286 protein-coding genes, 3 tRNA genes, 1 rRNA gene, 1 other RNA gene and 7 pseudogenes (1 of these 298 cut by a window edge) are annotated in these 338,051 nt (G+C 58.4%); 140 read left to right on the forward strand and 158 right to left on the reverse strand.

Translation table 11 applies throughout. The annotated features are described in order from the left end of the window. Both GYN01_RS14640 and GYN01_RS14645 read right to left on the reverse strand, forming a co-directional pair. Positions 1-93, reverse strand: partial view of a glycosyltransferase gene (locus GYN01_RS14640; RefSeq protein ID WP_048364483.1) — the 5' end (the start) only. The gene continues 1,038 nt to the left of window position 1, outside the view; the window shows 93 of its 1,131 coding nt (coding positions 1-93); its start codon is at positions 91-93; the stop codon falls past the left edge of the window. Beyond that, complete coding sequence (locus tag GYN01_RS14645) at positions 77-1,834, reverse strand: carbamoyltransferase family protein (RefSeq protein ID WP_048364753.1); 1,758 nt, start codon at positions 1,832-1,834, stop codon at positions 77-79. Before GYN01_RS14645 ends, GYN01_RS14640 begins: the two co-directional genes overlap by 17 nt. A gap of 286 nt (positions 1,835-2,120) precedes the next feature. Between GYN01_RS14645 and GYN01_RS14650 the strand changes: the two genes are divergently transcribed. Beyond that, positions 2,121-6,383 carry a membrane-targeted effector domain-containing toxin gene (locus tag GYN01_RS14650; protein WP_203307355.1) on the forward strand — a complete coding sequence of 1,421 codons (4,263 nt, stop codon included), beginning with the start codon at positions 2,121-2,123 and terminating at the stop codon, positions 6,381-6,383. 42 nt (positions 6,384-6,425) lie between these two features. Here the strand turns inward: GYN01_RS14650 and GYN01_RS14655 are convergent, their stop codons facing one another. Continuing rightward, entirely contained in the window at positions 6,426-6,794 is a 369-nt protein-coding gene (locus tag GYN01_RS14655; protein WP_338053168.1) for a YceK/YidQ family lipoprotein, read from the reverse strand. A 214-nt stretch (positions 6,795-7,008) separates the two neighbouring features. Here GYN01_RS14655 and GYN01_RS14660 point away from each other — a divergent pair, with 214 nt between their 5' ends. Further along, entirely contained in the window at positions 7,009-9,111 is a 2,103-nt protein-coding gene (locus GYN01_RS14660; RefSeq protein ID WP_203307356.1) for a TonB-dependent receptor family protein, read from the forward strand. Here GYN01_RS14660 and GYN01_RS14665 read toward each other — a convergent pair. Both GYN01_RS14665 and GYN01_RS14670 read right to left on the reverse strand, forming a co-directional pair. Next, complete coding sequence (locus GYN01_RS14665) at positions 9,108-9,818, reverse strand: 3'-5' exonuclease (RefSeq protein ID WP_048400540.1); 711 nt, start codon at positions 9,816-9,818, stop codon at positions 9,108-9,110. The genes GYN01_RS14660 and GYN01_RS14665 overlap by 4 nt on opposite strands. Further along, complete coding sequence (locus tag GYN01_RS14670; RefSeq protein ID WP_048400542.1) at positions 9,815-11,749, reverse strand: putative nucleotidyltransferase substrate binding domain-containing protein; 1,935 nt, start codon at positions 11,747-11,749, stop codon at positions 9,815-9,817. The genes GYN01_RS14665 and GYN01_RS14670 overlap by 4 nt, the downstream gene beginning before the upstream one ends. Before the next feature lie 285 nt (positions 11,750-12,034). On the opposite strand from GYN01_RS14670, the gene GYN01_RS14675 reads away from it, so the two are divergent. Continuing rightward, the gene (locus GYN01_RS14675) at positions 12,035-12,484 is read left to right on the forward strand and encodes a response regulator (RefSeq protein WP_048364488.1); all 450 of its coding nucleotides are present in this window, start codon (positions 12,035-12,037) and stop codon (positions 12,482-12,484) included. Positions 12,485-12,578: 94 nt separating this feature from the next. On the opposite strand, the gene GYN01_RS14680 is transcribed toward GYN01_RS14675, so the two are convergent. Beyond that, positions 12,579-14,756, reverse strand: coding sequence for a malate synthase G (locus GYN01_RS14680; protein WP_048400543.1), 2,178 nt, complete (start codon positions 14,754-14,756; stop codon positions 12,579-12,581). A 427-nt stretch (positions 14,757-15,183) separates the two neighbouring features. Between GYN01_RS14680 and GYN01_RS14685 the strand changes: the two genes are divergently transcribed. Continuing rightward, positions 15,184-15,702, forward strand: a complete 519-nt coding sequence (locus tag GYN01_RS14685) for a glycine cleavage system transcriptional repressor (RefSeq protein WP_048364490.1) — start codon at positions 15,184-15,186, stop codon at positions 15,700-15,702. Here GYN01_RS14685 and rarD read toward each other — a convergent pair. The 12 genes from rarD to glnE all read right to left on the reverse strand — a co-directional run bounded on the left by rarD (position 15,699) and on the right by glnE (position 30,799). Continuing rightward, positions 15,699-16,583 (reverse strand): EamA family transporter RarD, encoded by an 885-nt coding sequence (rarD, locus tag GYN01_RS14690; RefSeq protein ID WP_048364491.1) that lies wholly within the window; start codon positions 16,581-16,583, stop codon positions 15,699-15,701. The two genes, GYN01_RS14685 and rarD, sit on opposite strands and share 4 nt — an antisense overlap. A gap of 166 nt (positions 16,584-16,749) precedes the next feature. Continuing rightward, entirely contained in the window at positions 16,750-17,724 is a 975-nt protein-coding gene (locus GYN01_RS14695; RefSeq protein ID WP_048364492.1) for a serine/threonine protein kinase, read from the reverse strand. A gap of 93 nt (positions 17,725-17,817) precedes the next feature. After that, entirely contained in the window at positions 17,818-19,719 is a 1,902-nt protein-coding gene (locus tag GYN01_RS14700) for a PhoX family protein (protein ID WP_203307357.1), read from the reverse strand. Between the two features lie 79 nt (positions 19,720-19,798). Then, on the reverse strand, positions 19,799-21,253 hold the full coding sequence (locus tag GYN01_RS14705; protein WP_203307358.1) for a lipopolysaccharide kinase InaA family protein: 1,455 nt from the start codon (positions 21,251-21,253) through the stop codon (positions 19,799-19,801). Further along, on the reverse strand, positions 21,253-22,005 hold the full coding sequence (locus tag GYN01_RS14710) for a lipopolysaccharide kinase InaA family protein (protein WP_203307359.1): 753 nt from the start codon (positions 22,003-22,005) through the stop codon (positions 21,253-21,255). The genes GYN01_RS14705 and GYN01_RS14710 overlap by 1 nt, the downstream gene beginning before the upstream one ends. Beyond that, complete coding sequence (locus GYN01_RS14715; protein ID WP_048400551.1) at positions 22,002-22,736, reverse strand: lipopolysaccharide kinase InaA family protein; 735 nt, start codon at positions 22,734-22,736, stop codon at positions 22,002-22,004. The genes GYN01_RS14710 and GYN01_RS14715 overlap by 4 nt, the downstream gene beginning before the upstream one ends. Beyond that, positions 22,736-23,542: a lipopolysaccharide core heptose(I) kinase RfaP gene (gene rfaP, locus GYN01_RS14720; protein ID WP_048364497.1), complete on the reverse strand. Its 807-nt coding sequence runs from the start codon at positions 23,540-23,542 to the stop codon at positions 22,736-22,738. Before rfaP ends, GYN01_RS14715 begins: the two co-directional genes overlap by 1 nt. Further along, positions 23,542-24,663 carry a glycosyltransferase family 4 protein gene (locus GYN01_RS14725; RefSeq protein WP_048364498.1) on the reverse strand — a complete coding sequence of 374 codons (1,122 nt, stop codon included), beginning with the start codon at positions 24,661-24,663 and terminating at the stop codon, positions 23,542-23,544. Before GYN01_RS14725 ends, rfaP begins: the two co-directional genes overlap by 1 nt. After that, positions 24,663-25,724 carry a lipopolysaccharide heptosyltransferase I gene (gene waaC, locus GYN01_RS14730; protein ID WP_048364499.1) on the reverse strand — a complete coding sequence of 354 codons (1,062 nt, stop codon included), beginning with the start codon at positions 25,722-25,724 and terminating at the stop codon, positions 24,663-24,665. Before waaC ends, GYN01_RS14725 begins: the two co-directional genes overlap by 1 nt. Next, on the reverse strand, positions 25,725-26,759 hold the full coding sequence (waaF, locus tag GYN01_RS14735; protein WP_203307360.1) for a lipopolysaccharide heptosyltransferase II: 1,035 nt from the start codon (positions 26,757-26,759) through the stop codon (positions 25,725-25,727). A 58-nt stretch (positions 26,760-26,817) separates the two neighbouring features. After that, positions 26,818-27,741 carry a branched-chain amino acid transaminase gene (locus GYN01_RS14740; RefSeq protein ID WP_048364501.1) on the reverse strand — a complete coding sequence of 308 codons (924 nt, stop codon included), beginning with the start codon at positions 27,739-27,741 and terminating at the stop codon, positions 26,818-26,820. Positions 27,742-27,826: 85 nt separating this feature from the next. Continuing rightward, positions 27,827-30,799, reverse strand: coding sequence for a bifunctional [glutamate--ammonia ligase]-adenylyl-L-tyrosine phosphorylase/[glutamate--ammonia-ligase] adenylyltransferase (gene glnE, locus GYN01_RS14745; RefSeq protein WP_048364502.1), 2,973 nt, complete (start codon positions 30,797-30,799; stop codon positions 27,827-27,829). Between the two features lie 383 nt (positions 30,800-31,182). Between glnE and aceE the strand changes: the two genes are divergently transcribed. The 4 genes from aceE (at position 31,183) to msrA (ending at position 39,238) form a co-directional block, all read left to right on the forward strand. After that, positions 31,183-33,828, forward strand: a complete 2,646-nt coding sequence (gene aceE / locus GYN01_RS14750; protein WP_048364503.1) for a pyruvate dehydrogenase (acetyl-transferring), homodimeric type — start codon at positions 31,183-31,185, stop codon at positions 33,826-33,828. 11 nt (positions 33,829-33,839) lie between these two features. Next, positions 33,840-35,477 (forward strand): dihydrolipoyllysine-residue acetyltransferase, encoded by a 1,638-nt coding sequence (aceF, locus tag GYN01_RS14755; RefSeq protein ID WP_048400559.1) that lies wholly within the window; start codon positions 33,840-33,842, stop codon positions 35,475-35,477. 349 nt (positions 35,478-35,826) lie between these two features. Next, a complete protein-coding gene (locus tag GYN01_RS14760; protein ID WP_203307361.1) occupies positions 35,827-38,520 on the forward strand; it encodes a putative bifunctional diguanylate cyclase/phosphodiesterase in 2,694 nt (897 codons plus the stop codon). A 67-nt stretch (positions 38,521-38,587) separates the two neighbouring features. After that, entirely contained in the window at positions 38,588-39,238 is a 651-nt protein-coding gene (gene msrA, locus GYN01_RS14765) for a peptide-methionine (S)-S-oxide reductase MsrA (RefSeq protein ID WP_048364506.1), read from the forward strand. 270 nt (positions 39,239-39,508) lie between these two features. Here the strand turns inward: msrA and GYN01_RS14770 are convergent, their stop codons facing one another. The 3 genes from GYN01_RS14770 to putP all read right to left on the reverse strand — a co-directional run bounded on the left by GYN01_RS14770 (position 39,509) and on the right by putP (position 42,459). Next, positions 39,509-40,345, reverse strand: coding sequence for a 23S rRNA (adenine(2030)-N(6))-methyltransferase RlmJ (locus GYN01_RS14770; protein WP_203307362.1), 837 nt, complete (start codon positions 40,343-40,345; stop codon positions 39,509-39,511). 89 nt (positions 40,346-40,434) lie between these two features. Beyond that, positions 40,435-40,773 carry a hypothetical protein gene (locus GYN01_RS14775; RefSeq protein WP_048364508.1) on the reverse strand — a complete coding sequence of 113 codons (339 nt, stop codon included), beginning with the start codon at positions 40,771-40,773 and terminating at the stop codon, positions 40,435-40,437. Positions 40,774-40,971: 198 nt separating this feature from the next. After that, positions 40,972-42,459 (reverse strand): sodium/proline symporter PutP, encoded by a 1,488-nt coding sequence (putP, locus tag GYN01_RS14780; RefSeq protein ID WP_048364509.1) that lies wholly within the window; start codon positions 42,457-42,459, stop codon positions 40,972-40,974. A 458-nt stretch (positions 42,460-42,917) separates the two neighbouring features. Here putP and putA point away from each other — a divergent pair, with 458 nt between their 5' ends. After that, positions 42,918-46,871: a trifunctional transcriptional regulator/proline dehydrogenase/L-glutamate gamma-semialdehyde dehydrogenase gene (putA, locus tag GYN01_RS14785; protein ID WP_048364510.1), complete on the forward strand. Its 3,954-nt coding sequence runs from the start codon at positions 42,918-42,920 to the stop codon at positions 46,869-46,871. A gap of 99 nt (positions 46,872-46,970) precedes the next feature. On the opposite strand, the gene GYN01_RS14790 is transcribed toward putA, so the two are convergent. The 4 genes from GYN01_RS14790 to tssI all read right to left on the reverse strand — a co-directional run bounded on the left by GYN01_RS14790 (position 46,971) and on the right by tssI (position 49,327). Then, the gene (locus GYN01_RS14790; protein ID WP_203307363.1) at positions 46,971-47,531 is read right to left on the reverse strand and encodes a hypothetical protein; all 561 of its coding nucleotides are present in this window, start codon (positions 47,529-47,531) and stop codon (positions 46,971-46,973) included. Positions 47,532-47,626: 95 nt separating this feature from the next. After that, a complete protein-coding gene (locus GYN01_RS14795) occupies positions 47,627-48,094 on the reverse strand; it encodes a hypothetical protein (RefSeq protein WP_203307364.1) in 468 nt (155 codons plus the stop codon). Between the two features lie 44 nt (positions 48,095-48,138). Next, positions 48,139-48,762: a contractile injection system protein, VgrG/Pvc8 family gene (locus tag GYN01_RS22835; protein WP_238936262.1), complete on the reverse strand. Its 624-nt coding sequence runs from the start codon at positions 48,760-48,762 to the stop codon at positions 48,139-48,141. Continuing rightward, the gene (tssI, locus tag GYN01_RS22840) at positions 48,734-49,327 is read right to left on the reverse strand and encodes a type VI secretion system tip protein TssI/VgrG (RefSeq protein ID WP_238936263.1); all 594 of its coding nucleotides are present in this window, start codon (positions 49,325-49,327) and stop codon (positions 48,734-48,736) included. The genes GYN01_RS22835 and tssI overlap by 29 nt, the downstream gene beginning before the upstream one ends. A gap of 310 nt (positions 49,328-49,637) precedes the next feature. On the opposite strand from tssI, the gene GYN01_RS14805 reads away from it, so the two are divergent. The 3 genes from GYN01_RS14805 to selO all read left to right on the forward strand — a co-directional run bounded on the left by GYN01_RS14805 (position 49,638) and on the right by selO (position 56,351). Beyond that, entirely contained in the window at positions 49,638-51,380 is a 1,743-nt protein-coding gene (locus GYN01_RS14805; RefSeq protein ID WP_048364511.1) for a potassium/proton antiporter, read from the forward strand. A 35-nt stretch (positions 51,381-51,415) separates the two neighbouring features. After that, a complete protein-coding gene (mscK, locus tag GYN01_RS14810) occupies positions 51,416-54,763 on the forward strand; it encodes a mechanosensitive channel MscK (RefSeq protein WP_048364512.1) in 3,348 nt (1,115 codons plus the stop codon). A gap of 124 nt (positions 54,764-54,887) precedes the next feature. Further along, positions 54,888-56,351, forward strand: a complete 1,464-nt coding sequence (selO, locus tag GYN01_RS14815; RefSeq protein ID WP_048400567.1) for a protein adenylyltransferase SelO — start codon at positions 54,888-54,890, stop codon at positions 56,349-56,351. A gap of 50 nt (positions 56,352-56,401) precedes the next feature. Here the strand turns inward: selO and GYN01_RS14820 are convergent, their stop codons facing one another. From GYN01_RS14820 to GYN01_RS14835, 4 genes are all read right to left on the reverse strand, one after another. Further along, positions 56,402-56,866, reverse strand: a complete 465-nt coding sequence (locus GYN01_RS14820; protein WP_203307365.1) for a hypothetical protein — start codon at positions 56,864-56,866, stop codon at positions 56,402-56,404. A gap of 62 nt (positions 56,867-56,928) precedes the next feature. Beyond that, positions 56,929-57,975 carry a DUF6708 domain-containing protein gene (locus tag GYN01_RS14825; RefSeq protein WP_203307366.1) on the reverse strand — a complete coding sequence of 349 codons (1,047 nt, stop codon included), beginning with the start codon at positions 57,973-57,975 and terminating at the stop codon, positions 56,929-56,931. Further along, entirely contained in the window at positions 57,972-60,596 is a 2,625-nt protein-coding gene (locus GYN01_RS14830) for a T6SS effector BTH_I2691 family protein (protein WP_203307367.1), read from the reverse strand. Before GYN01_RS14830 ends, GYN01_RS14825 begins: the two co-directional genes overlap by 4 nt. Before the next feature lie 191 nt (positions 60,597-60,787). After that, positions 60,788-61,183, reverse strand: coding sequence for a hypothetical protein (locus GYN01_RS14835; protein ID WP_125828535.1), 396 nt, complete (start codon positions 61,181-61,183; stop codon positions 60,788-60,790). A gap of 604 nt (positions 61,184-61,787) precedes the next feature. On the opposite strand from GYN01_RS14835, the gene trxC reads away from it, so the two are divergent. Next, positions 61,788-62,228, forward strand: coding sequence for a thioredoxin TrxC (gene trxC, locus GYN01_RS14840; protein WP_048400577.1), 441 nt, complete (start codon positions 61,788-61,790; stop codon positions 62,226-62,228). Here trxC and GYN01_RS14845 read toward each other — a convergent pair. After that, positions 62,225-62,998, reverse strand: a complete 774-nt coding sequence (locus GYN01_RS14845; RefSeq protein ID WP_048400579.1) for a ParA family protein — start codon at positions 62,996-62,998, stop codon at positions 62,225-62,227. The two genes, trxC and GYN01_RS14845, sit on opposite strands and share 4 nt — an antisense overlap. A 337-nt stretch (positions 62,999-63,335) precedes the next feature. On the opposite strand from GYN01_RS14845, the gene GYN01_RS14850 reads away from it, so the two are divergent. The 22 genes from GYN01_RS14850 (at position 63,336) to GYN01_RS14955 (ending at position 82,427) form a co-directional block, all read left to right on the forward strand. Further along, positions 63,336-64,055, forward strand: a complete 720-nt coding sequence (locus GYN01_RS14850) for a beta-ketoacyl synthase chain length factor (protein WP_048400580.1) — start codon at positions 63,336-63,338, stop codon at positions 64,053-64,055. After that, positions 64,031-64,843 carry a lysophospholipid acyltransferase family protein gene (locus tag GYN01_RS14855; protein ID WP_048364520.1) on the forward strand — a complete coding sequence of 271 codons (813 nt, stop codon included), beginning with the start codon at positions 64,031-64,033 and terminating at the stop codon, positions 64,841-64,843. The genes GYN01_RS14850 and GYN01_RS14855 overlap by 25 nt, the downstream gene beginning before the upstream one ends. Beyond that, the gene (locus GYN01_RS14860) at positions 64,818-65,078 is read left to right on the forward strand and encodes a phosphopantetheine-binding protein (RefSeq protein WP_048364521.1); all 261 of its coding nucleotides are present in this window, start codon (positions 64,818-64,820) and stop codon (positions 65,076-65,078) included. Before GYN01_RS14855 ends, GYN01_RS14860 begins: the two co-directional genes overlap by 26 nt. Before the next feature lie 9 nt (positions 65,079-65,087). Beyond that, on the forward strand, positions 65,088-65,342 hold the full coding sequence (locus GYN01_RS14865; protein WP_048364522.1) for an acyl carrier protein: 255 nt from the start codon (positions 65,088-65,090) through the stop codon (positions 65,340-65,342). Beyond that, positions 65,339-65,884: a COG4648 family protein gene (locus GYN01_RS14870; protein WP_048364523.1), complete on the forward strand. Its 546-nt coding sequence runs from the start codon at positions 65,339-65,341 to the stop codon at positions 65,882-65,884. The genes GYN01_RS14865 and GYN01_RS14870 overlap by 4 nt, the downstream gene beginning before the upstream one ends. After that, positions 65,881-67,551 (forward strand): acyl-CoA synthetase family protein, encoded by a 1,671-nt coding sequence (locus GYN01_RS14875; protein ID WP_203307368.1) that lies wholly within the window; start codon positions 65,881-65,883, stop codon positions 67,549-67,551. Before GYN01_RS14870 ends, GYN01_RS14875 begins: the two co-directional genes overlap by 4 nt. A gap of 86 nt (positions 67,552-67,637) precedes the next feature. After that, complete coding sequence (locus GYN01_RS14880) at positions 67,638-68,372, forward strand: glycosyltransferase family 2 protein (protein WP_048400586.1); 735 nt, start codon at positions 67,638-67,640, stop codon at positions 68,370-68,372. Beyond that, on the forward strand, positions 68,369-69,307 hold the full coding sequence (locus tag GYN01_RS14885) for an LpxL/LpxP family acyltransferase (RefSeq protein WP_048364526.1): 939 nt from the start codon (positions 68,369-68,371) through the stop codon (positions 69,305-69,307). Before GYN01_RS14880 ends, GYN01_RS14885 begins: the two co-directional genes overlap by 4 nt. Then, positions 69,288-70,832 carry an HAL/PAL/TAL family ammonia-lyase gene (locus tag GYN01_RS14890; RefSeq protein ID WP_048364527.1) on the forward strand — a complete coding sequence of 515 codons (1,545 nt, stop codon included), beginning with the start codon at positions 69,288-69,290 and terminating at the stop codon, positions 70,830-70,832. The genes GYN01_RS14885 and GYN01_RS14890 overlap by 20 nt, the downstream gene beginning before the upstream one ends. Further along, positions 70,825-71,250 carry an acyl-CoA thioesterase gene (locus GYN01_RS14895; protein WP_048364528.1) on the forward strand — a complete coding sequence of 142 codons (426 nt, stop codon included), beginning with the start codon at positions 70,825-70,827 and terminating at the stop codon, positions 71,248-71,250. Before GYN01_RS14890 ends, GYN01_RS14895 begins: the two co-directional genes overlap by 8 nt. Further along, positions 71,247-71,915: an outer membrane lipoprotein carrier protein LolA gene (locus GYN01_RS14900; RefSeq protein ID WP_238936264.1), complete on the forward strand. Its 669-nt coding sequence runs from the start codon at positions 71,247-71,249 to the stop codon at positions 71,913-71,915. Before GYN01_RS14895 ends, GYN01_RS14900 begins: the two co-directional genes overlap by 4 nt. Then, positions 71,905-74,217, forward strand: a complete 2,313-nt coding sequence (locus GYN01_RS14905) for an MMPL family transporter (protein ID WP_203307369.1) — start codon at positions 71,905-71,907, stop codon at positions 74,215-74,217. Before GYN01_RS14900 ends, GYN01_RS14905 begins: the two co-directional genes overlap by 11 nt. Further along, positions 74,214-75,374 carry a sodium:proton antiporter gene (locus GYN01_RS14910; protein WP_203307370.1) on the forward strand — a complete coding sequence of 387 codons (1,161 nt, stop codon included), beginning with the start codon at positions 74,214-74,216 and terminating at the stop codon, positions 75,372-75,374. The genes GYN01_RS14905 and GYN01_RS14910 overlap by 4 nt, the downstream gene beginning before the upstream one ends. Beyond that, a complete protein-coding gene (locus tag GYN01_RS14915) occupies positions 75,365-76,612 on the forward strand; it encodes a tryptophan 7-halogenase (protein ID WP_203307371.1) in 1,248 nt (415 codons plus the stop codon). Before GYN01_RS14910 ends, GYN01_RS14915 begins: the two co-directional genes overlap by 10 nt. Beyond that, the gene (locus GYN01_RS14920; RefSeq protein ID WP_048400597.1) at positions 76,609-77,340 is read left to right on the forward strand and encodes a class I SAM-dependent methyltransferase; all 732 of its coding nucleotides are present in this window, start codon (positions 76,609-76,611) and stop codon (positions 77,338-77,340) included. The genes GYN01_RS14915 and GYN01_RS14920 overlap by 4 nt, the downstream gene beginning before the upstream one ends. Beyond that, a complete protein-coding gene (locus GYN01_RS14925; RefSeq protein WP_203307372.1) occupies positions 77,334-77,897 on the forward strand; it encodes a DUF3261 domain-containing protein in 564 nt (187 codons plus the stop codon). Before GYN01_RS14920 ends, GYN01_RS14925 begins: the two co-directional genes overlap by 7 nt. Then, positions 77,894-79,081: a beta-ketoacyl-[acyl-carrier-protein] synthase family protein gene (locus GYN01_RS14930; protein ID WP_203307373.1), complete on the forward strand. Its 1,188-nt coding sequence runs from the start codon at positions 77,894-77,896 to the stop codon at positions 79,079-79,081. The genes GYN01_RS14925 and GYN01_RS14930 overlap by 4 nt, the downstream gene beginning before the upstream one ends. Beyond that, positions 79,078-79,545 carry a hotdog family protein gene (locus tag GYN01_RS14935; protein ID WP_048400602.1) on the forward strand — a complete coding sequence of 156 codons (468 nt, stop codon included), beginning with the start codon at positions 79,078-79,080 and terminating at the stop codon, positions 79,543-79,545. Before GYN01_RS14930 ends, GYN01_RS14935 begins: the two co-directional genes overlap by 4 nt. Next, positions 79,538-80,266, forward strand: coding sequence for a 3-oxoacyl-ACP reductase FabG (gene fabG, locus GYN01_RS14940; protein ID WP_048400605.1), 729 nt, complete (start codon positions 79,538-79,540; stop codon positions 80,264-80,266). The genes GYN01_RS14935 and fabG overlap by 8 nt, the downstream gene beginning before the upstream one ends. After that, on the forward strand, positions 80,266-81,492 hold the full coding sequence (locus tag GYN01_RS14945) for a beta-ketoacyl-ACP synthase (protein WP_203307374.1): 1,227 nt from the start codon (positions 80,266-80,268) through the stop codon (positions 81,490-81,492). The genes fabG and GYN01_RS14945 overlap by 1 nt, the downstream gene beginning before the upstream one ends. Positions 81,493-81,510: 18 nt before the next feature. Continuing rightward, entirely contained in the window at positions 81,511-81,951 is a 441-nt protein-coding gene (locus tag GYN01_RS14950; protein WP_048364537.1) for a hypothetical protein, read from the forward strand. A 29-nt stretch (positions 81,952-81,980) separates the two neighbouring features. Beyond that, positions 81,981-82,427, forward strand: coding sequence for a hypothetical protein (locus tag GYN01_RS14955; RefSeq protein ID WP_048364538.1), 447 nt, complete (start codon positions 81,981-81,983; stop codon positions 82,425-82,427). A gap of 95 nt (positions 82,428-82,522) precedes the next feature. Here the strand turns inward: GYN01_RS14955 and GYN01_RS14960 are convergent, their stop codons facing one another. Further along, a complete protein-coding gene (locus GYN01_RS14960) occupies positions 82,523-83,425 on the reverse strand; it encodes a LysR family transcriptional regulator (RefSeq protein ID WP_203307375.1) in 903 nt (300 codons plus the stop codon). 168 nt (positions 83,426-83,593) lie between these two features. Between GYN01_RS14960 and GYN01_RS14965 the strand changes: the two genes are divergently transcribed. Further along, positions 83,594-84,826, forward strand: coding sequence for an MFS transporter (locus GYN01_RS14965; protein WP_420850438.1), 1,233 nt, complete (start codon positions 83,594-83,596; stop codon positions 84,824-84,826). A gap of 66 nt (positions 84,827-84,892) precedes the next feature. On the opposite strand, the gene hemE is transcribed toward GYN01_RS14965, so the two are convergent. The 11 genes and pseudogenes from hemE to pilM all read right to left on the reverse strand — a co-directional run bounded on the left by hemE (position 84,893) and on the right by pilM (position 99,591). Then, positions 84,893-85,960, reverse strand: coding sequence for a uroporphyrinogen decarboxylase (gene hemE, locus GYN01_RS14970; RefSeq protein ID WP_048364541.1), 1,068 nt, complete (start codon positions 85,958-85,960; stop codon positions 84,893-84,895). A gap of 232 nt (positions 85,961-86,192) precedes the next feature. Continuing rightward, positions 86,193-87,611 (reverse strand): FAD-dependent oxidoreductase, encoded by a 1,419-nt coding sequence (locus tag GYN01_RS14975; RefSeq protein ID WP_203307376.1) that lies wholly within the window; start codon positions 87,609-87,611, stop codon positions 86,193-86,195. 33 nt (positions 87,612-87,644) lie between these two features. After that, positions 87,645-92,093 carry a glutamate synthase large subunit gene (gltB, locus tag GYN01_RS14980; RefSeq protein WP_048400613.1) on the reverse strand — a complete coding sequence of 1,483 codons (4,449 nt, stop codon included), beginning with the start codon at positions 92,091-92,093 and terminating at the stop codon, positions 87,645-87,647. A 333-nt stretch (positions 92,094-92,426) separates the two neighbouring features. Beyond that, a complete protein-coding gene (locus GYN01_RS14985) occupies positions 92,427-94,016 on the reverse strand; it encodes an AAA family ATPase (RefSeq protein ID WP_048400615.1) in 1,590 nt (529 codons plus the stop codon). A gap of 10 nt (positions 94,017-94,026) precedes the next feature. Beyond that, the gene (gene aroB, locus GYN01_RS14990) at positions 94,027-95,127 is read right to left on the reverse strand and encodes a 3-dehydroquinate synthase (RefSeq protein WP_048364545.1); all 1,101 of its coding nucleotides are present in this window, start codon (positions 95,125-95,127) and stop codon (positions 94,027-94,029) included. Between the two features lie 149 nt (positions 95,128-95,276). Then, positions 95,277-95,795, reverse strand: coding sequence for a shikimate kinase AroK (aroK, locus tag GYN01_RS14995; protein WP_048364758.1), 519 nt, complete (start codon positions 95,793-95,795; stop codon positions 95,277-95,279). 4 nt (positions 95,796-95,799) lie between these two features. After that, positions 95,800-97,044: pseudogene (locus tag GYN01_RS15000) on the reverse strand (type IV pilus secretin PilQ); the annotation flags it as partial. A 153-nt stretch (positions 97,045-97,197) separates the two neighbouring features. Further along, positions 97,198-97,725 carry a pilus assembly protein PilP gene (locus tag GYN01_RS15005; protein WP_048364547.1) on the reverse strand — a complete coding sequence of 176 codons (528 nt, stop codon included), beginning with the start codon at positions 97,723-97,725 and terminating at the stop codon, positions 97,198-97,200. After that, a complete protein-coding gene (locus GYN01_RS15010) occupies positions 97,722-98,231 on the reverse strand; it encodes a type IV pilus inner membrane component PilO (RefSeq protein ID WP_238936268.1) in 510 nt (169 codons plus the stop codon). Before GYN01_RS15010 ends, GYN01_RS15005 begins: the two co-directional genes overlap by 4 nt. Before the next feature lie 110 nt (positions 98,232-98,341). Beyond that, positions 98,342-98,908: a PilN domain-containing protein gene (locus GYN01_RS15015; RefSeq protein ID WP_048364549.1), complete on the reverse strand. Its 567-nt coding sequence runs from the start codon at positions 98,906-98,908 to the stop codon at positions 98,342-98,344. After that, positions 98,908-99,591 carry a type IV pilus assembly protein PilM gene (pilM, locus tag GYN01_RS15020; RefSeq protein WP_203307377.1) on the reverse strand — a complete coding sequence of 228 codons (684 nt, stop codon included), beginning with the start codon at positions 99,589-99,591 and terminating at the stop codon, positions 98,908-98,910. The genes GYN01_RS15015 and pilM overlap by 1 nt, the downstream gene beginning before the upstream one ends. 204 nt (positions 99,592-99,795) lie before the next feature. On the opposite strand from pilM, the gene GYN01_RS15025 reads away from it, so the two are divergent. Then, a complete protein-coding gene (locus GYN01_RS15025; RefSeq protein ID WP_420850439.1) occupies positions 99,796-102,219 on the forward strand; it encodes a penicillin-binding protein 1A in 2,424 nt (807 codons plus the stop codon). 38 nt (positions 102,220-102,257) lie between these two features. Here the strand turns inward: GYN01_RS15025 and GYN01_RS15030 are convergent, their stop codons facing one another. The 5 genes from GYN01_RS15030 to rpmE all read right to left on the reverse strand — a co-directional run bounded on the left by GYN01_RS15030 (position 102,258) and on the right by rpmE (position 105,397). Then, a complete protein-coding gene (locus GYN01_RS15030) occupies positions 102,258-102,425 on the reverse strand; it encodes a hypothetical protein (protein WP_203307379.1) in 168 nt (55 codons plus the stop codon). Continuing rightward, complete coding sequence (locus GYN01_RS15035; RefSeq protein ID WP_203307380.1) at positions 102,422-102,643, reverse strand: hypothetical protein; 222 nt, start codon at positions 102,641-102,643, stop codon at positions 102,422-102,424. The genes GYN01_RS15030 and GYN01_RS15035 overlap by 4 nt, the downstream gene beginning before the upstream one ends. Before the next feature lie 219 nt (positions 102,644-102,862). Further along, entirely contained in the window at positions 102,863-104,131 is a 1,269-nt protein-coding gene (locus GYN01_RS15040) for a malic enzyme-like NAD(P)-binding protein (protein ID WP_048364553.1), read from the reverse strand. A gap of 181 nt (positions 104,132-104,312) precedes the next feature. Beyond that, on the reverse strand, positions 104,313-105,140 hold the full coding sequence (locus tag GYN01_RS15045; RefSeq protein ID WP_203307381.1) for a thermonuclease family protein: 828 nt from the start codon (positions 105,138-105,140) through the stop codon (positions 104,313-104,315). 5 nt (positions 105,141-105,145) lie between these two features. After that, positions 105,146-105,397 carry a 50S ribosomal protein L31 gene (gene rpmE / locus GYN01_RS15050; RefSeq protein WP_019825265.1) on the reverse strand — a complete coding sequence of 84 codons (252 nt, stop codon included), beginning with the start codon at positions 105,395-105,397 and terminating at the stop codon, positions 105,146-105,148. A gap of 219 nt (positions 105,398-105,616) precedes the next feature. On the opposite strand from rpmE, the gene GYN01_RS15055 reads away from it, so the two are divergent. From GYN01_RS15055 to GYN01_RS15080, 6 genes are all read left to right on the forward strand, one after another. Further along, positions 105,617-107,836 carry a primosomal protein N' gene (locus GYN01_RS15055; RefSeq protein ID WP_048400628.1) on the forward strand — a complete coding sequence of 740 codons (2,220 nt, stop codon included), beginning with the start codon at positions 105,617-105,619 and terminating at the stop codon, positions 107,834-107,836. Positions 107,837-108,045: 209 nt separating this feature from the next. Further along, complete coding sequence (gene argS, locus GYN01_RS15060) at positions 108,046-109,782, forward strand: arginine--tRNA ligase (protein WP_203307382.1); 1,737 nt, start codon at positions 108,046-108,048, stop codon at positions 109,780-109,782. 1 nt (position 109,783) lies between these two features. After that, the gene (locus tag GYN01_RS15065) at positions 109,784-110,476 is read left to right on the forward strand and encodes an SPOR domain-containing protein (protein WP_048364557.1); all 693 of its coding nucleotides are present in this window, start codon (positions 109,784-109,786) and stop codon (positions 110,474-110,476) included. A gap of 180 nt (positions 110,477-110,656) precedes the next feature. Continuing rightward, entirely contained in the window at positions 110,657-111,187 is a 531-nt protein-coding gene (gene hslV / locus GYN01_RS15070; RefSeq protein WP_048364558.1) for an ATP-dependent protease subunit HslV, read from the forward strand. Positions 111,188-111,255: 68 nt separating this feature from the next. Continuing rightward, entirely contained in the window at positions 111,256-112,590 is a 1,335-nt protein-coding gene (gene hslU / locus GYN01_RS15075; RefSeq protein WP_048364559.1) for an ATP-dependent protease ATPase subunit HslU, read from the forward strand. A gap of 146 nt (positions 112,591-112,736) precedes the next feature. Next, entirely contained in the window at positions 112,737-113,108 is a 372-nt protein-coding gene (locus tag GYN01_RS15080; protein WP_203307383.1) for a gamma-butyrobetaine hydroxylase family protein, read from the forward strand. A gap of 228 nt (positions 113,109-113,336) precedes the next feature. On the opposite strand, the pseudogene GYN01_RS15085 reads toward GYN01_RS15080, so the two are convergent. The 3 genes and pseudogenes from GYN01_RS15085 to GYN01_RS15095 form a co-directional block, all read right to left on the reverse strand. Continuing rightward, a pseudogene (locus tag GYN01_RS15085) lies at positions 113,337-113,921 on the reverse strand (phasin family protein); the annotation flags it as partial. A 204-nt stretch (positions 113,922-114,125) separates the two neighbouring features. Continuing rightward, a complete protein-coding gene (locus GYN01_RS15090) occupies positions 114,126-114,452 on the reverse strand; it encodes a hypothetical protein (RefSeq protein ID WP_203307385.1) in 327 nt (108 codons plus the stop codon). A 244-nt stretch (positions 114,453-114,696) separates the two neighbouring features. After that, complete coding sequence (locus GYN01_RS15095) at positions 114,697-114,972, reverse strand: polyhydroxyalkanoic acid system family protein (protein WP_048364563.1); 276 nt, start codon at positions 114,970-114,972, stop codon at positions 114,697-114,699. Positions 114,973-115,082: 110 nt separating this feature from the next. On the opposite strand from GYN01_RS15095, the gene ubiE reads away from it, so the two are divergent. From ubiE to GYN01_RS22730, 13 genes and pseudogenes are all read left to right on the forward strand, one after another. Continuing rightward, positions 115,083-115,853: a bifunctional demethylmenaquinone methyltransferase/2-methoxy-6-polyprenyl-1,4-benzoquinol methylase UbiE gene (gene ubiE / locus GYN01_RS15100; RefSeq protein WP_048364564.1), complete on the forward strand. Its 771-nt coding sequence runs from the start codon at positions 115,083-115,085 to the stop codon at positions 115,851-115,853. After that, positions 115,853-116,476, forward strand: a complete 624-nt coding sequence (locus tag GYN01_RS15105; RefSeq protein ID WP_203307386.1) for a ubiquinone biosynthesis accessory factor UbiJ — start codon at positions 115,853-115,855, stop codon at positions 116,474-116,476. The genes ubiE and GYN01_RS15105 overlap by 1 nt, the downstream gene beginning before the upstream one ends. After that, positions 116,473-118,077, forward strand: coding sequence for a ubiquinone biosynthesis regulatory protein kinase UbiB (gene ubiB / locus GYN01_RS15110; protein WP_048364566.1), 1,605 nt, complete (start codon positions 116,473-116,475; stop codon positions 118,075-118,077). Before GYN01_RS15105 ends, ubiB begins: the two co-directional genes overlap by 4 nt. Positions 118,078-118,155: 78 nt before the next feature. Next, positions 118,156-118,557, forward strand: a complete 402-nt coding sequence (hisI, locus tag GYN01_RS15115; protein WP_203307387.1) for a phosphoribosyl-AMP cyclohydrolase — start codon at positions 118,156-118,158, stop codon at positions 118,555-118,557. After that, positions 118,550-118,882, forward strand: a complete 333-nt coding sequence (locus tag GYN01_RS15120; protein WP_048364568.1) for a phosphoribosyl-ATP diphosphatase — start codon at positions 118,550-118,552, stop codon at positions 118,880-118,882. Before hisI ends, GYN01_RS15120 begins: the two co-directional genes overlap by 8 nt. A 24-nt stretch (positions 118,883-118,906) precedes the next feature. Further along, positions 118,907-119,185, forward strand: a complete 279-nt coding sequence (locus GYN01_RS15125) for a twin-arginine translocase TatA/TatE family subunit (protein ID WP_019825245.1) — start codon at positions 118,907-118,909, stop codon at positions 119,183-119,185. A 10-nt stretch (positions 119,186-119,195) separates the two neighbouring features. Beyond that, positions 119,196-119,612, forward strand: coding sequence for a Sec-independent protein translocase protein TatB (gene tatB / locus GYN01_RS15130; RefSeq protein ID WP_048400639.1), 417 nt, complete (start codon positions 119,196-119,198; stop codon positions 119,610-119,612). A 4-nt stretch (positions 119,613-119,616) separates the two neighbouring features. Further along, positions 119,617-120,414 (forward strand): twin-arginine translocase subunit TatC, encoded by a 798-nt coding sequence (tatC, locus tag GYN01_RS15135; protein WP_048364570.1) that lies wholly within the window; start codon positions 119,617-119,619, stop codon positions 120,412-120,414. Next, positions 120,411-121,121 (forward strand): 16S rRNA (uracil(1498)-N(3))-methyltransferase, encoded by a 711-nt coding sequence (locus tag GYN01_RS15140; RefSeq protein WP_048364571.1) that lies wholly within the window; start codon positions 120,411-120,413, stop codon positions 121,119-121,121. Before tatC ends, GYN01_RS15140 begins: the two co-directional genes overlap by 4 nt. Before the next feature lie 287 nt (positions 121,122-121,408). Further along, a pseudogene (locus tag GYN01_RS22715) lies at positions 121,409-122,389 on the forward strand (methyl-accepting chemotaxis protein); the annotation flags it as partial. After that, the gene (locus GYN01_RS22720; protein WP_420850440.1) at positions 122,381-123,244 is read left to right on the forward strand and encodes a methyl-accepting chemotaxis protein; all 864 of its coding nucleotides are present in this window, start codon (positions 122,381-122,383) and stop codon (positions 123,242-123,244) included. The pseudogene GYN01_RS22715 and the gene GYN01_RS22720, both read left to right, overlap by 9 nt. A 217-nt stretch (positions 123,245-123,461) precedes the next feature. Further along, positions 123,462-124,520: pseudogene (locus tag GYN01_RS22725) on the forward strand (methyl-accepting chemotaxis protein); the annotation flags it as partial. Between the two features lie 144 nt (positions 124,521-124,664). Further along, positions 124,665-125,378: a methyl-accepting chemotaxis protein gene (locus GYN01_RS22730; RefSeq protein WP_420850441.1), complete on the forward strand. Its 714-nt coding sequence runs from the start codon at positions 124,665-124,667 to the stop codon at positions 125,376-125,378. Positions 125,379-125,554: 176 nt separating this feature from the next. Here the strand turns inward: GYN01_RS22730 and GYN01_RS15155 are convergent, their stop codons facing one another. The 14 genes from GYN01_RS15155 to hutC all read right to left on the reverse strand — a co-directional run bounded on the left by GYN01_RS15155 (position 125,555) and on the right by hutC (position 143,069). Continuing rightward, entirely contained in the window at positions 125,555-126,289 is a 735-nt protein-coding gene (locus GYN01_RS15155) for an amino acid ABC transporter ATP-binding protein (protein ID WP_048364574.1), read from the reverse strand. Continuing rightward, a complete protein-coding gene (locus GYN01_RS15160) occupies positions 126,282-127,244 on the reverse strand; it encodes an ABC transporter permease subunit (RefSeq protein ID WP_203307390.1) in 963 nt (320 codons plus the stop codon). The genes GYN01_RS15155 and GYN01_RS15160 overlap by 8 nt, the downstream gene beginning before the upstream one ends. Positions 127,245-127,418: 174 nt before the next feature. Next, on the reverse strand, positions 127,419-128,216 hold the full coding sequence (locus GYN01_RS15165) for a transporter substrate-binding domain-containing protein (protein ID WP_048364576.1): 798 nt from the start codon (positions 128,214-128,216) through the stop codon (positions 127,419-127,421). A gap of 256 nt (positions 128,217-128,472) precedes the next feature. Next, on the reverse strand, positions 128,473-131,025 hold the full coding sequence (gene mdoH / locus GYN01_RS15170; RefSeq protein WP_048364577.1) for a glucans biosynthesis glucosyltransferase MdoH: 2,553 nt from the start codon (positions 131,023-131,025) through the stop codon (positions 128,473-128,475). Next, positions 131,018-132,685, reverse strand: coding sequence for a glucan biosynthesis protein G (locus GYN01_RS15175; RefSeq protein WP_203307444.1), 1,668 nt, complete (start codon positions 132,683-132,685; stop codon positions 131,018-131,020). Before GYN01_RS15175 ends, mdoH begins: the two co-directional genes overlap by 8 nt. A 287-nt stretch (positions 132,686-132,972) precedes the next feature. Next, positions 132,973-133,410, reverse strand: a complete 438-nt coding sequence (gene dtd / locus GYN01_RS15180) for a D-aminoacyl-tRNA deacylase (RefSeq protein WP_048364579.1) — start codon at positions 133,408-133,410, stop codon at positions 132,973-132,975. Further along, positions 133,407-134,378, reverse strand: coding sequence for a prolyl aminopeptidase (pip, locus tag GYN01_RS15185; RefSeq protein WP_048364580.1), 972 nt, complete (start codon positions 134,376-134,378; stop codon positions 133,407-133,409). Before pip ends, dtd begins: the two co-directional genes overlap by 4 nt. Positions 134,379-134,621: 243 nt before the next feature. Continuing rightward, complete coding sequence (gene hutG, locus GYN01_RS15190) at positions 134,622-135,428, reverse strand: N-formylglutamate deformylase (RefSeq protein WP_203307391.1); 807 nt, start codon at positions 135,426-135,428, stop codon at positions 134,622-134,624. Positions 135,429-135,439: 11 nt separating this feature from the next. Continuing rightward, positions 135,440-136,645 carry an imidazolonepropionase gene (hutI, locus tag GYN01_RS15195; protein WP_203307392.1) on the reverse strand — a complete coding sequence of 402 codons (1,206 nt, stop codon included), beginning with the start codon at positions 136,643-136,645 and terminating at the stop codon, positions 135,440-135,442. A gap of 28 nt (positions 136,646-136,673) precedes the next feature. Then, a complete protein-coding gene (locus tag GYN01_RS15200; RefSeq protein WP_203307393.1) occupies positions 136,674-138,077 on the reverse strand; it encodes an amino acid permease in 1,404 nt (467 codons plus the stop codon). A gap of 73 nt (positions 138,078-138,150) precedes the next feature. Then, positions 138,151-139,683, reverse strand: a complete 1,533-nt coding sequence (gene hutH, locus GYN01_RS15205; RefSeq protein ID WP_048364584.1) for a histidine ammonia-lyase — start codon at positions 139,681-139,683, stop codon at positions 138,151-138,153. Positions 139,684-139,785: 102 nt separating this feature from the next. Next, complete coding sequence (hutU, locus tag GYN01_RS15210) at positions 139,786-141,531, reverse strand: urocanate hydratase (RefSeq protein ID WP_420850436.1); 1,746 nt, start codon at positions 141,529-141,531, stop codon at positions 139,786-139,788. Positions 141,532-141,783: 252 nt separating this feature from the next. Continuing rightward, entirely contained in the window at positions 141,784-142,362 is a 579-nt protein-coding gene (locus GYN01_RS15215; protein WP_048400657.1) for a HutD/Ves family protein, read from the reverse strand. Then, positions 142,359-143,069 (reverse strand): histidine utilization repressor, encoded by a 711-nt coding sequence (gene hutC / locus GYN01_RS15220; RefSeq protein ID WP_173426985.1) that lies wholly within the window; start codon positions 143,067-143,069, stop codon positions 142,359-142,361. The genes GYN01_RS15215 and hutC overlap by 4 nt, the downstream gene beginning before the upstream one ends. Before the next feature lie 146 nt (positions 143,070-143,215). Between hutC and GYN01_RS15225 the strand changes: the two genes are divergently transcribed. Both GYN01_RS15225 and GYN01_RS15230 read left to right on the forward strand, forming a co-directional pair. Further along, positions 143,216-144,580: a formimidoylglutamate deiminase gene (locus GYN01_RS15225; protein WP_048400659.1), complete on the forward strand. Its 1,365-nt coding sequence runs from the start codon at positions 143,216-143,218 to the stop codon at positions 144,578-144,580. Between the two features lie 353 nt (positions 144,581-144,933). Then, positions 144,934-146,064, forward strand: a complete 1,131-nt coding sequence (locus tag GYN01_RS15230) for a hypothetical protein (protein WP_203307395.1) — start codon at positions 144,934-144,936, stop codon at positions 146,062-146,064. A gap of 63 nt (positions 146,065-146,127) precedes the next feature. On the opposite strand, the gene GYN01_RS15235 is transcribed toward GYN01_RS15230, so the two are convergent. Beyond that, complete coding sequence (locus tag GYN01_RS15235; protein WP_048400661.1) at positions 146,128-148,065, reverse strand: RecQ family ATP-dependent DNA helicase; 1,938 nt, start codon at positions 148,063-148,065, stop codon at positions 146,128-146,130. A gap of 256 nt (positions 148,066-148,321) precedes the next feature. Here GYN01_RS15235 and GYN01_RS15240 point away from each other — a divergent pair, with 256 nt between their 5' ends. Next, a complete protein-coding gene (locus tag GYN01_RS15240; RefSeq protein ID WP_203307396.1) occupies positions 148,322-148,672 on the forward strand; it encodes a DUF1493 family protein in 351 nt (116 codons plus the stop codon). 90 nt (positions 148,673-148,762) lie between these two features. On the opposite strand, the gene GYN01_RS15245 is transcribed toward GYN01_RS15240, so the two are convergent. Both GYN01_RS15245 and hslO read right to left on the reverse strand, forming a co-directional pair. Then, positions 148,763-150,304 carry a phosphoenolpyruvate carboxykinase gene (locus GYN01_RS15245; RefSeq protein ID WP_048364591.1) on the reverse strand — a complete coding sequence of 514 codons (1,542 nt, stop codon included), beginning with the start codon at positions 150,302-150,304 and terminating at the stop codon, positions 148,763-148,765. A 179-nt stretch (positions 150,305-150,483) separates the two neighbouring features. Then, positions 150,484-151,386 carry an Hsp33 family molecular chaperone HslO gene (hslO, locus tag GYN01_RS15250; protein ID WP_048400663.1) on the reverse strand — a complete coding sequence of 301 codons (903 nt, stop codon included), beginning with the start codon at positions 151,384-151,386 and terminating at the stop codon, positions 150,484-150,486. A gap of 100 nt (positions 151,387-151,486) precedes the next feature. On the opposite strand from hslO, the gene GYN01_RS15255 reads away from it, so the two are divergent. Further along, positions 151,487-152,284 carry a phosphatase PAP2 family protein gene (locus tag GYN01_RS15255; protein ID WP_048400665.1) on the forward strand — a complete coding sequence of 266 codons (798 nt, stop codon included), beginning with the start codon at positions 151,487-151,489 and terminating at the stop codon, positions 152,282-152,284. Positions 152,285-152,327: 43 nt separating this feature from the next. On the opposite strand, the gene GYN01_RS15260 is transcribed toward GYN01_RS15255, so the two are convergent. Further along, on the reverse strand, positions 152,328-152,735 hold the full coding sequence (locus GYN01_RS15260; RefSeq protein ID WP_048400667.1) for an RNA-binding S4 domain-containing protein: 408 nt from the start codon (positions 152,733-152,735) through the stop codon (positions 152,328-152,330). Between the two features lie 395 nt (positions 152,736-153,130). On the opposite strand from GYN01_RS15260, the gene rimB reads away from it, so the two are divergent. Then, on the forward strand, positions 153,131-153,613 hold the full coding sequence (gene rimB, locus GYN01_RS15265) for a retropepsin-like aspartic endopeptidase RimB (protein WP_048400669.1): 483 nt from the start codon (positions 153,131-153,133) through the stop codon (positions 153,611-153,613). Further along, complete coding sequence (gene rimK / locus GYN01_RS15270) at positions 153,610-154,515, forward strand: 30S ribosomal protein S6--L-glutamate ligase (protein WP_048364596.1); 906 nt, start codon at positions 153,610-153,612, stop codon at positions 154,513-154,515. The genes rimB and rimK overlap by 4 nt, the downstream gene beginning before the upstream one ends. A 172-nt stretch (positions 154,516-154,687) precedes the next feature. On the opposite strand, the gene GYN01_RS15275 is transcribed toward rimK, so the two are convergent. Continuing rightward, a complete protein-coding gene (locus GYN01_RS15275) occupies positions 154,688-156,001 on the reverse strand; it encodes an ATP-binding protein (protein ID WP_048364597.1) in 1,314 nt (437 codons plus the stop codon). 110 nt (positions 156,002-156,111) lie between these two features. Next, a complete protein-coding gene (ompR, locus tag GYN01_RS15280) occupies positions 156,112-156,852 on the reverse strand; it encodes an osmolarity response regulator transcription factor OmpR (RefSeq protein ID WP_048400671.1) in 741 nt (246 codons plus the stop codon). A 358-nt stretch (positions 156,853-157,210) separates the two neighbouring features. On the opposite strand from ompR, the gene GYN01_RS15285 reads away from it, so the two are divergent. From GYN01_RS15285 to gshA, 3 genes are all read left to right on the forward strand, one after another. Continuing rightward, positions 157,211-159,532: a Tex family protein gene (locus GYN01_RS15285; protein ID WP_048400673.1), complete on the forward strand. Its 2,322-nt coding sequence runs from the start codon at positions 157,211-157,213 to the stop codon at positions 159,530-159,532. Further along, a complete protein-coding gene (locus GYN01_RS15290; protein ID WP_048364600.1) occupies positions 159,532-159,912 on the forward strand; it encodes a PaaI family thioesterase in 381 nt (126 codons plus the stop codon). Before GYN01_RS15285 ends, GYN01_RS15290 begins: the two co-directional genes overlap by 1 nt. Positions 159,913-160,110: 198 nt before the next feature. Then, positions 160,111-161,694, forward strand: a complete 1,584-nt coding sequence (gshA, locus tag GYN01_RS15295) for a glutamate--cysteine ligase (protein WP_203307397.1) — start codon at positions 160,111-160,113, stop codon at positions 161,692-161,694. Between the two features lie 75 nt (positions 161,695-161,769). Here gshA and argA read toward each other — a convergent pair whose 3' ends face one another. Together argA and argE are read right to left on the reverse strand one after the other, a co-directional pair. After that, on the reverse strand, positions 161,770-163,068 hold the full coding sequence (argA, locus tag GYN01_RS15300) for an amino-acid N-acetyltransferase (RefSeq protein ID WP_048364602.1): 1,299 nt from the start codon (positions 163,066-163,068) through the stop codon (positions 161,770-161,772). 130 nt (positions 163,069-163,198) lie between these two features. Then, positions 163,199-164,350, reverse strand: coding sequence for an acetylornithine deacetylase (argE, locus tag GYN01_RS15305; protein WP_048400677.1), 1,152 nt, complete (start codon positions 164,348-164,350; stop codon positions 163,199-163,201). A gap of 157 nt (positions 164,351-164,507) precedes the next feature. Between argE and GYN01_RS15310 the strand changes: the two genes are divergently transcribed. Continuing rightward, positions 164,508-165,896, forward strand: coding sequence for a CYTH domain-containing protein (locus GYN01_RS15310; protein WP_048364604.1), 1,389 nt, complete (start codon positions 164,508-164,510; stop codon positions 165,894-165,896). 185 nt (positions 165,897-166,081) lie between these two features. On the opposite strand, the gene GYN01_RS15315 is transcribed toward GYN01_RS15310, so the two are convergent. The 4 genes from GYN01_RS15315 to GYN01_RS15330 all read right to left on the reverse strand — a co-directional run bounded on the left by GYN01_RS15315 (position 166,082) and on the right by GYN01_RS15330 (position 170,852). Continuing rightward, complete coding sequence (locus GYN01_RS15315) at positions 166,082-166,627, reverse strand: lipocalin family protein (protein WP_048364605.1); 546 nt, start codon at positions 166,625-166,627, stop codon at positions 166,082-166,084. 21 nt (positions 166,628-166,648) lie between these two features. Further along, a complete protein-coding gene (locus GYN01_RS15320; RefSeq protein WP_203307398.1) occupies positions 166,649-166,903 on the reverse strand; it encodes a hypothetical protein in 255 nt (84 codons plus the stop codon). 236 nt (positions 166,904-167,139) lie between these two features. Next, on the reverse strand, positions 167,140-168,150 hold the full coding sequence (locus tag GYN01_RS15325) for a class 1 fructose-bisphosphatase (protein ID WP_048400681.1): 1,011 nt from the start codon (positions 168,148-168,150) through the stop codon (positions 167,140-167,142). A gap of 254 nt (positions 168,151-168,404) precedes the next feature. Next, positions 168,405-170,852 carry a glycogen/starch/alpha-glucan phosphorylase gene (locus GYN01_RS15330; protein ID WP_048400683.1) on the reverse strand — a complete coding sequence of 816 codons (2,448 nt, stop codon included), beginning with the start codon at positions 170,850-170,852 and terminating at the stop codon, positions 168,405-168,407. 240 nt (positions 170,853-171,092) lie between these two features. Here GYN01_RS15330 and GYN01_RS15335 point away from each other — a divergent pair, with 240 nt between their 5' ends. Then, positions 171,093-171,530, forward strand: a complete 438-nt coding sequence (locus tag GYN01_RS15335; protein ID WP_047281788.1) for a YkgJ family cysteine cluster protein — start codon at positions 171,093-171,095, stop codon at positions 171,528-171,530. A gap of 297 nt (positions 171,531-171,827) precedes the next feature. Here the strand turns inward: GYN01_RS15335 and typA are convergent, their stop codons facing one another. Next, complete coding sequence (typA, locus tag GYN01_RS15340; protein WP_048364608.1) at positions 171,828-173,648, reverse strand: translational GTPase TypA; 1,821 nt, start codon at positions 173,646-173,648, stop codon at positions 171,828-171,830. 140 nt (positions 173,649-173,788) lie between these two features. Continuing rightward, on the reverse strand, positions 173,789-175,243 hold the full coding sequence (gene thiI, locus GYN01_RS15345) for a tRNA uracil 4-sulfurtransferase ThiI (RefSeq protein WP_048364609.1): 1,455 nt from the start codon (positions 175,241-175,243) through the stop codon (positions 173,789-173,791). A gap of 335 nt (positions 175,244-175,578) precedes the next feature. Between thiI and glnA the strand changes: the two genes are divergently transcribed. From glnA to ntrC, 4 genes are all read left to right on the forward strand, one after another. Beyond that, positions 175,579-176,985: a glutamate--ammonia ligase gene (gene glnA, locus GYN01_RS15350; RefSeq protein WP_048364610.1), complete on the forward strand. Its 1,407-nt coding sequence runs from the start codon at positions 175,579-175,581 to the stop codon at positions 176,983-176,985. 185 nt (positions 176,986-177,170) lie between these two features. Next, positions 177,171-177,593 carry a cupin domain-containing protein gene (locus GYN01_RS15355; RefSeq protein ID WP_048400688.1) on the forward strand — a complete coding sequence of 141 codons (423 nt, stop codon included), beginning with the start codon at positions 177,171-177,173 and terminating at the stop codon, positions 177,591-177,593. 398 nt (positions 177,594-177,991) lie between these two features. Next, positions 177,992-179,077 carry a nitrogen regulation protein NR(II) gene (gene glnL / locus GYN01_RS15360; RefSeq protein WP_048400690.1) on the forward strand — a complete coding sequence of 362 codons (1,086 nt, stop codon included), beginning with the start codon at positions 177,992-177,994 and terminating at the stop codon, positions 179,075-179,077. Continuing rightward, positions 179,074-180,507: a nitrogen regulation protein NR(I) gene (gene ntrC / locus GYN01_RS15365; RefSeq protein ID WP_048400692.1), complete on the forward strand. Its 1,434-nt coding sequence runs from the start codon at positions 179,074-179,076 to the stop codon at positions 180,505-180,507. The genes glnL and ntrC overlap by 4 nt, the downstream gene beginning before the upstream one ends. Positions 180,508-180,876: 369 nt before the next feature. Here ntrC and GYN01_RS15370 read toward each other — a convergent pair whose 3' ends face one another. Further along, a complete protein-coding gene (locus GYN01_RS15370) occupies positions 180,877-181,314 on the reverse strand; it encodes a hypothetical protein (RefSeq protein ID WP_203307399.1) in 438 nt (145 codons plus the stop codon). Between GYN01_RS15370 and trmL the strand changes: the two genes are divergently transcribed. Continuing rightward, entirely contained in the window at positions 181,313-181,768 is a 456-nt protein-coding gene (gene trmL, locus GYN01_RS15375) for a tRNA (uridine(34)/cytosine(34)/5-carboxymethylaminomethyluridine(34)-2'-O)-methyltransferase TrmL (protein WP_048364615.1), read from the forward strand. The genes GYN01_RS15370 and trmL overlap by 2 nt on opposite strands. A gap of 65 nt (positions 181,769-181,833) precedes the next feature. On the opposite strand, the gene secB is transcribed toward trmL, so the two are convergent. From secB to GYN01_RS15390, 3 genes are read right to left on the reverse strand one after another with little or no spacing between them, the layout of a single operon-like run. Then, a complete protein-coding gene (secB, locus tag GYN01_RS15380; protein WP_048364616.1) occupies positions 181,834-182,316 on the reverse strand; it encodes a protein-export chaperone SecB in 483 nt (160 codons plus the stop codon). 41 nt (positions 182,317-182,357) lie between these two features. Further along, complete coding sequence (gene grxC / locus GYN01_RS15385) at positions 182,358-182,612, reverse strand: glutaredoxin 3 (RefSeq protein ID WP_048364617.1); 255 nt, start codon at positions 182,610-182,612, stop codon at positions 182,358-182,360. A 2-nt stretch (positions 182,613-182,614) separates the two neighbouring features. Beyond that, positions 182,615-183,028: a rhodanese-like domain-containing protein gene (locus GYN01_RS15390; protein WP_048364618.1), complete on the reverse strand. Its 414-nt coding sequence runs from the start codon at positions 183,026-183,028 to the stop codon at positions 182,615-182,617. A 149-nt stretch (positions 183,029-183,177) separates the two neighbouring features. Here GYN01_RS15390 and gpmI point away from each other — a divergent pair, with 149 nt between their 5' ends. The 4 genes from gpmI (at position 183,178) to GYN01_RS15410 (ending at position 188,332) form a co-directional block, all read left to right on the forward strand. Then, complete coding sequence (gpmI, locus tag GYN01_RS15395; RefSeq protein ID WP_048400696.1) at positions 183,178-184,710, forward strand: 2,3-bisphosphoglycerate-independent phosphoglycerate mutase; 1,533 nt, start codon at positions 183,178-183,180, stop codon at positions 184,708-184,710. A gap of 196 nt (positions 184,711-184,906) precedes the next feature. Further along, positions 184,907-186,193: a murein hydrolase activator EnvC family protein gene (locus GYN01_RS15400; RefSeq protein WP_048364620.1), complete on the forward strand. Its 1,287-nt coding sequence runs from the start codon at positions 184,907-184,909 to the stop codon at positions 186,191-186,193. 35 nt (positions 186,194-186,228) lie between these two features. After that, positions 186,229-187,542: a S41 family peptidase gene (locus GYN01_RS15405; RefSeq protein WP_048364621.1), complete on the forward strand. Its 1,314-nt coding sequence runs from the start codon at positions 186,229-186,231 to the stop codon at positions 187,540-187,542. Position 187,543: 1 nt separating this feature from the next. Further along, positions 187,544-188,332 carry a divergent polysaccharide deacetylase family protein gene (locus tag GYN01_RS15410; protein ID WP_203307400.1) on the forward strand — a complete coding sequence of 263 codons (789 nt, stop codon included), beginning with the start codon at positions 187,544-187,546 and terminating at the stop codon, positions 188,330-188,332. 88 nt (positions 188,333-188,420) lie between these two features. On the opposite strand, the gene GYN01_RS15415 is transcribed toward GYN01_RS15410, so the two are convergent. Next, positions 188,421-189,176 carry a substrate-binding periplasmic protein gene (locus tag GYN01_RS15415; protein ID WP_048364623.1) on the reverse strand — a complete coding sequence of 252 codons (756 nt, stop codon included), beginning with the start codon at positions 189,174-189,176 and terminating at the stop codon, positions 188,421-188,423. A 999-nt stretch (positions 189,177-190,175) separates the two neighbouring features. Between GYN01_RS15415 and GYN01_RS15420 the strand changes: the two genes are divergently transcribed. Then, positions 190,176-193,382, forward strand: coding sequence for a hypothetical protein (locus GYN01_RS15420; protein ID WP_203307401.1), 3,207 nt, complete (start codon positions 190,176-190,178; stop codon positions 193,380-193,382). A 143-nt stretch (positions 193,383-193,525) separates the two neighbouring features. On the opposite strand, the gene hisF is transcribed toward GYN01_RS15420, so the two are convergent. The 5 genes from hisF to hisB are packed head-to-tail and all read right to left on the reverse strand — an operon-like array spanning position 193,526 to position 196,572. After that, entirely contained in the window at positions 193,526-194,296 is a 771-nt protein-coding gene (gene hisF, locus GYN01_RS15425; protein WP_048400703.1) for an imidazole glycerol phosphate synthase subunit HisF, read from the reverse strand. Between the two features lie 10 nt (positions 194,297-194,306). Next, the gene (hisA, locus tag GYN01_RS15430) at positions 194,307-195,044 is read right to left on the reverse strand and encodes a 1-(5-phosphoribosyl)-5-[(5-phosphoribosylamino)methylideneamino]imidazole-4-carboxamide isomerase (protein WP_048400706.1); all 738 of its coding nucleotides are present in this window, start codon (positions 195,042-195,044) and stop codon (positions 194,307-194,309) included. A 39-nt stretch (positions 195,045-195,083) separates the two neighbouring features. After that, positions 195,084-195,341 (reverse strand): DUF2164 domain-containing protein, encoded by a 258-nt coding sequence (locus GYN01_RS15435; RefSeq protein WP_048364627.1) that lies wholly within the window; start codon positions 195,339-195,341, stop codon positions 195,084-195,086. Continuing rightward, positions 195,341-195,979, reverse strand: a complete 639-nt coding sequence (gene hisH, locus GYN01_RS15440; protein ID WP_048400707.1) for an imidazole glycerol phosphate synthase subunit HisH — start codon at positions 195,977-195,979, stop codon at positions 195,341-195,343. Before hisH ends, GYN01_RS15435 begins: the two co-directional genes overlap by 1 nt. Beyond that, positions 195,979-196,572 carry an imidazoleglycerol-phosphate dehydratase HisB gene (hisB, locus tag GYN01_RS15445; RefSeq protein WP_019411757.1) on the reverse strand — a complete coding sequence of 198 codons (594 nt, stop codon included), beginning with the start codon at positions 196,570-196,572 and terminating at the stop codon, positions 195,979-195,981. The genes hisH and hisB overlap by 1 nt, the downstream gene beginning before the upstream one ends. 282 nt (positions 196,573-196,854) lie before the next feature. Here hisB and GYN01_RS15450 point away from each other — a divergent pair, with 282 nt between their 5' ends. Further along, on the forward strand, positions 196,855-197,487 hold the full coding sequence (locus tag GYN01_RS15450; RefSeq protein ID WP_048400710.1) for a hypothetical protein: 633 nt from the start codon (positions 196,855-196,857) through the stop codon (positions 197,485-197,487). Positions 197,488-197,941: 454 nt separating this feature from the next. On the opposite strand, the gene GYN01_RS15455 is transcribed toward GYN01_RS15450, so the two are convergent. Continuing rightward, the gene (locus tag GYN01_RS15455) at positions 197,942-199,603 is read right to left on the reverse strand and encodes an OFA family MFS transporter (protein WP_048364630.1); all 1,662 of its coding nucleotides are present in this window, start codon (positions 199,601-199,603) and stop codon (positions 197,942-197,944) included. 366 nt (positions 199,604-199,969) lie between these two features. On the opposite strand from GYN01_RS15455, the gene GYN01_RS15460 reads away from it, so the two are divergent. The 6 genes from GYN01_RS15460 to GYN01_RS15485 all read left to right on the forward strand — a co-directional run bounded on the left by GYN01_RS15460 (position 199,970) and on the right by GYN01_RS15485 (position 205,336). Continuing rightward, positions 199,970-202,189: an AsmA family protein gene (locus GYN01_RS15460; RefSeq protein ID WP_203307402.1), complete on the forward strand. Its 2,220-nt coding sequence runs from the start codon at positions 199,970-199,972 to the stop codon at positions 202,187-202,189. Next, on the forward strand, positions 202,186-203,253 hold the full coding sequence (gene mutY / locus GYN01_RS15465; RefSeq protein WP_048364632.1) for an A/G-specific adenine glycosylase: 1,068 nt from the start codon (positions 202,186-202,188) through the stop codon (positions 203,251-203,253). The genes GYN01_RS15460 and mutY overlap by 4 nt, the downstream gene beginning before the upstream one ends. Further along, positions 203,250-203,522 (forward strand): oxidative damage protection protein, encoded by a 273-nt coding sequence (locus tag GYN01_RS15470; protein WP_048364633.1) that lies wholly within the window; start codon positions 203,250-203,252, stop codon positions 203,520-203,522. The genes mutY and GYN01_RS15470 overlap by 4 nt, the downstream gene beginning before the upstream one ends. 104 nt (positions 203,523-203,626) lie before the next feature. Next, positions 203,627-203,702: transfer RNA gene (locus GYN01_RS15475), tRNA-Phe, on the forward strand. 243 nt (positions 203,703-203,945) lie between these two features. After that, positions 203,946-204,416 carry a hypothetical protein gene (locus GYN01_RS15480; RefSeq protein WP_048364634.1) on the forward strand — a complete coding sequence of 157 codons (471 nt, stop codon included), beginning with the start codon at positions 203,946-203,948 and terminating at the stop codon, positions 204,414-204,416. A gap of 5 nt (positions 204,417-204,421) precedes the next feature. Next, entirely contained in the window at positions 204,422-205,336 is a 915-nt protein-coding gene (locus GYN01_RS15485) for an alpha/beta hydrolase family protein (RefSeq protein WP_173426986.1), read from the forward strand. A gap of 188 nt (positions 205,337-205,524) precedes the next feature. On the opposite strand, the gene GYN01_RS15490 is transcribed toward GYN01_RS15485, so the two are convergent. Beyond that, positions 205,525-205,773, reverse strand: a complete 249-nt coding sequence (locus GYN01_RS15490) for a DUF1272 domain-containing protein (RefSeq protein WP_048400717.1) — start codon at positions 205,771-205,773, stop codon at positions 205,525-205,527. A gap of 214 nt (positions 205,774-205,987) precedes the next feature. Here GYN01_RS15490 and GYN01_RS15495 point away from each other — a divergent pair, with 214 nt between their 5' ends. After that, complete coding sequence (locus tag GYN01_RS15495) at positions 205,988-206,593, forward strand: biliverdin-producing heme oxygenase (protein WP_048400832.1); 606 nt, start codon at positions 205,988-205,990, stop codon at positions 206,591-206,593. Beyond that, complete coding sequence (locus tag GYN01_RS15500) at positions 206,590-208,827, forward strand: ATP-binding protein (protein WP_203307403.1); 2,238 nt, start codon at positions 206,590-206,592, stop codon at positions 208,825-208,827. The genes GYN01_RS15495 and GYN01_RS15500 overlap by 4 nt, the downstream gene beginning before the upstream one ends. A gap of 142 nt (positions 208,828-208,969) precedes the next feature. On the opposite strand, the gene gltS is transcribed toward GYN01_RS15500, so the two are convergent. The 4 genes from gltS to gabP all read right to left on the reverse strand — a co-directional run bounded on the left by gltS (position 208,970) and on the right by gabP (position 213,505). After that, positions 208,970-210,178: a sodium/glutamate symporter gene (gene gltS, locus GYN01_RS15505; protein ID WP_203307404.1), complete on the reverse strand. Its 1,209-nt coding sequence runs from the start codon at positions 210,176-210,178 to the stop codon at positions 208,970-208,972. A gap of 57 nt (positions 210,179-210,235) precedes the next feature. Continuing rightward, positions 210,236-211,174, reverse strand: coding sequence for a formimidoylglutamase (hutG, locus tag GYN01_RS15510; protein ID WP_048364638.1), 939 nt, complete (start codon positions 211,172-211,174; stop codon positions 210,236-210,238). Positions 211,175-211,193: 19 nt separating this feature from the next. Next, complete coding sequence (locus tag GYN01_RS15515) at positions 211,194-211,919, reverse strand: IclR family transcriptional regulator (RefSeq protein ID WP_048400721.1); 726 nt, start codon at positions 211,917-211,919, stop codon at positions 211,194-211,196. Positions 211,920-212,113: 194 nt separating this feature from the next. Beyond that, positions 212,114-213,505: a GABA permease gene (gabP, locus tag GYN01_RS15520; protein WP_048364640.1), complete on the reverse strand. Its 1,392-nt coding sequence runs from the start codon at positions 213,503-213,505 to the stop codon at positions 212,114-212,116. A gap of 544 nt (positions 213,506-214,049) precedes the next feature. On the opposite strand from gabP, the gene GYN01_RS15525 reads away from it, so the two are divergent. The 5 genes from GYN01_RS15525 to GYN01_RS15545 are packed head-to-tail and all read left to right on the forward strand — an operon-like array spanning position 214,050 to position 218,284. Beyond that, positions 214,050-214,823, forward strand: coding sequence for an ABC transporter ATP-binding protein (locus GYN01_RS15525; RefSeq protein ID WP_048364641.1), 774 nt, complete (start codon positions 214,050-214,052; stop codon positions 214,821-214,823). A gap of 13 nt (positions 214,824-214,836) precedes the next feature. After that, positions 214,837-215,592 (forward strand): ABC transporter substrate-binding protein, encoded by a 756-nt coding sequence (locus GYN01_RS15530; RefSeq protein WP_048364642.1) that lies wholly within the window; start codon positions 214,837-214,839, stop codon positions 215,590-215,592. 58 nt (positions 215,593-215,650) lie between these two features. After that, positions 215,651-216,343, forward strand: a complete 693-nt coding sequence (locus GYN01_RS15535; RefSeq protein WP_048364643.1) for an ABC transporter permease — start codon at positions 215,651-215,653, stop codon at positions 216,341-216,343. Further along, a complete protein-coding gene (locus GYN01_RS15540; RefSeq protein WP_048364644.1) occupies positions 216,343-217,032 on the forward strand; it encodes an ABC transporter permease in 690 nt (229 codons plus the stop codon). Before GYN01_RS15535 ends, GYN01_RS15540 begins: the two co-directional genes overlap by 1 nt. Further along, on the forward strand, positions 217,013-218,284 hold the full coding sequence (locus GYN01_RS15545) for a methyltransferase (RefSeq protein WP_203307405.1): 1,272 nt from the start codon (positions 217,013-217,015) through the stop codon (positions 218,282-218,284). The genes GYN01_RS15540 and GYN01_RS15545 overlap by 20 nt, the downstream gene beginning before the upstream one ends. Here GYN01_RS15545 and uraH read toward each other — a convergent pair. Next, positions 218,247-218,657: a hydroxyisourate hydrolase gene (uraH, locus tag GYN01_RS15550; RefSeq protein WP_048364646.1), complete on the reverse strand. Its 411-nt coding sequence runs from the start codon at positions 218,655-218,657 to the stop codon at positions 218,247-218,249. The two genes, GYN01_RS15545 and uraH, sit on opposite strands and share 38 nt — an antisense overlap. Positions 218,658-218,681: 24 nt before the next feature. Continuing rightward, a complete protein-coding gene (locus GYN01_RS15555; protein ID WP_048364647.1) occupies positions 218,682-219,161 on the reverse strand; it encodes a GlcG/HbpS family heme-binding protein in 480 nt (159 codons plus the stop codon). A gap of 135 nt (positions 219,162-219,296) precedes the next feature. Here GYN01_RS15555 and GYN01_RS15560 point away from each other — a divergent pair, with 135 nt between their 5' ends. The 7 genes from GYN01_RS15560 to GYN01_RS15590 all read left to right on the forward strand — a co-directional run bounded on the left by GYN01_RS15560 (position 219,297) and on the right by GYN01_RS15590 (position 226,184). Then, positions 219,297-219,971 carry a heavy metal response regulator transcription factor gene (locus GYN01_RS15560; RefSeq protein WP_048364648.1) on the forward strand — a complete coding sequence of 225 codons (675 nt, stop codon included), beginning with the start codon at positions 219,297-219,299 and terminating at the stop codon, positions 219,969-219,971. Further along, entirely contained in the window at positions 219,964-221,355 is a 1,392-nt protein-coding gene (locus GYN01_RS15565) for a heavy metal sensor histidine kinase (protein ID WP_203307406.1), read from the forward strand. Before GYN01_RS15560 ends, GYN01_RS15565 begins: the two co-directional genes overlap by 8 nt. A gap of 72 nt (positions 221,356-221,427) precedes the next feature. After that, positions 221,428-221,503: transfer RNA gene (locus tag GYN01_RS15570), tRNA-Thr, on the forward strand. A 146-nt stretch (positions 221,504-221,649) separates the two neighbouring features. Continuing rightward, entirely contained in the window at positions 221,650-221,850 is a 201-nt protein-coding gene (locus GYN01_RS15575; RefSeq protein ID WP_203307407.1) for a hypothetical protein, read from the forward strand. Positions 221,851-221,876: 26 nt separating this feature from the next. Further along, entirely contained in the window at positions 221,877-222,350 is a 474-nt protein-coding gene (locus GYN01_RS15580; protein WP_203307408.1) for a hypothetical protein, read from the forward strand. Between the two features lie 382 nt (positions 222,351-222,732). Further along, positions 222,733-225,333: an autotransporter family protein gene (locus tag GYN01_RS15585; protein ID WP_053076021.1), complete on the forward strand. Its 2,601-nt coding sequence runs from the start codon at positions 222,733-222,735 to the stop codon at positions 225,331-225,333. After that, positions 225,333-226,184, forward strand: a complete 852-nt coding sequence (locus GYN01_RS15590; RefSeq protein WP_203307409.1) for an alpha/beta hydrolase — start codon at positions 225,333-225,335, stop codon at positions 226,182-226,184. Before GYN01_RS15585 ends, GYN01_RS15590 begins: the two co-directional genes overlap by 1 nt. An 87-nt stretch (positions 226,185-226,271) precedes the next feature. Here the strand turns inward: GYN01_RS15590 and GYN01_RS15595 are convergent, their stop codons facing one another. Next, positions 226,272-227,555 carry an OprD family porin gene (locus GYN01_RS15595; RefSeq protein WP_048364660.1) on the reverse strand — a complete coding sequence of 428 codons (1,284 nt, stop codon included), beginning with the start codon at positions 227,553-227,555 and terminating at the stop codon, positions 226,272-226,274. A gap of 247 nt (positions 227,556-227,802) precedes the next feature. Next, the gene (locus GYN01_RS15600) at positions 227,803-228,501 is read right to left on the reverse strand and encodes a DsbA family protein (protein WP_203307410.1); all 699 of its coding nucleotides are present in this window, start codon (positions 228,499-228,501) and stop codon (positions 227,803-227,805) included. A 261-nt stretch (positions 228,502-228,762) separates the two neighbouring features. Between GYN01_RS15600 and GYN01_RS15605 the strand changes: the two genes are divergently transcribed. After that, positions 228,763-230,835, forward strand: coding sequence for a TonB-dependent receptor (locus tag GYN01_RS15605; protein ID WP_203307411.1), 2,073 nt, complete (start codon positions 228,763-228,765; stop codon positions 230,833-230,835). A 78-nt stretch (positions 230,836-230,913) separates the two neighbouring features. Here the strand turns inward: GYN01_RS15605 and GYN01_RS15610 are convergent, their stop codons facing one another. Then, positions 230,914-231,114, reverse strand: coding sequence for a hypothetical protein (locus tag GYN01_RS15610; protein WP_048400732.1), 201 nt, complete (start codon positions 231,112-231,114; stop codon positions 230,914-230,916). 229 nt (positions 231,115-231,343) lie between these two features. Then, positions 231,344-232,453: an agmatine deiminase gene (gene aguA, locus GYN01_RS15615; RefSeq protein WP_048364664.1), complete on the reverse strand. Its 1,110-nt coding sequence runs from the start codon at positions 232,451-232,453 to the stop codon at positions 231,344-231,346. Between the two features lie 324 nt (positions 232,454-232,777). On the opposite strand from aguA, the gene rfbB reads away from it, so the two are divergent. From rfbB to GYN01_RS15640, 5 genes are read left to right on the forward strand one after another with little or no spacing between them, the layout of a single operon-like run. Beyond that, positions 232,778-233,860 (forward strand): dTDP-glucose 4,6-dehydratase, encoded by a 1,083-nt coding sequence (gene rfbB, locus GYN01_RS15620; RefSeq protein WP_048364665.1) that lies wholly within the window; start codon positions 232,778-232,780, stop codon positions 233,858-233,860. Next, entirely contained in the window at positions 233,857-234,747 is an 891-nt protein-coding gene (gene rfbD, locus GYN01_RS15625; RefSeq protein ID WP_048400735.1) for a dTDP-4-dehydrorhamnose reductase, read from the forward strand. The genes rfbB and rfbD overlap by 4 nt, the downstream gene beginning before the upstream one ends. A gap of 55 nt (positions 234,748-234,802) precedes the next feature. Then, positions 234,803-236,617 (forward strand): sensor histidine kinase, encoded by a 1,815-nt coding sequence (locus GYN01_RS15630; RefSeq protein WP_203307445.1) that lies wholly within the window; start codon positions 234,803-234,805, stop codon positions 236,615-236,617. Further along, positions 236,614-238,008 (forward strand): sigma-54-dependent transcriptional regulator, encoded by a 1,395-nt coding sequence (locus GYN01_RS15635; protein ID WP_048364667.1) that lies wholly within the window; start codon positions 236,614-236,616, stop codon positions 238,006-238,008. Before GYN01_RS15630 ends, GYN01_RS15635 begins: the two co-directional genes overlap by 4 nt. A gap of 19 nt (positions 238,009-238,027) precedes the next feature. After that, on the forward strand, positions 238,028-238,483 hold the full coding sequence (locus GYN01_RS15640; protein WP_203307446.1) for a thioesterase domain-containing protein: 456 nt from the start codon (positions 238,028-238,030) through the stop codon (positions 238,481-238,483). 149 nt (positions 238,484-238,632) lie between these two features. Here GYN01_RS15640 and cysQ read toward each other — a convergent pair whose 3' ends face one another. Both cysQ and nudE read right to left on the reverse strand, forming a co-directional pair. Continuing rightward, entirely contained in the window at positions 238,633-239,460 is an 828-nt protein-coding gene (gene cysQ, locus GYN01_RS15645; RefSeq protein ID WP_048364668.1) for a 3'(2'),5'-bisphosphate nucleotidase CysQ, read from the reverse strand. After that, positions 239,457-240,023, reverse strand: coding sequence for an ADP compounds hydrolase NudE (gene nudE, locus GYN01_RS15650; protein WP_048364669.1), 567 nt, complete (start codon positions 240,021-240,023; stop codon positions 239,457-239,459). Before nudE ends, cysQ begins: the two co-directional genes overlap by 4 nt. A gap of 88 nt (positions 240,024-240,111) precedes the next feature. Between nudE and yrfG the strand changes: the two genes are divergently transcribed. After that, positions 240,112-240,774, forward strand: coding sequence for a GMP/IMP nucleotidase (gene yrfG / locus GYN01_RS15655; protein WP_048364670.1), 663 nt, complete (start codon positions 240,112-240,114; stop codon positions 240,772-240,774). Between the two features lie 50 nt (positions 240,775-240,824). On the opposite strand, the gene lysM is transcribed toward yrfG, so the two are convergent. Beyond that, positions 240,825-241,265, reverse strand: coding sequence for a peptidoglycan-binding protein LysM (lysM, locus tag GYN01_RS15660; RefSeq protein ID WP_048400738.1), 441 nt, complete (start codon positions 241,263-241,265; stop codon positions 240,825-240,827). Positions 241,266-241,379: 114 nt separating this feature from the next. On the opposite strand from lysM, the gene GYN01_RS15665 reads away from it, so the two are divergent. The 5 genes from GYN01_RS15665 to GYN01_RS15685 all read left to right on the forward strand — a co-directional run bounded on the left by GYN01_RS15665 (position 241,380) and on the right by GYN01_RS15685 (position 247,510). Next, positions 241,380-242,267, forward strand: a complete 888-nt coding sequence (locus GYN01_RS15665) for a LysR family transcriptional regulator (RefSeq protein ID WP_203307412.1) — start codon at positions 241,380-241,382, stop codon at positions 242,265-242,267. A 94-nt stretch (positions 242,268-242,361) separates the two neighbouring features. Next, the gene (fdhD, locus tag GYN01_RS15670) at positions 242,362-243,201 is read left to right on the forward strand and encodes a formate dehydrogenase accessory sulfurtransferase FdhD (protein WP_048364673.1); all 840 of its coding nucleotides are present in this window, start codon (positions 242,362-242,364) and stop codon (positions 243,199-243,201) included. Further along, positions 243,198-245,546: an FdhF/YdeP family oxidoreductase gene (locus tag GYN01_RS15675; RefSeq protein WP_048400740.1), complete on the forward strand. Its 2,349-nt coding sequence runs from the start codon at positions 243,198-243,200 to the stop codon at positions 245,544-245,546. The genes fdhD and GYN01_RS15675 overlap by 4 nt, the downstream gene beginning before the upstream one ends. 277 nt (positions 245,547-245,823) lie before the next feature. Beyond that, positions 245,824-246,300: a glycine zipper domain-containing protein gene (locus GYN01_RS15680; protein ID WP_048364675.1), complete on the forward strand. Its 477-nt coding sequence runs from the start codon at positions 245,824-245,826 to the stop codon at positions 246,298-246,300. 271 nt (positions 246,301-246,571) lie between these two features. Beyond that, the gene (locus GYN01_RS15685; protein WP_048364676.1) at positions 246,572-247,510 is read left to right on the forward strand and encodes a hypothetical protein; all 939 of its coding nucleotides are present in this window, start codon (positions 246,572-246,574) and stop codon (positions 247,508-247,510) included. 138 nt (positions 247,511-247,648) lie between these two features. Here the strand turns inward: GYN01_RS15685 and GYN01_RS15690 are convergent, their stop codons facing one another. Continuing rightward, complete coding sequence (locus GYN01_RS15690) at positions 247,649-248,113, reverse strand: Lrp/AsnC family transcriptional regulator (RefSeq protein WP_203307413.1); 465 nt, start codon at positions 248,111-248,113, stop codon at positions 247,649-247,651. A 127-nt stretch (positions 248,114-248,240) separates the two neighbouring features. Between GYN01_RS15690 and GYN01_RS15695 the strand changes: the two genes are divergently transcribed. The 4 genes from GYN01_RS15695 (at position 248,241) to GYN01_RS15710 (ending at position 252,207) form a co-directional block, all read left to right on the forward strand. Continuing rightward, complete coding sequence (locus GYN01_RS15695) at positions 248,241-248,576, forward strand: hypothetical protein (RefSeq protein WP_048400744.1); 336 nt, start codon at positions 248,241-248,243, stop codon at positions 248,574-248,576. Positions 248,577-248,678: 102 nt separating this feature from the next. Beyond that, a complete protein-coding gene (gene tfpB / locus GYN01_RS15700) occupies positions 248,679-250,442 on the forward strand; it encodes a type IV pilus assembly ATPase TfpB (protein WP_203307414.1) in 1,764 nt (587 codons plus the stop codon). Between the two features lie 104 nt (positions 250,443-250,546). Further along, positions 250,547-250,861: a DUF2388 domain-containing protein gene (locus tag GYN01_RS15705; RefSeq protein WP_048364680.1), complete on the forward strand. Its 315-nt coding sequence runs from the start codon at positions 250,547-250,549 to the stop codon at positions 250,859-250,861. 203 nt (positions 250,862-251,064) lie between these two features. Beyond that, positions 251,065-252,207: a DegT/DnrJ/EryC1/StrS family aminotransferase gene (locus tag GYN01_RS15710; RefSeq protein ID WP_048364681.1), complete on the forward strand. Its 1,143-nt coding sequence runs from the start codon at positions 251,065-251,067 to the stop codon at positions 252,205-252,207. Positions 252,208-252,263: 56 nt separating this feature from the next. Here the strand turns inward: GYN01_RS15710 and gcvH are convergent, their stop codons facing one another. From gcvH to GYN01_RS15750, 8 genes are all read right to left on the reverse strand, one after another. Then, complete coding sequence (gene gcvH / locus GYN01_RS15715; RefSeq protein WP_203307415.1) at positions 252,264-252,647, reverse strand: glycine cleavage system protein GcvH; 384 nt, start codon at positions 252,645-252,647, stop codon at positions 252,264-252,266. Positions 252,648-252,709: 62 nt separating this feature from the next. Further along, a complete protein-coding gene (gcvT, locus tag GYN01_RS15720; protein WP_203307416.1) occupies positions 252,710-253,792 on the reverse strand; it encodes a glycine cleavage system aminomethyltransferase GcvT in 1,083 nt (360 codons plus the stop codon). A gap of 156 nt (positions 253,793-253,948) precedes the next feature. After that, positions 253,949-255,565, reverse strand: coding sequence for an ABC transporter permease subunit (locus GYN01_RS15725; RefSeq protein WP_203307417.1), 1,617 nt, complete (start codon positions 255,563-255,565; stop codon positions 253,949-253,951). A 262-nt stretch (positions 255,566-255,827) separates the two neighbouring features. Continuing rightward, complete coding sequence (locus tag GYN01_RS15730; RefSeq protein ID WP_048400752.1) at positions 255,828-256,829, reverse strand: extracellular solute-binding protein; 1,002 nt, start codon at positions 256,827-256,829, stop codon at positions 255,828-255,830. A gap of 212 nt (positions 256,830-257,041) precedes the next feature. Beyond that, positions 257,042-258,259, reverse strand: coding sequence for a 2-octaprenyl-3-methyl-6-methoxy-1,4-benzoquinol hydroxylase (locus GYN01_RS15735; protein WP_203307447.1), 1,218 nt, complete (start codon positions 258,257-258,259; stop codon positions 257,042-257,044). Between the two features lie 88 nt (positions 258,260-258,347). Then, on the reverse strand, positions 258,348-259,535 hold the full coding sequence (gene ubiH, locus GYN01_RS15740; RefSeq protein ID WP_048364687.1) for a 2-octaprenyl-6-methoxyphenyl hydroxylase: 1,188 nt from the start codon (positions 259,533-259,535) through the stop codon (positions 258,348-258,350). After that, on the reverse strand, positions 259,532-260,866 hold the full coding sequence (pepP, locus tag GYN01_RS15745; RefSeq protein WP_203307418.1) for a Xaa-Pro aminopeptidase: 1,335 nt from the start codon (positions 260,864-260,866) through the stop codon (positions 259,532-259,534). The genes ubiH and pepP overlap by 4 nt, the downstream gene beginning before the upstream one ends. A gap of 29 nt (positions 260,867-260,895) precedes the next feature. Further along, positions 260,896-261,456 carry a YecA/YgfB family protein gene (locus GYN01_RS15750; RefSeq protein WP_048364689.1) on the reverse strand — a complete coding sequence of 187 codons (561 nt, stop codon included), beginning with the start codon at positions 261,454-261,456 and terminating at the stop codon, positions 260,896-260,898. A 134-nt stretch (positions 261,457-261,590) separates the two neighbouring features. Here GYN01_RS15750 and GYN01_RS15755 point away from each other — a divergent pair, with 134 nt between their 5' ends. From GYN01_RS15755 to GYN01_RS15770, 4 genes are all read left to right on the forward strand, one after another. Further along, on the forward strand, positions 261,591-261,800 hold the full coding sequence (locus tag GYN01_RS15755; protein WP_048364690.1) for a TIGR02449 family protein: 210 nt from the start codon (positions 261,591-261,593) through the stop codon (positions 261,798-261,800). Then, positions 261,797-262,114: a cell division protein ZapA gene (locus tag GYN01_RS15760; protein WP_048364691.1), complete on the forward strand. Its 318-nt coding sequence runs from the start codon at positions 261,797-261,799 to the stop codon at positions 262,112-262,114. The genes GYN01_RS15755 and GYN01_RS15760 overlap by 4 nt, the downstream gene beginning before the upstream one ends. A 31-nt stretch (positions 262,115-262,145) precedes the next feature. Beyond that, positions 262,146-262,323: non-coding RNA, 6S RNA (ssrS, locus tag GYN01_RS15765), on the forward strand. Positions 262,324-262,410: 87 nt separating this feature from the next. Further along, on the forward strand, positions 262,411-263,049 hold the full coding sequence (locus GYN01_RS15770; protein WP_048400760.1) for a 5-formyltetrahydrofolate cyclo-ligase: 639 nt from the start codon (positions 262,411-262,413) through the stop codon (positions 263,047-263,049). A 24-nt stretch (positions 263,050-263,073) separates the two neighbouring features. Here the strand turns inward: GYN01_RS15770 and GYN01_RS15775 are convergent, their stop codons facing one another. Further along, positions 263,074-263,223, reverse strand: a complete 150-nt coding sequence (locus GYN01_RS15775) for a hypothetical protein (protein WP_087148757.1) — start codon at positions 263,221-263,223, stop codon at positions 263,074-263,076. A gap of 194 nt (positions 263,224-263,417) precedes the next feature. Between GYN01_RS15775 and GYN01_RS15780 the strand changes: the two genes are divergently transcribed. From GYN01_RS15780 to GYN01_RS15795, 4 genes are all read left to right on the forward strand, one after another. Then, positions 263,418-263,867, forward strand: coding sequence for an EVE domain-containing protein (locus GYN01_RS15780; protein ID WP_203307419.1), 450 nt, complete (start codon positions 263,418-263,420; stop codon positions 263,865-263,867). A gap of 199 nt (positions 263,868-264,066) precedes the next feature. After that, the gene (locus GYN01_RS15785; RefSeq protein WP_203307420.1) at positions 264,067-265,032 is read left to right on the forward strand and encodes an HlyD family secretion protein; all 966 of its coding nucleotides are present in this window, start codon (positions 264,067-264,069) and stop codon (positions 265,030-265,032) included. Then, entirely contained in the window at positions 265,029-267,761 is a 2,733-nt protein-coding gene (gene rbbA, locus GYN01_RS15790; RefSeq protein WP_203307421.1) for a ribosome-associated ATPase/putative transporter RbbA, read from the forward strand. Before GYN01_RS15785 ends, rbbA begins: the two co-directional genes overlap by 4 nt. Continuing rightward, positions 267,761-268,879, forward strand: coding sequence for an ABC transporter permease (locus GYN01_RS15795; RefSeq protein ID WP_203307422.1), 1,119 nt, complete (start codon positions 267,761-267,763; stop codon positions 268,877-268,879). The genes rbbA and GYN01_RS15795 overlap by 1 nt, the downstream gene beginning before the upstream one ends. A gap of 60 nt (positions 268,880-268,939) precedes the next feature. On the opposite strand, the gene GYN01_RS15800 is transcribed toward GYN01_RS15795, so the two are convergent. Both GYN01_RS15800 and GYN01_RS15805 read right to left on the reverse strand, forming a co-directional pair. After that, positions 268,940-269,344: a flagellar basal body-associated protein FliL gene (locus tag GYN01_RS15800; protein WP_048364697.1), complete on the reverse strand. Its 405-nt coding sequence runs from the start codon at positions 269,342-269,344 to the stop codon at positions 268,940-268,942. A 118-nt stretch (positions 269,345-269,462) separates the two neighbouring features. Continuing rightward, positions 269,463-270,200, reverse strand: coding sequence for a TonB family protein (locus tag GYN01_RS15805; protein ID WP_203307423.1), 738 nt, complete (start codon positions 270,198-270,200; stop codon positions 269,463-269,465). Between the two features lie 275 nt (positions 270,201-270,475). Between GYN01_RS15805 and glpT the strand changes: the two genes are divergently transcribed. Continuing rightward, complete coding sequence (gene glpT, locus GYN01_RS15810) at positions 270,476-271,819, forward strand: glycerol-3-phosphate transporter (protein ID WP_048364698.1); 1,344 nt, start codon at positions 270,476-270,478, stop codon at positions 271,817-271,819. Here glpT and GYN01_RS15815 read toward each other — a convergent pair. Continuing rightward, positions 271,816-272,463 (reverse strand): gamma-glutamylcyclotransferase, encoded by a 648-nt coding sequence (locus GYN01_RS15815; RefSeq protein WP_048400765.1) that lies wholly within the window; start codon positions 272,461-272,463, stop codon positions 271,816-271,818. The genes glpT and GYN01_RS15815 overlap by 4 nt on opposite strands. A 272-nt stretch (positions 272,464-272,735) precedes the next feature. On the opposite strand from GYN01_RS15815, the gene GYN01_RS15820 reads away from it, so the two are divergent. Next, complete coding sequence (locus tag GYN01_RS15820) at positions 272,736-273,185, forward strand: hypothetical protein (protein WP_048364768.1); 450 nt, start codon at positions 272,736-272,738, stop codon at positions 273,183-273,185. A 170-nt stretch (positions 273,186-273,355) separates the two neighbouring features. Here GYN01_RS15820 and GYN01_RS15825 read toward each other — a convergent pair whose 3' ends face one another. The 5 genes from GYN01_RS15825 to trxA form a co-directional block, all read right to left on the reverse strand. Further along, the gene (locus GYN01_RS15825) at positions 273,356-274,324 is read right to left on the reverse strand and encodes a CDP-6-deoxy-delta-3,4-glucoseen reductase (protein ID WP_048400767.1); all 969 of its coding nucleotides are present in this window, start codon (positions 274,322-274,324) and stop codon (positions 273,356-273,358) included. Continuing rightward, entirely contained in the window at positions 274,324-275,790 is a 1,467-nt protein-coding gene (gene ubiD / locus GYN01_RS15830) for a 4-hydroxy-3-polyprenylbenzoate decarboxylase (RefSeq protein WP_048364701.1), read from the reverse strand. The genes GYN01_RS15825 and ubiD overlap by 1 nt, the downstream gene beginning before the upstream one ends. A 69-nt stretch (positions 275,791-275,859) precedes the next feature. Further along, a complete protein-coding gene (locus GYN01_RS15835; protein ID WP_203307424.1) occupies positions 275,860-277,860 on the reverse strand; it encodes an acyltransferase family protein in 2,001 nt (666 codons plus the stop codon). Positions 277,861-277,981: 121 nt separating this feature from the next. Further along, positions 277,982-279,241, reverse strand: coding sequence for a transcription termination factor Rho (gene rho / locus GYN01_RS15840; RefSeq protein ID WP_047272818.1), 1,260 nt, complete (start codon positions 279,239-279,241; stop codon positions 277,982-277,984). A 234-nt stretch (positions 279,242-279,475) separates the two neighbouring features. Continuing rightward, entirely contained in the window at positions 279,476-279,805 is a 330-nt protein-coding gene (gene trxA, locus GYN01_RS15845) for a thioredoxin TrxA (protein ID WP_016783018.1), read from the reverse strand. A 278-nt stretch (positions 279,806-280,083) separates the two neighbouring features. Here trxA and ppx point away from each other — a divergent pair, with 278 nt between their 5' ends. After that, a complete protein-coding gene (ppx, locus tag GYN01_RS15850; RefSeq protein WP_048364703.1) occupies positions 280,084-281,586 on the forward strand; it encodes an exopolyphosphatase in 1,503 nt (500 codons plus the stop codon). Between the two features lie 50 nt (positions 281,587-281,636). Here the strand turns inward: ppx and ppk1 are convergent, their stop codons facing one another. Beyond that, entirely contained in the window at positions 281,637-283,874 is a 2,238-nt protein-coding gene (gene ppk1 / locus GYN01_RS15855; RefSeq protein WP_048364704.1) for a polyphosphate kinase 1, read from the reverse strand. A gap of 461 nt (positions 283,875-284,335) precedes the next feature. On the opposite strand from ppk1, the gene GYN01_RS15860 reads away from it, so the two are divergent. Further along, positions 284,336-284,956, forward strand: a complete 621-nt coding sequence (locus tag GYN01_RS15860) for a DedA family protein (protein ID WP_048364705.1) — start codon at positions 284,336-284,338, stop codon at positions 284,954-284,956. On the opposite strand, the gene GYN01_RS15865 is transcribed toward GYN01_RS15860, so the two are convergent. Further along, on the reverse strand, positions 284,934-286,172 hold the full coding sequence (locus tag GYN01_RS15865) for a sterol desaturase family protein (RefSeq protein WP_048364706.1): 1,239 nt from the start codon (positions 286,170-286,172) through the stop codon (positions 284,934-284,936). The two genes, GYN01_RS15860 and GYN01_RS15865, sit on opposite strands and share 23 nt — an antisense overlap. Positions 286,173-286,282: 110 nt before the next feature. Between GYN01_RS15865 and elbB the strand changes: the two genes are divergently transcribed. Continuing rightward, a complete protein-coding gene (gene elbB / locus GYN01_RS15870; protein ID WP_048364707.1) occupies positions 286,283-286,951 on the forward strand; it encodes an isoprenoid biosynthesis glyoxalase ElbB in 669 nt (222 codons plus the stop codon). On the opposite strand, the gene GYN01_RS15875 is transcribed toward elbB, so the two are convergent. The 5 genes from GYN01_RS15875 to GYN01_RS15895 form a co-directional block, all read right to left on the reverse strand. Further along, positions 286,952-287,404 carry a YaiI/YqxD family protein gene (locus GYN01_RS15875; protein WP_048364708.1) on the reverse strand — a complete coding sequence of 151 codons (453 nt, stop codon included), beginning with the start codon at positions 287,402-287,404 and terminating at the stop codon, positions 286,952-286,954. A gap of 145 nt (positions 287,405-287,549) precedes the next feature. Continuing rightward, on the reverse strand, positions 287,550-289,448 hold the full coding sequence (locus GYN01_RS15880; protein ID WP_203307425.1) for a cytochrome c/FTR1 family iron permease: 1,899 nt from the start codon (positions 289,446-289,448) through the stop codon (positions 287,550-287,552). 66 nt (positions 289,449-289,514) lie between these two features. Continuing rightward, positions 289,515-290,147, reverse strand: a complete 633-nt coding sequence (locus tag GYN01_RS15885; protein ID WP_059762294.1) for a LysE family transporter — start codon at positions 290,145-290,147, stop codon at positions 289,515-289,517. A gap of 98 nt (positions 290,148-290,245) precedes the next feature. Further along, on the reverse strand, positions 290,246-290,803 hold the full coding sequence (locus GYN01_RS15890; RefSeq protein ID WP_048364711.1) for a mechanosensitive ion channel family protein: 558 nt from the start codon (positions 290,801-290,803) through the stop codon (positions 290,246-290,248). Then, complete coding sequence (locus tag GYN01_RS15895) at positions 290,803-292,713, reverse strand: ATP-binding cassette domain-containing protein (protein WP_048364712.1); 1,911 nt, start codon at positions 292,711-292,713, stop codon at positions 290,803-290,805. Before GYN01_RS15895 ends, GYN01_RS15890 begins: the two co-directional genes overlap by 1 nt. A 50-nt stretch (positions 292,714-292,763) precedes the next feature. Between GYN01_RS15895 and GYN01_RS15900 the strand changes: the two genes are divergently transcribed. Further along, positions 292,764-293,228 (forward strand): TIGR02444 family protein, encoded by a 465-nt coding sequence (locus GYN01_RS15900; protein ID WP_203307426.1) that lies wholly within the window; start codon positions 292,764-292,766, stop codon positions 293,226-293,228. Here GYN01_RS15900 and GYN01_RS15905 read toward each other — a convergent pair. Next, the gene (locus GYN01_RS15905) at positions 293,225-294,148 is read right to left on the reverse strand and encodes an AlgP family protein (RefSeq protein WP_203307427.1); all 924 of its coding nucleotides are present in this window, start codon (positions 294,146-294,148) and stop codon (positions 293,225-293,227) included. The genes GYN01_RS15900 and GYN01_RS15905 overlap by 4 nt on opposite strands. A 247-nt stretch (positions 294,149-294,395) precedes the next feature. Here GYN01_RS15905 and GYN01_RS15910 point away from each other — a divergent pair, with 247 nt between their 5' ends. Continuing rightward, on the forward strand, positions 294,396-295,061 hold the full coding sequence (locus tag GYN01_RS15910; protein ID WP_203307428.1) for an FKBP-type peptidyl-prolyl cis-trans isomerase: 666 nt from the start codon (positions 294,396-294,398) through the stop codon (positions 295,059-295,061). Positions 295,062-295,106: 45 nt separating this feature from the next. On the opposite strand, the gene GYN01_RS15915 is transcribed toward GYN01_RS15910, so the two are convergent. From GYN01_RS15915 to GYN01_RS15950, 8 genes and pseudogenes are all read right to left on the reverse strand, one after another. Then, positions 295,107-295,598 carry an Rsd/AlgQ family anti-sigma factor gene (locus GYN01_RS15915; protein WP_048364716.1) on the reverse strand — a complete coding sequence of 164 codons (492 nt, stop codon included), beginning with the start codon at positions 295,596-295,598 and terminating at the stop codon, positions 295,107-295,109. Positions 295,599-295,788: 190 nt separating this feature from the next. Beyond that, a complete protein-coding gene (locus GYN01_RS15920) occupies positions 295,789-296,316 on the reverse strand; it encodes a disulfide bond formation protein B (protein ID WP_048400784.1) in 528 nt (175 codons plus the stop codon). A 222-nt stretch (positions 296,317-296,538) separates the two neighbouring features. Beyond that, complete coding sequence (locus tag GYN01_RS15925) at positions 296,539-297,780, reverse strand: heme biosynthesis protein HemY (RefSeq protein WP_048364718.1); 1,242 nt, start codon at positions 297,778-297,780, stop codon at positions 296,539-296,541. Beyond that, on the reverse strand, positions 297,777-298,904 hold the full coding sequence (locus GYN01_RS15930; RefSeq protein WP_203307429.1) for a uroporphyrinogen-III C-methyltransferase: 1,128 nt from the start codon (positions 298,902-298,904) through the stop codon (positions 297,777-297,779). The genes GYN01_RS15925 and GYN01_RS15930 overlap by 4 nt, the downstream gene beginning before the upstream one ends. A gap of 16 nt (positions 298,905-298,920) precedes the next feature. Beyond that, a complete protein-coding gene (locus GYN01_RS15935) occupies positions 298,921-299,688 on the reverse strand; it encodes a uroporphyrinogen-III synthase (protein WP_048364720.1) in 768 nt (255 codons plus the stop codon). Next, the gene (gene hemC / locus GYN01_RS15940) at positions 299,685-300,626 is read right to left on the reverse strand and encodes a hydroxymethylbilane synthase (RefSeq protein WP_048364721.1); all 942 of its coding nucleotides are present in this window, start codon (positions 300,624-300,626) and stop codon (positions 299,685-299,687) included. The genes GYN01_RS15935 and hemC overlap by 4 nt, the downstream gene beginning before the upstream one ends. A 125-nt stretch (positions 300,627-300,751) precedes the next feature. Continuing rightward, positions 300,752-301,498 (reverse strand): LytR/AlgR family response regulator transcription factor, encoded by a 747-nt coding sequence (locus tag GYN01_RS15945; protein WP_048364722.1) that lies wholly within the window; start codon positions 301,496-301,498, stop codon positions 300,752-300,754. After that, a pseudogene (locus GYN01_RS15950) lies at positions 301,495-301,617 on the reverse strand (sensor histidine kinase); the annotation flags it as partial. The gene GYN01_RS15945 and the pseudogene GYN01_RS15950, both read right to left, overlap by 4 nt. Before the next feature lie 266 nt (positions 301,618-301,883). On the opposite strand from GYN01_RS15950, the gene argH reads away from it, so the two are divergent. Beyond that, entirely contained in the window at positions 301,884-303,278 is a 1,395-nt protein-coding gene (gene argH / locus GYN01_RS15955) for an argininosuccinate lyase (protein ID WP_048364723.1), read from the forward strand. Between the two features lie 140 nt (positions 303,279-303,418). Here argH and GYN01_RS15960 read toward each other — a convergent pair whose 3' ends face one another. Next, positions 303,419-304,078: a glutathione S-transferase family protein gene (locus GYN01_RS15960; protein WP_048364724.1), complete on the reverse strand. Its 660-nt coding sequence runs from the start codon at positions 304,076-304,078 to the stop codon at positions 303,419-303,421. 125 nt (positions 304,079-304,203) lie between these two features. On the opposite strand from GYN01_RS15960, the gene GYN01_RS15965 reads away from it, so the two are divergent. Continuing rightward, a complete protein-coding gene (locus tag GYN01_RS15965; protein ID WP_048364725.1) occupies positions 304,204-304,488 on the forward strand; it encodes a hypothetical protein in 285 nt (94 codons plus the stop codon). An 8-nt stretch (positions 304,489-304,496) separates the two neighbouring features. Here GYN01_RS15965 and dibA read toward each other — a convergent pair whose 3' ends face one another. Continuing rightward, positions 304,497-306,419: a phosphodiesterase DibA gene (gene dibA, locus GYN01_RS15970; RefSeq protein WP_048364726.1), complete on the reverse strand. Its 1,923-nt coding sequence runs from the start codon at positions 306,417-306,419 to the stop codon at positions 304,497-304,499. Positions 306,420-306,568: 149 nt separating this feature from the next. Here dibA and desA point away from each other — a divergent pair, with 149 nt between their 5' ends. Beyond that, the gene (gene desA / locus GYN01_RS15975) at positions 306,569-307,753 is read left to right on the forward strand and encodes a delta-9 fatty acid desaturase DesA (RefSeq protein WP_048364769.1); all 1,185 of its coding nucleotides are present in this window, start codon (positions 306,569-306,571) and stop codon (positions 307,751-307,753) included. A gap of 159 nt (positions 307,754-307,912) precedes the next feature. Here desA and GYN01_RS15980 read toward each other — a convergent pair whose 3' ends face one another. From GYN01_RS15980 to gabD, 3 genes are all read right to left on the reverse strand, one after another. After that, positions 307,913-309,127 (reverse strand): response regulator, encoded by a 1,215-nt coding sequence (locus tag GYN01_RS15980; protein ID WP_203307430.1) that lies wholly within the window; start codon positions 309,125-309,127, stop codon positions 307,913-307,915. Between the two features lie 144 nt (positions 309,128-309,271). After that, positions 309,272-310,555 (reverse strand): 4-aminobutyrate--2-oxoglutarate transaminase, encoded by a 1,284-nt coding sequence (gabT, locus tag GYN01_RS15985; RefSeq protein ID WP_203307431.1) that lies wholly within the window; start codon positions 310,553-310,555, stop codon positions 309,272-309,274. A 178-nt stretch (positions 310,556-310,733) separates the two neighbouring features. Next, positions 310,734-312,176, reverse strand: coding sequence for an NADP-dependent succinate-semialdehyde dehydrogenase (gene gabD / locus GYN01_RS15990; RefSeq protein ID WP_048364729.1), 1,443 nt, complete (start codon positions 312,174-312,176; stop codon positions 310,734-310,736). Between the two features lie 348 nt (positions 312,177-312,524). Here gabD and GYN01_RS15995 point away from each other — a divergent pair. Beyond that, a tRNA-Arg gene (locus GYN01_RS15995) sits at positions 312,525-312,601 on the forward strand. Then, on the forward strand, positions 312,574-313,788 hold the full coding sequence (locus GYN01_RS16000) for a site-specific integrase (RefSeq protein ID WP_338053173.1): 1,215 nt from the start codon (positions 312,574-312,576) through the stop codon (positions 313,786-313,788). Before GYN01_RS15995 ends, GYN01_RS16000 begins: the two co-directional genes overlap by 28 nt. Positions 313,789-313,990: 202 nt before the next feature. Here the strand turns inward: GYN01_RS16000 and GYN01_RS16005 are convergent, their stop codons facing one another. Together GYN01_RS16005 and GYN01_RS16010 are read right to left on the reverse strand one after the other, a co-directional pair. Next, entirely contained in the window at positions 313,991-314,941 is a 951-nt protein-coding gene (locus GYN01_RS16005; RefSeq protein WP_203307432.1) for a hypothetical protein, read from the reverse strand. A gap of 64 nt (positions 314,942-315,005) precedes the next feature. After that, complete coding sequence (locus GYN01_RS16010) at positions 315,006-315,590, reverse strand: hypothetical protein (RefSeq protein ID WP_203307433.1); 585 nt, start codon at positions 315,588-315,590, stop codon at positions 315,006-315,008. Positions 315,591-315,699: 109 nt separating this feature from the next. Here GYN01_RS16010 and GYN01_RS16015 point away from each other — a divergent pair, with 109 nt between their 5' ends. The 3 genes from GYN01_RS16015 to GYN01_RS16025 all read left to right on the forward strand — a co-directional run bounded on the left by GYN01_RS16015 (position 315,700) and on the right by GYN01_RS16025 (position 317,103). Beyond that, a complete protein-coding gene (locus GYN01_RS16015; protein ID WP_203307434.1) occupies positions 315,700-315,999 on the forward strand; it encodes a helix-turn-helix transcriptional regulator in 300 nt (99 codons plus the stop codon). Next, positions 315,996-316,616, forward strand: a complete 621-nt coding sequence (locus tag GYN01_RS16020; RefSeq protein WP_203307435.1) for a helix-turn-helix domain-containing protein — start codon at positions 315,996-315,998, stop codon at positions 316,614-316,616. Before GYN01_RS16015 ends, GYN01_RS16020 begins: the two co-directional genes overlap by 4 nt. Before the next feature lie 214 nt (positions 316,617-316,830). Continuing rightward, positions 316,831-317,103: a hypothetical protein gene (locus tag GYN01_RS16025; protein ID WP_203307436.1), complete on the forward strand. Its 273-nt coding sequence runs from the start codon at positions 316,831-316,833 to the stop codon at positions 317,101-317,103. A gap of 887 nt (positions 317,104-317,990) precedes the next feature. Here the strand turns inward: GYN01_RS16025 and GYN01_RS16030 are convergent. Together GYN01_RS16030 and GYN01_RS22580 are read right to left on the reverse strand one after the other, a co-directional pair. Next, positions 317,991-318,299: a hypothetical protein gene (locus tag GYN01_RS16030; protein WP_203307437.1), complete on the reverse strand. Its 309-nt coding sequence runs from the start codon at positions 318,297-318,299 to the stop codon at positions 317,991-317,993. Positions 318,300-318,341: 42 nt separating this feature from the next. Then, on the reverse strand, positions 318,342-320,807 hold the full coding sequence (locus GYN01_RS22580) for a tetratricopeptide repeat protein (RefSeq protein ID WP_203307438.1): 2,466 nt from the start codon (positions 320,805-320,807) through the stop codon (positions 318,342-318,344). A gap of 1,791 nt (positions 320,808-322,598) precedes the next feature. On the opposite strand from GYN01_RS22580, the gene GYN01_RS16040 reads away from it, so the two are divergent. Next, positions 322,599-323,222: a LysR substrate-binding domain-containing protein gene (locus GYN01_RS16040; protein WP_338053174.1), complete on the forward strand. Its 624-nt coding sequence runs from the start codon at positions 322,599-322,601 to the stop codon at positions 323,220-323,222. A 178-nt stretch (positions 323,223-323,400) separates the two neighbouring features. Here GYN01_RS16040 and GYN01_RS16045 read toward each other — a convergent pair whose 3' ends face one another. The 8 genes and pseudogenes from GYN01_RS16045 to GYN01_RS22325 form a co-directional block, all read right to left on the reverse strand. After that, positions 323,401-324,879, reverse strand: a complete 1,479-nt coding sequence (locus GYN01_RS16045; protein WP_048403018.1) for a YdgA family protein — start codon at positions 324,877-324,879, stop codon at positions 323,401-323,403. A gap of 128 nt (positions 324,880-325,007) precedes the next feature. Continuing rightward, entirely contained in the window at positions 325,008-325,652 is a 645-nt protein-coding gene (locus GYN01_RS16050) for a hypothetical protein (RefSeq protein ID WP_048364731.1), read from the reverse strand. 107 nt (positions 325,653-325,759) lie between these two features. Continuing rightward, entirely contained in the window at positions 325,760-327,205 is a 1,446-nt protein-coding gene (locus tag GYN01_RS16055; RefSeq protein WP_048364732.1) for an efflux transporter outer membrane subunit, read from the reverse strand. After that, positions 327,202-328,104: an efflux RND transporter periplasmic adaptor subunit gene (locus GYN01_RS16060; protein ID WP_048364733.1), complete on the reverse strand. Its 903-nt coding sequence runs from the start codon at positions 328,102-328,104 to the stop codon at positions 327,202-327,204. Before GYN01_RS16060 ends, GYN01_RS16055 begins: the two co-directional genes overlap by 4 nt. Next, entirely contained in the window at positions 328,101-328,310 is a 210-nt protein-coding gene (locus GYN01_RS16065; RefSeq protein ID WP_048364734.1) for a DUF1656 domain-containing protein, read from the reverse strand. The genes GYN01_RS16060 and GYN01_RS16065 overlap by 4 nt, the downstream gene beginning before the upstream one ends. Then, positions 328,307-330,397, reverse strand: coding sequence for an FUSC family protein (locus tag GYN01_RS16070; RefSeq protein WP_048364735.1), 2,091 nt, complete (start codon positions 330,395-330,397; stop codon positions 328,307-328,309). The genes GYN01_RS16065 and GYN01_RS16070 overlap by 4 nt, the downstream gene beginning before the upstream one ends. Next, positions 330,394-330,825, reverse strand: a complete 432-nt coding sequence (locus GYN01_RS16075) for a MarR family winged helix-turn-helix transcriptional regulator (RefSeq protein WP_048364736.1) — start codon at positions 330,823-330,825, stop codon at positions 330,394-330,396. Before GYN01_RS16075 ends, GYN01_RS16070 begins: the two co-directional genes overlap by 4 nt. A 207-nt stretch (positions 330,826-331,032) precedes the next feature. Continuing rightward, positions 331,033-331,283: pseudogene (locus tag GYN01_RS22325) on the reverse strand (glycosyltransferase family 39 protein); the annotation flags it as partial. A 179-nt stretch (positions 331,284-331,462) separates the two neighbouring features. On the opposite strand from GYN01_RS22325, the gene GYN01_RS16080 reads away from it, so the two are divergent. Beyond that, a complete protein-coding gene (locus tag GYN01_RS16080; protein ID WP_048364738.1) occupies positions 331,463-331,801 on the forward strand; it encodes a hypothetical protein in 339 nt (112 codons plus the stop codon). A gap of 7 nt (positions 331,802-331,808) precedes the next feature. On the opposite strand, the pseudogene lapD reads toward GYN01_RS16080, so the two are convergent. Both lapD and lapG read right to left on the reverse strand, forming a co-directional pair. Further along, a pseudogene (gene lapD, locus GYN01_RS16085) lies at positions 331,809-333,747 on the reverse strand (cyclic di-GMP receptor LapD). 12 nt (positions 333,748-333,759) lie between these two features. Continuing rightward, positions 333,760-334,452 (reverse strand): cysteine protease LapG, encoded by a 693-nt coding sequence (lapG, locus tag GYN01_RS16090; protein ID WP_048364740.1) that lies wholly within the window; start codon positions 334,450-334,452, stop codon positions 333,760-333,762. A gap of 200 nt (positions 334,453-334,652) precedes the next feature. Between lapG and GYN01_RS16095 the strand changes: the two genes are divergently transcribed. After that, on the forward strand, positions 334,653-335,357 hold the full coding sequence (locus GYN01_RS16095; protein WP_048364771.1) for a GntR family transcriptional regulator: 705 nt from the start codon (positions 334,653-334,655) through the stop codon (positions 335,355-335,357). A 36-nt stretch (positions 335,358-335,393) separates the two neighbouring features. Here the strand turns inward: GYN01_RS16095 and GYN01_RS16100 are convergent, their stop codons facing one another. Both GYN01_RS16100 and rrf read right to left on the reverse strand, forming a co-directional pair. Continuing rightward, a complete protein-coding gene (locus GYN01_RS16100; protein WP_048364741.1) occupies positions 335,394-337,271 on the reverse strand; it encodes a methyl-accepting chemotaxis protein in 1,878 nt (625 codons plus the stop codon). 582 nt (positions 337,272-337,853) lie between these two features. Next, positions 337,854-337,969 (reverse strand): 5S ribosomal RNA (gene rrf, locus GYN01_RS16105). Positions 337,970-338,051: the final 82 nt, after the last annotated feature.

The raw sequence follows: 338,051 nt of genomic DNA on the forward strand, positions 1-338,051 counted from the left end.
AAATAGGCTGGCGTATTGACGGGCGCAGTCCAGAAACGGCCCGTCATAGCCGTGACAGAACTGCAACACATGACGCTCAGTCGAGCGAGTCATAAGCATCCGCGCCGTCTTTGACTACCAAAATGTCTTCCATGATCAGGTACTGCAAATCAGAACCGAAGAACATGTTCAGGGCGTCGGTCGGCGAACACACCATCGGCTCGCCACGACGGTTGAGCGAGGTGTTGAGTGACACACCATTGCCGGTCAGCACTTCCAGCGCTTTCATCATGTCGTAGTAGCGCGGGTTGTATTGACGCTCCAGCACTTGGGCACGGGAGGTGCCGTCTTCGTGCACCACCTCTGGCACGCGGGTCTTCCACTCTTGCGCCACTTCAAAGGTGAAGGTCATGAACGGGGCCGGGTGATCGACCTTGATCATTTGCGGGGCCACGGTGTCGAGCATCGAAGGGCAGAAAGGCCTCCAGCGCTCGCGGAACTTGATTTGTTCGTTGATGCGGTCAGCCACACCCGAGCTGCTTGGGCAGCCGATGATCGAACGACCGCCCAAGGCACGCGGGCCAAACTCCATGCGGCCCTGGAACCAGGCCACCGGATTGCCGTCGACCATGATCTTGGCGATGTTTTCAGGGGTGTTGCTGATCTTGCGGTACGCCGGTTTGCCAGGATGACGGGCACAAGCCGCGATCACGTCTTCGTTGCTGTACGCAGGGCCGAGGTAGACGTGTTCCATCTTCTCGACCGGTACGCCACGGGCGTGCGACACATAAGCGGCGGCGCCGACAGCGGTGCCTGCATCGCCGGACGCCGGTTGCACGAACAGCTCTTTGACGTCTGGACGGGCAATGATCTTCTGGTTCAGCTTGACGTTCAGCGCGCAGCCGCCGGCAAAGGCCAGCTTGCCGGTTTCTTTAAGCACGTCGCCCAGGTAGTAGTCGATCATCTGCAACGACAGTTTTTCGAACAGTGCCTGCATGCTGGCCGCGTAGTGGATATACGGCTCGTCGGCGATATCGCCTTCGCGCTTGGGACCCAGCCACTCGATCAGTTTTGGCGAGAAGTAGAAACCTTTGCCCTTCTCTTTGTAGCGGCGCAGGCCGATGACGTTGGCGTATTCGGTGTTGATCACCAATTCGCCATTTTCGAACGAGGCCAGGCGCGAGAAATCGTACTTGCTGGCGTCGCCGTACGGCGCCATGCCCATCACCTTGAACTCGCCGTCCAGCATCTCGAAACCGAGAAACTCGGTGATTGCACCGTAAAGGCCGCCCAGGGAATCCGGGTCGAAGAACTCTTTGATCTTGGTGATCTTGCCGTTTTCGCCATAACCGAAGAAGGTCGTGGCGTACTCGCCTTTACCGTCGATGCCCAGGATCGCGGTTTTCTCTTTGAAACCCGAGCAGTGGTAAGCGCTGGAGGCGTGAGCCAAATGGTGTTCAACCGGCTCGATCTTGATTTTTTTCGGATCGAAACCCAGTTGCTCAAGGCACCACACAATCTTGTTGCGATAGCGCTTGTAGCGACGGTTACCCATCAAAATCGCATCCAGGGCGCGATCCGGGGCATACCAGTAACGCTTGGCATAGTGCCAGCGCGCCTCACCGAACAAGCTGATCGGGGCGAATGGGATCGCCACTACGTCAACGTCGGAAGGCTTGATACCCGCTTGTTCAAGGCAAAATTTTGCAGATTCGTACGGCATGCGGTGTTTTGCATGCTTATCACGTACAAAGCGCTCTTCTTCCGCTGCCGCGACCAGCTTGCCGTCGATATACAGGGCGGCGGAGGGGTCATGGCTCAGGGCGCCGGACAGGCCAAGAATCGTCAATGCCACAGGTTGTGCCTCTTTTGAATGCAGGCAGGCGGCAGGCGCCTGAAAAAAGGGTGTGCTGCGCGCAACGCGCAGAAACAACTAAAGGGCGCGATTATAGCGTAAAGAGCGCGGTAATGACCCAGCGCGATTTGCCACGCCCTGCTCTGACGGCTCATGGCACGCCTCGCGGCGTAATCCCTCCCCCACGGCATACATATATAAGCCCAGCCCCCCTGCACTTTGCGATTTCCTGTGATGACGCATTGGTGTGCATCTCGCACCCACCTCCACAACAGGAACGCCCCCTATGCCTGACAACTTGGCATTGCTCACGAACGCCGCTAAAGAACTGCTTACCCTGCGCAATAACCTGCCAGACCTGGAAATCGCCATGGAGCATCGTCTGCGTCAGTTTTTCCCGACGCTGGCAGAGGACGTTTGCACCGACCTGCTTTTCATCAATGAACAAGCCCCACCTGAGCCGGGGCAAACGCCCTTCATCACCAGCAAAACGCTGAGCATGCTGATCGATCAGTGCTATCTCGAACAAAAGGTACCCACCTTTGTGCAAGGTAAAACCAAGGTCTATCACTACGCCCACACGTTGGCCGAGCAGGATCAGGCCCGTGAGATCACCGTGGATCTGCTTGAAAAATTCCTCGCCGACACCACGTTTAGCCTTGAGATTTGCCTGCGCGATGCGCTCATCGAATTTTGGCAAAAGCCGCAGAGTGAGTTTAATTCACTGACCCCGAAAGCTTGGCTATCGCACTATGTTAGAAACATGATCCGCGCCGAAGCCGCTGTGCGTCATGACGACAAAACTCTGGATACGGCGGCTCTGAATGCGGTCAATCAGGTATTTCCCCCAACCCAAGAGCCGTCCGCACAAGCCACGTTCGGTTTCTATACGCTGACCCTCAACGGGAACAACTCACTGGCGGCCCTGCCTTTGCACGGCATTTTTGTGATCACCACGAAAAACCTGCCTACCGAATCAACCGACTCTTTAACGCTGCGAGTGGTGCAAGACGATTCGCCGCGCACAGTAGTGCTTTTCACCCCCACCCAGGGTCTGGAGTCATTCGCCTCCTTGTCGGCGCTGACCCAGGAGCTGAGTGCGCGGCTTGCGGACACCTACCAGCGCGACTCATTGTTCGAGAGCGTGCTGGAGCAAGACCGTGTGCGCGCCCTTGCCCATCATCATGTGGACCTCAGCCCGGTCGAGGAGGCCTCTGCTCAAACCTTTTACGCCGATCAACTGATCGACAAGCAAAAGCATGACATGCGCCATGCCTGGTCCGTGGCGGTCGCACGCCAGGAAGACAAGAGCATCGCGCAACTGTCCGAGCACGTAGAGCAGTCACTGGACTCAAGCATCGTGTTAAAACCCGCAGGTATTTTACGGACTCGCTATACCCGACTGCTGGAAAGCCAGCTCCCGAACTGGCTCAAAACGGCGAGCGACGCCAATAAAAGTCAGTGGCGACTGGCGGTCGAAAAACTCATCCATGAACAACGGGCATCCGAGACCAGCCTGGCACAATCCATCACCCAAAGCGGGCAAAAACACACACTGTTGGGGTACGCACGCCAGCAGCTTAAAGAACGGATCAAAGCCGACCGTAACATCGAGGTCGATCCCGATTTCATCTTCATCTCCACCACTGAAGCCTTGCAAACAGGCCCAGTGATTTACCCTATCGGCGGTTCTGGGTTCCCCGCCGGTTCCAGCATCCCGCGGACCGGACCTTCAATTACCTATAAAACCACCACTCTGAGCCTCAGCGAACTGGCGCTCTCCAACGTCGGGGTATGGGACATCACCTTTGCCTTGACTGCACGTATCACCGACGCCAAGGGGCACCCACATCTCGTTCTGACGCCAAGCTACATCAAAACCCTGGTGCGAGAACTCGATATTGGCGAACGCTACAAAACCCGACTTAATCATCTGCTGGTGAATTCGCAGCAAGCACACTGGCGCAAAGAGCGGTACGTCGCCCTCAAGACTGCACAACTAAAACTGGACCTGATTGAAGCACGCCTGTCAGGTGCGCTGACGGAGAGTAATGCTGCCTGGGTACAAGCGGTATTGGACCATCCGGTTGAAAAAAACCGCCCCTTGATTCAAGGGGCTCAGATAAAAGTCCATCTACTGATGTTGCGCTACCATTCGCTGCCGGGCCTGCTGGTATTCAGTTCTACAGGGGCTCCCCACCTGTTGTGCTACCACCCTGACGCGCCGAACAACAATTGGTTTACCGTGGCAAGCTCACGTAATGATTTGGCCCGCCTTTTGTCCCAACCGATTTTTCACAGTTATGTCGAGAACAAGGTGACTTCAGCACAGCAGGCCTATATCAAACCTCTGCTCAATAAGGGGCTGACCGACAGCAACGTTCGATTGCAAATGATCCATCACCACGCGTTCGAAGCGTCCTACGACACAGAGGTCTCGTATACGCTCAGGGATGCTGACGAACAATCGACCTCCACCTATGAGAGCAACCTCAACACGGCCAAAGAGACGGCGCTGACGTTGCTTGATGTCATATCGTTTGTGTTGCCCACCAAAATACTGCTGCCCATTGTGGCTGCGCGCTTCATCTACCAATTGACATTCGTCTATGACGCCCTGCAACGGGATGAAAAATACGAAGCCTTACTGCACTGGATGGGGGCCATCAGCCATCTCACCGATGGTGCTTCGGACTTTGCCGGTTCTTCGGTGTTTAGCCGCTCTATTCGCCAGCGAGCCAGACAACCCGCGGCCACACTCAATCCCAATGCGGCCAGTTCACCCTCCCCGCAATCGCTCAAACTTCGCACCGGTCACGAGTATGGCGCAGGTGTATACGAAGGCCCCTCAAACGGCGGTAGCGTACCGGCGTATTACGTTAAAGACAGTAAGGGCAATTTGTACCGCAGCCGCTATGACAACCTGGACGAGATCTGGCGAGTGAGCGACGAGAGAGCCCCTGATGCCCAGCGCCGCGTGCCCGTAAACGAGCTGTCGGCAGGCAAATGGGACGTGCACCCGGCATCGCCCCAGCTCACGCAAAGGAGCGGCATCGAGCGTGTCATAGACAGTGCAAAAGTCACGAGTGTCTCGCTCAGCGGAAAAACACCTGACGCCCAAGGCATCTATCGGGTCGCCAACCTGAACTATATCGAGCAGGGCGGCATTGTCTTCGAGGTCTACTCCGGCTGGCTACGCCGCCACTGGTACCTGCAAATGCCCGCAGGTTCCAGCAGCGCCAGTTACAAACTGAGGCGCACGCAAGGGCACTGGGAAATCAAGCATCGTCTGTCCAGTACCGAAAAGCACTGGGAACCCTTGGTCCGCGAGAAAACTCAATTGCCTGCACGCTCCACAAACATCTCATACAGCGCCTACGACCTACCTGTAGAGCACCGCGCCATTGTTCAGGAACTCATCGCAGGGAACGACAAACTCCTGCACGTCGACTATGTATCACCCAGTCCTGAGCTTCAAAAGGCCAGCCAGACCTTCAAAACCCTCAGGGCTAAATTACTGACGGACGCCCAGACGTTTCTCAAGGCATCTGAGCCTAAACCACGAGCCGTTCGCCCTTCATTGGCACAGTCCGTCACGCCCGATGACCTGTTCAAAAAATTGTTCGAGCAATCGCAAGGTGTGATTTTAGGCGAAGCGCATTCGCAACAATCCGCGAAAAAAATATTGATCACACAGATGAGCGCGCTCAAAAAAAGTGAAGTCGGCGTGCTCTTTCTGGAGCACCTGCAAACCGATACTCATCAGTCCATGCTAGATGACTTTTTCACTACTCAAAAAATCCCCCCCGCACTGGACGACTTTTTAACGTCCCAGGATGTCGGACACCAGATCGACCCCTCGAGTGAGTTCACCTACAGCAAATTGGTCCGCGAGGCTGTAAAGCAGCGCATCCCGATCAAAGCCCTGGACTGTACAGCCAGTTATCACGTTAGAGGCATGCCGACTCGCTTTCCTGACCTGAACCGCACTGAAATGTTCAGCTATTTTGCATCGCAGGTGATCAGGGGCCATCTGGCAGCAAACCCCAATAAAAAATGGATTGCCCTCACCGGTAACAGCCATGCAAACACCTATCAAGGGGTCCCGGGAATAGCCGAACTGGAAGGCGCAATAGGTGTGCGTATCTCAGATGCAGCACCGAACAACTCCCTCGGTCTGCGCCAGAACATCGCCGAGGTCATACCGCCGAGCATATGGCAGCGTGAGCACATCCTATTAAAAAATGACTACTGGCTAGAGGTCGAAATTGCCGGTACAAAACCAAAATTACCGCCGTTCAATACGCCGCAGATTGAGTCAAAACTCAATAAACCTGGCACGTTCATGTTGGAAAATATTCCATCCGAAGGCCCCTACCTGATCCATCGCGCCAAAAATCAACAAATCGTGCGCACACGCATCCAGCTCGATAACGGCGCAGTGTTTATCGATCACCCCAATTGGCCTGACATCCACCTCAAGCGCTATGACTACCTGGAGGGTTTAATTAGGGACCTGAAAGCGAGAGGGTTGCAATCTGCAAACTAACAAGCACTGGAAGCGTATTTGTTCTCTTTACCAGCCCAAACGCTAGTAAGACCTCAGCAATATGCTGCCATATTTATACTGTCGATACAGTGTGTAAGGCGAAACCACTGTATCGACAGCTGCAGAGGCAAACACATCAAAGAAGAAGATCGGCACAAAACCGACGGGTACACCACTCGATGTATTAGGGAGTGCGTTCAATACACACAGGTCAAACGCTACACCGCTGTACAACCGCGGAATGGACTCACAATAGGTGTGTTTTTTTTTGAGCGTGCGCCGGATTGTTTCGTCATAACTGAAGAGCGTCTGCGCAGACCCACATCCGCCCAACATCACAGATACCGCGCACAACAGCACATTCTTATAAGTCATACAGGTGCCCTTCCGAGAGAGAAGGCAACCTAGCATGTGAAATAAATCCCCTCCTAGGTCATGACTTCTGGGTCTTGTGTAAGACGCCTCTTAGGCCTAACGTGAAACTCCAACAGAAATACCCTCAGAGCCTGTGCATCTGCCTTTTTTACCGCTATAAGGCGCTTGAGCCGCTAAACTGCGCGCCCTCTGCTAGCCTGATACCCGTCGCCCAAGACGGGTCGCGTCCCACGGAACTCCAATACCCCCCATGAAATTTTTTGCACCCGCTCGCCTTGCCCTTTTTGTGCCCAGCCTCTGCCTGACGCCTATCTGCTTTGCTGAACCGCTGGAACTCGACCCAAGCGTCATTACCGGCTCACGCAGCGCCAGCCCGAGTTTTGATCTGCCGTACTCGGTTGACAGCATCAACCAGGCGCAAATCAGCGACGGCCAACTGGGCATTAACGCGTCCGAAGTACTGTCCCGGGTGCCGGGGCTGGTGGTGCAAAACCGTCAGAACTATGCACAAGACCTGCAAATTTCATCCCGAGGCTTTGGCGCGCGCTCGGCGTTTGGTGTACGCGGTATCAAATTGATTGCCGATGGTATTCCGGCCAGCACCCCGGATGGCCAGGGTCAGGCGGCAACGTTCAACCTGGACACCGCCGAGCGCATCGAAGTACTGCGCGGCCCCGCTGCGACGCTGTATGGCAGCAACGCGGGCGGAGTGATTCAAATGTTCTCGCGCGATGGCGAAGGCCCGCCGCGCATCGGCGCCGAAACACTGATCGGCAGTGACGGCATGAGTAAAAACCACCTCACGGCTGAAGGCGCGGCCGATGACGTGGGCTTTGTGCTTGACGCCTCACGCATGGACACCGATGGCTACCGCGACCACAGCGCCGCCCGCCGCGACCAGACCTTCGCCAAGCTCAACTTCAAACCCGACGAGGACAGCAAACTGGCGCTGATCTACAGCAGCCTGGAGCAGAACGGCACGCAAGATCCGCTGGGACAAAGTTGGGAAGCCTACAAAGCGGACCCACGCTCAGTTGCACCCAATGCCATTACCTACAACACGCGTAAAAGCATTGACCATCAACAACTGGGTTTGAATTACGAGCGCTACTTTGGCGACGCGACCTTGCAGGTCAATGCGTATACCGGGACGCGCAGCGTGATTCAGTATTTGGCGATTCCCAAATACATCGGTAATACCCAAACGCTCAATCCGGCAAATGCACGGGGTGGCGGTGTTGTGCAATTCGATCGCAAGTTTTACGGCACCAATGTGCATTGGATTCAGCCCATCACGAGCGCGCCAGGTGAGCTGATTATCATCAGCGGCGTGGACTTTGATCAGAGCCGTGACAACCGGCACGGCTACCAAAACTACAACGGGGCGCAATTGGGCGTTAAAGGCGAAATGCGCCGCGACGAAGCCGATACTGCTCGCAGTCTTGACCCCTTCGTACAAGCCAACTGGGCCATCGAAGACTGGACCCTGCAAGCAGGCTTGCGCTACAGCACGATGGAAATGGACGTCGACGATCACTTTTTGAGCAATGGCGACGCCAGCGGCACCAAACGCTACGAAAAGGCCACGCCGTCAATGAGTGTGATGTACGCCTTCACACCAGAACTGCATGGCTATGTGAGCGCGGGCAAAGGCTTCGAAACACCGACTCAAGCTGAGTTAGCCTATGCGCCGGGCAATCAGGAAGGCTTCAACTTCGGACTCAAGCCCTCTGAAAGTACCCAGTATGAAATGGGGTTGAAAGCTCAGGTCTACAACACGCGAATCAACGCTGCCGTGTTCCAGATCACCACCGAAGACGAGTTGGTGGTCGCAGGTTCGGTGGGCGGACGTACCAGCTACCAAAACGCCGGCCGCACCTTGCGCCGAGGGTTTGAGCTGGGCGTCGAAAGCCAGCTCAGCGAACACTGGACCACCACCCTGGCCTACACCCGCCTGCAAGCCACTTACGACAGCGACTTCAGCAGCAGCAAAGGCACTGTCGATAAAGGCAATTACCTGCCCGGCGTGCCGCAAACCACGCTGTTTGCCGAAGTGAACTGGAAACCCGCAGATTGGGTCAGCACCGCCGTCGAGGGCATGTACCGCAGCAAGGTCTACGTTGAAGACACCAACAGCAAGAAAGCCGCCCCGGCCTACAGCGTGTTCAACTGGCGTGCGCGTTTTGAGCAGAACGTCGAACACTGGACCTTCCACCAAACCCTGCGACTGGACAACCTGCTGGACCGCCAATACGTAGGTTCGGTGATTGTGGCCGACGGCAATGACCGCTTCTACGAAGCTGCGCCGGGCCGTTCGTGGTACGCCGGGGCCGGGGCGCAATACCGCTTTTAAAAACTGTGCACCTGCTTGCGCCGCTGCCATTGATTGAGCCGCTGTTGCAGCGCCAGCGGGCTATCCAGCCCCTGTGCGCGCGCACGGCTGAACAGGATCAGCGCCAGTTCGGCGGTGGCCAGGGCATCGGCGCTGGCGTTGTGGCGGTCCTCGACCTGCAAGTTGAAATGCTTGATCCAGTGGTCGAGCCCCGCCTCGCGTAAATCGGCGTGCGGGCACAGCATGGGGGCCAGCGCTGCCACGTCCATAAACGGATGCTGCAAGCGATAACCCAGACTGTCTTTCAACGCGCGGCCCAGCATGTGCTGGTCAAACGGCGCATGGAACGCCAGCAACGGGCTGTCCCCCACAAACGCCATAAAATCGAGCAGGGCATCGGCCGGCTCACACCCGGCGGCAATCGTTTCAGGCCCCAATCCATGCAGCAGCACGCTGGGGCTGAGCGGGTTGTGGGCGCGGCGCAAGGTGCGTTCAAACGCCTGGCCCAGATCAATCGCCCCGTCCTCAATCACCATCGCACCGATTGACAGCACTTGGTCGCGGTTAAGGTTCAGGCCGCTGGTTTCCAGATCGACCACCACCCAACGTTGATGGCGCAACGAGGTGTCGCGCAGCCCCGGCGAGGGTGGCAGTTGCAGCAGGCGCTGTTGCTGCTCAAGGCTCAAGACCGGGCTTTTGCGCGACAACAGCCATGACAGCAGGCTCATAGCTGATACCGCAGCGCCAGGCTGCTTTGCAGGCGCTGCGCCTGGCGCAACGCTTCACGCAGGATGCGCCGGTCGAGCTGGTTGAGGCTGTCCGGGTCGACCCGGTTCGAGTACGGGCGGTTTTCACGGGTTTGCAATTGGTGTTGCTGCATGCGCGTTTGCTGAATGAAGTGATACGCCTCTTCATAGGCCGCCCCGTCCAGCGGCTCGATCACGCCCTGCGTCACCAAGTGGCGCAAGCGTTCGAGGGTGTTGTTGGCCTCCACGCCATGGGCCAGCGCCAATAAGCGTGCACCGTCCACAAACGGGGTCAGACCCTGCACTTTAAGGTCCAGGGTGGCTTTTTCGCTGCCTTTACGTTCCAGCACAAACTCGCGAAAGCGCCCCACTGGCGGACGATGGCGCAAGGCGTTGTCCGCCATCATGCGCTGGAACAGACGATTGTCGGCGACCTGCTCCAGAATGCCGCGGCGCAGTTGCTGGCACCCGCTGTCGTCACCCCATACCGCCCGCAGGTCGAAATAGATGCTGGAGGCCAGCAGATTTTCAGGCGTGGCTTCGCGGATAAACGCCGCAAAGCGTCGCGCCCATTCGGCTCGTGACAAACACAGGTCGGGGTTACCCGCCATGATGTTGCCCTTGCACAGGGTAAAACCGCAGGCTGCTAGGTGAGTGTTAATCAACTGCGCGATGGGCAGCAGGCGTTGACGAATCTCGGCGGCCTGCACAGCATCAGCGGCTTCAAACAGAATGCCGTTGTCCTGGTCGGTGTGCAGTGTCTGCTCGCGACGGCCTTCGCTGCCGAAACACAGCCAGGTGAACGGCACGCCGGGGTCGCCTTTTTCGGCCAGTACCAGCTCGATCACGCGGCACACCGTGTGATCGTTGAGCAGCGTGATGATGTGGGTGATCTGGGTCGACGAAGCACCGTGGGCCAACATGCGCTCCACCAATTGACCGATTTCGCCCCGCAGGTTGATCAGGCTCTCAAGCCGTGGTGCGTGGCGGATTGTGCGGGCCAGGTGCACCAGATCAACCCGTTGCAGTGAGAACAGATCACGCTCTGAAACCACACCGCACAAGCGCTGATCCTTCACCAGACAGACGTGGGCAATGTGCCGTTCGGTCATGGCGATGGCCGCATCGAACGCAGTGTGGTCGGGCGTCAGGTAAAACGGCCCCGGCGTCATGTGCTGGTCGATGGCTTGCGCAAAGTCCTGCGTGCCGTCGGCGACCACCTGGCGCAGATCGCGCAGGGTGAAAATCCCCAGCGGCGCCTTGCGCTCATCCACGATCACAATGCTGCCCACTTGTTGCTCGTGCATCAGCCGCACGGCTTCGCGCAAGGCGGTGCCAGGCAGGCAAGTAACAGGGTGGCGCATGGCCAATTCGCCCAGACGGGTATTGAGGGAGTATTGAGTGCCGAGGGTTTCGACAGCTTTTTGCTGAACCTGCTGGTTCACCTTGTCGAGCAAGCTGCTGACCCCGCGCAGGGCGAAATCGCGAAACTCGTCAGACAAGGCAAACAATTTGATAAACGCGGGTTTGTTTAATTGAAGACAAAACGTGTCTTCAGCGGCGCGGTGCTCGGTGCGGGTGGCACGTTCGCCCAGCAACGCGGCGAGAGGGAAGCATTCGCCTGCGGTGATCTCGAACGTGGTTTCGGCTTCCTGGCGCCCGACATGGGTGCGCTCGCCCACCACACGGCCTTGTTTGACGATGTAAAAGTGTTCGACCGGGCCGTCCGCAGGCCGAATGATGCTTTCACCGGGGCCATAGAAGCGCAGTTGGCACTGCTCGACCAAAAACGCCAGGTGAGTGTTTTCCATGTGATTGAAGGGCGGGAATCGCTGCAAAAACTGCATGGTGCCGTGAATGTTCTGCAACACCGCAGCCTTTCCTGCCTGGAGAAACGCATCCGATTTACTCATTGACCGCTACCGCATGTCTGACCGTTGTTGTTATGCCGGGGCGCTGCACCCTGTCGTCGTAATGCAAGTCATGCTCGGTTGTCTGCGCCAAAGTGCCCATTGGACGTAAGTCTATGGGGATAGTGGCCTACTGATATTTTTGAATTACCTCACAGAAAACAGGTCCGTTTATTGTGTTGCAAGACTTGGAAATGCAGCCTTGCGGGCGCACATTGGGGCACAGCCTAGGAATAGCTGACTGCATCGGTGGGATAACAGACTGAATAAAGCCGTTTTGAGAACCGTATGACCGAACACGACATTTTGAGCGACGCCGAGCGAGAGGCGCTGAGCGAAGTCATGAAAGCCCCCATTCGTGCCCGAGCTGCACAGCGCGTACTGATCGTCGAAGACGATCAACTGGCGCGCGACTTGCTCAGCGAACTGCTGGAGTTGCATGGCATTCAGTGCATCAAGGCCGCTGGTCAGCAGCAAGCCTGGCACACGCTGGAGTCAGATAAATCGGTTGCCCTGCTACTGACGGATTTGCGCATGCCGCCCGGTGACGGCCTGGAATTGATCCGCCAGCTTCGCCGCTCCGAGCGGGCGAACATGCCGGTGATCATCATGTCGGGCAATGCCGAGGTAAAAGATGCCATTGATGGCATGCACTTGAGCGTGCTCGATTTTCTGCTCAAGCCCATTGATACCGAAAAACTGACCGCGCTGATCAAACGCGAACTGCACATCGAATAGCTCCCCATGAGCTGCCGACTGAAGTGTGGCGAGCGCACAATAAAAAGCCCCGGCAGTTCGCCGGGGCTTTTTGTTACTGCGCGTTAACGCTTATTCACAGGCCATTTTTGGCCTTGAACTCACGACGACGACGGTGCAGCACCGGCTCGGTGTAACCGTTAGGCTGGCGGGTGCCCTCAATGACCAATTCGACGGCTGCCTGGAAGGCGATGTTGCTGTCGAAGTCGGGCGCCAGAGGACGGTACAGCGGGTCATTGGCGTTTTGGCGGTCAACCACCGGCGCCATGCGCTTGAGACTGGCCATCACTTGAGCTTGATTGACGATGCCGTGACGCAGCCAGTTGGCGATGTGCTGGCTGGAAATACGCAGCGTTGCACGGTCTTCCATCAGGCCGATGTCATTGATGTCCGGCACTTTAGAGCAGCCCACGCCCTGATCGATCCAGCGCACCACATAACCCAGGATGCCCTGCGAGTTGTTGTCCAGTTCGTTCTGGATCTGCTCAGGCGTCCACTGCGGGTTGACGGCCAGCGGGAGGGTCAGAATGTCGTCTACCGAGGCTTTGGTGCGCGTGGCCAGTTCGGCCTGACGCGCGAACACGTCGACCTTGTGGTAATGCAGCGCGTGCAGCGCAGCAGCCGTCGGCGACGGCACCCACGCGGTGTTGGCGCCCGCCAGCGGGTGCGCGATTTTTTGCTCCAGCATCGCCGCCATCAAGTCGGGCATCGCCCACATGCCTTTACCAATTTGTGCGCGGCCTTGCAGGCCAGTGCTCAAGCCGACGTCGACGTTGTTGTTCTCGTAGGCGCTGATCCACTTCTCGGCTTTCATGTCAGCCTTGCGCACCATCGGGCCAGCTTCCATCGAGGTGTGGATTTCGTCGCCGGTCCGGTCCAGGAAACCGGTGTTGATGAACACCACGCGTTCGCTGGCGGCTTTGATGCACGCCTTGAGGTTGACCGTCGTGCGGCGCTCTTCGTCCATGATCCCGACTTTGAGCGTGTTGCGTGGCAAGTTGAGCACGTCTTCAATGCGCCCAAACAGCTCATTGGTGAACGCAGCTTCTTCGGCGCCGTGCATTTTCGGTTTGACGATGTACACCGAACCGGTGCGGCTGTTGCTGCGCGTGGCGGTGCCGTTGAGGCTGTGGATCGCCGCGAGGCTGGTCAGCAGGCCGTCAAGGATGCCTTCGGGCACTTCGTTGCCGTCTTTGTCGAGGATCGCATCGATGGTCATCAAGTGACCCACGTTGCGTACGAACAGCAACGAGCGACCGTGCAAGCTAAGGCGGGCGCCGTTGGGCGCGGTGTATTCGCGGTCCGGGTTCATGGTGCGGGTGAAGGTTTGCCCGCCCTTGGACACCTGCTCGCTGAGGTCGCCCTTCATCAGGCCCAGCCAGTTGCGGTAGATCACCACTTTGTCGTCAGCATCGACGGCGGCCACGGAGTCTTCGCAGTCCATGATGGTGGTCAGCGCAGCTTCCATCAGCACGTCTTTGACGCCCGCCGCATCGGTCTGGCCGACAGGGCTGGTCGCGTCGATCTGGATTTCGAAGTGCAAGCCGTTTTGCTTGAGCAGCACGGCGGTCGGGGCGCCAGCTTCACCGCGGTAACCGATCAATTGCGCGGCATCACGCAAAGCGCTGCTGGTGCCGTCCTTGAGGGCGACGTGCAAGGCGCCGTTGACCACGGCGTAGCCAAGCGCATCAACGTGTGAACCCTTGGCCAGCGGCGCGGCTTCGTCAAGGAAGGCACGGGCGAAGGCGATGACTTTATCGCCGCGCACCTTGTTGTAGCCTTTGCCCTTTTGCGCGCCATCGGCTTCGCTGATGGCATCGGTGCCATACAACGCGTCATACAGCGAACCCCAACGAGCGTTCGAGGCGTTGAGGGCAAAGCGCGCATTCATCACCGGCACCACCAACTGCGGACCCGCCATGCGGGCGATTTCGTCATCGACGTTTTGCGTCGTTGCCTGGAAATCTGCGGCTTCTGGCTGCAAATACCCAATGTCTTGGAGAAAGGCCTTATAAGCCACGGCGTCATGGGCCTTGCCGGCCGCAGCCCGGTGCCAGGCGTCGATCCGCGCCTGCAAATCATCGCGTTTGGCGAGCAGTGCTTTGTTCTTGGGTGCCAGGTCGTGAATAACCTTGTCGGCACCGGCCCAGAACTGGTCGGCGGTCAAACCGGTACCGGGGATAGCTTCGTTGTTTACGAAGTCGAACAGGACTTTGGCGACCTGCAGGCCACCGACGTGAACGTGTTCAGTCATTGCTTGCCTCACTCATTTTTATTTAAAGCCTGGAGCGCTTCTTAAAACACCGCGTGGCTCATGCTGGCGGGGTTGTACGGGGTAGTGCAGACGCTTTGGCGGACCTTGTTGCAAATTATGTAGTGGTCGCCGAGGCATACTACATGATCACTTGCAGATGTGAAAATCAGACTAATCACGTCGTTCTACGACCATTTTTATCGCAGTGGTCACGTAGAAGAATGGGATGTTCTCAAGAAATGCACAGGTTGTTCCAGATAATTCTAAAAACAGTACACAATTTGTTGTTTGCTGATCTGGTTTCTAAGCCGTTTAGCGACCTGCCCGGTATGTATAAACGCCGGGGGGTGCCTTCGCGAGCCAACGCTCCCCTGCCAGTACGGCGGCTGCCTATACTCAACCGACCTTTAATAAGAGAGCGTGTGCCATGAACCATCTTGTGATTACGGTCTTTGCCCCGGACAAAGCCGGGCAGGTTGAACGCATTGCGCAGTGCATCGCCGAGCACGGCGGCAATTGGCTGGAGAGCCGCATGTCACGCATGGCCGGGCAGTTCGCGGGCATCGTACGGCTGGGGGTGTCGGCCGAAGCCCATGACGAGTTGGTCAACGCACTCAAACATCTTGAGGGGGAAGGCATTCGGGTGCTGGTGGCCGAGAGCGGGATCGAGCAATCCTGCACCTGGAAGCCCATCGCAATGCAATTGGTGGGCAACGACCGGCCCGGCATTGTGCGCGAGATTACGCGGGTGCTGACCGGGTTGGGCGTGAACCTGGAGCGATTAGTGACCGAAGTGCGGCTCGCGCCCATGAGCAACGAGCCACTGTTTCACGCCGAGGCCATTTTGGCGGTGCCGCTGACGCTCTCGCTGGAGGTGCTGCGCGAGCGCCTGGAAACCCTGGCCGATGAGATGCTGGTGGAGCTTAAGTTGCAGCCTGAGGATTAACGCCGGCGCAGGCTGATCCACGCATCAATGCTGTACACCACCAAACCGGCCCAGATGAACATGAACGCGATCAAGGTGCTGTGGGACAAGTGTTCGCCATACACCGCCACCGCCAGAATCAGCACCAGGGTGGGCGCCAGGTACTGCATGAAGCCCAGCGTGGTGTAAGGCAAATGCCGTGCGGCGGCGTTGAAGCAGACCAACGGGATCAGCGTCGCCGGACCTGCTGCGACCAGCAGCCAGGCTTGCGAGCTGGACCAAAACTCGGCGTGTGCGCTGTTGGCTTCGGGGTGCATCAGCAACCAGCCAATGGCAATCGGCACCAGAATCCAGGTCTCGACCACCAGCCCCGGCAGCGCCTTGACCGGTGCCTGTTTACGGATCAAGCCATAAAAGCCGAAGGTCAGCGCCAACACCAGCGACACCCACGGCAGGCTGCCCACTTGCCACACTTGCTGTGCCACACCGACGGCGGCCAAGCCCACGGCAATCCATTGCAGACGCCGCAGGCGCTCGCCCAGCAGCAACATGCCCAGCAGCACATTAACCAGCGGGTTGATGTAATAGCCCAGGCTGGCTTCGAGCATGCGGTCGTTATTGACCGCCCACACGTAAGTCAGCCAGTTGGCGGCAATCAACAGGCCGCTGACCGTCAGCACGCCAAGGCGTTTGGGGTTGTCGCGCAGTTCCTGCCACCAGCCGGGGTGCTTCCATACCAGCAACAGCAACGAGCCAAACAGCGCCGACCAGAGCACACGGTTGACGATGATTTCAGCCGCAGGAACGCTGGCCAGCAATTTGAAGTAAAGCGGGAACAGGCCCCAGATGATGTAGGCACTCAGGCCCAGAATGTACCCGTGGCGCGGGTTGGCGGCTTGCATGGTGGATCCTTGCTCAGGCAACAGATGGACACAGTGGAGGACGAGAGTGTAAGCAGGTTTTACAGAGGTGTCGTGCGTGACGGTCAGCGTGCAGCGCATGTTGCAGTCGCTGCCCAGGACTGCGAAGAGGCGCGCAAAGGGCTACTTTGCAGCCCTTTGCGGCGTATCAAAACAACTTCAGCGGTTCTTCATTGAGCGCCGACAGCTGCTCGCGCAACGCCAGCACCTGATCGCCCCAATAGCGCTCGGTGCCGAACCACGGAAAGCTGTGGGGAAACGCCGGATCGTCCCAGCGCCGCGCCAGCCACGCGCTGTAATGCATCAGGCGCAGGGCGCGCAGCGGTTCGATCAACGCCAGCTCGCGGGGGTTGAAGTCATGGAACTCGCTGTAGCCGTCCATCAGTTCCGACAACTGCCCCAGGCATTCTTGCCGATCACCGGCCAGCATCATCCACAGATCCTGCACCGCAGGCCCCATGCGACAGTCGTCCAGATCGACGATGTGGAACACCTCGTCGCGGCACATCATGTTGCCGGGGTGGCAATCGCCGTGCATGCGGATGTTGGTGTGCGGCGTGGCGGCGTACACGTCTTCGACGCGTTTGAGCAAGTCACGGGCCACCGACTCGTAGGCAGGCAGCAAGCTGCGCGGTATGAAATTACCTTCGAGCAGGGTCGTCAGCGAGTCATGCCCAAAATTCTTCACACCCAGCGCTTCACGGTGCTCAAACGGTTTAGTGGCACCCACGGCATGCAGGCGCCCGAGCAGTTGGCCGAGGCGATACAGTTGGTCCAAATTGCCCGGTTCTGGCGCGCGGCCACCCCGGCGAGGGAACAACGTGAAGCGGAACCCCGCGTGTTCAAACAGGCTCTGGCCGTTATGGATCATCGGCGCTACCACCGGCACCTCGCACTCGGCGAGTTCGAAGGTGAAGCGGTGCTCTTCGAGGATGGCTTCGTTGGTCCAGCGCTGGGGCCGGTAGAACTTGGCGATCAGCGGCTGCGAGTCTTCGATACCGACTTGGTACACGCGGTTTTCGTAGCTGTTGAGCGCGAGCACGCGGGCGTCGCTGAGGAAACCGATGCTTTCGACGGCATCGAGCACCAGATCAGGGGTAAGTGTTGCAAACGGATGAGACATGCTGACTCCTGCGCGCAGCAGGCTGCCGCGTCCGGCCATGCATGTTAGCGCAGACCGGATGGCAGAGGGCGATGGAAATCCGTAGGCGTTTGATCAGCTACCGACAATCGCGCCGTCTTCGCGGCTGATGGCCATCACCGATGAGCGCGGTTTGCCGTTGGGCAGGTGCTCGGGGAATGTCGAACCGCCGTTTTCGCCCGGATGCTGAATACCGACGAACAGGGTTTTTTGATCCGGTGAGAAGCTGATCCCAGTGACTTCACAGCCGACCGGCCCGACCATGAAGCGACGAATTTCACCGCTGGCCGGGTCGGCACACAGCATCTGGTTATTGCCCATACCGGCAAAATCACCGGTGTTGCTGACGTCGCCGTCCGTCAGGATCCACAGTCGTCCTGCGTCGTCAAACCCCATGCCGTCGGGGCTGTTGAACATGTTTTGCGCGGTGATATTGGCCGAGCCGCCCTTGGGCTGTTTGGGGTGCACGGCCGGGTTGCCTGCCACCACGAACAGGTCCCAGTCGAAACTCATCGCGCCATGCTCGTGGTTGTGTTCGTTCCAGCGCAGGATCTGCCCATAAACGTTTTTCTCGCGCGGGTTGGGACCGCCCACCGGCTGGCCGTCTTCACCGCGTTTAACGTTGTTGGTCAGCGTGCAATACACCTGGCCGTCTTTAGGGCTGACAACAATCCATTCCGGGCGGTCCATGCGCGTGGCACCCACCGTGCTGGCCGCCAGACGCGCGTGAATCAGCACCTCAGCTTGATTGGCAAAACCGCTGCCCGCGTTGATGCCGTTTTTACCGTGGCTCAGCTCGATCCACTGGCCCTGGCCTTTGGGACGGTCCGGGTTGCTGTCGCCGCTGTCGAAGCGGGCGACATACAAGGTGCCGTGGTCCAGCAGGTCGCGATTGGCTTGGGGGTTTTGCTGGTCGATTTTGTCGCGGCTGATGAACTTGTAAATGAACTCGCCGCGCTCATCGTCGCCCATGTACACCACGGCGTGGCCGTCAGCGGTTTGTGCCAGTGCGGCGTTTTCGTGCTTGAAGCGGCCCAGCGCCGTGCGCTTGACCGGGGTCGATTGCGGGTCAAAGGGGTCGATTTCCACCACCCAGCCGTGACGGTTTAGCTCGTTGGGGTTGTGCGCCAGGTCGAAGCGCGGGTCGTGCAGGTGCCAGTTGATGTCTTTGCTGGCGGCAACGGCGCCGTAGCGTTTTTGCGCGGCGTCGAAGCGGTGTTGGGGGTCGGTGCTGCCAAAACAGTCCGTGAAGTTTTCTTCGCAGGTCAGGTAGGTGCCCCACGGGGTTTTGCCGTTGGCGCAGTTCTGGAACGTGCCCAGCGCCAGCGTCCCGCTGTTATCGGCCCGGGTGCGCAGCAAGGCATGCCCGGCAGCCGGGCCGCTCAGGCGAATCGGGGTATTGCCGTGAATGCGTCGATTAAACGGCGAACCTTGCACAAACTGCCAACGGTCGCCCTTGCGCTGAATCTCGATCACCGACACGCCTTCGCTGGCCTGCGCTTTGTGCACCTCTTCGGCTGAAGTTGGCTGACCGCCGTGGGGGTAAAGGTAGCGGTAGTTGGTGTATTCGTTGTTGATGGCCATCAGGGCACGGTTCGGGTCATCGGGGAAAGCGAAGAGGCTCATGCCGTCGTTATTGTCGCCAAACTGGACTTCCTGCTCGGCAGCGGTGCCGTTACCGTCGGGGTTGAAGGCAGGGCCGTCGCTGTGCAGCGGTTGGCCCCAACTGATCAACACCGATGAGCGGTAGCCGGGCGGCAACGTGATGCTATCGGTGGTGGCAGCCTCAATGCTGCGAAACCCCAGCAACGTGCTGGAAGCGGCACGGATGCCGTCTGCCAGCACGCTGCGGCTCAGCAGGCCACCACCCAAAAACATAGCGGCTCCGCACAAGGCACCGGCGCTGATAAAACCGCGACGGCTGAGGCCGACGATGTGCTCAAGATCGGTGGGTTGGTCTTCTTGTAATAGGTTCATGGCTGCCTGCACTCACGACGGTTTTGGCAGCCACCTTAATCAGCCGGTATGACAACGATGTTTCAACGCACCCACAGCCTCAGACAGAAGGGGCTGAGGCGCAGGCTGGTATGCGCGCATCAATCACTTGATACAACGCGCTGCTGGCTGGCCAGTTGCGCATAAAGCGCGCCCGATCGCGGGCATACGCCGGAGCAAAACTGCTGAGCGAGCGGTGCTGGCACATCGAGTCCAGGTCAATCAGCGCCCAGCGACCGTTGTCCCAGAACACGTTATGCCCCTTAAGGTCGCCGTGGCTGATGTGTTCGCCAAGCAAATCGGCAAACAGTTGATCCAGCGCCTGCAACTCGGCTTCTGGCGCATCGCCCTGCTCTACATAAGGTGCGAAGCGCTCAATGATGTCCGGGCCGGGTAAATATTCAGTCACCAGATACGCTTTGCCACGCAACCCCAAAAAACGCGTTTCGAGCAGCGCCAGCGGCTTGGGCGTGGCGATGCCCAGGAACGCCAGCCGATTGCCTTCACGCCACGAATGCCAAGCGCGGCTCGGGCGCCAAAAGCGCTTGAGCCAATGGGCAAAGCCTTTAATGTTGTAACGCTTGATGACCAGCATACGACCGGCCACTTCGACTTTACCCACGCTCGCAGCGCCACCGGTTTTGTACAGATAACCCGCGTCCAGCAACGCATCGGCATTGGCCAGTACCGGCAACATCGCGCCCTCTTCTTCGCGACGAACCGCCCGCAACCCGCAGGCGGAGTTCTGCACGCTGAACAGCGTGCAGTCTCGTCCTGTTTTGCTCAGAAAGTCGTTCAAACGCCAGGCTCGGATTTTCTCGACCTGTTTGAGCAGCGCTTCGAGCGGCAAGGCGTGTTCGCCGTTGCTCAGCAGATAGTGCACCAGCAATTCTTCGGTAAACGGTTCGAGGCTTTTGGGCAACTGGGCGAAAAACACACCGAGGTTTTCCAACACTTTGGGCCGGGACAGGGGTTTGCCTGCCTGTTCGACGCAGATCCCTGCACCATCGATCAAGTACAGCGCGCCGTTGTGGCGCAGCAGGTTGTCCAGGTGCAGGTCTTCTTGCCACAAGCCTTTGAGGTGCATTTGGCCGATGGCCGCCAACGCCTCAGCCAGCACCGCTTGTTGCTCGTCTGCCAGCACAGGCAGGTGTTGCACCGCACTCCAGGCTTGGCCGAGGCTTTGCGCACCGTCCAGAAACTCGAACAATAACCAGCCGCCCTCGCCTTCCTGCAAGCCGTCGACCAGCAACTGTGGCGTGGTCAGCCCTTGCTCGGCCAAGAGCCGCACACCGGTCAGCTCGCGCTCAAAGTTGCGCGCCGCCTTGCTGCCGACCATCAACTTGGCCAGTACCGTGCGGCCGCGCCACACCCCCGCGCCCACGTAACGTTGACCTGGCAATACACGCAACAAGGTCAGCAGTTGCAATTGCGCAGGCCCCGCGGCATCCGCCAGCTCGATGCTCAGCGGCAAGCCCGGCGCACGTCCGGCTTTTTGCAGTTCAGACAGGCGCATCAGCGAGTTTCCTTTTGGCTACGACGCACATTCAGGCGCTGATACCACGCCTGCACCAGGCCACTGTCCGCAGGCTGATCGAGATAGGCGGCGAGCAACGCGCGCACTTCGGTTTCGGTCCAGACCTGAGCCCTGCGCAATAACGGCTCGATGTCTTTGACCCGGTCACGCTGGCCCAGCAGCAGCGGCCGGGTTTTTTCCAGGTCGATCAATTGCGCGCGATAAGCCTCGCCATCTGCCTGCAAAAAGATGTGCTTGGGGTAGAAACAGCCGTGCACCTGACGCACCGCGTGCAGCCGTCGCGCCAGTTGCCCGCACGCGCGCAAGATCGCCTGCTGCTGTTGAGCCGTCAGTTGCGGCCACTGCTCCAGCAGCGAATCGAGGTCATTCCAACCGTCCAGCGCACGGGTCATCAGAACCGCCCGACGCTCACCCTGGACCTTACGCTCACCAAAAAACACCGCTTCCAACGCAGGAATGCCCAACGCCTGATAGCGCTGAATATTACGAAACTCGCGGGCAAAACTCGGCTCGCCCAGCGGGCTGTGCAGCGTGCGGGTCAGGTAGTTGCTTTGGCGTTTGAGGTAAAAGCCCTGACCGTCGAGGTCCAGACGGAACACGCTGCTCCAACCACCGCGGCTGGTGTTGGGTTCGTCCACGGCATCAAGTTGCAGGTGCCACAGCGCTTCAAAATCCGCCAGCCCGTTGCGTTCCAGCAAGGTACGATCAGCGTCTGCTACAAAATCAGTCATTCCCGACCCTCAAAAAAACGCACGATATGGCGTACACGTTCCTTGTCCGCCGCGTTGAGCATCGTGCGCCCGGTGTATTGGAAATAAAAACGCAGGCGCTGGGTGGCCGACAGATGATATTTGGCCACTTTGTCCAGGCACGCCAGGTCTTTGGTGATGCGGTACTTGAGCCAGAATCCGCGCCAGAAGTCGCCATTGGGGCAGTCGATCAAATAAAGGCGCGCCTGATCGTCGATCAGCAAATTGCGCCACTTCAGGTCGTTATGCGTGAAGCGATGGTCGTGCATGGTTTTGGTGTAACGCGCCAACTGGCGGCTCACACCGTCGACCCAGACCCGGTCTTTGAGCAGCGGATCGTGGTTGTCGGCCAGGTCGGACAAATCGCGGGTATTGGGCAACTCGCGGGTAATCATCGCGCCACGGGCATAGGCCATGCCTTTGCGCTCAAGGCCCCAGGCCACCACGTCTGCGGTAGGAATGCCCCACTTGGCGAAGCGCTTGAGGTTCTGCCATTCGGACTTCACGCGCGGTCGGCCCAAATAACGGCGCAAGCCTTTGCCTGCTCCGGTGTAGCGTTTGACGTAGTAATTGACGCCCTCACGCTCGACACGAATGACCTCTGACAACGGATCGCGGGTCAGGTGCTCGCCTTGCAGGGCAAACACGGTATCCAGGCTGCCAAAATCGTGGGCCAGCGCACTGTAGGCAGGGTCAAGGTTCCAGCCCGCCATTACAGTGCATCCCCATAACGCACTTTACGTGCATAGAGTTTGTTTGCCTTGCCTTCCAGCCACGCCAACAGGCGGGCCTCTTCGCGCAGGATCTGGCGCAGCGGCATTTGGAAATAGCCGCGCAGGAAGCGCAACTTGTCGCGTTGCGTCAGGCCGATGTCCAGCGCCGAGAAATACAACGCGGCCAGATCCTTGTTGCGCCAACGCTGGCTGATCACGGCGCGGGTTTGGGCGCGGTGCAGGTCGATCACCGACAAACGGAAGTTATCGGCGGTGACCGGGGTGTCGGTGTGCAGCAAAAAATGGCAAATGTAGCAGTCGCGGTGGTTGACGCCTGCGCGGTGCATCATGCCGGTCATGCGCGCCACCTCAGCAATCAACGCGCGTTTGAGCGCGGGCTGCGGCGGCTGCTTGACCCAGTTGAGGCTGAAATCTTCGAGGCTGACGGTCGGCGCGAGTTCTTCCGTGATGATGAACGAGTGCTGCGCGGCCGGGTTGCTGCCTTTTTCGCCATAGGCTACGGCGGTCATGGTGGGCACGCCGACTTCGTGCAGGCGATTGATCGCCCGCCACTCCTGACCTGCACCGAGCACCGGCAATTTGGCGGTCAGCAGGTTTTTGAACACTTCACCCCAGCCAATGCCACGGTGGATTTTCACAAAGTAGCCGCGCCCGTCGACTTCAGTACGCAAAGTCCGTCGCCCTTCCAGTTCGCGGTACACCTCGCCTTCCAGACGCTCGACTTCGGTGAACGCATCGCGCCCGGCCCACACGCTTTTGAACGGTTCGGCAAGAATCAGTTTCATCAGTGTTGCTCCGCCAGAATCACATCCGCAGCGTGCTGCGCCATGCTATAGAGGTCGGCCGTCTGCGCGAAGGCCAGGCCGTTTTGGCTCCAGGCCGCACGCGCAGCATCATCGGACAACATGTGGGTCAGGTACTCATTGAGTTGCGCCTGCTCAAACGGCTCGTCCAGCACGCGCCCCGCGTCTGCATCAGCGATGTAATGGGCATAGCCGCATACCGCGCTGACCAGCACCGGCAAACCGGCCACCAGCGCTTCGAGCAGTACGGTGCCGGTGTTTTCGTTGTAGGCCGGGTGAATCAGCAAGTCAGCGCCCAACAGGAAACGCGGGATGTCACTGCGCCCTTTGAGAAACTGCACCTGATCGCCCAGCCCCAATGTGGCACTTTGCAATTGAAAGACTTTGGGGTCGTCCTGGCCGATTACAAACAGCCGGGTACGTTTTTTAAGCTCGCCAGGCAGCGCCGCCAATGCTTTAAGGCTGCGATCCACGCCTTTGGTCTTGAACCCGGAGCCAATCTGTACCAGCAGCAGATCATCGTCGGCCAACTTGAATTCACGGCGAAACTGGGCACGAATCTCGGCGGCATTTGGCGGCGCACGGCGGTCCAGCGCGATACCCGGCGGCAGCAGGTGAAAACGCTCCAGCGGGGTGCCGTAATGCTTGATGAACAGCGGCTGCTGGACTTCGGAAATCATCAGGATTTGGGTCTTCGCCTCTTTGGCAAACACCGCGCGTTCGTACTCGGCAAAGTGCTTGTAACGTTTGAAGAAGCGGTAAAACGCATGGCGCAGGTTTTGCGCTTTGTCTTCAAAACAGCCGTCTGCGGCGTAGTACACGTCCAGACCGGGCATTTTGTTGAAGCCGATCAGGCGGTCCACCGGACGCTTGGCCAGGTCGGCCTGCATCCAGGCGAGCATTTTTTCGTTGCGGGTGTGGTTGTGAAACGCCTTCACCGGCGCCACCAACACGTCAAACCCGGGCGGAATATCGCCTTCCCAGATCATGGTGTACACACGGATCTGGTGCCCGCGCTGCTGGCACTCCAGCGCAATGCGCATGAAGTCGCGTTGCAAGCCACCAAACGGGAAATATTTGTACAGCACAAAAGCCAGTTGCATCAGCGCAGTTCCTCAGCCAGTAACAACGTGCTTAATCGACTCGCGACACGCTCAGGGTTCAAACGAGTGAAGCACAGCGGCCACTCGTTTTTCAGGTCAAACCGCTGCTGGTCCTGTGCAGTCGGCGAATAGGTACATTTTTTTTGCAGGCACGGCGCGCAGGGAAAGTCGCTGGCCAAGTGGATTTGCCCCTTGCCGTAAGCGCCCGTCAGGCCGGGGTTGGTGGGGCCAAACAGGGAAATGGTCGGCACATCCAATGCGGCGGCCAAATGCCCCAGACCGGTGTCCACCGCCACGCAGGCACTGGCGCTGGCCAGCACTTTGGCAACGCCTGCCAGGTTCAACTTGGGCAGCACCACAACGTTGTGCAAATCCTTGGCGATGCGTTCAGCCCGAGCCTTCTCTGCCGGGTTGCCCCACGGCAAACGCACGTCGACACCCAAATGGCCCACGCGAATGGCCAGGTCGCGCCAGTACACTTCGGGCCAGTGTTTGGTGTCCCATGTGGTGCCGTGCAAAAACAACACGAAGGGTTTTTTACGCGGCAGCTCGACCAGTTTTTCGACGTCCAGACCATAGTCGCCCAAACCTTTGGGCAGATCGTAGCCCAGCGCAACCGCAAACAACTGACGCAACCGCTCGACCGCGTGTTGGCCACGGGCCACCGCCAAACGACGCTGATAAAAGCGGCTGGCCAAGGGTTCGCGGGCCGAGTCTTTATCCAGCCCGGCCACCGGCGCCTTGACGTAGCGGGTCAGCCAGGCACTTTTGAGCAGACCCTGGGCGTCGATCACCAAGTCGTATTTTTCGGCACGCAGGCTTTGCTTGAAGCGTCGCCATTCGCCGCTCTTGAAGGTTTCCCAGATGTTTTTACGCCAGCGGCGAATCGCCACCGGAATCACTTTACCCACGGCCGGGTGCCAGGTCGGAATCTCGGCAAAGCCTTCTTCCACCACCCAGTCAAAGGTGATGCCCGGAATCGCCCGCGCGGCATCGGTCAGGGCGGGCAACGCATGAATCACATCCCCCAGGGATGAGGTTTTGACCAACAGTACGCGCACCTAGTGGACCTCGACCGGTGAACCTTGCAACCGCTGCAAGGCGTCTACAACGGGTTGCGGCATCAGCTCGCGCAAACAGTTGTAATGGCCGAAACGGCAGGTGCGCTCAAAGCAGGGGCTGCACTCAAGGCCCAGACGCACGATCTCGACCTTGTCGGCCAAGGGCGGTGTAAAGCCTGGCGACGTTGAACCGTAGACCGCCACCAGCGGGCGATTCAGGGCGGCAGCCACATGCATCAGGCCCGAGTCGTTGGACACCACCGAGTCGGCGCAGGACAACACATCAATGGCCTCGGCCAGCGAGGTCTCGCCGCTGAGGTTGACGGCTTCCTCACGCAGACCGGGAATCAGGCGCGAGCGAATGTCTTCGCCTACCGCATGATCATTTTTCGAACCGAACAGCCAGACCTGCCAACCTTCGCGGATTTTTTGCTCGGCGACCTTGGCGTAGTGCTCGGATGGCCAGCGTTTGGACTCGCCAAACTCGGCGCCGGGGCACAACGCCAGCACCGGACGGTCGAGCGTCAGACCAAACTTGGTCAATGCCGCCTCACGGCGCTGCGGATCAATCTGCAACGCAGGCCGCGGGTAAGGCTTGGGCAGCTCTGCGCCCGGCTCGAAGGCCAGCGCCATGAAGCGCTCGATCATCAGCGGGTAGCGTTCTTTATCGAGCTTGCGCACATCGTTCAGCAGGCCGTAGCGAAACTCGCCACGCCAGCCGGTGCGCTTGGGCACCCCCGCAAAGAACGGCACGAGGGCTGATTTCAGCGAGTTGGGCAGCAAGATGGCCTGATCGTACTGCCCCTTGAGGGACTTGCCGATCTTGCGCCGCGTGGCCAGTTCCAGCGCGCCGTGGCCGAGCGGAAAGCTCAAGGCCTGGCGAACTTCAGGCATGCGTTCGAGAATCGGCCGGCTCCACTCGGGGGCCAGCACATCGATTTCGCACTCTGGGTGACGCTGTTTCAGGCACTGGAACAGTGTCTGCGCCATCACCATGTCACCGACCCAGCTGGGCCCAACGATCAAAATATTCATAAGTTTCCATAAACAAGCAAGGGAGGCATTCGCCTCCCCGCTGTGATGCCATTTCGCTTTATTTGACCAGTGTACGCCACTCGGGGTGGGCCGTTGTCTTGCCGGTCACCAGGTCAAAGTAAGCCTTTTGCAGTTTTTCAGTGATCGGGCCACGGCGGCCGATCCCGATTAGACGCCCGTCGACTTCACGAATCGGCGTGACTTCAGCGGCAGTGCCGGTGAAGAACGCTTCGTCGGCGATGTATACCTCGTCGCGGGTGATGCGTTTTTCAACAAATTTGTAACCCAGCTCGGTGGCCAGGGTCAGGATCGTGCTGCGGGTGATGCCGTTCAGGCAGGCCGTCACGTCCGGGGTATAAATGACGCCATCTTTGATCAGGAAGACGTTCTCGCCCGAACCCTCGGCGACAAAACCTTCCGGGTCGAGCAACAGCGCTTCGTCGGCACCGCCCGAAATCGCTTCCTGCAAGGCCAGCATCGAGTTGATGTAGTGGCCGTTGGCCTTGGCACGGGTCATGGAGATGTTCACATGGTGGCGGGTGAAGGAGCTGGTACGCACCTTGATCCCGACTTCCAGCGCTTCGGCGCCCATATAGGCACCCCAGCTCCACGGCGCGATGATCACATGCACCTTCAAACCGGTGGCGCGCAAGCCCATTGCCTCAGAGCCGTAAAACACCATCGGGCGAATGTAGGCGCTGTCGAGGTTGTTTTCACGCACCGCCACGCGGGTCGCTTCATTGATTTCGTCTTTGCTGAACGGGATCTTCATGCCCATGATGTGGGCCGAATCGAACAGACGGTCAGTGTGCGCCTGCAAGCGGAAAATCGCTGCGCCCTGCGGGGTTTCGTAGGCGCGCACACCTTCAAAGACACCCATGCCGTAATGCAGGGTATGGGTCAGCACGTGGGTGGTTGCGTCACGCCACGGCACCAGTTTGCCGTCATACCAGATCACACCATCACGATCAGCCATCGACATCATTACGCTCCTCAAAAGAATCCAGCACCTGCGCCTTGAGACGACAGGCAAATTGGACGAGCCTTATGGGCCCGCCGGATACGTTCTACAGCTTTAACTCTGTGTTCTGGCTGACCGGGTCAAGACCCAGCTCAGACCAAATGCGTCGCACGTGTTGACGTTCGACGACAAACTGATCACCCGTGACCACCCCCGCTTCCTTTTGCAAGGCTTGGCGGTGAGCGACAGCACGGAAGGCTTTGTAAGCCTCACGCAACAGGCTGGCATCAGCGGCGGGCATCAACCCAGCCTGTTCCAGCCCTTCCAGAATGCGGATGTTATCGGTGTAACGGAGCAATTGCGGGTATTCCCACGCCCATGCAAGGGCCGCGTATTGCACCATAAATTCAATATCGACGATACCTCCGGCGTCCTGCTTGAGGTCGAACGGCACCGTGGGCTGGAAGGCGTTTTCGCCCAGCCCCGCCGCGGTAATGCGCGTGCCCAGGTTGTCGCGCATTTTGGCCCGCATCTCGCTGACCTCCAGGCGCAGCGTGGGCAAGTCACGCTCACGGCCCAACACCTTGGCGCGGACCTGCTCGAACGCAGCCCCCACTTGCTTGCAGCCTACAAGCACCCGCGCGCGCACCAGCGCCTGATGCTCCCAGGTCCAGGCTTCGTTTTGCTGATAACGCTCAAAGGCACCGAGCGAGCTGACCAACAGCCCGGACGCGCCTGACGGACGCAAGCGCATGTCGACTTCATACAACTGACCGGAGTTGGTTTGTGCCGTGAGCAAGTGAATGATCCGTTGCCCCAAACGGGTGAAGAACTGCGCGCTGTCGATGGGTTTGGTGCCGTCCGTTTCGGCGTTCGGGTCACCGTCGTGGATAAACACCAGGTCCAGGTCCGAGCCGTGGCCCAGCTCGATGCCGCCGACTTTGCCGTAGCCCACAATAATGAAGCCCGGATCGCACAAGCTGCCGTCAGTGCGTTGCGGCGTGCCGTACTTGGCCACGGTCTGGCGCCAGGCCAGTGCCAGCACTTGCTCCAGAATGGCTTCAGCCAGCCAGGTCAGGTAATCGCTGACCTTCATTAATGGCAGGCTGCCGGCGATTTCCGAGGCCGCAACGCGCAAGCGGTGCGCCAGCTTGAAGTTGCGCAGCGCTTCCATCTGCTGCTCAAGGTCATCTTCGGGAATGCGCGTCAGGCGCTCGCGCAACTCGGCGGCCAGTTCCGGCGCCAAGGGTGGCTTGAACAGACGGCCTTCGTTGAGCAATTCATCGAGCAAGAGCGGGAAACGGGTGATTTGTTCGGCAATCCACGGGCTTGCCGCACACAAGGTCAGCAAACGACGCAGCGCGTCAGGGTTTTCAGTCAGTAGCACCAGATACGCTGAACGGCGGGCCACGGCTTCTACCAGGGGCAATACCCGCTCCAGCACCAGGTCCGGATTGGCGTGCTCAACGGCCTGTGCCAGCAAGCGCGGAATGAAGGCATCCAGTCGCTCACGCCCCAAACGCTGCATCGCCCGCAGCTGCGGGCTGGAACGCAGCCCGGCCAGTTGTTTCAATGCTTTGGGGGCATCTGCAAAACCGGCTTCTTGCAATTGAACACAGGCGGCAGCGTCGTCCTGAACTTCTTCCCACAACGGCAGCCACTCGCCGCCCACGATCAACTCACCCTCGTCGATATCTTCTTCATCGTCCGGGTCGGCGATCACCTGACGGAAATGCCAGTCAATTCGCCCGCGCCACGCCATCAATTGTTCATGGAACGTGGCCCAGCTATCGAAGCCCATCATGAAGGCGATACGCGCTTGATCCTGCTCGCTGTCGGGCAGCATCTGGGTCTGGCGGTCGGCAATCGCCTGAATCGCGTGCTCGGTGTAGCGCAAAAATTCATAGCCTTCACGCAGCTCACTGACCACAGCGGCCGGCAAGTAACCCTGGCCTTCGAGGATGCTCAGCACTTTAAGCAGGGGACGCTGCTGCAAGCTCAGGTCGCGGCCGCCGTGGATCAGCTGGAACGCCTGAGCGATAAATTCAACCTCGCGGATGCCGCCCGCCCCCAACTTGATGTTGTCGGCCATGCCTTTGCGCCGCACTTCTTGCTGAATCAATTGCTTCATGGTGCGCAGCGCTTCAATCGCCGAAAAGTCGAGGTAGCGCCGATACACAAACGGGCGCAGCAGATCGAGCAACTGCGCGCCCATCACTTGATCGCCCGCCACCACACGGGCCTTGATCATCGCGTAGCGCTCCCAGTCCCGGCCCTGATCCTGGTAATACTGCTCCAGCGCATTGAAGCTCAGCACCAGCGCGCCCGATGAGCCGTAAGGGCGCAGGCGCATGTCGACCCGGAAGACGAAACCGTCGACGGTCATCGGGTCGAGTGCCTTGATCAGGCGTTGACCCAGGCGGATAAAGAACTCCTGGTTGTCCAGCGGGCGCTTGGCACCCACCGTTTCACCCCCTTCGGGGTAAGCGAAAATCAAGTCGATGTCTGACGACAAGTTCAGCTCGACGGCGCCGAGTTTGCCCATGCCCAGAATCACCATCGGCTGCGGCTCGCCACTGCGCTGCCCGATCGGCGTGCCAAATTGCTGGCAATGACGCTCATACAACCAGCGATACGCCTGATCAATGCTCGCGTCGGCCATGTCCGACAGATCGCGACAGGTTTCGATCAAATCCGCCTGGCGGGTCAGATCGCGCCAAATAATGCGCACTTGCTGACGCGTGCGTTGGCGGCGCAATACGCGCCCCAGCTCATCATCGGTGTGCGCCTGCTGCACTGCGGCGCTAATTTGCCCGCACAGCTCGCCGGGGGCAAAGCTGCGGTCCAGTTCGCCAAAGCCCGCCAGCTCCAGCAACATCAAAGGGTCACGTAACGCTTGTTCAATAAAGAAGTCACTGGCGGCGCTGACGCGATTGAAAGCCACCCACCGCTCGGCCGACCAGTCATCCAGCGCCCACTCACTGTCTAGCCCGGCCACCGCAGCGCGCCACGACTGTTCGGCACGGGTTACCAATGGCAATAAAAGGGTGGGGATTGGAGCAAGCGACGGAAGGCTCATGGTCTATCCTTGATCGGCGACAGTAATGCCGAGTACGGTGACAGGAAGAAACAGCGGTTTAATCCGACTGTCGAACAAAGGTTATTAATAGCTGAATGCTGTTTTTTATTGGCAGCAAACCTTCAAAAAGAAGGCAATAAATTAAATTTCGCACTAACAATATCGATTTTTCGCACAACTACACGACTGACCATCAGCGCCTGACATGTAGTTTTACTACTGAGTGACCCACTTGAAAGGCTGAAATGGCCAACGATTTGTAGTAAAACTACACAACGCTGGAATCTACTTCCGGTCATCCAAGAATTTATGTCGTCTGCCCACAAGGCCAGTCGCAAACTCAGGCAACCGATTCTGGAAGCCTTTCCGCCCTGGAGCAAGCCATGCAAGACCTCGATCCCGTCGAAACCCAGGAATGGCTGGACGCCCTGGAATCGGTTCTCGACAAAGAAGGCGAAGACCGCGCTCACTACCTGATGACCCGTATGGGTGAGCTCGCAACCCGCACCGGTTCGCAACTGCCGTACGCCATCACCACGCCATACCGCAACACCATCCCTGTGACCCACGAAGCACGCATGCCTGGCGACCTGTTCATGGAACGCCGCATTCGCTCGTTGGTTCGCTGGAACGCCATGGCCATGGTAATGCGCACGAACTTGAAAGATTCTGACCTGGGCGGTCACATCTCCAGCTTCGCTTCCAGTGCAACCCTGTATGACATCGGCTTCAACTACTTCTTCCAGGCCCCGACCGAAGAACACGGCGGCGACCTGATCTACTTCCAGGGCCACACCTCCCCAGGCGTTTACGCCCGTGCGTTCATGGAAGGCCGCATCACCGAAGACCAGATGAACAACTTCCGCCAGGAAGTCGACGGCCAGGGCCTGTCGTCCTACCCGCACCCTTGGCTGATGCCTGACTTCTGGCAGTTCCCGACCGTTTCAATGGGTCTGGGCCCCATCCAGGCGATCTACCAGGCACGCTTCATGAAGTACCTGGAAGCCCGTGGTTTCATCCCCGCTGGCAAGCAAAAAGTCTGGTGCTTCCTGGGCGACGGCGAATGTGACGAGCCTGAATCCCTGGGCGCGATCTCGCTGGCTGGCCGCGAAAACCTCGACAACCTGATCTTTGTCATCAACTGCAACTTGCAGCGCCTCGACGGCCCGGTTCGCGGTAACGGCAAAATCATCCAGGAACTCGAAGGCGTGTTCCGCGGTGCTCAGTGGAACGTGACCAAAGTCATTTGGGGCCGTTTCTGGGACCCGCTGCTGGCCAAAGACGTCGACGGCATCCTGCAACGCCGCATGGACGAAGTCATCGACGGCGAGTACCAGAACTACAAAGCCAAAGATGGCGCGTTCGTTCGCGAACACTTCTTCAACACGCCTGAACTCAAGGCGATGGTTGCTGATTTGTCCGACGACGAAATCTGGAAGCTCAACCGTGGCGGCCACGACCCGTACAAGGTCTACGCGGCGTATCACGAAGCGGTCAACCACAAAGACCAGCCAACCGTGATCCTGGCCAAAACCATCAAGGGTTATGGCACCGGTGCCGGCGAAGCAAAAAACACCGCGCACAACACCAAGAAAGTCGACGTCGACAGCCTGAAGTTGTTCCGCGACCGTTTCGACATCCCGGTCAAAGACGAAGAAATCGAAAACCTGCCGTTCTTCAAGCCAGAAGAAGGCAGCGCTGAAGCCCGCTACCTGAGCGAGCGCCGTAGCGCACTGGGTGGTTTCGTGCCACAGCGCCGCGCCAAGAGCATGAGCATTCCGACCCCGCCACTGGATACCCTCAAGGCCATCCTTGACGGTTCAGGCGAGCGCGAAATCTCCACCACCATGGCTTTCGTGCGCATTCTGGCGCAACTGGTCAAGGACAAAGACATCGGCCAGCGCATCGTGCCGATCATCCCGGACGAAGCCCGTACCTTCGGTATGGAAGGCATGTTCCGCCAGTTGGGCATCTACTCCTCCACCGGCCAGCTCTACGAGCCAGTCGACAAAGACCAGGTGATGTTCTACCGCGAAGACAAAAAAGGTCAGATCCTCGAAGAAGGCATCAACGAAGCAGGCGCCATGAGCTCCTTCATCGCTGCCGGTACTTCGTACTCCAGCCACAACCAGCCGATGCTGCCGTTCTACATCTTCTACTCGATGTTCGGTTTCCAGCGCATTGGTGACCTGGCCTGGGCCGCTGGCGACAGCCGCACCCGTGGCTTCCTGATCGGCGGCACCGCCGGGCGTACCACGCTCAACGGCGAAGGCCTGCAACACGAAGACGGTCACAGCCACATCCTGGCCTCCACCATCCCTAACTGCCGCACCTTCGATCCAACCTACGGCTATGAGCTGGCGGTGATCATCCAGGACGGCATGAAGAAGATGACCGAAGAGCAACAGGACGTCTTCTACTACATCACCGTGATGAACGAGTCTTACCAGCAGCCAGCCATGCCGGCCGGGGTTGAGGAAGGCATCGTCAAGGGCATGTACCTGCTCGAAGAAGACACCAAAGAAGCGGCACACCACGTACAGCTGATGGGCTCCGGCACCATCCTGCGTGAAGTGCGCGAAGCGGCAAAAATCCTGCGTGATGAATTCAACATCGGTGCCGACGTGTGGAGCGTTACCAGCTTCAACGAACTGCGTCGCGACGGCCTGGCCGTTGAGCGTGAAAACCGTCTGCACCCTGGCCAGAAGCCAAAGCTCAGCTACGTAGAAGAGTGCCTGAGCGGGCGTAAAGGTCCGGTCATTGCCTCCACCGACTACATGAAGCTGTTCGCCGAACAGATTCGTCAGTGGGTACCGGTCAAAGAATTCAAAGTGCTGGGCACTGACGGTTTCGGCCGCAGCGACAGCCGCAAAAAACTGCGTCACTTCTTTGAAGTAGACCGTCATTTCGTGGTGTTGGCAGCCCTTGAAGCACTGGCTGACCGTGGTGATATCGAACCTAAGGTAGTGGCAGAAGCCATCGTCAAGTTCGGCATCAACCCAGAAAAACGCAACCCACTGGACTGCTGAGGAGAATTTTTGTGAGCGAACTCATTCGAGTACCTGACATCGGCAGCGGTGACGGTGAAGTCATCGAACTGTTTGTAAAAGTCGGCGACCGTATCGAAGCCGACCAGAGCATTCTGACGCTGGAATCGGACAAGGCGAGCATGGAAATCCCTGCTCCCAAAGCGGGCATCGTCAAAAGCTTGAAAGTAAAGCTGGGCGACCGCCTGAAAGAAGGCGACGAACTGCTGGAACTGGAAGCCGAGGGCGCCGCTGCGGCGCCTGAAGCTGACGCTCCTGCGGCACCGGCAGCCGCTGAAAAGCCTGCGGCCGCGCCCGTAGCCGAGGCCCCTGCGGCCCCGGCCGCTGCACCGGCAAGCTCGACGGTTCAGGACATTCACGTCCCGGACATCGGCTCGTCGGGCAAAGCCAAAATCATCGAAATTCTGGTCAAGGCTGGCGACACCGTTGAGGCTGATCAGTCGTTGATCACCCTCGAATCCGACAAGGCCAGCATGGAAATTCCATCGCCAGCCGCCGGTGTGGTCGAAAGCATTTCGGTCAAACTCGATGACGAAGTTGGCACTGGCGACTTCATCCTCAAGCTCAAAGTACAAGGCGCTGCGGCCCCGGCTGCACCTGCGCCAGCTGCTGCTGAACAAGCTCCGGCCACAACTCAAGCACCGGCTGCGGCCCCTGCGCCAGCCGCCAAAGCCGAGGCAGCCCCTGCCCCGGCAACCGCGCCTGTGCCAAAAGGCGCCAAAGTTCACGCTGGCCCTGCCGTGCGTCAACTGGCCCGCGAGTTCGGCGTCGAGCTGAACGCGGTCAGCCCAAGCGGCCCGCACGGTCGTGTGCTGAAAGAAGACGTGCAGGTTTACGTCAAAGCCATGATGCAAAAGGCCAAAGAAGCACCGGCCGCCGGTGCAACCGGTGGTGCTGGCATTCCGCCGATTCCGGCTGTCGATTTCAGCCGTTTCGGTGAAGTCGAAGAAGTGGCCATGACCCGCCTGATGCAAATCGGCGCGTCGAGCCTGCATCGCAGCTGGCTGAACATCCCGCACGTGACGCAGTTCGATCAGGCTGACATCACTGAGCTGGAAGCTTTCCGCGTTGCACAAAAAGCGGTCGCAGAAAAAGCCGGTGTGAAACTGACCGTGTTGCCGCTGCTGCTCAAGTCCTGCGCGCACCTGCTCAAAGAAATGCCCGACTTCAACAGCTCGCTGGCGCCAAGCGGCAAAGCCATCATCCGCAAGAAGTACGTCAACATCGGCTTCGCCGTAGACACCCCGGATGGCCTGCTGGTCCCTGTGATCAAGAACGTTGATCAGAAGAGCCTGCTGCAACTGGCGGCGGAAGCGGCGGCACTGGCTGCCAAGGCCCGTGACAAGAAGCTCACCGCTGACGACATGCAAGGCGCCTGCTTCACCATTTCCAGCCTGGGCCACATTGGCGGCACCGGCTTCACGCCAATCGTCAACGCGCCGGAAGTGGCGATCCTTGGGGTTTCCAAGGCAACCATCCAGCCAGTCTGGGACGGCAAAGCCTTCCAGCCGAAACTGATGCTGCCGCTGTCGCTGTCCTACGATCACCGCGTGATCAATGGCGCTGCGGCTGCACGCTTCACCCAGCGTCTGAGCCAGTTGTTGGGCGACATCCGCACCATCCTGCTGTAAGCCAGACCCCGGCCTTCTTCATAGAAGGCCGGGGCCGCGCACTCTTTTTCGAGCGCCACGCTCGTACCTCAACCCCGCCCATGTGGCGGGGCTTTTTTTATCGCCGCTGCCCTCCATCGAATCGATCCCGGTGCACAGGCTCCAATCCGTGATCCTTACTCGCGCACCGTCATAAAACTGAAACGAACGACGGTCGGTATGCAGGAAAGCCTCCGCCTGCCGATAACGCTGTATAGCACTTAGCCTGCATGCTCACTTGTCAGCGCCGTGAGCATGATGCAACCTTGCCCAAACCGCAGGAACAGGCGCCAGCCCGTGCGTAAACAGCCTTTGTGAAGCGAGTTTCCCAATGAAAAGCCAGCCCGATGCTGCCCCGCGCGTGGCAGTCGAGGTCGTGACGCAGCTCCCCGTGCCTTCCAGGCTCGGTATGCTGCGTTTCGAGCGGCTTAATGAAGCCAGTTGGGCCTTGCTCTATCTGGACCCTAATTGCGAACGTCAGTTTGGCCTCGCTGCGGTAGACCTGTGTTCGCTGATCGGCTCACCCTTTGCCAGCCTGATGGAGCCTGAAGCGCGCTATCGCCTGCACGATGCGATACAAACTCAGCTTGGGGCTGGCCCGCATTACGTGGTGCATTACACCCTGCATACCTCTCGGGGCGCCTTGAGCCTGATGGAGTTGGGCGAAGCGTACAAACAGCACAATCGGCATTTGCTGCGCGGTTACCTGCTCGTGCTTGAATCCACCCTCAACAGCACCCCGCCGGTGCCGCTCGCCGACCTCGAAACCCAGAATTCTCGCCTGCAAATCGCGCTGGAGCTTAATCAGCGCGCCCAACAAGAGCAGTTGCAGCATTTGGAGCGGGTGCGGGCGCAGCAGGACTTGATCCTGCGTCTGGCGCGCCACCGTTATAGTCAAAACAACTCGCTGCAAGAAGCCGCCGAGCTGATTACCCACAGCGCCTGCGATATCTATCAGATCGACGCTGCCAGCCTGTGGAACCTTGAGGGCAACCGGCTGCTGCCTATTTCCGCCTACGAGCGTGCAAGCCAAGCGCATGTGGCCAACGAGGTTTTTGACGCCAGTGACTTCCCTGATTATCTCGAAGCCCTGCACACCAGCCGCTCAATCGACGCGCACAACGCCACCCGCGACCCGCGCACCCGCGAATTGGCAGCCAGCCTCCGTCGCGGCGACGTGAGCGCGATGCTCGATGCGAGCATCCGCATTGATGGCCAGGTGGTCGGCGTACTGTGCCTGGAGCAAATTGGCAGTACCCGCGTGTGGCAGTCCGATGAAATTGCTTTTGCCGGCGAGTTGGCGGACCAGTTTGCGCAGGTCATCAACAACCACAACCGCCGCGCTGCCACCAATGCCTTGCACCTGTTCCAGCGCGCGGTGGAGCAAAGCGCCAACGCCTTTTTGCTGGTCAATTGCGAGGGCCTGGTGGAATACGTGAACCCCAGTTTTGCCGCCATCACCCAGTACAGCACTGAAGAAGTTCAGGGCCACAAACTCTCAGAGTTGCCCGCACTGGAGAACCTCAGCGAACTGCTGTTCGATGCCCAATCGAGCTTAAGCAAAAGCAACAGCTGGCAGGGCGAATTCAAGAGCCGGCGTAAAAATCTGGAACCGTACTGGGGCCAGTTGTCGATTTCCAAGGTCTACGGCGACAACCGTGAACTGACGCATTACATCGGCATTTACGAAGACATCACCGACGCCAAGCTGGCGCAACAGCGCATCGAGCGGCTGGCCTACACCGACAACCTGACCAATCTGGGCAACCGCCCGGCCTTCATCCGCAACCTTGATGAACGCTTCAACCGCAACAGCGAGCAGCCCATCTGCCTGCTGCTGGTGGACATCGATAATTTCAAGCGCATCAACGACAGCCTCGGCCACCAGACGGGCGACAAACTGCTGATCAGCCTGGCACGCCGCCTGCGTAACAGCCTCAACCCTGGCGGCAGCCTGGCGCGCTTTGCCAGCAACGAATTCGCGGTGCTGCTGGACGACACTGACCTGGAGACAGGCCAGCAAATTGCCAGCCAACTGTTGATGACCCTCGACAAGCCGATGTTCGTCGACAACCAGTTGATCAGCGTTACCGGCTCGGTTGGCGTGGCAAGCGCGCCGATTCACGGGCGCGACCCGCAGACCTTGATGCGCAACGCGGGGCTGGCGCTGCATAAGGCCAAAGCCAACGGCAAACATCAGGTGCAAGTGTTTACCGAAGCGCTGAACGCCGAAGCCAGCTACAAGCTGTTCGTCGAAAACAACCTGCGCCGCGCCCTGACCCAAAACGAACTTGATGTGTTCTACCAACCCAAACTCTGCCTGCGTTCCGGCCGGTTATTGGGGATGGAAGCGTTATTGCGCTGGAACCACCCGGAACGCGGCATGATCCGCCCCGATCAGTTCATCAGCGTGGCGGAAGAAACCGGGCTGATCATCCCTATCGGCAAATGGATTGCGCGCCAGGCATGCCGCATGAGCAAGCAATTGAGCGCCGAAGGCTTGGGCAATCTGCAAGTGGCGATCAACCTATCGCCCAAACAGTTTTCTGACCCGGACCTGGTCGCCTCGATTGCCAGCATCCTCAAGGAAGAACAGCTACCGGCCTCTTTACTGGAGCTGGAACTGACCGAAGGCTTGCTGCTGGAAGCGACAGAAGACACCCATTTGCAGCTCGATCAGTTGAAAAAGCTGGGGCTGACGCTGGCGATGGACGACTTTGGTACGGGCTACTCATCGCTCAGTTACCTGAAGAAATTCCCGATCGACATCATCAAAATCGACCGCAGCTTTATCAACGAAATCCCGGACAACCAGGACGACATGGAGATCACCTCTGCCGTGATCGCGATGGCGCACAACCTCAAGCTCAAAGTGGTGGCCGAAGGCATCGAAACCGCCGAGCAACTGGCCTTCCTGCGCCGTCATCGTTGCGACGTAGGCCAGGGATATCTGTTTGACCGACCGATCCCCGGTAGCGAACTGGTAGAAAAGCTTAAACGCTACCCGCGCGGCCCTCTGGCCTGACATCGTTGCAACACTCGGGCACACTGGCGGTCTACATTTTTACAATCTGACTGAGAGGGCTTGAAAAATGGTCTTGCGCTCGGAAATCCTGGTGAATAAAAACGTGCTACCTACTCCTGAACAAGCCCTGCCGGGGCGCGAAACACCCATGGTGTTGCCTGAATACCATTTTGTTCATAAAGACATCCCGCTGCTGGGGCCTTTTATTGTCAATGTCGGCTTTGCGATTTTTGGTCTGGGTTGCTTCTGGGGCGCAGAGCGCAAGTTCTGGCAGAAAGACGGTGTTGTCAGTACGGTTGTGGGCTATGCCGGAGGCCATACGCCGAATCCGACCTACGAAGAAGTGTGCTCCGGCCTGACCGGTCACAGCGAAGTGGTGCTGGTGGTCTATAACCAGGACAAGGTCAGCTACAAAGAGCTGCTGAAGATGTTCTGGGAACTGCACGATCCGACACAAGGCATGGGCCAGGGCAACGACATCGGCACTCAATACCGCTCCGTGATCTACTGCACGACCCCTGAGCAGCTCGACGAAGCATTGGCCAGTAAAAACGCATTCCAGGCCGAACTGACCAAGGCCGGCAAAGGCACTATCACCACTGAAATCGAACAAGCGCCGACCGTCTATTTTGCCGAGGCTTACCACCAGCAATACCTGGCGAAAAACCCGAATGGCTACTGTGGCATTGGCGGCACAGGCGTGACCTGCCCGATTTAAGGCAAGCAAAACCTGTAGATACCGTCTTGACCCTCATCGCGCAAGCGCGATGCCGGGGTCAAACGCTCTGCCCGATCGCAGCCTCGTACCTCGACAGCGACTACAAAGGCCCGCGACTACCGGTTACACGCCTGTAGTCGCTGACGAGTCATGCGAGGCTGCGTCCGGCGGCGCAGCCGTCGTCAAACCATTCAACGCGGTGCCTCAGACACACCGCAGCGCACGATCGCAGCCTCGTACCTCGACAGCGGCGACTACGAAAATGCAGGCTTACTCCGCGATCAACCATTCCATCTGCCAGCCGCCTTGGGTTTGGCCCAGTTTCTTGGCCAACCACGGCAACAATTCACGCAGCTCTTCTTCCAGGCCCCACGGCGGGTTGGCAATCGCCAAACCCGAACCATTCAGGCTGTTGGGGGTGTCCAGCGGATGCACAAACAGCTCAACTTGCAGCAATTTCGGCGCCCCCGAACCCGCCAGATCCTGATAAAAGCGGCGCAACTGACGCTTGTCCTTGATCGGGTACCAAATCGCAACAACGGTCTGACGCATACGGCTGATGGCGTCTTTCAACGACTCCGTGCAACGCTTCATCTCGTCGAGCTTTTCAAACGGCGGATCGATCAACATCAGCCCGCGCTTTTCTGCCACCGGCAGCAGCGCACGCGGCACATGCCAGCCTTCACCCAGATGCACCGCTACCCGGCGATCACCCTTCATGTTGTCTTTGAGCAACACGCCGTCTTCCGGGTGTTTTTCGTTCAACAACACGCGGTCTTGCGAACGGGTCAGGCGCCGCGCCAATTCAGGTGAACCGGGGTAGTAACGTAGCGTTCCATCCGGGTTCATCTTGTGCAGCACTTGCATGTAATCGGCTGTTACTGCGGGCAAGTCTTTCTGGCCCCACAAACGGGCGATACCTTCCAGGTACTCACCAGTACGGTTGGCCTGGTCACCCTGAAGGTCGTACAGACCGATGCCCGCGTGGGTATCAAGGTAAGCAAAAGGCTGTTCTTTACGCGACATCAAGGCGATGAGGCGGGTCAACACAATATGTTTGAGAACGTCGGCATGGTTGCCGGCGTGGAAGGCGTGACGATAGTTCATGGTTGCTCCTGCGCAGGGGGCGAAGTTTACCCTGTGCAGCGAGTAACGTCAGGGGTTAAGCCGCTCGCCACGCCAAACGGTGTTATCCATCAAACCGCTTGCGGCATTAGCGTCAGATTTTGCACCTTTCGGTCTTCGTTCCAGTCAAAGAAGAAGCTTCTCTCGGCATCAGCCACGACGACCTGGTTGTCCAGGACTTCTGAGCGGATGACATACCCGGCGATGCTGGGGTCATTTACCGCCCCCCCTGCATAAAGCCCATACACAAAAGGCGACGCGATCTCACTGTACATTCTTGTTTCAGCCAGCGTCTTGCGACACCCCATGAGGTCATGTGCAAACAGCGTAACTGTCCATACGTAATGACGCTGAATAGAAAAAGGCAGTTCGTGGCTGGACACGTAACCGGTAACTGCTCTGTTGGGCATCTCAACGCTCCTTGATGAGGTACTCAACACTGAGCACTCACGCAAGATTAGTCGGTGCGTTTGAACAAAAACAGCCTCCAGACCATTCGATGCACAAATGCCGAAATTTCATACAGTACGTCCAAAAAAAAGCCCGCTCATTTACAGAGACGGGCCTTTTTTAACCACATTTACGGTGTGAGCCGAGGCTCAAATCACTCAGCGGTTTTGCTGGAAGTCTTTCTCGGCAGCGCTGAAACGCTCAACCATGTTCTTGCTTGGGCCTTTGCCCATCAAGCTAACCACCAGAATGGCGATGCTGGCGAAGATGAAGCCCGGAATGATCTCGTACAGACCAAACAGCGAGAAGTGTTTCCACACGATCACGGTAATGGCACCCACCAAAATACCGGCCAATGCGCCATTACGGGTCATGCCCTTCCACAGTACCGAGATCAGTACCACTGGGCCGAACGCAGCCCCGAAGCCTGCCCATGCATAGCTCACCAGACCCAGAACGCGGTTATCTGGGTTGGCGGCCAGTACGATGGCGATCAAGGCAACCACCAGCACCATGGCGCGACCGACCCACACCAGCTCAACCTGGGAGGCGTTTTTACGCAAGAAAGCCTTGTAGAAGTCTTCAGTCAGGGCGCTGGAGCACACCAGCAACTGGCAGCTCAAGGTGCTCATTACCGCAGCCAGAATGGCCGACAACAACACACCGGCAATCCACGGATTGAACAGCAGCTTGGCCAGTTCAATGAACACGCGCTCAGGGTTTTCGGTCACAGGACCGGCCACCTCAGGGTGTGCCGAGAAGTACGCGATACCGAAGAAGCCCACAGCCACAGTACCGGCCAGGCACAGGATCATCCAGGCCATGGAGATACGACGCGCCTTGGCGATCGATTTCACCGAGTCTGCGGCCATGAAACGCGCCAGAATGTGCGGCTGACCGAAGTAACCCAGGCCCCAGCCCATCAACGAAATAATGCCGATGAAGGAGGTGCCTTTAAGCATGTCGAAGTTGCTTGGGTCTTTGGCTTCAATGGCCAGGAACGTGGTGTCCACACCGCCCGTGGCCAACAGCACGATGATCGGCGTGAGGATCAACGCGAAAATCATCAGGGTCGCCTGAACGGTGTCGGTCCAGCTCACGGCCAGGAAACCACCGATAAAGGTGTAGGCGATGGTTGCCGCGGCACCTGCCCACAATGCGGTTTCGTACGGCATGCCGAAGGTGCTTTCGAACAGACGGGCACCGGCGACGATGCCGGAAGCGCAGTAGATGGTGAAGAACACCAAAATCACGATGGCCGAGATGATCCGCAGCAGACCGCTTTTGTCTTCAAAACGGCTGGAGAAGTAATCCGGCAGGGTCAGCGCATCGCCGTTGTGCTCGGTTTGCACCCGCAGGCGACCTGCCACAAACAGCCAGTTCAGGTAAGCACCGGTTACCAGGCCAATGGCAATCCAGCTTTCCGACAGACCGGAAACATAAATGGCGCCCGGCAAGCCCATCAACAACCAGCCGCTCATGTCGGAGGCGCCAGCGGACAGTGCAGTCACAACGCTGCCCAGGCTACGGCCACCCAGAATGTAGTCGGAAAGGTTATTGGTGGAGCGATAGGCCATGAGGCCAATCAGCACCATTGCCACGATATAGATCACGAACGTGATCAGGGTTGGGTTACTAACACTCATTGAATTAAGCCCTGGCATTGTTTTTATGTTTAGCAGCGGTCTGGTCGGACGCTCACAAACGTCCTGTTTGAGACGAATAACATAGCCGCGCAATTATGACTGACGTTTCCCCAGGAAAATCATCAGCCGATGAACCCAACAGCGAAGAGGTTGCACCTTAGCGGCGAATGCTATGCAACAAAGCAAATCAGGTGCAACCAGTTTTTGTCTGACAAGTTGCACCTTGTCGCCTTTTCGTCTCAATTCGGTTTTTTTGCTCCTTTTCGGAGCAAGAACCACACAAAGCCAATCAAAAAGCACCAAGCCTGTGCAAAAAATTCGACTCGACTCAAAATCCTGACGAAGCGTCGAACAATCCGTAAAAAAACGGGTTGCACTAGGTTGCACCTCTGGGTGCGCACAGCTAATCTTGCCGCCAGCTGCTGCCGCGCAACTGCGGCACCCATGAGGATAAAAATATGGCTACCACCACCCTTGGGGTCAAACTTGATGACCCGACCCGCGAGCGCCTCAAGGCCGCCGCGACCTCGATTGATCGTACGCCGCACTGGCTGATCAAGCAGGCAATCTTTAATTACCTGGAAAAACTCGAGGGTGGTGCAACCCTGACCGAGTTGAGCGGTATCCCTGGCGCGGCCAGCGATGACGCCGACGAGGTGCAAACCGATCACGCGCATCAGTGCTTCCTGGAGTTTGCAGAAAGCATCCTGCCCCAGTCGGTGCTGCGTGCCGCGATCACTTCCGCTTACCGTCGCCCGGAACCCGAAGTGGTACCGATGCTGATCGAGCAAGCGCGTCTGCCTGCCCCTATGGCCGAAGCCACGCAAACACTGGCGGCCTCGATTGCTGAAAAACTGCGCAATCAGAAGAGCGCCGGTGGCCGTGCAGGCATCGTCCAGGGACTGCTGCAAGAATTCTCTCTGTCATCCCAGGAAGGCGTGGCATTGATGTGCCTGGCCGAAGCGCTGCTGCGCATCCCGGACAAGGGCACCCGTGACGCGTTGATTCGCGACAAAATCAGCACCGGCAACTGGCACCCGCACTTGGGCAACAGCCCGTCTCTGTTCGTCAACGCAGCGACTTGGGGCCTGTTGCTGACAGGCAAGCTGGTGTCGACCCACAACGAAGCAGGCCTGACCTCCTCCCTGAGCCGCATCATCGGCAAAAGCGGCGAGCCGATGATCCGCAAGGGCGTCGACATGGCCATGCGCCTGATGGGCGAGCAGTTTGTGACCGGCGAAACCATCGCCGAAGCCCTGGCCAACGCCACGCGCTTTGAAGCCAAGGGCTTCCGTTACTCCTACGACATGCTCGGCGAAGCCGCACTCACCGAGCTCGACGCGCAAAAATACCTCGCGTCCTACGAGCAAGCGATTCATTCGATCGGCAAAGCCTCTAACGGCCGTGGCATCTACGAAGGCCCGGGGATTTCGATCAAATTGTCGGCCCTGCACCCGCGTTACAGCCGCGCCCAGTACGAGCGCGTGATGGACGAGCTGTACCCGCGCCTGCTGTCGCTGACCTTGCTGGCCAAGCAATATGACATCGGCCTGAACATCGACGCCGAAGAAGCTGACCGCCTTGAGCTGTCGCTCGACCTGCTGGAACGCCTGTGCTTCGAGCCACAACTGGCTGGCTGGAACGGCATCGGTTTCGTGATTCAGGCTTACCAGAAGCGCTGCCCGTACGTGATCGACTACGTGATCGACCTGGCACGCCGCAGCCGTCACCGCCTGATGATCCGCCTGGTAAAAGGCGCGTATTGGGACAGCGAAATCAAGCGCGCCCAAGTCGAAGGCCTGGAAGGCTACCCGGTCTACACCCGTAAGGTGTACACCGACGTTTCCTACCTTGCCTGTGCGAAAAAACTGCTGGCCGTGCCTGAGGCTATCTATCCGCAATTCGCGACGCACAACGCCCAAACGCTGTCGGCGATTTACCATATCGCTGGTCAGAACTACTACCCTGGGCAGTACGAGTTCCAATGCCTGCACGGCATGGGCGAACCGCTGTACGAGCAAGTCGTCGGCAAACTGTCCGAAGGCAAGCTCAATCGTCCGTGCCGTGTGTACGCACCGGTCGGCACCCACGAAACACTGCTGGCCTATCTGGTGCGTCGCTTGCTGGAAAACGGCGCCAACACCTCGTTCGTTAACCGCATCGCCGACCACACCATTTCGATTCAAGAGCTGGTAGCCGACCCGATCTCGCAGATCGAGCACATGGCGGCGCAAGAAGGCGGCTTCGGCTTGCCTCACCCGCGCATCCCTTTGCCGCGCGACCTGTATGGCAGCGAACGCGCCAACTCCAGCGGCATCGACATGGCCAACGAACACCGCCTGGCGTCGCTGTCCTGCGCCCTGCTGGCCACCGCACACAACGACTGGAAAGCTGCGCCGATGCTCGGTTGCGCCTCCAGCACCGAAACGCCTGCACCGGTGCTCAACCCGTCCGATCTGCGCGACGTGGTCGGCCATGTGCAAGAAGCTACCGTTGAGGACGCCGATAACGCGATCCAGTGCGCATTGAATGTCGCGCCGATCTGGCAAGCCACACCGCCTGCCGAACGCGCCGCTATTCTGGAGCGTGCCGCAGACTTGATGGAAGCCGAGATCCAGCCACTCATGGGCCTGTTGGCACGCGAGGCGGGCAAGACCTTCGCCAACGCCATCGCCGAAGTCCGTGAAGCCGTCGACTTCTTGCGTTACTACGCCGTACAAGCGCGCAACGACCTGACCAACGACGCGCACCGCCCATTGGGCCCAGTGGTCTGCATCAGCCCGTGGAACTTCCCGCTGGCGATTTTCAGCGGTCAAGTTGCTGCCGCTCTGGCCGCCGGGAATCCGGTGCTGGCCAAACCGGCCGAGCAAACGCCGCTGGTCGCCGCACAAGCGGTGCGTATCCTGCTGGAAGCCGGTATCCCTGAAGGCGTGCTGCAATTGCTGCCGGGCCGTGGTGAAACCGTCGGTGCGCGCCTGGTCGGCGACGATCGCGTCAAAGGCGTGATGTTCACCGGCTCCACCGAAGTCGCCCGCTTGCTGCAACGCAACATTGCCGGCCGTCTGGATGCACAGGGTCGTCCGATCCCGCTGATCGCCGAAACCGGCGGTCAAAACGCCATGATCGTCGACTCCTCGGCATTGACCGAACAAGTGGTCATCGACGTGGTGTCCTCGGCCTTCGACAGCGCGGGTCAACGTTGCTCGGCACTGCGCGTGCTGTGTTTGCAGGAAGATTCGGCTGATCGCGTCATCGAAATGCTCAAAGGTGCAATGGCTGAATCGCGCATGGGTAACCCTGAGCGCTTGAGCGTGGACATTGGCCCGGTGATCGACGCCGAAGCCAAAGCGGGCATCGAGAAACACATCCAGGGCATGCGTGACAAAGGCCGCAATGTGTTCCAGATGGCGATTGCCGACATCGAAGAATGCAAGCGCGGCACCTTCGTCATGCCGACCCTGATCGAGCTGGAAAGCTTCGATGAGCTGGAACGCGAAATCTTCGGCCCCGTGCTGCACGTGGTGCGCTACAAGCGCAAAGACATTGACCAATTGATCGCTCAGATCAATGCGTCGGGTTACGGCCTGACGCTGGGCGTGCACACCCGCATCGACGAAACCATTGCCAAAGTGGTCAACAGCGTCAATGCCGGTAACGTCTACGTAAACCGCAACATCGTTGGCGCAGTGGTCGGCGTCCAGCCGTTTGGTGGCGAAGGCTTGTCAGGCACCGGCCCTAAAGCCGGCGGCCCTTTGTACTTGTTCCGCTTGCTGTCGACCCGTCCGGGCAATGCCATCGAGCAGTCGTTCGCCAAGGTCGATGCCATCAGCGCACCCGACACCCAAGCCCGCGAAGCCTTGAGCAAACCGCTCAAAGCGCTGCACGCCTGGGCCGACAACAACCAGCAGGCCGCCTTGGCCGAGTTGTGCAGCGAATTCGCCGCCCATTCGCAAAGCGGTATCACTCGCTTGCTCAATGGCCCGACGGGCGAGCGCAACAGCTACGCCATTCTGCCGCGCGAACACGTGTTGTGCCTGGCCGAGGTGGAAAGCGACTTGTTGACCCAACTGGCAGCGGTACTGGCCGTGGGCAGCTCTGCGGTCATGCCAGAAAGCGAACTGGCCAAAGCCCTGCTCGCCCGCCTGCCAAAAGAGGTGCAAGCACGCATCAAGCGGGTGGCTGACTGGACCAAAGACGACGTGATCTTTGACGCTGTCCTGCATCACGGCGACTGCGATCAATTGCGTGACGTGTGCCAGCAAGTGGCCAAGCGCGCAGGCGCGATCGTCGGTGTGCAAGGCTTGTCTCAGGGCGAAACCAACATCGCGCTGGAACGTCTGGTGATTGAGCGCGCATTGAGCGTCAACACCGCAGCCGCAGGGGGCAATGCGAGCTTGATGACCATCGGTTGATGGATTAACCGAACACTGAAAATAAAAACCGGACGCCTATGAGGGCGTCCGGTTTTTTATTGCCTAAGCAACCTCTAGGTGCACGGCAGACCTTGGCTATCAGGCGGGCATAAAAGCCGATAGCACCATCATCAAGATGAACAGCACCCACACCACAGCGCCGCACACCGCCCAAACACCGTTGGCAAAGTTCAGTGCCTGATTCTTTATGCCTAGTGGGTCGTTATGCAAAAAATTTACGGCACGTTGCGCTCCGATCAACCACCACCCGCACGCCACAAACAAACCCACATCCAGAATGGTAAAAATCCAGAAAAACGGTTCATCTACCTCAATCATCATGCTGATAATGGGCAATGCCCAGGCGATGCATAGCAGAACGGCCCGCCTTGTCGGGAACCACTGGTACGTGCGACCTGACACATCCAATGCCTGCTGAATCCTGCTGAACAGCGAAAAAACATAGAACCCATTAAAAAAGGCACGAAAGACCGGCAAAACCTCTGTCCCGGTAGAGCGCTGATAACATTTCCAATGCTGGTAGAACCATGCGAACAAATACAAGCCCATCGTGACGCCATACATGAATGCCAGTTTTTTGATCGATACCACATAAAACTCGGCGGGCTTTAAACCTGCGAGTGGAGTGTCCTGAACCATGAGCGCGTTCCAATCAAAAGAAAGCTACGACCCTGATCCATCTCCCAGATTTAAAAAACCGCCCGGCTCTGATCTTCATGCAGGACAAATCTGATTCATTGTCCGGCGTCATTGCCTGGTGATGCCTCATCCTCCGAAAACCTAATATTGTAAAACTCCATAAGTTTATGCACTGGCTGAAAGCCCCCCTGACTTCGGCGCTGGGTTGGGCGTGTTGTTCGGGAGGTAATAGACCACTCAACCATTGACTCAGGGAACGCCGCTTTGGGCTGGTTGCTTATCCATTGGGCGAGTCGGCAGGGCAAAGTCCAGGCGCTGCAAAACGGAATCGTCAAAAAGCCAAAGGCGTATACCGGCCATGAATGCATTTCGCGGTAGACCTCGCGACACATATGAAAGTAGGCCACGGTGTCTTCCTGAAACTCTTCATCCGCCAACAACGTGACGGGTAGGGCTTCCCATTCACTTATCGCCAGACTCAAGTGCCCGGTTGGAATGGTCAGCCACGCCACCGCCCCACTGCTGCTGTCGCGCAGACCGATCATCAGTGAAGCGCTGGGCATAACGGCGTACTCAGTTACGAGCGTACCTACCGTGACGCAGGCAATCACTTGCTCCCAAGGCACGATGACGGGCGGCTGCCCTTATTACCTACCTGCTTATCCCACGCGCCCCACGCCTGCCACAACATCAGCCCCAACGGCAGCCAACCACGTTTAAACAGGGTCGGCGCGGCATGTCCTTCGCCGTAACCGCCCTTGATGCCCGAGCGCAGGCGGTTGATTTCTTCGTTCAAATACGCCTGCTGTTGCGGGTTCAGGCTGAGTTTCAAGCCAATAAATCCAGCAGGCTGGGTGCTGGTCCGCGACTTGGCGTAGGTCTTTTGCGCGCGATAAGTGCCTATCTCCGGCGTGCCGTCAAAGCTGTTGCGATAACCCTGAAAGTCGAACGTCGAGGCGCTGGCAAACGCCTCAAGCACCTGCGGCTGACAGCCTTCGAGGGTGATGTACGTGAGCAGCCACTGCACATTGCACTCGGCCAGTGGATGGTCGCTGAGGATGAAAAAGTACCCGCTGAGCAAGCTCGGCTGATCGCTCTTGCCGCGGACCACACAGGACTCGGCCTGATGACGCTCAAGCGCTCGCAGGCTGTAGCGCTGCGCGTATTGGGCCTCTAAAGAGCCGCCGGGGTAGGTGTAACTTTCAAGGGTGCGCTCGTCGCGAGCGCGCAAGGTTGTCGGCCTGCACGATCCGGCTGGCCTTTTCAAAATCATAATCGCGGCTGAACGTGCTGTTGGTGCGCGCTTGCAGGCTCATCTCAAACTGAGTGATCGCAGGCTCCTCTGCCACCATCCCGCTACCGGGCACGTAAGGCGTCGGCCATTTAAGGGGTGTAAATGCCTGCTGTTTATCGCCAAATACCAACTGATGGCTGTCAGGCGAATGGCGAAAGTAGTAGTGAAAACCCTCTTCAAAACACAGCCGCTGAATAAAGTGCAGGTCCGACTCCCCGTACTGCACGCAATACTCTCGTGGCGGGTAATCCGAGAACCCGGCAAAGGTGTACCCATCGCTGAAAATACCGTGCTCTTCAAGCACCTGCTCGATGATCTGCTGCACCGTCAGGTGCTGGAAAATCCGGTGCTGGGTGCGATGCGCCAGGTAAGCCAGGCTTGGCACCAGCGTCAGGCTGTAATGCGTCAGCCGTGTTTCAGAGCCGCTGCGGGCGATGCGTTCAATCTGCCCGTGGATACCGTTTTGCGCGTTGAACGCTAAAAACGCAGGCTGATGCAGCAACGCTTAAAGGTCGAGATTGGCACGGCCGGTTATCACCAGGCTGAAACGCGATGGGGGCGAAGGGTAGGCATCCGTGACGCCTCTGAAACAGAGGCGCTGACGCTAACGGATAAGCCTGATGATCATGCATAGAGGATTCCCAAAGATCCAAAAGAAACGGATCGAATGAATTACCAAGGCTGTAAACCCATCCGACTGAACGCGTACAAAACCTTTTTGACAGCCCTGCAATTACACAGGTTAGAATCGCTGGCACGCAAACTGCTTCAACAGTGAGCGCCCTGCCTTTGAGTTTTCTGGAGTACTGCCTTTGAATGCGACGACCATCAACAGCCTGTTCTTGATCGGCGCGTTGCTGGTGGGTGCAAGCATTCTGGTGAGTTCACTTTCTTCACGCCTGGGCATCCCGATTCTGGTGATTATCCTGGCGGTGGGCATGACCGCGGGCGTCGACGGCGGCGGCATTATTTTTGATAACTACCCAACGGCTTATCTGGTGGGCAACCTCGCCTTGGCAGTGATTTTGCTCGATGGCGGCTTGCGCACCCGCGTGTCCAGTTTCCGCGTCGCCTTGTGGCCTGCGTTGTCGCTGGCCACGGTCGGGGTGATGATCACCACCGGGCTGACCGGGCTGATGGCCGCCTGGCTGTTCAATCTCAACCTGATTCAGGGCCTGCTGGTGGGTGCCATCGTCGGCTCCACCGATGCGGCGGCAGTGTTCTCGCTATTGGGCGGCAAAGGTCTGAACGAGCGGGTATCGGCCAGCCTTGAAATCGAATCGGGCAGCAATGACCCGATGGCGGTGTTCCTCACCGTGACCCTGATCGACATGCTCGCCAGCGGCGAAACCACGCTGCACGCCAGTTTGCTGCTCAATCTGTTACGCGAGTTCGGTATCGGCGGCGCCATCGGTCTGGCCGGGGGCTGGATGATGCTGCAACTGGTTAACCGCATTAATCTGGCCAATGGCCTGTACCCGATTCTGGTGGTCGCGGGCGGGCTGGTGGTGTTCGCACTTACCAACGCCCTGCACGGCAGCGGCTTCCTCGCGGTGTACCTGTGTGGCCTGGTGATCGGCAACAGCCCGATCCGCAGCCGCCACGGCATTTTGCACATGCTCGACGGTATGGCCTGGCTGGCTCAGATCGGCATGTTCCTGGTGCTCGGCTTGTTGGTCACACCTCACGATTTGCTGCCTATCGCGGCGCCTGCTCTGGCGCTGGCGTTATGGATGATTCTGTTCGCACGGCCGTTGTCGGTGATGGTCGGGCTGCTGCCGTTCAAAGCGTTCCACACCCGTGAAAAAGCCTTTATTTCGTGGGTCGGGTTGCGCGGTGCGGTACCGATTATTTTGGCGGTGTTCCCGTTGATGGCCGGGCTTGAGAATGCGCAGCTGTACTTCAACCTCGCGTTTTTCATCGTGCTGGTGTCCCTGTTGGTGCAAGGCACCAGCCTACCGTGGGTGGCCAAACTGCTTAAGGTCACCGTGCCGCCAGACCTGGCGCCGATCTCGCGCGCAGCCCTTGAAGTGCATGTCACCAGCGAGTGGGAGCTGTTCGTTTATCGCCTCGACGCACAAAACTGGTGCATTGGCGCCGCCTTGCGTGAACTGAAAATGCCCGAAGGCACGCGCATCGCAGCCCTGTTTCGGGGTCAGCAACTGCTCCACCCGTCGGGCAGTACCACCCTTGAAATTGGCGATCTGCTCTGCGTGATCGGCCACGAACACAACCTGCCAGCCCTCGGCAAACTGTTCAGCCAGCCGCCTACCCGCGGTTTGGACCTGCGCTTTTTTGGCGACTTTGTACTCGAAGGCGACGCCCAGCTGGGCGCGGTGTCGGCGCTCTATGGCCTCAAGCTGGACGGCATTGACCCCGACTTGCCACTCAGCCGCTTCATCGCGCAGAAGGTCGGCGGCGCCCCCGTGGTGGGCGATCAGGTTGAATGGAACAACACTATTTGGACCGTGGCCGTGATGGACGGGAACAAGATCGGCAAAGTGGGCGTCAGATTCCCCGAAGGAAGTGCCCCGGGTCCGGGGTTGTTCCTCTAAACTCCCCCTCTCCGCCCCTTGTATGACCGGTATCTATGCCCACTCTGCGCACGCTCTTCGCCACCGTCCTGCTCGGCCTGAGCCTTTGTGTCGGCCCTCTACAGGCTGCCGAGCCTCCAACCACCGAGTCGGTTCAGCAAAGCCTGGACAAGATTGCCGACCGCAAACTGCCGGACGCTGACCAAAAAGCGCTGCAAGCAGTCCTCGAAAAGACCCTTGCCCACCTGGCCAACAAAGCGGATTACGAACAAAGCCTGAGTGAGATCAAGCGGCAACTCAGCACCGCGCCGCAGCAAACCCTCGAAAACCAGCGAGAACTGGCCAAGCTCAAAGCCAGCACCGTGGTGCCGGTTGCCCAGCGGTACAGCAATCTCAGCGTGCAGCAGCTTGAGCAACTGCTCGCTGACCGCACCACGCAGCAAGGCGAGCTGCAAAAAGCGTTGGCCAGTGCCAACAGCATGACCATCGCCGCGCAAACCCGACCAGAGCGGGCACAAGCCGAAATCAGCACCAGCCAAACGCGCATCCAGCAGATCAACAACATCCTGAAACTGGGGCGCGACAACGGCAAACTGCTGACGGGCGACCAACGTAACCAGCTCAATGCCGAGGCGGGTGCGCTGACCGCCCTCATCGCGCTGCGCCGCCAAGAACTAGCGGGCAACAGCCAGTTGCAAGACTTGAGTGGCAGCCAGCATGACTTGTTGATGGAAAAAACCGCGCGTCAGGACCAGGAAATCCAGGAACTGCAAACCCTGATCAACCAGAAACGTCTGGCGCAATCGCAACAGACCGTGACCCAGCAATCCATCGAAGCGCAAAAGTCCGGCAGCAGCAGCCTGCTGTCCACCGAAAGTGCGATCAACCTCAAGCTCTCCGACTACCTGTTGCGCAGCACCGACCGCTTGAATGAAGTCACGCAGCAAAATCTCGAAACCAAACAGCAACTCGATAACGTGACCCAAAGCGATCAGGCACTGGACGAGCAGATCAGCGTGCTAAAGGGCAGCCTGCTGCTGTCCAAGATTCTCTATAAGCAGAAACAAGCACTGCCGCGCCTGCAAAAGATGGACAAGAACCTGGCTGATGAGATCGCGGACATCCGCCTGTATCAGTTCGAGATCAACCAGCAGCGCGAGCTGATCAGCAACCCGACCACCTATGTCGACAACCTGCTGTCCACCCAGCCAGCCGATCAAGTCACCCCGCAGCTGCGTAAAACCTTGCTTGAACTGGTCGGCACCCGGGGTGATTTGCTGGAGCGCCTCAACCGCGAACTGAGCGCTCTGCTCAACGAAACCATCACCTTGCAACTGAACCAGAAACAATTGCTCAGCACCGCCCAGAGCCTGCGCGCCACGCTGGACGAGCAAATGTTCTGGATTCCCAGCAACAAGCCGCTGGATCTGGAGTGGCTGGAAACCGCGCCGCGCTACCTCAAGCAGCAATTACTGACTTTGCCCTGGACTTCCGGCTTCAGCGAGCTGGCGGATGGCTTGTCGCAACGCCCGTGGCTGTTTTCACCGCTGGCCTTGTTGATCGTGGCGTTGCTGTGGAAGCGTCGTTACCTCTACACCAAGTTGAACAAAATCCACCAGGACATCGGCCACTTCAAGCGTGACAGTCAGTGGCACACGCCGCTGGCGATTCTGATCAACGTGTTGCTGGCGATGCCGATTTCTCTGGCGCTGGCCTTGTGCGGCTATGCCTTGCAAACCGACGCCCGCGGCATGAACGCCAATCTGGGCGCCGCCTTGATTCAAATGGCCCAGGCCTGGCTGGTGTTTTACACCGCCTATCGCATTCTGGCGCCGGGCGGGGTGGCCGAGCTGCATTTTCGCTGGGAAAAACCGCTGGTCGAGTTCCTGCAACGCTGGATCCGCAAGCTAGGCTTTGTGGTGCTGGCGCTGGTGGCCGTGGTCGCGTTTGCCGAACAACAACCCGCCGCGTTGGCTGACGATGTGCTGGGCATTGCCATTGTGCTGGGCTGCTATGCCGCTATGGCCTGGCTGCTGTGCAGCTTGCTGCTCAAAGATTTCGAAATCGAGAAAAAGGGCTATCGCCTGCGTAAGTTGCTCGGTTTTGCGTTTGCCCTGCTGCCGCTCGCTCTGTTTGTGGCGGTGTGCTTTGGCTACTACTACACCGCACTCAAACTCAGTGACCGCTTGATCAACACCTTGTACCTGTTGATGTTTTGGCTGGTGGCCGAAGCCGCCTTTGTCCGCGGCCTGGCCGTCGCGGCCCGTCGCCTGGCCTATCAACGGGCGCTGGCCAAACGCCAGGCAGCCAAAGAAGCGGGCGAAGGCAACGACATCATCATTGAAGAGCCCACGCTGGACATCGAGCAGGTCAACCAGCAATCGCTGCGCCTGATTCGTCTGGCCTTGCTCGCAGGCTTTATCGGTGGGCTGTATTGGGTGTGGGCGGACTTGATCTCCGTCTTTTCCTACCTCGACAACATCACCTTGTACGAATACACCAGCGGCACCGGCGCCAACATGAGCATGGTGCCCATCAGCATTGGCGACGTGATCGGCGCACTGGTGATCATCGGTATCAGCATTGCCCTGGCCCGCAACCTGCCCGGCCTGCTGGAAGTGCTGGTGTTGTCCAGGCTCGAACTCGGGCAGGGCAGTGCCTACGCCACCACCACCCTGTTGACCTACGTGATTATTGGCGTGGGCTTTGTCGCGACCCTGTCGACCCTCGGCGTGAGCTGGGACAAGTTGCAGTGGCTGGTGGCCGCACTTTCGGTGGGCCTGGGCTTCGGCATGCAGGAAATCTTCGCCAACTTCATCTCCGGCATCATGATTTTGTTCGAGCGCCCGGTGCGTATCGGCGACACCATCACCATCGGCAACCTGTCGGGCACCGTGAGCAAGATCCGCATTCGTGCAACCACCATCACTGACTTCGACCGCAAAGACATCATCGTCCCGAACAAAACCTTCATCACCGGGCAACTAATCAACTGGTCGCTGACCGACACCATTACCCGCGTCACCCTCAAGTTGGGGGTCGATTACGGCTCCGATCTGGACCTGGTCAAACACCTGCTGCTCAAGGCCGCCCAAGAAAACCCGCGCGTGCTCAAAGACCCCGAGCCGCATGTGTACTTCCTGAACTTTGGCCAAAGCACCCTCGACCACGAACTGCGCATGCACGTACGCGATCTGGGCGACCGTAACCCGGTCATCGACGAGGTCAACCGTTTCATCAACCGCGAGTTCAAGAACCACAGCATCAACATCTCGTTCCAGCAGATGGAGGTGTACCTCAAGAACTTGCAAGGCCAGGAATACAAACTGGTGCCCGTCGGGCCAGAAGTGCCGGATTCAACACCGCGCCTGGACAAGCCAGACAATGCGCCCAAAATGCCGTAGCCATTGCACAAGGCCGAGATGAGCCCCCAGGCCATCAAGACAACGGGTTGCCAGGCAACCCTTCACGGCCTGCGGCAGTCATTGCACCTCTGGCTGCACCTTAAATTTATGTGGGAGACGGCCATTGAAAGCCCTCGACGATCTGACATTCGATAACCGCTTCGCTCGTTTGGGCGACGCGTTTTCGACCCACGTATTGCCCGAACCTCTCGACGCACCACGGCTGGTAGTGGCCAGCGAAGCAGCGATGGCTTTACTCGACCTTGACCCATCCGCGGCCCACGATCCGGTCTTTGCCCAACTGTTTGGCGGCCACACCTTGTGGGCCGACGCCGAACCGCGTGCCATGGTGTATTCCGGCCACCAGTTCGGCTCCTACAACCCGCGCCTGGGCGATGGCCGCGGCTTGCTACTGGGCGAGGTGTGCAACGACGCCGGTGAGCATTGGGACTTGCACCTCAAAGGCGCGGGCATGACGCCCTACTCACGCATGGGCGACGGCCGTGCGGTATTGCGCTCCTCAATCCGCGAGTTTCTGGCCTCTGAAGCCCTGCACGCACTGGGCATCCCCAGCAGCCGCGCCGCCTGTGTGATCGGCTCCGACACCCCGGTATGGCGTGAAAAACAAGAACGCGGCGCAATGGTGCTGCGCTTGGCGCCCAGCCATATCCGCTTCGGGCATTTCGAGTACTTCTACTACACCCAGCAACCCGAACAGCAAAAGCAGTTGGGCGAACACGTGCTGGCCCTGCACTTTCCCGCATGCCTGGAACAGCCAGAACCGTACTTGGCGATGTTCCGCGAAATCGTGGAGCGCAACGCCGAACTGATCGCCAAATGGCAGGCTTACGGCTTTTGTCATGGCGTGATGAACACCGACAACATGTCGATACTGGGCATCACTTTTGACTTCGGTCCCTTTGCCTTCCTCGACGACTTCGATGCGCAGTTCATCTGCAACCATTCAGACCACCAAGGGCGCTATTCCTTCAGCAACCAAGTCCCCATCGGTCAATGGAACCTCAGCGCACTGGCGCAAGCACTGACGCCCTTCATCAGTGTTGAGGCCCTGCGTGAAACCCTTGGCCTGTTCTTGCCGCTGTATCAGGCGCACTACCTCGACCTGATGCGCCGCCGCCTTGGCCTGAGCACTGCACAAGACACGGATCAAAAACTGATCGAAGACCTGCTGCAACGCATGCAGGGCAGCGCCATCGACTACACCTTGTTCTTCCGTCAGTTAGGCGAGTTACCGCCCGAACAGGCCGTGGCGCGCCTGCGCGAAGACTTTGTCGACCTCAAAGGCTTTGATGAATGGGCCGCACAGTATGTAGCGCGGGTAGCAAGCGAAGGGGTCATTGATCCACAGGTGCGTCGTGAGCGCATGCATGCCGTGAACCCGCTGTACATCCTGCGCAACTATCTTGCACAAAAAGCCATCGATGCGGCCGAAGCCGGGGACTACAGCGAAGTACGCCGTTTACACAGCGTCCTGACTCGACCCTTCACCGAGCAACCGGGCATGGAGGGCTATGCCGAGCGACCACCGGAATGGGGCAAGCACCTGGAGATCAGCTGTTCGTCGTGAGGGGAGAGTACGCGGCAATGGGTCAGCATTGCTCAGCGAACTTGAGCTTTTTAAGGACGACCTGATTTGTGAAGATTGGTTTTTCCGGCCGCCACTAAAAGGCTGTGCGGCCGAATGCACAAAAATAACGCATGCCCCAATAAGAACCGTGCCCAACCGCCCGACCAAAGCGCCTGCTTCCAGCCCTGTTCATCCACTTGCCGAGCCGCCATGACGGCGTTCCAGCCATCCAGAATGCTACCCACAACGCCCACATCCAGTTGCGCCGCCCGCGGCCATTGCGTGGCTGACCAGCAAGCTGGCGTCGCCTTTAGTACGTTACGCCAGGCAAACGGGTTACCCAGTGCCAACTCGGCAGTGGCCGACTCTTCCAGATGACGAGCGGCTTGCTCGTCATTGAGCACCCGCGCACGCAGGGTGATGTTGTTGAGGTCGTTGTAGTGTCCGCGCAGGTCTTGCAGCAGCAGGTCGATGATTAACTGATGGCCCGTCAAACCGCTCAAGCAGGCGCCCACGATACCTCCGTGCGATTGGCACGATGGACGAGAAGCGTAATGTCTCAGGCAACTCACCGAAGTCACGGCCCCGACGGAACAGGATTTGCCTGTTCGTAAGCCAAGGCCGCTTCTTTGGCCGACCTTATGTAATCAATCTCTTGGAGAAATTCCTCTTCGGTCAATCCGTCGCGCTCCGCTGTCTGGCGCGGTTCGGGCAGACGGTAGGGATCGTCTTCTGCAATCTGGCAAACTGCCTCAACCTCAGCAGGCCAGCGAGGAGTGCGGCAGGTCTTTTGTGATATCCAGCGGAAAAAAGCCCATATGCTGCCAAATACCAGGTACGGCAAGGATTTAAGGCCATTGAAGCCACTGACGGCGCCTACCTGGATAAGAAAGCAGTTCAATAGGGTCGGTTCGGTGCTGGTAAACAAATGCAACGGCGGAAACGGTAAAGCGGCAGGCGATTCTTCCATGTAACGACGGATCATTTCCCAGTGCTGCAAGATTTCAGCTCGGTATGAACTTTCCCCGCCGACGGAGAATGTGTGCCGAATGAGGCCGTCATTGTCCAGAATATGGCAGCGCAGGTCGTAGCTTGAGTGCCATCCATCACGTATTTTTCCAACAATCCAGTAAGACTTTTCCCAGTCAATATCTATGACTCCACCGGGGCCGTTATGTTGAAAGATATAAACCTTGCGATTTTTCCGATTGAAACGGATTGGATAATGGGTGTAGCAAAAGAAATCTTTTTTTATTGCGAAAACACACAACCCAATGATAAGCAAGCTAATTAATACTGTGACAATCCACCCAGCAAAAAACAGTTCGCCGGACGGTAACTCTCCATCTATTGGCGTATATATCAACAACCCCATTTGCAATGCAAAATACAAACAAATAGCAGCAGGAACCACGCAACTCATGGCAGCCCAACCGCGCCAAAAAAAATAACGATCAACGTATTCGGCGAAACTACCGTTAAACTTAGTTACCCCCTTATCTATAGATGGAATGGTTATAGCGTCATCTAGCTCGAGACGATTTTCAAGTTCGTATTTATTTAACAGTCGATTCAGTTTGTAACGTGTCAGCCACCCATCAAATATGCGTGAGTATTCGCTCATTGGACTGCTCCATTTTTTTTGCCCAACAGTTTGTCCCACGCTTCATTTTGGGAGGAAAGCGATATAAACCTCTCAGTGCATTCTGCTCCAAATGGGGTTCGATTCAGCCACACTTCTATTTTGTTGTCACGCAATAGATTGATGATCCAATCTCCTAACAACGATAAGACTGCAAGCACTAAAAAAACTATGAAGCCAGCCCCGGCACTCATAACACCCCACAACATGAGCGCTGAGGCAGCGAAGCCTATTATCGCCGTCAGTGCACGTAGAAAAAGAATGGGGACGTCTTTTTGCTTATATGCCTCAATGGCACTTATAAAATCGACCACCGCAGTCAACATCCCACCAAGAGCACCTAACAACTTGCCTATAAATGCAAGTTTTCCCAATGTCAGTCCACTGTTTTCAAGTATGAGCCGAATACTCCGCCCCAACCGCATCTGCTCCACCGGATATTTACTCCACACCCGATGCACAATATCCGCCCCCGCCCCCGCCAAACTCGACACCGCCGCAACCATGTTCACCCCGGACTTGGCTGTCCAGCCCTGTTCATCCACTTGCCGAGCCGCCATGACGGCGTTCCAGCCATCCAGAATGCTACCCACAACGCCCACACCCACATCCAGTTGCGCCGCTCGCGGCCATTGCGTGGCTTGATCGGAGATCACCCGGCGCAATTTGTCGTGGCTGACCAGCAGGCTGGCGTCGCCTTTGATCCGACCGTGTTCATCCAGACCCAGGTGGTTGATGGCGCTCTGGTCGAGCATCAGGCTCCAGGTGAAGACTTTTTTGCGCCGTGCATTTTTTTCCCCACTGGAGGCGCGCACGCCCGGCTCTTTGGCCAGCCGTTCCAGCTCTTGGGTGATGCGTTTGCGCAGCCTGCCCCGGTCGACATCCGGCTGTAGCAAGGCGACCTTTTCGCTGATGATGTGGGCCATCTGCGCTTCGGAGGCTTGAGTGCTCAGGCTGAGGATTTGCTTGCCGGACAAGGCGCCCAGCAAGCCCATCATCCGGTACCGGATGCTCAAGTCCAGAACCTTGGCACTTGCGCTTTTCAGAGGGTTGCCCAGGCTGCTCACAATCGCTCCGGAGAGCTGGTGCGCCAACCCTGCGGCCCGGGTCCGTCCGTTTTTGAATGGACCCTCGCCGTATTTCTCCAGCACGTGATCGAAGGCGTTGAGTACGTTGCGCCAGGCAAACGGGTTACCCAGTGCCAACTCGGCAGTGGCCGACTCTTCCAGATGACGGGCGGCTTGCTCGTCATTGAGCACCAGCGCACGCAGGGTGAGGTTGTTGAGGTCGTTGTAGTGTCCGCGCAGGTCTTGCAGCAGCAGGTCGATGATTAACTGATGGCCCGTCAAACCGCTCAAGCAGGCGCCCACGATGGCGGTGTAGCACTGGCCGCTGTCCCACTCTTTGGGGTCGTGGTTGCACACCATCGCCTGGCGGAACCGATCACTCCAGTACCAACCGATAAAACTTTTGACCAGTGGCGTTACGACAACCTGCATAAAGCGGGCAAGGTCGGCTTCCAGCTGTTGCTCAAACGCGAGACGCTCGGATTCGCTGTAGTTGTCGACATAACGTGCCCAGGCGTCGGCGCGCGCTTTTTGTTCCTGTGCCACGGGCAACGATGAAAACATCAACTCGTTGCGCTCGCGCATCTCCTCGTTCCACTCGGGGTACAACGGTATGCCGTCCAGGGTGGCGTAGCGCTCGTTCTGGTGCGCAAACAAGGCCTGGGCAACGGCGTCTTCTTCCATCATCTGGCGCAGACCGGCTATCGCCATAGAGGTGGTTTTTTTCCAGTCCCGGTCTTCATCCGACTCGAATTTCTCGACCTCGCCAAGGATCAGGCTGTTGATTTCCAGCGTGATCCCGACCGGGTCTTGCAAGGCAACCATGGCGGGGGCCAGTCCTTTGCCGGACTTTTTCGCGCTGTGCAAAAAGGCGTCGAACTCCCCATGGGCCGGGGTGAATGCTTGCGGCGAGTGTTGATACGCGAGGTGGGCGTTTGCTGCGTTGGCAGCGTCCACCGGCGAGTATTCAGCGACATGCTCTGGCGCCTTGCTCATCGCCTGTAAATGCGGTTGCGTTGCCTGGCCATGACCTTTAGCCCAAGCGCCCATGTCGATACAGCGCATGTGCTGATCGCGATAAGCCTGCTGGCGATTGCGTTCAAGCACATTGGCCGTCCAGGCGACATCGCTGAAACCCAGCCAGATCCGACCGGCGCGGTCGGCATCAGGGATCATCACGCAACGTGACGAGGCGGACTGCGCCATGCGACTACAAGGCTTGGCGCCTTCAAGGTTGGGCGGCGTCTTGTTATGGATGTCGTATTCAAGCAAATAGGCATCCGCCGTCACGACATACGCTTTCCAGTCCCCACGCACTTCATTGAATACATACAGATAACCGCCGCGCAGTTGGCGCAAGGTATAGAGCGCGGTGCTTTCAGGCAGCGGCACCTGCTCAAGGCCATCGCCAAACGGCGCCTGGATGGCGGGGGCGCCAAGGGTGGCTGGCTGGGCGACGGCATAACGCAACGGTAAAAGCGCCAAGCCGTTCTGATCGCAGACCGAACAGATTTTTGAGGGGTCACATTGGCTCATCGGGTTTCCTTGAAAGCGGAGAACATCTGTGCGTACCCAGGCTTGCAGCTCATCGCTATTCACATTCAGGCAGGCACTGATGCAAGTGCCGTGACCCGCGCGTACATCGTTCAGGCACGACAGCAACGGCGGATGTTGATGGATGTCGGGGTGGATGCTAATGGCCAGACGTGCGAACAACTGAACGCGCGCTATTCGCTCAAGCCCTCTTGGTGGTAGGCACTCTCCAGCAACGCATCCAGATGACGCAAAAAATAAATGTTGCAAATAATGTTCGGGTTGACTCGTCGCAGCGGGTTGAGTGTGCGATTGAAGACACCGATACGCCCCAGCGTTTCCACTTGCTTACCTGACGCCATCATTGGCGCCTTTTCCAACGGTCGCTCACCACCACGCCTTTTAAACGCAGCAGCACCGGATGGTTTGAAGCCAGCGCCTGCAAGCAGACTCCGGGAGGCCATCGCAATTAAAAGCCCCAGTACGGCCATGCCTCCCGATATCAACGTGCTGTAAAAGAAACTGATAATTAAGTAGGCAGGAAACCAGATGACACTGCAGATCAGCAATAACTTACCTGATTGAACCAAGTACTAATCTATCTTGGTTAAGGCGGCTTGACCCGCCGTACCCACTTCAACAATTGACTGACAACAGGTACAACCCATTGCATCACCGCCCGTCAACGTTGATACCTCTTCGACCGTTAGAGATAGAGAAGTATTGCAGTGGCCACATTGAAATTCTGCGTACGTATACACCGATGCCATATAACTTACGTCATTCATTATTCTCCCTGCGCGACGATTCATCCGTGACAATAGCCAGCTCCCTGTTACTGGGCGACAGGGACTCTCGAATTATTTAACGTCAAAAATAGTGAGCAAAAAACAACCTGCTCAAAGCCATCAGCCAACAACCGATGACGGCGTCCCCCTCTAAAAGTCAGCAGAATAGAGCGTTGAATTTGACGCCAATATCAGAGCAACCCAAAACTTCACGCGAGAGAACTCTTTCAATTCAAGAGATAAATCTTTTCTCTCCCGATAAATGCCCTGCAACTGACAGCTCACCCCCTTCACAGAGCAGTGGCAGTTTGAGCATTCATCTGCTGAACTTGCACGCCACTGATCTGTGGCCACTGACGAGCAGCGACCACAAAAACTGACAAAGCCTATTTTTACGGAGTGCCCCATGACCGAACCGCTACTGATCCCCTGCCCTCACTGCAATGGCCTGAACCGCATCCCCGCAGCACGTGTGGGCGAGCACCCTAAATGCGGTCGCTGCAAAAACGAAGTGTTGCTGAGCAAGCCATTCGATTTGAAACAAATTGACTACACCAACCAGATCAAGGGCGATCTGCCGCTGTTGCTGGATGTGTGGGCGCAGTGGTGCGGGCCCTGCAAGTCATTCGCGCCGGTGTTTGAGCAGGCGGCGAGCGAACTGGTTGGTAAGTGCCGTTTGGCCAAGCTCGACAGTGAAGCCAATCAGCAATTGGCCGGGCAACTGGGCATTCGTTCGATCCCCAGCCTGATCCTGTTCAAAAATGGACGGGAAGTAGCTCGCCAAAGCGGCGCCTTCCCGTTGCCACAGCTCAAGGCATGGCTGCGCAGCCACGGCATTAGCGCTTAAGCGTTCTGATCCAGGTAGTCGTGCAGCTCAATGAATTGCCGGGTGAGTTTGTGCTTGGGGTCGTAATGCACTAACGGTTGGCTGGCCTGGTGCGATTCGCGCATGCGCACCGAGCTGCTGAGGTACACCGGCAGCACCGGTAAGCCTTCGGCAATCAGCTCGTCGAGCATTTGCTGCGGCAAACTGGCTCGGGCCTGAAACTGGTTAACCACGATGCCTTCGACTTGCAGCGCGTCGTTGTGGTCTTCTTTGAGCTCTTCGATTTCGGCCAGCAGGCCGTACAACGCCTGACGCGAGAAGCTGTCGCAATCGAAGGGGATCAATACACGATCGCTGGCAATCAGCGCCGACACGGCATAAAAGTTCAGCGCTGGCGGGGTGTCGATGTAAATGCGGTCGTAATCTTCAGCCAACTCATCGAGCAACTTACGCAGCTTGTTGATCTTGTGCTTGGCCTCAAGCTTGGGCTGGAGGTCTGCCAACTCCGCAGTGGCGGTGATGACGTGTAAATTCTCGAAGGGCGTTTCGTAAATATCAACCCGATTTTTCTTGCCCCCCACCCCGGCTGACAGGCTCTGTTTAAAGAACTCGGCAATCCCCATCGGGATGTCGTCACCGGTCAACCCGGTGAGGTATTGAGTGGAGTTGGCCTGAGCGTCGAGATCGACCAACAAGGTTCTGTAACCCTCGCTGGCGCTGACCGCAGCCAGGTTGCACGCGATGCTGGACTTGCCCACACCGCCTTTTTGATTGAACACCACGCGACGCATTTCATGACCTCCGTGTATCAATGAATGCCCGAGTGTAGATGCCCTTGGCGCGGCTTCGCTACCTCGCGGCGAAATCAACTACAGCTCTGCGCCGCTTATCTTAGAGGGCCGACGAATATCTCTTATTCCTTCAACGAATCTGACCTACCCATAGACCAATACTGGCAAAAAGACAGCGGCTTTTTTATAGATCGTGAAAAAACCATACTAAATCTGTAAGCAATATTTGCTACCAGCCAACTGCACCGGGATAATGCCGCCACTCTGTTACAGATGTGGCGTCGGTCGATGCCCACTTTCGCATCAAGGAAGCCTGCAAAGGCGGGATGATTCTCCAGTGATCAATTTCAATATCGCCGCGTGGCGAGCCTGGGCACCGGGCCTCGACAGCGTGGCCGATTGGCAGGCCTGGAGCCAGCAACCCGGCGTATTTGCCGCCAGCGGTGCAGCCCCCGACGTCTCGTTTTTACCCGCCATGCAACGGCGTCGCCTCAGCCGCCTGGCACGTATGGCGTTCAGCGTGGGCTGGCCATTGGCTGAAGGCCATCAGGCGCTGCCGCTGGTGTTTGCCTCGCGCCACGGCGAAACCCCACGCACCTTCGACATCCTCAGCGACCTGGCTGCCGAACAACCGCTGTCGCCCACTCAATTCAGCCTGTCGGTGCATAACGCGGTGATTGGCCTGTGGTCGATCCTGCGCGGCGAAACCAGCGAAATGACAGCACTGGCCGCCGCCGGTGACGGGTTGGAACACGGCCTGATTGAAGCCTGCGCGCTGCTCAATGAAGGCGCGCCAGCCGTATTGCTGGTTATTACCGAAGAACAGCCCCCTGAAGCTTACGCGTGCTGGATCGACGACGTGCCCTTCCCCTATGCCGTGGGCCTTTTGCTGACACCGGGTTCACAGTGGCAGGTCACGCTGACCAACGGCCCGGCCGACGCCGAAAAAGCGCCGTGGCCGCACGCCCTGAACCTGCTGCGCCAACTGCTCGATGGGCAGGTTTCATTCCAACACGCCTGGAAAACCCGTGTATGGAACTGGCAACGCAACCTGTGAGTACGCGACAGCACGCGTGGTACTGGCGCCTGATCGCGACGGCGATCAGTTTCGGCCTGTTCGGGCTGGGCTGCCTGGGCCTGCGTTTAATCATCTTTCCGGTGTTGAGCTGCCTGCCGGGCAATACCGTTCGTCGTCGCGAACGCGCCCGCGCAACGGTCAGCCGGTTGTTCTGGCTCTTTATCCGCACGATGGCCCGTATGGGCGTGCTCACCTATGACGTGCAAGGCGCCGAGCGGCTTGGCCGACCAGGGCAAATGATCATCGCTAACCACCCGTCGCTGATCGACGTGGTTTTTTTGATTGGCCTGGTGAGAAACGCCAATTGTGTGGTCAAACAAAGCCTTTGGCAAAATCCGTTTACTCGAAGCCCCGTGCGCGCCACCCAGTACATCAGCAATGATGGCAGCGTCGACATGCTCGACAACGCCGCCCGGGCACTGCAAGAAGGCCAGACGCTGATTATTTTCCCGGAGGGTACACGCACGCAGCCGGGGCAATCGCCCGCCTTTCATCGTGGCGCAGCCTCCATTGCGTTGCGAGGTGCCAAGCTCCTTACCCCGGTGATTATCAAAGTCAGTCCCACCACGCTGACCAAAGCCGAACCCTGGTACCGCATACCCGATCGGCGCGTGCACTTCAGTTTTCGCGTGGGGGCCGATATAGACCCACACACCTTTACTGCGCTGGGCCCGCCACCTAAAGCCTCGCGCCTGCTCAATGACTTCGTGCATGACTACTTTATTAAGGAGCTCGCCACAGATGAGCGATCTGAACACCCACATTAAACAACTGATCATCGACGCCCTGGGCCTCGAAGACATCAGCACCGACGACATCGGCGACGAGCAAACCCTGTTTGGCGAAGGCCTGGGACTGGATTCGGTCGACGCACTCGAACTGGGCCTGGCGATTCAAAAAACCTACGGCATCAAAATCGATGCCGACGCCAAAGACACCCGCAATCACTTTTCCAACGTGGCCAGCCTTGCGGCTTTTGTCACGGCCAAACAGGCAGCCTGAGACCGAACCATGCAAACCCGTGACGACATTTTCAACACCCTGCGCGACGCGTTGGTCGAACTCTTTGAGCTTGAACCCGAGCGCGTGACCCTGGACGCCAACCTGTACCAGGACCTGGAAATCGACAGCATCGACGCCGTCGACCTGATTGACCACATCAAGCGTAAAACCGGCAAAAAAATTGCCGCCGAGGAGTTCAAATCGGTACGCACCGTCAATGACGTGGTCGAGGCGGTTTACCGTCTGGTTCACGCTGACGCATGAGTCGCCTGATTGGCCTTGGCCTGTTGCTGGCCGGTCTGCTGTACCCCTTCGCGGTGTATTTCGGCATGGCCCATTTCGCCCCGTGGCAGTTTGCACTGCTGCTCGGCGGCCTGTGGCTGGCCCGCGCGCTAACCGGCCAGCGGCGCCCTGGCAGCCTGTGGATGGCCGTTGTGGCACTGGCGTTTTGCGCACTGCTGGCGCTGTTCAACAGCCCCGCGCTACTGCGCTGGTACCCGGTGCTGATCAGCGGTTTCATGCTCAGCCTGTTCGGTTTGAGCCTGAAGTTCGGGCCACCGATGATCGAGCGTCTAGCGCGCCTGCGCGAGCCGGTACTGCCCGACATTGCGATTCATTACACGCGACAGGTGACCAAGGTCTGGTGCCTGTTTTTTCTGCTCAACGGGTTAGTCGCAGCCGGTTTGACGCTGTGGGCGCCGTTGAGCTGGTGGACGTTGTACAACGGCCTGATCGCCTACGGGCTGATGGGGCTGCTGTTTGCCATTGAGTGGCTGATACGACAACAGGTAAGAGGCCGGGCATGAATTGGATAAAACTTGAGCAGTTGTTGCTCAAGGGGCACGCCGGGCGTGCGGTCACGGTTGACCCGACGCTGGACCACGCCACCCTGTGCGAACACGCATTGCGTCTGGCTGGCGGCTTGCAACAGCACAACGTGCAGCGCATTGCCGTACACCTTGAAGACGCCGCCGAGTTGGCCGTCGCTTTGCTTGGCGCCTGGCGCGCCGGGGTCAGCGTGTTGTTGCCTGCCGACCTGCAAGCACAAACCCGTCAGCGTTGGGATTCGCAGGTTGACCTGTGGATAACTCAAGGCAGCGAGCTTGAGGCGTTATACGCCGAGCCACTGGCGGCCGCGCAACTGGATCTGGACGCCTGCCAGCTCAGCCTGTGCACCTCCGGCTCCAGCGGCGAGCCCAAACGCATCGACAAAAGCCTGCGCCAGATCGCCAACGAAGTTCAGGCGCTGGAGCACTTGTGGGGCGCCGAGCTGGGCGAGGCGTGCATCATCGCCAGCGTGGCGGCGCAGCACATTTATGGGTTGCTGTTCCGCGTGTTGTGGCCGCTGTGTGCAGGCCGGCGCTTTGTGCGCAACCAACTGGCGTTCCCTGAAGACATGCAGCGCGCCAGCCGCGAGCACGCATCGTTCGCATGGGTTGCCAGCCCGGCACTGCTCAAACGCACCAGTGACAACCTCGACTGGCCCGCGTTGAGCCAGGTGCGCCGAGTGTTTTCCTCGGGCGGCGCTTTGCCTGACGAGGCCGCGCAGAGCCTGCATGAACGCTTGGGGCAGTGGCCCACCGAAATCCTCGGCAGCTCCGAAACCGGTGGCATCGCCTGGCGCCAAGGCCCCGGCCTGTGGCAGCCATTTGCCGATGTGCAACTGAGCCAGAATGAAGAAGGCGCCCTGCTCATCGCCTCGGCGTACTTGCCCCACGGCCATCTCGAACACACTGCCGACGCCGCACGCATCGAAGCTGACGGACGATTTGAGTTGCTGGGGAGGCTGGACCGCATCGTCAAACTCGAAGAAAAACGCATCTCCCTGCCGATGCTGGAGCAGGCGTTGGTCAACCACGACTGGGTGGCCGAAGCCCGCTTGGGCGTGATCCATGAAAACCGCGCCTCGCTGGGCGCCCTGCTGGTGCTCAGCGACAGCGGTCTGTATGCCCTGCGCGAACACGGCCGCCGTGCCCTGACCCACAGTCTGCGCCAGCACCTGAGCCAACACTGCGAAGCGCTGGCCTTGCCACGCCGCTGGCGGTTGCTGCGCCAATTGCCGCTCACCAGCCAGGGCAAATTGCCTCAGGCACAGGTGGAGGCACTCCTGTTGGCGCCACGCCCGAAACTGCCGCAAGTGCTGAGCCAAACCGAGACCGACGGGCAATGGACGCTCAACCTGTCGATCCCGCCAGACCTGGCGTTTTTCAGCGGTCACTTTCCCAAAACCCCGGTACTGCCGGGCGTGGTGCAAGTGGATTGGGCGTTGGCCTTGGGCCAGCAACTCCTCGACCTGCCGCCGCGCTTTGCCGGGATGGAAGTGCTCAAGTTTCAGCAATTGGTGCGCCCCGGCGACGCCATTGAATTAACCCTGCGTTTTGACCGTGAGCGCGGCAAATTGCACTTCGCCTACCGCAACGCCACAGCGCCGTGCGCCAGCGGCCGCATTCTGCTGGAGGCGGCCTGTGGATAAGTTATGTGACGTAACGCTCTCTGTCGCCGCTGCCGCGGCCGGCATGCGGGGGCCAAGCGCAACCTTGTGCCTGGAGGTGACTGACCATGCATAACCCTTGCGCCGTGATCCCGGTTTACAACCATGAAACCGCCGTACCTGCGGTGGTCGACGCCCTGCTCGCAGCCCGGTTGCCTTGCGTGCTGGTCGATGACGCCAGCAGCCCGGCCTGCCGCGATGTGCTCCAACAGCTGTCGCTGCGTGAACACGTCTTCCTGATCCGCCTGGCGGTCAATGAGGGCAAGGGCGGCGCGGTGATGGCTGGTTTGCGTGAGGCGGCGCGGCTGGGGTTCACCCATGCCCTGCAAGTGGACGCCGACGGCCAGCACGACCTGCGCGACGTCGCCACCTTCCTGCAAGTTTCGCAACACAACCCCGACGCGCTGATCTGCGGTTACCCACAGTACGACGCCAGCGTGCCCAAAGGCCGTTTGTATGCGCGCTACCTGACCCACGTCTGGGTGTGGATCAACAGCCTGTCGTTGCAGATTCCCGATTCGATGTGCGGTTTTCGGGTGTACCCGCTGGCGCCGACGCTGGCCCTGATCAACTCGGTCAAGCTGGGTAAACGCATGGACTTCGACCCCGAAATCCTCGTGCGTCTGGCCTGGCGCAACCAACCCATGCGCTGGCTGCCAACCCAGGTGCATTACCCGCAAGACGGCCTGTCGCACTTTCGCCTGTTCCACGACAACGCGCTGATTTCCAGCATGCACACCAAGCTCTTTTTCGGCATGTTGCTGCGCTTGCCGAGCATTCTCTGGAGACGCTGTAAAGCATGAGCGACCCTCAACAGCATTGGGCTGACCACAAGGAGCGCGGCAGTTTCCGGCTGATGAAGCTCACCGCCTTTGGCGTCAAACTCCTCGGCCGCCGCGTCCTCGCACCGGTGCTGTACGCCATCGTGTTGTACTTCTTTTTGTTCGGCACCCGCGCGCGGCGCAGCATTTGGCAGTACCAGCAACGCTTGGCCGACTGGAGCGGACAAAGCGCGCTGCGCCCCACCCGCCGCCGTGTGTTCCGACAGTTCATGGCCTTTGCCGACGCCCTGCTCGACAAGCTCGACGTGTGGAACGGGCGCTTGAAGATTGAAGACATCGAAATCGTCGACCCCGCTCGCCTGCGCGACCAATTGCGTGGCGAGCGCGGGCAACTGCTGGTGGGCGCACATTTGGGCAACCTTGAAGTGTGCCGCGCCCTCGCCGAGCTGGGTGAGCAAGTCACCATGAACGTGCTGGTGCACACCAAGCACGCCGAACAGTTCAATCGCCTGCTGGGCGAGGCGGGCGCCAGCAACCTGCGCCTGATTCAGGTCAGCGAACTCAACCCTGCGGTGATGCTGCAATTGAGCCAGCGTCTGGAAAACGGCGAATGGCTGGCGATTGCCGGTGACCGCGTGCCGCTGCATGGCGGGCGTAATGTGCAGGTGGATTTCCTCGGCCACACGGCGGCCTTCCCTCAAGGCCCGTGGTTGCTGGCCGGATTGCTCAAATGCCCGGTCAATCTGATGTTTTGCCTCAAACACCAAGGCCGCTATCAGGTGATCCTCGAACCGTTCGCCGAGGCCGTGCAGTGGCGGCGCAGCGACCGCGAACAGGTGATTGCCGACTGGACCACCCGCTACGCAGAGCGCCTGGGGCATTACTGCCTTCAGGCGCCGCACCAATGGTTTAACTTTTACCCATTCTGGAAGACCGATGACGACGCATCCGCATGAGCCAGTAACCTTCGGCCAAACCCCTTTGCGCATTGAAGACGTGCTGGCCCTGGCCAATCGTCAGGTGCCGACCCAACTGCAAGCCGACGCCCAATACCGTGAACGCATCGCCAAAGGCGCACGTTTTCTGGATTCGTTGCTCGACAAAGAAGGCGTGATCTACGGCGTCACCACCGGTTACGGCGATTCGTGCGTGGTGGCGGTGCCGTTGGAGCATGTCGAAGCGTTGCCGCGCCACCTCTACACCTTCCACGGCTGCGGGCTGGGCAAACTGCTCGACGCTCAAGCCACCCGCGCCGTGCTGGCCGCGCGCTTGCAGTCGTTGTGCCACGGCGTGTCCGGGGTGCGCATCGAGCTGCTGGAGCGTCTGCACGCCTTCATCGCCCACGACATCCTGCCGCTAATCCCCGAAGAAGGCTCGGTGGGCGCCAGCGGCGACCTGACGCCGCTGTCGTACGTGGCCGCGACCTTGTCCGGCGAGCGCGAAGTGCTGTTCAACGGCGAGCGCCGCTTCTCGGCTGACGTACACCGCGAGCTGGGCTGGACCCCGCTGGTGTTGCGCCCCAAAGAAGCGTTGGCGCTGATGAACGGCACCGCGGTCATGACCGGCCTTGCCTGCCTGGCTTACGCACGCGCCGATTACCTGCTCAAACTCGCCACGCGCATCACCGCGCTCAACGTGGTGGCGCTGCAAGGCAACCCGGAACACTTCGACGAACGCCTGTTCGCCGCCAAGCCGCATCCTGGGCAAATGCAAGTGGCCGCATGGCTGCGCCAAGACCTGGCCATCGACGCCCCGACCGCGCCGCTGCATCGCCTGCAAGACCGTTACTCACTGCGTTGCGCCCCGCATGTGCTCGGCGTGCTGGCCGACAGCCTGGGCTGGCTGCGCGGGTTCATCGAAACCGAACTCAACAGTGCCAACGACAACCCCATCATCGACGCCGAAGAAGAACGCGTGCTGCACGGTGGGCACTTCTACGGCGGGCACATCGCCTTTGCCATGGACAGCCTCAAAACCTTGGTGGCCAACGTCGCCGACCTGCTGGACCGTCAACTCGCGCTGCTGGTGGACGTGCGTTACAACCACGGTTTGCCGAGCAACCTGTCGGGCGCAACGGCCGAGCGCGCCATGCTCAACCACGGTTTCAAAGCGGTGCAAATCGGCACCAGCGCCTGGACCGCCGAAGCGCTGAAAAATACCATGCCGGCCAGCGTGTTCTCGCGCTCTACCGAATGCCATAACCAGGACAAAGTCAGCATGGGCACCATCGCCGCCCGCGATGCGATCCGCGTACTGGAACTGACCGAACAAGTGGCCGCCGCGGCCTTGCTCGCGGCCAATCAGGGCGTGTGGCTGCGCAGCCGCGCCGAAGACGCCCGTGCACTGCCGCCCGCTCTGGCGGTGATGCACGCCGAGCTGGCCAAAGACTTTGCACCGGTGATTGAAGACCGCGCCCTCGAAGCTGAACTGCGCCTGTGCCTGAGCCGTATTGCCCAACAACACTGGAGGCTGCATGCGTAGCAAAGGCGTGTTGCACGTTGATACCGAAGTGTTGGTGCCGTTTTTCGACATCGACACCATGCACGTGGTGTGGCACGGGCATTACGTCAAATACCTCGAAGTGGCGCGGTGTGCGCTGCTCGACCATGTGGGCCACAACTACACGCAGATGCTCCAAGCGGGCTATGCGTGGCCGGTGATCGACCTGCAACTGCGTTACGTGCGCGGCGCCACGTTTGGTCAGCGCATCAACGTGCGGGCCAACCTGGTGGAATGGGAGAACCGTTTGAAGATCAGCTACCTGATCACCGATCTGGCCAGCGGCGAGCGTTTGACCCGGGCTTGTAGCGTGCAAGTGGCGGTTGAGATTGCCAGCCGTGAAATGCAACTGGCGTCGCCCCAGTGCTTTATCGATGCAGTTGAGCGGGTGTTGTCATGAGTGTCTGTTTAACGGCAAAAGCCCCGCATCCCACCCCTCTCCCGCAGGCTTGGGATGAGGGCAAAAAACGCTCCCGAATCTGCAGGGTGTTCGCCGCTTTATTGGCCTTTTCACCGCTGGCCCACGCCTTCGACCTGCAACAACTGAGCGAGCAACTGGCCAAACCCCACGTGATCCACGGCGACTTCATTCAAGAAAAACACCTGCGCGCCCTGCCCAAGCCCCTGACCAGCACCGGCACGTTTGTACTGGCCAAAGATCACGGCCTGCTCTGGCAGTTGAAAACCCCGCTGCAACAGGATTACCGCATCACAGCCCTTGGCATCGCACGGCGTAACGCCAACGCGTGGCAAATGCTCCCCGGCAAAAGCGCAGGCGCTGAACAAAACCGCTTGTTCCTCGCCGTGCTGCAAGGTGACAGCAGCGGTTTACAACGCGATTTCGACCTGCAACTGCAAGGCGAATCCGCGCACTGGACGCTGACCCTGACCCCGCGCTCGCTGCTGCTCAAGCAAGTGTTCAAGCAGATCAACATCGACGGCGGCGAACTGGTGCAGCGCATCGAGCTGCAAGAAACCCAAGGCGACAGCACGCTGCTAAAGATGCAAAACAGCGTCAGCAACCAGCCGTTGAGCGACGCGGAGCAACTCGACTTTGCGCAGTGAATATTGGCTGCCCCGAGGGTTTGTGATCTTGCTGCTGGTCGTGCTCGCGCTCGCCGGGTGGCAGTGGCGTCACGGCGCGCCGCTGTCGGCCAACTTGATGGAGCTGGTGCCCGGCGATGCCCCCGACGCGCTGCAACTGCGCGCCGAACAGCGCATGCAAGAACCGCTGAACCGCGAAATGCTGGTACTGGTGGGCAGCACGGATCGGCAACAGGCCGTCGCCGCCGCGCAGCAATTGGGCGAGCAATGGCAGGCCAGCGGTCTGTTTGAAAGCGTGCAATGGAACCTGCAAGCCGACCTTCCCGCGCTGCGCGAGCAACTGCTGCGCGGGCGTTTGGCGATGTTGTCCAGCGCCGACCGCGAACAACTGATCGACCACCCGCAGGCGTTTATCGAGCAACGGGTGCAAGCGCTGTTCGACCCGTTCACCGGGTTCAGCCTGGTGCCCAGCCAGGACGATTGGCTGGGCCTCACCGGGCGCATTCAGAACAGCCAGCCGCAACGGGGCGCGGTGCAACTGGACATTGGCAGCGGCGCCCTGATCGCCGATGCCGATGGCAAAAGCTGGGTGCTACTGCGCGCCCGCACCCAAGGCAACGCGTTTGACATGACCCTGCCACTGCACGTCGCCGCGCTGCTGGAGCGCAGCCGTGAGCACGTGGCCAGCCAACACGTCGAGCTGCTGGCGGCCAGTGGCTTGCTCTACGCCGCCAGCGGTCAGCAGCAAGCCACCCGCGAAATCACCTGGGTCGGCGGTGGCGCGACCGTTGGCATCCTCTTGTTGCTGCTGCTGGCGTTCCGCCGCTGGCGGGTGCTGTTGGCGTTCGTGCCGGTGTTGGTGGGCATGCTGTTCGGCGCCGTCGCGTGCGTTGCCTTTTTCGGCAGCATGCACGTCATGACGCTGGTGCTGGGGTCCAGCCTGATCGGCGTGGCGGTGGATTACCCGCTGCATTACCTGTCCAAAAGCTGGAGCCTGAAACCCTGGCGCAGTTGGCCCGCCTTGCGCCTGACCCTGCCCGGCCTGAGCCTGAGCCTGGCCACCAGTTGCATCGGCTATCTGGCATTGGCCTTTACCCCGTTTCCGGCGTTGACCCAAATCGCCATCTTCTCTGCCGCCGGCTTGATCGGCGCCTATCTGAGTGCGGTGTGTTTGCTGCCGGCATTACTCAACGGGGTGGAACTGCGCCCCGCGCAATGGCCACTCACGGTCGCACAAGGTTTGCTCAACGTGCGCGACGCGTTGCTGAGCAAAGTCCCGACGCCCGCGCTGCTGGCCTTGCTGGTGGCGTTTTGTGCCGCCGGCTTGTGGCAACTGACCAGTAAAAACGACATCCGCCAGTGGGTCGGTGCGCCGCCGCAGTTGACGGCTGAAGCGCAAGCGATTGCACGCATCACCGGGTATCAGCCCACCAGCCAGTTTTTTCTGGTGCGGGCCGAGAATGAACAACAACTGCTGGAGCGCCAAACCGCCCTCAGCGAGCGACTGGATCAGTTGATCAACATGGGCAAATTGCAGGGTTATCTGGCGCTGAACCAGTTGGTCAGCCTGCCCCGCGAGCAACAGCAATTGCGCGCTGCGCTCAACGCCCTGCCCCAGCACTGGCAGCCGCTGCTGGCGCTGGGCGTGCCGCAAGCGGCGCTGCAACACGAGTTGAGCCAACTGCAAACCTTGCCCGAGCAAGGTATCGACGACGCACTCAACGGCCCGCTGGCTGAACCGTGGCGCCTGCTGTGGCTGGGCAAACAAACCGAAGGCGTGGCCGCGATGGTCAGCTTGCAAGGGCTGAACAACGCCAGCCTGCTGCGGGTGCAAGCGCACGATTTACCCGGCGTCGAGCTGGTGGATCGTTTGGGCGACTTGAACAACGTGTTTGCCGCCACACAAATCAGTGCCGCCGAATTGAAGCTGTTGTCCTGCGCCCTGATCGTGCTGTTGCTGATCGCCCCATTCGGCTTTGGCGGTGCGCTGCGCATCGTCGCCCTGCCGCTGCTGGCCGGGCTGTGCAGCCTGGCCAGCCTCGGTTGGCTGGGTCAGCCACTGACACTGTTCAGCCTGTTCGGCTTGCTGCTGGTGACGGCGATCAGCGTCGACTACGCGATTTTGATGCGTGAACAAATAGGCGGCGCCGCCGTCAGCCTGCTGGGCACGCTGCTGGCGGCGCTGACGACGTGGTTGTCGTTCGGCTTGCTGGCCGTCTCCAGCACGCCTGCGGTGAGCAACTTCGGCCTGTCGGTGAGCCTGGGCCTGGCGTTCAGCTTTATCCTCGCGCCGTGGGCCGGCAAGCAGGAGCATCGCGCGTGATGACGCTTGTGTTCTGGCTGCTGGCCTTGGCCTTGTTTGCGCTGGCGACCCGTGCGGGCCGCCATTTTGGGCTGATCCCGATTGTCAGCCAGTTACTGCTGGCGTCCATCGGTTTGCCGCTGTTGATGCTGCTGTGGATCGAACCGCACTGGCAGCTGACTGGCGCGCAACTGGTCTCGCCGACGTGGCTTAAAAGCCTCTACAGCCTCAGCTTTGCGCTGTTGCTGGGGCATATTTTGAGTGACGTGATTGACCTGCGACTCGACCGCCAAAGCGTGAAAATCGCCCTGCCCAGTTTTCTTGTGCCCTTCGCCTGCGGGCTGGCTTGCGCCGTGTGGTTGCTACCGCCACAGCCGTGGCTGAGTTCGCTGGCGGTCGGGCTGGTGTTTGCCATCACCGCCATTCCGGTGTTGTACCTGTACCTGCGCCACATCGGTTACCCGCACGCCGCCACCCGGCGGTTGGTGCAAAGCGCAATCCTCATCGACCTGACCTGCTGGAGCCTGTTCGGGCTGGCGCAGGGCAGCCTGGACCTCAACAGCCTGTTGCTGCCCATCGCCGCAGCCTTGCTGCCGTTGTTGCTGCGCGCCCTGCGCATCCGCCAGCCGCTGTGTTACAGCCTGAGCTTTTTTGCCTTGCTGGTGGTGGCCGAGCATTACCGCCTTAATGCGCTGATTTTTGGCGTGGGCTATTTGCTGTGCATGGCGTGGCTCAAGGTGGCGCTGGTGATGCCGTTAAAGGCTGTCTGGCTTGAGCGTTTGCAAACCTTTGTAGCGATTCCGCTGATCCTCACGTTCGGCATTGTGCAAATCAATGTGCACAGCGCCTTGAGCGCCATCAGCCCGCTGCAACTGTGCGCGCTGTTGCTACTGCCGGTGCTGAGCAAAGTGTTGGGCAACTGGCTGGGCCTGAGCTGGGCCACGCCCTCGTTTGCCGGTGCCAGCCGCTGGCGTGAAAGCCTGTTACTGAATATTCGCGGGTTGAGTGAAATCGTGTTCCTCAACCTGCTGTTGCAACAACAGCTCATCAGCCCCGCGCTGTACTTCGCGCTGATGCTGATGGGCCTGGCCGCCACGCTGTTACCGGCGTTGGCGGGCATGAATAAAACCCCTTTGAAGTCTGCCGTAGTCCCCGGCAAGGAGCCCTTGTGTCAGTAGTAGAAATGGAACGTCGTCAGGTAGTAGTGATCGGTGCCGGGCCGTCTGGTGCGATTGCCTCGGCCTTGCTCAAGCGCAAAGGTCACGATGTGTTGATCATCGAGCGCCAGCACTTTCCGCGTTTCTCGATTGGCGAAAGCCTGCTGTCGCATTGCATCGATTTCCTCGAAGAAGCCGGCATGCTGGAGGCCGTGCAAGCCGCCGGTTTTCAGGTCAAAAACGGTGCTGCATTCGCCTGGGGCGAGCAGTACAGCGCGTTCGATTTTGGCGACACGTTCAGCAACGGCAAACCCACCACCTTTCAGGTACAGCGGGGCGACTTCGACAAGTTGCTGGCCGATCAGGCCGCGCTGCAAGGCGTTGAAATCCGTTACGGCCAAACCGTCATCGCCACCGACATTGAACGGGCCAAACCGCAGTTGCAGGTCGAACGCGAAGACGGCAGTCGCTACACGGTTGAAACCGACTTCATCCTCGACGCCAGTGGTTATGGGCGCGTGCTTCCGCGCTTGCTCGACCTTGAAGCACCGTCCAACTTCCCGGTGCGCCAAGCGGTATTCACCCACGTCGAAGACCGCATTGATTGCCCAGGTTTTGAGCGCAACAAAATCCTCGTCACCACTCACCCGATCCACCGCGACATTTGGTTCTGGAGCATTCCGTTCAGCAATGGCCGCTGTTCGGTGGGCGTGGTCGCGGCGGCGGAACATTTTGCAGGGCGCAGCGAAAACCTCGATGAGCGCCTGCGCAGCTTCATTGACGAAACCCCGAGCCTGCAACGGGTGCTGGCCAACGCGGTATGGGACACCCCGGCACGCACCATTGGCGGCTACTCGGCCAATGTCAAAACCTTGCACGGCCGGGGTTTTGCCTTGCTGGGCAACGCGGCTGAGTTCCTCGACCCGGTGTTTTCTTCGGGCGTGACCATTGCCATGCGTTCGGCGAGCATGGCCGCAGGCGTGCTGCACCGTCAGTTGCAAGGCGAGGCCGTCGATTGGCAAACCGAGTTTGCCGACCCGCTCAAACGTGGGGTCGACACCTTCCGCTGCTACGTCGAAGGCTGGTACGCCGGGACCTTTCAAGACGTGATTTTCCACCCCGGCAGCTCGCCCCAGATTCGCCGCATGATCAGCTCGATTCTGGCGGGTTATGCCTGGGATGAACGCAACCCATTCGTCAGCGAACCCAAGCGCCGTTTACGCATGCTGTCAGATATCTGCGCCACGGAGCCTGCATGAAACCTCTGAGCGACACCTATGTTGAAGAAACCCGTTTCGGCTTTTGGTTTTTGCGCAGCCACACTTGGCAGCACCACGTATTGCGCGTGGCGATCAACGATCTGCACGGCCTGTTCAGTGACCCGCTGCCCTGCGCACCGGTGATTCTGGATGCCGGGTGCGGTCAGGGGAAATCGTTCCAGTACCTGCACAAAACCTTCGCCCCGCAGCGTTTGATCGGCCTCGATGCCGACCCGCTGAGCCTTGAGATGAGCCGCGCAGAAGCCGCGCGTCAGGGCATCGACATCGAACTGATCGGCAGCGACTGCGCTGAACTCGACCTGCCTGACGACAGCGTCGACATCCTGTTCTGCCACCAGACGTTTCATCATCTGGTGCAGCAGGATCGGGCGCTGGCCGAGTTTTACCGAGTGCTCAAACCGGGCGGTTACTTGCTGTTTGCCGAGTCCACCGAAGCCTACATCGACACCTGGGTGATTCGGTGGTTGTTCCGCCACCCGATGCACGTCCAGAAAAGCGCCGCGCAATACCTCGACATGATCCGCGATCAGGGCTTTGAGTTTGAGGCGCAGAACGTGTCCTACCCGTACCTGTGGTGGAGCCGTTCCAAAGACTTCGGCCTGTTGGAGCGCTTTGGCCTGCGCCGCCCCAAACCGGTGGGCCAGCGCGAAGAGACGCTGGTTAACGTCGTAGCCCGCAAGCCCCTGCCAGGCACACCGACATGCTAAACACACGCCCCGCAGGCGGCCAACCGTTGCTGTGTAAAGGGCCTGCGGCGCTTATCGCCGCCGTTGCCAGCCGCTACAGGCTCTGCACTGCGTTGTGTGTGGCGCTGCTCCTGAGCGCTTGCAGCACTCAGCCGTTGCCGCGTCAGACCCCGACTCTCGCGCTGCCGATGCAACTGCATGTACAGCGCCAGCAAGCCGATCAGCGCCAAGACTGGTTGCTGGTCATTCAGCAGGAAGACGGCGGCCTGCGCTGGTCACTGATGGACCCGCTGGGGATTCCGCTGGCGCGCCAGTTGCTCACGCACAACCGCTGGCACGCCGACGGCTTGTTGCCGCCCAACCCTGAGGCCCGTGAGTTGTTCGCCGCACTGCTGTTTGCGCTGACCCCGGCCCATGAGTTGAAGCGTAATTATCCACAGGCCAAGTCCGTGTCCAATGTGCGCGTGATCAGCCAGCGCTGGCAGATCCAGTACGACCAGCCGCAGGTGTTTCGCATCGATACCCAAGGCGATGTGTATTACGACATCAGCCCACTTAACGCCGAGGCGGCTCAATGACTGCGTACCTGAATGCGGTGGGCGTGATCTGTGCGCTGGGCCGTGGCCCCGACGAGGTCGCGCGCAACCTGTTTGCCGGTGATTGCACCGGCATGCAGCGCGAAAACGGCTGGGTGCCAGCGCGCTCGCTCACCGTGGGCGCAGTGCACGACACGCTACCGGTCATCCCGCCCGAGCTGCGCCAGCAAAGCAGCCGTAACAACCAGCTGTTGCTTGACGCCGCGTTGCAGATTCACAGCCAAATCCAACAGGCGATCAGCACCTACGGCCCTGCGCGCGTAGCCATTGTGTTGGGCACCAGCACCTCGGGCATTGATGAGGCCAGTCGCGGCATCGCCCACTACTTGCAGGCGCAGCTTTTCCCCGACGATTACGACTACCGGCAACAAGAGTTGAGCGCCCCGGCTACCTTCCTCGCCGACTGGCTGAAAATCACCGGCCCCGCCTATGTGATTTCCACGGCCTGCACCTCCAGCGCCCGTGCCCTGATGAGCGCCCAGCGCTTACTGGACATGAACCTGTGCGACGTGGTGCTGTGCGGTGGCGTCGACAGTTTGTGCAGGCTGACCCTCAACGGTTTTAGCGCGCTGGAAGCAGTGGCGGATGAACGCTGCAACCCGTTCTCGGCCAATCGGCGCGGTATCAATATCGGCGAAGCAGCCGTGCTGTTTGTGATGAGCAAACAACCGGCCGCTACACATGCCATCGCACTGCTGGGCACCGGCGCCAGTTCAGATGCCCACCACATTTCAGCCCCGGAGCCGTCCGGGCGCGGCGCGGCGCAAGCCATGCGCAAAGCCTTGAGCCGTGCGGGCCTGCAACCCGGTGACATCGGCTACCTGAACCTGCACGGCACCGCGACCCATCACAACGATGCGATGGAAAGCCACGCCGTGGCGCAGGTGTTCCCGCACGGCGTGCCGTGCTCCTCGACCAAACCCATGACCGGCCACACCCTCGGCGCGGCCGGTGCCCTTGAAGCCGCGTTTTGCTGGCTGAGCCTGACCCACGCCAACGCCCTCGCGCCGCATGTGTGGGACGGCCAGCCCGACCCGACGCTGCCCGCGCTTGATTGGGTGACGCCAGGCCGCACGCTGGCTTCTAACGCACAGCGCTGCCTGATGAGCAATTCGTTTGCCTTCGGCGGCAACAACGTCAGCCTGATTATCGGAGACGCCCCATGATTGATTGGCCTCTCGCCCAATTGCTGCCCCACGCTGGCGACATGATCCTGATCGATCAGGTGCTGGCGTTCGATCAAGAGCAGATCCACACCCGCCTTACCGTGCGCGCAGGTGGCGTGTTCAACCGCGAAGACGGCAGCCTGCCCGCCTGGGTCGGCGTCGAGTTGATGGCACAAAGCGTGGCCGCCTACGCCGGTTGCCGCGCCCGCGTGCAAGGCGATCCGGTCGAGCTGGGCTTTTTGCTCGGCACGCGCAAATTTGAATGCAACGTCGACCACTTCCCGCTGGGCTGCGAGTTGCATATCCATGCGCTGCGCTCGCTGGAAGACGACAACGGCATGGGCGTGTTCGAGTGCCACCTCACCGGCCCCGATATCCATGCAACCGCCCGCCTGAACGTGTTCCGTCCGCCTCAGGCCGATAACTACCTTGCTCAAGCATCTCAGGAGACCCGTCATGACTGAGTCTATTTTAGTCACCGGCTCCAGCCGTGGCATCGGTCGCGCCATCGCCTTACGCCTGGCGCAGGCCGGTTTTGACCTGGTGCTGCATTGCCGCAGCGGCCGCAGCGAGGCCGACGCCGTGATGGCCGAGGTGCACGCCTTGGGTCGTAGCGCACGCGTGCTGCAATTTGACGTGTCAGAGCGCGCCCAATGCAAAGCTATTCTGGAGGCCGACGTCGAAGCGCATGGCGCTTATTACGGCGTCGTCCTCAACGCTGGCCTGACCCGCGACGGCGCCTTCCCCGCGCTCAGCGAAGACGACTGGGACGTGGTGATGCGCACCAACCTCGACGGTTTTTACAACGTGCTGCACCCGGTGATGATGCCCATGATCCGCCGCCGCAAGGCCGGACGCATCGTGTGCATCACCTCGGTGTCGGGCCTGATCGGTAACCGTGGGCAAGTCAATTACAGCGCCTCCAAAGCCGGGCTGATCGGCGCCGCCAAGGCACTGGCCATCGAGCTGGGCAAGCGCAAGATCACCGTCAACTGCGTAGCGCCGGGGTTGATCGACACCGCCATGCTCGATGAAAACGTCCCTGTAGAAGAACTGATGAAAATGATCCCGGCACAACGCATGGGCACCCCGGAAGAAGTCGCAGGCGCGGTTAACTTTTTGATGTCGGCCGAAGCCGGTTACATCACCCGCCAAGTGCTGGCCGTCAACGGGGGCCTGTGCTGATGAAACGCGTTGTCGTCACCGGCATGGCCGGCATCACCTCGCTGGGCAGTGACTGGGCCAGTATTGAAGCCCGCTTTGTGGCCGGGCGCAGTGGCATCCGGCGCATGGATGAATGGGACCGCTTCACCGAACTCAACACGCGCCTGGCCGGGCCGATTGATGACTTTGCAGTGCCCAAACACTGGACCCGCAAACAACTGCGCAGCATGGGCCGCGTGTCCCGGTTGGCGGTGGGTGCGGCCGAGCAGGCGCTGCAAGACGCGGGCTTGCTGGGCAACCCGATCATTCGTGACGGGCGCATGGGCGTGGCCTGCGGCTCGTCCACCGGCAGCACCGACGAAATCAAAGCCTTCGGCAACATGTTGCTCAACTCCGTGGCCGAAGGCCTGAACGCCAACAGCTACGTGCGCATGATGCCGCACACCACAGCGGCCAATATCAGCATCTTTTTTGGCCTCACCGGGCGTTTGATTCCCACCTCCAGTGCCTGCACCAGCGGCAGTCAGGGCATCGGCTACGCCTACGAAGCCATCAAGTTCGGGCGTTTACCGCTGATGCTCGCCGGTGGCGCCGAAGAGTTGTGCCCCACCGAAGCCATGGTATTTGACGCGCTGTACGCCACCAGCCTGAAAAACGACGCCCCTCACACCAGCCCACGGCCGTACGACAACGGCCGCGACGGTCTGGTGATCGGTGAGGGTGGCGGCATGCTGGTGCTCGAAGAACTGGAACACGCACTGGCCCGGGGCGCTCACATTCACGCTGAAATCGTCGGTTTTGGCAGCAATGCCGATGGCCAACACACCACGCGCCCGGAAGTCAGCACCATGCGCCGGGCGATGGAGCTGGCGCTGGAAGACGCAGGTATCGAGGCCAGCGCCATCGGTTACGTCAACGGTCACGGCACCGCCACCGAACAGGGCGACATCGCCGAAACCCTGGCCACCAGCGCACTGTTCGGCCCGAGCATGCCGATCAGTTCACAGAAGAGCTTTTTGGGCCACACCCTTGGCGCCTGTGGCGCGCTGGAATCCTGGTTCTGCATCGAAATGATGAACCGCAACCGCTACGTGCCGACCCTCAACCTGGACGTCATCGACCCGCGCTGCGGCGAGTTGGACTACCTGCGCGGCGAGTTGCGCACGATGCACAACGATTACGTGATGAACAACAACTTTGCCTTCGGCGGGGTCAACACGTCGTTGATCTTCCGTCGCTGGTCGTGACCTTCTGGAGTCAATGGAATGCCTTATCTGTTACGCGCAACCCTGATCGCCCTGGCGCTGCTGAGCACAGTGTCGTGCAGCAGCAAACGCCTGCTCACCCCCGACCGCAGCGTGCCGGTGTCGATCCAGACCGACCGGGCGAGCATGCAGCACGCCATCGTCAAAACCCTAGTCGCGCGCCAATGGACGGTACAGAAAATCACCCCGCAGTTGGTGCAGGCGCACATTACCGTACGCGGCCAATACCACGCCGAAATTGACATCCCGTACAGCGCCGACCACTACCGTATCCAGTACCGCGACAGCAGCGGCCTGGACTACAAGGACGGCAAGATTCACAAGAATTACATCCGTTGGGTGCGCCTGTTGGACAAGGGCATCCTGCGTGAGTTGAAAGACCACCAGAACGAACAGACCGCTCAACAGCTGTCGCAATCGGCTTTGGCAAAACCGCAATAACACACCTTTTTGACGTCAAGGAGACTTCAATGCAATTCAAAACTCTGGCCGCTGCCACCACCCTGCTGCTGTGCACCCTGCCAGCCGTGAGTCAGGCGCGTGATACCGCGCTGTACCTGCCATTTGACCAGGTGGTGACCGAAGCCATCAGCAGCGGCAAAATCGACGGCAGCGTCAAGTTCTACCTGGCAGGCAACACGCCACGCGGCAAAGTCACCGTGGTCAGCCCGGGCGCTGTGACCAACAAAAAGACCAACGCCTTCAACAAAAGCGACGAACAAGCCTGTTCTTGGGCCCTGCAATCGGCGCTGATCACAATGCACGAAGCGGCGAAAAAAGTCGGGGCCAACGCCGTGACCAACATCGCCAGCTTCTACAAGCGCAACGAACGCAAAGACCCTAAAACCTACGAATGCCATGCGGGCGCGGTCATCGCGGGCGTGGCGCTGAAGGGTGATCTGGCGAAGGTGAACTAAGACCTCGTAGATACGCTGTACTCTCACGGCCTTGCCGTGCCTCCCGGAGGCTGCGATCTTTTGACCTTAAGAAAGATCGCAGCCTGCACCAGCGCCTACGGGATGTTGGGGACGGTTTTGCGTGTCAGCAGGTCGGCAAACGCATGGGCCATCGGTGAGTGCTGACCTTTGCGTTGCACCAGCCACACGGCGGTGTTGGCATCCGGGTCGAGCAGCGCTCGGTACACCACGCCTTTGATACGCATGTGCTGGAACGACGCAGGTAAAACCGACACGCCCAACCCCGCCGACACCAGCCCGATGATGGTCATGGCCTCGCCGGCTTCCTGTGAAAAATGCGGGCTGAACCCGGCTTGCCGGGCCAGGCTCAGCAACTGCGCGTACAAGCCGCTGCCATAACTGCGCGGGAAGAATACAAACGGCTCTTCGGCCAGCGCCGCCAGGTGCAAGCCGTCCTCACTGCCTTCGGCCAACGGGTGGTCAGCGCGAATCACGGCGACCAACGGCTCGCGGAACAGTTCCACAGCATGCAGCGAATCGGGCAATACCAGCGGGCGCATCATGCCCACTTCAATGGACTCATCCACCAGCCCTTCGGCGACTTCGCGGCTGCTCATTTCTTTGAGGTTCAAGTGCACGGCGGGGAATGCCTGACGAAAGGCAAAGATCGCCTGCGGGATGCTGGAGCTGAACGGGGCCGATGAGGTGAAGCCGATCTTTAATTCACCCAGTTCACCCAACTGCGCGCGCCGCGCCACATCGGCGGCTTTGTCGACCTGCGCCAACACCACACGCGCCTCTTCCAAAAACAATCGTCCCGCTTCGCTGAGTGCAACGCGCCGGTTGGTGCGGTCGAACAATCGCGCACCCAACTCCTGCTCCAGCGCCTGTATTTGCTGGCTCAGCGGCGGTTGGGAGATGCCCAGTAACTGAGCCGCACGGCCAAAGTGCAGCTCTTCGGCGACGGCGATGAAGTAGCGCAAATGACGCAGTTCCATACAGGCTCCATTGAGTCGTAAAACCTATCAAACAGGTCGAACAATATATTGGAAAGAATCGTTAGCCGCCTATATTCTTTTGCCATTGCCGCCCGGCTTTACGTGTTTTTGAGGTCCCCCGTGAAAACTGCTGTTGCCCCGCTCGCCCACGAAGTCCCGCCTTCTGCGCTGGATGATGTTGTCGCTGAACTCAATGACGTGTTTATCGAAAAAGGCACACCGATGTTTATGCGCACGGTGCTGGCGTTGTTCTCGGGCGGGTTTGCGACCTTTGCACTGCTGTATTGCGTGCAGCCGATGATGCCGGTGCTGTCCCATGAATACGGGATCAATGCGGCGCAAAGCAGCCTGATCCTGTCGGTCGCCACCGCGATGCTGGCCATTGGTCTGCTGGTGACCGGCCCTATTTCTGACGCCTTTGGGCGTAAACCGGTGATGGTGTTTGCGCTGTTTTCAGCCGCCGCTTTTACCGTACTCAGTGCCTTGATGCCGACGTGGGAAGGCGTACTGATCACCCGGGCGCTGGTGGGTTTATCGCTCAGTGGGCTGGCCGCAGTGGCGATGACCTATTTGAGTGAAGAAATTCACCCGCAGCACATCGGGCTGGCGATGGGGTTGTACATCGGCGGCAACGCGATTGGCGGCATGAGCGGGCGTTTGATCAGCGGCGTATTGATCGACTTTGTGAGCTGGCACACGGCGATGCTGGTGATCGGCGGGCTGGCACTGGCGGCGGCGCTGGTGTTCGTAAAAATCCTTCCCGAGTCGCGCAACTTCCGCCCACGGGCCATGAACCCACGCAGCCTGCTTGACGGCTTCACCATGCACTTTCGCGACGCCGGGTTGCCGTGGCTGTTTCTCGAAGCGTTCCTGCTGATGGGCAGCTTCGTGACGCTGTTCAACTACATCGGCTATCGCCTGCTGGCCGACCCGTACAACATGAACCAGGCCGTGGTGGGCTTGCTGTCCATCGTGTACCTGTCGGGCATCTACAGCTCGGCGCAAATTGGCGCGCTGGCGGACAAACTGGGGCGCCGCAAAGTGCTGTGGGCGGTCATCGTGCTGATGCTGGCCGGGATTGCCCTGACCCTGCTGGAACCGATCGCGTTCGTGGTCATCGGCATGCTGCTGTTCACGTTTGGTTTCTTTGGCGCGCACTCGGTGGCCAGCAGCTGGATTGGCCGGCGCGCCACCAAGGCCAAGGGCCAAGCGTCGTCGCTGTACCTGTTCAGCTACTACGCAGGCTCGAGCGTGGCCGGAACCTTGGGCGGGGTGTTTTGGCACCTCGCGGGGTGGAACGGCATTGGCCTGTTTATCGGCGGTTTGTTGGTGATTGCCCTGCTAGTGGCACTGCACCTGGCCAAACTGCCCGCGTTGCCGGGAAATATGAAGAACGCCTGAGCGTTCAATCCGCCATAAAAAAGGCCCGGGTCTCAAGCGAGAACCGGGCCTTTTGCGTACCGCTACTTACTGATGGTATTGCCCCGAGAACTCATGCACGGCGCTGATGAAGGCCCCTGCGTGTTCCGGTTTAACTTCCGGGGTGATGCCATGCCCCAAGTTGAACACGTGGCCCGAACCGTTGCCGTAGCTGGCCAGAATGCGTTTAACCTCGGTGCGGATGGCTTCGGGGTTAGCGTAGAGCACGGTGGGGTCCATGTTGCCTTGCAGCGCAACTTTGTTACCCACGCGACGGCGGGCTTCGCCCAGGTCGCAGGTCCAGTCCAGGCCCAGCGCGTCGGCGCCTGCATCGGCGATGCTTTCGAGCCACAAGCCACCGTTTTTGGTGAACAGGATGACTGGTACTTTGCGGCCTTCGTGCTCGCGGATCAGGCCGCTGACGATTTTGCGCATGTAAGCCAGGGAGAACTCCTGATACGCCGCCGACGACAGGTTACCGCCCCAGGTGTCGAAGATTTGCACCGCTTGCGCACCGGCCAGAATCTGCCCGTTGAGGTACGAAGTCACCGACTGCGCCAGCTTGTCGAGCAGCAAGTGCATGGCCTGCGGGGTGTCGTAGAGCATGGCTTTGGTTTTGCGGAAGTCTTTGGACGAGCCGCCTTCAACCATGTAAGTGGCCAGCGTCCACGGGCTGCCGGAGAAGCCGATCAGCGGCACGCGACCGTTGAGTTCTTTGCGGATGGTGCTGACCGCGTTCATCACGTAGCCGAGGTCTTTTTGCGGATCAGGGATTGGCAGCGCTTCGATGTCGGCCAGGGTGCTGACTACTTTTTTGAAGCGCGGTCCTTCGCCGGTCTCGAAGTACAGGCCTTGGCCCATCGCGTCGGGGATGGTCAGGATGTCGGAAAACAGAATCGCGGCATCGAGCTGCGGGAAACGGTCCAGAGGCTGCATGGTGACTTCGCAGGCGAACTCGGCGTTCTTGCACAAGCTCATGAAATCACCGGCCTTGGCGCGGCTGGCGCGGTATTCCGGCAAGTAGCGACCGGCCTGACGCATCATCCAGACAGGCGTTACGTCTACGGGTTGCTTGAGCAAAGCGCGAAGGAAACGGTCATTCTTGAGATCAGTCATGTCAGCATCCGGAAAAAAAGTGGGGGCATTTTCTCAGAGACGGACGCAAAAGGCACGGCAAGAGCCGTGCCTTTTATCTATCGGGGCGATTTGTCGCGTTTAGGGTGACGCTTTGCCCTCACCCCAGCCCTCTCCCGGAGGGAGAGGGGGCTTTTTTATGGTGGTACATAAATCTGCGGTACACACCCCATCAGTCCCCTCTCCCTTTGGGAGAGGGTTAGGGTGAGGGTTTTTAGACCCCCAAATAATCCATGATCCCTTCGGCCGCCGTACGGCCTTCGAAGATCGCGGTCACCACCAGGTCAGAGCCACGCACCATGTCGCCACCGGCAAAAATCTTCGGGTGGCTGGTCTGGTGCTTGAACGCCGACTGTTCAGGCGCAATCACGCGGCCCTGGCTGTCGGTCTGGATCTCAAACTGTTCAAACCACAGCGCAGGGCTGGGACGAAAACCGAACGCGATGATCACCGCATCTGCCGGAATGATTTCTTCGGACCCCGGAATCGGCTCCGGGCTACGGCGGCCACGCGCATCCGGCTCGCCCAGACGGGTCTCAACCACCTTCACGCCTTCGACGCGACCTTCACCCACAATGGCAATCGGCTGACGGTTATAGAGGAACTTGACGCCTTCTTCCTTGGCGTTTTTCACCTCTTTGCGCGAGCCGGGCATGTTGGCTTCGTCACGACGATAGGCACAGGTCACAGACTTGGCGCCCTGGCGGATGGAGGTGCGGTTGCAGTCCATCGCCGTGTCGCCCCCCCCCAGTACCACAATCTTTTTGCCTTTCATGTCGACGAAATCGTCCGGCGACTTTTCAAAGCCCAGGTTGCGGTTGACGTTGGCGATCAGGAAATCCAGCGCATCATGCACGCCCGGCAGGTCTTCACCGGCAAAACCCCCTTTCATGTAGGTGTAGGTGCCCATGCCCATGAAGACCGCGTCGTACTCTTCCAGCAGCTGTTGCATGCTGATGTCTTTGCCGATTTCGGTGTTGAGGCGGAACTCGATCCCCATCCCGGTAAAGACTTCACGCCGATGGCTGAGCACGGTTTTTTCGAGCTTGAACTCGGGAATACCGAAGGTCAGCAGGCCACCGATTTCCGGGTTTTTGTCGAACACCACCGGGGTCACGCCACCGCGCACCAGCACGTCAGCGCAACCCAGGCCCGCAGGCCCGGCACCAATGATGGCCACTCGCTTGCCGGTCGGTACGACCTTGGACATGTCCGGGCGCCAGCCCATAGCGAAAGCGGTGTCGGTGATGTACTTCTCGACCGAGCCGATGGTCACGGCGCCAAAGCCGTCATTGAGGGTGCAGGCACCCTCGCACAGGCGGTCTTGCGGGCACACCCGGCCGCACACCTCGGGCAGGGTGTTGGTCTGGTGCGACAGCTCGGCGGCGGCGAGGATGTTGCCCTCGGCCACCAGCTTGAGCCAGTTGGGAATGAAGTTATGCACAGGGCATTTCCATTCGCAGTACGGGTTGCCGCAGCCCAGGCAGCGGTGGGCCTGATCGGCCGACTGCTGGGGTTTGAACGGTTCGTAGATCTCCACGAACTCTTTTTTGCGTTGACGTAACAGTTTCTTCTTCGGATCTTTGCGCCCGACATCGATGAACTGGAAGTCGTTACTCAGACGTTCAGCCATGGTTAAAACCTCATCACACTATTCAGGCGCATATCACTGCGGGTTGGCACGGATGCTGGAAAGCAGCGATTTCAAGCTGGCAGCCTTCGGCTTGACCATCCAGAAACGACGCAGGTAATCATCGAGGTTTTCCGAGAGATTACGGCCCCACTCGCTGTGGGTTTCCTCGACGTATTCGTCCAGCACGTGTTGCAGATGGTTGCGGTACGCCTCCATCGCTTCGCCGCTGATGCGCTGAATTTCAACCAGTTCGTGGTTAACGCGGTCGACGAAGGTGTTGTCCTGATCCAGCACGTAGGCGAAACCGCCCGTCATGCCTGAGCCGAAGTTGTAACCGGTTTTGCCCAGCACGCAGACAAAACCGCCCGTCATGTATTCACAGCAGTGATCGCCTGTGCCTTCAACCACGGTGTGAGCACCGGAGTTACGCACGGCGAAGCGCTCGCCCGCGGTGCCCGCCGCAAACAGTTTGCCGCCAGTGGCGCCGTACAGGCAGGTGTTGCCGATAATCGCACTGTCCTGGGTTTTGTACACGCTGCCGGTCGGCGGCACGATCACCAGCTTGCCGCCTGTCATGCCTTTGCCTACGTAGTCGTTGGCATCGCCTTGCAAGTAGAGGTTCAAACCACCGGCGTTCCACACACCAAAGCTCTGACCCGCAGTGCCTTTGAAGCGGAACGTGACCGGCGCCTTGGCCATGCCCTGGTTGCCGTGGGCACGGGCGATTTCACCCGAGATGCGGGCACCGATGGAACGGTCGCAGTTGCAGATGTCGAGGTCGAACTCGGCCCCGCTCAGGTCGTTGATGGCCGAACGTGCCATGTCGAGCATTTGCTCGGCCAGCAGGCCTTTATCGAACGGCGGGTTGCGCTCCACTTGGCAGAACTGCGGTTTGTCCGCCGGGATATGGTCGCTGCCCAACAGCGGCGTCAGGTCCAGATGCTGCTGCTTGGCGGTTTCGCCCGGCAGGAGGTTCAGCAGGTCGGTGCGCCCGATCAGTTCTTCGAGGCTGCGCACGCCGAGCCGGGCCAGCCACTCGCGGGTTTCTTCGGCCACGTAGGTGAAGAAGTTGACCACCATGTCGACCGTGCCGATGTAGTGGTTTTTGCGCAGTGATTCGTTCTGCGTGGCCACGCCGGTGGCGCAGTTGTTGAGGTGGCAGATACGCAGGTATTTGCAGCCCAGTGCGATCATCGGCGCCGTACCGAAGCCGAAGCTTTCGGCACCCAGAATCGCCGCTTTGATCACGTCGAGGCCGGTTTTCAGGCCGCCGTCGGTCTGCACCCGCACTTTGCCGCGCAGGTCGTTGCCGCGCAGGGTCTGGTGGGTTTCAGCCAGACCCAGCTCCCACGGTGCGCCCGCGTACTTGATGGAGGTCAGCGGCGAAGCGCCGGTGCCACCGTCATAACCGGAGATGGTGATGAGATCGGCATAGGCCTTGGCCACGCCTGCGGCGATGGTGCCCACGCCCGCTTCTGCCACCAGCTTCACCGAGACCAGCGCTTTGGGGTTGACCTGTTTCAAGTCAAAAATCAGCTGCGACAAGTCTTCAATCGAGTAAATGTCGTGGTGCGGCGGTGGCGAAATCAGGGTCACGCCCGGTACGGCATAACGCAATTTGGCAATCAGGCCGTTGACCTTGCCGCCCGGCAGTTGCCCGCCCTCGCCCGGCTTGGCGCCTTGCGCGACTTTGATTTGCAACACTTCAGCGTTGACCAGGTATTCGGGGGTTACGCCGAAACGGCCGGTGGCCACTTGCTTGATTTTCGAGCTTTTGATGGTGCCGTAGCGCGCCGGGTCTTCGCCGCCTTCACCGGAGTTGGAGCGTGCGCCCAAGCGGTTCATGGCTTCGGCCAGGGCTTCATGGGCCTCGGGCGACAATGCTCCGAGCGAGATACCGGCCGAGTCGAAACGCTTGAGGATCGATTCCAGCGGCTCGATCTGGTCGATGGCCAGCGGCGTGTCGAGGGTTTTGACCTGCAACAGGTCGCGGATCATCGACACCGGGCGCTTGTCGACCAGAGCGGTGTATTCCTTGAACTTGCTGTAGTCGCCTTGTTGCACAGCCGCTTGCAGGGTGGCGACCACGTCCGGGTTGTAGGCGTGGTATTCGCCACCGTGCACGTATTTGAGCAGGCCGCCTTGCTGGATCGGCTTGCGCGCGCTCCAGGCTTCGGCCGCCAACAGTTTCTGCTCGGCTTCAAGGTCGACAAACCGGGCGCCCTTGAGACGGCTTGGTACGCCGCGAAAGCTCATGTCGCAGATTTCTTCAGACAAACCAATGGCTTCAAACAACTGCGCGCCACGGTACGAGGCGATGGTCGAAATGCCCATCTTCGACAGAATTTTCAGCAGGCCCTTGGTGATGCCTTTGCGGTAGTTTTTGAACACCTCGTAGAGGTCGCCCAGCACTTCACCGGTGCGGATCAGGTCACCCAGCACTTCGTAGGCCAGGAACGGGTACACCGCCGAAGCGCCGAAACCGATCAGCACGGCAAAGTGGTGCGGGTCACGGGCGGTGGCGGTTTCGACCAGGATGTTGCTGTCGCAACGCAGGCCTTTTTCAGTCAGGCGGTGATGCACCGCGCCCACAGCCAGCGACGCGTGAACCGGCAATTTGCCCGGCGCGATATGACGGTCGCTCAGCACGATCTGGGTACGGCCCGCGCGGGCCGCTGCTTCGGCCTGGTCCGCAATGTTGCGCACCGCGGCTTCTAGCCCAAGGCTCTCGTCGTAGTTGAGGTCGATGATCTGACGCTCGAAACCCGGCAGGTCGAGGTTCATCAGCGAGCGCCACTTGGCAGGCGAGATGACCGGCGAGCTGAGGATCACGCGCGAAGCGTGCTCAGGGGATTCCTGGAAAATGTTGCGCTCGGCACCGAGGCAGATTTCCAGCGACATGACGATGGCTTCGCGCAACGGGTCGATCGGCGGATTGGTGACCTGCGCGAACTGCTGGCGGAAGTAGTCATACGGGGTGCGCACACGCTGGGACAACACCGCCATTGGCGTGTCGTCGCCCATCGAGCCGACGGCTTCGTAGCCTTGCTCGCCGAGCGGGCGCAGCACTTGGTCGCGCTCCTCGAACGTGACCTGATACATCTTCATGTACTGCTTGAGCTGGTCGACGTCATAAAACGCCGAACCGTGGTCGTGGTCATCAATGGTGGCCTGAATGCGCAGAGCATTCTTGCGCAGCCATTGCTTGTACGGATGGCGCGACTTCAAGCGGTTGTCGATGGAATCGGTGTCGAGCACCTGACCGGTTTCGGTATCCACCGCCAGAATTTGGCCGGGGCCGACGCGGCCTTTGGCGATCACGTCTTCTGGCTGGTAGTTCCACACGCCGATTTCCGAGGCGATGGTGATGTAGCCGTTGGTGGTGGTCACCCAACGCGCCGGGCGCAGGCCGTTACGGTCGAGCAGGCAAACGGCATAGCGACCGTCGGTCATGACCACGCCCGCCGGGCCGTCCCACGGCTCCATGTGCATGGAGTTGTACTCATAGAACGCCCGCAGGTCGGGGTCCATGGTTTCAACGTTTTGCCATGCAGGGGGTATCAGCATGCGCACGCCACGGAACAGGTCGATGCCGCCGGTGACCATCAACTCCAGCATGTTGTCCATGCTGGAGGAGTCAGAACCCACACGGTTGACCAGCGGGCCGAGTTCGTCCAAATCGCCGATCAGGTCGTTGGCGAACTTGGTGCGACGGGCCAGCGCCCAGTTGCGGTTGCCAGTAATGGTGTTGATTTCACCGTTGTGGGCAAGAAAGCGAAAGGGCTGGGCCAGCGGCCATTTCGGCAAGGTGTTGGTGGAGAAGCGCTGGTGGAACACGCAGATCGCGGTTTGCAGGCGCTCATCGCTCAGGTCCGGATAGAAGGCGGTGAGGTCCGCCGGCATCATCAGGCCTTTATAAATGATGGTCTTGTGGGAAAAGCTGCAAATGTAGTGATCGGTGTCGGCAGCATTGGCCACGGACGAACGACGGCGAGCGCTGAACAGCTTGATCGCCATGTCCTGATCGCTCAAGCCATCGCCTGCGATGAACACTTGCTCGATCTGCGGCAAACGCTCCAGCGCCAGACGACCCAGCACGCGGGTGTCGATCGGTACTTTGCGCCAGCCCACCAGATGCAGGCCGGCCGCGAGAATTTCGCGGTTCATGTTGTCGCGGGCCGCTTGGGCCTTGATCGGGTCCTGGTTGAAAAACACCATGCCGACCGCGTATTGCTTGGGTAAATCGGCACCGAACTGTTCTTTGGCGACTGCACGCAAGAACAGATCAGGCTTTTGAATCAGCAGGCCACAACCGTCGCCGGTTTTGCCGTCTGCGTTGATCCCACCGCGGTGGGTCATGCAGGTCAGTGCCTCAATGGCTGTTTGTAAAAGGGTATGACTGGGTTCGCCCTGCATATGGGCAATCAGGCCGAAACCACAGTTATCCTTGAATTCGTCGGGGTGGTACAGACCTGCTTTCATAGACACTTTCTCACCAGGCTGCCCCAAAAAGGGGCAAATTTCTTTTTAATTCAACCACTTGCTTCCCGCGCTGAACGTACGCCAGCTTGGCAGGGGCAAAAGGGTGGTCATTCTACACACCGCCAGAAACACCCACAAATTAAGCGGCGATTAACCGTACATTCGTGTCGCATTTATGAAAGGTTTAAAGAGATTACTTGTGCTAGTCAAAACATTTTTGATGTTGACTGCCACAAGGCGCAGACACCACAAGGCACACGGCTTGAAAAGCCGCATGCGCAAGCAGGAATGTTAGGTGTGAAGCACGGCGACCTGGGTAAGGTCGCCGGGGCTTCAACGAGCGGCTGCCAGTTCTTGTTGGACGCTGGCGACAGTGCGAGGCCAAGGTTTACCAGCCTGAATCTTCGCTGGCAAGCTCTTGATAGCGGCGGTGGCCGCGGCATGGCTTGAGAAATTGCCGTAAGTCACGACATACAACGGTTTGCCGTTAAGCATTTTTTTGAAGTAACGGGAGTCGCCGCCTACTTCTTTGACGACGTTTTGCGCAGACGCTTCGGAGCTGGTGCCCACGATCTGGACTACATAATTACCCGCTGGCTGGCTGCTGTACCAGCTACCACCCGGTGCTGCTTTGGCCAGCGTCACCGGTTTTTCGGCTGGCTTGGCTACAGGCTTGGCCGCTGGCGCAGGTGTCGGCTTGGCTGCCGGAGCAGGTGCTGGCGTCGGCTTGGCGGCGACAACCGGCGCGGGGGCCGGACGTGGCGCAGGTGCAGGCGTTGGCACGGGCTCAGGACCTGCTGGCACACCCACAGGCGGTGCAGTGGTGGTCACGGTCGGTGGCACATTGGCGCCACCCTCGACCGCAGGCACGCCGCCATCATCGCCTTCAGAAATTCCGCCTGCGGCTTCAGCCAAAGGACCACGCATCACTGGCTGCGACTGACCCACCAGCGGCAGCGGCATAGGCTGCGAAGAGCCGGCGAAGTCAACCGACGGGTTAGCGCCGTTAGGTGAGGCCTGGCCCAGTGGCAATTGGGCTTGCTCGGCATTGGGCGCCGTCGGTGTTTTGCCGCGACCCGGGATCAGAATGGCGGCGGCGACGGCCACTACCACTACGGCACCAATGGCCAATACGTGTTTTTTCGGCATGTTGAACCCCATACTTGGACGCTTGACCGCTGTGCGGCTGGCAATCATGGCTTCGATCATTGCATCGCGGGCGACCTGATTGATGTTGCCAGGCCAGCCATCGGAGCTTTCGTGTATCTCTGAGATCTGTTGCGCGCTTAAGAGTTCGATTCCGGCGCCCGCCCCTTCAAGGCGCTGCGCCAGATATTCGCGGGTTTCTTCTTCGGTGTAAGGCTGCAATTCGATGACGTGAAAGCGTTCTTCGTCCGCGCTCAGTTGCTCAAGCCCGGCAATCATCGACGGCTCGCCAAACAGGAACACATGCGGACGGCCTTCGGGCGTGCCGCCTGCCAGCGCCAGCAGGGCTTCCAGTGCAGAGTCATCGAGCTGCTCGGCATCGTCGATCAGCAAGTAGACTTCTTGGCCGGTGAGGGCCAATTGCACCACTTGCGCCAGAATCGAGCCGACATCGGCATGGGCTACGTTGAGGGTTTGGGCAATCTGGCGCAACACGCCTGCCGCATCCCCGGCGCCACGGGCCGACACCACCACACTTTGCACCGACTGTTTGTTGGTACTGGCGACCAACGCCTGACGCAGCAACGTTTTGCCGCTGCCCTCAGGGCCGGTGACGACCAGCAGCAACTGGCTGTAGCGGGCAAGGTGATGCAGTTGACCCAACACCGGTTTGCGCTGGGCCGGGAAAAACTTGAACCCAGGCACCCGGGGGGCAAAAGGGTCGTGGTTGAGCTGGAAGTGACCGAGAAACGCCTCGTCGGCATGCAAACTAGTCATCGGGATCTTATTAACCTTTAAGCTGAGCCAGCGCGCGGTAATCCGCACCCAGCGTGGCCTGTAGAACCTCTTGTGGATAATCGTCGGTCACTGTGGCTTCGCCCATCCGGCGCAACAGCACCAGGCGCAAGCGGCCGTCGATCACTTTTTTATCAATTGCCATGTGTTCCATGAAATCGGCGGGGGTCATTTCGGCCGGTGGCACCACTGGCAAACCCGCACGTTCAAACAAGCGAATACCGCGGTCACGTTCGGCGTGGGTGATCCAGCCCAAACGTGCGGACATTTCCAGCGCCATCACGGTGCCTGCCGCCACGGCTTCACCGTGCAACCACACGCCGTAGCCCATATGGGTTTCGATGGCATGGCCAAAGGTGTGGCCCAGGTTGAGGGTGGCGCGCACGCCTGCCTCGCGTTCATCCGCACCTACCACTTCAGCCTTGGCCGCGCACGAGCGCTGAATGGCGGTCGTCAGGGCCACCTGATCGAGCGCGCGCAGCGCGTCGACGTGCTCTTCCAGCCAGGTCAAAAACGGTTCGTCGCAGATCAGGCCGTACTTGATGACCTCCGCCAGACCTGCGGACAATTCGCGGGCCGGGAGCGTGTTCAGGCTGGTGGTATCGATCAGCACCAGATTGGGCTGATAGAACGCACCGACCATGTTTTTGCCCAGCGGATGGTTGATGCCGGTTTTGCCGCCTACCGATGAGTCCACCTGAGACAGCAACGTGGTGGGCACCTGAATGAAATCAACGCCGCGCTGATAGCACGCCGCTGCAAAGCCGGCCATGTCACCAATCACGCCGCCGCCCAAGGCGATCACCGTGGTGCGACGGTCATGGCGTGCGGTGAGCAGGCCATCGAAAATCAGTTGCAGGGTTTCCCAGTTTTTAAACGATTCGCCGTCGGGCAGGATAATCGGCAGTACCGAATAGGCCGCCAGGCTGCGGGTCAGACGCTCAAGATAGAGAGGCGCTACGGTTTCGTTGGTCACAATCGCCACTTGGCGACCGGCGATGTGTGGGGCCAGCAACTGCGGCTGATCCAACAGGCCTTCGCCAATATGAATCGGGTAGCTGCGCTCGCCTAGATCAACCTTCAGTGTCTGCATGAATCCCCGCATTGAAAAGGACGACGGGCGCCCTGTCTCGCAATTATCAAGTGTTGGCCGCGCCGGGTAATGACGCAGCCCAGTAGCCTTTGGCCATACCGCTGAACGGGCAAGGCCGGCGCCGAGGATAGCGCATTTTGTGACAAGCTTTAACGGGGAGGAAGCTGGGCCAGACGCTCCAGAATGTCCAAAACCACCATTCGCGGTGGCCGCTCATCGGTTTCGACCACTACATCGGCGATTTCGCGATAAAGCGGATCACGGATCGCCAGCAAATCGCGAAGGATTTTCTCGGGGTTGGCATTGCGCAGCAGCGGCCGATTACGGTCACGCGAGGTGCGCGCGACCTGTTGCTCAATCGAGGCATGCAAATACACCACACGGCCACCGGCATACAGCAACGCACGGTTCTCGGGGCGCATGACGGCGCCACCGCCAGTCGCAAGCACAATGCCATCTTCTTTGCACAGGCACTCAATCATGGCGGTTTCGCGATCACGAAAACCCGCCTCGCCTTCTTTATCGAAGATCCACGGGATATTGGTGCCGGTGCGCAGTTCGATTTCCTTGTCGGAATCTTTGAACGGCAGCCGCAGCTCCTTTGCCAGCAAACGTCCAATGGTGCTTTTACCGGCGCCCATTGGCCCAACAAGAATCAAATTTCGCACAGAATCAATGACTCGCAGCAATCGCCTGATTGTTCATGATACGCGGAGTCAAGAACACCAGCAGCTCGGATTTTTTTTCGAGGACCAGGTCCCGGCGGAAAAGTCGGCCAACATACGGTAGATCGCCTAAAAATGGCACTTTATCTACCACATTGCTTTGCGTATTTGAGAACACGCCTCCAATCACGATGGTTTCGCCATCTTTGACCAGCACCTTGGCCTGCACTTCGTTTTTCTTGATGGGGGGCACGTTGTTGACCATGTTCAGGTAGTCAGGCTCATCTTTGGTGACGACGACTTGCATGATGACGCTGTTATCAGCAGTGATCTGCGGGGTCACTTCCAGCGACAAGGACGCCTCTTTGAACGACACCGAGGTTGCACCACTGGACGTGGACTCCTGATAAGGGATTTCAGTGCCCTTCAAGATGCGGGCGGTTTCCTTGTCTGCCGTGACGACCTTAGGCTGAGAAATAATCTCGCCATTCCCGGTTTTTTCCATGGCGCTGAGTTCAAGGTCCAGCAACACATTGTTGGTGATGAATGCGATGCCCAACCCCGAGGTATGGCCTGCAATGCCCATGTCCACAAACGGCGCACTCACCTCCCCTGCCCCCTGCACAACCGGTTTGGCGATGCCGCTCGCCGTCCACTGGCTTGCCTGGCGTAATGCCCCGCCCCAACGCACGCCCAGGCTTTTTTCGAAATCGACACCGGCCTCCACAATTCGCGCCTCGATCATGACCTGACGCACCGGCACATCCAGTTGAGCCACGATGCGCCGCAACTCGTCCAGCCGCTCGGGTGACTGAAACGCGATGATGTGGTTGGTGCGCTCATCCACTGTGATCGAACCGCGCCCTGGCTCGCCTGTTTGCCCACTGATCACTGACTGAAAGAGCGCGGCAATATCCGCCGCCCTGGCGTGATTGACCTGCACCAACTCACGGCGTAAAGGCGCCAGATCGGCCAGCGGGTTGCGCTCAGCCAGGTCCTGATGCGCGTAGCTCGCGATTTCGTCCTTGGGCGCAATCAATAACACATTGCCCTGCACGCGCTTATCCAACCCTTTGCTTTTGAGCACCACATCCAGTGCCTGATCCCACGGTACGTCTTGCAAGCTGAGCGTGACATTGCCTTGCACCGTATCGCTGACCACCACGTTGAGCCGGGTGAAATCGGCCAGTACTTGCAGCACCGTGCGCACTTCGATGTCTTGAAAGTTGAGGGACAGCACGTCCCCAGAGTAAACCGGGGGCGTGTTCGGCACAGGCGATTCGAGCCACGGTGAGGCGTGGTCAGGCAACATCGCGGGCACATTGGCCAGCACTGCCTGTGAATTCAGCGCACTCCATAGCGCCAGTCCACAGACCGGGAAAATCCTTTTCATGGTGTATTTCCGTTAAGACTGCTGTTTCAGAGAGATCGTCAGGGTTCGCTCAAGCCATCCGCCCCGACCATCGGAAATCACTTCAAACACTTCAACGTGTTGCGGGGTAATGGCGGCAATCTGGCCGTTGTTGCGGCCAAGGTAATCACCTGGCTGCACACGGTGAACGACGCCCTTGGCGCGCAGCAAGGCGTTGGCCTGCTGGTGATTGGACAACGTGCCCACCAGTTCGAACTGCGCCAGTTCGGTGCCTTCCAACAGGCCTCTGCTGCGCGCCTCATGCTGCGGGTAATCCAGCAGACTGGCTTGCCAATGGCTGCCTTGATCTTCGTGCAACCCGTGAAAAGGGCTTCGCAATAAGGTGGCCTCGTAGACAAACGGCTGGCGTTGCACCCGCGCAGGCAGGGGGTCAATCACACTGCCAACGTGCGCGTGGGCCGTGTGCAAGTCGCGCGCTAACTGCGCGATGCTTTGCGGGCTGTCACACCCCATCAAACTGACCAGCGCCGCCGCGACAAGGCAGTGGGCATGCACACTCATGGGATCGATCCTTGATCATTGGCGCGATAGGTTTTGGCCAGCAATGTCATGCGCAGCGGGCCGTTGGCGCCATCCGTGGCGGCCGTGAGGGTGAAGTCGTGGAGCGTGACGATACGCGGCAAAGTGGCGATGTCACCGAGGAAAAGCCCCAGGTCGTGGTAGCCACCCACCAGCAGCAGTTGCAAGGGGAGTTCGGTGTAAAAAGGTTGCAGGGTTTGGGGCAGCCATTGCATGTGCTCGATGACCAGGCCACGGCTGAGGCTGATCCGTGACACTTCTTCCAGCAGGCCAGGCACTTGAGCCTGGCTGGGGAGCTGGCTGTGCACATCGTCGAAGGTGGTTTGCAGCGATTGCAGGTGTTGGCGATAGCGCTCAAGCGTCGCAACCTCCCGCACTCTGGCCTCCCATTGCGCTTTCAATTGCGGTTCAACACTGCGCTGCTGCTGAAGGTGTGCCAACCCGGGCTGCACTAAAAGCACGTACCCCAGCGCCAGAACTACGGCCATCACTAGCACCGCCGTCGCTGCTTGACGCCCTGTTGTCCAGGCGCCTGCCTGCTTCAAACTTAACGTTTGCACGTCAAAAGTACGCAGGCTCTCCAGCCATTGCGTACCCATCAAAACTGACTGCCATCATGGGCGTTTTGCGACTGATGCACGGTCATCTGAAACAGTCGGGTATGGCTACCATCTTTTTCGATGCCCGCCTTCACTTCTATCAGTGCTGGCGCTTCGAGCCAGTGCGAGGCATCCAGGTTACGCATCAGTTCTGCAACCAGCGCGTTGGACTGCGCTACGCCCGTTATCGCGATTGTGCGCTCGGCCATTTTCACGTCGGTGAAATACACCCCGCCGGGCAAACTGCGCGCCAACTGATCGAACACAATGCTGCTGCCGGACCGATTACCTTGCAGGGTCTCGATGGTTTGCATGCGCTCGAGCAATTGCTCGCGCCGCACTTTCAACTGATCAATTTGTTGCGCCCGACCATCGAGCTGCACCATCGCGCTGCGTATCAGATCATTGCGCGCCAGCTGGCGCTCTACCGCCCGGTCAACGAAATGATCCAGCGCATACAGCCCTGCGGCCGCAACGGCCAACAGTGCAACCAACACCATCACATAGCGTTTGCGACGCTTTTCGCGCAGCCACTCGCGCCAGGGCAGTAAATTGATTCCTGCCATTAATCGAACCCCCTCAAGGCCAGACCACAGGCTGTTAATAGCTGCGCAGCATCGCAGAACACAGCGTCGGGTGCGAGTCGGGGGTTACGCTTGATGCCCGCTAAAGGTTCGCTCACCTCATAGCCGGGCAAACGACTTAACCCTTCAAGCCCGCGGGCCAAGGCATGGCTTTGAACCTCAATGACACGCGGGTTCAAGCCTGCGCCCAGCAAGACAGCTTGATGCCAATCGAGGGTCTCTTGCCGGCACACGACCAGCAAAACATCCAGTTGTTGAGGGTCCACCTCTGATACCCCCAACACATGGAAATCCAGTGCCGCTTCGTCGAGGCTGTACGGGACGTATTGCTCGGCCTCCAGCCGCACATGCAGCTCAAGATCGCTGGTGCTCAGGCCCGCCTCCACACGAATGACTTTACTGATGACCTGTGTATCGGGCATCGACATCACGGCATCCCGCGCCTGCACCCCAGCGTCGCCGAGTACCTTTAGTAACGCCTGTGCGACACTTTTTGCCGGGATGCCGGTCAGATCGTGCACAGCCATGGCTGGCAGGGGTTCTATGGCATAGGCTTCAAGCTGAATGCCACTGCGCGAGCGGCTCAGTTCGACCATATTGATCGACTGCGCACCGACTTCGATGCCCACATACCGCTGGGGCTTTGTCGTGAAAAATCCGGACACTGCTGTTTTCCCTAATGCAATCCGTGACTTACGGAGGGTTAAAAATGAGATCCGTTCATATCCCGTTCCGACATGAGGCCCATGACGCTCATGCACGAAAAATGCTTATAATGCCGGGCGTTTTTTCCGCATTGTCGACCCGGCGCTCCTGCGCACTGCCCTGACGTGCAACCCATTTCTTAATCTGGAAATTCAAAAGCCTTGATTCGTCTGCTGAAGTTTTTCGGGTGGTCATTCGTTGCTGTGATCTGCGGGCTCGTGCTCGGGTTGAGCGGTGCGTTTCTCTATCTTAGTCCTGGCTTGCCGTCTGTAGAGTCGTTGAGAAGCATCCAGTTGCAGATTCCTTTACGGGTCTACACCAGCGACGGCAAATTGATCGCAGAGTTTGGCGAAATGCGCCGCTCACCGATCAAGTTCGCCGACATTCCGCCCAATTTCATTAATGCGCTGCTGTCGGCAGAAGATGACAACTTCGCCAATCATTACGGGGTCGACCCCAGCAGCCTGATGCGTGCCGCCACCCAGTTGGTAAAAAGCGGACACATACAATCGGGCGGCAGCACGATCACCATGCAGGTGGCGAAGAACTATTTCCTCTCCAGTGAGCGGAGCTTTTCGCGCAAAACCAACGAAATTCTGCTGGCCCTGCAAATCGAGCGCGAACTGACCAAGGACGAAATCCTTGAGCTGTACGTGAACAAGATTTACCTGGGCAACCGCGCCTATGGCATCGAGTCAGCCGCACAGGTCTATTACGGCAAATCGATCCGGGACTTGAGCCTGGCGCAGATGGCAATGATCGCCGGTCTGCCAAAAGCCCCGTCGCGCTTCAACCCGCTGGCCAACCCGGTGCGCAGCAAAGAGCGCCGCGACTGGATTCTGGGCCGCATGTACAAGCTGGGCAAAATCGATCAGGCCAGCTACCAGGCCGCCATTGCCGAGCCGGTAAACGCCAGCTATCACGTGCCAACGCCCGAGGTGAACGCGCCTTACATTGCTGAAATGGCCCGCGCCGAAATGGTCGGCCGTTATGGCAGCGAGGCCTACACCGAGGGCTACCGTGTCACCACCACCGTACCGAGCGATCTTCAGGAGCTGGCGAACAAGTCCGTCGAAGAAGGGCTGATCACCTACGATCAACGCCACGGTTATCGCGGACCAGAATCCCGCTTCCCTGGCAAGACCCTGGCCGCGTGGACGCAAGAGCTGGCCAAACAACGTGCAATCACCGGCCTTGAGCCTGCGATCGTGACCGAGGTCGACAAAGACGGCCTGCAAGTGCTGACCCGCACCGGTGAAGGCCGTGTGGCGTGGGACAGCATGAAATGGGCGCGGCGCTTTCTGAATACCAACAGCATGGGCCCGATGCCCAAGCAGCCTTCGGATGTGGCGCAAGTAGGCGATTTGATTCGTGTGCAGCCGCAAGCCGACGCCAGCCTCAAGTTCAGCCAGGTGCCCACCGTGCAAGGCGCACTGGTGTCTCTGGACCCGAACAACGGCGCCATTCGCGCACTGGTGGGTGGCTTCGCGTTCGAGCAAAGCAATTACAACCGCGCGATGCAGGCCAAGCGCCAACCGGGTTCAAGTTTCAAACCCTTCGTTTACAGCGCGGCGCTGGATAACGGCTACACCGCCGCCACGCTGGTGAACGATGCACCGATCGTGTTTGTCGACGAGTACCAGGACAAAGTCTGGCGCCCGAAAAACGACAACAACACCTTCCTCGGCCCGATCCGCGTGCGCGAAGCGCTGTACAAGTCGCGCAACCTGGTGTCGATTCGCCTGCTGCAAAGCCTGGGCGTCGACAAGACGGTCGACTACATCAGCCGTTTTGGCTTCAACAAGCAGGACCTGCCGCGCAACCTGTCGCTGGCACTGGGTACCGCGACGTTAACGCCGATGGAAATCGCCACCGGCTGGAGTACGTTTGCCAACGGCGGTTACAAAATCACGCCGTATCTGATCGACAAAATTGAAAGCCGCAACGGCGAAACGCTGTTCGTGGCCAACCCGCCAAGCGTGCCGAAAACCGACAGCAAAGACGTACCGCCGCAGACCGAAGCGCTGACCATCGACACGATCAATGCCGCACCGGGCCTGCCAACCGTTGAAACCCAGGCGGTTGCGGAGCGCATTATCGACGGGCGCACCGCCTACATCCTGACCAGCATGTTGCAGGACGTGATCAAGCTGGGCACCGGTCGCCGCGCACTGGCCTTGGGCCGCACCGATCTGGCGGGCAAAACCGGTACCACCAACGAATCCAAGGATGCGTGGTTCTCGGGCTATAACGCCGATTACGTGACCACGGTCTGGACCGGTTTCGACCAGCCTGAAAGCCTGGGTCGTCGCGAATACGGCGGTACGGTGGCGCTACCGATCTGGATCCACTACATGGGCGGCGCGCTCAAGGGCAAGCCCGCGCATACTCAGGCAGAACCCGAAGGCATCCTCAGCCTGCGGATCGACCCGATCAGCGGTCGCGTCGCCTCGCCGGGCACACCGGGTGCGTACTTTGAGTTGTTCAAAAGTGAAGACACGCCGCCGTCCAACAGCGAGTTGAGCAATGGCGTCGCACCGGGCAGCCCGTTGCCAGCGGATGAAGGCGCACCGATCGACCTGTTCTAATCCCCGACGACACGCTGCCATGCATGGGCAGCGTGTCGTTAGGCCCCTTTCAGAAGGTCATCAATATCAAACGGCGCACCGATTACATGCTCTCTGAAGCCGGTGATCGAGGCCGTTAACTCCCGCATCGACAGCCCTGTCGGCGCCATCGCCACTTGCTCTTTGCGCTTATTTTCAGCGTGGGCCAGCCAGCGCTCGATGTTCACAGCCAGCGCCTCAGGCCGGGCAGCGTGATGGCCATACACTTCGTCCGCTCCAGCAGGGTTTCAACCCACTCCAGCTCTAGATCGGTCATCCGCGCACGGTTAAGTCCAAGGCTTCCTGCCAGCGTTAGCTCAAGAGCCAGAGAGGAGGCCGCGTGCTGCGCCAAGGTTTCGCAGGCCCAATTGATCATGCGGTGATGCACCGGCGATAAACGCCTCATCACCCGCACGGGGGGCGCCATAGGTGTAAAGGACGATGGTGTAGCCTTCAGGTCGGCGACGCAGGAAGAGATGAACGCTAACGGATAGCACCAGACTCCCCGTGTAGGCGTTTTCCTAAAATTTCATAAGATGCCGATAAATGACTACGCGTTAATTCACCGAGCACAAAAAAGCCCCGACTCTCACGAGCCGGGGCTTGGGTAAAACGCTATCGCGGCTTAGCCGTTGAACACGTCATCCACGCTTTTGAGCGGGTAGTTTTTCGGGTACGGCAGGGTCGCAACGCCGGTCTCGATGGCAGCCTTGGCCACAGCATCGGAGATCACGGTGATCAGGCGGGCATCCATTGGTTTGGGAATGATGTACTCACGACCAAATTCCAGCTTGATACCGCCGTAGGCGTCACAAACCTCTTGTGGTACTGGCAGTTTGGCCAGTTCACGCAAGGCGTTGGCCGCTGCGATTTTCATCTCTTCGTTGATGCGTTTGGCGCGAACGTCCAATGCACCGCGGAAGATGAACGGGAAGCCCAGCACGTTGTTGACCTGGTTCGGGTAGTCCGAACGGCCAGTGGCCATGATCACGTCGTTACGCGTGGCGTGTGCCAGCTCTGGCGCGATTTCCGGGTCCGGGTTCGAGCACGCGAACACGATCGGGTTCGGCGCCATGCGCAGCAGGTTTTCAGCGCTCAGCAAGTTTGGACCCGACAGGCCAACAAACACGTCTGCGCCGTCCAAGGCATCTGCCAGGGTGCGTTTTTCAGTCGCGTGAGCAAACACTGCTTTGTACTGGTTAAGGTCGTCGCGGCCGGAGTGGATCACACCGGTACGGTCAACCATGAAAATGTTTTCGAGGGTCGCGCCCATGCTCACCAGCAACTTCATGCAGGAGATGGCCGCAGCGCCAGCGCCCAGGCAAACGATTTTGGCGTCAGACAGGGTTTTGCCTGCGATTTCCAGGGCATTGATCATGCCGGCCGCCGTCACAATCGCGGTGCCGTGCTGGTCATCGTGGAATACCGGAATATCGCACTGCTCGATCAGAGCACGTTCGATCTCAAAGCACTCAGGGGCTTTGATGTCTTCGAGGTTGATGCCGCCGAAGGTGATGGAAATGCGTTTAACAGTGTCGATGAAAGCCTGTGGGCTCTCGGAATCAACTTCGATATCGAATACGTCGATACCGGCAAAGCGCTTGAACAGTACGCCTTTGCCTTCCATCACAGGTTTGGAAGCCAATGGGCCAAGGTTACCCAGGCCCAGAATGGCGGTGCCGTCAGAAATCACTGCGACCAGGTTGCCCTTGCCGGTGTACTTGTAGGCCAGTTCAGGATCGCGGGCGATTTCACGCACTGGTTCGGCTACACCCGGGCTGTAGGCCAGCGCGAGATCGCGGGCGGTAGCGGTAGGTTTGGTGAGCTCGACACTCAGTTTCCCTGGACGTGGCTGGGCATGATATTCGAGAGCGGCGGTTTTCAAATCAGACATAGGGGCATTCCGCTTTTTTGCTGTTGGACAGACGGATCGCCGAGCATACGCGTGTCGTAAAGTCCCGACAAGACTGACCAGTCAGCAGTGTCAAGGGCTTTACCCTACGACTTTGGACCAAGAGCCGCGGCCCGTAAGGGCTAGAGTGTTCACAATCCACATTAAAAATTGTCTACAATTTTTAGCGAGCGACGACTTTAAACATCCCCGGATGCGTCAATGGCAGCATCCAGCGCGCCTGACCCGGCTTCAACCCGCCACGCCGTGAACGGTCCAGCACCCAGCCACGCGCCTCAAGCTGCGTGCCCTTCAAGTTAGCGAGACGTTTTTGATCGAAATGGGTCAGTTGATTGGGTGCAATGTGCAACACCAGTCCGCCTTCAAGGTCGATCCAAAAGCCACCACGATTGCGCTGAACCCGGCTCACTTTTGCACCCACTAGCGCGAAACCGGAGCGGGTGATGTGCTGCGGAGCCTGCACCGGCGATTGGCGCCACATCCCGGCCCTGGCGGAGCGTGCGCGCTGTTCTGCCGCCTGTTGGCAGCCCAGCAGTTCGGTATTGGGTGCAATGGCCACCTGATAAGCCAGACCGTCTGCCAGCAGTTGAGCTTCAAGGTTGCTGCCGTCTGCCCCGAACACGTGGGCCAGGGTCCGCCCGTAGCGGTCCTGCGCCTGCTTGCCTATCAGCAACCCCACGCGGCCATCACTGCGCGCCACCAGCGCTTGCAGCCGTTGGCGCGCCGCCTCCGCAAAAGGTTCGGCGGTTTGGCCTTTTTTGCCGGTTTCTGGCGCATTGAGACCGATCATGCGCACGCTGCGCCCGTCTTTGAGGCGCAAGGTGTCGCCATCGACCACGCGCTCGACTTGCGCGGGTGTGGGCGCTTTTGGCGCAGGGCAAAGTACCTGGGCCTGTACGCTGGAAAGCCAAATCGCAGGCACAAAAAAGGCGCCCGCAAGGGACGCCTTTTTCAATAACCCGGCCAGCCTCAAAAGGTTGCCCAAGGTCATGCGCCTTACTCGGCGGCTTTTTCTGCTTCTGCTGCTGGAGCGGCTGCTTTAGCGCCGAAAGCACCAAAACGAGTCTTGAAGCGATCAACACGACCGCCAATGTCCAGAGTTTTTTGCTTACCGGTGTAGAACGGGTGGCACTCGTTGCATACGTCAGTGCCCAGAGGCTTGCACAGGTTCGAACGAGTTTCGAACTTGTTGCCGCAGCTGCAAGTTACCAGGATTGTTTCGTACGCTGGATGGATATCGGCTTTCATGGGGTATTCCTCAGGCTAGCGTGCCGCCACTCAACACCATTGTTGAATACCGCACGTAAATTTAGGGCGCCGATAATACCAGACCTATGCATTGACGCAAGCAGCCAATCATGCTCCCGCTAAAATCATTCGCCTTTCAGTGCCCTGCCTTTTAGTCGCGCAGCGCTTTGTCTGCTAGGCTCCGGGCCATCTTTGCCGTTCATCACTTGAGAGCCCCGCGTGCCCGACGCCATTTTGCGCCTTGCCCTGCCTTCCCCCCTGCGCCGCCTGTTTGACTATCGGGCGCCTGCTGGCGTGCGACGCGATCAATTGCAGCCGGGCATGCGCTTGCGGGTACCGTTCGGGCGGCGCGAGATGATCGGCATTCTGGTTGAGGTGGTCGATCACAGTGAGGTCCCGGCCGACAAGCTCAAACCGGCGATTGCATTGCTCGATACCACCGCGCCGCTGCCCGCCTCGCTGCTCAAACTGTGTTTATGGACCTCGCAGTACTACCAGCACAGTCTGGGCGACACCCTGAGCTGGGCCTTGCCCGTACTGCTGCGTCAGGGGGAGCTGGCTGAAACCCGACAAGAGCGGTTTTGGCAGATGGCGCCCGGCGCCCGTCTCGACGACCCGCGCATTGCCCGCGCACCCCGTCAGCGTGAAGCACTGGCCACTCTGGCCCAGCACCCGCATGGCGTCGCACATACGCTGCTTAGCAAGTTAATGCTGAGTAAAGACAGCCTCGACCTGCTGCTGGCTAAAGAGTTGGTCAGCGTAGAAATCCGCCGCCACGCACCCCTTGAGCGTCACGACCACTGGCTGGCGCAGCCTGAACTGCCGCTCAACAGCGAACAGCAGGCGGCCTATGAAGCCATCCACGCAGGACTTGGCAGCTTCCATGCATTTCTATTGGCCGGGGTAACCGGCAGCGGCAAGACCGAAGTGTATTTGCAGCTGATCCGCGAAACCCTTCAAGCTGGCAAACAGGCGCTGGTCCTGATCCCGGAGATCAACCTCGGCCCGCAGACCCTGGCCCGCTTCGAACAGCGTTTCAATGCGCGTATTGCGCTGGTGCACTCGGCGGTTAACGACCGCGAGCGCCTGGAAAGCTGGTTGGCCGCTCGCGATGGCGAAGCCGACATTATTATTGGCACCCGTTCGGCACTGTTCACCCCGATGAAAAACCCGGGGCTGATCATCATCGACGAAGAACACGACGGCTCTTATAAGCAGCAAGAAGGTTTGCGCTATCACGCCCGCGATTTGGCGCTGGTGCGCGCACGCCAGGAAAACATCCCCATCGTGCTCGGCTCTGCCACGCCATCTCTCGAAAGCCTGCATAACGCCTACACCGGTCGCTATGGTTTGCTGCGCCTTAATGAACGCGCAGGGGGCGCCAGGCAGCCACGTTTCCTGCGCCTGGACGTTAAAAGTCGCCCGCTGGACAGCGGCATATCCGGGCCAATGCAACAAGCCATTGGTCAGACCCTGGCGGCAGGCCAGCAAGTGCTGGTCTTCCTCAACCGCCGTGGCTTTGCCCCTACGTTGCTGTGCCATGACTGCGGCTGGATGTCGGAATGCCAACGCTGCGATGCGCGCATGACCGTGCACCAGCGCTCGGGCGAGTTGCGCTGCCATCACTGCGGCCATGTAGAGCGTGTGCCGCGCAATTGCCCGCAATGCGGCAAAGTTGACTTGCGCCCGGTCGGTGCAGGTACGGAGCGTGCTGAAGAGCGGCTGGGGATTTTATTTCCCGACTACCCGGTTTTACGGGTCGACCGCGACAGCACTTCGCGCAAAGATGCGATGAACCAGCTGTTTGCCACCATCCAGAAAGGCAAGCCGTGCATTTTGATCGGCACACAAATGCTCGCCAAGGGTCATCACTTCCCACGGGTGACGCTGGTGTCGATTCTGGACGCCGATGGCGGCCTGTTCTCCGGCGACTTTCGCGCCAGCGAACGCATGGCCCAATTGATTGTGCAGGTGGCCGGGCGCGCCGGGCGGGCGCAAGAACCGGGCAAAGTGATTATCCAGACCCACTTGGCTGACCACCCGCTGCTGATTCAACTCACCGAACAAGGCTACTTTGCCTTCGCTGAACAAGCATTGAGCGAGCGGCGAGCGGCGGGCCTGCCGCCTTTTGCGCACTTGGCCCTGCTCCGGGCCGAAGCCCACAAACCAGGGCAAGCCGAAGGCTTTTTGGACCAGGCATGCAGCGAGGCCGAACGCCTGCTGGGCGAGCTGAACCTGACCGGCGTCGAACTGCTCGGCCCGGTGCCTGCGCCCATGGAACGCCGTGCCGGACGCTACCGCGCGCAATTATTGTTACAAGCCAACGCGCGCGCGCCGCTGCACCGTTTGCTCAACCAATGGCTGCTGCTGCTCGAACAAATGCCCAGCGGGCGGCAAGTGCGCTGGTCCCTGGACGTTGATCCGGTCGACCTGTATTGACCGCCAAACTGTTGATCGCGAGCAAGCTCACGCCGCAAAATTTATGCACCCTGATAAGAGCGAAGTGATCCGGGACCACCGCGTGATCATCACCGCAGATCCATTACCCAACTGCCAAGGTTGGCAAGGCCGACCCGGCAACGGATAATGCCCAGTTTTTCCACCTGCGCACTGAAGCGCTACCGCGCTTGCGGTCGAAAGAGAAGACCATGAAAGACACCATTCGCCAGCTGATTCAACAAGCCCTAGCTCAACTCGTCACAGAAGGTGTGTTGCCTGAAGGCCTGACGCCAGCGATTCAGGTGGAAAACGCCCGTGACAAGACCCACGGCGACTTTGCCAGCAACATCGCCATGATGCTGGCAAAGCCGGCCGGCATGAAGCCGCGCGATCTGGCTGAAAAAATCATCGCCGCCCTGCCGGCCGATGAACAAATCAGCAAAACCGAAATCGCCGGTCCCGGCTTCCTGAACTTCTTCCAAAACACCCAGGCACTGGCCTCACGCCTGGACGCAGCCCTGGCTGACGAGAAAATCGGCGTACGCAAGGCTACCCCCGCCATGCGCACCGTGATCGACATGTCCGCGCCCAACCTGGCCAAAGAAATGCACGTCGGCCACTTGCGCTCCACCATCATTGGCGACGGCGTAGCCCGGGTACTTGAGTTCCTCGGTGACGACGTGATTCGTCAAAACCACGTGGGCGACTGGGGCACTCAGTTCGGCATGTTGATGGCCTACCTGGAAGAAAACCCGATCACCAGCGACGAGCTGTCTGACCTCGAAAACTTCTACCGTGCGGCCAAGCAGCGTTTCGACGAGTCGCCAGAGTTCGCCGGCCGCGCCCGTAGCCTGGTGGTCAAGCTGCAAGCCGGCGACCCGGACTGCCTGGCACTGTGGGCCAAGTTCAAAGACATCTCGCTGTCGCATTGCCAGAAAATCTACGAACTGCTGAACGTCAAACTGACCATGGCCGATGTGATGGGCGAAAGTGCCTACAACGACGACCTGATCAACGTCGTCAACGACCTCAAGGCCAAAGGCATGCTGGTCGAGAGCAATGGCGCACAATGCGTGTTCCTCGACGAGTTCAAAAACGCTGACGGCGAGCCGTTGCCGGTGATCATCGTCAAGGCCGACGGCGGCTACCTGTATGCCACCACCGACCTGGCAGCCATCCGCTATCGCAGCGGCGTATTGAAAGCAGACCGAGCCCTGTACTTTGTCGACCAGCGTCAGGCGCTGCACTTCCAGCAAGTGTTTGCCGTTGCGCGCAAAGCCGGTTTCGTGACCCACCCGATGGAAATGGAACACATGGGCTTCGGCACCATGAACGGCGCAGACGGCCGCCCATTCAAAACCCGCGACGGTGGCACGGTTAAATTGATCGACCTGCTCAATGAAGCCAAAGAGCGCGCCTACACCCTGGTCAAAGAGAAAAACCCTGAGCTGCCAGAAGACGAACTGCGTGCCATCGCCAAAGTGGTCGGCATCGACGCGGTGAAATACGCCGACTTGTCCAAGCACCGCACCAGCGATTACAGCTTCAACTTCGACCTGATGTTGAACTTCGAAGGCAATACCGCGCCTTACTTGCTGTACGCCTACACCCGTGTGGCAGGCGTGTTCCGCAAACTGGGCAAAAACTTCACCGAAGTTGAAGGCCAGATCGTGCTGCAAGCGCCACAAGAGCAAGAGCTTGCCGCCAAGCTGGCGCAGTTCGGTGAAGTGCTCAATAACGTGGCTGAAAAAGGCACGCCGCACACTTTGTGCACCTACCTGTACGAAGTGGCAGGCCTGTTCTCCAGCTTCTATGAGAACTGCCCGATCCTGAACGCCGAAGACGAAGCACAAAAACAAAGCCGCCTGCGCCTGGCAGCCCTGGCGGGCCGTACCCTCAAGCAAGGTCTGGAATTGCTGGGCCTGGAAACTCTGGAGCGCATGTAAGTTGGCCGCCAAGAAAAAACCTGCACCCAAGCGTGGCGCCAGCCGGTATCAGGCGCCCGCCAAACAACCGATTCCAGGTTGGCTGTGGATGGCCATCGGCCTGACCGTGGGCGCATTTATCGTGTTTTTGATGAAACTCGAACCTGGCAAGGGCGACGACGTCAAGCGCGTCAAGCAAGAGCAGCAAAAGGCGTCGCAAACGGCCCAGGCAAATAAAACGCCGCCAAGCCCTGCGCAACCGATCAAGCCCAAGTACGACTTCTACACCTTGTTGCCCGAGTCTGAAGTGATCGTGCCGCCAGAAGCCGTACCGGAAAAAACCCCACCAACGCCGCAAACTGCGCCGCTGGCGCCGGTAACCCCGGCCGAAGCGGCAAAAATTGACACGGCCCGCGCTCAGGCTGCCTTGAGCGGTGTGACCCCGCCACCTGCACCGCCCGTGGTGAAAGCGGCGCCGGTAACCAAGTTCTTCTTGCAGGCGGGCTCGTTCCGCAAACAAGCCGACGCGGAAAAAGTGCGTGCGCAAATCATCTTGCTCGGCCAAACCGCAACGGTTGAAGCCGGCACCGTGAAAGACGAAACCTGGTACCGCGTGCTGGTTGGCCCCTTCAGCAACCGTGACCAGCTGACTGTTGCGCAGAAGCAACTGGCGGGCAGCGGCTTTAGTAACTTGTTGCTACAGCAGCGCCGTTAATACCTGGCACGCCACCGGGCAAGTGCTTGACCTGTAGCAGCCATCGATCCTCGACAGCTGCTACAGGATTTGTCCGTTCTCCGTTCATCCGCATTGCCTTCCCACTGTTGAAATATTCGCTACAACCCCCATATGTATCTCCATCAGGCATTTTCGCCCCGCTGCGTGGAGACTCTTCCCTTGACCACCATCGTTTCAGTACGCCGTCACGGCAAAGTTGTCATGGCTGGCGACGGCCAGGTTTCACTTGGCAACACCGTCATGAAAGGCAACGCGAAAAAAGTCCGTCGTCTCTATCACGGTCAGGTCATAGCCGGTTTCGCCGGTGCCACCGCTGATGCATTCACCCTGTTCGAACGCTTTGAAGGCCAGCTTGAAAAACATCAAGGCCATCTGGTTCGCGCAGCCGTCGAGTTAGCCAAAGAATGGCGTACCGACCGCTCGCTGAGCCGCCTTGAAGCCATGCTGGCCGTGGCCAACAAAGACGCTTCTTTGATCATCACCGGCAACGGGGACGTGGTTGAGCCAGAAGACGGCTTGATCGCCATGGGGTCGGGGGGTGCATTCGCCCAGGCCGCAGCCCGCGCGTTGCTGATGAAAACCGATCTGTCGGCCCGCGAAATTGCCGAAACTGCGCTGGGCATTGCCGGCGACATCTGTGTATTCACTAACCACAACATCACTCTTGAGGAGCAGGACCTCGCCGAATAAGCCGCTGGCCGGGTCAATTCACCGACCCGTTTGTGCCCCTTCATTCTGCTAGAGGAACGCCAACTACTATGTCCATGACTCCCCGCGAAATCGTCCACGAACTCAATCGCCATATCATCGGCCAGGACGATGCCAAACGCGCCGTCGCCATCGCGCTGCGTAACCGCTGGCGCCGCATGCAGCTGCCTGAAGAGCTGCGTGTTGAAGTGACCCCCAAAAACATCTTGATGATCGGCCCGACCGGTGTCGGTAAAACCGAAATCGCCCGTCGTCTGGCCAAACTGGCCAACGCACCGTTCATCAAAGTCGAAGCCACCAAGTTCACCGAAGTGGGCTATGTCGGCCGCGACGTAGAGTCGATCATTCGTGACCTGGCCGATGCAGCCATCAAACTGCTGCGCGAGCAAGAGATCGTCAAAGTTCGCCATCGTGCAGAAGACGCCGCAGAAGAGCGCATCCTTGACGCACTGCTGCCACCGGCTCGCACCTTCGGCGAAGAAGCGGCCACCCCGCAGGATTCCAACACCCGCCAACTGTTCCGCAAGCGTCTGCGCGAAGGTCAGCTGGACGATAAAGAAATCGAAATCGAAGTCGCCGATGCTGTGGGCGTCGATATTTCCGCGCCGCCTGGCATGGAAGAAATGACCAACCAATTGCAGAGCCTGTTTGCCAACATGGGCAAAGGCAAGCGCAAGAGCCGCAAGCTGAAAGTCAAAGAAGCCCTGAAAATGGTGCGTGACGAAGAAGCAGGCCGCCTGGTCAACGACGAAGAACTCAAAGCCAAGGCGCTGGAAGCGGTTGAGCAGCACGGCATTGTGTTCATCGACGAAATCGACAAAGTGGCCAAGCGTGGCAACGTGGGCGGTGCTGATGTATCGCGTGAAGGCGTACAGCGCGACCTGCTGCCGCTGATCGAAGGTTGCACCGTCAACACCAAACTGGGCATGGTCAAAACTGACCACATCCTGTTTATTGCTTCGGGCGCCTTCCACCTCAGCAAACCTAGCGACCTGGTACCTGAGCTGCAAGGCCGTTTGCCGATTCGGGTTGAGCTCAAAGCGTTGTCGCCGGAAGACTTCGAACGTATCCTCAGCGAACCGCATGCCTCCCTGACCGAGCAATACCGCGAGCTGCTGAAAACTGAAGGCCTGAACATCGAGTTCATGCCTGAAGGCATCAAGCGCCTGGCTGAAATTGCCTGGAAAGTGAACGAGAAAACCGAGAACATCGGTGCGCGTCGCTTGCACACGTTGCTTGAGCGCTTGCTCGAAGAGGTGTCTTTCAGTGCCGGTGATATCGCCAGTGCTCATCAAGACGAACCGATTCGTATCGACGCCGAGTACGTGAACAGCCATTTGGGCGAATTGGCAGAAAACGAAGACCTGTCGCGCTACATCTTGTAAAAGCGCTTGCACCTCCTGTAGCCGCTGATGCGAGCTGCGATAAGGCCACCGGCCTTCAGTGATCTTAGTATCCTGCGCCAACGTCGTTGGCGATTGCAGTCTGCGCCAGCGGCTTTATTGTTTGTGTGAAACCAAAGGTTATGACCATGAACCCGAGCGCCATCAACCTGCACAAAGCCTCGAAAGCACTGACGCTGAAATACCCCTCAGGCGAGGAGTTTCATCTGCCTGCCGAGCTTTTACGCGTGCACTCCCCCTCCGCCGAGGTGCAAGGCCACGGTAATCCGATCTTGCAACACGGCAAGATCAATGTGGGCATCAACAAAATTGAGCCCGCAGGCCAATACGCCTTAAAGATCAGCTTCGATGACGGCCACGACAGCGGGCTGTTTACCTGGCAATACCTGTATCAATTGGGCCAGCGTCAAGACGCGCTGTGGGCAGACTATCTGGAAGAATTGAAAAAAGCCGGCAAGTCACGCGACCCGTCCGAGTCCATCGTCAAATTGATGCTGTAACGCCTGCTTGCTCTGTGGGTGCGCGGTTACCGCCCCCCCACGAAGTGCTGGTTTTTTGTAGTCGCTGACGAGTAATGCGAGGCTGCGATCGAGTGCGCAGCGCTCGCAAACCCGAGCGCTGCAGTGTGGCTCAAGTATCGCGTTAAATGACTCTACGGCCGCTGCGCGCCCGATCGCAGCCTCGTACCTCGACAGCGACAACAGGAGGCGCTGACGAGGCTGCGATCAAGCAGCGGGCGAATCAGGTTTCGGAGCCACCGGTTTTTTGCTCACCGCCGGCTTCTTCACAACAGGTTTGGCCGCCGCAGGTTTACCGGAAGCCACAGGTGCTTTTTTGACTGCTGGTTTTACAGCAGGCTTTGCAGGCGCAGATTTGCTGGCAACAGGCGCTTTGGTCGCCGTGACTTTGGCAGCCGCTGCCGTCAGCTTTTCAATGTGTTTGGTCAGGGTTTCTACTTTGGCGTGCAGCACTTTCACTTCATCACGACTCGGCACACCTAGCCGGGAAATAGCGCTGCTCAGGCGTTTATCGAAGGCTTCTTCCAACTCGCCCCATTTACCTAGCGCCAACTCTTTAACATCGTCAACTTTAGAGCGCGTAGACGATTTGGTCATTTTAGGTTCAGTGGTCTTGGTCAATTTTTCGGCCTTTTCACCGTCCTTGACCAAGCTGTCAAACAACTTGCTGCCATCCGTATCAATTTTCGAGTACACGCCCAAGCCCGCGAGCCAGATTTTGCGCGAGTACTCTTCAACTTTGCCAACCCAAGAGTGGTTGTCTTTTGCAGGTGTCGCCGGTTTTTTAGCCGCCATCGTGTTCCCCTCAATGTTCAATTGCGACGTCCATCCGCAGACCGTCGACTCATCAAGGTGAACAACCTGTTCACCTGCACTAGGTTTAGACCTTAATCAGGGCCGTTTCAAGGCATGCTTGTACGGATTGGCGGCACACGCAAAAACAGGGCCAGCGAATAGATGATTCATTCTGTACAGGGGGAAATAAACACTCGATAGCCGTCATAACTTTTCTGCGGCACTGGCTGTCGGAAATGCATGATCCATAAGATCAACCATGTCGCCTTCCATATTCCATGCCTCTTCAGCGGCTGCGGTGCCGAAGATGAAAAACAACACACTATTGATCAAAACAAACAACTGGCCCACCACAATGCTTTCATTATTTTTAATTATAAATTCTGTCACCTCTTCGCTCGCGACATGTTCCGTAAAAGTAAATCCCTTTCGCTGCTCAATGAATAGTTCAGCAACAACTCTGGATTTGTCTCGTGCAACTTCATGGGTACCCACAGACTGGCGAACAACTTGAAATCGATAATCTGACATTTAACAGCTCCTTGTGTGTATTTGATCTTCCTGAGAAAAACAGTAGTTCAACTCAGCCACACAGGATTTACCCCGACTTCGCTGTCATTAATCAACCACACGCTCTAGATCAATACCGAGAGCACTTTCATATATGTCATCCGCTCTGTTCGGCGCTTTAAAGTCACACTGCCTACACTCTAAAGCGCTCTCACCCGTCACACTTCTTCTACTGAACAGTCCGCGTGCATGTCGCCATCACTTCTTACGCCAAGGCTTTATCCAGCGAGCGTTCAATTTCGGACTGGATCATGCCACTCATCGGTGACATCAGCATCCCGAGCTTCACGTCGACCTTGACCGTGCGCTCACCGATTTCCAGCAAGCCGTCTACTCCCGACCGCTTCAATTGGACCTTGTCACCTGACCAGGTAGGTTGCAGGCCGTACTGCGCCGCCAGCTTCTCAACCACTTGCTGAGCTTTTACCCGTGCAGCCTCAATGCCCAGGGCATGGGTGCGTTCAACGCTGATGCGAGCCATGGCTTCACTCCTCATAAATAAGCCGACCACTATACTTACATTGACCCTCGCCAAGACAAAGTCGGCCTCCGGGATTAGAATGGCCAGCATTCTCTTTTGGTGACAGCGATATGACTGATCAGCGCAAAGGCAGCGATGCCGAACCCACCACGCACTTCGGCTTCAAAAACGTTCCAGAAAGCCAAAAAGCGGAAAAAGTCGCGGAGGTGTTTCACTCCGTCGCAGGCAAATATGACCTGATGAACGACGTTCTGTCGGGCGGTATGCACCGTCTGTGGAAGCGCTTCACCATCGAGCTGTCGGGTGTTCGCCAAGGCAACAAGGTGCTCGACATCGCAGGCGGCACGGGCGATCTGGCGCGCAAGTTTTCGCATCTGGTCGGCCCCACCGGTCAAGTCGTGCTGGCGGATATCAACGCTTCCATGCTCAAGGTTGGCCGTGACCGCCTGCTGGACAAAGGTGTGGCGGGCAATATCGAGTTCGTTCAGGCCGACGCTGAAAAGCTGCCGTTCCCGGACAACTACTTCGATTGCGTGACCATCGCCTTTGGCCTGCGCAACGTGACCCACAAAGAAGACGCCCTGCGCTCGATGCTGCGTGTGCTCAAGCCGGGCGGCCGTTTGCTGGTGCTGGAATTCTCCAAGCCCACCAACGCGTTGATGTCCAAGGTCTACGATGCCTACTCGTTCGCCTTTATGCCGATGGTCGGCAAACTGATCCTCAACGACCCGGAAAGCTATCGCTATCTGGCTGAGTCGATCCGTATGCACCCGAATCAGGAAACCCTGAAGTCGATGATGGTCGAGGCCGGTTTTGACCGCGTGACTTATCACAACATGACCTCTGGCATCGTTGCACTGCACCGCGGCATCAAACCCTGATGTTGCTCAGGGGCCTTCTCGCCAGCGTTGAGAGCGGTGTTAACCGCGTCTTGCGCCTGGACAGCACAGCACGTGCGCGCATGCAGCCATTGACCGGCAAAGTGATTGCGGTTGAATGCGCCAGCCCTGCGCTGCATCTGTTCATTTTGCCCAGCGACGAAGGCCTGCTGTTAGCCACCCAATGGGCCGCCGACGCCGATTGCACACTGCGTGCACCGGCAACCAGCCTGTTGCGCTTGGCCTTGAGCAAAGACAAAACCGCTGTGTTGCATGGCCCTGAAGTCGACCTCGAAGGCGACAGTCATGTGCTGATGACGCTGGCGGCGATCCTGCAAGATCTGGAACTGGACTGGGAGTACGAACTCTCACGCTGGATTGGCCCGGTGCCTACCGCACTGATCGGCGGCCACTTGCGTAGCCGCGCTAACTGGTACCAGCAAGGCTTCGCCAGCCTCAATCAGAACTTGGCCGAATACCTGAGCGAAGAAGCCCGCACATTGGTCGGAGAAAGTGAAGCGCAAGCGCGCTTTGACGAACTTGACCATCTCAAACTCGACCTGGACCGACTGGAAGCGCGCATTGAGCGCCTCTCTCGCTCCCTCAATTCCAGCGATGTCGCATGAAGCTGCTTGCCATTCGTCGTTTGTTTCGCATCCAGCGCGTGGTCATCCGCTACCGACTGGATGACCTGCTGTTCGCCCTGCCTTTGCCGTGGTGGATGCTATCGCTGCGCTATGCGTTGCCGTGGCGCTGGTTCCCGCGCAAAAAGCTGGAATTGAGCCGCGGAGCGGCCTTGCGTCTGGCGCTACAGGACTTGGGGCCGATCTTCATCAAGTTCGGGCAGATCCTGTCTACCCGTCGCGACCTGCTGCCGCCCGATATCGCCGATGAATTGATGCTGCTGCAAGACCGCGTGCCGCCATTCGACCCGCAGCTGGCCGTCAAGCTGATCGAAGAGCAATTGGGCGCAACCATCAGCGAAGTGTTCAGCCGGTTTGATATCGAACCGCTGGCATCGGCGTCGGTGGCGCAAGTGCATAGCGCCAAGCTCAAGACCGGCGAAGAAGTGGTGGTCAAGGTGGTGCGTCCCGGCCTCAAACCGATCATCGGTTCTGATTTGGCGTGGCTGTTCATCCTGGCCAAAACCGCTGAGCGCCTGAGCGCCGATGCCCGTCTGCTGCACCCGGTAGACGTGGTCAGTGATTACGAAAAAACCATCTACGACGAACTCGACCTGCTACGCGAAGCGGCCAACGCCAGCCAGCTCAAACGCAACTTCGAAGGTTCGCCACTGCTTTACGTGCCGCAGATTTACTGGGACTGGTGCCGCCCCAAAGTGCTGGTGATGGAGCGTATTTACGGGCTTCAAGTCACGGACCTGCCCGCCCTGGCCGACCAGCGCACCGACATGAAAATGCTCGCCGAGCGCGGGGTCGAAATTTTCTTCACCCAAGTGTTTCGCGACAGCTTCTTTCATGCGGACATGCACCCCGGCAATATTTTCGTCAGCACAGTCAGCCCCTGGAGCCCGCAATACATCGCGATCGACTGCGGCATCGTCGGCAGCCTGACCCCCGAAGATCAGGACTATCTGGCCCGCAACCTGTTTGCTTTCTTCAAGCGTGACTACCGCCGCGTGGCGCAGTTGCACATTGATTCGGGCTGGGTGCCGGCGCACACCAAACTCAACGAATTCGAAGCCGCCATACGTACCGTGTGCGAACCGATCTTCGAAAAGCCGCTGAAAGAAATTTCCTTTGGTCAGGTGCTGATGCGTCTGTTCCAGACGGCTCGACGTTTCAACATGGAAGTCCAGCCGCAGCTGGTGTTGCTGCAAAAAACCTTGCTCAATATCGAAGGCCTGGGCCGTCAGCTTTACCCCGATCTCGACCTGTGGAGCACCGCCCAGCCGTTCCTTGAGCGCTGGATGCGTGAACGCGTCAGCCCCAAAACCCTGCTGCGCAACCTGCACAGTCAAGTCGAGCAACTCCCGCATCTGGCGGGCATGACCCGCGATTTGCTGGAACGCCTGTCGCAGCCCCATGCAAAAAACCAGAAGTTGGTGGTAACAGAACCCCGAGACAGCTGGTTCTTGCGCTTGCTGGGAGCGGGACATTTGGCCGCAGGTGCCTTACTGGCCACCGTCGGTCCACTGCACACCCTGGGCTATTGGCCGGCCGGCATCATGCTGGCCGTGGGCTTGTATCTGATCGTGCGCCGATAGCCAGCCCCCGAGCAGGCTGGCAAACTGTGCATTCGCCGGTCCGGGCCTTTAGCCCCGGACCCGTTGTCGGAGTCAAACATGAAACACTGGCTGGACGAGATCAAATGGGACAGCAACGGCCTGGTGCCGGCGATTGCCCAAGACCACAAAACCGGGCGCGTCTTGATGATGGCCTGGATGAACCGCGAAGCGCTGAGCCTGACCGCTGCCCAGAACCGTGCCATTTACTGGTCACGTTCGCGCGGCAAACTGTGGCGCAAGGGCGAAGAGTCGGGCCATGTACAAAAGCTGCATGAAATGCGCCTGGACTGCGACGCTGACGTCATCATTTTGATGGTTGAACAGATCGGTGACATCGCCTGCCATACCGGCCGTCAGAGCTGCTTCTATCGCGTGTACGAAAACACCGAGTGGAAGACCGTAGACCCGGTTCTGAAAGACCCGCACGCCATTTACCAAGCAGGGCACTCCCATGACTGACACCTTGAGCCGCGTTGCCCAAGTGATCGAAGAACGCAAGAATGCCGAACCGGGCAGTTCTTACGTTGCCAGCCTGTACCACAAGGGCCTGAACAAGATTCTGGAAAAGGTCGGTGAAGAATCGGTCGAGACCATCATTGCTGCCAAGGACGCCGCCATCAGCGGTGATTGCAGCGATGTGATCTACGAAACCGCCGACCTGTGGTTTCACAGCATGATCATGCTCGCCCAGCTGGGGCAGCATCCGCAGGCTGTACTGGATGAACTGGAGCGTCGCATCGGCACCTCCGGCCACGTGGAAAAAGCCTCGCGGCCGTCCGCCTAACCCTCTTTTGCAAAGGAACCGATCATGGGCATTTTTGACTGGAAACACTGGATCGTCATTCTGGTAGTCGTGGTACTGGTCTTCGGCACCAAAAAACTGAAAAACCTCGGCACTGACGTCGGCGAATCGATCAAGGGCTTTCGCAAAGCCATGAACGACGACGAAAAACCGGCTGAACCGGTGGTGCCACCTGCGCAGCCGACTGCCGCGCCACAACCCCACACCACTTCGACCTTGAACGAGCCGCACACCATCGACGTGCAGGCACAAAAAGTCGAAGAGCCGACCCGCAAAGACGTGTGAGCCAAAACTAATGTTCGGTATCAGCTTCAGTGAACTGCTGCTCGTCGGCCTGGTGGCTCTGCTCGTGCTCGGGCCAGAACGCCTGCCGGGTGCGGCACGCACGGCGGGCCTGTGGGTCGGGCGCTTGAAACGCAGTTTCAATGCGATCAAACAGGAAGTTGAACGTGAGATCGGTGCCGATGAGATCCGGCGCCAGCTGCACAACGAACACATCATGTCGATGGAAGAAGAGGCCAAGAAGATCCTGGCCCCGCTGCAAGACGCCGTGAAACCCCTCACGCCTGTTGAGCCGCCCGCGACACCGGTGGCCGCTGCGCCTGTCGAACCCGCCAGCCCCGCGCCCGTGAGCCTGAGCAAAACCGCGTCCGTGCCTGCGCCTCAAACGCCAGCGCCACACGACCCAACCCTGCCACCGCGAGCCCCTTAAGCGCATGAGCGACATTCCTGAAAATGACCAGCCAATGCCGCTGGTTTCGCACCTGACTGAGCTGCGCACCCGCCTGTTGCGCTGCATCGCGGCGATTTTCATCATCTTCGCGGGCTTGTTTGCCTTCACGCAGCAGATCTACACGCTAGTCTCCACGCCCCTGCGTGAGTACTTGCCAGTGGGCGCCACGATGATTGCCACGGACGTGGCCTCGCCGTTCCTCACGCCGCTCAAGCTGACCATGATGGTGTCGCTGTTTATTGCCATCCCGGTGATCCTGCACCAGATCTGGGGCTTTATCGCGCCGGGCCTGTACAAGCATGAAAAGCGCATCGCCGTGCCGTTGCTGGTGTCGAGCATCTTTCTGTTCTATGCAGGCATGGCGTTTGCCTACTTCCTGGTGTTCCCGCTGGTGTTCAAGTTCTTCGCCGCCGCCACCCCCGAAGGCGTCGCGATGATGACCGACATCAGCAGCTACCTTGATTTCGTCATGACCCTGTTCTTCGCCTTTGGCGTGGCCTTTGAAATCCCGGTGGCCGTGGTGCTGCTGGTGTGGATTGGCATTGTCGACGTCAAATACCTGCGCAAGATCCGCCCGTACGTGATCATCGGCTGCTTCGTGGTCGGCATGATCCTGACCCCGCCGGATATCTTCTCGCAAACCTTGCTGGCGATTCCGATGTGGATGCTGTTTGAAATCGGCATTCTGTTTGGCAGCCTAGTGAGCAAGAACAAACGCGGTGACGATACCGACGATCAACCGGCTGACCAGAACGCCCAACCGCCAGCGCCTCAAGCGTGAACCTGCTGCTCCTCGAAGAGGCCGATTTCATTGCTGCCGACCGCGTGATCCTGCGCGACCGGCGCTTGACGCACATGCAGGAAGTTCACCGCGCTGTTGTAGGCGACAGCCTGCGAGTAGGCCGGATAGGTGGCTTGATGGGCAGCGCCGAACTGGTGCGCCTAGAAGCCAAAGAGGCCGAGCTGGTGATCCACAGCCTCGACCAGCCGCCCCCGGCCAAACTGCCCCTGACCTTACTGCTGGCCCTGCCACGCCCGAAAATGCTGCGCCGGGTGCTACAAACCGTGGCCGCCATGGGTGTACCCAACGTCGTGTTGGTGAACAGTTACCGGGTCGAGAAAAGTTTTTGGCAAACCCCGTTTCTGGAACCTGAAGCCATTCGCGAGCAGTTGATCCTGGGGCTTGAGCAAGCCCGTGACAGCGTGCTGCCGAACATCACCCTTGAAAAGCGCTTCAAGCCGTTTGTTGAAGACCGCCTGCCAGCCTTGGTTGATGGCACATTGGGGCTAGTGGGCCATCCCGGTGATTACCCTGAATGCCCGCGCGGGCTGGACCAAGCCGTGACGCTGGCCATTGGCCCGGAAGGTGGCTGGATCCCTTACGAAATCGACCTGCTGGCCAAGGCCGGGTTGCAACCGGTGCAACTGGGGCCACGCATTTTGCGGGTTGAAACCGCCGTCACCGCCCTTCTCGCCCGCTTGTTTTAAGACGCCCCCCTGCAATCGGGTTTACGGCTGCTTCGCCCCCGATAGCAGCCGCGTGCCTCGTCAACGCCTATTGGCATTTTAAATACAATTTGTATAAACCCCTCAAGTGCGGCCTTTTGCGGCCGATAATCTGACGCTTCAAAAACATACTCAGTGGCCATGGATGGCGTGCATCGATGTGAATCGATCAGATAAGGAGCATCACCATGAACCATTGGTTGACCACCACGCTGGGCAATATCAGCGTCAATCGCAAACTCAGTCTCGGCTTTGGCCTGGTACTGATCATGACGCTGTTGATTACCGCCACCGGCTGGAGCGGACTGACGTCGATCATTGATCGCAGCAAAAAGCTCAGCACCATTTCCGACACCGTGGCGCTGGTCAAAGACCTGCGCATTGCCCGCGTGTCCTACGACCGGGATAACGGTGAGAATGGCCCCGGTGAAGTCAATGACCTGCTCAACGATATCGATAACAATCTGACGCTCGCCAGCAAACTATTGGGGATCTCCGAAGACTTGGCCATGATCAACCAAGAGTTGCAGGCGGTCGCGCAATACAAAAACATCTTCAGCCAAATCGACAAGGCCACCCAGGCCCGCGAGCTAAATCGGGCGCGCCTTGGCAGCAGCGCGCAAAGCGCTGCCGACACTATCGACGGCATCGAAAAGGACGTGCTCAAGGGCAATGACCTGGCCATGCTCAACCGGGTCAACGAACTCAGCCGCCAACTGCAACACGCGCGCTATCAAGTGCGTGGTTATACCCACAGTGGCGATGCCGATGCCGCGCAACCCGCACTGGATGCCATCCTTTTCGCTCAAAACGAACTCACCCGCCTCTCGGCGCAATTGCCCGGCGAATACAGCCCGCAGTTGCAACAAGCTGCCCACTCGCTGAAAAACTACGGCGAGACGTTCGTGCAGTTTCGCGACTCGCAACTGCTCAGCGACCAACAACAGAACAGCCTGCAAACCTTGGGCGACAGCCTGGTGAGCCTGAGCCACGAACTGGCGACCTCGCAAACCACCAAGCGCGACAACGATGCACAACAGGCCAAAACCTCCCTGACTCTTTGCGCCGTATTGGCCCTGGCGCTCGGCACACTGGCTGCCTGGCTGATTACCCGACAGATCGTCACCCCGCTGCAACACACCCTGCGCATCGTAGAAGCCGTAGCCGCAGGCGATCTCAGTCAAGATCACCCTACTCAGCGTCGCGACGAACTGGGCCAAGTGCAACAGGCCATTGCCCGCATGACCGGCGAACTGCGCGACCTGATCGGCGGTATCAGCGACGGCGTGACCCAGATCGCCAGCGCGGCCGAGCAGTTATCAGCCGTGACGGAGCAGACCAGCGCCGGGGTCAACAGCCAAAAGGTTGAGACCGATCAAGTGGCCACCGCCATGCACGAAATGGCCGCCACCGTGCATGAGGTCGCGCGTAACGCAGAAGAAGCCTCTGAGGCTGCCGTCGCCGCCGATCAACAAGCGCGTGAAGGTGACACGGTGGTCGCGCAGGCCATTGAGCAGATTGAGCACTTGGCCGCCGAGGTGCTGAAGTCCACCGACGCCATGACGCACCTGCAACAAGAAAGCGGCAAGATTGGCAGCGTGCTGGACGTGATCAAATCAGTGTCGCAACAGACCAATCTGCTGGCGCTCAACGCGGCGATTGAGGCGGCACGGGCGGGCGAGGCAGGCCGCGGGTTTGCCGTAGTGGCCGATGAAGTGCGCAGCCTGGCGCAACGCACCCAAGCCTCTACCGAAGAAATAGAAGAGCTGATTGTTGGCTTGCAAAGCGGTACGCAGCGGGTGTCCACCAGCATGGACAACAGCCGCGTGTTGACCGACAGCAGCGTCGAGCTGACCCGTCGCGCCGGGGCCTCGCTGAGCACCATCACCCGTACTGTGTCGACCATCCAGGGCATGAACCAGCAGATTGCAGCTGCCGCCGAGCAGCAAAGCTCGGTCGCCGAAGAGATCAACCGCAGCGTGCTCAACGTGCGCGATGTGTCTGAGCAAACCGCTGCGGCCAGCGAAGAAACCGCGGCTTCCAGCGTGGAACTGGCCCGACTGGGCACTCACCTGCAAACCTTGGTGGGCCGTTTCAAGGTCTAAACCGTGTAGACGTTGACGAGCAGCCCGATCACAGCCTCGCGCTGCTCGACAACGACTACACTGCGTGATGGCACTAAGCCTGCGATGTCCATCACACTCTGAGCGACCGGGTTTTAGTTATGTTGGCTCGCGCCGATGGCCTGATCACTAATAAAAAGACCGCGAAGCACGGGACTGTTTGTCATGGAGTCGGTTCGGTCAAAAAAGGAGCACCGCCATGTACCGTTGGTTGGCCCACACGCTAGGCAATATCAGCGTTATTCGTAAACTCAGCCTGGGCTTTGGCCTGGTCTTGATCCTGACCTTGCTGATCACCGCCACCGGCTGGAACGGCCTGGCGTCCGTGATTGACCGCGGCGACAAGCTGGCGAATATTTCAAAAATCATTGCCCTGACCAAAGACCTGCGCATCGCGCGTCTTGATTATGAAAGGGAGCGGGGCGACCACGGCCCGGGCGAATTGAACGGGCGCCTGAGCGAACTGGACGAGGCGCTGGAAACCTCGCGTCGGCAACTGACCACGCCTGAAGACATTGAGTGGGTGCAACAACAGCTGGCCGTTGTGGCCGATTACCGGCGCGCCGTGGCTGATATAACGCTCGCCACTCAAGCCCGCGAAACCAGCCGCACACAACTCGGCGCCACGGCTGACGCGGCTGTTGCCAACGTCACGGCCATTGAAAAAGCCTTGTCGCAAGGCGATAGCGTGACCCAGTTCAACAGCGTGATTGAACTGAGCAAATTGCTGCAACAAGCGCGCTTTCAGGTCCGCGGCTACACCTACAGCGGTAAACCTGAGGCCGAACAACCGGCGCTGGACGCCATCGACAACGCCCTCCAAGCACTCAACAGTTTGCCGACCAAACTCCCCGACGAGCACATCGCCAACCTGCAACAGGCTGCACAATCGCTGCAAAACTACCGTGCCGCCGTGACCACGTTTCGTGACGCCCAAGTCGCCAATACCCACGCGCTTGAGCGCATGCAGGCACTGGGCAACAACCTGATCGACTTGAGCAAGCAACTGTCAGGTATGCAAACCGCCAAGCGTGACCTGGACAGCCAGCGGGCCAAAACGCTGCTGATCGGCTGCACCCTGCTCGCCTTGCTACTGGGCGTGATTGGCGCCTGGAGCATCACGCGCCAGATCGTCATCCCGCTGCGTCAAACCCTTAAAACCGTTGAGCGCGTGGCCGCAGGCGATCTGACGCACGACTCCGACACCGCCCGGCGCGATGAGTTGGGGCAACTGCAACGCGCCGTACAGCGCATGACCGTGGGCCTGCGTGAGTTGATCAGCGGGATCACCGATGGCGTGACGCAAATCGCCAGTGCCGCCGAAGAACTCTCCGCCGTTACCGAACAGACCAGCGCGGGGGTCAACAGCCAAAAGGTTGAGACCGATCAGGTAGCCACCGCCATGCACGAAATGGCCGCTACCGTGCAGGAAGTGGCGCGTAATGCCGAAGAAGCGTGCGAAGCCGCCGTGGCCGCCGACCAGCAAGCCCGCGAAGGTGACAACGTGGTCGCCCAAGCGATTGCACAGATCGAGAAGCTGGCGATTGAAGTCGGTCATTCCACCGAAGCGATGGACCATTTGAAGCGCGAAAGCGACAAAATTGGCAGCGTGCTGGACGTGATCAAGTCCGTGGCCCAGCAAACCAACTTGCTGGCCCTTAACGCGGCGATTGAGGCGGCCCGGGCCGGAGAAGCAGGACGCGGCTTTGCGGTCGTGGCCGATGAAGTGCGCAGCCTGGCACAACGCACTCAGCAATCGACCGAAGAGATTGAAGAACTGATTGCCGGCCTGCAAAGTGGCACGCTGCAAGTGTCCAGCAGCATGGACAGCAGCCGCAGCCTGACCGACAGCAGTGTTGAACTGACACGCCGCGCAGGCGAGTCACTGGGCAACATCACCCGCACCGTGTCGGCCATTCAAGGGATGAACCAGCAGATTGCCGCAGCGGCAGAGCAGCAAAGCGCGGTGGCAGAAGAGATCAACCGCAGCGTATTGAACGTGCGCGATGTGTCTGAGCAGACCTCGGCCGCCAGTGAAGAGACTGCCGCGTCGAGCATGGAACTGGCGCGCCTGGGCACGCATCTGCAAGGGTTGGTGGGACGGTTTAAGGTGTAACTCGCGCACCGTTGACGAGTAATACGAGGCTGCGGCCGGGCGCGAAGCGGTCGTAAAACCATCCAGCGCGGTGTCTCAGAGGCACCGCAGTCATCGGGTTTACGATCGCTTCGCAATCGAACGTCGCCTACGGCAATTGCTACGCCAACCTCGGCCATTTTCTTGTGAGCAAGGGTTTACAGTACCTGGCGCAAAAACGCCTGTGCACGCAGGTCTTTGGGCGAGTTGAAGAAGTCTTGCGGGGCGCTGTCCTCCAGCAATTTGCCGTGATCAAAGAACAACACGCGGTTCGCCACTTCACGGGCAAAACCCATTTCGTGGGTTACGCACACCATGGTCATGCCTTCGCGCGCCAGTGTTTTCATCACGTCGAGCACTTCGCCGACCATCTCCGGATCAAGCGCCGAGGTCGGCTCATCGAACAACATCACCTTGGGTTCCATCGCCAGCGCCCGGGCAATCGCCACGCGCTGCTGCTGGCCACCCGACAGGCGCGAGGGGTATTCATTGGCTTTCTGGCCGATGCCGACCTTTTCCAGCAGCGCACGGGCCTTGGCCTCGCGCTCGGCCTTGCCACGTTTGCGCACGACTTTCTGCGCCAGGCACAGGTTTTCGAGCACGGTCATGTGCGGGAACAGGTTGAAATGCTGGAACACCATACCGACTTCGCGGCGATAGGCGTTGACGTCGGTTTTAGGGTTGGCCAGGTCGACACCGTCGATGCTGACCGAGCCTGAGTCGAAGTCTTCCAGCCCATTGAGGCAGCGCAGAAAGGTCGATTTCCCCGAGCCCGAAGGGCCGATCACCACCAGCACTTCACCCTTGGCGACGGTGGTGCTGACGTTATCCACGGCGCGGACGAGGTGCCCACGCGTGTCAAAAACTTTTACCAGTTCGCGGACTTCAATCACTTTGCGCGAGCCTCCGCTCAAGCCGGCTGGCCAAATGCGACAGCGGCAGGTTGATCAACAGGTACAGGCCCGCCACGCAGAACAGAATCTCGAACGGCGAAAACGAGGTGGTAATGACTTCGCGGCCGCTTTTGAGCAGCTCGGTGATAGCAATCACCGACACCAGCGAGGTGTCTTTGACCAGGCTGATAAATTGCCCGGCCAACGGCGGCAGTACGCGCTTGAACGCTTGCGGCAGCACCACGTAACGCATCGACTGGCTGGCGTTAAGGCCCAAGGAGCGCGCCGCTTCGTTTTGCCCGCGGGCGATGGACTGCACACCCGAACGCACAATCTCGGCCACGTATGCCCCGGTAAACAGCGACAACGCGGCAATACCGGCGAACTCGCGAGACAGATTCAGCACGGTGCCAATAAAGAAGTAAAAAATAAAGATCTGCACCAGCAGCGGTGTACCGCGCACCAGTTCGACATAGAGCGTCGACAGGTCACGCAGGGTCGGGTTATTCGACAGGCGGCACAACCCGGTGGCCAGGCCGATAATCAGGCCCAACACCCCTGACACCAGCGACAACCACACGGTGGTCCACAACCCCAGCAGCAGCGGTCCGGCGGCCCAGTGACGGTTCACGCCGACCACATCGCCCTCGGCCACGTCATCGCCTTCGGCCAATTGCACGCTGTTGTCGGCCACGCTCAGGCGTTGTTCAGTGCCATCTTCGGCACGCAGTACGACGTCGGCTTGATCGCCTTTGCGCACCAACTCAATCACGGTGGAAGTTTCAGTGGCCCGCTGGGCTTCTTCGGCCTGATAGACGAAGTATTGCGGGACTCTGTTCCAGCGCCATTCGTAGGACATCAGCGAGGTGGCGTAATACAACGCGCCCGCCAGACCGATGAGCACCAGCACGGTTAACACGTGCCAGGGCCACTGGGCTTTTTTTTGTTTGATCACGTTCAGGTTCCATCAGGAGTAAAGCCGGGCCCGTAGCAGTTGCCGAAGGCTACGTGCGAGGGCGAAGCGCTCGTATTTGGAGCGCCCCGGTGTTTCATCTGAATCGCATTACGCTTTTTTACGGTTGCTGCACAACCGTGCACAGTCTTCGGCAACTGCTACAAAGCATCGCGCTTATTCCATGTCCTTGAGCCAAGTGGTGTCTTTGAACCACTTGTCATGGATGCGATCGTAGGTGCCGTCTTCATGGATCTGGTGCAGGAAGTTGTTGATGAAGTTAAGGCTGTCGTAGTCGCCTTTCTTCAGGCCAAAGGCCAACGGCTCGTAGGTAAACGGCTGATCGAGGTACACCAGTTTGCCGTCACCGAACTTGTTGACCGCCACTACGTTGTAAGGCGCATCGTAAACAAAGGCATCTGCCTTGCCGTTCACAACGTCCAGCACCGCTTCGGGTTCGTTGTCGTAGCCGTGGTACTGAGCTTTGGACATCAGTTTTTTGGCGATCATTTCACCGGTGGTGCCCAGCTTGGAGGTCAGGCGGTATTGCGGGTCGTTGAGGTCTTTGTAGGTTTTAACCTTGTCAGCCAGTTCCTTGCGGATCAGCAGGGTCTGGCCCACAACGATGAAGGGTTCGCTGAAGTTCAGGCGCAGGTTACGTTCCTGAGTCAGGGTCATGCCGCTGCCGATCATGTCGAATTTGTTGGTCATCAAGGCCGGGATGATGCCGTCGTAGCCCGTGGACACCAGCTCCAGCTTGACCCCCATCGCCTTGGCCATGGCTTTGAGCAGGTCGACTTCGAAGCCAATGATCTGGCCGCGTTTGTTGGTCATTTCGAATGGCATGTACGTCGGATCCATGCCCACCTTCAACGTGCCACGCTTGACCGCGTCATCAATTGCGCCTGCATGGGCTGCGCTAACCGCCAGTAGTGCAGTGACACCGAACATCAGTTTCGACAGAAACTTCTTCATCATCAACTCCCCGGAACCTACTCAATAAAGGTGTTGGCCTACGGTCGGCTCGAGACTCAAAGCCAATACCGCCGGGCACTCACCTATTCGCAGATGGATGCTAACTCAGAGCAGAGGGAGGACAAAGACTTTGCATCACAAAAGCGTGACAGATCATCCGTAGCCGCTGGCGCAGGTTGCGAAGCAAGCCCGGACGTCGCCTTGGGCAGCGACCACAAAAAAGCCCGTCCGCTCAGGTGAGGGGACGGGCTTGGGGTCAAGCGGCTGGCTGTAACGGTAACAGCGGCGCGTGGGCGTCGGCTGTGACCGACTCACGCCAGGCGTTGAGCCAGTCTTGATGACCTTCGCTCCACACCAGCGCGTGCAAACGTGCCAATGCCACCGGATCACTCAGCAGCGCCATGCGCTCGTTGTTGTTTAGCCCCGCAGGGCCCACTTTCAAGGCATGTCGCACGCGCTCGGTACGCAGCCATTCAATCGGCTCGGCCTCACGGTGACGCGAAGTCGCCAAAGCACACGCCAAAGCGTTCTGCTGTGGATCAACCACCGAACGGATGAAGCCGTCGTGCAGCGCGTGGTAACGATTCTCGTGGGTGTATTCAGCCGTAGCCGACAACTCACGGGGCGGCGCGTATTCCTCAGGAATCAGGAACAAGCTGGCGTCACGGGACTTGAGGCCCAACTTCACACGGCTGGAAATCACTGACACCGGGATCGACAGCATGAGCGAACCGACAATCGGCACCAACCACCACAGAAAGCTTGGGTTCAACCACAGCACCAACGCAGCCCAGGCCGCACCCAACAGGGTTTGCGGGCCATGACGGCGCACGGCTTCGCTCCACGGCGTGGAATCATCGTCACGTTGTGGCGAGTTCCAGGTCGCCGCCCAGCCCAGGAAAGCAGCCAGTACAAAGCGGGTGTGGAAGATCATGCGCACCGGCGCCAGCAGCATGGAGAACAGCATCTCCAGCAGCATCGACAACGTGACCTTGAACTTGCCACCGAACTGTTTCGCGCCTTTGGCCCAGATCAAAATGATGCTCAGCAGTTTAGGCAGAAACAGCAACACGATGGTGGTCGAGAACAACGCTACGGCTTTTTCCGGGTGCCATTGAGGCCACAGCGGATACAGCTGACGCGGCTCCATGAAGTACTGCGGCTCCATCAGCGTGTTGACTGCCAGCAACGCCGTCGACAGCAGCAAGAAGAAGAACCACAACGGCGCCGACAGGTACGACATCACGCCTGTGAGGAACACGGCCCGGTGAACCGGGTGCATGCCTTTGACCAAAAACAGGCGGAAGTTCATCAAGTTGCCGTGGCACCAGCGACGGTCACGCTTGAGTTCGTCCAGCAAGTTAGGCGGCAGTTCTTCATAGCTGCCCGGCAAGTCGTAGGCAATCCACACCCCCCAACCGGCACGGCGCATCAATGCCGCTTCAACGAAGTCATGGGACAGAATCGCGCCCGCAAACGCCCCTTTACCCGGCAATGGCGCGAGGGCGCAGTGCTCGATAAAAGGCTTCATGCGGATGATGGCGTTGTGACCCCAGTAGTGGGATTCACCCAATTGCCAGAAGTGCAGACCGGCGGTAAACAACGGGCCGTAAACCCGCGTAGCAAACTGCTGCATACGCGCATACAGCGTGTCCATGCCCGAAGCGCGTGGCGCGGTCTGGATGATGCCCGCGTCTGGCGTGGCTTCCATCAAGCGCACCAGGCTGGTCAAGCATTCGCCGCTCATCACGCTGTCTGCGTCGAGCACCACCATGTACTTGTAATCACCGCCCCAGCGACGGCAGAAGTCGTCGAGGTTGCCGCTTTTGCGTTTCACACGACGGCGACGACGGCGATAGAAAATCCGCCCGAAGCCTTCGGTCTCGCGGCACACGTCCAGCCACGCCTGCTGTTCAGCCACGCAGATGTCCGGGTCGTTACTGTCGCTGAGGACGAAAAAGTCAAAACGGTCGAGGTCACCGGTCGCTGCCACCGATTCATAAGTCGCACGCAAGCCTGCAAATACGCGGGTTACGTCTTCATTACAGATCGGCATCACCAACGCGGTACGGGCGTCTTGGGGGATCGGCTCATTACCCGCGCTGGCGCCTGAAATGCGGTATTTGTCGTGACCGGTCAACAATTCCAGAAAGCCCATCAAGGCCGTCCAGAAACCCGCCGACACCCAGCAAAACAGAATCCCGAACAGAATCAGGATGCTGGTTTGCAGCGCATAAGGCAGCACTTGTTGCGCCGTTTGCAGCAACGGCTGATGAACCACTTCATCAAGATCAACGAACGACCAGCCCTGGTACGGCATGATGCCCTTCATGTACCAGCCCGCGACGATGGTTTGGCCCAGCATCAAAACCAACAGAATGTAACGACGAATCGAACCCACAGTGCGCCAGCGCGCCTTGGGCAGAACGCGTTCATCTTTAGGCGGAGCCGGCGGGTTGCTGCGCCCGGTCAGGCGCCGCCAGCCGCGTACCAGAATGTTGGTACGCCACGGTTCAGGCACCACCTTGGTGCGGCGAATCGGCGGCGTGGCCTTGAGCATGACCCGGCCACTGGCGTCGACGGCCAGCATTTCTGCGTCCTCCAACGCCTCGGCCGAGCCGAGTGTCAGCCGTGTGCCCACCGACGCCTGAGCGGCCTCGGCGGTGTTCACGTCGGCGCGGGCCGAAAGGCGCTCGTGCAGCTGCTCAAACGAGGTGCAGCTCGCCAGTTCGGCGCGCTGCTCGTCGCTCAGCGGCAGATGCGCCAGATACTCGCTGAGCGAGACTGGCTGTGCGTGAGCATTACTCATCGGCTGGCAACTGGTAGCTCCAGGTCTCGGTCAGGACTTTTTCAGTCTTGACTGGCGCTGGGGTGGCTGGAGCCGCCTCGGCCGCAGGCGCTTTGGCGTCCTTGGCTTTGTGCTGCTCTTTCTTTTCCTGCGCCTTGGCCGCTGCTTTTTCAGCCTTGGTCAACAGAGCAACAGGCGCCGGGTCTTCATCTTTGACCAGTGCTGCACGCAGCTCGGTCGACTTGCTTGGATCTTTGACCTTCAAGCGCAGGGTCAAGCGCCAGCCCTTCGTTTCCGGGTTGTGGCGCAGGTTGTTTTCTACCAGCTCGGCGTTATCACCCACGCTGACCTGGCTGCGAATGGCAGCGTCTGCTGGCAACTTCTCAAGGGACGGGCCCTCGAAGTCGATCAGGTAAGCCACGCTGCCGTCCGGTTGACGGATCAGGTTGGATTGCTTGACGTCGCCGGTCGAACGCAGTGTTTGCTGAGCCCAGGCGCTGTCTTTAGGGTGCAAAGCGGCTTCGTCCATCGTCCAGTGCAGGCGATACGCGAAGTCGAAAGGCTTGAGCGGCTCAGGCTGAGTGTCCGGGCTCCAGAAGGCAACGATGTTGTCGTTGGTTTCATCGGCGGTCGGAATCTCTACCAGATCAACCGTGCCTTTGCCCCAGTCACCTTGTGGCTCGATCCACGCGCTTGGGCGCTTGTGGTAGTTGTCATCGAGGTCTTCGTAGTGGCTGAAGTCACGGCCGCGTTGCAACAGGCCAAAGCCCAGCGGGTTTTCAACCGAGAAGTTGCTCACCGACAAATGCTTCGGATTGTTCAGCGGACGCCAAATCCACTCACCGTTACCCGCATGGATCGCCAGACCCGACGAATCGTGCAGTTCGCGACGGTAGTTGAGCACTTTGGAAGGCTGATTGGCGCCGAACAGGTACATGCTGGTCAGCGGAGCGATGCCCAACTTGCCGACTTTGTCGCGCAGGAACATTTGCGCTTTGACGTCGACCACGGTGTCGACACCTGGGCGCAGCGTAAAGCGGTAAGCGCCCGTGGCACGCGGCGAGTCCAGCAGCGCGAAAATAACCAGGTGCTTGTCACCGGCTTTCGGGCGCTCGATCCAAAACTCGGTGAAACGCGGGAATTCTTCGCCAGAAGGCAGGGCTGTATCGATGGCCAAACCACGCGCCGACAGACCGTAAGCTTGATCCTTACCGACAACGCGGAAATAACTCGCGCCCAGCATGGTCATGACTTCGTCCTGCTTATCTGCTTTGTTCAGCGGATACAGCACGCGGAAACCCGCCCAACCGAGGTTTTCGGTGGCTTTAGGGTCAAATTTAACGTCGCCGAAATCGAAACGACTGGCGTCGTACTTGATCTCTTCCACCTTGGTGGCAGTGACTTCGTTGATCTTCACGGGCGTGTCGAAGTGCATGCCCTGGTGATAGAACGACAGTTTGAAGGGGGTTTTGTCGTCAGCCCACTGCACTTTCTCGTTGCGGAAACGAATTTTTTGATAGTCCGCAAACTTCATGTCGCGAAATTCGTTAGGCAAATTGCTGCGCGGTGCTTGGTACTTATGCTCGGCGAGGGTTTTAGCCTCTGCCGCCACGTCATCCAGACTGAATGCCCACAGTTGACCCGCACCGAACAAGCAAAAGAGCGCAGAGCCCGTCACCAGTGCGTTGCGTAACCGCTTGGCAGACTTTTTTGGTGCATTAAATGGACTAACAATCACGAGCAAACCTCGCCGAATACAGATGATGAAACCAACCGCCAGCGCTTAAATGCCGGGTTGGCGAGCACTGTTCCGACCGTCAAAGGAATGAATGATTCCCCAGGCGCGTCGGATTAGTCTCTGCGTAGCGCGGGATTATCTAGTAGCCCGCGTGACAACGCATCTACTGTCAGCAAGTATTTATGCTTAAAACCCCCTGTTTTCTGACGAAAACACCGATTTTCGGGGTTTTAGGTTTGTAACAAAAATGTAACGGGGCCATCGTTGACCAAATGCACCTGCATATCGGCACCAAATCGCCCTGACGCGACCTGTGGATGCAGCCGATTGGCCTCTTTCAACAGGTGGTTGAACAAAGCGTGGGCGACCTCGGGCGGGGCGGCGGTGGAGAAGCTTGGGCGCAGGCCACTTTTGGTGTCGGCGGCCAGGGTGAACTGCGACACCAACAGCAAACCGCCGTCAATGTCGGCCAGCGAGAGGTTCATTTTGCCTTCCGGATCGCTGAACACACGGTAGTTGAGCAGTTTATGCAGCAACTTCGCGGCGCTGGCTTCGGTGTCACCGGGTTCGACGGCCACCAGCACCATCAAACCCTGATCGATTGAACCGACGATCTCCCCCGCCACCTCAACCCGCGCACGGCTCACCCGTTGTAAAAGCCCCTTCATGCTTCATCCGGTTGCAGATTGAGCAGGCGCCGGGCCATTTGCTCGGTGGCGCGCACCAGGGCGTCGGTGATACCGGGTTCGGAAGCCACATGCCCGGCCTCGCGAATGATTTGCAGCTCACTGCCAGGCCATGCCTGATGAAGCGCCCAGGCGTTATCCAGCGGGCAAATCATGTCGTAGCGACCATGCACGATCACCGCTGGCAGGTGAGCGATCTTGTGCATGTCACGCAGCAACTGGTCAGGCTCCAGGAAAGCGTTGTTCATAAAGTAGTGGCATTCGATCCGGGCAATCGACAATGCCCGGTGCGGGTCACAGAAACGCTCGACCACCTGCGGGTTGGGCCGCAGGGTGGCGGCACGCCCTTCCCAGGTCGACCACGCTTTGGCCACGTGCATTTGCGCAATCTGGTCATTGCCCGTCAGGCGTTTGTAAAAGGCACCCATCAGGTCGTGGCGTTCTTCGGGTGGAATCGGCGCTACGTAGTCCTGCCAATAATCCGGGAAGATCCGGCTGGCACCCGCCTGATAGAACCATTCGATTTCTTGCGGGCGAGCTAGAAATATCCCACGCAAAATTAGGCCAAGCACCTGCGCTGGATGACTTTGTGCGTACGCCAATGACAGGGTCGAGCCCCACGAACCGCCAAACAACAGCCACTTGTCGATGCCCAGATACCGACGAATCCGCTCCATGTCAGCGACCAGATCCCATGTGGTGTTGCTTTCCAGACTGGCGTGCGGGGTCGAGCGCCCGCAGCCGCGCTGATCAAACGTGATGATGCGATACAGCCCCGGATCGAAATAGCACCGGCTGTTGGCATCGCAGCCTGACCCCGGCCCACCGTGTACGAACACCACGGGCAGGCCGTCGGGCGAACCGCTTTCGTCAACATAAAGAACATGCGGCCCATCAACCGCCAGCTCATGCCGGGCGTAGGGTTTGATCTGCGGGAACAAGGTCTGCATGACGCACTCCATCGGGGGTTGAGGTCATCCCTGCGGGGACTTCAAAAATGTTGCCGTCTGGCATCATAAACCCGATTAGCGGGAATGAGCAGGTGCTTATAACGGTGAATGCGGGGTGTGCCTTATACCCTCACCCCAACCCTCTCCCAAAGGGAGAGGGGGCTAGATTGAGGTGCTCTTGAGAATGCACACATTCAGTCCCCTCTCCCTCTGGGAGAGGGTTAGGGTGAGGGGCTTTTGATTTCAGGCCTTTGCGTAATGCCCCTCTCCCCACCCAATAATCCGCGCCAGCAATTGTTTGAGCACAATCTGCGTCGGCCCGGCCAGGTCTTGGCGGTAATTGAACGGCTCAACCTCTTCCATATAAGTGCTCTGCGCCAACTCCAGTTGCACCGCATGGATATGCTCCGCCGGGCTGCCGTAGTGGCGGGTGATATGGCCACCCTTGAAACGCCCGTTCAGCACATGGCTGTACTGCGGATGCTGCGCGCAGATCGTTTCCAGATCACAGGCCAATTGCGGGTCGCAGCTGGCGCCGTTGAACGTACCAAGGTTGAAGTCCGGCAGCTTGCCGTCAAACAAATGTGGGATGTGCGAACGAATCGAGTGCGCATCAAACAGCAATGCATAACCAAACTCAGCCTTTAACCGGGCCACCTCCTGCTGCAAGGTCTGGTGATAAGGCTTCCAGATCTGTTCAAGGTAAGTCGCCCGCTCAGCCTTCGACGGCGCAAGCCCTTCGCGAAACAACGGCACACCGTCAAACAACACGTCCGGGAACAGCCCCGTGGTCGCGCCCACGTACATCGGTGCATCGTCCTCAGGGCGGTTGAGGTCAATCACGAATCGCGAATACTCCCCCGCCAACGTACTGGCCCCCAGTTCAGCGGCAAATTCGTAAAGACGCGGAATGTGCCAGTCGGTGTCCGGCAGGCTTTGTGCCTCGGGGATCAAGCCGTCCTTGACCGCAGGCGTCAGGCGCAAACCCGCGTGGGGCATGCTGATGAGCAAGGGCACGCGGCCTTGTTTGAATGTCAGAACCTTGTCCACACACGTTTCTCCTAAAGCACTACGTCTACGCCATTGCGCACGACGCGTTTGTCCAGATCGCCGCCCAGCCAGTAAGCCAGATCCGCCGGGCGATCAATGTTCCAGGCCACGAAGTCCGCCACTTTTCCCGGTTCCAGCGAACCGTGGGTGTCGCCCATGCCCAGCGCAGTCGCCGCATGCAAGGTGACGCCCGCCAGCGCTTCTTCGGGGGTCATGCGAAAAAACGTACACGCCATGTTCAGCATCAAGCGCAACGACAACCCAGGCGAGGTGCCCGGATTGAGGTCGCTGGCGATGGCAATTTTGACCCCGTGCTTGCGCAAGGCGTCCATCGGCGGCAATTGGGTTTCGCGCAAAAAATAAAACGCACCGGGCAGTAACACCGCGACCGTGCCAGACGCGGCCATGGCGATAGCGTCTTCCTCGGTCATGAACTCCAGATGATCCGCCGACAGCGCCTGATAACGCGCCGCCAGGCTGGAGCCATGCAGCGATGACAACTGCTCGGCATGCAGCTTGACCGGCAGCCCTAGCGTTTGCGCCACCTTGAACACACGCTCCACCTGCGCCGCAGAAAACGCCAGGTACTCGCAAAACGCATCCACTGCGTCCACCAACCCTTCGGCCGCCAAGGTGGGCAGCATCTCGTTGCAGATGAGGTCGATGTAGTCGTCTGGGCGATCTTTGAATTCCGGCGGCAAAGCATGCGCGGCCAGGCACGTACTGCGCACCGTAACGGGCAACTCTTCGCCCAGGCGGCGAATCACGCGCAAGATTTTGCGCTCGCTTTCAAGGCTCAAGCCGTAGCCGGATTTGATTTCAACGCTGGTGACGCCATCACGCAGTAAACAGGTCAAACGCTCACGCGCACTGGTGAACAATTCTTCTTCGCTGGCTGCGCGAGTCGCACGTACGGTGCTGGCAATTCCGCCCCCGGCCGCTGCAATGTCGGCATAGCTCACACCTTGCAGGCGCTGCTCGAATTCGCCACTGCGGTTGCCGCCAAACACCGTGTGCGTATGGCAGTCGATCAACCCCGGCGTCACCCACGCCCCTTCCAGACCGTGAGTCTGGCTGTACTCGCCTTGAGGCAAGTGCAGCCGCGGGCCAATCCACTCAATGAAGCCTTCATAGGTCACGATGGCCGCGTCTTCGATGATCGAATACCTACCCTCGGTCATGGTTGCGACATTGCAGTGTTGCCAAAGCGTTTTCATTCACTTACTCCGCCGTTAAACGTTGGGATCAGGACAATTCAACCTGCGGTTTGACCGCCAGTTTGGCCACCGGCTTTACCCACAACCGGTAAGCCACGACCAAGCATGCAATCCAGACTACGCCGACAATCAAGGCCGCACGGGTGTCAGGGAAATAACCCAGCACGCCAAAGATAAACACCATGAAGACTGTGGCTGCAATCGGAGCATACGGCCAGAACGGCACCGGAAACTTGAGCTGCGCCACTTCTTCAGCGCTCATCGAACGGCGCATGGCCATTTGCGTGACCAGAATCATCAACCATACCCAGACGGTCGCAAAAGTCGCAATCGAGGCGATGATCAGGAAGATGTCTTGCGGGATCAGGTAATTGAGCACCACGCCTGCCAGCAGCGTCACGCCCATGACCAACACCGTCATCCAGGGCACACCGTGGCGTGAGATCTGCGCGAAGCCTTTAGGCGCCTGCCCTTGTTGAGCCAGGCCAAACATCATGCGACCCGCGCCGAAGATATCGCTGTTGATGGCAGACACTGCGGCTGAAATCACCACGATGTTGAGGATCGTCGCCGCCGAGCTGATGCCCAGGCTGTCGAAAATCTGCACAAACGGGCTGCCTTGCGTGCCGATCTGCGTCCACGGGTAAATGGCCATCAGTACAAACAGGGTCAACACGTAGAACAGCAAAATACGCAATGGCACTGCGTTGATGGCTTTCGGGATCACGCGTTGTGGGTCTTTGGCTTCACCGGCTGTAATACCAATGATCTCGATGCCGCCAAAAGCAAACATCACCACGGCAAACGAAGCGATCAAACCTCCGACGCCGTTGGGCATGAACCCGCCAAAGGACCACAGGTTGCTGATCCCGGTGGCGGATGCGTGCGCACTGTCCGCGCTGCCAATCCCAAACAGCATGATGCCGAAACCGGCCAAAATCATCGCCACGATGGCCGCGACCTTGAGCAGCGACAACCAGAACTCCATTTCACCAAAGACTTTGACGCTGCACAGGTTCAGGCCGCCAATCAGCAGCACAATGCCCAGTACCCAAATCCAGCGCGCGACGTCAGGGAACCAGAACCCCATGTAAATACCGAACGCGGTGATATCGGCCAAACACACGATGATCATCTCGAAGGCGTAGGTCCACCCGAGGATGAAACCCGACATCGGCCCTAGATAAGTGCTGGCGTAATGCCCAAACGACCCGGAAACCGGATCACGCACGGCCATTTCGCCCAGTGCGCGCATCACCATGAACACTGCCGCGCCACCGATCAGGTACGCCAGCAATACCGCAGGCCCGGCCATTTGGATGGCCGCGGCAGAACCGTAGAACAGTCCCGTCCCAATCGCTGAACCCAGCGCCATGAAACGGATGTGGCGAGCCGATAGCCCGCGCTTCAAACCTTGAGCTTGCTTGTGCATTTCGCGCGTCCTTAATTATTTTTGTCGGCGAACACAGCCGCACAGAGGGCCAAAGCCCTCTGCGACGATGTGATTACAGGCTGGGCAGAATTTGCGCAGGCACCAGCGCGTTCAGGCAGCGCGACGCCAGCAGCTGCATGGCCGCCTCAATGTCCGGGGCGAAGAAACGGTCCTTCTCATAGAACGCGACTTTGTCGCGCAACGTGGTGCGGGCAATTTCGAGCTTGGGTGAGGTTTTCAGGCCATCGCGCAAATCCAGGCCCTGACACGCCGCCAGCCACTCGACCGCCAGTACGCCGCGCACGTTTTCAGCCATTTCCCACAGACGCTTGCCCGCAGCAGGTGCCATAGACACGTGGTCTTCTTGGTTCGCCGACGTAGGAATGCTATCCACACTGTGCGGATGCGACAACGCCTTGTTCTCGCTGGCCAGCGCTGCGGCAGTCACTTGGGCAATCATAAAGCCGGAGTTGACCCCGCCATTGCCCACCAAAAAGGGCGGCAATTGCGACATGTGTTTGTCCATCATCAGCGAAATACGGCGCTCGCTCAGCGAGCCGATCTCAGCAATGGCCAAGGCCATGTTATCGGCGGCCATTGCCACCGGCTCGGCGTGGAAGTTACCGCCTGAAATCACATCGCCCTGCTCGGCGAACACCAACGGGTTATCCGACACGGCGTTGGCTTCAATGCCCAACACCTCGGCGGCCTGACGGAACTGAGTCAGGCACGCGCCCATGACTTGTGGCTGGCAACGCAGGGAATACGGGTCTTGAACTTTGTCGCAGTGCTTGTGGGACAACGACACTTCGCTGCTTTCACCCAGCAAGTCGCGGTAAATCGCGGCGGCGTCGATTTGCCCCCGCTGACCACGCGCCGCATGAATGCGCGGGTCAAACGGGGAGCGCGAACCCAGCACCGCTTCAACGGTCAAGCCTCCGCACGCCATCGCGGCGGCAAACAGGTCTTCACCTTCAAATAACCCGCGCAGAGCAAATGCGGTCGACACTTGCGTGCCGTTGAGCAGCGCCAGACCTTCTTTCGCGGCCAAGGTCAGCGGCTCAAGACCGGCCTGTTTCAACGCAGTGCGTGCGTCCAGCCATTCACCTTTGTAGCGCGCCTTGCCTTCGCCCAGCAGCACCAGCGACATGTGCGCCAAGGGCGCCAAATCACCTGATGCGCCCACTGAACCTTTAAGCGGAATGTGCGGATAAACCTGGGCATTGATCAGCGCGATCAATGCATTGATCACCACGCGACGAATACCGGAGAAACCACGGCTCAAGCTGTTGACCTTGAGCACCATGATCAGGCGCACCAGATCATCGCTGATCGGTTCGCCAATGCCTGCCGCGTGAGACAACACCAGCGAACGCTGTAGGTTTTCGAGGTCCGCGCTGGCGATTTTGGTCGACGCCAGCAGACCGAAACCGGTGTTGATACCGTAGGTGGTGCGATTTTCAGCCAAAATTTGTTCAACACACGCCACGCTGGCGTCAATCTGCGCCGAGGCGCTTTCGTCCAGCGTGAGGGCCACAGGCTGCTGATAAATGTCACGCAGCTGGGCAAGGCTCAGTTGGCCGGGGATCAGGTTTAGCTCAAGCACGTTAATACTCCTTCACGTGTGTTGATAAATAGTAGAAGCCGTTTGAAACGATCTTGTTTTAGGTAGGCGCGAGCCGTGCTCACGCCTACCGAGTGTCGTGGTTTAACCGTTGATCATCGGCAGGTTCAGGCCCTGTTCGTTGGCGCACTCGATGGCGATGTCGTAGCCCGCATCGGCATGGCGCATCACACCGGTAGCCGGGTCGTTGTGCAACACACGGGCGATACGTTCGGCCGCTTCGTCGGTGCCATCACAGACGATGACCATCCCCGAATGCTGCGAGAAGCCCATGCCCACTCCGCCACCGTGGTGCAAGGAGACCCAGGTCGCACCGCTCGCGGTGTTGAGCAAGGCGTTGAGCAAGGGCCAATCAGAGACTGCATCCGAACCGTCCTGCATGGCTTCGGTTTCGCGGTTGGGGCTGGCCACCGAGCCGGAGTCGAGGTGGTCGCGGCCAATCACGATCGGCGCTTTCAGTTCGCCGCTGCGCACCATTTCGTTGAAGGCCAGGCCCAACTTGGCGCGTTGGCCCAGGCCGACCCAGCAAATACGCGCGGGTAAGCCCTGGAAGCTGATGCGCTCGCGGGCCATGTCCAGCCAGTTATGCAGGTGCGCATCATCGGCGATCAGTTCTTTGACCTTGGCGTCGGTTTTGTAGATGTCCTCCGGGTCCCCCGAAAGCGCGACCCAGCGGAATGGACCTACGCCGCGGCAGAACAAAGGGCGGATATAAGCAGGTACGAATCCAGGGAAATCGAAGGCGTTTTCGACACCGACTTCTTTGGCCATCTGACGAATGTTGTTGCCGTAGTCGAAAGTCGGAATGCCTTGCTTCTGAAACGCCAGCATCGCTTCGACATGTTCACCCATCGAGGCTTTAGCCGCTTTGACCACCGCTGCCGGATCGGTCACGGCACGGTCGCGGTATTGCTCCCAAGTCCAGCCTTTGGGCAGGTAGCCATTGAGCGGATCGTGAGCGCTGGTCTGATCGGTGACCATGTCCGGGCGTACACCACGGCGCACCATTTCTGGCAGCAGTTCAGCAGCGTTCCCACACAGGGCAATAGAAATAGCTTTGCCTGCTGCGGTGTATTTCGCGATACGTGCCAGCGCGTCATCCAGATCGGTCGCTTGCTCATCGACATAGCGCGTGGCCAGACGGAAATCGATGCGGCTTTGCTGGCACTCGATGTTCAGCGAGCACGCGCCTGCCAACGTAGCGGCCAACGGCTGCGCGCCGCCCATGCCGCCCAAGCCGGCGGTGAGTACCCACTTGCCTTGGAGGCTGCCGTTGTAATGCTGACGACCGGCTTCAACGAAGGTCTCGTACGTTCCTTGCACAATCCCCTGACTGCCGATGTAAATCCAGCTACCGGCCGTCATCTGCCCGTACATGGCCAGACCCTTGGCGTCGAGTTCGTTGAAGTGCTCCCACGTAGCCCAATGCGGCACCAGGTTGGAGTTGGCAATCAGCACACGCGGTGCGTTGCTGTGGGTTTTGAACACGCCGACCGGTTTGCCGGATTGCACCAGCAGGGTTTCGTCGTCATTGAGGTGAGTCAGGCTTTCGACGATTTTGTCGTAGCACTCCCAGTTGCGCGCCGCACGCCCAATGCCGCCGTACACCACCAACTCGGTCGGGTTCTCGGCCACTTGCGGGTCGAGGTTGTTCATCAACATCCGCAACGGGGCTTCGGTCATCCAGCTTTTAGCCGTGAGTTGGGTGCCACGGGCAGCGCGGATTTCACCGTCACGGTGGCGGGTGAACTCGGGAGGCGATTGGGGTGTAGTTGAAGTCACGGGTAACTCCTCAGCAATGGGCAGACGCACACTTATGTACTTGTACATACAAGCATATGCAAGTAAGCGGCCAACGTGAGGATTCGCAGCATGAAACTATTGGAGGCCCCGAAAATAGAGGGCTGAGCAACGGAGGGGGATTGCACAGACAACGGAGGGGCAAGCGATGGGATGTTACGGAAACGGGTTTTTGCGCTGTTTTGGGGCGTTCGGTAACAAATTGCGTAGGCGCTATCGAAGGCTGCGATTTTTTAGACGATCAAAAGCTCGCAGCCTTCGGCAACGCCTACGCGGGGGATTTCAGGTGGGGCTTAATTCGATCACGCAGCAGCGGCCCGTCACGGTGATTTCCAGCAACGCACCGTCATTGCTCAGTCGCAGGCAATCGTAACGGCCCAAGTGTTGGTGCTGAGTGTTACCGATACCTACGTACACGTGCTCGCTGGCGCTGAACACCAGCACCGTGTGCGCCGCGCTGAAAAAACGCTGAGGTGTAACACTATCCAGCCATTGCAGGCGCGCGCTGTAACGGTTGGGGGCATAGATCAAATTGAAGTCGCGGATCGGGCCATCTATTAACGTGCAGCTCACCGCACTTTCACCCCTAAAGGCGAAGGCATCGAACGGTAACAAGGCACGCGTGTGTAGCCCGTCCACTTGCAGGTTCATGCCTGCGCCTTGCAGCACGCTAATGATTCGCTGATAGCCTTCAAAGCGCGAAAACCCGCCCGACTCGCCAATGTCGGCAATCGACAGGCGCCAGCCAAAACCCTCAAGACCTTCGCCTGCGTCACGGGTGATTTCTTCGGTGCTCCCGCCGCCGTTTTTCCACGGCATGCGCGGGTAATCAGCGGCGCGTAAGACAGTCAATTCATTCATTTACTGAAACGTCCTTCAAGGCGATGGCGGGAGCCGGGATGAATCAAACGGGCCACTGTGACCGGCTGGCGCCCCGACCAGGTACGACGGCGAATCAGCAGGCAAGGCTCGCCCGGCTCAATTTGCAGCAACTTGCACTCTTTGGGGTCAGCCAGAATCGCCTCGACCACGTGCTCGCCTTCCGTCAACGGTGCGACTTGAGACAAGTAGGCGTAAGGCGTTTGCTGAGTGAAATCCTGCTTGAGGTAGTCCGGCGCCACTTGCGCGTTGACGAAACGGTCCTCTATTTGCACGGCAATGCCGTTCTCGTAATGCACGATCAACGAATGGAAGACTTTTTGCCCTTCACGCATGTCCAGCACCGCTGCACGTTCAGAGCCTGCCGCTTCTTCGCCCAGGCTGATGACTTTGCAACTGTGCTGATGGCCACGGGCGGCGATCTCATCGGCGATGTTGTTGACTTCAAACAGTGCGGATTGGGACTTGGGTTCGGCCACAAAGGTGCCCACACCTTGCATACGCACCAGCAGGCCGTCGGCGGTCATTTCACGCAGGGCGCGGTTGATGGTCATACGGCTGAAGCCCAATTGGCTGACCAGCTCACTCTCGGAAGGGACGCGGTGGTGCGGCGGCCAGTTACCACTCTTGATTTGCTGAGTGATCATCTGTTTCACACGGGCGTACAGGGGCGCCGGACTGTCGCCCATCTGGGCAGCCAGCGGGTTCACGGCAGGCGGAGTCGGCACAGGCAATCCTTGTTGAAGAGTAAAGAGGCGTAGCTTGCCGGAGTTTACCGAGCAGGCAAACGTCTGTATATGTATATACAAATAACAAACAATGGGGTACCCAACCGATGTCCGTCTTCTTTGCCGAGCGTGCGCTGTTACCCACAGGCTGGGCGACCAATGTCCGAATCGAGGTCGGCAAGGATGGCCTCCTCTTGAGCCTTGAAGCCAATGCCGACGCCTCTGGCGCCGAACGCGTGCACGGCCCGCTGCTGCCGGGCATGCCAAACCTGCATTCTCACGCCTTTCAACGCGCGATGGCCGGCTTGGCCGAAGTGGCTGGCAACCCCAATGACAGTTTTTGGACCTGGCGCGATTTGATGTATCGCCTTGTCGGAAAAATCAGCCCTGAACAGCTAGGCGTCATCGCGCGCCAGCTGTACATCGAGATGCTCAAGGCGGGTTACACCTCGGTGGCCGAGTTTCATTATGTGCATCACGATGTTTCTGGGCGACCTTACGCCAACCCCGCCGAGCTGGCGCTGCACATCAGCGAAGCCGCCTGCTGCGCAGGCATTGGTATGACCCTGCTGCCGGTGCTGTACAGCCACGCCGGTTTTGGTGGCCAAGCGCCAAGTGAGGGCCAGCGGCGCTTCATCAACAGCACCGAGCACTACCTGCAACTTCACCAACAGTTACAACCGCTGATAGCCCAACAACCGGCCCAAACGCTGGGGCTGTGTTTTCACTCCTTACGCGCGGTCACTGCGCAGCAAATCCACGACGTGCTGAGCGCCAGCAATAGCACCTGCCCGGTGCATATCCACATCGCCGAGCAACAAAAGGAAGTCGACGACTGCCTGAGTTGGAGCGGCAAACGTCCGATTGAGTGGCTGTATGACAACGTTGACGTCGACTCACGCTGGTGCCTGGTGCACGCCACCCATGCCAATGCGGCGGAAGTAGCGCGGATGGCTAACAGCCAGGCCGTAGCCGGGTTGTGCCTGACCACGGAAGCCAATCTGGGGGATGGACTTTTCCCGGCGGTAGATTATCTGGCCCAAGGCGGCCGCCTGGGCATCGGCTCGGACAGTCATGTGTCGTTGAGCGTGGTTGAAGAGCTGCGCTGGCTGGAATACGGCCAGCGCCTGCGCGACCAGCGCCGCAACCGCGTGTATCGCGCCGACCAACCCATGGTCGGCCGAACGCTGTTTGACGCGGCACTGGCCGGAGGCGCGCAGGCAATGGGCCAGCCGGTCCGTGGGCTGGCAGTGGGTCAGCGCGCCGATTGGCTGGTACTCGACGGCAACGATCCCTACCTGGCCACAGCCCAGGGTGACGCCATTCTCAATCGCTGGCTGTTTGCCGGTAGCGACCGTCAGGTGCGTGATGTGCTGGTTAATGGCCAGTGGGTGATACGCGATGGCCATCACGCTGACGAAGTCGACAGCTGCCGCGACTTTACTCGTGTGCTCAAGGAGCTGGTGGGGTAGCAGTTCCTGAAGGCGACGTCCGATTGCGAACCGACCGTAAATCCGATGCCTGCGGTTGAATGGCTTGACGACCGCTTCGCGCCCGATCGCAGCCTCGTGTTACTCGTCAGCGACTACACGCAAATTGGGGTAGTAGTTGCCGAAGGCGACGTCTGAGTGCGCTGTGATCATAAACCCGATGAATGCGGTTGAATGACCTTACGACCGCTTCGCGCCCGATCGCAGCCTCGTGTTACTCGTCAGCGACTACAGGCCTCATTGGAATCGCTTCCTATCGCGGTAACTTCTCCTTCTGATACGCGATTTTGCCGACAGTTACCTTGTGTTCTCTCCAATGAACGCAAGGATTTATCGTGACTACAGTAACTGTTTACTTCTGCGGCACCGGTTCCACCAAGTTCGATGCCACCCATGAAAACTATTGGAATGGCGAGCTGATTTCGACACTGGCCGCCCACAGCAAAGGCCGTGAATTTGCCGAATGGATCGTCGTCGACGGTCCAGGCAGCGGCAACTTGCAAGCCGATGAGATGTTCGTGCAGAACAAGGAATACGGCATGACCGGCAGCCTGTTCGGCAAAGGCTGGGAAGAGAACGTCAAGCACGTGTTGAGCATTCTCAAAGGCAAGTGTGAATGGCAGCGCGAGAAACTCACCGAAGCCGAATACAACCGCCTCAAAGCGGCCGGCATTCCCATCGAAGATGTGACCGTGACCGGTTCGTGGATGTGGCGCAAATACGATTACGGCAACCGCGCCGTGACCCAGCAACAGTTGCAAGAGCAACTGATCAAAACCTTCCGCAAGGACGGCGTGATTCCGACCCAGGTCAACCTGGTGGGCTGGAGCCGTGGCGCGGTGAGCTGCCATATGCTGGCCAACGCCATGCTCAACGACAATGAGCTGAAAAACGTCCCGGTCAATATCTTCGCCGTGGACCCGGTGCCAGGCCCAATGAACTTCCAGAATGCACGGGTTGAACTGGGTAAAAACGTTCAGGAGTACGTAGGCTTTTTTGCTCGTGATGAACGCTCTAAAGGGTTTTCTTGCGTCGTTCCAGAAACGGCCTCCAACACTCGCGTACACATCTACCCAATGGCCGGGCGTCACGCCACTTTGGTGGGCAACGCAGCGGCTGATGGTGATAAAGGCGCGAAAGTGCTGGCTGAGCCGGGAGTGGTGGTGCGTCACTTCGCTGAAATGTGCCTGACCCGTTGGGGCGTGCCACTGGACAAGCGCTTGAGCCTGTCAGCGGCAGATCTGGAAACCCAGCACAAAGCCATCGTGAGCGACGACGCGAAATACGCAGCGATGCACAAGTACTCCTACACAAAGATCACCGAGTCGGAGAAAAACGAACGTTACGCCTCGCTGGGCAGTAAAGGCATCGCCTTTAGCGCCATCAAAGGCGCTCCGTATGTGCCGCCAGCCGGTCTGTCACAGAGCCTGGCCTACAACCCGGCAACCTACAAAGACATCGTTTGATGTAACGCGCTAACGCCAGCCCCCCACCAAGGGAGCTGGCTTTTTTGTGCGTAATTGCTGGGTTTACATGGCCTGCAAATGCACCGCCGCCCAGTCACGCACCGCTGCGTAGGGATAGTTTTCCAGCACGGCGAAACCGGGAATCGCCCGGGCTTTCATCTTGGTGAACATCGGCACACTGATGCCACACAAGAATCGGGTCACCCGTTCAGCCGGGGGATAACTTCCCGCGTACGCCTGGTGCCTGTGGATAAACGCGTCGCACAGGGCTTCGAAGTTTTTATCCACAAGCGGCGCCAGCGCGGGAGGCTCAGGCAATTGCGCCACGTGGCCTGCGCACACCGAACAATGCCCGCACTGTTGCGGTGCCTGCACGTCGCCAAAGTAATGCGCCAGGCGATAGCTCAGGCAGGTCTCACTGGCAAACAAGGCCAACATCGCGTGAATCCGCTCGATCTCGCCCTGCTCATGGGCCGTGAAGTAGCGGTGCAACTCAACGCTCAAGGCGTCCACGTCAACGTCGCTCGCCAGCAGGCTGTAGACCTCTGTCATCTGCTTGCTTTCAAGCTCGATCCAGCCTTTCTCCTGGAAATAATCCAGGGCTTTGACCACCCGATTACGCTCTGCCTGATGCTGTGCATAAAGCGCGTCGAAATTGACCGTCGCCCACGTACGGGCACGGCTGGACGTCTGGATAATGGCGCTCACGAAATCCCGGCGTTCGCCCTCAAACCTGGCCAACAGCGCGTCTGGCTCGATCAGGTATTTGAAACGGTACTCGGCAAAATAGGCGTAACGCGGCGCAATCAGACCACGCAGTTCCAGTTGCACCAACAAGGTTTTGAGCGGTAGCTGACGAATATTGCTCTGATCGGCCAAAGGCAAGAGCATGAATTCCCACTCCCCTTGGGCAATGGCCGCCTTCAATTCTTCCAATACACAGCGAATGCCTTGCAGCTCCGGTGTGTCGCCATACACAAAGTTCTCCAGCACGTTCAGGCTGTCGCGATTGGCCAGCACCAGGCAGTCCGAAGGCTGGCCGTCACGCCCGGCGCGACCGATCTCCTGACTGTAGTTTTCGACCGATTTGGGCAAGTCAAAATGCACCACGTTGCGAATGTCGCTCTTATCGATCCCCATGCCAAAGGCGATGGTGGCGACGATGCAGTTCAGTTGCCCGCCCATGAACTGGCGCTGAATGCTTTCGCGTTGATCGTGGGGCAAACCTGCGTGGTAGGCATTGGCACTGATGCCGTGCTGGTTGAGGTGTTGCGCGATCTGTTCGGCGGTCTTTTGCAGCGTGACGTAAACAATGCTCGGCTGGCCGCTGCGCTCGCCCATCCACTGCACCAGACGCTGGCGCTTGGCGGTACCGGTCACGGGTTCAACCCACAGATTGAGGTTGGCGCGGTAAAAACCGGTGGTGATGACATCCGTCTCGGCAATGGCGAATTTGGCCTGCATGTCAGCGATCACATTCGGCGTCGCCGTGGCCGTTAGCAGTAAGGCTTGTGGGATGTTGAACTGGCGCTGGTAGTCTGGCAGCTTCAAATAGTCCGGACGGAAGTTATGGCCCCATTCGGAAATGCAATGCGCTTCATCCACCACCAACAGAGACAGGGGTACTTGCTGCAAAAAATGTCGGAAACGCTCGTTTTTCAGGCGTTCGACCGAAATCATCAGAATCTTCAACTCTCCCGCCTTGGCACGGGCCATGACCGAATTGGCCTCGTCGCGGCTCTGCGCCGAATCAATACTGGCGGCGGCAATGCCGTGGCGCTGCAAAAACGCCAGTTGATCCTGCATCAGCGCCAGCAGTGGCGACACCACCAGCGTCAGGTGGGGCAGCAATAAAGCAGGCAGTTGATAGCACAACGACTTGCCTGAGCCGGTGGGGAAAATCGCCGCCGCCGAACGCCCGGCCAGCACAGCGCTGATCGCCGCTTCCTGGCCCGCTCTGAACTGTGGATAACCGAATACCTGTTCCAGGGTGTTGTACATGACTGTCACTCCATTGACCGTTGCACAGCGCAAAAGGCTAGCGCGCAGATCGAGAAAAGGTCGCGGGTAAATTGAGAGGGGATGATACAGCGTCGGCTGCCATTGTTCGGGCATTGAGACCGGTGTAGCTGCGCGAGGCTGCGGCCCTCCCGGTGCTCAGGTTTACGGCCGCTTCGCGCGCGATAGCAGCCTCGTGCCTCGACAGCGACTACGCGACTGCGCTGTACTGGGCGCATTCTGTTAAGGACTCGTGCCCATGAAACTCGCCTCTGACCTCCCGGACTCTCGCACCCTGCGCGAATTGATGCAGGTGCTGCACGAAGAAATCGGCCTGCCGGAACACAAGACCGTCAGCCTGAAGACCTCGATCAACATCGACCTGGCGTGCAACGGCAGCGATGCCCAGCACTTGATGGAAACCCTGGAGCAGCACTTCAGCCTGGAATTGGCCGACTACGATGCCTACCGCTATTTTCAACCGGCCGGCAACGACCCGCACCTCAAGCGCAATGCCAAAGGCCGGGAACGCAAAGTGCCATTGACGATTGGCATGCTGTACGAGGCGATCAAGGCCGGGCATTGGGATACACAAACACTGGAAGCCTGAATACCCGCGCAAGAGCTGCGTCAATCTTCAGGTACAAAAAAGCCGCCCTTTCAGGCGGCTTTTTCATGGATCAGCTCACTGATCGAAGGCTTATGCCTTCGGGCCAGCCGCTTTGATCGCGTCGCTCACGTCGAACTTCTTGAAGTTCTCGGTGAACAGGCCAGCCAATGCTTTGGCGGCTTCATCGTAGGCAGCTTGGTCAGCCCAAGTGTTGCGCGGGTTGAGCAGAACAGTGTCCACGCCCGGTACGGTTTTTGGCACGTCCAGATTGATGATGTCCAGGTGCTCGGTTTCTGCGCCGATCAGCGCACCGCTCTGGATGGCAGCGATCACAGCACGAGTGGTCGGGATGTTGAAACGCTTGCCAACGCCGTAGCCACCGCCGGTCCAGCCGGTGTTAACCAGGTAAACCTTGGAGCCGAAACCACGGATGCGCTTGATCAGCAGCTCTGCGTATTCGCCCGCCGGACGCGGGAAGAATGGCGCGCCGAAGCAGGTGGAGAAGGTCGACTTGATGCCGCTGCCCGAACCCATTTCAGTCGAACCCACCAGTGCGGTGTAGCCAGACAGGAAGTGGTAAGCCGCTTGTTCTTCGCTGAGGATCGACACCGGTGGCAGTACGCCGGTCAGGTCGCAGGTCAGGAAGATCACAGCGTTTGGCTCGCCGCCCAGGTTCAGCGGGGCGCGTTTTTCGATCAGCTCACGCGGGTAAGCGGCGCGGCTGTTCTGCGTCAGGCTGTCATCGGTGTAATCAGGTTTTTTGTTGGCGTCGAGTACGACGTTTTCCAGCACGGCGCCGTGCTGGATGGCTTTCCAGATAACCGGCTCGTTTTTCTCGGACAGGTCGATGCACTTGGCATAGCAACCGCCTTCGATGTTGAACACGACGCCCACGCCCCAGCCGTGTTCGTCGTCACCGATCAGGTAACGGCTTTCATCCGCCGACAGGGTGGTTTTACCGGTGCCCGACAGGCCGAAGAACAGGGTCACGTCGCCCTCTTCGCCCATGTTGGCCGCACAGTGCATCGGCAGAACGTCAACCGCTGGCAGCAGGAAGTTCTGAACCGAGAACAGGGCTTTTTTCATTTCGCCGGCATAACGCATGCCCGCGATCAGGACTTTTTTGGCTGCAAAGTTGATGATCACGCAACCGTCGGAGTGGGTGCCATCACGCTCAGGCTCGCACACGAAGTTCGGTGCGTTGATCACTTGCCACTCGTCTTTGCCGGCCGGGTTGTACTGCTCCGGGTTGATGAACAGGCAACGGCCAAACAGGTTGTGCCACGCGGTTTCGGTGGTCATTTTGACGGGCAGGTAGTGCGCCGGATCAGAACCTACATGAACGTGGGACACGAAACGCTCACGCTCGCCCAGATAGGCAGAAACGCGGTCCCACAGGGCATCGAACTTGTCAGCCGGGAACTTGCGGTTGATCGGGCCCCAGGCAATGGCGTCCTGAGTGCTCGGCTCTTCAACGATAAAGCGATCAGCTGGCGAACGGCCTGTGCGATGGCCCGTTGTAACAACCAGTGCGCCATTGTCGGCAAGCTCACCTTCACCACGGTTCAGGGCTTCTTTGACCAGATCGTCGATGCTCAGATCGGTGTACACGGCGTTATTAGCTTGCGTCATGAGGTTCCCCGTCGGCCATTGGCCGATTGCGCCAAACATTTTGTAGTAGAAATTTTTGCACTACTACCGCGAAAAAAGTGGGCCGGATTATGCCAGAAACGCCCAAAAAAAGTAGGGTCCACCTGTCAGAACCGCGTTGTACGGGGCTTTGACAGGGGTTTTACCTGCGCTGAAACGTTTTAGTGCTGAGTGCCGGAAGGCGACTCAACCCCTGCACCGGCAAACAATTGATCAACATCGGCCGCGTCAAACAGATAGCGCTCGTTGCAAAACTGGCAGTCGATTTCGATATGGCCTCCGTGTTCCTTGACCAGATTGAGTGCGTCGTCATGGCCCAAACTGGTCAGCGCATTGCCCGAACGCTCGCGCGAGCAACTGCACTGGAATTCAATGCGCTCGTCAGCGAATACGCGCAACTCTTCCTCGTGAAACAAACGCATCAGGATGTTTTCGTTGTCCAGCCCCAACAGCTCTTCGACTTTCAGGGTGTCGCCCAGCATATTCAGGCGCTGCCAGCTTTCGGCGCGCTCCTCTTGATCGTTGATCACCTCGGCAGGCAGTTGCTGCAAGAGCATGCCGCGCGCGCGTTTACCGTCAGCCGCCAGCCAAAAACGCGTTGGCACCTGATGCGACATCACAAAATAGTGGGTGAAACAGGCTGACAAGTCTGCACCGTCAAGATCGACGATGCCTTGATAGCGTTTACCAACCGCAGGGTCGATGGTCAGGGCCAACACGCCGTTGGGCATCAGGTCGGCCAAGGTGGCATCCGCCTTGATCTGGTCGGCTTCAAAACGGGCCAGACCGCGAATTTCACGCTCGCTGGTGATTTCGATCATCAGCAAGGGAACCGGGCCTTCGGAGCGCGCCTGAAGACTCATTAACCCCTCAAATTTCAAGCTGCCCACTAACAATGCAGCGGCGGCCATCAACTCACCCAGCAACTGTTGAACCGGCTGCGGATACGTGTGCTTGGCCAGTACTTCGGCGTAGCTGTGATCCAGCGAAGCCAACTCGCCACGGGTGTCGGAGTTGTCGAAGATGAAGCGCTGAGTGACGTCGGTTTTAGGTAGATCAGACATAGGAATAGGGTTCTAAATTGGTGACAAAATGTGTTCGAGTCTTTATAAAGGCGCGTTTTTAGCACCGGTATGGTGCAAAAACCAGCCAAGGGGGCACGTCATGAATAATCCCACTCTGTTCCAAACAAGGTGGAACCTCGGAGCCCTAGCGGGATGTAATTTACTCGCTCTGGGACTTCTGTGTTTCTGGTTATGGCCGTTCGGCCAAATTCTGTGCCTGACTTTCGACGACTGGTTGTTCCATCTGCTCAATCGCCCATTGGCTGATAACCCTATATGGCTCCACATGTGGGCTGTTGCAAGTCTGCGACCCTTTGACGCAGTCGTCGGCATCATCATGTTGTCGCTGCTGATCAAGGGCAACTGGGTATTTGAAGCCACCCAGGTGCGTCGCGCCTTATTTGGCTTTTTGGCGATTCTGTTGCTGTTGGTGGTGATTCGCGCGGTATTTTCCAAGCTCACAGCCGCTATGGGCTGGCAGCACAACAGCCCCTCGATGGTGTTTGAAGACGCTATTCACTTGAGCGATTACTTCCCCGGCCTGGAAAAGACCTGGGAACTCAAAGACCGCTCCAGCCAGAGCTTTCCCGGCGACCATGCGTCTGTGTTGCTGATCTGGGGCATGTTCATGAGTGTGTTCAGCCGCACCCTAGGTCAGAAGGTCGTGATTTGGGGCCTGACGCTGCTGTTTATGATGCCGCGCCTGGTGGCGGGCGCCCATTGGGGCCAGGACGACTACATCGGCGGGCTGCTGCTGGCTTTCCTCGCCTTGGGCTGGGGCTATTACACCCCGTTTGCAGCCAAGGTTTCTGACGCACTGATGCGCGTTACAGCACCGATTTTCTCGCTGTTGCAACGCCTGCCGCTGGTGTCGCGCATGAGCGTGATCCGCAGCTAGGCAACCCGCTTCAGTTGCCTGAATCCGTCACCGTCAGGCGGATTTACTCGGCGCCACTGGCATCATGAAATTGATGCAGTTGGCGCCGTTGTTTTTTGGTCGGTTTACCTTCGGTGCTGATACCCATCGCACCCGCCTTGCGCAATGCGGCTGCCTGTTCGCGCTTGGCGATGCTCTGCTCGGTTTCGGCATACAGCAGTTGCGCTTCGGGGGCACCACGGCGCACCACAGACAGCGTCTTGACTTGCACGGTACGCTCTTCAAGGCCGACACGGATTTGCAGCTCATCGCCAACTCGCGGCTCTTTGCTCGGCTTGCAGCGCTCACCCCGGCAATGCACCTTGCCGCTTTCAATCGCCGCCTTGGCCAACGCACGGGTCTTGTAAAAACGCGCCGCCCATAGCCATTTATCCAGACGGATCTTGTCGTCGTCCTCTTGCTTGTGCGCCATTGGAATTCCTCTACATAGACAGAGTCAGAACTGTACTACCGTTTCAGGTAAATAGATGAACCTGGCATCGCACACGACATGCCGAGGGATGAAACACTTGAACGCGAGATAACAGTCGCCATTTGGAGCAGTTTCTGCGTGAATACCGCACATTCGGCGTTTAAACGACCCGTGATGATGCCCGCGACCAGCACATGTTCGCGGGCTTGTCATGGCGGGTTCTAAATTGATCGTTAGAGTGCTTGTCGAAAGTATCAAACGCGTCGGTAAAAGGGATGTTCTGGGCGAGTGTAGAAAGTTTCTGATGCAGGCTCTTGGGTTCGCCAGCCCTGCATAGAAAGCATTGGCCCCAGCGCCTGCTGCGGCCTGGTCACGTTAATCGCTGGTTATTCATATTGAAGACATTTGATCATCTGACCGTTGTCGGTCTTCGCGAGTGGGTGGCGCTCCCTGATTTGGGCGTCGCGGGCTTGCGCGCCAAAATCGACACCGGTGCCAGTACCTCCAGCCTGCACGCTACTGAAATCGAGCCGTTTGAGCGCGACGGTGTCGAGTGGGTGCGGTTCAATGCCCACCTGGGCACGCGGGTGCAACTGCGTCACCGCCGTTGCGAGGCCCCGTTGGTGGCGATAAAAACCATTAAAAGCTCCAACGGCCATACCCAGGTACGGTATGTGATCCGCACCAGCCTCGCGCTGGGGGATCGGGTCTGGCAGGTTGAGTTCACCCTGGCCTGCCGCAAGTCCATGCGTTATCGCCTTTTGTTGGGTTCCAAAGCACTGATCGATGGCCAACTGGTCGTCAATCCGGGGCTCAAATACGTTCAAGACAAGCCGGTATTTCCGGTCACTACTACCTTTGCCACAGGTGTTGCATGAAGATCGCTGTGCTGTCGCGTAACCCGCGTCTGTATTCCACTCGTCGTCTGGTTGAAGCCGGGACTGAACGAGGCCATGAAATGGTAGTGATCGATACCCTGCGCGCCTATATGAACATCGCCAGTCATAAGCCGCAGATCCACTATCGCGGCAAGCCGCTGGAAGGTTTCGACGCAGTTATCCCGCGTATTGGCGCTTCGGTGACGTTTTACGGCTGCGCGGTGCTGCGCCAGTTCGAAATGATGGGGGTGTTCCCGCTTAACGAATCCGTCGCCATCGCCCGTTCGCGGGACAAGCTGCGCTCCCTGCAATTGTTGTCCCGTCGCGGCCTGGGCTTGCCGGTGACCGGGTTCGCGCACTCCCCGGATGACATTCCCGACTTGATCGAAATGGTCAATGGCGCGCCACTGGTGATCAAAGTGCTGGAAGGCACGCAAGGCATTGGGGTGGTGCTGTGTGAAACCGCCACGGCCGCAGAATCCGTGATCGAGGCCTTCATGGGCCTCAAGCAAAACATCATGGTGCAGGAGTACATCAAGGAAGCCGGAGGCGCCGATATTCGCTGCTTCGTGGTGGGTGACAAGGTGATTGCCGCGATGAAGCGTCAGGCCAAGCCGGGGGAGTTTCGCTCCAACCTGCATCGGGGTGGCAGCGCCAGCCTGATCAAAATCACCCCGGAAGAACGCATGACCGCCATTCGTGCGGCCAAGGTCATGGGGTTGAGTGTGGCGGGGGTGGATATTTTGCGTTCCAACCACGGCCCGCTGGTGCTGGAGGTCAACTCCTCACCGGGCCTTGAGGGCATCGAAACGACCACGGGTAAAAACGTGGCCGGAATCATCATCGAGCATCTGGAGAAGAACAGCGGCCCGAACATGACGCGCACCAAAGGCAAAGGCTAAACAAGCCCGTAGGCACTGACGAGTAATGCGAGGCTGTGATCGGCGCCAGAGCCGTCGTAAACCCTACGATCACGGATCACGGTATTTCACAAACACCGCCGTGATCCGATTTGCGACCGATCGCAGCCTCGCGCCTCGCCAGCGCCTACCTTGCAGCCGCCATGCGCAATCTTTACACCGCTCCGCGCGGCAGCATCAGGCCCAACGGCAGGCGAACCCTGGCTTCAAGGCCGCCGCCCGAGCGGTTACGCAACTCAACATTGCCACCGTGCATGGAGGCAATTCGCTTGACGATTGCCAAGCCCAGCCCCGTCCCTTTACCGCCTCGTGCCCGATCCCCGCGGATAAACGGATTGAAGATGTCTTCAAGCTCTGAAGGATCAATACCGGCACCACGGTCCATCACGCTCAGCACCACATACGGCGCGCTGACGTCACCCGACACATAGGCGGCCACTTCAACGTCTTCACCCGCATGGTGCAGGGCATTGCCAATGAGGTTGTTGAGCAGGCGCTTCATTGATACCCGACGCAGCGGAAACGGCTGAATCGGCTGCAAACGAAGACGCACACGCTCCTCGTTCTGGTTGTAGGGCGCCACCACTTCGCGCACCAGCTCACACAGGTCCACCTCTTCGACCAGCTCGTCACGGCCATCGCGGATAAAAGCCAGGAACTGATCAAGGATCGCGTCCATGTCTTCAATGTCTCGCACCATGTCGTCCGTCAGGTCGCTGTGGTTGCCCATCAGCTCCAGCGACAAACGTAAACGCGTCAGCGGCGTACGCAGGTCGTGGGACACGCCTGCCAGCATCAGCTCACGCTCGCGGCCTGCCTGCTCCACGTCTTCAGCCATTTGGTTAAAGGCGCTGTACACCTCGGTCATTTCGCTGGGAGTGTCACTGATCGGCAAGCGCACACTGCGCCCCTGACCTAACTGGCGGGCCGCGTAAACCAGTCGTTTGAGCGGTTGATTGAGCTGACTGACGAAGATCCATGCCGACGCTGTGGACAACAACCCAATGGCCAAAAACCAGCCCAGCACACTCCATATTTTTTGCCCGCGTAGCGGGTGCGGATACAAAGGGACTTTCAGCCAGCCATCACCCAGGCTCGGCGCTCGTACCCACAGCGCCGGAGGAGAATGCACACGCAAGCGAACCTCGGTATCAGCTCCCAGCTCTGCCTGCATCTGACGCTGATAAACACCACTGTAGGGCCAATGTTGTTCACCCTCGGGTACACCGCCGCCCACTACACGGATCAGCCCGGCCGCATCGGCAATTTTGTCGCGATCTTCTTCATCTGCCGCCCAATAGGCACGCAAGGTGAGTGCAACACCGTGGCTGTACTGACGATCAACCAACACGTCTTCGTTCATCAGCAGGTACACCAGCGTCAGAGCCTTGGAAAACAAGACAACGATCAATACCAGCCAGAGGGTGCGAGAGAAAAAACTTTGGGGAAACCAGAGAGGGGTTTTCATAGATTGCTGCTTTTGCAGTTTGCAGGAGCGAGTTCAGGTACTCGCACAAAGGGGATTGCGAGCCACTCAGGTGTTGATAACCCGCGTGGCCCGCTCCTACAAATGGTTCATCACTTGGTCGCGTTACCGTCCGGTACGAACACATAACCTACGCCCCAGACCGTCTGGATATAGCGCGGTTTGGAAGGATCAGGCTCGATCATGCGGCGCAGACGGGAAATTTGAACGTCGATTGAACGCTCCAGCGCATCCCACTCACGGCCACGGGCCAGGTTCATCAGCTTGTCGCGCGTCAACGGTTCGCGGGCATGCATGACCAAGGCTTTGAGTACCGCGAACTCACCAGTGGTGAGCATGTGCACTTCATCGCCACGCTTGAGCTCGCGGGTGGCCAGCGACAACTCGTAATCACCGAACGTGACACTCTCGTCTTCGCTGCCGGGAGCGCCCGGCACAGGGGCTGCCTGACGCCGCAAGACGGCTTTGACACGCGCCATCAGCTCATCCGGGTTGAACGGCTTGGCCAGATAATCGTCAGCGCCCAATTCAAGGCCCTTGATACGGCTCAGTTCGTCGCCCTTGGCAGTCAGCATGATGATCGGGACGCGATTGCCGGCAGCGCGCAAACGTCGACACGCAGACAAGCCGTCTTCGCCAGGCAGCATCAAGTCCAGTACCACAAGGTTGAACACCTCACGGGCCAACAGGCGATCCATTTGCTCGACGTTCGGCACCGCGCGGGCACGATAGCCCTTACTGGTGAAAAAACGTTCGAGCAGGCTGCTTAGGCCCGGGTCGTCGTCAACGATGAGAATTTTTTCGCCTTCAGCAGTTTGTGCAGTGCTGCTCATTAGATGCTCCTGTGATCTCGGCGCGCATTATGGCTTAGCTGTTGTTATACGCATCGTGTGCATTGTTAGCAGATTTTTCCTTCACAGCCAGTACACAGATCATAGCGGGCGCAGCTTGCAGTCCCCTGAATCCGGGAACGCTGGTTATAATGCGCCGCCTTTTGTGTCAGGCAACCTCATATTTTCAAAGTTTGCGGCCGAATTTATTTTTTCAATACGTGCCGTAATTTGCTGACTTCACGGGTCAACAGGCTGCCCTTTTGGCCCAGGCAGCGGCGTTTAACGAGCCGCTCAACCAGCCTCGCAAGCCTTCAAGCCCGGGCCTGCGAGCCTGCATCACAATTTGTCAGGTGGTTTTATGGACAGCATCAACAGCCGCATCGCCGAAGAACTTGGCGTGCGCCCGCAGCAGGTCGAAGCGGCCGTCGCTCTTCTGGATGAAGGTTCCACCGTTCCCTTCATCTCCCGTTACCGTAAAGAAGTGACCGGCAGCCTGGATGACACCCAACTTCGTCATCTGGAAGAACGCCTGCGCTACCTGCGTGAACTCGACGAACGGCGCATCAGCATCCTCGCCAGCATCGAAGAACAAGGCAAGTTGACGCCAGAACTGGCCCGTGACATCAAGCTGGCCGACACCAAAACCCGCCTTGAAGACTTGTACCTGCCCTACAAGCAAAAACGCCGCACCAAGGGCCAAATCGCCCTGGAAGCGGGCCTAGGCGAATTGGCTGACGGCCTGTTCAATAATCCAGACCTGAGCCCCGAGGCCGAAGCTGCCCGTTTCATCGACGCCGAAAAAGGCGTGGCAGACGTCAAGGCCGCCCTCGATGGCGCCAAATACATCCTCATGGAGCGCTTCGCAGAAGACGCCACCCTGCTGGACAAACTGCGCAGCTTTCTCAAACAAGAAGCCACCCTCAGTGCCCGCGTCATTGCCGGCAAAGAAGAGGAAGGCGCCAAGTTCCGCGATTATTTCGAACACGACGAACCGCTCAAAAGCATGCCGTCGCACCGTGCGCTGGCGATTTTTCGCGGTCGCAACGAAGGCATTCTCAGCTCTTCGCTTAAAGTCGGCGAAGAACTGCCGGGCAGCATGCACCCCGGCGAAATGATGATTGCCGAACGTTTCGGCCTGCAAAACCAGAACCGCCCGGCAGACAAATGGTTGAGCGAAGTGGTGCGCTGGACGTGGAAGGTCAAGCTTTACACCCACCTCGAAACCGACCTGCTGGGTGAGCTGCGAGACGGCGCCGAAACCGAAGCCATCAACGTGTTTGCGCACAACCTGCACGATTTGCTCCTGGCCGCACCCGCTGGCCCGCGTGCCACGCTGGGGCTGGACCCGGGCCTGCGCACCGGTTGCAAAATTGCCGTGGTCGATGCCACCGGCAAGTTGCTGGAATACGCCACCGTGTACCCGCATGTGCCGCACAACAAGTGGGACCAGACTATTTCGATCCTCGCGGCTCTGTGCGCCAAGCATTCGGTGGAACTGATCGCCATCGGTAACGGCACGGCCAGCCGCGAAAGCGACAAACTGATCATCGACCTGATCAAAAAATACCCGGCGCTGAAAGTCACCAAAGTCATGGTGTCCGAAGCTGGCGCATCGGTGTACTCGGCGTCCGAGCTGGCCGCCAAGGAATTCCCGGACCTGGACGTGTCGATCCGTGGCGCCGTGTCGATTGCTCGTCGCCTGCAAGACCCGCTGGCTGAACTGGTGAAAATCGACCCGAAATCCATTGGCGTAGGCCAATACCAGCACGACGTGTCCCAGCTCAAGCTGGCGCGCGGCCTGGATGCTGTGGTCGAAGACTGCGTAAACGCCGTGGGCGTGGACGTAAACACCGCTTCGGTGGCCCTGCTGGCCCGTATTTCCGGCTTAAACGCCACGTTGGCACAAAACATCGTGAATCACCGCGATGAAAATGGCGCGTTTAAAACCCGTGCAGCACTGAAAAAAGTCAGCCGTCTGGGCGAAAAAACTTTCGAACAAGCTGCTGGTTTCTTACGTGTAATGAACGGTGACAACCCGTTGGACAGCTCGGCGGTTCACCCCGAAGCGTATCCACTGGTCAAACGTATCGCCTCCGACACAGAACGCGATATTCGCTCGCTGATCGGCGACGCAGGCTTTCTCAAGCGTCTTGATCCAAAAAAATTCACTGACGAAACCTTTGGTTTGCCAACGGTCACCGACATCCTGCAAGAGCTGGAAAAACCGGGCCGCGATCCGCGTCCTGAGTTCAAGACCGCCGAGTTCCAGGAAGGCGTCGAAGACCTCAAGGACTTGCAGCTGGGCATGATGCTGGAAGGCGTGGTCACCAACGTGACCAACTTCGGTGCCTTCGTCGACATCGGCGTGCATCAGGACGGTTTGGTGCACATTTCGGCGCTGTCCGAGAAGTTCATCAAAGACCCGCGTGAAGCAGTGAAAGCCGGTGACGTGGTCAAGGTCAAAGTGATGGAAATCGACATCCCGCGCAAACGCGTGGGCCTGTCGATGCGCATGAGCGACACCCCCGGCGAGAAAATCGACGGCGCACGCGGCGCACGTCCGGGTTCCTCCGGGCGTCAGCCAAATACCGCGCCGCGTAAAGAAACCGTGACCGCGGCCCCTTCCAATAACGCGATGGCCTCGCTGTTCGCCAACGCCAAGCCGTTGAAGAAACGCTGATGCAGATCCCGACCGGGCTGACCCAAAGCGCTTTCAGTGAACTGATCGGCTGTCGCGTGGTGCAACTGGATGAAGGGCTGGCGCATGTCGCCCTGAGTCTGGAACCGCACCTGCGCAATCGTGGCGGCAAGCTGCATGGCGGGGTGATATTCAGCCTGGTCGATATCAGCATGGGGCTGGCCTGCTCCAGCGCCCATGGTGACCAACAAAGCGTCACCCTGGAGTGCAAAATCAACTACATCCGGGCGGTGTCCGACGGCGAAGTGCTGTGTATCGCCAAGGTCATCCACCCCGGTCGTCGCACGCTGGTCGTCGAAGCTGACGTGCTGCAAGGCGACAAGCTGGTCGCAAAAGCACTAGGCACATTCGCTGTCCTGTAGCGGTTACCGGTCGATTTGAGTTAATTTCGGCACTGCATACGCGGTGCCGAAATGCGCCTGGAGCGCCTGGGGCCGAAACACGGACGGGGCTGAGCGCTACTTTTTAAAGCCAGGCGACCACGCCGGCTTCAACTTCACCCTTGTAGACCGTCCTGACCACCCCCATATTGGGGCGACTGACGCGTGAAGGAATCCAACTTGAGCCAACTTCTCAACCGCCGCCTGGCTCTGCTCAGCGAGCGCGCTAACCTCACTCTGCTGGAGCAGTGTCTGCACGGGATCGAGCGCGAATGCTTGCGCGTCACCGGCGATGCCCGCCTGGCACAGACGCCGCACCCCGAAGAACTGGGTTCGGCCCTGACCAACGATCAAATCACCACCGACTATTCCGAGTCGCTGCTGGAGTTCATCACCCCCGCCCTGCCTGACCCGGCAGACACGCTGGCCAGCCTCGACAAGATTCACCGCTTTGCCTACAGCAAGCTCGGCAACGAGTTCCTGTGGAGCCCTTCGATGCCGTGCCCATTGCCGGCCGAAGCGGATATTCCGATTGCCTACTACGGCACCTCCAACATCGGACAGCTCAAGTACGTTTATCGCAAGGGCTTGGCCCTGCGTTACGGCAAAACCATGCAATGCATTGCCGGGATTCACTACAACTTCTCGCTGCCCGAGGCGTTGTGGCCGGTGCTCAAAGAGGCTGATGGCTTTGTGGGCACCGACCGCGATTACCAGTCCAGCGCTTACATCGCGCTAATTCGTAACTTTCGTCGTTACAACTGGTTGCTGATGTACCTGTTCGGCGCGTCACCGGCGCTGGACGCCGGTTTCTTGCGCGGCCGTGCGCACCAGCTGGAACAACTGGATGCCGACACGCTTTACCTGCCCTATGCCACCAGCCTGCGCATGAGCGACCTGGGTTACCAGAGCAACGCCCAAGCGGGCCTGACGCCCTGCTACAACGATCTCAACAGCTACACCGACAGCCTGCGTAAAGCTGTGGCCACGCCCTACGCACCGTACGTCGAAATCGGCACGCATCAGGATGGCGAGTGGGTGCAGCTGAACACCAACATCCTGCAAATTGAAAACGAGTACTACTCCAACATCCGCCCAAAACGCGTGACCTACAGCGGCGAGCGCCCGATTCAAGCGCTGGTAGCCCGTGGTGTTCAATACGTTGAAGTGCGATTGCTGGACATCAACCCGTTCCTGCCGGTAGGCATTGATCTGCCCGAGGCACGCTTTCTGGACGCCTTCTTGCTGTACTGCGCGCTGCAAGAAAGCCCGCAGTTCAACAGCCCGGAATGCAGCAGTTGCACGTCCAACTTCATGAGTGTGGTCAAAGAAGGTCGCCGCCCGGGCCTGCAATTGCAGCGCGACGGCGAGGCGGTCGACATGAAGGCATGGGCTGGTGAATTGCTGGAGCAGATCGCGCCATTGGCCGCGTTGCTGGATCAACGTCATGGTGGCGATGCGCACAGCAAAGCTCTGGACGAGCAATTGGCCAAAATCAAAGACGTGTCCCTGACCCCGTCGGCCAAAGTATTGGCCAGCATGGTTGAGCGCAAAGAAAGCTTTGCCCAATTCTCCATGCGCCAAAGCCAGGCTCACGCCGAGTATTTCCGCAGTGAAGCACTAAGCCCGGAAGACCAGGCGGCATTCGAAGAAAAAGTCCGCACATCACTGCTCGAGCAAACTGAAATTGAGCAGACTGAAGAAGGCGATTTCGACCTATTCGTGGCTTCCTACCAAGCCAGTATTTTGGCGATCAGTAACTAAGCCGGCGTGGCGGCCACAGGGGTTCCATCCGGGACGCTCTGTAGCCGCCGACAAGGCTTGCGTCGATCCAGCGCTTTACAGCGCCTTTTCAAAGATCTTGGAGTTGCGCTGGAAGTTATAAAGCGATGCTCGCGCCGCCGGTAAACGCTCGACGCTGCTCGGCTCGAAACCACGTTCGCGAAACCAGTGGGCCGTGCGCGTGGTTAATACGAACAGGGTTTTGAGGCCCTGTGCCCGCGCCCGTTGTTCGATGCGCTCAAGCAGTTCATCCCCCCGGCGACCATGTCGGTATTCCGGGTTCACCGCCAGGCACGCCAGTTCGCCCGCGTCCGAGTCGGCAATCTGATACAGCGCCGCGCAGGCGATGATCATGCCTTCGCGCTCAACCACGCTGAACTGCTCAATCTCACGCTCCAGCACTTCGCGCGAACGACGCACCAGAATCCCCTGCTCTTCCAGCGGGCTGATCAGGTCGAGCAAGCCACCGACGTCTTCAATCGCCGCTTCGCGGATCTTTTCGAATTGCTCCTGCGCAACCAGCGTGCCACCACCGTTGCGGGTGAACAGTTCGGTCAGCAATGCGCCGTCTTCGGCGTAGCTGACGATGTGGCTGCGGGCTACCCCGCCACGGCAGGCTTCCGCGGCGGCTTCCAGCAGTTCGGCCTGGTAATCGCTGCCCAGGCGCAGCATGTGTGCAGGCACTTGTTGCGGGCGCAGCTCACGCACCAGGTGACCGTCTTCGTCGAGCAAGCCCGGTTCGGCGCCGAACAACAGCAATTTGTCCGCACTCAAATCGATGGCCGCGCGCGTGGCCACGTCTTCGCAGGCTAAATTAAAAATCTCGCCGGTCGGCGAATACCCCAGGGGTGACAGCAGTACGATTGAGCGCTCGTCGAGCAGGCGATTAATGCCCTTGCGGTCCACCCGCCGCACTTCGCCGGTGTGGTGATAGTCCACGCCGTCAAGCACGCCAATCGGGCGCGCGGTCACCAAGTTGCCACTGGCCACCCGCAGCCGCGAGCCTTGCATTGGCGAGGAGGCCATGTCCATCGACAGGCGCGCTTCGATGGCAATGCGTAAATGGCCTACGGCGTCGATCACACATTCCAACGTCGGCGCATCCGTAATCCGCATGCCTTCGTGGTAATGCGGTGTCAGGCCGCGGGCTTGCAGGCGGTGTTCGATTTGCGGGCGCGAGCCGTGAACCAGCACCAGCCGCACGCCCAGGCTGTGCAGCAGCACCAGGTCGTGGACGATGTTGCCGAAATTGGGGTGTTCAACGCCATCGCCAGGCAGCATGACGACAAAGGTGCAATCGCGGTGGGCATTGATGTAAGGGGACGCGTGACGTAGCCAGTTAACGTAATCGGGCATAACCGAAGCCTGTAGAAAAGTGAGTCGCCTAAAAAGGGCTGAACAGCAAACGCACAACGGGCTGGTAGTTATCGTCGAAACAGTGGCGACACGCGTGCTCTCCTTGTGTACGGGTTGGGCCTGCGGCGATTTACTGCGCCGGGGTCAGGCAATAGTGTTCGATCAACTGACTCAGTAGACGCACGGTCGGCTGCAAACGTGACATTTCAAGGTGTTCACCCGGCTGATGCGCGCAGGTGATGTCACCGGGGCCCAGCACGATGGTTTCACAGCCAAGGCGCTGAAGATAAGGCGCTTCGGTGCCAAACGCTACCGCTTGCGCGCGATGCCCGGTAAGGCGCTCGGCCACCCGCACCAATTCGCAGTCTGCGTCTTGCTCGAACGGCGCAACACCCGCCGCAATCGGCGCGAAGTCAATGCTCACCTGATGCCGGTCGGCCAAAGGGTCAAGCTTGCTGCGGATAATCGCACGCAGGCTCTGCGGGTCCATCCCCGGCAAAGGTCGCAGGTCGAACTCCAGCGAGCACTGGCCGCAAATACGGTTGGGGTTGTCGCCGCCGTGAATACAGCCAAAGTTGAGGGTCGGCTGCGGCACGCTGAACTGCGGGTTGCGGTATTCGTGCAGCCATTGCTGGCGCAGACTTTTAAGCTCGGTGATTGCATCGTGCATGGCGTCCAGTGCGCTGTGGCCCAGGCTGGGGTCGGAGGAGTGGCCGCTGCGCCCCAAAATGTCGATGCGCTCCATCATCACGCCTTTGTGCAGGCGGATCGGCTTGAGCCCCGTCGGCTCGCCAATCACCGCCGCCCGGCCCAGTGGCCGCCCCGCTTCGGCCAGTGCGCGGGCGCCGGCCATCGAGGTTTCTTCGTCGCAAGTGGCCAAAATCAGCAAAGGCTGCTTGAACGGCTGGTCGAGCAACGGACGCACGGCTTCGATAATCAGCGCAAAGAAGCCTTTCATGTCGCAACTGCCCAAGCCAACCCAGCGGTTATCGACTTCGGTGAGCTTGAGGGGATCGGTCTGCCACAGGGCGTCATCGTATGGCACCGTGTCGCTGTGACCCGCCAGCACCAGACCGCCGGGGCCGCTTCCATAACTGGCGAGCAGGTTAAATTTGCCGGGGCTGACTGGCTGGATGTCGCACTTGAACCCCAAATCGCCCAGCCATGCCGCCAGTAAATCGATGACCGGGCGATTGCTCTGATCCAGATGAGCCTGGGTGCAACTGACGGACGGCGTGCTGATCAAGGCCGCAAATTGCTCTTTCATGGAAGGTATAGGCATGCGCTGACTTCCTGTTGGCGGGACGAGGCCCATCATAGAGCCATCTGCTTTGCAGAATAAACCCATGCGGGGCACCCGGGCGGCGAGTCCTGTACACTGCACGGCCTTGGCAGCCACACCTTTCCCCGGCTGCGCACCGTTCCTGGATTTTCCGGCCATGCAAAAAGAAACCGAAATCAAACTCCGCGTCAGCCGCGAAACCCTCGCCGCCTTGCGCGAGCACCCCTTGCTGAAAAAGCGCAACAAAAGTGGCTGGGAAAGCCGTGAGTTGCTCAATCAGTACTTCGACACCCCAGAGCGCGACCTGGCCAAGGCCAAGGTTGCCCTGCGCCTGCGCCGTGATGGCGAAGACGTCATTCAAACCCTCAAGACCCGCGGCGAAAGCGTTGCCGGGCTGTCGGTGCGCAATGAATACGACTGGCACTTGCCCAAAGCCAAACTCGACGTCAAAAAGCTCGACGGCGAATGCTGGCCCGAAGCGTTGGCCGAGCTGGACAAAAAGACCCTTAAACCGATTTTCACCACTGATTTCGTGCGCGAGCGCGCTGAAATCTCGTGGGGCCGCGGCAAAGCCAAAGTGGTGATCGAAGCCGCACTGGACTTGGGCCATGTGATTGCTGGCAAGCACAAAGAAGAAATCTGCGAACTGGAACTCGAACTGCGCGAAGGCGAGCCAGCTGCCCTGCTGGAACTGGCCGCCGAGCTGGCTGAAAAACTGGCGTTGATGCCGTGTGACATCAGCAAGGCTGAGCGCGGCTATCGCCTGTTCGATGCCAACAGCTACTCAGTCAACCTGCCAGCCCCTGAGCTGACACCCGAAACGCCACTGGACGACGCCTTTGCCGCCCTGGCCTGGCACTTGCTGGCCAGCAGCCAGCGTCTGGCCGAGCAATACCGTTTCAATGGCCACTGGCGTCTGCTGCAAGATTGGGTGCAACAGTTGATCGACCTGCGCGCCCTGGTCAGCAGCCTCGGCCAAGCCGCGCCACGCCAATCCACCAACGCGTTGCGCGCCTCCCTCGACGCACTGCTGGAAGACTGGCGCCCACTGGTGCAAATCGGTCAGGACGACGAAGACGTGCGCAAAGCCGCACCGGAGCAGTTCCTTGAAGAACTCGAAGACCCGCGCTGGGGCCAGTTCTCGCTCAACACGTCGCGCTGGTTGATGGACCGCAGCTGGACCGTGGACCGTGGCACCACCCGTGGCAATCGTCAGGGTGCTGCACAACTGAGCAGCTGGTTGCCGCGCTTGCTGTCGGATGAAGCCATCGCATTGCGTCTGAACCGCTACCAACAGCAGCCGGAAGACTTGGCCGAGCAACTGCCACGCATCGAGCGAATTCAGGCATGGCTGCGTCTGGCGCGTGGGGTGTTGGACATCGCCGAAGTTGACCGTCTGTACGGTGAGATGAACAAGTTGCAAGACTTGGCCAATCAACCCATCACAGAAGACGCTGAGGCCAACGATGCCTTGCTCGATGCCCGTAAGCACCAAGCCATCGCGGTCTACCAGAACCGCGCCTGGAAGACTTTGCTGCGCGGTTAAGGCTGCAACGTCGGGTTTTGTGAGCATGCCAAAGTTGGCGACGGCGACGTCCGAGGGCGAAGCCGTCGCCATGCCTTAAAACGCGGTATGGCCGGTAAAACACCTAGATCGACTTACGACGGCTGCGCCGCCGAACGTAGCCTGCGGCACCTGCTACGTGGGTGCCGCTGGTAGCGACTAGGGTTTTACTCCTGCCCCCGCCAGATCAAGCGCGTTGTGTCATAGCCCTGCTGCTGAGCCTTGCTGAGCAGTTCGTCGCGGGTTTGCTGGTCAATGGTCGGCTTGCGCGACAACAGCCACAGGTAGCGGCGATCGGGGTTGCCCACCAGCGCCGTGCTGTAGTTATCGCCCAGGTACAACACCCAGTAATCGCCCTTGGTCACGCCCGGCAATAGCGTCGACACCCAGTTATCAAACTCAACCCACAACTTGTCGGTCTTGCCCGGTACTTGTGGCGTCGCTGTGCCTTTGGCCTCCTCCCACTTGCCCTCTGCCGTGAGGCAACGGTTCAACACTGCCACGTTGCCATCGGGCTTGAGGGTGTAATGCGCTTGTGATTGCACACAGTTGCGCTGGAAGAACATCGGCAACCGTGCCTGCTCGTACCAGGTGCCCTGGTAACGCTTGAGATCAACGTTGTCGACCGTTTTGGGCGCCAGTGTGTCATTGCCAGAGCTGGCGCAACCGGCCAACACCAGCGAAGCGCCTAGACACGCTAAAAGACGTTTCATGGTGAACGCTCCTGCGATGGCTTATTTCAAGCCCTGGCCCGAGAACATCAACACTTTGTCACCGGCATATTGCACGCTGATAAAGCTGTTTTTATCGCCCCACGTGCAGCTCGACATGCCCAGCGCGCCAGAGCAATCGGTCGGGCTGCCCAGCAACTTTTCAACCTCGACCTTGGGCATGCCCGCCGACAGTTTTGAATAGTTTTCCTGGTTGACCTTGCTGCAAGCTGCCAGCAACACACAAAACGACAACAACGCCAAAGAACGCAACTTCATGGACAAGCTCCTGAACGGGAAAGTCGGCATCGCTGCCTCAATGAGAGCTTAGAAGAGAAAAGCGTGACGGGGTTCCCGAAGGGAGGGGGAGATTTGTTGAATGCAGATACGACGAGGGGATGGTGGCCCCCTGACGCTGCCAAAGGCTGCGAGGAGAATAGCGAAGGCATTTGAGAAAAGGGGGCCTTGGCCCCCCTTCGCAGCCGGCGCCAGCGACGGCGCGTTTGAGGCAGGGCTTACGCTTTGTGGTAAGCGGTGATGCGTGCCACTTCTTCTTTCGACCCCAGGAACACCGCTACACGCTGGTGCAGGCCTTCAGGCTGAATGTCGAGAATGCGCTGGTGGCCGTCAGTTGAAGCGCCGCCGGCCTGTTCAACCAGGAACGACATCGGGTTGGCTTCGTACATCAAACGCAATTTGCCCGGCTTGGACGGCTCGCGGCTGTCGCGCGGGTACATGAACAGACCGCCACGGGTCAGGATGCGGTGCACGTCAGCGACCATCGCGGCCACCCAGCGCATGTTGTAGTTCTTTTTCAGCGGGCCGTCTTCACCGGCCAGCAGCTCGCTGACGTAGCGCTGTACCGGGGCTTCCCAGTGACGCTGGTTGGACATGTTGATGGCGAATTCCTGCGTGCTTTCAGGAATGGTGATGTTTTCGTGGGTCAGCACGAAGCTGCCCATTTCGCGGTCCAGCGTGAAACCTTTAACGCCATCGCCCAAGGTCAGTACCAGCATGGTCTGAGGGCCATAGATGGCATAACCGGCAGCCACTTGGGTGGTGCCCGGTTGCAGGAAGGCTTTCTCGCCCAGGTCGCCGTTTTCAGCCAGGTGGCCTTCCGGGCAACGCAACACGGAGAAAATCGTGCCGACCGGCGCGTTGATGTCGATGTTGGACGAGCCGTCCAGCGGGTCGAATACCAACAGGTACGCGCCTTTAGGGTATTTGCCAGGGATCTGGTAGGCGTTGTCCATTTCTTCGGACGCCATGCCGGCCAGGTGACCGCCCCATTCGTTGGCTTCGAGCAGGATTTCGTTGGAAATCACGTCGAGTTTTTTCTGCACCTCACCTTGCACGTTTTCGGTGCCCATGCTGCCCAGAACACCACCCAGGGCGCCTTTGGACACGGCGTGGTTGATCTCTTTGCAAGCACGCGCCACCACTTCGATGAGGAAACGCAAATCAGCAGGCGTGTTGTTGCTGCGGGTCTGCTCGATCAAATAGCGACTCAGGGTAACGCGGGACATGTAAGGCTCCGAACAAGGGGGAGGGGGCAAAAAACCCGCGCAGTTTAACGCGTGTTGCCGTGCAAATCTTCTAATCAGACTGATAACCGGCCGGGCGGGTTCAGTTGAGGCGTAAAAACGGGCGCTGGCGCCCCGTAGCAGCGGGCGCCGCGTCCGATTGCGAAGCGATCGTAAATTCAGCGCCTGCGTTTAGCCAGACAAATACAAAGCGCTTTTATACAACGGCTACGCCTGCGGCGGCTGCTACGGGGCGGTTATAGCGCCTTCCAAATGTCTGTGGCGTATTCACGAATGGTGCGGTCTGAGGAGAACCAGCCCATGCGCGCCGTGTTGAGCACTGCGGTACGCCACCACGCGTCTTTGTCGTGCCACAGCTGTTCGACGCGCATTTGCGCCTCCCAATAGGCATCGAAGTCTGCGCACACCAAAAAACGGTCGTAATCAATCAGCGAGTCAATCAGACCGGTGTAGCGCGCCGGGTCATCGTAGGAAAACACGCCACCTCGTATGGCCTGTAACACATCATTGAGGCGGTGCGACGCCGCAATTTCAGCACTGGCGTTAAATTCGCCATTGCGCTTGCGTGCTTCGACTTGCTGCGCGCTAAGGCCGAAAATAAACATGTTTTCGGCCCCTACCCGCTCGTACATTTCAACGTTTGCGCCATCCATCGTGCCGATGGTCAACGCACCGTTAAGCCCGAACTTCATGTTGCTGGTGCCGGACGCTTCATAACCGGCGGTGGAGATTTGCTCAGACAAGTCGGCCGCCGGGATGATGTTTTCGGCCAGACTGACGTTGTAGTTGGGGATAAAGACCACTTTGAGCAACCCGCGCACGGTGGGGTCGTTGTTCACTGTGCGGGCGATGTCGTTGGTCAGTTTGATGATCAATTTGGCCTGTTGATAACTGGCCGCGGCCTTGCCCGCGAAAATTTTCACCCGTGGCACCCAGCGGTTGCCCGGCTCGGCCCGAATCGCCTGATACAGCGCCACGGTGTGCAGCAAATTGAGCAATTGGCGCTTGTACTCATGGATGCGCTTGACCTGCACATCGAACATGGCCTCAGGGTTGACCACGATGGCGAGGCGCTCGTAAATCAAAGCGGCCAGGGTGCATTTGCTTTGCAGCCGTTGCTCTGCGAACTGCTGGCGAAAGTCGGCGCGCTCGGCAAATGGCTCCAGTTCAATCAGGTTGTGCTCCGGATCGTCCTGAATCTGCGGGCCCAGGGCCTCAACCAGCATCGCCGTCAGTGGCGGGTTGGACTGATACAGCCAGCGGCGAAAGGTGACGCCGTTGGTTTTGTTGTTGATGCGATCGGGGTACAGCTTGTGCATTTCAGAGAACACAGTGCTACGCATCAGTTGCGTGTGCAGCCCCGACACGCCGTTGACGCTGTGGCAGCCCAGGAACGCTAGGTTGCCCATGCGTACGCGACGGCCGTTGTCTTCTTCGATCAAAGACACGGCGCGCAGCACATCAAAATCATGCACGCCCTTCTCGCGCAGCGAATCAATGTGCAACCCGTTGATCAGGTAGATGATTTGCATGTGGCGCGGCAGCAAACGCTCCATCAGTCCTACCGGCCAGGTTTCCAGCGCCTCTGGCAGCAAGGTGTGATTGGTGTACGCCAGGGTTTGCACCGTGACATCCCAGGCCACGCTCCACTCCATGTCGTGCTCGTCGACCAGAATACGCATCAGCTCGGCCACGGCGATGGAGGGGTGAGTGTCGTTGAGCTGGATGGCGACATGCTCACCTAGGCTGAGCAACGTGAAGCCTTGATCGAGGTGGCGGCGGATCAAGTCTTTTAAAGAGGCCGCCACAAAGAAGTATTCCTGACGCAGGCGCAACTCCTGGCCCGCCTCAGTGCTGTCGGCCGGGTACAGAACCCGCGAAATGCTTTCGGCGCGCACCACTTCGGCCACCGCGCCTAAATGATCGCCAGCGTTGAAGCGTTCGAGGTGCAATTCATGCACCGCCCTCGCCCGCCACAACCGCAAGGTGTTCACACTGGAACCGCGCCATCCCACGACGGGGGTGTCATAGGCAATGGCGCGTACGGTTTCGCCGGGCCACCAGATTTGCCGCGAGTGCCCTTGCTCGTCGATTTTGGTTTCGACCGCCCCGCCAAAACCGATGGGGTAGACCACTTCGGCGCGCTCGAACTCCCACGGGTTGCCAAAATCCAGCCAGTTCTCGGTTTGCTCCTGCTGCCAGCCATCGACAATGCTTTGGCGGAACAGCCCGTGCTCATAACGGATGCCATAACCGTGGGCCGCGACGCCCAAGGTTGCCATGCTTTCCATGAAACACGCCGCCAAACGCCCCAGCCCGCCATTGCCCAGCGCAGCGTCGGGTTCAAGCAGGCGGATCTGCTCAAGGTCGACACCCAGCTCGGTCAACGCTTCACGGGCGATGTCCAGCAGCCCGAGGTTGCTCAGGCTGTCGTAGAGCAACCGGCCGATCAAAAACTCCAGAGACAGGTAGTACACCCGCTTCTGACCCTTGCGATAAATCTGCCGCGTGTGGTCCATCCAGTGCTCGACCATGTGGTCGCGGGCGGCCAGCGCAATGGCTTCAAACCAGTCGTGGTCAAACGCGTGTTCAGGGTCCTTACCCACCGCGTACGTCAGTTTAGCCAGTACAGCAGCACGAAATGCCGCCACTTGTGCATCACAAACAAGCGGTTCCTGGGACATCGATACAACCTCAAGCGAGATGGAGCGATTTGGAGAACGAATGGAGTCAGCCTAGACGTTCTGACAAAAGGCGGCGGCTCAGGTTCGAGGTTTTTGCAGGTTTTTATGGCGCCCGCAGCGCGCAAACACGCCCCGAAAAGAGGCAGAACCCCCTGGCGAGCAAAAAACCGGCAAATGGTTGTTCAAATATTCATCAACCCCGGTATGATCGCGCGCCCTGTTACACGCTGGAATATAAGCCTGATGAAGTCCAACCTGATCGCCGCCGCGGAAATCGACCGTCTCGATACGTGGGCCAAATACACCGCGCCCATGTGCGGCTCCTGCATTTCCAGCTGCTGCACCCTGCCGGTTGAGGTCAAGGTCAAAGACTTGATCCGCATCGGTCTGGTTGATGAGTTCGAACTCGGCGATCCGCCGAAGAACATCGCCAAGCGCCTGCAAAAAGAAGGGATTGTGGAACGTTTCAACCAGAAGTCGGGCATCTTCACGTTGCAGCGCATGAGCAACAACGATTGCCTGTACCTGGACCGCAAGTCGCGCATGTGCACCATCTACGACAAGCGCCCGGACACGTGCCGCAACCACCCGCGCATCGGTCCGCGTCCGGGGTACTGCGCGTATATTCCAAAGGCTGTCGAGCGCAAAAACAGCAGCGTTAAATTAATGGATTTTTGATTCAGTACAGACCCTCACCCCAACCCTCTCCCATAGGGAGAGGGCGCTCTACCGAGCCGTATGCACAATCACTGACAACCTGAAATAACGCCCTCACCCAGAGAGACAGGTGGTTCTACCGAGCTGCTTGCGCAATCACTGACAACCTCAACTACTTGAAACACCACGCATCGGCTCCCTCTCCCTTGGGAGAGGGCTGGGGTGAGGGGCTGCCTGCTGCAAACACAAATCCCGGACATAAAAAAACGCCCCCGACCGCAAGGTCGGGGGCGTTTTTGTAACCGCTAACTAAGTGACTTAGTTTTTGGCTTTTTTAGCAGCGCGGGTGCGCTCGCCTTCGTCCAGGATCTTCTTACGAAGACGGATGGACTTAGGCGTCACTTCACACAGCTCGTCGTCCTGGATGAATTCCAGAGCCTGTTCCAGAGTGAAGCGAACAGGTGGAACCAGAGCGATGGTTTCGTCTTTACCCGAAGCACGCATGTTGTCGAGCTTCTTGCCCTTGGTAGGGTTAACGCCCATGTCGGTGTCACGGCTGTTCAGACCAACGATCTGACCGTTGTAGATCTCTTGACCGTGCTCAACGAACAGCTTGCCACGCGCCTGGAGGGTTTCCAGGGAGTAGGTCAGCGCCTTGCCCGTTTCAACCGATACCAGAACACCGTTCTGACGGCCGGACATGTGGCCCGACTTCATGGTGTCGTAGCGATCGAAGATCGAGGTCAGGATGCCAGCACCGTTGGTCAGGGTCAGGAACTGGTTACGGAAACCGATCAGACCACGAGCAGGGATGTTGTATTCCAGACGCACACGGCCTTTGCCATCCGGCACCATGTTGGTCAGGTCGCCTTTACGCAGACCCATCTCTTCCATCACCTTGCCCTGAGATTCTTCAGGCAGGTCGATGGTGACGTTTTCGAACGGTTCGTGCTTAACGCCGTCAACCAGGCGGATGATCACTTCTGGACGACCAACGCCCATTTCGAAGCCTTCACGACGCATGGTTTCGATCAGTACGGACAAGTGCAGCTCGCCACGGCCCGATACTTTGAACTTGTCAGCCGAGTCGCCTTCTTCAACGCGCAGTGCAACGTTGTACAGCAGCTCTTTGTCCAGACGTTCCTTGATGTTACGGGACGTCACGAACTTGCCTTCTTTACCGCAGAAAGGCGAGTCGTTTACCTGGAAGGTCATGGAAACGGTTGGCTCGTCAACGGTCAACGGCTTCATCGCTTCAACGTTCAGCGGATCACACAGGGTGTCGGAGATGAACAGCGAATCCATACCGCTGATGCACACGATGTCGCCTGCCGAAGCTTCTTCAACGTCTACACGGTGCAGACCGTGGTGACCCATCAGTTTCAGGATACGACCGTTGCGGCGCTTGCCGTCAGCGTCGATGGCAACAACCGGGGTGTTCGGCTTGACGCGACCACGAGCGATACGGCCAACGCCGATAATGCCCAGGAAGCTGTTGTAGTCCAGTGCCGAGATTTGCATCTGGAACGGACCATCACGGTCAACTTGTGGTGCTGGTACGTTGTCGACGATCGACTGGTACAGCGGGGTCATGTCTTCAGCCATGTCGGTGTGGTCAAGACCAGCAATACCGTTCAGGGCAGAGGCGTAAACCACTTTGAAGTCCAGCTGTTCTTCGGTAGCACCCAGGTTGTCGAACAGGTCGAAGATCTGATCCAGAACCCAGTCCGGACGCGCGCCTGGACGGTCAACCTTGTTGATTACCACGATTGGACGCAGGCCGGCTTCGAACGCCTTCTTGGTCACGAAACGGGTTTGCGGCATAGGGCCGTCTTGAGCGTCAACCAGCAGCAGAACGGAGTCAACCATCGACATTACGCGTTCTACTTCACCGCCGAAGTCGGCGTGGCCCGGGGTGTCCACGATGTTGATGTGGTAGCCGTTCCAGTTGATCGCGGTGTTCTTGGCAAGAATGGTAATGCCGCGCTCTTTTTCCTGGTCGTTGGAGTCCATCACGCGCTCGTCGTTGAGCTCGTTGCGCTCCAGAGTGCCGGATTGACGCAAGAGTTTGTCTACCAGGGTGGTTTTACCGTGGTCAACGTGAGCAATGATGGCGATGTTACGTAGATTTTCGATCACTTGTGTATCTCGATCAGAGGATTCGGTGTGCTGACTGAGTCCAGGCAGCGATTAACAGTAGAGTCCGTGCAAACCATTACAGCTTGACGGCGGCGTCGGGGGGCCGGTGACGCAGGCCACAGGCATACAGCCCCGGGCTCTTAGCTCGGTCGATAAACGCGCACATTGGCATGTCCCTCACTGAGCAAATGGTGAGCATGCAGGCGACTCATCACGCCTTTGTCGCAATACAACAGGTACTGACGGGTATCATCCAGTTCCTTGAAGCGGCTGTTCAAAGCATAGAACGGCAACGCTTGTACTTCGATGCCAGCCAGTTCCAGCGGTCGATCTTCCTGGTCATCCGGGTGACGGATGTCGATGACGATCTGGCCCGCCAGCACGTCGCTGACTTCTTCGACTTGCAAGTCCTGGCCCAATTCATCGATCACCCGATCAATCGGCACCAGTTTGGCCCGCTCAAGCGCACGCTCAAGCACGGCCATATCAAACTGTTGTTCTTCATACTCCACGCGGTTGCGCTTGGCGTGGGTCTTGGGGTTGACCGAAATCACCCCGCAATATTCAGGCATATGCTTGGCAAAATCGGCCGTACCGATTTCAACCGCCTGATCAATGATGTCTTGCTTGTGGCTGACGATCAGCGGACGCAACACCAATTTGTCTGTAGCCGAGTCGATCAGCGACAAGTTGGGCAGTGTCTGGCTCGAAACCTGAGAAATCGCTTCTCCGGTGACCAACACCTCGATGTCGAGTCGCTCAGCAATACGGGTAGCAGCGCGCAACATCATACGCTTCAAAATGACGCCCATATGACTGTTATCGACTTTGCCGAGAATTTCGCCCAAAACTTCTTCGAACGGAACACTGACAAACAGCACGCGCTGGGAGCTGCCGTACTTCTTCCATATATAGTGCGCGACTTCCATCACGCCCAATTCATGGGCGCGCCCGCCCAGATTGAAGAAGCAGAAGTGGCTCATCAAGCCGCGACGCATGACCTGGTAAGCCGCCACGGTAGAGTCGAAACCACCGGACATCAGCACCAGGGTCTGCTCAAGCGCACCCAACGGGAAGCCGCCAATACTGTCGTGCTGGCTGTGAATCACAAACAACCGTTGGTCGCGAATTTCGATTCGGACTTCGATTTCCGGGTTTTTCAGCGAGATTCCGGCCGCACCGCACTCGCGACGCAGCTTGCTGCCCACGTATTTCTCGATTTCCATCGAGGTAAATGGGTGCTTGCCAGCGCGTTTGCAACGCACCGAAAAAACCTTGCCGGCCAGCGACTCGCCAAAGTGCAATTTGCACTTTTCTACCACGTCGTCGAAGTCGCCCAACGGGTACTCATCCACCTGAAGAAAATGCGCAATGCCTGGCATGCAGCTCAGGCGCGCAGTCATTTCTTTCAAGGCTTTGGGGTCGCTCACGCGCGTTTGCAGCTCGATGTTGTCCCACACACCCGTCACCACCACAGCCGGGTCCAGATCGCGGAGCACGGCACGGATGTTTTTGGCCAATTGACGGACAAAACGCATCCGAACCGGACGGCTCTTGATAGTGATTTCGGGGAAGACTTTAACGATTAGTTTCATGAAAACAGCGCGCGAGCAGCCTGCCAAAAAAGGGGGGCGCGGATTATAGCGGAAATTGCTCAAGGTTTAACCAGTTATCGTACAAACGGTTTTGCGCGCACCAAAATAGAGCAAAACCACGGTTTTTCGCTTCATTTGAGTGCGATAACGGGCGCTAATCGGTAGGCTGCACCGCTTACCGGCTTGAGTTTGGCGCATTACACCCAACTCGGGGCACTGGCATGCAATTTGCTCCCTTGTGAGGCAGGTTGCCTTGGCAGAGTATTCGCGCCGGCATCAAGCACATTACTAAGGGCGCACCACTACTACCCGCCCGAAGCCACCCCGGAGGACATATGTCGAAGTCGGTTCAACTCATCAAAGATCATGACGTCAAGTGGATTGATCTGCGCTTCACGGACACCAAAGGTACTCAACACCACGTGACCATGCCGGCTCGTGATGCGCTGGATGAAAACTTCTTCACCGACGGCAAAATGTTCGACGGCTCCTCCATTGCGGGCTGGAAAGGTATCGAAGCGTCCGACATGATCCTGCTGCCAGACGACAGCACGGCCGTTCTGGACCCGTTCACCGAACAGCCAACGCTGATCCTGGTGTGCGACATCATCGAGCCTTCGACCATGCAAGGCTATGACCGCGACCCGCGCGCTATCGCCAACCGTGCCGAGGAATACCTGAAGTCCACCGGTATCGGTGACACCGTGTTCGTGGGCCCGGAGCCTGAGTTCTTCATCTTCGACGAAGTGAAGTTCAAGTCCGACATTTCCGGTTCCATGTTCAAGATCTACTCCGAACAAGGTTCGTGGATGTCCGACCAGGACGTAGAAGGCGGCAACCGTGGCCACCGTCCAGGCATCAAAGGCGGCTACTTCCCGGTGCCACCGTTCGACCATGACCACGAAATCCGTACCTCCATGTGCAACGCCATGGAAGAAATGGGTCTGGTTATCGAAGTTCACCACCACGAAGTGGCAACCGCAGGCCAGAACGAAATCGGCGTGCAGTTCAACACCCTGGTGAAGAAGGCTGACGAAGTTCAGACCCTCAAATACTGCGTACACAACGTGGCTGACGCCTACGGCCGTACCGCGACCTTCATGCCCAAGCCTCTGTACGGCGACAACGGCTCGGGTATGCACGTCCACATGTCCATCTCCAAAGATGGCAAAAACACCTTCGCAGGCGAAGGTTATGCCGGCCTGTCCGACACCGCCCTGTACTTCATCGGCGGCATCATCAAGCACGGTAAAGCACTGAACGGCTTCACCAACCCGGCTACCAACTCCTACAAGCGTCTGGTGCCAGGTTTCGAAGCGCCGGTCATGCTGGCCTACTCAGCCCGCAACCGCTCTGCCTCGATCCGCATCCCTTACGTGTCCAGCCCTAAAGCTCGCCGTATCGAAGCGCGTTTCCCGGACCCGGCTGCCAACCCGTACCTGTGCTTCGCAGCCCTGATGATGGCTGGCCTGGACGGCATCCAGAACAAGATCCACCCGGGCGACGCCGCTGACAAAAACTTGTACGACCTGCCGCCTGAAGAGGCCAAAGAGATCCCGCAAGTGTGTGGCAGCCTGAAAGAAGCCCTGGAAGAGCTGGACAAAGGTCGTGCGTTCCTGACCAAAGGCGGCGTTTTCAGCGACGATTTCATCGACGCCTACATCGCTCTGAAAAGCGAAGAAGAAATCAAAGTGCGCACCTTCGTGCACCCTCTGGAATACGAGCTGTACTACAGCTGCTGATCCCGTCACACCGGTGATCGCCGCGTGATGTAAAAAACCTCCTTCGGGAGGTTTTTTTATGCCCGCGGTCTTACGCACATCCCATCCTTTACTCGCACGCCATATTGCTTCGACTGACAGCCATTGCATGCCTCCCTGCGTAGTTTGAGCGCCTCATACGCGTTTAATCACCTCAGGACTCGCCCATGCTGCCAGCACGCCTTATCAAGCCCTTATTCTTCGCCACCCTCTGTACGAGCCTGCTGGGCTGTACGCATGGCCCCCAGGAAGTCCAGACCGAACAACTGCTCAAAACCAGCCACTCCTGGGATGGCACAGCCTATGAGACCTACCCCGGTACAACCCCAGAACTCACGGTCCTGAAAATAACCATTCCCGCCAACACCACGCTCAAGTGGCATACCCACCCCATGCCCAACGTGGCGTATGTGCTCAGCGGCGAGTTAATGGTTGAAACCCGCAGCGGCCATCAAACCCGGCTTAAACCCGGAGAAGTACTGCCCGAACTGGTGAATATTCCACACCGTGGTACGAGCGGTAACAGCCCCGTGGAACTGATTGTTTTCTATGCAGGCGCTCCCGGCTTACCCCTCTCGAAACCCGACTGATCTCACCCTCCGCGGCCATCCGCCCCTGCTGATGTCAAAACGTGAACAACACATGACTGGCCGACAGCGGGATGTGGCCGTTGCCGTCACGGATGGGCAAGCCGCCCCCGGCCATACAGTGATCAACATCAAGCCAACGACCTTCTGCCCCATGAACATGCAGCCGAGACTGAAACCTTTCACTTGATTTGCACTATATTGGTGCAATAGAAACATCACCGCCCACCTCGCCAGCCCAATTTGGTTCAAAACGACTCACTCCGTGAGCATCTACACCCTGTTGATGAGCTGTAACGTCTTATTTCAGGCGATTAGCGCTTCTTTTCAGAGCCTTGGTTTGGTTTTTGCATTTTCCTTGTCTCAGCGTGTAACCCACGCACGTAATCCGGGATCGGCCCATGACCATCAGTGATGCCTTGCACCGACTGCTACTCGACAATCTGACCACCGCAACCCTGTTGCTCAATGCCGACTTGCGCCTTGAGTACATGAACCCGGCGGCAGAGATGCTATTGGCCATCAGCGGTCAACGCAGCCACGGGCAATTCATCAGCGAATTGTTTACCGAGTCCACTGAAGCCCTGCATTCATTACGTCAAGCCGTTGAGCAAGCGCACCCTTTCACCAAGCGTGAAGCCATGCTGACCTCGCTCACGGGGCAAACCTTGACCGTGGATTACGCCGTGACACCGATCTTGAGTGCCGGCACGACCTTGCTGCTGCTCGAAGTACACCCCCGCGATCGCCTGCTGCGCATCACTAAAGAAGAAGCCCAGCTGTCCAAGCAAGAGACCAGCAAAATGCTGGTGCGCGGCCTGGCTCACGAAATCAAGAACCCCTTGGGCGGCATTCGTGGCGCGGCCCAACTCTTGGCCCGTCAACTGCCCGACGAAGGCTTGCGCGACTACACCAACGTCATCATCGAAGAGGCTGACCGCCTGCGTAACCTGGTGGACCGCATGCTGGGATCCAACAAATTGCCTTCGCTGGCCATGACCAACGTGCATGAAGTGCTGGAGCGCGTGTGCAATCTGGTCGAAGCCGAGACACAGGGCGGCATCACCCTGGTGCGCGATTACGATCCCAGCCTGCCCGACCTGCTGATCGACCGCGAACAGATGATTCAGGCTGTGCTCAATATCGTGCGCAATGCGATGCAGGCCATTGGCGGCCAAAACGAACTGCGGCTGGGGCGCATCAGCCTGCGCACGCGGGCCATGCGTCAGTTCACCATTGGCCACATCCGCCATCGCCTGGTGACCAAAATCGAAATCATCGACAACGGGCCGGGCATCCCGGCCGAGCTGCAAGACACCCTCTTCTTCCCTATGGTCAGCGGCCGCCCCGACGGTACCGGGCTGGGCCTGGCCATCACCCAGAACATCATCAGTCAGCACCAGGGGTTGATCGAGTGTGAAAGCCACCCTGGCCACACGCTCTTTTCGATCTTTCTGCCACTGGAACAAGGAGCCGCATCGACATGAGCCGAAGTGAAACCGTGTGGATCGTCGACGACGACCGTTCAATCCGCTGGGTCCTGGAAAAAGCCTTGCAGCAGGAAGGCATGACCACACAAAGCTTCGACAGCGCCGATGGGGTGATGAGTCGTCTGGCTCGCCAGCAACCCGACGTGATCATTTCCGACATCCGCATGCCCGGTGCCAGCGGCCTGGACTTGCTGGCCAAGATCCGCGAACAGCACCCGCGCTTGCCGGTGATCATCATGACGGCGCACTCCGATCTGGACAGCGCCGTGGCGTCCTATCAGGGCGGCGCATTTGAATACCTGCCCAAGCCATTTGACGTTGATGAAGCCGTGTCGCTGGTCAAGCGCGCCAACCAGCACGCCCAAGAGCAACAAGGCTTAGCCGTGGCGCCCACGCTGGCACGCACCCCGGAGATCATTGGCGAAGCCCCCGCGATGCAAGAAGTGTTTCGCGCCATTGGCCGCTTGAGCCATTCCAACATCACCGTACTGATCAACGGCGAGTCGGGCACCGGTAAAGAGCTGGTTGCCCATGCGCTGCATCGCCACAGCCCGCGTGCTGCCTCGCCGTTTATTGCGTTGAATATGGCGGCCATTCCTAAAGACCTGATGGAGTCCGAGCTGTTCGGCCACGAGAAAGGCGCGTTTACCGGTGCTGCCAACTTACGCCGCGGGCGCTTTGAGCAGGCTGACGGCGGGACCTTGTTTCTGGATGAAATCGGCGACATGCCTGCCGACACACAAACCCGACTGCTGCGGGTTCTGGCTGATGGCGAGTTCTATCGCGTGGGCGGGCACATTCCGGTCAAGGTCGACGTGCGCATCATTGCGGCCACGCATCAGAATCTCGAAACACTGGTGCAGGCAGGCAAGTTTCGTGAAGACTTGTTTCACCGCCTGAACGTGATCCGCATCCATATACCGCGCCTGTCGGATCGACGCGAAGACATCCCGACGCTGGCCCGCCACTTTCTCAGCAGCGCGGCGCAAGAGCTGTCGGTGGAGCCAAAACTGCTGAAGACCGAGACCGAGCAATACCTGAAAAACCTGCCGTGGCCGGGCAACGTGCGCCAACTCGAAAACACCTGCCGCTGGATCACCGTGATGGCATCCGGACGCGAAGTGCATATCAGCGATTTGCCGCCCGAATTGCTCAACCTCCAGCAAGACGCATCTCCCGTGACCAACTGGGAACACGCACTGCGTCAGTGGGCCGATCAAGCGTTAGCCCGTGGTCAATCCAACCTGCTGGACAGTGCGGTGCCAACATTTGAACGCATCATGATCGAGACTGCCCTCAAACACACCGCGGGCCGCCGTCGCGATGCCGCCGTGTTGCTGGGCTGGGGCCGCAACACCCTGACCCGCAAGATCAAAGAACTGGGCATGAAGATCGACGGCGACGAGGAGGATGCTGACGAAGCTTAAGGCAGATCAAAAGCCCCTCACCCCAGCCCTCTCCCTGCGGGAGAGGGCTGGGGTGAGGGCGTTTTTGAACACGGCTGCACCATTAACGCGCACAGCTCTGGCTCAAGGGTTCCAGCCGCAGCCGCCCCTCAAACCTGCTCCACAGACAAAAAGCCCCGGAATCCGGGGCTTTGCATTTGCATAAGACATTTTCGACAAAAAATCTAAAACTGGCACGCGCCCTGCAATAACCCTGACAACGCTTTAGGGGACCTTGGTACAGGCAGGCCAGGACTCCCCACTTTTACACCCGCAGCCTTGATGCCCCGCGCATCAACGCGCAGCCGTTTTGGGGAACCCGGTACAGGCAGGCCGGCATTCCCTCTTTTATTACTCGCGCAGGTTCACCTGCAACCGCCAGCGGCCATCCTGTGGCGCTCCGGCCCAGTCGCCTTGCAGAGCACGGGCCGCCACCAACGTCAGCAGCAACCCCCCATCGGTGCGCTGCACCCGCCAATTCACATCTTTGCCATTGAGCTTGAACTGACCGTTCTGCGCCTTACCCTGCGCATCGAACAGCAAGCCGACTGTGCCATCGACCATTTCACCGTGCAGTTTGGGCTCATCGCTGAACCACACCACCAACGCCCCCGGCAAGACCTCAACCTGCTGCAACTGCACAGGCTCAGGCGTCGTCAGCCGGCCGATCATCATCCCGACCATAAACCCCACAATCGCCAAAGAACCTAAAACACGCGGCCAGAGTTTAGGTCGCGGGTCCTCTTCGGGAGTAGAATCCTCGCCATCTTTAAGTTCGGAGCCGTGCATGTTTCACGTCATCCTTTTTCAACCAGAAATTCCGCCGAATACCGGCAACATTATCAGGCTGTGCGCCAACAGCGGCTGCCACCTGCATTTGATTGAACCCATCGGCTTTGAACTCGACGACAAGCGCTTGCGCCGCGCCGGGCTCGATTACCACGAGTATGCGCCACTCAAGCGTCACGCCGACCTAGCCAGTTGCCTTGAACACCTGGGGCATCCGCGCTTGTTTGCGTTTACCACCAAAGGTTCGAAGCCATTCCATGACGCGCAGTTTGCCGAAGGTGATGCTTTTATCTTCGGCCCTGAGAGTCGTGGCTTGCCGCCCGAGGTGCTGGATGCGCTGGACGGCGAACACCGCCTGCGCTTGCCAATGCGCGAAGGCTGCCGCAGCCTGAACCTGTCCAACACTGTGGCTGTCGCCGTGTACGAAGCCTGGCGCCAGTTAGGCTTCAAGTAACCACCCAGCTCCAACGCCCAATAAAAAAGCGCCTTACGGCGCTTTTTCAATCCAGCAGCGGCTGTTTATTGAACAGTCGGCGTGCCTTCTTCTTGCATGCGTTGCAGCTCTTGCGCGTACAGGGCATCGAAGTTCACCGGGGACAGCATCAGCGCCGGGAACGAGCCACGGGTGACCAGGCTGTCCAGGGTTTCGCGTGCGTACGGGAACAGGATGTTGGGGCAGAACGCGCCCAGCGTGTGGTTCATCGAACCCGCATCCAGGTTTTTGATCAGGAAGATGCCAGCCTGTTGCACTTCAGCGATGAACGCCACTTCGTCAGCATTCTTGACCGTGACCGACAAGGTCAGGACCACTTCGTGGAAATCACCTTCGAGCGGCTTCTGACGCGTGTTCAAGTCCAGAGCCACGGTCGGCTCCCACTGCTGACGGAAGATTGCCGGGCTTTTCGGCGCTTCGAACGACAGGTCACGCACATAGATACGCTGCAACGAGAATTGTGGAGAAGTATCGTCTTCAGTCGCAGCGGTATTCTGTTGGTCAGTCATCACAGATCCTTGTTGATCTTGGGGCTTATAGAGAATGAGAGTCAGACGTTCAGCAGCGCATCCAATTTACCGGCGCGCTCCAAAGCAAACAGGTCATCGCATCCACCAACATGCTGGTCGCCGATCCAGATTTGCGGCACCGAGGTGCGACCCGCTTTCTGGGCCATCTCGGCACGCGCCTGAGGCTTGCCGTCGACTTTGATTTCTTCAAAGGCAACGCCCTTCTTCTCAAGCAAGGCCTTGGCCCGCATGCAGTAAGGGCAATAGTCGCTGGAGTAAACGATGACCTTGGACATAGTTACTTCACCACAGGCAGGTTATCGGCGCGCCAGCTGGCGATACCACCGGACAGCTTGGCGGCGTTGTAGCCGGCCTTGAGCAATTCACGGGCGTGGGAGCCAGAATGCTGGCCCTGGGCATCGACCAGAATGATGGTTTTGCCCTTGTGCTTGTCCAGCTCGGCAATGCGCGCCATCAGCTTGTCTTGCGGGATGTTCAATGCACCCACGATGTGGCCGGCGGCAAAATCCTTGGCCGGACGAATATCAATCACCACACCTTCGTCGCGGTTAACCAGACCGGTCAACTCGCCGGTGCTGATGCTACGTCCGCCACGGCTCATTTCGTGGGCAATCAACAACGCCAGCAGGATGACAAACGCGCCCACCAACAGGTAGTGAGAAGTGGCAAATGCAATCAGGTGATCAACCATCAGAAGGTTCCAGGGTCGTAAAATGTGGGCCAGTATACACAGCCGCCTTGGTCGGCCAAACCCCGCCCGGCGGTGACGCCACATGAACTTCGCTTTAAACTGCCCGTCTTCTGCATACCTCCTTTTTAAACCAGCCACGAGTGGGATCTATGACTACCACGCCTAAACCTTTGGTCCTGATCATCCTGGATGGCTTCGGTCACAGTGAAAGCCACGACTACAACGCCGTTTATTCAGCCAAGAAACCGGTGCTCGATCGCCTTTGTGCAAGCATGCCCAATGGCCTGATCTCAGGTTCGGGCATGGATGTCGGCCTGCCGGACGGGCAAATGGGCAACTCCGAGGTCGGCCACATGAACCTGGGCGCTGGCCGCGTGGTGTATCAAGACTTCACCCGTGTTACCAAGTCGATCCGCGACGGCGAGTTTTTCGAAAACCCGACCCTTTGCGCCGCCGTCGACAAAGCCGTCGCCAATGGCAAGGCCGTGCATATTCTGGGCCTGCTGTCTGAGGGTGGCGTTCACAGCCATCAAGACCACCTCGTGGCAATGGCCGAGCTGGCGTACAAACGTGGCGCCGAAAAAATCTACCTGCACGCCTTCCTCGATGGCCGTGACACACCGCCTAAAAGCGCCGCGTCCTCTATAGAGCTATTGGACGAAGCCTTCAAAGACCTCGGCAAAGGCCGCATCGCCAGCCTGATCGGTCGCTATTTCGCCATGGACCGCGACAACCGTTGGGACCGTGTCGAGCAAGCCTACAACCTGATCGTTGACGGCAAAGGCGAGTTCAACGCCGCCACCGCGCAAGAAGGTCTTGAAGCCGCTTATGCCCGTGGCGAAAGCGACGAGTTTGTCAAAGCCACCACCCTGGGCGAGCCGGTCAAGGTCGAAGACGGCGACGCGGTGGTGTTCATGAACTTCCGCGCCGACCGCGCCCGCGAGCTGAGCCGCGTGTTCGTCGAGGACGACTTCAAAGCATTCCCACGTGTGCGCCAGCCAAAACTGGCCGGTTTCGTGATGCTGACTCAATACGCCGCCAGCATCCCGGCACCCAGCGCGTTTGCGCCGGGCAGCCTGGAAAACGTGCTGGGCGATTACCTGGCCAAAAACGGTAAAACCCAACTGCGGATTGCCGAAACCGAGAAATACGCCCACGTCACTTTCTTCTTTTCCGGTGGGCGCGAAGAACCGTTCCCCGGCGAAGAACGCATTCTGATCCCGTCGCCTAAAGTCGCCACCTACGACTTGCAGCCAGAAATGAGCGCGCCCGAAGTCACCGACAAAATTGTCGATGCCATCGAACATCAACGGTATGACGTAATCGTGGTCAACTACGCCAACGGCGACATGGTCGGCCACAGCGGCGTGTTTGATGCAGCGGTCAAAGCGGTTGAGTGCCTGGACGCCTGCGTGGGCCGTATCGTTGAAGCGCTGGAAAAAGTCGGCGGCGAAGCCCTGATCACAGCCGACCATGGCAACGTCGAACAGATGGAAGACGAGTCCACCGGCCAGGCGCACACCGCTCACACCTGCGAGCCGGTGCCGTTTATTTATGTCGGCAAGCGCAAGTTCAAGGTTCGCGACGGCGGTGTACTGGCCGACGTGGCCCCCACCATGCTCAAACTGCTGGGTATGGAAAAACCAGCAGAAATGACCGGCACCTCTATTTTGGTGGACTAATGTAAACCTTGTGATCGCTGCCACAGGCGACGAAAAAGGCTGCCCGCCCGCCACCTCATTGCGTGGGTTTTGAGAAGACGGGCGGCTGCGCTGCCCTTCGCAGCCTGCGCCAGCGACTATTTCATCTCACGGATTTCTCATACTCAACGAGGGCGGGCATACTAGGCCGTCCCATTCCCCAGGTGTCGCCCGCCCCATGCTCCGCGCCCTTATAGCCCTGACTCTCACGTGCCTGCTGCAACCGGCCTTTGCCGATGAGCGCGCGCAAACCCAACAACAGCTCGACGCCACGCGCCAGGATATCGGCGAGCTGAAAAAGCTCCTCGGCAAACTCCAGGCAGAAAAGTCCAGCGTGCAAAAAGACCTGCGCGGCACCGAGACCGAAATCGGCAAGCTGGAAAAACAGGTGGAGGAACTGCAAAAAGAACTAAAAAAGAGTGAAGGCGAGCTGCTGCGCCTTGATAGTGAGAAAAAAAAACTCAACAGCGCAAAAGTTGAACAGCAACGCCTGATCGCCATTCAGGCCCGTGCCGCGTATCAAGGCGGTCGTCAGGAATACCTGAAAATGCTGCTCAACCAACAAAACCCAGAAAAGTTCGCCCGCACCCTCACCTATTACGACTACCTGAGCCAGGCCCGCCTGGAGCAGCTCAAGGGGTTCAATGAAACCCTGCGCCAACTGGCCAACGTTGAAGCGGATATCAACCTGCAACAGGCCCAGTTGCTGACGCAAAAAAGCAGCCTGGACAGCCAGCGCGCCGAACTCGACAAAGTGAAGGCTGAACGTCAGCAAGTGCTGGCCAAGCTCAGTACCGACGTCAAAGACCGCGACCAAAAATTGCAGGCCCGCGAGCAGGATCAGGCCGATCTGGCTAAAGTCCTCAAGACCATTGAAGAGACACTGGCACGCCAGGCTCGCGAAGCCGAAGCCGCGCGCCAAAAAGCCCTGCTCGCTCAACAAGAAGCCGAGCGCAAACGCCAACGCGAGGCTGAATCGGTTGTGACCGACGCCCCGCGTAAACCCGTCAAATCCACACCCGGCGCATTGGTTTCAAGCGCCGGCGTTTCATACGGCGGGCCTTTTTCTCAGGCGCGGGGAAAACTTCCTTGGCCAGTTGATGGTCGACTGCTTGCACGCTTTGGTGAAACCCGCGGCGATGATGCCCGTACCAAGTGGGACGGGGTCATGATCAGTGCGGGAGCAGGCACCCAAGTGCACGCCGTACACGGCGGTCGCGTAGTGTTTGCCGACTGGCTGCGCGGCGCTGGCCAACTGGTGATTCTGGACCACGGCAACGGCTACCTGAGCTTGTATGGCCACAACCAGACACTGCTCAAGTCTGCCGGCGACATTGTTAAAGCCGGGGAAGTGATTTCCACCGTGGGCAACAGCGGTGGCCAAGCCACTGCGGCGCTGTATTTTGCTATTCGTCAGCAGGGCCGCCCCAGCGACCCTGCACAATGGTGCCGTGCTCAAGGATGAGCCCATCACCTTTAATACGTAGGAGTTCGTTCAACATGCCGCATTTGTCCCGCCTCAACTCGCTGGCCCTGACGATCGCCCTGGTGATTGCCGCGCCTTTGGCACTGGCCGCCGGGCAAGCCGCCCAGCCAGTCGCCGCAGCCAGCGCCAAGGCCCCGCTGCCACTGGATGAGCTGCGCACCTTCGCCGAGGTCATGGACCGAATCAAAGCGGCGTATGTTGAACCGGTCGACGACAAAACCCTGCTGGAGAACGCTATCAAAGGCATGCTCAGCAACCTCGACCCGCACTCCGCGTATCTGGGCCCTGAAGACTTCGCCGAGCTGCAAGAAAGCACCAGCGGCGAATTTGGCGGGCTGGGGATCGAAGTCGGCACCGAAGACGGCAATATCAAGATTGTCTCGCCTATCGACGACACGCCTGCCAGCAAAGCCGGCATCCAGGCCGGCGACTTTATCGTCAAGATCAATGGCCAGCCCACACGCGGCCTGACCATGACCGAAGCCGTGGACAAAATGCGTGGCAAAGTCGGGCAAAAAATCACGCTTACGCTGGTGCGCAATGGCGGCACACCGTTTGATGTGACCTTGACCCGCGCCAATATTCAGGTCAAAAGCGTTAAGTCTCAGCTGCTCGAGGACGGCTACGGTTATATCCGCATCACCCAGTTCCAGGTCAAGACCGGCGAAGAAGTCGCCTCAGCCCTGTCCAAGTTGCGCCGCGAAAACGGTAACAAGAAGCTCAAGGGCATCATCCTCGACCTGCGCAACAACCCCGGCGGCGTGCTGCAATCGGCCGTTGAAGTGGTCGACCACTTCATCACCAAAGGGCTGATCGTTTACACCAAAGGCCGGATCGCCAATTCCGAATTGCGTTTCTCGGCCACCGGTAAAGACCTCAGCGAGAACGTGCCGCTGGTGGTGTTGATCAACGGTGGCAGCGCCTCGGCTTCAGAAATTGTCGCCGGTGCCTTGCAAGACCAAAAACGCGGCGTGGTGATGGGCACCACCAGTTTCGGTAAGGGTTCGGTACAAACCGTACTGCCACTGAACAATGACCGCGCCCTGAAAATCACCACCGCGCTGTACTTCACGCCCAACGGACGCTCGATTCAGGCGCAGGGCATCGTGCCGGACATCGAAGTCAGCCGCGCCAAAATCACCCGCGAGCAAGACACCGAGTACTTCAAAGAGGCCGACCTGCAAGGTCACTTGGGCAATGGCAATGGCGGTGTCGACAAGCCAACGGGTTCCAGCCCTAAAGCCAAGCCAATGCCGCAGGATGACGACTTCCAGTTGAGCCAGGCCCTGAGCCTGCTCAAGGGCCTGAGCATTACGCGCGGCAATTGAGATGCGTTTTTCGCTGCTCATCAGCCTGCTTTGCTGCCTGATCGGTGCCGCCCACGCGGCGCCGGCCAGCCCTCCAGCCGCCCCGCACAAGGCTTATTTGAGCCTGATCATTGATGACCTGGGGCAAAACCTGCCACGCGACCGTCGTGTGCTGGGCTTGCCCGGCCCGGTCACTGCTGCCGTGATGCCCGACACCCCGCACGCGGCCCAATTTGCCCGTGAAGCTTACAAAGCCGGCAAAATCGTAATCCTGCACATGCCTATGGACCCGGCGACGGGGCCGTTTGCCTGGCACCCCGACTTACCCGTCGAAGAACTCGAAAAACGCCTCAATGCGGCCTTCAAGGCCGTGCCGTATACCAGTGGCATCAACAACCACATGGGCAGCCGCATGACCTCCCAGCCGCAAGCGATGGCCTGGCTGATGGGCGACTTGCAGCGCCGTCACAAATTCTTCGTCGACAGCCGTACCAGCGCACAAACGGTGGCGGCGGCCCAAGCACAAAAAATTGGTTTGGCCAGCCTCTCGCGGGATGTGTTTCTGGACGACGTACGCACCGAGCAAGCCATCACCACACAACTTGAAACCGCCATCAAACTGGCCAGGAAACAAGGCTCGGCGGTCATGATTGGCCACCCCTACCCGCAAACCCTGGCAGTGCTTGAGCGTGAACTGCCCAAGCTCAAGGCCCAAGGCATTGACTGGATCGACATTCGGCAAATGATCGGCGTGCGCAGCAACAAAGCGATGGCCGGGCATGGTGAAAATGGCGTGTATCGCCAGCCATAAGTACCGCACATACCCTGTAGGCGTTGCCAAGGCACGCAAGCTGCAACCGGTCGTAAACCCATCGCTGCGCTACCGGCTTTTTCGAGCGTTACAGGTACTTGGCAACGATCTTTTCGACCACACCTTCAGCGCGCAGCTCATTCAGCGCTTTTTGCAGCTTGGCCACTACGGCATCCGGCACTTCTTTATTCAACGCCAGATACAACTCAGCCTGATTGAAACGCAGCACCGTCTTGAACCCTGAAATTCCGACCTGACGCGCTAAAAAACGCCCCGCCGGATCGCCTGTGGCCCAGAGGTCAATCTGCCCGGCTTGCAGTTTTTTCGCGTTGTCCTGATCGCGCAACACGATCACCGGGCTCAGCCCTTTTTGCTCCAGTGACAATGCAATGACATCGCCTTTGTAGGCGCCGATGCGGTATTGGCTGGCTTGCTCCAGAGACGTGACGGTGATCGGGCTGTCACCGCGTGCCAGCAGCACCCAGTCATCTGGCCCAATGGGGCCGACCCATTTGAACAGGGCTTCGCGCTCTGGCACGCGCGCCGTTACAAATACCCCGTAGCCGGGGTTTTCAAGGGCGAGGCGATAAATGCGCTCCCATGGAAAGCGCAAGGTCATGCTGTAGGAAATACCGGCCCGTTTGAAGGTTTCGCGCAGTACATCGACGGCGATGCCTTCGATGTTTTCGTTTTGCGCAAAGTTTTTGCCATTTTTCGCCATGTTGTAGGGCGGAAAATTCTCTGTCAGCAAGACCATCGAATAAGCCGAGCTTTCGGCGGCTGAGGCCGCATTCGCCAACAGCAGTGAAAGGCTGGCGAAGACTGGCAAAAGACGTTTGAACATACGGGCAACCTAAATCCATGGCGTGCCCAAGAGTGCCGCGAGCACGCCATGCTGTCCAGTCGCCTTTGGACTCAGTCCTTTTTACGCACTGCCAGCGTGCATCCGTCGCTAACCCTATTTAACTCACTCAACGCGTCGCATTGACCTGATTTAATGCCGCGAGTGATTTTGAAGGAAAGAAACAATGACTTACTCGCAGGTCAACCTGATGTTTATTAACGTCCACCCCCTTTTTATTGCTGACGTTAAGTACGCCCTGTTCATACACCACGGCCCATGCCTCTGAGTCCCCTTACACTGGTAGACGCCCTGTACATTTTTCAGCACAAGTCGATCATTCTGAAAAGGCGCGATGATTGAAAACAATCATGAATTAAGCGCAAAAAAAGTGTGATGACTCGACCCCACTTGATTGAGCGAGTTTCAGGCAGCGAGGGCATCATAAAGCGGAGAGCACTTCAGACCATTCTTAAGTGATAGGCCACTCCCTAAGAACTCGTTGGATGGGCTATAGGCCGCAGCCAGTCAAAGCTATAGCAATAAGGGCAGCTCTACTGAAGACAGTTCGGCACACCAACATTTGTAAACTCATGGGCGGACATAGAGCAGGGGTTCTTACTACGGAACAACCACCCATAACTTCGCCACTCAACTGTGAAATTCACACAAATATGAGACCGGAGTTCCTCAATGATCACGTCACTCACACCCCCTGCTTCCCATCATCCTTACCCAACACCATCGCCTGAAAAAAAAGTCGAAAAAGCCCTGAGTCCCACACTCAACACCGCCAATAATGCAGACGCTGAGCCCCAGTCCAACGCAACACACCAGGCACCCCCTTCCGCCTCTCAACCCTTGCCCCCTCCCCGAGTCCGGCGGAGTCCGAACCCTGAGACAGATCGAGAATTACCCTCTTCATCACCCTCCTCCCCCTCCAGGCAACGGACTCAGAATGGAGCCACCTCTGGGTCGAGAAACATATCAAAATGGGCGTCTGTGGCCACGCATGAGGAGTACCACGCTCCAGACGCAACTAAAATCGCAATTAAAAACGCACTCGTACAGGCATATAAACACGTCATCCAAAAAACAAATGCCTATGCCCAAGCAAAAGCAACAAATAACGTTGCCGAACTTTCTAAAAGCCCGGCTTACTGGAAAAGAGTCACCTCAACGAGCGACAGCCTGCGAGATAGGCGGATTACCCTGCCCACCGACTCTCCCCTGCAACTCAATGGCGAGCCAATGGCTGGAAAACAAATTAGCCTGGAGCAATGTATTCTCGCCAACGACTGGATCCTGCCTCAAAACCTCGCGGATATTCAAAACCTCGCAAACGCCTTATCCCGGCCCCCGCTTCAATCTGCACCCTACGGTAACTTCGGTGGGGGACTGTCCTGGTCTGCGCCACCTTTGAGCCAAGAGATGAAAAAAAACATCCTGGCATCGGTGAGAAACAACGCCATAGCGCTCGACGAGTTTGAATATCTGCGCCGCAGCAAAGATGCACTGGGTTATCTGACACAGTCACGGCAATGGTCGCCCGAAGAGTTGAGCGACCCACGTGCATTTCTGACTAACCTCCTCAACACCCCTGAAGCCTATGCATTGGGTAAAGCCCTTCAAACCCAATTCAAAGGCGCACCCTCAGCGACCAGCATTAACGATTGGGCCATGACAGCCATTGCCATCGGTATCGAAGCAAAGAGCATCCTCGACCCGGACAACAGCACCAACAAGGTCGCAGGCTTTGATCTTTCAAGCCTCGACCTCGGGGGTAAACCTCTGCGCGAGGTGGTCAAGGCACTCACTGAACACTTGGCGAATCCTGAAACGCCCGCTGCTGACTTTGCGCCTGTCAGAGCCTATGCGTTATTAGCCCGTCATGCGCCGGAACTGCTGGTAAAAGAGGTTCCGGAAAGCGTGACCTACGGCTCACCAAGCTGGATCAGCCTGAAGGCTGCCGTCGCCCGAATAGAGGCGCAAGCGCCTGGCCAGGCGTTGAGCATGAATTACGGAAAAATCATGCAATACGCCAACATCTCGCCCATTACAGCGGCCGAAAAACAGGTCGAACAACAGGCCTCTCTACAGGCCATGATGTATTGGGCGATCAACGAGGGCATCCTCAAGAAAAACGACAACAACCGCTACACCGCTGCACAGGTTGAGCACGTACGAGGAAAAGCCAAAGAGCGATTCATTGCCTTAGAAAAAGCGTCTTCGGCGAAAGACACTGAGTTGCTTACACGGGAAGACATGGCCGTTAAGATACTAAAAGAAAAGTTTGGAGAGGGTATTGATTTCAAGAAAAAATGCATCATACCCATTGAAAACTGGAACCACCTTAAAGGTCCTTACTCGGTCATTGATCTTGTTCTTTCAGGTGAACTTTCCCGTGGCATTTTTCGATCATTCGACACCACAATCCCTGTCGACACGATTGCCCGGAGTCGCCATGAAATTCCTGATATTCAAGAGGCTTTCAAAAAATCCTTCTCCCACTATTACGAGGGTAAAAAAAACGCCACCTCCACCGCCGTTCGACACCTTATATCCCAACTTCCGCTGAAAGACCGTGAGCGTCTGGAGTTTGGGGCCATTAAAGTATATGAACAACACAATGCCACCAGTTCGATCAGTAACCTCGGACTAAACGGTTTTGGTGATACAACACCTGGGCGATACGGCGTTCAACGGAGCCTTGACGAAAACCACCTTGGATTAATGATAGAAACCCGGTACGACGGCAAAACCTACCACTACGAAATCAACCCCCCACAAGGTTTTATTCGCCCCATCACACACTTTAAGCCGGGGTTACAGGGTGAGTGGACAAAACTGCCCCCTAAGGACAACAACAGCTTTTCAAACTATACGACGTACTCAAATAAGGAGATAAATGAAGTTCACGCCAAAAGCGACGCAGAACGCCGCCAGCGTGAATCCACCCGAAAAACCGACGAGCCGCTCCAATCGTTCAACAGCAGCCGAACGCAATACATTGCCCAGCTCATGGCGAATAAGTTCTTCCCGAATGACAGCCGGAATTTATTCGAACAAACCCAAGGCCTCACTACCTTGGACACCGAAGTCACTGACTTTGAAAAAATCCAGAACTTCACACGCATCATCGTCCCCTTCGCATCGGCCATTCACAGTTTTTCAAAAGGTCATACTCGGGACGGGGTTGAGAGTCTGGTGCTGGACATTTTTGGATTTTTATTCGTGGGCGCCAAAGCCGCTGGCGGAATAGCCAAAGTGGCAGGCCAGGCTGGCAGCTTCGCCAGCAAAATTCAAAAAGGGGCGAATATCCTGAGCCGGGCGGTGGCCAGCGGAGCCAACCCATTTTCTGGCGGGAGAGCGCTATTTTCCGGCACCGTAAAGCTGGTGAATACGGGAGCATCCCTGGCCAATCAAGGTTTCCAATTCCTTCGTCGTGGAGCCAATAGTGCGGACCTTCTTTCGCCGATTAAAAGAACCGACGTTATCGAGGGAAGCATTAAAACTACAAACAATGCCGACCCCCTAAAAGTGATCGCAAAACGCGATGACTCAGGCGTCTTATATGCCTACGACCCAAAAACCGAAAACCTCTTTGGGCCACCTCTGAAAAACTTCCAGCCCGACAATACGTTCAGCACATTGCAAACGAACGCACAAAAACTGCCTGTGCCGGCACCTGTAAAGCCTGCCCTCCCGGCACACACATCACAGCCAGTTGATATTTTCATGGGGAACTCGCAGACCCTTAACCAGGGCAACGAATCAATACTGACGACTCGCAGTCTGACCGATTGCTCGGCCATCGCGGTGCTGACGGACTGGGATGGCAAAGTTTATCGCACAAGAACACTGATGCACTTGAGCGGTAGCAACGTGGAGCACGGATTAATAGGTGAAGATGCATCAAAACTGCTGAGTTCATTAGACGGCTCTTTGAACCGTGGAGGAAAAGTCATTCTGGTGGCCGGCATAGACTCTCATTCCACTGTCGGAATGGGGATTATCATTGGGCAAACGACGAATAACCAACGGCCGCTGATGAGCTTGTTAAAAGATCGAGAAGGTGTTTCCGTCACCGTGGCCAGCTCACTGGGCGTCAGTATTTACCCCGATGGAACATTCAAGCTGATAGAGGATACGGGTAAAGGGGTATTTACCAAGGAGATGCTCAAGCCTGTGTATGACTTCATAGACTAAGCCCCTCAAACTACGCACGAATTTCTCTGTAAGCGCTGTCGAGCACCCACGAGGCTCTACATCGCTTACCGTTGATTGTTATACCCCTCAGCGCAGCACTGTCAGCGCCAGAACAAAGGACGCTGACAGTTGCAACAGTCGGCCTAACGCACCACGATCCCGCGTTCAGCCATGTACGCTTTGGCCTCAGGCACGGTGTATTCGCCAAAGTGGAAAATACTCGCCGCCAATACTGCACTGGCGTGACCTTCAAGGATGCCGTCAGCCAAATGCTGCAAGTTGCCGACGCCGCCCGAAGCAATCACCGGGATACCCAGTGCATCGCTGATGGCACGGGTGACGCCCAGGTCGAAGCCGTTTTTCATGCCGTCCTGGTCCATGCTGGTCAGCAGGATCTCACCGGCGCCCAAACCTTCCATCTTCATCGCCCACTCGACCGCGTCTAGGCCGGTAGGCTTGCGTCCGCCGTGGGTGAAGATTTCCCAGCGCGGGGTTTCGCCCGGTTGGGAGACTTTTTTCGCATCAATGGCGACCACAATGCACTGCGAACCAAAATGCTGCGCCGCTTCGCCCACGAATTCCGGGTTAAACACCGCTGCGGTATTGATCGAGACTTTGTCCGCACCCGCATTGAGCAGGTTGCGAATGTCCTGAATACAGCGTACGCCGCCGCCTACGGTCAGCGGGATAAACACCTGGCTGGCCATGCGTTCCACCGTGTGCAGCGTGGTGTCGCGACCATCGACGCTGGCGGTGATGTCGAGAAAGGTAATCTCGTCAGCGCCTTGCTCGTCGTAGCGACGGGCAATTTCGACCGGGTCGCCCGCATCGCGAATATTTTCGAACTTGACGCCCTTCACCACCCGGCCGTTATCCACGTCCAGGCAAGGGATGATGCGTTTGGCTAACGCCATGACGTTCTCCTCAGGCCTTGTAGCTGTCGCAGAAGGCTTGGGCCTGGGCCACATCCAACGTGCCTTCATAGATTGCACGGCCGGTGATGGCACCTACGATACCGGGTGCCTTGGCGTCCATCAGGGCCTTGATATCGCCCAGGTTATGAATGCCCCCCGAGGCGATCACAGGGATGGTGGTCGCTGCCGCCAGTGCTGCGGTGTAGCTCACGTTACAGCCCTGCATCATGCCGTCTTTGGCGATGTCGGTATAAACGATGGCCGACACGCCGTCCGCTTCAAAACGCTTGGCCAAGTCGATCACTTGCACGGTGCTGACTTCTGCCCAGCCATCGGTAGCCACGAAACCGTCTTTGGCATCCATACCCACGATGATTTTGCCGGGGAAGGCACGGCACGCCTCTGCCACGAACTCAGGGTTCTTCACCGCTTGGGTGCCCAGGATGACGTAGCTCACGCCCGCTTTGACGTAGTGTTCGATGGTTTGGAGCGAGCGAATCCCGCCGCCGATCTGGATCGGCAACTTCGGGTACAGCTTGGCAATCGCCGTGACCACTTCGCCATTGACCGGCTGGCCTTCAAATGCACCGTTCAGGTCGACCAGGTGCAAGCGGCGGCAACCGCCTTCTACCCATTTGGCGGCCATGCTCACCGGGTCATCGGAGAACACCGTGGAATCTTCCATGCGGCCCTGGCGCAGACGTACACAGGCACCGTCTTTAAGATCGATAGCGGGGATAATCAGCATCTGGCAAACCTTTAAATTCGGGAGTCAGTGACTCGGAAATCAATTCTTTTCGAGCGCCCACACGTCGCTTTCGATGCTCTCGAACCTCTCTTTGAGGTGCGCCTGCACATCGAAAATCGCGCGATTGTAGTAATGCGGCGCGATTTCACGCGTGAACAGCTCAAGGATTTCAGCCGCTTCGAACGAACCCAGGTCCAGTTCGAAACGGTCTTCCATAAAGCGTTTGATCTTGCTGTTGGCTTCGTTCTCTTGCTCGGGGGTGAGCGTAAGAATCGGCGGCTTTTTGCGAGGCGCCATTACCAGCGACCGTCCCAGGCCACGAAGTTTTCCAGCAACTGCAAGCCGTGGGTATGGCTCTTTTCGGGGTGGAATTGCACCGCGAAGCGCGAACCTTCGGCCAGCGCCGCCGCAAAGTCGACGCCGTAATGCCCGCCACCGACCACTTGGCGAGGATTGCCCGCCGCAATGTAGTAGCTGTGTACAAAGTAGAAACGCGCCAAGTCCGGGATGCTGTGCCACAGAGGGTGATCGACCTTCTGTTGCACTTCGTTCCAGCCCATGTGCGGCACCTTGAGGTGCTCGCCGTCTTCGTGCAGGGCCTTGCCGAAGAACTTCACTTGCCCCGGGAACAGACCGATGCAGTCCACGCCGCCGTTTTCTTCACTGCTGTCGAGCAAGGCTTGCATGCCCACGCAGATGCCGAGAAACGGGCGGTCCTGACTGACTTCACGCACCAGCGAATCGAAGCCCAGACGACGGATCTCCGCCATGCAGTCGCGAATTGCACCCACACCGGGAAACACCACGCGGTCAGCTTCACGAATCACGTTGGCATCGCTGGTAATCAGCACCCGACCGGCGCCCACGTGCTCCAGCGCCTTGGCCACCGAGTGCAGATTGCCCATGCCGTAATCGATTACCGCCACGGTCTGCATCAGAGCACGCCCTTAGTGGAAGGCATTTGCCCGGCCATGCGCTCATCGAGCGTAATCGCCATGCGCAGCGCACGGCCGAAAGCCTTGAACACGGTTTCGATCTGGTGGTGGGTATTGGTGCCGCGCAGGTTGTCGATGTGCAGCGTCACGTTGGCGTGGTTCACGAAGCCCTGAAAGAACTCCTGAAACAGGTCAACGTCGAAACCGCCAACGGTGGCACGGGTATACGGGATATGCATTTGCAGGCCTGGACGGCCGGAGAAGTCGATGACCACACGCGACAGCGCCTCATCCAGCGGCACATAAGCGTGCCCGTAACGGGTCATGCCTTTTTTGTCGCCAACGGCCTGGTTGAAGGCTTTACCGAGGGTAATACCCACGTCCTCGACGGTATGGTGATCGTCGATATGCAGGTCGCCTTTGCACTCGATGTCCAGGTCGATCAGCCCATGTCGGGCGATCTGGTCGAGCATATGCTCAAGAAAAGGCACACCGATATCGAATCGGGCCTTACCGGTACCATCCAAGTTGATCGAGGCTTTGATCTGGGTTTCCAGAGTATCGCGCTCGACTGACGCCTTACGTTCGGCCATCACCAGCTCCGCAAAATCATTGGGCGAAAAAGGTGGCCATTATAGGCACGGGTCTGACAAACAGAAACACGATATGACTGACGGAATGCGCGCTGACGGGCAGCGGCTGCCGCAGGCGGCGTCCGGTGGCAAAGCCGTCGTAAACCCATTCACCGTGCCCGCAGGCAAAAAACAGGCTTCACTGAGAACGAGCCGCTGATGTCCGCCCCTGTCACTTATGACAGTTGCCAAGCGATAAGAGTGCGCATAATTTCAAAATCTCTATCCAAGGAGGAACGTGACATGAGCATTGACAGAATTGATAGTCTTATTCTTTTCACCGAAGGTGAAACATTTGAATGCCGTCGCCAAGGCCAGACTTTTAAAAAAGGGGAATTTATCCGATTTCGCATTTTCAAAAGCGACTTTGAAATGGAGAAAAAATTTCACGAAGGAAGAATCTATCTGGAAAACGACACCTTCGAAAGTGATGAAATTAAAGACACGGACACCATACTGCCCAGCAAAGCATTAATAGAGATAGAACAGGAAATCACTCGCTCCGCAACAGAGGCGTATGACGCGATCAAGCATAACTTTGCAGCTGAAGAAAGTGCGGTGGACACGGCAAATACAGCACGTGAAGATTTTGAAAAAGAAAACTCGGATAAATTCTCGCGTGTAAAGGATGATTACGGCGGATCTCATTATGAACTTAGCGACGCAGCGCTTCAACCGGAATATACATCGTTGCAACGCGCCGTTAGCGCTTCTGAAAATGCACTTAAGGCCAAGGTAAAGCCTTATCAAGCTATCATTGATCGGTACAACTATATCTCTAACGCCAGTAACAGGCAAAACGCAATTGACCAAGCCGTCACCCAAGCAGTCGCTGACAAGTTAAAAAGCTGGAAGTGGGATGATCAAGATCTATAAAAACTGGTATAGCCAACACGTTCCAGGCAGTCAATAACAAACAACCGGCTGCCTTGCTCAGGAGAAGCCCAACCTAACACCAGCCGATCAGTCAAACGTTCTATAGGCGCGTTCGGGTTAAACATCTGCGACCACGCGCGCGCCTACAAGAGAGCGTTTTAACTTAGTTGATCGGCGCTAGGTATTTAGCGTCTCTTTTAATACCCATGCCCCGCTTTAATACAACTATGCACGCCCTCTACCCAACACGTCATTGCACAGAAACACGGGACTAATAAGGTGGCCATTACAGAGAGCCGTCAACACTTTGCTCTGACGCGTAGCCGCTGCCGCAGGCGGCGTCCGGCGGCGAAGCCGTCGTAAACCGGAGCGCTCATATTAGCCGCCCTCAGGTTTTACGATCGCTGCGCAATCAGACGCCGCCTTCGGCAACGGCTACGGGTGCGCGAGAGCCTTAGTGAAACAACACCGCTGTTTTCTGCACCGTCACCCACACACCCCACAGCAGTGGAATACCCACAGCCAACCAGGCGGCGACGGTTAATGGCAGGCTGCCCGGTGCGGCTTTCCATTCCAGCGAGGTGCTGGCGTGCGCACCTTTGTCGTGCCCCAGCGCCTGCTCGGCTGCCAGTTGCGCATCGGTCATGAAGTATTTGTCGGCCACCGGACGCACCAGCAAGTTGCAGACAAAGCCCAACACCAACAACCCCGCCAAAATGTACAACGTGATGTCGTAGGCCGCGGCGCGCTCAACACCGATGCTCAACTGGTATTCACGCAGATAGTTGACCAATACCGGCCCCAAGACTCCCGCCGCCGCCCACGCCGTCAACAAACGGCCGTGGATGGCGCCGACCATCTGGGTGCCGAACAGGTCGGCCAAGTAAGCGGGCACGGTGGCAAAGCCGCCGCCGTACATCGACAAAATGATGCAGAACGCTGCCACAAACAGCGACACGTTGCCCAAATGCCCCAGGTTTGGCACCAAAGCGTACAACGCAAAACCCAATGCAAAGAACACGAAGTAGGTGTTTTTGCGCCCCAGGTAATCCGAGAACGACGCCCAGAAGAACCGCCCGCCAATATTGAACAGGCTCAGCAAACCGGTGAAACCGGCAGCAATGGCCGCGATTTGTGCCAGTTGCGCCGCGTCCAATTGGCTGAAGGTCAGGTCATTGCCCAGCAGCTTGCCCGCGAACACTTCCTGCAACAGCGGCGAAGCCATGCCCAAAATGCCGATCCCGGCTGAGACATTCAGGCATAGCACCAGCCACACCAACGCAAATTGCGGGGTTTTCCAGGCCACGCTGACGTGAACGTGACGCTGGGTGATCATCGCATTCGCGGCTTTTTTTGCGGGCGCGGTCCAGCCCTCAGGCTTCCAGCCCGTCGGAGGCACGCGATACGACAACGCGCCGCCGATCATGAACACGAAATAAATCGCCGCCATCACCAAAAAGCTCTGCCACACGCCCACGCCATACGGCCCGGCGAAGTGGCCCATCAAGGCCGCTGCCAATGGCGCACCGACCATCGCGCCGCCGCCAAAGCCCATGATGGCCATGCCGGTGGCCATGCCACGCTTGTCCGGGAACCACTTGATCAAGGTCGACACCGGCGAGATATAGCCCAGGCCCAGCCCGATGCCGCCAATCACCCCGGAACCCAGCCACATCAGCCAGATCTGGTGGGTATAAATGCCTAACGCTGAAATCAGCAAACCGCCACACCAGCACAACGCAGACACCACGCCAGCCTTGCGCGGCCCGGCGTGCTCAAGCCAGCCACCCCACACGGCAGCCGAACAGCCGAGGAAGATAAAGAACAAAGTGTAGATCCAGCCGAGCATTGAAATCGGCCAGTCGCACTGCGACGAAAACACCTGCGCGATAAAGCTCATGTCCGGCGCGCACGCCACCGGCGCTGTCACGCCCAGCGCTTTGGACAGCGGCAACCAAAACACCGAAAAGCCATAGGCCATGCCGATGCACAAGTGAATGGCCAACGCGGCAGGCGGAACCAGCCAACGATTAAAACCGGGTTTTGCGATGATGCGCTCCTTGGACAGGAACGCGGGCTGTGAGGCAAGGCTGCCCGCAGCGGTGCTGGTGCTCATTGGTGTATCCCCCATGAATAAAAAAGCTCTCCAGGCACACTCAACCCTGGCTTTGGCGCCTTGCAGCGCACAGCCCTGTTATTGGCTTGAGTTCGAGACGCGACAATGCGCCGCAGAAAGCCCGAAAAACAGGCGCAGATTACCATTGGGTCGTGGGACAAAGATCAAACTGATGCGGTCTTTTTCGGCAAAACTGATCCTATTTTTCTCACCCAACTCTTTTCAAGTGTCTACACCGCGTAGTGCAGAGGCGATGCACCGAACGTGGACACACCACGTATCCAACTCCAGTCGGCCGACACGTGGCGCTATACTCTGCGGCTAACTTTAAAACTCACCTTCACACAGACCTACAAGGACCCGCCCATGAAAGCGTTCGGCAAAATCCTGGGTCTGGTGCTTCTCGGATTGTTGCTGATCATCGTGGCTTTGGGCTTTGCCCTGAGCCATCTGTTTGATCCCAACGACTATAAAGACGAGATCCGCCAGATAGCCCGTGACAAAGCCCACATTGAGCTGACTCTCAATGGCGACATTGGCTGGAGCCTCTTCCCTTGGCTCGGCCTTGAACTGCACGACGCCAGCGTGGCGACCCTCGCGGCACCGACCAAACCGTTCGCTGACTTGCAAATGCTCGGTTTGTCTGTGCGCGTGCTGCCGCTGCTGCGCAAAGAAGTGCAAATGAGCGACGTACGCGTTGAAGGCCTGAACCTGCGTTTAACCCGTGACAAAGACGGCCACGGCAATTGGCAAGACATCGGCCAGCCCGCACCTGCGACCGCCAGCGCTCAGACACCGCCAGCCAGTCCGCAACCAGCGCCGCAGGCCAAGACCGACGCCTCCAGCCAGCCGATCAAGCTCGATATCGACAGCCTGACCGTGAATAACGCACGGGTGGAATACAACGACGAGCGCAACGGCCAGCAGTTCAGCGCTGAAAGCATTCAACTGAGCACCGGCCCGATTCACGAAGCCACCAGCACCCCGGTCAAATTGACTGCGTTTGTGGGCACCAACAAGCCAGTGATGCGAGTCAAAACCGAAGTCGACGGCAAACTGCGCTTTGATCGCGTGCTCAAGCGCTACCAGTTCGAAGACATGAAAGTCACCGGTGAAGCGTCGGGCGAGCCGTTACAGGGCAAAACCGTCACCTATGCAGCCCAAGGGCAACTTCTGGTTGATCTGGCAGCGAACGTCGCCGAATGGAGCAGCCTGAAGATCTCTGCCAACCAACTGCGAGCACTGGGCGAACTCAAGGCCCACAGCCTGGATACCACCCCGCAAATCAGCGGCGGCCTATCGATTGCCCAGCTTGATCTGGCCAAGTTCCTCGACAGCATCGGCCACACGTTGCCGCCGATGGCACCGGGCAGCCTGAGCACGTTTGAGCTGGTCAGTCGCCTCTCAGGCACACCTGCGAGCCTGACCTTTGACGAACTGAACCTCAAAATTGATGGCAGCACCTTCACCGGCCGCGTGGCCGTTGAAGACTTCGCCAAACAAGCCCTGCGTATTCAGCTCAAAGGTGACACGTTCGACGCAGATCGCTACCTGCCGCCTAAAACCGCAGAAGCCGCCAGCGCCACCGCCGCACGCCAGGCCGAAGTGCAAACGAGCGAAGCCGGTGCCCTGGCCGCGTCAGGCGACACGCCACTGCCTGCTGCGCCGACCAAAAGCGGCTGGAGCACCGCCAAGCTGATTCCTGTCACGCGCCTCAAGGCGCTGGACCTCACGGCTGACATCAGCTTTGGCCAACTGACCGTGAGCCAACTGCCGATTCAAAACGCTGCGCTCAAGGCCAACAGCAAAGACGGCCTGCTAACCCTCGAAACCCTGCGCGGCGATTTGTACAAAGGCAACTTTGCCGCCAACGGCAGCCTCGATGTGCGCCCGATGCTGCCCTTGGTGAACCTGCAAACCCACATCAACAACGTACCGGTGGAAAAAATCCTGCAAAGCCAGGGTCAAAAACCTCCAATCAACGGCTTGTTGACTCTCAACAGCAACGTGACGGGCAGCGGCAACAGCCAGAACGCGCTGATTGAAAGCCTCAACGGCACTGCCAACTTCGTGCTCAACGACGGCGTGTTGCTCAACGCCAACCTCGAACAGCAACTGTGCCAGGGCATTGCCACACTCAACCGCAAAACCCTGAGCGGCGCGCCACGGGGCAAAGACACACCGTTCAAGGAACTCAAGGGCAGCCTGATGTTCCATAACGGCGTGGCCAGCAACCCGGACATGATCGTGCGCATCCCCGGCATGACCGTCAAAGGCAATGGCGACATCGACCTGCGCGTGCTGGGCATGGACTACCGCATCGGCATCACCGTCGAAGGCGACAAAGGCGCCATGCCTGACCCGGCCTGCCAGGTCGGCAAAAACTTTGTCGGAGTCGAACTGCCTCTGCGCTGCCGTGGCCCGTTAGAACTGGGTGCCAAAGCCTGCCGCCTCGACAAAGAAGGCTTGGGTAAAGTCGCCGCCAAAGTGGCCGGCAACAAAATCAGCGACAAACTTGAAGAGAAACTCGGCGACAAGATCAGCCCTGAACTCAAAGACGCCCTCAAGGGGCTGTTCAAGCGATGAGAGATGAGCAGTTCGCAAGCGTGGTGCTCGACTGGTTCGATCGCCACGGCCGCCATGACCTGCCCTGGCAACAGGGCATCACCCCTTACCGGGTGTGGGTCTCGGAGATCATGTTGCAGCAAACCCAGGTCAGCACTGTGCTGAACTACTTCGACCGGTTCATGGCGTCATTGCCCACGGTCCAAGCACTGGCCGCCGCCCCCGAAGACGAAGTCCTGCACCTGTGGACCGGGCTGGGTTACTACACCCGCGCCCGCAACTTGCAGAAAACCGCGAAAATCATCGTCGAGCACTACGCCGGTGAATTCCCGCGCGATGTCGAAAAACTCGTGGAGCTGCCCGGTATCGGGCTATCCACTGCGGGCGCGATTGCCAGTATCAGCATGGGCCTGCGCGCACCGATCCTCGACGGCAACGTCAAGCGCGTGCTTGCACGCTACACCGCGCAAGAGGGGTATCCGGGCGAGCCCAAGGTGGCTAAACAGCTGTGGGCCACTGCCGAGCGCTTCACCCCGCACGAGCGCGTCAATGCCTACACCCAGGCCATGATGGACATGGGCGCAACGCTGTGCACGCGCAGCAAACCCAGTTGCTTGCTCTGCCCGCTTGAAAGCAGCTGTGAAGCCCACCTGCTAGGCCTTGAGACGCGCTACCCGATCCCTAAACCGCGTAAAACCATCCCGCAAAGGCGCACATTGATGCCGATGCTGGCCAATGGCGAGGGCGCCATTCTGCTTTACCGTCGCCCCTCGACCGGCCTGTGGGGCGGTTTGTGGAGCCTGCCCGAGCTGGATGACCTCAACGACATCGAGCATTTGGCGCTGCAACACTCACTCAAGGTGGGCGCCCAACACCCCATGCCCGGCCTGACCCACACCTTCAGCCATTTTCAGCTGGCCATCGAGCCGTGGCTGATCCACGTCAAGGAGGCGGGTCATCACGTGGCCGAGGCCGATTGGCTCTGGTATAACCTCGCCACCCCACCGCGCCTGGGCCTGGCGGCCCCGGTCAAAAAACTGCTCAAACACGCAGCCGACCTATTGAACGCAGGAGAGTCGTCATGACCCGCACCATCATGTGCCGCAAGTACAAAGAAGAACTGCCCGCGCTGGAGCGCCCTCCGTTTCCGGGCGCCAAAGGTCAGGACATTTTCGATCACGTCTCGGCCAAAGCCTGGGCAGACTGGCAAAAACACCAAACCCTGCTGATCAACGAAAAGCGTTTGAACATGATGAACGCCCAAGACCGTAAATACTTGCAGGGCGAGATGGACAAGTTTTTCAGCGGTGAAGAATACGCGCAGGCAGAAGGCTATGTTCCGCCAAGCGAATAAACCCCGGTTTTAAAGGGTTTGGTCCGTAAGCGACGGTAATAATTAAATATTTTTCAAAAAAGTGTTTGACGACTTATCGAAAAAAGCTTCTAATGCGCCCCGTTGCCCAGATAGCTCAGTCGGTAGAGCAGGGGATTGAAAATCCCCGTGTCGGCGGTTCGATTCCGTCTCTGGGCACCACATTCAGCTTTGATGTGGTGTTTACACCACCGCAAAGCAAACAAAAAACCCGCCCAGTGCGGGTTTTTTGTTGGGCGCGATTTAGTGCCGCCTCACACTGCTTGCCAACACCCTCAAACACGGGCGCCCAGCCCACGGCCTGCCCGGCTTCAAGCCCAATAATTGACCCAATCCACGATCCACGCTTGGTGATCCCCGAAAGCTGAGGTTCAATAACCGCCTTAGCCCGTACAGGACACGTTCATGGCAACGCCAAAGAAACAGCACAAGCACGCACAGCGGGCCAAAACCAAAGCCAAGCAAAACCGCATCGGCAAACCGGCCAAGGCTTCGGCGTCTGCGCTGATCGACAGCCCGTTCGATGACGTCAAAATCGACCTCAGCACGTTCGACTTTCAGGACATCAAAGACAACGGCTTCGAACCCGCCGATTTCGACGATCTGTTTCAGGCCATGAAGGCCGCCGAAGCCATCAGCCTGCAAGCACTGTGCAGCGTGTTCCTGCAATACCCGGTGCTGGAGCTGGTGATCAGCGAAGAAGAGGAAGAAGACGCGACCGATTTCCTGATGGGCCTGCTCATTGCCTTCCGCATGAGCGAGCACGGCGATGACGAAGACAGCGCGCTGGCGTGGGTCGAAACCCCGGCCTTCCAGACCGCCTACGTTGAAGCCTCGCGCTTGCTAGCCGAACGCAATGCGCGGAGCACGCACTGACGCACATCTGCAACCAAGCCATCAGCCGGGCGTTTTTCGAGCCTGCCGCTGACGGTTATCGGTTGGGCGGTTTTGAGTGGCGCCACGGGGTGCCCGACCCCTCCCGCGCTGTGGTGATCATCAGCGCCGCCACATCGGTGCGCTGCACCTACTACGCCCGTTTTGCCGACTACCTGTTCAATCACGGGTTGGACGTGATGCTGTATGACTATCGCGGCATCGGCGTGTCCCGCAGCGGTTCATTGCGCGGGTTTAAAGCCTCGTGGTCGGACTGGGGCGTGCTGGACGCGCACGCGATCCTCATGCGCGCCCAGCGTGAATGTCCAGGCCAACCGATTGATATGGTCGGCCACAGCTTTGGCGGCTGCACAGTGGGGCTGGCGGCGGGTGCCTCGCGAGTTCGGCGGTTAGTGACGGTGGGGGCGCAATTCGCTTATTGGCGCGATTACGCCGCCGCGCAACGCTGGCCCATGTTCGCCCGCTGGCACGTGGTCATGCCGCTGCTGACGCGGTTGTGCGGGTATTTCCCCGGCAAACGCCTGGGCTGGCTCGAAGACACCCCCGCTGGCGTGGTCAACGACTGGGCCGCCATGAACACGCGCTTTGAAAGGCTGCCCAGCGCACGCACGCTCCACTCCCTGGCCTTCGCCTCTGTCACGGCCAACACCCTCGCCATCAGCCTCAGCGACGACCCTTTTGGCACCGTGGCGGCCACTGAGCGCTTGCTGCGTTATTTCAGCGCCAGCGAGCGCACGCATTTACGGATAAACCCGGCAGACATCGGTGAAACCGCGATAGGTCATTTCGCGTTTTTCCATAGCCGGTATCAGCAAAGCTTGTGGCCGATTGCTTTGGGGTGGTTGTTAGACGGGGCGCTTGCGGACGATACGGCCGGAACCTTCATCGACCGGCCCTTGTAGTCGCTGCCGCAGGCTGCGATCGCGCCTGCGAGTTGTTGTCTGCCGCCACCGGCACGCGGTGCATCGACGCCCATCAAGCCTTTCTGTGGTGCCACGCCTTGCGCACGGTCAAGGCCACCGTCGATGCACTGGGGCAAGATAACGCGCTGTAGACAGGCATGCCTGCCCAGCCACGGGCAGCCCCGGGATCATGTGCCGCTCACGCGGCCTTCGGGTGTGTGAACCCGCACGATCGATGCAGGGCTGTTGCCCAGTTTGTCGGCGGGCCGACGCGGACGCGCCAGCAATTCGCCAGCGCAATTGGGGCAGCGCCCGCCCAACTTTAGCTCCGCGCACGCCGCGCAGAATGTGCATTCAAACGAACAGATCCGCGCGTTAACCGCGTCGGGCGGCAGGTCGCAATCACAGCACTCACAATTAGGGCGTAGTTCAAGCATGACGTTTCCTTTAAGCGTGTGCGGCCGTTAACAACCGCAGGCTGAAATGTGCCGTTGATCCTGCCGTGTGCCATTGCGTTCGCACAAGTGGCAGGTCATCTGCCAGAATTTCCCGACACAATCCAAGCAGATTTATTGCACTTTTTTCAGGCTCAGGCTTCATAAGGCCATGAGCGTTTATTTAATGCGCACGCAGAGAGCCCGGTTGTACGGCATGCCACAAGACCTTTCATCCCCGTTGACGCCAGCCCTCCTGAGCGCGCTGCGCACCGGCACGCACACCCTGCATGTGGCGCTTGAGCAACGTTTGCCTTTTTTCTCGGCAACGCTCGACCGCGCGCACTACACGCGCTTGCTGAGCGCCTACTTCGGGTTTTATCAGCCCCTGGAAGACGCGCTGCTCCACAGCGCGCTTATCCCCGAAGGGTTTGACCTGCAAGCGCGGCTCAAAACCCAGGCCCTGGTGCAAGACCTTAAGGCGCTGGGAGACGATCCCGGCGCACTGCCCCGCTGCCACACCTTGCCAGCGCTGCACAGTGAAGCCTGCGTACTCGGGGTTTTGTATGTGCTGGAAGGCGCTACGCTGGGGGGCAATATCTTGCGCAAACAGATCGCCCAGCATTTGGGGCTTGATACCCACAACGGCGGCTCATTCCTGTACGTCTACGGTGAAGACACCGGCCGGCGCTGGAAAACATTTCTGGAGTTTTTGGGCAGCGTGCCACTCGACGAGCACGCACAACGCGAAGCCGTACACGCTGCCTGTTCAACGTTTAGCTGTTTCGAGCAGTGGCTCGAAGGTCAGGAGGTTTTGATATGAATCCACTCGACGCCCAGGCGTTTGAAGCCCTGCTGGATAATTGCGCCGATGAGCCCATCCGGTTTCCGGGCGCCATTCAACCCCACGGCCTGCTTGTCACGCTGTCGCTGCCCGAGCTGCGTATCCAGCAAATCAGTGCCAACGTCCAGACGTTGTTTGGTTTGAACCCCAATGCGCTGCTGGATCAGCCACTGGCGATGTTGACCGGCCCTGAGGCTGCGACCGTGGTGCAACAGGCCGCAGGCGTTGCCGAACAGATGGAGGTGCCCGTGCTGGAGCTGAACCTGCAAGGCATCCGCTACGAGGGTTTGTTGCACCGCGAACACAATGTGCTGGTGCTGGAATTGGAACTCAAACCCGACGAGGTTGAGTTCAATCACACGATGGCCAAAGTGCGCAACCTGAGTCGCATGTTGCAACGCCTGCAAGCCGCCAAGACGCTGCCCGCGCTCTACGACATTTGCGTCAAGGAAATCCAGGCGCTCACCGGCTACGACCGGGTGTTGATTTACCGTTTTCAAGAAGAAGGTCATGGCCAGGTGATCGCCGAAGCGTCTTCGCCTTCGATGGAGCTGTTCAACGGCATGTTCTTCCCCGCCTCGGACATCCCGGAGCAAGCACGCGAGCTGTATCGCACGCATTGGTTGCGCATTATCCCCAACGCCGACTACCAGCCGGTTGAACTGGTGCCGCGACTGCGCCCCGATACCTGTGAGGCCCTGGACCTGAGCGGCGCCGTCTTGCGCAGCGTGTCGCCGATTCACTGCCAATACATGAAAAACATGGGCGTGCTGTCCTCCATGAGCATCTCGTTGATGGACGGCGAACGGCTGTGGGGCTTGATCAGTTGCGGGCATCGCCAGCCGTTGCACGTCCCCCATGAGCTGCGCATGGCCTGCCAAACCATCGGCCAGGTGTTGTCGTTGCAAATCAGCGCCCTGCAAACCCTGGAAATCAGCCGCCAGCGCGAGGCCAAAATGGGCGCACTGGAGCGCCTGAACACCGCCATGGTCAGCAACCCGAACACCGTGTTTGACGGGTTGGCCCAAGCGCCCGAACAATTGATGGCGCTGACAGACGCCAGCGGTGTGGCCATCCTGGAAGACAACGTGCTGCGCTGCTACGGCCAATGCCCGCCCGTCGATGACATTCGCGCGTTGTACCAGTGGTTTAAAGACTCGCAGCAATCGGTGTTTTCCACCCACTGCCTGTCGACGCTTTACACGCCCGCCGCGCAGTACAAAGACATCGCCAGCGGTCTGCTGGCCATGACCCTGCCCAAGCCCGTCGACAATGCTGTGCTGTGGTTTCGCGCAGAAGTGAAAGAGAGCATCCCGTGGAGTGGCGACCCCAGAAAGCCGCTCAACTTGGAGCCCAGTGCCACCGGCATGCGCTTGAGCCCGCGCACCTCGTTTGAACTCTGGAAAGTCGAAATGGATGGTATTTCCAGCAAGTGGAGCCACGGTGACGTGTTCGCGGCCAACGACTTGCGCCGCTCGGCGCTGGAAAACGACCTCTCGCGCCAGGTGGTGCGCGAGCAACAAGCCGTGCGCGCCCGCGACGAGCTGGTGGCCGTGGTGTCCCACGATTTGCGTAGCCCCATGACCATCATTTCGATGCTCTGCGGCATGATGCAAAAAGCCTTCAGCAGCGACGGCCCGCACACGTCACGGCGCATTACCTCCGCCATCGACACCATGCAGCAAGCCAGTAGCCGCATGAACGTGCTGCTTGAAGACTTGCTCGACACCTCCAAGATTGAAGCCGGGCGCTACACCATCACCCCGCAGCCACTGGACGTGAGTCAGATTTTTGAAGAAGCGCTTTCACTGTTGGCGCCGCTGGCGATGGACAAGTCGGTGGACCTGACCTTCCATGCCGAGCCGGGCCTGAAAATCAACGCCGACCCCGAGCGTTTGTTTCAAGTGCTGTCCAACCTGATCGGCAACGCCATCAAGTTCACCCCGGCACAAGGCCAAATCGGTGTCGCGGCCATGTCCAATGGCCAGGACATCGTGTTCAGCGTGCGCGACTCGGGCAAGGGCATACCGGCCGAGCAATTGCCTCACATCTTTGAACGCTATTGGACGGCCAAAGAAGGTAATGCTTCTGGCACAGGTTTGGGGCTGTACATCTCGCAAGGCATCATCAAAGCCCACGGCGGCCAGCTCCTGGCTGAAAGCAAACCGGGAGAAGGCAGCGAATTCCGCTTCACCGTGCCGCAAATCGCCTGACAGTCCTTCAAACCTGTAGGCGCTGAAAACCTGTAGCCGCTGACGAGGCACGAGGCTGTGATCGAGTGCGCAGCGCTCGTAAATCTGATGACTGCGGTGCATCTGAATCACCGCGTTGAAGGGTTTTTCGACGACTGTGGCATTAGCTAAATGCGTTGATAAACCAGGTGATCATCGGGATGGCCACGATGTCGATCAACACGGCGCCACACAGCGGCACGATGATGAAGGCTTTGTACGAGAACACTTTGTAGTGGTCGCAGATCGCGCCCATGTTGGCCACGGCGTTGGGGGTTGCACCCAGCCCGTGCCCCATGAAACCTGCGCACAACACTGCGGCGTCATAGTTGCCGCCAAACAGGCGAAACAGCACGAAGACGCACAGCAACAGCATGATCACCACTTGCACCACCAAAATCACCAGCAGTGGCATGCCGAGCTTTTCCAACTCCCAAAACTTGAGGCTCATCATGGCCATCGTCAGGAACATGCCCAGGCTGACGTCGCCGATAGTGCTGACGGCGTGGTCGGGTATGTCAACGGCCTGGGTGCGGTCATTAAGGTTGCGCAAGATGATCGCCACGAACATCGCGCCCACATAGCTCGGTAACACGATGCCTAAATGTTGTTGCAAGCTGGCACCCAGCCAAAAGCCAAGCACCATGATCACCACGATGCAGGTCAGCAAGCGCAGCAGCGTCGCTGCATCCAGCGCAGCAGGCGGGGTATGCACCACGTCTTCGAAGGCTTTGAGGTTGCCCACCGCTTCTGCCTTGACCGTGAGCTTGTTGCGCTCAATCAACCAGCGCGCCAGCGGGCTGCCGAGCAAGCCGCCAGCCACCATGCCGAACGTGGCCGCTGCCAGTGCCGCGGTGGTCGCGCCCACAGCACCGAGGTTTTCGGCAATCGGTCCAAAGGCCGCCGCAGCACCAAAACCGCCTTCCAGCGAGACCGCTCCGGCCATGATCCCCAGCAGCGGGTCGATGCCCAGCGCTTTGGCCACGCTCACACCCACCACGTTTTGCACCAGCGCCAGCCCCCAGCACGCCCCCAGGTAGATAAACAGCAATTTGCCACCTTTGCGCAGCAGGCCCAGGCTGCCGCCCAGCCCCACGGTGGTAAAAAACGCGACCATCAAGGGCGTTTGCAGGCTGGTGTCCAGGGTCAGGTCGAGCAGTTGGCGATCACGCAGCAACCAGATCAGCAAGGCAAAACCAAAGCCGCCAATCACCGGGGCCGGTACGCACAGTTGGCGCAGCCAGTAACTGCGTTTTTTCAGTTGGGCGCCCAGGCCCAGCAAGAGCAACGCGAGAGCGAGGGTGCTCAACGCATCCAGTTGAAATGTCAGCATGGCGAATTTCTCTTTTTTTTATGATTCAACAAGCGGTTTCAGGGATGAGCAAAAAACTTAATCAATCAGGCTGGCGAGCAAGCGCGCGCCAATGCGAGCAGTGCGGTTGTCGATGTCCAGAGCGGGGTTGAGTTCGGCGATGTCGGCCATGCGCAATTTGCCGCTGGCTTTGGCGCGACGCACCAGGTGCTCGACGATCTGCATATCGACCCCATGCGCCGATGGCGCGCTGACGCCCGGCGCCTGACTGGCAGGTAACACGTCCAGGCAAATGGTCATGTACAGGTGATCGACGCCGCTCAGGAAGTCATCCAAAAAGGCTTCAAGGGCAGGCATGTCCCAGCTGTTCATGTGCCGGTCGAGGCGATAACGCACGTTCAGCCGTTGGGCCTGCTCGAACAGGGCCTGGGTGTTGTTCAGTTGGCTAACGCCGAGGCAGCAATAGGCGAACGGCATGTTCGCGCGCTGGCAATACTCGGCAATCTGACGAAAGGGCGTGCCCGAGCTGCTTTGCTCGCTATGGCGCAAGTCAAAGTGCGCGTCAAAATTGAGAATGCCTATACGCGGCGGCGCGGTGTGACAGCGCAGGTGGTCGGCCAGCCCGCTGAAACTGGCGAAGGCGATTTCATGCCCCCCGCCCAGCCCTAGCGGCAGATGGCCTTGTTCCAGCAGGTGGCTGACCAGCGCCGCGTAGGTGTGCTGTGCGCCTTCGAGGTCGCTGCCCGCACATGCCACGTCACCCACGTCGTACAGCGGCGCCGTGCCGTGCCAGGCCAGATTGGCCAGCGCTTTGCGCAAGGCGGGTGGCCCTTGGCGCGCGCCGGTTCGGCCCTGATTGCGTTTCACTCCTTCGTCACAGGCCAGGCCAATCAACGCCGCGCCCGTGGGCAGGCCCGGCGCCAGCGGCTTGATCCATTGGTGCCAGCGCAACGCGCCTTGCCCTTCGGCGGCGTCAATGCGCCCGGTCCACAGGGTCATGTCAGGTACAACGGTCATGCAAAAACTCCCATTACAGTCAGTCCAGTCGGGCGCTCAGGCGCAGGGCTACGTCCTGTGTCCAACGGATCAGGCGCTCGCTGCGCGGGTGTGCGCGAAAGGCCGGGGCCATAAGGCTGATGGCGCCTTGCAGGCGCTGGCGGCTGTCGATCAGCGGGGCACTGACGCCCCAGATGCCATCGTCGATTTCACTCACGCTTACGGCGTAACCCTGCGCCCGGATCGCCACAAAGCTGCGCAGGTAATCGGCGCAGGGTTCGTCTTCGATGCCTTGGCTGTGCAGCAACGCAAGGCTGTGTGCTGGCTCCATATGCGCCAGTAACACTCTGGCCGAAGCGCCCACCAACAACGGCTGGGCCAGGCCTTTTTGGTAACAGCAGCGCAAGGGCTGCGGGCTGTCGACCAGCTCAATGCAAATCGCCTGACCGTTACTGGGAACCATCAGCGCCACGCTTTCCTGGCTCAGCTCGGCCAGGCGCCGGAGTTCAGGCTTGGCCAAGGTGACCAAGACGGCCTCGCGGTCGAATTTTTTCGCCAGTTGCAAACAGGCAGGCCCCGGCAAATAGCGGCCTTGGCCGTTTTCTTCAGCCAGGCCCCAGCGCAGCAGGGTTTTGAGGTGACGATAGGTGCTGCTCAGCGGCTGGCCCAGTTGCTCGGACAAGGCTCGGGCGGAGATGGCCTCGCCCGCTTGCCCCAGCGTGACCAGAATGTGCAGCAGGCGATCCGTTGGCGTGTTGTCGTTCATTATTGGCCCCATGCTCTTGGCTGCATGGTGCACGCAGTTTCTCATTAGCTGAAATACGATTCCCACGCAGTGAGAAAAAGCAGGCAGAAAGTGATCAACGGTCAGTGGCTCACCGTTTTCAAACGCAAAAAAAGGCCGCCATCACGACACGATGGCGGCCCGGGTTGTACTCAGCCGTTCAAGCCGTCCTGGCTTCAGTTGAGTACGGGTGCCCCCATTCTTTCAAGGCGCCGACGGCGGGCTACCAGCAAGCCTGCCGTGACTACAAAAATGCTCAGCAGGCCGGTGGCCATGATCTCGACCCGGTGGCTTTCTTGAAACAGCATGATGGTCAAAATCGCCACGATGAACACGATCACCGCCCAGGTCAGGCCCGGGAAGAGCCACATTTTGAATTCGATTTTCTCCCCCAGCACGGTCCGTTTTTGACGCATGCGCAGTTGCGACACGGCAATCACCAGGTACACCAACAGGGCAATGGCGCCGGAGCTGGCCAGCAAGAATTCAAACACCGCCGAAGGCGCGACATAGTTGGCGAACACCGCCAGGAAGGCTGCGCCGGTGGACATCATCACCGCCCAGTAAGGCGTGCCGCTGGCGTTGGTGCGTTTGGCCACCGCCGGGGCATCGCCCCGCTTGCTCAGGGAGAACAGCATGCGCGAGGAGGTGTAAAGCGCCGAGTTCAGGCAGCTGGTCACAGCAATCAACACCACGATGTCGACGATCAGCTTGGCATTCGGGATGCCCATGCGGTCCAGCACGGTCTGGTAGGAGCCGAACTGTGCCAGGCCGGGGTCGTTCCAGGGCACCAGGGCCACCACGAGGAAGATCGACACCAGATAGAACAGGCCAATGCGCCAGATCACCGAGTTGGTGGCCTTGGTGATTTGCTTGCTCGGGTCTTTGGATTCGGCCGCCGCGATGGTGACGATTTCAGTGCCCATGAACGAGAACATGGTGGTCAACATGGCCGCCAGAACGGCGCCCATGCCGTTGGGCATAAAGCCCACAGTGTCGACCAGGTGCGACACGCCGCTGACCTGGCTGTTGGGCAACAAGCCGAAAATGGCCAACACACCCAAAATAATGAAGCCAATGATCGCCAGCACTTTGACCAGCGCGAACCAGAACTCGAACTCGCCGTAGTTCTTGACGCTGAACAGGTTGGTGGCGGTCAGCAATAAGGTGATGACCAGGGTAAACACCCAAATCGCGGTGTCCGGGAACCACGCATGCAGGATGGTGGCAGCGGCGTTGGCTTCCAGTGGAATCACCAACACCCAGAACCACCAGTACAACCAGCCGATGGTGAACCCGGCCCAGTGCCCGATGGCACGGTCGGCGTAGGTGGAAAACGAACCGGTGTCGGGCGAGGCAACGGCCATTTCGGCCAGCATGCGCATCACCAGTACCACCAGCGTACCGGCGGCCGCGTAGGCCAGCAGCACGGCGGGACCGGCTTGTGCAATCGCGTGGCCGGAGCCTACAAACAAACCGGCGCCGATCACGCCGGCAATCGACAGCATGGTCACATGCCGTGGTTTGAGCCCTTGCTCCAGGTGGTTAGAAGACTGCGTATTGCTCATTGCGACTACCTTTTATTGAAGCCATTCCGAGCACCTGTGTTGACGTTCGTAAAAAGTAACCAACACAGGCGTTTCGAATCCTTGACGCAATAAGTGCGCCAAAATGTGACAAAGTGCCGTTTTACGCGGGCTGCAACGCCGTTCTAAAAAAATCGCGATGGCTTTAGCGCAAGGCTTTCAATCAATTTGTTACCGTAACACTCAGTTACACCCGCCCAAACGCACCAAAATTACTCATTTGTGCCGCACAGGCCCAAAACCGGTGCGCATCTTTGACCTTTAGTAGGTTCGTGCTTCCAACGAGGGGCCAAAACTGGCACCATCGCGACCTTTTTTACGCGATACCTGTCTGGCCGAACGGCGAAACACGGGGTCGGTTGTTGTCTACGCGACAGTCTGCTGTCGCAATGCGACCCACAGCCACCCGTAAGCTTTTTTGTGCCAGTGAGGCAGTTGGTTGCCCTTGCGACCCTATGCTAGCTTGGCCTTCGCCAGGACGGCCGCCCAATAGCAGGATCGCACCCGAACACAATGAGGACCGCACATGGCTTTGGCCACGCCCGCGCTTGAAATCCGCAATTTGCACAAACGCTACGGCGAGCTTGAGGTACTCAAAGGTATCTCGCTGACCGCACGCGACGGCGACGTGATCTCGATCCTGGGTTCTTCCGGTTCCGGTAAGTCGACACTACTGCGCTGCATCAACCTGCTAGAAAACCCGCACGAAGGCCAGATCCTGGTGGCCGGTGAAGAGCTCAAGCTGAAAAAGGCTAAAAATGGCGAGCTGATCGCTGCCGATGGCAAGCAGATCAACCGCATGCGCAGTGAATTGGGTTTTGTGTTTCAAAACTTTAACCTGTGGCCGCACATGAGCATCCTCGACAACATCATCGAGGCGCCGCGCCGCGTGCTGGGGCAAAGCAAAGCCGAGGCCATCGAGGTGGCAGAAGCACTGTTGGCCAAGGTCGGCATCGCTGACAAACGCCATGCCTACCCCTCCGAGCTGTCGGGCGGCCAGCAACAACGTGCCGCCATTGCGCGCACGCTGGCCATGCAACCCAAAGTGATTCTGTTCGATGAACCAACATCGGCACTTGACCCGGAAATGGTCCAGGAAGTACTAAGTGTGATCCGCGCACTCGCCGAGGAAGGCCGCACTATGCTGTTGGTCACCCACGAGATGGGTTTTGCCCGTCAGGTGTCCAGCGAAGTGGTGTTTTTGCACCAGGGCCTGATCGAAGAGCAAGGGTCGCCTGAACAGGTTTTCGATAACCCGGTTTCAGCGCGCTGCAAACAATTCATGTCCAGCAACCGCTAACGGAGCAACACGCATGCAGAACTATAAAAAGCTTCTTCTGGCCGCTGCCGCCACGCTGGTGTTCAGCGCCAACGCCCTGGCTGTGGATAAGTACAAAGTCGGCATTGAAGGGGCTTACCCTCCGTTCAATAACAAAAACGCCAGCGGTGAAGTGGTCGGTTTTGACCCCGATATCGCGATGGCCTTGTGCGCCAAGATGAAAGCCGAGTGCGAAATCGTCACGTCCGATTGGGATGGCATCATCCCGGCACTGAACGCCAAAAAGTACGACTTCATCGTGTCTTCGCTGTCGATCACTGACGAGCGCAAACAGGCCGTCGACTTCACCGACCCGTACTACTCCAACAAGCAGCAGTTCATCGCCCCTAAAAAAGTCGACTTCAAAACAGATGTTGAATCCTTGAAGGGTAAGGCTCTGGGGACCCAGCGTTCGACCCAGGCCGCGACCTGGCTGGATGACAACCTGGGCACTGACGCCACCATCTCGTTGTATGACACTCAGGAAAACGCCTACCTCGACCTGACCTCGGGCCGTGTAGACGCGTTGCTGGCAGACAAGTACGCCAACTTCGACTGGCTCAAAAGCCCGGCGGGCCAGGCCTACGAGTTCAAGGGTGAGCCGGTCAACGAAGACGACAAGGTCGGCATCGCGCTGCGTAAAGGCGACAACGAACTGCGCGCCAAGCTGAACCTGGCCCTCAAGCAGATCGTTGAAGACGGCACGTACAAAAAGATCAACGACAAGTACTTCCCGTTCAGCATCTACTGACCTGCCTGACCGGCGCGCTTTCGGGCGCCGCCGGTCCCTAGCAAAGCCTGCCTAACCCATGACTATCGACTTATACGGATTCGGCCCCGCGCTTGCCGCCGGTGCGCTGATGACCGTCAAACTGGCACTCACTGCGCTGTGTCTGGGCCTTGTGCTCGGGCTGATCGGTGCACTGGCCAAAACCTCGCCCTACAAGCCCGTGCGCTGGCTGGGCGGTGCTTATTCGACGCTGGTACGTGGTGTGCCGGAGCTTTTGTGGGTGTTGCTGATTTACTTCGGCAGCGTGAATGCCGTGCGCGCCCTTGGCGAAGTCATTGGCATGCCCGAGCTGACCCTCAGCGCCTTCGCTGCCGGGGTGATCGCACTGGGCCTGTGCTTTGGCGCCTATGCCACCGAGGTGTTTCGCGGTGCCATTTTGGCCATCCCAAAAGGCCATCGCGAAGCGGGGCTGGCCCTGGGCCTGTCCAAACCGCGTATTTTTACCAAGCTGGTGCTGCCGCAAATGTGGCGCATCGCCCTGCCAGGCTTGGGCAATCTGTTCATGATCCTGATGAAAGACACCGCGCTGGTGTCTGTCATTGGTCTGGAAGAAATCATGCGTCAGGCACAAAACGCCGTGACCTTCGCCAAACACCCGTTCACCTTCTACATGGTGGCCGCCGTGATGTACCTGGGCCTGACCGTATTGGCCATGGGCACGATGCACGTGCTTGAAAAACGCGCGGCGCGCGGCTTCGTGAGGAGAACGTAATGGTGTGGGAACTCTTCCTCAAGTGGCTGCCCAAGCTGATTCAGGGCGCGACCCTGACGCTGGAGCTGACCGCGCTGTCGGTGATTGCCGGTTTGATCGTGGCCATCCCGCTGGGCATCGCCCGCTCGTCCAAGCTGTGGTACGTGCGCTCATTGCCGTACGCGTACATCTTTTTCTTCCGTGGCACGCCCCTGCTGATCCAACTGTTTTTGGTCTATTACGGCCTGGGGCAGTTTGAAGCGGTGCGCGAGAGTGTGTTGTGGCCCTATTTGCGCAGCCCGTTCTGGTGTGCGGTCATCACCATGACCCTGCACACGGCGGCCTACATTGCCGAGATCCTGCGCGGTGCCATTCAGGCCATCCCGCCGGGTGAGATCGAAGCCGCACGCGCGCTGGGCATGTCGCGTTTCAAAACCCTGGTGCATATCGTCATGCCACGCGCTGCGCGCATCGGTCTGCCGGCCTACAGCAACGAAGTGATCCTGATGCTCAAAGCCAGCTCGCTGGCGAGCACCGTGACCTTGCTTGAGCTGACCGGCATGACGCGCACCATCATTGCGCGTACGTATCAGACCGTGGACATGTTCCTGATTGCCGGGATGATCTACCTGGTGATGTCGTTTGTGCTGATTCAGGGCTTCAAACTGCTGGAGCGCTGGTTGCGCGTCGATGCCTGCCAAGGACGGTGAGCCAGGCGTGTTGCGCGGCGAGTCATTGCTCGCCCGCTTCCAGGCACTGGATGCCTTTTTAAGCCAGCACCAGCACCTGTGGCGCCCACGGCCCTTCACTGCGCTGAATATGCCGTGGGAGGCGCACCACCCCGAGCTGGCGCAGTGGTTGCGCCAGCGTTCGTTGCAAGACGCCGAAGCCAGCCACAACCGCCCCTACCATCTGCCCGCCCCGGCGCCGTTCCCTGAATGGGCAGCCACCTCGCACGCCTTAAGCACCGTGGGTGCCTTGACCACGCGGCCCGTTACAAGCGCCCCCCCGCGCCTGCAGGTCGACGTGCCGGGGCGCAAATGGCAACAGATCGAAGCGTTCGCCCAATGCCTGACCTTCACCCGCACGCCCACGCACTGGCTGGACTGGTGCGCAGGCAAAGGCCATCTGGGCCGCCGTTTAGTCAACGAAGCGCAACAACTGACGTGCCTGGAGTACGACCCCGCGCTGATTGAGGCCGGACAGCAACTCAGCCAGCGCCACGCCCTCAATGCCCGGCATGTGCAGCAAGATGTGCTGTTGCCTCAGGCCGCCTCGCAGCTCACGGCCGACATGACCCCGGTCGCGCTACATGCCTGTGGCGACTTGCATGTGCGCTTGCTGCAACTGGCCAGCGCCGCAGGCTGTGGACAACTTGCCCTATCGCCCTGTTGCTACAACCGCATCAGCGCCACGCACTACCAGCCGTTATCCACAGCCGCTCGCGCTTCGGGCTTGAGGTTATCGCGTGACGATCTGAGTTTGCCCATGAACGAAACCGTGACCGCAGGCGAACGGGTACGCCGCCAACGCGACGAGTCGATGGCGCGGCGTTTGGGGTTTGATCTGTGGCAGCGCCACGTGCGGCAGTGTGATGAATACTTATCCACACCCTCATTGCCCAGCACCTGGCTGAACAAGCCATTCGCGCTGTATTGCGAGGCGTTGGCGGCGCTGAAAAACTTATCCACAACCGGCACCGAAGACTGGCCAGCGCTGGAGACGGCGGGATGGCAACGGCTGGCGCAAGTGCGCAATCTGGAGCTGGTACGCGGCCTGTTCAGACGCCCCTTAGAGCTGTGGCTGGTGCTGGATCGGGCGTTATACCTGAGCGAAAACGGCTATGACGTGCAAGTGGGTGAGTTCTGCGACACCCACCTGACGCCGCGCAACCTGATGCTACTGGCGCAGCAACCTGCGAAACCTACGAACCCCGATACGTCGAGAACCCGTAGGGGCTGAGCAGCAGCGGGATGTGGTAATGCTGCTCGACATTTTTCACTTCAAAAATCACCGGGATCTCCGGGAAGAATGTGTCGCGGCCAACCTTTTTGAAATACTCGCCGGTTTTAAACACCACGCGGTATTCGCCTGCCTCCAGGGCCTGTTTGGCCGGGAACAGTTCACTGATTCGTCCTTGTTCGTTGGTCACGCCCTGCGCCAGCGGCTGCCACGTTTGAGCGACGTGTTTTTCCAGGGTCACGTTGACACCCGGCGACGGCAAGCCGTTTTCAAGGTTCAACACATGCACGCTCAAGGGGTTAGCCGCCGCCAGCGCCAGGCTGGACACAGCGCTAAGGCCCACAGCGGCCAAGGTCATGCGTAAAGTTTTCATCGTTCATCCTCCAAGTCATCACAATTAACGCGTAATGGTCAGGCCCAATGCTTGCGCGGCCTGCACTGCACAGGCTTCATCCTGCTCAGCCCCGCCAGCCCCGGCCACGCCCAAGGCACCCACCAACTCGCTGCCTGCAAACAGCGGCACACCGCCGCCCAACAGCAACAGTTCGGGGATGGAATTGAGGTTGGCCGCTTCAGGGTTATTGCGTGCCCGTTCGGCAAACAATCGGGTCGGGGTTTTGGTCGACAGCGCGGTATAGGCTTTGCGCTGACTGGCCAATAAGTTATGTGGCCCCACGGTTTCCGGGCGCAGGGCCACCAACGTATTGCCACCGCGATCCAGCACGCTTAACGCGCCGGTGCAGTGCTGCAACGTGGCATCGGCCAATTGCCGCGCCGTGCTCAAATCAAGATCGGCATGGCGCACCAGTGTGGGCGCGGCATGGGCCGTGACGGCGAGCGTCATGGCAACGCCTGACAGCAAGGTTTTCAGCATCATGGGCAAGCTCCTGAACGAATGAGGCCACCTTAACGGCTGCACCTCGTCAGAACCCCGTCAGTTGGATTACAAGTTTGTAATAGGCAATGCCCGCGAAGGCGCCTAGCCTGTGCAGACGAATGATTGAGGTGTGCGATGCGTTTGTTAGTGGTGGAAGACGAAGCCAAGACCGCCGATTTTTTGGCCAAGGGCCTCAAAGAGTCAGGCTTTGCGGTGGATGTCGCGCTGAATGGTCTGGACGGGCGTTATTTTATTGAGCAGCAAGACTACGACCTGATCATCCTCGACGTGATGCTGCCGGGGCTTAACGGCTGGCAATTGCTGCAATTGATTCGCCAGCGCGGTGCGACACCGGTGCTGTTTCTGACCGCCAAAGATGCCATCGAAGACCGCGTGCGCGGGCTTGAACTGGGTGCTGACGATTACTTGCTCAAACCCTTCGCCTTCGCCGAACTGCTGGCCCGCGTGCGCACCTTGTTGCGCCGTGGCCCCATGCGTGAAGCCGAGTCTTACAGCATCGCCGACCTAGAAATCGACGTACTGCGCCGCCGTGTCAGCCGGGGCGGTCAGCGCATCAGCCTGACCAATAAAGAATTCGCCCTGTTGCAGTTGCTCGCCAGCCGTCAAGGCGAAGTGCTGTCGCGCACCTTGATCGCCTCCCAGGTGTGGAACCTCAATTTCGACAGCGACACCAACATGGTCGAAGTCGCGGTGCGCCGCCTGCGCTCCAAAGTCGACGACCCGTACATGCCAAAACTTATCCACACCGTGCGCGGCGTGGGTTATCAACTCGAAGCCGCGGATGAGTAAATCCATTGCCTGGCGTCTGGCACTGGCGATTGCGCTGACCTGCGCGCTGGTCCTGAGTGTGATCGGGGTATTTCTGTACCGCTCGCTGGCCGCGGAGCTGGCGTTTCGCGACGATCAGGCCCTGCTCGGGCGCCTGGAGCAGATGCGTGCGTTGTTGCATGACAGCGACAGCCTCACGGCCCTGCAAGCGCGCCCGCGCCTGTATCAGAACATGCTGGGCAATCAGGACAGCGTGCTGGTGGTCAAACGTCAGGACGCCAGTCAGGTCATCGCCATCAACCCGCACCGGCAAGTCCTGCCGCAGGTGCAGCCCATTGCTCTGGACCGGGCGCCTGCGCGGGACGACATCCAGACCCTCGACTCGCTGGCCTTGCTCGCCGGTAGGGCACAAGGCCCGGCGGGCGAACGCTTGAGCATCATCGTGGGCAAACGCCTGGATGAGCGCGAACACATTCTCGCCAGCTATCGCCTGCGTTTATACGCAGCGGTGATCCTGGGCGGGTTGCTGGCGTGGGGGCTGGGCTGGTTGTTATTACGTCGCGGGCTGCGACCGTTGCGCGAGCTAACGCAGGCCATGCGCGGCATCAACCCGCGCAGCCTCGACCAGCGCATGCCTGTGGATAACGTGCCCACTGAACTCAAAGAACCGCTCCAGGCGCTCAACGCCATGCTCATGCGCCTTGAAGGTAGCTTTGAGCGACTGTCGCAGTTCTCGGCCGACCTGGCCCATGAAATCCGTACACCGCTGCACAACTTGCTGGGCAGCAACAGCCTGGCGCTGAACCAGTCGCGCAGCCCGGCCGAGTATCAGGACGTATTGGCGTCGAACATCGAAGAATACGAACGCCTGAATCGCATGGCTGAAAACCTGATGTTTTTGGCCCGGGCCGAACACGGCCAACGCCCGCTGAACCTGCAATCACTGAACCTGCGTGAGATGGGCGACGAACTGTGCGACTACTTCGAAGCCTTGGCCGAAGACCGTCAGCTACGCCTGGGCAACCAACTGCATGGATCGCTGACGGCCGACCTGCACCTGCTACAACGGGCGCTGAGCAACCTGATGGCCAATGCCGTGCGCCATGCACAAGCGGGTTCAAACGTGCAATTAATCAGCCGCAGCGATCCCCATCATCAGTGGGTGGGCGTGCATAACATCGGCCCAGCGATTGACCCGCAACACCTGGATAAACTGTTCGACCGTTTCTACCGGGTTGATCCCTCACGGGCAGCACCGGGTGATTCGGGCGGGCTGGGTTTAGCCATCGTGCGCTCGATTATGCAACTGCATGGCGGCGACGTAGAGGTGCGCAGCGACGCTCAAGGCACCGTGTTTGAATTAAGGTTTTTACGCCAACCTGCAAGCCCGTCGAACGCCTGCTGAAAGACTTCGAAAAATAGTCTGTTATCAGGGGTTTACAAGCTCAAACATCCGGGTATACTCGTCGCCCATAACGCCGGTATAGCTCAGTTGGTAGAGCAACTGACTTGTAATCAGTAGGTCCCGAGTTCGACTCTTGGTGCCGGCACCATACGCAACACCGAAAGAGGCTCACCGCAAGGTGGGCCTTTTTTGTTTCTGGGGTTTAAGTCCTGATGGGCAACGGCTATGTTTGTCAGCACGGCTTACATCTGAGCAGCAATGCGATGTAGTGCAGGTTTCTATCTCGGGGACATTATGCTCAAGCAGCTCAACATGCTCCGCGAGCTGGAAATATTGCTGGCCGACAAGCCGCTCGACACCGCCTTCTTTGGCCTGCATGCCGGTGACAACGGCATTACTGTGCAACAAGGCGCCAGCCTTTATGACATCGGCGACATCACCGCCCTGGAAGAAAGTCTTCAGCAATCCGACCGCTATCTGGCGCTGGAGGATTAAGCCTGCCGGTACTGGATGTCGACGGCTTGACCTTCACCTTCCCCGCCACATGGCAAGCCAGCAAGTTTGATGAATGGGCCTTTTACAGGCAACACTTCCTCAAACTGCGCGATCACTTGCAAGCCGTGGACATTCTGGTGCTATCGCCAGACCAAATAGCCTTTATGGTGGAAGTCAAAGACTACCGCCATCCTGAGGCTGGCAAGCCTTCAGCGTTAGCAGAAACCATCGTCAATAAAGTCTTATGCACCTTGGCTGCGCTGCTTCCCGCCAGGCTGCATGCCAACACGCCCATCGATGAAAAAAACATGAGCAGTGCTGTGCTGCGTTGTGAAAGGCTCCAGGTCATTGTTCATATAGAACAACCGGCTGCCCGCCCACCACGCGTCGATCTCGCCGATCTAAAGCAAAAACTCAAAAGCAAACTGCGCGCCATAGACGCTCACCCAAAGATAGTGAGCATGGCCAAACCTCTTGCAATGGCCTGGCACGTAAGCTGATGGCGCATTTCCATGTCCAGCGCAGGCCAGTCGGGCTGCCCCGTTCAGCGGGCTGCTTGGCGGCGTAAATCCAGCACCATCAAAGGTGTGCGCAACTCACGAAGCGGCGTTCTGCGGTGTAGGCGGCCGCCAAACGGTTCAGTGCCGTATTGGCAGCAGCGGCCAGAGGCTGAATTTCGCTCACTTTTCACCTTTGCGCGGCTTGATCCACGCGCCCCCCCAAGGCCGCAGAAGATGGTTATCGCCATTCAATAGTGTTAATTAGCCATCACCTCCTTTACTATTCCCGCGCTTTTATGCGTGGCGCTTGGCCATCATCCGGCACAGAAAAGATCACGCATGGAAGCGCCTGGATTATCAGCCGATGTTTAAGGAAGAATTTGTGTCCCCTGTTCTATTCCGTAAAAGCCTGCTTGCCCTCGCCATCACCACCTGCGCCCTGCCTGTTTACGCGCAAACGCTGCAACTGACCGATGCGGGCCTGACCCTTGAGCGCCAGCAGTTCAGCGATAACGTCGAAATCACCGGCGCGATGAATCACACCCAACGCGATGCCGAAGCGATTCACGTGCTGGGGTCGGACTTCGCCAAAGACCTGGTGTTCAACGCCACCATCACCTCCAGCAACAGCTCGGGGGGCGGCATCGACATGGACAGTTGGTACAACCCGAACCCTTCGAACGGGGACGTGGCCTGGGCCAACAATACGATCGGCGGCAACCTGATCAACAAAGGCAGCATCAGCTCCCAAGGCAACGGTTCCACCGGTTGGTTGATCGACCCGGCCGTGGTCGGCGGTGATGTGATCAACGCAGGCTTGGTGAGCGCCAAGGGCGATCCTGAGGTGGGCGTGGATTATCGCGACGTAAGCCGTGCCGTCTATATTTCCGGCTCGACGCACATTAAAGGCGATTTCAAAAACACCGCTTCGGGCCAGATCATCGCCCAAGGCACTGACGCCAAAGCCCTGCAAATGGAAGGCGGCCAACTCGACGGACGCCTGATCAACAACGGCCTGATTCAGGTGACCGGTGAAGGCAGCACGGCCATCGACGTGACCAGCTCCGAACGCTGGAACGGCGTGAATAACATCAATGACCGCGCCGACGTGCGCGGCATCGAGAACAACGGCACCCTCATTGCCACTGGCGAAGATGCAGAAGGCATCCGTGCCGATGGCGTGAGCTTTGCCAGCGAAGACGCGCACATCGTCAACAATGGCCTGATTCAGGCGCAAGACGCTGCCATTGTGATCGGCGGTTTCGACATTGATGGTGCCCATCAGGGCGGCGCGCTGCGCGTGGTCAACAACGGCACCCTGGTGTCGCAAGACGAAGCCGTAGACGCTTCGGAAAGCGACGGCCGGGTGTTCTTGACCCTGGGTGACGGCAGCAAGACCACCGGTAACCTGATCGACCTGAGCCTGATCGAAGTAAGCGGCAATGCCGCGTTCACCGGCACCGACACCACTGCCGATGGCGCCAATATCCGCATGAAAAATGGCGGCTGGATGGATGTCGGCAGCCAGGCGGCGCCCGCGCACCTGGACCTCGGCCTGCCCCACACCACGCTGGATGGCAACCTGTACGTGGCAGGCAACTCCTCGTTGGGCCTGAACCTGAGCAGCGCCACCGACGCCAACCGCGCGGTACTGGCCGTGAGCGGCACAGCTGAATTCGGCAAGGGTTCGCAGATTCAACTGGCCGCCAAAGGCAACGACTTCCGCGCCGATGGCACCACCTACACGCTGGTTCAAGCCAAAGACCTGCAAGACAACGGCCTGACGGTCACTAGCAGCTCTTCGTTGCTCAATGTCGACAGCTACGTGGTTGAGAACAACCAGATCGTGAGCAAAGTCACCGCCAAAGGCGCGGCTGAAGTGGGCAACGTCATCGCTGACATCGGCGGCTCGCACAACGCGCAGCAAGCTGGCGCCGCCTTCACCGAAGTCACCCGCCAACTGGCACAGTTGAGCCCGCAAGACCCGTTGTTCCAGCACTACGTCAACGCCTCGAACAACCCTGAAGCGTTGAAAAAACTGGCCGAGCAACTGGCACCTGAAGTCAACGGCGGCGCGACGCAAGCTGCGACCACCAGCCAATCGTTGATCAGCAACGTGACGGGCAACCGTACCGGCGGCGGTCGCGGCCTGTCTTCCGGTGACACCCTGAAAGACACCGGCGTATGGGTGCAAACCCTGTACAGCGACGCCAATCAGGGTATGCGTGATGGCGTGGCCGGGTTCAATGCCTACAGCCGCGGTATCGCGGTCGGCGCTGACGGCAAGGTCAACGATCAACTGACCCTGGGTCTGGCGTACAGCTACCTGAACACCGATGTGAACGGCAAGGCGGGCAGCAAAACCGAAGTCGATAGCCACGCGTTCACGCTGTACGGCGGTTTCGAGCAAGGCAACTACTTCGTTGACGCGGCGCTGACCTACGGCATGAACGACAACGACAGCCAGCGCACCATCGGTAACACCAAGGCCAAGGCCGATTACGACAGCAACCTGTTCGGCGTGAACCTGGTCGGCGGTTACACCTACCACATCACCCCCGACCTGCTGATCGAACCTCGCGTCGCCGCCCGCTACAGCCTGGTCGACATCGATGGCTACCGCGAAAAAGGCTCCTCGGCAGCGCTCAAAGTCAAAGACCAGCGCTACGAAGTGGCTGAACTGGGCGCAGGCTTTCGTGTAGCGGCCAGCTACCCGCTGGGCCAAGGCACCCTCACCCCGCAAGCCAAACTGATGGCCTTCCACGACTTTGCGGCAGACGAAGCCAGCAGCACCTCGACGTTCACCCTCGGCAACACGCCGTTCGTGACCAGCGGTGCCAAAGCCGTGCGCAACAGCTACGAAGCCGGCATCGGCGCCGACTACCGTCTGGGCGCTGTGACCGTGGGCCTGAACTACGACTACGTCGGCAAATCAGGTTTCGACGCCGACACCTTCTCGGCCAAAGTGCGTTACGACTTCTGATGACCCGTACCGACCTCAACCCGCACTCGCGGGTTGGCGTCTGGCTGCAAGGCTTGGCGCTGTTGATCAGCGCCTTGCTCAGCGGCTGCCAGTCGCCGCTGCAAGCGTTGCAGGATCAAGCCTTGATCCGGCATCAACACCTTGAAGTTATCCACACCCCCACTTTCCCGCTGATGCTGGGCATGCCTTCGCCAGCACCGGTCTCACCGCGCCTTCGGGTTTATCTGGAAGGTGACGGCCATGCATGGGCCACGTCCCGTCAACCCAGTCTGGACCCCAGCCCACTCAATCTGATGATGGCCAAACTGGCCTTCAGCGACCCCACGCCCAGTGTGTACCTGGCGCGCCCGTGTCAGTTTGTCAGCAGCCAAGCCTGCACACCGCTGATGTGGACCGACCGGCGTTTCAGCCCCGAAGTCCTGGCGAGCCTCGATCACGCGCTGGATCAAATCAAAGCACGGCTGGGCAATCAGGACTTTGAGCTGGTGGGCTATTCGGGTGGCGCGGCGTTGGCGTTATTGCTCGCCTCCCGACGCGATGACATTGCGCAAGTGCAAACCCTGGCCGGCAATCTAAGCCCGCGCCAATGGGTGGCGCTGCACGACCTGCGCCCGTTGACCGGTTCGCTGGAGCCACTGGATGAACGCCAGCGTCTGGCGCAAGTGAAGCAGCGTCATTTTGTCGGCAGCGAAGACCGGGTGGTGCCGCCCCCGTTACTCGACCGCTACCGGCGCGCACTCGGTGAGGCGCGCTGCGTGCAGTCTATCGTGGTACCCGGCGCCCGCCACGGCGAAGGGCTGGAGCAGGCATGGCGCACGTGGCGCAATCAACCCCTCGTGTGCCAACCCTGAACGGCGCATGCAAAAACGCCCCGACCGGTGATCCGGCTCGGGGCGTTTTTCGTTCAGCTGTCCGGCCTGTTCAACAGGCCGGTGGCATCAGAACACGTTGATCGGGTAATCAACGAACACGCGCAACTCGTTACCTTCTTTGTTGTACTTGTCGGCGTTGTTCGACACGCGCAACCAGGAACCGCGAACCCGCACGCTCAAGTCTTTAACCGGGCCGCTTTGTACAACGTACTTGGCCTGGTTGTAGATTTCGCGCTCGGTGCCACGGCCACGGTCGGAACCGTCGTCGATGTTGCTGCCGCGCACGTAGGCGATGTTGTAGGTCAGGCCCGGAATGCCCACGGCACCGAAGTCAAAACCATAACCGGCTTGCCACGAACGTTCGTCCTTGGCGTTGAAGTCAGACCAGTAGGAGTTGGCCAGCAAGATGGTGTTGCCACCGTCACCCACGCCGCCCGCGTTGCGGTAGCCGCCGTACGGGTAGCCGATTTCACCGGTGCTTTGCTGGTACGCCAGGATCAGCGAGTGAGCGCCAAACGCGTAAGTGGTCGCCAGGCTCCAGATCTTGTTGTCCTGGCCGTCGACTTCCAGCACGTCGCGCGCGTAGTCGGAGTTGACGTGGGTGCGGTAGCCATTGAAGTCAAACTTCAGCGACTGTTTGTCTTGCAGTGGCAGCACGTAGGTCATGCCCAGGTATTGCTTGCGCAGCACGTCTTCCATGTCGGAGGCGTACAGCGAGGCCGAGAAATTGTCGGTGAACTTGTAGCTGCCGCCGAACACGTTGATGCTTTTCAGGTCGCCGCTGTCACGGGCCTCAGCACTCTTGCGCGACTCCGCCGTGAAGCGACCGACGTTGATTTCCAGGCCGTCGATTTCTTTGGAGGTCAGCAAGGTGCCGGTGAAGCTTTCTGGCATCAGACGCGAGCTGTCATACATCAGCACCGGCAGCTCAGGCATTTGGTCACCGTACTTGAGCACGGTGTTAGAGATGCGGAACTTGACCGCAGCGCCCGCTTTGGCAATGTCTTTGGCCGCTTTGCCGCTATCGCCCACTTTGAAGAAGTCGATACCGCCCGCGCCGCTGAGGTTACCCTCGCTGCCCAAACGCAGTGCGTAGATGCCGAATGCATCCACACCCACACCCACGGTGCCCTGAGTGAAACCGGAGGTGAACGTACCGAGGAAGCCTTGGCCCCACTCAGCTTTACGGTCCACACCGTTTTTGTAGTCACGGCTAATGTAGGCGTTACGCGCCAGCACATTCAGATGGCTGTCTTCTACAAAGCCTTTTGCGTCAGCTTGATCGTTAGCCATGGCCTGGGTAGCACTGAGTACGCCCAAAGCGAGAAGACCTATCCGTTTGTTCAACATATTATTTTCCTTATTGCTGGATAAAGGCGCGCTGTGGGTTTCAAGCTGAAACATTGAGTGGTGGTTGCTTCACATAAACAAAAAAGGCCGACATGAGGGTTTCATGCTGGCCTTTCAAAGAGTTGGTGTATGGCTTAGCACCACAGGCGTTGGCTGGAATCCTAGCCGCCGTTACATCTTGGTGTCAATTTGATGAAACTTCTTTGATCTTCCAATGTCTGGCGCAGGCTTGACCCTCGCATCAGCATTACGCATCACAGCCCGTCGGGCCGCAGGCGGGCGACGGGTTGGCAGCGTCATTGCCCGGGGTCGCGTCCTGTTGTCGCAGCCAGGCTGCAAACGCCTCGGGCTTGCCCAACCAAGGGTTCAAATCGACCACTTGGTACTGCCCCGCACGCTCCAGCACCAGTGTGGGAAACCCTTGCCCGCCAACCTGCGCCAACATCCCGCGACTGGCCTTGAAGTGTGCCTGCGTGGGCGCTCCGTTGACCGCGTCATAGGCCGCTAAAAACTCATCGGCTTGCAGGCCCATTTCTGCGGCCACAGCCATCAGCACATCTTCATCCGCAATGCGTCGGCCTTCGACGTAGTGCGCGGTCTGCAAGCGCCCCAGCAGTTCAAGGCCGCGGCCTGCCAACTGTTCAGCCGCCAGCACCGCCGTGGTCGGCGGGGCCGAGTCAAACACCGCCGTGGTGTCACGCAGCAAGCCTTCAAAGTACGCCTGGCCGAAGGGCTGGCCGGTGTATTGGGCAATGCGCCGGTCGTGCGGCATCACATAGTCACGCAATTGCGCTGACACCGGGCGCCGGTGCGCGCCGGTCATCATCCCGCCGCCATGACCCACCACGGGCAAGGTCTGGCGGGCTGCGTCGATCAAGGGCTTGGCGCCGTAGCACCATCCGCACAAAGGGTCGTAAATGTAATGCAAGGTTGTAACAGCGGTCATGAACAGTTCCGAGAGGGAGAGGTAAAAACAGCACGCAGACTAGCGCCGCAGAAGGCCCAGAAAAACGCTGGAATCCTGTTTAGAGTGTTTCGCGGATCGTGCAGATCCCGTGTTTATAGGCGGTTTAACGTTTAAGTAATATTTAGAAACATACTTTCCGGCGAAGCGGCTGGTAATGATAAACATCCACTAACAAGAACTATTACCATTCGCACCCTAAAAAATAGAACCCGCCTTAACCTTCTCGGAAGTTTCTCAACCATGCGTTCTCCCTGCCGCTTCACACCCCTCAAACTGGGGCTGTGTGCCTGCCTGTACGTCGGTTTCAGCTGCGCTGCCACCACCCTTCCCGAAACCTCGGTCAATGCCGCTGAAGCCGAGGCGGATGACCCGCGCGTCAAAGAGGTCACCACCGCAACCCGCACCTCGACACCGGCGCGTTATGTGCCGCAGGCCATCGACTCGGTCAAAACCAGCAACGTGCTGGATTACGGAATCAACAGCCTTGGCCAAGCCTTGAGCGGTATCCCCAACGTCAGCAGTACCGCAGACACCCGTTTCGACAGCCTGCGCATTCGCGGCTTTGACGCCAGCAACGATTTTTATCTGGATGGCATTCGCGACGACAGCCAGTACGTGCGCGACCTGCACAACATTGAACGCATTGAGGTGCTCAAAGGCCCGGCGGCAGTGCTGTATGGCCGGGGCAGCCAGGGCGGCATCATCAACCGCGTCAGCAAGATGCCGCAGTTCGGGCGCCGCTCAACCGTTCAGGCCCAAGGCGGCACGGACGATTTGCGCAGCCTGTACGCCGACCTCAGCGTCGACCCCAGCGACACCCTCAGCCTGCGCCTGAACATGGGCAACGAAGACAAAAACAGCTTCCGCGACAACGTCAGTGGCAACCGCCAACTGTTCGCGCCCTCGATGAGCTGGCAAATCACCCCCGACCTGAACTGGTTGGTGCAGTACGAATACAGCCGTTACAACCGCACCCCGGATCGTGGTATTCCAAGCGTTGGCGGGCGCCCTGCCGATGTCAGCCGGGGCACCAGCTACGGCGGGCAAAACGATTTCATCGACGACAAAACCCAAACCCTGCGCTCCAAACTCAGTTATGAGTTAAGCGATAACTGGCAACTGCGCCACACCTTGGGCATCTTCAAACTCGACAGCCAGTTCGAAAACACCTACCTGACCGGCTACGACGCCAAAAACCGCAAGGTCAACCGTCAAAGCTGGCAACAGGACATGACCACCCGCAACATTTTCAACAACCTCGAAATCGAAGGCGGGTTTGAAACGTTTGGCCTGGAGCATCGTCTGCTCACCGGTCTGGAGCTGGGCAGCCAGAGGCGTGATCCCAAGCTGTACAGCGCCAAGGGCGTGCCGGGGGTCGACTTGTACAACCCCGATCGCCGCCTGCGCCCTACTGGCGCAATGTTGATTTCCAGCGACAACCACACCGAAGTCGAAAGCCAGGGCCTGTATGTACAGGACCAGATTCGCCTCAACGACCAATGGCAAGTGCTGGCCGGTTTGCGCCATGACCGCTTTGAAGTCGACTCCACCAGCAACCTGAAACACCTCTCCGAAACCCGCAACAGCCACGGTACCAGCCCGCGTCTGGGCGTGGTCTGGACCCCGTTGCACAATCACTCGTTCTACGCCTCGTGGACCAAAACCTTCTCCCCGGTGGGCGGTGGCTTGATCGGTATCACGCCGGGCGCCGCAGGCAACAGCAACGACCTGAGCCCCGAACTGACCAAGCAAAAAGAAATTGGCGTAAAAAGCGACTGGATGGACGACCGCCTGAGCACCACGCTGGCGGTGTATGAGCTGGAGCTTTACAACCGTCGTACCAAAGACCCTGAAAACCCGGAAATCACCCTGTTGTCGGGCTTGCAACGTTCACGCGGCATCGAGCTGACGGCCAGCGGCAAACTCGGCGGCAACTGGTACTTGCGCGGCGGCGTGGGCGTGCAAGACGCCACCGTGGTCAAAGACAACAACGGCTTCGAAGGCAAGCGCATCAATGGCGTGGCCAAGCACAACGGCAATGTGTTCCTGACCTGGAAACCGGAAATGGGCTGGTATGCCGAAACCGGCCTGACACTGGTGGGTCAGCGTTATGCCGACAACCAGAACACCGTGGTATTACCGGGCTATGGCCGTTGGGATGCTCTGGCGGGGTATCGGGAAAAGGACTGGGAAGTCAGCGGCGCGTTGACCAACCTGACTGACCGTGACTACTACGCTTCAGCCACCAGCGGTTCGCAAATCATGCCGGGCGAACCCCGCAGCCTGGTGGTGACGGGCAAGTACAGCTTCTGACCCCCCCCCTCACCTGAAGTCGCTGGCGAAGGCTGCGCAGCAGCCCTGAAAGGCGCCGCCTGTGCCAGCGACTACCGCTCAACTCATCCATACACCCGACAGGGCCTCCAATTCTGCCTCGCTGAACAACCCGGCCGGGTAGCGTTCGCGAAGAATCTGATAGGCAGACTGGCCTGGCTTGTTGCAGGGTCCTTTGCGTTTAAACCAATTGGCCAGAACGATAAGCGACTCACGACTCACCGATTGTGGCCGCGAACCTCGCTCGCAAAATACGTTCATGACAGCGCTCTCCAGGTACTTGAGCGGCAAATGTACTCAAGGTGTGTGACAGAACATCGCCGCGCAGCGCGCAACGTGCCCAGACATGGCTCCCTTCAAGATTTTTAACAAACTCTTTTACAAAATTTATACCAACTTTTCGAATAACCTTTTGATCTGGAACAAAAAACCCGCCGTTCTTGCGAACGGCGGGTTTTTATTTCGCCAATCCGGCGGGGAGGTGTCTAGATCAGGCCTTGTGTGGCGCAGGCTGCTGTTGGGTCAGGCAATGAATATTGCCGCCGCCCAACAACAATTCACGCCCTGGCACCATCACCACTTCGTGCTGCGGGAAGAGGTTTTGCAAAATGACTTTGGCCTGGGCGTCCATCGGGTCATCAAAGCTGGGGGCAATAATGCCGCCGTTGACGATCAGAAAGTTCACGTAAGAGCCGGCCAGACGCTGCGAGGGGTGACGGTCCTGGCTGCCAGCCACTTTGTCGACGCCATCGCACTCTTCCTGGGTGGCGTACATCGGCCCCGGAATCGGCATTTTATGCACCACAAACGGGCGGCCCTTAGCATCTGTGCTGGCCGACAGCACTTTCATTGCGCCGTGGCAGCGCGCGTAGTTGGGGTCGCGCTCGTCATCGGTCCAGGCCAGCAACACTTCGCCTGGGCGTACGTAGCAACAAAAGTTATCCACATGACCGTCGGTTTCGTCGTTGAACAGGCCGTCCGGCAACCAAATGATGGTGCTCACGGCCAACTGCGCGCGCAGCACGTCTTCGATTTCTTCACGCGACAGGTGCGGATTGCGATTGCGGTTGAGCAGGCACTCGGCGGTGGTGATCAGCGTGCCTTCGCCATCCACATGGATCGAGCCGCCTTCGAGTACAAAGCCTTCGGTGTAATAACGCGGGCACCGTTCGATTTCCAGCACCTTACTGCCCACCTGCCGGTCGCGATTCCACGGCGCATACAAACCGCCGTCAAAGCCGCCCCACGCGTTGAAATCCCAGTTCACACCGCGCACTTCGCCGCTGTCGTTGATCACGAACGTCGGGCCGCTGTCACGCACCCACGCGTCATCGCTGGACATCTCGACCACCCGAATATTGGGCACATCCAGGCGAGCGCGGGCGTTTTCGTACTGCTGCGCCGACACACACACGGTCACCGGTTCAAACCGGGCAATCGCCTTGGCCACGGCCACATGCGCAGCTTGCGCGGGCTTGGCGCCTAACCGCCAGTTGTCCGGGCGCTCAGGCCAGATCATCCAGGTTTGGGTCTGTGGCGCCCATTCGGCCGGCATGTAAAAACCGTCAGCGCGGGGCGAACTGTGCAAAAGAGTGGTCATTTAAATCAGGACTCCAAAAATCCGTCGAGGTTTGATTGAGCCATTGGGCGGCCAGCGGCGAAAGAACAGTGGACGCGGGACAGGGGCACGTCAACACGCCACCGCCTTATAGACGATAAATATCCATATTAAAAACCATTTCAGAGAAACGGCCGCTAAAAATGAATAATTTTACCGATATAAATCGATAAAACAGCGTAGCGCCTCTCGCTCAGCCTTTCACGCAACGAGGGCGGGCGCACACTTGCACTTGCACCGCCTCGCGCATGCCCACAAGCTATGCGCCAAACGTTTTAAGTCCGTCAGGGAACAAGGAATATCCATATGCGCATTTTAGTCACCGGCGGCGCCGGTTTTATTGGTTCGGCTCTGATCCGTCATCTGATCCAGAACACCGGGCACGAAGTGCTCAACCTCGATAAGTTGACCTACGCCGGTAACCTGGAATCGCTGCAAAGCATTGCCACCGACACCCGTTACGAATTTGTGCAGGCCGACATCATCGACCAGGCCACCGTCAGCGCTGTCATCGCACGCTTCCAGCCAGAGGCCATCATGCACCTGGCGGCCGAGTCCCACGTTGACCGTTCGATCGACGGACCTTCGGACTTTATCCAGACCAACATCGTGGGCACTTACAGCTTGCTGGAAGCCACCCGTGCGTACTGGCTCACACTGGCAGAACCGGCAAAAAGTGCGTTCCGCTTCCACCACATTTCCACTGACGAAGTGTATGGCGACCTGCACGGCGTCGACGACCTGTTCACCGAAACCACGCCCTACGCGCCAAGCTCGCCGTACTCGGCCTCTAAAGCGGCTTCGGACCACCTGGTGCGCGCCTGGAACCGTACCTATGGCCTGCCGGTGTTGCTGACCAACTGCTCCAACAACTACGGGCCGTTCCACTTCCCGGAAAAACTGATCCCGCTGGTGATTCTCAATGCCCTGGCGGGCAAACCGCTGCCGGTGTACGGCAACGGCCTGCAAGTGCGTGACTGGCTGTTCGTCGAAGACCACGCCCGCGCCTTGCTCAAAGTCGTGACCGAAGGTGTTGTGGGCGAGACCTACAACATTGGCGGCCACAACGAGCAGAAGAACATCGACGTAGTGCGCGGCATCTGTGCCCTGCTCGAAGAGCTGGCGCCACAGCGTCCGGCTGGCGTTGCACAGTTCGCAGACCTGATCACCTTCGTCAAAGACCGTCCGGGCCACGACCAGCGCTATGCAATCGATGCCAGCAAGATCGAACGCGAGCTGGGCTGGGTGCCTGAAGAAACCTTCGAAACCGGCCTGCGCAAAACCGTGCAGTGGTACCTGGACAACCTGGAGTGGTGCAAACGCGTTCAGGACGGCAGCTACCAAGGTGAGCGTCTAGGCTTTACAGAACCTAAAGACCTGATTGCATGAACACGGGCTCGCCAAAATTGAAAATTCTGATCAGCGGTAAAACCGGTCAAGTCGCACGTGAACTGCAAATCCGTCTTGCTGATTTGGGCGAGCTGGTGGTGCTGGGGCGCGATGAACTGGACCTCAGCCAACCCGAACACATCCGGGCGCAGGTTCAGGCTCACGCGCCCGACCTGATCATCATCGCGGCCGCCTACACGGCCGTGGATCAGGCCGAAAGCGAGCCCGAGGTGGCCAATGCGATCAACGCCACAGCGCCTGGCATCTTTGCTGAAGAAGCCAAAAAACTGGGCGTTCCGTTGATCCACTACTCCACGGACTACGTGTTCGATGGCACAAAAGAAGGCGCCTACACCGAAGACGACGCAACCAACCCGTTGAACGTCTACGGCCAAAGCAAGCTGTTGGGCGAAAAAGCCATTGCTGCAACCGGTTGTGACCATCTGATTCTGCGCACCAGTTGGGTGTACTCCTCCCACGGCAAAAACTTCCTGCTGACCATGCAGCGCTTGCTGCAAGAAAAGCCTGAACTGCGCATTGTGGCTGACCAGATTGGCGCGCCCACGTGGGCCGGCACTATTGCCCACAGCACGCGCCAGTTGATTGAGCGTTGGCAGGCAGGTGCAGCCGCAGCCTGGGGTACGTATCACCTCACCGCCCGCGGAGAAACCTCATGGTTCGGGTTTGCTCAAGCCATTGGCGAACAACTGCTGGCGATGGACAAACCGTGTGCGCTGCTCCAAGCCATCCCGTCGAGTGCCTACCCGACCCCGGCCAAACGCCCGCTCAACTCACGCCTCGATTGCAGCCGTCTTGCAGATCAATGGCATGTCACGCAACCCGACTGGCACACCGCGCTGCGCGAGTGCCTGGCCGAGCAAGGTTAAGCCTGCGCCTTAACCGCAGGTATACTGCGCCGTACTTTTGCGGCGTAGTTTGATGATGATTAAACCCCCTCCCGTTCCTCCCAGACCTCGCTGGCGCAGCCTGGCGTTACTGGCCCTGTGCCTGGCGCCGCTGTTATGGCCGTTGCAGCATCTAGCCGAGCGCTATTACCGCAGTGAACTGGCCGGGCAAAATCGTCAAACCCTCGACCTCTACGTGGCCAACCTGCTGGGCACGTTGCATCGCTATGAAGTGCTGCCGCAAATTCTCGGCGAGTTACCGGCGTTGCGCGCTTTGCTGGCCGACCCGGAAAACCCGCAAGTTCTGAGTCACGCCAACCAGTTGCTCAAAGACATCAGCAACCAGACCGGGGCTGAGGTCATGTACTTGATGGACGCTCACGGCGACACGCTTGCCGCCTCCAACTGGGACATGCAAGACAGCTTTATCAGCCGCAACTTTGCCTTTCGCCCGTATTTCAGCGAAGCGATGCAAGGCCAACTCGGGCGTTTTTTCGGTCTGGGAACCACCTCGGGTAAACGCGGTTATTTCTTTGCTGCGCCCGTGACTGAGGGCGACAAAAAAATCGGGGTGCTGGTGGTCAAAGTTGACCTGGACCACACCGAACGCCTGTGGGGCCAAACCCCCGAACAACTAATGGTGACCGACCCCAATGGTGTGGTGATTCTCACCTCGCGGCCCGAGTGGCGCTTCAGGGCGACCCGCGATTTGTCACAGGAAGAACGCCAGTCCATTTTCGCCATCCTGCCCTACCCGACCCGCGACCCGAAGCCATTGGCGCTGAACCTCGCGGCCTGGCAGGTGCAAACGCAAAAAATCGACGAAACCGGCTGGAGCGTGAACATCCTGGCGCCGCGCACCTTGATCGACCGCCCGGTGCGCACCGTGCTGGCCATCGGCGGCGCCACGTTGCTGGTGGTGATGCTGTTGATCGGCCTGATGATGCAACGTCGGCGCCATTACCTTGAACGTATTGCGTTTGAAGCCAAGGCCCGGCGCGAGCTGGAAATGCGTGTCGCCGAGCGCACCAGCGACCTTGAAGGGCTGAACCGGCGCCTGCGCGAAGAAGTGCTGGAGCGTGAGCACGCCCAGCAAGAGTTGGTGCGCGCGCAAGACGATCTGGTACAAGCCGGCAAGCTGTCGGCCTTGGGCACCATGTCGGCGAGCATCAGCCACGAGCTGAATCAGCCGCTGGCAGCCATCCGCAGTTACGCCGAAAACGCCGAAGTGTTGCTTAACCATCAGCGCATCGACGACGCGCGCGGCAACCTCAAACTGATCAACGAACTGACCGGGCGCATGGCCTCGATCATCGCTCATTTGCGCGCCTTCGCCCGCCGCGACCGCCACGCCCCCGAAAGCGTCGCCTTGCAGCCCGCGCTGGATGACGCGCTGGCCCTGCTGGCCAAACGTCGGCGCAGCATGGAAGTCGAGCTGATCCGCGATCTGCCCGCCGCCACGCTGTGGGTAGAAGCCGGTGAAACACGTTTGCGCCAAGTGCTGGGCAACCTGCTGGCCAACGCCCTCGATGCGTTGACCGAAAAAGGCCCGCCACGGCGCCTGTGGCTGAGTGCCGAATCCACGCCCGAAGGCGTCACTGTGTGCATCCGCGACAACGGTCCCGGTTTCTGCATGGAAGCCTTGGGCCGCGCCGGTGAGCCGTTTTACACCACCAAAACCCGCACGCAGGGTCTAGGCTTGGGCCTGGCCATTTGCGACACCCTGATTCGTGCCTTTGGCGGCGAGCTGCTGTTTGCCAATCACAAGGAAGGCGGCGCTTTAATCACCCTACGACTGCGCGCAGGCGCGCCGGGCGTCAGCCTGCAAGCTTCAGAGGACTCCAGGTCATGAGCCAATTCATCGACGCGAACGTGCAAGTGATCCTGATCGACGATGATCCTCACTTGCGCCAGGCGCTGTATCAAACCCTCGACCTGGCCGGGCTCAAGGTGCTGCCGCTGGCCGAGGCCACCGGGCTGGCCGAACGCATCGAGCGCAACTGGCCGGGGATGGTGGTCAGCGACATCCGCATGCCGGGCATGGATGGGCTTGAGTTACTCAACCAGTTGCACACCCAAGACCCCGAATTGCCGGTGTTGCTGATTACCGGTCACGGTGATGTGCCGCTCGCGGTACAGGCCATGCGTGCCGGGGCTTACGACTTTTTGGAAAAACCTTTCGCCAGCGACGCGCTGCTCGAGGGTGTGCGCCGGGCCTTGGCCTTGCGCGCACTGGTGCTCGACAACCGCAGCCTGCGCATGGCCCTGAGCGACCGTCAGCAACTGAGCACGCGTCTGGTCGGGCTGTCGGCGCCCATGTTGCGCTTGCGTGAGCAGATCGGCGCCTTGGCTGCCACCAAGGCCGATGTGTTGATCCTGGGCGAGACCGGCTCGGGCAAAGAAGTGGTCGCACGCGCGCTGCATGACTTGTCCAGCCGCAGGGATGGCCCGTTTGTGGCGATCAACGCCGGGGCGCTGGCCGAATCGGTGGTTGAAAGCGAACTGTTCGGCCACGAACCGGGCGCGTTTACCGGCGCGCAAAAACGCCGTATCGGCAAATTCGAATTCGCCAACGGCGGCACCTTGTTCCTCGACGAAATCGAAAGCATGAGCCTGGATGTGCAGGTCAAACTGCTGCGCATGCTGCAAGAACGCGTCGTTGAACGCCTGGGCGGCAATCAATTGATCCCGCTGGACATCCGCGTCATCGCTGCCACCAAAGAAGACCTGCGTCTGGCTGCCGATCAAGGGCGCTTTCGCGCTGACTTGTATTACCGCCTCAATGTGGCCCCACTGCGCATCGCCCCGTTGCGTGAGCGCGGCGAGGACGTGTTGATGCTGTTCAAATATTTTGCCGACGAGGCCAGCGCCCGCCACGGCCTGACCCACAACGTACTGCAAGCATCACAGCGCGGGCTGTTGCTGCGCCACACATGGCCGGGCAATGTGCGCGAGCTGCAAAACGTCGCCGAGCGCTTTGCGCTGGGGCTTGAGCTGGCCCTGGACAATGAATCGGGCGAGGCCCGGCCTGAAACGGGCCTTGAAGACGGCGGCACACTGAGCGCGCAGGTCGAGCATTTCGAAAAAAGCCTGATCACCGCTGAACTCGCACGCTCGCACAGCTCCATGCGCAGCCTGGCCGAAGCGTTGGGCGTGCCGCGCAAAACCCTGCACGACAAGCTGCGCAAGTACGGGCTGAATTTCGAAAGCGCCAGCCACGCGCACACCGATGAACTGGATTGATTTGACCCAAGAGGCCCTGATGAACCGCGACAGTCGTTACCTGGAATCCGTCCTGCACCACGACATTCCGCTGACCCGTGACATGGGCCTCAAAGTGCTCAGTTGGCACGCTCACCAATTGCAGCTGCACCTGCCGCTAGATGCCAACATCAACCACAAAAGCACCATGTTTGGCGGCAGCCTGTACTGCGGCGCGGTGCTGGCGGGTTGGGGCTGGCTGCATTTGCGGTTGCGTGAAGCGGGGGTTGAAGGCGGGCACATCGTGATTCAGGAAGGCCAGATCAACTACCCGCTGCCCGTGACCCAAGACGCCATTGTGCTGTGCGATGCGCCGTCAGAGGCTGCGTGGAACAAATTCCTGGCCATGTACACACGCCACGGCCGGGCGCGCCTGACGCTGGACACCCGCGTCATCAATGCCGAGGGCGAAGCAGACGCGGTGCGGTTCAGCGGGCAATACGTGCTGCACCGTTGATTGCGTAGCCACCGATCGCAGCCTGCGGCAGCGACTACAGGGTGTGCACTTGTCGTCGCTGCCGAAGGCGGCGATTGCACCCAATGCCCTTGTAGTCGCTGCCGCAGGCTGCGAAAAGGCCCGCCGGGCCTTCAATCAACCCCTGCGCGTCAGCCCTGAACCAACGCTAACAACGTCTCACGCCAGGGCGCCTGCGCGGGCAACGCCAAAAACGAGGCGTTGAGCAACGATTCGCGTGCCGGGTACGTGAACGGTTGACCATCCAGCTGCAACACCACTCCGCCTGCCCCCTCAAGCACACCTTGTGCGGCGGCCGTGTCCCACTGCGACGTCGGGGCCAAACGCGGATAACAATCTGCCGCGCCTTCGGCCAGCAAACAGAACTTCAGCGAACTGCCGACGCTGGTCAACGTCAACTCACCCAAGTGTTCACTCAAGCCTGCCAGCAAGGCTTCTTGCTCAGGGCTGGAATGACGACGACTGGCCACCACGGTCAACGACTCGCCCGCAGGCACAACAGTGCGCACGCGGATCGGTTTAATCTGCTCACCGTCAGCGCGCCAAGCCCCGATTCCCGCACCGCCGTAGTAACAACGGCCGCGGGTGGGCATCGACACCACACCAAACACCACGCGGCCATGCTCGATCAGCGCCACATTGACGGTGAACTCTTCACTGCCAGAAATGAACTCTTTGGTGCCATCGAGCGGGTCAACCAGCCACCAGCGCGTCCAACCGGCCCGCACGTGCTGCGCGATATTGGCGTCTTCTTCAGACAACACCGCAATGCTGGGGTCGAGCGCTTTCAGCCCATCAACCAACACATGGTGCGCGGCCAGATCGGCGGCCGTCACCGGCGAGTCATCCGCCTTGGCCGTCACGGCCACATCGGCGCGCCAAAACGGCAAAATGGCATCGCCCGCCTGGTGCACCAGTTGAATCACGCCTTGAATCAATTCAGGAAGGGCGCGGCTCACAGCGTAAACACTCCACGCTGGGTCAGCAGGTCACGCGCCAGATACAGCGCAGCCAATGCACGGCCTTCGCTGAATTGCGGGTTTTGGACCAGGTTCGACAGCTCGCGCAAGTTAACCTTGTCGACCCGCATCGGCTCCGGCTCGTCGCCTTCCAGGCGCGACTCATACAGGTCGGTGGCCAGCACCACTTGAATTTTCTGGCTCATGTAGCCCGGCGACAGCGACAGCTCAGTCAGGTGTTCCAGCTGACGGGCACCAAAACCGGCTTCTTCTTTAAGCTCACGCTCGGCCGCAGCCAAGACGTCTTCGCCCGGCTCGATCAAGCCTTTGGGCAGCGACACTTCGTATTCATCGGTGCCGCCGCAATATTCTTCGACCAAAATGGCGTGCTCGGCGTCGATCATCGCCACGATCATCACCGCGCCATAACCATTGCCGCGCCCCACCAGACGCTCATACGTGCGCTCAACGCCATTGGAAAATCGTAATTGCACTTCTTCGACACGAAACAATCGGCTACTGGCAACAATTTCACGGGCGAGTACGGTGGGTTTTTGGCGCATAGCGGCTCCTCAATATGAACGGGTTACTATACCCCGGCTTTTGTGATTGTTTTGGTCGGATGTTTTTCAACGGTGGGAGAAGTTTTGCATGACAGCGTTACCTTGGCGCGACATTGATACCGTGCTGCTGGACATGGACGGCACATTGCTCGACCTGCATTACGACAACCACTTCTGGCTCGAACATTTGCCCAACCGCTATGCCGAACTGCACGGCATCAGCCGGGCCATGGCCGAACTTGAACTGACACCGCTGTTTGAGCGCAACGCGGGCCAACTGCAATGGTATTGCCTGGACTTTTGGAGCACTGAGCTGAAGATCCCGGTGCGCGAGTTGAAACTCGAAACCGCGGACCTGATCGCCTTGCGCCCGGACGCCGACACGTTTTTAGCCGCCATCAAGCAGGCGGGCAAGCGGGTGATTCTGATCACCAACGCGCACCGTGATTCGCTGTCGCTGAAAATGGAGCGTATCGAACTGGCGCCTTATTTTGAAAGGCTCATCAGCTCCCACGACTATGGCTACCCCAAAGAGAGCCCACAGTTCTGGGATGCCTTGCAGGCTGATATCGGCTTTGAACCGGGCCGCAGTTTGTTTATCGACGACACCTTGCCGATTCTGCGCAGCGCACGGGACTTTGGCGTGGGGCATCTGCTGGCGGTCAAACAGCCGGACAGCAAAAAAGGCCCGAAAGACACCGAGGAATTTGCCGCGCTGGAAGATTACCGCGAGTTGCTGGAAGGTCTCTAAACCAGTGACCCTGTAGGTGCGAGCATGCTCGCACCTACAGGGTCATGGGGTTACTCAGGAATACGCAGTGTTTGCCCTGGGTAAATTTTGTTCACGTCTTTGAGCATCGGTTTGTTGGCCTCAAAGATTTTGTTGTACTTGTTGGCATCGCCATACACCTGAAGCGAAATAGCACTCAGGGTGTCGCCCTTTTTAACCACCACAAAACGCGAAGCCACAACCGTAGGGCCGGTGACGGTGATGTGATCTTCAACGCTGGCGACACCTTCAATGTTGCCCGCGGCCAGAATGATTTTTTCTTTCTCTTCCTGGGTCGCAACCTCGCCAGTGAGCGTTACTTTGTCGCCCTCAACCGTAGCGTCGATGTTGGGGTTGCCCAAGCCTACTTTCTCTACGTGCTTCTTGAGTTCATCCGAGGCATTGGCTTTGCCCGGTGTCAGCAAGTCGATTACTTTTTCGCCCGCTTCCTTGATAAAGCTAAAAATACTCATCGTTCACGCTCCTAGGGTTGGAATAGCCAGACACAGAGCGTAGACCAACATTGGCCAGGCCGGTTCCCGCCCAAGCGCGTTAGAATCGCCCCACGATTGACCTGCGGAGCGACGATGGACATCAAACAACTGAAATTCCTGATCGCCCTGGACGAAACCCGGCATTTCGGCCAAGCCGCCGCCCGCTGTCACATCACTCAACCTACGCTGTCGATGCGTTTGCGCAGCCTTGAGCAAGAGCTGGACCTGCAATTGGTCAATCGCGGCCAACGCTTCGAGAGTTTCACCGCACCCGGGGAACGGGTACTGGCGTGGGCCAGAACAGTGCTGGCGGCCTACGACGGCTTGCAAGCCGAAGCCGCCGCCTGTCGCGGCAACCTGATCGGTACGCTGCGTTTAGGCGTGGTGCCGCTGTCCAGCTTTGACCCGCTGCCTTTATTGCAACAACTGCACACCGCGCACCCCGAGCTGCGCTTTGAACTCTCAGCGCTCAGCTCCGAGCAGATCCTGGAGCAATTGGCCCGCAATCAGCTGGATGTCGGCGTGTCCTACCTCGACCGGCTTGACCACGAGCGCTTCGACTCCCTGGCGCTGGGCGAGACCCGCATGGGCCTGTTATACGACCAACGGCACTTCGACTTCGGCGAGCAACCGCTGAGCTGGCAAGCGTTGATCCAACTGCCCCTGGCCCTGCTCAGTGGCGGCATGCACTTTCGCCAGTCCATCGATCACAACTTCCACAGCCGGGGTCTGACGCCGCAACCCTTGCTACAAACAGACGCAGTTCATCAACTGTTACAAGCGGTGCACGGTGGATTGTGTTGCGCGGTGATGCCGCTCGACAGTGGCCTTGAGGCGCTCACCGACGACCTGCGCCTACACCCCATTGCAGACGCGCAGACCCTCGCGCCACTGGGCTTAATCATGCGCCGCGAAGCGCCCCGCTCGGCGTTGGCTGAGGCCTGTTTTGCGCTTAACCGAATATCACCAAACCCTTCTTGATCGACGGCATCTATCAATAGATCAGCACTAGCGATTAGACGTGACACAGTGTCGCGCCTACCCTTAGGGCTGATTAAACCGTCGGTACTGCCTTATGAACGCCAAGCGCCCCACGTGCGCGGCGCCCGCCTCTGTTTCACCCGCGCCCGCAGCCAGCCAAACCTATCAGTACGTCACGCTGGACCACAGCCAGGGTGCTCAAACCGCCCTTGCCGAAGAAGTCGCGCTGGCCATTGCCTTTAACGGCATCAACCAGGCCGTGATGCTGGTCACGCCCACCGACCTTGAAGACTTCATTGTCGGTTTCAGCCTGGGCAGCGGCATCATTCAAGAGCCCGGCGAAATCTACGACCTCAAGCTCACTGGCTCAGGTTCGGCGCAGTATGCACAGGTCGAAATCGCCAGCCGCGCGTTCTGGAACCTCAAACAGCAACGCCGACAACTGGCGGGCACCAGTGGCTGCGGCCTGTGCGGCGTAGAAGCGGTCGAGCAAGCACTTCCAGACCTTAAGGTATTGCCCGGCGCGCCCCTGCCGCCCGCGCAATGGCTGGAAGGCTTGCGCCAGCGCATCAGCGATTTCCAGCCCTTGGGCCAACACTGCGGCGCCGTGCATGCGGCGGTTTACATGGACGCTCAGGGCAAGCTGTTGATGGGCCGTGAAGACATCGGCCGCCACAACGCGCTCGACAAACTGATAGGCGCGCTGGTGCGCCAGAACATCGACATGAGCGGCGGCGCCGCGATTGTGACCAGCCGTTGCAGCCTTGAGCTGATTCAAAAAGTGTTGCGAGCGGGCATCCAGACCCTCATCAGCCTGTCCTCGCCGACCGGCCTGGCGCTGCAATGGGCGCGCCGCCACAACCTCAACCTTATTCATCTGCCGCAAAAAAGCGCGCCACGGGTCTATAGCCCGGCGCAGGAGAACCTCGCGTGAGCACTCACCATCAAGCCGACCAAACCCCAACCCCACGCTACAAGCCCTACAAAGGCCCGGCAGGTGGCTGGGGCGCGCTGATCAGTGTGGCGCAAGCCTGGTTGACCAGCGACAACGCCCTGAAAAACCTGCGCATGATGCTCAAGACCAACCAGAACGGCGGCTTTGACTGCCCCGGCTGTGCATGGGGCGACTCGCCGGAAAGCGGGCTGGTCAAATTCTGCGAAAACGGCGCCAAAGCCGTGAACTGGGAAGCCACCAAGCGCCGTGTCGATGCCTCGTTTTTCGCCAAACACAGCGTGACGGCGTTGCTGGAACAAAGTGATTACTGGCTCGAATATCAGGGCCGCCTGACCGAACCCATGCGCTACGACACCGCAACCGACCGTTATGTGCCGGTGACGTGGGACGCTGCGTTCGCGCTGATCGCCAAGCACTTGCTGAACCTGTCCAGCCCTGACCAGGCAGAGTTCTACACCTCGGGCCGCGCCAGCAACGAAGCGGCGTATTTGTACCAATTGTTTGTGCGCGCGTTTGGCACCAACAACTTCCCCGACTGCTCGAACATGTGCCACGAAGCCAGCGGCGTAGCCCTGGCGCAAAGCATCGGAGTGGGCAAAGGCACCGTGACCTTCGACGACTTTGAGCACGCCGACGCCATTTTTGTGCTCGGTCAAAACCCCGGCACCAACCACCCGCGCATGCTCGAACCACTGCGTGAGGCGGTCAAACGCGGTGCCCAGGTGGTGTGCGTCAATCCATTGAAAGAACGTGGGCTTGAGCGTTTTCAACACCCGCAGCACCCGCTCGAAATGCTCACCAACGGTGACCGCCCTACCAACACCGCTTATTTGCGCCCGGCGTTGGGCGGCGACATGGCGCTGTTACGCGGCATGGCCAAGTTCCTGTTGCAATGGGAGCGCGACGCGCAAGCGGCAGGCGAACCCGCCGTCTTCGATCACGCCTTTTTGAATGAACACACCGCAGGCGTGCTGGACTACATCGCCGGCATTGATGAGACCCCGTGGGAGCACTTGGTCGAACAGTCCGGGCTGACGCTGGTGGACATCGAACGCGCGGCGCGCATGTACCTCAAGGGCAAGAACGTCATCATGTGCTGGGCAATGGGCATTACCCAGCACCGGCACTCGGTGCAGACCATCCAGGAAATCGCCAACCTGATGCTGCTGCGCGGCAACATTGGTCGCCCCGGCGCGGGCCTGTGCCCGGTGCGTGGCCACAGCAACGTGCAGGGCGACCGCACGATGGGCATCAACGAACGCCCGCCTGTTGCCTTCCTCGATGCGCTGGAGCGCCGCTTCAAATTCAACGTACCGCGTGAAAACGGCCACAACGTGGTCGAAGCGATCCACGCCATGCTCGAATCACGCGCTAAAGTCTTCATCGGGCTGGGAGGCAACTTTGCCCAAGCCACGCCCGACAGCCCGCGCACCGCACAGGCGCTGCGCAATTGTGACCTGACCGTTCAGATCAGCACCAAGCTCAACCGTAGCCATTTGATGCACGGCAAAGAAGCGCTGATCCTGCCGTGCTTTGGCCGAACTGACATTGATATTCAGGCTCAAGGCCCGCAGGCCGTCACCGTGGAAGACTCATTCAGCATGGTTCATGCCTCCAACGGCCAGTTGCAGCCGCTGTCGAACCAGATGCGCTCTGAGCCAGCGATCATCGCCGGTATTGCTGCGGCGACCCTGGGCACCCACCCGATTGACTGGAGCTGGATCGTGGGCGATTACAGCCGCATCCGCGAACTGATCGCCGACACCATTCCCGGCTTCAAGGATTTCAACACCCGCGTGCAGCACCCTGGCGGTTTCTATCTGGGCAATTCGGCGGGGGCCCGTCAGTGGAACACTGCGTCGCAACGCGCGAACTTCAAAGCCAACGTACTGCCGCGTGATCTGGTGGATGAGCGCACCCGCGCAACGGGCCGTTTGCCAGACCTGATCCTGCAATCCATGCGCTCGCACGATCAGTACAACACCACCATTTACGGGCTGGACGACCGTTATCGCGGGGTCAAGGGTCAACGTGACGTGTTGTTCGTCAACGAAGCCGACATCATTCGCCTGGGCTTCAAACCGGGGCAAAAGGTCGACATCGTTTCACTCTGGGATGACGCCCATGAACGCCGGGTGAAGAACTTCACCTTGTTGGCGTTCGATATCCCGGCAGGACAAGCAGCCGCTTATTACCCGGAAGTGAACCCGCTGGTGCCGCTGGAAAGCACAGGCGACGGCAGCCACACGCCCACCTCCAAGTTTGTGGCGATATGCCTTGAAGCCGCCACCGCGTCGCGCTTGATCATGGCCAAGGCCAGCTAACCCACCGGCCCGCAGGCTGCGAGCTTTTGATCCTGTAAAGCTCACAGCCTGCGGCGGCTCCTACAGGAAACGAGTGTTTCACGGGCACAAAAAAGGCCGCTTTCATGCGAAAGCAGCCTGTCCGAACCTGTAAACAGACCCTCGGAAATTGATTAAGTTCCCTATCAAAAACAATAACTTAGCGAATTGTGTACAACTCGTGCTACTGGTCGGATTTCGATTGTAACCAACCGCGTACAGCCTCAGGATCGCGCCGTCATCCCTTTGAGGCTCACTTATGAAGCTCACCTCGATTCTCTTGTTGTCCCTTGGCCTGGTCAGTGGCGCAGCCTTGGCCGGTGGCACCACCGAAGCCGGTGTAGGCGGCGCATTAGGCGGGGTTCTTGGCGCCGTGGTTGGGCAACAACTCGGCGGCTCGACCGGATCGGCCATTGGCGCAGGCGTAGGTGGCGCGGCCGGCAGTGCTGTAGGTGCCGACAAACGCAGTCGCGGTGAAGCGGCTATTGGCGGCGCACTCGGCGCAGCGGGCGGTAACGTATTGGGCCGCAGCGTAGGCGGCAACACAGGCAGCCTGGTGGGTGCAGCGGCTGGCGGTGGCGCGGGCGGTGCTCTGGGCAATTACATGGGCAACAAGAGCGATGCCGATGATCGCCGTTACCGGGACCGCGATAATCGCCGTTATTACCGCGACGACAACCGTGGACGGGGCCATGCCTACGGCCACCGTAAAAAGAACAAGCATCGTCATCACTGATGATTGCTAACGGGAGCCCACAGAGGCTCCCGTTTTTGTTTTAACCTCCGCTCGGCTCATCGCTACGTCCCTTCTACTCAACGCCAAATTGTTTCAATGCATTACGCCCGCTGCTTTGGCGTCAATCATGCAACCTGCATGACCCAGTAAAACAATCAGGTTTTTAACGTATTGATAAATAACGTAATTAGTTAAAACACCGGATTGGCACAACCCCTGCAATCTCCTGAGTGAAGGCTGCACTTCTCACCATTTCAGGAGCACAACAACAATGATCGGGACTACTGAGAACTATCCCGCTGCCCTGCAAGACTCTTCAGGCCACAGCGGTGTGTCCTGGGGCGCCATTTTTGCAGGTGCCGCCGCTGCCGCTGCTTTGTCCTTACTGCTGCTGATGCTCGGCGCAGGCTTGGGCTTTTCAGCTGTTTCACCCTGGGCCGGTGAAGGCGTAGGCGCCAAGGGTTTGGGCATTACCGCCATCATCTGGCTAGCTGTCACGCAAATCATTGCCTCGGGCATGGGCGGTTATTTGGCCGGTCGCCTGCGGGTCAAATGGGCCAGTCTGCATGGCGATGAAGTGTATTTTCGCGACACCGCGCACGGGTTTCTGTCGTGGGCCGTGGCCACCCTCGTCACCGCGACGTTGATCGCAGGTTCGGTCAGCAGTGTGATTGGCAGCGGTGTGCAAGCCGGGGCCAGTGTGGCATCCGGTGCAGCAACTGCCATGAGCAGCGCAGCCGGGAGTGCCGCAGGTAGCAGCGCGAACAACGGTTCGGGCAGCAGCTCGGATTACTTTATCGACACGCTGTTTCGCGATGATCGCGGCACCGCTGTCAGCGAAGACGCTGCACACGGCATCGTCACACGCATCTTCGTACGCAGCCTTGGCAATGATGGCCAACTGAGCGCAGACGACCGTACCTATTTGGCACAAATCGTTGCTCAACGTACCAACCTCACTCAGCCAGAAGCCGAGCAACGGGTTGATCAGGTTTACGCCAAGGCCCATCAAGCGGTTGAAGAGGCCAAGGTCAAAGCCAAGGAAGCCGCTGACACCGCTGCAAAAGTTGCTGCCTGGACCACCTTGTGGATGTTCATCACGCTGTTGATCGGTGCGTTCTTTGCCAGCCTGTGCGCCACCTTCGGCGGTCGTCGCCGCGACGCGGTGACTTATATCGACCACACCACGACCACCACGGTTGTCCGTTAACTCAGGAGAATAAAAATGCGCTCATTACTGCTGCTGTTCCTCGGCATTCCCATCCCAATCATCATCTTGATTGCGCTGTTTGTTCACTGACAGCACACCAACGGCCTTCCTTGTGAAGGCCGTTTTTGTTTCAGCGCCTTACACCGGCAGGCACGTAGTCGATTTGATTTCAGAAAGCGCGACAATCGAGTTCACTTCCTGAATGCCCGGCACCATCGACAGTTTTTCGAAGAAGAAACGCTCATAGGCCTCGATATCAGAGGTCACGATACGCAACAAAAAATCTACCGAGCCCATCAACACGTAGCACTCCAGCACCTCGGGGAAACCACGAATCGCATCAGTGAATTCGGTGAAGTTGGAACGCCCGTGGGCGTTGAGTTTGATTTCGGCAAATATTTGCGTGTTCAGGCCGATTTTCTTGCGATCCAATAACGTCACCTGCCCACGAATGATGCCTTCATCTTTCATCCGTTGAATCCGTCGCCAGCACGGTGACTGCGATAAACCGACCTTCTCAGCGATCTGTGCGCTGGACAGCGAAGCGTCCTCTTGCAGCAGGGCCAAAACTCGTCGGTCGTAAGCGTCCAAATCGCCTTGCATAAAAATTCCTGATTATTGACCAGCAATGAATTGTTTAAGTCTTTTTCGATCAAGCGTTGATCATCATAGATAAATAATTTCTGACCGCGCATGTGATTATTTCTCCAGCCAACTCTGGAGTCATTGCATGCCGTCTCTCAACGCCGTATCCCCCTCGCCACGTGCCGACGTATGGGCCGCGAATGCCACGCCGTGCACCGTGCGTTTTTGCATTGTGGCCGAGGCCGAAGCGGACGTGCTGTGCCGCACACTCAACCTGTTTGCCTTGCAGCAATTGATTCCGCAGCAGGTGGAAGTCATGCGCGACGACGACCTGCTGCGCATCGAAATCGTCAGCAATGAGCAAAGCTGGCACCGCGCTCAAGTGATTGGCGAAAAATTGCGCAACCTGGTGAGTGTCTGCGAACTGGAGCTGTATCAGGTGCAAGGCCGCACTATGCCTGTGCTGGCGTGTTCGCAATAGCTCGCAACTAATGGCGAACCCGAGCGCTCAAGGCGCGGCTAGGCTTTGGCGTACCTGGCCAGACAAGGATCTGTCTGTGCCTGTGCAGTACAAGGAGTATTTATGCACACCACGTGTACGCCCGATCGCCCGCTTGATCTCGAACCGTTGCTGCCGGGGCTGCTGGCCCACGGCCTCATCACGCCAACACACGCCGACCAGGCCCTGAAGCGTTATCGGGCGGCTCCCAACAACGGCGTACACCCGTTGATTTTCCTGGCGGCGCAACAGTTTGCCGACCTCAGCCGGCCCGGAAAAACCTTGACCCTTGAAACCCTGACGGCCTGGCTTGCCCTGCACTACGGGCAGCCGTACGTGCGCATTGACCCGCTGAACATTGATGTTGCCAGCGTGACCGGGTTGATGTCGTTCGCGTTTGCCCAGCGCCATCAAATACTGGTGATTGCGGCGGACCGCGACGCCATCACCATCGCCAGCGCACAGCCTGATGTCGGCAGTTGGGAAGCCGATCTGCGCCAGGTTCTCAAGCGGCCCATCAAACGGGTCATTGCCAACCCTCTGGAGATCGCGCGGCTGGGCTCTGAGTTGTACAAACTGGCCAAATCAGTGACGGGCGCAACGCTCAATGATCAAAAAACGTACAAAGCGTTGCCCCTCAAACCGTCGCCCGATATAGAGAGCAACAGCCAGGAACACGATGCCAACGATGCTCATATCGTCAACATCGTTGACTGGTTGTTTCAGTACGCGTTTGAACAGCGTGCCAGTGATATCCACATCGAGCCGCGTCGCGAACAAGGCGGTGTGCGCTTTCGCATTGATGGCGTGTTGCATAACGTTTATCACTTCCCGGCACAGGTCACGACAGCGATTGTCAGCCGCCTCAAAAGCCTGGGGCGCATGAATGTCGCCGAAAAACGCAAGCCGCAGGACGGCCGAATTAACACCAAAACCCCGGCAGGCACTGACGTGGAGCTGCGGCTCGCCACGTTGCCCACCGTGTTTGGCGAAAAAATAGTGCTGCGTATTTTTGACCCGCAAGTGGTGCTAAAACGCTTCGATCAGCTGGGCTTCAGCGTGCAAGACATGCAGCGCTGGCAACACATGACCGCCCAGCCCAGCGGCATCATTTTGATCACCGGCCCCACAGGTTCAGGCAAAACCAGCACGCTGTATGCAACGCTCAAACAACTGGCCACGCCTGGCGTCAACCTGTGCACCCTCGAAGACCCTATCGAGATGATTGAGCCCGCGTTCAATCAAATGCAGGTGCAACCCGGCATCGACCTGACCTTTGCCAGTGGCGTTCGCGCCCTGCTGCGCCAAGACCCGGACATCATCATGCTGGGCGAAATACGCGATCTTGAAACCGCCGAAATGGCGATTCAAGCGGCGCTCACCGGGCACCTGGTGCTCTCCACACTGCACACCAACGATGCGCCCAGCGCCATCAGTCGCCTACAAGAACTGGGTATAGCGCCCTACCTGATCAAAGCCACGTTGCTGGGCGTTATGGCACAGCGACTGGTACGCACGTTGTGTGCCGAATGCAAGACCCCTCAGTCACTGTCGTTAAGCGACTGGCAACACTTCGCCCCGACCTGCCCGGCCCCTTTGAGCCTCTACCGTGCAAGGGGCTGCGCGCACTGCCGACAGACCGGTTACAGCGGGCGAGGCGGCATTTACGAAATCATGCTGATGAGTGAAAAACTCAAGGCATTGATTACGCCAGACACCGATTTAAATCAGCTGCGACGCACTGCCTGTGACGAAGGCATGCGCCACCTGAGGCTGGCGGGCGCGTATCAAGTCGCCGCTGGCACCACCACGCTGGAAGAAGCATTCAGGGTCACGCCGCACGTCTGATGCCGCATTAATGACTAAATGTTGCATCGTTAAGTGCCCTCGCGGAACTAGACTGCTATAACCCGCATCAAATCGTACAGATCACTTATTCGGAGTCACCCATCATGCGTCTCAAATATGCTGTAGTCGCCGCCGCGCTGTTGACCCTGCCTGTTGGCTCTGTAATGGCTGACAGCTTCTGGCGCAACGTGCTGTCTTCCGGTGCAACCACCGGCTCCACGTATCTGACCTTCAAAAAGGACCGCAAAGTCATTGCCGCTCAAGACGATGCGGGGAGCTTCGTGGCCAGCAATGGCGCGATCCGTGGCCCGTATCTGGAGTCTGCCATGCAGCAAGTCCGCGCGGACAATCCGAACCTGAAGGTCAGCGACATGGACTTGGCCAACGCCATCCTCGCCAAAAACGCGACCGCTGAATAAACACCCGTGTCGTTGCTGCCGCTGGCTGCGAGCGCCTGGTAACAGGTCGCAACCAGCGGCAGCGACTTCACAACATGCTGTGTTTCATTCAGCCCCCATACAGAAATTTCACCTGATGTGAGCCATCCTCTGGGTATGATTTGTGCCATGTGCTATTGCTCTATGGTCACTCACAACCCACTCACATCGGACGTCACGCCTCTATGAGCTCGCTGCCTTTCCTGCCGTTTTCCAAACCAACCATCGATGAAGCCACTATTGCGGCCGTGGGCGACGTGTTGCGCTCGGGCTGGATTACCAGCGGACCAAAGGTGCAAGCCTTCGAAGAGCAACTCTCGCAATACCTGGGCGGCCGCCCTGTACGCACGTTCAACTCGGGCACCTGCACCATGGAAATCGCCCTGCGCATTGCAGGCATTGGGCCGGGCGATGAGGTCATCACCACCCCGATTTCATGGGTGGCGACCGCCAACGTGATTATCGAAGTGGGCGCCACGCCGGTGTTTGCCGACATAGATCCGATCACCCGCAACATTGATCTGAAAAAAGTCGAAGCCGCCATCACGCCGCGTACCAAAGCAATCATTCCGGTCTACCTGTCAGGTTTGCCGGTGGACATGGATGCGCTGTATGCATTGGCCAAAAAGCACAATCTGCGGGTGGTCGAAGATGCAGCCCAAGCCCTCGGGTCGAGCTGGAATGGCGAACGCATCGGCGCCCGTGGCGACTTTGTTTCGTTCAGCTTTCAGGCCAACAAGAACATCACCTCATCCGAGGGCGGTTGCCTGGTACTGAACAACGAGGAGGAAGCGCGCCTGGCCGAAAAATATCGCCTGCAAGGCGTTACCCGCACCGGTTATGACGGGCTGGATGTTGATGTACTCGGCGGCAAGTTCAACATGACTGACATCGCAGCGGCCATAGGTTTGGGGCAGTTCGCGCATATCGAAGCAATCACTGCGCATCGCCGTGAACTGGCCAAGCACTATTTCGAATGCTTTGGTCCTGATTTTGAGGCCGAGTATGGCGTTCAACTGCCCGTGGCTGATTTCAACAATACCAACTGGCATCTGTTCCAACTGGTGTTGCCGGAGCGTGAAGATGGCCAGCCAGCTCGGGCTACCTTCATGAAAGACATGCAGGCACTCGGCGTGGGGGTGGGCTATCACTACCCCTCAATTCACTTGCTGAGTTTGTATCGTGCGCGGGGATTCAAGGAAGGCATGCTGCCGATTGCAGAGCGCGTAGGTCGCTTGATCGTGTCGTTGCCCATGTTTACAGCAATGACCAAAGCCGATGTGCAGCGCTCGGTTGAGGCAGTGAAAGCGGTGCTCAAGGCCCAATAAATGATTGCTGGGCCCTGCAGGCGCGAGTTAACGCTCGCGCCTGCGGGTTTTACGGGTTACTCGCCGATGGCGGCTTTGTAGCCTGCGGCATCCAGCAATTTATCCAGCTCGGCGGCATTGCTCGGCTTGAGTTTGAAAATCCAGCTGTCGTAGGGGTCGCTGTTTACCTGTTCAGGGTTGTCGGCCAACGCTTCATTAACTGCAATGACTTCGCCAGACACTGGGGAGTAGATATCCGAGGCCGCTTTTACCGACTCCACCACACCCGCCGTATCGCCCGCCGCAAACACTTTGCCGACTTCGGCCAACTCAACAAAGACCACATCCCCCAAGGCTTCCTGAGCGTGGTCGCTGATACCGACCGTGACGGTGCCATCAGCTTCCAGGCGCGCCCACTCGTGACTTTCAGCGAAGCGCAGTTCAGCGGGGATAGTGCTCATATTCAGTGTCCTCAAGAAGAAATGTCAGCGGCTCGCGTACGGCGCCAGCCTGCCAGTAAACGTTAGATCAAGGCTTTGCCCAGACGAACAAACGTGGGTTTCACCACGCGAACCGGATACCACTTGCCACGTATTTCGACTTCAGCACGATCAGCCGTGGCCATCGGAACACGCGCCAGAGCAATCGATTTGCTAAGCGTAGGAGAGAAACTACCACTGGTTATCTCCCCTTCGCCAACACCAGCGATACGAACGACCTGATGTGCACGTAGGACACCTCGTTCCTCCAGCACCAAACCCACCAGTTTGAGTTGCATGCCCGCCGCTTTTTCAGCCTCCAGCGCTTCACGACCGATGAACCGGCGCGAGGCGGGCTCCCAAGCAATGGTCCAGGCCATGTTGGCGCAAAGTGGCGAGACAGAGAGGTGAATATCTTGCCCATAGAGGTTCATGCCGGCTTCCAGGCGCAAGGTGTCACGCGCCCCTAATCCGATGGGAGAAATACCTGCCCCCACCAAATCGTTGAAAAAACCGGGAGCCTGATCGGCGGGAAGCAGGATTTCCAGGCCGTCCTCACCGGTGTACCCGGTGCGGGCAATAAACCAGTCGCCATTGCTCTGCCCTTCAAAGGGCTTGAGCTGCGCAATAAGTTGACTGCGCGCCTGGCTCACCAGCTCGGCCACTTTATGCCGTGCCTGCGGGCCCTGGATCGCCAACAAGGCAAGTTCGGCGCGCTCTTGCAGTTGCACGTCATAACCTTGGGACTGGGTCGTCATCCAGGCCAAATCCTGTTCACGGGTGGCCGCGTTGACGATCAGGCGGTAACCGGCGTCCATCAGGTAGACGATCATATCGTCGACCACGCCGCCTTTCTCATTGAGCATGGCGCTGTAAAGCGCGCGGCCCGGGGTATTAAGTCGTTCGACGTCGTTGGCCAGCAAGCGCTGTAACCATTCCTTGGCCTGAATCCCAGTGACGTCAATCACGGTCATATGCGAGACATCAAATACGCCGCAGTCCTGGCGCACCTCGTGGTGCTCCTCAACTTGCGAGCCGTAATGCAAAGGCATATCCCAACCGCCAAAATCGACCATCTTCGCGCCAAGGGCGAGATGCAGGTCATACAAAGGCGTACGCTGTCCCATGGGTTCCTCCTTCCGGGCTTGGCGAAGGTGCGGACAGGCGTGCAGAGCGCTTCAAACCACATAACGTAGCTTTCTGACGCTGCGCAGGGAACCTGGCCTGATTGACAGACCGCACCGAATGCCGCGCATTGTAGCCGCATGCCGGGGGGCTGGCACCTAACCGATGCGATGGGCTGAGCGTCTAATCAACCCGATGACCGGCAACAAACCCACCAGGACCAACGTCAGTGCGGGCAGAGAAGCCCGTGCCCACTCGCCTTCACTGGTCATTTCGAAGATGCGAACGGCCAGCGTGTCCCAGCCAAAGGGCCGCATTAGAAGGGTGGCGGGCATTTCCTTAAGCACATCGACAAAGACCAACAGCGCAGCACTCAACGTGCCCGGCAGTAATAACGGCAGATACACTTTGAAAAACAGTCGCGGGCCACTCACCCCCAAACTGCGCGCCGCTTCGGGCAAGGACGGTCGAATACGCGCCAGACTGTTTTCGAGCGGGCCATAGGCCACTGCGATGAATCGCACCAGATACGCCATCAGCAAGGCCGACAGGCTGCCCAGTAGCAGCGGCTTGCCCGCCCCGCCCAACCAGCCAGACAGGGGAATGACCAGTTCGCGGTCCAGGTAACTGAACGCCAACATGATCGAGACGGCCAACACGGAACCCGGCAAGGCGTAGCCCAGATTCGCCAGGCTGACCCCGGCGCGAATGGCCTGCGTGGGCGCCTGACGTCGGGCGAACGCCAAAACCAACGCCACACTCACGGTGATCAACGCCGCCATGCTGCCCAAATACAAGGTGTGCAGGATGAGGCCGGTGTAGCGCTCATCGAGATCAAAGCGCCCGCGCTGCCAGAACCACACCACCAGTTGCAGCATCGGAATCACGAACGCGCAGGCAAACACCAGTGCGCACCAACCGCTGGCCAGCCAGGCCTTGGGACCTTTGAGGGCATACAAGGCCTTGGTGCGCGGGCGCTCATTGCTGGCGCGGTTGGCGCCCCGGGCACGACGCTCGCCGTAAAGCACCAGCATCACCACCAACAACAGCAAACTGGCCAATTGCGCAGCGGTGGACAGGCTAAAAAAGCCATACCAGGTCTTATAAATAGCCGTGGTAAAAGTGTCGAAATTGAACACCGACACCGCGCCGAAATCGGCCAGGGTTTCCATCAGCGCCAGCGCCACACCGGCACCAATCGCCGGCCGTGCCATCGGCAATGCCACTCGCCAGAATGCCTGCCACGGGCTTTGGCCCAGCACCCGTGCGGCTTCCATCAGGCCTTTGCCCTGCGCCAGGAACGCCGTTCGTGCCAGCAAATAGACATACGGGTAAAACACCAGAATCAGCACAATGATCACGCCACCGGTGGAACGCACGCGGGGCAATCGCAGCCCCATGCCAAACCACTCGCGTAGCAGCGTCTGCACCGGCCCGGCGAAATCCAGCAGACCGACGAATACAAACGCCAGCACGTAGGCTGGAATCGCAAACGGCAGCATCAAGGCCCAGTCCAGCCAGCGCCTGCCGGGGAATTCACACAGGCTGGTGAGCCATGCCAGGCTGACCCCGAGCATCGTGACCCCGATACCCACCCCGACGATCAATGTGAGCGTGTTGCCCAACAGCCGCGGCATTTGTGTGTCCCACAAATGGCTCCAGATCTGGGTGTCCACGCTTTGCCAAGACAGCAACAAGACGCTCAAGGGCAGCAGTACCAGAGCGGCAATGGTGAATACCAGCGGGTACCAGCGACGTTGGGCAGGATGGGCCACGAAAAACTCTCGAAAGGTGGGCAAGGCGAGGGATTGTATGTTGCGTAGCTACACGATGTTCGAAGCGTCTTTCAACAGAATCAAAAGCCCCTCACCCTAACCCCCTCCCGGGGGGAGAGGAGACTGACCGCGTGTGGTCTCACGTTCATCACCCTCTCCCCAAGCGAATGAACTGAGCGCATGCAATCTCAAACACACTTCAATCAGCTCCCTCTCCCTCCGGGAGAGGGTTGGGGTGAGGGCTTGCTGCACTTCACACCCATCAATTCCAGCCAGCACGGTCCATCATGCGGATCGCTTCAGCCTGGCGCTTGCCTGCCACTTCAACCGGCAAGGCATCAGCCTTGAACTCACCCCAACTGGCCACTTCGGCAGAAGGCGGCACGCTCGGGTTAGCCGGGAACTCTTGGTTAGTGCCCGCAAAAATCGACTGTGCCTCAGGCGTGGTCATCCATTCAACCAACGCTTTGGCCGCTTCAGGGTGCGGCGCGTATTTGGTCAGGCCAATGCCCGACAGGTTGACGTGAACACCCCGGTCGGCCTGATTGGGCCAAAACAACTTCACCGCCAGATCCGGCTTCTGCTTGTGCAAACGGCCGTAGTAGTACGTGTTAACGATGCCCACGTCGCACTGCCCGGCGTTGATTGCTTCCAACACCGCAATGTCATCCGAGAACACGTCGGTGGACAGGTTGTTGACCCAGCCCTTGAGGATTTCTTCGGTTTTTTCAGGACCGTTCACCTCAATCATGGTGGCGGTCAGCGACTGGTTATACACCTTCTTGGCCGTGCGCAGGCACAGGCGGCCTTCCCAGTTTTTGTCAGCCAATGCCTCGTAGGTCGACAGTTCTTCGGGCTTAACCCGGTCGGTGGAATAGGCGATGGTCCGGGCGCGCAGGCTCAAACCCGTCCATTCGTGGGACGAGGAGCGGTATTGAGGCGGGATGTTTTTGTCGATAACGGGCGAAGTGAACGGTTGCAGGATGCCCATCTGCTCGGCTTGCCACAGGTTGCCGGCATCGACCGTGAGCAGCAGGTCGGCGGTGGCATTTTGGCCCTCAGCCTTGATGCGCTGCATCAGCGGCGCTTCCTTGTCGGTGATGAACTTGACCTTAACCCCGGTTTTGGCGGTGTAGGCGTCAAATACCGGCTTGATCAGCTCATCGATACGCGAGGAGTACACCACCACTTCATCGGCAGCAGAAACACCGCTGGCAAAAACGGTGAGGGCCAGGGCAGTCAGTAGACGCTTGGGTGCCAACATGAGGGGCGGTCTCTCTCAATGCGAATCGGGCGTAAATGGTAGTGAATCACATTTGCCATCTCAACCTAACTCGCCCCGGAGGCGTTACCAGATGTTGCAGAAAGCCTCTGTAGCCGCTGCCGCAGGCTGCGATAAGGACCGCAGGCCCTTCGCTTTTAAAGAACGGGGTCGCTGCGCAACCCATCGCAGCCTGCGGCAGCGGCTACAGACATTTAAGCCTTGGCCAACGGTGGCAGGTCGCCGGTGAGGCCCAGCGCCTGGCGCACGAACAGGGCTTTGGCTTCGGGCATCTGATTCACCCATTTCAAGCCGCTGTTGCGCAGCAGCCGGGTGCTTAACGAGTCGGCCTGAAACAACCGCTGGAAACCTTCCATTGCGGCCATCAGTGCCAGATTGTGAGGCATGCGACGCCGCTCGAAACGGCTCAGCACTTTGACATCCGCCAACCGCTCACCACGATCAACCGCGTGCAAGATCACCTGCGCCAGCACTGCTGCGTCAAGGAAGCCCAGGTTGACGCCCTGCCCGGCCAACGGATGAATGGTGTGGGCCGCATCGCCAATCAGCGCCAGCCCCTCAGCCACGTAGCGTTTGGCATGCCGTTGACGCAGCGGCACGCAAACCCGTGAATCGGCGCTCAATACAGGGCCCAGACGCCCTTCAAACGCCAGCGCCAGTTCACGGCAGAACGCGTCATCCTCCAGTGCCATCAAGTGCTGCGCTTGTTCGGGGGTGGTGGACCACACGATCGAGCACCAGTCTTGCTGGCCGTCACGCTGCAAGGGCAAGAACGCCAGCGGGCCGTGATCGGTGAAGCGTTGCCAGGCGGTCTGCTGATGCGGTTGAGCGCAGCGCACGCTGGCAACAATGGCGTGATGCATGTAGTCCCATTCGCGGGTCTGGCAACCGGTCAGACGTCGCACAGCCGAGTTGGCGCCGTCGGCGGCAATCACTAAGGGCGCACGCAGGGTGCGGCCATCGGCCAGGGTCAGCAGCCAGTCATCGCCAGAGCGGCGCATTTGCTCAAGACGGGCATTGGCCAGTAATTCAATGTCCACGCCCTGCAAACTGTCGAGCAAGGCGTCTTGCACTACGCGGTTTTCGACGATGTGGCCCAGCACCTCGGCATGCACACTGACGGCCGAGAAGTGGATCTGGCCGGTGCCGCTGCCGTCCCACACGTGCATGTGCGAATACGGGCTGACGCGGCGAGCGACAATGCCGTCCCATGCACCAAGGCGTTGCAAAATGCGCTGGCTGGCCGCCGACAAGGCGCTGACCCGAGGCTCGAAGGCGTCGTCACCCCTGAACGGTTTGACGCTCAGCGGCCCGCCGTCGAGCAGCACGATTTTCAAACCGCTGTCTTTGAGCGCCAGCGCCAAGGCGCTTCCGACCATTCCGGCCCCAACAATCAGCACATCTGCGCGCATTTCCATGCTTTAAGCCTGTCTCGTGAGCAGCATTCGCCGCACCTGAATAAAAATGGACCGACACGGGACGTATTCGCCCCGGTCGTCATCAACTGTCTGCGCGAGTGCCCAGCCCCATCGCCTGACGGGCAAACCAGCGCTTGGCCGGTGGTAGCAGATCAAGGCCCAGCAAGCCAAGGTTGCGACCGAACGAAATCAGGGTCTGATCGCTGCCAAACAGGCGTGTTACCTGATCCGAGAAGCCGATGGTCAGTTGCTGATCGAGTGTTTGGCGCTGTTGATAACTCAGCAAAGTGGCGAAGTCGCCGAGTTTTTCATCACTCGCCAACAGCGTCCGGGCCAAGGCGTCCGCGTCCCGCAACGACAAGTTAAAACCCTGCCCGGCAATCGGGTGCAGGCTGTGCGCAGCGTTGCCGAGCACCGCAAGGTGCGGGCGTACTTGCTCTTGCGCCTCGATCAACGTGAGCGGGTACAAATGGCGCGCCCCCACCTGTTTGAGGGTGCCCAGGCGATAGCCAAACACGCCCTGCAACTCGCTGAGGAAGCGGCGTTCATCCAGCGCTGCCAGACGCTCGGCATCCATACCTAGCCGGGTCCAGACCAGCGCACAGCGGTTTTCGGGCAACGGCAGCAATGCCATCGGCCCTTCTTCGGTGAAGCGCTCGAAGGCCATGCCGCCGTGGGCTTGGCTGGGGGTGATGTTGGCGATCAACGCGCTTTGGTCATAAGGGCGCTTGCTGACATGAATGCCCAACTGCTCGCGCAGCCCCGAACGACCGCCGTCGGCCAGTACTGCCAGGTCGCAGTCCAGCGTGGTTTCATCGTTCAAGGTCAGGCGGTAGCCGTCTTCGAGGGGCTGCATGCGGGTCACTTCGGCCGGGCAGCGCCAACTGATCACGTCCGGGTCCAGGCCCTTCCACAAGCACTGGCCCAACCAGGCGTTTTCGACCACATAACCCAGCGCAGGGACACCTTCTTCAAGCGCCGACAACCGTGCGGTGGAGAAACGACCACGGTCAGAAACGTGAATATCCTTGATCGGCTCGGCACGGGGGGCGATGGACTGCCACAGCCCCAGCCGCTCATAAATTTGCCGCGCGCCATAGCTCAGCGCCGACGAGCGGGCGTCGTAGCTCGGCTGGTAGCTGTTGCCGGGGGCAAAAGGCTCGATCAGGACGATCTTCCAGCCCCGCGCCTTGGCCCCGGCTTGCAACGCCAGCGCAAGGCTTGCGCCCACCAGGCCGCCACCAATGATTGCCAGGTTGGTGCGACTCATGCCACGCGCGCCTTTGCCGCCGCCATCAAGGCTTCGATGTCAGCGACGGTTTTGGGCACGTCGCCGGTCAGAATGTCACAGCCATGTTTGGTGACCACTACGTCGTCCTCGATCCGCACACCAATGCCGCGCCATTTTTTGGCGACATTCAGATTGTTCGGGCTGATGTAAATACCGGGCTCAACGGTGAGGGTCATGCCTGCTTCCAGCACGCGCCACTCTCCACCGACCTTGTATTCACCCACGTCATGCACATCCAGCCCCAGCCAATGACCGGCGCGGTGCATGTAAAACGCTTTATAGGCCTCGCTGGCAATCAGCTCATCCACCTCGCCCTGCAACAAGCCCAAATCAACCAGACCTGCTGTAATCACCCGAACCGTGGCCTCGTGCGCCTGGTTCCAGTGCTTATTGGGCGCAATATCGGCAAATGCTGCTTCTTGCGAAGCCAACACCAATTCATAAATTGCTTTTTGTTCCGGCGAAAATTTCCCGCTTACGGGAAACGTTCGGCTAATGTCACTGGCGTAGCAGTCGATCTCACAGCCCGCATCAATCAAGACCAGATCGCCGTCTTTAAGCAGGGCGTCGTTCTGCTGATAGTGAAGAATGCAGCTGTTGTCACCCGACGCGACGATTGAGCCATAGGCCGGCATTTTCGCGCCGCTTTTACGAAACTCGTAATCCAGCTCGGCTTCAAGGCTGTACTCATGCAAGCCTGCACGGCTGGCTTGCATGGCACGGACATGCGCACGGGCCGAAATTTGCGCCGCGTGGCGCATGACTTTGATTTCTGCCGCCGATTTATACAGGCGCATGTCATGCAGCAGATGATCCAGAGCAACGAATTCGTTGGGCGGTTGCGCACCCAGGCTGGCCTTGGAGCGAATGGTGTTGATCCACTCCATCAAGTGGCGGTCGAATTCGGGGTTGCTGCCCATCGCCGAATACACCCGCTCGCGGCCTTCAATCAGGCCCGGCAGGATGTCGTCGATGTCGGTAATCGGGAACGCGTCGTCCGCGCCAAAGTCACGTATGGCGCCTTCTTGCCCTGCGCGCACTCCGTCCCACAGCTCGCGCTCAGGGTTGCGCTCACGGCAAAACAACACGTATTGGCCATGAGCCCGACCCGGGATCAACACAATCACGGCTTCAGGCTCAGGAAAACCGCTCAGGTACTGAAAATTGCTTTCCTGACGGTACACGTGCTCAACATCTCGATTGCGAATCGCCACCGGCGCCGCAGGCAATATCGCGATGCTGTTGGGCTCCATCTGCGCCATGAGCGCCTTGCGGCGACGTGCGTATTCCGATTTCGGGATATGGATCATGGGCAGACGGGTTTCCTCTTGGCGGTCGATCAGTGCAACGAAGGCTTGACTGGAGCAGGCTCAGCCGTTTTTTTGGTTTCGGTGAACAGCAGCAGCGGCGCGACGCGCAAGTATTCCATCACTTCCATATAGTCGCTTTCACCGTCTTCGGACTCTTCCAGGGCATCTTGCACCTGGGCGATGGCGGCCAGGTCTTGCAGCACTTCCTGGCCCTCAACGCTCAAGTCAACGCCCTGAGAGTTAAGGCCGAAGCCGGACAGGAAACCCTGGCACCACTCGCCCAATGCAGCAGCGCGGTCGGTCAGTGATGCGTCATCGCTCGGCAACAGCAGCACGACGGTCATGTCGTCACCGGTCAATTCACCTTTGACCATCTCTTGCAAACCGATCAGGGCATTGCGTACGTTGTCACTGATTTCATTTTCGTGGAACAGCTCTTTGGCATCGGCCAACCAGCTGTCGGCATCGAAGCCTGCGCCGGCACAACTGCGCCCCAGCAACAGGCCGTGCAGTTCAGCAGGCGAAACGTTATGGCCGTTGTTGGTCAGCAGGGCGGCAAAGGCGTGATACGGGGAGTTCTGAATAGGCATGGTCAGCTAGGCGCCAAGCGGCGCTATGTCTAGAATGGAGGGCTTGTATCCTAGCATCGGCAGGCGAGCCAGACCATCGAGGCGTCAAAGCGCCTGATGGTGACCATCCATCAGAAAATACACAGTAGGACACAATGGAAGACACCGACCTGCATGAACTGATGGCTAGACTCGAACGCCTGATTGGCCGGGTCGAGCAACTTAAAAGTCAAAACGGACTCTTACTAGCTCAAGAAAAGACTTGGCGCGAGGAACGCGCGCACCTCATTGAAAAAAACGAAATCGCCCGACACAAGGTGGAATCGATGATTTCGCGCCTCAAAGCCCTGGAGCAAGACTCATGAGTTCAAGCAATAGCGTCACTGTGCACATCCTCGATAAAGAGTATTCGATCATGTGCCCCCAGGAAGAGCGCACCAACCTGGTGAGCGCGGCCCGTTATCTGGACGGCAAGATGCGCGAAATTCGCAGCAGCGGCAAAGTGATTGGTGCCGATCGTATCGCCGTGATGGCCGCCCTCAATATCACCCACGACCTGCTGCACAAGCAGGAGATCGCCGAAGTTCAGACCAGCAGCTCCACCCGCGAACAGGTGCGCGACCTGCTTGACCGGGTCGATCTGGTGCTTGCCACTGATCCGAACGAACGTCAGAGCTGATTCAAAAGGTTTCTTTGGGGTATACTCGCGCCACTCCCTGGAGTATTCGCCAGTTAGCGATGTCCCTGAGCCGATTCGCACTACCCTGGAGCTTGCACGTTGGACCGGTGTGCATGTCCGCTCGACGGAAAGCCTTAAGGTCTACTGCAACTTCCACCTTGAACTTTCGGGTTCAAGGGCCAAGCCGACAGCGGTACGTCGGGGAGCCTGATTTCTTAGCGCAATGCCAGCTTTGTGCTGGCATTGGCTTTAACGAGTTGACCGTCCGGTGACTCGACCTTGAACAGCACGCCACCATGACCGAACCTGCGCCGCCTACCCGCCCGCAACTTCGCCGACTGTTGCGCAATGCCCGCCGCGAACTTTCGCCCTGCGCGCAACGCCTGGCAGCCCGTGGCCTGTATCGACAACTGGCACAGCATCCGCTGTTTCGCCGCGCCAAACACATCGCACTCTACCTGCCCACTGACGGTGAAATCGATCCGCGCGTGTTGCTGCGCGAAGCACAGCGCCGGGGCAAGGCCGTGTACCTGCCCGTGCTCAGTGCCTGGCCGAAGACCAAAATGGTGTTTCAGCGCATCGCACCCGACGAAACATTGATCCCCAACCGCTTTCGTATCCTCGAACCGCGTATTCACCGCGCACGTCAACGCAAGGTCTGGGCGCTCGACCTGGTGTTGTTGCCATTGGTGGGGTTTGATGCAACAGGCGGACGACTGGGCATGGGCGGCGGCTTTTATGACCGCAGCCTGGCGTATCTGACACGGCGCCAATACTGGCGCAAGCCAACGTTACTGGGCCTGGCCCACGAATGCCAAAAGGTCGATAGCCTGATGCAAGCCAGTTGGGATGTGCCGCTACAAGGCACCGTCTCGGACAAACAGTGGTACGTCGCCCACCTACCGCCAGGGCATCACGACCGGCGCGATGCCTGAACACTGTTTTTAACACACGAACATTTAGCGCTTAAAAGGTGGGACTTGCTGTTGAGCCAGTTCAATCGGCGCATCGGTCGAGTTGGACCAAAGACTTTGCGCATACCCCGTTGTAACCACGCCCAAACCGAACAAAAAAGCCAATACCCACAGTACATCCGGTTTGCGTTTCATCGATTGCCCCCCTTCAGGCAAATCAACACGATGACAGCAACGGTTTTTGTTATAGGCCGTGCAGCAGCGTCAAGCTTAAAATCCCGGCATTCTGCGACAACCTGTTAAGACACGCAAACGATGACGTCAACCGGCTGTCGGTTTAACAAAATGTTTCAAGAAAAACTTTCACACCGTATTTCAGGAGAAGAAAAATGGCCTATTGGCTGATGAAGTCCGAGCCTGACGAGTTCTCTATCACAGATTTACAGCGCAGGGGCGAAGCGCGCTGGGACGGCGTGCGCAACTATCAGGCGCGCAACTTCATGCGGGCGATGGCGGTGGGCGATCTGTTCTTCTTCTATCACTCCAGTTGCCCCCAACCGGGCATTGCCGGCATCGGGCGCATCATTGAAGCGGCTTATCCTGACCCCACGGCACTCGACCCGCAAAGCCATTACTTCGACCCCAAGGCCAGCGCCGAGAAAAACCCGTGGAGCGCATTGCAGGTAGCGCACGAGCAAACGTTTGCCAAGGTGATCAAACTCGACTACCTGAAGCAACAAACCGCACTGGCTGAAATGCCGCTGGTACAAAAAGGCAGCCGTCTTTCCGTGATGCCCATAACCGATGAGCAGTGGGCGGTGGTGATGGGGTTGTTGTAATACCCCAACGTATGGCCGCTGACGGTGGCTGTGAAAGTGACGGGCTGCGGTCCCCTTCGCCGCCTTGGGCTGCGACCTCAGGATTTACCGGGCAACATCCGATATAAGCGTCTACCCTTTGCCCTTCCTTTGACTGGCATCAAACCGCCAAGGCAGTGAGACCGTCAAACTAGAGCGCTCTGTGACACAGGATGTCGGCATGTCGAAGAATCACCGTATTTCCCATTATTTCGTTATTCCTTTGGCAATCCTGCTGATGGCAGCAGGTGGGTTCGGTTACTGGAAATCCCAGCATGACCGTCTCCCTGAAGGCATCAGCATGGGCAACGGCCGACTAGAGTCCACAGAAGTACAAATTGCCGCCAAAATCCCGGGGCGCCTCGCCGATGTACTCGTGGACGAAGGCGACCGTGTGACCAAAGGCCAACTGCTGGCCCGCATGGACACCCGCACCCTTGAAGCATCACGCAACCAGGCGGAAGCCGAAGTGTTGCGCGCCCGCCAAACCCTGGCGGCCAATGAAGCTAACGTGCAGTTGCGCCAAAGCGAAAAACTGCTCGCCAGCCAAGAACTCAAACGCTTCCGCCAACTGGCTCAGCGCGGATTTGCCAGCGGCCAACTGCTGGATCAGCAACAAGCGCGCTTTGACACCAGCAACGCCGCCGTGGTCGCCGCGCAAGCCCAAGTCGCCGCAGCCAGGGCTGCTATCCACGCCAACGAAGCACAAGTGGCGCAATTCACCAGCGAAATAGATGACAGCAGCCTGCGTGCGCCCATCGACGGCGTGATTCAACTGCGCCTTGCCGAGCCCGGCGAAGTGCTGGGCGCAGGCGGACGCGTATTTATGATGATCGACCCCAGCGACCAGTACATGAACCTGTACCTGCCCGCCTCGGTGGTCGGCAAACTGACAGTCGGCGCCCAGGCGCGGATCGTGCTCGATGCCCTGCCCGGTCAGGCACTGCCTGCCAAAATCAGCTTCGTCGCGGCCAAGTCACAGTTCACCCCCAAAGAGGTCGAAACTCGCGACGAGCGTCAAAAACTGGTGTTCCGCGTCAAATTGCGCCTCACCGACCCCAGCGCCGTGCCGCAAGCCAAACCGGGCATGCCGGGCGCCGGGTATGTGCGAACCGCCGACGTGGACTGGCCGGCTAATCTGCAATGAGCGACCTGGCGCTGAACGCCAGTGGCATCAGCCACCGGTATGGCAAGCAGCAGGCACTGCGCGATATCACGTTCAGCCTACCCAAAGGCACGCGTTGCGGGCTGATTGGTCCGGATGGCGCAGGAAAATCCAGCTTGCTGGGCCTGATTGCAGGGGTCAAAAAACTGCAACACGGCGCCCTTGAGGTGCTCGGCGGCCCGATTGACGACCGCCACCACCGCAACACGCTCTACCCGCTGATTGCATTTATGCCCCAGGGCTTGGGCGGCAACCTGTACCCGGAGTTGTCGATCAGCGAAAACATCCGTTTTTTCGGCACCCTGTTCGGCCTGTCCAAAGACGACTGCGAACAGCGCATGGCCAACCTGCTCAAGGCCACTGACCTCGAACGTTTTGCCGAACGCCCGGCCGGTAAGCTGTCAGGCGGGATGAAGCAAAAACTGGGGTTGTGCTGCGCGCTGATTCACGAACCCGACTTGCTGATCCTCGACGAACCCACCACGGGCGTCGACCCGCTGTCACGCCGACGTTTTTGGGAGTTGGTCGACGATGTTCGCAGCCAGCGCCCTCAACTGACCTTGCTGGTAGCCACCGCCTACATGGAGGAGGCCGAGCAGTTCGAGCACTGCTTGATGCTCGATCGCGGCACATTGATTGCGTCCGGGCTGACCCCCGCACTGGCAGGGGTTACCGCCACTGGCAAACTCGACGCTGCGTTCACGCACTATCAGGGTGATACGGGCCACAGCAATGAGCCGCTGGTCATTGCGCCGCGCACTCACGGCAACAATGACATCGCCATTGAAGCCCATGACCTGACCCTCAAATTTGGCGATTTCACGGCCGTAAACAAGGTTAGCTTTGCCATCGGCCGGGGGGAGATTTTCGGTTTTCTCGGCTCCAACGGCTGTGGCAAAACCACCACCATGAAAGTCCTGACCGGGCTGATGCCCGCCACCGAAGGCAGCGCCAAGTTGCTCGGTAACCCGGTGGACGCCAAAGATTTAGCCACCCGCAAACGCGTGGGTTTCATGTCGCAAAGCTTCTCGCTGTACGGCGAGTTGAGCGTGCGCCAAAACCTGGTGCTGCACGCACAGTTATTCGACTTGCCCAAGGTAGACAGCCGCGCGCGCATCGAGGAACTGATCACGCGTTTCGACCTTGCAGAAATTGCCGATCAGCAGTCCGGCGAATTACCACTGGGCCTGCGCCAGCGTTTATCGCTGGCGGTCGCGGTGCTGCATCGCCCCGAGGTGTTGATTCTTGATGAGCCGACTTCCGGCGTCGACCCGGCAGCGCGTGATGATTTCTGGCGGTTGCTGATTGAACTGTCGCGGGATCAGGGCGTGACGATTTTTTTGTCCACCCACTTCATGAACGAAGCCCAGCGCTGCGACCGCATTTCGTTGATGCACGCCGGCAAAGTGTTGGCATGCGACACCCCCGATGCGCTGCAACAACAGTTCAAGGGCGAGACGCTGGAAGCCGCGTTCGTCACCTGCCTGGAGCAGGCCCAAAACGAACAAGGCGCCAGCGAGCAGCCCACCGCCGAGTCAGTCCAACGCCCGGCCATTAACGCGCCACCACCGCCGAGCAAAAGCGGGTTCAGCCTGTCGCGTTTGATTGCCGTGGCCAGCCGCGAGTCCAAAGAGCTGTTGCGCGACAAAGTGCGCATGGCCTTCGCCTTGTTGGGCGCGGTGTTCATGATGGTGATCTTCGGATACGGCATTTCGCTGGACGTGGAAAACCTCGCGTTCGCCGTGTATGACCAGGACCAAAGCCCGCAAAGCCGCGCTTACCTCGAAGCCTTCCGCAGTTCGCGCTACTTCGAAGAGCATGCGCCGATCCAAAGCACTGACGAACTGCATAAACGCCTGCAACGCTCGGAGATAAAAATTGCGTTGGAAATCCCCCCCGGATTTGGCCGCGACCTGTACGCCGGACGCCAGCCCACGGTGGCGGCATGGCTGGATGGCGGCATGCCGTTTCGCGCTGAAACCAGCCGCAACTATGTCGAAGCCGTGCACACGGCCAACCTGGAGCAACTGGCCGCCCTCAGCAGCTTGAGGCAAAACAAACAGGCTGGCGCCAAACTCGAAACCCGTTTTCGCTACAACCAGGATGTGGTCAGCGTCAACGCCATTGGCCCTGGTGTAATGGCGCTGATCCTGGCATTTATTCCGGCCATGCTCACGGCGCTGGGCATCGTGCGCGAAAAAGAACTGGGTTCCATCACCAACTTTTACGCCACACCACTGACCCGGCTAGAGTTCTTACTGGGCAAACAGGCGCCGTATCTGGCAGTGAGCCTGGTCAACCTGGCGTTGTTGGTGGCCATGAACCGCTGGCTGTTTGGTGTGCCCTTTAAAGGCAGCGGCTTGACGCTGGCGCTCGGCGGGCTGCTATACGTGCTGGCGACAACCAGCATGGGCTTGTTGATTTCTGCCTTCACCCGCACCCAAATCGCGGCCATTTTAGGCACGATGATCATCACCAGCCTGCCAACGATTCAGTTCTCGGGCCTGATTGTGCCGCGCTCCTCGCTGGACGGTTCGGCCGCACTGATGGGCATGCTGTTCCCGGCCGGGCATTTTCTGGACATCGCCGTCGGCACCTTCACCAAGGCTTTGGACGTGCGCCAACTGTGGCCGCAATGCCTGGCGCTGCTGGGGTTCTTCGCGGCCTTTACCGGTTTGAGTTTGATCATGCTCAAGAAGCAGGAGGTGTGATGCACAAGCTCTCGCATATCCTGCGCCTTGGCCTTAAAGAACTCACCAGCCTGCGGCACGACAGCGTGTTGCTGCTGTTTTTGCTCTATGCCTTCACCGTTGCGATTTACATGCCTGCGGCGGGTTCGATCATTGGCGTGCACAACGCCAGCGTCGCGATTGTCGATGAAGACCACAGCGCCCTGTCACGCAAACTCAGCGAATCATTGCTGCCACCCGAATTCAAACCCCCACAGGCTCTGCCCTACGATCAACTGGATGCGTCGATGGACGGTGGCCAATACACCTTCGTGATCAACGTGCCCGCCAACTTTCAGGCTGACCTGTTAGCCGGGCGTGAGCCGGGTGTACAGGTCAACGTGGATGCAACGGCCATGAGCCAGGCGTTCATGGGCGCTGGGTATATCGGGCGGATCTTCCAGCGCGAATTGCTCGACTACACCGGGCAGGCCAATGCGGCCGCCAACACCCCGGCATTGATCAGCGCGCGGGCACTGTTCAACCCCAACCTGGAGGGCGGCTGGTTTTTGGCAGTGATTCAGATCGTCAACAACATCACCATTCTGGCGATTGTGTTGACCGGTACGGCGCTGCTGCGCGAGCGCGAACACGGCACCCTCGACCATTTGCTGGTGCTGCCGCTCACGGCGCTGGAAATCATGCTGGCCAAGATCTGGAGCAACATGCTGGTGGTGGTGCTCTGCACCTGGGTGTCGCTGGAAGTGATCGTCAAATGGGCGCTGGGCGTACCGCTGGCGGGGTCTTTGGCTTTGTTTCTGGGCGTGACGGCGCTTTACCTGTTTGCCAGCACCGCGCTGGGGATATTTCTTGCGACACTGGCCCGTTCAACGCCCCAGTTCGGACTGTTGGCGATCCCGGTAATCATCCCCATGCTTTTGCTCTCGGGCGGCAGTACGCCGCTGGACAGCATGCCTGAGTGGCTGCAATGGGTGATGCAGTGTTCGCCGTCGACTCACTTTGTGAGCTTGAGCGCAGCGATTCTGTTTCGCGGTGCCGGCATCGAGGTGGTGTGGCCAGACGTGTTGGCACTGACGGCAATCGGGCTGTTGTTCTTCGCCATCGCGCTCAGCCGGTTTCGCAAAAGCCTGGCCTCATAACGCAACACCTGTAGGCACCGGGCTTGCTCGCGGCCCGTTCAGTGCCTACAGAGCGTGCGTTTACTGAACAATCAAATTGTTGAACAGCAAATCATCGATCTGCGGCTTGCCGGTTTCATCCGTCATCACCTGCTGGATCTGCTTCAGGGCCTCCTGACGCAGTTTTTCCTTATTCTCGACATTGCCCAGGGTTTCGCTGGTCTGCTGGGTGAACAAACCCACCAACTGATTGCGGATCAGCGCATCGTTGGCCTTGACCAGTTTGGCGGCTTCATCGCCCGTCACGCGCAGGGCAATATCCGCCTTGTACACCTTGAGTTTCGGGCTGCCATCCAGACCGTAATTACCCACAAATGGCGGGCTCAGGCTGATGTAGCTGACCTTGGTGTCACCCTCTTTGGCTTCTTCGGCGACTGCTGCCATCGGCAAGGACAGGGCCAGCATCAACATGATCCACGCTTTCACAATTCGCTCCTTTGTACGGTTTGCGGGCAAGCATACGGGGCTGCTTACGGGCCTATCCACTGTTATCGGCCAGTGTTTACAGAAAAGTAGCCCATTGAGACCAATGCGCGCACCCGTGTCAGGTCTGCGTACTGGGCACCCGTAATGCCTGCACGCTCTGCGGTAACGCCTCCACAAACGGGCGACTGACTTTTTTCTGACAGGTGCGTGTTGTTTTGATCATGCCCTGTGAAAAATCAGACATCGCGTCCGAGAATTGTTGGGTAGACAGCTTTTTCTCGACATACAGGTCGATCAACCGGTGCTGAGTAACCGCAAACAAGGTGAGCTGAGTGAGCGGTACATTTATATTTCGCCGCCTGTGTTGGGCGATTTCATTATTGAGCTGAAGGCAGGTGGCACCGCCAAGGTCGAATGTGCGTATGTCCCCCACCGCTGCACGCCCTTCACCCAAGCTCAACACCAGCCACGCGATCATCTCAACCTGCTTCGGGCTATCACCCTCAAGCGGCCAGCTCGAAAACCGCCACTCACGAATAACATCTTGGGTGGCGCTCGAAAACGCCGGATGAGCGCTGTAAAAAATGTTCGGATCAACCACCGAACCCTCCGCGCTCACCATAACGTGCACCCGGACTACGCCGCTCATACCCATGCGTTGCAACTCAGTGGGGTATTGAGGCTCCACCTGGTAGATGAGCGATGGCGCAAACGTATCCGCACCCGCGTTTAAGCACATCAGTAACCCGACCAACACCACTAAACACTTCACTGCCATGCCCCACATTTGCTGATGCGCCAGGTCCACGCAGAAGCGGTCAATAATAAAAATGTGTAGCCAATTCTTGCAGGTCATAGGCTCCGAACCTCTCGTGGGAGGCTTCCGATCAAACCGCTCGCACAGCCCTTATAAACATCAGAACAGAGGCTTAATCTGTCGGTTTCAGGGCATTTCCCACATTTGAAACCTGTATTGGGCAGCGGGTCGTTTTATACCTGTGCGACATGTTCATAAGTGAACATGCCATGTGAGTTGTTTCCCTTCGTTTCAGATGAGAAGACCTGTCATTTTCGGTAACGAAAATGTAACGTTCGGGCCCGCCGATATAACAAGAAATTTGGAGCTCTTGAATGTTTGCTTTTTTCCGACCTGCCGCACATCAGGCCCCGCTGCCTGCTGAAAAAATAGACAGCACTTATCGACGCCTGCGATGGCAGATTTTCGCCGGTATCTTTTTTGGTTACGCAGGCTATTACCTGCTGCGTAAAAACTTCTCGCTGGCCATGCCGTACTTGATCGACGAGGGCTACACCCGCGGTCAATTGGGCCTTGCCATGTCGGCGATTGCCATCGCTTACGGCTTGTCGAAGTTCCTCATGGGCCTGGTGTCCGACCGCTCCAACCCGAGGTTCTTTCTGCCCTTTGGTTTGCTGATTTCAGCGGCCGTCATGTTCATTTTCGGTTTCGCACCTTGGGCAACGTCCAGCGTCACCATGATGTTCATTCTGCTGTTCATCAACGGCTGGGCGCAGGGCATGGGCTGGCCGCCCAGTGGCCGCACGATGGTCCACTGGTGGTCGCAGAAAGAACGCGGCGGTGTGGTCTCCGTGTGGAACGTGGCGCACAACGTGGGCGGCGGTCTGATTGGCCCGCTGTTCTTGCTGGGTATGGCCTGGTTTAACGACTGGCACGCAGCGTTTTACGTACCGGCCACCGTGGCGCTGCTGGTGGCGCTGTTTGCCTTTGTGACCATGCGCGACACCCCGCAGTCCGTCGGTTTGCCGCCGATTGAGCAATACAAGAACGATTACCCCGCCGGTTACGACGCAAGCCACGAAGACGAATTCAGCGCCAAAGAGATTTTCGTCAAATACGTGCTGCGCAACAAAATGCTGTGGTACATCGCCCTGGCCAACGTGTTCGTTTATCTGCTGCGCTACGGCGTGCTCGACTGGGCGCCGACGTACCTGAAAGAAGCCAAGCATTTCACCGTGGATACCACGTCGTGGGCGTACTTCTTCTATGAGTGGGCGGGTATCCCTGGCACGCTGCTGTGCGGCTGGATGTCGGACAAGATCTTCCGTGGTAATCGCGGCCTGACCGGCATTGTGTTCATGGCGCTGGTGACCGTTGCGACGCTGGTGTACTGGCTCAACCCGCCGGGCAACCCCACCGTGGACATGATCGCGCTGTTTTCCATTGGCTTCCTGATCTACGGGCCGGTGATGCTGATCGGTTTGCAGGCACTGGAACTGGCCCCCAAGAAGGCCGCCGGTACGGCAGCAGGCTTCACCGGGCTGTTCGGTTACCTGGGCGGTTCGGTAGCGGCCAGCGCAGCCATGGGCTACCTGGTTGACCACTTCGGCTGGGATGGTGGCTTCGTGCTACTCATCAGCGCTTGCCTATTGGCCATTGCGTTCATGATCCCCACCCTGCGCCACAAAAAAGAAGCCAGCGAAGAGCGTCATGCTTAACGCTTGATCGTTGTGCAGCGCTTGAGCCGCGCCTCCAGGTTTCGATCTGGCATGGCGTGGCTACGCAGGGCGCTTACGGTTTGCTCGACGTAATCGCGGGTGCTGCCGTAACGCCCGCTGGCGTTGGCCAGTACCTGATCCAACACGTCATCTGGCAGGTTGCCCGCATAGCTGGGCAAATGCCGCTCTAATACAAATCCCAACGCCTGAACCTGGCTGCCATCCTCAAGACGGCAGGTGAGCCAATGTGGCCGATAGGACGGCACCGGCATTTCGCGCAACCACAGCGCATAAAGTGCCGCATCGAGGTTTTCTTCCGCCAGCCGATAGGCAAAGCCGCTGCACGAACCACCGCGATCCAGCCCAAAGACCAAGCCTGGCCACTGCGGTGTGCCGCGATGTTCGTGAGACCACAAATACAGCCCGCGATGGTAGCCGTGCACACGGCCACGCACGCGTTCGACCGCTGCACATTCGGGTCGCCAGATCAGTGAACCATAAGCAAACAGCCACACCGGGCCACCTTTATGGCGCGCCATAGTGCCATGCAAAGAACGCAGCAATTGTTCGGGGGTCAACGGCGCCCCGAGGTCAAGTCGCGGGGGATAAGCAGGGGGCAGACAGGCAGATTCGATAACAGTCATAACAAATGAGGATGGGCCTTACGCGCCAGCATGAGTTAAACAACATCGCGTGCCGAATCTTATAGCACTCAAAAAGAAATGACTCGCGCCGCCAGATATATGGCCTGTCAGTGCTGTAAACCAACGCTACGCTCAGGTGTGTCTATGTTGATCTGTTCGGGTCAGGTTCAGGTTCCCCGCAACCAATCTCTCTATAGTCGCTCGCCACAGGCGCACGCCTAACTGCCAACAGAGGTCCACGCATGAAGAAATCAGGAATCTGTGGCTTGTTGATGTTGCTCAACGCCAGCGCCGCGATGGCGCAAGATGACACGCAAGAGAAAGACAAAGACTTTTGGTACGTACAAACCAGCGTCTACACCAAGCACTTTTCGCCCGACCCCGAGCACAATAACAACCAGGATCTGATCGGCCTTGAGTACCACGACCGGTCTGGATGGCTGGTGGGCGGGGCAACATTTCGCAACTCGTTTCGCCAGCGTTCGTACTACGCCTACGCCGGTAAACGCTTCGACAGCGACACGTACCCGGTGTATTTCAAGCTGACAGGCGGGTTGCTGGAAGGCTATCACGGCGAGTATCAAGACAAGATCCCGCTCAACCGCTTTGGGGTGGCGCCGGTCATTATTCCCTCAGTGGGCGCTCACTACGGGCCGGTCGCTGCCGAGTTGGTGTTGCTGGGGTTCAATGCAGCGATGATTACCACCGGATTGCGCTTTTAACGACAGGCGCGCGTGATTCTGGCGGGCCAGCAACGCGTAGCCGCTGCCGCAGGCGGCGTCCGATTGCGAAGCAATCGTGAAGACTGTCTGCGAGCAGGCCCTTGCGACGGCTGCGTCATTGATCACAGCCTCGCATTACTCCTCAGTTACTACCTGTCTAGTGCGTTGGATCAGGGCCGCGGACAGTACGCGAATACATCGGCGCGCATTTGGTGAGCGTCCATCCCTGCATTCACCAAAGCATCGAGGGTGCCGTAAACCATCGCAGGCGAACCGCTGGCGTAAACATACACGCGGCTCAAGTCGCTGATGTCTTCGCACACTGCTTCGTGCAACAACCCACAGCGCCCCTCCCAACCACACAAGTCACTCACGACTTTGTGCAAGTACAGGTTGGGGATTTTTTGCCACGCGTCCCATTCCTCCAAGGTGTAGAAGTCTTCTGGACGACGCACACCCCAGTACAAGTGCACGGGGTACGGGAAACCCTCCTTACGGCAATGCTCGATCAGGCTGTGCATCTGCGCCATGCCTGTACCGGCAGCAATCAGCACCAGCGGGCCGTCCGGTAATTGGGACAAATGCGTATCACCAAACGGCAGTTCAACGCGGATCATGCCATTGCGTTGCAATTGTTCGATCAGGCTAAGGGCGCTGTCTTCGCGTACCAGCACATGCAGCTCAAGATCACGCCCGCTGTGCGGCGCACTGGCCAGCGAGAACGCGGACTTTTCACCGTTCTCGCGCTCCAGCATCACGTACTGGCCTGCGTAATAACGCGGCGCCTTGCCAGCCGGCGCGCGCAGGCGCACCCGCCACACATCGCCGCCCACTTCTACGCACTCAACCAACTGACACGACACGGTTTTCACCGGCAACTCCCCTAACGCAAGCACACCGTCCCACAACACGATGCAGTCTTCCTGCGGCTGCGCCAGGCAGGTGTAAATCTCACCATGATCACGGGTCTCGCCCGCCTGCTGCACGCTGCCTTCTACCAGCAAGGCGGCACACACATGGCAATTACCGTTACGACAGCTTTGTGGGCATTCATAGCCCAAACGCTGCGCCGCATTCAAAATCGGCTCGCCAGGCAAGGTGTCCAACACCGCGCCTGATGGCTGCAAGGTTACTCGCATCAATCTATTCCTAATTGATTCCAGATGTCATCGACCCGGCGTGTCACCGCCTCGTCCTTGACGATGACTCGGCCCCATTCACGCGTGGTTTCACCCGGCCATTTATTCGTCGCATCCAGCCCCATCTTTGAGCCAAGACCCGATACCGGCGAGGCGAAATCAAGGTAGTCGATTGGCGTGTTTTCGATCATGACCGTGTCACGTTTGGGGTCCATGCGCGTCGTGATCGCCCAGATCACGTCATTCCAGTCACGCGCATTGATGTCGTCATCGGTCACGATCACGAACTTGGTGTACATGAACTGACGCAAAAATGACCACACGCCTAGCATGACCCGCTTGGCGTGGCCCGGATACGACTTTTTCATGGTCACAATGGCCATGCGGTACGAGCAGCCTTCAGGCGGCAGGTAGAAGTCGGTGATTTCCGGAAACTGCTTTTGCAGGATCGGTACAAACACTTCGTTGAGTGCCACACCCAGAATCGCGGGTTCATCCGGTGGACGGCCAGTGTACGTGCTGTGGTAAATCGGTTTGACCCGGTGGGTGATGCGTTCAACGGTGAACACCGGAAAGCTGTCCACTTCGTTGTAGTAACCGGTGTGATCGCCGTAAGGGCCTTCAGGGGCCATCTCGCCGGGGTGAATCACGCCTTCAAGGATGATTTCCGCGGTGGCGGGCACTTGCAGGTCATTGCCGCGGCATTTCACCAGCTCGGTGCGATTGCCCCGCAGCAACCCGGCGAACGCGTATTCGGACAGGCTGTCCGGTACCGGCGTCACCGCACCGAGAATAGTTGCAGGGTCTGCACCCAGGGCCACCGATACCGGGAACGGCTGGCCGGGGTGCTTTTCACACCACTCGCGGTAATCCAGTGCGCCACCCCGGTGACTCAACCAACGCATGATGACTTTGTTGCGGCCAATCACTTGCTGACGATAAATACCGAGGTTCTGGCGGTCCTTGTTCGGTCCCTTGGTAACGGTCAGGCCCCACGTAATCAACGGTGCCACGTCGCCCGGCCAGCAGTGCTGAACGGGCAACATGGCCAAGTCGACATCATCGCCTTCGATCACGACTTCCTGGCACACCGCGTCTTTGACGACTTTCGGGGCCATGGAAATGATCTTGCGGAAGATCGGCAATTTGGACCACGCGTCTTTCAGACCTTTAGGCGGCTCAGGTTCCTTGAGGAACGCCAACAGCTTGCCGATTTCGCGCAATTCACTGACCGACTCCGCCCCCATGCCCATCGCCACGCGCTCAGGCGTACCGAACAGGTTGCCAAGCACCGGGATCGTGTGGCCGGTCGGGTTCTCGAACAACAGCGCCGGGCCTTTGGCACGCAGCGTGCGGTCGCAGATTTCGGTCATCTCCAGCACTGGAGAGACGGGAATCTGGATGCGTTTCAACTCTCCGCGCTGCTCTAGCTGCTGCACGAAATCCCGAAGATCCTTGAATTTCATTGACGTTGGCACCCTCAAAATAGGCGTACATCCTACCTGCAATGCCGCCCGCTGGCAGCTTATCGCTGCTTAGCGGGCAGTATTGGCTTCACGCGGGCCGGACGGGTTTGACTCGGTCACGGTTTCAAACAGCGGCGCCACTACGGGCAGCATCAACTTGGCACCCGCTTCGGACAGATGATTGTCGTCGGTGTACAACGCGTCACCGTCCCGCTCAGCCCGACATAAACCGGTGGCATCGCACAGCTGTGGTGTAGGGTCCAGCACCTTGACGCCGGGGTCACTGGCAGCAATTTGAGCGAACAAACGGTTGATAAAGGCCGTGTGTTTGAGGTGATCGGCCAGCGGAAAACCGGTGCCCTCTGTGGGCTTGTTCAGCATCGCTAAACGGCTCAAGCGATAAGGCGGATTGAACGGCTGCAACGGCGCCTCTTTCATCAGCCACACACGATGGCCGGCCTGACGCAGCTGTTTAATGCGTGTGCGCAAGCCTTGCGCCAGTTGCTGCTCGGCCACCTCGCGGTCGTAATGGCCATCCGCTGCTTTCAGCGCATGACCCCGATCACCTTTGGCATCGCCATAAAGATAAAGGCTCCAGCGTGCCACCAACATCACGTCGCTCACCGGTTCGGTGTTCAATGTGCGCACCACACGACGGTTGTAGGCCGCACATCGAGCGCCGTGCTCCAGGCCTTCAAGGGGCAGACAACCCGCCGAGCTGGCCAGCATCACATTGACCCCGTAGCGCTCGGCGCTGTCTTGCAACGCAGGGATCAGCGCCGTGGCGTGGCTGTCGCCCCACACCAGTAACTGCGCAGGGGCATCGGGCGTGCCGTATCGGCAAAACGGCGTGTCTGCGGGGCTTTTGTCATCCGTGATGCAGGCCATCAATTCGGGCCGCCAGTGGCTGGCGTTGGCGTACTGCAACGCCTGCTCTGACAAACGCTGCGGCAAACCATCACTCCAGCGCAGCGCTTGCCCGGCCAAACCCAATACCAGGATGCCCACACCCGCGGCCGCCAGAATCTGCCGCCGCCCAGCTAACAGTCGACGCTCACGAAAGGGCGTTTCGACAAAGCGCCAGGACAAATAGCCCAAGATCAACGTCAGCGCGATGAGAGCGCTGGTCAAACCCGCGCCAAATTCACCCACGCTGGCATAGCTGCCAAACACAAAGACCGGCCAGTGCCACAAGTACCACGAGTAAGAAATCAGCCCGAGACCGACCATTACCCGCGTGCTCAACAAACGCCCCACCCAGGTGGTGTGATGCTCATTGGCCCAGATCAGTACCACCACCCCCAGTACCGGCAGTAATGCCGCGGCACCGGGGAACGGTGTGCTTTTGTCGTAACCAAAGACCGCCATCAGGACAAGCCCCAGCCCCAAGAGGCTGAAGCATTGCGCCGCCGCAGGTGTCAGGCGTTTTTGGGTGACAGGGGCAATGGCCAGCATGCCGCCTGCCAACAACTCCCACGCCCGCATCGGCAACAGAAAAAACGCCTTTTGCGGGTGCTGGGCAACGGCCCAGACGCTCAAGCCAAACGAAATCAGCAGCAGGCCGAACAACGCCAGTCGCCAGTGCTTAAAGCGAGCCGACAGCACAGTCAGTACCAGAGGGAAGACGATGTAGAACTGTTCTTCAACGGCCAGTGACCAGGTGTGCAGCAACGGTTTCAGGTCGCTGGCCGCATCGAAATAACCGTCCTGGCGCATGAACAGCAGGTTGGACACGAACAACACCTGGTAACGCACGGAGCGGCCCAGTTCTTCGTAGTCCTTGGGTGCCATCAAAAACCAGCCAGCCACAAGGACTGCCGCCAGCAGTACAAACAAGGCGGGCAGGATACGTCGCGCTCGGCGAGCCCAAAAATCCACGAAACTAAAACGCCCCGCTTCACGCTGGCGCCAGATGATCGAGGTAATCAGGTAACCGGAAATGACGAAGAACACATCAACGCCGACGAACCCGCCGGTGAAACCGGGCACCCCGAAGTGAAAAAGCACCACCGCTATCACGGCAATTGCGCGCAGGCCATCAATGTCCCTGCGATAAACAAGTGAACTCATAACGCTCAGCACCCGTCAGTAGAGTGCTGTTATTGACCGGCGCTCAGCGCAAACCTTCCTTTTTTTTGCCCAAAAAAAATGGCGCCCTTGCGGGGCGCCATTTTTTGATCGAGAAACCGTGTTACTTGCGTTTCATCGACAGGAAGAACTCATCGTTGGTCTTGGTCTGTTTCAGCTTGTCGATCAAGAACTCGATCGCTGCGACTTCGTCCATCGGGTGCAACAGCTTGCGCAGGATCCACATGCGTTGCAGCTCGTCATCGGCGGTCAGCAACTCTTCACGGCGGGTGCCGGAGCGGTTGATGTTGATCGCAGGGAAGACGCGCTTTTCAGCGATTTTGCGGTCCAGAGGCAGTTCCATGTTGCCGGTGCCTTTGAACTCTTCGTAGATCACTTCATCCATCTTCGAGCCGGTTTCAACCAGCGCGGTAGCGATGATGGTCAGCGAGCCGCCTTCTTCGATGTTTCGCGCCGCACCGAAGAAACGCTTTGGCTTCTCAAGGGCGTGGGCATCAACACCACCGGTCAACACCTTGCCGGAGCTTGGGATCACGGTGTTGTAGGCGCGGGCCAGACGGGTGATGGAGTCAAGCAGGATCACCACGTCCTTTTTGTGTTCGACCAGGCGCTTGGCCTTCTCGATCACCATTTCGGCCACTTGCACGTGACGGGTTGGCGGCTCGTCGAAGGTCGACGCAACCACTTCGCCGCGCACCGTGCGCTGCATTTCGGTCACTTCTTCAGGACGCTCGTCGATCAACAGAACGATCAAGTGAACTTCAGGGTTGTTACGCGAAATGTTCGACGCGATGTTCTGCAACATCAGGGTCTTGCCCGCTTTTGGCGGAGCAACGATCAGACCACGCTGACCTTTACCGATGGGCGCGCAGAGGTCGATCACACGACCGGTCAGGTCTTCAGTGGAACCGTTACCGATTTCCATCTTCATGCGTACGGTCGGGAACAGCGGGGTCAAGTTCTCGAAAAGAATCTTGTTTTTCGCGTTCTCGGGACGATCGTAGTTGATCGTGTCGACTTTCAGCAGTGCGAAGTAACGCTCGCCTTCTTTTGGCGGGCGGATTTTACCGACGATGGTGTCGCCGGTGCGCAAGTTGAAGCGACGAATCTGGCTAGGCGAGACGTAAATATCGTCCGGGCCGGCAAGATACGAGGCGTCAGCGGAGCGCAGGAAGCCGAAGCCGTCCTGGAGGATCTCCAGCACGCCATCACCGGAGATTTCCTCGCCGCTTTTCGCGTGCTTTTTCAGCAGGGAGAAAATCACGTCCTGCTTGCGCGAACGGGCCATATTTTCTATGCCCATTTGTTCGGCCAATTCGAGCAGTTCGGTAATCGGCTTTTGCTTGAGTTCAGTCAGGTTCATATAGGAATGACGTAATCATTTATGGAGGGGGGAAATTAAGCTTTTGGCTTAATGAGGCCGCGCCGCAGAGAAGGCGACAGGATCGCGTACTAATTCGATAAGGAGTGCGTCGGCGACGGCTTGCAGGGGGCAGTGGAGAAACCAGTGCGGGGCCGAATGTAACACTTGCTTTTCATAGCGTCTAGTCCTTGAGCCATGAAAAAGCCCCGCATTTTGCGGGGCTTTTATCGACACTTAAATGTTAGCGTCGAGGAATGCAGCCAATTGCGACTTCGACAGCGCACCGACCTTGGTGGCTTCGACATTGCCGTTCTTGAACAGCATCAGCGTCGGAATACCACGTACGCCATGCTTGGCCGGGGTTTCCTGGTTTTCATCGATGTTCAGTTTGGCAACAGTCAGCTTGCCTTTGTAAGTCTCTGCGATCTCGTCCAGAACTGGCGCGATCATTTTGCAAGGGCCACACCATTCAGCCCAGTAGTCGACCAGTACAGCGCCTTCAGCCTTGAGAACATCGGCCTCAAAGCTAGCGTCGGTGACGTGTTTAATAAGATCGCTGCTCATGGAAGTCTCCGTGGTTGTAAGCAAAAACGTAGCACATCATAGCCGTCATCACCGCGTTCAGGAAGCTGAGGCTTAATTGAGTCTGACTATAAAGAAGCATGAGTCAGAGTATGGCTGATGAATTTAAATATCGCGTCCGTGGGTTAACGCCTTTAATGATATGAAGCCAGACGTTACGAAAAATTGCTTGAGCCACATCAAGCCTTCTGACATCACGCGTTGGCGCGAGCGTTTGATCGTGGCACGATGGCGAAGTTATCGACCGAGACCCCTCAACCATGCCCCAATCCCAAGCCAAGAATCCGTCCCTGATCGCCGCCATTGATCTGGGTTCTAACAGCTTTCACATGGTGGTGGCCAAGGCTCAGAACGGTGAAATCCGTATCCTGGAGCGTCTTGGTGAAAAGGTGCAGTTAGCAGCCGGCATCGACGAAGATCGCAAACTCAACGAAGAATCCATGCAGCGCGGGCTCGATTGCCTGAAACGTTTTGCCCAACTGATCAACGGTATGCCTTTGGGCGCCGTGCGGATTGTGGGCACCAACGCCCTGCGTGAAGCACGTAACCGCAATGAGTTCATCGTGCGCGCCGAAGAAATCCTCGGCCACACAGTAGAAGTCATTTCCGGACGTGAAGAAGCACGCCTCATTTACCTGGGCGTGTCCCACACCCTCGCTGATACGCCGGGCAAGCGCCTGGTGGCAGACATTGGCGGTGGCAGTACCGAATTCGTCATTGGCCAGCGCTTTGAACCGTTGTTGCGCGAAAGCCTGCAAATGGGCTGCGTCAGTTACACCCAGCGCTATTTTCGCGATGGCAAGATCACCCCGGCGCGTTATGCACAGGCGTACACCGCTGCGCGCCTTGAGATCATGAGCATCGAACACGCCTTGCACCGCTTGGGCTGGGACGAAGCCATCGGCTCGTCAGGCACCATCCGCGCCATTGGCCTGGCCCTCAAGGCCGGCGGTCATGGCAATGGCGAGGTCAATGCCGAAGGTCTGGCGTGGCTCAAGCGCAAACTGTTCAAGCTGGGCGAGGTCGAAAAAATCGACTTTGAAGGCATCAAGCCTGATCGACGCACCATCTTCCCGGCCGGGCTGGCCATCCTGGAAGCGATCTTCGATTCTCTGGAACTGCAACGCATGGATCACTGCGACGGCGCGTTGCGTGAAGGGGTGCTGTACGACCTGCTGGGCCGCCATCATCACGAAGACGTGCGCGAGCGCACCCTCAGTTCGTTGATGGACCGCTACCACGTTGACCGCGAGCAAGCGGCACGGGTTGAGCGCAAAGCCTTACGTGCCTTCGACCAAGTGGCCAAGGCGTGGGATTTGAAAGACGGCGTATGGCGTGAATTACTGAGCTGGGCGGCCAAGGTGCACGAAGTCGGCCTCGACATCGCGCACTATCATTTCCACAAACACGGCGCCTACCTGATTGAGCACTCCGACCTTGCCGGCTTCTCCCGTGAAGACCAGCAAATGCTCGCGCTATTGGTACGCGGCCACCGCCGTAATATTCCCAAAGACAAGTTCGCAGACTTTGGTGAAGACGGCATCAAGCTGATTCGCCTGTGCGTGTTGTTGCGCTTTGCGATTTTGTACCACCACATCCGTGGCGACCAGCAAGCCTCGCAGGTAAAACTGCGGGCCGATGGCGATCACCTTGAAGTGATCTTCCCCGAAGGCTGGCTTGAGCAGAACCCGCTGACCCAGGCCGACTTTGAGCAAGAAGCACAATGGCTGACACGGGTCGGGATTGTACTGACGGTGTCCTGAATTGAGCCTGCGTAGCCGCTGGCGCAGCGGCTACGACACCGGGCGGTTACTTACACCGACGGGCCGGTGTTGACGGCCAATACCGGCAGGCTCAAACGCTCAAGCAAAGTGGCCTGGGCGCTGCGCGGGTTTTGGTTGCCGGTTGGTGTGTTGCGAATGTAACGCCCGTCCGACTGCAAGCTCCAGCTGTGGGTGTTGTCGGTCAGGTAGCACTCCAACTCTTTCTTGACCCGCAAAATCAGCTTTTTGCCTTCAATCGGGAAGCACGTCTCGACGCGCTTATCCAGGTTGCGCTCCATCCAGTCGGCACTCGACAGGAACATCTGCTCTTCCCCGCCGTTGAGGAAGTAGAACACCCGGGTGTGCTCCAAAAAGCGGCCGATGATCGAGCGTACGTGAATGTTGTGCGACACCCCCGCAATCCCCGGACGCAGGCAGCACATGCCACGCACGATCAAATCGATCCGCACGCCGGACTGGCTGGCCTTGTACAACGCACGAATGATTTTAGGGTCGGTCAACGAGTTGAACTTGGCGATGATGTGCGCAGGCTTGCCCTCCAGCGCGAATTGCGTTTCGCGGGCGATCATATCGAGCATGCCCTTCTTCAGCGTGAACGGCGCGTGCAGCAGCTTCTTCATGCGCAGCGTCTTGCCCATGCCGATCAACTGGCTGAACAACTTGCCGACGTCTTCGCACAGCGCATCATCGGAGGTCAGCAAGCTGTAGTCGGTGTACAACCGCGCGTTACCCGCGTGGTAGTTACCCGTGCCCAAATGCGCGTAACGCACGATCTCGCCCGCCTCGCGACGCAGAATGAGCATCATCTTGGCGTGGGTCTTAAAGCCCACCACCCCGTAAATCACCACCGCACCGGCCGCTTGCAAACGACTGGCCAGTTGCAGGTTGGACTCTTCGTCAAAGCGGGCGCGCAACTCAACCACAGCGGTCACTTCCTTGCCGTTACGCGCAGCGTCCACCAACGCGTCAACGATTTCGGAGTTGGCGCCGCTGCGGTACAGCGTCTGGCGCACGGCCAGCACATGCGGGTCTTTGGCGGCCTGCCGCAGCAAATCCACCACCGGGGTAAAGGACTCGAACGGGTGCAGCAGCAAGATGTCCTGTTTGCTGACCACGCTGAAAATATTTTCGCTGTTCTGCAACAGCTTCGGAATCGCCGGGGTAAACGGTGTGTATTGCAGCTCGGGATGGCTGTCCAGGCCCGTGATGCTAAACAGCCGCGTGAGGTTCACCGGGCCGTTAACCGTGTACAGCTCGGTTTCGTGCAGGTTGAACTGCTTGAGCAGGTAATCCGACAGATGTTTAGGGCAGGTATCGGCCACTTCCAGACGCACCGCGTCACCATAACGACGCGAGAACAATTCGCCGCGCAGTGCACGGGCCAGGTCTTCTACATCTTCAGTGTCGACCGCCAGATCGGCGTTTCGGGTCAGACGGAACTGGTAGCAACCCTTGACCTTCATGCCCTGAAACAAGTCGTCGGCATGCGCATGGATCATCGACGACAGGAACACGTAGTTATCGCCCGGCCCACCGACGTCTTCCGGCACTTTGATGACACGCGGCAGCAAACGCGGGGCGGGGATGATTGCCAGGCCAGAATCACGGCCGAATGCATCAATGCCTTCGAGCTCAACAATGAAGTTGAGGCTCTTGTTCACCAGCAACGGGAACGGGTGCGTAGGATCAAGGCCAATCGGGGTGATGATCGGTGCGATCTCATCGCGGAAGAATTTACGCACCCAGGCTTTGATCTTGGTGTTCCAGTGACGCCGACGAATGAAGCGCACCTGATGTTTTTCAAGCTCAGGCAGCAGGATGTCGTTGAGAATCGCGTATTGGCGATCGACATGCCCATGCACCAGTTCACTGATGCGCGCCAACGCCTGATGCGGCTGCAAACCGTCGGCACCGGCCTGTTCACGGGCGAAGGTGATTTGCTTCTTCAGACCCGCGACGCGAATTTCGAAGAATTCGTCGAGGTTGCTGGAGAAGATCAGCAGAAATTTCAGGCGCTCAAGTAACGGGTAGGACTCATCCAGCGCCTGCTCCAGCACGCGAATGTTGAACTGCAATTGCGACAACTCACGATGGATATACAGGCTGCTGTCATCCAGGCCCGGAATGGCAATCGTCGGATGCGCCGCGGCATGCGACTCGGCCGCTGCGGGCGCGTGTGCCTCGGGCGTGGGCGGGGTTTCAGAGACCTGCTCAACCATCGGTTGAGGCTCAGTGGCAACGAGTTCTGTCTGTCCTTCGGTATTCATTGAAAGTTCCTGATAAGAGCGGGTTTGACTCTCGTAACAGTTAAGCGGCGCGGCCAGTCAAGTTGACAGCCAGAATGCCACCAACGCCTGCGGGATTAAACCGCTCAAAGGCGCTTTATGCGGGCTGAGGCCTACTTAGAGGGTGATTTCGTGAAATTGTTCTGAGGCCAGTACCGCGTCGCCGCGACCATTGGGTAACGGACTGTGTAGACGGTTCGACTTTAGTCGGCCAAGCCGTGCGCAGCGCCATGTTGATCAGCGCCTGAAAAATCCCGTTTGCCCCAGACCTGAACGCGCGCGACCTTTATACCGACGCCTTATGAACAGCAGATGACAGCGCTCATGACGTAAGTCAAAACCATATGCATTGTAGGATTTGTTCACGACAAGACACATTTCGATACTTTCATACACGCGCTTGAAGGCGTAGGCTGCGCGTTCATTTCGCCAGCACCCAGACAATGCTCCAACAATTTCTTCAAGAATTCGGCTACTTCGCCCTGTTTCTAGGGACGTTCTTTGAAGGTGAGACCATTCTGGTTCTCGCAGGCTTCTTGGCGTTCCGCGGATACATGGACCTCAAACTGGTGATGATCGTGGCGTTTCTCGGCAGTTATGCCGGCGATCAGCTGTGGTACTTCCTGGGGCGCAAGCACGGCCGCAAACTGTTGGCGCGCAAACCGCGCTGGCAGCTCATGGGCGACAAAGCACTGGAGCACATTCGCAAGCACCCCGACATCTGGGTCTTGAGCTTTCGCTTCGTCTACGGCCTGCGCACCGTCATGCCTGTGGCGATTGGTTTGTCCGGCTACCCGCCGGGCCGCTACTTGCTGCTCAACGGCATTGGCGCGGCCATCTGGGCCATCGCGCTGGCGACTGCCGCCTACCACTTTGGCGCGGTGCTTGAAGGCCTGCTCGGCAGCGTCAAGAAGTATGAGCTGTGGGTATTGGGCGCATTGCTGGTGCTGGGCGTCTGCCTGTGGATCCGTCGGCGCTTCAAAAATGCGCGCCAGGCCAAACAAATCGCCCTTGAAGAAGCCAAACACAAGGCAGGCGAGGCTAACACTCCGCCAGCGGAGTAACCCTGGCTCTGCACGCGTACAGGCCCATCACGCTCAAGGCGCTGTAACTGAACAGGGCAACCCAGCCCCACGCGCTGGCCGGCCACAGCCCCGCCCACGGGGCCAGCCACACCAGCGGCACGTTCAGCGCCAGGCGCACCCCCTCAAGGCGCAATGCCCAGGGCCGATTCTCAAGCCCGGCCCCCAACACAAACAGACCTAGCGCCATGTAACCCCAGCCCAACAGCAATGCCTGGGGCGCTAAATGCTCGCCCAGATTGAGCAGATAACTGCCCAACCCCACATACACCGCAAATTGCAGGGCGATATACACCTGCTGCGGTAGCGCCAGCGCCACCTCAAACTTTTTGAATTGACTCAAATCGGGCTTGTTCACCGGGTGCTTGCCCGCCACATCCGCCGGGCGCCAGCCGGTGGGCATAAACCAGATGCGCACTTTGTCCCACCAGCGCTCAGTGCGCCGCGCATCAGCCAACAGTTGGGCATAAAACTGCCAATTGGCCCACAGCGGGTTCCAGCTCGACAGCGGCGTGGTCACGCCGAAAATGACCGGTTCGGCGTCATCTTCTTCCTGGAAGGTGCCAAACAGGCGATCCCAAAAAATGAACACCCCGCCGTAATTGCGATCCATGTAGAGAGCATTCTGCGCATGGTGAGCCCGGTGATTGGACGGCGAAACAAAGCACCACTCGAACCAGCCCAGCTTGGGCACGTGACGGGTGTGTACCCAGAATTGATAAAGCAAATTGAGCGTCGCCACGGTGACGAACACCAGCAACGGTACGCCAAGCACAGCCATCGGCAGGTAAAACACCCAGCCGAATATAAAACCGGTGCTGGTCTGACGCAGAGCGGTGGACAAGTTGTAGTCCTCGCTTTGGTGATGCACCGAGTGCGCCGCCCACAGCACATTGCGCTCATGCCCAAGGCGATGGTGCCAGTAGTAGCAAAAGTCATACAGCACGAACGCAAACAGCCACACCCAGCCACTGTCTTCGGGCAGCCTGATCAAGGCCAGATGGTCGAGCGCCAGGGCATAGGTCACCAGACCCACGCCTTTGGTCAGCAAACCGGTGGTGGTCGACAGCACGCCGGTGCTCAGGCTGCTGATGGTGTCGGCCAGCCGATAAGTGCGCATGCCGCGCCAGCGGTCGGCCAGCAGCTCAATCGCGATCAACACAAAGAAAAACGGCACTGCATACAAAATAAGCTTCATGGCGCACCCCGACCAATGTTCCTACAAGCGTAGGCCGGGTTTGCATGAACACCCTATGGCATCAAGTGCCAAATCAGGCGACATTAGCGCCATGTACTAGGAGAACCAACATGACCCAGAAAAAAGTGGCTGTGATTCTGTCGGGTTGCGGCGTCTACGATGGGGCCGAAATCCACGAAAGTGTTATCACCCTGCTGCGCCTCGATCAACGTGGCGCCAAGGTTCAGTGTTTCGCGCCCAACATTGCGCAGCTGCACGTCATCAACCACCTGACCGGCGATGAGATGCCCGAGTCGCGTAACGTGCTGGTTGAGTCTGCGCGCATTGCCCGTGGCAACATCAAGGATATCCGTGAAGCGAAGGTCGACGACTTCGACGCGCTGATCGTACCGGGCGGGTTTGGTGCGGCAAAAAACCTTTCAAGCTTCGCCACCGAAGGCGACAAATGCACAGTGCAAACCGACGTGCTGGCTCTGGCTGAAGCCTTTGCCGAAGCGGCCAAGCCGGTGGGCCTGATGTGCATCTCACCTGCCATCGCCGCCAAAATCTACGGCCCTGGCGTGACCTGCACCATTGGCAAAGATGCCGATACCGCCAGCACGGTGACCAAAATGGGCGCCATTCACCAAGAGTGCGAGGTGTCGGAGATTGTCGAAGACAAAGCCCGCAAGCTGGTCAGCACGCCTGCCTATATGTTGGCGCACTCCATCAGCGAAGCGGCGTCGGGGATCAACAAGATGGTCGACCGCGTGCTTGAACTGACCCACGAAGACGATTGATCACACACGCGTCAAACGCGTCAGGATGCGGTCCAGCGCATTGGCGAACGCTTGCTTCTCACGTTCGCCATACGCGCCCTGCCCGCCGCCCATTTGCCCTTGCTCGCGCAGGTCGGTAAACAAGTTACGCACCGCCAGCCGTTCACCCATGTTTTGCGGGTCGAACTCTTTACCACGCGGGTCCAGCGCGGCCACGCCCTTCTTCACCAGCCGGTCGGCCAGCGGCACATCGCTGCAAATCACCAACTCGCCGGGCACCGCGTGCTCGACCAGATAATCATCTGCCGCATCCGGGCCACTGGGCACCACGATCAACTTGACCAAGGCATACGTGGGCTTGATCTGACTCTGCCCAGCCACCAGCACCACTTCAAACTGACGCTTCAAGGCGAATTTTATAACTTGATCCTTCGCGGCCTTGGGGCACGCGTCGGCATCGATCCAGACACGCATGGGTGCGCTCCTGTAAAAAGTAGGGCCTCGCCCTGTGATCAAATAGCCAAAGCCTTTGGGCCCTCACTGCCGCGTAGGCCAGCGACTACAGAATGTACATCCACACGGTGTAGTCGCTGTCGAAGCGCTCGTAACCAATGGTGGTCTACGCAGCCTGCACCCGACGTTTTTCAGCCCATTTACTGCGGCTGTACAGCACGATGATGGCCAAAAGGGCGACGGCCTGTGCTCCGAGCGAATAAGCATCGGCATGAATGCCCAGCCAGTCGAACTCGAAGAACGGCACCGGCCGCGTGCCGAAAATACCGGCCTCTTGCAGCGCTTTCACACCGTGGCCTGCGAACACCACCGACAGCGCGCACAACAAAGCGGCGTTAATGCCGAAGAACATCGCCAGCGGCAATTTGGCCGAACCGCGAAGAATGACCCATGCCAGGCCGATCAACAGCACCAGCGCTGTAGCACCGCCGGCCAAGACAGCGTTGTGACCGGCCGGGCCCGCTTGCAGCCACAGGGTTTCGTAAAACAGGATCACTTCAAACAGCTCGCGGTACACCGAGAAGAACGCCAGAATCGCAAAGCCAAACCGCCCGCCACCGCTGACCAAGCTGCTTTTGATGTAGTCCTGCCACGCAGCAGCATGTCGGCGGTCGTGCATCCACACACCCAACCACAGCACCATGACGCTGGCGAACAGTGCAGTGCAACCTTCCAGCAATTCGCGTTGTGCGCCGCTGACGTCGATCACATAAGCCGCCAGCGCCCACGTGGCCAGCCCGGCGACCAATGCCAGCGCCCAGCCCACGTTCACACTGCGCACGGCCGATTGCTGGCCGGTGTTGCGCAAAAAGGCCAGAATCGCGGCCAACACCAGAATGGCTTCCAGGCCCTCACGCAACAAAATCAGCAAACCCGAAATGTAGCTCAACGACCCGCTCAGGCCATCGCTGCCCAGCAAGCCTGCCGACGCCTTGAGCAGCGCTTTGGCTGCCTCCAGACGCTGCTCGACCTGCTCAATCGGCAAGCCGTCCTGCAACGACTGACGATAGGCCATCAGGGCTTTCTCCGTGCTTTTACGCACGTTGCTGTCGACGTTATCCAGTGAGCTTTCAACCAGCTCAAAGCCTTCCAGGTAGGCGGCCACAGACAAGTCGTAGGCCTGTTCGCGATCCCCCGCGCGGTAAGCCGCCAGGCTTTTGTCGAGGGTGGCGCGGGTGTAATCGAGCAGTTGCGCAGGGCCACGCACTACCTGCGGCGGTTGCGCGCGTTGTGCACGGAAGGTGGCAGCGGCTTGCGGGCCTTCGGCGACCAGCACTTCATTAGGCGTTTGGCGCGCAAGGTCAGCCAGATTGTAGGTTTTGTCTGCCTTTGCCGCGTTTGGATCAGCGCTCAGGCCCGCGATGTAAGTGGCCAGGTCCCAGCGCTGACGCTCATCCAGCTGGTCGGCAAAGGACGGCATGTCGGTGCCTTCAACGCCCAGCCCCAACGTGTTGTAGATCGCGTACAGGCTCAAGCGGTCGAGGCGCCCGGCGTCGCGCAAATTGGCAGGTGGCGGGCTCATGCCCACGCCAGCCGGACCATCGCCAGCTCCGGCTTCGCCGTGACACACCGAACAATGCTGGGCGTACAACGGCGCGCCACGCGTGGGGTCTGGCGTGATGACCGGCGCCTGGCTGACCTCGTAGGCCACGGCCAGCTTGGCCCCCAACTGCCGCGCTTCACGGGCCACGGCGGCGCCGTCTTCGCGTTGCTCGATGGCGGTTTGCAGCGCGTTCACGCCCTGCGCCAGTTCAGCCCGTTCCGCACGCTCGGGCAAATCGGCAATCAGCCCTTTGAGAACGGCCAAAAACTCCAGTTGCTCGTGATACTCGGTTTCGTCGATGACTTTGCCATCTTCAACCGTAGGCGGGTAATCAGCACCAATGTAGTCAATGAGGTGAAGTGCCTGTGAGGCACCTTCCGGGGAGTTGGCAGACACAGCAAGGCTGCACAACGCGAGCACGGGCAGCATCAGCCATGCCAAAAAACGCGAGCGGGCGGTCATCGAAAAATCCGGCTGGAAATGAGAAGTAACACATTGTTCACTTCCCTTCCCAATGACTCAAGGTCTTTACGTCGTTGCGCGGTGCAGCGTGGCCAGAAACCCCGCCGCGCCCACAAACAAACCGGCAAACGTGCGGTTCATGCGCCGCTGTTGTTTGGGCGTGCGCAGCAAACGCAGCACCTTGGACGCCAACCCGGTGTAGCCGGCCATCACAATCAGGTCGACGCAGATCATGGTCGTGCCGAGGATCAAGTACTGAGACAACAGCGGCGCGTGCGGGTCAACAAACTGCGGTAACACCGCGAGCATAAACACCAGCGCCTTGGGATTGCTGACATTGACCAGGAAGCCGCGAAACACCAGCGCCAGCGGTTTGCCAATAGGACGTACGGCAGCGTCATCGCTGAGGTCAGCGGGCAAGGCGCGCCATTGTTTGATCGCGAGGTAGATCAGGTAGGCCACGCCAAACCATTTAATGGCGTAAAACGCGGTGGAGGACGCGGCGAGAATGGCGCCTACCCCGGCGGCAACGATGGCGATTTGCAAGGCCAGGCCCAGTTGCAGGCCGAGGGCGTTCCAATAGCCGCGCCAAAAACCGTATTGCAGCCCACATGACATCGACGCAATAGCACCGGCACCCGGCGACAGGCTGATCACCCAGGACGCCGCAAAAAAGGCCAACCATGTTTCCAGCGACATCGCACACCTCTCGGACAAAATCAGTAACACGTCCTTAAAGCTAATGCGCTGGCTGAAAATTAACCACTGGTTTTTTGCGCCACACCGTGTAGGAGCGTTTAAAGGTCGCCTTCGCGCCAGCGGCGAACAGAGCGCTGGAAGAACAGGCTATTGGGCACTTGCACCATGCTGCTACCACTGCCCGCTTCTGCGGGTTCGATCAGTGTGGTGTAGAGCAAATTGATCGCCACCACCCGGCCTTTGACGCCCGGCTTGTCCAGCGTGTCGAGCAGCTCAACCACGTCGCCGATCCGAAACGGGCCGACGGTAAAGATCAGTACCGCGCACAGCAGGTTGGAAAGCACGCTCCAGATCGCGAAAAAGGCGATGGCCGCCACCGCGACAAACCCCGAGAGCGCCGTCCACAGCACTGTGGCCGACACCCCGAGACGCTCCAGCACGATAATCACCGCGCTGCCCATGATGAACCAGCGCAAACCACCGCGCAGCGGCATCAACAACTGCGGCGGCAGCGGGTAACGCTGACCCAGACGGTTAAGAAAGCGGGCAATGCCGCGCTGCAAAAAATAACCCGTCAACAGAATCAGCAAGATCTGCACGCCAATCCACAGCGGCGCGATCAGCTCGGCGGGCACGGGCATGTGCAGGGCTTCCATCAGGACAAGGCTTCCAGTTCTGCTTGCAAGGTTTCAAGCACTTCGAGGGCTTCCATCCAGCGCTCTTCCAACTGGCCTTCGAGCACTTTGAGCTTGGCTTGCTCAGCCAGCAGCTCACGCAGTTCGTCCTTGCGGGCGGCTTCGTAAACAGCGCTGTCGCCGAGGCTGACTTCAATTTTGGCCAGCTTCTCGTTGACCTTGCCCAACTCGCTTTCGAGCTTGTCGGCTTCGCGCTTGTGGGGCGCCAACTGCTGACGCAGCGCGGCGGCGGCCTGACGCTGAGCCTTTTTGTCAGTCTTGTCCGGGTTGATCGGCGTGGTACTCGCCGGCGCGTTGCGCAGGCGGTAATCGGCTAACCAACGCGCATAGTCTTCGAGGTCACCGTCGAATTCCTGCACTTTGCCATCAGCGACCAACAAGAACTCATCCGTGGTGCTTTTGAGCAAATGCCGATCGTGAGACACCACCAGTACCGCACCGCTGAACTCCTGCAAGGCCATGGTCAGCGCCAGACGCATTTCGAGGTCAAGGTGGTTGGTCGGTTCGTCGAGCAGCAACAGGTTGGGGCGGCCCCAGGCGATCAAGGCCAAGGCCAGGCGAGCTTTCTCGCCGCCCGAGAAGTTCAGTACCGGCTCATCACAACGCGGGCCACGGAAGTCGAAACCGCCGAGAAAATCACGCAGGGTTTGTTCACGCTCAGTCGGTGCCAGGCGCTGCATGTGCAGCAACGGGCTGGCTTTGGAGTCCAGCGAGTCGAGCTGATGCTGGGCAAAATACCCGACGACCAGGTTTTCACCGCGGGCCAAACGCCCTGACAGAGGCTCCAGTTCGCCTGCAAGGTTTTTGATCAGGGTCGATTTGCCCGCACCGTTAGGGCCGAGCAGACCGATACGCGCCCCCGGCACCAGTTGCAGCTTGACCTTCTCAAGGATGGTTTTTTCGCCATACCCCAAGCGTGCATCAGACAAGTCCAGCAACGGGCTGGACAGCTTCACGGCTTCACGAAACACAAAGTCGAACGGTGAGTCGACATGCGCCGCACTCAGTTCTTCCATGCGCTCAAGGGCTTTGATCCGGCTCTGGGCCTGACGGGCCTTGGTGGCCTGAGCCTTGAAGCGCGCAATGTAGCTTTCCATGTGCGCACGTTGCGCCTGCTGCTTCTCGTAGGCTTGCTGTTGCTGCGCCAGACGCTCGGCACGAGCACGCTCAAAGGCGCTGTAACCACCACGATAGAGCGTGATTTTGCGCTGATCGACATGCGCGATGTTATCCACCACGGCATCCAGGAAGTCCCGGTCGTGAGAGATCAGCAGCAAGGTGCCGGGATAGTTCTTGAGAAAATCTTCGAGCCACAGGATGGCGTCGAGGTCCAAGTGGTTGGTCGGTTCATCGAGCAACAACAGGTCGGAGGGGCACATCAAGGCTTGCGCCAGGTTCAAACGCATGCGCCAGCCGCCGGAAAAGTCGGCGACCGGGCGATCCATTTGCTCGTTCGTGAAGCCCAGACCGGCAAGCATTTTGCGCGCGCGCGCATCGGCGGTGTAGCCGTCGGCGCTGTCCAGTTCGGCGTGCAGGCGCGCCTGGGCAGGGCCGTCTTCGTCGGCCTCGGCTTTGGCCAGATCGTTTTGCACTTGGCGCAAACGCTGGTCGCCATCGAGCACGTAATCAATCGCGATGCGATCGAGGGTGTCGATTTCTTGCCGCATGTGAGCGATCCGCCAGTCGGCCGGGAGCAGACAGTCCCCGGAATCAGGCGTCAACTCACCCAGCAGCAAGGCGAACAAAGTGGATTTACCGGCGCCATTGGCGCCGACCAGACCGGCTTTGTGGCCGGCGTGCAGGGTCAGCTCGGCGTCTTCTAGCAGACGTTGCGGGCCACGCTGTAAAGTCAGGTTCTGAAGTCGGATCATAATGGCCGCGGAGTCTACCAGCTTCCCTCTCAACTGGCGCTAATAGCACTATGCACACTGATCTGTGGAACACCTGTTTACACCTCTACGCCCGACCCGGTGTCGAGCGCGCGTGCCTGAACCTGCAAAGCCAAGGCCTGGACGTGTGCTTGCTGCTGTGCGCGGCCTGGCTTGAGCAACGCGGCGTGAGGTGCAATGACGCTCGTCTTAAGCAATTAAGCGACTGTGCCGAGCCATGGCAGCGCGAAGTCGTACAACCTTTGCGTCACTTACGAACGCAATGGCGCGAAGCGTCTGCCCACGATGAGGCGCTGGATGCATTGCGAGGGCAGATCAAGGCATTGGAACTGGAGGCTGAGCGAACAGTGCTGCGACGATTGGAGTCGCTGACGCAGTCGTGGCCCTCAGACCAATCGCAAGGGGATTGCGATTGGCTGCAAAGGATGGCGAGCTTGGCTGGCCAACCTGATTGCGGCGCGCTGCAAACGCTGCGCGCCGCAATCAACCACGCTTAAGAGGCGCTGGTTGGCGTCGTTGCGGAGGTGGTTGCAGGCGCCTGAGCTGGCGTAGACGCTGGAGTGGAAGCTGTCGCTGCAACCGGGGCGGCGGCAGGCTTGGCCGCAGGAGTGGCCGGCTTGGCAGCCACCGGTTTTCTCACTACACGCTTTACAGCGGGTTTTGCAGCAGGCTTGGCAGGCGCTTTTGCCGCTGCCGCTGGCTTGGCAACAGCAGGTTTGGCCACGGCTGGCTTGGCAACGGGTTTGGCCGCAGCGGTTTTGGCAGCAGGTTTGGCGGCTGCTTTTACGGGCGCCTTGGCGGGGGCTTTAACGCCAGCAGGTTTGGCAGCTGCGGTTTTTGCTGCTGGCTTGGCCGCAGCGGCTTTGGCTGCAACGGCCTTGGTCGCAGGCTTTTGCGCAGGCGCTTTGGCCGCAGATTTGGCAGGTGCTTTTACAGGGGCTTTGGCGGGCGCCTTGGCTGCTACTTTGGCAGGTGCTTTAGCCGCAGACTTCTTGGCACTGGAGGTAGGTTTGGCTTCACGGGTGGTCAGCGCTTTGGCGACTGCTTCTTTCACGCGGCCCACACCTTGAGCCAGCTTCAAGCTTTCTTGAGCATCACGCTTGAGTTGCAGGATGTAATCGCGGGTTTGCGTTTGACGTTCCTTCAGTGTATCGAGCAGTTGCTCAAGCTCTTTAACGCCAGACTTGGCCTTGGCCTGAGCCTTGGATTTACCGGCATTGGCTGCGTCTTGCAGTTTGGCACGCGCCTTGTGCAGTTTCTCCTGAGCTTTGCCGCGCTGCTTTTCAAGCTTGGCGAGCAGTTTCTCAGCATCAGCCAACGCTTGAGAACAAGCGCTTTCCAAATGCTCAAGCAGGCTGCTTGAGAGCTGTTGGAGCAGGTGCAACGGGGTATTAACGGGCTTCTTTTTGGCCGACATGGTTTACCTCCTGGCTGAAGTGAGTGCGACTCATACTAGACCTCTGTAGGAACCGCCGCTAGATCATGTTGACACTAACGATAGCTGCGGGTTGCATGGCGTCGAGAAACTTGTGCTGGATCAAGTTTTAGTTATCCTGCGCGCGCGTTTCTAGGCCCGATTAAACCCTGTTGCCTGAGGCGAATAAAAACACGATGCCAAAGGCACCGCTGGCATAATCCCCCGCATTTGAGGCTGGAGAGTGACGATGGCGCGATACCTTTTGCTGACCGTGTTTTGCCTTGCACCGCTGGTGCACGCAGCCCCGCCAACCAGCAACGGTGCTGCACACGACCTCGCCTACAGCCTGGGCGCCAGCCTGGGTGAGCGCCTGCGCGAAGAAGTACCTGACTTAGAGCTTAAAGCGCTGATTGAAGGATTGCGCAGCGCCTACCAAGGCAAAGCCCTGGCACTGAGCGATGAGCGTATCGAGCAGGTGTTGACTGAACATCAGGCACAGATCGACGCCGCCACGGCGCAGCCGCAAAGTGAATTGGCCCTCTCGGCCGAGCGCGATTTTTTAACCAGAGAAAAGCAAAAACCGAAGGTACGCGAACTGGCAGACGGCATCATTTTGACCGAACTGACACCGGGCAGCGGCGTAAAGCCGGATGCACAAGGATGGGTGAAAGTGAACTATGTGGGACGCCTGCCTGATGGCACTGTGTTTGATCGCAGCACTCAGGCGCAGTGGTTTCGTCTAGACAGCGTGATCGCAGGATGGCGCAGTGCACTGGCGCAGATGCCAGTGGGTGCAAAATGGCGACTGGTCATCCCGTCTGATCAGGCCTATGGCGCCGACGGTGCAGGTGATTTGATTGCGCCTTACACACCGCTGCTATTTGAAATCGAGTTGCTCGATACCAAAAAGTAAAAGGCCCCGATCACGCGCGCCTGGCGTGGAGGCCTCGCACACTTATCAGGCTTGAATCGCTTGGGCTTGAGGCGCGTTTTCAGGTTCGTGTGCGTTGTGCATCACTTCGATCAGGCAGTCTTCCAGCTCGAAACGTTCACGCAGCAAAGCACCCAGTTCGATGAAAGCCTGCGCCAGGTCTTTACAATCGGGGCGGTGTTTCTTGCCATCGCAGCGGTCGTTGAAGTCCACGGCTCGTTCGGTGATTTGATCAATTCGAGGGTAAATCTTATTGGCTAACTCCAGCGCGGGCTTATCACCAAAGGCTTTCGCTTCGTCGGTCAATTGTTCATAAACCTCGAAATGGCCTGCGGACATATAGTCCATCAGAACACCGCAAAACGCTTTTTGAGGGCCACGCTTGGGATTAAGACCATGGATCTCCGACTGGACGGCGTCGTAAGCCTTCACCAGCTCAAGGCGCTTGAGCAGCCAGTTATCAATCAGCTTATGGACGCCAAAAAAACGTTCCGTCGCATTCTTGCAACTCTCGAGCATGGTGATCTCTCTTCCCTTGTGGGTTCATGCCACCCGCGTTAGCCGGGCCTGTGCGAACCCAAACGTGCGCAAGCGCAACAATGTTGGGCGGCATATTTCCAATACTGCGTGCGGGCCAGATTATGCCCGCCAGGCGACTGCTTCAAGGTACGCATGAGAGAAAATTCATACAAGCGTTTAATCGCACCTGCTACCCCGCGTCGCAGGGGCGGGCCTTTGGACGACTGAAAGTCAGGCGAATGATCTGCGCACCGCTCAGCAGACACATCCCGGTAAAAGCCAGCAGGCTTAGCTCGGGCACACTCAGCCCAAAAACCGTCCAACTTACGCGCAGGCAGGCTTCGGAGCCTCGATAGAGCGCCAGGAACCAGTTGCCAAACGACAGGTATTCCCACATGCACGCCAGGTCTGGTTGGCAAAACATCAGTTGTTCTGGCTCAAGTCTTTGTAGCAGCACTTGACGCAACGCAACCACGGCGCCACCCACGGCCATCGCCATAGACAGCAAGGCACAGGCCCACACACGCGTGAGGCGAGAGGCATAGAGAAAGGCAAACAGATTAACCAGGCAGCAGGCCGTCAAGAAAAAGCGCTGCACCCAACACAACGAACACGGCTCAAGACCAGACCCGTACTCCAAGTACAAGGAAGCGCTCAGCACCAGAAAACTGGCCAAAAATGTTAAGAGAAAAATGAAACGTGAGCAGGCCAAAAACATGGCTTATCCGTAACAAAAGAGACAGGCAGTTACGGTAGAGGAAAGCTGTTAACCCTTTCAAGGTGGGCCCCGGTGGAAGCGTCCTTAAGCCTGTAAGGATTAACCGACAGAAGCCGAAAGACAACTGGACACATCAAGTAGGAAAATTACCTTTAGTCGTTTCCGTAAGAATTTTCCTTTCGGAGTCCGACTTACGCGTCCACGCAAGTCGGACAAAACCCGTTAAATACCACTTGCCGTGGCAGGCAGCGGCAACGCTAACAGACGTTCATCCAACAAATTCAAACCTTCTTGAAACAGTTGATTGCTGCGCGCAGTGTCGCCCAGTTGAGCCAGCAGCCGGGCCAGTTCAGCGCACGTTTCGGGATTGCGTTCAAGTTTCAGACTGCTCTCCAGGTAGTCACGCGCTTTGCCCCACAAACTGTTTTGCAGGCACAAACGGCCCAATGTCAGTAGCAGGCTCGGGTCTGCCGGATGCGCTTTGAGCCAGCCCTCAGCGGTTTGCAATTGCTTGACCGGGTCGTTGCCACGTAACAAGCCATAAAGCCGCACAAGGTGGCTGTCGTAGTTACGCTTTAACGCGCCACGCAACACGTCTTCTGCCTCGCCTTGCGCACCCAGTTGGCGCAACTGTTCGGCGTAGGCCAGCACCAGTGCCGGCTCCTGACGCTGGGCCGACGTGAGCTGCTGCCACGCACGCTGCAATGATTGCAGCGCCGCCTCGCCTTCGGTTTCGCGCTGCGCTGCAAGGCTAAGGTTTTGGCCCCAGGCACGGCGCTCCAATTCGGCCAGTTCTTTGGCCGGCAATACTTTGTCTTTGCGCAGCTCTGGCAATAAACGGATCAACGCGGTCCAGTCGCCACGTTGCAAGTGCAGGCGTTGTAACTGACGCAGCACCTGCACGTTGTGCGGATGACGCTCGTGCATGGCTTGCAGGGTGTTTAGCGCGCCGTCGGTGTCCGCACGGTCGACCTGCAATTGCGCATGGCTCAGGGCAATCGCCAGTTCGGCTTGAGGTTGACGCTGCAACGCGCGCTCCAACAGTTTGTCGCTCTCCTCGTAGTGGCCCTGTTCATTGGCCGCACGGGCAGCGCCCAGATAAAACAGCAACGGTTGGCGTTCAGCCTCCGCCGCACGCGCCAGGTTTTTTTGCGCACTGGCCCAACGGCCTTCGGCGAGGTCCATCTGCCCCTGTTCAATGGCGATCTGTACACGACGACTGCGGTTACGTCGCGACCACGGATTGACCAGCCCGGTCGAGGCCGTCACCAGTTCGACCAACAGTTTGATGCCCCAAATCAGCAGCCAGAGCACCACGATCAGTGCCAAGGTGGCCCACACACTGGATTCATAACGGAAACTTTTATAAGCCAACAGCACGTAGCCCGCATCTTCGGCGATTGCCAGGCCGATGCAGGCAGCGGCTGCAATCAACAAAAATACAATCACATAGAAGCGTTTCATGGACGCGCCTCCTGCGTGGGGCTACCCGCCGCCTGACCCGGCTCGTCCGCACTGACATGCCGACGCTCAAGGTACGCCTGCACGGCACTCAAGGTGCCAGACAGGTCCGGCGTTTTAACCGTGACCGGCTGCTGACGAAGTTCAACCACCTGTTGCAGCAGTTTCTGACTTTGCGGGTTGTCCTGGTTGAAATTAACTTTGAGGACCTCTTCGGCTTGGGCCAAGGCTTGGGTATACACCGGTTCCTGGCCATTGAGGGCAGCCCATTGCGCTTGCTCAAGCGCCAGACTCAAAGCCAGCCGCACTTGCGTCAGGCTTTGACCTGCCAACAGAGGGCGCACGTTCTTGTCAGCGTTGAAATCAATGCGGATGTAGTGCGAGATTTCATCCCACCACTGCGCCCATCGGCTCGCGCCGTCACCGTCCGCTGTCAAACCCAAAAGCGAGTCGCCCTGATCCTGATAAGCCGGTGCCAAAGCATTGAGCTGTGCCACTTGATCGCGCAACGCCGCCAAGCGCAGGAACAGCCCGGTGCGGTCCGGTTGTTCAACACTGCGCAAGGCCGCGAGGCTTTTGGCCAACTGCTCACGGGCGGCAAAAGAACCCGGATCATTTTGCTCGCGCAAAATCGCATCGGCGCCCTCTACCAAGGCTTGAGCGCTGGTGATGTCTTGCAATGCGGACAGGCGCAAGCTGGCCAGACGCAGCAAATGTTCAGCCTCAGCCAGGCGCCAGTCCTTGCGGCTTGCGCCTAATACCGTTTCGAGACGCTGATTCAAACGTTGCTGATCACCTTGTAGCTGCACCACCAACTGGCGCTGATCGTCCAGCTCGCTGGCCGAAGGCAATTGATTCAGACGCGTCAGCAGCTTTTGCTCACCTTGTTTGATCGACAGCGTTTGCGCGCCCAGCGCCTGGACTTCACTCAGCTGTTGCGCGGTGTCGGTCTGCAAATGACGAACCTGCCACACCCCCCAACCGCCCACCGCCACACCGGCAGCCCCCAGCAACAAGGCAAAAACCGCCAGACCATTGCCCCGGCGCTCAGGCTTTGCGGCAGTTTTGTCATCCGGCACTTGTGGCGCAGGCTGCACAGGTTCTTTGGTCAAGATTGTTTCGCTCACGTATCCATCCTTTGCATTAAAGAGCAGGTACGGGGTACTCCCGTAACGCCGCCAGCAAAGCCGCGGCGCTCGCGCCACGACAATCCACAACATGTTGGGCCCCGGCGCTACGCGCCATATCAGCCACCCGAGGGCTTGGAACAAACAACGTTAACGCTGCCAAGTGGGGCCAGGCGTCACCTGCCAATTGGCGTAAATGTTCGAGCCCTTGTCCACTGCTGACCACCAGCGCGTTCAGGCGTTCCACTTTCACGCGTTGGCACAGCGTGTGCGGCGGGTATGAGGGTAGCTCACGCCGATAGAGTTCAAGGTAGTCGACTTGCGCGCCAAGGCTGCGCAGACGGTCGGCCAACATCTCGCGGCCACCCTCCCCGCGCATAATCAACACCTTGGGCTGATCACACGCTACCGATTGCGTAAATGCCGGCATCGCCAGCAAGGCTTCACTGTCATCACCGCATTGAGGGTAGCTAACATCGAGCCCGTAGTCGGCGAGAATCTGCGCCGTGGCGGCACCGACACTGAACCACTTCTGTGCAGGGGCTTGAGGCCCGTATTGACTCACCAGCGCCAGCCCCAAGCGTGCCGCGGGTTTACTGACGACGATCACTGCGCAATAACGATCCAGGGCCGTGATCACGGCGCGTTGTGCGAGGGTCACAGCCAATGGCTGGATCGCCAGCAACGGTAAGCTGGTGCTGAACACGCCAGCTGATGCCAACTCACTCGCCAGTGCCGCCGACTCTTCAGCCGGCCGGGTCAGCAACACGCGCCACCCTGTCACGCGTGGCCTGCCTCACCATAAACGGCTTTCAGGATGTCACCTGCCCCTTGGGCCAGCAACGCCTCGGCCACCTGCACACCAAGGGTTTGGGCCTCAGCGCGCGGCGCCCTCGCATCAGCACTCAATAAAGTCCCGCCGCTGGGCTCGCCGACCAGACCGCGCAACCAGATTTGCTCGCCTTCAAGCACCGCGTAGCAGGCAATCGGGACTTGGCAGCCGCCGTTCAAATGCTTGTTAAGCGCACGCTCGGCTGTCACGCGCACGGCCGTATCGGCGTGGTGCAACGGGGCCAGCAAAGCGTGGATGTGAGCGTCTGCACTGCGGCACTCAATACCCACAGCACCTTGGCCACCGGCTGGCAGGCTGTCTTCGATGCTGATGGCAGAGGTAATGCGCTCTTCAAAGCCAAGGCGAATCAGACCGGCCGCTGCAAGAATGATGGCGTCGTATTCGCCTGCGTCGAGCTTGGCCAAACGGGTGTTGACGTTGCCGCGCAGGAAGCGGATTTCGAGGTCTGGTCGACGGGTCAGCAATTGAGCCTGACGACGCAGGCTGGAGGTGCCGACCACACTGCCCAGGGGCAAGTCGTCGAGGCTGGCATAGGTGTTGGAGACAAAGGCATCGCGCGGGTCTTCACGCTCACAGATGCAAAACAGGCCCAGACCTTCAGGGAAGTCCATCGGCACGTCTTTCATCGAGTGCACGGCGATGTCGGCTTCGTTTTCGAGCAAGGCTGTTTCCAGCTCCTTGACGAACAGCCCCTTGCCGCCGATTTTCGACAGCGGTGAGTCGAGCAGCTTGTCGCCACGGCTGACCATGGGCACCAGCGTCACCACAAGACCGGGGTGGGCCTGCTCCAGACGGGCTTTGACGAATTCGGCCTGCCACAGAGCCAGGGCGCTTTTACGGGTAGCGATGCGGATTTCGCGAGAGGACATGGATCAATCCGTACTGAAAAGATACGGCGGATAATAACAGCTCAGACAAATCTGCTTTGACTTGTGTCAGAAGTGCACGGCCTCCCTGGCCCAAAACGGGGCGCACGCGCCCTTTTTGGCGCGTGCTACAGCTGTTGCATCATCTTGCGTACACCAGCGACATGGCGACGGCTGACAATCAACGCATCACCATTAAGCCCTTTGAGGAACAACTGGAAGTGCCCCAGCGGCGTACGTTGCAGGCGCTCAATGCGCTCGCGGGCCACCAGCGCGTTACGGTGAATGCGCACAAAGCGTTCGCCGAATTCGTCTTCCAGGGCTTTGAGCGGTTCATCGAGCAACACTTCGCCGCCCTCGTGGCGCAGGGTCACGTATTTGTGGTCGGCAATGAAGTAAATCACCTGATCGATCGGGATCAGCTCAATGCCTTTGCGGGTGCGCGCACTGATATGGCTACGCGGGCCGCTGCCGGTCTGGGCGGCGGGGCGCGTGAGTGCAGCCAGTTGAATGCGGTTAGGCCGGTGCGCCTCTTTTAAGGCCGCGCTCAAGTCTTGGGCATTGACCGGTTTGAGCACGTAGCTGACGCCGCTGTCTTTGAGGGCCTGCTCCGGAAATTCGTCAGGCGCGATACAAAATACCACCGAAGGCGGCAGTTCGCGCTCGCACAATTTGGCTGCTACTTGCAGCCCGTCCAGGCCCGGCATGCGCACGTCGAGCAACACGACGTCCGGTTTCAGGCTTTCGATCAGGCTCAACGCCTCTTCGCCATGAGTGGCGCCAGGCTCGAGCAGCGTGTAGCCCTCAAGCGAGCCAATCAAATGGCTCAAATGCTCGCGGGCCAGGGTTTCGTCATCAACGATCAGGACATTCATATAGCGCTGTATTCCTGCGTGAGTCTCGCACAAGGATAGCGTAGACAGGTGAAGTGACGGCTGTCACGGCGATCGATGCTAAGACTAGCGCGAAGGCCAAAAAGTGCCGCAAAACGCACAGCAAAATTCACCTGTGTCTGTTGCTCGTTTTAAATTCAAATAAGCCGGGGTTTATGTAAACACCTGTAACGACTTATTCATACGACCAACTGTAGACGGTTGCCAAGCCGAACGTATTCAAACGATACATTTCGTTTCGGTATTTTGTTTATACCTCAGTTAAGACAAAAACCTGCCGACCTGCGTCAACGCCACGAATGGCAACCCTGTTATGATTCGCGGTAACTTTTTGTGTAACTCCCCTCAGCCGATTACGAGCGAATCCATGAGCACCGACAAGACCAATCAGTCCTGGGGCGGCCGCTTCAGTGAACCCGTCGACGCCTTCGTTGCGCGCTTCACCGCCTCCGTCACGTTCGACCAACGCCTTTATCGTCACGACATCATGGGCTCCGTGGCTCATGCCACCATGCTGGCCAAGGTCGGCGTGCTGACCGATGCCGAGCGCGACAGCATCATCGACGGCCTGAAGACCATTCAGAGCGAAATCGAAGCCGGTCAATTTGACTGGCGCATCGATCTGGAAGACGTGCACATGAACATCGAGGCGCGCCTGACCGATCGCATCGGCGTGACCGGCAAAAAGCTGCACACCGGGCGTAGCCGTAACGATCAGGTCGCCACCGACATTCGCTTGTGGCTGCGCGATGAAATCGACCTCATCCTGGCTGAAATCACCCGCCTGCAAAAAGGCCTGCTGGAACAAGCCGAGCGTGAAGCCGACACCATCATGCCCGGCTTCACGCACCTGCAAACCGCGCAGCCGGTCACGTTCGGCCACCACATGCTGGCTTGGTTCGAGATGCTCAGCCGCGATTACGAGCGCCTGGTAGATTGCCGCAAGCGCACTAACCGCATGCCGCTGGGCAGCGCCGCGCTGGCAGGTACCACCTACCCGATCGACCGCGAATTTACCGCGCAACTGCTGGGCTTCGACGCGGTAGGCGGCAACTCGCTGGACAACGTGTCGGATCGCGATTTCGCCATCGAATTCTGCGCCGCTGCGAGCATCGCGATGATGCACTTGTCGCGCTTCTCCGAAGAACTGGTGCTGTGGACCAGCGCGCAGTTCCAGTTCATCGACCTGCCTGACCGGTTCTGCACCGGCAGCTCGATCATGCCGCAAAAGAAAAACCCTGACGTGCCGGAGCTGGTCCGTGGCAAAAGCGGCCGTGTGTTCGGCGCGCTGATGGGCCTGTTGACCTTGATGAAGGGCCAGCCACTGGCCTACAACAAAGACAACCAGGAAGACAAAGAACCCCTGTTCGATGCTGCCGACACCCTGCGCGATTCGTTGCGCGCGTTTGCCGACATGATCCCTGCTATCAAGCCCAAACACGCGATCATGCGTGAAGCGGCCCTGCGCGGGTTCTCGACAGCGACTGACTTGGCGGACTACTTGGTACGCCGTGGCCTGCCGTTCCGTGACTGCCACGAAATCGTGGGTCACGCGGTGAAATATGGCGTTGAGACGGGCAAAGACTTGGCTGAGATGAGCCTTGAGGAACTGCGCCAGTTCAGCGACCAGATCGAGGAGGACGTGTTTGCCGTATTGACGCTTGAAGGGTCGGTGAATGCACGCGACCACATCGGCGGTACGGCACCGGCTCAGGTTAAAGCGGCCGTTGTGCGTGGCAAAGCCCTGTTGGCCAGTCGCTAATACGTCTGACCTGAAAAAGCTGGCAAGGCATGAGACTGCGAACGGGCGCGAAGCGCCCGTAAACCCTGTCAATGCCATGCAGCTGACGCACACGGTTGAAGGGTTTACATCTGCGACGCGTGACCGGCGAAAGCTTTCAGTTATTTCTTACTGCTGATCCAGGCCAGAAACTTCGGCATTGCCGCCTCTCTGTCCGCAGCAATACGCTGCACATGCGGATTTTTCTCAAAATGCTCCAACAAGGCTTTGGCCGCTGGCAACTCGGCCAACAGGTCCATACCAAAAACTTTATGCCCTACGGCGCTAGCGAGACTGACGCTGTAGAGGAAGTAAATATCCGCAACGCTCAGCGTTTCTCCGACCACATACGGTGCGAACTTTCCTTGCCGACCGAGCGAAGCAATGCCGTGTAGCAATTCCGCCTTGGCTTTGCTCTTGATCGCGTCGGGCACTTGCATCCCGAAGAATGCTTCGGCGTAGCACGCGCGGGCGGGTAGCTCGATGTACAACTCGATTTCTTTGGCCAGCGCCAGCACTTGAGCACGCTCAAACGGGTCTGTGGGCAGCAGTTTAGGGCCAGGCTGGGTCTGCTCGATGTACTCAAGAATAACGCTGGTTTCGTTGATGAAACCCTGTTCAACCTCTAGCGCAGGCACCTTTGCACACGGGCTTACCGTCAGCGCCTCAGGGGTTTGTGCGGCGAAAAAGGGCACTTCTTCAAACGGCACGCCTTTTTCCAGCAGCGCCAGTTTGACCATGTTGTAGTAGTTACTGACCGCGAATCCATAAAGCTTGAGCATTGCAAAGCCTCCAGGCCGTGTTGGGGTTGGCAGCCGTTGTTATAGAGCTTCACCGCTATGCTGGCTAGCAGCATCATTGTGCTGAATGCAGTTAGACTGCCGGTCTTTACTTAAGGAGCCTGCCCATGAGCGAGCCAACAGACATCGATAACGACGAAGAAGCGTTCGCCGAAAACACCCTGATCGAAGCCATCGAGAACCAGATCGAGGCCGATAACCCGCCAGCGGCCAAAGCCACGTTCAACAAGCTGACGCTGGTGGGCTACGAGCGTGATGACATTTTGAACATGATGGCCCACGTGCTGGCCGTGGAGATTGACGCGATCCTCGAAGAAGACCGCGCCTTTAATACCGAGTGGTACGAAGCCGCGTTGCGCGCACTCCCTGAGTTGCCCCCCGAGAAAAACTGAGCCACGGCTCAGGGGCGAATCGTGGGCGCCCGCTGCCAGTCCAGTTCACGGGCGGGCATCGGGCGGCCAAACCAGTAGCCTTGCCCCAGGTCGCAGTTGTAGTCGAGCAGGAACTGCGCCTGCTCGACGTGCTCGATCCCCTCTGCATGTACCTGCATGCCCATGCTTTGGGCCAATGCGATCACCGCACGCACAATCGCCACGTCGTCATCGTCACCCGGCAGCCCCGCGACAAACCCCTGATCGATCTTGAGCTTCTGCACAGGTAATTGCTTGAGCCGCAGCAACGATGAAAAACCGGTACCGAAGTCATCAATGGCCAGTCGCAGGCCCAGCTCACGCAGACGGTGCATTTGCTCAAGCGCCACTTCGGAGTTGTCCATGACCGCGCTTTCAGTCACTTCCAGCTCCAGCAACGCAGGGTCCAGTCCCGTGTCGGCCAACACAGTCGAGACCAACTGGTACAACTCTGGCCGTGCAAACAGGCGACTGGAAATGTTCACTGCCACAAATGACAAATTCACCCCCGCTGCCTGCCATTGGCACATTTGCCAGCACGCTTGCTCCAGCACCCAGGCGTCGATTTCGGCAATCAGCCCGGTACGCTCGGCGATCGGGATAAATTCTCCCGGCGCCACCAATCCCCGTTGCGGGTGTTGCCAGCGCACCAGCGCCTCAACGCCGACCAGGCGGCTGGTGGTCAAGTCATGCACCGGCTGGAAATACACGCGCAGCTCATGCTGCTCAAGCGCACGGCGCAAATCGCTGGCCACCTCAATGCGGTATTGCGCATGGGCCGTCAACTCTTCGGTGTACAAGGCGTAGCCTTCGCGCCCGGCACTTTTGGCTTTAAACAGGGCCGAGTCGGCATTGCGCAATAATTGCTCGGCATTCAAGGCATCGTTAGGAAACAAGCTGATGCCAACGCTGGCACTCATGAAAAGCTGGTGGCTATCAATGATGAACGCGCCCTTCATCACCTCCAGCACTTTCTGGGCAAAACCGGCGGCTTGCGCGACCTGATTACAGTGCTCGATCAGCACGGCGAACTCATCACCCCCCAGGCGGGCAACCGTAAAGCCTTTGCCGAAGACACTGAGCAGTCGCTCACCCACCGCTTTGAGCAACAGATCACCGACGTTATGGCCCAGGCTGTCGTTGATGATTTTGAAATGATCGAGATCGATCATTAATAAGGCACAGCCCGACTTATGACGCTGAGCGTAGGTCAGCGCTTGTTCGGTACGGTCGGTAAATAACAGACGGTTGGGCAAGTCAGTCAAGGGGTCTTGGTGGGCCAGGCGCATCATCTCGGTTTGCGAATTCTTGATCGCTGAAATATCCGAAAACACGGCCACGTAATGGCTGACGTGGCCTTTGAGGTCGCGCACAGCACGAATGGTCTGCCACTGCGGATAGATTTCGCCGCTTTTGCGACGGTTCCAGATCTCACCGTGCCATTCGCCGTTTTTTTGCAGCGACTGGAACACCGCCTGATAAAATTGCGCCCCATGATGGCCTGACTTAAATAGGCTAGGGCGTTGGCCCAGCACTTCTTCGGGCGTGTAGCCGGTGATTTTAACCAACGCCCGATTAACGTGGACGATCACACCGTTGCGGTCACTGACCAGTACCCCTTCACGGGTGCAATCGAACACCACGGCCGCTTGGCGCAAGCGTTCCTGGTCTTGGCGCTGGCGTTTTAAACGTGCGCCCATGCCCAGAAAGCTGAACAGACGCGCCCGCGCAACGAAAATCAGAGCCGCACTGACAAACACCCACACGTAGCTATTTATGAGTTGCCAGCGTGCCAGTTGCGCCGAATCATCGAAATAACTGTTCAATAAATGATCAGTCAGCAAGAGCCATAAAACCGACAGCAGCCCATACAGCATGGCTGCACGCATGGCATCACGATAAGAAACCGACATAAGAAATTTAAAACGCCTACAAAAAAAGGGGGATTATAAAGTAAGAAACATCCCGCGACTGTTATCTGAAAGGCCGACTGGTTTTATCTGGCTGCATAGTGATAATGCGTGTTGCAGCTTTTTTCATTTTTCCGAGGGCCAAACAGCCTATGTGGTACAACGGTTTTCTCGACTTGTCAGCCTGGCAACTGGTGGCAGTCACTCTGTTGATGACCCACGTGACCATTATTGGTGTCACGGTTTATCTGCATCGCTACTCAGCTCACCGCTCGCTGGAGCTTAATGGTGGCCTGAAACACTTCTTCCGCTTCTGGCTGTGGCTAACCACCGCTCAGAACACCCGCGAGTGGACCGCTATCCACCGCAAACACCACGCCAAATGCGAAACCGTTGATGACCCGCACAGCCCGGTCATAAAAGGGTTATCGACCGTTTTGCGCAAAGGTGCAGAGCTTTACCGTGACGAAGCGCAAAACCCTGAAACCTTGCGCATTTACGGCAAAAACTGCCCTGAAGACTGGGTTGAGCGAAACATCTACTCGCGCTACAAGCTGTTGGGCGTGGCAATCATGCTGGCCATCGACCTGCTGCTGTTCGGGGCCATCGGCCTGACCATCTGGGCCATCCAGATGATGTGGATTCCGGTGTGGGCCGCAGGCGTGGTGAACGGTCTGGGCCATGCGGTGGGTTATCGCAACTTCGAATGCCGCGATGCGGCCACCAATCTGGTGCCGTGGGGCATTCTTATTGGCGGCGAAGAGCTGCACAACAATCACCATACCTACCCGAACTCGGCCAAGCTGTCGGTCAAGAAGTGGGAGTTCGACCTTGGTTGGGCGTGGATCAAAGTATTCAGCTTCTTGCGACTGGCCAAGGTTCAGCGCGTGGCGCCAATTGCCCATCGGGTCGAGGGCAAAGGCAGCCTGGACATGGACACCGCCATGGCAATTCTGAACAACCGCTTCCAGATCATGGCGCAGTACCGCAAATTGGTGATCGCGCCGCTGGTGCAGCAAGAGCTGGCCAAGGTCGATCACTCAGTGCGTCACCAGTTCCGCCGTGCCAAGCGCCTGCTGTCGCGTGAAACCAGCTTGCTGGACGATCGTCACCACCAGCGCATTGAAACGCTGCTGGAGCACAGTCAATCGCTGAAAGTGATTTACGAAAAACGTTTGGCGTTGCAGCAAATTTGGGTCAAGACCAGCTCCAACGGCCACGACATGCTGGCCGCGATCAAAGAGTGGGTACATGAAGCCGAAGCCAGCGGGATTCAGTCACTGCGTGATTTCGCCAAGCAATTGAAGACCTACTCGTTGCGTCCTGCTGCGGTGTAAAGGCGGATGCGGGGCCGGTTTTCCTGACCCTTGCCGCAGGCTACGTTCGGCGACAAGGGCTGCTCTGAACTCCGGCACTGCGGCTGATCTGATCAAGCGCCTCCTCTTTAGGACTGCTCTGAAACAGGACGTCGCCTTCGGCAACGGTTACACGGTTATTCAGGTTTTTTTGATCAACCGTGACAGCTCAGGTACGCCGATCTTCAACAGGCGTGCCGTTTTACTCTTGGCCAACGCGTCAATGCCTTCTTCAGGCTTCAAGTTGGCCACTTGCCCGACAAGGTTCATCAGCAACGCTTCGCGCGAATACACCCCGCCCCCCAAGTGATAAATCGCCGCGATCAACTCGCGCAGCTCCAGAGGCAAGCGCCAGCGCGTGCGCAACGCCGAACCATAGGCGGCGCCGAATTCAGCCAGTGACTCATCAATGGCGCGGGTATCCAACTCCCCTCCGGCTTGCAGCCACTCTTGCAGGCAACGCAACAACGCTAAATCGCCCAAACGATGCAGCAAACCGGCGCAATAACAGCGCTCCTGATCCAGGCTGAGCATGCGCGCCAGCGTGCGTCCGTACTCGGCGGTGTGCAGTGACGCGTTCCAGTAGTGTTCGGCGTAGTCGGCCAGGCATGGGTCGCTCAGGCGGGCACTGCGTTTGAGGGTCAGCCCCAACACCAAGTTCATGCTTTGCGCCGGCCCCAAGCGCTGCAACGCCTGAGCCAGGGTTTGTACCGGGCTGACGCGGTGCTGGGCAGCGCTGTTGGCAGCCGCAATCAGCACAGCGGTGATTTGCGGATCAGTGCGCACTTGCTGCTCAAGCAATTTGAGGTCCAGTCCCCCAGGGTTAAGGCTGCGCTTGACCGCCAGTTGCACATCGGCCAGCAGCGGCGCGCCGTCGCAGGACGCACGGCGGTGTTCCAAAAAACGCTTAAGGGTCATACCCGCCGTCAACGCGGGCACATCGCACGCAACCTCTTGCCCCGCGCTGAGTAGCAGGCCTTGCAAGCGCTGTGTCAGGCCGGGCATGTCCAGCGGCTTGGTCAGGTAAGCCGTGGGCGCCAGCGGCAACGCTTGACGCACGCTGGCGCTGTCATTGCGGCTGCTTAACAAGATGAATGGCGATACCGGCTGGCGGCGGCGCTGGCGCACATTGCGCAGCAGGTCCAACCCACTTACACCCGGCAAGTCCCAGTCCGCAATCACCAGGTCATAGTCCTTTTCACTCAGCAACGCGAGCGCTTGCTGGCCTTCGCCACACACGTCCAGTTGCGCGTCGCAACGCACGCTCAGCACCACTTGTTTGAGCAGGTCCCGAGACCAGGGGTCAGTCTCGGCAATCAGCACGCTCGGCGTGGCGGATACTTCAACAGCAGTCATGAATGCACTCCGAGGGATGTCCATGCACCTTAGTCAATGCCACGCGTCGGATACAGGCAAAATGCCTTAAATGCGTTTCACAGACGAAAAAAAACCGCCGAAGCGGTTTTTTTGTGTAGCCGATCACAACTCAGATGTCAGGACTCACGCCAATTCAGCGAAGCATTCTTCGATGATGGCCAGACCTCTGTCCAGTTGCTCGTCAGGCGAGGTCAGCGGTACCAGCACCCGCAGCACGTTGCCGTAAGGGCCGCACGACAACAGAATCAGACCTTTCTCACGCGCCTTGGCGACTACTTGAGCCACGGCTGCCGCGTTAGGTTTGTGCGAGTCGCCGCCTTCAAACAGCTCGACAGCAATCATTGCGCCCAGCGCACGGACATCACCGATGACCGGGTACTTGGCCTGAATCGCTTTGAGGCCCGTCACCAGATGCTCGCCGACCGCCTTGCAACGGTCCAGCAGGTGCTCTTCTTCAAACACTTCGAGCACCGCCAATGCAGCGGCACAAGCAATCGGGCTACCGGCATAGGTGCCGCCCAGACCGCCTGGCGCAATGGCGTCCATCAGTTCAGCCTTGCCGCACACACCGGCCAGCGGGAAACCGCCAGCGATGGATTTGGCAAAGGTGGTCAGGTCCGCGGTCACGCCCATCTGCTCCATGGCGAAGAAGGTACCGGTACGACCGGCGCCGGTTTGCACTTCGTCGGCGATCAGCAGGATGCCGTGCTTGTCGCACAGCTCGCGCAGGCGTGCCATGAACGCTTTTGGCGCCACATAGAAACCACCTTCGCCCTGTACCGGCTCGATGATGATGGCGGCGATGTCTTTAGGCTCGGCGTCGTTTTTAAAGATGCGCTCGATGCTGGCGATGGAGTCATCCACGCTGATGCCATGCAGCTCGCACGGAAACAGCGCACGGAAGATGCCGCCAGGCATCAGGCCCATGCCCGCCGAATACGGCACGACTTTACCGGTCAGGCCCAGGGTCATCATGGTGCGACCGTGGTAAGCGCCGGTGAATGCGATGACGCCCGCGCGACCCGTGGCAGCACGGGCGATTTTCACGGCGTTTTCGACCGCTTCAGAACCCGTGGTGACCAGCAGGGTTTTTTTATCGAAATTACCCGGCACCTTGGCGTTGATTTTTTCACACAGCTCAACGTACGGCTCATAGGCCAGTACCTGGAAGCAGGTGTGAGTCAGCTTGGTCAGTTGCGCTTGCACGGCCGCAATGATTTTGGGGTGCAGGTGACCGGTGTTGAGCACGGCGATACCGCCTGCAAAGTCGATGAACTCACGACCTTCAACGTCAGTCACGGTCGCGTTGTGCGCCGACTCCGCGAAGATCGGGTGAATCTGGCCAACACCGCGCGGGACAGCGGCTTCACGGCGTTTCATCAGGGATGCGTTGGTCTTGTTGCTCATGGTGTTCCTCATTCGCTGCTCATCAAGCAGCGTGGTTCAAGGCTGACGCGCCAGGGAGACACTCATGCCAGCATGCGATGATCGACTGGCATGGCGCACCTGGCCACAAAAGTTAACAGTTTGAAACGCAGAAGAAGCATCGCTCTCGTGCCCCTTCTGCTTGAACCACCCGCCGGGTTTAGATCCCCAGGCAGAGATATTTGATTTCCAGGTAGTCTTCGATGCCGTACTTGGAGCCTTCACGGCCCAGGCCCGACGCTTTGATGCCGCCAAACGGCGCGACTTCGTTGGAAATCAGACCGGTGTTGACACCGACCATGCCGTATTCCAGGGCTTCTGCCACACGGAACACACGGCTCAGGTCGCGCGCATAGAAATACGAGGCCAAGCCGAACTCAGTGTCGTTGGCCATGGCAATCACTTCGGCTTCGTCTTTGAAGCGGAACAGCGGCGCCAGCGGGCCAAAGGTTTCTTCCTTCGCCACAGCGGCATTTTTCGGCACGTTAACCAGAATTGTCGGCTCGAAGAAGCTGCCTTCGAGGCTGTGGCCGCCGGCCAACAGGGTGGCACCTTTGCTCAGCGCGTCGGCAATGTGCTCTTTGACTTTGGCCACGGCCTTGTCATCAATCAGCGGGCCGGTGGTGGTGCCCTCTTCCAGACCGTTGCCGATTTTCAGCTTGGCCACTGCGACTTTGAGCTTTTCAGCAAACGCGTCGTACACCGAATCTTGAATGTACAGACGGTTGGCACAGACGCAGGTCTGACCATTGTTGCGGTATTTGGAAATGATCGCGCCCTCGACGGCCTTATCCAGATCGGCGTCGTCGAACACGATAAATGGCGCGTTGCCGCCCAGTTCCAGCGAGACTTTTTTGATGTCCTTGGCGCATTCAGCCATCAGTTGGCGACCGATCTCGGTCGAACCGGTGAAGGACAGTTTGCGCACGATCGGGTTGCTGGTCAGCTCACCGCCGATGTCGCCAGCGCTGCCGGTGACCACGCTCAGCACGCCTTTAGGGATGCCTGCGCGATGCGCCAGCTCAACCAGTGCCAACGCCGAGAACGGGGTTTGCGAAGCGGGCTTGATCACCATCGTGCAGCCAGCCGCCAGCGCCGGGCCGGCTTTACGGGTGATCATGGCCGCCGGGAAGTTCCACGGGGTGATTGCGGCCGTTACGCCAATGGGCTGCTTGATGACGATCAGGCGCTTGTCCGGCTGATGGCCGGGAATCACATCGCCATAAATACGCTTGGCTTCTTCGGCGAACCACTCGATGAACGACGCGGCGTAAACGATTTCGCCCTTGGCTTCGGCCAGCGGCTTGCCTTGCTCCAGGGTCATCAGGCGACCCAAGTCGTCCTGGTGCTCAATCAGCAGTTCAAACCAACGGCGCAGTTTGGTCGCACGTTCTTTGGCAGTCAGGGCACGCCAGGCGGGAAGTGCTTTATCAGCAGCTTCAATGGCGCGACGGGTTTCGGCTGCGCCCATTTTTGGCACCGTACCGAGAATGTCACCGGTGGCCGGGTTGTTGACCTTGATTGTCTGACCGCCGTCCGCGTCTACCCAAGCACCATCGATGTAGGCTTGCTGGCGGAACAACTGTGCGTCTTTGAGCTGCATGGTGGGCTTTCCTTAACAGCACCGCGCAGGCGCGGGGCAAATTATTGAGTGTAGAAAGGCGCCAGAGATGGCTGCCGTCAGGAAGTCATTCACTGCCAAAGTGTTCAAAAAACGCACAACACACACGGCGTGCGGTTTAGCACTCAGACAAGAGCGTTTGAAATCTCAAACGAATCCTAGGAGTAAAGGGGGTAAAGGACAATAGGTTGTTCGAAAAAAAGAACAAGCGACTGTGTTACCCCTTTTTTCATACGGCCTCCATTAATAGCCCATATTGACGCAAGAAACACCTGCACAATCAGCGGCATGGACGGGTGACACGCAGATGAGTATCATGGCGCCCGCGTTGCACCAGTAGCTCAGCTGGATAGAGTACTGCCCTCCGAAGGCAGTGGTCGTGGGTTCGAATCCCGCCTGGTGCACCATCTTCTTTCCCTTGTATTACAAGGGGATAGCGCTCCTGACAGAAACCTGTCCTAGTCCTGAAAGTCGTTTTTGCCACAAATTTGCCACACTTAATGTGGCGGGAATGGTCGAAATGGCAACAATCAGGAATCGCGGCGAGTATCAGTGGGAAGCGCAAATTCGCCGCAAGGGCTATCCAGCCCAAAGAAAAACCTTCGAAACTAAAGCCGATGCCCAAGCCTGGGCGCGTATGATTGAAAGCGAAATCGACCGAGGCATTTTTGTCTCTCGTGTCGAGGCTGAACGCACCGCCTTTCATCAACTCATTGATCGCTATATCTCCGAGATCGCTCCGAAGCACAAAGGCGCGTATTCGGAAATCAAACGCTTGGAAGCGCTCAAGCGTCATCCGCTGGCGACACGCATCGTTGCCACCCTCACCTCTTCCGACTTCGCTCGCTACCGTGACGAACGCCTGAAGATCCGCAAGGGCAACACGGTGAAGCGTGAGCTCGCGCTGTTTCAGTGTGTGATTGAGGTCGCTCGCCGCGAGTGGGGAATTCACCTCGCCGAGAACCCGGTCAGGATGGTCAGCCGTCCAAGCTACAACGACGAACGCTCGCGACGGCTCGATCCAATTGAAGAGCAATACATCCTCAGCGCCCTGGAGCTTCGTGAGCGCCGTGCTGACGGCACCTATGCCGACGCCTCACACAATCCCTGGATACGGCCCATCGTCCAACTGGCGATTGAGACAGCGATGCGCCGTGGCGAGATTTTCGAGCTCCGCTGGAAGCATGTGAACCTGGATCGTAGAACCGCGCACCTTCCCGCGACTAAGAACGGGCTGCCCAGAACCGTCCCGCTCTCACCAAAGGCTATTCAGTTGCTGAAGGATTTGCCGCGCTCGTTGTGCGGTCGAGTCTTTCCCACCACGGCTGATGCGCTCAAGAAGGCTTTTGTCCGAGGTCTGGAGCGTGCGAGGCTGAAATACTTAGGCGATTGCGAGGTGACGCAGGTAACACCTCAGGAAGACTTCCTGATCAATTTACGCTTTCACGACCTGCGGCATGAGGCGACCTGTCGGCTTGCGACCAAGCTGCCGAATCTGATCGAGCTTGCCAGCGTGACAGGGCATCGGGAGGTGAACATGTTAAAGCGGTATTACAACATTACTGCGGAAGAGCTGGCGGCAAAGTTGATATGAGCCGAAGTCATCTAGACCTAGAGGCAAGGTCTACATGTCCTCTGGGCTGCCCCCCCTACTCGCCCGCCTTAATAAATGTCACTTTAACTTAATTCAACCTGCCCATCTTTTTTTCATGGAGTACTAGCCTCTAAGATAATAGAGTCAATGCATCGTAAAAAGCTGCGGCGTGGGTAAGCCGCAGCGCAGCTATATAAAAGATTTATTTAACACCCAAGAAAACTCCTGCAACATGGACTAGAACATAAACAAAAACCCCTATCGTCCCAAAAAATACAGAAAGGCTCAGCAATGGCTGCTCTTCAATTTTAAGAAAACTCCAAAGTTTGGGTGGTAGACGATCAATACGAACACAGGCATATGCGAGAGCATAAGCAGAGATGTAGCCCCACAGCCATACGGAGGTTAGAAGGCTAGTAAAAAAGAAAACGCCCTCTGGGAACGCATAGACCATTTCTGTCGTCAATGGGGTTTCTGTAGTAAAGCGCCCATGTCCGTCTGATTTGAAATTAGACATATCAAAATCTTCTAGCACCACTAGAAGAGTCGTCAAATTGCTTGGATTAAGCCACGACTCCAAAGCCTCGAAGAGCGATAAAGTGCTCTGATGAAGCAAAGCCATCTTCACAAAAGTCAAACCGAGATAGTAAACCAGCACCGAGCCAAAAAAATCGATTAGCAAGGCCCACCCAAATGTCTTATTTCCTTTTGATAAAGCCACTCTATAAATTTTACGACTCAACGAAATTGATAAAAACTCAATCACCATTACAGAAAGATAGATCACTAAGGCAGGCCAATGTAGGGATCTAACATTTAGGATATCTTTCATCCACATATGAAACTCTGGATACTTCCAGCTAAACATAACAATGAATATGCCAGCCCAAGCGTTCGTGAGAATAACACTAACAAAAAAAGCTCGCCACGATATTAGCTTTTTTCCAAACAGCGCATTATTTAGATAAACCCATACAGCAAAAACCTTTCTTGCCCCGGTTGAAAATTTAAACTTAGTGATATTTTCCGAGATTCTCTGGAGCTTATCTTTTCTAATAACCTTTTCATAATTTTCAAAAACCTTGCACACAACTAATAGCGAGCCAATCCCGATTACAAATGATCCCCATATACTCTGGAAAAAATCTAACACAAAGCTATATCCTTATAATTGATTATTAGCTATAACAGCTATAACAGCTATATGCATACGCCGCCTACCCATTGAGACCAAACTCTACAAAGCTAGCGAGTTCCCTAGCGGCTGCATCAGTTCGCAATCGGGTAGTCGCAGCCTGATCGCGCTCCTGCTGCCTAAGCTGATAAACCTCATAGAAGCACGCGACAACCTGCTCCTTGGTCAAATCAGGGAGCGTCGTCCGACGCTTGAGAGTGTTCAATATTTTGCGTGCGCAAAGCTGAGCAGCTTCTCGCTCATATGAACGAAAAGCCAAATCGCGGAAAGCCCATATGCTGATCCAGCCGCATGATAACGCCCATAGCATCAAACGCTGGTAGGTCGACCAAGCCATACGTGTGTGGCCACTCAAATACCGTCGGAGAATCCGGCCGTCCGCGTCTTTGAAGCCGTAAATTCCCAGCTCTGTCAGCAACCGCTCAAGGGCCACCCGCGACATCCCTGACTTGCGCAAAATGGCTGAGAACAGGTACTCAAGCAGATCCACGGGGACGCGGACAACAAAGTTTCTCCGGCCCGTTTCCTCATGACGTTTCAGTTCACGAAAAACAAGCTGGAAGGTTTCATCCGGGTCGACATCTGCATCGGGAATGTGTGGCTGCATGGGGCCATTCTTTGGCTAAATCGCGCATCTGTCAAAAAGGTGTCCTAGTGAATCCGCAGTCGCATGGCGAAAGCTGGAGCCATTCCATAGCAGCCGAGCGACAGTCACGATGAGCATCGATTACGAAACCATTCAAAAAATTCAGAAGCTAGCAGATGACGTACTGATCGGCGTTGCCGAGGTCGCTGCATTGACAGGCTTCAGCGCTCTGACCGTGCGTCAGCGCAAATTGCCGGGGCTTGAGCCCGTTCCCGGCCTGTCACGCTTGCGATGGCGGCTAGGTGATCTCAGACAGTGGATGCGTACCGGGGCAATCACATCGGCTCCTCTCCTCAAGCAAGCCTCGACCGAAGGACCACATAACGTCGGGCGCCCTACCAAGAAGTCTCAGGTGGAGGCTCGGAAATGAGTGAGCTGGAATTATCGGTTGATGCCGCCACCGGGCAAGAACCACAGGATCAATTGAAATCCAACACCTATTGGTTTCACATTTTCCAGGCCATGGTGGATCACGAACTCGCAAAGCTCGGGCCGTATGCATTTGCGGTTTACTGTGTGATCAAATCCCACTGCGATCTCAGAACGGGACTGTCGATTCCTTCAATCCCCACTATCGCTCGCAAAGCTGGGATCAGTCCACGCCAGGCTATGCGCGAGATCAAAACGCTTGAAACCCGAGGCTACATCAGCAGGACGCGGTCCCGTAAACATAACGAATACATGCTCACAGAAAAAATCGCAATTAGCGACTCGCAAGGCAGACCCAGAGGCCAAGCACAGTGGGAGTACCGCCCAGCCCAGATCAAAAGCACGGTTGAGGAGCTGAAACGTATGCTCTTCAACAGGGAGGCAGTCGGCCAAGGTATTCACATCGAAAACCTACAGATCATCGAGAACCAGACCAACATTGGCTTCCAGATCAGCCAAGCTGACTTGGACCATTTGGCCGAGAGCAATCCGGACATCTACACCAAGCTGCTGTCCATCCGGAACTCGATCCGGGAGCGCAAGGCGACCAAAACATGAGTTATACACAGGACCGCCAGTCACGTGACAGGGTGGCATACATGCGCTCACTTCAGGTGACTGTGTGACATGTGTAACCTGATTTGAGGTGACACAGAGTCACTCATACAAGAAGAGAAAAAACCATATCAGTTGGAACGCCATTACTGCTCGCGACCCGACAAGATCTAGGAACGCGGCAAGCCATGATAACGATCAGCAGGAGGTCTCAACGATGATCCAACCATCAGATGCTCATAGACTGGAAATCGCCCAGGACCTCTTGGGTTGCTTGATAGCGCTCCGTTCCGAGTCGATTTTCTACGAGCGGAAGAAAGTCCAACCGAATGTTGAAATCATCAGCCAGTGGAAAGCAGAGCGAAACACCCTCTTCGACCTGACCCGCAGTTTGAACTGTAACGACCGGGATACCATCGAGAATGTCATCGCGACCTATGGCCCCTCTGCCAGAGCTCTGTTAGATCAGGAAGGTAGTCTGAGCAGCTAGCCCTGCGCACCGGCTACCCAAGGTGCGTATCAGTTAAGGCGTTCCACTTTTACTGACATGCGTTCAGCCGCCCTGAGATGCTGCACTCAATCTGAATCGGGCGACGTGGAGCGTCTGGCAGGTTTTGACTCGCGAATGAGCTCAGGTATCAGCTTGAGCTCTCCCGCATAGACCATGAGGGTTCCGCACCTGGTAAACGGCTTACCACCGTTCATCGCGTCTACAGATTTCCGTCGCAGTGCAAGCGACCACATTTTATTCATCCAGCTTTCACTCATAGCGTTTACTCCAGATGTGGATGAAGGTCCCAGATTTGCTTACCGCACTGCCTCCCTCAGCATCACCAGATCTACCTTTCCGTGTGCTGCAAGATGTTTTCTATTCTCAGCACGAGCGATGTAGGAACAGTCACCAACGGCGAATGCGCGCACTTCGAAATACTCAAACCAGCACAACCAACGCCCAGCTTCGTCCAGCGTCGTGTTGCGGTGTTTTGTGAAGTTACCGCGCTCACTTCGCGAATATTTCGATGATCAATTTTGTTAAGCAGATAGCTTCTGATCCCCGTGTTTATCGAGTCGTTGGACGATTCTCCCTGGGCCTTCCCCCAACGATGCTTTCATTCATCGCAGGCTGAGAAACCCAGCGCCAACGTAAAGACAACTTTTAATCACCAACATCGTCCACAACGGCTGCAACTATTTGGTGGATAAGAACTGGGACAGGGTAGGGTTTGTACTCCCGCCATGAATGGCGTATCTACAACCGGCTACGCGGCAGTCGTTCCACTCCCTTGCTTTGCCTACCGTACCTGCTCAGGGCAAGCCCCGAGACCCCTCTGCGGCCAATGGCCGGAAAATAGGCGGTTACCCGATGCAGCTACTGGCTCATAACTCGGTAGAGATGCCCGACAGCGCTAGAACCTCATGCTCAGCCAATCCTTGGCCACGCTGCGCCAGTCCAGTGGGTGAAATAAGCGTCTCATGCTCTAAGATCTGCTGCTCCAGCAATCGCCCCAACAGCACCAACTCCCCTTGCGCTTCAAGTGCCCGAAGTCGCCTAGGAGAATTGAACGCCCAGCGGTCAAGAATCTGCCAGCCGCATGCATGATAAGAGGGGGACCGGAGGACGGACTCGATGGTTGTAACCGCAAGGACGCCAGAAGCAATCCTCAACGGCATGTGATCAATGAGCATGTGCGGCGCTCCTCTTAAATGCGCAATGTATCCACCGAGCTGTCAAGCAGCGAGCGAGAACGTCGAGTTCGAAATCACGTCGAAAGTTTCGTCTCGGATGCTCGATATCTGTGTGATGACAGCATGAAACGCATCCGGCCGCTCGAGATCTCCAGAGGACTGAATGCCAGCGGCGCGGAACCAACGTGTTTGCAAAAACGCGCCAAGCATTTCTCCGCCGCTGCTAACAGATAATCCTCCCTTAATATCTAATCGGGTCCGACTTGCAAATTTCACTGCGTCTGGATATAGGGCTATCAGAAGAGTCTGAACTGACGACTCTGGCGACCCTGATGAAACTCCGGACAATGCCTGGATAACTTTCGCTACTTGTAGTGCAAAGCGCGAATTTTTAGACGTGAAATGGCTGTTTAAGTCATCGACCCCTTCAGTATCCCCGAGCAAAGTCTGGGCACGGATCATACCCAACCGAACGCTAATCCAACTTCCCCGTCCATACGTTTTGATTTGGTCCTCAAAATAAGAAAGAGACCTCCTCGCATCACCGCGTGCGAGCAAGATAAGACCCCGTATTTCTACAAAAGCGGAAAGTAGATCATCAGGAATTTGATCCTCGAACATATCGAGCAAAGCATTTGCATCATTAATAATCGACGCAGTTACATGGTGATCCTCAGTCCGCTCTGCTTGCCAAAGGCAGATCATCGCCCGTCCAAGTCGTTCCGGGATACTCATCTTCGCAATCGCTTTAATACCCGATACTGAAAGAACTTTTACGGCCCTGCTGTCGCTGCTTTTTCGAAATTTGACTGTAGGATCAGTTGTCGCCTGCTCCCATTGCGCGTCAAAATAGCGCAGCCCACTTACCGCCGAGCGAATACCTTTACGTGCCAGCTCTTGTAGAATACTTTTCGCCTCGTCACGCAGACCTATATCTCGAGTTCTTGCACTACGAATGGACAACGCACGTGCAAGACCACTTTTGATATAAAAATTCTGACCGTCTAACTTCAAAGCCTCACGATAAATTTTTTCTGCCTCATCTGGGTTGTCCAAATCGATAAGCAGTTCTGCTAATCCGCTTCGACAGGCCAAATCCGTAGAATCACGACAAGCTTTTTTATATACTTCAAGCGCCTCGTTGAACTGCCCCATTCCCCTCAGCGTCTCTGCCAATCCGTTTCGACAGAAACTATTATCAGGAAAGTCACGACAGGCTTGTTCATAAACTACATATGCATCATCAAATCTTTCCATTGCCCGTAATGTTTCACCCAAACCAGTCCGACACACCACATCATTTGGAAAATGACTTATAGCTTCCAGAAATACACTTTCTGAAGTAACCAAATCTCCATCATCGCGAAGTAAACGGCCGAGTTCGTTCCTGATGAATGGCTCATATGCGAAGCGATATCTTGCCTCCCAGAGTGCGCTGATTGCATCATCTTTACGGTGCGCGGCATCAAGAACGATTGCATAGGAAATCCAATTACGTGAATCGGATGGCACCCACTCCAATGCCTCCCCTATTAAGCCCAAAGAAATATCCGACATTTTACGGTCTGCGCGAACGATAGACGTCGATAAATTGTTAAATGTCTTATTGAGATATTCCGCGTCACCGGTAGTTCTTGCATAATCACGATGCTGCTCAAGAAAACTTAAAAACTCCACGCTATTGCATTCGCTAGGACTTTTCCGAGCTCGCTGAACCCAATATTCACAAGTTTCACGAGAAACTGCCTGAGTTCTTAATAGATAACCTTCCGAAGATGAACCTGATGAAGTTGAGCCGACTATACTTGGCAACAAAATCGACAGCCAGTCGCGAGCATTTGATTGCTGACGGCGGTCCGGCAACATCGGCAGTATGCGTTCTACCCAATATTTCTCAGTACGGCGATAGGCCGCGAAGACGCTTCTCAGCGTTTGTTTCCATTTGATGTGCTTAACTCCGGGTTCTTCGGCAAGTTTAAGCAGCGCTTGAAGTAATCCCTCGGGAACATCTGCCGACGCACGACCATCTTTTCCAGGCATTTTTCGGAAACCGAGTATACCAACACCTAAATAAGGCCGACCGGCTGTCTTATATCCAAGAATCAGTCTCCTCCAAAGTTTTGAGAAGCGCTGGTCATTTTGTGAGCGAGTCAACGCTAACAAATATGCGCCTTCTGGATCTCGATCAGGGCCTTCATAAAAGCCATGTAACCATAAACAAAGGCGCCTGTGTTGATTGCGAAGGATCTCACCGGTTTTAGGTAGTTCCATGAGCGCAATTCCACGAAAAAACTCCTCAAGTACCGTGACCCATCGATCGAGTGTCAAAGCATTAGGAACTTCACCTAATATATGTTTATCCAGCCAAGTCGCAGCAGCTGTATCAAGCTCGATATCCCCTGGTTCAAACACATCATAAAGTATTTCCCCAAGCGTCAATGGAGCAGCCACACCCAACGGCACAACGCCATGAACAAGACGATCGAAAGCGCTTTCCGGTTCGCTCACGAAACTTTCATACCACTCTTGGAAAATCTTGCTCGGGATCATGGCACATCCGACCGGTGGTTAAAGTCACATTGCAACAAATCGAAATGTCGCTGGCGGGCAGCAAGCAACTGGGTTTCAGTTACTTCGTCAGTAAGCTCCCCCAGCATAGCAAAATCGTTCAAAGTGTAGTCGAATCGAAAATGCAGTAGCTCAGACTTGAAGTCTAGGCCACCATTTTTGGACATGTCGACGGTAATCCCGAATCCAAATGGATTACTGTCAGCGGCTGCTTTGGGATATGGGAAAAACGCCGTACCAGGCCCAGAGACTCCTCCAGCTTCTAGCACTGTTGGAACTGCCGCCCATGCACTGAGTTTCGTAGCCCTAGCAGCTTGCTCAGCCCGAGATAAGCTATATTGGAATAGAACAACGGGTAACGGCCTTGAGACCGACCCATTTAGATGCGAGAGCCCAAGTACGTTCCGTAGCTGTGTAGCCCAGTCCGGAGCGCTCAGCAGTTGCTCAACCTCACCTAAGGGGGCAGCAAATGCTGGACGCGCGTCGCGCCGTTGATTGATCTCCTCCAACCAAGACGCGAGCCGCGGGTATTGTTCGTCAGTGACCATACCCGTTTTGCTAACCCGTCTCGACTGGATGAGATTGCTGAGTTCGGTGGTAAGGTCCGATAAAGAGTCAAAGTCTCCCTGGTAGCGAAGGTACATCGCGGATACGGACTCTAACCTAACGACGTCCTGATGCGATTCGATCGCTAGGTGATTGTCTTGATTCTCAGCAGAAAACGTGGAAACACTAGGCGCGTGGCGCAGAGGACGTGCCACTTTTTCGCTATAGTAGTTTCCAAATGTTTGCCAGCACGACGGTACATCCCAACCAACCGCTGTTGGGCCTGGCTTTGCAGCTAGGAAGCCATGCTCACGAGGGATTGATAATCGCTCCTCAAGCAGAAAGTTCACGGCAGGTGCGGACTCAGAAAATATGTCCGTTTCTGTGGTACCCCGGAGAAATCCCGCGAAGAGTGCGTCAGTTTGAAATGCCATAAAGTTGAGTCGAAGCGATGTGAATCGCGATAGTAACTGAAGGCACTTTGCCATTCACCCCCGGCACGCAATTTAGGTTCTTCTCTGCTGCTCAGAAATTTGTACGCGGTTCTCATCGAACGGCAAACGCCACCGGTTCGTAAGGTGTCACTATGGATGCCGCCTGCCGATTATTTTGAAACCGCGAACCACAGGTACACCGCTTTACCGCATCATCCACCGGAGCGCAAAGCTGCCCGCTAACAAGAGCGTATCAGTGTCTTAACCTTCCGATGACCACAGAATTCGGCATCAAGGGCGATAGCGAAATATTGTCGTCGACAGTTTCAAACGAATCGGCTTCAAGGGAACGTATGACCTGAGAGCACCCTCAGCTTCTAGCCGCGACTAACCTTCTCAGTTGCAGCTAAGGCTGTCACCTCACCCGATTAAATCAGCTAATCCATTTGCCGCGTAAAGCCCGTTATCGTTGCGACAAAATTGCCACACTCGCCCCGCTAACCGGGGCGAAAGCCAGCTAACCCCAGCTAACACAACCCATTGATTCCCCAGCTAATCCCCGCTAACGTATTGATTCTAAACGTCGACTTTTAGGACTCCGAAGGCAGTGGTCGTGGGTTCGAATCCCGCCTGGTGCACCATATTTCAGCCCGGACCTGTCTCAGACAGTCTGCGCCCCCCAAGAAGCCCGCCCTGTGCGGGCTTTCTTGTTTCTGGCTCAAGCCTCTGTCGCAGGCGCGGGCAGCGCGATGTGGGTCCAACCGAGCGGAGCTATATCATCGGCAATGGCATACGCCTCACCCGCCAGATACCGCGCCTGGGCCGCTTCAATCAGCGTCATCCACACATCGAAGTACGGGTCGAGGCGACTTCTGCGGTGATGGACTTGCGCCGGGATCGAATCGATGCAGCGTTGCGGCATGGGCTGGGGGTCTATCCCAATCTGCACGTCACGCAGTTGATAGCGCCCGTTTTAGTGCCCGTCACCCGTCCTGCCTTTATGGCTGCAATCCCCCCGCTGATGGAACCGCAGGACTGCCTCAACTTTGCGCTATTGCACGACTCTGACCGGACAGACTGGGCCTTGTGGCTCGCGGCGCATGGCGTCGCAAAAGACCTTCGCGCCGAACGCGGGACGGCGTTCGAAGATGACTGTTTACTTATTCGCGCAGCAGAGGCAGGCCAGGGGCTGGCGTTAGTGGCGCAAGAGTACGCACGCGAAGAAATCGCTGCGGGCTGTCTCGTACAGGTACTGGATAAACCCTGGCCTGCACGCTTCGCCTACTACGTCGTGACCCGACCCGATGCCATGCAGCGCGATGAAGTCAAAGCGTTCGTGGAGAGGGTCATGGAGCAAGCTCAGGGTTCAATCTGAGCCAACACCTGTCGATACTTGGGTGCCGCCTGTAGTCGTTGACACGTCATGCGAGGCTACGCTCGGGCGCGTAGCGGTCGTAAACCGTTCAACCCGGGCCTCAGAGGCCCCCCTGTGGTCGGGTTTACGATCGCTTCGCAGTCGAACGCGGCGTGGGCAATGGCTACGTCTTGGTCGGTTATTGCATCGGGGCGTTGAAGCGCATCGTCATTTGGGTGATGAAGTCTTCAAGGCTCATTTTCTGGCCATTGAAGTCCACCTGCCCTGCTGCGTAGTTCAAGGTCGCCAGGATGTTAGTGCCTTCAACTTTTGCCAGGCCCGTGCCCACGGCAATGTTGCTGACCATGTCACTGGTCATGGTGCCAACCTGAGCCAGGGTCTGCGGATCACTTTGCCCTGCCAACTGCGCCTGCACACCGGCAAGATCAGCAATCATCGGCTTGGACAATTGCAGCTTAGCGTCCAGCGAGGTCAGCAGTTGCTTGGTGACTTCTACCGGCGGCTGGTCAAGTGCTGCGGGCTGAGCCAGCGCAACGGCCAGGTTGAACTCACTTTCGCCATTAGGTGTTTTTACGCTGAGCTTCTCCACGGCCATCTTCGGCTTGGCGGCCAGCAAGGTTTCAAGCTGGGTTTGCAACTGGGTTTGCTCAGCCTGCGTCAACTCGCTGGCTGGCAACGTGCCGTCAGCCTTGGGTTGGAATTTGGTCTGGTAAATCTGAAACAACGCCTGCATGGCCGGAATGTCCAGGCTGCTGGCACTCATGACCAGTTGCGCGGTGCCCACCGGGTTGTTGTTGAGGGTGACGTCACCCACTTTGTAGTCCAAACGCCCGGACAATAATTGACCCTTGGCGGAGGTGGAACCTGTGTATTCGAAGTTGTTGAGCTTGAGCACCGACTGACGGTCACCAAAGGTGATTTGGCTTTCGCTCAGTTTCAGGAAGTTCTGGCCAAGGAAGAAACCAAAGTCGCTTTTGTTCAAGTCACTGGCCGCGGTCAGGCCATTGAGTTCAACCAGCAAAGGCGGTTTGTTAGGGAACACGGCATTAAGCTTGAAGTGGTCCATGTAGCCTTTGCCTTTGAAGTTTTGACCTTCGGCATCGGACTGCCCTTCCATGCTCATGCCCGAGAAGCTCAGGCTGGAGTTGGCGTCCAGGGCCATTTCCAGAGGCAGCAGCTCCATGTGGCCTTCTACTGCGCGGTTGTAAGCCAGCGTGACCTGACCTTGCAGCGGCGACTGCTCTTTGGCGGCAGCAAACCATTTTTCAGTGAACGGGGTTTTTACCAGCGAATAGTTGCTGGTGGCCATCACCGGCATCCACTTAAAGGTTTTGATGCGCGACCACGGCAAAGGGCCGTGCTCAATGTGGTCTACGAACAGTAACTCCACAGGCTGGGCAACCGGCCCGGCGGAGTCGTCCGACACTGTCACCCGGTAGTTGGCGGTGCTGCTGTAAAGGTGACGATCAAGCGATACCAGTTCGATCGAGCCGTGGGTTGGCGTGCCTTGCAGTTGCGACGCGAGTTCTTTGTTGGCTTCCTGGATCGACGTTTGCAGTACGCCTTCCAGTTTGGTCCCGGTGTACCAAGCGCCAGCGGTGTTCAGAGCACCTGCAATAACAACAATCCCTACTAGCACGCCTAATGGTTTATTCATCAGTTGACCCGTTCAATGTCCGTTGTGTTGAAAGTAATAGCGGTCTTTGCCAAGCCCGTCGTGGGCCGAAAAGTGGCAGCAGGGTAACACTGGCGACCCGCCGGCCGCCTGTTTCAGTCACGCAAAATTCATGAGGAGTGGGCGTAGAGACGGTCGATTTCATCCAGACGATGGTCAAAAGCCTTGAGGCTGGCGCTCCAGGTGTACACCAACACTTCCAGGTCGTGATCAATGCAGATTTCACCTACCGGATTTACAGATGAGTCGGAGTAATCCAGCTGATAACGCTCACGGGCCATTGCGGCCGCGACGTCAGATAACTCACGCGCGCAGTCGAGCCATTGGCGCTCCTCGCAGGGCAGCGCTTTGTCGAGTTTCAGGCATTGGGTTTTCAAGGCGTCGAGGCTTTTTTCCAGCGGGGTGCCGGTGAGTTCGCCCATAAATTCCTGGAACGTACGGCCCGGCTGCCAATAACTGCCCCAAAAGTAGCGGTCGAAAACGGTTTCGACCCGCCGCAGCGCGACTTTGGCGTCCCAGATCAAGACCCGGGTCTGGCCCTCTTCGACCTGGCGCTTTTTGATGTGCCGGGTTTGCACCGTCGCCCACGCCACCATCGCAATGGCCAGTACCGCAATCAACGCACTGGCGCTGTCGAGGAAAAACATCGCCTTATCGATCTGGTGCGCCAGCATGATGCCGTAGAAATAGGTCGCAGACAGCAGCACCACCGCGACCACCGCACACCAGAAACCGGGAGCATAAGGGTTTTTCATTATTAGTATCCCCATCAAGCATTGCCTGCGCGATGGGGAGGGCTAAAAGACCCGCGACGCCCTGAGCCATCGTTTTGATACCGACCTCTCAGAGCATAGCAACGCCCTCAGGGTTTCGCGTTGGCCGGGGCTTGCGTTCGTCCACTTTCCCAGCCGCCGCCCAGGGCCAGAAACAGGTCGATTTGGCTCATGGCTACCTGGGTGTTAGCGGCCGACAGTTGCGCGCGCATGTCGGTGTAGGTGCGGGTCGCTTGCAGGTCAGCCAAAAAGGACTCGCGCCCCGCCTGAAAGAACTGATGCGTTTGATCGGCTGCGGTTTTGGCCGACGCTTCGGCTTCTGCCAAGGCATCGCGGCGCTGCAACAGCGCGGTGTATTGCACCAGACTGGTTTGGGTTTCACGGATGGCGTTCAGCACCACACCGTCGAACTTGGCCAGCGCGCCTTGGGTGACGGCTTCGGCTTCACGAATCCGCGCCCGCGAACCGTTGGTAGGAATGGTCCAGCTCAACAGCGGGCCAAAGCCCCAGCGGTTGGTGGGTGCGGTGCCCAGGTTATCAATGATGCCGACGGTCCCGATGCTCGCGCCTATGCTGATGTCCGGGTACAGCGAGCCGGTGGCCACCCCGATTTCAGCCGTGGCCGCCGCCAGATGACGCTCTGCTTGGCGCACATCCGGGCGACGTTTGAGCAACGCAGCGCCATCGCCCACCGGCAGCAATTGCGCGATATGCGGCAGCTCGGCGCAGGTGGCAACGCCAGCGGGCAGTTGGTCGAGCGGCTTGGCCAGCAACATCGACAAACGAAACAGGCCGGACTGGCGCAAGGCTTCGTAGCGCGGCAGTTCAGCGCGCAACGATTTGAATTGCGTCTGCGAACGGGTGACCTGGGTTTCGTCGCCGCGCCCCGCATCCCGCAACTGTTGGGTCAAGTGTGTGCTTTGCGCTTGCAGCGTGAGCGACTCTTCGGCGATGTGGTGCTCTTCGTTTGCCGCGCACACTTGGGTGTAGGCCCGAACCACGTCCGCCACCAAGGTAATGCGCGCGGTGTCGGCGGCGGCCTGCGTCGCATCGGCGTTGGCTTGTGCGGCCTCAATGCCGCGCTGCAAGGTGCCCCACAAATCGAACTGATACGAGGTGCTGATACCCAGATCACCCACGTTGGCGACCGGGACTTTATCTGCCAGCAAGAACGCTTCGCCGGACTCTTGCAAGCGCTGGGCACCCGCCTTCACCGAGCCGCTCCAGCCACCTGCCGATTGCGCTTGTTCAACTTGCGCCCGCGCCCGCGACAAGTTGGCCGCCGCGACCCGCAAGTCGGTGTTGGAGGCCAGCGCCTGGCGCACCAGTTCATTGAGTTTGGGGTCTTGATAGAGCTTCCACCAATCGGCGGGCACGGGAGCCGACATCACGTTGGCGCCCTCGCCCGCAAACTCACCCTGCACATCCGCGCGCTGCAATGCGGCGTCTTTGGGCAGGTGGTAATCAGGCCCCACCAACTGACAGCCCGACAGCAGCAAACCCAGCCCTACGGCTGCCAGGTGAACAGCTTTCATTGCGCGTTCTCCTGCGCAGGTTTGGCCTTGGGTGAGTCTTCGATGATCGAGACGGTGGCGGTACGCCCGGCGATCATGCGGAAATCTTCGGGCACGTCGTCAAACACGATGCGCACGGGAATCCGTTGCGCCAAACGTACCCAGCTGAACGCCGGGTTAATGTTGGGCAGCAGGTTCTGGCCGCTGCTACGGTCACGGTCTTCGATACCGGCCACGATGCTTTCGACATGCCCGCGCAGGCGCGCATTGTCGCCAATCACGCGGATATCGACGCTTTGGCCGACGTGGATGCCGTCGAGTTTGGTTTCTTCAAAGTAGCCGTCGATGTGAAACGAACTGCTGTCGACAATCGACAACACCGGGCGCCCGGCGGTCACGAACTCATTGACCCGTGGCGCACGGTCGTTGACATAGCCGTCCACCGGGCTGCGCACCACGGTGCGGTCCAGGTTGAGCTGGGCACTGTCCACGGCCACTTGAGCTTCGGTGAGGGCAGCTTGGGCGCGCATTTCGCGGGACTGGCTTTCCTCCAGTTGCTCGCGCGCGACCAGATTGCCCAACCCTTTATTACGACGGCTTTCGCGTTGCGCCTGAGCCAGTGTTTCCTTGCGGTCTGCCACGGTGGCTTGGGCCTGGCGTAAGGCCAATTTGAAACGCTCCTGATCGATCACAAACAGCACTTGATCACGGGTGACGGGCTGGTTGTCACGCACCTCAACCTGCTTGATCAGGCCCGAAACGTCGGGAGCAATTTGCACCACGTCAGCCCGGATGTGGCCGTCCCGCGTCCAGGGCGCAAACATGTAATACATCGTCATGCGCCAGACCACGACGCAGGCAAACGCCACCACCAGCAAGGTGAGAACGACGCGGCCCAAGGTCAATAAAGGTTTTTTCATGTCATCAAATATCGACTAAACGAATCCACAACGCCAAGCAGCAGAGCGTAGAGACCGACGTTGAACAAAGCCCGGTGCCAGACCAGGCGGTAAAAGTGCACACGCGTAAGCACCGCGTGAATCACCAAAAACAGTAAATAAGTGATGCCCATCAGCACCAGAAGTGTGGGCAGGAACACCCCACTGACATCCACATCACCGATCATAACGGCGCTCCATCAATGCCTTGTACATGGGGCTGGGGCAGGTCGTCGTTGTCGACGATAAATTCGACGCCGGGCAACAGCGCCAGCCGCAAACCGCTTAACGCGTGCAGCAAGTGAACGCGTGCGTCACCTTCGTCCTGCAAATCGGTGGCATTGAGCGCACGGCGCGTACGATCCATCGTCATCTGCAACCCCGCAGGCACGGGCAAGCGTTCGCCCGACATCAGGCAGGCGCGAAAATAATCGCCCACGTCACTGACCACCTGGCGCAGCAGCAGTTGCGGGCCGCCGGTCACCCGAGGCGCATACGCGAGCAGGTCCAGCAGGTTGAGCGCCACGCGCAGCTCACGCACCGCAATGCCAGTGTCTTGGCCAGTCATGGCCAGACGCGGTAAATGTTGCATCAGGCGGTCGAGCATTTGGGCGCCCATCTGCCGGTGTTCCGCCAGGGTCGCCGGCTTGGTAAGGCGTACGATGTCGCGCCAACTGAACCGGGTCAGACGTTTGGCCGCCAGTTCAGCGCCAAAAGGCCGCGCGATGAGGGTCCACACAAACGCAAACAACAAGCCTATCGGGCCGGCCAGGTTGGCGTTCATGAACACCATGAAGTCGGCGTCGTAGGCACCTTGAATGCTGATAAACGATGCGGTGTTCACAATCGTCAGCAACGTGCCCAGATAGAAGCGCGGTTGCACGGTGAGCGTGCCGACACAAATAAAGGGCACCGCGAACGCCAGCACCAGCATCGGAAAATCATGCAGGTTGGGCAGGATCACGAACAGATACAAACTGGCGAATAACACCGACAGCGAGGTCCAGAAAAAGAACCGGTAAATCTGCGGGGCCGGGTCGTCCATCGCGGCAAAAAAACTGCACGCGACGGCCGCCAGAATCACAGCACTGGCGCCGTCGGTCCAACCGAGCAAAATCCACAACACGCACGCCACAACAATGGCGGTCACGGTGGAGAACGCCGAATAGAGCATCAGGCCGCGGTCCAGAAACGGCGTCAGGCGGCCCAGGCGCCAATGCCGATACACCGCGCGCCAGACCTCTTGATCGCCGGTGGCGATGGCTTGTTGCAAGCTGCGGCAGTCTTGCCACAAATCGATCCACTCGCCCAAGCGGTAGAGCACGTTTGACAACAACAGTTGGCGGCGATCATCGAGCGCCGCCGCGCCAGGTTGCAGCGCTTCAAGTTCGTGACGCAGGGCTTTCCAGTGCTCGACGGGCGCCCCTTGGCTTGTGCTGTCTAGCCATTGACGTGTGTGGTCGAGCAGCGGGGTCACTTTTTCCACCAGCTCGGGGGTGCGCCGTTCGAGGGCGTATAACGCATCGTCGAGGGCATCCACCACGGGCAGCAGGTGGATCATTCGCCCACGCAGTTCTTTTGTATTGCGCACGGTCTGCGGGTGCGCGCCCTCGTGGGGCAGCTGACCAATCATCAACTCAAGCGTGTTGAACGTAGCCACCATCGAGGAGCGCAAGCCGCTGGCTTTGTTCGGCTCTACATCGCGGGCCAGAAAGTGTTTGCTGTAGCTGGCAGCGTCACCCAACCACTTGCCTGCGGCATCGATAAATACCGGGGTCAAACGGCGCGGCCAGAACATGCTGCCCACAACGGCCGCGCAAACGATGCCAAGCATGATTTCTTCGGTACGCGAGATGGCAATGTCGAAAACGTTGAGCGGGTTATCGACGATGGGCAAAGCGATCATGGGCATGGTGTAGCCCGCCAGCATGAAGATGTAACTGTTGGCGGTGCGCAGGTGCAGCGACAGGAACAACAGGATGCCGGTCCACAGAGCAATCACGAGCACCAGCAAAAACGGGGTTTGCACAAACAACGGCACAAAGAACACGGCCGCCGCGGCACCCAGCAAGGTGCCGAGGGCGCGGTACACGGCCTTGGAGCTGGTTGGCCCAACGAAGGGGCTGGAAACGATGTAAACCGTCGCCATCGCCCAATACGGACGCGGCATTTCCATGAGTAGGGCGATGTACAGCGCAATCATCGACGCGGCGAAAGTACGTACGCCGTAAAACCAGTCGCGGGCCGGCGGCATGCTGCTGAAAAAACCGTTCAAGAGCCAGCTCCGTCAGTCAGTTGACCGGCTGCTTCGAAAGCTTTAATCACCCGCAACGCAGCTTGCTGGTCGGCCAGCGAGATGTCGGCCAGCGCCGCGTGGCGCAACTGCACCAGTTGCGCTTCAATCGCCTGCGCCAACGCTCGGCCAGTGTCGGTGAGGCTTAAGGTCTTGGCGCGTCGGTCACTGGCGTCTTCGCAACGGCGCACATAGCCGTCTTTGCACAGTTGATCGAGCAGGCGCACCAGCGACGGACTTTCCATACCCGCAGCATGGGCGACGGTCACTTGCCGCACGCCCTCACCCAAACGCCCGATGATCAGCAGCGGCATGGCGCAGGCTTCGGAAATACCGTAGTTGATCAACGTGGTTTGGCACACGCGACGCCAATGGCGAGTCGCGACCACCATCCCGGTGCTGAGGCTCATTTGGAGTGAATCAAGAGTGTCAGGCAAGAGAAGTGTCACACAATGTTAGTTTGCTAACTATTAATACTGCGCGGCGAGCCGGTCTCAGTCAAGTGTTACAAATTAATTCTTTAACAAATAATTTCTGGCTTCTAATGGCGACCGACCCCGCTCGCGCCCGCATTCGCCCGTATCACAGGTCAAATATAGACGAGCCTGGGTGTCATCGAAGAGTGGGGGGTGCACATCGCGGGCGGCATGGAGCCAGATACCCGCCAGCGAGAATTGGCTCAACAGCAGGCTGGAGCCTTCGTCGCACCAGATGGCAGACGCGGTGGAACCATAAAACGCACCGCCGAGGCGAGCAGCAAAATAGCCCAGAGCCACGGCAGACGAATCAATGTGGCCAATACTCCGTGAGGCTGCTGCGAAATACGAGGCACAGGCTCGCTGACATGGTGACTGCTAAGTACGCCCATCCTTCACCTGCTAACTGTTGAAACTGCGTAATGGGCTGTTGTAATGCGGCCAAGCGTAGGCCACAAACCCCTTTAAAAGCAGGGTCAGGCGGGCCCTCGCACGAGGAGTCTGCCGCCAATCGATTGTTGGCCTATGCTCACATCATTGTGTTCGTCGCGACCTTGAGGGGGGCTGTTCAATGTTCTACGTGCAACGTGATGCCCAAGGTGCTTTAAGTCGGGTTGATGCGCTTGAATTTGCAGGGGCCAGCGAAACGCTGCCTGCTGACCACCCTGAAATACTGGCGTGGCAAACCAATGTGATCGTTGAAAAGCGTTTGCAGCAACTGCGCCACAGTGACCTGGAAATGATCCGGGTACTCGACGACCTGATTCAGGTACTCACGCAAAAAGGGGTCATTCGTGTCACCGACTTGCCGGCGGCGGCTCAAGCCAAGTTGATGGACCGCACGCAAGCCCGTGAAGCACTCGATGGCCTGAACCATTTAATTACCGATGATGAAAGCGGGCTGATTTAACCCGGCATTACTTCCAGAGCGCGGGCGAGCCGAACAGTTGACCTTGCACGCCCCATAAACCCATGTCGCGGATAACCTTCAACTCACCTTCTGTCTCGACACGCTCAGCGATCAGCGGCAAATCAATACTGTGGGCGGCATGCTGAATCGCCTCGATAAACAGACGCTTGTCGGGCTCCTGATCGATGGCGCGGATATAACTGCTGTCGATCTTCAAATACGCGAGGCCCAGGCTCGCCAAGTTGCCGATCATGCTGAAGCGCCCGCCAAAACGTTGCAGGCTCAACGAAAAGCCCAACTCACGCAGACGACGGGTGATCTGCTCCAGCACCGCTTGTTCCGGGATGTGTTCTTCGGCTATTTCCAGCGTGAGCCGAGGGCCAAGGTCACGGTTTTTATGCAGCAGGTGCATCAGTCGGTCTAGCGACTGCGGATCAGCCATAGACGTTGGCGACAGGTTCAACGCCAAGGACTGGTCGTGGTCTCGCATTTGCTCAAGTACCCGGTCAAAGATCAGGCTGTCCAGCCGGTCAGACCAGCCAAAGCGTTCCAACCAAGGCAGAAAGCGCCCCGCAGGGATCGCTTGGCCGCCATCGTCGAGCAAACGCGACATGACTTTGTAATGCAACACCATCGCGGGATTCTGAGCGGCCACGACCGGCTGGAAATACAGTTCAAAACGCCGCTGGCTCAATGCCTTCTCCAGGAGGATGTACCACGCGTGATGATCCTCGCTCACGGCCAGCCCTTCGCTTTGTTCAATGCAGACCCAACAGTGCTCGGTATGAGCATCGGCTTGTGCCAACGCTTGATCGGCTAACCCTAGCACCGCTTGTGGCGTGTCCCCGGCCACATAAGACACAACACCAATGGTGGCGATCGGTGCCAGATCCGAGGCGCCTGTGGTCTGAAGGCTGACAAAGTCTGTTTCCAGCGCCTGCGCCAGTTGCAAGGCCTCTTCGTGGACCAGGCCGGGGGCCAATACGGCAAATTCGCCCCCGCGCACACGGGTGATCATGTTGTGTGTTTCGGGGTATTTGGCGCACTAACAACTGGGCAACGGCTTGCAGTAACTGATCGGTGTGTTGCCCGCCCAGGCGCTGATTGAGCCCAGCCAAATCTTTTACCCGGATCATGAGCAGATAGCCCGAACTGGCCCGCTCGCCATGCGCGACGCGGTCATGCAACTGCATGTCGAAATAACGTCGATTGGCCAGCCCGGTCAGCTTGTCCTGATAAGACTCGATGCGCAGGCGTTCGCTGCGTTCGGCCTGCTCCTGAAACAGGGCTTTGAGTTTTTCGACCATTTGGTTCATGGCTTGCACCACGCGGCGCAGTTCCGGAGTGCGCGGCAGTTCAGGCAGGCTGAGAAACTCTCGCCGGGCAATGGCTTGAGACTGTTCAACCATATAATCCAGCGGCTTGAGCTGACGACGCAGCAGCAAAGCACCCAGTATCGCGCTCACAACACCGCAGAGCAGCAACCACGCCAGGCTGCCCAATGCACTTTGCCAAAGCTTGGCGAGGGCAAACATGGGATGGCTGACCACCTCTACCCGTGCAGCTTGCTCCCAACCGCGACTGACAATGGCATCGCCGCCGGCCGGTTCCAGGCCGATCAGGTTGACGAACCATGACGGTACCTGGCTGCTATTGGGTGTCGCGCTGCGTTCGACCAGGACCTTGCCGTCCTTTGCATCGACCACCCGAATGCTGGCGTAGTAACCACTGTCGAAAATCGAGCTGACCATTAATTCGGTCATGGCGGGATCGTCGATGTTGGGGGTCAAGGACACGGCCAATGCGGTGGCAGCATCCTGAGCATGGGAGCGCAGTTGGTTGACGTATTGCGCACGCGAGCTTTCAAGGCTGACCATAAAGCTGCCACTGAAGGCGATCACCAGAAACAAACAGATCGCAATTAACAGTTGTTTGAACAGGGACATGGTTGCTCCAGGTTATTGGCTCGTCTCAATCGGAAAACCTTCTGCCTGCATTTTTTTCAGTACATCCTGCCAGCGAGACAAACGTTTGGTGTCGCCCACTTTCTTGGTGTTATTGGCGCCCGGTAGCCAGAGGCCTTGTGCATTGAAAGAATAGACCGGTAACAAGTCAGTGCGCTGGTTGGCGGGTTTGATGGCGTCCATCAAACTGTCGAGTACCAGCGGCATGGCATTGGGGCTTGGGTAGTAGGTGAGCACCATGTGCGCGCGGTTCAGGCTCAGGGCTTTTACGTACGTGATTTGCAGCTTCTCACTGGGTACACCCAGGTGCCGGAGGCTGAAATACTTGGCGATCGCGTAGTCTTCACAATCACCCGCGCCTTTCCAGAGCGCTTGAATCGGTGTGGCCCAGTAATCCTCCTGATGCCACAAATCGATGTCTTCGCGGTATTTGAGCTGTGCGTTGAAGAACTGGTTAACCACCCGCAGCTTTTCAGCTTCTGGGATTTGTTTTTGGGTGGCTAATAACTGTTGCCAGGCATCAATCCGTTTGCGGCCCTCGCCCAGGGGCCCGTAAAGCGTTTCGGCACGGCGGCTGATCACGGAAAAATCCCAATCAGCGTGCAGGCCGCCCAGCAAGGTGCCAGCCAGCAACAAGGCTGTTAACAACCAGCGCAAGGGTAAAGGAAGGCTAAACCGGCGAGCCAACTGCGTATTCCATCAAGCTGCACCTAAGAAGAATCTGTGCAAAGTGAGCCCAGAAACAAAAAAAGACAATGGCACCTTGCGATCACTGGGAGTGTAGTCGCGTTAAACTTGCTGTAACGAGGTTTGACAAGGATTCGGTCTGTACCTACTTTGAATTGGATCCAAATAATCAGCTGGTTATCAGCCATGGGTGCGCCAACGTGGCCGTCAAACTAAACCCCTTAAGCAGTATCGAAGTGCACGCTCCGGTTGCGGCTCATCAAGCCCGTTCGGTGATAGAAGAATCCTTGCGCACCGCCATCCTTGATGGACGCCTGCCCTGTGGCACTGCCATTCGACAGGAGGCGCTGGCTACGTTGTTTGGTGTGAGCCGCATGCCGGTGCGCGAGGCACTGCGTCAGCTTGAAGCTCAAGGCTTACTGCGCGTGGAGCAGCACAAAGGCGCGGTGGTAGCTCCCTTGATTGAGGACAGTTCGCTGGAGTCTTACCAACTTCGTTTATTGTTGGAATCCGAGGCACTGCGCTTGTCAGTGCCTTTATTGGATGAACAGGACTTTGCAGACGCCGCAGCGTATATCCAGGCGCTGGAAGTCGAAACAGACTTGAGCAAAGTGGGTACCCTCAATCGTTTGTTCCACCAAGCGCTCTACAACAAAGCACCCAACAAGAAGCTCTTGGCGTTAGTGAACGCTGGCTTGGTGGAAGAAGAGCGCTTTTTGCGTTTTAACCTGCAACAAATGAACTTGGGACCGCTGGCTCAGGATGATCACCGCGCCCTGTTGCAACTGGCCCGCGGGCGTGAGGTGCAAGCGTGTGTCAAAGAGCTGGAGCTTCATTTACACCGGGCTGTTAAAGCAATCACTCAGTATCTGGGCAACCAAAAACAAAACAGCCCTGACGTTTAAAACGACAGGGCTGTGGATAACTAACCGCGCGTTGAATCAGATTTTGAAGCTGTCGACCAACTGCTTCAGGCGGCTGGCTTGTTGCGACAAAGCATCGCAATCTTTGAGCGTTTCGTTGAGATTAACCACACCTTGCTGGTTCAGTAGGTTGATCTGGTTGATATCGACGTTGAGCGTTTCAACTACAGCCGTCTGTTCTTCAGTCGCGGCTGCGACCGACTGGTTCATGCCGTCAATTTCTTCGATACGCTGAGTCACGCTGATCAAACGGGCGCCGGCCTGGTTGGCCACCTCAACGCTCTCTTCACTGGAAACCTGACTGGCGTTCATGGTAGTCACCGCTTCTCGCGAGCCCACTTGCAGCGAAGTGATCATTTTATGGATCTCTTCTGCCGACTCCTGAGTGCGGTGAGCAAGGTTGCGCACCTCATCCGCTACAACAGCGAAACCACGACCCGCTTCACCCGCACGCGCGGCTTCAATGGCGGCATTGAGGGCCAACAGGTTGGTTTGCTGGGAAATCCCTTTGATCACGTCCAGGATATGGCCAATGTTGTCGGTGCTGGCATTCAGGGTTTCGATCTGAGCGCAGGACAAGCTAATTTTCTGCGACAGCTCGGTCATGGCCTGAATGGTCTGTTCAACCACCTGGCGCCCATCATCCGCTTGCTCACTTGCGCCGCTGGCGTGCTGCGAAGCATCGGCCGCGTTGCGCGCGATTTCTTGTGTGGCAGCACCTAACTCGTTGATGGCGGCAGCAACGCTGTTGGTACGCGCACTTTGCTCATCCGAACCCAGGATCGAAGCATTGGACGACGCCATCACCCGCTGGGACAAATCATGCACCTGACGGGTTGCCGAAGACACTTCGGAAATCGATGCGTGAATACGCTCTACAAACTGGTTGAAAGAGCTGGCCAGCAAGCCGAACTCGTCTTTGCTCTCAATCACCAAGCGACGGGTCAGGTCACCTTCGCCTTGCGCAATGTCCTGCATCGCGCGGCCCATCGTAGTCAAAGGACGCATCAGGAACTGAATCAACAGACTCAGCAGCACAGCAATCACGGCGACCGCAATAAACATTGCGATAAATGCAGAGGTACGGAATTTAGATAGCGGTGCGTAAGCTTTCTCTTTATCGAGCGATTGCCCGATATACCAATCCGCAGGCAAACCGGTTACAGGCGTGAAGGACATAATCCGCTCATAGCCATTGAGGCGCACTTCCTGGATGCCTTTCTGAATGCGTAGCGCACTCGACGGGTAGATATCCTTCAGGTTTTTCATAACCTGATCTTTTTCAGGACTCACGATTACCTGGCCGTCACCGCTGACCAGGAACGCGTAGCCCAAACCGCCTGAATCGACCGAGTTGATGATTTTTACCAAGCTGTCCAGGCTCAAATCGCCACCGACAACACCCAGCAACTCACCGTTCTTTTTGACTGGCATTGCGATGGTCACAATCAAACCACCGACTGCTGCCATATACGGCGGTGTCAGCATGGTTTGACCGGCAATGACACCTTGCTTGTACCACGGCCGCTCACGCGGATCGTAACCGTCTGGCATCTTGGCGTCTGGGCGTTGGGTAAACACGCCGTTGGCCTGACCCACATAGGTAAATTGAAAGTTCGACGTGAAGGCGGGCTGATCAACCAACCCAGGCAAATCAGCCTGGCTGCCTTGATGCGCCACATTTTGCGCGAGGCTTTCGAGTACCAGAATACGACCAGTCAGCCAATTTTGAACGCTGCTGGCAGTCAGGTTGCCAGCTTGTTGCACTGACGACTCGATGTTTTGCTTGATGGTGTTTCGCTGCAGGTAGTCGTTGTACAACGTGAACAACGCAAACGCCAGAACCACGACGCCTGAAGCGGCCAGAAGGATTTTATGGCTGAACTTGAGATTCATTTCATGGGACTTCTTATGCCAGGAGTGGGGATGCGTACGGGTGTGACATTCCGTGTAACAGCGCAGGCAGCCTTTTTCCGGCAGCTCTACTAAAGCACGCATTGCTCAAGAGGCTGTCGGCACCAACCTCGGAAAACTTAGCCATTTGTGATGGCATTTTGTTTAATCCGACGAAAGATAAATCCTTGGTGTTCAAAATCAGGCGCACACGGCCATTCAGCGAGAACACAAGGCAGGTTACGTTTTTGGCGGGCGGATGCTGAGCGGGCGCTGTGTGCGGTTTGCACAGCGCTTAGGCGGCTCAATCGGGGCGTGAGCGGATTCCCTGAACTGGTACGTCGCTGGTTCGTTGCGAGTTGGAAGACGCGCAGCAGCGCTGATGGATCTGTATGTCTACTTGAGCTCGACTATCAACGCAGCGAGCTAGAGGAGCCAGGGAATTGTTGCCGCATCATTGGCAATCGATTGAGTTACGCAGGACGGGAACCGAGCGTGGTGCGGCCAGGGCCGCAATCTTAAGATTTATCGTGCACAAAAACAAAACCCCTGTCTGCGTGAGCAAACAGGGGTTTTGGAATTCAATCTTGACGATGACCTACTCTCACATGGGGAAACCCCACACTACCATCGGCGATGCATCGTTTCACTGCTGAGTTCGGGATGGGATCAGGTGGTTCCAATGCTCTATGGTCGTCAAGAAATTCTGTGACAGATCCGTTAGTGAATAACGTGTCTGTGAAAACTTGGTACTTCTATAAAAACAAAATCCCCATCTGCGTG

It is taken from the genome of Pseudomonas weihenstephanensis (assembly GCF_016812185.1).
GTDB classification, from domain to species: domain Bacteria; phylum Pseudomonadota; class Gammaproteobacteria; order Pseudomonadales; family Pseudomonadaceae; genus Aquipseudomonas; species Aquipseudomonas weihenstephanensis.

Coding starts and splice junctions, on each gene's coding strand:
- GYN01_RS14650 (WP_203307355.1), top strand. CDS start 2,121: ATGCCTGACAACTTGGCATTGCTCACGAACGCCGCTAAAGAACTGCTT.
- GYN01_RS14655 (WP_338053168.1), bottom strand. CDS start 6,794: ATGCTAGGTTGCCTTCTCTCTCGGAAGGGCACCTGTATGACTTATAAG.
- GYN01_RS14660 (WP_203307356.1), top strand. CDS start 7,009: ATGAAATTTTTTGCACCCGCTCGCCTTGCCCTTTTTGTGCCCAGCCTC.
- GYN01_RS14665 (WP_048400540.1), bottom strand. CDS start 9,818: ATGAGCCTGCTGTCATGGCTGTTGTCGCGCAAAAGCCCGGTCTTGAGC.
- GYN01_RS14670 (WP_048400542.1), bottom strand. CDS start 11,749: ATGAGTAAATCGGATGCGTTTCTCCAGGCAGGAAAGGCTGCGGTGTTG.
- GYN01_RS14675 (WP_048364488.1), top strand. CDS start 12,035: ATGACCGAACACGACATTTTGAGCGACGCCGAGCGAGAGGCGCTGAGC.
- GYN01_RS14680 (WP_048400543.1), bottom strand. CDS start 14,756: ATGACTGAACACGTTCACGTCGGTGGCCTGCAGGTCGCCAAAGTCCTG.
- GYN01_RS14685 (WP_048364490.1), top strand. CDS start 15,184: ATGAACCATCTTGTGATTACGGTCTTTGCCCCGGACAAAGCCGGGCAG.
- rarD (WP_048364491.1), bottom strand. CDS start 16,583: ATGCAAGCCGCCAACCCGCGCCACGGGTACATTCTGGGCCTGAGTGCC.
- GYN01_RS14695 (WP_048364492.1), bottom strand. CDS start 17,724: ATGTCTCATCCGTTTGCAACACTTACCCCTGATCTGGTGCTCGATGCC.
- GYN01_RS14700 (WP_203307357.1), bottom strand. CDS start 19,719: ATGAACCTATTACAAGAAGACCAACCCACCGATCTTGAGCACATCGTC.
- GYN01_RS14705 (WP_203307358.1), bottom strand. CDS start 21,253: ATGCGCCTGTCTGAACTGCAAAAAGCCGGACGTGCGCCGGGCTTGCCG.
- GYN01_RS14710 (WP_203307359.1), bottom strand. CDS start 22,005: ATGACTGATTTTGTAGCAGACGCTGATCGTACCTTGCTGGAACGCAAC.
- GYN01_RS14715 (WP_048400551.1), bottom strand. CDS start 22,736: ATGGCGGGCTGGAACCTTGACCCTGCCTACAGTGCGCTGGCCCACGAT.
- rfaP (WP_048364497.1), bottom strand. CDS start 23,542: ATGAAACTGATTCTTGCCGAACCGTTCAAAAGCGTGTGGGCCGGGCGC.
- GYN01_RS14725 (WP_048364498.1), bottom strand. CDS start 24,663: ATGCAACTGGCTTTTGTGCTGTACAAATATTTCCCGTTTGGTGGCTTG.
- waaF (WP_203307360.1), bottom strand. CDS start 26,759: ATGAATATTTTGATCGTTGGGCCCAGCTGGGTCGGTGACATGGTGATG.
- GYN01_RS14740 (WP_048364501.1), bottom strand. CDS start 27,741: ATGTCGATGGCTGATCGTGATGGTGTGATCTGGTATGACGGCAAACTG.
- glnE (WP_048364502.1), bottom strand. CDS start 30,799: ATGAGCCTTCCGTCGCTTGCTCCAATCCCCACCCTTTTATTGCCATTG.
- aceE (WP_048364503.1), top strand. CDS start 31,183: ATGCAAGACCTCGATCCCGTCGAAACCCAGGAATGGCTGGACGCCCTG.
- GYN01_RS14760 (WP_203307361.1), top strand. CDS start 35,827: ATGAAAAGCCAGCCCGATGCTGCCCCGCGCGTGGCAGTCGAGGTCGTG.
- msrA (WP_048364506.1), top strand. CDS start 38,588: ATGGTCTTGCGCTCGGAAATCCTGGTGAATAAAAACGTGCTACCTACT.
- GYN01_RS14770 (WP_203307362.1), bottom strand. CDS start 40,345: ATGAACTATCGTCACGCCTTCCACGCCGGCAACCATGCCGACGTTCTC.
- GYN01_RS14775 (WP_048364508.1), bottom strand. CDS start 40,773: ATGCCCAACAGAGCAGTTACCGGTTACGTGTCCAGCCACGAACTGCCT.
- putP (WP_048364509.1), bottom strand. CDS start 42,459: ATGAGTGTTAGTAACCCAACCCTGATCACGTTCGTGATCTATATCGTG.
- putA (WP_048364510.1), top strand. CDS start 42,918: ATGGCTACCACCACCCTTGGGGTCAAACTTGATGACCCGACCCGCGAG.
- GYN01_RS14790 (WP_203307363.1), bottom strand. CDS start 47,531: ATGGTTCAGGACACTCCACTCGCAGGTTTAAAGCCCGCCGAGTTTTAT.
- GYN01_RS14795 (WP_203307364.1), bottom strand. CDS start 48,094: ATGCCCAGCGCTTCACTGATGATCGGTCTGCGCGACAGCAGCAGTGGG.
- mscK (WP_048364512.1), top strand. CDS start 51,416: ATGCCCACTCTGCGCACGCTCTTCGCCACCGTCCTGCTCGGCCTGAGC.
- GYN01_RS14825 (WP_203307366.1), bottom strand. CDS start 57,975: ATGAGCGAATACTCACGCATATTTGATGGGTGGCTGACACGTTACAAA.
- GYN01_RS14830 (WP_203307367.1), bottom strand. CDS start 60,596: ATGAGCCAATGTGACCCCTCAAAAATCTGTTCGGTCTGCGATCAGAAC.
- trxC (WP_048400577.1), top strand. CDS start 61,788: ATGACCGAACCGCTACTGATCCCCTGCCCTCACTGCAATGGCCTGAAC.
- GYN01_RS14845 (WP_048400579.1), bottom strand. CDS start 62,998: ATGCGTCGCGTGGTGTTCAATCAAAAAGGCGGTGTGGGCAAGTCCAGC.
- GYN01_RS14855 (WP_048364520.1), top strand. CDS start 64,031: ATGGAACTGGCAACGCAACCTGTGAGTACGCGACAGCACGCGTGGTAC.
- GYN01_RS14860 (WP_048364521.1), top strand. CDS start 64,818: ATGAGCGATCTGAACACCCACATTAAACAACTGATCATCGACGCCCTG.
- GYN01_RS14865 (WP_048364522.1), top strand. CDS start 65,088: ATGCAAACCCGTGACGACATTTTCAACACCCTGCGCGACGCGTTGGTC.
- GYN01_RS14870 (WP_048364523.1), top strand. CDS start 65,339: ATGAGTCGCCTGATTGGCCTTGGCCTGTTGCTGGCCGGTCTGCTGTAC.
- GYN01_RS14875 (WP_203307368.1), top strand. CDS start 65,881: ATGAATTGGATAAAACTTGAGCAGTTGTTGCTCAAGGGGCACGCCGGG.
- GYN01_RS14880 (WP_048400586.1), top strand. CDS start 67,638: ATGCATAACCCTTGCGCCGTGATCCCGGTTTACAACCATGAAACCGCC.
- GYN01_RS14885 (WP_048364526.1), top strand. CDS start 68,369: ATGAGCGACCCTCAACAGCATTGGGCTGACCACAAGGAGCGCGGCAGT.
- GYN01_RS14890 (WP_048364527.1), top strand. CDS start 69,288: ATGACGACGCATCCGCATGAGCCAGTAACCTTCGGCCAAACCCCTTTG.
- GYN01_RS14895 (WP_048364528.1), top strand. CDS start 70,825: ATGCGTAGCAAAGGCGTGTTGCACGTTGATACCGAAGTGTTGGTGCCG.
- GYN01_RS14900 (WP_238936264.1), top strand. CDS start 71,247: ATGAGTGTCTGTTTAACGGCAAAAGCCCCGCATCCCACCCCTCTCCCG.
- GYN01_RS14920 (WP_048400597.1), top strand. CDS start 76,609: ATGAAACCTCTGAGCGACACCTATGTTGAAGAAACCCGTTTCGGCTTT.
- GYN01_RS14925 (WP_203307372.1), top strand. CDS start 77,334: ATGCTAAACACACGCCCCGCAGGCGGCCAACCGTTGCTGTGTAAAGGG.
- GYN01_RS14930 (WP_203307373.1), top strand. CDS start 77,894: ATGACTGCGTACCTGAATGCGGTGGGCGTGATCTGTGCGCTGGGCCGT.
- GYN01_RS14935 (WP_048400602.1), top strand. CDS start 79,078: ATGATTGATTGGCCTCTCGCCCAATTGCTGCCCCACGCTGGCGACATG.
- fabG (WP_048400605.1), top strand. CDS start 79,538: ATGACTGAGTCTATTTTAGTCACCGGCTCCAGCCGTGGCATCGGTCGC.
- GYN01_RS14945 (WP_203307374.1), top strand. CDS start 80,266: ATGAAACGCGTTGTCGTCACCGGCATGGCCGGCATCACCTCGCTGGGC.
- GYN01_RS14950 (WP_048364537.1), top strand. CDS start 81,511: ATGCCTTATCTGTTACGCGCAACCCTGATCGCCCTGGCGCTGCTGAGC.
- GYN01_RS14955 (WP_048364538.1), top strand. CDS start 81,981: ATGCAATTCAAAACTCTGGCCGCTGCCACCACCCTGCTGCTGTGCACC.
- GYN01_RS14960 (WP_203307375.1), bottom strand. CDS start 83,425: ATGGAACTGCGTCATTTGCGCTACTTCATCGCCGTCGCCGAAGAGCTG.
- hemE (WP_048364541.1), bottom strand. CDS start 85,960: ATGACTGATCTCAAGAATGACCGTTTCCTTCGCGCTTTGCTCAAGCAA.
- GYN01_RS14975 (WP_203307376.1), bottom strand. CDS start 87,611: ATGGCTGAACGTCTGAGTAACGACTTCCAGTTCATCGATGTCGGGCGC.
- gltB (WP_048400613.1), bottom strand. CDS start 92,093: ATGAAAGCAGGTCTGTACCACCCCGACGAATTCAAGGATAACTGTGGT.
- GYN01_RS14985 (WP_048400615.1), bottom strand. CDS start 94,016: ATGACTAGTTTGCATGCCGACGAGGCGTTTCTCGGTCACTTCCAGCTC.
- aroB (WP_048364545.1), bottom strand. CDS start 95,127: ATGCAGACACTGAAGGTTGATCTAGGCGAGCGCAGCTACCCGATTCAT.
- GYN01_RS15005 (WP_048364547.1), bottom strand. CDS start 97,725: ATGAGTGTGCATGCCCACTGCCTTGTCGCGGCGGCGCTGGTCAGTTTG.
- GYN01_RS15010 (WP_238936268.1), bottom strand. CDS start 98,231: ATGGCCGTAGTTCTGGCGCTGGGGTACGTGCTTTTAGTGCAGCCCGGG.
- GYN01_RS15015 (WP_048364549.1), bottom strand. CDS start 98,908: ATGGCAGGAATCAATTTACTGCCCTGGCGCGAGTGGCTGCGCGAAAAG.
- GYN01_RS15035 (WP_203307380.1), bottom strand. CDS start 102,643: ATGAGGCGTTTATCGCCGGTGCATCACCGCATGATCAATTGGGCCTGC.
- GYN01_RS15040 (WP_048364553.1), bottom strand. CDS start 104,131: ATGTCTGATTTGAAAACCGCCGCTCTCGAATATCATGCCCAGCCACGT.
- GYN01_RS15045 (WP_203307381.1), bottom strand. CDS start 105,140: ATGACCTTGGGCAACCTTTTGAGGCTGGCCGGGTTATTGAAAAAGGCG.
- rpmE (WP_019825265.1), bottom strand. CDS start 105,397: ATGAAAGCCGATATCCATCCAGCGTACGAAACAATCCTGGTAACTTGC.
- argS (WP_203307382.1), top strand. CDS start 108,046: ATGAAAGACACCATTCGCCAGCTGATTCAACAAGCCCTAGCTCAACTC.
- hslU (WP_048364559.1), top strand. CDS start 111,256: ATGTCCATGACTCCCCGCGAAATCGTCCACGAACTCAATCGCCATATC.
- GYN01_RS15080 (WP_203307383.1), top strand. CDS start 112,737: ATGAACCCGAGCGCCATCAACCTGCACAAAGCCTCGAAAGCACTGACG.
- GYN01_RS15090 (WP_203307385.1), bottom strand. CDS start 114,452: ATGTCAGATTATCGATTTCAAGTTGTTCGCCAGTCTGTGGGTACCCAT.
- GYN01_RS15095 (WP_048364563.1), bottom strand. CDS start 114,972: ATGGCTCGCATCAGCGTTGAACGCACCCATGCCCTGGGCATTGAGGCT.
- ubiE (WP_048364564.1), top strand. CDS start 115,083: ATGACTGATCAGCGCAAAGGCAGCGATGCCGAACCCACCACGCACTTC.
- GYN01_RS15105 (WP_203307386.1), top strand. CDS start 115,853: ATGTTGCTCAGGGGCCTTCTCGCCAGCGTTGAGAGCGGTGTTAACCGC.
- ubiB (WP_048364566.1), top strand. CDS start 116,473: ATGAAGCTGCTTGCCATTCGTCGTTTGTTTCGCATCCAGCGCGTGGTC.
- hisI (WP_203307387.1), top strand. CDS start 118,156: ATGAAACACTGGCTGGACGAGATCAAATGGGACAGCAACGGCCTGGTG.
- GYN01_RS15120 (WP_048364568.1), top strand. CDS start 118,550: ATGACTGACACCTTGAGCCGCGTTGCCCAAGTGATCGAAGAACGCAAG.
- GYN01_RS15125 (WP_019825245.1), top strand. CDS start 118,907: ATGGGCATTTTTGACTGGAAACACTGGATCGTCATTCTGGTAGTCGTG.
- tatB (WP_048400639.1), top strand. CDS start 119,196: ATGTTCGGTATCAGCTTCAGTGAACTGCTGCTCGTCGGCCTGGTGGCT.
- tatC (WP_048364570.1), top strand. CDS start 119,617: ATGAGCGACATTCCTGAAAATGACCAGCCAATGCCGCTGGTTTCGCAC.
- GYN01_RS22720 (WP_420850440.1), top strand. CDS start 122,381: ATGACCGGCGAACTGCGCGACCTGATCGGCGGTATCAGCGACGGCGTG.
- GYN01_RS22730 (WP_420850441.1), top strand. CDS start 124,665: ATGCACGAAATGGCCGCTACCGTGCAGGAAGTGGCGCGTAATGCCGAA.
- GYN01_RS15165 (WP_048364576.1), bottom strand. CDS start 128,216: ATGAAGAAGTTTCTGTCGAAACTGATGTTCGGTGTCACTGCACTACTG.
- mdoH (WP_048364577.1), bottom strand. CDS start 131,025: ATGAGTAATGCTCACGCACAGCCAGTCTCGCTCAGCGAGTATCTGGCG.
- dtd (WP_048364579.1), bottom strand. CDS start 133,410: ATGAAGGGGCTTTTACAACGGGTGAGCCGTGCGCGGGTTGAGGTGGCG.
- pip (WP_048364580.1), bottom strand. CDS start 134,378: ATGCAGACCTTGTTCCCGCAGATCAAACCCTACGCCCGGCATGAGCTG.
- hutI (WP_203307392.1), bottom strand. CDS start 136,645: ATGAAAACGCTTTGGCAACACTGCAATGTCGCAACCATGACCGAGGGT.
- GYN01_RS15200 (WP_203307393.1), bottom strand. CDS start 138,077: ATGCACAAGCAAGCTCAAGGTTTGAAGCGCGGGCTATCGGCTCGCCAC.
- hutU (WP_420850436.1), bottom strand. CDS start 141,531: ATGTACAAGTACATAAGTGTGCGTCTGCCCATTGCTGAGGAGTTACCC.
- GYN01_RS15215 (WP_048400657.1), bottom strand. CDS start 142,362: ATGAATGAATTGACTGTCTTACGCGCCGCTGATTACCCGCGCATGCCG.
- hutC (WP_173426985.1), bottom strand. CDS start 143,069: ATGGGCGACAGTCCGGCGCCCCTGTACGCCCGTGTGAAACAGATGATC.
- GYN01_RS15225 (WP_048400659.1), top strand. CDS start 143,216: ATGTCCGTCTTCTTTGCCGAGCGTGCGCTGTTACCCACAGGCTGGGCG.
- GYN01_RS15235 (WP_048400661.1), bottom strand. CDS start 148,065: ATGTACAACACCCTGGAACAGGTATTCGGTTATCCACAGTTCAGAGCG.
- GYN01_RS15240 (WP_203307396.1), top strand. CDS start 148,322: ATGAAACTCGCCTCTGACCTCCCGGACTCTCGCACCCTGCGCGAATTG.
- GYN01_RS15245 (WP_048364591.1), bottom strand. CDS start 150,304: ATGACGCAAGCTAATAACGCCGTGTACACCGATCTGAGCATCGACGAT.
- hslO (WP_048400663.1), bottom strand. CDS start 151,386: ATGTCTGATCTACCTAAAACCGACGTCACTCAGCGCTTCATCTTCGAC.
- GYN01_RS15255 (WP_048400665.1), top strand. CDS start 151,487: ATGAATAATCCCACTCTGTTCCAAACAAGGTGGAACCTCGGAGCCCTA.
- GYN01_RS15260 (WP_048400667.1), bottom strand. CDS start 152,735: ATGGCGCACAAGCAAGAGGACGACGACAAGATCCGTCTGGATAAATGG.
- rimK (WP_048364596.1), top strand. CDS start 153,610: ATGAAGATCGCTGTGCTGTCGCGTAACCCGCGTCTGTATTCCACTCGT.
- GYN01_RS15275 (WP_048364597.1), bottom strand. CDS start 156,001: ATGAAAACCCCTCTCTGGTTTCCCCAAAGTTTTTTCTCTCGCACCCTC.
- ompR (WP_048400671.1), bottom strand. CDS start 156,852: ATGAGCAGCACTGCACAAACTGCTGAAGGCGAAAAAATTCTCATCGTT.
- GYN01_RS15285 (WP_048400673.1), top strand. CDS start 157,211: ATGGACAGCATCAACAGCCGCATCGCCGAAGAACTTGGCGTGCGCCCG.
- GYN01_RS15290 (WP_048364600.1), top strand. CDS start 159,532: ATGCAGATCCCGACCGGGCTGACCCAAAGCGCTTTCAGTGAACTGATC.
- argA (WP_048364602.1), bottom strand. CDS start 163,068: ATGCCCGATTACGTTAACTGGCTACGTCACGCGTCCCCTTACATCAAT.
- argE (WP_048400677.1), bottom strand. CDS start 164,350: ATGCCTATACCTTCCATGAAAGAGCAATTTGCGGCCTTGATCAGCACG.
- GYN01_RS15310 (WP_048364604.1), top strand. CDS start 164,508: ATGCAAAAAGAAACCGAAATCAAACTCCGCGTCAGCCGCGAAACCCTC.
- GYN01_RS15315 (WP_048364605.1), bottom strand. CDS start 166,627: ATGAAACGTCTTTTAGCGTGTCTAGGCGCTTCGCTGGTGTTGGCCGGT.
- GYN01_RS15320 (WP_203307398.1), bottom strand. CDS start 166,903: ATGAAGTTGCGTTCTTTGGCGTTGTTGTCGTTTTGTGTGTTGCTGGCA.
- GYN01_RS15325 (WP_048400681.1), bottom strand. CDS start 168,150: ATGTCCCGCGTTACCCTGAGTCGCTATTTGATCGAGCAGACCCGCAGC.
- GYN01_RS15330 (WP_048400683.1), bottom strand. CDS start 170,852: ATGTCCCAGGAACCGCTTGTTTGTGATGCACAAGTGGCGGCATTTCGT.
- thiI (WP_048364609.1), bottom strand. CDS start 175,243: ATGAAACTAATCGTTAAAGTCTTCCCCGAAATCACTATCAAGAGCCGT.
- glnA (WP_048364610.1), top strand. CDS start 175,579: ATGTCGAAGTCGGTTCAACTCATCAAAGATCATGACGTCAAGTGGATT.
- GYN01_RS15355 (WP_048400688.1), top strand. CDS start 177,171: ATGCTGCCAGCACGCCTTATCAAGCCCTTATTCTTCGCCACCCTCTGT.
- glnL (WP_048400690.1), top strand. CDS start 177,992: ATGACCATCAGTGATGCCTTGCACCGACTGCTACTCGACAATCTGACC.
- ntrC (WP_048400692.1), top strand. CDS start 179,074: ATGAGCCGAAGTGAAACCGTGTGGATCGTCGACGACGACCGTTCAATC.
- trmL (WP_048364615.1), top strand. CDS start 181,313: ATGTTTCACGTCATCCTTTTTCAACCAGAAATTCCGCCGAATACCGGC.
- GYN01_RS15370 (WP_203307399.1), bottom strand. CDS start 181,314: ATGCACGGCTCCGAACTTAAAGATGGCGAGGATTCTACTCCCGAAGAG.
- secB (WP_048364616.1), bottom strand. CDS start 182,316: ATGACTGACCAACAGAATACCGCTGCGACTGAAGACGATACTTCTCCA.
- grxC (WP_048364617.1), bottom strand. CDS start 182,612: ATGTCCAAGGTCATCGTTTACTCCAGCGACTATTGCCCTTACTGCATG.
- GYN01_RS15390 (WP_048364618.1), bottom strand. CDS start 183,028: ATGGTTGATCACCTGATTGCATTTGCCACTTCTCACTACCTGTTGGTG.
- gpmI (WP_048400696.1), top strand. CDS start 183,178: ATGACTACCACGCCTAAACCTTTGGTCCTGATCATCCTGGATGGCTTC.
- GYN01_RS15400 (WP_048364620.1), top strand. CDS start 184,907: ATGCTCCGCGCCCTTATAGCCCTGACTCTCACGTGCCTGCTGCAACCG.
- GYN01_RS15405 (WP_048364621.1), top strand. CDS start 186,229: ATGCCGCATTTGTCCCGCCTCAACTCGCTGGCCCTGACGATCGCCCTG.
- GYN01_RS15410 (WP_203307400.1), top strand. CDS start 187,544: ATGCGTTTTTCGCTGCTCATCAGCCTGCTTTGCTGCCTGATCGGTGCC.
- GYN01_RS15415 (WP_048364623.1), bottom strand. CDS start 189,176: ATGTTCAAACGTCTTTTGCCAGTCTTCGCCAGCCTTTCACTGCTGTTG.
- hisF (WP_048400703.1), bottom strand. CDS start 194,296: ATGGCGTTAGCCAAACGCATCATCCCTTGCCTGGACGTGGATAACGGC.
- hisA (WP_048400706.1), bottom strand. CDS start 195,044: ATGCTGATTATCCCCGCTATCGATCTTAAAGACGGTGCCTGTGTACGT.
- GYN01_RS15435 (WP_048364627.1), bottom strand. CDS start 195,341: ATGGCGCCTCGCAAAAAGCCGCCGATTCTTACGCTCACCCCCGAGCAA.
- hisH (WP_048400707.1), bottom strand. CDS start 195,979: ATGCAGACCGTGGCGGTAATCGATTACGGCATGGGCAATCTGCACTCG.
- hisB (WP_019411757.1), bottom strand. CDS start 196,572: ATGGCCGAACGTAAGGCGTCAGTCGAGCGCGATACTCTGGAAACCCAG.
- GYN01_RS15450 (WP_048400710.1), top strand. CDS start 196,855: ATGAGCATTGACAGAATTGATAGTCTTATTCTTTTCACCGAAGGTGAA.
- GYN01_RS15455 (WP_048364630.1), bottom strand. CDS start 199,603: ATGAGCACCAGCACCGCTGCGGGCAGCCTTGCCTCACAGCCCGCGTTC.
- GYN01_RS15460 (WP_203307402.1), top strand. CDS start 199,970: ATGAAAGCGTTCGGCAAAATCCTGGGTCTGGTGCTTCTCGGATTGTTG.
- mutY (WP_048364632.1), top strand. CDS start 202,186: ATGAGAGATGAGCAGTTCGCAAGCGTGGTGCTCGACTGGTTCGATCGC.
- GYN01_RS15470 (WP_048364633.1), top strand. CDS start 203,250: ATGACCCGCACCATCATGTGCCGCAAGTACAAAGAAGAACTGCCCGCG.
- GYN01_RS15480 (WP_048364634.1), top strand. CDS start 203,946: ATGGCAACGCCAAAGAAACAGCACAAGCACGCACAGCGGGCCAAAACC.
- GYN01_RS15490 (WP_048400717.1), bottom strand. CDS start 205,773: ATGCTTGAACTACGCCCTAATTGTGAGTGCTGTGATTGCGACCTGCCG.
- GYN01_RS15495 (WP_048400832.1), top strand. CDS start 205,988: ATGCCACAAGACCTTTCATCCCCGTTGACGCCAGCCCTCCTGAGCGCG.
- GYN01_RS15500 (WP_203307403.1), top strand. CDS start 206,590: ATGAATCCACTCGACGCCCAGGCGTTTGAAGCCCTGCTGGATAATTGC.
- gltS (WP_203307404.1), bottom strand. CDS start 210,178: ATGCTGACATTTCAACTGGATGCGTTGAGCACCCTCGCTCTCGCGTTG.
- hutG (WP_048364638.1), bottom strand. CDS start 211,174: ATGACCGTTGTACCTGACATGACCCTGTGGACCGGGCGCATTGACGCC.
- GYN01_RS15515 (WP_048400721.1), bottom strand. CDS start 211,919: ATGAACGACAACACGCCAACGGATCGCCTGCTGCACATTCTGGTCACG.
- gabP (WP_048364640.1), bottom strand. CDS start 213,505: ATGAGCAATACGCAGTCTTCTAACCACCTGGAGCAAGGGCTCAAACCA.
- GYN01_RS15525 (WP_048364641.1), top strand. CDS start 214,050: ATGGCTTTGGCCACGCCCGCGCTTGAAATCCGCAATTTGCACAAACGC.
- GYN01_RS15530 (WP_048364642.1), top strand. CDS start 214,837: ATGCAGAACTATAAAAAGCTTCTTCTGGCCGCTGCCGCCACGCTGGTG.
- GYN01_RS15535 (WP_048364643.1), top strand. CDS start 215,651: ATGACTATCGACTTATACGGATTCGGCCCCGCGCTTGCCGCCGGTGCG.
- GYN01_RS15540 (WP_048364644.1), top strand. CDS start 216,343: ATGGTGTGGGAACTCTTCCTCAAGTGGCTGCCCAAGCTGATTCAGGGC.
- GYN01_RS15545 (WP_203307405.1), top strand. CDS start 217,013: ATGCCTGCCAAGGACGGTGAGCCAGGCGTGTTGCGCGGCGAGTCATTG.
- uraH (WP_048364646.1), bottom strand. CDS start 218,657: ATGAAAACTTTACGCATGACCTTGGCCGCTGTGGGCCTTAGCGCTGTG.
- GYN01_RS15555 (WP_048364647.1), bottom strand. CDS start 219,161: ATGATGCTGAAAACCTTGCTGTCAGGCGTTGCCATGACGCTCGCCGTC.
- GYN01_RS15560 (WP_048364648.1), top strand. CDS start 219,297: ATGCGTTTGTTAGTGGTGGAAGACGAAGCCAAGACCGCCGATTTTTTG.
- GYN01_RS15565 (WP_203307406.1), top strand. CDS start 219,964: ATGAGTAAATCCATTGCCTGGCGTCTGGCACTGGCGATTGCGCTGACC.
- GYN01_RS15575 (WP_203307407.1), top strand. CDS start 221,650: ATGCTCAAGCAGCTCAACATGCTCCGCGAGCTGGAAATATTGCTGGCC.
- GYN01_RS15590 (WP_203307409.1), top strand. CDS start 225,333: ATGACCCGTACCGACCTCAACCCGCACTCGCGGGTTGGCGTCTGGCTG.
- GYN01_RS15595 (WP_048364660.1), bottom strand. CDS start 227,555: ATGTTGAACAAACGGATAGGTCTTCTCGCTTTGGGCGTACTCAGTGCT.
- GYN01_RS15600 (WP_203307410.1), bottom strand. CDS start 228,501: ATGACCGCTGTTACAACCTTGCATTACATTTACGACCCTTTGTGCGGA.
- GYN01_RS15605 (WP_203307411.1), top strand. CDS start 228,763: ATGCGTTCTCCCTGCCGCTTCACACCCCTCAAACTGGGGCTGTGTGCC.
- GYN01_RS15610 (WP_048400732.1), bottom strand. CDS start 231,114: ATGAACGTATTTTGCGAGCGAGGTTCGCGGCCACAATCGGTGAGTCGT.
- aguA (WP_048364664.1), bottom strand. CDS start 232,453: ATGACCACTCTTTTGCACAGTTCGCCCCGCGCTGACGGTTTTTACATG.
- rfbB (WP_048364665.1), top strand. CDS start 232,778: ATGCGCATTTTAGTCACCGGCGGCGCCGGTTTTATTGGTTCGGCTCTG.
- rfbD (WP_048400735.1), top strand. CDS start 233,857: ATGAACACGGGCTCGCCAAAATTGAAAATTCTGATCAGCGGTAAAACC.
- GYN01_RS15630 (WP_203307445.1), top strand. CDS start 234,803: ATGATTAAACCCCCTCCCGTTCCTCCCAGACCTCGCTGGCGCAGCCTG.
- GYN01_RS15635 (WP_048364667.1), top strand. CDS start 236,614: ATGAGCCAATTCATCGACGCGAACGTGCAAGTGATCCTGATCGACGAT.
- GYN01_RS15640 (WP_203307446.1), top strand. CDS start 238,028: ATGAACCGCGACAGTCGTTACCTGGAATCCGTCCTGCACCACGACATT.
- nudE (WP_048364669.1), bottom strand. CDS start 240,023: ATGCGCCAAAAACCCACCGTACTCGCCCGTGAAATTGTTGCCAGTAGC.
- yrfG (WP_048364670.1), top strand. CDS start 240,112: ATGACAGCGTTACCTTGGCGCGACATTGATACCGTGCTGCTGGACATG.
- lysM (WP_048400738.1), bottom strand. CDS start 241,265: ATGAGTATTTTTAGCTTTATCAAGGAAGCGGGCGAAAAAGTAATCGAC.
- GYN01_RS15665 (WP_203307412.1), top strand. CDS start 241,380: ATGGACATCAAACAACTGAAATTCCTGATCGCCCTGGACGAAACCCGG.
- fdhD (WP_048364673.1), top strand. CDS start 242,362: ATGAACGCCAAGCGCCCCACGTGCGCGGCGCCCGCCTCTGTTTCACCC.
- GYN01_RS15680 (WP_048364675.1), top strand. CDS start 245,824: ATGAAGCTCACCTCGATTCTCTTGTTGTCCCTTGGCCTGGTCAGTGGC.
- GYN01_RS15685 (WP_048364676.1), top strand. CDS start 246,572: ATGATCGGGACTACTGAGAACTATCCCGCTGCCCTGCAAGACTCTTCA.
- GYN01_RS15690 (WP_203307413.1), bottom strand. CDS start 248,113: ATGCAAGGCGATTTGGACGCTTACGACCGACGAGTTTTGGCCCTGCTG.
- GYN01_RS15695 (WP_048400744.1), top strand. CDS start 248,241: ATGCCGTCTCTCAACGCCGTATCCCCCTCGCCACGTGCCGACGTATGG.
- tfpB (WP_203307414.1), top strand. CDS start 248,679: ATGCACACCACGTGTACGCCCGATCGCCCGCTTGATCTCGAACCGTTG.
- GYN01_RS15705 (WP_048364680.1), top strand. CDS start 250,547: ATGCGTCTCAAATATGCTGTAGTCGCCGCCGCGCTGTTGACCCTGCCT.
- GYN01_RS15710 (WP_048364681.1), top strand. CDS start 251,065: ATGAGCTCGCTGCCTTTCCTGCCGTTTTCCAAACCAACCATCGATGAA.
- gcvH (WP_203307415.1), bottom strand. CDS start 252,647: ATGAGCACTATCCCCGCTGAACTGCGCTTCGCTGAAAGTCACGAGTGG.
- gcvT (WP_203307416.1), bottom strand. CDS start 253,792: ATGGGACAGCGTACGCCTTTGTATGACCTGCATCTCGCCCTTGGCGCG.
- GYN01_RS15730 (WP_048400752.1), bottom strand. CDS start 256,829: ATGTTGGCACCCAAGCGTCTACTGACTGCCCTGGCCCTCACCGTTTTT.
- GYN01_RS15735 (WP_203307447.1), bottom strand. CDS start 258,259: ATGCGCGCAGATGTGCTGATTGTTGGGGCCGGAATGGTCGGAAGCGCC.
- ubiH (WP_048364687.1), bottom strand. CDS start 259,535: ATGAGTCGCACCAACCTGGCAATCATTGGTGGCGGCCTGGTGGGCGCA.
- pepP (WP_203307418.1), bottom strand. CDS start 260,866: ATGATCCATATCCCGAAATCGGAATACGCACGTCGCCGCAAGGCGCTC.
- GYN01_RS15750 (WP_048364689.1), bottom strand. CDS start 261,456: ATGCCTATTCAGAACTCCCCGTATCACGCCTTTGCCGCCCTGCTGACC.
- GYN01_RS15755 (WP_048364690.1), top strand. CDS start 261,591: ATGGAAGACACCGACCTGCATGAACTGATGGCTAGACTCGAACGCCTG.
- GYN01_RS15760 (WP_048364691.1), top strand. CDS start 261,797: ATGAGTTCAAGCAATAGCGTCACTGTGCACATCCTCGATAAAGAGTAT.
- GYN01_RS15770 (WP_048400760.1), top strand. CDS start 262,411: ATGACCGAACCTGCGCCGCCTACCCGCCCGCAACTTCGCCGACTGTTG.
- GYN01_RS15775 (WP_087148757.1), bottom strand. CDS start 263,223: ATGAAACGCAAACCGGATGTACTGTGGGTATTGGCTTTTTTGTTCGGT.
- GYN01_RS15780 (WP_203307419.1), top strand. CDS start 263,418: ATGGCCTATTGGCTGATGAAGTCCGAGCCTGACGAGTTCTCTATCACA.
- GYN01_RS15785 (WP_203307420.1), top strand. CDS start 264,067: ATGTCGAAGAATCACCGTATTTCCCATTATTTCGTTATTCCTTTGGCA.
- rbbA (WP_203307421.1), top strand. CDS start 265,029: ATGAGCGACCTGGCGCTGAACGCCAGTGGCATCAGCCACCGGTATGGC.
- GYN01_RS15795 (WP_203307422.1), top strand. CDS start 267,761: ATGCACAAGCTCTCGCATATCCTGCGCCTTGGCCTTAAAGAACTCACC.
- GYN01_RS15805 (WP_203307423.1), bottom strand. CDS start 270,200: ATGACCTGCAAGAATTGGCTACACATTTTTATTATTGACCGCTTCTGC.
- glpT (WP_048364698.1), top strand. CDS start 270,476: ATGTTTGCTTTTTTCCGACCTGCCGCACATCAGGCCCCGCTGCCTGCT.
- GYN01_RS15815 (WP_048400765.1), bottom strand. CDS start 272,463: ATGACTGTTATCGAATCTGCCTGTCTGCCCCCTGCTTATCCCCCGCGA.
- GYN01_RS15820 (WP_048364768.1), top strand. CDS start 272,736: ATGTTGCTCAACGCCAGCGCCGCGATGGCGCAAGATGACACGCAAGAG.
- GYN01_RS15825 (WP_048400767.1), bottom strand. CDS start 274,324: ATGCGAGTAACCTTGCAGCCATCAGGCGCGGTGTTGGACACCTTGCCT.
- ubiD (WP_048364701.1), bottom strand. CDS start 275,790: ATGAAATTCAAGGATCTTCGGGATTTCGTGCAGCAGCTAGAGCAGCGC.
- GYN01_RS15835 (WP_203307424.1), bottom strand. CDS start 277,860: ATGAGTTCACTTGTTTATCGCAGGGACATTGATGGCCTGCGCGCAATT.
- rho (WP_047272818.1), bottom strand. CDS start 279,241: ATGAACCTGACTGAACTCAAGCAAAAGCCGATTACCGAACTGCTCGAA.
- trxA (WP_016783018.1), bottom strand. CDS start 279,805: ATGAGCAGCGATCTTATTAAACACGTCACCGACGCTAGCTTTGAGGCC.
- ppx (WP_048364703.1), top strand. CDS start 280,084: ATGCCCCAATCCCAAGCCAAGAATCCGTCCCTGATCGCCGCCATTGAT.
- ppk1 (WP_048364704.1), bottom strand. CDS start 283,874: ATGAATACCGAAGGACAGACAGAACTCGTTGCCACTGAGCCTCAACCG.
- GYN01_RS15860 (WP_048364705.1), top strand. CDS start 284,336: ATGCTCCAACAATTTCTTCAAGAATTCGGCTACTTCGCCCTGTTTCTA.
- GYN01_RS15865 (WP_048364706.1), bottom strand. CDS start 286,172: ATGAAGCTTATTTTGTATGCAGTGCCGTTTTTCTTTGTGTTGATCGCG.
- elbB (WP_048364707.1), top strand. CDS start 286,283: ATGACCCAGAAAAAAGTGGCTGTGATTCTGTCGGGTTGCGGCGTCTAC.
- GYN01_RS15875 (WP_048364708.1), bottom strand. CDS start 287,404: ATGCGTGTCTGGATCGATGCCGACGCGTGCCCCAAGGCCGCGAAGGAT.
- GYN01_RS15880 (WP_203307425.1), bottom strand. CDS start 289,448: ATGACCGCCCGCTCGCGTTTTTTGGCATGGCTGATGCTGCCCGTGCTC.
- GYN01_RS15885 (WP_059762294.1), bottom strand. CDS start 290,147: ATGTCGCTGGAAACATGGTTGGCCTTTTTTGCGGCGTCCTGGGTGATC.
- GYN01_RS15890 (WP_048364711.1), bottom strand. CDS start 290,803: ATGGAAGCCCTGCACATGCCCGTGCCCGCCGAGCTGATCGCGCCGCTG.
- GYN01_RS15895 (WP_048364712.1), bottom strand. CDS start 292,713: ATGATCCGACTTCAGAACCTGACTTTACAGCGTGGCCCGCAACGTCTG.
- GYN01_RS15900 (WP_203307426.1), top strand. CDS start 292,764: ATGCACACTGATCTGTGGAACACCTGTTTACACCTCTACGCCCGACCC.
- GYN01_RS15905 (WP_203307427.1), bottom strand. CDS start 294,148: ATGTCGGCCAAAAAGAAGCCCGTTAATACCCCGTTGCACCTGCTCCAA.
- GYN01_RS15910 (WP_203307428.1), top strand. CDS start 294,396: ATGGCGCGATACCTTTTGCTGACCGTGTTTTGCCTTGCACCGCTGGTG.
- GYN01_RS15915 (WP_048364716.1), bottom strand. CDS start 295,598: ATGCTCGAGAGTTGCAAGAATGCGACGGAACGTTTTTTTGGCGTCCAT.
- GYN01_RS15920 (WP_048400784.1), bottom strand. CDS start 296,316: ATGTTTTTGGCCTGCTCACGTTTCATTTTTCTCTTAACATTTTTGGCC.
- GYN01_RS15925 (WP_048364718.1), bottom strand. CDS start 297,780: ATGAAACGCTTCTATGTGATTGTATTTTTGTTGATTGCAGCCGCTGCC.
- hemC (WP_048364721.1), bottom strand. CDS start 300,626: ATGTCCTCTCGCGAAATCCGCATCGCTACCCGTAAAAGCGCCCTGGCT.
- GYN01_RS15945 (WP_048364722.1), bottom strand. CDS start 301,498: ATGAATGTCCTGATCGTTGATGACGAAACCCTGGCCCGCGAGCATTTG.
- argH (WP_048364723.1), top strand. CDS start 301,884: ATGAGCACCGACAAGACCAATCAGTCCTGGGGCGGCCGCTTCAGTGAA.
- GYN01_RS15960 (WP_048364724.1), bottom strand. CDS start 304,078: ATGCTCAAGCTTTATGGATTCGCGGTCAGTAACTACTACAACATGGTC.
- GYN01_RS15965 (WP_048364725.1), top strand. CDS start 304,204: ATGAGCGAGCCAACAGACATCGATAACGACGAAGAAGCGTTCGCCGAA.
- dibA (WP_048364726.1), bottom strand. CDS start 306,419: ATGTCGGTTTCTTATCGTGATGCCATGCGTGCAGCCATGCTGTATGGG.
- desA (WP_048364769.1), top strand. CDS start 306,569: ATGTGGTACAACGGTTTTCTCGACTTGTCAGCCTGGCAACTGGTGGCA.
- GYN01_RS15980 (WP_203307430.1), bottom strand. CDS start 309,127: ATGACTGCTGTTGAAGTATCCGCCACGCCGAGCGTGCTGATTGCCGAG.
- gabT (WP_203307431.1), bottom strand. CDS start 310,555: ATGAGCAACAAGACCAACGCATCCCTGATGAAACGCCGTGAAGCCGCT.
- gabD (WP_048364729.1), bottom strand. CDS start 312,176: ATGCAGCTCAAAGACGCACAGTTGTTCCGCCAGCAAGCCTACATCGAT.
- GYN01_RS16010 (WP_203307433.1), bottom strand. CDS start 315,590: ATGCAGCCACACATTCCCGATGCAGATGTCGACCCGGATGAAACCTTC.
- GYN01_RS16015 (WP_203307434.1), top strand. CDS start 315,700: ATGAGCATCGATTACGAAACCATTCAAAAAATTCAGAAGCTAGCAGAT.
- GYN01_RS16020 (WP_203307435.1), top strand. CDS start 315,996: ATGAGTGAGCTGGAATTATCGGTTGATGCCGCCACCGGGCAAGAACCA.
- GYN01_RS16025 (WP_203307436.1), top strand. CDS start 316,831: ATGATCCAACCATCAGATGCTCATAGACTGGAAATCGCCCAGGACCTC.
- GYN01_RS16030 (WP_203307437.1), bottom strand. CDS start 318,299: ATGCTCATTGATCACATGCCGTTGAGGATTGCTTCTGGCGTCCTTGCG.
- GYN01_RS16045 (WP_048403018.1), bottom strand. CDS start 324,879: ATGAATAAACCATTAGGCGTGCTAGTAGGGATTGTTGTTATTGCAGGT.
- GYN01_RS16050 (WP_048364731.1), bottom strand. CDS start 325,652: ATGAAAAACCCTTATGCTCCCGGTTTCTGGTGTGCGGTGGTCGCGGTG.
- GYN01_RS16055 (WP_048364732.1), bottom strand. CDS start 327,205: ATGAAAGCTGTTCACCTGGCAGCCGTAGGGCTGGGTTTGCTGCTGTCG.
- GYN01_RS16060 (WP_048364733.1), bottom strand. CDS start 328,104: ATGAAAAAACCTTTATTGACCTTGGGCCGCGTCGTTCTCACCTTGCTG.
- GYN01_RS16065 (WP_048364734.1), bottom strand. CDS start 328,310: ATGATCGGTGATGTGGATGTCAGTGGGGTGTTCCTGCCCACACTTCTG.
- GYN01_RS16075 (WP_048364736.1), bottom strand. CDS start 330,825: ATGAGCCTCAGCACCGGGATGGTGGTCGCGACTCGCCATTGGCGTCGC.
- GYN01_RS16080 (WP_048364738.1), top strand. CDS start 331,463: ATGTTCTACGTGCAACGTGATGCCCAAGGTGCTTTAAGTCGGGTTGAT.
- GYN01_RS16100 (WP_048364741.1), bottom strand. CDS start 337,271: ATGAATCTCAAGTTCAGCCATAAAATCCTTCTGGCCGCTTCAGGCGTC.